We start from the raw sequence: 444321 nt of genomic DNA on the forward strand, positions 1-444321 counted from the left end.
ATGATGCCGTCCTTGTCGATGATGTAGGTCTCCGGCGCGCCGTAGACGCCCAGGTCCAGGCCCAGGGTGCCCTGCGCATCGGCGATGTTCAGCAGGTAGGGGTTGTGCAGCTCCTTGAGCCACTTCTGCGCGGCGGCGCCATCATCCTTGTAGTTGATGCCGTAGATCACCACGCCCTTGGCGGCGAGATCGGTGAGCACCGGGTGCTCGAAGCGGCAGGTCGGGCACCAGGTGCCCCAGACGTTGACCAGCGCCGGCTTGCCCTTGATATCGGCCTCGGTGTAAGTCTTGCCCGGCTCGGTGACGCTGGGCAGGGAGAACGCCGGGAACGGCTTGCCGATCAGCGCCGACGGCAGCTCGCTGGGGTCCAGCCACAGGCCACGGAAGAGGAATACCGCGACGACCAGGAAGATCGCCAGGGGCAACAGCAGGATCGCACGCTTCACACTCAGGCTCCCTGTCCGGCGAGGCCGAGGGCCTCGCGTACACGCGTTTTCACTTTCAGGCGATAGCGACGATCCAGCGCCGCCAGCACGCCGCCCAGGGCCATCAGCAGGCCGCCGAGCCAGATGAAGCGCACGAAGGGCTTGATGTGCACGCGCACGGCCCAGGCGCCGTTGTCCAGCGGCTCACCCAGGGCGACGTAGAGGTCGCGGGTCAGGCTGCCGTGGATGCCGGCTTCGGTCATCATCGAGTTCTGCACGCTGTACAGGCGCTTCTCCGGGTGCAGCGTGGCAACTTCGGAACCGTTGCGGGTCACCAGGATGGTGCCCTTGTCGGAGGTGAAGTTCGGCCCTTCGAAGTGATGGGTCCCCTCGAAGCGGAACTGGTAACCGGCCAGCTCCACCGACTCGCCCGGCGCCATGCGCAGGTCGCGCTGGGCGCTGAACTGGCTGGTGAGGACCACGCCGATGGCGCAGATGGCGATACCGAAGTGCGCTAGTTGCATGCCCCAGTAGCTGCGGTTCAGACCCGCGGCACCGGCGATCACGCCCTTGTGGCGGACCTTGTCAAAGAAGTCACGCACACCGGCCAGCACCACCCAGGCCGCCAGCATGAAGACGGTCAGCACTTCCCAGTGCAACTCGCCATACAGGAAGCTGCCCAGGCCGCCCAGCACCACGGTGCCGATCAGCACCGGGGTGAGCATGTTGCGCAGCCAGCGCGTCGGAGTGTCCTTCCAGCGCACCAGCACACCGACCGCCAGGGCCAGCATGAGGATGGCGATCAGCGGCACGAACAGCGCGTTGAAGTACGGCGGGCCGACCGACAGCTTGGCGCCGCTGATGGCATCGAGCACCAGCGGGTAGAGCGTGCCCAGCAGGATCATCGACGCGGTGACCACCAGGATCAGGTTGTTCAGCAACAGCAGGGTCTCGCGGGACCACAGGGCGAAGCCGACCTGGCTCTTGACCACCGGCGCGCGCAGGGCGAACAGCGTCAGTGAGCCACCGACCACCACCAGCAGGAAGGCGAGGATGAACACGCCGCGCTCAGGGTCCGAGGCGAAGGCGTGCACCGAGGTCAGTACGCCCGAGCGGACCAGGAAGGTACCCAGTAGGCTCAGCGAGAAGGCCGCGATGGCCAGCAGCACGGTCCAGCTCTTGAACACGCCGCGTTTCTCGGTCACCGCCAGCGAGTGGATCAGTGCGGTGCCCACCAGCCAGGGCATGAAGGACGCGTTTTCCACCGGGTCCCAGAACCACCAGCCGCCCCAACCCAGTTCGTAGTAGGCCCACCAGGAGCCGAGCACGATGCCCACGCCGAGGAAGGTCCAGGCCACCAGGGTCCACGGGCGCGACCAACGCGCCCAGGCCGCGTCGAGGCGGCCACCGAGCAGCGCGGCGATGGCAAAGGCGAAGGCCACCGAGAAGCCCACGTAGCCCATGTAGAGCATCGGCGGGTGGAAGATCAGGCCCGGGTCCTGCAACAGCGGGTTCAGGTCGTTGCCGTCAGCCGGCACCTGCGGCAGCAGGCGGCTGAAGGGGTTCGAGGTGATGATCAGGAACAGCAGGAAGCCGGTGCTGATCATGCCCATCACGGCCAGCACGCGGGCCAGCATCACTTCCGGCAACTGGCGGGAGAATACCGAGACGGCGAAAGTCCAGCCGCCAAGAATCAGCGCCCAGAGCAGCAGCGAGCCTTCGTGGGCGCCCCACACCGCGCTGAACTTGTAGAACCAGGGCAGCGCGCTGTTGGAGTTGCTGGCGACGTAGGCCACCGAGAAGTCATCGTGGAGGAAGGCCCAGGTCAGGCAGCCGAAGGAGAACAGCAGGAAGGCGAACTGCCCCCAGGCTGCCGGGCGCGCCAGGCTCATCCACTGGCGATCGCCGCGCCAGGCGCCGATCAGTGGGAAAAAGGACATCACCAGCGCCATGCACAGCGCGAGGATCAGCGAAAGGTGGCCGAGTTCGGGGACCATGTCAGTTGCTCCCCTGCTGTGGCGCGGCATTGCCGCTCTGGCTGGCCTCGTAGTGTTCCAGCTTGCCGCTGTCCTTGAGCGCCTTGGTGACTTCCGGCGGCATGTATTTCTCGTCGTGCTTGGCCAGCACTTCATCGGCGGTCAGCACGCCGGCTTCGTTGATCTTGCCCAGGGCGACGATGCCCTGCCCTTCGCGGAACAGGTCCGGGAGGATGCCGCGGTACTTCACCGTGACTTCCTTGGCGAAGTCGGTGACCACGAACTCCACGTCCAGCGAATCCGCCGAACGCTTGAGCGAGCCCTTCTCCACCATGCCGCCGGCGCGGATGCGCGTGTCGTGCGGCGCCTCGCCGTTGGCGATCTGGGTCGGGGTATAGAACAGGTTGATGTTTTCCTGCAGGGCCGACAGCGCCAGGCTGACGGCGACGCCAACGCCGGCGACGATGGCGAGAACGATGTACAGACGCTTCTTGCGGACCGGATTCACTTGCTGGCCTCCCGGCGCAGACGACGCGCCTCTTCTTGCAGGTAACGCCGCCGCGCCACGATCGGCGAGACGACGTTGATCGCCAGGACCACCGCGCAGATGGCGTAGGCGGACCACACATACGGACCATGGTGTCCCATGGCGAGGAAATCGGAGAAGGACTCGAAACTCATAGCGCGCGCTCCACCTCGGCCTTGACCCAGCTCGCGCGGGCTTCGCGCTTGAGCACTTCAAGGCGCATGCGCATCATCAGCACCACGGCGAAGAAGCAGTAGAAACCGGCGACCATCATCAGCAGCGGGATCCACATCTCCGGCGGCATTGGCGGCTTCTCGGTGAGGGTGAAGGTGGCCGGCTGGTGCAGGGTGTTCCACCAGTCCACCGAGTACTTGATGATCGGGATGTTCACTACGCCGACGATGGCCAGCACGGCGCAGGCCTTCGCGGCGCTGTCGCGGTTGGTGATGGCCTGGCCGAGAGCGATGATGCCGAAATACAGGAACAGCAGGATCAGCATCGAGGTCAGGCGCGCGTCCCAGACCCACCAGGCGCCCCAGGTCGGCTTGCCCCAGATGGCGCCGGTGACCAGCGCGACGAAGGTCATCCAGGCACCGATGGGCGCGGCGCACTGTACGGCGACGTCGGCGATCTTCATTTTCCAGATCAGCCCGACCGCGCCGGCCACCGCCAGCATCACGTAGCAGGACTGGGCGAGGAACGCGGCCGGCACGTGGATGTAGATGATCCGGAAGCTGTTGCCCTGCTGGTAGTCCGGCGGCGCGAAGGCCAGGCCCCAGACAGTGCCGGCAACCATCAGCAGGATCGCGGCGAGCGCGAACCAGGGCATCCAGCGTCCGCTGATCTCGTAGAACCACTTGGGCGAGCCAAGCTTGTGAAACCAAGTCCAGTTCATCATCAGGCTCTGTAATTCAAAGCTCTAGTCTGCCGCCGGTGCCGCTTCCCAGCCCGGCGATCGTTCGTTCACTCGCCGACGCTGATCTTCAGCCCGGCGGCGATGGCAAAGGGCGTCAGCGTCAATGCTAACGCCGTCAGGCTGGCCAGCCACAACAGGTGCCCGGCGGTGGGCAGTCCCTGCAGCGACGCCTGCAGCGCTCCGCTGCCCAGGATCAGCACCGGAATGTAGAGCGGCAGAATCAACAAGGCCAGCAGCAGGCCGCCTCGCTTCAAACCCACGGTAAGGGCCGCGCCAACCGCGCCCAGCAGGCTCAGGATCGGCGTGCCCAGCAGCAACGACAGCAACAGGTCGGGCAGGCAGCGCGCCGGCAGGCCCAGCATCAGGGCGAACAGCGGCGACAGCAGCACCAGCGCCAGCCCTGAAACCAGCCAGTGTGCCAGCACTTTAGCCAGGACCAGTAGTGGCAGGGGGTGCGGCGAAAGGACCCACTGTTCCAAGGAGCCATCTTCGAAATCGCTGCGGAACAGGCCGTCCAGCGACAGCAGCACTGCCAGCAAAGCCGCAACCCAGACCAGCCCCGGCGAGAGATTCTTGAGCATTTCCGATTCGGGGCCGACCGCCAGCGGGAACAATGCGATGACGATGGCAAAGAACACCAAAGGATTAGCCAGCTCCGCCGGACGGCGGAACAGCAGGCGCGCTTCGCGGGCGAGCAACAGGGTGAAAACGTTGCTCATCGCGCCGCGACCTCCCGTGCATGCTGGCCCAGGTCAAGGGCACGGTAGCCCTGCGGCATGCGCTCCAGCGTGTGGTGGGTGGTCAGCACGACCAGACCGCCACGCTCGCAATGGCCGGCCAGGTGTTCTTCGAGCTGAGCCACGCCCTGCTTGTCCAGGGCGGTGAAGGGTTCGTCGAGGATCCACAGCGGCGGCGCGTCCAGGTACAGGCGCGCCAGAGCCACGCGGCGCTGCTGGCCGGCGGACAGCGTATGACAGGGAACATCCTCGAAGCCGCGCAGGCCCACCGCATCCAGCGCCTGCCAGATGGCATCGCGGTTGGTCGGCTGGTGCAGGGCGCAAAGCCAGGCGAGGTTTTCCTCGGCGGTGAGCAGGCCCTTGATGCCGGCGGCGTGGCCGATCCACAGCAGCAGCCGGGCCAGTTCGTGACGCTGCTCGGTGAGCGGCTTGCCGTTGAGCAGCACGTCACCGGCAGTGGGCTGCATCAGGCCGCTGAGCAGGCGCAGCAGGCTGGTCTTGCCGCTGCCGTTGGGGCCGACGATCTGTAGCATCTCGCCCGCGCCCAGTCGCAAATCGAGACGCTCGAACAGCATGCGCCAGTCCCGCTCGCAGGCGAGCGCCACGGTTTCGAGGAGTGGATGGGTCAAGGGCATCGGCAACCGTCGGGCAGAAAACAGTCAGTGGTGCAAAAAAGCGGCCATACCGCCCGGGCCGCCAAGCACGGCCTCGGGCGGCGCATTATACACAGGCGTTCCTACGCTCGACGTCAGGTTTTTCGACAGGGTGTAACGTCAAATCAGCGCACCTTGCCTGTGTGCACCGCCCTCCTCGGCTGCCGCCGGACGGTCTAAAGTGCCCACGGTCGCCGCCGATACACTGGGCGTAACCCCGTCACGCCGCCTACAGGTCCCCGATGCCGAGTGAAATTGGCGCTTCCCGTCCGCTACCGCCTACACCGTCGCTGCGCAGCGCGCAGAGCTCGGCCGAGCTGACGCTCAAGCTCGCGCAGAGCCTGGGCGACCTGTTGCCGCCGGGAGAGAAGGCCCACGCGGAGGTGCTGGCCGTGCGCGACGGGCAAGTGAACTTCCAATTGCTGCTGCGCCTGACCATGGCCAGCGGCCAGCAAGCATTGGTCGTCGCGGAAAGCTCCCAGCCGCTGCCCAAGGGCAGCACCCTGCAACTCTCGACGCTGAACCAGACCAGCCTCGCCGCTACCTTGCTGACGCAACCGAGCCTCGGCCCGCTCGGCCTGGGCGGTGCCAGCCAATCGCCACTGGGCAGCCTCGACCTCGACGTGCTGCCGGTCGGAACGCTGATCCAGGGCAAGGTGGACGCCAGCCAGCTGATCGCCCAGGGCAAGGCCGAACAGGTGGTCTACAAGGTCCTGGTGACGCTGCTCAACACTCCGCTGGCCGGGCGCCAGCTGAGCCTCGAATCACCCAACCCGCTACCGCTCAACAGTCTGCTCAGCGCCCGTGTGCAGGACCAGCAGGCCTTGCAGTTCCTGCCGATGAACGCACGCCTGGACCAGCTCGACCTGAGCCTGCAACTCGGCGCCCAGCAAAGTCGCCAGGGCTCGCTGGACGGCCTGTTCAGGGCGCTGCAGGGCGCTGGAACCAATCCGAACACGAGCCCGGACCTGAGCCCCGAGCTGCGCCAGGCGGTGGACAAACTGCTCGGCGCACTCCCGGACGTGCGCCAGCTCAGCGACGCCAAGGGCGTGGCCCAAGCCTTCCAGCAGAGCGGCGTATTCCTTGAGGCGCAGTTGCTGCGCGGAGTGGAGGGCCTGCCCCAGGACCTCAAGGCCAATCTGCTGCGATTGATCGCCCAGCTCCTGCCAGCCGTCCAGGGCGGAACCGCAGCCGCGGTCCTGAGCAACCTGCCGGGCAATGCCCTGGCCGGAGCCAACAATCTGGCGCAGGCCATGCCCTCCTTCGTGCGCAATGCCCTGGGCGTGATCGGCCAGACCAGCGGCCGCACGCCGCCAGCGATCAGCTTTCCGCTGCCCAGCCGGCTGGCCCGTGAACTGGAGCAGGAGGGCGATCTCCAGGCGCTGCTCAAGCTTGCCGCCGCAGCGGTTTCGCGCCTGCAGACGCATCAGTTGGGCAGCCTGGCGCAAAGCGACGTACTGCCCGACGGCACGCTGGTGAATACCTGGCAGCTGGAAATCCCCCTGCGCCATCAGCAGCAGATGGTGCCGATCCAGGTGCGTATCCAGCAGGAAGAAAAGGACAGTCCGGCGAGCGAGCGCGAGCAGCAGACGCGCGAAATGCTCTGGCGCGTCGACCTGGCCTTCGACCTGGATGGCCTCGGACCGCTCCAGGTCCAGGCGACCCTGGCCCATGGCAGCATCGGCACGCAGTTGTGGGCCGAACGCGCCACCACTGCCAGCCTGATCGATGGCGAACTGGGCACCCTGCGCCAACGTCTGAACGACGCCGGCCTGACCGTGGGCGAGCTGAGTTGCCGCCAGGGCAAGCCGCCCCAGGGCGCACGCACGGCGGTGGAACAACGCTGGGTGGATGAAACCGCATGAAGAAAGCCAGAAAAGCGCCGCGCCAGGCCATCGCGCTCAACTACGACGGCCAGAGTGCGCCGACGCTCACCGCCAAGGGCGACGACGAATTGGCGGAAACCATCCTCGCCATCGCCAGACACCACGAAGTGCCGATCTACGAAAACGGCGATCTGGTGCGCCTGCTGGCGCGCCTGGAGCTGGGCGACGCTATTCCCGAGGCGCTCTACCGCACCATCGCCGAGATCATCGCCTTTGCCTGGTACCTCAAGGGCAAGAGCCCGCTGCACGACACACCGGAGTCACCGCCGGACACCACGCCCCTGCTGCTGGAAGGCCCTGCCTCCCGGCGCCGGTAGACCGCTCAGGAGCGAAAGTCGCAGCCCGTGCGCAGCGGCGGATGGTCGCCTGCCGGGGCGAAGTCGCGGATCTCGCGAACCGCCTGGTGAATCGGCTGCTCGTCCTCGCTGTGGTAGAGCACCATGCTGCTGGTCACTTCACGCAGGTGCGCCAGCGAAATCGGCTTGTCCAGCACGTCCAGCAAGGGCACGCGGTTGGACCAGGCCCACTGCATCAGGCCGCGTTTCTCTTCCGCGCTGTAGTGCCCGACCAGCAGGAACTGGCGGAAGGTGTTGCTCTGGCTCAGCGCCTTCAGGCTCAGTAGCTCGCCGGGGCCGGGGCGGAAGTCGTCATGAATGAACAGGCTGTAACGCTGGCGGGTGGCGAGCGCCTTGCGCACCTCGTCGAGGTTCAGGCACAGGCTCAGGTGGTAGAACTCCAGACGATTGAGCAGCACGCTGTAGTTCAGCAGCCGGCCGGGATGCGAACACAGCACCATGGCGCGTCGGGAAATGGTTGCCATATCGATGGCCTCGGAAAGAATTTTGACGAGGCCAATTTAGCGACGATTTGCCGCCATTCTTATCAGACGAGTCCTAATTGCTCGTAGTACGAATCCTACGATCAGAAATCCCGACAGGCGGTGAACAGCGCGGAGAATATCGTGCTGGCAAGGGCCGGCCCGGGCTCAGTCCCGCGCCTTGCCCTGATGCAGGCGGGCAACCAGCTCGGCTTCAGCCTGGGAAAGGCCGCAGCTCTGGGTCAGGTCCTCAGGGCTGGCGCCCATGCCGACCAGCCGCGCGGCCTGGCTGAAGGACAGGCTGGACGGGTCGCGCTGCTCCATGCGCACCAGGCGCTCAGGCAACGGCGCGACCTGCTTGTTCAGCTCGCGCAGCTCTTCGCCCATGCGGATGTTGATCTGCTGGTACGACTCGATGCGCTTGCCCTGTTCCTTCAGACGCTGCTCGAACACCGCCAACTGCTTCTCCAGTTGCGCCGCCCGTGCTTCCTGGGCGCGCTGCCGGCCGGACAGCCACACACAGGCCAGCGCGAGCCCCGCGCAGGCGATACCGAGCACCACCAGAGCGATCAGCACCTCAGATGCTCTCCAGCTCCGACCACTCTTCCTCGGTCATCATCTTGTCCAGCTCGACCAGGATCAGCAGCTCGCCGTTCTTGTTGCAGACGCCCTGGATGAACTTGGCCGATTCCTCGTTACCGACGTTCGGCGCGGTCTCGATCTCGGACTGGCGCAGGTAGACGACCTCGGCAACGCTATCGACCAGGATGCCGACGACTTGCTTGTCAGCTTCGATGATGACGATGCGGGTGTTGTCCGAGACCGGAGCCGGGTCCAGGCCGAAGCGCTGGCGGGTGTCGATCACAGTGACCACGTTGCCGCGCAGGTTGATGATGCCCAGCACGTAGCTCGGGGCCCCGGGGACCGGCGCGATCTCGGTGTAGCGCAGCACTTCCTGGACCTGCATCACGTTGATGCCGTAGGTCTCGTTGTCCAGGCGGAAGGTGACCCACTGCAGAATCGGATCTTCGGCACCTTGCGCTGACGTTTTCTTCATATCCCCTCGCCTCTTCTGGTTCCACGCCGCCTGCGGCGCGGAGGTTGTCTGTCAAATCAGGATTGCACCCGGCCTCAGGGCTGCAGGCGCTTGGCCGCGCCGCTGGCGATCAATTCGGCCAGGGCCGAGACATCGAGCAGCGCGCACATCTGGTCGATCACCGTGCCGGCCAGCCACGGGCGTTGCTGGCGCTGGCTGCGCCACTTCACCTCGGACGGGTCCAGGCGCACCGAGCGGCTGACCTGGTGCACGGCCAGCCCCCACTCGTAGCCCTGCACGGAAATCACGTATTGCAGCCCCTCGCGGTAATCGTCGCGGTAACGCTCGGGCATCACCCAGCGCGCGGTGTCGAGCACCTTCAGGTTGCCGTTCTGCCCCGGCAGGATGCCGAGGAACCAGTCGGGCTGGCCGAACAGCGGGGTCAGGTCGTGCCCCGCCAGTGGATAAATGGAGCCCAGGCACACCAGCGGCACCGCCAGGGTCAGCCCGGCGACGTCGAACAGCAGGCACTCGAAGGGCTCGGCGGCCCACACCGGGCGACCGTCATCGAGCAGCTTAAGCGGCGCGGCGGGCATCTCGGCGCTGCCGGGCTGATGCAGGTCGATGACCTGGGCCAGCTGTGCCGGCGGCTCATCGGCGACAAAGGCTTCCGCGACCGGCTCGGACAGGCGCACTTCGACCGCCGGAGCCTGGACCACCGGCTCACGGGCAGCCGCGTTCAAACGCGCATCGCGGACCTGTTCTTCCAGCACCGCTGCTTCAAATTCGTCGAGGCTGACGCTGGTTTCCGGCGCCTGTACGACGGCAGCCTGAGGCTCGGCGAGCAAGGGTGCGACCGGCTCGCTGACGACCAGTGCCACCGGGGCAACCGGAGCGAGAACGACAGGCGCAGCAACAGGCTGCGCCACCGGTTCCGCGACGAAGTCTTCGAAAGTGGCCTCCTGCAGCAGCGCGTCCAGGTAGGACTGCAGCGCGAGCTGGGGGCGTGTGGCGGTAGCGGAACGACTCATGATGGATAACCGCGCAAGGTGACTGTCCAGCCTATCGGCAGCAGACGCGCCGCTCTTGAGCGCATCCGTCGGATTCTTTTAATCGTGCCTGCCATCTTCAGGCTACCTGGCTCGCCGGCACATGGGCCAGCAGATGCTTGAGCAGCGCGCGGTAGGCGATCACGCCGCGGCTGTTGCCGTCGTTGCGCGAGGGCACTGTGCCCAGCCGGCTGGCATCACGCAGCTTGGTGTCCACCGGGATGAACGCCTGCCAGAGGGTGTCCGGATAGGTATCGCGCAACACCCGAAGCGTGCCCAGCGATGCCTGGGTACGACGGTCGAACAGGGTCGGCACGATGGTGAACGGCAGCGCCTGCTTGCGCGAGCGATTGACCATTTTCAGCGTGTTGACCATGCGTTCCAGGCCCTTGAGGGCGAGGAATTCAGTCTGCACCGGGATCACCAGATGCTGGCTGGCCGCCATGGCGTTGACCATCAGCACGCCCAGCAGTGGCGGGCTGTCGATGATGGCGTGGTCGAATTCGTTCCACAGCTGCGCCAGGCTCTTGGCGATCACCAGACCCAGGCCGTTCTGCCCGGGCGACTGGCGCTCCAGGGTGGCCAGCGCGGTGCTGGAGGGCAGCAGGCGGATGTTCTCGTGGCTGGTGGGAAGCAACAGCGATTGCGGCAGGCCCTCGGGCACGTTGCCCTGGTGCAGGAACAGGTCGAATACGCTGTGCTCCAGGGTGTCCGGGTCGTGGCCGAAGTAACTGGTCATCGAGCCGTGGGGGTCCAGGTCGACGATCAGCACGCGCTTGCCGGCGTCCGCCAGCAGGCCGGCCAATGCGATGGAGGATGTGGTCTTGCCCACGCCACCTTTCTGGTTGGCTACCGCCCAGACTTTCATAGTGCTGGCTCCCCGCATGCACAGGATCGGATCAGAGTCATCATGTGAAGGGTCTGATGATGCTTTTGGCACGAGCCGCGTTGCCGCGACAAATCACGCCAGGCTAGACGCGGGGCGCAGGAAATGGTCATTCCCTTTTCAAGTCCCGCAACGACGCATGGCGTGATTTGCCGCGCAACCCGAAGGGACGGGCCGCATTTTGCGCAGTGCTGCGTTACTCGTCGTTCATTTGGAATGACCAAACCACACTCCTCGCGCCTAACACTGCGCAAAATGCGGCTCCGTCGCGGCCGCGCCAAAAGCATCATCAGACCCTAGTCCCCTGCCGATGACGAAGAATTGACGGCGCCACTGCCGGGCGCCTCGCTGGCAATCACTGGTGCAGATTGCGTGCCAGCATGCCGCAACGCCGGGTCCGGCTGCGCCTTGCCGCTGCCCACCCCGCTGATGCTGCGGCGCACCTCCAGGTTGCGGGAGATCACCAGCACCACTCGGCGGTTGCGTGCGCGGCCATCCGCCGTGGCATTGTCCGCCACTGGCTGGAATTCGCCATAGCCCACCGCCGCCAGCCGACCGGCGTCGAGGCCGTCCTGGGCAAGCATGCGAACGATGCTGGCGGCGCGTGCCGCCGACAGTTCCCAGTTGGTCGGGTACTGCGAATTATGGATCGGCACATTGTCGGTGAAGCCCTCGACGTGCACCGGGTTGCGGTAGGGCGCCAGAATCCTGGCGACCTTCTCGATGATGGCGAAGGCGGCGTCGTTGGGTATCGCGTCGCCACTGGGGAACAGCAGGCTGGAATTGAGGGTTATCTCGATCCAGAACTCGTTGCCGCGCACCGACAGCTGGTCGGTGGAGATCAGGTCGCCGAAAGCCTGGCGCACGCTGTCGGTGATCTGCTGCAGGGTATCGGGGTTGCCCTGGGTCTGGCCGTCATCCTGCGGTTCGTTGAGCGACTGGTCCGGCTGCTGGGTGCGCGGGCGCTCCTCGCCGACGGGGATCGGGCGGATCGAGCGGTCCGGCTGGTTGAACACGCCGGTCAGGGTCTCCGAGAGGATCTTGTACTTGCCCTCGTTGATCGAGGAGATCGAGTACATCACCACGAAGAAGGCGAACAGCAGGGTGATGAAGTCCGCGTAGGACACCAGCCAGCGTTCGTGATTCTCGTGTTCCTCATGGCGCCGGCGGCGAGGCATACGCATCCCTCCCCCTTAGCCGACGAAGCCTTGCAGCTTCAGCTCGATGGAGCGCGGGTTCTCACCCTCGGCGATGGACAGCAGACCCTCCATGAGCATTTCGCGGTAGCAGGACTGACGCAGCACGATGCTTTTCAGCTTGTTGCCGATGGGCAGCAGCAGGAGGTTGGCCAGGCCGACGCCATAGATGGTGGCGACGAACGCGACGGCGATGCCATTGCCCAGCTGGCTGGGGTCGGCAAGATTGCCCATCACATGGATCAGGCCCATCACCGCGCCGATGATGCCGATGGTCGGCGAGTAACCGCCCATCGCCTCGAACACCTTGGCGGCGGCGAGGTCACGGCTTTCCTGGTTGAACAGGTCGACTTCGAGGATGCTGCGGATGGTCTCCGGCTCGGTGCCATCCACCAGCAATTGCAGGCCCTTGCGCGCGTAGGGGTCGCGCTCGGCGTCGGCGACGGCTTCCAGGCCCAGCAGGCCTTCCTTGCGCGCCGTCATGCTCCAGCCGACCACATGGTTGATGCCGCCGACCAGGTCCACCTTGGGCGGCAGGACCATCCAGCGCAGCATGGTCACGGCGCGCTTGAGCACCGCGACGGGAGTTTGCAGCAGGGCCGCGGCCAGCGTACCGCCGACCACGATGAGCGCCGCCGGGCCGTTGGCCAGGGCACCGACGTGCCCGCCCTCGAGGAAGTTGCCGCCGATGATGGCAACCAGCGCGAGGATCAGGCCGACCAGGCTGAGGACATCCATCAGCCGCAGGCCTCGGTCAGGTGGCGACCGATGTCATCCAGGCTGTACACCGCATCGGCCAGGCCCGCCTTGGCGATCGCCATGGGCATGCCATAGATCACGCAGCTGGCTTCATCCTGCGCCCACACCTGGGCACCGCCCTGCTTGAGCATGCGCGCGCCCTCGCGGCCATCGGCGCCCATGCCGGTGAGAACCACCGCCAGGACCTTGTCGCCATAGGCCTTGGACGCGGAACCGAAGGTCACATCCACGCAGGGCTTGTAGTTCAGGCGCTCGTCACCGGGAAGAATGCGGATCGCGCCACGGGCGTCGACCATCATCTGCTTGCCGCCGGGGGCCAGCAGGGCCACGCCGGGTCGGAGGATGTCGCCGTCCTCGGCCTCCTTGACGGTGATCTTGCACAGCTTGTCCAGGCGCTCGGCGAACGCCTTGGTGAAGGCCGCCGGCATGTGCTGGATCAGCACCAGCGGCGCGGGGAAGTTGGCAGGCAGTTGGGTCAGGACCCGCTGCAGCGCCACCGGCCCACCGGTCGAAGTGCCGATGGCTACCAGCCGGTAGGGCTTACGCTTTGGGGCGGCAGAGGTCGCCGGCACCGGAGCGGCCGGCGCATGGCTGCCGGCCGACGAAGCGGGCGCAGCCTGACGCGCAGCGCTGGCGGCCGGAGTCGAAGCCGGTGCCGACGGGCTCGAGGAATACGAAGAGTACGCAGCGAAGCGACGGTTGCTCTTGGCAATGGTGTGGACCTTCTCGCACAGCAGCTGGCGGACCTTGTCCGGGTTGCGCGAGATGTCCTCGAAATTCTTCGGCAGGTAATCGACGGCGCCAGCGTCGAGCGCGTCCAGGGTCACCCGCGCGCCTTCGTGGGTCAGCGAGGAGAACATCAGGACCGGCGTCGGGCAGCGCTGCATGATGGTCCGCACGGCAGTGATGCCGTCCATCAGCGGCATCTCGTAGTCCATGGTGATCACATCGGGCTTGAGTGCCAGCGCCTGATCGATTGCCTCGCGGCCATTGGTAGCCGTACCGACCACCTGGATCTGCGGATCAGCCGAAAGAATCTCCGAGACGCGGCGGCGGAAGAACCCCGAATCGTCCACCACCAGGACTTTGACAGCCATAGACACTCCTGAAAAAAACTTCTTCCATCACATGGGCCAGCGCAGCTTGTTTTATTGACTGCGCTCGCCCACGGCGGTCAGATACGACGGGCGTAGCGCTTGAGCATGCTCGGCACGTCGAGGATCAGCGCGATGCGCCCGTCCCCGGTAATCGTCGCCCCCGCCATGCCCGGCGTGCCCTGCAGCATCTTGCCCAGCGGCTTGATCACCACCTCTTCCTGGCCCACCAGTTGGTCGACCACGAAGCCGATGCGCTGGGTGCCCACGGAGAGGATCACCACGTGACCTTCGCCCGGCTCGTCATACTGCGCGCCCGGCACCAGCCAGCGCTTGAGGTAGAACAACGGCAGGGCCTTGTCGCGGACGATCACCACTTCCTGGCCGTCGACCACGTTGGTGTTCGACAGGTCGAGGTGGAAGATCTCGTTGACGTTGACCAGCGGGAAGGCGAAGGCCTGGTTGCCCAGCATCACCATCAGGGTCGGCATGATCGCCAGGGTCAGCGGGACCTTGATGACGATCTTCGAGCCCTGGCCCTTGGTCGAGTAGATGTTGATGATCCCGTTGAGCTGGGAAATCTTGGTCTTCACCACGTCCATGCCGACACCGCGGCCGGAGACGTCGGAAATCTCGGTCTTGGTCGAGAAGCCCGGGGCGAAGATCAGGTTGTAGCAATCGGATTCGGACAGGCGATCGGCCGCGTCCTTGTCCAGCAGGCCCTTCTCCACCGCCTTGGCGCGCAGCACGTCCGGGTCCATGCCTTTGCCGTCGTCGGAGATCGACAGCAGGATGTGGTCGCCTTCCTGCTCGGCGGACAGCACCACTTTGCCCGAACGCGACTTGCCGGCGGCCTCGCGCTCGTCAGGGCCTTCGATGCCATGGTCCACCGCGTTGCGCACCAGGTGCACCAGCGGGTCGGCGAGGGCCTCGACCAGGTTCTTGTCCAGGTCGGTCTCTTCGCCGATCAGCTCGAGGTTGATCTCTTTCTTCAGATTGCGCGCCAGATCGCGGACCTGGCGCGGGAAGCGGCCGAAGACCTTCTTGATCGGCTGCATGCGGGTCTTCATGACCGACGACTGCAGGTCGGCGGTGACCACATCGAGGTTGGAGACGGCTTTGGCCATCGCCTCGTCGCCGCTGTTCAGGCCCAGGCGCACCAGGCGGTTACGCACCAGCACCAGTTCGCCGACCATGTTCATGATCTCGTCCAGGCGCGCGGTGTCCACACGGACGGTGGTTTCCGCCTCGTTGGCCGGCTTGTCAGCGGCGGCAGCGGCAGGCTTGGCGGCAGCAGCGGGTTTGGCGGCAGCGGCCGGAGCTGGAGCCGGAGCGGCAGCGGGTTTGGGCGCAGGCGTTGCGGCAGCCGGCTTGGCAGCCGCGGCCGGTTCTTCTTTCGCACCGGTGAACTGGCCTTTGCCATGCAGTTCATCGAGCAGCTTCTCGAATTCGTCGTCGGTGATGTTGTCATCGCCGCTGGCGGCCGGAGCTTCCTCAGGCTTCGTCTGTGCGGCAGCCTCGACGGGAGCGCTGGCTTCTTCCTTCGCGCCAGTGAACTGGCCCTTGCCATGCAACTGGTCCAGCAGTGCTTCGAACTCGTCGTCGCTGATCTCGTCGCCGCCGGCCGGGGTCTCGACAGCGGGGGCCGGCGCCGGCTTGGCGGGCTCCTTGGCGCCAGCGCTGAACTGGCCCTTGCCGTGCAGTTGGTCGAGCAGCGCTTCGAACTCGTCATCGGTGATGTCGTCGCCACCCGCGCCTACCGGCGCGGCCGGCGCATCAGCGGTGGGCTCGAGGGCATCCATCAGTTGCTCGAACTCGGCATCGGTGATGTCGCCATAGGCGGCAGGAGCAGCAGGAGCTTCCTCTACAACCGGCTCAGCAGCCACCGAAGCGGCAACCGGCGCTTCGGCCGGAGCGGCGTTCGGATCAGCCAGTCGTGACAGCGCGGCGAGCAGCTCGGGAGTAGCCGGCGTCGGTTCCTCAGCGTCACGGACCTGCTGGAACATGACGTTGACGGTATCCAGCGCCTGCAGCATCACGTCCATCAGTTCGGCATCCACGCGGCGTTCGCCTTTGCGCAGCATGTCGAAGACGTTCTCGGCGATGTGGCAGCACTCGACCAGCGCGTTCAGCTGGAGGAAGCCCGCCCCACCCTTGACGGTGTGGAACCCACGGAAGATGGCATTGAGCAGGTCCATGTCTTCCGGACGGCTTTCCAGCTCGACCAGTTGTTCGGACAGTAGCTCGAGGATCTCGCCGGCCTCCACCAGGAAGTCCTGGAGGATTTCGTCATCGGCGTCGAAGCTCATTCGGGTGCTCCCTCTACAGCGTCAGCGGACGCTTAAAAACCAAGGCTGGACAACAGATCGTCGACATCGTCCTGACCGGACACGACGTCCTTTCTTGTATCGGCAGCAATCTGCGGACCTTCACCCTTGGACGATCTTTCTTTTTCCACCGCGTCGCGCATGCTCTCGTGGTCATGCTCGATGCCGGCGTAGCGATCGACCTGCCCTGCCATCCAGACCAGCTTCACCAGGTTCGATTCGACCTCGGTCACCAGCTTGGTGACGCGTTTGATCACTTGCCCGGTAAGGTCCTGGAAGTCCTGCGCCAGCAGGATGTCGTTCAGGTGCGCGGAGAGCTTGCGGCTGTCCTGGGCGCTGATGTAGAGGAACTGCTCGACACGCTTGGCGAGGTCGCGGAAGGCTTCGGGACCCAGCTCGCGGCGCATGAAGCGCGACCAGTCTTCCTGCAGTTCCTTGGCCTGGGTCTCGATGTGCATGACCACCGGGGTGCACTCTTCCACCAGGTCCATGGTGCGATTGGCCGCTTTCTCGGTCATCGTCACCACATAGGACAGGCGGTCAGTGGCGTCGGCGATCTGCGAGACTTCCTGGGCGCGGGGCGAGCTGGGGTCGATCTGGAAGTTGACGATGGCGTTGTGCAGCTCACGGGTGAGCTTGCCCACTTCCTGGTAAAGGCCGCGATCGCGCGCCTGGTTGAGCTCGGAGATCAGCTGCACGGCAGTCTGGACTTCGCCGCGTTCGAGGCAGTCGACCAATTCGCGCGCGTGTTTTTTCAGGGTCGACTCGAAGTCACCCGCGGATTCGTTGAAATCCATGACGCCCTCTTGGTCAGCCTCAGCTGCCGACCCGCTCGAAAATCTTCTCGATCTTTTCTTTCAGCACCTGAGCGGTGAAAGGCTTGACCACATAGCCGTTGACCCCGGCCTGGGCCGCTTCGATGATCTGGTCGCGCTTGGCTTCGGCGGTGACCATCAGCACCGGCAGGTGCTTCAGACGCTCGTCGGCGCGGACTGCACGGAGCAGGTCGATGCCGGTCATGCCGGGCATGTTCCAGTCGGTAACGAGGAAATCGAAGTTGCCGCTGTGCAGCATCGGCAGCGCAGTGGTGCCGTCGTCGGCCTCTGCGGTGTTGGTGAACCCCAGGTCCCGCAGGAGGTTCTTGATGATGCGCCTCATCGTGGAAAAGTCGTCCACGATGAGAATTTTCATGTTCTTGTCCAAACCTGCCTCCATCGATACCAAACGCGCCCTGGCGGGCGTGCCGTCAATTCATTGAGCGCCGTGCGCTCTTTGCTGTGGGCGCGTCAAAGGAACGTCACCCAAAAATTCGTAAGCCTATAACTTGCCTAAGGAAAATCCCTTCAGCACTGCCTCTCAGAAGCAGTCGACGCGAAACTACCCGATGCTCAGCGAGCGCGCCACTCCGCCAGACGCGAACGCAGGCGCGCGGCGCACTGGCTGTGCAACTGGCTGACGCGGGACTCGCTGACGCCCAGTACTTCGCCGATCTCCTTGAGGTTGAGTTCCTCGTCGTAGTACAGGGCCAGCACCAGTCGCTCACGCTCGGGCAGCTTGGTGATGGCGTCGGCCAGGGCCGCCTGGAAGCGCTCATCCTCCAGCCCGTGGGACGGCTCGTTGTCGTGGTGCGATGCGTCTTCGGCAAAGCCGCTACCCTGGTCGCCGTCCTGCAACATGTCATCGAAGCTATACAGACGGCTGCCCTGGGTGTCGCTGAGGATGCCGTAATAATCTTCGAGGCTCATATTGAGTTCGGCAGCAACCTCCTGATCTTTAGCGTCACGTCCGGTGCGCGCCTCGACGGCGCGGATGGCGTCACTGACCATGCGGGTGTTGCGGTGGACCGAACGCGGCGCCCAGTCGCCCTTGCGCACCTCATCGAGCATGGCGCCACGGATGCGGATGCCGGCGTAGGTTTCGAAGCTCGCGCCCTTGCCCTGATCGTATTTCTTCGCCGCCTCCAGCAGGCCGATCATGCCGGCCTGCATCAGGTCCTCCACCTGCACGCTGGCCGGCAGGCGGCCGAGCAGGTGGTAGGCGATGCGCTTCACCAGAGGGGCGTGTTTCTGGATCAGCAGTTCCTGGGAGTTGTGCGCCTGTGCCTTGCTGTACATACGCGCTCCGGAGGCCGCGGTCATACGGCCGAACCCGTGGGATGTTGCACCAGGCGCTCGACGAAGAACTCCAGGTGCCCTCGTGGGTTGGCCGGCAGCGGCCAGCTGTCGACCTTCTGCGCCACTGCACGGAAGGCCAGGGAAGCCTTGCTGCGCGGAAACGCCTCATACACCGAACGCTGCTTCTGCACGGCCTTGCGCACCGACTCGTCGTAGGGAATGGCGCCGACGTACTGCAGCGCCACGTCCAGGAAGCGGTCGGTGACCTTGGTCAGCTTGGCGAACAGATTGCGACCTTCCTGAGGGCTGTGGGCCATGTTCGCCAGCACGCGGAATCGGGTCATGCCGTAGTCGCGATTGAGCAGTTTAATCAAAGCGTAGGCATCGGTGATGGACGTGGGTTCATCACAAACGACCAGCAGCACTTCCTGGGCGGCACGGACGAAGCTCACCACCGAATCGCCGATGCCGGCAGCGGTATCCACCACCAGCACATCGATGTTGTCGCTGATATCACTGAAGGCCTGGATCAGGCCGGCGTGCTGCATCGGCGTGAGGTGCACCATGCTCTGGGTGCCCGAGGCCGCCGGGACGATGCGGATGCCGCCGGGCCCCTGGAGGATCACGTCGCGCAGGTCGCATTCGCCTTCGATCACGTCGGCCAGCGTCCGCTTGGGCGACAGGCCCAGCAGCACGTCAACGTTGGCCAGGCCCAGGTCGGCGTCCAGCAGCATGACGCGGCGGCCGAGATCGGCCAGCGCCAGCGACAGGTTCACTGACACGTTGGTCTTGCCTACGCCACCCTTGCCACCAGTGACCGCGATTACCTGAACGGGATGCATACCCATATCAATACCTTGTCTCGTCGTTCGACCGTCACGCTTCTGGCGTTTCGGCTAATCCGGTTGCAGTGCTCTACCGCCTCCGGCGCTCGCGGATCGTCTAACAGAGCATCCGCATCGCTTGGGCGGCCCAAGCGGCCACCCCACGCCCCACACGGGGCTCACAATCTTCAGCTGGCGCGACGCACCGGCTGTTGGTAAAGACCGGCGAACATGTCCGCCATGGCGTCTTCGCAGGGCTCTTCGGGCGACTGCAGGCTCACCGCACGACTCACCAACTGGTGCGCGCGTGCCACATGCAGGTCATCCGGGATCTTCGGCCCGTCAGCCAGATAGGCTACCGGGAGATGCTGGCTGATAGCCAGAGCCAGAGCTTCGCCGAGGCTTCCCGCTTCGTCCAGTTTGGTCAGGATGCACCCGGCCAGCCCACAGGAACGATAGTTCTGCCAGGCGGACTTGAGCACCTGACTCTGGCTGGTCGCGGCCAGCACGAGGTAATTCTTCACGTTCAGGCTCAGCGACGACAGCGCTTCGAGCTGCATGCGCAGCGCCGGATCGTTGGCCGGCAGGCCGGCGGTGTCGATCAGCACCAGGCGCTTGCGCGCCAGCGGCGCCATGGCCTGGATCAGCGACTGGCCCGGATCGACCAGGGTCACCGGCACATTGAGGATACGGCCGAGAGTCTTGATCTGCTCCTGGGCGCCGATGCGGAAGCTGTCCATGGACACCAGGGCAATGCTCTGCGCGCCATATTTCAGCACGTAGCGGGCAGCCAGCTTGGCCAGGGTGGTGGTCTTGCCCATGCCGGCCGGGCCGACCAGGGCGATCACGCCACCCTGCTCCAGCAGGTCGATTTCCGGGGTATTGATCGAGCGCGCCAGGTGCGCCAGCAGCATGCGCCAGGCCTGCTTCGGGTCGGCGATGGACGCCACGCGCTCCAGCAGGTTGCGCGACAGATCGGCCGGCAGCCCCATGCGTTGCAGGCGACGCCACAGGTTGGCTTGTTTCGGACGCTGGTTCTGCAACTGGTTCCAGGCAATCGAGCCCAGCTGCACTTCAATCAGTTCGCGCAGGCCGTTGAGCTCGAAGCGCATGGCTTCCAGCGCCTGCTGGCCGGCAGCGGCGGGCGCCGGGGCGACCGGAGCGTCCATGGCTTCGGCGAGGGTCTCGGCAGCGCTGCGACGCGGCGCCTGGGTGCCGTACATTTGACGGTCCTTGCGCACACCATCGCTTGCGCGGGCCGGGGCCGACAGGTCCGCCTTGGCCTGGGCGATCTTCGCCTGGGTCTTGCGCAGTTCGGCTTCCAGCGCCGGGTTCGGCTTGCTGGCAGCCACCGGGGCCTGGTAATCCAGCGCCGCGGTCAGCTCCACGCCGCCGGCGACACGGCGATTGCCGATGATCGAGGCATCCGGGCCCAGTTCGTCACGGACCAGTTTCATGGCCTGACGCATATCAGCGGCGAAGAAGCGTTTTACCTGCATGGTCTTGGACCTCAATTCTGCCCAACGGTGGCAACAATCGTGACTTGTTTGTTGTCCGGGATTTCCTGGTAGGCCAGCACGTTCATGGTGGGAACTGCCATCCGGGCGAATCGCGACATCATCGCGCGGATGGGACCTGCCACCAGCAGAATCGCCGGCTTGCCAAGCATCTCCTGACGCTGCGCCGCTTCAACCATCGAGCGCTGCAGCTTTTCGGCCATTCCGGGTTCCAGCAACATGCCGTCTTCGGAGCCCTGTCCGGCCTTCTGAAGACTGTTGAGCAATATCTGTTCCAACCTGGGTTCCAGAGTGATCACAGGCAGCTCCGGCTCTAGTCCCACAATGGTTTGCACGATTGCGCGGGACAGCGCGACGCGAACCGCCGCCACCATCGCGGCGGGATCTTGACTCTTCGCTGCCACGTTGGCGATGGCTTCGGCGATGGTACGAATGTCGCGTACCGGCACCTGTTCCTGCAGCAGTGCCTGAAGCACCTTGAGCAGGGTCGAGAGGGAAATCAGCCCCGGCACCAGCTCTTCGGCGAGCTTGGGCGAGGTCTTGGCCAGCAGCTGCATCAGTTGCTGGACTTCCTCGTGGCCGAGCAACTCGTGGGCATGCTTGTGCAGCACCTGGTTCAGGTGGGTGGCAACCACGGTACTGGCATCCACCACGGTGTAGCCCAGGGACTGCGCCTGGTCGCGCTGCGAAGCCTCGATCCACACCGCTTCCAGGCCGAAGGCCGGGTCCTTGCCAGCGATGCCATTGAGGGTGCCGAACACCTGGCCGGGGTTGATCGCCAGGTCGCGGTCCGGATAGATCTCGGCTTCCGCCACACTGACGCCCATGAGCGTCAAACGGTAGGCGTTGGGCAGCAGGTCGAGGTTGTCGCGGATATGCACTGACGGCATCAGGAAGCCCAGGTCCTGGGACAGCTTCTTGCGCACGCCCTTGATCCGCGCCAGCAGTTGGCCGCCCTGGTTGCGGTCCACCAGCGGAATAAGGCGGTAGCCCACCTCCAGACCGACCATGTCCACCGGGGTCACGTCGTCCCAGCCCAGCTCCTTGGTCTGCTCGGCACGCTGCGCCGGCAGCAGTTCCTGCTGGGTCTGGGCTTCCTGCTCGGCCTTCTGGCTGGCCTGGCGCTGGCGGTGCCAGATCAGGTAGGCGCCAGCGGCAGCCAAGCCGCCCAAGCCGACAAAGGACACGTGCGGCATACCCGGGACCAGGCCCATGGCGATCAGGATGGCGGCGGAGATCGCTAGCGCCTTGGGCGAGGCGAACATCTGGCGGTTGACCTGCTGGCCCATGTCCTCGGAGCTGGAGACGCGGGTCACCATGATCGCGGCGGCGGTGGACAGCAGCAGCGACGGCAGCTGCGCCACCAGACCGTCACCGATGGTCAGCAGGGCGTAGACCTTGCCGGCGTCGCCGAAGCTCATCGAGTGCTGGATCATGCCGATGGCCACGCCACCGATGAGGTTGATGAAGAGAATCAGCAGGCCGGCGACGGCGTCACCGCGGACGAACTTGCTGGCACCGTCCATGGAACCATAGAAGTCGGCTTCCTGGGCCACTTCGGCGCGACGCTTCTTGGCTTCCGCCTGCTCGATCAGGCCGGCGTTGAGGTCGGCATCGATGGCCATCTGCTTGCCGGGCATGGCGTCGAGGGTGAAACGCGCGCTCACCTCGGAGATACGCCCGGCACCCTTGGTGACCACCACGAAGTTGATGATCATGAGGATCGCGAAGACCACGATACCGACGACGTAGTTGCCGCCGATCACCACCTCACCGAAGGCCTGGATCACCTTGCCCGCGGCGGCGTGGCCGTCATGGCCGTGCAGCAGCACGACGCGGGTGGACGCGACGTTCAGCGCCAGGCGCAACAGGGTGGCGACCAGCAGGATGGTCGGGAATACGGCGAAATCCAGCGGGCGCAGGGCATACACGCTGACCAGCAGGACGACGATGGACAGCGCGATGTTGAAGGTGAACAGCACATCCAGCAGGAACGGCGGGATGGGCAGGGTCATCATCGCCAGCATCGCCAGCAGCAGCAGCGGCACGCCGAGGTTGCCCCGGCTGAGCCCTACCAGATTGCTGCGAACAGTGCCGATCAGTTGCGTACGATCCACCCGTGATTCCCCTGCGCGTTGGCGGCCGAGGTGGCCGCCGGATCAAACTTTTGACGCCCAACCGGGCATCCGCACAGGGTTTTGCAGGAAGCGTTCCAACTTTCTCGAAGGGCTGGAAATAGCTGATTCAGAGCGGCCGGATCACCAACTTCCTGAAGCGCCGCCACCGCCGCTGGAACCACCACCGCCGGAATAGCTGCTGCCCCCACCGGAGGACGATCCTCCCCCCGAAGACCCCGACCCTGACCTCGAACTGCCGCCAGTCATGAAGGCGACCAGGAAGGGGAAATACAGCATGGGAATCAGCACCAGAGAGTCGGGAAACACCCAGGGCCGCTGCAGGACGCCTACCGTATGGATGACGAATCCGGCGATCACCATGGCAAACGCCAGGCGGACGGCGAACTCTACGCGACTGCGCTTCCAGGCACCGAAGGCGAGGAAGAACGGCAGGCACAGAAACACCAATCCGATACCCGCGGCAAAGGGCAACGCCAGGCCAAAGAGCGGCACGTCGCTACCGAACTGCGCCGCGCCTAGCGCAATAGCAGTCAGGTAAAGGACGATACCGCCCACTATCATCGCCGCCTTGCCCGATGACGCCGCCAAGGCGCCGACGCCCCCACCCATCAGCAGGCAGAACGACAAGGCGAACAGCATCGCCGGAGCGCTCTGCAGGCCACAACCGAGCGCCAGCACCATGGCCACGCCCACAGCGCCCGGGATGACTATCTTCACGCCAAGCCAGCGGCGGCGCAGTGCAGCTCCCGCCAATGCGCCGACACCCAGGCCGATCAACAGCGCCCAGCCCTCAGTCGTCAGATGGAAGTCGCGACTTTCTTCCGGGAGAGTTTCGCCGTCGATCAGGCGCTCCAGCACTCCCACCGCCTTCTCGATACCGCCGGCGAAATCGCCATTGCGGAACGCCGGAACCATCTCTTCCCGGATGATGCGCCCGGCGACCACGTCGGGAATCGCCCCTTCCAGGCCGTAGCCGACCTCGATGCGCATGGTCCGATCATCCTTGGCCACCAGCACCAGCACACCGTCGTCCACGCCCCGGCGCCCCAGGCGCCATTGCTCGAAGACACGGGTGGCGTACTGCTCGATGCTGTCCTCGCCGGTGCTGGGCAGCATCAGAATGGCGATCTGTGACCCCTTGCGCTGCTGCAGCGCCATCAGCCGCTGTGTCATCGCAGCGATCCAGTCGTCATCGAGGGTGCCGGTGAGGTCGGTGACGGGGCTTTGCAGCTCAGGCACCTTGATGGCGAGGGGAAGCTCATCTCCAGCTTCCGCTTTGCCGGGCGCGGCAACGAGCTCGTCCTGCGCGGGACGGGCGACGTCGGTCGGCACCTGTGCCTGGGCGCCAGCCGTACCGAGCAGGATGGAGAGCAACAGAGCACAGCGAATCCAGATGTTCATACCTTCATTCCTTGAAAATCGCCGCAGGGAGCGCGAATCACACCCTCACCAACTGCCGGACGCGCCCCCGCCACCGCTGGAACCGCCGCCGGAACTGCCACTGGAGGAGCCGCCGGACGAACCGCCGCCCGAGCCGGAGCGACCTCCAGCGCCACCCCGCCCGGTGCCGAACACCCATATCCCCGGCAGCCCCATGAAGGGCAGCACCACCAGCCAGTTCAGCGGAGCCGATGGCGCGCCGATAGCCAAACCAAACAGCAGGTACAGGCCGATGAGGACCGCCAGGCGCTTGTAGAAGCCTTTGCGACTGCCCGGCGCGCTGACCGCCTTGCGGCTCTTGCCGGCCTTGATCCCGCCGCGCCATGCATCGCGCATCATCGAGATCAGCAGCCACCAGAGCCCCAATACGAACAGCGCCATGATGGGAGCGGCGAGTGCGTAGACCCACAGGACGCCGCCGAAACGCGGCGTCAGGAAGCCGAGCAGGATGCAGTAGGCGATCAGCCCGAGCACGGTGTAGAACGCCGCCCGCACCGTCCATAGCGCGCCGAAGGTGGCACCGCCGACCAGCAGACAGATCGGCGTCGTTGCCACGGTCGCCAGCCAGTCATTGCCGCCCGCCACCACTGTCACCAGCGCGACGACTGCCGCACAGATCACCAGCGCGCCACGCCAGCCGATACGGCGCGCCGCCAGCAGCGCGCCGCCCACGCCGCCAACAACGAAGGACGCCAGCAGCAGCCAGGCTTCCAGCGGAATGTGCAACGGCTCGGACGCTGGCTCAGGCAGCGTATCGCCGTCGACCAGCCCGATCAGCGCATCCACCGCCGCGTCGATACCACCCGCGTAATCGCCCTCGCGGAAAGCCGGCGCCATGCGCTCGCGGATGATGCGCCCGGCCAGCACGTCGGGGATCGCGCCTTCCAGGCCATAGCCGACCTCGATGCGCATCAGATGGTCGTCCTTCGCTACGACCACCAGCACGCCATCGTCGATGCCCTTGCGGCCGAGCTTCCACACGTTGAACAGTTTGTTGGCGAAGGCCTCGATGCCCATCTTGCCGACCGTGGGTAGCATCACCACGGCAATCTGTGCGCCGCGCCGGTCTTCCAGGGCCTTGAGCTTGTCGATCAGGTGCGCCTTGGCGGAGGAGTCGAGAGTGCCGGTGACATCGACCACGCGTTCGCCCAACGGCAGCAGGACTTCGCCTTCGGCACCCGCCGCCGCCCAGACGTGCTGGGAGCAGAACAGGTAGAGCAGAAACCAGAGCGTCGAGCGCCAGCCGGCGGAGAATCCATGAAGCATCGAAGTGTCCCTTCGCGATCCTTGCAGCCGGAGCATGCTGCCCGGCCATGAACCGTCCATGCTACTGCGCTCGGAAGGGCGAGATACAGCAGACGCGGTCCGGAATCACTCGTCGCGGCGTAAATCCGGCGGAATTGGCAGATCCGGCATCGGCCCCGGGCGCTTGCCCTTGCCGGCGCGGTACTGCTTGAGCTGATAGACGTAGGCCAGCACCTGGGCCACGGCGAGGTAAAGGCCCGCGGGAATCTCGTGGTCGAGTTCGGTGGAGTAGTACACCGCCCGCGCCAGCGCCGGCGACTCGAGCACCGTGACCTTGTGCTCCTGGGCGATCTCGCGGATCTTCAGCGCCATGAAGTCGTTGCCCTTGGCCAGCAACTTCGGCGCCCCGCCCTTCTCCGCGTCGTATTGCAGGGCCACGGCGAAGTGCGTCGGGTTGGTGATCACCACGTCGGCCTGGGGTACGGCCTGCATCATCCGCCGGTTGGCCATCTCGCGCTGCATCTGGCGGACCTTGGCCTTGACCTCCGGCTTGCCCTCGGAGTCCTTGTACTCGTCCTTCACTTCCTGCTTGGTCATCATCAGCTTCTTGCGGTTGTCCCAGAGCTGGAAGGGGACGTCCGCCGCGGCGATGAAGATGATGCTGCAGGCCAGCCAGAAGGCACTCCAGCCCACGACCTTGGCGCTGTGCACCATGGCCTGTTCGAGCGGCTCGCGCCCCATGCCCAGAAGGTCGTCCTGGTCGGACTTGAGCACCAGGATCGCCACGATCAGAACCAGTACGAACTTCGCCAGGGCCTTGAGCAACTCAGTCACCGAGCGCACCGAGAACATGCGCTTGATGCCTGCCAGCGGGTTGAGCCGGCTGAACTTGGGCGCCAGCGCCTCGGCGGAGAACAGCCAGCCACCGAGCGCAACCGGACCGACCAACGCCGCGACGAGCAGCACCGCGAGGATCGGCCAGACCGCATCGGCGCCGATCTTGCCACCGGCAATCAGCAGGTTGAGCATGCTCTCGCTGTTCATCACCGTCGCGCGGTCCAGCTCGAAGCTGCCGCGCATCAGGCGCATCAGCGCATCGGCCAGGCTCGCGCCGAACATCAGCAGGGCTCCGGCGCCGGCCAGCAGCACGGCGAGGGTATTCAGCTCCTTGGACCTGGGTAGCTGCCCTTTCTCGCGCGCGTCGCGGCGCCGTTTCTCTGTAGGTTCCTCTGTCTTGTCTTCGCTACTGTCGTTCTCGGCCATCAGCGGGCCCCCACGAGTTCGCGCAACAGTCGCAGGCCCTCACTGGCCAGGGACTGGTACTGGGTCAGAATGTCGGCACTGCCGATCCAGACGATGACGAAGCCCATCACCAGGGTCAGCGGGAAGCCGATGGAGAAGATGTTCAGCTGCGGCGCGGCGCGGGTCATGGCGCCAAACGCCAGGTTGACCACCAACAAGGCGGTGATCGCCGGCAAGGCGATCATCAGGCCGGCGCCCAGGACCCAGCCGAGCTTGCCGGCCACGGTGATGAAATGGTTGCTCGACAGCCCCTCGCCCACCGGCAAGGTGTTGAAGCTTTCCGCGAGCACCTCGAACACCACCAGGTGGCCGTTCATGGAGAGGAACAGCAGAGTCACCAGCATGGTGAAGAACTGCCCCAGCACCGGTACCGAGATGCCGTTGGTGGGATCGACCATGGAGGCGAAGCCCAGGCCCATCTGCATGGAGATGATCTGCCCGGAAATGACGAAGGCGTGGAACATCAGCTGCAGGACGAAGCCGAGCATGGCGCCGACGAGGATTTCCTGGGCGATGTAGACCATCGCCTTGAGGCTGAGCGCATCCACCTGCGGCATCGCCGGCAGGTTCGGCACCAGCGCCACGGCGATGGCAACCGACAGGTAGAGGCGGACACGTGTCGGCACCAGCTGGGTGCCGATGATCGGCATCACCATCAGCAACGCGGCAATGCGGAACAGCGGGAACAGGAAGGCCCCGATCCAGCCGCCGATCTGCGCGTTGCTGAGCTCGAGCATCAGCCGATCAGCGTCGGGATGCTGGTGATCAGCGACTGGGTGTATTCCATCAGCTGCCGCAGCAGCCAGGGGCCCAGTACGATGAGGGTAAGCAGCACCACCAGCAGGCGCGGCAGGAAGCTCAGGGTCTGTTCGTTGATCTGCGTGGCGGCCTGGAACATCGCCACGATCAGGCCCACCAGCAGACTGGGCAGCACCAGGATGCCGACGATCATCGCCGTCAGCCAGAGCGCTTCGCGAAACAGGTCTACGGCGACTTCGGGGGTCATGGTCGGTCCTCTTTCGCAGCAGCCTGCAGGAGCGAGCTTGCTCGCGAAGCTTTTGTGCCATTCCGGTTCGCGAGCAAGCTCGCTCCTACAAGAGCAGAGAGCATCGCTAGACCGTCCCGAAACTGCCGGCGAGCGTGCCGATGATCAAGGCCCAGCCGTCCACCAGGACGAACAGCATGATCTTGAACGGCAACGAGATGATCAGCGGCGAGAGCATCATCATGCCCATCGCCATCAGTACGCTGGACACCACCAGGTCGATGATCAGGAACGGAATGAAGATCATGAAACCGATCTGGAAAGCCGTCTTCAACTCCGAGGTGACGAACGCCGGCACCAGGATGGTCAGGGGCGTGGCGTCGGCGCTGGCGATGTCGGTGCGCTTGGACAGCCGCACGAACAGCTCCAGGTCCGATTGCCGGGTTTGCGCCAGCATGAAGGCCTTGAGCGGCACCTCGGCGCGGGTGATCGCTTCCTGCGCGGGGATCTGTTCGCTCAGGTAAGGCTGCAGCGCGGTGCTGTTGATCTTGTCGAACACCGGCGCCATCACGAACAGCGTCAGGAACATGGCCAGGCCGATCAGCACCTGGTTCGACGGCGTGCTCTGCAGGCCCAGCGCCTGGCGCAGGATGGAGAAGACGATGATGATCCGGGTGAAGCTGGTCATCAGCATGACGAACGCCGGAATGAAGCTCAGCGCAGTCATGATCAGCAGAATCTGCAGGCTGACCGAATACTCCTGCTGACCCTGCGGATTGGTGGTCACGGTGATCGCCGTCAGCTGCGTCGGATCGGCGGCGAAGGCCTGTGGCGCCATCAGCGCCAGCAGGCCCAGGAGCAGCGGCGCGACTGCCTTGAGCGCACCGATCAGAGCGGAGAGGTTCGGCGAACGGGTCACTGCGGGCGGCCCTTGTCCTTGTTCAGCAATTCCAGCAGGCGCTGGGCGAATTCCGGCTGCGCCGGCTCCGATTCGGCGGCATGCACCGGCTGGCGCATGACGTGCAGCGGGGTGATGCGACCAGGTGTCAGGCCCAGCAGCACCTGTTCCTCGCCCACCTGCACCAGCACCAGCCGATCACGCGGGCCGAGCGCCTGGCTGGAGATCAGGCGGATCGCCTGGTTGCCACGCGGCACAACCTGTTGCACGCGGCGCACCAGCCAGGCCAGCAGGAAGATCAGGCCAACCACCAGCACCAGGCCCAACAGCAGCTGCATCAGCTGCGCGCCGGCGCTGCCGGTAATGAGGCTCGGCGTGGAGCTGGCATGGACAATGGCCGGATTGGACGCCGGCGCCTTGGCGGCTTCTTCGGCCATGGCCAGGAGGGACAGCCCTGCCAGCGGCAGGACGGACAGCTTCGCGAGCAGGCGGGCCATGTCAGCGCAGCTTCTTGATGCGTTCGCTGGGGCTGATCACGTCGGTGAGGCGGATGCCGAACTTCTCGTTCACCACCACCACTTCGCCGTGGGCGATCAGGGTGCCGTTGACCAGCACGTCCAGCGGTTCGCCGGCCAGCCGATCGAGCTCGATCACCGAGCCCTGGTTGAGTTGCAGCAGGTTGCGAATGCTGATGTCGGTATGGCCGACCTCCATGGAGATGGTCACCGGAATGTCCAGGATCACGTCCAGGTTCGGGCCTTCGAGGCCAGCGATGGTCGGCGCCTTGGGCGCCATGCCGAACTCTTCCATCGGTGCGCGCGGTGCGGCGGGGACAGCCGGAGCCGCGGCGCCGGCCATCATCGCGTCGATGTCGTCCTGGTTGGCGTCACCCGATTCGGAGAGCGCCGCGGCCCACTCGTCGGCCAGTGCCTGTTCTTCGGGAGTCACGTTTTCTTCGTCTGACATGGTGGGTCCTCTTGGGATTCGCTCAGCGCGGGCGCACGAGCGGATCGAGAATCTGCAAGGCCAGGTTGCCCTTGTGCGAACCCAGCTTGACCTTGAAGGAAGGCACGCCGTTGGCGCGCATGATCATGTGCTCGGGCAGCTCCACCGGGATCACGTCGCCCGGCTGCATGTGCAGGATGTCCCGCAGCTTGAGCTGGCGACGCACGACGGTGGCACCTACCGGCACGTTGACATCGAGGATGTCCTCGCGCAGGGCGTTGATCCAGCGCTCGTCCTGGTCGTCCACGTCGGACTGGAAACCGGCGTCGAGCATCTCGCGGATGGGCTCGATCATCGCGTATGGCAGGGTGATGTGCAGGTCGCCGCCGCCGCCGTCCAGTTCGATGTGGAAGGTGGAGACCACCACCACTTCGCTGGGGCTGACGATGTTGGCCATCGCCGGGTTCACTTCGGAGTTCACGTACTCGAAGGTGATCGGCATTACCGCGTGCCAGGCCTCGGCGAGGTCGACGAAGGCCTGTTCGATGACCATGCGCACCACGCGCAGCTCGGTGGGGGTGAACTCGCGGCCCTCGATCTTGGCGTGACGACCGTCACCGCCGAAGAAGTTGTCCACCAGCTTGAACACCAGCTTGGCGTCGAGGATGAACAGCGCGGTGCCGCGCAGCGGCTTCATCTTCACCAGGTTGAGGCTGGTGGGCACGTACAGCGAATGCACGTATTCGCCGAATTTCATCACCTGCACGCCGCCCACGGCGACATCCGCCGAGCGGCGCAGCAGATTGAACATGCTGATGCGGGTATAACGGGCGAAACGCTCGTTGATCATCTCCAGGGTCGGCATGCGGCCCCGGACGATGCGGTCCTGACTGGTCAGGTCGTAGGACTTGATCGCCCCCGGCTCGACGTCGGACTCGGTTTCCACCAGGCCGTCGTCGACGCCGTGCAACAGCGCGTCGATCTCGTCCTGGGAAAGTAGATCCTGCATGGCCATGGCGGGTACCTACTGCAATACGAAATTGGTGAAAAGCACTTGCTCCACGGTCAACTGACCGGTCGCCTTCTTCGCCAGTTCCTGAAGACTGGAAGTCGCCTGCTGACGCAGCATTTCCTTGCCCACCGGCGTTACCAGCGTGTCGAAATTCTGACTGGAGAACAGCATCACCAGTTGATTGCGCACCAGCGGCATCTGCTCGCGCAGCGCGTCCATCTGCGCCTGGTCGCGGCCCATCAGCGCGACGGCGACCTGAAGATAGCGCTGGCGGCCGTTCTGATTGAAGTTGACCACGAAGGACGGCGCGAGAATCTCGTAGATCGCCTGCTTCTTGGTCGGCTCGGCGTGTTCCGCGGACTTGGCTTCGGCTTCCGCGGGCTTGGCGCTCTTGTGCAGGAAGAACCAGGTACCGCCCACCGACGCGCCCACCGCCAGGAGAAAGGCCAGCACGATGATGATGATGAGCTTCAGCTTGCCCTTGCCGGGCGCCTGGCCATCGGGGAGAGAAGGCGTCTGTTCTTTCTTGGCCATGCCAATAATCCGTCACATTTGCGGCGCAAAGCGCTAATACCAGGGGTAGCAGCAAGGGCTGTGCCAGTTTGGAAGAGTCCTGCTGGCGACGCCGCGGATATTACAGGCTAGACGGAGGATGTCACGGGGAGGTGTAAGAATTTTCCTTGGCGATGGCTGGGATTGGTGTTGAGGCGGTTCGCGAGCAAGCTCGCTCCTACGAAAAGCCGGCTTGGCGTCCGCCCCAGATTGTAGGAGCGAGCTTGCTCGCGAACTGGGGCAGAACGCGGCGCTCGGGCTTATACCCTCTCCCTGAAGGGAGAGGGCTGGGGAGAGGGTTCTTTCAAGCCCCTCAACTCCCGATCACGCATAGTAATCCACCAATCCCCTGCCCTGCGCCGCCGTCTGCGGGCGGATCTCGGACACACCACTGATCATCGGCTCGTCGTCACCGCTGCCGGACCCCGCCACGCTCCGCGAGCTGTCCCGGCCGTCGCCCTGCTGCTGTTGCTGCCAGCCACGGGCAGACTGGTCGGAGACGTTCACGTCCAGCTGCATGCCCTGCTGGTTGAACATCTCGCGCAGGCGGTGCTGCTGGCTGTCCAGCGCTTCGCGGACGTTGGCGTTGGCGCTGACGAAATTCACCTGGGTCTGGTCCCCGGTCATGTGGATACGCACTTCCAGGCGGCCAAGGTTGGCCGGGTCCATCTGGATCTCGGCGGACTTGAGGTTCTGCGAGGACATCCACATCACCCGGTCCACCACCTGATCGGTCCAGCCATTCTGCTGCACCGACACCGCCTGGCCAGGCACCAGCGGATTCACCGGCCGGCTGGTCATGGCCTGCGGCGTGTTCAGCGCCTGTGTCAGCGACTCCAGACGCGCAGCGAAGGCCTCGTTGCGCGGCATCTCCGGCTTGGCGTCAGTCTGCACGTCCGCCAGTTGCTGGGTCAGGTCGACGCCATCCTTCAGCGCGCCCTCCGCCAGCTTGCCTTCGGCGCCCTTGGCCGTCGAATCCGCAGTCAGCGCAGAGAGTGCGGCACTCAGATCATGCTTGCCGCCGGCATCCAGTGACTTGTCTCCCGCCTTGGCGCCAGGCTGGCCAGTGAGCTGGGGCTGCTGCACCGACTGCGCCTGGTCGTCAGCACCTACGGCGAGCGTCAGGTTCACCCCCGGAATCTCGTTGAGCTTCTGCAGATCGCCATCGCTGCTGGCATCGGTGAGCTGGCTGGTGCCGGTGCTGACCACCAGCGGCGGCGCCTCGGGCTCCGGAAGCTGGCCAGTCATGCCCAGCATCAGCAGCGGGTCGAGGGTCGCGTCGGGATCGCTCTCGGCCTCCGCCACCTTCTCGTCCGCCTTACCGGCAGCATCAGCCGGCAAGGCCTTGCCGTCCTCGGCAACCTTTGGCTGGTCGGCGGCAGCCGGCGCGGAGGAATCCTTGCTCGCGGTGTCCTTGTCGGCAGCGTCCCGAGGCTTGTCGGTCTTCGCCTTGGCCGGTTTGTCGGCCCGTTCGCTGGCCGCCGGACGCTGCTCCTTGGCATACACGTCGGCGAAGCTGGAACCCTTGTCGCTGTTGCTGTTCGACGAATTCTGGGCAGACCTGGAGAGCGCCGCCTTGGGCCGAGTGTCAGGCGTCGACGTCAATAAAATATCCGGGGCGACAGCCATCGGAGTTCTCCGTTGATGTGAATATCCAACACGGAGATAGCAAGGCGCGGGCCAACTCGAAAAAGGTCAGGGGCGACCAGGCAGCAGCAGGGTGCGAACGATGGTGAATTCGTGTTCGACCTTGCCAATCAAGCTCTGCGCGCCAGCCATGTCGTTGTGCCGCGCGGCCTCTTCCAGGCGCTTGCACAGGCTGCTCAGCACCGAGGCGCCCATGTTGCCGCAGCTGCCCTTGAAGCTGTGCGCAGCGTGTCGCAGGGCCGGCGCATCACTGGCGGCGAAGGCTTCGCTGATGCTGCGCAGGCGCTCCTCGGAGTCGCTGAGGAAGGTTTCCACCAGGAGCGGGTATTCGTCTTCCATGATCGACAGCAAATTGCTCAGCACGGCGCCATCGAGATGCGGCTCGGACATGGGGCACTCCCTGAAGGACGGCTCGCCACCCTGCAGGGAGACAAGAAGGCCCCGATTATGCCTGAGCCGGCCAGAAGAACTCCACGGACACCGCCTTGCCATCGGCCGACCACTGGCAGCGGTCAGACAACTGCCGAACCAGCGTCAAACCGCGCCCGCAGAGACTGCCGGCGGCCTGCTGGGAAGCCAGCACCGCGCCCACGTCGAAACCGTCGCCGCTGTCTTCCACCCGCACCAGCAGCCGCCCGCCATCACCGTGGGGCGCGAGGTCGAGGTGGAAGCGCACGAAGCCGTCGCGCAGGTTGACCAGGCGCTTGCTGCGCTCCTGGTAATAACGGGCGAAGCCGGCGGCGTCGCACTTGAGCGAGGAGTCCAGGCCCATCACGCCGTGCTCCAGTGCGTTGGAGTACAACTCGGCGAGCACGGTATAGAGCGCACCGCCGCGCGGGCGCAGGTCCTGCACTTCCATCAGCAGCTGCAACAGGAAGGGCAGCGGATTGAAGTTGCGCAAGGTCGGCGCGCGGAATTCGAAGCTGGCGGACCAGTCCAGCGGGCTGCTCAGGCCGTTGTCGGAGAACGCCAGCGGCGGGCGCTGCAGCGAATCCTCCGGGACCAGCGCGATCTCCAGCATGCTGACGTCGTCCTGGGCCTCGCCGCGAAACCGCGCCACCGCCGCCTGGATGCCGTCGAACAGGCGCGACGGCGCGTGGCCCTCGCTGAACACCTGCTGCAGGCGCTCTTCACCGAAGGCTTCGCCCGCGGCATTGCGCGCCTCCAGCACGCCATCGGAGAAGAGGAACACCCGGTCGCCCTCCTCCATCGCGTAGACCTCGAAATGGTCGCTGAAGGCCGAGGGATCGAGAATGCCCAGCGGCAGGTGCCGCGACACCAGCGGCTGCAGTTCGCCGCTCTCGTGGCGGTGCAGGTAGCCGTTGGGCAGGCCGCCGTTCCACACCTCCACCAGGCCGCGCTGAAAACTCAGATTGAGCACCGCGGCGCAGCAGAACACGCCTACCGGAAGAATGCGTTTGAGCTTGGCGTTCATCTCGCGAAGGATGTCCGCCATCGGGTAGCCCTTGGCGGTCATGCCATAGAACACCTCGGCCAGGGGCATGGCGCCGATGGCCGCCGGCAAGCCGTGGCCGGTGAAGTCACCGAGCAGCACGTGCATGCCGCCCGAAGGCTTGAACGCCGCCAGCAGCAGGTCGCCGTTGAACAGCGCGAAGGGCGATTGCAGGTAGCGGATGTTCGCCGCGTTGAGGCAGCCCGAGTGCGCCACCTTGTCGAACACCGCCTTGGCCACCCGCTGCTCGTTGAGCAGGTGCTCGTTGTGCCGTGAGATCAGGTCGCGCTGTTCCAGCACCATCCGCTGCAGGTGATGCAGCCGCCCCATGGCGCGGATCTTGGCTTCGAGGATGACGCGGTTGTAGGGCTTGGAGAGGAAGTCATCGCCGCCCGCCTCCAGGCTCTGCACCAGCGCCTCGGGCTCGCTCAGCGACGTGAGGAAGATGATCGGCACCAGTTCCTCGCCGGCCTGCCGGCGAATCCGCCGCGCCGCCTCGAAGCCGTCCATCACCGGCATCAGCGCATCCATCAGCACCAGCTGCGGGCGCTCCTGGGCGAACAGCGCGAGCGCCTCCAGGCCGTTGGCGGCGGTGAGTACGCGATGGCCCTGGCGGCTGACGATGGTCGAGAGCAACAGGCGATCGGCCGCGTTGTCGTCGGCGATCAGGACGGTGAGCAGTTCAGACATGGCCGTTGCCACGGTGCGGCGCGTCAGCTGATCTTGAACAACTGCTCGAAGTTGGAGATCGCCAGCACCTTGCGCACGTCCGGATTGCAGTGCGCCAGGCTGATCTGCGCGTTCTCGCCGCCGGCGTGGTCACGCAGCAGCAGGAGCATGCCCAGGGCCGAACTGTCGAGGTAGGTGGCGCCCTTCAGGTCCACCACGTAGCGCTTGGGCGTGGTCTCGACGCGCTCGTAGGCGTTGCGGAATTCCTGGTGTGCGCCGAAATCGAAGCGTCCCTGGACCACGATGGTGAGCTCCTGCCCGTCAGCGGAGGGAACGGAAGTGATGGCCATGGGATTCTCCTTATCGATCAATGGTCGCGCACGAGCTTGAAGATGTAGCAGTTAGCGGTGACAGCGGCAACCTCGGCGAGCGATGGGAAACCGCCTCGCCAGACCGGTCGAACGGACACCGCCCAGGTCGATTAATGGACCACCGGTCGACACAGCCACGGCGAATGCCTTTACCCTTTTACGCGTGCGACGTAGGGCGAAGGCTCGGAAGAGGCCTTGGAAGGGTCGCACCCGGCAAGAAGGGGGCAGCATGTACAAGTCCATTCTCATCGCGGCCTGCGTGTTGTGCGCGGCTCCGTACGCAGGTGCCCAGGTGATGCAGCGCGAGGTGGGCGATTTCGAGCTCAAGTTCGCCAACTCGCCGACACGCAGCATGGCCCAGGGGCTGGTGCAGCCGGGGCAGGCCAACAGCGCCCAGGGCGGCCTCGACATCACCCACGACAGCGGCTGGTACGTCGGCAGCTGGACCTCGAACCTGGAGCAGGAAAAGCCCCTGGAGATCGACAGCTACGCCGGCTTCAAGCACCCGTTGGCCGACGGCAAGCTGGGCTATGAAGTAGGCACCCTGCGCTACAGCCGTCCGGAACAGCCCGATTACGACAGTCAGGCGCTGTACGGCGGCCTCTCGGTATTCGGCAGCCGTCTCGGCGCAGCCTACAGCGCCCAGGCCGGGCGCAGCACAGCCACGCTGTTCACCGACCTGGGCGTGCAGCAGGACTTTGGCTTCGACGTGACCTTCAAATACTCCACCTACAGCCTTGCCTCCCCTGTAAGCCTGAGCAGCGGCGGCAACGTCAGCGAGTTCGGCGACTGGTCGCTGAACTTCAGTCGCCCCTGGAACGGCATCGACCTGAACTTCTCCTACAGCGGCAGCAGCCTCACCGGTGGCGACTGCAGCGCCTATTCCGGGCACAACGCCTATTGCGATTCGGCGTTCATGTTCAAGGCCTCGCGACCGTTCTTCTGATGTCAGGCTTTGTGCGCACGCCCCAGCCCGGCGCGACAGAATCCACCTGTAGGAGCGAGCTTGCTCGCGAACCTCTCGGCTGCGGAGCTGCGCATGTTCGCGAGCAAGCTCGCTGTTACACAAAGGCGCCGCATGCTTCTGTGCGATGCATGATGGGCAACGCCCGGCAGTCCTGAAATAGTCAATTTCATTCAAGATGGCCGTAGGCGCAGGGTCTACTCTGCCAGTCAACTCACCGTTTACGCAGGCCCCTCCAATGCTGCACCGAGTGAACTGCACCTCTGCCGCCCTGCCCGGCCTGCGCATCGTCGAGATACTCACGCAGCGCAGCTTTCCGCGCCATGCCCACGACGAGTACGGCATCGGCCTGATGCTCGAGGGCGGGCACCGCTCCTGGAGCGGCCGCGGCCAGGTGGAGGCCGGACCGCGCGACATCATCACCGTAAGCCCCAATGAACTGCACGACGGCATTCCCCTGCGCGGTGCACCACGGCGCTGGTGGATGCTCTATGTCGAACCGACACTGCTGGCAGAACTGGCTGGCGGGGAAATGGCCCGTCGCGAGTTCACCCTCCCCGCCATCGCCGACCCGAAACTCGCCCAGCGCATTGCCCGCTTGCTGCAACACCTGCCGGGCGCTTGCGCAGATGAAGCCGGCGAAGGCGTGCTCGACCTGTTCGGCGAGCTGCTCGACGAGCGCACCGACACCAGCGTGGCGGCCCCGTCCAGCCGCGGCGTGGCGCGCATGCTCGAACGGATTCACGACGATCCGCGCAACGCTCCCGCGCTGGCGGAGCTGGCCGGTATCGCCGGGCTGACACCCTACGCGGCGCTACGTCGCTTCCGCCGCGAACTGGGCACCACACCCCACGCCTACCTCCTGCAGTACCGTGTGCGACAGGCCCACAAGGCCATCGGCGAGGGCCGCACGCTGGCCGACGCCGCCCTGCTCGCCGGCTTCGCCGACCAGTCGCATATGACCCGCGCCTTCGCTCGCCAGTTCGGGCTGACGCCGGGGCAATGGCGCTCATCGCTCAGGCAACCGCCAGCTCCCTGAAAACCCAGGCCTCAGGGCCTCGCCTCTTCCACACAGGAAACCCACGGGAATGAACTCAGAATTCCTGCTGACGGCGTTCGTCGTCATCTTGCTGCCCGGCACCGGCGTGCTCTATACCCTGGCCGTTGGCCTCGGTCTTGGCGCCCGCGCGGCAACCCTTGCGGCACTGGGCTGCACGCTGGGCATGCTGCCGCAACTGCTGCTCGCCACGTTCGGCCTGTCAGTGATCCTGCAGGCCAGCGCGACCAGCTTCCAGATCATCCGGGTACTGGGCACCACCTATCTGCTGTTCATCGCCTGGCAGGTGTTTCGCGGCAGCGGCGCCCTGGCGCTGGATTCGGCCAGCAGCCCGCGCAGTACCCCGCAACTGGTGGGCACCGGGCTCTGGCTGAACCTGCTCAATCCCAAGCTCGGGTTGTTCTTCCTGGCCTTTCTGCCGCAGTTCGTCCCGGCCGGCAGCGAGGACGTCCGGCGGCTGTTCCTGATGTTGGGCCTGGCGTTCGCGCTGATGACCTTCGTCGTGTTCATCGGCTACGGTCTGCTGGCCGCCTGGGTGCGCGACCATGTGATCGCCCGCCCCGTCGTGATGAAAGGGATTCGCTGGGGCTTCTCGCTGGCCTTCGTGGTGCTCGCGCTGCGCCTGGCCGCCGAGACGCTGCCGTCTGCCTAGCCACCCAGCCCCGCGCCCATGTTGATCGCCAACCCAAGGATCGCGGTATTGAACAGGAAGCCGATCACCGAATGCGCCAGCACCACCTTGCGCATCGCCCGCGAGGCGATTTCCACGTCGGAGGTCTGCACCGCCACGCTGAGCGTGAAGGAGAAGTAGAAGAAGTCCCAGAAGTCCGGGCTCTGCTCGCCTTCGGGGAAACGCAGCACCGGGTCGCCTTCAGTTGCCGCGTAGAACATCCGCGCATAGTGCATGGCGAACATGGTGCCGATGAGGAACCAGGAGCCAAGCACGGTGCTGGCGGTGAAGGCGTAGCGGGCGAGCTTTTCGCTGTCGTCGGCATGCCCGGCGCTGGCCAGTTCGACCACGATGGCGCCGAGGCTGGCCAGCGCCGCGATGCTGATCAGCACCAGCACCGCCTCGGCGTTCTCGTCCTCGATGCCGGCGATGCGTCGCACCTCCGCCGGGTCGGCGCGCAGGGCCAGCCAGCCGATCAGCAGCACGTAGAGCCAGGCCAGGCAGTTCCAGCCCAGCAGCACCCGGGTCATGGGCGAGAATTTGTAGCAGGCAAGCGCCACCAGCACGCCGACCACGGCGGCGCTGATCAGCCGCGGATGGGCCTGCAGGAAGGCACGGTTCAAGCGCAGCATGCCGTGCGGTCCAATTCGGCAGCGGCCAGGTGGGCCACGCTCAAGTCGCTGTCGGCGAGCATGCCGTCGTCGAGGAACCAGGCGGCGGACAGCCCGGCGAACGCCAGCACCCACTCCAGCAGCCGGCGCCGATCGACGCGCGCGTGCTCGACGATCACGTCCAGCTGGCGCAGGAAGCGCGTGCGCTCGCGCGAGGTTGGCAGGTCCGGGTTGCACAGCAGGTTGGCGTAGTCGAACAGACGCTCGCCGTATAGGCGCTTGGGATCGATGGCGCGCCAGCCGCGCTCCGCGAAATCGAGAATGTTGTCGTGATGGACATCGCCATGTAGCACCGCGCGGTCGTGCTCGCTGGCCAGCAGCGCCTGGGCGGTATCCAGGCAACGCGGGAACAGCCCACCGTAGCGCTGGGCGGCGGGCTCCAGGTCACGGAACCACTCGCGCAGGCTGAGCAGCGGCGGCGGCGGTTGTTCCCGCGGCCAGTGCAGGCGACGTACGACATCGCAGACGATGCGGCTGGCCTCATCGTCCTCGCCGTTGAGCGCCATGTGCATCAGCGACCGTGAGCCCTCGGCGCGCTCCATCAAAATGGTGTCGTCATCGTAGGCATAGACCAGTGCCGCGCCTTCTCCGCACCACCAGTTCATCACCTGCCCGCCGCCCTGCTCATCGATATCCAGCGCGCGCTTGAGCATCGCCGCACGGCCCTGCCAGCGGACCGGCAGAAGATGGCTGCTGGGGGTGATGATGGGATCGCCTTCGGCGGTGAGCCGCCACAGGGAGAAGACGCGCTGGAAATCCACAGGCACTGGAGCGGGAAGCGGCATGGAAAGGTTCCGATCAGGATCTGACTGGAGCCTAGCACGGCCGGCTATCGCCTCAGTCCGCGGAGGGCTTCAGGCGCTGGGCAAATTCGTCCAGCTGCTTCTGCTCGTACTTGTCGGCGGCCAGGCGCGCCTCCTCGCGATAGCGCTCCACCAGCTTGCGCAGACCTTCCAGACGCGCGTACTTCTCCTGCCAGATGACCCGCGCCTTGCCCACGTTGTTCTCGTGGAAGGCCACCGAGCGGTTCTGCTGCTCGACGGCGCCTTCGAGCTGGGACAGGAAGCGCTGGTAGTTGATCAGCCACTGACCACTGACGCCCTGTTGGCCGTTGGTGATCCACTGCTGCTGGTAGTCGAAGCGGTAGCGTTCGAGCTCGGCGAGCTTGCGCTGTGCCTGCTGCAACTGGCCCTGCATCTGACCGAGCTGGCGCGCGGCTTCGCGCTCGGCCTTGAGCGCCATGTCCACCACCGGGGCAAGGCGTTCGGCGCGGCGGTTCACGACATAGTCCTCTGCCGTGCGGCACTCTCCCCAACCCTCGCCCTAAAGGGAGAGGGGGCAAAGCACTCGGCGCTCGGGATGAAGTCCATCACCCGGCCTTGCCGCTGACGACCGCGTCCAGCAGCAGGCGGCTGTCTTCGAGGTTCTGGCTTTCGTCCAGGGCCTGGCGCAGGTACTGGCGCATGATCGGGAAGCGCTGGATGGCCAGGTCGGTTTCCGGATCGCCGCCAGCCACGTAGGCGCCGACGCTAATCAGGTCGCGGCTCTGCTGGTAGCGTGACCACAGTTGCTTGAAACGCTGGGCATCGCGCAGGTGTTCAGGCGTGGTGACCTGGGGCATCACCCGGCTGATGGAGGCTTCGATGTCGATGGCCGGGTAATGGCCTTCCTCAGCCAGCCGGCGCGACAGCACGAAGTGGCCGTCGAGCACACCCCGCGCGGCGTCGGCGATCGGGTCCTGCTGGTCGTCGCCTTCGCTGAGCACGGTATAGAACGCAGTGATCGAGCCACCGCCCTTCTCGCCGTTGCCGGCGCGCTCAACGAGGCGCGGCAGCTTGGCGAACACCGACGGCGGATAACCCTTGGTCGCCGGCGGCTCGCCGATGGCCAGGGCGATCTCGCGCTGGGCCTGGGCGTAACGGGTCAGGGAATCCATCAGCAACAGGACGTTCTTGCCCTTGTCGCGGAAGTATTCGGCGATCCGCGTGCAGTACTGCGCGGCGCGCAGGCGCATCAGCGGTGCGTCATCCGCCGGCGAAGCAACGACCACGGAACGCTTCAGGCCTTCCTCGCCGAGAATGTGCTCGATGAATTCCTTCACCTCGCGGCCCCGTTCGCCGATCAGCCCGACCACGATGATGTCGGCCTTGGTGAACTTGGTCATCATGCCCAGCAACACGGACTTACCCACGCCGGTACCGGCGAACAGGCCCAGGCGCTGGCCGCGGCCGACGGTGAGCAACGAGTTGATCGAACGGATACCGACGTCCATCGGTTCATGGATCGGGTCGCGCGCCAGCGGGTTGATGATCGGGCCATCCATCGGCACCCAGTCCTCGGCGCGCATGCCACCCTTGCCGTCCAGCGCGCGGCCGACGCCATCGAGCACGCGGCCGAGCATGGACATGCCCATGGGCAGGCGGCCGGAATCCGGCAGCGGCACCACGCGGGCGCCGGGGGCGATGCCGACGAGGCTGCCCACCGGCATCAGGTAGATCTTGCTGCCGGCGAAGCCCATGACTTCGGCTTCCACCTGCACCGGGTGGTAGCCGCCGTCGTTGATCACCTGGCAGCGGCTGCCAACGGCGGCCTGCAGGCCCTCGGCCTCCAGTGTCAGACCGACCATGCGCAGCAGGCGGCCTTCCACCACTGGCTGGGTCGGCAGGCTGACAGCGTCGCTGTAGCCCTGTAGACGGCGAGCGAAGCTGACGCGATCAAGACGCATCGGAGCCGCCCTGGTCGGCTTCGAGGTTCACGTGCAGGTCGGGCTCCAGGGCATGGGTCGCCTGGTCGCGCTGCTGCTCGAAAAGCTGCTTCACAGCCTGGGCCAGGCGCGTCTCGACAGTGGCGTCGATGCGCGAATGTTCGGTTTCGATGCGGCAGCCGCCGGGCAGCAGGCCATCGTCCTCGATGATCTTCCAGCTTTCCTCGTGGCGGTCGCGCAGCGCTTTCACCAGTTCGAAGTCCTGCGGGTTGACCTGGATGCGGATGTTGCTGGCGCCCATGGGCAGCAGCTTGAGCGCTTCGCGCAGCACCAGGCGGATCTGGCTGGAGTCGGTGGCCAGCTCGCGCTGTACCACCTGGCGCACCACGTGGGTCACCAGGTTGAGCATGCCCTGTTCGAGCATCTGGTCCTGCTCGGCGATAGGGTCAAGCAGGTGCGACATCAGGGTTTCCAGGTTCTGCAGACGGGGCTGCAGCGCCGCGTCGGCTTCCTGGCGCGCCTTCAACTGGCCGGCGTGGAAGCCGTCCTTCTCGCCGGTGGAGAACCCCTCGTTGTAGGCCTCCTGACGGATCGCCTCGAGTTCGTCGAGCGTCAGCGGCTTGACCTCTTCCTCCGGCACCTCCTCGATCTGCGGCTGCTCCGCAACCTCCGGCTCGGGTTCCGGCTCGGGCTCGGGAGCCGGCCGTGCCGGGTCGAAGCTGGGCAGCGACCAGCGGTCGAAGCCCGCCACGTCGCGCGCGCGGATCAGCTCGCTGAGTTTGTCTTCATCCTTCGCCGGCGGTACCACGTCAGATCATCTCCTCGCCGCCCTTGCCACCCAGCACGATTTCGCCGGACTCGGCCATACGGCGGGCGATGGTGAGGATTTCCTTCTGTGCGCCTTCTACTTCGCTGACGCGCACCGGACCCTTGGCCTCGAGGTCGTCGCGCAGCAGTTCGGCGGCCCGCTTGGACATGTTGCGGAAGATCTTCTCGCGGATCGCCTCGTCCGAGCCCTTGAGGGCCAGCACCAGCACGTCCGAGGACACTTCGCGCAGCAGCGCCTGGATGCCGCGGTCGTCGACATCGGCGAGGTTGTCGAAGACGAACATCAGATCTTCGATCTGGCCCGACAGGTCCTCGTCGACTTCGCGGATGGCGTCCATCAGCGCGCCTTCGACCGAGCTGTCGAGGTAGTTCATGATGTCCGCCGCGCGCTTCACGCCGCCCATGGTGGTGCGAGTGGAGTTGGCGTTGCCGGCGAACTGTTTCTCCAGAATCAGGTTCAGTTCCTTGAGCGCGGACGGCTGCACGGTGTTCAGCGAGGACACGCGCAGGATGATGTCCAGGCGCACCTTGTGGTCGAAGTGGCTGAGCACTTCGCCGGCCTGGTCCGGGTCGAGGTAGGCCACCACGATGGCCTGGATCTGCGGGTGCTCGTAGCGGATCACGTCGGCCACGGCGCGCGGCTCCATCCACTTTAGGCTGTCCAGCCCGCTGGTGTTGCCGCCCAGCAGGATGCGGTCGATGAGGTTGTTCGCCTTGTCCTCGCCCAGGGCCTGGGTGAGCATCTTGCGGATGTAGCTGTCAGCGCCCACGCCCAGGCTGGTCTGGTCGCCGACGATCTCGACGAACTCGCCCATCACCTGCTCGACCTGCTCGCGGTGCACATTGCGCATCTGCGCCATGGCCACGCCGACCTTCTGCACTTCCTTCGGGCCCATGTGGCGCAGCACCTGCGCGGCATCGGTCTCACCCAGGGAGAGCAGGAGGATGGCGGCCTTGTCGACCTTGTTCAGTTTGGCGCTCATGCGGGCTTCACTCATCGGAATTGATCCAGTCCTTCACTACCTGGGCAACGCGCCCCGGGTCCTGGGCGACCAGACTCTTGATCGCATTCAATTGTGCATCGTACCCCTCGGACGGGCTGGGCAGCAGGATGCTGGCCGGGCCGCCGAGGCTCACGCGGTCTTCGGACAGCTCGCCCTCCAGACCGCCCAACTCGCCCAGGCCGCCTTCGCCTGCAGCGCCACCGCCCACCAGGGCCTTGCTCTTGTTGCCCGACAGGTTGTTCAGCACCGGGCGCAGTACCCCCAGCACCAGCACCAGGATGAAGACGATGCCCAGCACCTGCTTGACCACGTCCCAGAACCAGGGCTGCGAGTAGAACGGCGGCGATGCAATTTCATCACCCAGTTCCGGCGCGAAGGGCGCGTTGATTACGCTGACGCTGTCGCCACGGCTGGCGTCATAGCCTACCGCGTCCTGTACCAGGCGGGTGAAGCGACCCAGCTCGTCGGCAGTCCAGGGTTGGTGGCTGACTTCGCCGGTCTTCGGGTCGGCGACCACACGGTCATCCAGCACCACCGCGACGGAAAGCCGGCGCAGGCGACCCTGCTGCTGCTTGGTGTAACTCACCGAGCGGTCCAGCTCGTAGTTGCGGGTGTTCTGCTGACGCTTGTCGGTCGGGTACGGCGCCAGTTCCGGCTTGCCGGTCTTCGGATCGATGATCGTCTGACCGTTGGCGTCCTTCAGCGGTTGACCCGGCGCGACGAAATCCGCGCTGGCGTTCTGGCCGGTGGACTGCGGCGCGCTGGCCGGGCCCGGCGGCTGGTTCGACAGCGCACCCGGCACGCCCTGCGGGCCATTGCTGTTCTGGCGTTCCTCGTTGTTCACCTGCTCGCTGCGCAGGGCCGGCTGGTCCGGGTTGAACGACTCGGAGGTGGACTCCACCGCGCTGAAGTCAACGTCAGCGGACACCTCGGCCTTGTAGCGACCATTACCCAGCACCGGTGCGAGGATGCTGTGCACGCGCTGGGTGAAGTTGGTTTCCATGCGACGGGTGAAGTCGAACTGCTTGCCAGCCATGGTCAGCTCGGAGAGCTCCTGCTGGTCGGAGAGCAGGTTGCCTTTCTGGTCGACCACGGTGACCTGGGATTTATCCAGTTCCGGCACGCTGGTGGCGACCAGGTTGACGATGGCCAGCACCTGGCTCGGCTCCAGGGTGCGCCCCGGATACAGCTCGACCAGCACCGAGGCGCTGGGCTTGCGGTCATCACGGACGAACACCGAGCTCTTGGGGATCGCCAAGTGCACGCGGGCGCCCTTGACGTTGTTCAGGCTGGAGACGGTGCGCGCCAGTTCGCCTTCCAGGCCGCGACGGTAATTGGTCGCTTCCATGAACTGGCTGGTACCCAGCGCCTGTTCCTTGTCGAGAATCTCGAAGCCGACGTTGCTGTCGGTCGGAGCGAGACCGGCACCGGCGACTTTCATGCGCGCACGGCCCAGGTCATCGGCCTTCACCAGCAGCGCGCCAGAGTTGGGCTCGATCTTGTAGCCGATGTCGGCAGCGGACAGCGCCTCGACCACCTTGTTGGCGTCGACGCCGTTGAGGCTGCCGTACAGCGGCTTGTAGTCCGGCTGCTGGGACCACAGGACCATGCCGAAACCGATGGCGATGCTCGCAGCGAGACCGACCAGCAGGCCGACCTGGCGCAGCACCGGCATGTCCGCGAGGTTCTCGAGGAAAGTCAGGCCGAGCAGCGGCTTTTTCGGCGCGTCAGCACCGACCTTGGCCGGGACCTGACTGTCAACAACGGAGGCTTGGGACATTACCTACGATCCTCGCCGCTCAAACCGGCATCTGCATGATGTCCTGATACGCCTGCACGAGCTTGTTGCGTACCTGGGTCATCGCCTGGAAAGAAACACTGGCCTTCTGGGAGGCGATCATCACGTCGGTGAGGTCGACACCCCCCTGCCCCATCTCGAAAGCAGTCGCCATGTCGGAGGCGGCCTGCTGGGTACCGTTCACCTTGTCCACGGCCTGGCCGAGCATCTGCGAGAAGCTCGGCGCACCCGGTTCTACCGGAGCAGCCTGCGTCTTCGCCTTGGCCATGGCCTCCATTTGCATGGAGCGCATTTCCAGCAGCAGACGATTGAACTCGATACCCTGACTCATTACTTACCCCTCCGACTGGCCGCGGTTTTTTGACACTGCGCGGCGCTTTGCAGAGGTGATTGCAACTTGGGTGCCAGGTTTTCGGGGCGTAGGAAAAATACGGAAGACAGCTCTGGAATGCACCTTTCAGAGAAAAAATCGATAGCCCCATCCCCTGCCGAATCCGACGGCGGAAGAATGCTTTTTCTGTAGGAGCGAGCTTGCTCGCGAACGACCCCACCGCAAGACCGGTTCGCGAGCAAGCTCGCTCCTACAAAAGCATTTCCACTTTTGCACCCACACCAGCGAGAAAAGCTCGCATGAATCCAGGCCAAGAGGGTTGTCGGATCGTCGGTCAACTGGCGCCCTGCATCGCGCATCTTCGAGAGCTTGGCGTGCCGAATCCGAAGGCAGAGGAACGTTTTTACTGTAGGAGCGAGCTTGCTCGCGAACGGCCCCGCCGCAAGACCGGTTCGCGAGCAAGCTCGCTCCTACAACTGACCTGAGGACGCCGCCAAGAAAAGGCCCGCACGAATGCGGGCCAAGAGGGGGTTGTTCTGTCACCGATCAGCTGGCGTAGAGATAAGCCTCCACATCCATGCCGGCGTCGCGCATCTGCGCGAGCTTGTAGCGCAGGGTGCGCGGGCTGATGCCCAGGCGCTCGGCGGCTTCCTTGCGGCGGCCGCGCTCGCTGCGCAGGGTGTCGATGATCATCTGGAACTCGCGGCGTTTGAGGTCTTCGCCCAATTGCCCCGCTTCCGCCGAAGCCGGTGACGGAATCTCGACGCTCGCGGGAGCCGGAGCGCCAGGAGACGAGCTCGGCACGGCCGCCAGCGACGGGCGCGGCGCCAGGCCAATGGGGGAAGTCAGGCAAAGGTCAGCCGCCTGGACCCGACCACCCTGCTGTAGGATGAGCGAACGCTGGATGGCGTTGTCCAGTTCGCGCACGTTGCCCGGCCAGGGATGCGCCAGCAAAGCGGCGCGGGCGTCGTCGGCCAGGGTTACCGGCGCATGGTTCATCTTGCGCGCGTACTTGGCCAGCAGGCGTTCGGCCAGCGGCAGGATGTCGGCTGGGCGCTCGCGCAGCGGACGCCAGGCCAGCGGGAAGACCGACAGGCGATAGTAGAGGTCCTCGCGAAAACGCCCGGCGCCCACTTCTCCCAGCAGGTCGCGGTTGGTGGTGGCGAGTACGCGGATATCGAGGCTGATCGGCTTGCGCGCACCGACGCGCTCCACTTCCCGCTCCTGCAGCACGCGCAGCAGCTTGGCCTGCAGGGCCAGCGGCATTTCGGAGATTTCATCGAGCAGAATGGTGCCGCCGTCGGCCAGTTCGAACTTGCCCGGCTGCGCGGCGATGGCGCCGGTGAAGGCACCCTTTTCGTGGCCGAACAGGGTGGCCTCGAGCATGTTGTCCGGGATGGCCGCGCAGTTGATCGCGACGAAGGGTTTGCCAACACGGGGCGACTGCTGGTGAATGTACTGCGCCAGGACTTCCTTGCCGGTACCGGACTCGCCGGAGATCAGCACGGTGGAGTCGCTGCGCGCCACACGGGCGGCCAGCTCCAGCAGTTGCTGGCTGGCCGGCTCCAGGGCCACAGGGCCTTCGCCAACGCTGGCAGATACAGCCCCCAGCGCATGACGCGCCACCAGTTCCAGCAGCGCGCGCGGCTCGAAAGGCTTGACCAGATAATCGGCGGCGCCCTGACGCATCGCGTCCACGGCACGATCGACGGCACCATAGGCGGTCATCAGCAGCACCGGCAGTTGCGGGTAGCGCTTGCGAATCAGACCGAGCAGTTGGTGTCCGTCCATGCCCGGCATGTTGACGTCGCTGATCACCAGGCTGAAGGCGTCCTTCTCCAGCGCCGGCAGCGCGGCCTCGGCGCAATCGACGGCAACGAAGTCGTGCCCGCCGAGCGACAGGGTGTCGGAGAGGGCTTCACGAAGGGCGCGGTCGTCTTCGACCAGCAGGACTTTGGCGGCCATGGAAATCACTCCTCGTGGACGACGGGTTGAGCCAGGATCAGCGGCAGGATCAAGGTGGCGCAGGTGCCGACACCGGGGCGCGAACGCAGGCGCAGCTCGCCCTGATGCGCCTTGGCGACGGCTTTCACCACAGCGAGGCCGAGGCCGGTACCGGTGGTCTTGGTGGTGAAGAAGGGTTCGCCCAGTCGCGCCAGGGTCTCGGCACTCATGCCAGGACCGTTGTCGCTCACAGACAGGCGCAGGCTGTTGCCACGCTGGTACAGGTGCACTTTCAGGCGCACGTCGCGGCCGGCGGCCTGAATGGCGTTTTCCACCAGGTTGAGCACGGTGCCCACCAGGGTGTCGCGGTTGCACAGCAATTCTCCGACGCGGGCATCGCACTGCCAGCGCAGGTTGAGGCCAGCGACATGGGACTCGGCGGCGGCACGCACGCTGGCAAACAGCTGGTTGGGCGCGAGGCGATCCGGCAGCGGCAGCTCGCCACGGGCGAACACCAGCATGTCGCGCACCTGGCTTTCCAACTCGTGCAGGCGCTCCTTGATGCGTCCGGCGAAACGCTGCTGCTGCTCGACCGGCAGCTCGCCCTCGCTCAGGTGGCCGGCGTAAAGCATGGCCGCGGACAACGGGGTACGGATCTGATGAGCCAGGGAGGCGACCATGCGGCCCAGGGCGGACAGGCGTTCGTGGCGAGCGAGCTGGTCCTGCAGGCGACGGGTTTCCGTCAGGTCGTTGAGCAGCACCAGTTGTCCGGGTTCGCCATTCAACGGGCGGATGGCGATGGACACGCGGCGGCCATCGTGCAGGGAAACTTCGTGACCGTCGTCGGCGCGGGGAGCGAAGCTGCGCGAGATGACTTCGCGCCAGAGCATGCCTACCAGCGGCTTGCCCAGCAGGGCCACCGCCACCGGGTTGGCATCACGCACCACGCCCTGGCCGTCGATCATGATGACGCCGCCAGGGAGCACGTCGAGCAGGCTCTGCAGGCGGTTGGCCTGACGCTCCTTCTCCGCCAGCTCCTGCATGCGCTGCGCGCTGACCAGGGCCAATTCGCCCTTCAGCTCGGTAACGCGGGCTTCCAGCAGGCTGTAGGACTGGTTGAGCTGGCTGGACATCTGGCTGAACAGCGCGAAGGTCTGCTCCAGATGGGCACGGCTCTGCTGCTCCGCCGGCACCTGCAGGGGCTCTGCGGGCAACTGGGAAACGAGTTCAGTCTGGCGATTGGTGGCGGGCATCATGCGGGTTTTCCTCATCCGTCCGACGGCGTGAATCTGTCGGTCGGATGAGTCTTAGCAAACCCCGTGCCTAAAATTTACTCGTTATATTTCAATGACTTGAAAAAACGAGTCAGGCGAAGGCGTCAATCCTCCGCCATTTCCTCTTCGCGGCGGCTCATGCCGTACTTGCGCATTTTTTCCACCAGGGTGGTGCGGCGGATGCGCAGACGCTCGGCAGCGCGGGCGACCACGCCGCTGGCGTCGTCCAGCGCCTGTTGGATCAGGCCCTGTTCCAGGTTGGCCAGGTAATCCTTCAGGTCGATGCCCTCAGCCGGCAGCATGGCTGGCGAGTCGAGGCCCGGCAGACCGGCGGTGATCGCCGCGCGCTCTTCCAGCTCCTCGCGCAGGCTGGTCGCCAGTTGCTCGTCTTCGTCGTCGACGTGACGGAATTTCTTCGGCAGCTCGCCCACGCCGATCACGCCGTAGGGATGCATGATCGCCAGGCGCTCGACGAGGTTGGCCAGTTCGCGCACGTTGCCCGGCCAGTCGTGACGGCAGAGCGACATGATGGCGGCGGAGTTGAAGCGGATCGAGCCGCGCTTCTCATGCTCCATGCGTGAGATGAGTTCGTTCATCAGCAGCGGGATGTCCTCCACGCGCTCGCGCAACGGGGCCATCTCGATGGGGAAGACGTTGAGGCGGTAGTACAGGTCTTCGCGGAAGCTGCCGTCCTCGATCATCTTCTCGAGGTTCTTGTGGGTCGCGGCGATGATGCGCACGTCGACGTTCTGCGTCTTGTTGCTACCCACACGCTCGAAGGTGCGTTCCTGCAGCACACGCAGCAGCTTGACCTGCATTGGCAGCGGCATGTCGCCGATCTCGTCGAGGAACAGGGTGCCGCCGTTGGCCAGCTCGAAGCGCCCAGCCCGAGTGGTGATGGCGCCGGTGAAGGCGCCCTTCTCGTGGCCGAACAGTTCGCTTTCCAGCAGCTCCGCCGGGATCGCGCCGCAGTTGACCGGCACGAAGGGCGCGTCGCGGCGCTTGGAGTGATAGTGCAGGTTGCGGGCGACCACTTCCTTGCCGGTACCGGACTCGCCGAGGATCAGCACGCTGGCGTCGGTGTCGGCGACCTGCTGCATCATCTGCCGCACCTGCTGGATGGCACGGCTGGTGCCCACCAGGCTGCGGAACAGGTTGGGTTCGCGCTGGCGACCACGCTCGCGGGCCTGGTCGTACATCTCGCGGTAGACCTGAGCGCGGTGCAGGGAGTCGAGCAGCTTGTTGTAGCTGGGTGGCATCTCAAGGCTGGCCAGTACGCGGCGGCGCAACTCCTCGGGCCATTCGTTGGGTACCGGTTCGCCCATCAGCAGCACGGGCAGGTATTCGTCCCAGGCCGCAAGCTGCTTGAGCAACTCCAGCGCACCGCCCTTGCTCTCCACCGCGCCGACCAGCACGCAGAGCACGTCGCGGCTGCCGTTGGGCAGCGGGTCGACCACCTGGCGCCAGTCACGGCTGCTGCAGGACAGTTGGTCTTCACCCAGGAAGCTGATGATCACCGAGAGGTCCCGGCAACGGTCCTGGTTGTCATCGATCACGAGAATCTTGGTTTCGCGCCACATCTTAGCTTGTCATCCCGGGCTTGAAGGCCGTACTACGGCGGCTGACACGATCCGGCCACAGCACAAATTCCTCGTGCTAGCCAGCATTTGGCCACTAGTTAAGTCAAAATTGTGGCTCGAGTCAAATTTATGGCGTGTTTTTTTTGATGCAGCCCGACGAAGGGTGTTGATCCTCGTCATGGCAATCGAACTGGAGGGTAGTTCGAAGCGCAGAAGGCGGCCACCGGCACCTGACCGATCACCGCCGAACGAGAGCTGATCCGAACGGATCAGCCGAACATCTGGTAAACCTTGGCGCCTTGGCTGGAGCGATGCACGGCGGTCAGCTCCTCGCCAATGGCGCTGCGCTGGGCGGTGCAGACCTGGACCAGCTCAGCATACAGCGCGAGCAGTTGTTCCATGGTGTCGCGCAGTGCCTGCTCGTCACGCTCGGCATCCTGCATGGCCACCTCGACCTGCGCGCGGCATTCCTGATCCAGGTTGCCGATGGCTTCCCAGTCCTGGTTATGCATCGCCTCGCTCAGGGCGGCGCGGGTCTCGTTGAGTTGAAGCATGGCCTGGCTCATGACTGTTCCTTCCTTCAGGCGGCAATGGCGTCCCAGCCCGATTTTACTTCACGCAGCAGACCCGAGACCTCTTCGAGGATCGCGGCGTCGCCATTGCGGTTCGCCTCCAGCAGGCGCTCGGTCATGTAAGCGTAGAGGCGGTCGAGATTCAAGGCCAGCTCGCCGCCCGCTTCCTGATTCAGCGCCTCGCGCAAGCCGCCAACGATGCCGATGGCCTTACTGATCAGCTCGCCGCGCTCGGCCAACTGGCCGCGCTCGATGGCGCCACGGGCCTGGGCCAGACGCTCCAGACCGCCCTGCATGAGCAGTTGGATCAGGCCATGCGGCGAGGCTTCGGCGACTCGCGCTTCCAGGCCTACTTGCTGGTATTGCTTCATGGCATTCATGGCGTACATGGCAGGCTCCTGCTGCAAATTCTCTTACTGACCAAGGTATCGGCCAGTGAAGCGGGAGCTTGAAGGCTAGTTTGCGTTTTTTTCACCGGGGCCGCCGGTCAGCGGCTCCGGTGGATGGGGTCAGCTCTTGGCGAACGGCAGGCTGGCGAGCTGGCTGGTCAGGCTGGTGGTGGTCTGGGTGAGCTGACTGACCAGGGAGTCCATGGTGTTGTACTGCTTGTACAGACGTTCCTGCAGTGAGGTGATGCGGCGGTCCAGGGCAGCCTGCTGATCGTCGACGCTGTTCAGGGTCTTCTGCAGGATGCTGTTGCGCTGGTCGAGGATGCCGTTGGTATCGGTGTACGCCTTGAGCTTGGAGTCCAGGCGGGTGGCCAAGCCCTTGTCGCCGGTGAACAGGTTAGCGACGTCCTGGAAATTGTTGGCGACTGCCTTGTCCAACTTGTCGTTGTTGATTTCCAGGGTGCCGTCGGCCTTGGTGGTAATGCCCAGGTCGGCCAGGACGCGCATATTGCTGTCGCTATCGCCCTGGGTGGCGACCAGTTCGTTGCGCACGGTGCTGAGCAGCGAACGCGCAGTGGCGTCTCCCACCAGCGCACCGGTCACTGGCGTCTTGTCCTCGCCGACCTTGGTCACCTTGGTCTGGGTGTTCACGAAGCTGACCAGGGTGTTGTAGGCGTCGACGAAGGACTTGATGTTGTTCTTGACGGTCGTCCGGTCCAGGTCGACCGTCAGCGTCACGGGCTTGTCGGCTTCGGTCTTGGTCTTCAGGTCGATGGTCACGCCTTCGATGGCGGTGGACACGCTGTTGGAGTCGCTCTTGATCTCCAGACCGTCAACCGTCAGCAGGGCGCTCTGCGCATGGGTGATGAAACCGCCGTCGCCGTTGGCCTTCTGCGCGTCGGTCAGCTTGGACAGATCGGGCGCGCTGGCTGGGTCGAAGGCCAGCTTGCTCAGAGCCTGGGTACCACCCGCGCCGCTGTCGACGGCCTGAATCTTGATGTCCTTGCCTTCACCGGTCTTGTTGCTGGACACCACCAGGCGCGAACCCTGCGCATCGTTGACGATGGTCGCGGTGACGCCCTGGTCCTTGCCGGCCTTGTTGATCGCATCCCGAACGCCGGCCAGGCTGTTGTTGCTGCTGTCGATGGTGATGTCATCTAGATTGACGTCACCCACGGAGATTTTCAGAGTGCCGCTGTTGAAGGTCGACGTCGAATTTGCCGGAACAGCGCCCAGGGCGACCTTGCTGCTGGCGGCCAGTTGCTCGACCTGGATCTGGTAGGTGCCCGCGGCAGCCTTCTCGGTCGCGCTGCCCTTGAGCACATCGGTGTTGGACGAGGTGAAACTGCGCGCCTGGAACTGCGTCAGGGTGTTGAGTTTCCCCAGGGCGGTCTGGAAGGTGCTGATGGCGCTCTTGAGCCCACCGATCGCGGTGATCTGCGTGGTGGTCTTCTTCTCGAGGGCATCGATCTGGTTCTGCTTGGGAGTCTTCTCGGCATTCACCAGTGCGGTGACGATATTGTCGATATTGAGGCCCGAACCCAGTCCCGTGATACCAGCCATCTTCCACCTCCGTCAAAAATCTGTTCAGCGCTATCCAATTACCAGATTAGAGCAATTGCCGTACCAGCTCTGTGAACAGCCCGTCACGCCTGGGCTTCGAACATCAGGCTGCGTATATCGTCGAGTCGAGCGGCAAGTTTCAGCACTTCCTCGGAAGGAATTTGCCGCACCACCTTGCCGGAGTCGCCGTCGATGACCTTCACCACCACATCGCCGGTCGTGTCGTCGATGCTGAAGTTCAGGTTGCGACGCACGCTCTGCACATGCCTCTGGATGTCCGACACGGCCTCGTCCAGGCGTGCGCGCGAATCCTGCTGACCTGCCGGGCGCGCCTCACCATCCTGGGGCGCAGCGGTGCTGGTGGCGGGAACCGCGGCGTCGGTGCGATTCGTCCCCTTGAACGCCGGAAGTCCGGCTATGTTTCCAACGTCCATCGTTCACTCCTTCGAAAAGGCAAAAAGGAGGAAGGGTTGCCCCTTCCTCCTGCGGTCGGATCGAAGATCCGCCAACCGTTAGCGGAGCAGGCTGAGTACAGACTGCGGCAGCTGGTTGGCCTGAGCCAGGATCGCGGTGCCGGCCTGTTGCAGAACCTGGTTCTTCGACAGGGTGGCGGTTTCCGAGGCGAAGTCGGTGTCCTTGATGCGGCTACGGGCAGCGTCGACGTTCTCGGAGATGTTGGTCAGGTTGGAGATGGTGTTGTCGAAGCGGTTCTGCACCGCACCGAGGTCAGCACGCTGGGAGTCGATCGCGGCCAGGGCATTGTCAATCACGGCGATGGCGTTCTGGGCACCTTCCACGGTGGAGATGTCGATGTTGGCGACAGTGCTCTTCTGCGCGGCGGAGGAGTTACCGAACACTTCGGCGCTGCCGGCACCGCTGACCGAGTAGGCGGTCGGCGAGTTCAGCTGGACGTAGCCGGTGATCTTGGAGTTGGCCGCGGTCAGGGCATCGTGGGCAGTAGCTTCGAGCTTGCCATCCGAACCCATCACCTTGACGTTCACCGAGCCCGCGGTAGCGGTACCGGTGTTGGCGCCAAAGGTGACGTTCTCACCGGTGGCGGAGGTGATGGTCAGCACGTTCTTGTCGTCGATGCTGGCGGTGATGCCGAGCTTCGAGGCGTTGGAGTTCAGTTGGTCGGCCAGGTCCTGGGTAGAGGTTACGCCGGCCAGGTTGACGGTGTTGGTGCCGACCTTGACGGTGAAGTTCAGCGAGCCGCCAGTCACGCCGGAAACGTCGGCGGTGAACTCGGTACGGGCACGGGCGGACAGGTTCGGGATGGCGCCATCGAACTGCTCGGCGATGTCCTTGGCGCTGGCGCCAGCGGCGGTGGTGATGGTCTTGGCCTGACCGCCGCCCACCAGGTTGATGGCGCCGCCTGCAACGCCCGAGGCGCTGGAGGTGCCGGCTGCGGTGGCGGCGGTACCCGCACCTTCGCTACCGATCTGGTAGGAGCCGATGGCGCTGGCCGATGCGTTTTGCAGGCTCACGTCGATGGTTTCGTAGGCGTTGGAACCGACCTGGAAGCTGGAGGTACCGAAGGAGCCGTCGAGCAGCTTGCGGCCACCGAAGGTAGTGGTGTCGGCGATACGGGTCAGTTCAGCCTGCTGGGCGGACACTTCTTTCTGCAGAGCAGCACGGTCGGCGTCGCTGTTGGAGCCGTTGGCGGACTGCAGGGAGAGGTCACGGATACGCGACAGAATGTTGGTGGACTGCTGCAGGGCACCTTCAGCGGTCTGCGCCAGGGAGATACCGTCGTTGGCGTTACGGGTGGCAACGCCCAGGCCGCTGATCTGGTTGGACAGGCGGTTGGAGATCTGCAGGCCGGCAGCGTCGTCTTTGGCGCTGTTGATGCGGTTACCGGTGGACAGACGCTGCAGCGAGGTGCTCAGCGCGTTCGACGAACCGTTCAGGTTGCGCTGGGTGTTCAGGGAAGCAATGTTGGTATTGACGGTAAGGGCCATGATGGTCTCCTTCAGAGGTCCTTTTAGTTCCTGAGCTTGCGAGATCTCGGCCTGCTTGCTCAGGGACACCAAGAATTCGCATTCGTACTGTTTATCGGCGGTGCGGCGAAGAGCTTTAGCGCAAAACGGGAAGTTTTTTTTCCCCTTGTTTTTCAAGACATTGAATTCACTTCGCGGCGAATTCCAACGACCTGCCGGGGCAACATTCCAACCATTGCGTCAGGTCTTGCACCATCTGCGAGGGCCAGGACCCGCGCGGACAACGAGGAAATCGGCCACCGCGACCATTCCTTTAGGGCGATGGCAGAGCTGATTTTTCCGTGGACAGAAAAAAGGGGCCCTAAGACCCCTTTGCATCGATGACGACAGCGTCAGTCAGGCAACCAGACACCTGCCCAATCCATTACCTTCTCGCCTTCAAGCATCCAGTCGCGGCGCACCACTTCGCGCAGCGAATCGCCGGCTCGCGCGGTAGCATCCAGATCAGCCAGGTGCATGCGGATGGCCTCCACCCAATCGCGGTAGCGGTTCTTCACACGGGTGACGGGCAGGTCGCCCTGGTAGCAACGCACGTCGCTGCAGACCACCGGATAGCCCAGCACGCCGTATTCGAGCAGACGCAGGTTGCTCTTGCACTCGTTGAAGCGGTTCTGTTCCAGGGGCGCCAGCGCCAGGTCGAGATTCATCGACGCAAGGCGTTGCGGGTAGTCCTCGATGGTGCGTCCGGGGTGGAACTCGGCGATATAGGGCCGCAGCGCCTCCGGGCAGAGCCCGAAGAACACCCATTCGACCTCGTTCGCCAATTCGCGCACCACATCGGCGATCAGCTCCAGATCGCCACCATGCCCCATGCCGCCCGCCCAACCCACCCGGGGCTTGCGTCCGACGCGGCGCTGGCTGGAAAGGTCCTTCCACCACTCCACGGGCAGCAGGTTGGGCCGCACGCGAATATCACCGTGCAGGTCAGCGAAAGCCTCGGCCAGCGCCTGGGTGGAAACGACGAAGCGATCACACAGCGAGACCGCCTGGCGCAGAGAGCGCAGGATGTCGCGCGGCATCTCGCCCTGGTGCGCGCTCTTGAGCGGCAGGTTGGGCAGATAGTCGTCGACTTCGTAGACCCGGAAGGTCGAGGTCGCAGCGCGCAAATCGGCCATGATTTCCAGCTGCCGCGCGGTGATCTGCCGTTGGAAGATCACCGCGTCCGGCGCGAGGCGCGCTTCTTCCACCGTTTCCAGCAGGTTCGCGCTGATCACGCCGTCCAGCAAACCGTCACGGCGCATCGCCGCGAACGGCTGGCGCACACGGTAATGGCCACAACCGGCTTCGTCGGCAGCGTACAGCAGCAAGCTCGGCGCCACTCGCTGCACCAGCGGCTGCCAGGCCTTGGCCGTGCATTCTTCCAGGGTGAAGCCCTTGCCGCGCAACGAGAGGTTGCGGTTGTAGGCCGCGTCTTCGGCGAGCGCCGGCAGCCAGCGCCGGTACATGGCCTGCTGCTCTCCCTTGAAGCGCGCACGCTTGGTTTGCTGGGCGGCGGAATCGACATGCGTCTGGCTGACACCGCCCTCGTGCAGCAGGACCGCGTAGGGCGTCCACACTGAGAGGTAACCCGCCTGCCGGGCCCTCAGGCAGAGGTCGACGTCGTTGTAGGAGACCTTGAAGTCCTCCTCGTCCATACCACCGAGTTCTTCGTAGAGCGACTTGCGGATCATCAAGCAAGCCGCAGTTACCGCACTGTAGTTCTGGTCGGCGAAAAGACGGTGCATGTAACCCGGGGAATTGCCGGCGTCACCGATGAAGACGTGATCCGCCGGCCCGTTGAGGCCCAGCACGACACCGCCGTGCTGAAGACGCCCGTCGGGGAACAGCAGCTTGGCTCCGACGATGCCGACTTCCTCGCGCTGAGCGTGGTGGAGCATGGCGTCGAGCCAATCCTCCTGCAGCGCGGCGGTGTCGTTGTTGAGCAGCACCAGGTAATCACCGGTGGCCTGCTTCGCCGCGAAGTTGTTGATCGCCGAGTAGTTGAACGGATGGGTGTAGCGCAGCACCCTCACCTGCTCACTGCCCAACTGCTCGATGCCGGCGAGCCAGGCGCAGGCGTCGGCAGCCTGGCTGTCGTTATCGATGATGAGAATTTCGTAGTGCGGGTAGCGGGTCTTCTCCAGCACGCTTTCCACGCAGCGTTGCAGGATCGGCAACTGGTCGCGGGTCGGGATGAGGATCGACACCTTCGGCTGTTGCTCGTGCAGGTACTGCACCCGGTTGATCGGGGCGACCGCGCCCGCGTAGATCGCATGCCGCAGGCCCAGGCGATCAAGGTGCGCCGAGACCAGGCGCGCGGCGTTGTCGTCAGCGGCGGCCTCGGCCAGCCAGGCACCGAAGCCCTGACGGGTATGCAGCAGGATCTCGGCGATGTGCCCCACAGCGCTGAAGCCGGTGGACTCCACCAGGCGCAGGAGCAAATCATGCAGCGCAAGCTTGCCGAAGCCGCGGTCGAGGCCACCCAGCTTAAAGGCGGCCGAGCGTTGGAAGGCCAGGGCGCTGCCGGTGTAGGGGTAGCTGCGCAGCAGGTCCAGGTTGAAGTCGGGTTTGAGCAAGGGGAAAGCGTGCCCGCCGTCGAGGAGTTGGTCCTCGTCGTAGTAGCAGCAATGCATTTCCGGCGACAGATTGATGCGTTCGGCGAGCACCAGCAGCGCGTGGGCATCCAGGCGGTCACCCGCCACCAGGACCTGCACCCAGTCACCATCGAGCGCTTCCAGCGAAAGACCCAGCACATCCATGGGCTCGCCGCCGGCGGAGAGCCATAGCAAGCCGTCGCGGGCCTGCGCAGGGGCATCGGAAATGACCAGCGTCTGCTGCGCGAGGTACAGCTGCGCGTCGAGGCTGTCCAGGGTCTCCTGGACGCTGCGGGCATCACTGTGTTTATCGAGAATCACCACACTCACGCGAGGCCATGCTGACCAGCCGGCGACGCGCTCTTCCAGTGTGGCTCGCTGGACCGGCGACAGCTCACGGTGAGCCAGCCATTCGCGGTACTGGCGGGTGGCGCCATCCAGCGCCGGGGTGTGCGCCGGCTGGCGGAAGCTCTCCGCCGTGTTCGCCAGTGCATCGCGGGTCGCCTGCAGGTAGGCCATGCCGAAGCGCTCGTCCGGCTCCAGATGGCAACCTTCACCCCACTCGTTCCACGCGTTGACGAACACCAGGCGCTCGTCGCCCTGCTGCTCCTGCGCGGTCAGCTCCAGAGTGCGCTCCAGCCAGCGCTGATAGCGTTCAGGCGTCGAGCCGACGAACATCGTGGCGCCCCCCTTGCGCCGGCGTGCAGCGTTGTCCCAGCCGGGAACCAAACCACGGAAGCGCTTGTAGCCAGGCGCCGGACGCGCTAGCTGTGCCTGCGCCAGTTGCTCGTAATCACCCACGTGGATGCTCGCATCCTTCAGTTGCCGCAGCGGCTGCGACGACCGAATGCGATCCAGGCGCACCTGGTGAGGCAGGAATTCGCAGGTCGCATCGAAGCCGCTCTCGGCAGGAGCAATCACCTGGAAGCTTTCCACGCCAATCAGGTACACCTCACCCACGCCAGCTTCGCGCCAGTGCTGTCGCCAGGCCGCCAGGGTGCCAGGCAGATCGGGGATGATATCGCCGCGATAGACCAGCAGCACCGGTTTGCCACCGACGCGGATGTAGCGCGGGTCGCTCATGTACGGCACCAGGTCTGCGGCGAAACGCTGGTTCAGCTGTGGCGAATAGCTCTGGTGCATGAGAATTTCCTGCTCGCCACCGTCCCAGCGGCGCGTCCAGTTCTCATTGGCCCAGCACAGGCAGAACGGCATGTCGATCTGTGGGTTGGCAAGCAACTGGTCCACCGGCCGCTCCAGCAGACGATCGCCATCGAACCAGTAGTAGTAGAAGCAAAAACCATGCAGCCCGTGCTCCAGCGCCATGCGGGCCTGACGTTCAAGGGTCGCGACGTCGGCCAGGTCGTAATAGCCGAGCTCAGCCGTCGGCACGTGGGGTTGATAGTGGCCTTCGAACAGCGGCGCGCCCTGGCGGACATTGGTCCATTCGGTGAAGCCCTCGCCCCACCAGTTGTCGTTCTGCTCGATTCGGTGAAACTGCGGCAGATGGAAAGCGATCAGGCGCGGCTCAAAGACTTCATGCCCCTGTGCGGCCAAGGGAGTAACCGGCAGCGCTTCCAGTTCCGGCCGCCCGCCAGCACGTCGGTACATATCCACGCGCCAGCGCCCATTGCCATAGATTTCCTGCCAGAGTCGGCGGTTCAACCGCGATGCTTCGTCATGTCCCGCCTCGGAAAACTCAAGCGACAGCCACTGGCAGAGCTCCGCCACACGCGTCATTTCATCGGCGCCCGGCAGATGCCTGGCCACGGCCGCGTCGGCGGCAAGGCACTGCAATCCACGGTAGAACAGCACCGACAGGCTGATCGGCTGTGCCGTCCGCCATTCGTCATCGATAAGGGCAAGGCTGCCATCACTTTGCAGGATGAAATTGTCCGGCGTGGCATCAAGCCAACCCGATGGCAACTCACCGTCGCGGGCATGTGCGGTGAGCTCAGCCAGCCAATGGTTGAGCAAGGCGACCACGATGTCGCGCTGATCTCGGAGAATGGCGTTACGCAGCAGGACGCCCAGGTTGCGGCCAGCGACATAAGCCTGTTCGTGGAGCGACTGCGATACCAGTTCGCTGCGGGCATCGCCCACGCCCAGCGGCGACTTCTCCACCCTCACCTCCCCGCACTGCTCGACGAAGGAGGTAATGCAGTTCAGTCCCGGACGCCGGTTATCGGTGTACTTCTGCGCCAGCAGGTTGCGCCGCACGAACCGACAATCGCCCGCCCGGTGAGCGAGGATCAGGAAGGAGTTGGCCAAATCGCCCAGCAGCCCTTCCTTGGCCACGCCTTCCCAGGCCAGGGGCAGGTTGAACTGTGGAGCACCGACGCCGGAGTAGTCGCGGTTCTCGAGATAGGCGACCAGGTCCTCGGGCGCGAAGCCGTCGCGAGCCACCCCGGCGTCGCCGACAACCACTTCCGGTAACTTGTAGTCGGGGAAGGGATAGGCGAAATGCTGCTCGGTGAAGCCCGCTGCCGCCAGTTTCGCGGCGAGCCGGCGGCGGCCGTAAGTAGTCGTCTGGCGATGACCGTAGCGCCCTTCCACGCCGTAGTACGCCTTGGCGAAATGGTCTTCGGTGATGCCGGAAAAGTACTTGAGTCCCATCTGGTTCTCGATGGCGACCACCAGGACGCCACCGGGCTTGAGCGCGCGCTCAGCCATCTGCAGGCAGGCGACGAAGGCATCTTCGGCATCCAGGTAGACGGGCGAATATTCGAGCACGCCGATCAGCGTGACGACGTCATAGACCGGCTCGAAGGCAATGTCCTGGAAGTTGGAGTGAAACACCCGCACCTCGGCGAACTCCTGCACGCGGCGCGCAGCGATGCCGGCCCGGCGAGGGGATCCTTCCACGGCGTCCACCTGGCAGCCGCGCTCGGCCAGTGCGCGGGTGATCGCCCCGCAGCCGCAACCCAGCTCCAGCACACGGGTGCCCTGTCCCAGCCCGTCGAGCCAGTGCAACAGGTTCGAGCGGCGCGGCGAGAAGTGGTACTCACTGGGCCAGTCGTCGACCTGGGCGATCAACTCGGCAGAATGGACCGAGACATCCGTCGCCCCGGCAACGGTCCTGCCCACCTTCTGTTCGGCAGCATCGCCATCGGAGTAACCGAAGTCCTTCTGCGCGCCATTGCTCCAGACGCCGGAGGCGGCGTCCTGGCTGAACGCGGCCAGCGGCTGGCGGTGGAGGCCGGAATCAGCGGGCGGATTGCTCTGGTTCATCACTCATCTCGGAAAGTCTGGGCAGCGCGGCCGCTGCCGCGCTGCGGGAAAGTCGATACTGGAGTCAGCCGCGTGCCTTGCGACGCAGCACGAAGAGCGCCTGGGGCAACACATGACGATCATCGACGAAGTCGATGAGCTCGAAGTCTTCCAGCCAGTTCTGCTCGATGTAGCCGCGCGAGATCAACGACTCGCCGTAAGTGCCGTCGTACTGGCCGAAACCGGCATGCAGGAACGCGCCGGCATCGTAGTCACCATAGGCCTGCTCGGGGTCGACGAAGGAATCGGCGAGGTTGGCGTACCAGGGATGGCTGCGGTCGTTGCTGGCGCGGATGCGCCGGCAGAACTCGATGAAGTCGCGGCCCTGGGTGGTCATCAGCACCAGCGCGCCCGAGCGCGTGATGCGGGCGAATTCCTTGATCCAGGCGTCGGCGCAATCGGGTGCCAGGTGGGAGAACACGGAGTAGCCGAAGATCAGATCGACCAGATCTTCGCGCAGATCACAGGGCGGGAAGTTCTCGACCTTCAGGAAGTTGCCCATGCCGAATGCCTTGCGGCAATGCTCGGTCATGCCAGGATTCACTTCCAGACCGTAGAGATTGTCAGGCTGAATGTACTTGAGCATGAAGCGGGTGTAGCGGCCCCAACCGCTGCCAAAATCCACGGCGCGCGTACGCTCGTCGAACACCAGGCCATTGTCGCGGGCGTAATCGAGCATCAGTCGGATAAAGCGGTTGGCCTCGTTGAGGGCCGCCACGCCGGAGGAGCCGACATAGATGCGCTGCATCTCCGGATCGATGAATCCGGGCAGGAAGTGGCCGTCCAGTGCCTGGCCTTCGACGCTGCCGTGCAACGCTTCCAGCCACTGCTCATCGCTCAGCGCGGACGCTGCCTTGTGCAGCGCGCGAGCGCTGTCCTTCTGCCAGAGGCCGAGGCTGCGACTGAAAAGTTCGCTGCCCAGGGTTTCGAAAGCACTCGGCTTGGCCCGCGCCGCGACGAACGCCTCTAGTTCTTCCTGCTGCGACTGGTTCTGCTGCACCTGTTCAGCCAGCAGCCCGATGAGGTTGCCGGCGACCAGGGATTCGCCTTCCAGCGCCGCGGACTGCTGGAAGCGTCGCAATGCCGCCAGGTGGTCACCCATGCGGAAGAGCACCACGCCCAGATCGTTCGCCAGTTCGGCATCGACACCGGCCTTGGCCTCCAGCTCCGTCAGCAGCGAGAGGGTCTCGCCCAGTTCGCCGGCGGAAAAGTGATGATAGGCCCGGTCCCGGATGTCCTGAAAATCGCTCATGGGTGCTCCCCTGGACGCCACCCGCGGGCTGCGGCGCGGCGCTGATTGTCTGCACTGACCTGGCGACAGAATCATGACGCGCAAGGTCTCCGGAGACAGGTAAAGCAATCCGGATGCCCAAATCACTCAGGAAGGAAAGAAATCTCGATGAAAGGAGCGGCACCGGCGGCAGAGTGCCGCCGGTGTAAAGATCAGTTGAGGTAATTGAACAGGCTCAGCCCGCTGATCTTCACGTAGCTCTGCTGCGCGGCCTGCAGGATAGTGGACTGCATCGACAGCCGCGACAGCGCTTCGGCGTAGTCGAGGTCCTGCAGGTCGGAGATGACGCCGGTGTTTACCAGCTTCACGTCGTCGATGAAGGTCTCGGTGGAGTCGATCACGTTCAGGCGCGCGCCGATCTTGCCCTGGCCGGAGAGGACCTGGGTGTTCACCGAGTCGAGGTTAGAGATGGCCACGGCGGTCGCGTCACGGATAGCGTAGTTGCCTTCCTGGTCCGAGGTCGCGCTGGACAGCGCCTTGCGCAGGTCGGCCACGACGTTGAGCAGGCCCTTCTTCTCGGTAGAGGGATCGCGGTTGATGCTGAAGGTATCCCCTGCCGCGGGCTTGCCGTCGATCTGCACCTTCACCCCAGCGTACTCGATGAAGTCGTTGGTCTGGCTGTTGTCGTCGATGGCGCCGGATTTCAGCGGGGTATAGCTGCCCGGCAGCGCCGGATCGTTGAGGTCGTAGACCTCGTAGTTCTTGTCATCGATGAAGCGGATGCCGATGCCGTCGGTGGCGGCCGGCGGCACGCTGGACGGGAAGGTGCCGTCGTAGGCCTGTTTGTCGTTGACCAAGCCGAGGGAGATGCGCCCGGTGCCGGTGTTCGCGGCAGCAGCGCCGGTAGTCACGCGGTTGATGTTGTTGACGTCGTCGAACAGTGCCTTGCCGCTGTCGCTGATACCCAGCAAGGTGCTGCTGGCGATCTGCACCTGGCGCTGGCTTTCATCGCCCTGGTAGCTGTAGCTGCCGTCGGGGTTGCGCACGAAGGGCTGGGTGTCGCCCTGGCTGCCGGAGAACAGGTACTTGCCGCTGGCGTCCTTGCTGTTGAGCAGGTTGAGCAGTTCGTCTTCGCGCTGCGACAGCTCGGTGGCGAGGGCGTTCTTGTCACTGGGGTCCTGGGCGCCGTTGCCGGCTTCCACGGCAATCTCGCGGATGCGCTGGATGACGTTGCCCACCGACTGCAGGATCGATTCCTCGGACGTCAGGCTGTTCTTCGCCGCCGTGATGTTGCTCTTGTACTGGTCGTTGAGCGACTGCTCCTGGCTCAGTTGCAGCAGACGCACCGAGGCCACCGGGTCGTCCGCCGGGGTGAGGATGCGCTTGCCGGTGCTGATCTGCTCCTGGGTGCGGGTGACGCTGCCGTAGTTCTTCTGCAGCCCGCCGACGGAGTTGTTGTAGGCCTGGATGGTGGAGATGCGCATGGTCGATTCCTTCCTCAGCTATCAGCGGAACGCGCCGATCAGGGTGTCGAACAGCGAGCGGGCGACCTGGATGACCTGGGCCGAAGCGCTGTAGTACTGCTGGAACTGGATGAGGTTGGCGGCCTCTTCGTCCAGGTTCACCCCCGACAGCGAGTCGCGGTTGTCCTGTGCCTGCTTGAGTACGGTGGCGCTGGCGTCGGCGTTGTTGCGCACCTGCGCAGTCAGGGTGCCGATGCGTTCCACCAGACCGCCGTAGGCGTCGTTGTAGGTGGAACCGGCGCTGCCGGTGCCGCCTACGGTGGCCTTGCTCTGCAGGCCGGACAGCGCCAGGGCGTTGCTGTTGTCGGAGATACCCTTGGTGTTCATGCCGACGGTGAAACTGTCGCCGGCCTGGGGGGCACCGCTCAGGGTGAATTCGTAACGGTAGCTGTTGCCGGTGCCCGGGTCGGTGTAGTCCAGGCGCACGGTGTTGGTCTGCCCGGAGGTCAGGCCGGTGGTCGAGGGCGACACGTAACTCAGCGTCGCGCCCGCCGGCAAGGTGCCGGTGAGGCTGTTGGTCGTCGCATCAAAGCTCAGCTTCAGGCCATTGGCGCCGAACAGGTTCTGCAGGTCGGCGGTGTTGATCGGCGACGGGCCGCTGGTGAGCTTGGGCTGGCCGATGGCGCCAGTGCCACGGTTGTTGGTGGTGGCCTCGCTGCGCGCGGTGCCGGCGAAGGCGAGCTGGTCGGCCTTGGTCAGCACGGTGCTGATGTCGGCAGCGCCGCGACGGGTCGGTTGCAGGGTGAAGCCATCGCCGGCCGGCGGCAGCGTGGGCATGGTCACGGTGAAGCCCTGGTCCGCGCCGCTGCCATCGGCGAAGCTCAGGGTGTAGGGCCCGGTGCCGCTGACCGTGACGTTGACCTGCGCGTTATCCGAAAGCCGCCGTGCGGTGAAGTTGTTGCCGTCGTATTCCAGGCGGTAGTCACTGGCGCCCAGCTTGCTGGTGTCGGTGATCTGCAGCTGGGCGTCCACCGTGCCGGTGTTGGTCGACTGCGCCAGCACTCGCAGGCGCGCGATGCTCGGGTCGTTGATGTTGCCGAACAGGTTGGAGCCGGCGTTGCCGGAAAGGTCCAGGCCCTGGCCGAGCTGTTTGTTGACGGTGTCCGCGAAGGTCAGGGCGATCTGCCCCAGCTTGTTGTACGAGGCGTCCAGGGCGGTGTCACGGTAGGCGATCAAGCCGCCCATCTGCCCGCCGGAAACCTGCGAGGTGATGGTCTGGGTGGCGCTGCCGCTGACCAGCTGCACCTCGAAGCGGCTCGGGTCATTGGTGCCCGGCACGACCTGCAAGGAAGACGTGGTAGTGCCCACCACCAGCGGCTGGCCAGTGCCGATGAACAGGTTGATCGAGCTATCGTCCTGGGGCACGGCCTGCACGCCGATCAGCTCGGAGAGCTTGCGGATGGTCTCCTCGCGGGCGTCCATCAGGTCGTTGGGCTGCCCACCGGCGGCCTTGGCCTTGGCGATGGCGTCGTTGTAGCTGGCAACGCTGGAGGCCAGGGAATTGACCTGGCTGGCCAGCGAACCGAGCTGCTGATTGATCAGGCTGTTCTGCTTGTCCAGCTGGTCATACAGGGTATTGAACGATTTCGACAGGCCCTGCGCCTCGGCCAGCAATGCCTCGCGGCCTTCGCTGGCGGAAGGGTTGGCGGCGGCGGTCTGCAGTGCGGCGAAGAACTTCTGCAGCGCCGGGCTGATGCCGGTAGTGGTGTCGGAGAGCAGCGAATCGAGCTGTTCGATCTGGCCCTGGAAGGCGCTCAGTTCATTGGCCTGGCTGGTGGCAGTGCGCACCTGGGAGAACAGGAAGTCGCTGGCGAGCCGACGCACGTCCACGACCTGGCTGCCCGAACCGATGTAGCCGGCGCCGCTGTACTGCGGGATGCCGGTCTGCTGCACCGATTGCTGGCGGGAATAGCCGGGGGTATTGACGTTGGTGATGTTGTGGCCGGTCACCGTCAACGACGTCTGGCTGGTACGCAGGCCAGACAGGCCAATGGAAAGTAGATCGCTCATCGCTCTTGGTCCTTATCCCAGGGGCGGGGTGTCCGCCGCGGCGACCGCCTGGTAGACCTGCATCTGCCGGGCGATCTGCGACACCTTGCGGGCGTAGTTCGGATCGGTGGCATAGCCGGCCTGCTGCAGTTCCTTCATGAACTGCTCGGGACGCTGGGTCGAATCCAGGGCGTCCGAATAGCGGTCGTTGTTCTGCAGGAAGCTCACGTAATCGTTGAAGCTCTGCTCGAAGGAGTCGTAGGAGCGGAACGCCGCGACCTCCTTCACTTTCTTGCCGTTCTCGTATTCGGTAGTCAGCGCCTTGGCGGAGTCGCCTCCCCAGCGCGAACCGGTCTTGATGCCGAACAGGTTGTGGCTGCTGGAGCCGTCCTGGTCGCGAATGATGGATTTGCCCCAGCCGGTTTCCAGGGCGGCCTGGGCCACCAGGTAGCGGGCGTCGACGCCGATGCGCGCGGCGGCCCTCTGCGCCATGGGCAGCAGGGTGGCGACGAACTCGTCCGCCGAGGCGAAGGTCGACGTGCCCTTGCCCTGCGGCGATTGGACGGAGCGGCGGCCGCTGGCGTCATCGCTGGAGGCGGCGGCAATGGCGGCAGCGGCGGCGTCCACTTCCTGCACGGCGTTGGCGAAGGATTTCGACGTCTGCCAGTCGTTGCCAGCCAGCGGCTTGCCCTGCTCTTGCGACGTCGCCGCGCCCGGCACGATGCCGGCCATCACACGATCGGCGAGCTTGCCCGGCAGCGCCAGGCGACGGGCATTGAGCAGCTTGGAATCGTCACGGCCCTGCTCGGGTTGCGGCAAGGCCTTGCCGCTGGCATTCACCCCGGTGGTGGACGGCCAGCTGGAGGTCTCGCCGACCTTGGCGAAGGGGTTCGCGGCGCCGCTGTGCTGGCCGCCGTTCATCTTCGACAGCTGCCGGGTGAGCACGTCCGACAGGCCGATGCCGCGGCCCTTGGTGGACAGGCTGACGGACAGCTGCTGGTCGTACATTTCCTGGTACTGCTTGGTGGTCGAGGTGTTCATGAAGTTGCCTTCGGCGAGCACGTCGTTGGCCGAACGCATCGACTTGAGCATCTCGTTCATGAACAGCGATTCGAATTCCTGGGCCACCTTGCGGATGTTGCCCTCGCTGTCGCGGCCGGCGCCGTTCTTGAGCTGCGCCAGGCGATTGAGATCGGTGTAGGCCCCGGAGCTGGTCCCGGACGAGCCTGCGGAAAGCAGTTTGGCATCCACGTCGGCGTCCTCAGATCACGATCAGGTCGGCTTGCAGCGCGCCGGCCTGTTTCAAAGCTTCGAGGATCGCCATCAGGTCGCTGGGCGCGGCGCCCACCTGGTTAACGGCGCGTACGATTTCATCCAGCGTGGTGCCGGGGCCGAACTTGAACATCGGCTTGGCTTCCTGCTCGGCATTCACCCGCGAACGCGGGACCACGGCGGTCTGACCGTTGGAGAACGGGCCGGGCTGGCTGACGATGGGGTCTTCGGTGATGGTCACGGTCAGGCTGCCGTGGGTCACGGCGGCCGGCGACACGCGCACATTCTGGCCGATCACGATGGTGCCGGTGCGCGAGTTGATGATGACCTTGGCCACGGCCTCGCCAGACTGTACGTCGAGGTTTTCCAGCACGGACATGTAGTCCACGCGCTGGTTCGGATCCAGCGGCGCGCTGACGCGCACCGAGCCACCGTCCACGGCCTGGGCGACGCCCGGGCCGAGCAGTTCGTTGATGCGGTCGACGATGTGTTTGGCGGTGGTGAAGTCCGGGCGGTTGAGGTTCAGCGTCAGCGTGTTGCCCTGATCGAAGCCGCTCGGCACTGCGCGTTCGACGGTGGCGCCGCCGGGCACACGGCCCGCCGACGGAACGTTGACGGTGATCTTGGAGCCATCGCGGCCCTCGGCGTCGAAGCCACCGACCACCAGGTTGCCCTGGGCCACGGCGTAGGTCTGGCCGTCGATACCCTTGAGCTGGGTCATCAGCAGGCTGCCGCCGCGCAGGCTCTTGGCGTTGCCGATGGACGACACGGTGATATCGATGACCTGGCCCGGCTTGGCGAACGGCGGCAGGTCGGCATGGATGGATACCGCCGCGACGTTCTTCAGCTGCACGTTGCCGACGTTGGCCGGCACCTTGATGCCGAACTGCGCCAGCATGTTGTTGAAGGTCTGCAAGGTGAAAGGCGTCTGGGTCGTCTGGTCGCCGGTGCCATTGAGGCCGACGACCAGGCCGTAGCCGATCAGTTGGTTGTTGCGCACACCCTGGATGGTGGCGATGTCTTTCAACCGCTCAGCCTGCGCCGACGGCACCAGGAGCAGCGCACCGAGCAGCACCAGGCTGTAGGAGCGAGCTTGCTCGCGAACCCGGCGGATCAAAATCTTCGCGAGCAAGCTCGCTCCTAGAGTGATCATCACATTCACCCTGCTCAGAACGGGAACAGCGGGCTGAGGAAGAAGCGGTCGAACCAACCCGGCTGGCTCGCATCGGCGAACGCGCCGGTGCCCGAGTAGGTGATGCGCGCATCGGCCACCCGGTTGGAAGCGACGGTGTTGTCGGTGGCGATGTCGTCGGCGCGAATCAGGCCGGCGATGCGCACCAGCTCGTTGCCGGTGTTCAGGGTCATCCACTTCTCGCCGCGCACGGCGAGGATGCCGTTGGGCATGACGTCGGCCACGGTGACGGTGATCGAGCCGGTCAGGCTGTTGCTCTGCCCAGCCTGGCTGTCGCCCTTGGCATCGCGCGAGCCGCCGTATTCGGCGGAGAGGCTGAGGTCGCCGCCGCCGATGGGATTGTCGGTGGTCAGGCTACTGCCGAGCATGCCGGTCAGGCCCATCTTGGTCTTGCTGTCCTTGGAGATGTCGGAGCTGGCCTTCTTGCTCGCCTGGGTCTTCTCGTTAAGGGTAATGGTGATGATGTCACCCACGCGGAAGGCCTTGCGGTCGCCGTAAAGGTTGTTGTCGAAACCCGACTGGTAGATCGAACCGTTGTTCTGCGCGGCCGGCATCGGGGTACGCGGCAGCACCGGAGCGTAATAGGGATCGTCCGGCTTGGGCGGCGGGCTCACGCACCCTGCCAACGCGGCGATGGCCAGCAGCGGAAGGAGGTGGGAACGGTTCATCTACAGCTACCTCTCGGGGAGAGCGACTACGGGATCAGGACTTACAGGTTCTGGGTGACGAACGAGAGCATCTGGTCAGCGGTGGAGATCACCTTTGAGTTCATCTCGTAGGCGCGCTGGGTGGTGATCATGTTCACCAGTTCCTCGACCACGTTGACGTTGGAGTTTTCCAGGGTGTTCTGCTGCACCGTGCCCAAGCCGTTCAGGCCCGGCGTGCCGACCTGTGGCGCGCCGCTGGAACCGGTTTCCAGGAACAGGTTGTTGCCGATGGCCTGCAGGCCGGCCGGGTTGATGAAGTCGGCGGTCTGCAGGTTGCCGATGATCTGCGGCTGCGGGTTGGCGGTGGTGGTCACCGAGACGGTGCCGTCCTGGCCGACAGTGAAGGTCTGGGTCTCATTCGGCACGACGATGGCCGGTTCCAGCGCGTAGCCGTTGGCGGTGACGATCTGGCCGTCGGAGTTCAGGTGGAAGCTGCCGTCACGGGTGTAGCCGACGGTGCCGTCGGGCATGAGCACCTGGAAGAAGCCGCGACCGTTGACCGCCATGTCCAGCGGCTGGTCGGTGGTCTGCAGGCTGCCTTCGGTGAAGTTCTTCTGCGTGCCGACAATGCGTACACCGGTCCCCAGCTGCAGGCCCGAAGGGAGCTGGCTGTCCTGTGTGGAGTTGGCACCGGGCTGACGCTTGATCTGGTACAGCAGGTCCTGGAACTCGGCGCGATCACGCTTGAAGCCGGTGGTCGAGACGTTCGCCAGGTTGTTGGAAATGGTGGTCAGGTTCATGTCCTGGGCGGACAGACCGGTCTTGCTGACCCAAAGTGCCGGAAGCATGTCGTTCTCCTCGGGCGCCGGATTCGTGGCGCCTCGAACGGTTAATCAGGTTCTAATCAGCTGAACTGCAAAACACGCGCCATGGCCGCCGAGTCATCCTCGGCGGTGCGCATCATCTTCACGTGGAGCTCGAACTGGCGGGACAGCGAGAGGATCGAGGTCATCTCTTCCACCGCATTGACGTTGCTCGCTTCGAGGAAGCCCGATTCGATCTTCGCGTTGGCGTCGGCCTGCACCGCCGGCTGGCCGGGCTGTTGCTTGATGCGCACGAGGCCGTCGGCGCCCTTCTCCAGTTGCTTGGGGTCCGGGGTAACCAGCTTGATGCGGTCCACCTCGGCCACCACGCTGGGGTTGTCGCCCAGGCCGCGGATGCTGATGGTGCCGTCCTCGCCGATGTCGATCTTTTCCTGCGGCGGCACGGCAATCGGCCCGCCATTGCCGATCACCGGCAAACCATCGCCGGTGCGCAGCTGGCCGAGGGCGTCGATTTCCAGGCTGCCGGTGCGCACATAGGCTTCGCTGCCATCGGGGGCCTGCACGGCGATCCAGGAATCGCCCTTGGCGGCCACGTCCAGGTCGCGCCCGGTTTCCTGCAGGCTGCCGGCGGAAAAGTCGGTGGCCGGACGTTCGCTCATGGCGTAGACCCGCGACGGAAAACTGTCGCCGAACACCTGCATCGAACGCGCCTGCTCGAAGTCACGGCGGAAGCCGTTGGTGGAGATGTTCGCCAGGTTGTTGGCGTGGGCGCGCATGGCCAGGGTGTTCTGGCTGGCGCCGCTCATGGAGACATAAAGCATCTTGTCCATCGAATCCTCCAGACCCGCGTACGGGTTGTCTTGGAAGCAATAGAGCAAGTGCCGTGCCAGAGTCGAAAGAAACTCTCAACCTACTAATATATAAGGACTTATAAAAAGACAGAGCCCCAAAAGGGGCTATTGGAAGCCGTTGGCGGCGACGATCTGCCGCCACCGGCAAGAGGAGATTTGCCGCCCGCGCCGTGATACCGGCGCGGAGTCACCGCCCTCTTCCTTTTAAGGGAAGTCACGGACGGCGAGCAGGATCAGCGCAGGTTGATGATGGTCTGCGTGACCGCGTCTTCGGTCTGGATGGTCTTGGCGTTCGCCTGGTAGTTGCGTTGAGCGACGATCAGGTCCACCAGTTCGTTGGACAGATCGACGTTGGACGCTTCCAGCGAACCGGACTGCAAGGCGCCCAGGGTGCCCGAGCGCGGCGTGCCGACCACCGGCTCGCCGGATTCCGAGGACTGCACCCAGGAAGTCTTGCCGATCGGAGTCAGGCCCTGGACGTTGGCGAAGTTCGCCAGCACCACCTGGCCCTGCACCTTGGACTGGCCATTGGTGTAGCGGGCGAAGATGTTGCCCTCGTCATCGATCTCCAGGCCAGAGAGCTGGCCGGTGGTGTAGCCGTCCTGGTTGACGCTGTTGACCGCGAAGGCGGTGGCGTACTGGGTCGACTTGCGGATGTCCAGGGTGATGCCGCCGGCGTTCGGGGTGGCGCCGTTGGCGCTCCAGGTCGCCGGGGTCTTGCCGTCGGAAATCGCCGGAACCCAGTCGCCCATCACCAGGGTGCCGTCGGTGGGGTTGACCGTGAAGGCGTCGCCGGTGCCATTGTTCACCGGGGTCTGGGTCAGAAGCTGGCCCGCCGGGCTGAAGGTCAGGTTGACCTGGTAAGGGCTGGTGCCCATGCCGCTGACGGCCGCCAGCACGGAGGCTGGCGTGGCGCCAGTGGCCGCGGCGGCGGCGTTGGCGGCGGCAATCGCGGCTGGCGTGGCGCCAGAGCCAGCCACTGCAGCGGCCACGCTGGCCGGGGTCGCGCCGGTCGCTGCGGCAGCGGTGGTGGCCGAGGTGATGGCGGCGGTGTCGTCGGTCGGGTTGGCCGGGTTGCGGCCGTCCACCAGCACGTTCATGGTCCAGGTGTTCGCGCCGGTCTTGGTGAAGTATTGGGTCATGACATGGGAGTTACCCTGGCTGTCATAGATGTTCACCGAGGTCGACGAGTTGTAGCTGGTCGGGTCGCTGGAGTTGAACGGGGAAACCGTCGGCACGGTGTTGGTGGAGTTCAGGTTGAAGGTCTGGCTGACCTGGGTGGTCGCCTTGGGCGCCTGGTTCGAGGTCTCGATGCGCAGGTCGCCGACCACGCCGCTCTGCAGCTGGCCCTGGTCGTTCACCGGATAGCCCTGCAGGCGGTAGCCATTGTTGTCCACCACGTAACCGTTCTTGTCGGTGCCGAAGTAGCCGGCGCGGGTGTAGCTCACCGCGCCGTTGTTGCTGGTGACGAAGAAGCCGTTGCCGTTGATGGCCATGTCCAGGGCATTCTGGGTCGAATCGATGGTGCCCTGGTTGAACAGCTGCGAGACGTTGGACAGCAGCACGCCGCTGCCCACCGGGTTGCTGCCGCTGCCCAGCACGGAGGCCGCGTACACATCGGAGAACTCCGCGCGGGACTGTTTGAAGCCCACGGTGCTGGCGTTGGCGATGTTGTTGCCGGTGGTGTTGAGGTCACTGGAAGCGGCCTTGATACCACTGAGCCCGATATTGAAAGACATGCTTAGCTCCTGGTCGGTATCGCCGACTTACTGGCCAATGATCTGGACTTTGGACAGGCCGATGCTGCCCAGTCCGGCGAGGTTGAGGGTCAGCTCGCCGCCGTTCTGCCCGAGGGTCACGCTGTCGACGTTGGCCGGCAGGAAGGTGGTCAGGCCGTAGGTCTTGCCCTCGTAGTTGGTCTGCGCTTCGAACTTGTAGCGGCCGGGCGGCGCGAGATTGCCGCTGGAATCCTTGCCGTCCCACATGAAGCTGACGTTGCCGGCGGTCTGCTGGCCCATCTCGACGCGGTTCACCAGGGTGCCCTTGTCGTCGTAGATGTTGACCCAGCTGTTGGCCGTGGACACCGGCAGGGTGTAGGTGCCCTTGAAGGTCTCGGAGGTGTCCACCATCGATTTCTCGGTCGGCACGATCACCTTGCGGCCCACCAGCGAAGAAGCCTGCAGGGCCTGGGACGACTGGTAGTTGGAAAGCACGCTGTCCATGCTGGTGTTCAGCGACTGGATGCCTTCCACGGTGCTGAACTGGGCCAGCTGGGCGATGAACTCGCCGTTTTCCTGGGGCGACATCGGGTCCTGGTTGTTCATCTGCGCCACCAGCAGCTTGAGGAATTCGTCCTTGCCAAGATTGCTCTTGCCGGCCGTGGCGCTGCCGCTGTCCTTGTTGATCGCATACTGGTCCAGAACCGAACTGGAGCCATTGATGCCACTGTTGTCGATGCTCATCGTGCTCTTTCCTCAGCGCTTACTGACCCAGGGTCAGGACCTTCTGCATCATCTGCTTGGCGGTATTCATCATTTCCGCGTTGGTCTGGAACGAGCGGCTGGCGGAGATCATGTCGGCCATTTCCTCCACCACGTTGACGTTCGGGTAATAGACGTAGCCGTCCTTGTCGGCAGCCGGGTGGTTCGGCTCGTAGCGCGGTACCAGCGAGCTCTTGTCCTCTACCACGCCCAGCACCTGTACGCCGGAGCCGGCCTGGTCGGTCTCGCCGAACAGCGAGCCCTGGTCGCCGCCGCCCTGAGCCTGCTGGAACATGGTGGCGAACACCGGATGGCGGGCGCGGTAGGTCTGGTCCACGCTGGAGGAAACGGTCTCGGCGTTGGCGATGTTCGACGCGGTGGTGTTCAGACGGGTGGTCTGGGCACTCATGCCGGTACCGGCGATGTTGAAGACACTGGCGAGCGACATGGCGATTACTCCCCGCGCAGGGCGTTCATCAGCCCTTTGAACTTGCTGTTGAGGAAGGTGAACGAGGCCTGGAACTGCACGGAGTTTTCCGCGTAGTTGGACTGTTCGATCTGTTCATCGACGGTGTTCTGATCGATCGACGGTTGGGTCGGGTTGCGATACTTGAGCGATTCGTCACCGATGCCGAAACCGTCGGCCTCGATGTGATGGGCATTGGTCAGCGTGGTGCTGAAGGTGCCGTTCTTCATCTTGTCCGACTGGGCCGCCAGTACCGAGGCGAAATCCAGATCGCGGGCCTTGTAGTTGGGCGTGTCGGCGTTGGCCAGGTTATTGGCCAGGACTTCCGCGCGCTGGGAGCGGAAGCTCAGTGCTTGCTGGTGGATGCCGAGGGCTTTGTCGAAGCTGATGCTCATGGTCGCGAACCTGTTTGCCGGTGTGGGCTTGCCAACACTTCAGCAAGGCGCGTGCCAAAACCGCATACCCTTTAATTTCAAGGGCTTGAAGGAAACAGAAGAGCGGCAAGGGGCGGCAAACAGCGGCAAAGCGGCAAGCGCTTTCCTTGCCGCTTCGGGCAAGGCGGCAAGCTTGCCGCGCTTGCCTGGAGCTTATTTGCAGGAGCGAGCTTGCTCGCGAACCTGGCCACTCGACGGAGTTCGTTCGCGAGCAAGTTCGCTCCTGCAGAAAGAACATGCGAAGCGGATACACGGCAAATTGCAGACGGAGCCCGCTTTTACGGCAGAGGAACCATACGAGGAAGCAACGGGCTTTCTTCCGGTAACTCGGTGCCCATTCCTTCCCCCAACCCTGGCTGCGCGCCCCGCTCCAAAGGGAGAGGGTTAGAGCACGCCAGAGCGCAAGCGTATCTCGCAGGTGCCGACTCCGTCGGCAATCGAATGGTCGGCAATCGAATGAATGCGAATGCAGAAGCAGGAACCCCGCCCGAACAGGCGGGGCTGCGGCCGGTTACTTGGCCTTGTAGATGATCCCCGGGCTGCACTGAACCATCTGGTAATGGTCCGGCAGCGCGTTGAGCGCTTCGGAAGCACCGAGGAACAGGTAGCCGCCGGGCTTGAGCGTGGCATGGATGCGCAGGAGGATGTCGCGCTTCACCTCGGCCGAGAAATAGATCAGCACGTTGCGGCAGAACACCATGTCGAACTTGCCCAGGGTCGCGTAGCTGTCCAGCAGGTTCAGCGCGCGGAACTCCACGCGGCTCTTGATCGCCGGCTTCACCGTCCAGCGCCCCGGCGTCTTCTGATCGAAGTAGCGGGCCAGACGCTCCTGCGACAGGCCGCGGCCGATGGCCAGGCTGTCGTACTCGCCGGCCTTGCAGGCGGTGAGCATGGAGCCAGAGAGGTCGGTGGCGACGATCTGCACGCCTGCCTTCAACTGGCCGAGGTTGGTGCGTTCGAACTCGTCGATCGACATCGACAGCGAGTACGGCTCCTGTCCCGAGGAACAGGCCGCGGACCAGATGCGCAGGCGCTGGCCGGGTGCAGCCTTGATCATCTCCGGCAGCACGCGGTTCTTCAGGACTTCAAACGGATAGGTATCGCGAAACCAGAGGGTCTCGTTGGTGGTCATCGCGTCGACCACCTGTTCGCGCAGCTGACTGCGCATCTGAATCTTCTGTACCAGTTCGCCCAGGGACTTGATGCCCTGCTGCTCCATCAACTTGTTCAAGCGGCTGGAGACCAGGTACTGCTTGTTGGCGCCCAGGAGGATGCCGCAGGTCTTCTCCAGGAAATCCCGGAACAGCTCGAATTCAGAATTGGTGGATGTCACAGATAAACCTCTTTGCTCGTGGGCGGCTGCCGACGCGACTACGGCGACAACTGCCTGACCGGTGCTCAAAAAACCATAGACGATGCGGGCGGCACCGGCGCCACCCGCACTTCATCACAACGGATCAGGCCGTCGCGCCATCCACTGCCTTGATGCGGTCCGACACGCGGGCCGCCAGGTCATCGGGACGGAACTTGGCGAGGAAGTCGTCAGCGCCGACCTTCTTCACCATGGCCTGGTTGAACACCCCGGACAACGAAGTATGCAGGAGAATGTGCAGATCCTGCATGCGCGGGTCGTGCCGGATTTCCGCCGTGAGCGTGTAGCCGTCCATTTCCGGCATCTCGATATCCGAGATCACCATCAGCAGATCGCTGCCAGGATGCCCGCCGGCCTCCACCATCTGGTGCAGGTAATCCAGCGCCTGGCGGCCATCGTTGAGCGCCAGCACTTCCACGCCGACCGTCTCCAGGCAACGCACCAGTTGCTTGCGCGCCACCGAGGAATCGTCCACCACCAGCACGCGCTTGCTGACCGCTCGGGCCTGGGTGTCGGCATCCAGCACACCTTCGGAGATGTCCTCCGAGGTCGGCGCCACTTCGGCGAGGATCTTCTCCACGTCGATGATTTCCACCAACTGATTGTCCACCCGCGTCACCGCCGTCAGGTAGTGATCACGGCCGGTCCCCTTGGGTGGCGGATGGATCGACTCCCAGTTCATGTTGACGATGCGCTCCACCGAGTGCACGAGGAAACCCTGCACCTTGGTGTTGTACTCGGTGATGATCACGAAGCTGTTGGCGACATCCCGCAGGGCATGGCGCCCCGTCGCCAGCGCCAGATCAAGGATCGGAATGGTGCCCCCGCGGATATTCGCCACCCCGCGCACCACCTGGCTGGACTTGGGCATCACGGTCAGGCGGGGGCATTGCAGCACCTCCTTCACCTTGAACACGTTGATCCCGTACAGCTGGCTGCCGTTCAAGCGGAACAGCAGCAGTTCGAGACGATTCTGGCCAACCAGCTGCGTACGCTGGTTGACCGAATCCATGACTCCGGCCATTGAGCCTCCTGTGCACGCAACGCCGCCCCGACTCACGAAGACGGCATGACCATTGCTTGGATCGTTGCATGAAGCAAGCAACGACATTTTTCCGACAGCTGAGACCCGCGCGCGCCCTGATGGCTGCGCTGCTCGGCATGACGGGTGCGCTGACCCTCTCCCCGGCTGGGGCGGAAGGCTTCACCGCGCCTGAAATCCTTATCGGCTCCACCCAGGGCTTTCTTGAGTTCAAGGTGGAAGATTATCTGCAGACTTCCGGCATAGACGCGCGCTACGACATCGAAGTCGCACGCATCGACCCCCGCCTGCGCCTGGCGCAGTGCGACAAGGACCTGACGCAGGCGCTGGAAAGCCCGGCGCAGCCCGTTGGTCGGGTCACCGTGCGCGTGCGCTGCGACGGCAGCTCGCCCTGGACCGTCTTCGTGCCGGCCACGGTCAAGCTTTTCCGCCCAGTGGTCGTCACCACTCAGCCACTCAAGCGCGACCACGTCATCGAAGCCGCCGACATCAGCGTCGTCGAGCGCGACGTCGGCGCATTGACCCAGGGCTACCTGACCGACCCCGAACGCGCCCTGGGCCAGAAGCTCAAGCGCTCCACGGTGAACGATCAGGTGCTGGCCCCGATCTTTCTCGAGCAGGCCGCCGCCGTGCGCAAGGGCGAGCAGGTGGTGATCCGCGCCCGCACCAGCGCCATCAATGTGCTGATGCCCGGCGAGGCGCTGTCCGACGGCGTGCCCGGCGAGCAGATCCGCGTGCGCAACCTGCGCTCGCAGCGTATCGTCAAGGCTCGGGTGATCGAGCCAGGCACGGTCGAGGTCACCCTGTAACCCTGCGGTTCGAGGCCGTTTCTGGCATGATGGTCTCTGTGGTGCGCGAAATGTGTTCGGGCGCACGAAAATTCGGCCTAAAGTTTCTCTCAAGACGGCCGAAAAGCTTGGCAAGCGTCCAATACCTCCAGAGGTTTCCAACATGGTTATCGACTTCAACCGGCTGAACCCGGCCACTACGCCAGTCAGCACTGGCCGTAGCGGTGCCGCCCAGAGCGGTCGCAGCGAAGCCGCCGCCGAGTCCCCCGTCAACGCCCCGGCCAAGAGCGGCGAATCGGTGCAGCTCAGCGATACCGCGCAGCAGCTGCAGAAAGTGAGCGATCAACTGAAGGATCAGCCCGTGGTCGACAATGAAAAAGTGGCTCGCATCAAGGCGGCCATCGCTGACGGCAGCTATCAGGTCGACAGCCAGAAAGTCGCCAGCAAGCTGCTCGATTTCGAATCCCAGCGCTGAGCCGACTCGCGCTGGACCACCCTCGTAGAACGCCGAGCCCAAGATGTCTGACGCCCTGCTTTCCCTGATCCATGGCGACATCGAAGCAGCCACCGCGCTGCTGCAGCTGATCGAAGACGAGTTCCAGGCGCTGCAGGTGCGCGACCTGGCCCAGCTGCAGAAGCTGCTCGATCGCAAGCTGCCGCTGCTCCAGCAGCTCGAGCGCAATGGTCGCGAACGCAGCCTGGCGCTGCAGCAGGCCGGCGTGAGCATCGACCGCGAGGGTCTCGCCCAGCTCGCCCAGGCCAGCGGCAACAACGAATTGCTGGCGCGTGGCGACGAGCTCGCCGCCCTCCTCGACCAGTGCCAGGAAGCCAACCAGCGCAACGGCAAGGTCATCCGCGCCGGCCAGGCCAGCACCGGGCGCCTGCTCGATATCCTGCGCGGCCAGGACACTCCCAGTCTCTACGATCGCCATGGCGGCTCGACCCAGAGCAGTCGCCAGCGCCCGCTCAGCCAGGCCTGAGCCTCAGGCTGATCGCAGCGATCAGCACTGGTCTGACTGCCCGCCCTCGGGCAAAATGCCATCACACGCCCTGCCCCGTGCAAGACTCATAACAAACACAATGGAGACCCGCGGACCGTGTCCAATCTGTTCGTCGAGGAAAATGGCCCTCAACCACCGAAGGTGTTGAAAGCTCCGGTGGAGATCCACTCCAGCCTGAAAATGCTGATGGACAGTCACGATCCCCTGGTTGTCACCTTCGAAGGGCGCAGCCAGCGCTTCCAGAGCTTCGTCGTCGAGATCAACCGCGACCGCAATATCGTCGCCCTCGACGAACTCATTCCCAACGACGGCGAACGCTACCTGCAGAACGGCGAACAGTTCCGCATCGAAGCCTTCCACGAAGGCGTGCGCATCGCCTGGGAATGCACCCAGAACGCCTTCTTCTCCGAGATCGACGGCGCCCGCTGCTACTGGCTTCCCGTACCGGCCGAGATGCTTTACCACCAGCGCCGCAATGCCTTCCGCGCCCCTGTCGGCCAAGGCCAGCCGGTGGCCGTGGAGATCGGTGGCAGCAAGCTGAAATCGCCGCTCAAGGGCAACCTGATCGACATTTCCGCCACTGGCTGCAAGATTCGCCTGGAAGGCAACGCAGTCGATCGCCTGCAGCCCGGCCAGGTCTATGAGGAATTCACCGCGCGCCTGCCCTTCGGCGCCCTGACCATGGAAGTCGAACTGCGCCACGTGCATTTCGAGGAAAAGGTCGGCTACAGCTTTGCCGGCGTACGCTTTCATCAAATGAGCGGCCTGGCGCAGCGCAACATCGAGCGCTTCGTCTACCAGCTGCAACGCGAAGCCCGGCGCTTCGAGAAAGACGAGCTGTTCTAGTTCGTCCCGGGCGGCAAACGCTTGCCGCCCTTCCCCTGCGGCCTCACGCAGGCCGGCTTTCTTCCTCTGCTTCCGCTGCCGCATCAGGTGCGGGCGCACTGCTGTCGTTGCCCTTCATCTGCTCCTCCACGGCGGCTTCGGCTACCCGCGGGTCGAGCGCGGCGGACAGCGGCGAAGAGGCCAGGCTATCGGGCGTGGCAACGTGCTTGACCGGTGCTTCGTCGACCCGGTGCACGCCGCTGACTTTCTCCGGGTGCACGCGCCAGATCAGGATCAGCGAACAGGCGCAGACGAACGCGTAGAGCATGTTGGCGCCGAAAGCTTTCATCAGCGCGCCGGCCGCCAGCGGGCCGATACAGGCGCCGACACCGAAGGTCACCAGCAACATGGCAGTGAGGGAGACGCGGTGCTCGCCTTCGACGTGGTCGTTGGAAAACGCCACCGCCAGCGGGTACAGCGTGAACTGCACCAGGCAGACCACGAAGCCCAGCGGCAGCAACCAGGCCAGCGTCATCGGCGGCAGCGGCAACATCGGCAGCAGGGCCAGCGGCAATGCGACCACCAGCAAGAGAATCGCAGCATTACGGATCAGCGCCGCACGATCGTAGCGGTCCGACAGCCAGCCCAGAGGCCATTGCACCACCAGCCCAGCGAAGATGCAGCCACCCATGAACAGGCCGATCTCCTCCGTACTCAACCCCTGGCGCACCGCGTAGAGCGGCGCCAAACCGTAGAAGGAGCCGATCACCAACCCGGACACCAGTACCGTGGTCAGCGACTGCGGCACCCGCTTGATGAAGAAGCGCGGCTCCAGCGGCGCCGGGCGCAACGGCGCGGGGTGGACCTTGTGCGTGATCGCCACCGGGATCAGCGACATCGCGAAACATAGCGCGATCAGCATCGGCAGCTCCGGGCCCAGCCCCGGATGCACCACCAGCACCAATTGGCCGAGCACCAGCCCCAGGTACGAGGCGACCATGTAGCCGGCGAACACCAGCCCGCGCTGGCGCGCCTCGGCCTGTTCGTTGAGCCAGCTCTCAATGACCATGTACTGGCACATCATCCCCAGGCCGATGGCGACCCGCAGCACCAGCCAGAAGCCGATCCACGGCAACAGACCGATGCCCAGCACCGCCGCCGTGACCAGCCCGCCACAGGCGACGTAGGCGCGGATGTGACCGACGCGGGCGATCAGCCGATGGCCGATCTTGCCGCCGAGGACGAGGCCGAGGTAGTAGGCGGCCATCATGGCGCCGATCCACAGCCCATCGACCTTCTCCGCGCCCAGGCGCAACGCGAGGTAGGTACTGAGCAGACCGGAACCGGTCAGGAGCATGACGGCAGCGAAGTACAGAGCACGAAACGCGGTGACGATCCGAAGCATTGGACCTCCTGGTCCAGGACAACCCCGGCACAATGTCCGGGCAGCGGAAAGCGGGACTTGCGCTGACACATTAGAGGCTGCCAATCGGCGCGTCGAGGGGCCTGCCGGGCCCGGAATGGCGAGCGTCGCGCACGGTGATGCGGGGTAATTCGAAGGATGTCGGCGGGATGCACGAGGATGGCTTGAAGATCCCCTGGAAATGGCCGCCGATCACAGCTGCATCAGACTTTCGCCGCAGCTGTGTCGGCGGGCCCGCGCATCAGGCTTTCAACATCAGGCCTGGGCGGCGAGGACGCGGCGCTCCCACGGGCTGATCTCGTCGAAGAAGCTGGTCAGCTCCATGGACTTGGTCGCGCAGTAGCCGTCGATGAACTCGTTGCCGAACACCTCGCGGGCCAGTTCGCTGCGTTTGAGACGCTGCATCGCGTCGTACATCGTGCAGGGCAGCAGCAACTCATCCGGCACCTCGAACTCACCCTGGATCGGCGCGGTGGGTTCGAGGGTCTGCTCGATGCCGTGCAGGCCGGCGGCCAGGCTCGCGGCAATGGCCAGGTACGGGTTGGCGTCGGCGCCGGCCAGGCGGTTCTCCACCCGCCGGGCCACCGGTGCACTGGCCGGAATGCGCAGGCCGGCGGCGCGGTTGTCGTGGGACCAGCAGGCATTGTTCGGCGAGGCGTACGGGTGGCACAGGCGCTGGAAGGAGTTCACGTTCGGCGCGAACAGCAGGGTGAAGTCCGCCAGGCAAGCCTGCTGGCCGCCGATGAAATGCCGGAACGCCGGCGTGGCCTCGCCGCCTGCATCGGTGAAGATGTTGCGGCCGTCGCCATCGACGACGCTCTGGTGGATGTGCATCGAACTGCCCGGCGTATGCGCCAATGGCTTGGCCATGCACACCACGATCAGGCCGTGCTTGAGCGCCACTTCCTTGAGCAGATGCTTGAACAGGAAGGTCTGGTCGGCCAGCAGCACCGGATCGCCATGCAGGAAGTTGATCTCGAACTGGGTGGTGCCCATCTCGTGCATGAAGGTGTCGCGCTCCAGACCGACCGCTTCCATGCAGCGGTAGACGTCCTGGAAGAAGGGACGCAGGCCATTGTTGGAGGACACGCTGAAGGCCGAGTGGCCGATCTCGCGACGCCCATCGAGGCCGACCGGCGCCTGGAAGGCTTCGTTGGCGTCGGGGTTGGGCGCGAAGACGAAGAACTCCAGTTCGGTCGCTACCACCGGGCTCCAGCCGCGCTCGGCGTAGCGCGCGACCACCTGCTTGAGCAGGCCGCGGGTGGAAAGGCCGGAAGGCTTGCCGTCGAGTTCCACCGCATCGCAGATGGCGAAGGCGCGGGGTTCGTCGCTCCAGGGCAGACGGTGAATCTGGGTCGGCTCGGCGATCAGGGCGAGGTCGCCATCGTCGCTGCCGTAGTACTTGGCCGGCGGATAACCGCCCATGATGCATTGCAGCAGAACGCCGCGCGCCAGTTGCAGCCGGCGCCCGGTGAGGAAGCCCTCGCCGGTCATCACCTTGCCACGCGGCACCCCGTTGAGGTCGGGGGTGACGCACTCGATCTCTTCCACTCCAGCCAGGCGTTCGGCGAGTGGGTTCGCTAGATCGCTACTCATGACTTCTTATCCTTGTTCTTCTTGTCCTTGTCACAGGACGCCGCGCGAGGTGCGCGAGCCCGTACAAAATACGCACCACGCGTTCGATATTTCAAGCGGGCCGAAGATCGGATATACCTTGCCGGATCGCAGGCAGGACACGTGTAGGAGCGAGCTTGCTCGCGAACCCGCCCGGCTTCCGAGTCGGCGGATGGTCTGTTCGCGAGCAAGCTCGCTCCTACAAGGTGAGTACACGCCAATCAGAACAGATGGGTGAACAGCCAGTAGAGCGAAGCGGAGAGCACGATGGCCGCCGGCAGGGTCAGCACCCAGGCCATCAGCAGGTTGCGGATGGTGCGCATCTGCAGGCCAGAGCCGTTGGCCGCCATGGTGCCGGCCACCCCCGAGGACAACACGTGGGTCGTCGACACCGGCAACCCGTACATGTCCGCCGCGCCGATGGTCATCATCGCCACCAGTTCCGCCGAGGCGCCCTGGGCGTACGTCAGGTGGGTCTTGCCGATCTTCTCGCCGACGGTGACCACGATGCGCTTCCAGCCGACCATGGTGCCCAGGCCGAGGGCGATGGCCACGGCGACCTTCACCCAGAGCGGGATGAAGCGGGTCGACTCGTCGATCTTACCCTTGAACGCGGCCAGCTTGCTGGTGGTGTCCGCGTCGAAGTTGCCGACCTTGTCCTTGTCCATCAGGCGGATCGCCTCGCTGGTCAGGTACATGTCGTTACGCACGTTGCCCATGGCTTCGGCCGGCACGCGGGCCAGGCTGCCGTAGCCCTTCACTTCCGCGCCGATGGCGCCGGTCAGCGCCGCCAGGGACGGGATCAGCTCCGGCTTGGCTTCCTTGGTGCGCACGTATTCCGACAGCACCGCACGCGGATCAGCCGGCGCCGGCTGCGGCGCGGCGCGGACCAGCGCCTGCTGGGTAACTTCGGCAACGGCGACGAACTGCACGGTCTGGTCCGCCGGCATGGTGCGGTTCAGCGCGTAGGCCATCGGCAAGGTGCCGACCAGGATCAGCATGATCAGGCCCATGCCCTTCTGCCCGTCGTTGGAGCCGTGGGCGAACGACACTCCGGTGCAGGTGAGGATCAGCAGGCCACGAATCCACCACGGCGGCGGCGTCTTGCCCTTGGGCGCCTTGTACAGCGCGCGGTTCTTCACCAGCAGGCGCAGCGCCAGCAGCAGGAGCGCGGCGCAGACGAAGCCGATCAGCGGCGAGAGCAACAGCGAGTAGCCGACCTTGGTCGCCTGCGCCCAGTCGACGCCGCTGGTGCCGTCACGGCCGTGCATCAGCGCATTGGCAATACCGACGCCGATGATCGAGCCGATCAACGTGTGCGAGGACGATGCCGGCAGGCCCAGCCACCAGGTGCCGAGGTTCCACAGGATGGCGGCGATCAGCAGGGCGAAGACCATGGCGAAGCCGGCCGAGGAACCGACCTGCAGGATCAGCTCAACCGGCAGCAGGGCGATGATGCCGAAGGCCACTGCGCCGCTGGAGAGCAGCACGCCGAGGAAGTTGAAGCAGCCCGACCAGACCACCGCGAAGTGCGGCGGCAGCGAGTGGGTATAGATGACCGTGGCCACCGCGTTGGCGGTGTCGTGGAAGCCGTTGACGAACTCGAAGCCCAGGGCGATGAACAAGGCGACCCCGAGCAGCAGGAATGGCGTCCAGGTGGTGACCGCGGTGGTGACGTCGTCGACGTCGCGCACCAGGCTCCAGGCCGAGAACAGCAGGCCGACGGCGAGCACGGCGAAGAAGATAAAGGCGGTGATGCGGCCGGGCTTGTGTTCCAGATGGGGCCGTTCTTCGACGACGGGAAGATCGCCGGCGGCCAGGGTATCGGTGGTCATGCTGGGAGTCCGCGTGGAGGGGTGTCCCGGTCATGATCGGCGGGGAATGTTACAAGTTGTGTCTCAGCCCCGGCATCGAACGCTGTAGGAGCGAGCTTGCTCGCGAAGTGCCTGACGCCGCGGCAATCGGCCAGGTTCGCGAGCAAGCTCGCTCCTACGAAAAGCTCTGCCCACCTGGCCTCAGTAAACCTCCGGCACCACGATTTCCCGTGGCGTCGGCGTACGCGAATAATCCTCGTGGCGCTGCCGCGCAGGCAGGATCACCGCCGGGTGCTCGACGTCCTCGTAGGGGATCAGTTTCAGCAGATGGCTGATGCAATTGAGCCGCGCGCGCTTCTTGTCGTCGGCCTGCACCACCCACCAGGGCGCCTCGGCAATGTGGGTGCGATCCAGCATGATTTCCTTGGCCTTGGTGTAGGCCTCCCAGCGGCGGCGCGACTCCAGGTCCATGGGGCTGAGCTTCCACTGCTTGAGCGGGTCGTGGATGCGGCTGAGAAAGCGCAGGTGCTGCTCGTCGTCGGAGATGGAGAACCAGTACTTGATCAACTGGATGCCCGAGCGCGCCAGCATGCGTTCGAACTCCGGCACGCTGCGGAAGAACTCCTCGTACTGCTCGTCGTTGCAGAACCCCATCACCCGTTCGACCCCGGCGCGGTTGTACCAGCTGCGGTCGAACAGGACGATCTCCCCCGCCGCCGGCAGGTGCGAGACGTAGCGCTGGAAGTACCACTGGGTCTGCTCGCGGTCATTCGGCGCGGGCAGCGCGGCGACCCGGCACACGCGCGGATTCAGGCGTTGGGTAATGCGCTTGATCACGCCGCCCTTGCCTGCCGCATCGCGGCCTTCAAAGAGGATCACCACCTTGTGGCCGGTCTTCACCACCCAGCTCTGCAGCTTCACCAGCTCGCCCTGCAGGCGGAACAGCTCGCTGAAGTAACGACGGCGGGCGAGCTTTTCCTCGTCGACGTCGGCGTGCTCGTCGAACAGTTCGTCGAGGTTGCGCACATCTTCCAGCAGTTCCAGTTCCAGCTCTTCATCGCTGTGGTCGAGCAGTTCACGGTGGATGCGGCGGATCACGGATTCATTGGTCAGGGGCATGGCGGCGGCCTACGCGTCGGGGCTTTGCCGCCAGACTAGGGGCGCTCGGTGTCAGGCTGGTGACAGCGGTCGCCCTGTAGGAGCGAGCTTGCTCGCGAAGCGCACAACTCCGGGGAGGGGGCCGGAGAACACTGTTCGCGAGCAAGCTCGCTCCTACAAAAGCACTCCGGCTACCGATGTTCCTCTACTGCTCGCGCAACTCCATCACCTTCAACTCCGGATCAGCCTTGATCTGTTCGTCGGTAAACGGCAACTCAGGCCATTGCTGCCGGGCGAACAGCTCCGTCTGGTCCCGATGATGCGGCGAGCTCGGCTCGCTGGACTGCGAGAACGCCAGCAACCCACGCGCCTTCGGCCCGTCGGCGGTGAAGTCCACCAACTGGATATAGCTGCTGCCACTGAGCACACGGTAATGGTCGCCCTGCCACTCCGAGGTGATGGCGTTGTACACGCCCTCGTTGCCGGTGCCGCCAGGGATGCCCAGCGGGTTGGCGACATCGCCGGTCAGTTGCAGCTCGCCCCACTTCTCGTCTGCGCGGATGCGGCGGCCGTCGATCTCCTGCGCGGCCGCTACCAGCGCCTGCTGCGCCTGCTGGCGAACCTCCGGCTTGTCCAGGGCGATACCCGAAGGCGTGGCCAGCGGCAGCTTGGGATCGAAGGGCAGGCGCCAACCACCGTCGATTTTCAGGAAGCGCGCGACAAAAGCCTGGAAGTAGGCGAAGCCCGGATTGCTGTCGAGGTTGACGTGACGGTCCCACGAACCCAGCGCTGCGCAGGCCGCCTCGGTGCCCGCGGTGGCCGGCTTGCACAGTTGCAGCAGGTCGTCGAGAAGCATGTCGGCAACGTAGACGCGGTTGTCGGTGACCATCTTCTGCAGATCGTCCGGACCGATCTTGCCATCTCCCTTCAACCGCTCCAGGGCGAAGCGCGCACGGGCGCTGACCGGAACCGAATCGCGACTCACCAGTGGCGAGAAGCCGGTCAGCGGCTGCGCCGGGTTGCTCATCCAGGCACTGTCGTTGGAGTTCTGCACGAAGTCCTCGCGCGCAAGCGCCGGCATCTGCTCCGGCGGCGTCAGCCCGGCGTGACGGCTACCCGGCGCGCTCGACCAGTTGCACGCGCGGCGCCCGCCCTGCAGCACCGGCAAGCCCTGGAACTCGGTAATGGCGCAGTCGGCCAGTTGCTGCTGGCTCAGGTACGGCACCACCGACTGGTTGAGGTAGAGCACGTTGCCCTCGGCGTTGGTGGCCAGGGTGTTGACCCAGGGAATGCCCTGCACATGCTCGATGCTGTCACGCAACTCATCCAGGCTGCGCGCGTGATCGATGGCGTACCACTGCTGCAGCACGCGGTCGTTGCCCAGGTTGGCGTCGCGCACTGCGAAGGCTTCGCTGGCGTTCCAGGGGAATTTTCCCGGCACGCTGAGCAGCGGGCCGTACTCGGACTCGTACAGCGTATGGCTGCGCACGCCCACGCGGCCGTTGGGTTCCAGCACGCGAACGCGCAGGGTGATTTCCTTCAGCGGCCGCGACTGGCCATCCACGCGATAGCTGTGCGGGTCCTGCGGATCGAGGTCGAGGCGGTACAGGGTGAAGTGGCTGGAGGTATCCACCGTGTGGCTCCAGGCCACGTCCTTGCTGAAACCGATATTCACCAGCGGCATGCCGGGCAGCGACGCGCCCATCACGTCGAGCTGGCCGGGAATGGTCAGGTGCATCTGGTAGAAGCGCAACGCCCCGAACCAGGGAAAGTGCGGGTTGGCCAACAGCAGGCCGTTGCCGTCCGCCGAGCGCTCGCTACCCACGGCGACGGCGTTACTGCCGTGGTCGCGGTGGAAGTTTTCGCGACGCTGCATCGCCGCCAGCACCTCGCCGTCACTGACCACCGATGTGCTCACCTGCCCCGGCGGAGTGGCCGCCATCATGGCCTCGGCGAACTGTCCGGCGCCGGCTTGCACCAGCAAGCGACGGGTCAGGCGCAGCAGGTCGTCGGCCTCCAGCGGGCGCAGCCAGGCCTTGCCCGCGCACTGCGTGCCGGCGGCCTGGGTGTCCCACAGCCAGCGGTTGTAGCCGGCCGCGTAGCCATCGAGAAGGTCGCGGATCGGCTGCGGCTGCGCACTGCGCAGGCGGCGCAGCGATTCGTTGTCGTTGAGCCAGGTGTAGAAGAAGTCCGAAGGCAGGTTGCCGATGCCGGCGGAGGATTTGCCCTCCACGCCGAAGTAGCGCGAGCGTTCGCCCCGCGCGGTGAGGACTTCCTCGGCCAGCAGGCAGGCGTTGTCGCGGGCGTAGGCGTAGCCGATGCCATAGCCCAGGCCCAGTTCGTCCCTGGCCTGGATGTGCGGAATGCCGTAACGGGTCCAGCGGATCTGCGCCTCGAGTTCGGCGCCATAGGCCAGCGCGGGCAGTCCGGTAGCCAGCAGGCTGCCGGCCACGGCGGCCAGTCGGAAGGTCTTGCTCATTGATTCCCTCAATGCTCGGATGACGGCCGGATGCCCGGCCAGGGGCACTCGGCCGCGCCGCTTGCGCGGTGCCGGTGCAAGGGTTGGATGGCGGCTCACGCCGGCCAATGCAGTGCGCTGAAGGTCATCGCGCCGCGCCTTCCGAGGCACGCGTGCAGGCAGGTTGCTGAGGACATGGATTCTCCTTTTCTTGTTGGGCGCCTCACGAAAAATGGCGATGCGCCTCTTGAGGGCAACGGATGGGAAGCGCGCGAAATTAACCCGCAACCGATGGCAATCGGCCACACCAGGAGGCTCTATCTCGCGGCTTTCGCCCATTGCAGAGGCGTCGCGGGCGGTTCGACTTCAGGGCGCCGGGAGGGTTCCGGACTGACGTTTCCAACGACCGGGCGACTGCCCCGTCCAGCGCTGGAAGGCCCGGGAAAAACTCGCCGCCTCGGCGTACCCCAGGCACTGGGCTATGCCGTGCAGATCCATGCGCGATTCGCGCAGAAGCCGCTCGGCCAAGCGCTGTTTGATGCCGTCATTGAGCACCTGCAGGCTTTGCCCCTCCTCTGCGAGACGCCGTTGCAGCGTGCGCTCGGAAAGCCCCATGCGTGCGGCCACCGCCGCCGCGCCGAGCAGGCTGGCGGAATCGCCCAACAGCAATTGCTGGACCTGCCGCGCAGTCGGTGTGCTGGCCAGGGTCAATGCCAGTTCTCCACAGAGGCGTTCGCAGAGTTGCTCACCGCTGTCGCGGGCGCTGATCTGCGCTTGCGGCAGCGGCGCCTGCAGGTCTTCCAGGGCAAAGAGCATGGCGTTGCGCGGCGCATCGAACACCGGCTCGATGCCGAAAGTGTCGAGGAACGGCGAGATGTCCCCGGGTGCCGCGCTGCGCAACTCAATGGCCAGCGGCTGCAAGGATCGCTGGAGTAGCTCGCCGGAAAGTTGCCAGCATCCGGCAATGCCCCGCTCCACCACGAAGGCGCGGGCATCCTCGGGCAACACGCGGTCGTCGTACACCAGCCAAAGCCCGCGCGCCTCCGTCTCGCTGCTCACCGGGCAGAGCGTCAGCGCCAGGCTCTGGAAGCGGCCGAAGGTCTCGAAGGCTTCCTCCAAGGTGCGGCTGGCAAGCATGGTGAATCCCAGCAGCCCCAACGAGGTGAGGTGATAGCGCCGTCCCGTCGCCAACCCAAGACCGGGACGGCTGACCCGCTGCAGCAGATTGCGAATCACCGCCAGTTCCTGCCAGGCCTGGATGCGCCCGGCGCTCGCCTGCAGGTCGGCCAGGGCGATGGCGCTGCCCACCAGGCAATCGTCCGCAGCGATGCCTTCGTCACGGGCGCTGTCGAGCAGGTACTGCACTCCGGTGATTTCGCGGGTCTGGCGCCAGTCCATCAAGAATGCCTCGCTGACCGTTGCATGGCGGAGAAAGTCAATTTTTGGCGGGCTTGATCATGGAAGAAAGTGACGGCGCTGACCATGCTTCAGGTGCCAATAACACTCACAAGAGGCTTCCCCATGTTCGAGTTCTTCTACGCGCTGCCGAGCCAGAACCGCGCCGCCGAGTACAAGCACTTCCGCATCGTCCCGGCCACCGGCGCGATCGGTGCGGACGTCAGCGACGTCGACCTGACCACGCTGGACGAAGCCGGCTACGCCGAGCTGCGCCAGGCGTTGCTGGCGCACAAGGTGCTGTTCATCCGCGGGCAGAATCTCAGCGTGGAGAGCCTCGAAGCCGTCACCCTGCGCTTTGGCGAATTCGGCCGCGAACCCTATGTGGTCGGCATGGAGGACCACCCGCATGTGGTGCGGGTGGTGAAGGAAGCCAACGAGAAGACCCCGGTGGTGTTCGGCGGCGCCTGGCACAGCGACTGGTCGTTCCAGGAGCGCCCGCCGGCCTTCACCCTGCTCTACGGCCATGACATCCCGCCGTTCGGCGGCGACACCCTCTACGCCAACCTGGCGCTGGCGTACGAATGGCTGTCACCGAAACTGCGCGCGCAACTGGAAACCCTCGACGCCATCCACAGCCCCGAACGCGCCTACGGCGCCGAGGCCAAGCACAACGACCTGATGGAGAACATGGCGGTGCGCTATGGCAGCCACGACGGCGAAGTGCGCTCGCACCCGCTGGTAACCAAACACCCGGAGACCGGCAAGAAAGTCCTCTACATCAACCCGGCCTACACCAGCGGCATCAAGGGCATGCGCCCGGCCGAGTCGCAGCCGCTGCTGGACTACCTGTTCGGCATCGCCACCCAGCCGGCCTTCACCTGCCGCATGCGCTGGACCGCCGGCACCCTGGCGATCTGGGACAACCGCAGCACCTGGCACTACCCGGTGTCGGACTACCACGGCATGCGGCGGGAGATGTATCGCACCACCGTGGTGGGCGAAATCCCCAGCCGCTGACGTACGGCGCTTCGCTTTTCGTAGGAGCGGGCTTGCTCGCGAACGGTGCTTCCCGGCGACTCCGAAGCGAAGCGGTTCGCGAGCAAGCTCGCTCCTACAGTCTCGTGACTGCGTCGGGGCGGATTACCTGGGGCAGGTTATCCGCCCTACGGAAATCGTCGCCGCTACCACTCCGCCCCGAACCGCCCAGCCTGCTCGCGCAACATCCCCCGCAGCAGCTGTGCAGCAGGTGAGAGATAAGCCCCTTCCCGCACCGCCAGGCCGATCGTCCGCGTCAGCGTCGTCTCGGCCAACTGCACCTCGCGTAGCTGGTCCATGCCGTGCCCGCCGGCCAGCGCCTCGCGCGCGATGAAGCTGAGCAGGCGGGTGCGGGCGATCAGGTTGGGCAGCATGGGGATCGCATTGGTCTCGATCTGCACCTGCGGCATGGGCAACTGGTGAGCCTGGAAGGTGGCATCCATCCAGCGCCGCGACGACACCCCGGTGGCCGGCAGCACCCAGCGATAACGGCAGAGGTCGGCCATGGCTACGGGTGCGTCGAAGATCGGATGGTCACGACTGGCAACCACCACTACCTGGTCCTGCAGCAGCGGCTCGCTGCTCAGTTGCGGGTCGTCGACGATTCGCGAGCAGATCGCCATGTCCAACCGCCCGCTGCGCAACGCCTCGCGCAACACATCGTCCTGCCCCAGCACCAGACTCATGGTGACATCCGGCGCGCGGGCCAGCAGGTCTTCGGTCAAGCGCGGCAAAAGGTACTCGGCCATGGTCGCCGCGCAGCCGAGTCGGATATTGCCCACCACCCCACTAGCGAAATCGCGCACCTCGCGGCGGGTTTCCTCGATGTCCTGACGCAATTGCCTGGCACGTTGCAGCATCAATTCGCCGGCCGGTGTCAGTCGAATCCGTCGGCCATCGCGCTGGAACAACCGCGCACCCAGGGATTCCTCCAGGCGCTGGATACTCTTGGTCAGTGCTGGTTGGCTACGTCCCAGGCGCTCGGCGGCGCGGCCCAGGTGGCCGAGCTCGGCGATGGTTTCGAAATAGGCGAGATCGCGCAGGTCCATGGTGGCCAATCGATAAATTTCAGGAATGGATTCATGACTATTAGAAAATAGACTTGATCGATCCGGCTACCGATAATTTTCCCGTCTTCCCCCGCCCGGAGCCGTCCGTGTCCAGCCGCCCAGCCCTCTCCACCGCCCGCATCCCCGTCAGTCTGCAATGGCTGGCCCTGGCGCTCGGGGCTGGAGGCGCCGGGCAGTTGCTAAGCTGGCTCGGCATCCCCGCCGCGCTGTTCCTCGGCCCCATGCTGGTGGCCATCGCCTTTGGTGTCAGCGGCGCGGAAATCCGTCTGCCACGCAGCGCCTTCCGTCTCAGCCAGGGCTGCATCGGCCTGCTGGTTGCCCATGCGATGAGCTGGTCGGTGCTGCAGGCGATGGTCGCTTCCTGGCCGCTGATGCTCAGCGCCACGGTGCTCACCGTGTTGCTCTCCGCCGCCGTCAGCTACGCCATGGTGCGCTTCGGCGGTATCCCCGGCAGCACCGCTGCCTGGGGTACCGCACCGGGTGGCGCCGCGGCGATGGTGTCGATGGCCGAAGCCAACGGCGCCGATCCGCGCGTGGTCGCCACCATGCAGTACGTGCGGGTGGTCTGCGTGGTCATGGCCGGTGCCCTGGCCGGGCGGCTTCTGGGCATCGAAGGCGGCGGCTCGGTAGCGCACAGCACGCCGATCATCGATACCGCAACGTTGCCCGATCTGATCAACTGCCTGCTGCTGATCTTCGTCTGCACCACCGCTGGCGCAAAGCTACCGGCCGGGCCGCTGCTGGTGCCGCTGGTGGCCGGCGCCGTGCTGCAGCTCACCGGCGTGCTGCACATCACCCTGCCGCACTGGTTGCTGGCGACCGCCTACGGCGTGATCGGCTGCTACATCGGCCTGCGCTTCGACCGCGAAAGCCTGGCCTATGTCGGCCGCCACCTGCCGGCCATGATCGTCAGCGCAGTCGGGCTGATCGTCAGTTGTGCGCTGTTCGCCTGGGCGCTGGCGGCCATCACCGGGATGGACTTCCTCTCCCTTTACCTCGCCACCAGCCCCGGCGGCCTGGACGCCATGGCGATCATCGCGGTGGATACCCAATCCGACGTCGGCCTGGTGCTCGCGATGCAAACACTGCGGCTGTTCGTGGTGTTGTTCACCGGGGTGTGGGTGGCGCGCCAAGTCATACGCCTGAGCCACGTCTGACCTGTAGGAGCGAGCTTGCTCGCGAACCGCCCAACCTTGTAGCTGCCGGCTGACGCCATTCGCGAGCAAGCTCGCTCCTACAAAGTGCGCCCATCCGGGATCTTGTGCCGGCGAACCCACCCCCGCTAAGGTCGTCGCTCGTTATCGAGCGAGCCCGTCATGGATAGCCTTCGCCACCACCCCATCCGCTTCCACGTCACCCACTGGAGCGACGACCCGTTCAGCCGTGGCGCCTACAGCAGCCTGCTGCCCGGCGGCACACCGGAACATCGGCGCAGCCTCGGCGAAGTGCTGGACGGCAAGCTGGTGCTGGCCGGCGAGGCCTGCAATCCCGTCGCTCCGGCCATGACCCATGGCGCCTGGAACGACGGCCTGCGCGCCGCCCGAATCGCCATCGAAGCCGGCGCCCGCCGCGTGCTGGTGATCGGCGCGGGATTCGCCGGCCTGGCCGCGGCGCGGCACCTGCGGGAGGCCGGCATCGAGTGCGTGGTGCTGGAAGCCCGCGACCGCCTCGGTGGGCGCGTCCACAGCATTGCCCTGGGCCCGGTTTGGGTGGACGAAGGCGCCGCCTGGCTGCAACAGTTCAACGACAACCCCCTGGCCATCCATGCCCGGCAGCTTGGCCTGCCGTTGCGGGAAACCGATTTCGGCCAACCCCTGGCCGCGGCAGCGGATGGCACGCTGCCCGACATCGATGCTGCCTGGGAGGCCCTGCGCGCGGGGATCGACCGCAGCCTGCCGCTGGCCGATGGCGTGGCGCGCTATCTCGAATCACGTGATGAAGCTGTCCGCCGCGCCACTCGCTTCGCCCTGGACGCCAACCTGATCCTGGAGGCCTGCCTGCCGCTGGAATCGTTGTCGGTCGATGCACTCGACGAAGAAGGTGTCGGCGCCGGCGACCGCTTCCTGCCGCAGGGGTATTCACAGCTGGTCGCGCATCTTGCCGAAGGGCTGGATATCCGCCTCAACCGGCCGGCGACCGCCATCGACTGGTCTGGCGATCAGGTGCGTGTGGCGGATGAAAGCGCCGACTTCTGCATCTGCACCGTCCCCATCGGCGTACTGCGCGATATTCACTTCAATCCGCCTTTGCCACCCGCGCAGCAGAATGCGCTCGACCACCTGGGCATGGGGCAACTTGAGAAAGTCGTGCTGCAATTCGACGAGCGCTGGTGGCCGGTTTCGCCGTCGGGTTACCTGCGCTGGTACGACACGCCGGCCAGCTTCGGTGAGTGGCTGGACCTCACCGACGCCGTAGGTACACCGACCGTTGCCGGGCTGATAGCGGCGGATGCACTGGAGCGGGTATTTGCCGGGCGCAGCGACGAGGAGATTGCGCTCGTGGCCTGTGAAGCTTTGCAGGCGTGGGCAGACGCCCTACGGAGATTGTAGGAGCACGCTTGCTCGCGAACAGCATCCCTCGAAGTGACAGTGCTTGGCGGTTCGCGAGCAAGCTCGCTCCTACAGGTACGTGCCGGGCGTCGCCCGCCAGAAGCAGTTGAGATTCGCAAACCAGCACCGGCCGGCAAAGAGCGAGCCCACGGCAGCGGCTACAACCCCTCCAGCGTCAGGTCGACCAACCGCTCGACATACGCCACCTCCAGCTCCTCGCCGGAAAACAGGATGCGGTACACCAGCGGCGCCATCAGACGGTCGACGATGCGGTCAACCTGCGGCAACTTCTCGCCGCGCTGCCTGGCGCGCAGCAGGATGATCTCGAACTGGCCGCAAGCGATCGCCATGCAGCGCCCCGAGCAGCCGCCGCCTGCCGCCAGCAGGTCGAGGACTACCGCGCGGCCGGGCACCGAGGCGGTCTCCTCCATGTACTGCTCGCCCCAGGCCAGCAGGTCGCCGCGCAGGCTGCCGGTGTCCGCCGGCTCGGCGTCAGGGCGGATGCGTTGCAAGGCGACATCGCCCAGCAGTTCGTTGAGATCACCCCAGCGCCGATAGATGGTCGAGGGCGTGACGCCTGCTCGCGAGGCGATCAACGGCACCGTCAGTTCGGCGCGTTCGCGCTCCTCCAGCAACTCGGCCACGGCCTTGTGCACCGAAGCCTGCACCCGCGCACTGCGGCCACCCGGTCGAACACCCTGATTGATTGCCATAAGCACCTTAACGCAAAGAATTTGCTTTTATACCAAAACGGGTCCAGCATCTCGCAAAAGCAAAATCTTAGCCTTTGCGAGCTGAATCATGGCACAGACCCCATCGAAAAGCGCCCCCGGCTTCTCAGCCAAAGCCTCGGCCGCGCTGCTGACGGCCATCCTCATGGCTTTCCTCGCCGCCGCCGCCGCGCCCACGCCGCTGTATGCGCTGTACCGCGAGTCCTGGCACTTCTCCCCGCCCCTGCTGACGCTGGTGTTCAGCATCTACGCCGGCGGTCTGATGCTGGCGCTGCTGGTGTTCGGCTCACTGTCGGACCACCTCGGCCGGCGCCCGGTGATCCGCGCCGCGCTGATCCTCGAACTGCTGGCAATGGCGGTGTTCCTCTACGCCAACTCAGTCGAGTTGCTGATCATCGCGCGCCTGCTGCAAGGCTTCGCCACCGGCATCGCCACCAGTGTGCTGGGCGCAGCCATGCTGGATATCGACCGCGAGCGCGGCCCGCTGATCAACAGCGTGGCGCCCATGCTCGGCATGGCCATGGGTGCGCTGGGCAGCAGCACGCTGGTGCAGTTCGGTTCCGATCCGCTGCATGAGGTGTATGTGTGGCTGCTGGCGGTGTTCGCCATGGGCATCGTGCTGCTGCGCTGGTTGCCGGAAAGCATCAGCCGGCAACCCGGCGCACTGGCCTCGCTGAAGCCGCGCATCCGCATTCCCCCGCAGGCCCGCCGCGAGTTCTGGAGCGTAGCGCCACTGAATGCCAGCCTCTGGGCGCTCGGCGGTTTCTACCTGTCATTGGGTCCGACGCTGGCACGGCAAGTCACCGGTCTGCAGGTGCCGATGATTGGCGGAGGACTGGTGTCGCTGCTGTGCTTCTGCGGCGCGCTGGCGATCTTTGCTCTGCGCAGCCAGCCAGCGGCGGTGATCCTGCGTCGTGGCGGCCTGGCGCTGATAGTCGGCCTGCTCATCACCCTGCTCGGCGTGGACAGCGCCAACCTCTGGCTATTCTTCCTCGGCACCGCGGTGGCGGGGCTCGGCTTCGGCGGCGCCTTCCTCGGCGCCCTGCGTTCGGTGGTGCCGCTGGCCCACGCCCATGAACGTGGTGCGCTGATGGCAAGCTTCTATGTGCTGAGCTACCTGGCCTTCAGCGTGCCGGCGATTCTTGCCGGGCTGGCGATCCAGCGCTACGGCCTGATCGCCACCACCAACGGCTATGCGAGCCTGCAGATTCTCGCGGCCTCGCTGGTCCTGCTGCTGTCCTTGCGCACGCCCGCCGCACAGAAGGTGCAGGCCTGAGTCAGGCCGCCTCGCGGGCTCGCAGGAAGTCGTAGAGACCGCGCACCGCCGGCTGCTCCAGCGCCTGCGCGGAATGGCAGAGGCCAATGCGGCGTACGGGTAGGGGAAGATTCAGGCTCCCACTCCGAACTGCCGGAGCGCCGCTCAGCAGCGAGGCGGGCAGGATGGCTGCGCCCAGACCGGCGTTGACCAGCCGAAGGGCAAGATTCAGCGTGCTGGCCTGCGCTACCACGGGTGCGCTGCCATAGGCCGTCATCAGTCGCTGGTGGGACGGGTGCGACGGGCAGGTGATCCATGCGTCGACCTGTGCACGTCCGTCACCTGGCGGCAGCGCCAGCACGTAGGGGTCGTCCCAGACCGGGACGAAAAGCTCGTCTTCGCAACAGAACTCCTCCGCTGCCAGCCGAGCATCCCCCACACAACCTTCTTCCAGATGCAGCTGCAGGTTCGGGATCGCCTGCTGCACCAGGCCGACGAAACTCTCCACCTGCCCGGCGCTGATGTCCCCTTCCACGCCCAGGTGCAGTGGCTGTCGCTCCGACGACTGGCGGAACAGGTTGCGCAACCCGTCCGCCTCGGCGAGCAAGGCACGGGCACGCGGGTACAGGGTACGTGCCGCTTCGCTGACATCCACGCCGCGTGGCTGGCGCACGAACAGCTCGGTGCCCAGGCTCTCCTCCAACTGGCGCACGGTGGCGGACAGCGTGGGCTGGCTGACAAACAGGCGCTGCGCAGCGGCGGTGATGTTGCGCTCCTCGAAGACCGCGACGAAGGCGGCGAGCTGTCGAATATCCATAGGAAATCCCGATGCCAGACACAGGAATAAGCCATTTTTCAGGCGAATTATTGCTAAATATACTTCACTGCATCGTTTAGGCATCCAGATTTTCGATTGCAGGAGAACCACCATGAGCAAGCCCCTGATCATCGTCACCGGCGCCAGTTCCGGTATCGGCGAAGCCACCGCCCGCCTCTTCGCCCAGCAGGGCCATCCCCTGCTGTTGCTGGCCCGACGCATTGACCGCCTGGAAGCGCTGAAGCTGCCCAACGCGCTGTGCCGAGCAGTGGACGTGACCGACCGCGAGGCGCTGCTGGCTGCCGTGGCGGATGCCGAGAAGCGCTTCGGGCCAGCCGACGCGCTGGTGAACAATGCCGGCGTGATGCTGCTGGGCAATATGGTCGAGCAGGACCCGGCCGAGTGGGAGCGCATGCTCGACGTCAACGTGAAGGGCCTGCTCAACGGTGTGCACGCCGTGCTCAAGGGCATGGTCGAGCGCAACCAGGGCACCGTGATCAATGTCAGCTCGGTGGCTGGGCGCAAGACTTTCCCCAACCATGTCGCCTACGTTGGTACCAAGTTCGCGGTGCACGCGATCTCCGAGAACCTGCGAGAGGAAGTCGCGGCGCATAACGTACGCGTCGTCACCATTGCCCCCGGCGCGGTGGAGACCGAACTGCTCAGCCACACCACCGACGAGGCGATCAAGAGCGGCTACCAGGACTGGAAGCGCGAGATGGGCGGCAAGGTGCTCAGCGCCGAGGATGTGGCCAACGCCATCGGCTACGCCTACAACCAGCCACAGGGCGTGTGCATTCGCGAGATCGTGCTGGCGGCGACGCGGCAGCAGGCGTGATCGGCGCCAGGCCCGCCCAGCCCTCCCCTTGAGGGAGGGGCCCAGGCATTTGTAGGAGCGGACTCCGTCCGCGATCGGCTGCTCCCATCGCCAGGATCATCCGCAGAGCGGCGATTCCACTTCGCGGACGGAGTCCGCTCCTACGCACCAATCAACCGATCTGGCGCGCGGCCCAGCGGCGGTACTGCTTGGCCCGACGCAACGTGCGCCATTGCTCCATCACCAAGGTGCGCCACGGCGAGGCCTGCGGGTTGGGCGCGCGGCGGGCGCCGATGCGGTGCAGCTGCAGCTTGACCAGCGCCATGTAGGCCAGCGCCGCCAGCGGCTTGGAGCGCCAGCGGATCGCCGGTAGCTGTGGTTGGGTCTGGCTGCCGCGCTGCCAATGCAAAACCAGCTGCGGCTCCAGCGCCAGGGCGGTGCCGATACCGACCATCTCCAGCCCGCTATCCAGCACCTGCTCCGCCACCGGCAGACGACGGATGCCGCCAGTCACCATCAGCGGCATGCGCGCCGCTTTGCGCATCTCGCGGGCGAATTCGAGGAAGTAAGCCTCCCGCGCCAGGGTGCGGCCATCGCGGGCATCGCCCTGCATGGCCGGCGCCTCGTAGCTGCCGCCGGAGAGCTCGACCAGGTCGACCTGTTCGTCGTTCAACCACTCGATCACCTGGCACGCATCACTGGCGTCGAAGCCGCCGCGCTGGAAATCGGCGGAGTTGATCTTCACCCCCACGCAAAACGCCGGCGACACCTCGGCACGGACAGCGCGAACGACCTCCAGCAACAGGCGCGCGCGATTTTCCAGCGAGCCTCCCCAGCGGTCCTGGCGCTTGTTGGCCAGCGGCGAGAGGAACTGGCTGAGCAGGTAGCCGTGCGCTGCATGGATCTGCACGCCGGTGAAACCGGCCTGTTCAGAAAGCTTTGCAGCGCGGACGAAGCGCCGAATCACCTCGGCGATATCGTCCTCGGTCATCTCGCGGGCAACAGCAAACAGCTTGGAGAACTTGCCCATCTCCAGCGGCACAACCGAGGGCGCAATGGCCCCCTGGCCGAGGTTGGTCTGCACCTGGCGACCGGGATGGTTCAACTGCAACCAGAACTGCGCGCCGCGGGAACGACCGATGCGCGCCCATTCGCGGAAGCGCTCCAGATGGCGGTCGTTTTCCAGCACCACGCCGCCGGGGCCGGTCATGGCGCGGCCGTCGATCATCACGTTGCCGCTGAGGATCAGGCCGACGCCGCCATCCGCCCAGGCCTGGTAAAGGCGCAGCAGCGCGGCCGAGGGCGCCTGGTCGGCGTCGGCCATATTCTCTTCCATGGCGGCCTTGGCGATACGATTGGGGACTTCGCCGCCGTTGGGCAGGCGCAGGGGCTGGAAAGGCGACATGAGGCGACTCCGAGGTTGTGGTGCCAGCAAGGCTAAGTTTAAAGTTCACTTCAAGGTCAAGCCCCTTTCGGAGCCCAGCATGAAAATCGGTGAACTGGCCAACCTCAGCGGCCTCGCCCCCTCGCGCATCCGCTTCTACGAAGCCAGCGGGCTGATCGCCCCGGCGCGGCGCCTGGCCAACGGCTACCGCGCCTACCCGCCGGAGACCCTCGACCTGCTGGAGATCATCCGCAGCGCCCAGCAGACCGGCTTCAGCCTGGAGGAAATCCGCAACCTGCTGCCGCACTCCACCCCCATCGAGAACGGCCACGGCGAACTGGTCGCCGGCCTGCGCCGCAAGGTCGCGGAGATCGAGGCGATGGAGCAGCAGCTGCGGCAAAACCGCGAGCGCTTGCTGGCGGTGATCGACGGGATCGAAAACAAGCCCGAGGGCATGGGCTGTGCAGCGAATGCCGAGCGCATGCTGGCGGAGATGCGCGAACGCAAGGCGCGGCGCTGATGCAGAACCTGTAGGAGCGAGCTTGCTCGCGAACGGTATTCCCAGGCCACTCCGGCGCGAAGCGGTTCGCGAGCAAGCTCGCTCCTACGAAAAGCCGCTGGCAGCCGATCGCTTCTTTCGGCTCGCGTAGGAGCGGACTCCGTCCGCGATCGATTCCCGGCAACGCTGAGCTGGCCGGTTGGACATCGCGGACAGAGTCCGCTCCTACATCACCTCCAACCCTCTAGGCGCAAGGTCGCGCGCACCAGGCGCTGCTCCTCCTGCTCGATCTCCCGCAGGTTGTCCCTGACGCCGTGGATATGTTCACGGGCGGCACGCTGCGCCTGCTCCGGCTGGCGTTCGCAGAGGGCGCGGTACAGCCGCGCGTGCTGGCGGTCGATCTGGCGCTTCTGCGGCGGGCGGTTGTAGAGGTTGTTCACTGAGGCGAACACGGTGCTGAGCATCAGTTCATTGAGCGACTGCAGCGTGTGCACCAGCACCGGGTTGTGCGAGGCCTCGCTGATCGCCTGGTGGAAGGCGTGGTCGCGCCGGGCATGCTCGCGTGGGTCCAGCGGTTGCGGCTCGTCGAAAGCCGAGTGCATCTCCTCGAACCGCCGGCCGATCAGCAACAGGTCGACATCCGTGGCGCGCAAGGCGGCCAGCCGGGCAGACTCCCCTTCCAGTAGCGCGCGCACCTCCAGCAAGTCATAGAGCGTGCGCGGCTGCGAGCGGAACAGGTGCATCAGCGGCGAGACGTCGTCGGCGCCGGTCAGGTCTGCAACGAATGAACCCCGCCCCTGCTCGGTATCGACGATGCCGCGCCCGCGCAACGCACGCAGCCCCTCACGCAATGCCGAGCGCGAACAGCCGAGCTTCTCCACCAGGCGCCGTTCCGACGGTAGCGCCTGGCCGACCTTGAGCACGCCATCGACGATCAGGCGCTCGATCTTTTCCGCCACCTGGTCGGCGACGCGCTGCTTGCCCTGCGGGTAAGTCGTCATCACAGCTCTCCACAACTGGTAGGACCAGTGCCTCTTCGCCTGTCCTGTCGCCAAGAACCCTAGCTGCCAGGAAAGGGCCTTTCCAGCGTACCGGCACTTAATAACTGGTCGGACCAGTGTGAAATCCAATGGACGCCTGCGAAGCGGCGGCCGCATGTTCACGGCGCTGTGGCTCAAGAAGCCCGCCTGACGGGCTCATCCAATAACAAGATCAGAGCACCGTGGCCCATGAATATCCTCTTTGACGAGCGCGTCGACGGCGCGCTGCCCGCCGTCGACAAATCCGCCCTGCTGGCCGAACTGCGAGCGGCACTGCCCGACCTCGAACTCCTGCACACCACCGAAGACCTCAAGCCCTACGAATGCGACGGACTCTCTGCCTATCGCACCGTGCCGATGCTGGTGGCGCTGCCCGAACGCATCGAGCAGGTGCAGGCGCTGCTCAGGCTCTGCCATGCGCGCAAGGTGCCGGTGGTGGCGCGCGGCGCGGGCACCGGGCTCTCCGGAGGCGCGCTGCCGCTGGAGAAAGGCATCCTGCTGGTGATGGCGCGCTTCAACCGCATCCTTGAGGTAAACCCGCAGGGCCGCTTCGCCCGTGTGCAGCCCGGCGTGCGCAACCTGGCGATCTCCCAGGCCGCTGCCCCGCATGGCCTGTACTACGCGCCCGACCCGTCCTCGCAGATCGCCTGCTCCATTGGCGGCAACGTCGCCGAGAATGCCGGCGGCGTGCATTGCCTGAAGTACGGCCTGACCGTGCATAACCTGCTCAAGGTGGACATCCTCACCGTCGAAGGCGAGCAACTGACGCTGGGCAGCGATGCCCTCGACAGCCCCGGTTTCGACCTGCTGGCACTGTTCACCGGCTCCGAGGGCATGCTCGGCATCGTCACTGAAGTCACCGTCAAACTGCTGCCACGCCCGCAGGTGGCGCGGGTCCTGCTGGCCAGTTTCGATTCAGTGGAAAAGGCCGGCCGCGCGGTGGCCGACATCATCGCCGCCGGCATCATCCCCGGCGGGCTGGAGATGATGGACAACCTGTCGATCCGCGCCGCCGAGGACTTCATCCACGCCGGCTACCCGGTGGACGCCGCCGCCATCCTGCTGTGCGAACTGGACGGCGTGGAGGCGGACGTGCAGGACGACTGCGCGTGCGTCGATGGCGTGCTGCGCGCGGCCGGCGCCACCGACGTGCGGCTGGCCTGCGACGAAGCCGAGCGCGTGCGCTTCTGGGCTGGGCGCAAGAACGCCTTCCCGGCGGTCGGGCGCATCTCGCCGGACTACTACTGCATGGACGGCACCATCCCGCGTCGCGAGCTGCCGCGCGTGCTGCACGGCATCGCCGAGCTGTCGGAGGAATTCGGCCTGCGCGTGGCCAACGTGTTCCACGCCGGCGACGGCAACATGCACCCGCTGATCCTCTTCGATGCCAATGTGCCCGGCGAGCTGGAGCGCGCCGAGGCCATCGGCGGCAAGATCCTCGAACTCTGCGTGGCAGTGGGCGGCAGCATCACCGGTGAGCACGGCGTAGGGCGCGAGAAGATCAACCAGATGTGCGCGCAGTTCAACAGTGACGAGCTGACCCTGTTCCATGCAGTAAAGGCGGCGTTCGACCCGGACCGCCTGCTCAACCCCGGCAAGAACATCCCGACCCTGCACCGCTGCGCCGAGTTCGGCGCAATGCACGTGCATCACGGACAGTTGCCCTTCCCCGACCTGGAGCGCTTCTGATGGCCGACGCCAGCGCGGACCTGCTCGAACAGGTGAACCAGGCACTCAGCGCGCGAACGCCGTTGCGCATTCGTGGCGGCGACAGCAAAGCCTTCCTCGGCCGCCCGGTCACCGGCGTGGAACTGGATACCCGCGCCCACAGCGGCATCGTCAGCTACGACCCGACCGAACTGGTGCTGACCGCCCGCGCGGGCACGCCGCTGGCGGAGATCGAAGCGGCGCTGGACGAGGCCGGGCAATTGCTGCCCTGCGAGCCGCCGAGATTCAGCGGCGCCACGTTCGGCGGCATGGTTGCGGCCGGGCTTTCCGGCCCGCGCCGGCCCTGGTCCGGCTCGGTGCGCGACTACGTGCTGGGCACGCGGCTGATCACCGGCCACGGCAAGCTGCTGCGCTTCGGTGGAGAGGTGATGAAGAACGTCGCCGGCTACGACCTGTCCCGTTTGCTCGCCGGCAGTTTCGGTTGCCTTGGCGTCATCACCGAAGTGTCGATGAAGGTCCTGCCCAAGCCACGGATGTGCGCCAGCCTGCGCCTGGAAATGGACATCCACCAGGCGCTGGGCGAACTCGCCGAATGGGGCGCACAACCGATTCCGATCACCGCCGCCTGCCATGACGGCAGCGCGCTGCACCTGCGCCTGGAGGGTGGCGAAGGCTCGGTGTGTTCTGCACGGCTGCGCCTGGGTGGCGAGGAAATCGACAGCAGCTACTGGCAGAACCTGCGCGAACAGCGCCTGGGCTTCTTTGCCAGCCCCGGCACGCTCTGGCGGCTGTCGCTGCCTAACGCCACGCCGGCACTTTCGTTGCCGGGCGAACAGCTGATCGACTGGGGCGGCGCACAGCGCTGGCTGAAGTCCGACGCGGACGCCGAGCTGATCCGCCACAGCGTCGCCGAAGTTGGCGGCCATGCCATGCGCTGCACGCCGGGCGACGACAGCTTCCACCCACTGCCCGCCGCGCTGCTGCGTTATCACCAGAGCCTCAAGCAACAGCTCGACCCGCAAGGCATCTTCAACCCCGGCCGGATGTACAGGGAACTCTGATGCAAACCAACCTGAGCGAACAGGCCAAGCGCCTGCCACGCGCCGAGGAAGCCGAGCGCATCCTGCGCTCCTGCGTGCACTGCGGCTTCTGCACAGCCACCTGCCCGACCTACCAGTTGCTGGGCGACGAGCTGGACGGCCCGCGCGGGCGCATCTACCTGATCAAGCAAGTGCTCGAAGGTGCCGAGCCCAGCGCCAGCACCCGCGAGCACCTGGACCGCTGTCTGAGCTGCCGCAACTGCGAGACCACCTGCCCTTCCGGTGTGGACTACCACAACCTGCTGGACATCGGCCGCGCGGTGGTCGAACAGCAGGTGCCGCGCACGTTCAGCGAGCGCGTGATGCGTCGCAGCCTGCGCGTTGTGGTGCCGAATGCGGCGCTGTTCAGCGCACTGGCCAAGGCCGGGCGGACCTTCCATCCGCTCCTGCCGCAGAGCCTGCAAAGCAAGCTGCCGCGCTACCCACATCCGCCGGTTGAACGCCCGAAGCCGCGCCACACGCGGCGCATGCTGATGCTCGAAGGTTGCGTGCAGCCCGCGCTGTCGCCCAACACCAATGCCGCCGCCACGCGGGTGCTGGATCGCCTGGGCATCAGTGTGATCCCGGCGGCGGATGCTGGCTGCTGTGGCGCGGTGGACTATCACCTCAATGCCCAGGCCGATGGGCTGGACCGCGCCCGGCGCAACATCGACGCCTGGTGGCCATCCATCGAAGCCGGCGCCGAGGCCATCGTGCAGACGGCCAGCGGTTGCGGCGCCTTCGTTCGCGACTACGGCCATCTGCTGGAGCGCGACGTGCAGTACGCGGCGAAGGCCCGGCGGGTCAGCGAACTGTCCCGCGACCTGTCCGAAGTGCTGCGCGACGAGCCGCTGGAGGAACTGCACCTGCGGGGCGAGCGCCGCCTGGCCTTCCACTGCCCGTGCACGCTGCAGCACGCGCTGAAGCTGGGTGGCGCGGTGGAAGGCGTGCTCACGCGCCTGGGCTTCAGCCTCACTGCCGTGCCTGACAGCCACCTGTGCTGCGGCTCCGCCGGGACCTACTCGCTGACCCAGCCGGAGCTGTCGAAGCGGCTGCGCGACAACCGTCTGCAGGCGCTGGAAAGCGGCAGCCCGGAAGTCATCGTCACTGCCAACATCGGCTGCCAGACACACCTGGGCGGCGCCGGCCGCACGCCGGTAAGGCACTGGATCGAACTGGTGGAAGAAACCCTGGCCGACGCGCCGCAATCGCCCCCCCATGACGAGGTGGACACATGCTCAACAAAGCCGTTCTGAGCCAGCAGGAAGTCAGCCGCATCCTCACCGCCGCGCGGGAGGAAGCGCTGCGCAACCGCTGGGCGGTGTCCATCGCGGTGGTCGACGACGGCGGCCATCCACTGGCGCTGGAGCGCCTCGACGGCAGTGCCCCGGCCAGCGCCTATATCGCCACGGAAAAAGCCCGCAGCGCAGCACTGGGGCGGCGCGAAACAAAAGGCTACGAAGACATGGTCAACGGCGGCCGCACTGCCTTCGTCACCGCGCCACTGATTACCTCGCTCGAAGGCGGCATTCCGCTGATCGTCGATGGACAGGTGATCGGCGCAGTGGGCGTCTCCGGGGTGAAGGCCGGCGAGGATGCTCAGGTCGCCAGCGTGGGAGTGGCAGCGCTTTGAAAGCCCTCTTGCGCCCCTGGCGACAGGTGGCCACAGGCCGAGTCAGGGTCGTCGCCGGTCACAAGCGAGCCGGCGGCGGCACCCCGAAAAGCTTGCCCGAATCAGCTTGCAGAAGCCCCGCTACGCGCCGCGTTGCGGGGCTTTTTCAATACCTGCCGGCGCGTGCGCCGCCCAGGCATGCGCCACCTGAAAGAGTTATCCACCGCTGACGCTTTGCCTCCGACAACAACAAGGGACAATCCCCATGCAAACCTGGCAGCAGCTCTATACACCGCTTGGCAGCCTCGGGCTGTCGGCACTGGCGGCCCTCGTGCCGATCATCTTCTTCTTCCTCGCCCTGGCGGTGTTCCGCCTCAAGGGCCACGTCGCCGGGGCGATCACCCTGCTGTTGTCGCTGCTGATCGCCGTGTTCGTCTACCACATGCCGGTGGACAAGGCGCTGGCCTCGGCGGTCTACGGTTTCTTCTACGGGCTCTGGCCGATCGCCTGGATCATCGTGGCGGCAGTGTTCCTCTACAAGCTGACGGTGAAGAGCGGGCAGTTCGAGATCATCCGCAGTTCGGTACTGTCGATCACCACCGACCAGCGCCTGCAGGTGGTGCTGATCGGCTTCTCATTCGGCGCCTTCCTCGAAGGCGCGGCAGGCTTCGGTGCACCGGTGGCAATCACCGCGGCGCTGCTGGTCGGCCTGGGTTTCAATCCGCTGTACGCCGCCGGCCTGTGCCTGATCGCCAACACCGCGCCGGTGGCCTTCGGTGCATTAGGCATCCCGATCATCGTCGCCGGGCAGGTGTCAGGCGTGGATGCCTTCAAGATCGGCGCCATGGCCGGCCGGCAGTTGCCGATCCTGTCGGTGATCGTGCCCTTCTGGCTGGTGGCGATGATGGATGGCTGGCGCGGGGTGCGCGAAACCTGGCCAGCACTGCTGGTGGCCGGCGGTACTTTCGCGGTCAGCCAGTTCCTCACCTCCAACTTCATCGGCCCGGAGCTGCCGGACATCACTTCGGCGCTGCTGAGCATGGTCTGCCTGACGCTGTTCCTGCGTGTGTGGCAGCCGGTGAATCTGCGCGAGACGGAGTTCTCCAGCATCAACGCCGACGGCACCGCGACGCTCGGTGGACTGGGGGGCGGAAGCGGCAGCGCCCAGCGTGAATCCGAATACAACTTCGGACAGATCTTCAAGGCGTGGTCGCCGTTCCTGATCCTCACGGTGCTGGTGACGATCTGGACCATGAAACCATTCAAGGCGATGTTCCTGCCCGGCGGCGCGCTGGAGAGCTGGGTAGCGGTGATCAACGTGCCCTACCTCGACCAGTTGGTGCTCAAGGCAGCGCCCATTGTCGCCAACCCGACGCCGATGCCGGCGATCTACAAGTTCGACCTGGTGTCGGCCAGCGGCACGGCGATCTTCTTCGCGGCGCTGATCTCCATGGCCATCCTGCGCATCGGCGTGAAAAGCGGTGCGGCGACCTTCGGCGAGACGCTGAAGGAGTTGAAGTGGCCGGTACTGACCATCGGCATGGTGCTGGCCTTCGCCTTCGTCACCAACTACTCGGGGATGTCCACCACCCTGGCGCTGGTGTTGGCGGGAACCGGGGCGGCCTTCCCGTTCTTCTCGCCGTTCCTCGGCTGGCTGGGCGTGTTCCTGACGGGGTCGGACACTTCGTCCAACGCCCTGTTCGGCTCATTGCAGGCGACCACCGCGCACCAGCTCGGGGTCAGCGACACGCTGCTGGTGGCAGCCAACACCACCGGCGGGGTGACCGGCAAGATGATCTCGCCGCAATCCATCGCCGTGGCCTGCGCGGCTACCGGGATGGTCGGGCGGGAGTCGGACCTGTTCCGCTTCACGGTCAAGCACAGCCTGATCTTCGCGGCGTTCATCGGCCTGATCACGCTGGCGCAGGCCTATGTGTTCACGGGGATGCTGGTGCACTGACGATCCCGCTGGCGCTGAAGGTAAACCTGTAGGAGCGAGCTTGCTCGCGAACCGATTCCGCTGCGGGGCCTGGTTCGCGAGCAAGCTCGCTCCTACGAAGGCCAAGAGCCCCTCACCCCAGCGCCGATATCCAACCAAAGCGCTCCCCCTCAGAAATCCACCTTCCCCCGCCCCGCCTTGATCGCCCCGCGCTTGCTCTTGCCTTCCAGCCGGCGCGTCTTCGAGCCTAGCGTCGGCTTGGTCGGGCGGCGCTTCTTCTCCACCTTCGCCACGCTGCGGATCAACTCCGCCAGGCGGTTGAGCGCATCCTCGCGATTCTGCTCCTGGGTGCGGAACTGCTGCGCCTTGATCACCACCACGCCCTCGCTGGTGAGGCGCTGGTCGCTCAGGGCCAGCAAACGCTCCTTGTAGAACTCCGGCAGCGACGAGGCACGCACATCGAAACGAAGGTGCACGGCGCTGGACACCTTGTTGACGTTCTGCCCGCCGGCGCCCTGGGCGCGGATGGCGTTGAGCTCGATCTCGGCGTCAGGAATCTGCACGGTGTTGGAAATCTGCAGCATGGGGAGGATTCAGCGAGGAAATAATCGTCAGGATACCGCGCAGCGTCGCGCCTGTCCCGAAGCCATCTGGTTCGGCCCGCAGCAACCGTTCCTGACTTCTGCGTCAATTTTTGTATACGTCTTTGTGTACAAGTTTTACTTGCAATGTCATCAATTCACCATTAGAACCCAGCCTGTCACCGACCGCAGTTCACCCTGCGGGACGCCGGCCCCGAAGCCACAAAAAATAAGAACAACACAGAGGTGCAGCATGGTTTCTTCCGCGATGACGGCCCTTGGCGCCGCCCGCCCCCAACCGCGTTCCAGCCGCCGCCTGAGCAACGGCCGCCGGTTCGCTCTCGGTACCGCTCTGGTGCTGGCCCCGCTGGGGCTCGCACAGGCCGAGGAGGATCGCTTCTTCGAATGGACCAGCAACACGCTGGGCTTCCGCTACGGCAAGGGCTTCACCAACCCGAACAACCCGCACGACATCAGCAAGCGCATCTTCAGCTTCAGCCACGCGGACGGTTACCGCTACGGCAGCAACTTCTTCCACCTCGATGTGTTGCAGTCCGACAGCGATGATCCGCGCAAGGGCACCGACCACGGCAGCAGCGAGGTCTACGGCGTGTTCCGTAGCCAGCTGTACGCTTCGCGGGTGTTCGACCTGCCGCAGGGCAAGGGGCTGGTGAAGGACCACGCCTTCACCTTCGGCTTCGACGCCAGCCGCAACAACAACCTCGGTTCGGCGAAGAAGCGCGCGCTGGTGTTCGGCCCCACCATCAAGTTCAACGGCCCCGGCGTGCTGGACCTGTCGCTGTTCTACTACCGCGAGAAGAACCATTCGGGTATTCCCAACGTGAAACACCCGGACCACACCTTCGACCCGACCTACATGCTCAACCTGACCTGGCTGCGGCCGTTCCAGCTGGGCGACCACGGGGCGAAGTTCCAGGGTTTCCTGAACTACACCGGTGAAAAGGGCGAGGACTACAACGACAACGACACCGCGCCGGAGACGCTGATCCGTACCTCGCTGATGTTCGCCACCCTGCCGGGCACCAAGCGCCAGCCGAACCTGTGGCTGGGCGTGGGCTACGAGTACTGGCACAACAAGTTCGGCGTGGACGGCGGGCGCGGCACGCGCACCTCGACGCCGACGGTGAACCTGGAGTTCACCTTCTAACTGCCGATGTGGCGGCTGTTCGCGAGCAAGCTCGCTCCTACGAAAAGCTAGCCCAGCGCGGACCGGCTCTTGTAGGAGCGAGCTTGCTCGCGAACCCGCCTGACACCGTCCCCAATGTCGCAGGGCGGATAACGCCGGCGCGCTATCGCCCTACAAAAGCGTTCCGCACAGCGGCGCTGGCATGAAAAAGCCCGGCATCTGCCGGGCTTTTTCGTTCGGGTACCACAAGAAGAATCAGCTCTCCTTGCAGGCCACGCCGTCCGCGGGTTCACCGCCTTTCCAGTCCTTGTACAGGGTCGCGTCTTCGCCCTTGGTCCACCATACGTACTGCCCGGCCGCATAGCGCGCGCCGGAGGCGGAGATGACGTTGGCAAAGACCAGGCTGGAGGCGTCCGTCACCGGCACCACGGCCAGGCTGTTGTCGCCCTTGTTCAGGTACTGCACGCTGATCTTGCGGCCGTCCTCGCACTTGTACGAGACGCTGCGCGAATCCAGCTTGGCATCGCCGGGTAGAACCAGCGCGTCGACCTGGGGCGCTTTCTTCTCTTCGCCGCCGCAGGCGACAAGGATGACCGGCACAGCCGCCGCGAGCAGCCAAAGTGCTTTTTTCATGAGTATCCCTCTGACGAAAATGGCCTGGTCACTCTAGGAAAGGACAGGCCGCGCGGTCAATCACGCGCGGCCCGGCACAAAGTCTGGCAGGTCAGTCCGCCAGTGCCACGCCCGCCGAGCCACGCCGCGCCGGCTGGCGCTTGAGGCGATAGCAGCCGTACATCACCAGCAGCCACAACGGGATCGCGTAGACCGATACCTGGATACCCGGCGTGAGCAGCATGACGCCGAGGATGAACACCACGAAGCCCAGGCACAGCCAGTTGGCCGCCGGGTAAGCCACGGCGCGGAAGGCGGTGCGCTTGCCGTCGGCATCCATGCGTGCGCGAAACTTCAGGTGCGCCAGGCTGATCATCGCCCAGTTGATCACCAGTGCGGCGACCACCAGGGACATCAACAGCTCCAGCGCACGGGCGGGCACCAGGTAGTTCACCAGCACAGCGAGGAAGGTTACCGCCGCCGAAACCATCAGCGAGCGCACCGGCACGCCACGGCTGTCCACCTTGGCCAGGGCGCGCGGGGCATCGCCCTGCTCCGCCAGGCCCACCAGCATGCGGCCGTTGCAGTAGGTGCCGCTGTTGTAGACCGACAGCGCGGCGGTGAGCACGACGAAGTTGAGGACGTGGGCCGCGGTACTGCTGCCGATCATCGAGAAGATCTGCACGAAGGGGCTGCCGCTGTAGGAGTCGCCGCTGGAATTCAGGGTCTGCAGCAAGGCGTCCCACGGGGTCAGCGAAAGCAGCACGGTGAGCGCGCCGATGTAGAAGATCAGGATGCGGTAGATCACCTGGTTGATCGCCTTGGGGATCACCTTTTTCGGCTGGTCGGCCTCGGCAGCGGTGAAGCCGAGCATTTCCAGCCCGCCGAAGGAGAACATGATGATCGCCATGGCCATCACCAGCCCGCTGATGCCATTGGGGAAGAAGCCGCCATGGGCCCACAGGTTGCTCACGGCCGCCTGCTCGCCACCGGTGCCGCTGGCCAGCAGGTAGCAGCCCAGGGCGATCATGCCGACGATGGCGGCGACCTTGATGATCGCGAACCAGAACTCCGCCTCGCCGAAGGCCTTCACGTTGAACAGGTTGATCGCGTTGACCACCACGAAGAAGATCGCCGCCGTTGCCCAGGTCGGTACATCCGGCCACCAGTAGTGGATGTACTTGCCCACCGCGGTAAGCTCCGACATGCCCACGAGGATGTACAGCACCCAGCAGTTCCAGCCCGAAAGGAAGCCGGCGAAGCCGCCCCAGTACTTGTGCGCGAAGTGGCTGAAGGAACCGGCGACGGGTTCCTCGACGATCATCTCGCCGAGCTGGCGCATGATCAGGAAGGCGATGAAGCCTGCGATGGCGTAACCGAGAATCATCGACGGGCCGGCGGACTTGAGCACCCCGGCCGAGCCGAGGAACAGCCCGGTACCGATGGCGCCGCCGAGGGCGATCAGCTGGATATGGCGATTCTTCAGGCCGCGCTGGAGCTGGCCTGCGTGTTGAGTTTCACGCGTCATGCGTCACCTGTTGTTTTTATCTGTGACGGGAATCGGCCGCCCGGCTTGTGGCCGGGCGGTGCGGGCAAGGCAAGGCTAAAGAGCGGTGGAGCGGATGAATTTATTGGGCGTCCGGCTGCACCTCCGGAGCAGCCTGCAGGAAGGCTTCGAGGGATTCGCAACGAGCCGCGATGGCGAGCAGGCGCGGGCAACCGGACAGGTCGCAGTCAAAGCGTCGAGCGTTGTACAGCTGGGGAATCAGACAGGCCTCGAAATAGCCGGGGCGCTCACCGAGCGATAGCGGACCGCTCCAGCTGGAGATGCCCTCTTCCACCGCGTGCAGGCCGGTTTCGACCCAGTGGCGAATCCACGCATTCTTCGCCTCGTCCGCCACACCCAGCGGGCCGCTGAGGTATTGCAGCACGCGCAGGTTGTTCAGCGGATGGATGTCGCAGGCGATGTGCAGCGAAAGCGAACGCACCTGCGCACGTTGCAGCGGATCGCGCGGCAGCAGGCCGGGTTGCGGGTGGGTTTCCTCGAGGTATTCGAGGATCGCCAGGGACTGGGCAATGCGCGCGTCGCCATCCACCAGCAACGGCACCAGCTCCTGCGGATTGAGCGACTTGTACTCGGCGGCGTGCTGCTGCCCGCCATCCTTCACCAGGTGCACCGGCACCTGGCGGTAGGCCAGCCCCTTGAGGCCGAGGGCGATGCGCACGCGGTAGGCGGCGCTGGAGCGCCAGTAGGAATACAGGGTGAGCATGGCGGTTCTCCGGGGCGGCCGCACAGGTCAGGCGACCGCCCTCGATCAGGTTACTGCTCGGAGATCACGCCACGGCGAATCTGGTCTTCCTCGATGGATTCGAACAGGGCCTTGAAGTTGCCCTCGCCGAAGCCCTGGTTGCCCTTGCGCTGGATGATCTCGAAGAAGATCGGGCCAATCACCGTGTTGGTGAATATCTGCAGCAGGATGCCGTCGTCGCCCGGCGCGCCGTCGATCAGGATGTTCAGATCGCGCAGTTGCTCCAGCGGCTCGCCGTGGCCGGCGACGCGGGTGTCGACCTTGGCGTAGTAGGTGTCCGGGGTGCTCATGAAATCCACGCCGTTGGCGCGCAGCTGGCGCACGGTGGCGTAGATGTCTTCGGTGGTCAGGGCAATGTGCTGGATGCCCTCGCCGTGGTATTCGCGGATGAATTCCTCGATCTGCGACTTGTCGTCCGCCGACTCGTTGATCGGGATGCGTATCTTCCCGCAAGGCGCGGTCATCGCGCGGGACAGCAGGCCGGTGAGCTTGCCTTCGATATCGAAGTAGCGGATCTCGCGGAAGTTGGCGATGCGCTCGTAGAAGCCGGACCAGACGTCCATCTGGCCGCGCTTGACGTTGTGGGTCAGGTGGTCGATGCACAGCAGGCCGACGGCGTTGTCGGAGGCCGAGCGGCCTTCGATGAACTCGAAGTCGACGTCATAGATGCTCTTGTCGCCATAACGGTCGACGAGATACAGCAGCGAACCGCCGATGCCTTCGACGCAGGGAATGTTCAGTTCGCCGAAATTGGCGTGGCTGCCCACCAGCTTGGCGCCCTGGGATTCGACGTAGGCGGCGGCTTGCGCTGCATTCTTCACCCGGAAGGCCATGGCACAGGCGCTCGGGCCGTGCTTCCTGGCGAACTCGTGGACGTGGCCGGTGGGGCTGCCGTTGAGCACGATGTTGATGTCGTTCTGCTGGAACAGGAAGACTTCCTTGGAACGGTGCTTGGCGGTCTCGGTGAAGCCCATGCCGGTGAACAGCTGGCGCAGTTGCTCGATGCCCTTCGCGTCGGGGGCGGTGAATTCGACGAACTCGAAGCCGTCGGTGCCGATGGGGTTGTGTTGCTCGATCTTGGTCACGGCGTTCATCCGGCCTCCTCGTTGTCGTTATCGGCTGGGGCGGCGCACAGGCCGTCCAGGCGTTTGGAATGCCTTCATCACAACCGTCGCGGGGCTTTGGAACAAGCTGGCCGCCGAGGGTTTGCGGCGTGCCGGGGCTGATGGCCCGGAAAGAAATCCTTACGCCGCCCAAAGCCCCGTGCGGCATGCCGTCGCACCGTAAAGAATTCGTGACAAGGTGGTGCGCCAGCCTGCCAGTGCGAATGCGGCGCGCTCGTCAGTACGCAGTGCGGCGGCTACCATGCGCCCATCTCCCCTGCCCGAATCCGCCCATGGCCCGCGCCGCTCCTCCTGATTTCGACGCCACCCCGGCTTCCCTGCGCGCCCTCGCCCGCAGCTACCCGCGCGGCTTGCACATCGAGCCGCACTCCCATGACTGGGGGCAGGTGCTCTATGCGATGTCCGGAGTGATGTGGCTGGAGACGCCTTCCGAGGCCCTGCTGGTGCCGCCCAATCGCGCCGTCTGGCTGCCCCCGCAGGTACCCCATGGCATCCGTGTGGTCAGCGAGCTGCAGATGCGCAACATCTACCTGCGGCCGGGGACGGCAGATGCCCTGGGCGAACAGGTGCAGGCGTTCGAAGTGGGCGGGTTGCTGCGTGAACTGATCGTCACCCTGGTGCAGCACGAGAGCGAGCCCGACTCCGCGTATTACCAGGCGCTGTCGCAGCTGGCCGTGCTGGAGCTGCAACGCGCTCGCAGCCTGCTGTTGCGCGTCCCGCTGCCGGATGACTCCGACCGCCGCCTGCTGAACCTGTGCCTGGCGGTGATGGCCGAGCCAACCCAGGAAATTTCCTTCGAGCAGCACGCCGCCGACGCGGGCGCCAGCGTGCGCACCCTCGCCCGCCTGTTCCAGCGCAGCCTGGGCATGGGCTTCGCCCAATGGCGGCGGCAGGTGCAGCTGGCCACGGCGGTGGCGCAGCTCAATGAGGGCATCGCGGTGAGCCAGATCGCCCATGGCTTGGGGTATCAGCCGGGGAGCTTCAGCGAGATGTTCCGCCGCGAGCTGGGCGTGGCGCCGTCGGAGTATTGCGCGCGGTAGCCCCTGCATTTCGTAGGAGCGAGCTTGCTCGCGAACGGAACCGCACGGTGCCTTGCGTTCGCGAGCAAGCTCGCTCCTACAAAAGCCCATCACGCCGCCGCTCTGGCTCTTGAAGACTTGCAGAGAAATATCCGCGCACTCCGAGCGGCCCCGTTCAGGAGGCCTCGTTGAATTGGAGTTTCAGGCGATGAGCGACATGGATGTCAACGAGAGCGCTGTCGGGCCAAGGATGGCCCGTCAGCGCGTGCCCCTGAAACTTCAATTCAACGAGGGAATTTTTCGCCTAAGCGAAAAACCGGATGTCCGGGGCAAGACCTTTGCCTTCTTTGGGGCGTTTGCCAAAGAAGGTCGCCCGAGGGGGCGAAACACAGAGTTTGCGCGCACGCCGTCGCGACGCTGAAAACCTCAAGCCCACGCAGGACCGTAGGGCGGATAACCCTGGCGCGTTATGCGCCCTACGATGTGACTCCAGCGCAACGCAAGCACATCGCGGACGAAGTCCGCTCCTACGCGGGTGCACGTCCATCCAATACTCCCCACCGACATCTGTCCGATATTCCGAAGTCCCTGTCCGGCGACGCCCTCCAGCAGCCCCTAGACTGCCTCCAACCCACCCAGCCGCCGGAGCGATCCTCGGAGGACACCATGAGTTACCTGATCTCCCTGGCCATCGGCATTGCCGTCGGCCTGGCCTACCACTTCCTCGACTTCCGTTCGCCAGCACCGCCGCTGGTGGCGCTGATCGGCCTGTTGGGCATGCAGATCGGCGAGAACGCCCTGCCGCTGCTGACCCGCTGGCTCCACTGATCCCCCTCTCCCACTGATTGCCAAGGACCCGTGCCATGAAAGCCCTGCAATTCGACCGCACCGGCGACCTCGCCGCCCTGAGCTTCACCGAGATTGCCGACCCGGTTCCCGCCGCCGACGAGGTGCTGGTGGAAGTCCACGCCGCCGGCCTGAACCCCAGTGACGTGAAGAACGTACTCGGCCGCTTCCCCTACACCACCCTGCCCCGCGTACCGGGCCGCGACTTTGCCGGCACCGTGGTGAAAGGCCCGGCCGGGCTGCTGGGCAAATCCGTCTGGGGCACCGGCAAAGGCCTGGGTTTCACCCGCAACGGCAGCCACGCCCAGCTGATGAGCGTGCCGGTCGGCGGTGTGGCGCTGATGCCCGAGCGCATGAGCTTCGCCCAGGCCGCCAGCTGTGGTGTGCCCTTCACCACGGCCTGGGACGCCCTGGAGCGCAGCCAGGTCGGTGCCGGTACTCGCCTGCTGGTGATCGGCTCCGGCGCGGTCGGCGCGGCGGCCATCTCGCTGGCCAAGGCTCGTGGCGCGCAGGTGCTGGGCGCGGTGCGCCGCGCCGAGTCACAAGTGGAGCTGCAGGCGCAGGGCGTGCCGAGCATCCTGCTGGGCAGCGCCGAGACGCTGGCTGCCCAGGTAGAGGAACACTTCACCGGGGGCGCCGAGGTGATCTTCGACACCACCGGCTTCTGGCTGCCGGCAGCGGTTTCCGCCCTGGCCACTTTCGGCCGCATCGCCATCATCGCCGCGCCGGTGGACGGTCACGTGCAACTGCCGGCCCTGGCGCTGTATCGCCGTGGCGGTTCGGTGGTGGGAGTGAATTCGCTGCTGTACGACACGGTCGCCTGCGCCGCGATGCTGCGCCAGTTCGGCCAGTGGTTCGACGACGGCAGGCTGCCGCTGCCCAGCGGCCTGCGCGAAGTGCCGCTGAGCGAGGGCGTGCAGCGCTATCACGAAATCAACGAGGGCAGCAGCGAGAAGATCATTCTCGTGCCCTGAGACTGAACTTGAGGTCGCCGGAGAGCCCCTCTCCCCAGCCCTCTCCCTGAAGGGAGAGGGAGCCGCCCGAGCAGGCCGGTAATAGCGTCGCGATCCTGGGATCACTGGACCGACTCTCTGACGAGAGTCAAAGCCCACCCATCGTGCCAACCAGCCTCTCTCCCAGAAGGGAGAGGGAGCCGCCCGAGCAGGCCGGTAATAGCATCGCGATCCTGGGATCGCTGGACCGACTCTCTGACGAAAGTCAAAGCCCCCCATCGCGCCAATCAGCCTCTCTCCCTGAAGGGAGGGGGCAAGTCCCACGCCAAACCGTCAGGCCAAACCTGGGAAAAACCTACCCCGCCGCCTTCATCGAAGCCGCCCGGCGCGTTCCGGCCTGCGCCTGCTCCAGCGCCAGGCACTGGTCGAGGAAGATGCGCATGTAGCCGTAGCTCTTGCAGATCGCCTCGCGCAGCGCCAGGCAACGCGGCATGGCGAGCTGCGGGCCGCAGAGGGTGCAGATGATCTCCAGGGCTTCCCAGGGATGATCGTCGTCATAGCGGGCGTGCATTTTCAGCCAGCGCATGGCGTCCTTGCGGGTGCCGGCCGGCAGGGTACGCTCGTAGGTATCGGTGGAGCACACCAGCGCCGACCAGTCACCAGTCGCGCCTTCGATGGCGTAGTTGGTGGCCGCCATGGCCAGGGCCAGCTCTTCGGTGGCGCAGCTGTGCCAGCACCAATGGCCGAGGGCGTGGAGTTCGGCGGGGACCAACTGGGCCTTGAGTTCAGCCAGCGTCACGCCGTAGGCCTCCGCCCAGCGCACCCAGTAGTCGGCATGATTGAGCTCGACTCGGATGTTGCGCATCAGCCAGCGCCGCGCCATGTCTTCGCCGGGGCTGCGGCCGAAGCGGGTCTTGAGCAGGTTGTGGGACATGTACAGGGGGAACTGCTCCACCACCTGCCAGCCACCGATGAGGAAGGCGCGCATGGTCTGTCGGCTCAGCTGACCATCGCGCATGCGCGCATAGAGAGGATGCTCGACCACCGACAGACGGCTGGTTTCGCACTCCTGCACCAGGCGCTGGGCCCAGTGCGGATAGCTGGAAAGCTCCTTGAGCGGCCCACTGCGAACAAAGGTGTCGTTCATCCAAGGCTCCGTTGCTGGTCGATCCATGCAAGCACCGGTAATTCAGGCCTCAGGTTAGTCCTGTCCTGGCGTCACGTCACCGTCCGGAGGTTGTGTCCGATGCTACGGCTGCGACGTGCGTCTCACGCAGGAAGCTCCGATTGAAGGGTTGCGGCCGCGCCAGGCCGTAGCCCTGGGCGTAATCGATGCCTATTTCGCGCAGGACTTCGAGGATTTCCTGCGTCTCGACGAACTCCGCCACGGTGCGTTTGCCCATCACATGGCCGATCTGGTTGATCACCTGGACCATGGCGCGATCGATGGGGTCTTCGAGCATGTCCTTGATGAAACTGCCATCGATCTTCAGGTAGTCCACCGGCAGGTGCTTGAGATAGACGAAGGAGGACATCCCGGCGCAGAAGTCGTCCAGGGAGAAGCGGTAACCCAGAGCCTTGAGCTCCTGGATGAACCGCGTGGCGTTGACCAGGTTGGCAATGGCGCTGGTCTCGGTGATCTCGAAGCACACGCTCGACGGTTCGATGCGGTAGCGCGGCTGCACCTCGCGGAGGAAGTCGAGGAAGGTGTCGTCACCGATGGTAGCGCCGGAAAGGTTGATGGCGCAGGTGTGGATCGGTTCGTAACCGCCCTCGGCGATGCGCTCGGCCAGGGTCCGGAAGGCGTTCTCGACCACCCAGCGATCGATGTCCGGCATCAAGCCGTAGCGTTCGGCGGCGGGGATGAAGTTGATCGGCGCGACCAGCCGGCCGCACTCGTCGTTCAGGCGCAGCAGCAGTTCGACGTGCGCGCCCTCCGTCACTCGCTCGTCGACCGGGAATATCGCCTGGGCGAAGAGGCAGAAACGTTCCTCCTCCAGGGCCAGGCGGATGCGCTGCACCCAGGCCATCTCGCCGACGCGGTTGGACAGCTCGGTATCGTCCGGGCGGAACACCTGGGCACGGTTGCGGCCCTTTTCCTTGGCCATGTAGCAGGCCATGTCGGCACAGCGCAGGGCTTCCTCCACCGATACCAGCATGGCAGAGATATGCACCACGCCGATGCTCACGGTGATGTTGAAGCCACGGCCTTCCCACATGAAATGCAGCGCCTGCACGGTGAGGCGGATGCGCTCGGCGATCTGCACCGCCATGTCCGGCGGGCAATGTTCCAGGAGGATGCCGAACTCGTCGCCGCCCAGGCGCGCCAGTGTGTCGCCATCGCGCAGACACTGCTGCAGTACAGAGCAGACCTGGCGCAGCAGTTCGTCGCCGGCGGCGTGGCCGCAGGTGTCGTTGACCAACTTGAACTGGTCCAAGTCCAGGTACATCAGCGAATGCTGGTCGTGGGCATCGGCCGAGCTTTCCAGGGCCTGCTTGAGGCGGAATTCGAATTCGCGGCGGTTGGTCAGGCCGGTCAGCGCGTCGTGGGTCGCCTGCCAGGACAGGCTGGCCATGTACTGGCGCTCGCGGGTCATGTCGTGCAGCACCAGCACCACGCCGACCACCCGGCCATCGGCGTGGATGGGCGTAGCCACCAGGGTCACCGCCACGCTGGTGCCGTCCAGGCGCTGGATCAGCTTGCTGGTCTCGCTGCCGCCATCCACCTCGCCACGCAGAATCTGCCCCACCAGCGGCAGCCCCTCGGCCTGGGAGTTCTCGTCGAGTACCCGCAGTAGCGAACGCAGCGGCAGGCCGACGGCCATGGAGTTGTCCCAACCGATCAGACGTTCCGCCGCCGGGTTGAAATAGGCGATGCATTCGTATTCGTCGAGGGTGACCACACCGTCCCCGATGGCTGCCAGGGTGGTCTGCGCGCGCTCCTTCTCGGTGTCCAGCGCGCTTTCGAAGGCGCGCTGCTGATGCAGCAGGATGCGCGTGCGCCAGACGGCCAGGAGGATCAGCGCAAGGCCGGTGACGCCGTTGGTGATCAGCAGCACCCACATGATCATCCGCGAGCCCTGCCCGAGCGCGGCAGAGAAGGCCATGGCGGCCGGTGTGACACCATCGTTGATGGCCTGGATGCGGCTGTTCCAGTAGCTCAGGTCGCCAGGGCGGACGTCGTTGGCGCGGATCTTCGCGTTCATCTCATCGGACAGCAGTTCCAACTGGTCGAGATAGGCGTCGCCAATAACCCACATCTTCACGGCCTGGTCGAAGTAGCTGTACTCGTGGAAATAGCGGTACAGCCAGATCAGTGCACCGACATCGTCGGGATGGATGCCGCCCTGCAGGGCGCCGGCGCGGGCCAGTTCCAGATCGGGTTGGCTGAGGTCGAGGGCGACGCGGAAGGTACGGTCGCCCTGGGGAATGGCGATGGCGGTGCGGTAGCGCTCGTAATCCGCCGTGTCGCGGCTCTGGCCATAGAGTTGCAGGTAATGGATGGCGTCCTTCTGGCCCTTGGACCAGAGGCTCTCGCCGCCCACATAGGCGCGCACGCCGGAGAGAATAAAGAAGCTGCCGCTGCCGATCAGCGTCTGCAGCAGGACCACGACCATGAACGGCCAGACCAGCTTGAGCAGACGCGTCGTACGCCGGGTCGGCAACAGTCCCATTGCATCCATAACCAGTTTCGACTTCCTTCTTCTGATTCCTGCCAGGCCACAGGGGAGGAGCTTTCACTCCGCCTCGGGGACTTCTCTGCCAGGCCGCCCCTTCCTTAACTTCTAGCCGATCGCGGGAAATCCACAAACCATGAGCCATGACGCTTGGTCGGCTGATGGCCCGCCGCCCGGCGGAAAAGTGATGCGCCCCCCCTTAAAACACCTTCCGTCGCCTGCCGAAGTCCCCCTCGGAAAGAGCCAATTAGTGGCCTTGCGACAGCGAAGGCGATGTGCCATACCTCAGACGATCGTGCAATCTGCAAAGTGCATTCTGCAAGGTGAAAAGCCACGGTGGAAAATGCAATCCGCAAGCAAGGGACGGAGCGGCCATGCCACGGCGCGATCTGAACATTCGCTATGACCGTCTGGTGGGCCTGACCTACGAGTGCGTGCTCGACGAGGCGAACTGGCTGCCGCTGCTCACCGAGCTGATTTCCGCCAGCGGCCGCCAGCAGGGCGCCCTGTTGTTCTGGGACCAGACCGAGAGCGGCGCACTGGCCAGCGAGATCAACCTCTGTGATCCCGGCGCCATCGAGACCTACAACCGCGAGTTCTGCACCATCGACCCATCCAAGGGTTTCATGCTCCACCGCCCTGTCGGCCGCTGGTACCACGACCGCGAGGAATACGGCCCGCAGCGCATGGCCCGCGACCCGTACTACCAGGAATTCCAGCGCCCCAATGGCATGCACAACGTGTCCTGCCTGAAGCTCAACGAACAAGCCAACTCCGGCGTCTACCTGTCGGTGCTGACCAGCCTCGGTGCTCGCTACCCCGACGCCCGGGAACAGGCCCTGCTGACCCGCCTGAGCGAGCACCTGATCCGCGCCGCCCGGATGTTCGGACGCATCGACGAGATGCGCCAGCAACTGGCCCACCGCGATCTGCTGCTCGACCAGCACCCCACGCCGCTGTGGCTGCTGGAAGGCAACACCCGCGTGCTCTACGCCAACCAGGCCGCACAGCAGCGGCTCGGGCTGCGCGCCGGGTTGTTCCATGAAGTCTTCGGTCGCCTGCACTTGCGCCAGCACGACGCCAGACTCCAGACCCTGGTACGCCAGGCTGCGCCCCGCACCGGCAAGGGCAAGGCCGGGTGGCTGCCGCTGGGCGATGGCACAGGGCAGGAACTGCTGGTCACCCCGGTGCCCGCCGAGGCGAGCTTCAACCAGCCCTTCCAGCGCCCGCTGGTGCTGCTGGCGCTGCTTGACGCGCACCGCCAGAGCCGGCTGCTGGGCGAACTATTCGGCCTCACCCCGGCCGAGCAACGCCTGGGCGACCTGCTGGTGCGCGGGCTGACGCCGGAGCAATGCTCCGACCAGCTCGGCACCTCGATCAACACAGTGCGCAGCCAACTGCGCGGGCTGTTCCGCAAGACCCACACCAGTCGCCAGGCCGAACTGGTCAGCCTGCTGGTACGGCTCGGGCAGCGCTGAAATTTCATGGCCGTCATTCATTCAGATGATGGCCTGGGGCCAAGCGGCTCCTAAGGTGTTGGACGGATCACCGGCCAGGGCGGCCGGTGGCGCTTTCTTCTTCACTGAGCGGGCATCCCAGGTGGACGGCAATGGACAAGGGCACTCAGCAGAATCCGAACTCGCTAACCGAAGCCATCGAGCAACTCGAACAGCAACTGCGTCACCTCCGGGATGACGAGACCGACCTGCTGGCCCTCGCCGCGGGCAGCGCGCCGCCCGCGCAATCCCCGCGCGTGGTGCCCTTTGCCCGACGGCGTGAACGGCCGATGGGTGAAGGCGCCGGCAACGCCGTGCTGATGGACTACCTCTATGGCATCGACAGCACCCTGCGCTCGCTGCTGCCCGACGGCCCCACGGAGGAGCTGTTCCGCTACGCCAGCTCCGCCCCCGCCTCCCGCGCGCTGCGCTCGCGCCGCCAGTTGCTGGCGCGGGAGATCGACCGCTGCTGCGACCAGCTCAACGGCCAGGCGCGCATCCTCTGCGTGGGCTGCGGGCACCTGCGTGAAGTCGAACTGGCGCGTTCGCTGCGCCACGGCCGCTTCCTCGAATTCACCGCCGTGGATGCGCAGGCGCTGTCCCTGCAGACGGTGGAAGCCAGCTACGCCGCATTGGGCATCCAGACACAACAGTGCACCCTGGACGACCTGTTCTACGGGCGCCAGGACCTGCTGCATTTCGACCTGATCTATTCGCCGGGCCTGTATGAGGTGCTGGACGATCACGACGCCCGCGACCTGACCCGCAACCTGTTCGCCCGCCTGCTGCCGGGCGGGCGCCTGCTGATGGGCAACTTCCTGCCTGGCGTGCCGGACATCGCCTACCTCGAAGGCCTGCTGGACTGGCGCCCGCACTATCGCAGCGACGCCGCCCTGCTCGACCTGCTGCTGGGCATTCCCTACAACGACATCGGCAGTGCGCGGGTCTTCCACGACCTGGGCAATTGCGTGGCCTTCCTCGAAGTCACCCGCTACGGCTGATCAGCTCTGCTGCAGGTGGCCGTACAGGCGGGCGTAGAGCCCGCCTTCGGCGATCAGTTGCTGGTGATCGCCGTCTTCGGCAATGCGCCCGCCGTCGAACACCAGCACGCGGTCGGCCTGTTTCACCGCAGACAGGCGGTGGGCGATGATCAGCGTGGTGCGGCCTTCGAGGAAACGCTCGAGGGCCTGGTGCAAGGCATATTCGGTGGCGGCATCCAGTGCCGAGGTAGCCTCGTCGAGGATCACCACCCTGGGTTCGGCGAGCACCATGCGGGCAATCGCCAGGCGCTGCCGCTGGCCGCCGGAGAGGCGTACGCCGGAGCGCCCGACCACGCTGTCCAGCCCCTGCGGCAGGGCACGGATGGTGTCCGCCAGCTGCGCCACTTCCAGCGCGCGCCAGCAGGCTTCATCGCCACGCTCGCGGCCCATGGTCAGGTTGGCGCGCACCGTGTCGTTGAACAACGCCGGATGCTGCAGCACCACGGCGACATGCTCGCGCACGCAGTCCAGGCCAATCTCCTCCAGTGCCGCGCCGCCATAGCGGATGGTCCCCGATTGCGGCTGGTAGAGGCCCAGCAGCAACTGCACCAGGGTGCTCTTGCCGCCGCCGCTGGCGCCGACGATGGCGACCTTCTCGCCGGGGGCGATGTCCAGGTCGAGCCCATCAAGCACGAGTTCGTCGCGGTAGGCGAAACTCAGGTCGCGCACCTGGATGCCGACGCTGGTCTGGCCGGCGAAGGGATCGCGGCGGTGCTCGTACTGCGGCTCGTCAGCGCGGGCCAGCAGTTCGTTGATACGGGTCAGCGCGCCGCCGGCGGCGTAATAGGCGTACTGCAGGCTGAGCAGTTGCTCCACCGGGCCGATCATGAACCAGAGGTAGCTGAACACCGCCAGCATCTGGCCGATGGACAGGTCGGAAAACAGCACGGTAACCATCGCGGCGGCGCGGAACAGGTCAATGCCGAACTGGAACAGCAATCCGCTGGCACGCCCGGCGGCATCGCTTTTCCACTGCGAGGCGACGGCGTAGTCGCGCACTTCACGGGCGCGCACGCCGAGGCGGCCGAGGAAGAAGCCCTGGCGGTTGCCGGCGCGCACTTCCTGAATGGCTTCGAGGGTTTCGGTCAGCGCCTGGGTAAAGCGCGAAGTGCTGTCGTTCTCCAGCTTCTTCAGGTGCTTCACGCGCTTGCCCAACTGCACCGTGGCGAAGATCACCAGCGGGTTGAACAGCAGGATCAGCAGCGCCAGCTTCCAGTGCATCCAGATCAGGATGCCGGCGGTGCCGCAGAGGGTCAGCAGCGCCACCAGGAAGCGGCTCAGGGTGTCGCCGACGAACTTGTCGAGGGTGTCGAGATCGGTCACCAGGTGCGCGCTGACCGAGCCGCCGCCGAGGGTCTCGTATTCGCCCAGGGCGATGCGTTTCAGCCGCTCGATCAGGCGCAGGCGGATGCGGTACACCACGTCCTTGGACAGCCGGGCGAACAGCTTGGCCTGCAGCACGTTGAACACCAGCGCGCTGCTGCGCAGCACCAGGGTGACCAGCAGCATCAGGCCAATGTAGCCGGCGGGCTTGTGCCAGCCTTCGGGCAGCCAGTGGTTCATCACCTGCAGGGCGGCGTCACCCTTGCCCAGCAGCACTTCGTCCACCAGCAGCGGCAGCAACAGCGGGATCGGCACGCTGCAGGCGGTCGCCAGCACGGCAACCAGGTTGGCGAGGAGCAGGGCCTTGCGATGGCGGAAAGCGAGCCGGCGAATTTCCGCCCAGCTCAGGCGGTCAGCGGACAGCTCAGGCATGCCGCCCGCGCTCCAGCCAGCGCTCGAGCAACGGGGCCAGTTCGCCCAGTGGCTGGTAGCCGTTGGTCAGCAGGGCCAGTTGGCCATCGCGCTCGGCCAACAGCGTGGGGAACCCAGCGATGCCCAGATCGCGGGCCCAGGAGAAGTCGGCGAGGGTCGCCAGGTGGTTGTCCTGGCTGTCGAAGGCTTCGGCAAACTCGATACGCGGCAGGCCGACCTGTTCAGCCAGCTCGGTGAGCACGCCGGCCTGGGTAACGTCGCGACCCTCGGCGTAGAAGGCGCGCTGGATCTCACCTACCAGCGCCCAGGCGCAGTCTTCGTCCAGGCGACGCGCGGTGACCACCGCGCGGCAAGCCGGCTCGGTGTCGTAGACGAAGCCGTCGGGCAAGGCGTTCTCAAAGCGGAACGGCTGGCCGGTGGCGTCATGAACCGCATGCCAGTGTTCGAGGATGTAGCGCTTGGTGGTCGGCTCCAGCGCCGCGCCCTGCCCCGTGCGCAGCCCGCCCATTACCAGCGCCAGCGGCGTACCTGAGGCGCGCGCCTGCTCCACCAGCTTCCCGGCCACCGGGGCAAAACCCCAGCACCAGGAGCACATCGGGTCCATCACGTAGAGCAGGCGGCTGGTCATGGATCAGTTCTCCGCGCGGGGATCACGGCCAATGGGGTGCGGCTGGTTGCGCTGGCGCGCCAGTTCGATCTGCTTCTGCCGCTCACGCGCGCTGGCGCGGGTCTTCTCCGACAACGTGTCCCAGCAGTGCGGGCAACTGACGCCCGGTGCGTAATGTTCAGAGGCGCGATCCTCTGCCGAAATCGGGTTGCGGCAGGCATGGCACTGATCGTAATCGCCTTCGGTCAGGTCATGGCGCACGGTCACGCGGTTGTCGAACACGAAGCAGTCGCCGCGCCAGAGGGTCTCGGCCTCGGGCACTTCCTCCAGGTACTTGAGGATGCCGCCCTTGAGGTGGAAGACCTCTTCGAAACCTTCGCTGAGCATGTAGCTCGATGCCTTCTCGCAGCGGATGCCGCCGGTGCAGAACATGGCGACCTTCTTGTGTTTCGCCGGGTCGTAATGCTCGCGGATGTAGTCGGGGAACTCGCGGAACGACTTGGTCTGCGGGTCAATGGCGCCCTCGAAGGTACCAATGGCCACTTCGTAGTCGTTGCGGGTGTCGATCAGCAGCACCTCCGGATCGGAGATCAGCGCGTTCCAGTCCTTGGGCTCGACGTAGGTGCCGACCTTGACGTTCGGGTCCACACCCGGCACGCCGAGAGTGACGATTTCCTTCTTCAGCTTGACCTTGGTGCGGTAGAAGGGTTGCTCGTCGCAGTAGGACTCCTTGTGGTCGACATCGGCCAGGCGCGGGTCGTTGCGCAGCCAGGCGAGCAGGCCGTCGATGCCAGCGCGGGTGCCGGAGACGGTGCCGTTGATACCTTCCTCGGCGAGCAGCAGGGTGCCCTTCACGCCATTATCCAGCAGGGCCTGCAGCAGGGGTTCGCGCAGAGCGACGTAGTCGGGCAGGGAGACGAACTTGTACAACGCCGCGACGACGATTCTTTCGGTGGTCATGCATCACTCCAGTGGTCGCCCGCGTAAAGGGCGGACCGGGTTTCTTTGGAACAGACAGTTTGGAAACAAAAGCTGATCGACAGCTGAAAATGACAGCGCCGGCAGAAGCCGGCGCTGGGTGTCGCATTCTACCGGAGCGGGACGCAGCCCGCATCCGGCAGCCGATCAATGCGGAAGATCGTGCTTGCTGCCGCCGCGGCAAGTCGGCGAATCCGGCGCCGCGCCCTGCTGCGCCCACTCCTCGGGGGTGTAGGTGTGCATGGCCAGGGCGTGGAACTGGCTCATCAGATCGCCGAGCGTGGCGTAGACCTTCTGATGCCGTTTCACCGCGTTCAGCCCGGCGAACACCGGGCTGACGATCACGGCCTTGTAGTGTGTTTCCTGTCCGCGGCTGTGCATGTGGCTCTCGTCCAGTACGTCGAGGTGCTGGGGTTCGAGGGCGCTCAGGGCGGTCTGGATACGGTCACGCATGCTCATGTCGGGTCTCGCTGGCAATCAGGCAGTCAGTACGATTCAGGCAATGATACAGGGTCTGGATCAGGGCTTCTTGGCCGGAGCGGCCGGGGCCTTCACGCCCAGTTCCTTGTCCATGTCGGCCATCAGCTTGTTCACCGGCTCCACGGCGGTCTGCAGTTTGGCCTGGGTCAGCTGGGCGGATTCGGCGGTCAGGCGCGGCATCTTCTCCAGCACCTTGCGGCCCAGGGGGGATGCGTAGAAATCGTTCAGCTGCTTGAGCTCGGATTCGCTGAAGTTGCTGGTGTAGAGCTTGACCAGATCGGGCTTGAGCTTGTCCCAACCCACCGCGCGGTCCAGTTCGGCGTTGGCCTTGGCCTGGTAGCGGTCGAGCACGGCCTTCTTGCTGTCCGGCGCCTTGGCCTGGGCGAAGCGCTGGGCGAGCATCTGCTGGACTTGCGCGTAGACCGGCACGGTCAGCTTGTCGGCATGGACCTGCTTGAGGAATTTCTCCGCCTCGGCGTTGGCGTCAGCCAGTGCCACGGAACTGAAGCCAACCAGAAGTGCTGCGGTGCAGAGGGAACGAAGAACGGTCATGGGGCAGTCCTGTGAGTCTGAAGGGTGTCCGGGTGGGACCCGCCATTCTGCGCCTAAGTTCGGAATGCGCTCAAGAGACCGCCAAATGGCCGGGAAGTGATCGGCTTCTCTTGTAGGACAGTTCATGAAACGTCATGCTGCGGCGCGTTGCCACATGGATGTGACCGATGAACACCCTCACCCACCCGCCGACGCTCGCCGCCGCACCGCCCCTGTGCGATGCGCGCGGCCGCCTGAACAGCGCGGCCGTGGGCTGGTCGTCGCGGCCGCAGACGCTCTGCCAGCTCTCAGGCAACGTCGGCCGGCGCAAACGCTGGAACCACTGGTGCATCAACGCGCCGGGCTGGATGCTCTCGATTACCATCGCCGACCTCGACTACCTGGGCTACGGCGCCGTGTATTTCCTCGACCTGGAAACCGGTCAGTCGGTGCACCGCACCCAGTTCAGCCCCTTCGGCCTGGGCTGCCATCTGCCAGATACGCCGAACCAGAGCCATCGCTTCGAGCATGGCCAGCTGAGCCTGGGCTTCGACGAGCAGCCGGGCCAATTGCGCATCACCGCCTGCGCGCCGAACCTGGGCGGCCAGCCGCTGAATCTCTCCCTGGAAGTACAGCGCCCGGCGCACCTGGAATCGGTCAACCTGGTGGTGCCCATGAGCGGCAAGTGCTTCCACGCCTGCAGCCGGCAGATGGGCCTGCCGATCAGCGGCAGCCTGACCCTCGGCCACCGGACCTACCGCTGCAGCGAGGGCCAGAGCTTCGCCGCGCTGGATTTCGGCCGGGGCGTCTGGCCGTTCAATACCCAATGGACCCGCGCCGCCTTTGCCGCGCCCGGCGGCATCGCCGGCAATTTCGGCGCCGGCTGGACGGAAAACAGCCACCTGAGCGAGAACGCCCTGTGGTTCGGCGGCGAGCTGCAGCCACTGGCTGGCGTTGTGGATATCCGCCAGGTGCCGCACGACCCACTGTCGCCCTGGCAACTGCGCGGAGCCGACGAGCGCGTCGACCTCACCTTCACCCCGCGCAAGCTGCACCGCGCCTGCCCACGCCTGGGCCCGCTGTTCGCCGAGACCAGCCAGTGGTTCGGCCGCTTCGACGGGGCCCTGCGCGAAGCCGGCGGCGAACTGGTGCCGGTCAATGGCGCGCTCGGCTGGATCGGCGCCACCCACGCACGCTGGTAACCGTACTCGCCACTGAAACCGCTCTATCACGGCCATTGAGCCAGAGTGGAACCCGGAAGCCCCGTAGCGGCCTAAACTGGCCGAGACCCTATTCCGGAGAAGCACCATGAGCCGCACCGAAACCGACAGCCTGGGCCCCATCGAAGTCCCCGACGATGCTTACTGGGGCGCGCAGACCCAGCGCTCGCTGGAGAACTTCGCCATCGGCGGGCAGCGCATGCCGCTGGCCGTGGTGCATGCCCTGGCGCTGATCAAGAAGGCCGCCGCGCGGGTCAATGCGCAGTTGGGCGAGCTGCCCGAGAACATCACCAGCCTGATCGAGGAAGCCGCCGACGAAGTGCTGGCGGGCGAGCACGACGAGCAATTCCCACTCGTCGTCTGGCAGACCGGCAGCGGCACCCAGAGCAACATGAACGTCAACGAGGTGATCGCCGGGCGCGCCAACGAGATTGCCGGCAACGGCCGCGGCGGCAAGAAACCGGTGCACCCCAACGACCACGTGAACCGTGCGCAGAGTTCCAACGACAGCTTCCCCACCGCCATGCACATCGCCGCCGCGCAAGCGGTACAGAACGACCTGCTGCCGGCCATCGCCGAGCTCAGCGGAGGCCTCGCCCAGCAGGCCGCGCGCCACGCCAACCTGGTGAAGACCGGGCGTACCCACCTGATGGACGCAACCCCCGTCACCTTCGGCCAGGAGCTTTCCGCTTTCGTCGCGCAGCTGGACTACGCCGAGCGCGCCCTGCGCGCGGCACTGCCGGCGGTGTATGAGCTGGCCCAGGGCGGCACCGCCGTCGGCACCGGGCTGAACGCCCCAAAGGAATTCGCCGACGCCATCGCCGCCGAGCTGGCCGACCTCTCCGGCCTGCCCTTCGTCTCCGCGCCGAACAAGTTCGCCGCCCTCGCCGGCCATGAACCGCTGGTAACCCTGGCCGGGGCCATGAAGACCCTTGCCGTGGCGCTGATGAAAATCGCCAACGACCTGCGCCTGCTCGGCTCCGGCCCGCGCGCGGGTTTTGCCGAGGTAAAGCTGCCGGCCAACGAACCGGGCTCCTCGATCATGCCCGGCAAGGTCAACCCGACCCAATGCGAGGCGCTGTCGATGCTCGCCTGCCAGGTCTTCGGCAACGATGCCGCGATCACCTTCGCCGCCAGCCAGGGCCACCTGCAGCTCAACGTCTACAAGCCGGTGATCATCCACAACCTGCTGGAATCCGCTCGCCTGCTGGCCGACGGCTGCCGCAACTTCAACACCCACTGCATCGCCGGTATGGAGCCGGACGCGGCGAAGATGCGCGAGCACCTGGACCGCGGCCTGATGCTGGTGACCGCGCTGAACCCGCACATCGGCTACGACAAAGCCGCCGAGATCGCCAAGAAGGCCTACGCCGAAGGCAAGACCCTGCGCGAAGCCTCGCTGGAGCTGGGCTACCTGACCGACGCCGAGTTCGACCAGTGGGTGCGTCCGGAGACCATGCTGGAGGCCGGGCAGAATGGCTGAGCCGACGCGCTCCGGCGCCACCCCGTTGGAAGGCGACGGCAAGCGCGTGCTGCTGGTGCTGGGCTCGCCCAAACCCGGCGGTTTCTGCCATGCGGTGGCCGATGCCTACGCCCACGGCGCGCGCGCCAAGGGCCACGTGGTGCATATGCTCAAGCTCGGCGAGATGAACTTCGACCCGGTGCTGCGCGGCGGCTACGAACAGAGCCAGAACCTGGAGCCGGACGTGCTTGAAGCCCAGCGGCAGATCCACTGGGCGCAGCACATCGCCTTCGTCTACCCGATCTGGTGGGGCGGCCTGCCCGCACTGTTGCAGGGCTTCTTCGACCGCGTACTGCAGCCGGGCTTCGCCTTCCGCTACCGCTCGATGGAGTCCCGCGAGTTCGAGCCACTGCTGGGCGGGCGCAGCGCCGACCTGCTGGTGAGCCACGACCAGACCCACTGGCATTACCGCCTGCGCCAGGGCGCCCCGGCTCACCGGCAGATGACCCGCTGCATCCTTGCACCCTGCGGCATCGCCCTGCACCACCTGGAGGAATTCAGCCCGGTGCGCGGCTCCGGCGAGGAGCAACGGCAGGGCTGGCTGCGCCGGGCGGAACAGTTGGGCACGCAGGTCTGAGACGACGGCGGATGACGCGCGAGGCGTTGTCCGCCTCGCCGTCGACCTACAATCCTGCGCGTTCAGAAGGCTTTCCCAACACATTGGGAAACCGCCTACACCGCGCCAACCTGCGACTTCCCTAGCATGCGTTCGCCCCAATCCGGGGTTCCTCTTGCCTCTGGAGGCAGCATGCTTCGCAAACTATCCGCCGAAATGATCGGCACGTTCTGGCTGGTGTTCGGTGGTTGCGGCAGCGCCATCTTCGCGGCCCACGCCATTGGCGTGCTGGGTGTCGCCCTGGCCTTCGGCCTGACGGTCGTGACCATGGCCTACGCCATCGGCCCGATCTCCGGCTGCCACCTCAACCCCGCGGTCAGCCTTGGCCTGTGGGCTGGCGGTCGCTTCCGTACCGCTGAACTGATTCCCTACATCATTGCCCAGGTCATCGGCGGCGTGCTCGCCGGTGCCGTGCTGTTCTACATCGCGTCCGGCAAGCCGGGCTTCGATGCACTGGCCGGCTTCGCCGCCAACGGCTTCGGTGAAGGCTCGCCGGACCACTACAGCATGATCTCGGCGCTGGTCACCGAGGTGCTGCTGACCGCGTTCTTCCTCTTCGTGATCATGGGCGCCACCGATGCCAAGCTGGCCCCGGCAGGCTTCGCGCCGATCGCCATCGGCCTGACCCTGACGCTGATCCACCTGATCAGCATTCCGATCGACAACACCTCGGTGAACCCGGCGCGCAGCCTGGGCGTAGCGATCTTTGCCGACCCGCTGTTCATGAAGCAGCTGTGGCTGTTCTGGGTCGGCCCGCTGGTGGGCGGCGTGATCGGTGCTCTGGTTTACCGCGTGGTGCGTCCGGCTTCGGCCTGATCCTTTGCGGTGATAAGAACGGGCGCCTTCGGGCGCCCGTTTTCGTTGGTGTTGAACCTGCCAAGGCAGCCTGTAGGAGCGAGCTTGCTCGCGAACGGTTTTCCCAGCGGCACCGAAGCTGGGCGGGTTCGTGAGCAAGCTCGCTCCTACAGTCGACGGGGAGCGTCTCAGAAGTACTGGGTGAGGCTGAACTTGGCGTTGCGGCCCTGGCTGTAGACGCTGTCGCCGGCCAGCGCCGGGTGATAGTCACGGTTGAACAGGTTGTCCACGGTGAAGTTCAGCTCGGTGTTTTCCAGGCCCAGGCGACGCGGCTTCCAGCTGGCGAACACACGCTGGGTGTCGTAGCTGTCGTTGACCGTCTGGTCCCAGAAGATGTCGCCGACGCTGGTGCCCATGCCGCCGGAATACTTGTCGCTGGGCAGGCGGTCGGTCTGGCGCACGAACTCGCCCTGCCAGCCGATCTGCGCATCCCACGCCGGAATCTTGGTGCCCAGGGTCGCAACCCACTTGGCCGGCGGCACGTCGCGCGCCCACACGTTCGGGCCCCATGGGTTGCTGTAGGCGCCGTCGTGCTTGCCGGTCACCCACGAATAGGACAGCCCGCCGAACAGCCACGGGCTGTCGTAGAAGCTCTCGATCTCGAAGCCCTTGTAGGTCACGCCCGGCAGGTTGCGGTAGTTGGAGAGCGGCAGGTAGTCGCCGCAGCTGCTGGAGATGGTGCCGTTGTCGATGGCCTGCTGTTCGCAACCGACGCTGCGGGTGCGAAAGATCTCGTCCTTGATCTTGTTCTGGAACAGCGTGGTCCGCACCTGCAGGTTGTCGCCGTTGATGAACAGGTCCGGCAGGTTGACCAGTGAGCCGAAGCGCAGCGCATGAATGCGCTCGGGGTCGAGGTCGCGGCTGGTAGCGCTGACCGTGCTGCTGTTCTGCACCTCGTACATCTCGTCGATCACCGGCGCGCGCCAGGTGCGGCTGTAGTCGGCGAAGAAGCCCAGGCGCTCGGTGGCAGTCCAGAACAGCGACAGGCGCGGCGACCAGCCGCTGTAGGTCTGCGAGCTGTAATCGTGGCCTTGCGCTGCGTTGTTGTAGATCGGCGCGTCGTTGTCCTTGCCCTGATTGCGCACGTGGTCGAAGCGCAGCGACGGGGTGATGGTCACGCTGCCCAGGGTCAGCGCGTCCTGGATGTAGGCGCTGTTGGTGTTCTGCTTGCCGCTGGGCATGAAGGTCGGCTGGAAGTGCCCGTAGTTGTAGCGCGCGGTGTTGTACGTCGAACCGGGGATATACATGTCCGTGGTGCGGGTGTGGCGGTGGAACTGCGTGCCCACGGTGAACGCGTGCTGCACCGGGCCGGTGGCGAACAGGCTGGTGTTGCGCAGCTCGAGCACCTTGTCCTTGTAGTCGGTGTCCATCTTGCGGCCACCGGTGGAGACCTGGAAGAAGGCGTCCGGATTGCGCTCGTCGGTCTGGTCGATGTGCGACTCGGAATACTGCACCATCAGGTCGATCAGCGGGTTGTCGATGGGGTGGTATTCGTACTTGCCGGACCAGGTGGTGTCCGTGGTGTCGCGATGCGCCAGCAGACGCTTGAGCGCGGCCTCGTAGCCATAGCGGTCGATGCTCGACTGGGTCGGCGGCGTCGGGTAGGAGGCCGAGGAGAACGGCGTCCAGCGCGTGCTGTGGGAGCGGCTGTAGGCCAGGCTGATGTCGTTGTCGAGGTTGGGGTGCAGGTTCAGCTTGAACAGCCCCGCGTCCAGGTCCTGGGCGCTGTTGGGCAGGCGACTGGGGTTGATCGGGTAGTTGTTGTTCGGGTCGGGAATGTGCCCGGCGAGCTTGATGTCGCGGCCATCGCGGGCGGTGAGGTAGGCCAGCGCGTCGACCTTGCGGTCCTCGGTGCGGCCGTAGACGGCGCCGCTGTAGATCTTCTGCTGGTCGTTGGAGTGGTAGCCGTACTTGAGCATGGCGCCGACGTTCTGGTCATCGCGCAGCATGTCCGGAGCGTCCTTGGTCTCCATGTGCACGGTACCGCCGAAGCCGCCGTTGCCGTTGTAGACCGAGTGCGGCCCCTTCTCGACTTCTATGCGCTTGATCAGCTCCGGCTCGATGAACACGGTGCCCTGCTGGTAACGCTCGAAGCCGCTCTTGGGCGCGCCATCGAGGGTGAAGGGCACGTCCTCGGCATCGCCCAGGCCCCAGATGTTCACAGTCTGCCCGCCCGGCTTGGGCGAGCCGCCCATGGTCACGCCGGGCAGGGTCTGCAGCAGGGTGGGAATGTTGTCGGCCTGGATGCGCTCGATGTCCTTGCGGGTCAGGGTCGAACGGCCGACGTTGCTCGAGTCCACCGACAGGCCGCTGCCGACGATGGTCTGCGAATCCAGTTCGATGGCGTTGTCGCTGAACTTGTCGACCTTACCCGAACGCCGCACGACGAAACCGTCGCCGGCCTCCACCAGCTCCAGCGAAGAGCCCTTGAGCAGATGCTCCAGCGCTTCCCGCACGCTGTAACGGCCGCTCACCGCTGGCGCCTTGAGACCGTCCAGTTGGGCGGCGTCATAGAGCACCTGCACACCGGCCTGCTGCGACAGGCTGCCGATGGATTCGCTCAGAGATTGTGCCGGCAGGTCGACCTGCCAGTCGGCGGCGCGGCTGTACTCGGCCATCATCAGGCTGCCGAGCAGCACGGCACAGCCCAGCGGGCGCGCGAACGGGAAGTTGAAACGAGACTGCATGCAAGGCCCTCCCCAGGGTCGAAAAGCGCTGCGCGTTTCGCAGCGAATGACGGGGAAGACCCTCATTCGAGAAAAACCCACACCTGCAAATAAAAATATTTCTCAAGAAGGATTTGCGGCACGTGTGATCGGGTTGGGTAGGAGCGGACTCCGTCCGCGATGGGCTTGCCCCCACTCGGGCCGAACAATTGGCATCAGGCCCCACGCGCCTTCGCTCATGGCGGTACCGAAGCCCCCTGTAGGAGCGAGATCGCTCGCGAACCAGCCCGGCTCCGACGCAGCGGGCAAATCCGTTCGCGAGCAAGCTCGCTCCTACAAGGGCATAGGAATCAGCGGGGGAGGATGACGACGCTGCCGTCGGCCTTGCGCTGCACACGCACATCCAGCAGCACCGGCAAGGCGGCGAGGAAGTCGTCCGGGCGGGCCAGGCGCACGTTGCCGGAGATGGGTTTGCGCGCCAGCCGCTCGTCACCCAGGCGAATGGGTGCAGCGCGGTATTGCGACAACTCATCCACCAGCGCGCCCAGCGGCTGGTTGCGGAAGGCGAGCATGCCGTCGCGCCACGCGGCGATGGAGGCAACCGGTACGCGATCGACCTGCGCCTCCCCTGCCCCGCCGGGCAACCGGGCACGTTCGCCCGCCGTCAGCGTCTGCTCGCCCGGCGCAGCGAGCTGCGCCTGCAACGCTACCTTGCCGTGACGCACGGCGACGGTCAGCCCGTCGCCCTCGCGGCGTACATCGAAACCGGTGCCGAGCACCCGCACCCGACTATCGCCGACGGTCACGCGGAAAGGTCGATCGGTGTCGCGGGTCACTTCGAAATAAGCCTCGCCGCGCAACAGCTGCACATCGCGCAAGCCGTCCGAGTAATCCACCCGCAGTGCCGAATCCGCCGCCAGGAACACCCGCGTGCCGTCGTTCAGCGTTACCTCGCGCTGCTCGCCCGGCGCGGTGGATTGCACCTGCTGCGGATCAGCCAGGCGGCCGCCGCTGAAGTCGTTGGCCAGCAACAATGCCGCGCAGAACACACTGGCAGCGGCGAGCCCGCGCCAGGGCAGACCGGAGCGACGACGCGGCGCGGTGGCTGGGCGACGCACTAGGTCGAGATCGCTCCACAACTGCTCGATCTCGCGGTAGGCCGAATCATGGGCCGGATCTTCCGCCAGCCAGTCGGCGAACGCCCGGCGCTCACGGGCGTCACAGGCACCCGAGCGCTGGCGGCTGAACCACTTGGCGGCCAGTTCGTCGATCACCCGCTGGCGTTCCTCTTGCGGCGTCATGCTTCGCCCTCACCCTGAACGTGCCGCTTGCAATGCAATAGCGCACTGGCGACATGCTTCTCCACCATGCTCAGTGAAATCCCCATGCGCCGCGCCACCTCGGGCTGCGACAGGCCATCGAACTTGTGCAGGATGAAGGCCTCGCGGCGACGTGGCGGGAGGCTATCCAGCGCCTGGGAAAGCTGCCGAAGGTAACGTTGTCGCTCGAACTGCACCACGGGTTCGCCCCCTTCGGCGGCCGGTTGCTGGTCGGTGTCGCTGGCCATTTCCGCCTCGCTGGTGAAGCGCCGGGAGCGCTGCCAGTGATCGCGCAGCAGGTTGCGCGCGACCTGGAACAGGAAGGCGCGCGGCTGCTCGACTTCATGCCGCGAGGAAGACTTGAGCCATTGGGCAAAGGCGTCCTGGGCGAGGTCGGCGGCGTCCGCCGAGCTGCCCAGTTGCTTGCGCAGGAAGCGCAGGAGCTCGCCGTGGAAGGAGCGATAGGCCTGGGACACTGAACGGGAAAAGCGCTCATCCATCGACGCACGCCTCCCGGCGTCGCCGCCCTGCCCCACGCTTGCCCACTACCACGTCGCCCCCAGAACCGAGGCGTTGGGGCCTCGACAACTATCGAATTACACAAATGATAATACATATCATTTGCGAAATTGAAGTCGGATGAGCGAGACGGCCAGCAAAAGGCCGCCTTGCAGCGGCCTTGGGGGACTCAGACGTTGGCGATGCGCGTCCTTCGCGCCCGGTAGCTGCGCAACAGCGACGGCGCCAGTGCGGTGAGCGCCGAACCGGTGACCACCAGCAGTGCACCGACATAGGCGAGGCCGTTGAGGTCTTCGGGCAGCACGAATTCGGGCCAAAGGGACGCGGCCAGCGCCACCGACGCGAAGGTCACCAGCGGCGTAATCGCCAGGGTCGCGCTGACCCGTGAGGCTTCCCAGTGCGCCAGCGCCTCGGCGAAGGCGCCGTAGGCCACCAGGGTGTTCAGGCAGCAGGCCAGCAGCAGCCAGCCCTGCAGCGGCGAGAGGTCCAGCGCTTCAAGCGGATGCGCCCAGGGCGTGAGCAACGCGCCGCAGCCCAGGTAGATCACCATCATCACCTGTACCGAGGTCCACTGGGTCAGCAACTGCTTTTGCGCAAGACCATAGAAGGTCCAGATGAAGGCGGCGAATACCACGATCAGCACGCCGGTGGTGTACTCGCCGAGCGAGCCGAACAGCTCGGCCAGGCGCTGGTTGAAGAACAGCCCGAAACCTGCAATCAGCACCGCGAGCCCCAGAGCCTGGCCAATGCTGAAGCTTTCCTTGAAGACAAACAGGCTGCCCAGCAGCAGGAGGATCGGCGCGATCTGGATCACCAACTGGGTGGTGCCCGGCGTGAGCATGCGCAAGCCGATCAGGTAGCACACGTAGTTGCCGGTCAGGCCGAGGATGGCGATAAGCACCAGCCCCTTGCCGCGCTTGCCCAATGGCGAGAAGCGTGGCAACTGGCGGGTAAAGCCCAGGTAGATGAGCAGCAGGCCACCGGACACCACCAGGCGAAACCAGGTGACGGTGATCGGGTCCATGACCTTCAGGACTTCCTTGAGCTTGATCGGCAGGATGCCCCAGAGGACGGCGGTGACCAGGGCCAGGAACAGGCCGAATTGCCAGCGGCCGGATGAAACGTGCATGAGTGCCTCGACGCGTATGCGGTCCGCCATGCTAAGTCATGGCGGTATCGCCCCATAGGAACAGTTGCGTGGTGCAACTGTTCCGGTCGCCGGTCAGATCAGCGTGGAGAGACGCAGCAACCACCAGATCAGGATGATCAGTTGGACGAAGAAGGCGGCGAAGCGCACCCACACCGCCAGCGCCGAAGTGCTGAGCAGGTGCACCACCGACTGGACGATGCGCGCCACCAGCAGGGTCGGCGCCAGCGGGTCGGTGATCACCGTCTGCTGGGTGACCATTGCATAGAGCAGCACGGCGCAGAACAGCGGCACGTTCTCCACACAGTTGGCGTGGGCGCGCACCAGGCGTTGGCCGAAGGCGCCGGGGGTGTTGCTGCCGTCGGCGGCGAAGACGTTGACCTTCATACGGCCGGACATCACCAGCAGGCCGCGCTGGTTGACCAGCAGCAGGACCAGCAGCACGGTCCAGGCGACCAGGCCGAGCAGCGCGAAGGCAGAGGGACTCAGGGACATGCGGGACTCCTTTCTCTTGTTGGTTTGAGCGGAGTCTAAGGGAAGTAGAGTAATTGCTCTAGCCAGCAATCACCGGCGTAAAGGTGGGCCAGATCTGTAGGAGCGAGCTTGCTCGCGAACTCATACCCGGCAGCTCCGGAGTTGGGGGGCGGTCGCGAGCAAGCTCGCTCCTACAACGGCACCCGGATACCACTCGCACAAAGAAAACGGGCAGCCCGTTCCCGGACTGCCCGTTGTTTTCCAGCACCGCATTCACAGCTTGGCGATGGACACCTCGGTGGACTTCACGAAGGCGATCACTTCGCTGCCGATGGCCAGTTCCAGTTCCTTCACGGAACGGGTAGTGATCACCGAGGTGACGATGCCAGCGGCGGTCTGCACGTCGATTTCCGACAGCACATCACCTTCGACGATTTCCTTGATGGTGCCTTTGAACTGGTTGCGGACGTTGATGGCTTTGATGGTCATGGCGTAGCTCCTTGGGAGAATGGGGTCTTCGGATGAACGTTGGATCAGAGCGCCCAGCGCAGTTGCGTGGGCAGTGGGGATACGGGTTCCGGCTCGGGCGGTTGGGCTGGCAGCGACAGCACACGCTCGAGCACTTCGGCTTCCAGCGCGGCCAGGCGTGCCGAACCGCGGGCGCGCGGGCGGTGCAGCTCGACAGTGAGGTCCAGGCCGATCTCGCCGTCTTCGATGAGGATCACCCGGTCAGCGATGGCCACGGCTTCGGCGACGTCGTGGGTGACCAGCAGCACGGTGAAGCCATGCTGCTGCCAGAGGCCCTCGATCAGTTGCTGCATCTCGATGCGGGTCAGGGCGTCCAGTGCACCGAGCGGCTCATCGAGCAGCAGCAGGCGCGGTTGGTGGATCAGGGCGCGGGCCAGGGCCACACGCTGCTTCTGGCCACCGGACAGGCTGGCCGGCCACTCGTTGGCGCGGTCGGACAGGCCCACGGCTTCCAGGGCTTCCAGCGCCTTGGCACGCCAGTCGCCTTTCAGGCCGAGGCCGACGTTGTCGATCACCCGTTTCCAGGGCAGCAGGCGCGAATCCTGGAACATCAGCCGAGTCTCTTCGCGGGCGCTTTCCAGCGGCGCTGAGCCGGCCAGCAACTGGCCGTCGCTGGCCTCGTCGAGCCCGGCTAGCAGGCGCAGCAGGGTGCTCTTGCCGCAGCCGCTGCGGCCGACGATGGCGACGAACTGGCCGGCGGGAATCCGCAGGTCGATGCCCTTGAGGACTTCACGCTCACCGAAGCGCTTGCGCACGTTTTCCAGCGCCAGCGGGATGCCTTTCTTGAGTTGTTGCGGCAACTGATTCACTGCGTTCATGCCGCACCTCCTTTCACCTGATAAGCCGGGTGCCAGCGCAGCCAGACGCGTTCCAGGCCGCGGGCGGCGAGGTCAGCGAGCTTGCCGAGTACGGCGTAGAGCAGGATCGCCAGCACCACTACATCGGTCTGCAGGAATTCGCGGGCATTCATCGCCAGGTAGCCGATGCCGGAGTTGGCGGAAATGGTTTCGGCGACGATCAGGGTCAGCCACATGAAACCCAGGGCGAAGCGCACGCCGACCAGGATCGAGGGCAGCGCGCCGGGCAGGATCACCTGGCGGAACAGGGCGAAGCCGGACAGCCCGTAGCTGCGCGACATTTCCAGCAGGCCCGGATCGATGTTGCGGATGCCGTGGTAGGTGTTGAGGTAGATCGGGAACAGCGTGCCGAGGGCGACCAGGAAGATCTTTGCCGACTCATCGATGCCGAACCACAGGATCACCAGCGGGATCAGCGCCAGGTGCGGCACGTTGCGGATCATCTGTACCGAGCTGTCGAGGAAGCGCTCGCCCCACTTCGACAGGCCGGTGATCAGGCCCAGCACCAGGCCGATGCTGCCACCGATGAGGAAGCCTACGGCGGCGCGCCAGGTGCTGATCGCCAGGTGTTGCCACAGTTCGCCGCTGACCACCAGGTGGTAGCCGGCCTCGGCCACCGCGCTGGGCGCCGGCAGGATGCGGCTGGACAGCCAGCCGAATTCCACCGCCAGTTGCCAGATCACCACCAGGCCCACCGGCAAGGCCCAGGGCGCGAGGCGCTGGGCAAGGTTGTTGGAAACGCTCATTTCTTCTCTCCGGATTCTTCGTCGGGCAGATCACGCGGCGCGTTTTCCGCCCGACCGCCTTATCAGCTCGCCGATGCCGCCTTGGGCAGGATGTCGTTGGCGACCATCTCGCCGAACGGGCTGACATAGCCGTGCGCTTGCGGTGCCTGCGCCTGAGCCAGTTCCAGATGCGGGAAGAGCAGTTCAGCAACCCGATAAGACTCTTCCAGGTGCGGGTAGCCGGAGAAGATGAAGGTATCGATACCGAGGTCCGCGTACTCCTTCACGCGCGCCGCCACAGTCGGTCCATCGCCCACCAGTGCAGTGCCAGCGCCACCGCGAACCAGGCCGACGCCGGCCCAGAGGTTGGGGCTGACTTCCAGCTTGTCCTTGTTGCCGCCGTGCAGGGCCGCCATGCGTTGCTGGCCGACGGAATCGAAGCGCGCCAGGGACGCCTGGGCGCGGTCGATGGTGTCCTGGTCGAGGTGCGAGATCAGGCGGTCGGCGGCCTGCCAGGCTTCCTCGTTGGTCTCGCGGACGATCACATGCAGACGAATGCCGAAGCGCACGCTGCGGCCCTGCTTGGCGGCCTTCTCGCGCACCTGGGCAATCTTCTCGGCGACGGCGGCCGGCGGTTCGCCCCAGGTCAGGTACAGCTCGACCTGTTCGGCGGCGAGGTCTTGCGCTGCGTCGGAGGAGCCACCGAAGTACAGCGGCGGACGCGGCTGCTGGATCGGCGGGTAGAGCAGCTTGGCGCCCTTCACTTGCAGGTGCTTGCCGTCGTAGTCGACGGTTTCGCCTTCCAGCACGCGGCGCCAGATGCGGGTGAATTCGACCGACGCTTCGTAGCGCTCGGCGTGGCTCAGGTGCAGGCCGTCACCGGCCAGCTCGTCCGGGTCGCCGCCGGTCACCAGGTTGAACAGCGCGCGCCCACCGGAGAGCCGGTCGAGGGTTGCGGCCTGGCGGGCGGCCACGGTCGGGGAAATGATGCCCGGGCGCAGGGCGACCAGAAACTTCAGGCGCTGGGTCACCGGGATCAGTGAGGCGGCGACCAGCCAGGAGTCCTCGCAGGAGCGGCCGGTGGGGATCAGCACGCCACCGAAACCAAGGCGGTCGGCAGCCTGGGCAACCTGTTGCAGATAACCGTGGTCCACGGCGCGGGCGCCTTCGGCGGTGCCCAGGTAGTGGCCGTCGCCGTGGGTCGGCAGGAACCAGAAGATGTTGAGACTCATCGCAGTAACTCCAGATAAGCGCGCCGGCGTGGCGTAGCCGCGCGATGATGGGTTGGGTGTACGTGTTGCTGCTGTTCTTGGTAGGAGCGAGCTTGCTCGCGAACAGATTCCCCGGCAGTTCGGGAGCTGGGCCGGTTCGCGAGCAAGCTCGCTCCTACAAAAAGGCGGATCAGTTACTGGGCGGCGACCTTGGCCGGAGCCGTCCACACCACGTCCTTGATGCTCAGCTTCTTGGGGATGAGCTTCAGGTCGGTGAAGGTGTCGGCGATCTTCTGCTGCGCGGCGGTGACCTGCGGGGTGATCGGCTGGGCGCCGTAGCCCTGGCGTTTCACCGCGGTGAAGGTGATGTCCGCCGGCAGGCCGAGCAGCGGTGCAACCTGGTCGGTCACCTGCTGCGGGTTCTGCTGCGACCACTCGCCCACCGAGCGCACTTCGTCGATCAGGGTGGTGATCACCTGCGGGTGGTTGTTCGCGTAGGGCCGGGTCGCCAGGTAGAACTGGTGGTTATCCACAAGGCCGGTGCCGTCCACCAGGGTGCGGGCGGAGAGCTGCTTCTCGGCGGCGGCCTGGTACGGGTCCCAGATCACCCAGGCATCCACGCTGCCGCGTTCGAAGGCGGCGCGGGCGTCGGCCGGCGGCAGGTACACGGGCTGGATATCGCTGTACTTCAGGCCGGCTTTTTCCAGAGCGCGCACCAGCAGGTAGTGCACGTTGGAGCCTTTGTTCAGGGCGACCTTCTTGCCCTTGAGCTCGGCGACGGATTTGATCGGCGAATCCTTGGGCAGCAGGATTGCTTCGCTGGTCGGCGCTGGCGGTTCGTGGGCGACGTACACCAGATCGGCGCCAGCGGCCTGGGCGAACACCGGCGGGGTTTCGCCGGTCACGCCGAAGTCGATGCTGCCGACGTTCAGGCCTTCGAGCAGCTGCGGGCCGCCGGGGAATTCGGTCCATTGCACCTTGACGCCTTGCTCGGCCAGGCGCTTCTCCAGCGTGCCACGGGCCTTGAGCAGCACCAAGGTGCCGTACTTCTGATAACCGATACGCAGGGTGCCGGGCTGTTCGTCCGCCTGCGCGTTGTAGGACAGGGCCGCGATCAGCAGGGCCGCCAGTCCACTACGCAAAGTGAGAGTCCGCATGGGAGTGATCCTTCGTCGAGTGTGATTGCCGGACCTGCGGTCCCGTTGACGGGACGGTGAGGGCCTTTTCTTGTGGGTGACGCAGTCGCCGCCTGCCGGGTTGGGGCTTGGCGCTCTCCTGCGTGGAGTTGTCTGTCAGATGCTCCAGCGGGCGTTGATCAGCCGTTCGTTGAGCAGGTTGGGGTCGATGGGTTTCGGTCGGCGCGCGAGGGCGCCGTGGAACTGTTCCAGGGATTCCAGCAGTCGGTGTTCGAGGGTCGACTCCAGGCGCGCCGGGGTATTGCCCTCGGGGTATTGCACCTGGCTCTCCTCGGCGAACACGCCGTGCAGGGTTTCCTGGGCCTTCAACGCAGCGAGGACCGGCTTGAGCGCGTAGTCCACCGCCAGCATGTGGGCGTTGCTGCCGCCGGTGGCCAGGGGCAGCACCACCTTGTGCGCCAGCGCCCGCTCCGGCAGCAGGTCGAGGATGACCTTCAGCGCTCCGGCGATGGACGCCTTGTACACCGGTGTGGAAATCACCAGGCCGTCGGCGCGCAGGATCTGCTCGATCAGCTCGACCACCCGCGGGCTGTCGAAGCGTGCATGCAGCAGGTCTTCCGCGGGAAAGTCGTGCACGGAGTAGGAGCGCACCTCGGCGCCGTGGGCGTGCAGCCAGTTCCGTGCGACGTCCAGGAGGACGCCGGAGCGGGAACGCTGGCTGGGGCTGCCGGCAAGGGTGACTACATACATCTGCACGTTTCCTTATAACGATCAGGACGATACAAATGCCGTCCTGCTAACCAATGTGCATAGACCTTAACAGGCAACCTCATATTCCAATAAATGTTATTTTTTCATTTGGTTATTCGATTTTAATTTATATGTAGAAGCGAGCTTGCTCGCGAACGCTTTCCGGGCAGCTCCGGCATCAAGCGGTTCGCGAGCAAGCTCGCTCCTACAGAACAGTGATGAGTCAGATGACGTGGGACTGGTGCAGCTCGGTCAGCGCTTCGCCGCGCAGGAAGGCCAGTTCCACGGCGCGACGGTCGCGCGGGCGCGGCAGCGGCACGGGGAATTCGCGGCGCAGGCGGCTGGGCGTACCGCCCAGCAGCAGTACGCGATCGCTGAGGTAGAAGGCCTCGTCGAGGTCATGGGTGACCAGCAGGATGCTGATGTCGTACTCCAGCGCCAGTTGCTGGATCAGGTCCTGCAGGCGGATGCGGGTGAAGGCGTCCACCGCACTGAAGGGTTCGTCCAGCAGCAGCACCTGGGGCCGCCCGTAGAGGCCACGGGCGATGGCCGCGCGCTGGGCCATACCACCGGAGAGCTGCTTGGGCAGCAGGTCGCCCTTGCCCTCCAGCCCCACGTCGCGCAGCAGGTGCTCAATGCGGTGGTCGTCTGCCAGCCAGCCATCGGCAAAGCCAATGTTCTGCGCGACGGTGAGCCAGGGCAGCAGGCGCGGCTCCTGGAACACCACGCCGACGCCACCGCCGCCACGGCCGGTATCGCCGTCCGGGCCGAAGCCCAGCAGCGGATTGCGCTCCAGCGAGCCGGCGAACTCGTCGTCCAGCCCGGCGGCGATGCGCAGCAAGGTACTTTTTCCACAACCGCTGGGGCCCAGCAGGCTGACCACTTCGCCCGGCGCCAGGTTCAGGCTGACGTCGTCCAGTACGCGCACGCCGGAGAAGCTCTTGCGGATTTCACGCAGTTCCAGCAGGGCGCTCATTGACTCTCTCCATTGCCCAGGAAGGTATCGCGCCAGGCCAGCGCGCGCTGCTCCAGCGCCTTGAGCAGGCCGTCGCTGAGCTTGCCCAGCACCGCCAGTACCAGGATGGCGGCGATGACGATATCCGGCCGCGAGGTTTCCCGGCCGTCGCTGAGCAGATAGCCCAGGCCGCGAGTGGCGGCGATCAGTTCGGCGGCGACGAGGAACATCCAGCTCAGGCTCAATGCGCCGCGCAGGCCGGTGAACAGGCTCGGCAGTGCCGCCGGCAGGAGGATGCGCCGCACCAGGGCGAAGGGTGACAGGTGATACAAGCGGCCCAGCTCCACCCATTTGCGATCGACGTTGCGCACGCCAGCCACCAGGGAGAGATAGACGGGGAAGAATGCGCCGAGGGCGATCAGCACGATTTTCGGCGTCTCATCGATGCCCAGCCAGAGCAGCAGAAGCGGCACCCAGGCGAGGCTGGGAATCGCCCGCAGCGCCTGGAAGGTCGGTTCCAGATAGGCCTCGGCACGCTGGCTGAGTCCCACCCAGGTGCCGATCAGTACGGCGGCGGCCGCACCGATGAAGAATCCGGCGGCGACCCGCGCGAGGCTCGCCGCAACATGTTTCCAGAGCTCGCCCTGGGCCAATTGCCAGAGGGTCAGCGCAACACTGCTGGGTGCCGGCATCTGGTGCTCGGCGAGCCAGCCGACACGCACTGACAGCTCCAGAGCGCCGCACAGCAGCAGCGGCACCAGCCAGGCGCGCCAGCTCAGTCGCGGCCAGCGCAGTTTCAATGCGCGACGCTGGCGGGCCAGGCGCAGGCTCTGGGTCGGCAGGCTCTGGGGTGGCATGGATTACTGCTCCGCCTTGGCGACGGCGCCAGCCTTGCCGATCACTTCGCCGGCCAGTTGCGGAGCGATCAGTTGATCGACCACGGCGGTGACGTCAGTCCCCGGACGAACCAATTGTTCATCCACCAGGATCGGCGCGGCCGCCTTCAACGCAGCGACCTGTTCGGCGCCAGGCAGCGGCTTGCTGAAATCGGTTCGGGAGAGTTGCAGCTTGGCCACTTCCAGCGGCAGCTTGGCTTCCTCGGCCAGCAGTTTCGCGGTCTCTTCCGGATGCGCCACGGCCCACTGACGCGCCTCTTCATAGGCAGCGATGACCTGCTTGATCAGCTCCGGCTGCTGCTTCTCGAACTTCTCGGTGACGCTGAGCACGCCGTAGCTGTTGAAATCGACGTTGCGGTACAGCAGGTGCGAACCAGCCTGCAGCTCGCTGGCGGCCATGTGCGGGTCAAGGCCGGCCCAGGCATCCACCCTGCCCTGCTCCAGCGCGGCGCGGCCGTCCGGATGCTGCAGGTGGACGATTTCCACGTCGTTCTTGTCCAGACCGGCCTGCTGCAGGCTGCGCAACAGGAACAGGTACGGATCGGTGCCCTTGGTGGCGGCGATCTTCTTGCCCTTGAGGTCAGCGACAGACTTGAGCGGCGAATCCTTGGGCACCACCAGTGCAGTCCACTCCGGGCGGCTGGCGATATAGACGGTCTTCAGCGGGCTGCCATTGGCGCGGCTGAGCACGGCGGCCAATCCCGCCGTGGAGGCGAAGTCGGTACTGCCGGCGTTGAGGTATTCCAGCGAACGGTTGCTGCCCTGGCTGAACACCCAGCGCACTTCGGTGCCCTGTGGCTTGAGGGATTTCTCCAGCCAGCCGAAGTGCTTGAGCACCAGGCTGGTGGGCGCGTAGTAGGCGTAGTCCAGGCGCACCTCTTTCGGGGCGTCGGCGGCTTGGGCGGGGCTGTTGTAGGCGCCGATCGGCAGGCTCGCGAGAAGAGCGACGGCCAGGCTGCGGCGCCAGGTGGAATGACCCATGGTCGTTCTCCTTGGCGTGGGCTTGCGTCTTCTTCCCGTCTGGCGGGCAAGTCAGATCATTGAGGTGGAGCGAATAAAAAAGCGCGGCGTGGTCCGCGCATGAAGGATAAAAAATGGGCCGGCGGACCGGCCCGATTTACCGCTCGAGGTTGAAACTTCTGCCCCGAAGCGTGCGAGCTAGAGCCAGGCAAGGCGCCAGCGGCAGTGAGAGCGGAGTGTGCTACAGCACATGAGCATCTCGCTGTCGCTGGCAACGCAGCCTGGCCGACGCGCAGCCGCTTCGGGTCACTTGTTCGGTTGCGGGGTCAGGCGCAGGTAGGGCTTGATCGCACGGTAGCCCTTGGGGAAACGCTGCTTGATCTCTTCCTCGTCCTTGAGCGAGGGCACGATCACCACGTCGTCGCCATCCTGCCAGTTACCGGGGGTGGCGACCTTGTGGTTATCGGTGAGCTGCAGCGAGTCGATGACGCGCAGAATTTCGTTGAAGTTGCGCCCGGTGCTCGCCGGGTAGGTGATGGTCAGGCGCACCTTCTTGTTCGGATCGATGACGAAGAGCGAACGCACGGTGAGCGTGTCGTTGGCGTTCGGGTGGATCAGGTCATACAGCTCGGACACCTTGCGGTCGGCGTCGGCAATGATCGGGAAGTTGACCACGGTGTTCTGGGTCTCGTTGATGTCGTCGATCCACTTCACGTGGGAGTCCACCGGGTCGACGGACAGGGCGATCACCTTCACGCCTTTGGCGGCGAACTGGTCCTTGAGCTTGGCGGTCAGGCCCAGCTCGGTGGTGCACACCGGGGTGAAGTCGGCCGGGTGGGAGAACAGAACGCCCCAGCTGTTGCCCAGCCATTCATGGAAACGGATGCGGCCTTCGCTGGATTCCTGTTCGAAGTCGGGGGCGATGTCGCCAAGTCGCAAGCTCATGGGTCTCTCCTTGTTCGTGTTGGTAACCACTATGCACAAGGTCTTTCCGCATTAAAAAGAATATATTTTGATTTTCTTATAACCAAAATAATCAATCTTTCCTCGACCCTGCGCGGCGGCGACCGCCGCTGGACACTGAGCATAGACAAGGGAACGTGACGGCCGGGCGGCCGAGTGTTTCACCGCTGAGACGATTGCCTGCCGTTCGTCGCCATTCCTTCGCAGCCCAGGCACGGCGGGGGTTTGCGGCATACACTCGATTCAATTAATCCTTTTGTATGGGAGGTCAGCGTATGTTGGGGCAACGTGTCGGCGACAATCAGGCGGCCACCCATTACCGCAGCGATCGGATCAGTGCGGTCAATGGCCAGTACTTTTTCTCTACCCGCGAGGGGACGCTCGAAGGCCCCTACTTCACCCGCTTCGATGCCGAGCGCGAGGTGATGCTGTACATCACCCGCATGCAGCAGGCATCCAACCTGTTTGCCCGCGTCGGACGCTGAGCCCCACGGGGTGATACGCAGAAACCCCGGCCTGCTGGCCGGGGTTTTGTTTTTCTGTCTCCAGGACCTCGCGATTGCGGCGCGGTGAACTCACCTCCGCCATCGGTAGCAAGCTCGCTCCTGCAAAGAGCCGGGTGGCGGGCAACCGCAATGAAAAAGCCCCTGGCGTTTCCGCCAGGGGCTTTCCCAGGCACCGGCCGCTTGCGTGGAGCGACCAGCGCGACTCGGGTGAGGGTTGCGCCCTCGCCCGCCGTGCTCAGCGAACGGCTTCGAACAGGCCAGTCGCGCCCATGCCGCCGCCCACACACATGGTGACGATGCCGTAGCGCAGGTTGCGCCGCTGCAGTTCGCGCACCAGGTGGCCGACCTGGCGCGAGCCGGTCATGCCGAAGGGGTGGCCGATGGAGATGGAGCCGCCGTTGACGTTGTACTTCTCGTTGTCGATGCCCAGACGGTCACGGGCGTACAGGCACTGGGAAGCGAAGGCTTCGTTGAGCTCCCAGAGGTCGATATCGGCGACCTGCAGGCCCTTGGCCTTGAGCAGCTTGGGTACCGAGAACACCGGGCCGATGCCCATCTCGTCCGGCTCGCAGCCGGCGACGGTGAAGCCGCGGAAGAAGGCCTTGGGCTTGAGACCCAGCTCCAGAGCCTTGTCCAGGCTCATGATCAGGGTCATCGAGGCGCCGTCGGAGAGCTGCGAGGCGTTGCCGGCGGTGACCGAACCGTCTTCGGCGAACACCGGCTTGAGGGAGTTGAGGCCTTCAAGGGTGGTTTCCGGGCGGTTGCAGTCGTCGCGGTCGACCACGCCGTCGAGGACTTTCTTCTCGCCGGTGGCCTTGTCTTCCACCAGGTACTTCACGCTCATCGGCACGATTTCATCGTCGAACAGACCTTCGGCCTGGGCGCGCGCGGTGCGCTGCTGGCTCTGCAGGGAATACAGGTCCTGCTGCTCGCGGGTGACGTTGTAGCGGCGGGCGACGATCTCGGCGGTCTGGCCCATGGGGTAGTAGATGCCGGGGAACTCGTCCTTCAGACGCGGGTTCACGAAATTGTCGAGGTTCTGCTTGCCCATGGTCAGGGTGATGGACTCAACGCCGCCGGCCACCAGGATGTCGCTGCAGCCCGAAGCCACCTGGTTGGCAGCGATGGCGATGGCCTGCAGGCCCGAGGAGCAGTAGCGGTTCAGGGTCATACCGGCAACGTGGGTGCCCAGGCGCGACAGCACCGCTGCGTTACGGCCGATATTGTGGCCCTGGGCGCCTTCGTTGGAGCCGGCACCGACCACGCAGTCGTCCACCAGCAGCGGATCGAGGTTGTTGCGCGCCAGCAGCGCGTCGATGCAATGGGCGACCATGTCGTCCGGACGGGTCATGTTGAATTTGCCACGGAAGGACTTGGCCAGGCCGGTACGGACGCTGTCGACGATCACCACTTCGCGCATGGGAAACCTCGTTGCTTGTTGTTGGACTGAGGGAAGGTGTGGTCCGAGCATAAGCGGCGCTGAGGACGCACCGCGACGATCATTCACCAGCCGTATAGCCGTGCCCCCATCCTCGTTGTGCGCAGGGAAAACGAAACCGCCGCCCAGAGGCGGCGGTTTCGACTGGTTTCACACAGGGTCAGACAGTGTCGGTCTTGATCGCGTGGTCCCCCAGCAGGCCGTTGAGCACGGTCTGGGTATCCCCCGCCGAGAGCACGCCATTGCCGGCATGGCCTGCGTACTTGGCGGCGAGGTCGACGTTGGCCAGGTCGACGGTCTGGGTAACGGCGCCACCGCTGGTGGGGCTGGCGCCGATGGTGGTAGTACCGGCGTTGACCGAGAAGGTCAGGTAGTGCGCCAGCGACGAGGCCGTGGCGGCTTCCCCTTGTAGCAGGTCGGCGAAGTTCAGCACGTCGTGCTCGGCGATGTTGAAGTCCTTGATCACATCGTGGCCGGTATCGCCGGACTTCCAGATGAACTCATCCGCACCGGTGCCGCCGTACATGATGTCGTCGCCGGGCCCGCCGATCAGCTTGTCGTTGCCGCCCTGGCCAAACATCAGGTCATTGCCGGCGCCGCCTTCGAGGATGTCGTCGCCACCACGGGTGTCACCGGCGACGTTGAGCTGATCCGCGTGCTGGATGATGTAGTTGCTGATCGTGGCCGCCGTCGGCGCGGTGCCGTTGGTGGCGGTCAGATAATCCACCAGCGCCTGGAAGCCCTGGCCGTTGTGCGTGCCGGCAGCATGCCCGGCCCAGGCCAGTTGGTCGGTGTTGATGACATCACCGAACATGATGTCGTTGCCCGCGCCGCCGACCAGGTGGTCGTTGCCCACGGTCACCGGTGTGCTGGTGCTGAAGCCTTCCTGCAGCGCCGCCTGCAACTGCTCGGCGGTATTGATGATCTGCGGCTGGCCGACGGTATTGGTGATGGTCTGGTTGTCGACTGTCACCGACCCGGTCCCGGTGGTATCGGTGTTGTCGAAGAACTTCAGGTAGTTGCTGTTGATGCCGTTGCCGATTCCGATGGCATTGACGTCCACCGCGTTGGCTCCGCTGAGCGCGCCCACGCCATGCAGCATGTCATTCCCGGAGGTCAGCGCGACGTTGATGTCGTTGTAGTTGGTGGTGTCCCCGCTGCCGTTGTAGCCGTTCCACACGGTGGGGTTGCCGTCGGTGAGGAAGAACGCCAGGTTGACGTAGCCGTGGGCCGCATCGGCGTGGTTGGTGCTGACCTGGGTGTTGAACCAGGTCGAAGCCTTCTGCATGGCATCGTCGTAGTTGGTCGCTCCCCCCGCGCTGAGCGCGTTGATCGCCGCGATCAGCAGCGTCACGTTGGCCGCGGTGAGCCCGTTGTAGCTGACGCTCTTGGCATTGTCGGCGAAGGACACCAGGTTGACGTTGATGACCCCGTCATGCCCCTTGATGGTGTTCACCAGGTTGATTAGCGCGTTCTTCGCCAGGGTCATGCGATCCTGGCCCACGGTGCCCGACCCGTCGGCCATGCTGCCGGATGTATCGACGATCAGCGAGATGTTGTAGTTCTTGCCCGGCTGGGTATAGACCGACACGCCGCCTGGGTCGCCGATCAGCACGTCGCTGCCGGCGCCGCCGCTGATGGTACCGGCCTTGTCCGCATCCTGCGGGTTGGGCAGGGTGTGCTGGGTGCTGGAGCCATCAATGTCGCTGCTGTTGCTGCCGACAACCAGCAGCGGCTGAGGAGCGCTCAGGTCCACGCACAGGTTCAGCCCGGTGCTGTCGCCATCGCCGTCGGTAATGCCGACGTGGAAGTTGAGGTCGATATTCTCCGGCAGGACTGACTGTCCGGCGGAGACGGTGACCAGGCGGTAGTCGCCGCTGTTGCTGCTCAACACCACGGAGTTGAAGCCGCCTTCCTGGAGCTGGAAGGCCGAGCCCGTGGTGAAGTGGCCATCGGTGAGCAAGTTGAAGGACACCGAGCTGTTCTCGCCATAGCCTGCCGGCGGCGAGAAGGTCCCGGTCGCCAGCACTACCCCGCCGTCACCGAGCACCTTCCAGCTCAGCACATCGCTGGTGGAGAGTTTCTGCACGTCGAAGCTGACGTCGTAGATCTTCTCGCTGAAGGCGATGTTGAGGTTCTCACCGGGGGTGATGAGGTTGTTGCCGCCCACGCCCATGCCATTGTCGGAGGGGTTCACGTTGCCGTTGGGGCTGGTGAAGACCACCGAAAGACCATCCGAGGACAGGGTGACGGAAGGCCGTGGGCCACCGGCGGAAACCTGTGTCAGGTCGTATTCCACCTGGGTGATCGGCCGCGAGTTGAGTACCTCGAAACTGTAGGTACCGTCGGCATTGACCTTGAGGGCGAAGAAGGCCTCGTTGTTGCCGTCATAGGCGATCAGTTGCGACCCGCCACCGGCCAATTGGGTAACCACGTAGGTCAGGCCGTCCGGCGCGGTGTTGCCGCTGAGGTCGAAGGCGCCGCGGCCATCACCGCCGAAGCTCACGTCGAGCGTGCCATTGAGCACGAAGCCGGGGACCTCGGAAACGTCCTGGCACGGTGGTTCGCTGTGTACCACCGGCAGGTCGTCCTGCACGTTGATCACCAGCGAGCCCGAGCCCAGGCTGACCGGGTCGCCATCGCCGTCGGTGGCCTTGATCACGCCGCCGAGGTTGAGCGCCAGCTGCTCCGCATCACTGCCGTTGTGCAGCGGATGATCCAGCGGGCCGACGAGTTTGAACTCATAGTTGCCCGCTGCATCCACCGACAGGGTGAAGATGGTCTTGGCGCCGGCCATGGCGGTCAGCAGGTTGCCAACCACACTGTAGGCCAGTGCCACGCCACCAGAGGTCAGGTGCTGCGAGGTCAGCGAGGAGTAGTCGCCGGTCAGCGAGAAGGCGCCGGGGCCGTCCGCACCGAAGTTCACCAGGCTGGCAAGCGAACCCTTGGCTGTCGTGGTGTCGCTGGCGCCATCGGGGTTGCCACCGGGCAGCGCATCCTCCATGACCTGGCCAGTGACGTTGCCACCGGCCACGAGCGCGGGACCGTCGTCCTTGAACACCAGTTTGTCGCCCAGGTCGATGCTGGCGGACTTGTGGTCGCCGTCGCCGTCGGTGATGGTCGCCACCAGGGAGATCTTGTCGCCCAGCGGGCTGACCGGGTCATTGGGGTTGGTGGCGTCAGCGTGCTTGATTGCCAGTTGCTGGTCGAGCTTGAGCTCGCCGGTGGCGCTGTTGAGGGTCAGGCTGAAGGCGACCGCGCCGCCGGTATTGCCCACACGGCCCTCGACCACGGTATCGCTGACCTTGACCAGCACGATGTTCTGCCCGCTGGTGGTCTGCAGCCCGCTCAATGTGCCGTCGGTGGCCGCCAGCTTGTAGCTGACGCTGCCGCCGTCGGCGCCGCCGTTGGAGGTGAAGGCGCCGCTGAAGTTGCCGGTGGCGTCGGTGCTCAGCACCGTCTCGTCCACCGTCAGGGTTGGCGCCTTGCTGGCGTCGGCGCTGATGCTCGGGGCATCGTCGTGGAACACCAGTTTGCTGCCCAGGTCGATGGAGGCGCTCTGGCTGTCACCATCCTTGTCAGTGATGGTGCCGGTCAGGGTGATCTTGCCGCTGGCGATGCTCAGGGTTTCATCGTCGCTGCTGCTGTCGGGATGGATGAACGCCAGACGCTGGTCGAGGGTCAGTGCTCCACCATCGGGACGAACCACGAAGGCGATGGCACCGCTGCCTTCGACCTTGCCGACTACGCCGTTGCCATCGTTGAACAGCAGGATGCGCGCGCCGCTGGCAGTTTCGCGCAGGCCGCTGTCGGTACCGTCGACGGTGGTGACCTTGTAGGTGATCGAGCCCGCTCCGTCAGCACCGAAGTCGGTGGTGAACAGGTTGGCCACCAGGGGCGCTTCCACCCGTGCATCACTGGCGAAGTTGGACTCGTCAACTTCCAGGCGGATATCGGCGTCGGTGCACGGCTCGATGTGCGGGCCGTCGTCGAGGAAGGTCAGCTTGCTGCCCAGGTCCACACTGGCCGACTCGTGGTCGCCATCGCCATCGGTGATGGTCGCGGTGAGGGTGATCTTGTCGGTGCCGATGCCCAGCGGGTCATTGGCATCAGTGGTCACCGGGTGCACCAGCGCGCGTTGCTGGTCGAGAGTGATCGCGCCATTGTGCTGGGTCACGCTGAAGGCCACCAGGTTGGTGCCCTCCACTTTGCCCACCACGCCATCGGCGGTGTTGTAGAGGAAGATCCTACCGCCGGTCGCGGTGTCCTTCAGACCGCTGTCGGTGCCATCGGTGGTGGTGATCTTGTAGGTGATGCCGCCAGCGCCGTCATTGCCGAAGCGGCTGGTGAACAGCGCTGCCACATCGCCGGCCGAAGCCTGGGCGTCGACACCCAGCTTGGTTTCGTCGACGGTGAGCTGGATATCGGCGGTGGTGCACGGCTCGATGTGCGGGCCGTCATCGTAGAACACCATCTTGCTGCCGAGGTCGACATGGGCAGAAGCCTTGTCGCCGTCCCCATCGGTGATGGTGGCGGTGAGGGTGATCTTGCCGCTATCCAGGCGCAGCGGATCGTCGGAGTCGCTGGTGTCGGGATGCTTGAGCGTCAGGCGCTGGTCAAGAATGAGCGCGCCGCTGTCCTCGCTGACCACGAAGGCAACCGCACCACTGCCCTGCACACGGCCTTCCACGGTGCCATTCACGTTGTACAGCAGGATGGCGTCACCCTGGGTCGTCTTCAGCCCACTGTCGGTGCCATCCACCGTGCTGACCTTGTAGGTGATGCTACCCGCGCCATCCGCGCCGAAGTGCGACTCGAACAGCAGCGATACCAGGCTGGATTCGACACGGGCGTTGTTGTCCAGGTTGGACTCGTCCACCTCCAGGCTGATGTCGTAGATGCTGGACGGAGCAATGCTCGGGCCGTCGTCGAGGAAGGTCAGCTTGCTGCCCAGGTCGATCTGGGCGCTGGCGCTGTCGCCGTCCTTGTCGGTGATGGTGGCAGTCAGCGTGACCTGGCCGCTCAGGCTCAGGGAATCATCGGGGTTGCTGGTGTCCGAATGCACCAGGGCACGCAGTTGCTCCAGGGTGACCTTGCCGTCGCCATCGACGTAGATGCGGAAGGCAACGGTGTCGGTTCCCTGCAGGCGGCCTTCGATGCCGCTGGCGGTGTTGTAGAGGAAGACCTTCTCACCGCTCTGGGTATCCTTCAGCCCGGAGTCGGTGTTGTCGGCTCCGGCCAGCTTGTAGGTGATCGCCCCTGCGCCATCCGCACCGAAATGCGTGGTGAACAGGTCGGCCACCGAGACGCTGCTGGTGTCCGGCACGCCGAGGTGGGTTTCGTCCACGGTCAGCTTGATATCCGCGTCGTCGCACGGGGTGATGCTCGGGCCGTCATCGAGGAAGTTCAGCTTGCCGCTCAGGTCGATGTGGGCCTGGGCGCTGTCGCCGTCCTTGTCGGTGATGGTGGCCGTGAGGGTCACGCTGTCCGGGGCGAGACTGACGCCTTCATTGGCGTGGGTGGTATCCGGATGCACGACGGCGCGCACCTGGTCGAGGGTGATCTTGCCGTCCTGGCCCAGGGTCACACGGAACGCCACATCACCGTTCACCCCGCCCACCCGGCCTTCCACACCGGTCGCGGTATTGAACAGGAATATCTGGCTGCCGGTGGCGGTGTCCTTCAGGCCGCTGTCGGTGTTGTCCTGGGTCTCGACCTTGTAGGTGATCCCGCCCTCGCCATCGGCGCCGAAGTGCGCGGTGAACAGGTCGGCAACACTGACCGTGCTGGTGTCATCCATGTTGAGGTGGGTTTCATCCACCGTCAGCTTGATGTCCACGTCCTCGCACGGAGCGATGCTCGGGCCATCGTCAAGGAAGCTCAGCTTGCTGCCCAGATCGATGTGCGCCTGGGCGCTGTCGCCGTCCTTGTCGGTGATGGTCGCGGTCAGGGTGAGGGTGTTCGGGTCGAGGCTGACGCCCTCGTTATTGCTGCTCGGATCGGGGTGCACGAAGGCACGCACCTGGTCGAGGGTGATCTTGCCGTCCTGGCCCAGGGTCACGCGGAATGCCACGTCACCATTCACTCCGCCCACGCGGCCTTCTACACCGCTCGCGGTATTGAACAGGAAGATCTGGCTGCCGGTGGCGGTATCCTTCAGGCCGCTATCGGTGTTGTCCTGGGTCTCGATCTTGTAGGTGATCTGCCCCGGGCCGTCGGCGCCGAAGTGGGTGGTGAACAGGTCCGAGACACTGGCCGTGCTGGTGGCATCCAGGTTCAGGTGGCTTTCATCCACCGTCAGCTGGATGTCGTGCTCGCTGCTGGGCGCAATGCTCGGGCCATCGTCGAGGAAGCTCAGCTTGCCGCCCAGGTCGATCTGCGCGGTAGCGCTGTCGCCGTCCTTGTCAGTGATGGTGGCGCTGAGGGTGATCTTGCCCGCCAGGTTCAACGAGTCATTGGGATCACTGGGATCGGCATGCGCCAGAGCGCGCAGCTGCTCCAGGGTGACCTTGCCATCCTGGCCGATGGTCACGCGGAAGGCGGTTTCGCCGCTGATTTCCAGACGCCCTTCGACGCCATTGGCGGTGTTGAAGAGGAACACCCGCTGACCGCTGGAGGTGTCGGTCAGGCCGCTGTCGGTGTTGTTCGCGGCTTCGAGCTTGTAGCTGATCGAGCCCTCGCCGTCAGCGCCGAACTGGCCGTTGAACAGGTCGGCCACTGAGCCGGTGCTGGTCGCCGGCTGGCCGAGGGTGGTTTCGTCCACGCTCAGGTGCAGGTCGCCGCCTTCGATGGGCGCGATGCGCGGGCCGTCATCGAGGAAGGTGAGCTTGCTGCCCAGGTCCAGACCGGCGCTCTGGTGGTCGCCGTCGGCGTCGGTCACGGTGGCGGTCAGACTGATCTTGCCTTCGCCCAGGCTGAGCGGATCATTGGCATTGGTGTCGTCCGGGTGCACCAGCGCACGGACCTGGTCGAGGGTGATCTTGCCGTCCTGGCCGAGGGTCACGCGGAACGCGACCTCACCGTTCACGCCACCCACGCGGCCTTCCACACCGGTGGCGGTGTTGAACAGGAAGATCGAGTTGCCGGTGGCGGTGTCCTTCAGACCACTATCGGTGTTGTCCTGGGTTTCGATCTTGTATCTGATCGAACCTTCCCCGTCAGCGCCGAACTGCGCATTGAACAGATCGGCCACCGAGCCGGTGCTGGTGGCGTTCTGGCCGAGGTCGGACTCGTCCACAGTCAGGTGCAGGCCCTCGCTGCTGCCGACGGAAATGCTCGGACCGTCGTCGAGGAAAGTGAGCTTGCTGCCCAGGTCGAGACCGGCGCTCTGATGGTCGCCGTCAGCGTCGGTCACGGTGGCGGTCAGGCTGATCTTGCCTTCGGCCAGGCTCAGCGGATCGTTGGCATCGGTGTTGTCCGGGTGCACCAGCGCGCGGACCTGGTCGAGGGTGATCTTGCCGTCCTGGCCCAGGCTCACGCGGAACGCGACTTCGCCGTTCACGCCGCCCACGCGGCCTTCCACGCCATTGGCGGTGTTGAACAGGAAGATCGAGTTGCCGGTGGCGGTGTCCTTCAGGCCGCTGTCGGTGTTGTCCTGGGTCTGAATCCTGTAGCTGATCGAGCCGGCGCCGTCAGCGCCGAACTGAGCGTTGAACAGGTCGCCGGCAGACACGCTGCTGGTGGCGTCCTGGCTGAGGTTGGACTCGTCCACCGTCAGTTGCAGGCCTTCGGTGTTGCCCACGGCAATGCTCGGGCCGTCGTCGGTGAAGCTGACGCGGCCGCCCAGGTCGATGGAGCTGCTGGAAGAGACGCTGTCGCCATCGCGGTCGGTTACCGTGAGGTTGCCCTGCAGCTGCACCAGGCCGGAATCGAGCACGGCGTTCTGGCTCGCGTAGTTGCCCTCGCTGCCTGGCAGCGCGTGGTCGACCGCACTGAACTGGGTCAGGGTGACAACGCCGGTGCTGCCGTTCACCGACAGGCTGAAGATGGTGTTCTCGCCGGTGATGCCGGCGGCGCTGGCGGAAGTGGAAGCGACGATGGCGCCGCCCACGCTGTACAGGTAGATAGTCGCCCCGCCACTGGTCAGGCCCGAGTCAGCGCCGTTGCCGCCGACCAGGTTCAGGCTGTAGCTCAGCTGGGTGCTGCCAGCGCCGTCGCCACCATAGTTGGCGGTCACCTGGAAGGCCGAGCTGTAGTCGGCGGTGGACGTGTCGAAGGCCGCGCCCGCGGTGTTGGCGTCATGGGTCTGCAGCAGCACGTCCACACCGTTGTTGGCGGACAGGCTGGCCTGCGGCGCATCGTCGACGATGCCCACGGTCAGGGAGCCGTTGGCCGAAGTGCCATTGCCGTCAGTGATGGTGTAGGGAATATCGAAGTTCAGGCTGTCTTCGGAGCCCTTCAGCGGGTGGTCCACCGGCTGCAGCAGGGTGACTTCGAAGGCTCCAGTATTGATATCGGTGAGGGTCACGGTGAAGACCGGCGTGCCATTGGCGCTACCGGTAAGCACGTGGCCGTCGGGGCTGACGCTGTAGGTGATGGCAACACCGCCAGAGGTCAGGCTGGGCAGCCCCGCAGTTCCCCAGGAGAAACTGCCGACGCCATCGGGGCCGAAGTTGTAGCCCAGGCTGCCGGTGATGGTTGCTCCTTCTCCCGCGCCGTCGGGCAAGCCACCAGGCAGGCCAGCCTCGAACACATTGGCGGTGCCAGGGCCGCTGGGGCCGGCGGTCGGCTGGCCATCCGGCGGAACCACGGGCGGTTCAGCCTCGGGGCGTACATCCGGGGTGCCGTCGAACTCACGCAGGGGCAGCGGCCCGGAGCCGATAGGCCCGGTGGGGAAGCCGATGACGGGGTCGATATGCCCGCCGACCTCGGTCAGCAACACGAAGGAGTGCCCGCCACCGGGTTTGCCGTTGGCGGCGCCAGCGGCGCTCGGGCCAGCGGCGGTGGCTTCGGCGGCCTGGGTCGGGTCCACGCCCGCGGCAATGGCGGCCTGCAGGGCCTTGACGTCAGTGACGTCCTGCTTGGTCGGTGTGGCCGGCTGCTGGGCAACCGCCTGGTCACCCTGATCCGTCTGGTGCGCGGCGGAAAGCATCTGCGAGGTCAGAGGCAGTGAGCTGTCACGCCCCAGGGTGATCTCGCCTCCTCCTGCAACCTTCAGCGCTACCGCGCCATTGGCGCCGGTGACCAGCTGCTCACCGACAAAAACCTTGTCTCCCTGTTCCAAAGGACGACGCGATCCATCGGCGGCTACCGCAAACACTTCGCCGATTACCTTGCTGACGACACCCATCAAAGTAGCCATGAGTCCTTCCTCCGCTGCACATCCCGCGGCCGGTTCCACCGACGCACGATTGACCGAAACAGGCCATGGCACGCTTGTATCGGGATGCTGCGAAGAAAGTTGCGAAGGGGGCAAAAAGGACTGCTAGCGTTTTTGCATCAAAAAGCCAGCGACAATTTTCTGTCATGCTGGCCACGCGTTTTCTTGTCCTTCTGCGGTGGTCCCCGCCCTAACTGCTACAAACCGTACCTGGCTTCTTCTGCAAGCGCCTTATCCGGCCCATACCCAGGAAACACGAGGGCTTGCACGTTCAAACAATGTGCTGCTTTTCACAGGGCTCATAAGATTTTTTCCGAATAACCCTTGTGAAAAATTCTTCTGAGCTTTTCGAAAAGTTGTTCTTAGCTCTGATGTTACAGGCGTGAAACGCTTGATAAGAGAAAAAAGCCAATAAATTGGCGATCAAAGAGCATCGAAGTACAAGAACACCAGGAGCAAAGCCATGCGCAGTCGTAACGCGGCACTATGGAGCGGTGTATTTTTGGCGGTGTCAGGGGCCCATGGGCAGGCAATGACCCTGACTGAAGCTATACAAAGCACGCTGCAGTACCACCCGGAAATCAGTCAGAGCGTCAACAGCCGCCTGACTGCGGATGAAGAACTCAAGTTTGCAAGGGGAGGCTATCTGCCAACCGTCGACCTCGTGGCCGGTTACGGCCGGGAGAACACCGACAGCCCGTCCACGCGAGCGGCGGGTAACCACAACGACGAAACCCTGACCCGTGGTGATGCGGAAATCCGTCTGCGGCAGATGCTGTTCGACGGCTTCGGCACCCCCAACGAAGTCAAGCGCAACGAATCCAACGTCAACTCCAAGGCCTTCCGTATCCTCGGTACTTCGGAAACCGCCGCCCTGCGCACCGTCGAGGTCTACCTCGATGTGCTCAAGCGCCGCGAGATGGTGACGCTGGCCAAGAACAACCTGCAGGCCCACGAGCGCATCGGCGACCAGATCCGCCTGCGCAGTGAGCGCGGCGTCGGCAGCACTGCCGACAATGACCAGGCGATCGCCCGTCTGGCCCTGGCGCAGAACAACCTCTACACCGAGGAAGTGAACCTGGCCGATGCCGAGGCCAGCTTCTATAGCGCGACCGGGCGCATGCCGGACCAGTTGGAGGCGCCCTCCACGGTCAAGGCCGAAGTACCGCCGGACCTGCTCGTCGCCCGGCAGAACATGCTCAGCGACAATCCGCTGCTGAAATCGGCGCAGGCCGACGTCAACGCCGCCGAAGCCCAGTATGAGGCAGCCAAGGCGCCCTTCTACCCGCGCTTCGACGCCGAGCTGGCCAAGGCGGCCAACAACAACGTCGATGGCGACGAAGGCCACTACAACAGCTGGGAAGCCCAGGTAGTGATGCGCTACAACCTGTTCAACGGGATGCGCGACAAGGCCCACCTCAACGCCACCTCGCACCAGATCAACGAGGCTCAGGACATCCGCAACAACGCGCTGCGGCTGCTCAACGAGAACCTCTCGCTGGCCTGGGACGCGATGGAAAACGCCAAGAAGCAGACCCAGCCGGCCCGCGAATACGCCGACTACACCCGCAAGGTGCGTGAGGCGTACCAGCAGCAGTTCACCCTCGGCCAGCGCACCCTGCTCGACCTGCTGGACAGCGAGAACGAACTGTTCACCGCCAACCGTCGCTACACCGAAGTGCGCTACACCGAGGAATACTCGATGTACCGCGTGCTGGGCAGCATGGGTTACCTGCTGAAATCGCAGCATGTGGTGGCGCCGCACGAAGCCGTGGCGCTGTCGGATGTGAAGAACGAGGCACGCCTGCCTGACCTGAAATAAGAAAGTCGCTCGCCTCCGTCATTCAGCCCCGCGCCGCCCGGTGTCGGGGCGACGGCCGTGAAGCGATACGACAGGGCACGGAAAACCCGACGACCGGCGTGGCCCGGCGAGCACCTGCAAGTGTTCGCCGGATGCCGCCGGCGCGGGTCGGCCCGGCCCGGGAGGAAGTAGCGTGACCATGATCATCCAGGAGCGCGGCGCACCCGCGCCGGGCGATCCGCGCCTGAGCCATGACGACCCCCTGCTCGACGGACTGCTGATCCTCTGCCGACTGCACGGCTGCGCGGTGAGCCGCAACAGCCTCGCCGCCGGTTTGCCGTTGCCCAACCAGCGCCTGTCTGCCGCGCTGCTGCCGCGCGCCGCCGCCCGTGCCGGGCTCCAAGGGCGACTGCTACGCCGCGATCTGAAGAGCATCTCCAACCTCAACCTGCCGGTCCTGCTGCTGCTCAACGACGGCCGCAGCGCCGTGCTGCGCCAGTGGCGCGACGATGGCCAGGCGCTGATCCTGCCCTGCGAGACCGAAGGCGGCGAACAGGCCGTCAGCGCCGATGAACTGGCCGCCCAGTACAGCGGCCAGGCTCTCTTCGCGCGCCCGCGCCACGAACTGGAAGCCGCGCGCAAACCCCTGGTGCCGCGCGTTGAAGCCTGGTTCCGCGACACCCTGCGGCTGTCGCGCTGGCTCTACACCGATGCCCTGGTGGCCAGCCTGCTGATCAACCTGCTGGGCATGCTGGTGCCGCTGTTCGTCATGCAGACCTACGACCGCGTGGTGCCCAACCAGGCGCTGTCGACCCTCTGGGTGCTCGCCGCCGGCCTGCTGATCGGTACGTTGTTCGAGCTGCTGCTGCGGGTACTGCGCTCCAACCTGCTGGACATGGCCGGCAAGAAGACTGACGTGGTGCTCTCCGCCACCCTGTTCGAACGCATCACCGGCATGTCGCTCAAGGCCAAGCCGGAGACCGTCGGCGGCTTCGCCCAGAGCATCCACGACTTCCAGGGCCTGCGCGAATTCCTCACCGCGCTGACCCTGACCAGTCTGATCGACCTGCCCTTCTCGCTCCTGATGATCCTGGTCATCGGCCTGCTCGGCGGCTGGCTGGTGGCCGTGCCGCTGCTGGCTTTCCCCATCACCATCGTGTTCGCCCTGATCATCCAGAGCCGCCTGCGCGACACCGTGCAAAAGAGCCTGACCCTGGGCGCCGAGCGTCAGGCCCTGTTGATCGAGACCCTCGGCGGCCTGGAAACCCTCAAGGCCTGCGGCGCCGAAAGCGAGCGCCAGTATCGCTGGGAGTCCACCCATGGCGCCCTGGCGCGGCTGGACAACCATGCGCGCTTCCTCTCCGCCCTGGCCACCAACGGCACGCTGTTCCTCCAGCAGTTCGCCGGCCTGGCGATGATCTGCGCCGGGGTCTACAGCATCCTCGACGGCAACCTCAGCGTCGGCGCGCTGGTCGCCAGCTACATGCTCAACAGCCGCGTACTCGCCCCGCTGGGACAGATCGCCGGGTTGATTACCCGTTACCAGCAGGCGCGCCTGACCATGAAAAGCACCGACGCGCTGATGGAACTGCCGCAGGAGCGCCAGGCCCGGCAACGCCCGCTGGAGCGCACCCAGCTGCACGGCGCGCTGGAGGTTCGCCAGCTGAGCTTCAGCTACCCGGAGCAGACCACCCCAGCACTGAACCACGTCAGCCTGCGTATGGCTCCCGGCGAGAAGATCGGCATCATCGGCAAGAGCGGTTCGGGCAAGAGCACCTTCGGCCGCCTGCTGATGGGCTTCTATCACCCGGACGAAGGGCAGATCCTGCTCGACGGCCTCGACCTGCGCCAACTCGACGTCTCCGACCTGCGCCAGCAGATCGGCTACGTGGCCCATGACCTGCCGCTGCTGGCCGGTAGCCTGCGCGACAACCTGACCCTCGGCGCGCGCTACGTCAGCGATGCGCGGATGCTCGAAGTGGCCGAGCTGACCGGCGTCAGCGAACTGGCCCGGCAACACCCGGCCGGCTTCGACCGCCCGGTGGGCGAGCGCGGCCAGCTGCTCTCCGGCGGCCAGCGCCAGGCCGTGCTGATGGCCCGCGCACTGTTGCTCGATCCGCCGATCCTGCTGCTCGACGAACCCACCAGCGCGATGGACAACAGCAGCGAGGAAATCCTCCGCAAGCGCCTGCACGAGGCCTGCCGCGACAAGACCCTGCTGCTGGTCACCCACCGCACCTCGATGCTCAGCCTGGTCGACCGCCTGCTGGTGCTCGACAGCGGCCGCATCGTCGCCGACGGCCCGAAAGAAGCGGTCATCGAAGCATTGCGCAAGGGCCACGTCGGCCCGGCAGCGGGGTAATGGCCATGCATTTTTCTCAATCGATCCGCGGTTACCTGGGCGGCAACGGCGCCCGCGACACCGAATTCATGCCCGAGGTCCAGGGCACCCTGCTGGAAGACTCGCCAAACGCCACCCGTATCACCCTCTGGGCGGCGCTCGGCCTGCTGGTGGCGGCCATCACCTGGGCCTACTTCGCCGACATCGAAGAAGTGACCAAGGGCGAAGGCAAGGCCATCCCCTCCTCCAAGGTGCAGACCATCCAGAACCTGGAGGGCGGCATCGTTTCGGAAATCTTCGTCCGCGAGGGCCAGGTGGTGAACAAGGGGCAGCCGCTGCTGCGCCTGGACGACACCCGCTTCTCCTCCAACAAGGGCGAGACCGAGGCCGACCGCAACTCCCTGGAAGCCCGCGTCGAACGTTTGAGCGCGGAAGCCGAAGGGCGCGAGCCGGTGTTCACCGACGACCTGAAGAAAGCCGCGCCGCAGGTGGTGGAAGACCAGTTGGCGCTCTACCAGACCCGTATGCAGCGGCAGAACAGCGAACTGAGCATTCTTCAGGAACAACTGCGGCAGAAAGGCCAGGAGCTGCAGGAATTCCGCGCCAAGACCCAGCAGTACCGTTCGAGCCTCGGGCTGGTGCAGCAGGAGATCAACATGTCCGAGCCGCTGGTGAAGGCCGGTGCGGTGTCCCCGGTGGAACTGCTACGCCTGCGCCGCAGCGCGGTGGAAATCAGCGGCGACCTGAATGCCACCAACCTCGCCATCCCCCGCGCCGAAGCGGCGGTGAACGAGATCCAGCGCAAGGTCGAGGAATCGAAACTGGGCTTTCGCAGTGACGCGCTGAAGGAGCTCAACGACGTCCGTACCGACCTCAACAAGCTCACCGCCACCAGCCGCGCCATCGACGACAAGGTCAATCGCACACTGGTAGTCGCGCCCCTGCGCGGCATCGTCAAGCAGCTCAAGGTCAACACCATCGGCGGCGTGGTGCAGCCAGGCAACGACATGGTGGAAATCGTCCCGCTGGAGGACAACCTGCTGGTGGAAGCGCGGGTGCGCCCACAGGACATCGCCTTCCTCCACCCCGGCCAACCGGCCACGGTGAAGTTCACCGCCTACGACTACACCATCTACGGCGGGCTCAAGGCCAAGCTGGAAGTGATCAGCGCCGACACCATCACCGATGACAAGGGCAACAGCTTCTACATGATCCAGGTGCGCACCGACAAGAACCACCTGGGCACAGACGCCAAGCCCCTGCTGATCATCCCCGGCATGGTGGCGACGGTGGACATCATCACCGGCGAGAAGAGCGTGCTGGATTACATCTTGAAGCCGGTGCTCAAGGCGCGTTGGGAAGCCTTGCGGGAGCGCTGAGCCGAGCATTCGCGAGCAAGCTCGCTCCTACAGGTGCCGGGTGCGCCATGCAGGAGCGAGCTTGCTCGCGAACCCTCCATCACTCATCCCCCCGCCAATGCGCCCCCGGCCCCTCCTCCGCCAACTTGTCGCCCGGATTGCGCAGCGGGCAGGCCTCCATCGATAGGCAGCCACAGCCGATGCAGCCATCGAGCTGGTCGCGCAGCAGCAGCAACTTCTCGATCCGCTCGTTCAGGTCATCCCGCCAGCGTGCCGACAAGCGCGCCCAGTCCGCTGCCGACGGGTTGTGCCCTTTCGGCAGCGAGCCCAGCGCCTCGGCGATCTCGCCCAGGGGAATGCCGACCCGTTGCGCGACCTTGATCACCGCCACCCGGCGCAGCGTGTCCCGCGAATAGCGGCGCTGGTTGCCGGCATTGCGCGCGCTGCTGATCAGGCCCTTGGCCTCGTAGAAGTGCAGCGCGGAAACGGCAACGCCAGCGCGCCTGGCCAGCTCGCCGACACTCAACTCGCGGTGCATCGAACAGGAAGAAGATTCTTTCATGGACTATTGACCTCAACTTAAGTTGAGGTTTTACCCTCGCCAGGCATTCGGTTCAAGCCAGGGAGCCAAGGAACATGACGCAACCCGCCCCGATCACCGCCCATGCCTGCGTGGACAACCCTCACTTCGTGCTGCAGATCGAGATCGACGTAACGCCGCAGCAACGCCCGCACATTGCCGCGCGGCTGTGCGATTACCTGTCGCACCTGCAGGAGCTGTTCTACCTGCGCCCCGGCTACCTCGCCAGCGAGCTGCATGCCGAAGGCGAGCCGCCGCGCCTGGTAGGCCGCCTGCACTGGCGCCGCCAGGAAGACTGGGAAGCTGCCTGGGACTGCCGCCACACCGCCAGCGACCTGTTCGCCGACAGCCTGCTCAAGCTTGGCGCGCGGAGCATCCGCTTCGGCAGCGGCGAGACCGAGCGCACAACGTAACCCCCGGCTTTTTGTAGGAGCGAGCTTGCTCGCGAACAAACCCATCGGTGGCGTCCGTTCGCGAGCAAGAACTAGGCGTCCCCCCTCGCTCCTACAAGTTCTGCCTGTGCTTATTGACCGCCCGGCAGGCTCATGTGCAGCAGCGGGAACGGCCGCCCCTCGCCATCCAGCGGCGATCGCCCGGTCTGAGCGAAGCCATAGTGCAGATAAAAACCCACTGCCTGAGGATTCTGTTCGTTGACGTCGACACTCAAGATCCCGCGCAACTCGCGCACGAAATCCAGCAGCGCGCGGCCCAGGCCCCGTCCCCGGCTATCCGGATCGATGAAGAGCATCTCCACATGGGATTCGTTGAGGCCGATGAAGCCCTGCGGGCGGTCTTCGCTGTCCACCGCCACCCAGACCTCGACGGCGGGCAGATAGAGGTCGCGAACCTGAGGCAAAAGCGCCTCGATGTCGGCGGGTTGCAGGAAGTGGTGGGTCGCGCGCACGGCGCTCAGCCAGATATCGAGCAGGCGCGAGTTGTCCGCGGTGATGCGTTGGCGAATGAGCATGAATCCATCCTGATTCAGCAGATCACAAAGGGATAGCACGCCACACAAGGTGACGGCCGCAGGAGCGTCGGCAGCATGAATGCCCGCTTCGCGAATCAACGCCTGGGCGGAGCACGGCAGAGGCAGCCGGAAAGAGAGGGAGGTCGATCCTACCCAGCCCTTCCCGGCCGGTAAAGCCTCACTCAGCCAACCAACGCCAGCCGCCCGCCCCACACTCCAGCCGCGCCTCCAGTTGCAGCCGGCCGAGAAACGCCTCGTCATGGGACACCACCAGCAGCGCGCCGCGGTACTGCCGCAAGAGGTTTTCCAGCGCCTCGCGAGACGGCAGGTCGAGGTGGTTATCCGGCTCGTCCAGCAGCAGCAACTGGGCTGGATGCTCGGCGTAAAGCTCGCACGCCAGCGCCGCCTTCAGTCGCTCGCCGCCGCTGAGCAGCGCACAGGGCAACTCGACCCGGGCCGCCGGCAATCCCAGCTGCGCCAGCCGCGTCCGCAACAGCGACGGCTCCGCCGCTCGATTACGCTCCTGCAGCAGTTCCAGCACCGAGCGCTCGGGCGATAGCGCGGCGAGATGCTGATCCAGGTAGGCACTGCGCACCTTCACCTGGCAAGAACCGGCCGCTGCGGCGAGCACGCCTGCAACCACCTTGAGCAGCGTCGACTTGCCGCTGCCGTTGCGCCCGGTGATCGCCACGCGGCGCGGCCCGCTCAGTTGCAGGTCCAGCGGCGCAGCATTGCCATACGGCAGGCGCAGCGCCTCCAGCATCAACACCCCTCGTGACTCGGGCAACTCACAGTCTGCCGCGTGCAGTACCACCGCAACGTCTTCGCGCAACTGTTCGAAAGCCTCCTACACCTCCTGCGCCAGCCGCTCGCGGCGGTCATCGTGCTGCGTGGCCAGGCGCGCAATGCTGCCTTGGCTGCGTTCCTTCTGCCGATCGACAAGGATCTTCGCCTGGTTCGCCTCCCTGGCATCCTTGCGCCCCTTCGCCTGCCGATGCTCCTGGCGCTCGCGCTGCTCCTGCATGGCGTGCTGCTGGCGATCGCGCTCCAGCTTGCGCCGCTGCAACTCGCGCTGGGCAGTGTCCTGCTCCTGCTGGCGAGTCTCACGGTAGAAGGCATAGCCGCCGGAGTAGCTGCGCAAACCAGAGGACGACAGCTCGACGATCCGCTGCATACCGTCCAGCAGCTGACGGTCATGGCTGATCAGGATCAGACCGCCGCGCCAGCGCTGCAGTTGCTCACGCAAGGCCTCGCGCCCGGCGCGGTCCAGATGGTTGCTCGGCTCGTCGAGAATCAGCCAGTCCGCGTCGCTGAGCCAGGCGCCGAGCAACGCTACCCGCGTGCACTCACCACCACTGAGGCACGAGGCAGGCGCATCCGGCAGCAGATGGGCGAGCCCGGCGGCTGCCAGCTCGGCTTGCAGGCGGGCGCGGATATCCCAGTGGCCGTCGAGTTGCTCGAAGTCTGCCGGTTCGACTTCACCGGCTTCGACCCGGGCCAGCGCATCCAGCAGCGGTTGTACGCCGGCCAACTCCGCGACGCTGCGGAACGCTTGCGGCTCGATATGTTGCGGCAGGTAATGCACCGGCCCGGACGCCAGACGGCGACCAGCGCTGGCGGCCAGTTCGCCCGCCATGATCCGTGCCAGCACGGACTTGCCCGCGCCATTGCGCCCGACCAGCGCGGTGCGGCGGTCGTCGAAGGTTTCGTTGAGGTTGCTCAGCAGCAGCTCGCCGCTGGGCAATTGGAAAGAGACGCCTTGCAGCGCCAGGGTGAACGGGCTCGTCATGCGCAGTACCAGATTGATGCCGGAATTCCCCCGGAAACGGGCCAGGGAAGGAAACGGGCCGTGAAACCACGGCGGCATCAATTGCGCATCGGACGAACACCTCGCGAAGGGGAATGAGGGGCGCAGTATAACGAAACCAGCCCCACCGTGCTCTTGTAGGAGCGAGCTTGCTCGCGAACCCGCCCCACTCCGCAGTCGCCGGACAATCGGTTCGCGAGCAAGCTCGCTCCTACGAAAAGCGGGTCAGCGGCGCGGCCCGTGGTTGCGCTGGAAGGTCTCCTCGCCCATCGCGGCGATCTGCCCATCGATCAGCGCATCGAACGGGCGCAGCAGGTCGGCATGGGATTGCGGCGCATCCAGCACATCGAGCGCATGCACTATCGCTTCGATAGTGGACAGCGCGCCTTCGGCCGGCGCCTTGCGCAGCCGGTAGCGCGAGCTCAACCCACCCGGCAGCACCACGCGCGGCAATGTCCCGAGATTGGGGTTGAGGTGCAGCAGCTTGCGCGCCTTGCGCCAGGTGCCGTCGGGGACGACCAGCAGGCGTGGTTTATCCACAGGACGGGCGGCCAGTTCGGCCAGCGCCACGGCGGATTCGTCGGGGAACAGCAGCCAGGCGTCCCAGGCGGACAGATCGAGGTCAGTGAAATCCTCACCGACCATCAGCTCCGCATTGGCCAGCCCAAGCGCCGCCAGCCGTGCGGTGTTCAGCGCATGTCCGACCTCACTTGGATGCTGTAACAGCAGAACGCGGGTAAGGTTATCCACAAGGGGAATCAGCGCGCACAGGCAGTGGTTCAGCGGGCGCTCGCAGCGCGGGCAACGGGCGCGGCTCATGACTGGCTCGGCTGGGTGCGCAGCAGGTCGCGGAAGTTCTGGATCAGCGGCTCGCGGGAACGGCCGCGGCGCAGGATCAGCGAGAACGGTGCCTGGTAGCCGAAGGTCGCCGGCAGCAACGCACGCAGGCGGCCCTGCTCCACCCAGGGGTGGGCGTAGTGTTCGGGCAGGTAGCCGATATAGCCGCCGGAGAGAATCAGGATCAGCTGCGCCTCCATACTCTCCACGGTGCCGGCGCTGTGCTTGAAGCCGTGCCGCGCCAGCTCCGCCTGGCTCCAGTAGCCACGGCCGACCATGCGCTGCTGGGTGATCAGCTCGGCGGGAATGCGCCGTCCGTCGAACAGCGGGTGGCGGTCGCTGCAGTACAGCCAGTGCTGCTCTCTATAAAGAGGCTGGTAGACCAGGCCGTTCATCCGACTGAAGAAGGAGCCGATGGCCAGGTCCAGACGGTTGTCCAGCACCGCCAGTTGCAGCTCGTAGGGGCTCTGCACCTGCAGGTGCAGGTGTACCGCCGGATGCAGGCTGCTGAAGGAACCGATCACATCCGCCAGTGGCAGCGCTGGGTCGCTCACGGTGGAGTCCAGCACGCCGAGGTTCAGGGTGCCGCGCAACTCCCCTTTCAAGGTCGCTGCGTAGCGCTCGAAACCTTCCAGCTCGCCGAGGATGCGCAGGGTTTCCTGATGGAACAGCTCGCCCTTGCTGGTCAGCCCGAAGCCGCCGCGACCACGGTGGCAGAGCACGATGCCCAACTGGTTCTCCAACTGGCTCATGTAGGTGCTGATCGCCGAGGTCGACAGGTTCAACTCCTGCTGGGCGGCGGCGAAGCCCTGGCTACGCACCACGCAGGCGAAAATCCGCAGCAGTTTGACGTCGGGCAATGCGCTGGCGCTCATGAAGACTCCGCAAAACCGCGGCCGGGCCGCTCTAGTTCAGTACTTTCTGTACCTGAAAAAAGGATGATAGCAAGCCAGCTATCTATTCAGGAACCGCAGGCCACAAGCCCGGCGGGCCGTCTGCTGCGGCAAGGTAGCGCAGTCTAGCGACCGTTATTAGTTTAGAAAACTCTGAAGTGATTATTTGTAGCCAGCGATTTTTTCCACTACCCGGTGTGATGAGAATCCGGTCTCAGTATTCAACAAGCCTGTTTCCACGAAGACAGCGATCAGCCTGAGGCCCTCCCCATGGACAAGAAACTTCACCAGCCCCTGGGCGGTAACGAAATGCCGCGTTTCGGCGGCATCGCCACCATGATGCGCCTGCCGCATATCCAGTCCCCCGAAGAGCTCAACCAGCTCGATGCCGCCTTCGTCGGCGTGCCCCTGGACATCGGCACCTCCCTGCGCTCCGGCACTCGTTTCGGGCCGCGCGAAATCCGCGCCGAGTCGGTGATGATCCGTCCGTACAACATGGCCACCGGCGCTGCGCCGTTCGACTCGCTGAACATCGCCGACATCGGTGACGTGGCGATCAACACCTTCAACCTGATGGAAGCCGTACGCATCATCGAAGAGGCGTACGACAAGATCCTCGACCACGGCATCCTCCCGCTGACCCTGGGCGGCGACCACACCATCACCCTGCCGATCCTGCGTGCCATCCACAAGAAGCACGGCAAGGTCGGCCTGGTCCACATCGACGCCCACGCCGATGTGAACGACCACATGTTCGGCGAGAAGATCGCCCACGGCACCACCTTCCGCCGCGCGGTGGAAGAAGGCCTGCTGGACTGCGACCGCGTGGTGCAGATCGGCCTGCGTGCGCAGGGCTATACCGCTGAAGACTTCAACTGGAGCCGCAAGCAGGGCTTCCGCGTGGTGCAGGCCGAAGAGTGCTGGCACAAGTCGCTGGAACCGCTGATGGCCGAAGTTCGCGAGAAAGTCGGCGGCGGCCCGGTCTACCTGTCCTTCGACATCGACGGCATCGACCCGGCCTGGGCGCCCGGCACCGGCACCCCGGAAATCGGCGGCCTGACCACCATCCAGGCGATCGAGATCGTCCGTGGCTGCCAGGGCCTGGACATCATCGGCTGCGATCTGGTCGAGGTCTCCCCGCCCTACGACACCACCGGCAACACCTCGTTGCTCGGCGCCAACCTGCTGTACGAAATGCTCTGCATCCTCCCGGGCGTAGAGCGCCGCTGAGCGCACGAGCACAACAATGAATAACGACGCCTGCGTAGCACAGGTGCTGGAGGCTGCCCGCGATCTCGTGGCAGCCTTCGCGCGCACCGACACCGAAGCCTACTTCGCCGCGTTCAGCGAAGACGCCTCCTTCATTTTCCACACCTGGCCGGTGCCGCTGCTCTCGCGCGCGGCCTACCGCGAGGTGTGGGAAGGCTGGCTGCGTGACGATGGCTTCGAAGTCCTTGACTGCCTTTCGAGCAACACCTTTGTGAGCCTGCAGGGCGAAGACGTGGCCGTGTTCTGCCACGACGTCGCCACGCGGCTGCGCATCCAGGGAGAGGAAAGCCTGAACCACGAACGGGAGACCATCGTCTTCCGCCGTGATCCGAAACAGGGCCGCTGGCTGGCCACACACGAGCACCTGTCACCGTCGCCGACGCCATAAAGACAGGGCTCCCCGGGAGGAAGTCATGGATAACAAGAACAACGCACACGCAATCACAACGATCGAGACATTCGGGGTCGAACAGATCCCGGACAATGAACGCAACGCCACGCCCACCGACCTGTTCCGCATGATCTTCGGTGGCGCCAACACCTTCGCCACCGCCGTGCTCGGCAGCTTCCCGGTCCTGTTCGGGCTGTCGTTCCAGGCCGGCGTCTGGGCCATCGTCCTCGGCGTGCTGGTCGGCTCGATCATCCTCGCACCGATGGGCCTGTTCGGCCCGCTCAATGGCACCAACAACGCGGTCTCCTCGGGCGCCCACTTCGGCGTGCACGGGCGGATCGTCGGCTCGTTCCTGTCGCTGCTCACCGCCGTCGCCTTCTTCTCCCTCTCCGTGTGGAGCTCGGGCGATGCACTGATCGGTGGCGCCAAGCGCCTGTTCGACCTGCCGGAAACCGACCTGACCCTGGGCCTGGCCTATGGTCTGTTCGCCGTGCTGGTGCTGATCGTCTGCATCTACGGCTTCCGCTTCATGCTGATGGTCAACAAGATCGCCGTATGGGCCGCGAGCCTGCTGTTCCTGCTCGGCCTGTTCGCCTTCGCAGGCCCCTTCGATGCAGGCTACGCCGGTACCGTGCAGATGGGCAGCGAAGGTTTCTGGGCCGCCTTCATCGGCGCCGCCCTGCTGGCCATGAGCAACCCGGTATCATTCGGCGCCTTCCTCGGTGACTGGGCGCGCTACATTCCGCGCCAGACCTCGCAGAAGCGCATCATGCTGGCGGTGATCTGCGCCCAGCTGGCGACCCTGATTCCGTTCCTGTTCGGCCTGGCCACCGCGACCATCGTGGCCGTCAACGCCCCGGACTACATCGCGCAGAACAACTACGTCGGCGGCCTGCTGGCCGTTTCGCCGAGCTGGTTCTTCCTGCCGGTGTGCCTGATCGCGGTGATCGGCGGCATGTCCACCGGCACCACCTCGCTGTACGGCACCGGCCTGGACATGTCCAGCGTGTTCCCGCGTCTGCTCAACCGCGTGCAGGCCACCCTGCTGATCGGCCTGCTGTCCATCGCCTTCATCTTCATCGGTCGCTTCGCCGCGAACCTGGTGCAGAGCGTGTCCACCTTCGCCGTGCTGATCATCACCTGCACCAGTCCCTGGATGGTGATCATGATCCTCGGCCTGATCATCCGTCGTGGCTTCTACCACGCCGATGACCTGCAGGTGTTCACCCGTGGTCAGGAAGGCGGCGCCTACTGGTTCCACAACGGCTGGAACTGGCGCGGCATGGGCGCGTGGATTCCGAGCGCGGCCCTGGGCCTGTGCTTCGTCAACCTGCCGGGGCAGTTCGTAGGCCCCCTGGGCGACCTGGCCGGCGGCATCGACATCAGCCTGCCGGTCACCCTCGGCATGGCCGCCCTGCTCTACGTCGCCCTGCTGCGCACCTTCCCGGAACCCGCTGGCGTGTATGGCCCCAAGGGCCCGCGCTGGGTTGCCAGCCATGACCGCCCGGTGCGCAGCATCAGCGAGCCAGCAGCCTGATTCACCGTCCGTGACCTGACACGGACCGCACCACCCCAAAGCCTCCATCGGACCGGTTGCCGCCGGTCCGATGGCCTACCGCACGCCACAAGCGCGCGGCAACAATGACAATGCAAGTGTGAGGAGCCGACCATGGCGTTAGATCTGATCGTCGTACTGATATATGCCGCTGGCATGTTGTGGCTGGGTTATTACGGCATGCGCCGCGCCAAGACCCACGAAGACTACCTCGTGGCCGGTCGCAACCTCGGCCCGTCGTTCTACATGGGCACCATGGCCGCCACCGTCCTGGGTGGCGCCTCCACCGTGGGCACCGTGCGCCTGGGCTACGTCCATGGCATCTCCGGCTTCTGGCTGTGCGCCGCCCTGGGCGCCGGCATCATCGCGCTGAACCTGTTCCTGGCCAAACCGCTGCTCAAGCTGCGCATCTTCACCGTGACCCAGGTGCTGGAACGTCGCTACAACCCGATGGCCCGCCAGGCTTCCGCGGTGATCATGTTCGCCTACGCGCTGATGATCGGCGTGGTATCCACCCTGGCCATCGGCACCGTCATGCAAGTGCTGTTCGGCCTACCCTTCTGGGTGTCCGTGCTGCTGGGCGGCGGCGTCGTGGTGATCTACTCCACCATCGGTGGCATGTGGTCGCTGACCCTGACCGATATCGTGCAGTTCATCATCAAGACCGTTGGCCTGATGTTCATCCTGCTGCCGATCTGCCTGTACCGCGTGGGCGGCTGGGACGAACTGGTGGCGAAGCTTCCGGCTACCGCCTTCAGCTTCCACACCATCGGCTACGACACCATCATCACCTACTTCCTGATCTACTTCTTCGGCATCCTGATCGGCCAGGACATCTGGCAGCGCGTGTTCACCGCCCGCGACGAGAAGGTCACCAAGTACGCCGGCACCGCCGCGGGCGTCTACTGCGTGATCTACGGCCTGGTCGGCGCGCTGATCGGCATGTGCGCCAAGGTGCTGCTGCCTGACCTGGACAACGTCAACAACGCCTTCGCCGCCATCGTCAGCGCCGCCCTGCCGGACGGCATTCGTGGCCTGGTGATCGCCGCTGCCCTGGCCGCGATGATGTCCACCGCCAGCGCCGGCCTGCTCGCCGCTTCCACCACCATCACCGAGGACCTGCTGCCGATCGTCACCGGCCAGCGCTCCACCCGCCTGAGCCTGAACCGCATCTGCACCCTGGTTACCGGTGTCGTGGTCCTGGGCATCGCCCTGGTGGTGAACGACGTGCTCAGCGCGCTGACCCTGGCGTACAACCTGCTGGTCGGCGGCATGCTGATCCCGCTGATCGGCGCCATCTACTGGAAGCGCGCCACCACCGCCGGCGCCATCACCAGCATGGCCCTGGGCTTCATCACCGCCCTGGTGTTCATGCTCAAGGATGGCTTCGACGCCAACACCCCGATCTACTACAGCCTGTCCATCGGACTGATCAGCTTCATCGTCGTCAGCCTGCTGTCGCCTCGTCCGGCAGCGGTCGCCGACGCGGCCTGATCCAACGCTTGCGCAAGGCAAGAGGGCGCGGCGAGATGATCTCCGCGCCCTCTTTGCTTGATGGCCACGACCTCACACCAGACACGACCTCACTCACGAACTCTAAGGAACTGCCATGACCACCTGCGGCGAATTCCTCGTCAAGCAACTCCAAGCCTGGGGCGTCGACACCGTCTTCGGCATCCCCGGCGTGCACACCGTCGAGCTGTACCGCGGCCTGCCCCACAGCAGCATCCGCCACATCACCCCGCGCCATGAACAGGGCGCCGGCTTCATGTCCGACGGCTACGCACGCGTCACCGGCAAGCCGGGCGTGTGCTTCATCATCACCGGCCCGGGCATGACCAACATCCTCACCGCCATGGGCCAGGCCTACGCCGACTCCATCCCCATGCTGGTGATCAGCAGCGTCAACGAGCGCTCGCGTCTCGCCCACGGCAACGGCTACCTGCACGAGCTGCCGAACCAGCGCGCCATGGTCGCCGGCGTCAGCGCCTTCAGCCACACCCTGATGAGCGTCGAGGAACTGCCCGCCGTGCTGGCCCGCGCCTTCGCCGTGTTCGACAGCGAGCGCCCGCGCCCGGTGCACATCGAACTGCCGCTGGACATCATCACCGCCCCGGCCGACCACATGCAGGTGCGCCCGCGCGTGCAACTGGCGCGCCCTGCCCCGGCCCGCTCGCCGCTGCATGAAGCCGCCGCCAAACTGGCCAAGGCCAAGAACCCGCTGCTGCTGCTCGGCGGCGGCTGCGTCGAGGCCCAGGCCGAAGCCCGCGCCCTGGCCATCGCCCTGGACGCGCCGACTGCGCAGACCATCAACGCCAAGGGCCTGCTGCAGCCCGAACACCCGCTGCTGATCGGCAGCAACCAGTCGCTGGTGCCGGTGCGCGAACTGGCCGAGCAGGCCGACGTGGTGCTGGCCATCGGCACAGAGCTGGGCGAGACCGACTACGACGTGGTGTTCGATGGCAACTTCAAGATCGGCGGCGAGCTGATCCGCATCGACATCGACCCGCAGCAACTGATGCGCAACTACGCGCCGAGCATCGCCATCCACAGCGACGCACGCACCGCCATGCGCGCCCTGCTCGAATTGCTGCCGGCCCGCGAAGCCGACGCCAACAGCCCTGGCGCACAACGTGCAGCCAAGGTGCGCGCGCAACTGGCCGAGGACTTCAGCGGCTGGGCGCACTACCGCGAGCTGTTCGGCAAAATCCTCGAAGTGCTGCCCGATGCGCGCTTCGTCGGCGACTCGACGCAGACCGTCTACAGCGGCAACCACCTGGTGGAACTGGACGGCGGTCGCCGCTGGTTCAACGCCTCCACCGGCTACGGCACCCTCGGCTACGGCCTGCCGGCGGCCATCGGCGCCAAGCTCGGCGAGCCGGGCCGACCGGTGATCAGCCTGATGGGCGATGGTGGCCTGCAATTCACCATGACCGAACTGGCCAGCGCCGTGGAAGCCAAGGTGGGCATCATCGTCCTGCTGTGGAACAACCACGGCTACGGCGAGATCAAGCGCTACATGGAACGCCGCGACATCACCCCGCTGGGCGTGGACATCTACACCCCGGACCTCCTCGCCATCGCCAAGGGCTTCGGCTGCGCCGCCGAGCGCGCCCGCGACCATGCGCACCTGCAGGAGCTGCTGCGCAACGCGCCGAGCGATCGTCCGCTGATCGTGGAAGTGATGGAAGCGGCGCCCTTCGCGCCTTAATCCGGACCGAGGCGGGTTATCCACAGCCCGATCCGCCACCTCTCCTGTAGGAGCGAGCTTGCTCGCGAACCACCCAGCTCGGAACTGTTCGCGAGCAAGCTCGCTCCTACGAGAGCCCCAAACGCTCCGAGCTTGGCCCTGCTATCAATCAATGGCACGGTGTATCGGCGTACAACCGCGAACGGTTGTACGCCCTACGTTCAGCACAACAAGGCGCACCGCCATGAAAATCGTCACCCGCGACCGCTGGTTCGAGGTCCGCCACTGCTACGACGGCGTCAGCCTGATCCACGAGCCCTACGTCCGCCCCTTCTACCGCTGCAACATGTGGCATATCCAGGGCCGCGACCGCGACGTGCTGGTGGACAGCGGTTCCGGCCTGGTCAGCCTGCGCGAGCAACTGCCCTGGCTCACCGACCGCCCGCTGCTGGCCGTGGCCAGCCACACTCACTTCGACCACATCGCCGGCCACCACGAGTTCGACGAGCGCCTGGTACACCCGGCCGAAGCCGACATCCTCGCCAGCCCCGATGGCGAACGCACCCTGGCCACGGCCTTCGTCGACGACGAGATGTTCGACGCGCACCCGGATTGCCCGCTGTGCTATGCCGAATACCGCGTCAAGGCCGCACCGGCGACCCGCACCATCGATGAAGGCGACGTGCTCGACCTCGGCGACCGCACCCTGCAGGTACTGCACACTCCCGGCCACTCGCCGGGCGGCATCAGCCTGTGGGAAGAAAAGACGCAGACACTGTTCTCCGGCGACATCATCTACGACGGCCCGCTCATCGAGGACGCCTACCACTCCAACCTCGACGACTACGCCGCCAGCCTGGCGCGCCTGCGCGAACTGCCGGTGCGCACCGTGCACGGCGGGCACTTCGACAGCTTCTCCGGGGAACGGTTGAAGGGAATGATCGACGACTGGTTCAAGACCCACGAATGACGGACAAGAAAAAACCCGCCGACTGGCGGGTTTTCCTTTTGCGGTAGCGGGCGCGATCAGTAGCGCCGGCGCTGCTCCATCAGGCGACGTTGCTCGTCGCTGCGGATCGGGATGGGTTGCAGACGTGGAGGCTCGATCAGGCCGAGCGTGACACCGAGTTTCCACGCAATGCTTTGCAGCCAGACTTTCATGGATACCTCCTCGTGCGAATTCAGGTCGGGCGGCCCGTTACCACCATGGGCCGCCCTAGGAAGAATAGCCCGGCGTCCCACTCTCCGCCCGTGCCACTCACTCCTTGAAACAAAGACTATCGCCTTACCTCGTCGCAGCGCCTGACCTGAATCAAGAGCGCGACAATTCCCGCATCAGCGGCGAAGCATCCGGCGAATCCACTGCTCACTGCTCACCAGGGTGATACCCGCCAGCACCAGCACGGCGCCGGCGACGAAGTTCAGGGTCAGCGGCTCGCCGAGGATCAGCACGCCGAAGGCGATGCCGAACATCGGCGTCATGAAGGAAAACACCGCCAGGTTCGACGCCAGGTAGCGGCGCAGCAACCAGAACCAGGTGAAATAACTGAAGAACGACACCACCAACCCCTGGAACAGCACACTGCCCACGCCGATGGCGGTGAAGCTCACGTCCTGGGTCTTGCCCAGCGCCAGCGCGGCGAAGGGCAGGAGCAGCGCGGCGATCAGCAACTGGTAGAACAACGTCAGGATCGGTTTCGCCTCGGACAACCGCGTGGTGCGCACCGCCACCGTGGTCATGCCCCAGGAGAAGCCCGCCAGCACGCCGAAGGCATCGCCCAGCAACATGCGGCTATCCATGTTCGCCAGGTCGAACCCGCCACCGAAGCACATTGCGATCCCCGCGAAGCACACACCGATGCCCAACCATTGCAGCGGCCGAAGCCGTTCGCTGGGCAGCAGGAAGTGCAGCGCCAGCGCCGAGAAGATCGGCGCCGTATAGATGAACACCGCCATGTGCGAGGCCGACGTGTAGACCAGCCCCTGGGCGATGAAGAAGAACTCCGCGGCGAACAGCACGCCGGCCAGCAGCCCGCCCTTGACGGTGCCATGGCGAAGGAAGCCTTCCCAGCCGCCGCGCCAGCACATCAGCAACCCCACCACCACGGCAGCCACCAGGTTGCGCCCGAAGGCCTGCATGATCGGCGCAATGTCGTGCGCGGCCAGTTTCACCATCACCGCCTGGATACCCCAGATGATGCACAGGCCGGTCATGACCTGGATGGCAAAGGCATCGGCGCCCTTGCGCTCGACGATGGTGGCTTGGGTATTCATGACAAGGCTCGGCAGTAATGGGCTCAGCAATCAAAGAAAAGCGGGAAGCCCAAAGAACAATCGGCGGACTTCCTCAAAGAAAGTCCGCCGATCATGCCAGTTCGCAGCAGCTACCCGCCAACGGAAATCCGCTGTTCAGAGCACCGCCAGCGACATTATTTCCCGGATTTCACCTGGGTCCAGGTGCGGGTACGGATGCGCTCCAGCTTCGGCGGCAGCATTTCCACCGAGAACAGCTTGGCCTGCACGTCCGCCGGCGGGTAGACGTTGGGGTTGTCGTGCAGCTCCTTGGAGATCAGCCCGTCCGCCGCCTGGTTCGGGTTGGCGTAGGCGACGTAGTCGGAGATCGGCGCGACCACTTCCGGGCGCAGCAGGTAGTTGAGGAAGGCGTGGGCCTGCTCGACGTTCTTGGAGTCCTTCGGAATCGCCAGCACGTCAAACCAGGCCGCGGCGCCTTCCTTGGGAATGCGGTACTCGATATGGATGCCGTTGCCCGCTTCCTTGGCGCGGTTGGCCGCCTGCATCGCGCCGCCGGACCAGGCCAGGGCCACGCAGACATCGCCGTTGGCCAGGTCGGTGACGAACTTCGAGGAACTGAAGTAGGTGATGTTCGGACGCAGCTTGGCCAGCAGAGCCTCGGCCTTCTTGTAGTCGTCCGGATTGTGACTGTTGGGCGACAGGCCCAGGTAGTGCAGGACCTGCGGAATCACCTCGGTGGGCGAATCGAGGAAGGCCACGCCACAGGACTTCAGCTTGGCCAGGTTCTCCGGCTTGAACACCAGGTCCCAGGAGTCCACCGGCGCGTTGTCGCCAAGCACGGCCTTGACCTTGTCGACGTTGTAGGCGATGCCGTTGGTGCCCCACATGTAGGGCATCACGTACTGGTTGCCCGGGTCCTTGCTCTCCAGCACTTTCAGCAGTGCAGGGTTGAGATTCTTCCAGTTCGGCAGCTTGCTCTTGTCCAGCGGCTGGAACACGCCGGCCTTGAGGTAGTTGGGGAGGAAACTGTCGCTGGGCACGACCACGTCATAGCCCGAATGACCGGACAGCAGCTTGGCTTCCAGCACTTCGTTGCTGTCGTAGACGTCGTACTGCGGCTTGATGCCGGTTTCGCTCTGGAAGCCCTTGAGGGTGTCCGGACCGATGTAGTCGAACCAGTTGTAGATGCGCACTTCCGGCGCAGCGCTGGCGGCGCTGGCCGTGACGAGGGTGGCGGCGGCGAGCAGGCCGCGCAGCGCGGTATTCTTGTTCATGTCCTTCCCCAGTTGGATGCGCTCGCACTCTGACCACTACAAACAGCGGGTCGCGAGCCAATAAATGCAGTGGGGCGGATCAATGTCCGCCCCACCTTGCCGATCAGCGTGCAGCGCTTTCGTAGCCCTGCAGCACGTTCACCGCGTTGACGCCAATGGCCTCGACCGCGTACCCCCCTTCCATGATGAACAGGGTCGGGATACCCAGGGCAGCGATGCGCTCGCCCATCTTCAGGTAGTCCGGGCTGTCCAGCTTGAACTCGGAAATCGGGTCGTCCTTATACGTATCCACGCCCAGCGATACAACCACCGCGTCCGGCGCATAGTCAGCGATCTTCCGGCAAGCGTCGTCCAGCGCGGCGAACCAGCCGTCCCAGCCAGTGCCGTGCGGCAGCGGGTAGTTGTGGTTGTAGCCTTCGCCGGCGCCTTCGCCATGCTCGTTGGCGTGACCGAGGAAGTACGGGTACTCCACCAGCGGGTCGCCGTGGATCGAGGCGAACAGCACGTCGTTGCGGCGATAGAAGATGTCCTGGGTGCCGTTGCCGTGGTGGTAGTCCACGTCGAGGATGGCCACGCGCTTGGCACCCTGGTCGAGGAAGGCCTGGCTGACGATGGCGGCGTTGTTCAGGAAGCAGTAGCCGCCCATGAAATCGCTGCCGGCGTGGTGGCCCGGCGGACGGCACAGCGCGAAGGCAGTGCTGGCGCCCTGGCGCATGTGGTCCTGGGCAGTCAGTGCGACCTGGGCCGAGCTGTACACGGCCTGCCAGGTGCCGGCGGTGATCGGCGCCTCGGTGTCGAAGCTGTAGTGGCCCACTTCGCCCATCAGCGCAGTCGGGATCGGGCCGTCACGCAGCAGGCGGCGGCCCGGGAAGGTGGTGGAGACCAGGTCGCCGGTGTGGCCTTCGGCCGCCCAGCGCGCCCAGGCGCCCTTGAGGAATTCGACGTAACGGGCGTTGTGCGCGCGCAGGATCGGCTCCATGCCGAAGTCCTTGGGCTCGATGATCTCGCCCAGGTTTTGCGACTTCACGCGGGCCAGCACGGTGTCCGCGCGGCTGGGCATCTCGAAGCAGGGCTGGAGTTTGCCGTCGACCAGTTCGGACTGGCCGAAATGCAGGCGGTGATCGTCGCTGTACACGGTAAGCATGGGAGTACCCTCTGAAGGATTCTTGTTGTCCGGTGGCGGAATTCTGCCCAGCGCCTGCGCTTCGCAAAACAGCGGGAGCGGCCAAAAGGGGATCGATGTGGCCAGAATTTATGACCCTTAACCATCTGCATCCGCGGATTGGGCGAATTCGCCCAGGCGCAGCCGCGCTATGCTCCAGGGAATTGCCACGGCGCTGCTGGGTCAATACCCGATAAGCGTTTTGACCACAGGATGGGGGATCATGCGGGAAACCTTCTTGCGCGCCTGCTATGGCGTGCTGCTGATGCTGAGCTTGTTGTTCACCGGAGCGGAACTGGCGCTGGCGGGAGAGCCCACCGACGTACAGGCCGGCGCCGGGATCGAGCTGCCCGACCTGCCTGACGATGCCAGCCTTGACCAGTTGAGCGACCGTCTCGAATTGATCCGCCAGCGGGTATCGGCCGACAGCGACGATGGCCTGCTGTCCAATCTGCGCCAGGCCGCACTGGGCGTACAGGCCCGCGCCGAACAGAGCGCTGCGGACATCACCACGCAACTGGCGCGCACCGAAGACCAGCTGAAGGTCCTCGGCCCGATGACGCCCAACGAGGCGGCGAGCCTCACCAACCAGCGCAACGACCTGCTCGCCGACCAGAAGCAGCAGCAGAAGCAGCAGGACCGCGCCAACCAGCTGGACAAGAATGCCCAGGACCTCGCCGCGCAGATCGTCAATCTGCGCCGCAGCCAGTTCAACTCGCAGATCGCCACGCGCTACCCGCCGCCATTGAGCCCGCGCTTCTGGTCCAGCCTGATCCGCCCGACCGACGACGACCTGTCCCGCCTGCAGGCGATTCGCGGGCAGATCGGCGATGCCTTCGCACTGACCTGGCAACCGGAACACCGTTGGCCCTTCATCGCCTGCCTGATGGCTGGCGCGCTCCTTTGGATTCCCGGCCGGCGCCTGCTGGAACAGATGCTGACCAAGGCGATGATCCGCTGGATTCCGGTGGGCCGACTGCGTCGCAGCGCCCTCGCCGTGGCGGTCAGCCTCGCCACCATTCTCACCCTGGGCGGCGGCGCCGCGCTGATCCGCGAAGGGCTGGACTGGCACGATCAACTCAATAACAGCATGACCAGCCTGGGCGATCAGTTACTGACCCTGGTGATCTTCTGCACCTTCACCGCCGGCCTGGGCCGCGCCCTGCTCGCAGTGCAGCGACCGTCCTGGCGCCTGCCTGACCTCCCCGACCCGGTGGCCGACGCCCTCTCCCCCTTCCCGTGGCTGATGGCCTGGCTGTTGCTGGTACTCGGCACCCAGGAGCGCCTGAACAGCGTCAGCGGCGCCAGCCTGGCGTTGACCGTCGCGGTGAACGCCATCACCGCCATCGCTACCGCCGTGCTGTTCTCCATCGCGCTCTACCGTTACCGGCGCGCGCGGCGTGAGAGCGAGGGCCACGAGACGTCGGCGTTGGCCGGGATCATTGTGCTGGCGATGATGATCACCGTCTTGCTCATCGTCCTGGCACTGGTCAGCGGCTACCTGTCGCTGGCGTATTTCCTTGCCGGCAAGCTGCTCTGGGCGAGCGTTGTCTGCGCTACCGGCTACCTGCTTACGACCCTGTTCGTCGACCTGTGCGAAGCGCTGCTCTCCCCCCGGCAGAAGCTCGGCGCGCGGCTGGCTGAGAACCTGGGCGTCGACCCGCGCCACCAGGCGCAGTTCGCCACCCTGCTGACCGGCGCCGGGCGCACCCTGCTGGTGCTGTCCACGGTGCTGATCGCCTTTTCCACCACCGGCACCAGCCCCGGCGAGTTGCTCCAGGGCCTGGTACGGCTGGTGGAAAGCGGGCAATCCCTGGGCCGGCTGAACATCGTCCCGCAGGACATCCTGCTGGCGCTGGGCACCCTCGCCGCCGGGCTGTTCGGCCTGCGCCTGCTCAAACGCTGGCTGGCCGAGGAACTGCTGCCGGAAACCAGCATGGACGTAGGCATGCGTGCCTCGCTGGTGACCCTGGTGGGTTACATCGGCATGGTCATCCTGGTGCTGCTGGTGCTATCGGCACTGCGTATCAACCTCACCAGCCTGACCTGGGTGGTCAGCGCCCTGTCGGTGGGTATCGGCTTCGGCCTGCAGGCCATCGTGCAGAACTTCATCTCCGGCCTGATCCTGCTCACCGAGCGCCCGGTGAAGGTGGGCGACTGGGTCAGCCTCACCGGCGGCGTGGAGGGCGACATCCGCCGCATCAACGTGCGCGCCACGGAAATCCAGATGTCCGACCAGTCCACGGTAATCGTGCCCAACTCCCAGTTCATCTCGCAGAACGTGCGCAACGTGACCATGGGCAGCGCACTGGGCGTGGTCGGCATCAACCTCACCCTGCCGCTGGATACCGACGTGCAGAAGGTCCGCGAACTGATGCTCAAGGCCTATACCGAGCACCAGAACATCGTCGAGACGCCGGCCCCTTCGGTGACCTTCAAGGATCTGAGCGCCACTGGCCTGACGCTGGCCGCCTCGGGCAACGTGAGCAGCCCGCGTGCGGTGTATGGCACCAAGAGCGACCTGCTGTTCACCATCTTCAGTGGCCTGCGCGAGGCCGGCATCAGCCTGACCGTGGCGCAGAACCTGATTCTGCAGCGGCCACAGGTGGTTCGTGAGCAGAGCGCCGGCGAGACGGCAGCACCGCAAGTCGGCGACGACACCGGAGCGAACCCGCCGCCGTAGAATGAAGTGGTTACGCCGGCGAGGCGGTCGCTTCGCCGGCCTTCGCGCAACAGTCCCGCACGGGAGTCGCCGTTGCGCCCGCAGCGTCCCGTGCCCGCCGTTGGCCGGCGCCCGTCGCGGCACCCGGCATTGCCGCTTGCCGCCTTCCTTCCTCGGTTGCCGCCGGGCCTCCCTGCGGCCTCGTACGGGAGTTCGCGCGATGGACGAAGCCAGACTCAACGAATTCATGGGCAAGCTGGTCACCGACATGGGTGGCGCGGCGATGCTCGCCAACATCATCCTGGGTGAAGAACTGGGCCTCTACAAAGCCATGGCCGATGGCCAATGGCTGAGCCCGGCGCAACTGGCCGAGCGCAGCGGCTGCAATGCCCGCCTGCTGCGCGAGTGGCTGAGCGCCCACGCCGCCTCCGGCTACATGGAGCATCAGGACGGCAACTTCCGCCTGCCCGAAGAACAGGCCATGGCGCTGGCCATCGAGGACTCGCCGGTCTACGTCGCCGGCGGCGCCTCCGTGGTCGCCGCGCTGTACCACGACAAGGACAAGCTGGTCGCCGCCATGCGCGGTGACGGCGGCCTGGCCTGGGGCGATCACCACCCCTGCATGTTCTCCGGCACCGAGAAGTTCTTCCGCCCTGGCTACCGCGCGCACCTGGTGGCCGAATGGCTGCCGGCCCTGGACGATGTGGTCGACAAGCTCCAGCGTGGCGCACGGGTCGCCGACGTCGGCTGCGGCCACGGCGCCTCCACCATCGTCATGGCGCAATCCTTCCCGGCGTCCAACTTCGTCGGCTTCGACTACCACCAGCCGTCCATCGAAGTGGCCAACCAGCGCGCGGATCAGGCCGAGGTGGCCAGTCGCGCCAACTTCCAGCGCGCCAGCGCCAAGGACTACCCCGGCAACGACTACGACCTGATCTGCTTCTTCGATTGCCTGCATGACATGGGCGACCCGGTGGGCGCCGCGCAGCACGCACGCCAGGCACTCAAGGCGGACGGCACCGTACTGCTGGTGGAGCCCTTCGCCAATGATCATCTGGACGACAACCAGAACCCGGTCGGCCGGCTGTTCTACGCCGCCTCCACCTTCATCTGCACACCCAACTCGCTGTCCCAGGAAGTCGGCCTGGGGCTTGGTGCCCAGGCGGGCGAGTCGCGTCTGCGCAAGGTATTCGAGGAAGCCGGTTTCAGCCGCTTCCGCCGCGCCGCCGAAACGCCGTTCAACCTGATCCTCGAAGCACGCCCCTGATTGACCAGAGACCCGCCGCAGCCCCGGATTCCGGGCGCTGCGGCGTGGAAACAATTCGTCATCTGGCCGTCATCAATCCGTTACGTGGCGCCCTGAAACTCGCAGGCTTTCAACCCAGGGAAGCCCCCAAGATGTTCAATAAAAAGACTGCCAACAAAGCTGCATCTCTCGCCCTGCTCGTTGCCGCCCTCGCCGGCTGCGCCGCGCAGGCTCCGGTAGCCAGCAAGGAAGCCACCCCCAACAACGACGACTGGTACCTGGTGCGTACTGACGAGACCCTCTACCTGTTCGATGACGCCGCTGTCTACCGTGACTACATCGTCACCGGCAAGACCACCTACACCAAGGAAGTGGGCGAGAAGGACAAGTTCGGCCAGAACGTCGTACTGGTCGTACGCGCCGAGGACAAGGACAAGGACGCGAAGAAGATCGCCTCCTACCAGTTCTACAAGCAGAGCCTGCCGCCGGCCGCCGGCTTCTACGGCGAAATCCGCCAGGAAGGCGTGATCTATGTGGCCCAGCGCTACGGCGACATGGTCGACATGAACGGCCTGGGCGAACCGATCTTCCGCCACACCGAAATCGCCAGCGGTCCCAACGGCGAACGCGTGGTCTACCTGATGCAGAAGGAAGAGAAGAAACCGGTCGGCCTGATCGCCCGCTTCCAGAAGATCTACGGCATCACCCCCGCCAAGGGCTGATGACGAAAAAGCGCGCACTCCGGGGAGGGAGTGCGCGCTTTTGCCTTGACCGGCGCCGCAACGGCGCGGGTATACGCTAGCTGGAGGGCTCCAGCTGCACCGCAGGAATCGTCTTCGGCGCCTCGATACCCCAGTCACCGAACAGGTACCAGTCATCACCGAGCATCTCGGCTGGATGCATGGTGCGATCCGCGCCATTGCCGCAGGCCAGGTTGGTGGCCGGGCAATAGCGGTCGCAGCCCCAGCAGATACGCTCGGGGTGCGGCGGGTTGAGCGGGAATTTCTTGGCCATGATCAGGCCCTCGGAGGTTTCCTTGTGGGATTCCTCAAGGCTATGGCAAAAGAATATGCCGGCATTGTCCTGAGACAAGATTTTAGTAGTGGCGCAGAATTCCACTCATCATTTGCCCCAAGACATCAGGGCAGACAACCGAAAATGGACTTTCCAATGAGCAAACTAGCCTGCCATTGCGGCCACATCATTCGTGATCAATCCGATCAGTTACCGTTCAAGGCAACAGTCATCAGAGACCGAGATGAGGGTCGGCTACTTGAAAAGATTGGAGAAGCGGCAGTCAATCTAGTTGCCGCGGCAAGGGAAGGGAATATCGATCAATTAATTGCGGACCGATTCGGACCCAACTGGCGCCCCAGCTTTCGTGTTGCCGTGGAAGAGATTGTCACTCAGCCATACATAGGCGAAATATCCATGGCTTACGAATGCGAAGCATGCGGCCGCCTCTGGCTGAATCGAAAGGGCAGCAATGCTTTCCTCTCCTACTCGCCCGATAGCAACAGATATGAAGGTGTGCTATCGCCCGCTGACATGCAGGAAACTCATGAAGAAAAGTAACCTGAATCGATTGTTCGAGAATCGTGAGGCGTTGCGATGGTCGCTGCTCCAGGCACCGCAGACGACACATCACATTGTCGAACTCGTGAGCAGCGATGAGGGCTTGGCAAGCGCGAACTTTTTCCTGATCGACAAAGCCAAGAAACTTGAACCAGTACAAGCATTGATCGCGCTGCTCAGTATCGAGTTGCATTTCTACGAAGAATGGGAGTTGGACGAAACCACCGAGAAAAACGTCGACCTGATCATCGATCACTGGCTACTGAAAAGCTGCGACCACTTGAAATTCCAGGAAATCTCATCGGCTATCGCGCTAGCCGAGATCAGAGATACAGCCAACGCGATAATTCGGCATTTAGCTCTACGCGACAGATCGAGACCAGCCCGGGGTGGTATCTACATCGATACAGCCCAAACAGAAGACTTCCCCCTTCATCTCCTTACCAGCAGCACGCCTTCGACGCTGGGTAATTTCTCTCGCTGGAATGAAAGAGAGATTTTCTACGAAACATCCACTCACTTCGTGTTGTTCAGCTGGAGCACCAGCGCCTGATTCTGGCGGTACCCTACGACTATCTTACGCACGGAAGTGACTGGGCGGCTGTCCGCTCCAGCGCTGGAAGGCGTGGCGCAGGCTGGCCGTCTCGCTGAAACCGAGTTCTTCGGCGATGCGGTAGATCGGCATGTCGCCGTCCTGCAGCAGTTCCTTGGCACGGGCGAAGCGCAGTTCGTCGAGCAATTGCTGGTAGCTGGTCTGCTGTTGCTGCAGGTGGCGGCGCAGGCTGCGCGAGGAGCAATTGAGGCGGCGCGCCAGTTCTTCCAGGCCCGGCGGCTCCTGCAGGCGCTCGCCGAGGATCGCGCGGACCTTGTCCAGCCAGGCGCGGCGGGCGGCCAGGTCGATGTTCTGGCGGCGGCACTGTTCGAGCATTTCCCGGTGGGTCACGGCGTCGGCCAGCGGCAGGCGCATGTCCAGCCAGCTCGCGGGGAAGCCGATGGCGCTGCGCGAGCAGTTGAAGCTCAACTGGCAGCCGAAGAGCGTGGCGTAAGCGGCACGGCGATCCACCGGCCCCTCATAATCGAACTCCGCGCGCACCAGCGGCAGCGGCTGGCCGAGCAGGTCGGCGCAGGCCACCTTCAGCGAGCCCAGGCACAGCTCGGTGTTGAATGGGCGCAGCTCTTCCTCTTCGCCGTAACCGGTGGCAACCAGCCAGGCCATGTCGCCGTCCACTTCCAGCGCGAGGTGGAAGTAGGTGCCCAGCAATACCGGGTAGCTCAGGCCAATGCGCAGCGCCTCGCCCAGGGTCGGCGCGGAGATCAGCGCATAGCCCAGCAGGCCATAGGCGGTGATCCGCGTGCGCACGCCAAGGCGCAAGCCGAGGGCCGGCTCGCCCGCGAGGTTCTGCACATTGCCGAAGACCTGCTGCTCCTGCCAGGGGCTGACCAGCCGACGCAGGTCGAGCAGGTCGTCACCGGTGATGCCACTGCCCTCGAGGATGGACTCGCGGCTGTGCCCCTCGGACTCCATCAGTGCGACGGTCAGCGAGGTCATGTGCAGGGAGTTGAGCCAGGTGGAGCGGGAGAAGGTCAGAGGATTCATTCGATGCCCATCGTAGACGCTACGGCGCGCCGCCCGATGTTACCGCGGCAGGCGCAGGTCAGGGTGAGGCAAGTTGCGTGCCGGCCACCCGGCGTGGCCGTATCGATCCCCACGGGCCGGGGCTTTCGACGCCAGGCGAGATATTTCCCCTCCGGCTGACGGGTTACCTTTGCGGACATCGGGACGGTGCACGCGCACCGTCCCGGTGCTCAATAGTGGGAACGATCAACCGCGGGAGAGGAAGCGCATGCCCTCTTCCAGGCCGCTCAGGGTCAGCGGGAACATCTGTTCCTTTACCAGCTCGCGCACGAGGCCCGTGGAGGCGGTGTAGTTCCAGGTGTCCTTCGGGTACGGGTTGATCCAGATGAGCTTCTTGTACTTCTCCATGAAGCGCTGCATCCAGACGTACCCGGCCTCTTCGTTCCAGTGCTCGACGCTGCCGCCGGCCTGGGTGATCTCGTAGGGCGCCATGGCGGCATCGCCGACGAACACCACCTTGTAGTCCGGCCCGTACTTGTGCAGCAGGTCGAAGGTGGCAGTGCGTTCGCTGGAACGACGCAGGTTGTTCTTCCACACCGATTCGTAGATGAAGTTGTGGAAGTAGAAGTACTCCAGGTGCTTGAACTCGGTCTTGCAGGCCGAGAACAGCTCCTCGCAGACCTTCACGTGAGCGTCCATGGAGCCGCCGATATCCAGCAGCAGCAAGAGCTTCACGGTGTTGCGGCGCTCGGGGCGCATCTGGATGTTGAGCAGGCCGGCATCCTTGGCGGTGTGGTCGATGGTGCCGTCGATGTCCAGCTCTTCCGCCGCGCCTTCACGGGCGAACTTGCGCAGGCGGCGCAGGGCGATCTTGATGTTGCGCGTGCCCAGCTCGACCTGGTCGTCGAGGTTCTTGTACTCGCGCTGGTCCCAGACCTTGGCAGCCTTGCCCTGGCGCTTGCCGGCGTCGCCGACGCGGATGCCCTCGGGGTTGAAGCCGCCGGAGCCGAACGGGCTGGTGCCACCGGTGCCGATCCACTTGTTGCCGCCGGCGTGGCGTTCCTTCTGCTCTTCCAGGCGCTTCTTGAACTCCTCGATGAGCTTGTCCAGGCCGCCCAGGGACTGGATCTGCGCACGCTCCTCGTCGGTCAGCAGGCGCTCGAACTCCTTGCGCAGCCACTCTTCGGGGATCAGTGCCTTGAGGTGATCGTCGAGCTTTTCCAGGCCCTTGAAATAGGCGCCGAAGGCCCGGTCGAACTTATCGAAATGGCGCTCGTCCTTCACCATGATGGTGCGGGCGAGGTAGTAGAACTCGTCCATGTCGGCGAACACGACGCGGTGCTTGAGCGCATCGATCAGGTCGAGCAGCTCGCGCACCGACACCGGCACCTTGGCCGCGCGCATTTCGTTGAACAGGTTGAGCAGCATGGCTGCATCCTCTCGTGGAGCATGTGCCCTGTAGGAGCGAACTTGCTCGCGAACGAGCCCCGCTACGGTGTTCTGTTCGCGAGCAAGCTCGCTCCTACGAGAGCAAATCCGGTAATCAGCGACTGGCGCGGCGGCTCATGAAGGCGAGGCGTTCAAGCAGTTGTACATCCTGCTCGTTCTTCACCAGGGCGCCAGCCAGCGGCGGGATGGCCTTGGTGGGATCGCGCTCGCGCAACACTGCTTCGCCGATGTTGTCGGCCATCAGCAGCTTCAGCCAGTCCACCAGCTCGGAGGTGGAGGGCTTCTTCTTCAGGCCCGGCACCTTGCGAACGTCGAAGAAGATGTCCAGCGCCTCGCTGACCAGCGTGCCGCTGATCTTCGGGTAGTGCACGTCGACGATCTTCTGCAGGGTCTCGCGGTCGGGGAAGGCGATGTAGTGGAAGAAGCAGCGGCGCAGGAAGGCGTCCGGCAGTTCCTTCTCGTTGTTGGAGGTGATGATGATGATCGGGCGCTGCTTGGCCTTGATGGTCTCGTTGGTCTCGTAAACGAAGAACTCCATCTTGTCGAGTTCCTGCAACAGGTCGTTGGGGAACTCGATGTCGGCCTTGTCGATCTCGTCGATCAGCAGGATCACGCGCTCCTCGGCCTCAAAGGCCTCCCAGAGCTTGCCCTTCTTGATGTAGTTGCGCACGTCGTGGACCTTGTCCACGCCCAGCTGCGAGTCGCGCAGGCGGCTGACCGCGTCGTACTCGTAGAGCCCCTGGTGGGCCTTGGTGGTGGACTTGATGTGCCAGGTGATCAGCTTGGCGCCGAAGGACTCCGCCAACTGCTCGGCGAGCATGGTCTTGCCGGTGCCCGGCTCACCTTTCACCAGCAGCGGGCGCTGCAGGGTGATGGCGGCGTTGACCGCCAGCTTGAGGTCGTCGGTGGCGACGTAGGACTGGGTGCCTTCGAACTTCATCGGTGAATCCTCGAACGATAGCGGGCCGGGCGTTCTGCCGGGCCGGGCGAATGGTCGGACAAGCTGCGACTATACCGCGCACCCAAGGCGAGTGTGAACGCAGACGCGGCATTCAGTCATTGAATGGCGGGTCAGGCGGTGACTGATCGCAATTGGCCTGCCGATGACAAGTTTACTTTACATCCGAAAAAGACCGATGTTAAGTTTGCTTTACATCACAAGGAGACCGCGATGAATCCCGCCCTGCGCCGCTACACCCTTTCCTGCGCCGCCCTCATGTTCATCTACTCAGCCCTGGTCGCGCTGATCAGCTGGGGCCTGGACCTGCAGCGGCTGCCTTATGCCCTGCGCGTCCTGGCCGCCGCCTCTCCGGCGCTGCCGCTGCTGGCTATGCTCTACGTGTTCGACCGCTACTTGCGCAGCGAGCCGGACGAATTCCTGCGTTTCCTGCTGTCCCGCGCCGCCATGCTGGCCGGCGGCGTGGTGGTCGGGCTGTTCAGCGCCTGGGGCTTCCTGGAGCAGTACGCCGAGTGGCCGCGCTTCCCGGTGATCCTCGCCTTCCCGTTGTTCTGGGCGGCCTATGGCGTCGCCGTGGTGCTACTGCGCCGGCGCTTCGTGTGAGGACTTGACGTGCACAATCGCCTCAAGGAACTGCGCGCCGGGCGCGGCTGGAGCCAGCAGGACCTGGCCCTGCAACTGGGGGTTTCGCGGCAGAGCGTCATCGCCATCGAGAGTGGCAAGTTCGATCCCAGCCTGCCGCTGGCCTTTCGTATAGCGCGGGCCTTCGGCCTGCCCATCGAGGCCATCTTCAGCGACGCGCCGGCAGACTGAGGCCGGCGCCCCGACTGGACGCGAACGCCCGCCGGGCATAGGCTGCTGGGTCTGCACAGCTCCGAACCTAAGGAACGCATCATGAGCCGCATTTTCGCCGACAACGCGCAGTCCATCGGCAACACGCCGCTGGTCCAGATCAACCGCATCGCCCCGCGCGGCGTCACCATCCTGGCCAAGATCGAAGGGCGCAACCCGGGCTACTCGGTGAAGTGCCGGATCGGCGCCAACATGATCTGGGATGCCGAATCCAGCGGCCGCCTGAAGTCGGGCATGACCCTGGTCGAGCCGACCTCAGGCAACACCGGTATCGGCCTGGCCTTCGTCGCTGCGGCCCGTGGCTACAAGCTGATCCTCACCATGCCCTCCTCCATGAGCCTGGAGCGCCGCAAGGTGCTCAAGGCCCTCGGCGCAGAGATCGTCCTGACCGAGCCGGCCAAGGGCATGAAGGGTGCCATCGCCAAGGCCGAGGAAATCCTCGCCAGCGACCCCGCCAAGTACTTCATGCCGGCGCAGTTCGACAACCCGGCCAACCCGGCGATCCACGAGAAGACCACCGGCCCGGAAATCTGGAACGACACCGACGGCGCAGTGGACGTGCTGGTCGCAGGCGTCGGCACTGGCGGCACCATCACTGGCGTGTCGCGCTTCATCAAGAACACCAAGGGCAAGCCGATCCTGTCGGTGGCCGTGGAGCCGGTCAGCTCGCCGGTGATCAGCCAGACCCTGGCCGGCGAAGAGGTCAAGCCCAGCCCGCACAAGATCCAGGGCATCGGCGCCGGCTTCGTGCCGAAGAACCTCGACCTGTCCCTGGTCGACCGCGTTGCCACCATCGCCGACGAGGATGCCAAGAACATGGCCCTGCGCCTGATGCAGGAAGAAGGCATCCTCTGCGGCATCTCCAGCGGTGCCGCCATGGCCGCCGCGGTGAAACTCGCCGAAGAGCCCAACATGCAGGGCAAGACCATCGTGGTGGTACTGCCGGATTCGGGCGAGCGCTATCTCTCCACCATGCTCTTCGACGGCCTGTTCGAGGACCAGGAACTGGTCCAGTAAGCTCTACTTCGCCCCTCTTCGGGGCGGATTCCCGCCCGCCGCTCCGATCGGCAGCGGCTCGGGTCATGTGCGCTGTCTGCGGACCCGCAGGCAGCCATGGCCCCTCGCCATGTTCCGGCAAAATGGTTAATTCTTGCCCAGCCCCGCGACACAGCGTCGCCCATCTCTAGGGGATGGCCGGGTTTTCCGCACCGTTGTCAGGAACACAAGAATGAAAATTTCCGCCCCGTTGCTCTCCACCCTCGCACTCTCGCTCACCATGGCCGCCGGCGCCGCCCAGGCCGACAGCGTGAAGATCTACAACTGGTCCGACTACATCGCCCCGGACACCGTGCCGACCTTCACCAAGGAAACCGGCATCCAGGCGACCTACGACGTCTACGACAGCAACGAAACCCTCGATGGCAAGCTGATGACCGGCAAATCCGGTTACGACATCGTGGTGCCGTCGAACCACTTCATGGCCAAGCAGATCCAGGCCGGCGCGCTGAAGAAGCTGGACAAGAGCCAGCTGCCGAACTGGAAGAACCTCAACCCGGTGCTGATGAAGGCGCTGGAAGTGAACGACCCGGGCAACGAGCACGGCTTCCCCTACCTGTGGGGCACCACCGGCATCGGCTACAACCCGGCGAAGATCAAGGAAGTCCTCGGCGACAACGCGCCGATCGATTCCTGGGACATCTTCTTCAAGCCCGAATACATGGAGAAACTGGCCAAGTGCGGCGTCGCCGTGCTGGACAACGGCCCGGAGCTGCTGCCGATCACCCTGAACTACCTGGGCCTGCCGCATCACAGCCAGAAGCTGGATGACTACAAGAAGGCCGAGGAAGCGCTGCTCAAGGTGCGTCCGTACATCCGCTACTTCCACTCCTCCAAGTACGTCAGCGACCTGGCCAACGGCGAGATCTGCGTAGCCGTCGGCTTCTCCGGCGACATCCTGCAGGCCGCCACCCGCGCCAAGGAAGCCAAGAACGGCGTGGAAATCCAGTACTCCACCCCGAAGGAAGGCTCGCCGCTGTGGTTCGACATGGTCGCCATGCCTAACGACGCGCCGGATGAGAAGGCCGCCTACGCCTTCATGAACTACCTGCTGCGCCCGGAAGTGATGGCCAACGTCAGCAACTACGTGCACTACGCCAACGCCAACCTGGCAGCCGACCCGCTGGTGGACAAGGCGATCAAGGCGGACCCGGCGATCTACCCGCCGCAGGACAAGATGGCCAAGCTGTTCGCCCTCGAATCCATGCCGATGAAGATCGACCGCGTACGTACCCGCACCTGGAACACCATCAAGACCGGCAAGTAAGCGTCGCCCTTACCTGACGACGCGCGGCCCCGGCCGCGCGTTGTCGTTTCTGACGATAGGACCGGCCGAATCTCGCGGACAGAGCTTGCCCCCCATGGGAGATGCAGGAGGAAAACCCCCTGTAGGAGCGAGCTTGCTCGCGAACGGGCCCCGCGACGGAATCGGTTCGCGAGCAAGCTCGCTCCTACGAAAAACGCCAGCACGCGCGCGTTGTCGTTTCTGTCGCAGGAATCGCACATTGCCGCGCGACTCGCACAGGGCTCGCCAGTCGCGTTTCCGGCCGCTATAGTCAGCCTACGCAGCACCGTTGCTGCCCCACTGAACAGGTTCGCCTTCCATGTCCCGATACCCATTGCCCGATCCGGCAATCAACGTTGCAGCCTCCCCGGCATGCGGCGCGGGTGCGGGCGCGGCCTGCCCTCCCCCTCCTGTCGTCGCTGTCGCGTCGCCTCCGCCTCCCGGTGCGGCATACCCGCCACCCGGCGTGAGCTTCTGACGCCAACCGCGTTTTCCATCGCCTGGTTTTCCGCGCCTCACTGACGCGGCTCCCGGTATGTGTCCGGCCCTCGAAGGCCGGTCGTGATCTGCCTGACGACAGGTGCATTGCATGATTTCGCTCAATCGTTCTTCCCTGGCCGCCCTGGCCAGTACTTCCCTGTTCGTGCTGCTGTGGAGCAGCGCTGCCATTATCAGCAAGTGGGGCCTGGCCCATGCCTCACCGATGGTATTTCTCATCGCCCGCTTCGGCACCGCGCTGGTGGCGCTGCTGATCCTCTCGCCACTGATCGGCCTGCGCTGGCCGCGCGAACGCAGGCAGGTGCGCCATGCCGTGCTCACCGGCCTGGTGATGCTGGGCATCTATCCGATCTTCTACCTGATGGCGCTGGACCTGCACGTCACCCCGGGCGTGATCGCCACCGTGCTGGGCGTGCAGCCGATGCTGACCAGCTTCCTGCTGGAACGCCGGCATTCGCCAGCGCGTCTGGGCGGCCTGGCGCTCGGGCTGATCGGGCTGGTCATGGTGGTTTACCAGAGCATCGGGCTCTCGGGCCTGACCTTCGCCGGACTGGCCTGTTGCCTGCTGGCGCTGCTGTCGATCACGGGTGGGTCGATCCTGCAGAAGAACATCCGCGAGAACCCGCTGGGCACCCTGCCCCTGCAATACATCGCCGGGCTGTTGCTGTGCCTCGCCGTAGCGCCCTTCCAGCCGCTGCACGTGGAATGGAATGCCGCGTTCATCCTCAGTGCGCTGTGGATGGGACTGATGGTCTCGGTGCTGGCTACTGTGCTGCTGTACCGGATGATCGCAGCGGGCAACCTGGTCAACGTCACCAGCCTGTTCTATCTGGTACCGGCGGTTACGGCGCTGATGGATTACCTGGTATTCGGTAATCGCCTGTCTGCTCTCGGCCTGCTGGGCATGGGGCTGATCGTGGTGGGGTTGATGCTGGTGTTTCGCCAGGCGGCTCCGGCACGAGGCGCTGGAAACGCCCAAGAGGTGGGGAACGGGTAGTCCACCGTGGGGCCCGCTCCCTCTCCCTAACCCTCTCCCTGAAGGGAGAGGGGACTTTCTACGCCGCCTGAAAGGTCCGAGCGGTCCCGCCAGCATCGGAAGAACTCAGGCGTTGTAGCGCGCAGAGGACTGCTCCCTCTCCCTTCAGGGAGAGGGGGCTATTCTGCGCCGCTTGGAAGGTCCGAGCGCTCCCGCCAGCACCGGAAGAACTCAGGCGTTATAGCTCGCAGAGGACTGCTCCCTCTCCCTTCAGGGAGAGGGCGGGGGAGAGGGAAACCCGTCGGCACAAACTATCAGGGAATCTCCGTAGCCCTCACCCCGCCGCCTCCACCTTCGCCACCGGCGCCGGCCGCAGCACCAGCCAAAGCGCCAGGGCGATCAGCACGCCGCCCTGCAGGTGTGCCCAGGACAACGACTCGTCCAGCAGCAGCACGCCCCAGAACACGCCGAAGGGCGGAATCAGGAAGGTCACCGTCATGGTCTTCAGCGGGCCGATGCTGGCCAGCAGGCGGAAGTACAGGACGTAGGCGAAGGACGTGCAGAGGAAGCCCAGCCCGGCCAGCGCCAGCAGGATCTTCGGCTCGGCCAGCGGCGCCAGCGGCATGTCCAGGCTGGTGCCGAGGAAGAACGGCAGCAGACACAGGGTTGCGCCGGTCTGGCTGCCTAGGGCCGAGACGGCAAAGTCGAGCCCGCCCTGGTCGTTGATCCAGCGCTTGGTGAAATAGCCGGCAAAGCCGTAGCAGGTCGTCGCCACCAGGCAGGCAGCGGCACCCCAGAGCACCTGGGCATCGAAGGGCACGGGGCCGGCACGGGTCAGCACCGCAACGCCTGCCAGCCCCAGCAGCACGCCCAGAGCCTTGCCGCCAGTGAGCGCTTCACCGAAGAACAGCGAACCGATCAGCACGCCCATCAGCGGCGTGGTGGCGTTGAAGATGGCCGAATATCCTGCCGGCAGGAACTGCGCCGCCAGGCTGTACATCAGGACCGGGATGCCGGAAGCGATTACGCCGATCAGCAGGATGCGCGCGAGCTTGCCGCGAAAGTCCCAGCGCGTGCGCAGGACCAGCATGATCACTACCAGCCCCAGTGCAGACAGCACGACACGGAAGAAGGCCGTCGGCATTACGCCGATAGCGGGCACCAGTTGGCGCATGAACAGGAAGCTGGCGCCCCAGATGGCGGCCAGCCCGAACATATTCAGCAGAGCAGCGGGATTCATCGCGGAAGGCTCCAGGGCAGGTAAGCCACCAGCCTACGCTGGTGGCGAACACCATCCATCCATAGCTGACTTTCAAAGTCCACCGTCAGATGCGGCGCAGGCGGGCCATGCTCAGCACATCAGCATAAACACCGTCGCGCAGGGCGAACTCACGCAGCGTTCCTTCCACCTCGAACCCGAACTTGCGGTACAGCGCGATGGCCGGCGCATTGTCGGTGTAGACGGTCAGCTCGACGCGACGCAGGCCCATCCAGTTATCGGCCACCTCCAGCAGCTCCGCCAACAGCCGCGAGCCAACTCCACGCCCCTGCCAGGCCACGGCTACACCCATGCCGATGCTGCCGCATTGGCTACGGCGCACGCGCGGGTACTGCTCAAGGCTGGCGCTGCCGACCACCTGATCCTGGTGCATTGCCATCAGCGTGACGCGGCGCTCGTCGTCCAGCACCAGTCGCTTGCGCCACAGCTCCGGCGCCTGGTACGGCATCTGCAGCACCTGGCGGGCGACTGCCGGATCGTTGTAGAGGGCGGCGAGGCCATTGATGTGATGCTCGGTGCAGCGCTCGATGCGGAAGTCTTCCATTGCGTGCCGGCTCCTTGCCGAAGGGGCTTTTTCCAGGGCTCTTTATCCAAGAGCGTGGCCGGCCAGCATACGCGCTAATTTCACGGGAAAGCGCCATGATCCTCCGGCGAATTCACCCTTTCCCTCACCGTTCACCATGGCTAAGCTCGCTGCACAAGAACACTGCAGAGGCGCTCCCATGGCTCAGCACTGGCCAGCGACCGAGATCGCGACCCTGATCCTCGAAGGCTTCGACGACTACCGTGCGAGGTTCCACCAGATCACCGCCGGGGCGCCGGCGCGCTTCGAGCAGGCGCTCTGGCAGGAAGCCCAGCGCGCCTCCGCCGAACGCATCGACTTGTATGAGGAAATGGTCGCCGAGACCGTGGGCCGCCTGACCCGCACCATGGTCGACATCGATCTGGTGGACGTGGAGCGTTGGCCCATCGCCAAGAGCGCCTACATCACGCTGATCGATCCGCGCGCCGACGATGAGCTGGCGGAAACCTGGTTCAACTCGATCTTCTGCGGCCTGTTCAGCCACGACAACATCAGCGACGGCACGATGTTCGTGCACACCACCCGCCCTTCGCTGCGCGCCCATTCGCGCGACCCGCACACGCGCATCTACCGCCCCGGCGGCAAGTTGCGCCAGGCGCTGGAAAGCATCTTCGAAGACTATCGTTTCGCCGTGGACTACGACGACCGCGAGCGCGACCTGGAGCGCATGGACAGCCTGCTCCACGCGAACCTGCCGGACTGGGTGTGCAAGGACCCGACCCTGACCATCGAACTGATCGGCTCGGTGTTCTACCGCAACAAGGGCGCCTACCTGGTGGGCCGCCTGTTCACCCCGGAGGAACAGTGGCCACTGGTGTTCCCGCTGGTACACCACGAGGGGCGCGGCATCCAGTTCGACACGGTGATCACCGATGAGGCGGAAGTCTCGATCATCTTCTCCTTCACCCGCTCCTACTTCATGGTCGATGCGCCGGTGCCAGCAGAGATGGTGGCCTTCCTCAAGCGCCTGCTGCCGGGCAAGCACATCGCCGAGCTGTATACTTCCATCGGCTTCTACAAGCAGGGCAAGAGCGAGTTCTATCGCGCGCTGATCAACCACCTGGCGACCACCGACGACCGCTTCGTCATGGCCCCCGGCGTGCGCGGCATGGTGATGAGCGTGTTCACCCTGCCGGGCTTCAACACCGTGTTCAAGATCATCAAGGACAACTTCAACCCGGCCAAGACCGTGGACCACGCCACGGTGATCCAGAAGTACCAGTTGGTGAAGAACCACGATCGAGTGGGTCGCCTGGCCGATACCCAGCAGTTCGCCGACTTCCGCTTCCCGGTGAGCAAGTTCGACCCCGAGTGTCTTGCCGAACTGCTGGACGTAGCACCGTCAACCGTAGTGCTGGAAGGCGACGTGGTGCTGATCCGTCACTGCTGGACCGAGCGCCGCATGACCCCGCTGAACCTTTACCTGGAACACGCCACCGAAGCCCAGGTGCACGAGGCGTTGTACGACTACGGCCTGGCGATCAAGCAACTGGCGGCGGCGAACATCTTTCCCGGCGACATGCTGTTGAAAAACTTCGGCGTTACCCGCCACGGCCGCGTGGTGTTCTACGACTACGACGAGATCAGCTACCTGACCGAGGTGAACTTCCGCCACATCCCGCCGGCGCGCTACGAGGAAGACGAGATGTCCTCCGAGCCCTGGTATTCGGTGGGGCCGATGGACGTGTTCCCCGAGGAATTCCCGCGCTTCCTGTTCGTCGACCTGAAGCTGCGGCGGCAATTCGCCAAACTGCACGGCAACCTGTTCGATGCGGACTACTGGAAGGGGCTGCAGGAGCAGATCCGAGCGGGGAAGGTCATCGATGTATTCCCTTACCGCCGCCACGAATCGCCGGAGGAAGCCTTGGGGCGTCAGGCCAACCTGTAGGAGCGAGCTTGCTCGCGAACAACGGCATCCCACCTGACATCGACACGTCGGGCTGATACCGGCTCGCGAGCAAGCTCGCTCCTACGAAGAGCGTCGAGGTTCAGTTCCAGTGGCGCCGCGAAGCGCGACGGTTGTCTCCCAGGCCGACCAGGGCGGCCACCGAAGCCATCAACACCTCGGCGATCCACGCCAGCAGCAGGCCGCCGGCCAGCGCCCAGCCGATGGCCTCAGGCTCCAGCACCACCTGGTAGCGGTAGTTCGCGTAGGTCTCCTGCAGCAACTCGTGGTTCGGCGCCGTCACCATGTGCAGGGCGCGCTGGTACCAATTGCCCTGCAGCACCTGCCATTCGTTCTCGAACAGTTGAGCACGGCGCATCAGCCGCTCGATGTTGTCAGCGTCACGCTGGAATACCGGGTCGGCGCTGCCACGGTAATGCGCCACCAGGGCATTGAGATCACCCTTGAAGAACTGCCCGGAGGTGTCCTTGAAACCCTGCAGCGCCTGCGCCGCCTCGATGCGATGGGCATCGACACGTTGCGCGTAATCCTTGATGAACCCCGGCACCTGGACCGCGACCATCAGCCCCAGTGCGAATAGCACCATGCGTACGTAGCTGCGCAGCATTCTCTCCCCCTTTCGTTCTTATGGTGTGCAAGGCGCCGGCAGATTCTCCCGGTTGTCGCGCCTGCGTTCCGGGATTGCTTCACGTCCCACTCAGATGCGGCCCTGGGTGACGATCTCGCCACGCCACCAGAGCATCCATTCGCCGCCCTGCATCAGGGTCCAGTTCTCATTGTCGGTCAAGGGTTCGGTAGCAATCACCGTCACCACGTCGTTGGGTGTGGTTTCCGACTGGAAGTCCACAGTGACATCGGCATCCTTCAGGCGCGCAGGCCCGAATGGCGCACGGCGGGTGATCCACGCCAGCTTGGTCGAGCAGAAGGTGAACAGCCAGTCGCCATCGCTGAGCAGGCAGTTGAACACACCCTTCTCGCGGTACGAGGTACAGGCGGTGACCAGGGTGGGCAGCAGCACCTCCACCGGCACGGGCTCAGGGAAGGCACGGCGCACGCGGTTGAGCAGGTCGCAGAAGGCCGCCTCGCTGTCGGTGTCGCCCACCGCGCGGTAGAGGCCGGGCTCGGGATGGAAGTCGGCGAGCTGGCCATTGTGGGCAAAGGTCCAGTAGCGCCCGCCCATCTCGCGCACGAAGGGGTGCGTGTTGGCCAGGCAGACCTTGCCGACGTTGGCCTGGCGGATGTGGCCAATCACCGCCTCGCTCTTGATCGGGTAGCGCTGCACCAGTCGCGCGACTTCCGATTCGACGCTGGCGGACGGGTCCTGGAACAGCCGAACGCCACGTCCTTCATAAAAGGCGATGCCCCAGCCATCGCGGTGCGGGCCGGTTCCGCCGCCGCGCTGCATCAGTCCGGTGAAGCTGAAGACGATGTCCGTCGGGACGTTGGCGCTCATGCCGAGCAACTCGCACATGAATCAGTTCTCCTCCATCAGTGCCTCGCGCAGCTGATGCAGCTCGCGTTCCAGGCGATTCTGCATCCTTTTCCGCCCCAACGGCAGGAACCGCGTGAGCGCGCGCAGCAGCAGTGCCGGCAGGTCGCTCAATTCACGCGGGATAAGGTGCAGATGAAAATGTGGGACGTGCTGGTTGGCCGCGGGACCATCGTTGACCAGCAGGTTGATACCGACCCGGCCATAGCCGGCGCGGCGCAATACGCGCTCCATGCGCTCGGCGAGCGGGATCAGGTCCTGCTGGGCGCTTTCCGAAAGCTGGTGCAGGAAGGTCGCGTGCTCGCGAGCCACCAACAGCAGGTGCGCGGGGCGCAGCGGGTAGATGTCCAGCAGCACGATGAAATGGTCGTCTTCGTAGAGGGTACGGGCCGGCACGCGACCGGCCGCAATGGCGCAGAACACGCAGTCCATGGGAACTCCTCGAAAGGCCGTTCAGTTCATGCTGGACGCGTGCGGGGCAGGACGCAAGGCCGGACTACAGGCGCGGTTCGATCCGCGCGCGGTTGTCGTGCCGCTCGCTCGGGTGGGAGTCCACGCCCTCGACCAGTTCAGGCTGCATCAGCTGGCGCAGGGTCGGCTCGTCTTCGTCGATCTTTTCCTGGCGGCGCTTCTTCAGCGAACGCTCCAGCGGCCAGCGGATCAGCACGAACAGCAGGTACAGGCCGAACGCGGCGAGCAGCACCAGGGCCAGGTCGGAGACGGCGCGCCAGGCGTTGTTGCCGACCTTGAACACCACGTCCAGCGCGGTGATGGCGATGGCCGGGGCATACATGTTGTTCGCCGGGTCCACCGGGGTGGGGGTGAACAGCAGGACGATGACGATCACCCGCAGGGGTTCGCGCAGCCAGCGCCACATCCAGCCGGTCATCAGGAACCAGACCAGGGTCAGGCCAAGGCCGGCGGCAATGTAGGCGCCCCAGGCAAGCGTGTAATCGTGTTCGTTCATGCGCGTGCGTACGTGCGGTGTCGACAGAGGGGTGCGTATGATAGCTGCTTTTCCCCATGGGTGCGCAGCCGAGCGTCATCCACGCCGCCCCGAGGAGCCGCCATGACAGACCGTCAGCCCCCCATCGCCCGCCGCGAAGCCGCCGCCGATCCGTATGCCTGGCTGGAAAATCGCGACGCAGAGGACGTCCTCGACTACCTGAAAGCAGAAAATGCCTACCTGGAAGATCGACTTCTGCCTCAGACGCAATTGCGCGAAACCCTGTTCCAGGAGATCAAGGGCCGCATCCGCGAAACCGACCTGTCGCTGCCCACGCCCTGGGGACCCTGGCTCTACTACCAGCGCACCACCGCCGGCGACGAGTACCCGCGGCACTATCGCAGCCCTCGCCCCGCCGATGGTTCGCTGACCGTCGAGGAGAGCGCCGAAGAGCTGCTGCTGGACCCGAACGAGCTGGCTGGTGACAGCTTCCTGTCGGTCGGTGCATTCAGCATCAGCCCGGATCATTCGAAGCTGGCCTACAGCCTGGATACCAGCGGCGACGAGATCTACACCCTGTACGTGAAGGAACTGTCTGACGGCAGCATCACCACCCTGCCCTTCGACGACTGCGACGGCAGCCTGACCTGGGCCAACGACAACCGCACCCTGTTCTTCGGCGAACTGGACGATACCCACCGCCCGCACAAGCTGTATCGCCACCGCCTGGGCGAAAGCGGCGCGCAGCTGATTTTCGAAGAGCCTGACGGACGCTTCTTCCTCAACTGCTACCGCGCCAGTTCCGAGCGCCAATTGATCCTGCTGCTCAACAGCAAGACCACCAGCGAAGCCTGGGTGCTGGACGCCAATACGCCGGAAGGCGAATTCGTCTGCCTGGCGTCGCGCGAGGAGGGCCACGAGTACTATCCCGACCACGGCCGCCATGGCGGCGACTGGGCCTGGCTGATCCGCAGCAACCAGACCGGCATCAACTTCGCGCTGTACCAGGCCAGTGAAGTGCAACCCACCCGCGCCCACTGGCAGGAACTGGTGGCACACCGCGACGACGTGATGCTCGAAGGCCTCACCCTCAACGCCAGCGCCCTGACCCTGAGTCTGCGCGAAGGCGGCCTGCCCATCGTCGAGGTCCACCCGCACGGCCAGCGGGCACACCGCGTCGACCTGCCGGACGCTGCCTACAACCTCTACGTGCAGGACAGCCTGGAGTTCGACAGCCCGGTCATCCGCCTGCGCTACGAGGCGCTCAACCGCCCGGCACAGATCCGCCAGCTGGACCTCGCCAGCGGCGAACAGAAGGTTCTCAAGCAAACTCCGGTGGAAGGCCCGTTCGACGCAGACGCCTACGACAGCCGCCGCCTCTGGGCCGAAGCCGCCGATGGCGTGCAGGTGCCGATCAGCCTGGTCGGCCGCCGCGATGTGCTGGAAGACATCGCCCGCGGCAAGCCCGCCCCGCTCTATCTCTACGGCTATGGCGCCTATGGCGAAAGCCTCGACCCCTGGTTCTCCCACGCCCGCCTGAGTCTGCTGGAGCGCGGCTTCGTCTTCGCCATTGCCCATGTTCGCGGCGGCGGCGAGCTGGGCGAAGCCTGGTACCGCGCCGGCAAGCTGGAACACAAGCAGAATACCTTCAGCGACTTCATCGCCTGCGCCGAGCACCTGCTCAACCACGGCTACAGCACCCCGGCGCAACTGGCCATCAGTGGCGGCAGCGCCGGCGGCCTGCTGATCGGCGCGGTGCTCAACCAGCGTCCGCAGCTGTTCGCCGCCGCCATCGCCGAAGTGCCCTTCGTCGACGTGCTCAACAGCATGCTCAACCCTGACCTGCCGCTGACCGTCACCGAATACGACGAGTGGGGCAACCCGCAGGAGCCCGAGGTCTACGCGCGGATCAAGGCGTACGCACCCTACGAGAACGTCAGCGCCCAGGACTATCCCGCCCTGCTGGTGGTGGCCGGCTACAACGACAGCCGCGTGCAGTACTGGGAAGCCGCCAAGTGGGTCGCCAAGCTGCGCGTCAGCAAGACCGACGACCGCCTGCTGCTGCTCAAGACCGACCTGGGAGCCGGCCACGGCGGCATGAGTGGCCGCTATCAGGGCCTGAAGGATGTGGCGCTGGAATACGCCTTCCTGTTCAAGGTGCTGGGCATCGAAGGCAACGCCTGATGCTCTATACCTGTCCCTGCTGCGGCTATTTCAGTTTCGGCGACCCTCCGGGGTCGTCAGGGTCGGCTGGCGTTTCGACATGAGTCGCGCTGCCGCGCCAAATCACGCCAGGCTAGGCGAGGGACGACGACAATGGCATTCCCTTGTCTAGTCCCGCAACGACGCATGGCGTGATTTGGCGCGCAGCCCGAAGGGACGGGCCGCATTTTGCGCAGCGCCGCGTTACTCGTCGTTCATTTGGAATACCAAATCTCTCTCCTCGCGCCTTGCCCTGCGCAAAATGCGGCTCCGTCGCGGCCATGTCGAAACGCCAGCCGACCCTGTCATCTGCGAGATCTGCTTCTGGGAAGACGATCACCTGCAGCTCTGCTTTCCCGACGCGCGCGGCGGCGCAAACGCCGTCAGCCTGATCGAAGCGCAGGTCAACTTCGTGCAATGGGGTGCCTGCGAACGGCGCTTACGCGCGAAAGTGCGACCGGCAACCATTGACGACGAGAAGGACGAGCGCTGGTTCCCGCTGTGGGAGAAACGCGTGGAACTGCCGGACAACGAGGCGCCGCTGACCGGCGAGGAAGCTTGCTACTGGCTGCGCACGCCGGCCTGAACGCCCGTCAGCGTCGGCTGCTGACGGCCAGGCCGAGGCCCATGGCAACGATCAGCCCACCCGAGGCAGTCTGCTGCCAGCGCCGCCAGGTCGGGTTGCTGCCCACGCGGTTGCCGACGCGCCCGGCAACCACCGAAACCACCGCGTTCACCAGGCAGCCGCCGAGGTTGAACAGCAAGCCGAGGCAGAGAATCTGCAGCACGAAGTTCGGGCTGCCAGCAGGCACGAACTGCGGCAGGAAGGCGAGGAAGAACAGCGCCACCTTGGGGTTGAACACGTTGACCAGCATGCCCTGCAAGAACACCCGGCCCAACCGCGCGGGCTCAAGCCTGGTGTGCTGCTGCTCGCGCCAGGCGCCACGGATCAACTGCACACCGAGCCAGATCAGGTAAAGCGCGCCCAGCCACTTGAGCACGCCGAAGGCCACACTGGACATCATCAACAACGCCGACAGCCCGAAGGCCGCCGCCAGCATGTGCACCACGCAACCAGCGCCGATCCCGAGCGTCGACATCAGACCAGCCGCCGTACCCTGGGCGGCCGAACGCGAGGCGACGTAGAGCATGTCCGGGCCGGGCGTGAGGTTGAGCGCGAGGGTGGCGATGAAGAACAGGCTGAGGCTTTCGAGACTGGGCATGGCGCGGCTCCGGGGCGGAAGACGCGCAGCATGCCATGGGCGACCTGAGCGGCGGAAGGATCAGCCGGCGCGGAAGATCAGGTGCTCTTCCCAGTCGTCTTCGGGCACCGAGCCTTCGGCGAGCATGCGCCCCGACTGGGAGATTCGCTCATGGTGCACCGCGTCCGGATCACCGCAGACCAGGTGGTGCCACAGCGGCAGGTCCTTGCCTTCGGATACCAGGCGATAGCCGCAGGTCGGCGGAAGCCACTGGAACTCGTCGGCCTGGGCCGGAGTGAGCTGAATGCAGTCGGGCACGCTGGCACGGCGATTGGCGTAGTCGGTGCAGCGGCAGGTCTTCAGGTCCAGCAGCTTGCAGGCGATACGCGTGTAGTAGACGGTGCCGTCGTCTTCGTCCTCCAGCTTCTGCAGGCAGCACAGGCCGCAGCCGTCGCACAGCGACTCCCACTCTTCCTGATCGAGCTGGTCGAGGGTTTTGCGTTTCCAGAAGGGTTCGACTTTGGCGGCCATTTTTTGTACAGGGGCAATTTCACGGGGCGCAAAGTCTAAGCCCCACGAGCAGCAAGGCCAAGTGCAGGCGACCATTGACCGCGCAATGCTTGCCAGAGCGGGCCGCGCTGGTTAGTTTGATCGCCCCACGGGCCCGGTCCGCCTGCCTTCTACCAGTGCCGCGAGACCCGCCAGCCGCCCGCCCCCACCGCGATGCCCGGCCGACCACGGCACCATCGGCAGATTCCAAGCCCTTCAAGGAGCCATCATGAGCGCCAACCCTCGCGTTTCCGAGCACCCCATCGACCCGCAGTTCATCAATCGCTGGTCGCCCCGCGCCTTCAACGGCGAAGCCATTCCCCAGGAGACCCTGCTGAGCTTCATCGAGGCCGCGCGCTGGGCGCCGTCCTCCTTCAACTCGCAGCCCTGGCGTTTCCTCTTCGCCCTGCGCGACACGCCGAACTGGCAGCGTTACCTGAACCTGCTGGGCGAGTTCAACCGCGGCTGGGCGCAGCATGCGTCGGCGCTGGTCGTCGTGCTGTCCAAGACCACCTTCGCCCCGCCCGGCTCCAGCGAGGAGAAACCGGCCCTGTGGCATAGCTTCGACACCGGCTCCGCCTGGGGCTTCCTCGCCCTGCAGGCGAGCCTGGCCGGCTGGCACACCCACGGCATGGCCGGCTTCGATCGCGAACTGGCGCGCACCGAGCTGAAGGTTCCGGCGGACCATGAGATCCACGCCGTGATCGCCATTGGCAAACTGGGCGACAAGTCGATCCTCTCCGAAAGCCTGCAGGCTCGCGAAGTGCCCAATGCGCGCCGCCCACTGGCGGAGATCGTGGCCGAGGGCGATTTCTCGCTCTGATGCTACCTGTAGGAACGAGGGGGACGCCTAGTCCTTGCTCGCGAACCCGCAAGGCACGCTGCCCATCGGTTCGCGAGCAAGCTCGCTCCTGCGAAAAGCCAAAAGAAAAGGCCCCGAATGGGGCCTTTTTCATGGGTGCGACGGCGATTAGTAACCGCGGGAGAAATCCACCTCGCCACGCATGGCCTGTCCCGCCCAGAAGCGGGTCAGGTTATCGCGGAACAGGTCGATCAACAGGCTCGGCAGCGTCGGTGCAGCCGTATGCCCGGTCAGCAACAGGCGCGGTGTGTGCCAGAACGGGTGCGACGTCGGCAGTGGCTCCTGGCGACAGACATCGATCACCGCACCGGCCAACTGGTTGCCTTCCAGCGCCGCGACCAGGTCTTCGTCCACGACCGATGTGCCGCGCCCGGCATTGAGGAACAGCGCGGTGGGCTTCATCCGATGGAACAGCGCGAGGTTATAGATATCGGCGGTTTCCGGCGTATCGGGCAGCAGGTTGATCACGTAGTCGGCGGTCTCGGCCAGGCGCGGCAGGTCATCCAGCCCACCCATGCGACCGAAGGGCACCAGAGCGCGCGGGTTCTTCGCCACGCCGACCAGTTCCACGCCGAAGGGCGCCAGCATGTGCGCCACAGCCTGGCCGATCTCGCCGGTGCCGACAATGAGGATCTGCCGGCCACTCAGGCTGCCCGGCACACGGTCGTCCCACTGCACGCCGACCTGGCTGGCCAGGCGGCCGAGGAACTGCCGTTCATGGGCGAGCATGTAGGTGAGCAGGTATTCGGTCATGACCTGGCCGAAGATGCCGACGGCGCGGGTCAGGGCATAGTCCTTGGGCAGGTCGTCGGCCAGTAGCGGGGTGATGCCCGCCCAGCTCGACTGAATCCACACCGGATGCACGCCCCGGCGCAGCAGTTGCGCCGCCAAAGTCGGCTCGCCGAGCCACACCGGGCATTCTGCAGCCGCTTCCAGCAGGTTCTCCGGGTTATTGCCGGAGATCACCGTCAATCGGGGTTCGGCCGCCATCAGCAGGGCGGCGTAGAGGGCGTGTTCGCGATCGAGTACGAGCAGGCGCATGGTCAGGCCTTTCGCTTCGAACGGTGGAGCATTTCCGGCTGGCGCATCTGGACTCGCTTCAAGGGAGCTTCCCTGGGGTAAACCGTGGTCAGTTCTAGGGAAGTCAGGCGGCTATAGACACAGCCAGAGACCAAGCGTTCCGCTCCGTTGAACCCTATTTCTCCGCGCATAATGCGCTCAAGCCGCGAACTTGCACAGTGCCAGCACTGGGCAAATACGCGGCCTGAGCGGAGTGACGAGCCAGTCGCGATCAGACCGGGTCGTTTCTGCGCAGCAACTCCTCGGGCAGGTGTTCGATGTACTCGTCTTCGGCCGGCGGCATCTGCAGGTGGAAACCTTGTTTCTCGATGTTTTCCAGCACGACATTGATATCTTCGCGAGCCAACTGACGCTCGGGGCTCAGGACCAGGTCGAAGGTGTGCCTGGGCGCGCCGAAGGCCGCGAGCAGCGCCTCGGGTACACGGCTGAGGGCTTCGCGCTTGTCGACGTACAGGTACATCTCGTTCTTGCGCGGACTTTTGTAGATGGAGCAGATGCGTTTCATGTCGGTGCTTTCCGCGTAATTGAGTGGGCCGCGTTATGCAGTGGGCCGCGTTATTCGGGAGCCTGGGCAGCCAGGCTGTCCAGCAGGGCCTGCCCCATCAGCTCGCGGCGCCAGCCTTGCAGCGAATCGGGCAGTTGGTAGGGGCCGTTGGGCCAGCCAGTCTTGAGCAGGGCCTCGAGAATCTTCTTGCGCAGCATCAGCTCGGGCGCCATCTCCAGGCGCTCGGCTTCCTTCTGGCCGACTTCGCGCAGCTTCTTCAGGACCGGGGTGATTTCGCGCGGCAATGGCTCGGGCAGGGTTTGCGGCCAGACCGCCTCGGGCAGCTTCGCCGCATGGGCCATCAGTGCGATCAGGGTGTCGCCGTCCTGCCGCACGGTGCGCGGGTGCATGTCGTCAATGCGCGCCAGCGCGACCTTGTCGCTGGGCTGAAAGCGCGCCAGCGGCCACAGGGTGTGCTCGCGCAGTACATGGTTGCGCGGCTTGTTGCGCAACCGCGCCTGCTCCTCGCGCCACACGCACAGCTCGCGCAGCACCGCCAGTTGCTGGCGACCCAGCTTCCACGCGAGCTTGACGTCGAGGTAGGCCTGCTGCGGGTCACTCACGCGGCTCTGGTTGAGGGTCAGGTCGGTGCCGTCGGCCAGCAGCCACTGCAGCTTCTCATCGCTCAGGCGCGGCGCAAGCTTCACGTAGACCTCGGCCAAGTGCTGCACGTCTTCGGCGGCGTAGCGCACCTGCATGTCGGTCAGCGGCCGCTGCAGCCAGTCGGAGCGGGTCTCGTCCTTGGGCAGGTCGAGACCGAGGATTTCCAGCACCAGCTTGGAGTAGCCCATGGAATGAGGCATGCCCAGGTAGGCGGCGGCAAGCTGGGTATCGAACAGCGGCTGCGGCAGGCTGCCGGTCAGGCGCTGGAAGACTTCCAGGTCCTCGCCGCAGGCATGGAAAACCTTGACCACCAGCGGCGACTCCAACAGTGCGGCAAAAGGCGACCAGTCGCGGATCAGCAGCGGGTCGATCAGCCACACGCCGCTGCCGTCGCCCACCTGCACCAGCCCGGCTTCCGGGTAGAAGGTATCGACACGCATGAACTCGGTATCGAGCGCGAGGTATGGCAGTTCTTTCCAGTCCTGGCACTTGCGCTCCAGGGTGGCATCGTCGCGAATCCACTGAATGTCGAGGACGGTCACGAACATCTCCTTCGTTTCGGTGCGCGCATTATATAGAGATGCATGATGTGCGAGCATTCCACTCGGCCATCGGTCTGTGACGACTGCATGGCAACTTCTACGCTTTGCCCCGCCCACAACAACAAGAAGGCAGCTTGCGCATGAAAAAGCTTCTCGGACTGGTTGTCCTGCTGGTGGCCGCCCTGGCGGTCTACCTGGCGCTCACGCCCAGCCCCATCGACCCGCTGGCCTGGACGCCGCCCAAGGCGCCGGCGATGACCGGCGTGATGGAACCCAATGACACACTGATGAAGGCCGAACTCCTCGCCCAGGGCCAGATCGTCGGCCCCGAAGACACCGCCGTAGACAGCCAGGGCCGGGTTTTCGCCGGGCTGGATGACGGGCGCATCGTGCGCATCGGCGCCGACGGCAAGGCCGAAACCTTTGTCGAGACCGGCGGCCGCCCGCTCGGCCTGGCCTTCGACAAGAGCGGCAACCTGATCGTCGCCGACGCCTGGAAGGGACTGCTGGAGATCGATCCGCAGGGCAAGATCCGCGTGCTGACCGATTCAGCGGACGGCGTTCCCTTCGCCTTCACCGACGACCTGGACATCGCCAGCGATGGCCGCATCTATTTCAGCGACGCCTCAAGCCGCTTCCACCAGCCTGACTACATACTCGACCTTCTCGAAGCCCGCCCCCACGGCCGCCTGCTGCGCTACGACCCGGCTACCGGCAAGACCGAAACGCTGCTCAAGGACCTGTACTTCGCCAATGGTGTGGCACTGTCACAGAACGAGGACTTCGTGCTGGTCAACGAGACCTATCGCTACCGCATCACCCGCTACTGGCTCAAGGGCGAGAAGGCCGGGCAGCATGAGGTGTTCATCGACAACCTGCCGGGCCTACCGGACAACCTCGCCAGTGATCGCAGCGGCACCTTCTGGGTCGCGCTGCCCTCGCCGCGAAAGGCCGACGCTGACATGATCCAGCAGATGCCCTGGCTGAAACGCCAGCTCACCAAGCTGCCGCGCGCCGTGCTTCCCAAGCCGGTGCCCTACGGCCTGGTGATCCAGGTGAACGAGAAAGGCGAGATCGTGCGCAGCCTGCATGACACCAGCGGCCAGCACCTGCGCATGGTGACCTCGGCCAAGCCGGTGAACGGCGTGCTCTACCTGGGCAGCCTGGAGAACGACCGCATCGGCCGGCTGCCCATCCATTGACGCTTCAGGCCGGCGCCTGCTCTTTCAGGGCCGGCGCCGGCACCGGCGCGGCGGAAGGCTCCAGCAACTCCAGCATGCGCTCGCGCACCTCGCTCATCAGCGCGTCGATGCCGTGCTCGGTGAACTGGGTGGAATCGATCGGCGCACCGACATGCACTTCCACCGGCATGCCCAGATTCAGCTTCAGGCCGCCGGCCGGCAGCAGTTGCTGGATACCACGAATCGCCACCGGGACGATGATCGCGTCGGTCTGCTGGGCCAGGCGGAAGCAGCCCTTCTTGAACGGCTGCAGCTTGCCGTCCTTGGAGCGCGTGCCCTCGGGCGCGGCCCAGAGCACGATGCCGCTTTCCATCATTTCCCGCGCCTTGGCCAGGTCGGCCATGGCCTGGTGACGGTTGTGCCGGTCAATGGAGGGGAACTCCGCCGCGCGCATGGCCGCGCCCCAAACCGGCACCGCGAACAGCTCCTTCTTCGCCAGCATGCGGATCGACCCGGGCATGCTCACGAAGATCGCTGGAATATCGTAGAAGCTCGAGTGGGTGCAGAGGATCATGTAGCGGCGGCCGTCGCCGAAGTCCGGCACCTCGCCATGGCGGCTCATTCGCGCTCCGGTCAGACGCAGCAGACTGCCCGACCAATCGCGGGTAAAACCGTCGACCTTGCTGCGGCGCAGCCGGCCGATGGCGCCCAGCGCCAGGACCCGGACGCTGTAGCCCAGAGTGATCAGAACGGTCGCCAGCCCCACCAGGGCCACGCGCAGCGGGCCGGCCTTGCGCGGCGCCGATTGCTGGTTGTGCATGTTCGCCAACTCCCACCAACTTTTCATCGTACAAGCCTTATGATGCGTTTCGGCCCCGTCACGACACAGGAATGCGCCCATGACCCAAGCCCGCCTGCTAACTCCCGAGCAACTGGCCGCCCGCCTCGATGACCCGAATCTCGTCCTGCTCGACTGCCGCTTCGCCCTCGAAGACCCGGCCTACGGCGCACGCAGCTACCGGGAGAACCATATCCCCGGCGCGCATTTCGCCGATCTCAACCGGGATCTTTCCTCGCCGGTGATTCCTGGCACCACCGGCCGTCATCCGCTGCCCGATCCGCAGCACCTGCAGGAACACCTGCGCGCCTGGGGCCTGAACGCCGACAGCGAAGTGGTGCTGTACGACGACGGCCCCGGCGCCTTTGCCGCGCGCGCCTGGTGGTTGCTGCTATGGCTGGGCAAGAGCGAGGGCGTTTACCTGCTCGACGGCGGCCTGACCGCCTGGCGCAACGCCGGCCTGCGCCTGACCACCGCCGAAACACCGCTGCGCCTTGGCGACTTCAGGGGCGAGCCGGACAACAGCCTGCTGATCAGCGCCAGCGAACTGGCCGCTAAACTCGGCGAGGCCGAACTGCCGCTGATCGACGCCCGCGGCCTGCCGCGCTTCCGTGGCGAGGTCGAGCCCATCGACCCGGTCGCCGGGCACATCCCCGGCGCCCAGTGCGCCGCCTTCACCGACAACCTCGGCAATGACGGCCGCTTCCTGCGCCCGGAACACCTGCACCAACGCTTCGCCGGCCTGCTGCGCGGACGCCCGGCCGAGGACCTGGTGGCCTACTGCGGTTCCGGCGTCACCGCCTGCCACAACCTGTTCGCCCTGAGCCTGGCGGGCTATCCGCTGGGGCGCCTGTACGCGGGCTCATGGAGCGAGTGGATCACCGATGCCCGGCGCCCGGTGGCCAAGGGCGACTGATCACCCCGCTCCGGCGGAAAAAACGGAAGGCGCTTCACACCGGCGCCCTCCGTTCCTATGGATAGGTGTCAGGGCATCGGTCAGACTCGTGCCCATTCTTCAAAGGAGTGAACACATGCCTTCGCGCATCCGCCAAACCCTTCTGGCCAGCCTGCTGCTGGGCCTGTGCAGCGCAATCCCCGCCCACGCCGCAGAGCTCGAAGCCACCCCCTGCGCCATCCAGGACCAGTGGTCCGATCTTTATGGCGAGGACCTGGTGAAAGCCGCCAAGGCCGGCCACGCCTCCGCCCAGTACACGCTCGGCCTGGAATACGACTCGGGCAGCGACGAGTACGACCAGGACTACGAGAAGGCCGCCTATTGGTACGAAAAGGCCGCGCAGCAGGGCCATGCCTGCGCCCAGTACAACCTCGGCAATGCCTACGACAATGGCGATGGAGTCGAGCAGGACTCGGCCAAGGCGGTGTACTGGTACCAGAAGGCCGTCGACCAGGGTGACAAGGACGCCCAGTTCAACCTGGCGATCATGTACGAGAACGGCACCGGCGTGACCCGCAGCTACAAGAAGGCCTTCGCCCTCTACCTGCTGTCGGCCGAACAGGGTGATGTGGACGCCGAGTTCCAGGTCGCCGAGAGCTACGCCAAGGGTCGTGGCGTGGCAAAGAACCCGGCGCAGGCCCGCGCCTGGTACCAGAAGGCGGCAGACCAGGGCCATGAAGAGGCCGAGGAAAAGCTCTCTGCGATGCCGGAGTTAGCGCCGAGCATCTAATCGCCAGAAGGAATATGAAGGAAAGCCGCGCCGACGAAACAATTTAAAAACAGTCCTTTACATCATCTTCATCGCACTACACTTCAAATCGAGCGGCTAAGTCCGCTTCCGGCGGGGCCGAGGATAATCATCAGAAGCTGCCAAGACGCCCAGCCCCGCCGGTCATTGATGACGAGGATGTCATGGGAATCGCCGCGAACGATCTCTGCCAGTATGTGATCCGCCCTACCCTGCACTACCTGGGGCGTCACAGTGTCGCGGCCGAATCGCTGCTGCTGGGGGCAGCGGCCTGTCAGTCGGCGCTGGGGAGCGCCCTCGATGACAGCCATGGCCACGGGCTGTATCGCATTGGTGAGCAGCGACACCAGACGCTCTGGGACGGATTCCTGGCGCTGGACCCCGAGCTGGCCAGCCGCGTCCGAGGGCTGGCCAGCCAGCATGCCTTCCTCGACGCGCCGCACCTGGAACTCACGGTCAACCTGCGCTACAGCACCGCCATCGCCTGGATGCTGGTGGAAGCGGAACGCCTGCCCCTGCCGCTGACAGATGACCCCATGGAACTGGCCCGCATCTGGCGCCAAGTGTTCCACCCTCACGGACGCCTCCATGACTTCGTCGACGCCTGGCACAGCTACGTCGGAAATTTCAGCCGCGTCGCCTGAACATCACACACCCAAATAGTGACCAACCGGTCAGAAAATATTTACATACAGCGACGAACGGACATCATTCAGATGGAACGCTCGTTTGAGCCCTGAAGCCCAAGGTAGAGCGCCTGCCAACCACTACCCAAGACCCGGGAATCTTGGTAGCTTGCGCGCCGATAAACACAGGAGTTGCTCTTACAATGAAAACAACATGGCTCAAGACCACCCTCGCACTGACCATCAGCGCTGCCTCTGCCCAGGTGCTTGCCAACGGCATCGCCATCAACGAGCAGAGCGCCAGCGGCGCCGGTACCGCCTACGCGGGCCGCGCTTCCTCGGCATTGGACGCCAGCACCATCTACGGCAACCCTGCCGGCATGTCCAAGCTCAAGCGTACTGAAGTCAGCGGCGGTCTGGCCGTTGTCTCTGCCAAGGACGATATCAGCGACGCGAACAGCACTGCCACCGGCTCCAACAAGGGCGATTCCGTTCCGCTGGCCGCCGTTCCGTTCGGCTACTTCGTCACCCCGCTGGATGACAAGGTCAGCGTCGGCCTGGGCATCTACGTGCCGTACGGCATCATCAACGACTACGAAAGCAGCTTCCAGGGCCGTTCCCATGGCTCCTACAGCAAGGTCCAGGTGATCACCGTCCAGCCGACCATCAGCTACAAGTTCAACGACGTGGTGGCAGTCGGCTTCGGTCCGACCATCAACCGCATCGACGGCAAGCTGGAAAACGACCTGGCCACCAAGGGCCTGTTCGGCGCGCCGAATGACACCGAGATCAGCATCAAGGGTGATGACACTGCCGCCGGTTTCAACGTCGGTATCCTGGTCACCCCGACCGAGAGCACTTCGATCGGCGCCACCTACCACTCCAAGGTGAAGTACGAACTCAAGGGCCACACCACCGTGTCCAACTCGCCGGCCGGCCTGTTCGACTCGCGCATGGACGCCAGCCTGGACATCACCCTGCCCGAATCCCTGGACCTGTCGATCACCCAGAAACTGGATGACCGCTGGACCGTCTACGGTGGCACCACCTGGACGCGCTGGAGCCGTCTGAAGTCCATCGAAGTGCAGAACACCGGCGCTCCGATTGCAGCCTTCGACACCATCGGCGAAGACCTGAGCTGGCACGATACCTGGTCCGCGGCCATCGGCACCTCCTATCAGTGGAACGACCAGTGGGTGCTGCGTACCGGCTTCGCCTACGATCCGTCGCCGACCACCAACGAGCACCGTACCGTGCGCATCCCGGTGGGCGATCGCAAGATCTTCACCCTGGGCGCCGGCTACTCGCCCAACGCCGACATGACCATCGACGTGGCATACGCCTACCTGTGGGAATCCACCGCCGGTGTGAACCAGCCCGACGGCCAGGAACTGGCAGGCCTGCAACTGCAGCCGGCCTACAGCGCCAAGTACGACAACAGCGCCCACGGCCTGACCGCGCAGATGACCTATCGCTTCTGATAGCTTCCGCGTCATGAAAAAGCCGGGCTCATGCCCGGCTTTTTCATTTGTGCCTTACCGCATCTTGTAGGAGCGAGCTTGCTCGCGAACAGCGCTCCCGGCGACTTCGGAGTCAATTCAGTTCGCGAGCGAGCTCGCTCCTACAACTATCGACTCAGGCCGCTTCGTCAGGCGCGGCATGCTCGCGGCAGATCAGCTCGCCTTCGCGCGCGTCCAAGCGTTCTCCCGTCAGCCCGCAGAGGGCGCCATCATCCAGCTTCTGATGGAAGCGACAGGTGCGGCACAGGCCAAAGCCCGGCACATTCTCCTGGCGCTGCACGGTCGCCAGCAACTCCCGCAGCAGTTCGACCAGCAACTCGCTGCGCTCCCCCAGCGCCTCCTCGGCGCTGCGCAGGAAGGCCGGCGGCACCAGGGCATCGATCAGCCCCCTGCCCTCCCGTGTCAGTTCCAGATGCACGCTGCGGCGATCCTGGGCGTCCGGACGCTTCTCGATCAGCCCCTTTGCCTCCAGTGCCTTGAGCGACTGCGACACCGTTCCCTTGGTCAGCCCGAGGAAATCCGTCACCCCCAGCGGTGTATTCGAATAGCGGTTGCAGCGCGCCAGGTAGTTCAGCGCACTCAGCTGGATTGGCTGCAGATCGGCCATCAGCGGCTGCTCGCGAGCCCAGGCGCGCATCAGACTGGCGATGCGTTCGAGGTAGTCGTACAGGGTCGTATCGGTCATGGGCTAATCCTCCCGATAGATAGTATCGATCAAAAACCAGTTTGACAGAAGACCTGTTCCGCTCGCAGACTGAAATAGTATCGAATCGATACATAACTAATCAGGAGAACGATCATGAGCAAAGCCGTTTACTACCATGCCGGTTGCCCCGTCTGCGTCGAAGCCGAGCGTGCACTGTTGCCGCTGCTGAATCGAGAGGTTGAAGTGGTGCACCTGGGCGAGCAGTCGCCGCGCGTCGCCGAAGCCGAGGCGGCCGGAGTGCAATCGGTGCCGGCGCTGGTGGTCGATGGGCAGGTGCTGCACCTGAACTTCGGCGCCGCACTGGCCGACCTCAAATAGGGCCGGCGACATGGGCGACTACCAGCCGCTGCAGTGCGATCTCCATGATTACCTGGAGATCGCCTGCCTCTACCGTTACTGGCTGCGTATTGAGTTGCGTGACGGCCTGGCGTTCGACGCCCAGGCCTTCACCACGCACTCGCGGCGAAACATTGACGGATCGCTGGAGGAATTTCTGGAAGTGCGAGTGGACGACGCCAGCCGGGAACTCCGGCTGGACCGTCTGCGCGCCATCACACCGTTGTCGGCGCAGGCGCTGTTCGCAAGAGTGGTGCTGGATGCGGCAGGCTGAACCGCCGCAACGACCTCACCACATGAGGTCGTCGGGCACCACATAATCCTTGTACGGATCGTTCTCGTCCGGCTCGCCGCTGGGCTCGCTGAGGACGATGATGCGACGCTCGTCGCGCTCCTGGATACGCAGCGCGGCATCACGCGGGACAATCTCGTAGCGACCGTCATAGCTGACGATGGCCAGGCTGCCACGGCTGAGCTTGTCGCGGATCAGGTCGTTGACCGCGATGCGCTTGACCTTCTTGTTGTCGACGAAGTTGTAGTAGTCGTCCGACTCTAGCTTCGGCAGGCGCGTGCCCTCGATCAATTGCTTGATCTGCGCGGCCTTGGCCTTCTTCTCGGACTTCTCCTGCTGCTGGCGATTCAGTTCGGCGTCGCGAGCCTGCTTCTCGGCCTGGGCCTGCAGGGCTGCCTGACGCTGACTGTCGTCCTTGGCTACCTGGTTCTTGTGCTCCAGGCGTTGCTGCTTCTGTTTCTGCTTGCCGGCCTGCTTGGCCTGCTTCTCGTTGACCAGCCCGGCTTTCAGCAACTGATCACGCAATGACATGCTCATGAATCAAGGCTCTCCAACAGCCCAATTGATGCCAGACAAATCCCAGACCAACGCATAGGTGCAGCGGGACTGTCCTCAGGGGGTATAATCCTCGGGCCTGTGCCAGCGCAGCGCAAGTGCCTGGCTCGAATTCACTCATCTGGAGCGGACTCGTAACCTCGATGCTGAAGCTCATCGTTCTCGCGATACTGGCCATCTTCCTCGTCGCCATCCTCTACGTGCACCTGCGCGGCAAGGTTCGACTGCCCTTCCTGCGCCAGGTGGTGAACCACTCCGCCTGGTTCGCCCCGTACAATTCGCTGATGTACCTGAACTCCAGCGTGCCGTCCAAGCCCTACCTGGACCGCGAGCGCTTCCCCGAACTCGACAAGCTGCGCGACAACTGGCAGATGATCCGCGAGGAAGCCGAGCAGCTGTTCGACGAGGGCTACATCCGCGATGCCCTGAACAACAACGAAGCCGGCTTCGGCTCCTTCTTCAAGAAGGGCTGGACCCGCTTCTACCTGACCTGGTACGACGGCCCCCTGCCCTCGGCACAGCAGCTGTGCCCCAAGACCGTGGAGCTGGTGAGCAGCATCCCCAACGTCAAGGGCGCGATGTTCACTCGCCTGCCACCGCGCAGCCACCTGAACAAGCACCGCGACCCCTACGGCGGCTCGCTGCGCTACCACCTGGGCCTCGCCACGCCGAACTCCGACGAGTGCCGCATCTTCGTCGACGGCCAGCCTTACGCCTGGCGCGACGGCCAGGACGTGATGTTCGACGAGACCTTCGTTCACTGGGTGAAGAACGAGACGGACGAATCGCGCCTGATCCTCTTCTGTGACATCGAACGTCCGCTCAAGTCGCCGCTGCTGACCCGCGTAAACCGCCGCGTCAGCGCCTTCCTCGGTCGCGCCACGGCGCCGCAGAACGTTGAGGGTGAGCGCGTGGGCGGGATCAACCAGGCCTACTCGGTATTGATTCGCCTCGGTGACGCCGTGGGCAGCAAGGTCAAGGTGTTCAAGCGCGCCTATCCCAAGGCCTACCGCATCGGCCGGCCGGTGCTGGCGGTGGTGCTGCTGGTGCTGATCCTGCGCTGGCTGTTCGGCTGATCGATATTTCTGTAGGAGCGAGCTTGCTCGCGAACAGATTTCCCGGCAGCTACGGCATCAAGGGGTTCGCGAGCAAGCTCGCTCCTGCGAAGAGCAAAAAAAGCCCCGCATTGCGGGGCTTTTTCATGGTCGACGTTTCAGCAAGACAAGAACTTATCCACAGCTGAGCGGGTTCTTCTCGTCACGCTTGGCAGCGCCCCACAGCTCGTCCATCTCTTCCAGATTGCTGTCTTCCAGCGTGCGGCCCTGGTCACGCAAGGCAGTCTCGATGTAACGGAAGCGTCGTTCGAACTTGGCATTCGCGGCGCGCAGGGCGGTCTCCGGGTCGACCTTGAGCTTGCGCGCCAGGTTGACCACCACGAACAGCAGGTCGCCAACTTCCTCTGCCTGGGCTTCGGTGTCGCCGCCGGCCATGGCCTCCAGTACCTCGTCCAGTTCCTCGCGGACCTTGTCCACCACCGGCAACGCGTCGGCCCAGTCAAAGCCGACCTGGGAGGCGCGCTTCTGCAGCTTGGCCGCGCGGCTCAGCGCCGGCAGAGCGTTGGGCACATCGTCCAGCAGGGAGAGCTGCACGGGTTCGGCGGCCTTGGCAGCGCGTTCCTCGGCTTTCAGTTCTTCCCAACGCTGTTTCACCGCCGCTTCCGCCAGCTTCGCCGGGTCGGACTCGCCGTAGAGATCGCCGTCGGGGAACACATGGGGATGGCGGCGGATCAGCTTGCTGGTGATGCCATCAACCACCGCGTCAAACTCGAAGCGCCCCTCCTCCCGCGCCAGCTGCGCGTAGTAGACGACCTGGAAAAGCAGGTCGCCCAGCTCCTCGCGCAGGTGGTCGAAATCACCGCGCTCGATGGCATCGGCGACTTCGTAGGCTTCCTCGAGGGTGTACGGGACGATAGTCGCGTAGCTCTGCTTCAGGTCCCAGGGGCAACCGTGCTGCGGGTCGCGCAGCCGGGCCATGAGGTACAGCAGGTCTTCGAGCTTATGCATCCTTGGCACCCGCGCGGTCGCGCCGCGCCTCGATGATGTTCGGCAACTGCGAGATGCGCGCCAGCAAGCGTCCCAGCGAATCCAGACCGGGGATCTCGATGGTCAGACGCATGATCGCGGTGTTGTCTTCCTTGTCCGAACGGGTATTCACCGCCAGCACGTTGATGCGCTCGTTGAGCAGCATCTGCGAGACGTCGCGCAACAGGCCGGAACGGTCGTAGGCGCGGATGACGATATCCACCGGATAGGTGCTGACCGGCACCGGCCCCCAGCTGACCTGGATGATCCGCTCCGGCTCGCGGCCGGCCAGTTGCAGCGCGGTGGCGCAGTCCTGGCGGTGGATGGTCACGCCGCGGCCGAGGGTGATGTAACCAACGATCGGGTCGCCCGGCAGCGGCTGGCAGCAGCCGGCCATCTGCGTGAGCAGGTTGCCGACGCCCTGGATCTGGATGTCGCCGCGCTTGCCGTGGCCGATCTTGCTCGGCTTGCGCGGGATGAGCTCGAGCTGCTCGGTGCCGCGTTCGGGCTCCACCAGCTGCTGCGCGTAGTTGACCACATGGGCCAGTCGCAGGTCGCCGGCACCCAGGGCGGCGAACAGGTCCTCGCCGGTCTTGTAGTTGGCCTTCTCGGCGAGCTTCTCGAAGTCCACCGGCGGCAGCGCCAGGCGGCCCAGATCACGTTCGAGCATGGCCTTACCGGCGGCAACGTTCTGGTCGCGTGCCTGCAGCTTGAACCAGTGGACGATCTTCGCCCGCGCTCGCGAGGTAGTGACGTAGCCCAGGTTCTGGTTCAGCCAGTCACGGCTCGGGCCGCTCTGCTTGCCGGTGATGATTTCCACCTGCTCGCCAGTCTGCAGGCTGTAGTTCAGCGGCACGATGCGGCCGTTGATCTTGGCGCCACGGCAGTTGTGGCCGACCTCGGTGTGTACCCGGTAGGCGAAGTCCAGCGGCGTGGAACCCTTGGGCAGGTCGATGGCGTGGCCGTCGGGGGTGAAGACGTAGACCCGGTCGGGTTCGATATCCACCCGCAGTTGCTCGGCCAGGCCGCCGATGTCGCCCAGTTCCTCGTGCCACTCGAGCACCTGGCGCAGCCAGGAAATCTTTTCTTCGTAGTGGTTGGAGCTGGCCTTGACGTCGGTGCCCTTGTAGCGCCAGTGGGCGCAGACGCCCAGCTCGGCTTCCTCGTGCATGGCGTGGGTGCGGATCTGCACTTCCAGCACCTTGCCCTCGGGACCGATCACCGCGGTGTGCAGCGAGCGGTAGCCGTTTTCCTTGGGGTTGGCGATGTAGTCGTCGAATTCCTTGGGGATGTGTCGCCACAGGGTATGGACGATGCCCAGCGCGGTGTAGCAGTCGCGCATTTCCGGCACCAGCACGCGCACGGCGCGCACGTCGTAGATCTGGCTGAAGTCCAGACCCTTGCGCTGCATCTTCCGCCAGATGGAATAGATGTGCTTGGCGCGGCCGGACAGGTCTGCCTTGATACCGGTGGCAGCCAGAGCGTCCTTGAGTTGCTGCATCACGGTGGCGATGTACTGCTCGCGGTCCAGCCGGCGCTCATGCAGCAGCTTGGCGATCTGCTTGTACTGGTCGGGCTCGAGGTAGCGGAAGGAAAGGTCTTCCAGCTCCCACTTGATGTGGCCGATGCCCAGGCGGTGGGCCAGCGGCGCGTAGATGTCGAACACCTCGCGGGCGACACGCATGCGCTTTTCTTCGTCGCCGTTCTTCACCGCGCGGATTGCGCAGGTGCGCTCGGCCAGCTTGATCAGCGCGACGCGGACGTCGTCGACCATGGCCACCAGCATCTTGCGCAGGTTCTCGATCTGCGCCTGGGTGCCGAGCACCAGGGATTGTCGCGGGCTGAGGCTGGTGCTGATCGCCGCCATGCGCAGCACGCCTTCGATCAGCTTCGCGACCACAGGGCCGAAGCGCTGCGCCACGTCCTCGAGTTTGACCTTGCCCTCGCGCACGCCACGGTAGACTACCGCGGCGACCAGCGATTCCTGGTCGAGCTTGAGGTCCGCCAGGATTTCGGCGATCTCGAGCCCCGTCTGGAAGCTGGAGGTGCCATCCGCCCAGGAATTGTCAGCCGTGCTGACAGCCCTGTCTTCCACCTCGCGAGCGAACTCGCAGGCTTCCAGCAGGACCTTGCGATCCAGGCCCGGGACCAAGGTCTGGACATGGTCCAGCCAGGCCTCGAGATTGATGCTGCCGTCGGTGTTGACCGGCTGGTGCGCTCTCACCTGTACCATCGTGTCTACCCTTCCCCACGGTGCGCCACAACACACCGCTCACTGCGCCGGCCTTTCTTGCTTGAGCCGGTCGGATTGCGCAGGCCGTCCTAGCCTGCCTCGAACAAAGCCATGGCCTCGACATGAGCCGTCTGCGGGAACATGTCGAGAATGCCGGCGCGCTTCAGACGATAGCCCTGTCGGGCCAGCTCGCCAGCGTCGCGCGCCAGGGTCGCCGGATTGCAGGACACATAGAGTACCCGCTCCGCGCCCAGTGAACGCATCTGCCGCGCCGGCTCGAAGGCTCCGTCACGCGGAGGGTCGAGCAGCACGGCGGTGAAATCCTCCGCCGCCCAGGGGGCGTCGGCAAGCGGTTTTGTCAGGTCAGCCTGATGGAACCGCGTATTGGCCAGGCCGTTGGTCCGGGCATTGGCGGCGGCGCGCTCGACCATGGTCTGCACACCTTCCACGCCCACCACCTCACGCACCTGGCGCGCCAACGGCAGGGCGAAGTTGCCCAGGCCGCAGAACAGGTCCAGCACGCGCTCGTCGCTGCCTGGCTTCAGCCAGTCCAGCGCCTGGGCGACCATCGCCTCGTTCACCGGCTCGTTCACCTGAACGAAGTCGCCGGGGCGGTAGGCCAGGGTCAGATTCCAGGCTTCGAGCCGGAAGCCGAGCTCCCGGTTCCCGCTGTTTTCTGCGCCATCGGAACAAAGCGTCGGTTCGCCGTCACCCTGCAACCACAGCTGCACATCCCGTGCCGAACAGAATTCCAGCAGTCGCGCGCGGTCGCTATCGGACAAAGGTTCGATATGCCGCAGCAGCAGCGCGCTGGAAGTGCCGTGGAACAGCTCGACGTGCCCCAGGGACTGCGGCTTGGCAAAGCCGCGCAGTAGCTCTGGCAGCTCGCGGGCGAGGACTTGCAGCTCAGGCACCAGCACCAGGCAGTCGTCGAAAGCGACGATGGCCTGGCTGGCGGCGGCGCGGAAGCCGACGTCCAGGCGCTTGGCCTTCACGTCCCAGCGCACGGCGAGGCGCGCGCGCCGGCGGTAGCCGAATTCCGGCCCGACCAGCGGTGCTGCCCACTCCTGCGAGACCAGGCCGGAGAAGCGCTCCAACTGCTCTGCCAAGGTACGCTGCTTGAGTGCCAGTTGATCGGCGTGGGACAGGTGCTGCAGGCTGCAGCCGCCACAGGTGCCGGCCACAGGGCACGGCGCGGCGCGGCGGTTGGCAGCAGCGGTGAAGATTCTTTCGCTACGGGCGTCGACGATCTGCGCGCGAGCAGAAAGCACGCGGGCTTCCACCGACTCGCCCGGCAGGGCGTTGTCGACGAACCAGGTGCGCCCGTCGACATGGGCAATACCGCGGCCGTCGTGGGCCAGGCGCTCGATGTTCAGGCGCTGCTTCTTGCCCACCGGTACCGCGGGGCTGCGCGCTCCGCCGCTGGGCTGGAAGCGCAGGCCGGATCTCTGCTTGGCCATGTCAGTTGGCGTCGAACACGCCCGAGGACAGGTAACGGTCGCCACGGTCGCAGATGATTGCCACCAGGGTCGCGTTTTCCAGCTCGCGGGACAGTCGCAGCATGGCCGCTACCGCACCACCGGAGGATACGCCGCAGAAGATGCCCTCTTCGCGGGCCAGGCGGCGCATCACGTCCTCGGCTTCGGTTTGCTGCATGTCGACGACGCGGTCCACGCGGGTGGCGTCGAAGATCTTCGGCAGGTATTCCTGCGGCCAGCGGCGGATGCCGGGGATGGCCGAGCCTTCCATCGGCTGCAGGCCGACGATCTGCACGTTGGGGTTCTGCTCCTTGAGGTAGCGCGATACGCCCATGATTGTGCCGGTGGTGCCCATGGAACTGACGAAATGGGTGATCTCGCCGCCGGTCTGCTGCCAGATTTCCGGGCCGGTGGAATGGTAGTGGGCGATCGGGTTGTCGCCGTTGGCGAACTGGTCGAGCACCTTGCCCTGGCCTTCGCGGGCCATCTGGTCGGCGAGGTCGCGGGCGCCTTCCATGCCCTGCTCCTTGGTCACCAGGATCAGCTCGGCGCCGTAGGCAGTCATGGCGGCTTTGCGCTCGGCGGTGGAGTTGTCGGGCATGATCAGGATCATGCGGTAGCCCTTGATCGCCGCCGCCATCGCCAGGGCGATGCCGGTGTTGCCGGAAGTGGCCTCGATCAGCGTGTCACCAGGCTTGATGTCGCCGCGCAGTTCGGCACGGGTGATCATCGACAGCGCCGGGCGATCCTTCACCGAACCCGCGGGGTTGTTGCCCTCGAGTTTCACCAGCAGGGTGTTGGAGGTTTCCCCGGCCAGGCGCTGCAGGCGCACCAGCGGGGTATTGCCGACGCAATCGGCGATAGTCGGGTACTGCACGATCATGGAGGCACTCGGTTCCGAATCGCAGAGGGGGAAGACCCCCTATGATACCGGCAAACGACGCCTCGCCATACGAAACTTCCTAACAAGCCGTGTTCGGCGTCCGCGGCCCGGCTCAGGCCGCTGCCGCATCCGGCAGGCGCAGGTGCACGCGCAGCCCGGCCTCGGCGCAATCGGCCCAGAGTTCGCCGCCCTGCATGCGCAGCGAGCTGCGGGCGATGCTCAGGCCCAGGCCGAAGCCTTCGCCGGTGCGCGCATCGGAGAGCCGGGTGAACGGCAGGAAGATGCGCTCCAGGTCACTTTCCGCCACACCCGGGCCATCGTCCTCCAGGCAGAGGTGCCAGCCAGCGGACTCGCGCCGACCGCTCAGGCGGATGCGACCGTTTTCCGGGGAATGGCGGATGGCATTGCGCAGCAGGTTTTCCAGCGCCTGGGCAAGACCGTTGAGATGGCCGCGCACACGGCAACCCGCCGGGACCTGATAAAGGAAGCGTTCGGCACTCCAGCCCGCCTCGAAGCGCGCATCGTCCACCAGCAGGTCCCACAGCGAACGCAGGTCGATCTCTTCCAGTTCCAGGCGCGGGCGCTCGGTGTCCAGCCAGGCCAGTTCAAGGGTGTCGGCGACTAGGCGCTGCATCACTTCCACCTCGCGCTCCACGCGCTGGCGCAGTGCGGCTTCGCTGATCGGGCTGTCCCCCGCCACCCGCAGGCGGCTGAGCGGTGTGCGCAGTTCGTGGGACAGGTCGCGCAGCAACTGGCGCTGCAGGCCGACATGGCCGCGCAGGCGCTCGGCCATGTGGTCCAGCGCGCGGCCCAACTCGCCCAGTTCGTCGCGGCGGGCAATCAATTCCGGGCCGGCGACCGAGCCGAGATTATCTGCCTGCAGGGCGTTGGCGTGTTCGCGCAGGCGCTTCAGCGGGCGCACCAGGCGGCGGTAGATCAGCCCGCAGAGCAGCAGCGCGAGTATTCCCGGGACCAGCGCATGGCTGATGGACTGGCGCAGGAAAGTCAGACCGCCGGGCAGGAAGCGCTGCGGCAGTTGCACGACCAAGCGGCCGGCATTCGGCTCGTCGGGGAAGGGAATGCCGATGAACGGGAGATTCACCGAACGCGAGCTTACCGGCCAATCCAGCCCGCGCTGGAACGTCAGGTGCGCCACATCCTCTATCGGCAATGGCCGCGTGCCCAGCGACTGCAGGCGCGCATCGACCACGACCATCCACACCGGCTCGCGCTGCTTCATCTGCGCCAGCCAGGCGTCGACGCCCGCCGGGCCGCCGGCACGCCAGGCCTGCTGGGCCTCGTCGGCGTACCCCGCGAGCACCTGCCGCGCGGCTTCGGAGAGGAAGTAGCTGTCGCGCTCCATCTGCTTGCCCCAGCTCCAGGACAGCCAGATCACCGACAGGCACAGCATCACCAGGGCGACGGCGAGTTTCCAGAACAGCGAGTGGCGACCGGGCATGTCAGTCCTCGGCCTCAGCGAACACGTAGCCCTTGCCCCAGACGGTGTGCAGCTGGTGGCGAACATAGCCGATGGCCTGCAGCTTGCGGCGCAGGTGGCTGACATGCATGTCCAGGCTGCGGTCGTGGGCGGTGAAGGCGCGGTGCAGCACGTGCTGGTAAAGGAAGGGTTTGCTCAGGGTCTCGCCCTGGCTGCCAAGGAAGGTTTCCAGCAGACGGTACTCGGTGCCGGTGAGGCCCGCCCATTGGCCGTCGAGGCCAACGTCGTCCTTCTGCGGGTCCATCTGCAAGCCGGTGGGCGCGCTGGCCAGCGCCTGGCTGCCGCGCTCCAGCGCCACACGGCGCAGCACCGCATCCACACGCACGCTCAGCTCGGCGAGACTGAAAGGCTTGGGCAGATAGTCGTCAGCGCCCTGTGAAAAGCCAGCGATGCGATCCTGCTCAGCGCCCAGGGCGGACATCAGGATAACCGGCACCGCACGCTCGCGGCGCAAGGTGCGGAGGATATCCAGGCCGCCGGTGCCGGGCAGCATGATGTCCATCAGCACCAGGTCGTAGTCGCCGCCGCGCGCCTGGGCCAGGCCCTCGTCGCCGTCCTGGCACCAGGTGACCTCGAAGCCGCGTTCGCTCAAGTGGGAAGACAGGTGGGCGCCCAGGGTCGGGTCGTCCTCGATGGTCAGCAGCCGCAGACCGGAGGAAGCAATGGCATTCATATCAAATAAGAGTGATTAGCAATTGCGTGAAGTATTCACGATTCCACGCGATCTCGGCAAGGCAAAGGGCTTCCGATGAGGGTCTGAACCGCTACACTGCCGGGGATAAACGCATCGGAGGAAGCGCGTGTTCAAGGATCTCGGCATCAAGGGACGGGTACTGCTGCTCACCCTGCTGCCCACCAGCCTGCTGGCGCTGGTGCTGGGCGGCTATTTCACCTGGGTGCAGCTGTCGGACATGCACGCCCAGTTGATCGAGCGCGGGCAACTGATCGCCGAACAACTCGCGCCGCTGTCCGCCCCGGCCATGGCCAACCACAACAACGAGCTGCTCGAGCGCATCGCCAACGAAGCGCTGGACCAACCCGACGTACGCGCCGTGACCTTCCTTGACCCGGACCGGGAAAAACTCGTCCACGCCGGCCCCAGCATCCTCACCCCCATGCCTTCGGGCGACGGTTCGCACCTGAGCATGGCGAGCAACCTGGATACCACCCACTTCCTCCTGCCGGTGCTGGGCAAGCACCGCAGCCTGTCCGGCGACCCGGACGATGACGCCGAGAAGCTGCTGGGCTGGGTCGAGCTGGAATTGTCGCACCACGGCACCCTGCTGCGCGGCTATCGCAGCCTGTTCACCAGCCTGTTGCTGATCGGCGCGGGGCTGGCCGTCACCGCCCTCCTCGCGCTGCGCATGAGCCGCGCGATCAATGCGCCCCTTGGGCAGATCGCCCAGGGCGTCGCCCAGCTCAAGGAAGGCCGCCTGGAAACTCGCCTGCCCGCCCTCGGCAGCCACGAACTGGATGAACTGGCCGGCGGTATCAACCGCATGGCCGAGGCGCTGCAAAGCGCCCAGGAAGAGATGCAGCACAACATCGACCAGGCCACCGACGACGTGCGGCAGAACCTGGAGACCATCGAGATCCAGAACATCGAGCTCGACCTCGCGCGCAAGGAGGCCCTGGAGGCGAGCCGGATCAAGTCCGAGTTCCTCGCCAACATGAGCCACGAGATCCGCACTCCGCTCAACGGCATCCTCGGCTTCACCAACCTGCTGCAGAAGAGCGAGATGACCAGCCGCCAGCAGGACTACCTGGGCACCATCCACAAGTCCGCCGAGAGCCTGCTGGGAATCATCAACGAGATTCTCGACTTCTCGAAGATCGAGGCCGGTAAACTGGTGCTGGAGAACATCCCGTTCAACCTGCGCGAACTGATCCAGGACACCCTGACCATCCTCGCCCCCGCCGCCCACGAAAAGCATCTGGAGCTGGTCAGCCTGATCTACCGCGACACCCCGCTGCAGCTGGTGGGCGACCCGCAGCGGCTGAAGCAGGTACTGACCAACCTGGTGAGCAACGCCATCAAGTTCACCCACGACGGCAGCATCGCCGTGCGCGCCATGCTCGAAGACGAGAGCGACGACCGCGCACAGCTGCGCATCAGCGTGCAGGACACCGGCGTGGGCCTGACCGACGCCGACCTGCGTGCGCTGTTCCAGGCGTTCAGCCAGGCCGACAACTCCCTCTCGCGCCAAGCCGGCGGCACCGGTCTCGGGCTGGTGATCTCCAAGCGCCTGATCGAACAGATGGGCGGCGAGATCGGCGTGGAAAGCAGCGCCGGAGACGGCTCGGAATTCTGGATCAGCCTCAACCTGCCCAAGGCCCGCGACGATGGCGACGACCTACCGCACGCCCTGGCCGGCGGCCTGCGTGTGGCGCTTTACGAACCCCACGAACTGACCCGCACTGCCCTGCACCACCAACTGGAAGACTGCGGCCTGGAAGTCACCGAATTCCCCGACCTCGCCGCCCTGGAGAAGGCCCTGTTGGCCGGGCCGTCCGACAAGGCGCCGATCACCCTGGCGCTGCTCGGCGTGACTGCCGCCGAACACCCGCCCGAGGCGCTGCGCCAGTCCATCCGCGAACTGGAGCAGCACGGCTGCAAGAGCCTGGTGCTCTGCCCGACCATCGAACAGGCGCACTACAACGACGTGCTGCCCGACGCCCAGGTGCAGAGCAAACCCGCCTGCACCCGCAAGCTGCAGCAGGCGATGAACGAACTGCTGCACCTGCGCCCGTTGCGCAAGGACAAGAACGTCAACGGCAAGCTCGAACGCACGCCACGCCTGCTCTGCGTCGACGACAACCCGGCCAACCTGCTGCTGGTGAAGACCCTGCTGACCGACATGGGCGCCGAGGTGATCGCCGTGGACAGCGGCCTGGCCGCCGTCGAAGCGGTGCAGCGCGAGCGTTTCGACCTGGTCTTCATGGACGTGCAGATGCCGATCATGGACGGCCGCCAGGCCACCGAGGCGATCCGCCAGTGGGAAGGCGACCGCGAGGTCAGCCCGGTGCCGATCATCGCCCTCACCGCCCATGCCCTGGCCAACGAGAAGCGCGCCCTGCTGCAGGGCGGCATGGACGACTACCTGACCAAACCCATCGACGAGCGCCAACTGGTCCAGGTAATCCTCAAGTGGACCGGCCTCGCACTGGGTGAGCCGCGCGACGAGCGTCCGCGCCAAGCAGAATCCTCCATCGACGGCCTCAGCGTGCTCGACCCGGAGGAAGGCCTGCGCCTGGCCGCCGGCAAGCCGGAGCTGGCCGCAGACATGCTCGGCATGCTGCTCGCCTCGCTCTCCGCGGACCGCCAAGTCATTCGCCAGGCCCGCGAGCGCAACGACCGCAACACCATGCTCGAACGTATCCACCGCCTGCACGGCGCCACCCGTTACTGTGGCGTGCCGATGCTGCGCGCCGCCTGCCAGCGCGCCGAAACGCTGCTCAAGCAGGGCGACCCGGACGCGGCCACCGCCCTGGACGAACTGGACAAGGCCATGGCCGAGCTGGCCCTGGCGACCGAGGGCCACCTGGAAGCCGAAGCCGGCCAGCCTCATTGAAGACGGACGACCCTGCGATGCGCATCATCCTGTTCAGCAATCAGACCTACGACCGTGACAGCTTCCTGGCCGCCAACCATGGACTCGGCTTCGAGCTGCATTTCCAGCAGGCGCAGCTGCGCGAGGACACCGTCGCCCTGGCCATGGGCTTCGAGGTGGTCTGCCCCTTCGTCAACGACGACCTGTCGCGTCCGGTGCTGGAGCACCTGGCAGCCGGCGGGACGAAACTGATTGCCCTGCGCTCGGCCGGCTACAACCATGTCGACCTGGCCGCCGCCCACGCGCTGGGGCTGGCCGTGGTGCGCGTACCGGCCTATTCGCCCCACGCCGTGGCCGAACATGGCGTGGGATTGGTCCTGGCGCTATGCCGGCACCTTCACCGTGCCTACAACCGCACCCGCGAAGGCGACTTCTCCCTGCATGGCCTGACTGGCTTCGACCTGCACGGACGTACCGTCGGGGTGATCGGCAGCGGCCAGATCGGCGAGGTCTTCGCCCGCATCATGAGCGGCTTCGGCTGCCACATCCTGGCCTACGACCCTTACCCCAACCGCGCCATCGAGGCTTTGGGCGGGCGTTTCGTCGAGCTGGACGAACTGCTCGCGCAGTCCGACATCATCAGCCTGCACTGCCCGCTCAACGAGGCCACGAAACACCTGATCAACGCCCAGAGCCTTGCGCGCATGAAGCGCGGCGCCATGCTGATCAACACCGGCCGCGGCGCGCTGGTGGATACCCCGGCGCTGATCGAGGCGCTGAAAAGCGGCCAATTGGGCTACCTGGGCCTGGACGTCTATGAAGAAGAAGCCGAGATATTCTTCGCCGACCGCTCCGACCAGCCGCTGCAGGACGACGTCCTGGCACGCCTGCTGACCTTCCCCAACGTGATCATCACCGCGCACCAGGCCTTCCTCACCCGCGAGGCGCTGGCCGGGATCGCCCAGACCACCCTGGCCAACATTGCCGCCTGGCGGGCCGGCAATCCGGTCAACCTGGTGAAAAACTGAGCAGAAGGCACTCGCATCCGCACGCCACGCGCCCTAGAATGCCGCGCTTTCCCGGAGGACCCATGGCTCAGCACGATTTCCGCTACACCCTGCTCAACCCGCAATTCACCCTCAACGAGTGCCGCGCACTGACTCCGGGCCGTTACCAGGTCACCGGCATCGGTGGCTCGATCAAGGCTGGCGACACCCTGCTGGTCAGCCTCAAGGGCAGCAAGAGCCTGAGCATGACCCTGGAAGTGGAAAAAGTCCGCCACCTGATCAACCCGCCGGGGCAGTGGATGGCCGTGGCCAAGGGCCCGGTTTTCCGGGAACTGGGCATCCATGAATGGAAGGTCAACTGCGACGGCTGCGAAGCTACACTGGACTTCGAATTCGCCGTCGATGCCACTCTCGGCAAGGCTGCCCAGCAGCCCGCCGCCGAGCTGCGCATCGCCGAACTCGGATGGACGAAGGTCGGCAACCGCCACCTCTGCCCGGACTGCCAGAGCAAGGAGACCGCATGAAAGCCCTGATCGCCAGCGCCTGCACCGCGCTGGCCGTGGCCGGCTGCGCAAGCAAGCCGGTTCCCGAAGCGGAGCAGGCCTACCGCGTGGAGTGGATCGGTGAACGCCCGCTGATCGACTACACCCACATCAGCCTGACCCTGGACGGCAACGGCCGCGCCTACGGCAGCGCCGGCTGCAACCACTGGTTCGCCAGCTACAAGCTCGAGGGCGAGCAGCTGACCTTCGGCCAGCCCGGCGCCACCCGCAAGCTGTGCGCCGACCTGGTGATGGAGCAGGAACAGCAGTTCCTCAAGATGCTCGGCGAAGTGCAACGCTGGGATATCACCGACGAAGGCGAGCTGCGCCTGTGGCCGGTCTCCGGCCGCGCCATGCGCATGTGGCCCGAAGGCTGAGGCTCTTGGGAGCTAGAAGAGACTGAGCTGTTCGTGGGCGCCGCGCAGATCGACCAGGCGCACGCCCACGCCAATCAGCCGCACCGCCTTGTTGCCGCGCTGGAAGGCCTGTCCCAGCAGCAACCGGTAGCTTTCCAGGTCTCGCGCCGCGCCTGCCTGCTCCAGGGTGGTCTGGGTGAAGTCGTGGAACTTCAGCTTGATGAACGGCTTGCCCGGCCGGTAGCTCGTGTCCAGGCGCGTCATGCGCCGCTCCAGTTCGCCCAGCAGTGACGGCAATTCCTCCTGGCACGCTGCCAGGTCCGGCAGGTCCTGATCGAAGGTGTTCTCCACGCTGATCGACTGACGACGGCTGTCCACCTGCACCGGCCGGTCATCGACGCCCCGCGACAAGCCCCAGAGCCGCTCGCCGAAACTGCCGAACTCCTTGGCCAGCTGGATCCGCGACCAATCGCGCAGGTCCGCGCAGGTGCGAATCCCCAGGCGCGCCAGCTTCTCGGCGGTAACCTTGCCCACGCCATGCAGCTTCTTCACCGGCAGTTCGGCGACAAAGCCGTCCACCTCATCGGGCGTGACCACGAACAGGCCATTGGGCTTGCGCCAGTCGCTGGCGATCTTGGCGATGAACTTGTTCGGCGCCACCCCGGCAGACACCGTGATGTGCAGGGTCTCCCAGACACGCTGGCGAATTTCCTGGGCGATACGCGTAGCGCTGCCGCCGCAGCGCTCGCTGTCACTGACATCGAGATAGGCCTCGTCCAGGGATAGCGGCTCGATCTGGTCGGTGTAGTCGCGGAAGATCGCGTGGATGTCCCGCGAGGTCTCGCGATAGACGTCCATGCGCGGACGCACGATGGTGAGGTCCGGGCAGAGTTTCACGGCAGTGCGCATGGCCATGGCCGAATGCAAGCCGTAGGCACGGGCTTCGTAGTTGCAGGTCGCGACCACGCCACGCTTGTCCGGCGAGCCCCCCACAGCCAGCGGTTTGCCCGCAAGGCTCGGGTCGTCGCGCATCTCGATGGCGGCGTAGAAGCAGTCGCAATCGATGTGGATGATCTTTCTCTGCCGAGTCACGAAGAAGGCGCCTGCATCACCATCGGAAGCCGCCTGGGCAGGCGGCGGAAATCCCGCCCATGGTAATGCAAAAAGCTGCAGCTTCGGTTATCCACAGCCAGGAAAATCCCCCGCGCCGCCACCTGCCCCGCCGCCCTTTCACTCAGCTAAATATCTGAAAGAAAATCACTTTTTCTCTTTTTTCATTGACACCAAAGCCCACCGGCGTAGAATGGCTGCCGCGGGATGGAGCAGTCTGGTAGCTCGTCGGGCTCATAACCCGAAGGTCGTAGGTTCAAATCCTGCTCCCGCAACCAGATACCGTGAAAAGGCCACTCTTCGGAGTGGCCTTTTTCGTTTGCGCGCGATTTAAATTATTGATCGAAGCAGAAATATCGATTGACAGAGGCTTTCATTTCCGTAGAATGGCCGGCGCGGGATGGAGCAGTCTGGTAGCTCGTCGGGCTCATAACCCGAAGGTCGTAGGTTCAAATCCTGCTCCCGCAACCAGACACAGAAAAAGGGTCACTCTTCGGAGTGGCCCTTTTTCGTTTGCGCGCATTTAAATCTTTGATCGAAAACGAAAATATCGTTTGACACCACGCCTCATATCCGTAGAATTGCCGCCGCGGGATGGAGCAGTCTGGTAGCTCGTCGGGCTCATAACCCGAAGGTCGTAGGTTCAAATCCTGCTCCCGCAACCAGACACCAAGAAGAAAGCCACTCTTAGGAGTGGCTTTTTTCGTTGTGCCGGAAAAATTGATCGCCCACGGGTGGCGTCTCACGGATCGGGAAAATACTCTTCCGGGGACTTGGGAATTCGCGTCAGTGCCCCTACTCTGTCGCGCTAAATCGATTGAGGTGCCCGATGAGCGCCAACCCCGCCACACCTGATACACCCGCTGCACCTGCCGCCGAAGACGTCGCGCCACGAGCGGCCTGGCTCGACTGGATCAACAGCAATCGCCAGGCACTCGGCCTGGGCGTAACCCTGGTGCTGTTCAGCCTGGCGCTGATCGCCTGCTATCACCTGCTGCGCGACATCGACGCCTATTCCCTGCACGACGCCCTGCTCGACGTGCCCAGCACCGCACTGTTCGGCGCCTTTGCCGCCACCGTGGTCGGCTTCATATTCCTGCTCGGCTACGAATGGTCGGCCAGCCGCTTCGCCGGCGTGAAGCTGCCCGTGCCGGCACTGCTGACCGGGGGCTTCTCGGCGTTCGCCATCGGCAATGCCGTGGGCCTGTCGATGCTCTCGGGCGGTTCGGTGCGCTATCGCCTGTATGCCCGCCAGGGCCTGGGCGCCGGCGACGTCGCGCTGATGACGCTGTTCGCCAGCCTCTCGCTGGGCTGCGCCCTGCCAGTGCTGGCCGCGCTCGCCGCGCTGAGCGATCTCTCCGACGCCTCCCTGGCCCTGCACCTGCCACAGTGGCTGGTCGCCGTGCTGGCGCTGGGCATCATCGGCTTCTGCCTGCTGCTGGTCGTGGCCATCGAACGCCGCCGCCTGCCGGAGCAGCCTTCGCCCGACAGCCACCTGGTCCGTTTCGGCCGCCGCACACTGCGCCTGCCGGGCCTGCGCCTGTCGCTGCTGCAACTGGTGATCACCGCACTGGACGTCGCCGCCGCCGCCACCGTGCTCTATCTGCTGCTGCCGGAGGCGCCGCCCTTCGGCGCCTTCCTGCTGGTGTACCTGATCGCCCTGGCCGCTGGCGTGCTCAGCCACGTACCGGGTGGCGTCGGCGTGTTCGAAGCGGTGTTGCTCGCGGCATTCGCCAACCAACTGGGCGCCGCCCCGCTGGCCGCCGCGCTGCTGCTGTACCGCCTGATCTATGTGGTGCTGCCACTGATTGCCGCCTGCCTGCTGCTGCTGTTCCTCGAGGCACGGCGCATCCTGGTGGCCAAGCAGGCGGTACGCATCACCTCAGGCTTCGCCGCGCAGATCCTTTCGCTGCTGGTATTCATCTCCGGCATCGTGCTGCTGTTCTCCGGCGCCACGCCCTCCATCGATACCCGCCTGGACGAAGTCGGCTTCCTCGTGCCGCACCGCCTGATCGATGCCTCGCATCTGGCCGCCAGTCTGATCGGCGTGCTCTGCCTGCTGCTCGCCTACGGGCTGCGTCGCCGCCTGTCTGCCGCCTGGGCACTGACGATCGGCCTGCTGATCGCCGGCGCGGCGCTGTCGCTGCTCAAGGGCTTCGACTGGGAGGAAGCGCTGATCCTCAGCTTCACCGCCGGCCTGCTGGTGATCTTCCGCAGCGCCTTCTACCGCCGCAGCCGCCTGATGGACCTGCCGTTCTCGCCGATCTACCTGGGCGCGGCGGCCTGCGTTATCGCCGCGTCGATCTGGCTGTTGCTGTTCGCCTACCAGGACGTGCCCTACAGTCACGAACTCTGGTGGCAGTTCGCCCTGGACGCCGATGCCCCCCGCGGCCTGCGTGCCGCCCTTGGCAGTTGCCTGCTGCTGGCCGCGCTGGCGCTGTACTGGCTGCTGCGCACCGCGCCGCCGGCGATCCACGCGCCCACTCGCGAGGAGCTGGATACTGCCGCCGGCATCCTGGCCAATTCCGCGCAACCCGACGGCGGCCTGGCCCTGTCCGGCGACAAGGCGCTGCTCTTCCATGAGGGCAACGACGCCTTCCTGATGTACGCCCGCCGTGGCCGCAGCCTGGTGGCGCTGTTCGATCCGGTTGGCCCGGCCCAGGCCCGCGCCGAACTGATCTGGCAATTCCGCGACCTGTGCGACCTGCACCACGCGCGCCCGGTGTTCTACCAGGTGCGCGCGGAGAACCTGCCGCTGTACATGGACATTGGTCTGACCGCGCTCAAGCTCGGCGAGGAGGCGCGCGTCGATCTGCGCCGCTTCGACCTGGAGAGCAAGGGCAAGGAGATGAAAGACCTGCGCTACACCTGGAACCGCGGCCAGCGCGACGGCCTGAGCCTGGAGTTCCATGACGCCGGCCACGCGCCGATGGATGAGCTGCGCGCGATCTCCGATGCCTGGCTGGGCGGCAAGAACGTCCGCGAGAAGGGCTTCTCCCTCGGCCGCTTCACCCCCGAATACCTGCATTATTTCCGCGTCGTCGTGGTCCGCTTCCAGGGCCGCGCCGTGGCCTTTGCCAACCTGCTGGAAACCTCCGGCAAGGAACTGGCGAGCATCGACCTGATGCGCGTGGCCCCCGACGCACCCAAGCTGACCATGGAGTTCCTCATGCTCGGCCTGATCCTGCATTACAAGGAGAGCGGGCACACCCGCTTCAGCCTCGGCATGGTGCCCCTGGCCGGCTTGCAGCCGCGCCGTGGCGCCCCGCTGACCCAACGTCTCGGCGCGCTGGTTTTTCGCCGGGGTGAGCAGTTCTACAATTTCCAGGGGCTGCGGCGCTTCAAGGACAAGTTCCAGCCCGACTGGGAACCCCGTTACCTGGCCGTGCCCGCCGGACTGGATCCGCTGGTGGCCCTGGCCGATACGGCCGCCCTCATCGCAGGCGGCCTGAGTGGATTGGTAAAACGCTGATATGTTGAAACGACGCTGGCGACACCTGCTCGCCCTCCTCCTGCTGATCATCATCGCCGTGGGTCTGCTGCTGTGGAGCCGCCCGGCTTCCCAGGCTTCCCTCGAACACCGCCAGCTCACCGACGGCAGCGCCGTCGCCCTGGCCATCCCCGGCAAGCAACCGAACGCCCGTGTACTGCTGGCCGTGCAGGCCGACCAGAAACTCGACGACGGCCAGTTGCTGGCCCTGGCTCACGACAGCGGGGCCCGCGTGGTGCAGTTCGTCTTCCCGGACAAGGACTGCGCCACCCAGCAGGCCCGTATCAAGGCTGCCAGCGAGCTGCTCGACGGCCAGCCGACCCTGGTCGCCGGCATTGGTCCTGGCAGCGCCTGGGCGTTCCGCTGGCTCGCCGGGCAGACCGACGACAAGGCCAAGGCCCTGTCGGTCGGGTTCTCCCTGGAGAAGCCCGACTGCGCCGCCACCCCGCTGCCGACGACTGCCGCCCACGGCCACTGGCTGGCCGCCTGGAATGACAACCCGGACGACGCCAGCGCGCGCTTTGCCCGCGGCCTGAAGAACGCCGAGACGGTGATCAGCGATTACGACACCCCGCTGCCCAAGGTCCTCGCCGATCAACTGCGCCAGCAGCTGCAAGGCGGCGGCGACAACGTGCCGGTGGTGGAAGTCCCGGCCGCCAAGCCCTCGGAAACCGTCACCCTGTTCTATTCGGGCGACGGCGGCTGGCGCGACCTCGACCGCGACGTCGCCGCGCAGATGGCTGAGCTGGGCTACCCGGTGGTGGGCGTGGATGCCCTGCGCTACTTCTGGGAGCACAAGACGCCGGAACAGAGCGCCGCCGATCTCGCCGTACTGATGCAGCACTACCGCGAGAAATGGGGCGCCAAGCACTTCGTGCTGGCCGGCTATTCCTTTGGCGCCGACGTGCTGCCGGCGATCTACAACCGCCTGCCGGCGGACGCCAAGAAGGACGTCAGCTCGGTAATCCTGCTGGCCTTCGCCCGCAGCGGCAGCTTCGAGATCGAGGTGCAGGGCTGGCTCGGCAAGGCCGGCCAGGAAGCCTCCACAGGCCCGGAAATGGCCCGTCTGCCCGGGCCCAAGGTGCTCTGCGTGTACGGCATCGAGGAGAAGGACGAGAGCGGCTGCACACAGCCCCAGGCCGTGGGTGAAAACCTGCAGCTGCCCGGCGGGCACCACTTCGACGAGGACTACCCGGCGCTGGCCAAGCGACTGGTGAACGCCATCCGCTCCCGCCAGTCAGCCGACGACGAAGGCTGACCGACGTCAAAAGGGCCGCACATTGCGGCCCTTTCACTTTGCCTTCACGGTTTTTCAGGCAGGGTTAAGGCTCTATGCTGAGACTGACAACCCCGTCGCCAGAACGGAGCGTCACGACTCCGAGCCAAACAAGGAACCGTCATGAGCCTGTCCAAGACCCCGTCCCGCTATGGCAGCCTGTCCATAGCCATGCACTGGATAATGCTGGTGCTGATCGCCGCCACGTACTTCTGCATGGAGTACCGCACCAACTTCCCCAAAGGCAGCGACACCCGCGCGCTGTTCTCCCAATGGCACTTCATGCTCGGCCTGAGCGTCTTCGTACTGGTCTGGCTGCGCATCATCGGCCGCTTCATCTACCCCACCCCGCCGATCGTCCCGGCACCACCGGTCTGGCAGATGGCGCTGGCCAAGCTTGCGCACCTGGCGCTCTACGGCCTGATGATCGGCCTGCCGCTGGCCGGCTGGATCATCCTCAGCGCCGCCGACAAGCCGGTGCCGTTCTGGGGCATGGAGCTGCCGCACCTGGTGGACAAGAACCCGGACCTGGCCAAGCAAGTGAAGTACTGGCACGAGACCATTGCCGTGCTCGGCTACTGGCTGATCGGCATCCACGCCCTGGCGGCGCTGTTCCACCACTACATCAGCCGCGACAACACCCTGGTGCGGATGCTGCCGGGCAAGGGTGAGGCGAAGCCGGAGTGACGGCCCGCGCAAGGCCCATGCTGCCAGCTCCCCGTAGGAGCGGACTCCGTCCGCGATCGGCTGGCCGCGCTTCCGGATTGGCCTGAGCGGCCGCAAAACGATCGCGGACAAAGTCCGCTCCTACACGGAATCCCCCTGCCGGTATGGCAGTGCGGTGCGGGCCTCTTCGGCGTAGGCCAGGATGCCCGCCCGCTCCCCCACCAGGAACTCCGCCACCGCGTCACGCAGCCCCGGATGCCCCAGGCGGTGCCAGGAGCGAGTGATCACCGGCTCGAAGCCACGGATAAGCTTGTGCTCGCCCTGCGCCCCGGCGTCGAAGCGTTTCAGGCCGTGGCTAATGGCAAAATCCAGGCCCTGGTAGAAACAGGTCTCGAAGTGCAGGCGGTCGAATTCCGCCAGGCAACCCCAGTAGCGGCCATACAGCGTGTCGCCGCCCAGCAGGCTGAAGGCCATGGCCACGGGCCGGCCATTCTGGTGAGCGAAAACCACGCGTATCGCCTCGGGCATACGCTCACCGATCAGGCTGAAGAATTCGCGACTCAGGTAAGGCGCCTGCCCGCGCACCTCATAGGTACTGCTGTAGCAGGCGTAGACGAAGTCCCAATGCGCCTCGGAGAGCTCGCGCCCTTCCATCCAGATGAAATCCAGCCCGAGCCCGGCGACCTGCTCGCGCTCCTTGCGCAACTGCTTGCGCTTACGCGAGCTGAGGGCGTCTAGGAAGTCCTGGAAGTCGCGATAGCCGCGGTTGCTCCAGTGGTACTGGCAGCCCAGGCGCTCCAGCCAACCATCGGCGTCACGCAGCAGCGCATCGGCGGCAGGATCGGTGAAGTTCACGTGCACACCGGAGCAATGCCCTTCGTCCACCTCCCCTGCCAGGGCGCCGACCAGGCTCAGCGCCGCTTCCGGCGTTCCCAGCAACCGCGCGCCGCCCACCGGCGTGAAGGGAATGCCCACCAGCAACTTGGGGTAGTAGGGAATACCAGCGCGCAGGCAGGCATCCGCCCAGCTCCAGTCGAATACGTACTCGCCGTAGGAATGGCTTTTCAGATAGGCCGGTGCGGCGGCGAGCAGGCGGCCATCATCGCCCAGCAGCACACGATGGGACGGCTTCCAGCCAGTACGCCCACCGACGCTGCTGCTCTCTTCCAGGGCGCAGAGAAAGGCGTGACGCAGGAACGGCTGATCGTCCGGCAACAGGGCGTCCCACTGGCGGGCGTCGACTTCGGCAAGGCGGGAAAGGGTCTGAATTGGCATGGCCGACAGTCTGGCGCGCCGCGCGGGTGTTGGGAAGATTCGCGCGGGAAATCTCCGGCGAAGCTGACATTCACGTTCGTCGGTATCCGGCGGAAAGGCCTGGTGGGGTGGTCTATGTTGGGGGCTGAGAAGGCTTGCCGGCGCATGACGCCAGCACCGTTCCGCTCGCCATCCGCCCGTTCCGGGCCCTTGGCGAACCGCCAGGAGGACGCCCCATGAGCCTGATGCAATGCGAGTACCGCAAGTACACCATCACTGCCGATGTCGTCGAACACCCCGGCATCCCCACTCCCTGGGCCGCCGGATGCCACATCACCGCACCGGACGGACAGACCACCAAGCGCAAGACACTGCCGGTTGAATTCGCCTTCATGTCGGACCTGCAGAAAGCCCAGCACGCTTCCATCGCCCACGGTAAATGGCTGGTGGACCAGAGCCTGGACCACGACCGCCACCTGTTCTGATCAGCCGTTCACGTAGCCCGGCTCTTCACTGACCGGTATCTGCGACAGGCGCACCTGAAGCGCCAGGAATTCATGCGCCGATGCCAGCCAGGTCTGCCCGCGAGCCCATTGCGCGCAGGCCTGGCGATCCAGCTTCAGTGCCTGCAGACAGGCGCTGCGCAGATCGGCGTCCATCACCCCGGTCACGCCCTGTTCCAGTACATCCAGCGGTCCCGCCACCGGGAACGCCGCCACTGGCGTGCCGCATGCCAGCGCCTCATACATCACCAGGCCAAGGGTGTCGGTCAGCGACGGGAACACCAGCACGCTGGCGCTACGGTAGGTATTGGCCAGTTCATCGCCATGGCGATAGCCGAGGAATTGCACCTGTGGATAAGACGCCTCCAACTCGGCGCGCTGCGGGCCGTCGCCCACCACGCGCTTGTGTCCCGGCAGGTCCAGGGCGAGAAAGGCCTCGAGGTTCTTCTCCCGCGCCAGGCGACCGACATAGAGGAATACGGGATCATCACTCGGCACGCCCTCCCCCGGCTGGAAGCACTGGATATCCACGCCCTTGCGCCACAGCACAAGGTGGTCGAAAGCGTGATCGGCGAAAGCGCCCCGCATGCGCTCGCTGCTCACCAGCACGGCTTGGCTCGGTGCGTGGAAACGCCGCAGGAAGGCATAGCCCCAGCCCAGCGGGAGCCAGGGCCAGCGGGTGTTCACATATTCGGGAAAGCGCGTGTGGATTGCGCTGGTGAACTTCAGCCCCCGGCGCATCAGCCAGCGCCGCGCGGCCCAGCCCAGCGGACCTTCGGTGGCGAGGTGGACGCAGTCGGGAGCGAAGTGGGTGATCTTCTCACCCAGCGTCCATAAGTCCCACGCCAGCGGGATCTCCGGATAGCTCGGGCACGGGCGGTGACGAAAATCCTGCGGGGTCATCAGGCCGACCACGTGACCCAGTGTTTCCAGTTCGGCCACCAGCGCCTTCAGGCTGGTGACCACGCCGTTGACCTGCGGCAGCCAGGCATCGGTGACGATCAGCAATCTCATGCCGCCGACTCGACCACCACTGGCTCTTCGGCGCGGGCCTGCTCCTCGGCCAGTCGGTAGAGCTGGATGCTGCCGTCCCAATGCTCGATCAGCGCCGAGCAGGATTCCACCCAGTCGCCGCAGTTGAGGTATTCCACCTCGCCGATCTGGCGGATTTCCGCATGGTGAATGTGCCCACAGACCACGCCGTTGAGGCCGCGCTTGTGCACCTCGTGGGCGATGGCTTCCTCGAAGTCGCTGATGAAGTTCACCGCTGTCTTCACCTTGTGCTTGAGGTACGCCGACAGCGACCAGTACCCGTAGCCATAGCGGCTGCGCCAGTGGTTGAGCCAGCGGTTCAGGGTCAGGGTGAATTCGTAGGCAGAGTCACCGAGGAAAGCCAGCCAGCGGTGGTAGCGGGTGATGACGTCGAACTGGTCGCCGTGGATCACCAGCAACTGTCGGCCGTCTGCGGTGGTGTGGACGATTTCGTCGACCAGACGGATGTTGCCCAGCAGCAGCGAGGAATAGCGGCGCAGGAACTCATCGTGGTTGCCGGTGACGTAGATCACCTCGGTGCCGCGCTTGCTCATCGTCAGCAGGCGGCGGATCACGTTGGTGTGCGCCTGCGGCCAGTAGATGCCGCCACGCAGCTTCCAGCCGTCAATGATGTCCCCCACCAGGTAGATGCGGTCGGCGTGGTAGCGCTTGAGGAAGCCGGCCAGGTGCTCGGCCTGGCAGTCGCGGGTACCGAGGTGGACGTCGGATATCCACAGGGTCCGTACCCGTTGTTTCTTCGTCGGCGTCATGCGTTGTGCGCTGCTCATCGTCGGCGACCTCCAGTGGGGTTTCTCCGAGTGTCGGCGCTCGCGGTGAAGTCCACATGACCGACTGGCGACAGTCCCGTTACAGCCCGCGGCGCGCTAGACTGGCAACCTGCCCGCCAGCTTGAAAGCCACCTTGCATGAGCCGGATTCTTTCCCTGCGCCATTACAGCCACGACCACCTCGCCCATAGCCACAGCCATGCGCAGCTGGTGCTGGGGCTGTCCGGCAGCCTGGATTTCGAAGTCGGTGGCCGCGGCAGCCTGGTGACCCGGCAGACGTTCGCCGTGGTCCCGCGCGAAGAACACCACGCCTGCGCCAGCCCCGACGGCAGCCGCTGCCTGGTCGTGGATCTGGAGGATGAAGAAGACCTGCTCGGCGGCCTGGGCCTGCATTCAGACGCCGGCCGCCGCCTGCTGGAAACCCCCGGCCAACGCCTGCTCAGCAATGACCAGGCGCAGTTGGTGCACTGGCTTGCCGGCAGCCCGCTGCACGACCCGGTGCTGGCCCGCCAGGGCGCGATCCTGCTGCTGGCCAGCCTCGCCGCCGGCCAACAGCGCATCGAGGAACCGGTGCAGCTGCCACTGGCCAGCCTCGACAGTTACATCGACCGCCACGCCGCGCACCCATTGCAGGTGGCCGACCTGGCTCGGCTCGCCGGGCTGTCCGCCGCACGCTTCCATGCCCGCTTCCTCGCCGAAACCGGGCAGACACCCATGGACTATGTACGCCAGCGCCGCCTGCAACTGGGCCGCGATCTGCTGCGCGGTTCGCATCAATCGGTCGGCGAAATCGCCGCACAGGTCGGTTACGCCTCACAGAGCGCCTTCACCGCCGCCCTCGTCCGCCAGTTCGGCACCACGCCACGGCAACTGCGCCAGCAGGCACGCGACAATTCCCGCTAGCCGCGCGACAGACAGCCGCGCGCCCAGGGCCTAGACTGCCGGCCATCGAACCGAGCAACCCCAACGGGAGCAGCAATGTCGGCAGACACCATCGAATGGAAGGATTTCGAACGCGTCGAACTGCGCGTGGGCACCATCGTCCAGGCCGAACCCAACGTGAAGGCGCGCAAGCCTGCCTACATCCTCCAGGTCGACCTCGGCCCGCTGGGCATCAAGACCTCCAGCGCGCAGATCACCGCCCACTATGAAGCCAACGAACTGATCGGCCGCCAGGTGCTGTGCGTGTGCAACTTCGAGCCCAAGTCCATCGCCGGCGTGCGCTCGGAAGTGCTGATCACTGGCGCCTACGACAGCGACGAGAAAGTGGTGCTGGCAGGCTTCGACAAACCGCTGCCCAATGGCGCGCGGCTGGCCTGACGTTCGTTTCACCGCGCGCCGGCTGATCCGGCGCGCCTTTCCACTTCCAGTCAAGGCCCCGCCAGCGCAGTCGGCGGGGGGTCCGGCATGAATCGCATTACCCAGCTCACTCCCCGCGGCGCTCTGATCGGCCTGCACATCGGCGCCCTGATGTTCGGGCTGTCAGGCATCTTCGGCAAACTCATCCTCGCCGGCCCGTTGATCATCGTCTTCGGCCGCGCACTGTTCGGCTCGCTGTCGCTGGCGGCGGTTTTCGCCGGACACCTGCGCCAACAGAAGCGACCCACGCTGAAGCAGGCCGCCATGCTGCTGGGCGGCGGCGTGCTGCTGTGTACGCATTGGCTGACCTTCTTCCTCGCGGTGAAGGTGGGCAACGTCGCCGTCGCCACCCTCGGCTTCGCCAGCTTCCCGGCCTTTACCGTGCTGCTGGAGGGACTGCTGTTCCGCGAACGCATCCGCAAAGGCGAGTACCTGGTGGTGGCGCTGGTGTGCATCGGCCTGGTGATGGTCACGCCGACCCTGGACCTGCGCGACGGAGCCACCGCCGGCCTGCTCTGGGGCACCCTCTCCGGACTGCTGTTCGCGCTGCTGTCGCTGGCCAACCGGGTGAGCGTGCGCGGCATCGACCCGATCCAGGCAGCGCTGTGCCAGAACCTGACGATCATCGCCTGCCTGCTGCCACTGGTGCTGTTCGACCTGCCCTCGGTCCGCGGCATGGACTGGCTCTGGCTGGTCGCGCTGGGCGTGCTCTGTACCGGTGTCGCCCACAGCCTGTTCGTCGCCAGCCTGCGGCTGATCAAGGCCCGTACGGCGGCGGTGATCTTCGCCCTGGAGCCTGTCTACGGCATCGCCTTCGCCTCCATGCTGTTCGGCGAAGAGCCGAGTGCACGGATGCTGGCAGGTGGCGCGCTGATTATCTTCGCGACCTTCCTCAGCGCACGCGGCTCGCATTAGCGACCTGTAGGAGCGAGCTTGCTCGCGAACAAGCCTTGCTCCGCTGCCAAGCGGTTCGCGAGCAAGCTCACTCCTACAAGAGCCTCAAGCAGTGCGTGAGACAAAAAGAAGGCCGCCCCGCAGCGTGCGTATCTCGAACCTTGCCCCGGGGAGGGAATGCCAAGGATTCATCGCACGACAGCCTGCGAGGCGGCCTGTTCGGTTTGGCGCCTGTGGATAAGACGCCGGGCAATCAGTTGATGCTGTAACCGCGCCCGCTCAGGCAGGCGCCCAGCGCGCGGCGGTAGGTGTCGGACTGACCGGGCGGCGGCGCCTGGGTGGCGACGGCCGGGTCGAAGCCGCTCTGGCCGACAGCCCAGGTGTGGCACTCATAGCGGTCGCGGCTTTGCTGCTCCGGCGACTGGCCGTTGGCGGGATAGGCGATCACCTCGTAGCTGGTGGTCGGCGCGGCCTGTACGGCTGGCGGTGTCTCCACCGCGACGTACTGGCGGCGGTCGGCGTTCCACAGGTAGTAAGTTCCGGCGGCGACGAAATAGAGCATGCTGCCGATCCAGACTTCCCGCGCGTAATCCGGCAGGCCATAGCCATGTCCGGGGCCCCAGCCATGGTACGGGCCAGGTCCCGGCCCGCCCGGGCCACCATGGGGTCCGGCCACCGCTGCAGCCGCCAGGCTCAGGGCCAGCAGCGTGGCGATGGATTGGTGCGCGATGCGCGGGGACAGCTTCATTTCACCTCCGGTCACGGGCGATCCACCGCCCGCCGTTCATGGTGAGCATTGTCTCGCGCCGCCCCTGCGCCGAGTGTCAGCACTGGGTAAAGACTGGGTAAAAAGCCCGATACACGCGGTGTCAGTCCTGTTGCAGGAGCCACCGGCAATAGCGCTGCACGCCCTCTTCCACGCCCATCATCGGCGCGCGGTAGCCCGCCTCGCGCAGGAAGGCGATGTCGGCGCAGGTGTAGCACTGGTACTTGCCGCGCAGTTCATCGGGGAACTCGGTGTACTCCAGCAATCCGGCGCGGATCGCCGCATCCAGGGTCATCGGTTGCAGGTCCTGCTGTTCGCGCAGGGTATTGATGACCGCCAGGGCCACGTCGTTGAACGGTTGGGCACGGCCGCTGCCGAGGTTGAAGATGCCACTGCGTTCGGGGTTGTCGAGGAAGTGCAGGTTGACCTTCGCCACGTCCTCCACCGAAACGAAATCGCGCAGGTGGCCGCCGGCCGGGTAGTCGCCGTACTCGCCGAACAGCTTCACCTTGCCGGTCTCACGGAATTGGTTGAAGCAGTGGAAGGCCACCGACGCCATGCGCCCCTTGTGCTGCTCGCGCGGGCCGTAGACGTTGAAGTAGCGGAAGCCGGCCACCTGGGTGCGCGCGGTAGGCAGCACCTTGCGCACGCGCTGGTCGAAGAGGAACTTCGAATAGCCGTAGACGTTCAGCGGCTTCTCGCAGGAACGCATCTCGCGAAACTCGTGGCCACCGCCGTACACCGCCGCCGACGAGGCGTAGAGGAATGGCACGCCCAGCGACAGGCTGGCGTCCAGCAGCTCGCAGCTGTAGCGGTAGTTGTTGTCCATCATGTAGCGCCCGTCGCGCTCCATGGTGCTGGAGCAGGCGCCCTGGTGCAGCAGTGCGCGCACCACGCCGAAGTCACCGCGGGCGTAGCGCTCGATGAAGTCGCGCTTGTCGAGGTAGTCGCTGATGTCGCAATCGGCGAGGTTGGCGAACTTGTCACCTTCAGTCAGATCGTCGACCGCGATGATGTCGGTCTCGCCGCGCTGGTTCAGCGCCTTGACGAGGTTGCTGCCGATGAAGCCGGCGGCGCCTGTGACGATGATGCTCATGAGGGCACCTCCTGTGGAGAATGGGTGCTCTCAGACTAAAAGTGGAACCGGCGTACCCCGTTGACATGAAGCAAGGAAGTTAGCCAGCTATCGAATGGTTCCGCCGGCCGGTACAGCGCCGATTCAGGAACGGTCGTTATGGCCCAGGTCGCGCTGCGGATCGATGCGGTCGCGTACTCGCTGCTTGAGCACCTTGGCCTCGGGGAAACCGCCGTCGGCCTTGCGCTCCCAGAGCTGCTCGCCATCGCAGGTAATGTGGAAGACCCCGCCGGTACCCGGCACCAGGCTGACCTTGCCCAGGTCATCGCCGAAGGTGCTCAGCAGTTCCTGGGCCAGCCAGGCGGCGCGCAGCAGCCACTGGCACTGGGTGCAATAGGTGATGACGATTTCGGCTTTGGCTTCGGACATGAATCAGACTCTGCAGTAGGACGCGAACCTATAATACCGCTCTGAAATACCCTACCGGACTCTTCTCTTCATGCGCCGACTGCTGTTCGCCCTTCTCCTGTTCCTTCCCCTCGGCGCCCTGGCGGCGAACCCTCCGCCGAAGATCGGCCTGGTTCTCTCCGGCGGAGCGGCGCGCGGCCTGGCACATATCGGCGTACTGAAGGCGCTGGACGAACAGGGCATCCACGTCGACGCCATCGCCGGCACCAGCATGGGCGCGGTGATTGGCGGCCTGTACGCGGCCGGCTACACGCCCAAGGAACTGGAGCAACTGGCCCTTGGGCTGGACTGGAAAGAAGCGCTGTCCGACTCGCCGCCGCGGGTCGACGTACCCTTCCGCCGCAAGCAGGACGACCGCGACTTTCTGGTAAAGCAGAAGCTCAGCTTCCGCGACGACGGCACCCTCGGCCTGCCGCTGGGCGCGATCCAGGGGCAGAACCTGTCGATGCTGCTGGAAAGCCTGCTGGTGCACACCAGCGACACCCGTAACTTCGACCAGTTGGCGATCCCGTTCCGCGCCGTGGCTACCGACATATCCACAGGCGAGAAAGTGGTGTTCAGCAAGGGCCACCTGCCCCAGGCGATCCGCGCCAGCATGTCGATCCCGGCGGTATTCGCGCCGGTGGACGTCAACGGCAAGCTGCTGGTGGACGGCGGCATGGTCGATAACATCCCGGTGGACGTGGCGCGGCAGATGGGCGTCGACGTGGTCATCGTGGTCGACATCGGCAACCCGCTGCTGGACCGCAAGCAGCTGACCACGGTGGTGGACATGCTCAACCAGTCCGTCACCCTGATGACCCGCAAGAACTCCGAGGCACAGCTGGCCACCCTGAAGTCCAGCGACATCCTCGTGCAGCCGCCGCTCAGCGGCTACAGCTCCACCGACTTCGGCCGCGTGCCGCAGCTGATCGACGCCGGCTACCGCGCCACCAGCATCCTCGCCCCCCGCCTGGCCGCCCTGCGCAAGCCGGCCGACGCCGAGGCCGTTGCGCTCAATGAAGCGCGCGAGCCCGGCGAGCGCCAGCCGGTAATCAACAGCATCGAGGTGGAGAACAATTCCAAGGTCAGCGACGACGTCATCCGCCACTACATCCGCCAGCCGCTGGGCGAGCACCTGGACCTGGAGCGCCTGCAGCGCGACATGAGCACCCTCTATGGCCTGGATTACTTCGACCAGGTGCAGTACCGCGTCGTGCACCGCAAGGAGGGCAACGCGCTGGTGATCCACGCCTACGGCAAGCGCGGCGGCACCGACTACCTGCGCCTGGGCCTGAGCCTCTCCGACGACCTGCGCGGCGACAGTACCTTCAACGTCGGCGGCAGCTATCGCATGAACGGCATCAATCGCCTCGGCGCGGAATGGCTGTCACGCGTGCAGATCGGCGACCAGCAGGAGCTCTACAGCGAGTTCTACCAGCCGCTGGACGTGGGCTCGCGCTACTTCGTCGCACCCTATGTATTCAACCAGGCGCAGAACGTCGAGGCCACCGACAACGACGACCCGATCGCCGAATACCGCCTGGAGCGCTACGGCTACGGGCTGAATCTCGGCCGGCAGATCGCCAACAACGGCGAGATTCGCCTCGGCGTCGCCCAGGCCTTCGGCAAGGCCGACGTGCGGGTCGGGGAACAGGACCTGCCGGACTTCCACTTCACCGAAGGCTATGCGCAGCTGCAGTACTCCTTCGACACCATGGACAACGTCGACTTCCCCCGCGAAGGCGAGAACATCCAGACCTCGTTCCGCGAACACACGCCATCCCTGGGCGACGACGACCGCTACCGGCAATGGGATTTTCGCCTGGACAAGGCGCTGAGCAGCGGCCCGAATACCTGGGTGCTGGGCGGCGGCTACGGACGCACCATCGACGATGCCGAGGTGGTGGTATCGAGCTTCCTGCTCGGCGGCGCGCGGCAGCTCTCCGGCTATCGCCAGGACGCACTGGCCGGGCAGAACTACAGCCTCGGCCGGGTCATCTACTACCGGCGCATGACCGAGCGCTCCTTCCTGCCGCTGAACTTCCCCTTCTACCTGGGCGGCAGCCTGGAGCGCGGACGGGTGTGGAACAACGACAACAGCTACGACACCGGCTACGTCAACGCCGGCAGCATCCTGATGGGCTTCGAGACGCCGCTGGGGCCGCTGTCCTTCAGCTACGGCCTGAACGATGCGAGCGAGCACGCGGTGTATATCAACCTGGGCCGCAATTTCTAAGGCCTCACGCAGAAGGTGCAGGAAACCTGTAGGAGCGAGCTTGCTCGCGAACGATCCCTCCGACAGCTCCGGCACTAGGCGGTTCGCGAGCAAGCTCGCTCCTACAATAGCCCTCGCAGCCCCATCCTCGGGAGGTGAGCAATATCGGCCTCTCGCCCATGAAAAAGCCCGGCATGTGCCGGGCTCTTTCATTCAGACAGCAGATCAGGCAATCAGCGCCAACAGCTCGCGCGCTTCGGCCTTGGCCTTGGAGTCACCGCTGGCGATCACCTGCTTGAGGATGCCGTAGGCTTCTTCCAGATTGCCCTGGTCGATGCAGCGACGGGCACGGTCGAGGCTGGCAAGCAGCTCGTCGTGCTCATGGCCGACATCATCCGGCAGGTCGAAGATCAGGTCCTCGTCCGCGCCCTGGACCTTGCTGCCATGGCCGAACATCTCGCCATGCTCACCCAGGTCCAGTTCGGTGATTTCCGGCAACTCATGCAGGTTGCTGCGGAAGTCCGACGGCACTTCCTGAGCAGCCTTGGGAGCCGGCTTGCCCTGCTTGGGCGAATCGAAGGGGTTGTCAAGCTTGTCCCAGTCCAGATCCAGCGACAGGTCACTGAGGTTCATGGCGAAGTCCGGCTGGTCCTGCGCAGCCCTGGGCTGCTCCAGGGGGGAGACAACCGGCTCGCCCAGCTCCAGGTCGTCCCAGTCGGTGAGCGTCTCGCCGGTAGGCGGCTGCAAGCTGTCTTCCGGGCGGATCAGCATCGCCGGATAGCGCGACTTGAGCTGATCGATCTGTTTCTGATCGCCGCCAACGGCCACCAGGGCGTGCTCTTCGTCGTGGAAACCGGCCACGTCGCCCAGTTCGGCGAGCACCAGCAGCAACTTCATGCGCAGCTCACGGCGATTCGGCTCGGCATTGACGGCCTTGCGCAGCATGTCTCGGGCCTGGGTGAAGCGGCCGTAGGCAATGTAGATATCCGCGCCTTCCAGGCTGTCCGAGCTTGCGGCTGGCAGACGGGCGACGCCGGGCTCCGGGGTGGCGACCACCACTGGATGCGGCACCGGGACCGGAGCCACCACCGCAGCAGCCAAGGGTTTGACTGCCGGAAGCGGTTTGACCGGCTCGGGGGCAGCCGCTCTCAGCGGCGGCATCTCGACCGGCTTTTCCTCGCGCTTGCGACGGGCGAACAGCAGGCCGACCAGTAAAGCGCCAAGGGCCCCTGCGCCCAGCCAGGGCCAGTAGTTGAAACCGGAGCCTTGCGCATCCTGCGCCGGGGTTGCCGGCTGGGCAACGCGCGGGGCTGGAGTGTCCTGCTGCGCCGGTACCGCGGGAGCAGCGGGCACGGCATTTGACGCAGTATTGGCGGTCGCGGCATCGGTGGCCGGAGCGCTGGCTGCCGCAGCATTGCCCGAGGCCTCGGCGCCCTGGCGGCGATCCAGCTCCGCCTGCAGCGACTGCACCTGCTGATCGCGGCTCTGTAGCGCCTGCTGGAGCGTCTGCAGCTGCTTCTGCAGGTCGTCCATGCGCTGGTTCATCTGGTCGCGCTGGGCATTGGCCACCAGCAGGTCGGCTTCGACCTTGGCGATATTGCTGTCACCGGCAGGCGCCACCGGTGCGGCGGCATTGCCTTGCGGTTGTGCACCGGCTGCGGCCGAGACAGGGGCCTGCGGTGCACCAGTGGGCTGTTCAGCGACCGAGGCAGGCGCGGTGGCTGCCGGCTGCGCTACCGATGCGACGTTGCCGGCGCCGACGTACTGCTGGCCCTGCGGCAGGGTCAGCGTCTGGCCGACCTTCAGCCGATGCGGGTCGCCATTGACGAAGGCCTGCGGGTTCAGCGCGACGATGCTGTCCATCAATTGCGCGCGCGAGGCACCGGCGCCACTCAGGTGCGACGTGATCTTCCACAGGGTGTCGTTGCGCACCGTGGTGTAGCGACCATCACCCGCCGGCAGGGGCGGTTGCGCCGGTGCGCGGCGCACGGGCTCGGAACGGTAGCTGTCCGGCTGGTAGCCGGAAGACCGCGCCGGCGCCCTGTCGCTCGCGCCGACATTGGCGGCCACGCTGCGGTTGGCGCTGTTGTACTCCGGCGGATCGATCAGCAGGGTGTACTCGCGCAGCATGCGGCCGTTGGGGCGCTCCACGGCGATCAGGAAATTCAGGTAGGGCTCGTGGACCGGCTGCGTGGACACCACCTTGATGTAGCCACGCCCGTTGCGGATCACCGGGGTGAAACGCAGGTTCTGCAGGAACACGAAACGGTCGACACCGGCGTTCTCGTAGTCGGTGGGACTCGCAAGCTTGGCGATCAGCTCGTCGGACGTCATGTCGCCAGTCTCGAGCAGGGCAATCTCGGCATCCAGCGGCTGGTTCAGCCCTGAATGCAACGTGATATCCCCAAGACCGAGGGCATTCGCGTGAGCGGAGACAAAAACCGAAAGTGCGGCAAGCGTCAGCGGAATTTTATTTATTCGAGCCATAACCCCATCCCATTGTCCGGGTCTGCACGCCATTCCCTGACCACTCGAAAGCGGCAGGCTGAACCTGTCCACACGCTTGAACCATGCCGGACTGCAGACCGTCACGCACCACTCCTCTGTACCTTGCAGGGTACAGGCCGTCTGATATCACGGATTAGGTGGTGCACTGGGTTTGGTCAAGATAATTCGTCGAAAAACCGGCGAATGGTTAAGGGGTGGCTAGCGAATGGCCAGCGGCCCCGCGAAGGACCGCCAGAAAAATGGCTACTTTACCCGAATAACGTGATGAATTGCTCAGTTTCGCTCGAGATTGCCGAGAATCCGACTGAGCGTTTTCTGGCACAGCGCGATTTCTTCCTCGGTGATCCCCGCCAGCACTTCGTTGCGAACGGCGGCGGCGATATTCTCGATGTCGGTGATCAGGACGTCTGCCTTGGGGGTCAGGGCGATGCGCTTGGCGCGGCGATCCTCGGCGACAGCCTGGCGGCGAACCAGGCCCTGCGCTTCGAGGCCGTCGAGCAGGCGGGCCAGGGTCGGCCCTTCGACACCGACAGATTGGGCCAGCTCGCGCTGAGTCGGAGCGGCGGAGTGGCGCGCCAGGTGCAGCAGCACCAGCCAGCGCGCCTGGGACAGACCAAGATGGCTGAGACGGCGGTCGAGTTCGGCCCGCCATGCACGCGAAGCCTGGGCCAGTTGGGTACCGAAGTAGTGCTTATCGTTATCTGACATTGTTCCGCAAATTTCGGGAGTGAATCGGCTAAGTTGATTTGACTAATTATTAGCCAGCTAATCAAGACCGTACAATGACAGATTGTCGCAGGGTGTAAATCGCTACTTCACCATTTCGCGTACTGGTCCTCGACGAATCCCCACAGGTTCTCGATGCGCACCTCGGCCTGCCCCGCCGGTCGCAGCACGCCGCTGAAGCGTCCGAATATCTGCTTGAAGTTGCTCGCCAGCACGCCAAGGTTCAGCCGCTCCTGGTGCAGGCCGTGGGCTTCGAAATGCAGCTCGACCTGGCCGTCGTGGGAACGAATGGTCCAGGGTTGCAGCGGGTGATCGCGGTCGAACTCGAAGCGCACCGTGTCAACCTTCACCAGTTGGCCGTCGAGCCAGTAGCAGTTCTCGGTGAAGCTGGTCTCGTTGACCCCGCACGACAGGTTCAGCCCGATGCGCCGCCCTTCCGTCTCGCCGGACAGGCACGCCCAGTTCCAGAAGGTCTCGCGGCGCATGTAGCCGGCGGACCAATCGTGGTGCGCGTAGGCATCCAGCGCACGCAGGTCGTAATTGCCCAGCGCGCTGCGCACCTCACCGTGGCAGTGCACGCCGGCCACCTTGCGCGCGTAGACCCAGCCGTTCACCGCGGTCGGCGTACAAATACTCATGGGCTCGAACGTCGGCTGCTCTTCGCTGAAGCGCGCGTCGATACGCGTGCCGTCGTCCAGCTCGACCAGTAGACGCTTCTCGAAGGGCGAGGTGCTGTTCTCCAGGCGCAGCAGGTTGCGCCCCTGGCGCAATTCACAGACTCCGTCGTTGGGCGTCTGCGAGAAGTTCGAGCCCATGCCCAGCGGGCACTTGAACTGGCGCTCGATCATCCGCCCGCTTTCGGGGTGATAGAGGTAGACGAAACCGATGGTGAGCAGGCTGACATCTGCCAGTGCACAGCCGCCGATCAACGTCGGGCTGATCAGGCCGAAGTATTGGAACTGATGGAAGCTGCGCCACTTGCTCAACGCGCCGAGGCGGCGGCCCATGGGTGAGCGGAAGTCGAAGTCGCGGTAATTGATAGTCGCCGGGGTGCCGGGAAAGATGCCGTAGTGCGGTTGGCCGTTGGGCTGGATCAGCTGCTGCATGGGCGCGGGCTCGGTGGCAAGGTCCGGCGCATGCTAGCACCGGGCCTGCGCGTGCCGCAGTCACGCACGGCGCCAGCTCGGGGGACCGAATGGGCCATCAGGCGACGACCTGGTTGCGCCCGAATGCCTTGGCCTCGTAAAGCGCACGGTCAGCGTGTTCGTAGATGCTGCGCAACGGGTGGCCGGTCTCCGGCCATAGGCAGGAGACGCCGATGGACAGCGTCACCTCATCCGCCGTCAGCGACCCCTCGTGGGCGATGCCCAGGGCTTGCACCGACTCGCGCAGCACTTCAGCGCGCTCCTTGGCTTCGCGCTCACTGGCGCCGTAGAGCAACACGGCAAACTCCTCGCCGCCCAGGCGCACGGCCATGTCCAGCGGGCGCCGCGCGCTGGCCGTCAGCACCTCGCCGATTCGCTGCAGCACGCCGTCGCCGGCCTGGTGGCCATAGCGGTCGTTGTAGGCCTTGAAGTGGTCGACATCGCAGAGCAGCAACGCCAGCCCCACGCTTTCGCGCTGGGCCTGGCGCCACAGGCGCTCCAACTGGCGATTGAAGCTGCGGCGATTGTGCAGGCCGGTCAAGGCGTCGTGCTCGGCCATGACCTTCAGCAGGCGGCTGATCAGGAAATGCTGGCGGGACTTGTAGTCGAGCAGGTAGCAGCCCACGGCGCCGACCAGGTTGCCGAACAACAGGAACACCACGTTGCTGATCAGCTTGGGCAGCGGTAACCCGGCGTACAGCTCAAAACCCACATAGGCCAGCAGGATCACGGAGGCGCAGCCCACCGCCTCGGTAAAGCGCAGGCCGATCAGGAAATACGCCGCCATGCTGACCAGCAGCAGCCCCTCGTAGGGATAGCTCTGGTCCACGGTATGGGCGATACCCGCCACGGCCGCCGCACCGATGCCGACGCTGAGGATGCAGGCCAGGCTCAGCGGCACCAGCAAGTGAATATGCCGACGCTGCAGGATCAGCCCGCCGCAAACGCTCAGCAGCACCAGCACGCCGATACGCACGGCAAGCATCTGCCAGTGCTCGGGACCACGGATGAGGAGGAAATCGATGGCCGCCAGCGCCAGCCAGATCAGCACGCCGATGGTCAGCGCGGTGCGCTTGAGATCGAAGCTGTCTTCCAGCAGGTAATGGCGGTACTGGGTCTCGAGGTCGGGTTCGAAACGCAGGCGGCGAAAGCCCCGGGAGAGCTGTTCGGCATAGGCATTGGAGCGGACGTCGTCCAGCCAGCTTTGTTGTTGTGGCACGCTCACCTCTTCTCGTGGAGGTCTAAGTGCCACCATAGCCGTTCGGGACGTGCGTCACAAGTTTGTCAGTTTGCCCCGTCACGAAAATGACGGAGCAATGGCCTGACGAAAAAAGATCTTGCCGCAGGAGCGGACTCCGTCCGCGATCGACTGGCCCAGCTCCCTGGTCGACAGGAGCGAACGGTGAACCGATCGCGGACAAAGTCCGCTCCTACACGGGTGTTGCGGTCAGACTTCCAGTTCGGCCTGCAGGGCGGCGCGCACGCAGTGCAGCACGCCCAGCGGCACGCGGCCTTCGAACAGCTCGGCGATGGCGCTCACCAGCGGCAGCTCGCCGTCTTCGTCGAGGAAGGCATCCTGGACTTCGCCAAGCAGCTCCTCGGGCAGGTCCAGCGCTTGCTCCAGAGTCAGTTGCTGCTTGCCGATGGCTTCGGCCAGCAGGCTGTAGACGTTCTTCTCGCTGCAATCGAGCTGGCGGGCGATCTGCGCGGGGGTCATGCCGGCGCGGGCCAGCGTCACCAGTTCGTGGCGCAGGTCAGTGACCGGTGCAGGCGCTTCGGGTGCCGCCGCGGACTCGGTGAGCACATCGAGGAAGGCCTGGCCGTAGCGCTCCAGCTTGCGCGCGCCGACGCCGCTGACCTGGGCCATGGCGGACAGCGTGGTGGGCTGGCTGCGGAGCATTTCCAGCAGAGTGGCGTCGGGGAAGATGACGTAGGGCGGCACCGAATGTTCTTCGGCCAGCTTGCGCCGCAGGGTACGCAGGGCTTCCCACATCTCGCGTTCTTCCTGGCGCACCAGTTGGCTGGCCGGGCTGGCGCCGCCGGAGGAGGAGGACTTGCTGCGCTGCGGCTTGGGATCGCGGCGCAGGGCCAGCGTCTCTTCGCCACGCAGCAGCGGGCGGCAGGCCTCGGTCAGGCGCAGGCCGTTGAAGCCATCGACGTCCACGTCGGCAAAGCCTCGGGCGACCAGTTGGCGGAACAGCGTGCGCCATTCGTCTTCACCACGGGATTTGCCGATGCCGAACACCGCCAGGTGCTGGTGCCCGACGCTGCGCACCTTTTCGGTGTCCTTGCCCAGCAGCACGTCCACCAGATGGCCGACGCCGTAGCGCTGGCCGCTGCGGTAGATGGCCGAGAGGGCCTGGCGCGCGGGCTCGGTGGCGTCCCAGGTTTCCACGCCGTCGACACAGATGTCGCAATGGCCGCAGGGGTTGGGCATCACCTCGTCGAAGTAGGCCAGCAATGCCTGGCGGCGGCAGCGGGTTTCCTCGCACAGCGCCAGCATGGCTTCGAGCTTGTGCCGCTCGACGCGCTTATGGCGCTCGTCGCCCTCGGAGTTCTGCATCATCTGCCGCAGCAGCAACACGTCCTGCAGGCCGTAGGCCATCCAGGCGTCGGCGGGCAGGCTGTCACGGCCGGCGCGGCCGGTTTCCTGGTAGTACGCCTCCAGGCTCTTGGGCAGGTCCAGGTGCGCGACGAAGCGCACGTTGGGTTTGTCGATGCCCATGCCGAAGGCGATGGTGGCGACCATGATCAGCCCTTCCTCGTTGAGGAAGCGCTTCTGGTGATAGGCGCGCAGGTCATTGGACAACCCGGCGTGGTAAGGCAGCGCCGGGAAGCCCTGGTTGGAGAGGAACTCGGCGACCTCCTCGACCTTCTTGCGCGACATGCAGTAGACGATGCCCGCGTCGCCGCGCCGTTCGGCGAGGAAGCCCAGCAGCTGCTTGCGCGGCTGCTCCTTGGGCACGATGCGGTAGAAGATGTTCGGCCGGTCGAAGCTGGAAAGGAACTGCTCGGCATCCTGCAGGTGCAGGCGCTGGATCATCTCCTCGCGGGTGCGCATGTCCGCCGTGGCGGTCAGGGCGATGCGCGGCACATGCGGGAACAGCTCGGCAAGCTGGCCCAGTTGCAGGTATTCGGGACGGAAGTCGTGGCCCCATTGCGACACGCAGTGCGCTTCGTCGATGGCGAACAGGCCGATCTCCAGGCGCTGCAGGAAGGCCAGCATGCGCGGCTGCACCAGGCGTTCCGGGGCCAGGTAGAGCAGTTTGATCTCACCGCGCTGCAGGCGGTCGGCGATGTCGCGCTGGGCCTCGGGGCTCAGCGAGGAGTTCAGCGCCGCCACCGGCACGCCCAGTTCGTCCAGCGTGGCGACCTGGTCTTCCATCAACGCGATCAGCGGCGAGACCACCACCGTCAGGCCTTCGCGCAGCAGCGCCGGGACCTGGAAGCACAGCGACTTGCCACCGCCGGTGGGCATCAGCACCAGGGCATCGCCGCCGCTGGCCACGCGCTCGATGATCCGCGCCTGATTGCCGCGGAAGGCGTCGTAACCGAAAACGTCTTTGAGGATGCGCAGGGCCTGATCGAGCATGGGGGACTCCGAATGAAGCCGCGCATTATACGCAAGCGATCCCACTGCGGCCGGCACCTTGTCCGGGAAACTGCGGAAAAATCCGCCACATGCGTCCGAGGTCTGCGTCGGAGCCCTGCGTCGGCGCGGGCTGCACGGGCATTTGGCTTTTGCCGCGGGCCCGCGGAAAGACTACAATTCGGGACCGATCACCTCCGAGGTAGTACCCGATGTCCTTCGCCGACCAATTGTCCCGCCTGCAAGCCTTTCTCGATGCCGATGACCTGCACGAGGAAGCCTTGGACTACGTGGCGGCACACGGCTACCTGACCGCCCTGGCGATCTGCCCGGAGGAAGTGCCGGAGCGCGAGTGGATCGACGCCCTGTTCGCCGAGCCGCCGCACTACCGCAGCGAGGAAGAGCGCAACGAGATCGAGTCCACCCTGGTCCAGCTCAAGGCGCACATCATCCGCCAGATGGCCGGTGACGAGGAACTGGAACTGCCCTGCGAGCCTTACCTGGGCGACGAGCCGGACGACTCCGACATTCGCGGCTGGTGCATCGGCTTTATGGAAGGCGTGTTCCTGCGTGAGGCCATCTGGTTCGAACAGGCCGAGGAAGAAGTCAGCGAGCTGCTGCTGCCGATCATGGTCGGTTCCGGCCTGTTCGACGAACAGCCCGAGTTCGACGAGATCGCCAGCGACCGCGGGCTGGTGGACGACATGGTCGCGCAGATCCCCGAGCTGCTGACCAACCTGTTCCTGCTGTGCCAGGCGCCGGAAGAGAAACCGGCGCTCCTGAAGCCGCGCACTCACTAAGCGTTCGATGCCTTCGCGGGAAATCCGCCAGAGCCGCCACGCCTGGGTTCGCTACTGCCTGCTCGGCGTGGGCTGGCTCAGCGTGGCACTGGGCGTGATCGGCATCTTCCTGCCGGTCCTGCCTACCACGCCCTTCCTCCTGCTCGCCGCCGCCTGCTTCATGCGCAGCTCCCAGCGCTTCTACGACTGGCTGGTGAACCACCCGAAGCTCGGCCCGTGGATTCGCGACTATCTCGACGGCGAAGGCATTCCGCTCAAGGGCAAGGTCTACGCCATCGGACTGATGTGGTGCAGCATCCTGGTTTCCGGCTTCATCGTGCAGCGGCCCTGGGCCTGGGCGTTCATGCTGACCAGTGCGACGCTGGTGAGCATCTACCTGATCCGTACCAAGACCCGGCGGCTGGACTGAGTCCTCTGCAGGCTCGAAGACCCTCTCCCTAGCCCTCTCCCCAGCCCTCTCCCTGAAGGGAGAGGGAGCCGTTTGGTGGGCATGGGTACAATCGCGCCGAGCTTCTCAAAGCGTAGAAGACTGCCCCCTCTCTCTGAAGGGAGCGGGAGCCATTTGGTGTGCATGGGTGCAATCGCGCCGAGCTTACAAGGCGCAGAAGACTGTCCCCTCTCCCTTCAGGGAGAGGGTTAGGGAGAGGGCAAACGCCCAAGCGCCGAAACGCCGAAACGCTCAGACTGGCACTACCGCCCCGACCAGCCCATCATCATCCGGCCGCCTGACCACCGGCCCCACTGCATCTACGGTGAAGCCAAAGGTATTCACCCCACCCTCGCTGCGCACGAACACCGAGCCGCCATGCATGCTCGCCACCGCCTTGACGATGGACAGCCCCAGCCCATGGTTGCTCTGGCTGTTGGCGCGGGCCATGTCGGCGCGGTAGAAGCGCTCGAACAGGCGCGCGCGCTGCTCGGCGGTGATCGGCTCGCCGGGATTGCTGACCTCCACCAGCGCGGCGCCGCGCTCGCCACTCAGGCGCACCTCGATACGGCCGCCCGGCGCGGTGTGCTGGGCGGCGTTGTACAGCAGGTTGGTCACCGCACGCTGGAACAGTGCCCGCTCGACACAAGCCCGCGCGTCACCGCGCAGGTTCACCTGCACACCCTGCTCATCGAAGATCACCTCGAGGAAGTCCAGGGTGGTCGCCACCTCGGTCGCCAGCGAAGTTTCCACCCGCTCGGCGGCCAACCCGCCCTGGTCGACGCGGGCGAGGAACAGCATGTCGTTGACGATGGCGCGCAGGCGCTCCAGCTCTTCCAGGTTGGATTGCAGCACCTCTTCGTAATCCTGCGCGCTGCGCTCGCGGGACAGCGCCACCTGGCTCTGGCCGATCAGGTTGGCCAGCGGCGTACGCAACTCATGAGCGACATCGGCGTTGAACGACTCCAGGCGCAGGTAGGCCTGCTCCAGTCGGTCCAGCGCTTCGTTGAAGGCGCCAGCCAGCGCCGACAACTCCGCCGGCAACCCTTCCAGGCGCAGGCGCTGGGAGAGCTGCTTCGGACTGATCTGCCGCGCTTCGGCGGAAAGCTCATGCACCGGTCGCAGGCCGACCCGCGCGATCCAGTGCCCGCATAGCGTCGCCAGGGCAATGCCCAGCGCGGACAGCACGAAGAGGGTGATCAAAGTGGCGTGGCGGGCATGCTGGAAGGCCACGCTGTCGATCGCCGCAAGCAGCACCAGCGCCGGGCGACCGCCACTGGCCGGCAGCACACCGACACGGGCGCTGAGCGGCGATTCATGCTCGGGCAGTTCCAGTTCGGCGTAACCGTTGCCGCTGCCGAGCATCCGCAGCACCGCATCGTTGGGCTGGCCGTAGCGGAAGCGAGAATCGTCGCTGTCGATCCAGAAGCGGATCAGCTGGTACTCCTGGCTCAGGGTGTTGAGCTTGAGCTGCATGTGCGGCCAGCGTTCGGCGAGGTCCGGCTTGTCGAGCATGCGCGCGACCATGTTGAAGCGGGTGTCGAGCTCCGATCGCTGCAACCGCTCGATCTGCCCATCCAGCACGCAATACAGGGCCGAGCCGATGAGCAGGAAGATACCCAGCGCGGCGGCAGCGAACATGCCAGCCAGGCGGGTCGACAGCGACAGGCCTCTCACGCTTCGCGCTCCTGGGCCGCGCGACTCTCCAGGACGTAGCCCATGCCGCGGATGGTATGCAGCAACTTGGTGTCGAAAGGCCCGTCCAGCTTGGCGCGAAGACGCTTGATGGCGACCTCGACGACGTTGGTGTCGGTGTCGAAATTGATGTCCCAGACCAGCTCGGCGATGGCTGTCTTGGAGAGGATTTCCCCACTGCGCTGGGCCAGCACACAGAGCAGCGAATACTCCTTGGCGGTCAGCTCCAGGCGCGTGCCGCCACGCTGGACGCGGCGGCTGACCAGATCGATGGCAAGGTCGGCGATGCGCATCTGCGTCGCGCTCTCCAGGTGGGCGCCACGACGGGTCAGAGCCTGCAGGCGCGCCACCAGTTCGAGGAAGGAGAACGGCTTGATCAGATAGTCATCGGCGCCTTCACGCAAGCCGCGCACGCGATCTTCCACACGCTCGCGGGCGGTGAGCATGATCACCGGCGTCTGCCGTTGTTCGCGCAAGGCGCGCAGCACACCGTAGCCATCGATGCCGGGCAGCATCACGTCGAGGACGATGACGTCGTATTCGCCGTTGAGCGCCAGGTGCCGGCCGTCGATGCCGTTGCTCGCGACATCCACGGTGAAACCCTGCTCGCTCAGCCCGCGCTGCAGGTAGTCGGCGGTCTTGCTCTCGTCTTCGACAATCAGTACGCGCATGCCCGTTCCTCGTTCGCCACGCCCATCATCCATGCTACCCAGCCCCGCCTCACGCCGCACCTTCGATCAGCGCCGGCGCGGCCTGGCGGTGGAACAGCCGGTCCAGCGCCAGGTACACCACCGGGGTGCTGAACAGGGTCAGCGCCTGGCTGACGATCAACCCGCCGACCACCGCCACGCCCAGCGGCTGACGCAGCTCCGAGCCGGTGCCGAAGCCGATCATCAGCGGAATGGCGCCCAGCAGCGCGGCCAGCGTAGTCATCATGATCGGCCGGAAGCGCGCCAGGCACGCCTCGCGAATCGCGTCATAGGGCGACAGCCCGCGCTGGCGTTGCGCGGCCAGGGCGAAGTCGACCATCAGGATGCCGTTCTTCTTGACGATGCCGATCAACAGCACCAGACCGATCAGCGCCATCACCGAGAACTCCAGCCCCCAGCCCCAGAGCAGGAACACCGCACCGATGCCCGCCGAGGGCAAGGTGGACAGGATGGTCAGCGGGTGCACGAAACTTTCGTAGAGCACGCCAAGGATCACGTATACCGCGAACAGCGCGGCGAGGATCAACAGCGGCTGGCTCGCCAGCGAACTCTGGAAGGCCGCCGCAGCGCCCTGGAATTCGCCGCTGATGCTGGACGGCATGCCGATCTCCTCCTGCGCGCGCTGCACCAGGCCCACCGCATCGCCCAGGGCCACGCCCGGCGACAGGTTGAAGGACAGGGTCACCGCCGGGAACATGCCGTTGTGGTTGATCTGCAACGGCCCGGACTTATCCGGCACGACCCGCGCCAATGCCGCCAGCGGGACCATCTCGCCGGTCAGTGGCGAGCGCAGGTGGAACCACGCCAGGCTCTCGGCGCGGCCGCGCTGCCGCGCATCCAGCTCGAGGATGATCTTGTACTGGTTGACCTCGGTCTGGAATTCACCGACCTGGCGCTGGCCGAAGGCGTCATACAGCGTCTGGCTGACGTCCTCGGCGGACAGCCCGAAGCGCGCCGCCGCCACCCGGTCGATCTGCAACGAGGTCACGCTGGCGCCCATCTGCAGGTCGTTGGAGACGTCCTGCAGGCCGCCCTCCTCCTTCAGCCGCTGGGTCAGGCGGTCCGCCCACAGCGCCAGCGCCGCGCTGTCATTGCTGCGCAGGGCGTACTGGTACTGGGTGCGTACCGGGCCGGTGGCGAGGTTGATGTCCTGGGCCGAGCGCAGGTAGAGGACGATGCCCGGCACCTCGGCCAGCTTGGGTCGGATGCGGTTGATGAACTCGTCCACCGACACATCGCGGTCGCCGCGGTCCTTGAGCACGATCCAGAAGCGCCCGTTGGACAGGCTCTGGCTACCGCCGGTGATGCCGATGGCGTGGTTGTAGCTCTGCACCGCCGGATCGGCGGCGATGATGTCGGCCAGTTGCTTGTGCTTCTGGGCCATGTCGGCATAGGAGATGTCCTCGGCGGCCTGGGTGGTGCCGAAGACGAAGGCGGTGTCCTGGGACGGGAAGAAGCCCTTGGGAATGCCGACGTAGCCGCCCACTGCGATGGCCACGCAGACCACGAAGCCGGCGAGCACGGTGCGCTGGTGATGCAACGACCAGTCCAGCCCCTTGGCGTAGCGCGCCAGGAGCCAGCCAGCGATACCGCCATCCTCGCTCCCATGCTTTGGCGCGCCCATGAAGCGCGAAGCGAGCATCGGTGCCACGGTCAGCGAGGCCAGCACGGAAATCAGGATGGCGGCCGTGACACTGACTGCGAACTCGCGGAACAGCCGGCCGACGATGCCACCCATGAACAGCAGCGGGATGAACGCGGCGATCAGCGAGAAGCTGATGGAGACCACCGTGAAGCTGATCTCCGAGGCTCCGGCCAGCGCCGCCTCGACCCGATCCTTGCCCTGCTCCAGATGTCGGTGGATGTTCTCCACCACCACGATGGCGTCATCGACGATGAAGCCCACGGCGATGATCAGTGCCACCAGCGTCAGGTTGTTCAGCGTGAAGCCCAGCAGGTACATGGCCGCGAAGCTGGCGCTGAGCGACACCGCCAGCACCGTGGCGACGATCAGGGTCGCCGACAGCTGGCGCAGGAACAGGCCCATCACCAGCACCACCAGGCCCATGGTCAGCAGCAGGGTCAGTTCCACTTCGTGCAGCGAGGCGCGGATGGTCCGGGTGCGGTCGTTGAGCACTTCCACCTCGACGCCCGCCGGCAGCATCTCGCGCAGGCGCGGCAACTCGGCCTGAATGGCATCGGAGGTCTCGACAATGTTCGCGCCGGGCTGGCGCAGGATCACCAGCGCAACGCCCGGCCGGCCATCCGGCCAGGCCTGTACGTAATCGTCTTCCGGCGCCTTCACCACCTTCGCCAGGTCGCGCAGGAACACCGGCGCGCCGGCACGGTAAGCCACCACCAGATCGCCGTATTCTTCAGGGCTGAACAACTGGTCGTTGGCGGCCAGGGTGGACACGCGGCCATCGCCGAACAGCGCACCCTTGGCCAGGTTGATGCTGGCCGATTGCAGCGACTGGCGCAGGTCGGCCAGCGTCAGACGGTAGGCGGCGAGCTTCTCCGGCTGCGCCTGGATGCGGATCGCCGGGCGCTGCTGGCCGACCACGAAGATCTGTCCCACTCCGCTGATCTGGCTGAGCTGACGCGCCAGCAGCGTTTCAGACAGGTCACTGAGTTCAATCAGCGGCATCAGCTCGGAGTTGACCCGCACGATCATGATCGGACTGTCCGCCGGGTTGATCTTGCGCCAGGTGGGCAGGTTCGGCATGTCTGCCGGCAGTCGTCCGGCGGCAGCGTTGATCGCAGCGGTGACTTCCTGGGCGGCGACGTCGATGTTCTTTTCCAGGTCGAACTGCAGCGTCAGGGTGGTCGAACCCAGCGCACTGGTGGAGAGCATCTGGGTGATGCCGGGAATGGCGCTGAACTGCACCTCCAGCGGAGTCGCCACCGAAGATGCCATGGTCTCCGGGCTGCCACCGGGCAGTAGCGCCTGCACCTGGATGGTGGGGAAATCCACCTGCGGCAGCGGCGCCACGCCGAGGCGGAAGAATGCCAGCAGGCCAAGCAGCAACGAGGCGATGGTCAGCAGGCAAGTGGCGATAGGGTGGCGCACGCACCAGCCGGACATGCCGGCGCGCACGCTCATGGTTCGCTCCGGCGGGCCAGGGCCTGCACGTCGCCCTGCACGTCCACGCGGGCGCCGGGGGTCAGGCGCGAGTGGCCGTCGAGCACCACTTCATCGTCCGCCGCCAGACCTTCGACGATGGTGCGACCGTCCACTTCCTGGACGATACGCACCGGCACCTTCTGCGCCTTGCCGTCCTCGATGCGGAACACGAAGGCGCCGTCCAGGCCACGGCGCACCGCGTGGCTGTCCAGCACCAGGCCGTTGCGCAGCACGCCGGATTGCAGGTCGATGGCGACGAACTGCCCCGGCCAGAGCTGGCCGTCCTTGTTGTCGAACACAGCGCGCACGCGGATGGTGCCGGTGCTGCTGGCGACCTGGTTGTCGATGCTGCGCAGGTGGCCCTCGCCGAGCACTTGGCCGCCGTCGCGGCTGCGCGCAACCACCGGAGAATCACCCTTCATCAGCGGTTGCAGCTGCGGCAGGTTTTCCTGCGGCAGGGCAAAGACCACCGAGATCGGCGACATCTGGGTCACGCTGAACAGGCCGTTGCTGTCGTTGGTGCGCAGCAGGTTGCCAACGTCCACGTTGCGGATACCGACGCGGCCGGCTACGGGTGAGGTGATACGGGTATAGGACAGGCGCACCCGCTCGGCGTCGATGGTGGCGTCGTTGCCGCGCAAGGTCGCGCGCAGGCGGGCGGCTTCTGCCTCGCTCTGCTCCACCGTCTGCCGGGATATCGAGCCGCGCTGGATCAGCGTCTGGTAGCGCGCCAGGTCCTGCTCGACGATGCGCAACTGCGCCTGGTTGCTCTGCTTGGTGGCTTCGGCCTGCTCCAGCGCGGCCTTGATGGCACGGTCATCGATGGTCGCCAGCAGTTGCCCCTTCTCCACCATCTGCCCCTCCTCGACCAGCAGGGCGGTGAGCTGGCCTTCCACCTGCGGGCGCACCAGCACGCTGGCCAGCGAGGTGACGGTGCCGACGCCATCGATGTTCTGCGTCAGGTCTTCGCGGGCAACGCGCGCCAGGGTCACCGGCACTCCGGCTGCCTGGGCTGCGGCCTGCGGCGCCTCGTGGCGGCCGGCAAAACCCCAGATGCCCGCTCCCAGCGCCGTCACCCCCAGCAACCCTGCTGCCAGCCAAACCCGCCGTTGCCCCTGCATCCCGCTCTCCTGCGTCTGGTTCGGCCACAGCGGCCGCATCCTGGGGTTATAAGCCCGCCGTCGGGACCGGATGCTGACCCTTAAATGACAATCCTGTCAGTTTCACCGGCAAGGCCCGTATGACGCGGCCTTGCGCCCAGTGGCGATACGCCAGCGCAAGTTTACGAAGAGCGCCTAGACTCCACACATCCCACATGGAGCGCTGGCGATGCAGCCACCCCGAGGAGCCCTTAGGCTGTTCGCCAGCCCGCTGCGTCTGCGGGCCGGTGCGCTGCTGCTCGCGCTCCTCGCACTGACCGCCGGCGCCGCCTGGAACTTCGACACCATCCTGAAGAATGCCGAACAGCGCTACGGCAACCTCGGCACCGCCAAGACCCGCATCGAGTCCTGGGGCCGGCTCATCCAGGACAGCGAGAACCTCGACGAAAACGCCAAGCTCAAGGCGGTCAACGCCTTCTTCAACGGCGCCCTGGTGTTCACCGACGACCGCACCGTCTGGCACCAGGAGGACTACTGGGCGACACCGGTGGAATCCCTCTACAAGGGCGCCGGCGACTGCGAGGACTACTCCATCGCCAAGTTCGTCACCCTGCGCCGCCTCGGGGTCGCCAGCGACAAGCTGCGCATCACCTACGTCAAGGCGCTGCAACAGAACCAGGCGCACATGGTGCTCACCTACTACGCCTCCCCCACTGCCGAGCCGCTGGTGCTGGACAACCTGATCCCGCAGATCAAACCCGCTTCCCAGCGCAAGGACCTCCTGCCCGTCTACGCCTTCAACGCCGAGGGGCTGTGGCTACCCGGCCCCGGCGGCGGCAAGCGCACCGGCGACAGCAAGAAGCTGTCGCGCTGGCAGGACCTGTTGACCAAGATGCGCGCCGAGGGCCTGGACCTCGACGAGACGCGATAGGAGAACCCCGGCATGTCATTGCTCAAGCAACTGTTCCTGGCGATCTGCCTGTTCCTCGTGGTGGCCTTCGCCGGCAGCTTCGCCGCCAGCCTGGAAAGCTCCCGCGAGCAGATGATCAGCCAGTTGCGCTCCCACGCCCAGGACGCCGCCACCGCGCTGGGGCTGTCGCTCACCCCACATGTGGACGACCCGGCGATGATCGAGCTGATGGTCAGCTCCATCTTCGATTCCGGCTACTTCGCCACCATCCGCGTAGTCAGCATTCCCGAAGGCAAGGTCATCGTCGAACGCGACAGCGATACGCAGAACCAGCAAGTACCGGCCTGGTTCGCCAAACTGGTCAACCTCAAGGCCCAGGGCGGCGACGCGCTGATCATGCGCGGCTGGGAACAGGCCGCGCGGGTCGAGGTGGTCAGCCATCCGCAGTTCGCCCTGGCCAAGCTGTGGGACGGCGCGCTGGGCAGCCTCGCCTGGCTGCTGGCCTGCGGGCTGGTCAGCGCCATCCTCGGCGGCTGGCTGTTGCGCACCCAGCTCAAGCCGCTGGATCAGATGGTGCAGCAGGCCCACGCCATCACCCGCCGCGAATTCCTCACCCTGCCCAAGGAGCCGCGCACGCCCGAACTCAAGCGCGTGGTGCAGGCGATGAACCAGATGGTCGACAAGCTCAAGGCGCTGTTCGCCGAGGAAGCCACCCGCAGCGAGAAGCTGCGCGAAGAGGCCTACCAGGACAGCCTCTCGGGCCTGGCCAACCGCCGGCTGTTCGACGCACGACTGGACGCGCAACTCTCGCCCAGCGAACAGAACGCCGCCGGTTATCTGCTGCTGCTGCGCCTGAACGACCTCGCCGGACTCAACCAGCGCCTGGGCGGGCAGCGCACCGACGCGCTGATCCGCGACGTCGCTGAGCTACTGGAGCGTGAGCGGGAGACCCACGGCACTCCGGACTGGCTGGCCGCGCGCAGCCGCGGCGGCGAATTCACCCTGCTCGCTCCAGGCGTCGACAGCGCCAGCGCCGAACTGCTGGCCGACCAGCTCAGCGCCGCCCTGGAAAACCTGCGCGGCACTGGCGCCAGCGACTGCAAGCCGGTCGCCCACCTTGGCCTCGCGGCCTTCCGTCCTGGCGAATCCGCCGCCAGCGTGCTGTCCCGCGCGGACCAGGCCCTGGCGCAATCGCAATCCTCACCCGATCGCCCCTGGCAACGCCTGGACAGCTCCGGCGGCCAGCCCGCGCAGGACTCTCGCGCCTGGCGTGAATGGCTCGATGACGCCCTGCAGAAGGGCAAGCTGCAGCTGTGGTTCCAGCCCGTGCGAGCCTGCGCCGAAGGTGGCGAGGTGCTGCACCAGAAGGTCCTCGCGCGGCTGCTCGATCCAAAGGGCGAGGCCATCGCGGCCGGGCAGTTCCTGCCCTGGATCGAACGCTTCGGCTGGTCCGCGCGCTTCGACCTGGCGATGCTCGAACACGCCCTTGCCCACCTCGCCCAGCAACCGGCACCGCTGGCCCTGTCGCTCTCGGCGGAAACCGTGCGCAGCGCCGAGCCGCTGCGCCAGCTCTTCGAAATCCTGCGCGCCCACCCGCAGGAAGCGCAGCTGATGACCCTGGAAGTGGACGAGCGCTACCTGCCGCCACCGGCTGAGCTGGAGAAGCTCGCCCAATCGGTGCAGGAAGTCGGCGCCAAGCTTGGCTTGCAGCACTTCGGCGGGCGCTTCAGCCTGATCGGCAACCTGACCCGCCTGGGCCTGGCGTACCTGAAGATCGACGGCAGCTACATTCGCGCCATCGACCAGGACAACGACAAGCGCCTGTTCATCGAAGCCATGTACCGCGCCTCCAACAGTATCGACCTGCCGCTGATTGCAGAGATGGTGGAAACCGAGGGTGAGCTGCAGGTATTGCGGGAGATGGGGATTGCCGGGGCGATGGGACGGCTGGTCGGGCCGCCGAAACCGTCACAGCGAAATGGGGGGTAGGACGCCGGCCTTGCCGACAGATTTCAGGCAAGGCCCGCGACTTCAGACCCGCTCCGGCGTATCGGTTTGCGTAGGAGCGGACTTCGTCCGCGATGCTTGGGGTTAGGCGTTTCTGCGCCGCTTCGGCGTGTGCTGAAGGTTTGTGTTTCGCCCCCTCGGGCGACCTACTTTGCCAAACGACGCAAAGTAGGCAAAGGTCTCTGCCCCATCATCCGGCCCCGGCTTCGCCGGGGTTCCCTCGCTCCATCGGAGTGTCAGGGGCACGCCGCGAAGGGCCATCCATGGCCCATCGCGGCTCTCGCGGCATCCATGCCGCTCAACCCCTGAAACTCCGATTCCACTCGGCCTCCTGGAGGGGCGCTCCGGTGAGCGCGGAGGTTTCTCTGGAAGTCGTTGAATCCAGAGCCACAGTGATGCGGTGCGCACGCTTTCAAGGGAAAGGCAGGGGCGCCTTCCCCTTACCGCGAAATCCCTCGCGGAGAAATCCGCGCTGACAGGGATTCACCCGGGGTAGCCGCCAACCTGTAGCAACGAGCCACGCCCGCGATCCGCCGGCAAGGCCGGCGCCAGGCCTGGTTCGCGAGCATGGCTCGCTCCTACAAAAACGGACCGACGTTTCAGTCCTTCTTGCTCTTCTTCGAACTCCCGTAAGCCGCCTCCAGTGCATCGTTGATGGTCTTGAGCACCTTCACCCGCGCATAGCGCTTGTCGTTGGCCTCGATCAGGGTCCAGGGCGCGATCTCGGTGCTGGTGCGATCGACCATGTCCCCCACCGCGTCCACGTACTGATCCCACTTGTCGCGGTTGCGCCAGTCTTCCTCGGTGATCTTGAAGCGCTTGAAGGGAATCGACTCGCGCTCCTTGAAGCGCTCCAGCTGGGTCTCCTGGTCGATGGACAACCAGAACTTCACCAGCACGATGCCGTAGTTCGTCAGTTGCTCTTCGAAGTCATTGATCTCCGCATAAGCGCGCAGCCAGTCGGCGTCACTGGCGAAGCCCTCGACCCGCTCCACCAGCACACGCCCATACCAGGAACGGTCGAAGATGGTGAACTGCCGGCGCGCCGGGATGTGCCGCCAGAAGCGCCACAGGTAGGGCTGCGCACGCTCCTCCTCGGTAGGCGCGGCGATCGGCACGATGCGGTATTGGCGCGGGTCCAGCGCGTCGGTGACGCGGCGGATCGCGCCGCCCTTGCCGGCGGCGTCGTTGCCTTCGAACACGGCAATCAGCGAGTGGCTACGGAAACGCTTGTCGCGCATCAGCGTCGCCAGCCGCGCCTGCTCCTTGGCCAGTTGTTCCTTGTACTGGTCCTTGTCCAGCTTCAGGCCAAGGTCCAGCGCATCCAGCAGGCCCTTGTTATCCAGGCTGGAGACCAGCGGCGCGGCGTGGGGCTGCGGAGTCGGGCGGTCCTTGCGCTTGAGCGCGGCCTGCAGGCTTTCGAGGATGGTGCGGCCAACCGTCAGGCTGCGGTAGCGCTCGTCGGAGCCTTCAACGATGTACCAGGGCGCATAGTCCCGGCTGGTGCGGCGCAGCACGCGCTCGCCGTAGCGCACGAACTTGTCGTAGACCTCGCTCTGCTTCCAGTCGATCTCGCTCAACTGCCAGCTGCGCGTCGGGTCATTTTCCAGTGCCTTGAGGCGCTCCTTGAGCTGCTTCTTGGAGAGGTGGAACCAGAATTTGAAGATCAGCGCCCCCTCGTCGGAGTACATCCGCTCGAAGCGCTCGGCATCGTTGATCAGGCCATCGAGCTGGCTGTCCTTGATCTCGCCGGTGACCCGCGCGTAGAGCATCTGGCTGTACCAGTTGCCGAAGAAGATGCCGGTCGTACCCTTGGGCGGCAGGCGGCGCCAGAAGCGCCACTGCGGCGGCCGCGAGAGTTCCTCGTCGGTGGGCAGCAGGAAGCTTTCCACCCGGATCAGCCGCGGGTCCATCCACTCATTGAGCAGCTTGACCGTCTCGCCCTTGCCGGCGCCCTCGATGCCGTTGATCAGGATGATCACCGGGAAGCGCGCCTGCTGCTTGAGCTCGTACTGCGCCTCGAGCAGGGCCTCGCGCAGTACCGCGACTTCCTTCTCGTAGGTTTCCTTGTCGATGGAATGACCGATCTCGGCGGATTCGAACATGCAGCTCTCCTTGATTCGAAGTGAATAAAAGGTAGCGGATGTGACGCAGGCTGTCTGCGCGGCGGATCGGCTAAACTGCCGCCTTCGTATCCCTGCCCTGCCTTCACATGCCAGACATCAGCAGCGCCCAGATCGACTGGGACGAAAACGGCCAGCCCACGTCCCGCCTCTATGACGACGTGTATTTTTCCCCCGTCTCCGGCATCGAGGAGACGCGGCACGTGTTCATCAACGGCAACCGCCTGACCGAACGCTTCGCCGCGCTGCCCGCTGGCGGGCGCCTGTGCATCGGCGAGACCGGCTTTGGTACCGGGCTGAACTTCCTCTGCGCCTGGCAACTGTTCGAGGCGCAGGCCCCGCTCGACGCACGGCTGCACTTCGTCAGCACCGAGAAGTACCCAGTGGCGCTGGACGACCTGCGCCGCGCCCTCGCCCTCTGGCCGGAACTGGCGCACCTGTCGGCACCGCTGCTGGAGCAGTACGTGGCGATCAACCCCGGCTTCCAGCGTTTCGTCTTCGCCGGGGGCCGCGTGGTCCTGACCCTGCTGGTGGGCGACGTACTGGAAACCCTGCCCGAGCTGGACGCGCGCATCGATGCCTGGTTCCTCGACGGCTTTTCCCCGGCGAAGAACCCGCAGATGTGGAACGACGCGCTCTATGCCCAACTCGCGCGCCTGTCCGCACCGGGCACGACGTTGGCCACCTTCACCAGCGCCGGCTTCGTCCGCCGTGGGCTGGGCGCCGCCGGCTTCAAGATTCGTCGCACCCTGGGTTTCGGCAAGAAATGGGAGATGTCCCAGGGCGAATTCATCGGGACCGAACAGCCCGCCAGCAAACCGTGGTATGCGCGCCCTGCCCGTCACACCGCGCGAGAGGCGCTGGTGATCGGCGGAGGCATGGCCGGTTGTGCCAGCGCCGCCAGTCTCGCCGCGCGCGGCTGGCAGGTGACACTGATCGAACGCCACGCGGGGCTTGCCGAAGAGGCCTCGGGCAATCCCCAGGGCGTGCTCTATCTCAAGCTGTCCGCCCACGGCACCGCGCTGTCGCGGTTGATCGTCAGCGGTTTCGGCCATACGCGCCGGCTGATCCAGCGTTTGCAGAAGGGCGAGGAATGGTCCGATTGCGGCGTGCTGCAACTGGGTTTCGATGACGCCGAAAGCCAACGCCAGGCCAAACTGGCCGAAGCCTTCCCGGCCACGTTGCTGCGCCTGCTGGACAAGGCCGAAGCCGAATCCATCGCGGGCGTCGGCCTGCCCGCCGGCGGACTGTTCTACCCCGAGGGCGGTTGGGTACACCCACCGGCGCTGTGCCGGCACCTCGCCCGGCATCCGAACATCCGTGTACTGACTGGCGAGGAAGTCCGCCTGCAGCGCGAAGCCGATGGCTGGAGTGCCTGGAACAGTGATGAAAAGCTCGCCAGCGCGCCCATCGCCATCCTCGCCACCGCGGCTGAAGTGCGCCGATTTGCAGGAGCCCAGACGCTGCCGATGAAGCGCATCCGCGGGCAGATCACGCGCATCCCCGTGACCGCCGACAGCGCGGCGCTGAATACCGTGGTCTGCGCCGAAGGCTATGTCGCCCCGCCGCGTCACGGCGAGCACACCCTGGGCGCCAGTTTCGAATTCAAACGAGACGACACTGAGCCATCATTGGAAGAACACCTGGGCAACCTCAACCTGCTCGCGGAGATATCCACAGACCTGACCGAGCGCCTGCACATCGCCCAACTCGACCCGGCAACCCTCCAGGGCCGCGCTGCCTTCCGCTGCACTACCCCGGACTACCTGCCACTGGTGGGCCCGCTGGCGGATCGCGATTCCTTTGCTCAGGCTTACGCGGTACTCGGCAAGGATGCGCGCCAGGTGCCGGAAACGCCCTGCCCCTGGCTCGACGGCCTGTACCTCAACAGCGCCCACGGCTCACGCGGGCTGGTCACCGCACCGCTGGCCGGCGAACTGCTGGCAGCCTGGATCGACGACGAACCGCTGCCCGTGCCGCGCGCCGTGGCCGAGGCCTGCCACCCGAACCGTTTCTTCCTGCGCGACGTCGTGCGCGGCCAGAAGAACTCCTGATTACCTCACGGTCCATCGACAGGACCGCGACCAGCCTCCAGAGCGGACCACCGACATGGATGCACTGCTGCTTGAATCCTCCGCCATCGGCCTGATCCTCGGGCTGCTGCTGGGCCTGACCGGCGCCGGCGGATCGCTGGTGGCCCTGCCGCTGCTGCTCAGCCTGCACCTGCCACTGCACGATGCCATCGGCGTCAGCCTCGGCGCCGTCGCCCTCTCCGCCGCCATTGGCGCAGTACCGCGCGCCCGGCAGGGCCAGGTGGCCTGGAAGCCGCTGTTCTGGCTGGTGATCACCGGCTGGCCGGGCAATGCCATCGGCCAGTGGCTGGGCAAGTTCGTGCCCGACGCCTGGCTGATCATCGGTTTCTGCCTGCTGGTGCTGTGGTCGGCGTGGCGCATGTGGCAAGGCTCCAGCCAGGCACGTGTGTCCGACCTGCCGACGCGCAATGGGCCGCTGCTGGGGGTCGGGCTCGCGGTGGGAATGCTGTCCGGCCTGATGGGTGTGGGCGGCGGCTTCCTGATCGTGCCGGGGCTGCTGTGGTTCACGCCGCTGTCGATGCTGGCGGCAACCGCGACCTCGATGGCGGTGATCGCGCTGGTGTCAGGTGGCGGCTTCCTGCTCTACCTCACCCACGCACAGCCGCCGCTGCCGTTGCTGGCCTGCCTGGCGGCGGGTGGCGCGCTCGGCGTGCTGTTCGGCAATCGCCTGGCCGTGCGCCTGGGCGGCGCGACATTACAGCGCCTGTTCGCGCTGATGCTGGTGGCAGTCAGCCTGTCGCTGGCTGCGCAGAAGCTCATGAGTTGAGCCTCAGAACTCCTCTTCTTCCTCGGTGCCGCTACCCGGCGTCTCGAACAGCTCGGCGGCGCGCAACAGCCCGGCGAGAATGGCGTGCTGTTCCCACTCCGGCAGCCCGGCAAAGCGCTCCAGGGCGTGCTCGGGCAGCAACGCCGGGCCATGCTTGAGCGCCGTGCGGCCGTCTGCGTCCAGGCTCAGCCACTGCTTGCGCCGATCATCTTCGTCGCGCCGCCGGCTGAGCAAGCCCTTGCTTTCCAGGCGGGTCAGCGCACTGGAGATGGACGACTGCGATAGCGCCACCTGCCGCGCCAACTGACCGGCGGTCATTTCCCCCTCCAATTCCACCACCTGCAGGATCAACAACTGCAGCGGCGTCAGTTCGCCATCGCGGCCCAAGCTCTTGGAGTGCACTTCCGCTGCCTGCTGCAGGCGCCTCAGGGCCTGCAGCATGGAGAGTGCGTGGGCGTTGCTCATCGAAGCCTTGCTGTCGGTCATCTCAGTCCACCTGCTGCTCCGTCATTTTTCCTCAATGAAATCAAATAGAACTCTCGCCGGATCGATGGGTCATCCCCTAAGGCGTCCGTGAGGCGCCACCCACTTCATCCCCAACGGAGATCCGGTAAGGACATGTGCGGAATAGCAGGAGAGTTACGTTTCGATAAACAGGCTGCGGACCTTGCCGCAGTCGAACGCATCACCCATCACCTGGCCCCACGAGGCCCCGATGCCTGGGGCTTCCACAGCGAAGGGCCGGTGGCCCTGGGGCACCGGCGACTGAAGATCATGGACCTGGCCGAAGCCTCCGGTCAGCCGATGATCGACACTGCGCTGGGCCTGTCGCTGGTGTTCAACGGGGCAATCTACAACTACCCCGAACTGCGCGGCGAGCTGGAAGCCCTTGGGTACCGCTTCTTTTCCGGAGGCGATACCGAAGTACTCCTCAAGGGATACCACGCCTGGGGTGAACAACTATTGCCACGCCTCAATGGCATGTTCGCCTTTGCCATCTGGGAACGCGACAAACGGCGCCTGTTCATTGCCCGCGACCGCCTCGGCATCAAGCCGCTGTACCTGTCGCAGACTGGCAAGCGCCTGCGCTTCGCCTCCAGCCTGCCGGCCCTGCTCAAGGGCGGTGACATCGACCCGGCGCTGGACCCGGTGGCGCTCAATCACTACCTGAACTTCCACGCCGTGGTGCCCGCGCCGCGCACCCTGCTGGCAGAGGTGCAGAAGCTGCCACCGGCCACCTGGATGACCATCGACGCCGAAGGCCACACCGAGCGCCAGCGCTGGTGGACCCTGGACTACGGCCCGCTGCCGGACGAGCGCGAGCTGACCCTGGACGATTGGGAAGACCGCCTGCTGACCAGCCTGCGCGATGCCGTAAGCGTGCGCCAGCGCGCCGCCCGCGAAGTCGGCGTGCTGCTTTCCGGCGGCGTCGACTCCAGTCTGCTGGTCGGTCTGCTGCACGAGGCCGGCGTCGAGGACCTGCTGACCTTCTCCATCGGCTTCGAGGACGCTGGCGGCGAGCGCGGCGATGAATTCCAGTACTCGGACCTGATTGCCAAGCGCTACGGCACCCGCCACCACCAGTTGCGCATCGACGAGAACGAAGTCATCTCGCAACTGCCGGCGGCCTTCCGCGCCATGAGCGAACCGATGGTCAGCCATGACTGCATCGCCTTCTACCTGCTTTCGCGGGAAGTATCGAAACACTGCAAGGTGGTGCAGAGCGGCCAGGGTGCCGACGAGCTCTTCGCGGGCTACCACTGGTACCCGAAAGTGGCCGGCGCGAAGGACCCATTGCAGGCCTATCGCGCCGCCTTCTTCGACCGCACTCACGGCGAGTACCTGGACACCGTGCGCGAAGCCCTGCGGGTAGAAGACGTGGCCAGCGAGTTCGTCCGCGAGCACTTCGCCCAGCCCGGCGCCCAGGACCCGGTGGACAAGGCGCTGCGCCTGGACAGCACCATCATGCTGGTGGACGACCCGGTCAAGCGCGTGGACAACATGACCATGGCCTGGGGCCTGGAGGCCCGCGTGCCGTTCCTCGACTACCGCGTGGCGGAGCTGTCGGCACGCATTCCGTCGCGCTTCAAGCTTGGCGACGGCGGCAAGCAGGTGCTCAAGGCGGCCGCGCGCAAGGTCATCCCCAGCGAAGTGATCGACCGGCCCAAGGGTTATTTCCCGGTGCCGGGCCTCAAGCACTTGCAAGGCAATACCCGCGCCTGGGTCAGCGAACTGCTGCTGGACCCGAGCCAGGACCGGGGGCTGTTCGAGACGGCAATGTTCGACCGCCTGCTCAGCGACCCGGCGACCGACCTCACCCCGCTGCGTGGTTCCAAGTTGTGGCAGTTGGCGGCCCTCAACCTCTGGCTGACGGAACAAGGCCTCTAGAGCCCGGCGGCGTCGGGTACGACGCCGCCTTTCCCTTCAGCCCAGGACAGATGCCTTATCAGGGAGCGCAAGATGAAACCCCATTCCAACCTGCCCCATCCACACAACCAGCGGCTGCTGCGCGGCCAGACCCCGACCTACGAACGGCTGCAGGCGCGCTTTGCCGGTGATCACACAGAGAGCCACGGCCCCCTGATCCTGCAATGCGGCTGGGGGCGCCTGCTGATCGGCCACACCTTCTCCAGCCCCGACAAGCTCGCTGCCGAGTTGCTCAACGAACAGCCCGGCGAACGCGACATCGCCCTCTACGTCGCCGCGCCGCAGCAGGTGTTGGCCCATGCCCCGCAGCAGCTCTTTCTCGATCCGTCCGACGCACTGCGCCTGTGGTTCACCGACTACCGTCCGGCACGCCGGCCCTTCCGTGGCTTCCGCATCCGCCGCGTACACAGCGATGACGACTGGGCGGCGATCAATCGCCTGTACCTCTCGCGTGGCATGCTGCCGGTCGATCCGTCCAACGTCACCCCGCGCCACCAGGGCGGCCCGGCCTACTGGCTCGCCGAAGACGCCGAGACCGGCACGGTGATCGGCACCGTCATGGGCATCAATCACGCCAAGGCCTTCCGCGACCCGGAAGGCGGCTCCAGCCTCTGGTGCCTGGCGGTGGACCCGCAGTCCAGCCGCCCCGGCGTCGGCGAGGCGCTGGTGCGCCACCTGATCGAGCACTTCATGAGTCGCGGCCTGGCGTATCTGGACCTGTCGGTGCTGCACGGCAACCAGCAGGCCAAGTCGCTGTATCGCAAGCTGCGCTTCCGCGAGCTGCCGACCTTTGCGGTGAAGTGCAAGAACGGCATCAACCAGTCGCTGTTCCTCGGTCCCGGCCCGGAGGAAGGCCTCAACCCGTACGCCAAGATCATCGTCGACGAATCCCATCGGCGTGGCATCGAGGTGCAGGTACAGGACGCCGACGCCGGCCTCTTCACCCTCACCCAGGGCGGCCGGCGCATCCGCTGCCGGGAGTCGCTGTGCGACCTCACCAGCGCGGTGAGCATGAGCCTGTGCCAGGACAAGACCCTCACCCACCGCGCCCTCGACCGGGCCGGCCTGCGTCAACCGCAGCAGCGCCTGGCGGGCAGCGCGGAGGACAACGCCGCGTTCCTCGAAGAACACCGCGCGCTGGTGGTCAAGCCAGTGGACGGCGAACAGGGCCAAGGCGTCGCCGTGGACCTGCGCACACCGGAGGAGGTGGAGAACGCGATCGTCCACGCGCAGCAGTTCGACACCCGCGTCATTCTCGAGAGCTACCATCCCGGCCAGGACCTGCGCATCGTGGTGATCGGCTACGAAGTGGTGGCCGCCGCCATTCGCCGGCCTGCCGAGGTGATCGGCGATGGCCGGCACAGCATCCGCAAGCTGATCGAGGCGCAGAGCCGTCGACGCCAGGCCGCTACCGACGGCGAGAGCCGCATTCCGCTGGATGGCGAGACCGAACGCACGCTCAGTGCAGCCGGCTTCGGTTACGACGACGTGCTGCCCAGTGGCCAGCGCCTGGCCGTACGCCGCACCGCGAACCTGCACACCGGCGGCACCCTGGAAGACGTCACCGAGCGCCTGCACCCGGCGCTGGCCGACGCTGCCATCCGCGCAGCGCGGGCGCTGGAGATTCCGGTCACCGGCCTCGACTTGCTGGTCACCGAGGCCGACCAGGCGGACTACGTGATCATCGAAGCCAACGAGCGGCCGGGCCTGGCCAATCACGAGCCGCAGCCTGTCGCCGAGCGCTTCGTCGACCTGCTCTTCCCGCTCAGCCGCGAATTGCTGCACCGCGATAATCGTGACCAGCCACACCCCAACGTGGAGGCTCCGGCATGACCCAACTGCCACAACCCGACCTGAATTATCTGCAACGCGTGTTGCTGGAAATGCTCGCCATCCCCAGCCCCACCGGTTTCACCGATACCATCGTGCGCTACGTTGCGGAGCGGCTGGAAGAAATCGGCGTGCCGTTCGAGATGACCCGCCGCGGGACCATCCGCGCGACCCTCCTGGGCCGGCGCAAGAGCCCGGACCGCGCGGTCTCGGCGCACCTGGACACCATTGGCGCGATCGTCCGCGAGATCAAGCCCAATGGCCGTCTGGCACTGGCACCGGTGGGCTGCTGGTCGAGCCGTTTCGCCGAGGGCAGCCGAGTCACGGTGTTCTGCGAGAACGGCGTGTTCCGCGGCAGCGTGCTGCCATTGATGGCATCCGGGCACGCCTTCAACACTGCGGTGGATACCCTGCCGATCAGTTGGGACCACGTCGAGTTGCGCCTGGACACCTACACCGCCAGCCGCGCCGACAGCGAATCCATCGGCGTGGCCATCGGCGATTTCGTCGCCTTCGACCCTCTGCCGGAGTTCACCGAGAGCGGCCACATCAGCGCCCGCCATCTGGATGACAAGGCCGGCGTCGCTGCGCTGCTGGCTTCGCTCAAGGCTATCGTCGAAGCCGGCCAGGTGCCGCCCATCGACTGCCATCCGCTGTTTACCATCACCGAGGAGATCGGCTCGGGCGCGGCCGGCGCACTGCCCTGGGACGTGAGCGAATTCGTTGGTATCGACATCGCCCCCGTGGCCGAGGGACAGAACTCCAGCGAGCATGCGGTGAGCGTGGCGTTGCAGGACTCCGGCGGGCCTTACGATTTCCATCTTTCGCGCCACCTGCTGCGCCTGGGCGAACGCCACGAGGTTGCCGTGCGGCGGGACCTGTTCCGCTACTACCACAGCGATGCGCAGTCAGCGATCACCGCCGGCCATGACATCCGCACCGCCCTGCTGGCCTTCGGTTGCGACGCCACCCACGGCTATGAACGCACCCATATCGACAGCCTGGCCGCACTGGCCAAACTGCTGACCGCCTACATGCTCAGCCCGCCAGTGTTCGACAGCGATGCTGAGCCCAGCGAAGGTGCGCTGGAGCGCTTCAGCAAGCAGTTGGAGCATCCCGTGCACATGGAAAGCACCACCCATGTGCCGCCAGTGGACGACCTGATCGACAGTGGCGACGGAGCTGACAAGGGCAAAGACGCCGACAAGCGCAAGAAGTGAAGCTGCACTCAGCGCAGCGCGGGACTACAATCCCGCGCTGCGATTTCGAGTACGATTCACGAGTAGCCAGCCATGCTGATTCCCTTCGAGCTCATCGAAGCCGACACCCTCAACAACCTGCTGGAAGACTTCGTCACCCGCGAAGGCACCGACAACGGCGATGACACGCCGCTGGACGTGCGCGTGGAGCGCGCGCGCCATGCGCTCAAGCGCGGCGAAGCGGTGATCGTCTTCGATCCGGAAAGCCAGCAGTGCCAACTGATGCTGAAAAGCGAAGTGCCCAAAGAGTGGCTGGAGGACTGAGTGACGGCTTTTCGTAGGAGCGAGCTTGCTCGCGAACCCTGCGCCAGTCGATTGCTCCCGCATCGCCTGGTAATCCGGTTCGCGAGCTAGCTCGCTCCTACAGATTGCGGCGCAACGCCGATGCCAAGCGGATCAGTAGAGCAGAAGGCATAACGCCACAGGCGTTATCCGCCGAACTCGACCCACCGGCGAAACATCAAGGCGCGAGCCTGGGCCCCAGCAGCACCACGCTGGCGCCAATCACGCAGAGTGCCACGCCGACCCAGTCGCTCCACAGCGGGCGACTCTTCTCGACGAAGGCCAGCCAGAACAGCGACGCAGCGACGTAGATACCGCCGTACGCGGCATAGGCGCGCCCGGCATAGTTCGCCTCGACGCGGGTGAGCAGCAGGGCGAAGACCGTCAGGCTGAGCAGGCCGGGAATGATCCACAGGGCGCTCTTGTCCAGCCGCAGCCAGAGGTAAAAGGCGTAGCAGCCGGCGATCTCGCAGAACGCGGCGAGGACGAACCAGAGGTAATTGATCATGGGGTTCTTTCCGTAACGGGCAGTGCGCTGGTCAGCCGCGCAGGCCGCCCTCGCGTTCCCAGGCGCAGCGCACTTTCAGTTCGCCTTCGCGCGGGCTGTGGAAGCCGTTCTCGGATTCCCAGCGGAAGGTATGGCTGCCGTTGACTTCAGTTTCCAGGTGCACCACCGCGCTGGCCCAGTACAGACGGCGCAGCAGGGCTTCGAACTGTTCGACCCAGAGTTTCCACTCGTACTCGATGGTCTGGTAGCTGGCGCCGAAATGGATCACCTGCGACTGGTACAGGCCCGCGCCTTCGGTCTCGCAGCGGCTGAACATCTCGCGGCCAAGGAACGGCCAGGCCTCGCCCATGGGCAGACTGTCGAGCACCTTGCGGTTGGCGGCGCGGCGCAGGCGGCGCTCCATCGAGTCGCCGGGCCAGTCGCGGATGCAACCATAGACGATGGATTCAGAATGCAAGCGGGTTCTTCCTTCAATGACACCGGAGCCTTCTAACACAGGCCTGACGATGCGCAAAGCACGAATCCCAAGCGTTGGGCGGTAGCCCGAAAAAGCAAAAGCCCCGCGAAATAAGCGGGGCTTTCACCGGGGTCCAACGTACATCAGCCAGGCAGGCCGGTGACTAAAACTAACCCTTTGCACCGGCCTGGGCAAGCCCTGTCTTTCAGTGCACTGAAAGGGGGCAAATTCCTTGTTCAGAACCTGCTTTACGATCTTGCGAGCCAGAAGAGCGGAACAAGGCGAGGGCAGCTGAGAAAGCGGAGTGGACACGCAGTCCATGAACATTTCTCAGCGGCACTCAACGCCGTTATGCCGACGCGCAGCAGATCGCAATCAGGTTCTCAGGTCAGGCTGCGGCGCTTGGCCTGCATCTTCTCCGCCATCTTCGCCATCTCGTCGTAGATCGCCTGCGGGTTCTGCTGCTTGATCTGCCAGGCCATGCGGCCCTGCTCGTGGGGCAGAATCATGAAGACGTCGCGGGCCACTTCCTGGTGGATGTAGTCGGCAATGTCGGCGGCGCTGATCGGCGAGCTTTCCAGCAGTTTCCCGACCTGGGTCTTCATTTCCGGGCTCGGGCCGCGGAAGGAGTCCAGCAGGTTGGTCTGGAAGAACGACGGGCAGACCACGTGGACCTTCACGTCCACCAGGCTGAGGTCGGCCAGCAGGCTTTCCGACAGCGCTACCACGCCGGCCTTGGCCACGTTGTAGTTGCTCATCGCCGGGCCCTGCATCAGAGCGGCCATGGAGGCGATGTTGATGATGCGCCCTTTGCTCTTTTCCAGTAGCGGCAGGAAGGCCTTGCAGCCCTTGACCACGCCCATCAGGTTGATCGAGATCTGCCAGTCCCAGTCTTCCAGCGACAGTTCGCTGAAGAAACCGCCGGAAGCGACGCCGGCGTTGTTGACGATGATGTCGATGCCGCCGAATTTCTCTTCGCAGGACTGCGCCAGTTGGGTCAGCTGACTGTAGTCGCGCACGTCGCAGCGCTGGGTGAAGCCGTCACCGCCGGCCTCGCGCACCAGCTTCAGAGTTTCCTGCAGGCCTGCTTCGTTGACATCGGCCAGCGCCAGCTTCCAGCCCTCGCGGGCCCAGCGCAGGGCGATTTCGCGTCCGAGGCCGGAACCGGCGCCGGTGATCATGATGCGATTTTGCATAGGGGAGGTCTGCCTTTTCTTGTCTTGTTCGGGACGGAGGATCGACAACGCTTTGTCGACGACTGTGGCCCGAAGTGTAACCAAGGCTTTCCGCTTCCAGCGGCGAAATCAGGGCGCTGAATGCCCCTGGCAAACCGCCGGCGCACTAGCGCTTCGCGGGCTGCGCACTCAGGCCTGGAGAAGCACGCAGAGCTTGCCCAGCACCAGGGCGATACCGGCGGAGACGAGCAGATGAGCAGCACAGTTGATGCGTTCGCGTTTGAACTGGGCGAAGCCGCTGATGCGGTAGCGCAGCATGAAGATGCCCAGCGCAACGGGAAGGGCCGGGCCGAGGAAGGCGAACTGCCAATAGCGGTCAGGGTTGACCACCGGGTCCAGGGTCATGGCTTCGGCCAGCGGCGGCAGGCCCAGCCCGCACTGGACGAGCAACCACACCACGCCCAGCACAACCAGTACAACGCCCAGCATCCCCAAGACTCCCTGATGGCAAAGGCCCAGTATGGTATTACAGGCATCTGCGGCGGGGTGTGCGACGAATCACCCTGTGGCGTATCGGCGCTGTGACGAAGAGGGGCATCGCCGGAGCGAGCGTCGAACACTTACCGACAGAGACCCCTGCTCGGCGGAGCAGCGCCTGTAGGAGCGAGCTTGCTCGCGAACCCACCCAACGCCGGAGCCGTCGAGGAATCTGCTCGCGAGCAAGCTCGCTCCTACAAGATCCAGAGCCGCTCTGCGGGCCCTGGCTGGGCAGCGGAAACGCCGAAGGCACGAACTCGCAGAAGAAGACAGTCGCTCCTACGCAGGCCGAATGCCTGGAGCTTGCGCAGGAGCGAGCTCATCCGCGATGGCCCTGGCGCAACTTGCGTCAGATCCGCCCGAGCAACAACAACACCAGCAGCACGACCAGCACCACACCGATGATGCCGGAGGGGCCGTAACCCCAGTTGCGCGAGTGGGGGAAGACCGGCAGGCCGCCGATCAGCATCAAGATCAGGATGATCAACAGGATGGTCCCGAGTCCCATATCGTCTCTCCTCTTTCAGTCGACGAGGGGCGATGGCTCGCGGTAGTGCGATGGGCCAGCGCTTGTAAATTCCGACCGGGCCCGCGCATGGAAGATTCAAAGAATCTGCACGCGCCTGAAATCAGCTGAGGTCGCGGGGCAGCGAGCCCTTGCGCAAACGCAGGAACATCAGCGCGGCGGTGCGTGCGTCGCCGATGGCGGTGTGGCGGCCTTCAATGGGGATTTCCAGGTTGCGCGCCAGGGTGTCGAAGCGCAGGTCCAGGTGCAGGTCGGGGAAGCGCCGGCTCATCTTTCGATGGTAGATCTCCGAGACTTCCACGCGGGGGTTGTCCAGCCGCGCTCCCAACTGCTCGCGCAAATGCCGGCGCAGCACGGCAACGTCGAACGACAGGTAGTAGCCCAACAGCGGACGATCCGCGATGAATGCCTGCACCTGGCGCAGCGCCTCCGCCAACGGCAGTTGGCCTTCCAGATCAGCACGGCGCAGCTTGTGGATGCGGATGGATTCGCCGTCCAGCGACGGCGGCGGTTCCACCAGCAGCTCCAGGCGCTCGCCGAGGATCAGCTTGCCGCGCCGGATCACCACCGCGCCGATGCTGAGGATATCGGCCTTGCGCGGGTCGAGGCTGGTGGTTTCCAGGTCCAGCGAGACCAACTCTTCCGCTTCCGCCGGATCGTGTCGCCACCAGTAGAGGCGGCGACGCCAGGCAGACCAGTGCTGATCGGGAGCAACGACGCAGGCGTTCATCGGGTCTCCAGGTGGAATTGGCGGGTCAGGCTCTGCTTGAACTTCTTCACCGTGTGCAGCCCGAAGCGCAGCAGATCGCGCTCGTGGCGGCTCAGGCGCGACACGTCGAGACCCTGCACGCGGCCGTCGCGCTGGCCGTCCAACTGCTGGCGCAGTCGCAGTTGGAGGAACAGCTCGAAGGATTCGACCAGGTTGTCGACCAGCGACTCATCCAGCACGCCGAGCGCCTTCAGGGCTGCGAGGCGGCCGAGGGTGCCACGCTCCTCCAGCCCTTCACGCACGGCCAGCACGCGGGCGCCGTGGACGATAGGGAAGAGGCCACCGCGCTTCACATCCAGGTGCGCGTCATGGGTCTTCAGTTGGCCGAGGAAGGTCAGCGGCGTGTCGAATTGCAGTGCCGGCAGGGCGAGATCGCTCATCCAGCGACTGCTGTCGCCTGCCAGCCCTGCGAGACATTCGCGCAGGCCGTCGAACAGGTGCCGGCTGCCCGCCACCGGCCAGGCATCAGCGAGTATCGACAGGCGCATCAGTTGCTCCGGCCGGCCCTGCAAGGGCAACTCGCGCAACTCGCGCTGCCACTCCGACAACGGCTTGCACCATTCCGGCCGGCTGGCCATTACGCCACCAGGGCATGGCGGGTAGCCGAACTCCAGCAGCGCGGCGGAGAAGCGTTGCATCAGCAAAAGGCCCTGCTCCACCGGCAGGCCGTCGTCGAGGATCAGGGCGTTGTCCTGATCGGTTTTCAGCAATTGTTCCGCGCGGCCTTCGCTGCCCATTACCAGCAGGCAGCAGCGGCCGCGCAATACCGGCGGCACCTGCAGTTCGAACAGGCGCTCGAGCAACTGCTCATTGAGTGCGCTGACCAGTTGCATGATGAAGCGCAGGCGAATGCCATTGCCCGCCAGGGTCGCGATCAGGGTGTGCAGCGTCTCTGCCGCCGCGCGCAGTTCCGCCTCGCTTTCGGCGCGGGCGATACGCAGCGCCAGCACATGGGAATGAGTGGAGAACAGACTGAGCACCTGGGTCAGGTGCAGCAGGCCGACTACCCTACCCTCCTCGCACACCGCCACGCGCTCGATGCGCTGTCGGGTCATGAGGATCATCGCGTCGAAGAGAAAGTCGCCCAACTCGACGTGGCTCAGCGGGCGGTGCGCCAGCGGGCCAATGGGTTGCGCCGCGCTGAAGCCATCGCGGAAGTGCGCGGTCATCAGGTCGGTGCGCGTGACGATACCCAGGGCGCCGTCCTCGCGTACCAGCAAGGCGTCCGCGCCACGGCTGAGTTGCAGGCGGGCAGCGTCGCCCAGCGGCAGCGTGGGTTCCACCTCGATCGCTGGCAACAAATGTTCGGCGGCGATGCGGGTGAGGATGAATTCGGCCAGGTTCTGGCCGTCGCGGCGTTCCAATTGGCGCTTGCTGGCGAGGTCCGCACGGAAAAAGCGGGCGAACTGCGGGTTGTCGGCGCAGAGCTGGTGGAACACCGCCGCTGGCAGTTCGTAGACGATGCTCTCTTCCACCGCCTGGTAGCGGTGCTTGCTACTGCCGGAGAACAGCCCGCGCACATCGAACAGGTCTTCGGCGCCGTAGTGGGCGAACAGCTTGCCGTCCTCGCCACGCTCTTCGATCACGCCCTTCATCAGCACGAACAGGCAGGGCACCGGCGCGCCGGCTTCGAGCAGCACTTCGTCGACCGTGTAATAGCCCACACTCAGCGCGTCGCGCAGCTGTTCGCGCTCCAGCGGGCGAAGCTGGTCGAAGGGTGGCGAGGCGAAGTTGAAATCGTCGGACATCCGTTATCCATCCCTTTCGAAAAAAGCAGGGCCGGAGGTGTTTCCACCCCCGGCCCCGGCAGGTTAGCTCAGGCTATCAGTGGGCAGCAGCGCCACTGGCCCCCAGGCCGGTCTGCGAACGGATGAACTGCGGGAAGAAGCGTGCGCGCTCTTCGTCGGCAGCGGTGGACTTGTCGGTGATGGAGAAGAACCAGATACCGATGAAGGCCACGGCCATGGAGAACAGCGCCGGGTATTCGAACGGATAGATGGGCTTCTCGTGGCCGAGGATCTGCACCCAGATGGTCGGGCCGAGGATCATCAGCACGACGGCGGTGATCAGGCCCATCCAGCCACCGATCTTCGCGCCACGGGTGGTCAGCTTCTTCCAGTACATGGAGAGCAGCAGCACCGGGAAGTTGCAGCTGGCGGCAATGGAGAAGGCCAGGCCGACCATGAAGGCGATGTTCTGCTTCTCGAACAGGATGCCGAGCACGATCGCGACCACGCCGAGGCATACGGTGGTGATCTTCGAGACGCGCAGCTCATCCTTCTCGTTGGCCTTGCCGCCCTTCAGCACGCTGGCGTACAGGTCGTGGGAAACGGCCGAAGCGCCGGCCAGGGTCAGGCCCGCAACCACCGCGAGGATGGTGGCGAAGGCCACGGCAGAGATGAAGCCCAGGAACAGGCTGCCGCCTACGGCATCGGCCAGGTGCACGGCCGCCATGTTGTTGCCGCCCAGCAGCGCGCCGGTGGCGTCCTTGAAGTCAGGATTGGTGCTGACCAGCAGGATCGCGCCGAAGCCGATGATGAAGGTCAGGATGTAGAAGTAGCCGATGAAGCCGGTAGCGAAGAACACCGACTTGCGGGCTTCCTTGGCGTCACTGACGGTGAAGAAGCGCATCAGGATGTGCGGCAGGCCAGCGGTACCGAACATCAGCGCGAAGCCCAGGGAGAACGCGGAGATCGGGTCCTTCACCAGGCCGCCGGGGCTCATGATCGACTCGCCCTTCGGGTGAACCTTGATGGCTTCGGAGAACAGGGTGCTGATGTCGAAGTTGACGTGCTTGAGCACCATGATCGCCATGAAGGTGGCGCCCGAGAGCAGCAGCACAGCCTTGATGATCTGCACCCAGGTGGTGGCGAGCATGCCGCCGAACAGCACGTAGAGCACCATCAGGATACCGACCAGCACAACCGCGACGTGGTAGTTCAGGCCGAACAGCAGCTCGATCAGCTTGCCGGCGCCGACCATCTGCGCGATCAGGTAGAAGGCCACGACCACCAGCGAACCGCAGGCGGACAAGGTACGGATGTCCTTCTGCTTCAGGCGGTAGGACGCCACGTCAGCGAAGGTGTACTTGCCCAGGTTGCGCAGGCGCTCGGCGATCAGGAAGAGGATGATCGGCCAGCCGACAAGGAAGCCGATGGAGTAGATCAGGCCGTCGTAGCCCGACGTGAAAACCAGCGCGGAAATACCCAGGAAGGACGCGGCGGACATGTAGTCGCCGGCGATCGCCAGGCCGTTCTGGAACCCGGTGATGCTGCCACCGGCGGTGTAGAAGTCAGCGGCGGATTTGCTGCGCTTGGAGGCCCAGTAAGTGATGCACAGGGTCAGGCCGACGAAGGCGACGAACATGACGATGGCGGAGACGTTCAGCGGCTGGCGCTGCACTTCTCCGGTAAGGGCGTCAGCCCAGAGTGCGGGAGCGAACGCGGCCAACGCGAGCGCCGCAGAAATTCGGCCTTTCATTGCTGGGCCTCCTTGAGGATTTCCTGGTTGAGGCGGTCGAATTCACCGTTCGCCCGGCGCACGTAGATGCCGGTGAGCACGAAGGCCGAGAGGATCAGCCCGACGCCCATGGGGATGCCCCAGGTGACGGACGAATCGGCACTGATCTTCGTACCCAGCAGCTGCGGCTGGAAGGCGATGAGCAGGATGAAGACCACGTACAGGCCCAACATGACCGAAGAGAGCAGCCAGGCGAATCGCTCGCGCTTGGCCACCAATTCCTTGAAGCGCGGATTGGTATCAATCCGCTGGTAGATGCTGTCGTTCATTTTGTTCTTGTCCTCACAGCGGGGATGACGCGGATGTCGTCGATCCCTAATTTATTTGAGCGCTGCAAGGGCTCCAGACGACTTTAGTCGTAGCGTTGCGCCACGATGTGCGAACAAGCCCGGAATAGACGCTTCGGCATAAAAAAATCCCCCGCGAACGATAAGGTTCGCGGGGGATTTTTCTGTCTCTGGCTAGGGTGCGATGCTGGCGATCACAGCCATTCCTTCACACGGTCCGGGTGCGCTTCGACCCACTTCTTGGCGGCCACGTCCGGCTTCTCGCCATTCTGCACCGCGAGCATCACTTCGCCGATTTCCTGGCCGTCCTTCCACTGGAACTTCTTCAGGAAGGCCCAGACTTCCGGCGCTTTCTTCTCCAGCGCCGGGTTGGCGACGCTGTCGACGTGCTCCTCGTCGCCGTAGACCTTTTTCGGGTCTTCAAGGAACTTCAGCTTCCACTTGGCGAACATCCAGTGCGGAATCCAGCCGGTGACGGCGATGGCCTTCTTGTCATTCTCCGCACGAGTCAGCTCGGCGATCATGCCGCTGCCGGAACTGGCCACCAGCTTGTAGTCCAGGCCGTAGTCCTTGATCGCCTGGTCGGTCTTGAGCATCACCCCGGCACCGGCATCGATACCGACGATGCGACCGCCGAAATCATCCTTCTGCGCCTTGAGGTCCTCGATGCTGTTGGCTTTGACGTATTCGGGCACGATCAGGCCGATCTTCGCGCCCGGGTAGTTCACGCCCAGGTTGGTGACCTTGTCCTTCATTTTCTCGTAGTAGGCACCGTGGGTGACCGGCAGCCAGGCCGAGAGCATGGCGTCGAGCTTGCCGCGCGCCACGCCCTGCCACATGATCCCGGCGGCAACCGGCATCAGCTTGACCTGGTAGCCGAGCTTCTCGCGCATGATCTCGGCGGCGACGTGGGTGGTCGCCACGCTGTCCGACCAGCCATCCACGTAACCAATGGTGATTTCCGGCTTGGCCGCCGCACCGGCCAGCCCGGCCGCGGCCGATAACACCAGCCCTGCGCCCAGGCCCAACAGGCGTCGCATCATTGTCATGGTTTTCTCCCCGTGATTTTTCGTTGCAGCGTCCGGGCGGACCCGGCGCCATTCGCGGTCTTGGCCGCCCTTTCATGATCGGCGCACGCTGCTGGCGAACTGCTCTGAGAGCGACGCCAAACGGTCCGATCCACGACAGAATCCACCCATCCACGACCACGCGATTCCATCCGCGACCAAGGTGGCCGGCCTATCGCCTCCATACAGAGGCTCGATTACCCAGCGATGTTCCTCCGCAGTAGTCTTTCAACAACGGAGAATCATTCTCACCTTGAGGACCGCCGCCATGCTCAAGACCGTCACCTTCACCCTGATGCACTTCGCCATCGCCTTCAGCGTCGCCTACGCGCTGACCGGCAGCATCACCGTGGGCGGGCTGGTGGCCATCGTCGAACCGCTGTGCAACGCGGTGGGCTTCCACTTCCACGAGAAGTTCTGGAAGCGCATCGAGGGCAACACGGCGCAGCCGACGCACAATTGGATTCATCGCCACGCCTGAGTCCCCGCGCGGGCACTGACGGCGGCGAGCAGCGTTGCTAAGATGCGCGCCTCGCCACGGTTCGCGTGTCCCCATGCCACAGTCCTCGCGCTTTCCGCTCCTCCCCTACTGCCTCGCTCTGCTGCTCGCCTTCATCGCCCTTGCCGGGCTCTGGTACGGCCTGGGCAAACCGGTAACCCTGCCTGACGCGGCCACGCCTACGCATAAGCTGCAGTGCGCGTCCTACAGTCCGTTCGCCAAGGATCAGTCGCCGTTCGACCAGCCCTTCGTCCTGCGCCCAGAGCAGATGGACGCCGACCTGGCGCTGCTGGCGACGCGTTTCGAGTGCGTGCGCACCTATTCCATGACCGGCCTGGAAGGCATCCCGGCGCTGGCGCGCAAGCACGGCCTGAAGCTGATGCTCGGCGCCTGGGTGAACGCCAATCCGGTGGATACCGAGCGTGAGGTCGAGGCATTGATCAAGGCCGCCAACCAATACCCGGACGTGGTCCAGGCGGTGATCGTCGGCAACGAGACGCTGCTGCGCAAGGAAGTCACCGGGCGCTACCTGGCCGGACTTATCCACAAGGTGAAGGCCCAGGTGCGCCAGCCGGTGACCTACGCCGACGTTTGGGAGTTCTGGCATCAGCACCCGGAAATCGCCCCGGCGGTGGACTTTGTCACCATCCACCTGCTGCCCTACTGGGAAGACAATCCACGCGGCATCGACGATGCCCTCGCCCATGTGGCGAAGATTCGCGAGGACTTCGGCCACGAGTTCGCGCCCAAGGACATCCTCATCGGCGAGACTGGGTGGCCCAGCGAGGGACGTCAGCGCGAGACGGCCCTGCCCAGCCGCGTCAACGAGGCGCGCTTCATCCGCGGCTTCGTGCACATGGCCGAGGAGAAAGGCTGGCGCTACAACCTGATCGAGGCCTTCGACCAACCCTGGAAACGCCAGAGCGAAGGCGCGGTGGGTGGCTACTGGGGCTTGTTCAGCGCGGACCGCGAAGAAAAAGGCGTGCTCGCCGGGCCGGTCAGCAACCTGCCCGGCTGGCCGCTGTGGCTCGGGCTTTCCGGCGTGATCCTGCTTGTCGGGCTGCTTGTCGGCGGCCGCCCCACGTCTGTCCGCAGTGCCTTCCTGCTGCCCCTGGCCGGCGCGATGGGCGCAGGCTGCATCGGCCTGTGGCTGGAGCTGTCGGTGATCACCAGCCGCTTCTGGGGCGAGTGGCTCTGGGCGGCAGCGCTTACCGCTCTCAACCTGCTGGTACTGCTGCACATCAGCCTGGCGCTGTCGGCCCGCGAGGACTGGCGCGCCAGGGCTTTCGACTGGATGGAGCAGCGCGCAGGCCTGTGGCTGGCCGCCGCCGGTTTCGCCGGCGCGGTGCTGATGCTCGGGATGGTCTTCGATGCGCGCTATCGCAGCTTTCCCAGCGCGGCCTTGCTGTTCCCCGCGCTGGCCTACCTGTGCCGGCCAGTGTCGGCACCACGCAGGGAGGCACTGTTGCTCTCGCTGATCATCGCCGTCGGGATTCCGGCACAGCTGGCGCAGGAAGGGTTGAGCAATCTTCAGGCATTGGGTTGGGCGGCGGTGAGCCTGCTCCTGCTCGGCGCGCTGTTACGCGGACTGCGCCAGACAGAGCGAAAGACCTGATTCAGCGGGCCGAGGCGCGCACCAGACGCAGCCCGGCCAGTACCACCGCGAACACCGCGAGCCCGGCGTTGTACAGCACCAGCGCCGGCAGCGTAACGAGCATTGCCAGCACAGCCAGCCACCAACCCGCCTGACGCGGCACGAAGAAGGCCAGCAGCGCCAGCCCCAGCGCCAGCTTGCCGAACACACCGAAATGGATCGCCCAGCCCAGCTGTGAGCGCACGCCGCACTGCCAGCGCGCGGCCTCGTCGGCGCAGACTCCAACCCAGCGGCCGTCTTCCATCAACCCGAAACGCACGCCATAGCTGGCGGCCAGCCAGAGCGCCAGGGCGAGCAGCAGAAGGATCACGGGCAAAAAACGACGGGACATGGCGCCACTACTCCGGGCAGGCGGAAAACCGGAGCCCAGCATAACCAGCGCAAGGGCTGATGCAAGGGGAGCCGCTTGCAGCCTAGACTTTGCCCATCAACGGAGCCCTCGATGAAGCGATCGTCCCTGTTCCTGCTGGCCTGCCTGGCCACCAGCTTCTGGTGGCTGTGGCCGACCGACCGTCCCCAGGCCCCGCAGCAGCACAGCCAGTCCTTGTCCGATGGTGGCATGCGCGTCGAGCGGTACTCCATCTATCCCTTGCAGGACTTCAGCATCGAAGCGCGCGTACTGGGCCGCGAGGACTACCGCCTGGGCCGCGAGGCCGAGCTGTCGCCCACCGATCTCGCCCTTGGCTGGGGCCCGATGGACGACCCCAAGGTGCTGGCCGATATCCGCATCACCCAGGGCAACCGCTGGTTCTACTGGCACGCGGACAAGCTGCCGATTCCCCGCCGCGAGCTGGAAACCCACGCCGCCAACATGCACATGATCCCGGCCAACGATGAGGTGGCGCGCGCTTTGGCCCAGGTCAGCGCCGGGGAACACGTGCGCCTTTCCGGCAAGCTGGTGCGCGTGGAAGGCGACGACGGCTGGCGCTGGGTCAGTTCACTGACCCGCGAGGACACCGGCGCCGGCGCTTGCGAACTGGTCTGGGTGGAGCGCCTGGAACGCTACTGAAGCAACCGGTTGCCAGCGGCGCGGGGCTTTGGGCATGCTCGGCGCAATTCGCTCCACGAGGAATTTCCCCCATGCCCCGTGTCACCTTGCGTCCCGCCACACCCGAAGACATCCCGCTGATCCTCGATCTCATCCGCGAACTGGCCGACTACGAGAAGCTGGTCCACGAAGTGAGGGCCGACGCCCAGCGCATGCACGATCACCTGTTCGGCCCGCGCCCCTATGCCGAGGTGCTGATCGGCGAAGTGGACGGCGAACCCCAGGGCTTCGCACTGTTCTTCCACAACTACTCCACCTGGTTGAGCCAGCCCGGCATCTACCTCGAAGACCTCTACGTACGCCCCGCCGCCCGTGGCGCCGGCCTGGGCAAGGCGTTGCTCACCGAGCTGGCACGGCTGGCGGTGGAGCGCGACTGTGGCCGCCTGGAATGGTCGGTGCTGGACTGGAACGAACCCGCCATCGGCTTCTACCGCAGCCTGGGCGCGCGCCCGCAGGACGAATGGACCGTCTATCGTCTAACCGGCGATGCCTTGCGTGACCTCGCGCGCAAGGACTGAGACGCGCATTGCACTTGTAGGAAATGTGCTGGTCTTAATGCCCGGTCACCCTAGAGTTGGCCTCCTCTTGAAAGGACTCCGAACCATGACATTTCTTTACCGCGTGGCCGCCCTGATCGGTTGCCTCGCAATGGGACTGGCCGGGCCGGCATCGGCCCGCGACGTGGATCAAGCCAGCTACGGCTATCCGTTGGTCAACCCGTTCGAGGCGACCATTGCCACCACTCCGCCGGAGCTGCGCCCGCAACTGCCGACGGACGATGACATCCGCCAGTCGGACTACGCGCTCAAACTACGCCCGGAGCGCGAGTACGAGCTGCCGAGCAACTTCTGGCCAGTGAAGAAGCTGCACTACCGCCTGGCCTGGCAGGACCATGCTGCGCCACTGGTGTTCATCATCGCCGGTACCGGCGCGCATTACGCCAGCAGCACCCCGGAATACCTCAAGCGCCTCTTCTACGGCGCCGGCTACCACGTGGTGCAACTGTCCTCTCCCACCAGCTGGGACTTCATGGTTGGCGCTTCCCACGTCGCCACTCCTGGCTACACGCCCGACGATGCCGACGACCTGTACAGAGTCATGCAGGCGGTGCGCGCGCAGCATCCGGACCTGCCTGTCAGCGACTACTACCTGACCGGCTACAGCCTGGGCGCGCTGCACGCAGCCTTCGTCAGCAAGCTCGACGAAACCCGCCGCAGCTTCAACTTCAAGCGTGTGTTGCTGCTCAACCCGCCGGTGAACCTCTACACCTCGGTGAGCAACCTCGACAAGCTGGTGCAGACCCAGGTCAAGGGCATCAACGACACCAACACCTTCTACCAGGTGATCCTGGCCAAGCTGACCCGTTACTTCAACCAGAAGGGCTATGTCGACCTCAACGACGCCTTCCTCTTCGACCTGCAGCAGTCCAAGCAACACCTTTCCAATGAAGAGATGGCCATGCTGATCGGCGCGGTATTCCGCTTCTCCTCCGCCGACATCGCCTTCACCTCCGACCTGATCAACCGCCGCGGCCTGATCACCCCGCCCAAGTACCCGATCACAGAAGGCACCAGCCTGACGCCGTTCTTCAAGCGCGCCATGCAATGCGACTTCGAGTGCTACATGACCGACCAGTTGATGCCGCTCTGGCGCGCCAAGTACGACGGCGGCAGCCTCCCGCAGCTGATCGACCAGGTCAGCCTGTATGGCGTCCAGGACTACCTGAAGCAGAGCCCGAAGATCGCCGTCATGCACAACGCCGACGACGTCATCCTCGGCCCGGGAGATATCGGCTTCCTGCGCCGCACCTTTGGCGATCGCCTGACGCTCTACCCCCGCGGCGGCCACTGCGGCAACCTCAATTACCGCGTGAACGCCCAGGACATGCTGGGCTTCTTCAAGGGACAGGGTGCCCCGGCCGACGGCCTGGCCACCGCGCAGACAGGGAACTGACTCCATGCCATTCCGCCATTCCTGGACTCTCACCCTGCTGCTGGCCTGCGGCTTCGCCCAGGCCCAAACGCCACAACCGGTGCAGACGCCGACCACCACCAAATTCGACATGGCCCCGGACGAGGACGGCTTCAAGCACCCGCTGGATGCGCTGAAGTTCAACCCCGGCCTGGACCAGCGGGAATTCGAGCGCGCCACCTTCGACGCCCTCAACGTCTACGACCCCTGGGAGTCGTGGAACCGCAGGGTCTATCACTTCAACTACCGCTTCGACGAATGGGTCTTCCTGCCCGTGGTGCACGGCTACGAGTACGTCACCCCGCACTTCGTGCGTACTGGCGTGAGCAACTTCTTCAGCAACCTGGGCGAAGTGCCGACGCTGCTCAACAGCGTTGCCCAGCTCAAGCCCCAGCGCGCGGCGAACAGCACCGCGCGGCTGCTGTTCAACACCATCTTCGGCATCGGCGGCCTGTGGGACCCGGCCACCGCCATGGGCCTGCCCAAGCTCAGCGAGGACTTCGGCCAGACCCTGGGCTACTGGGGCGTCCCCGATGGCCCCTACCTGATGCTGCCGATCCTCGGCCCGTCCAACCTGCGCGACACCGGCGGGCTGGTCACCGACTTCGTCGCCGCCCGCGAAGTGAACTACCTGAACTACTCCGAGCTCAGCCGCGAGTACTGGGAACTGCCGGTGCTGGAGATCATCGACAAGCGCTACAGCAACGGCTTCCGCTACGGGCAGATGAACACGCCCTTCGAATACGAGAAGCTGCGCTACTTCTACACCGAAGCCCGGCGTCTGCAGATCCAGGAGTGAATCGGAACCGCCGCCTTCGGGCGGCGGTTTTCTTTCCCGATAACAATCTAATTTATCGATATTTAGACCGAAAAACTCGCAACCATTCATCCATCAATTGGGACTAGGATGATCTCCATTCTCAGATCAAGGAGGTCCCCATGACCCGCTTACGTACCGTGATCGACCAGCACATTGGCCACCCGGCCTCCGACGGCGCCGGCGTGCGCCTGACCCGAGTCATCGGTGGGCCAGGCATCGAGCGCTTCGATCCATTCCTGATGCTCGACCAGTTCGACACGCAGAACCCCGACGACTACATCGCCGGCTTCCCCGCGCACCCACACCGTGGTTTCGAGACCGTCACCTACATGCTCGAAGGGCGCATGCGCCACGAGGATCACCTGGGTAATACCGGCCTGCTCAAGCCCGGCGGCGTGCAGTGGATGACGGCCGCCCACGGCATCATCCACAGCGAGATGCCCGAGCAGGTGGAAGGCGCCATGCGCGGCTTCCAGCTGTGGTTGAACCTGCCAGCCAAGGACAAGCTGTCCCCGGCCGGCTACCGCGACATCGAACCCGAAGACGTGCCTCGCGTGACCACCGCGCAAGGCGTGGGTGTCACCGTGATCGCCGGGCGCTTCGACGACGGCCAGACCGCCATCGATGGCGCCGTGCAGCGCCCCGGCACCGAGCCGCACTACTACGACCTGGTGCTGCCGGCGGGCGCCTCCGTGGCTCCGCGGATTCCGGCGGGCCATCGAGTGATGCTGTACGTCTACGAGGGTGCGCTGCAGGTGCCGGGCGAGCGCGCGGATGAGACCGTCGCCACCAACCGACTTGTGCGTCTGGGTCAGGGCGACGAAATCCAGCTGTCCAGCGACAAAGGCGCTCGCGTCCTGCTGCTGGCCGGCAAGCCGCTGGGCGAACCCATCGTGCAGTACGGCCCGTTCGTGATGAACAGCCGCGAGGAAATCGAGCAGGCCCTGCGCGATTACCGCGATGGGGTTTTCGCGGTCTGACGACCCCGCCGGCTCCTGCTTTTCATGTGGGAGCGAGCTTGCTCGCGAACAGGCACCGTGCCACGCGGTTCGCGAGCAAGCTCGCTCCTACGAAAAGCAGCGCAGATTACAGCGACCAATCTTCCATCCCCAGAAAGCGCGCGATCTCCGCGCGCTTTTCCATGGCGTCGCGATAGCCCAATTCGATCAGCGCATTGCAGTAACCCGGTTCGAACAGCAGGTAACTGAGCACGCCCGCACCACTCGCCTTGGTCGCGCCCGGCCCGCGCAGGAACAGGCGCAGCGCCTTGGGCAGCTCATGGCGATATTGCGCGGCAATCTCGTCCAGCGGTCGACTCGGCGAAATCAGCAGTACATCCACCGGCGCCAGGCCCAACGTCTTGCGGCGCGCCTCTTCCGGCACCAGCGAGCTGAGGAAGTTGATGCGGTGCAGCAGCTCGATATCACCCTCCAGACTGTCGATGAAGGTGCTGTTGAGCAGATGGATGCCCACCTGCGCCAGGCTCGGCGGCTGGCCCGTGCGATAGTTGGCCACCTGCTCGTTGGCGCTACCGACCGTGGGGTTACCGCTGACGCCAATCACCAGCACGCGAGTGGCGCCCAGGTGCAGCGCCGGGCTGATCGGCGCCTGCTGGCGCACCGCACCGTCGCCGAAGAACTCGCGAAGTATCTTCACCGGGCGGAACAGCAACGGAATCGCCGAGCTGGCCAACAGATGCTCGATCTCCAGCCGTGTCGGCACACCAATGCGCCGGTGGCGCAACCAGGGATCGATGGTGGCGCGGCCCTGGTAGAAAGTCACCGCCTGCCCGGATTCGTAGCCGAAGGCGGTTACCGCCACCGCGCGCAGGTTGCGGCGGCGCACGGCAGCGGCGATGCCGGATAGGTCCAGTTCACGTTCCAGGAGATAGCGCAGCGGCGTGCTGTCCAGCAGCGCCACCGGCTCGCGCTTGCCCAGCCCGAGCAGGCTGTGACCGAGGAACTTGAAGGCTTGGCTGAACACACCCGGCCAGTCGGAACGGTAGACCTGCCCAGTGCGAAAGCCCTTCCAGACCTGGGTCAGGCGCTCCACCGCGCCGGTGAAGGACAACGCACCGCACGCCAGCCCGACCGCGTTGATCGCTCCAGCGGAAGTGCCGACGATGACCGGGAAAGGATTCTCGGCCCCCTCGGGCAGCAGCTCCGCGATGGCGGCCAGCACGCCGACCTGATAGGCCGCCCTCGCCCCGCCGCCGGAGAGGATCAGGCCGGTAACGGCCGGAGTTTGCTGGGGAGTGGCGGAGTCGGTCACGGCAGAAGTCCTTGTCTCGTCGTACCAGCGTAGTCCGCCGAAGCGCTACTTCTTCTTGTCGTAGAGCTTCGGTTCGCCCTCGGGGCGGCTCTTGAAGCGGCGGTGCGCCCAGAGGTACTGCTCGGGCTGGCGGCGAATCTCGCTTTCCACCCACTGGTTGATGCGGATGCAGTCGGCCTCTTCGCTCTCGCCGGGAAAATCGTCCAGCGGTGGGTGAATGGTCAGGCGGTAGCCGGAACCGTCGGCCAGGCGCGACTGGGTAAAGGGCAGCACCAGCGCCCGGCCCAGACGGGCGAACTTGGTGGTGGCGGTGACGGTAGCCGTCTGGATGCCAAACAGCGGCACGAACAGGCTCTGCTTGGCGCCGTAGTCCTGGTCCGGCGCGTACCAGATGGCGCGGCCGGCGCGCAGCACCTTGAGCATGGCGCGCACGTCCTCGCGCTCGATGGCGGTGGCGTCGGCGTTGTGCCGTTCGCGGCCGGTACGCTGGACGTAATCGAACACCGGGTTGTCGTGCTCGCGGTACATGCCGTCGATGGTCTGCACCTGGCCCAGCAGCGCCGCGCCGATCTCCAGGGTGGTGAAGTGCATGGCCATGAGGATCACGCCCTTGCCTTCGGCCTCGGCCTTCTTCAGGTGCTCGATGCCTTCGATGTGGGCGAGCTTCGCCAGGCGGGCCTTGGGCCACCACCAGCTCATGGCCATCTCGAAGAAAGCGATGCCGGTGGAAGCGAAGTTTTCCTTGAGCAGGCGCTTGCGCTCGGCAGCGGAGAGTTCCGGGAAGCACAGTTCCAGGTTGCGCTGGGCGATGGCGCGGCGGCTTCCCACTACGCGGTACATCAGCGCGCCGAGCGCACGCCCCAGGCCCAGCAGCGCCGGGTACGGCAGTTGCACCACCAGCCAGAGCACGCCGAGGCCGAGCCAGAGCGGCCAGTGGCGGGGATGGAGGAACTCACGGCGAAAGGTGGGGCGGTCCATGGAACTTTCCGGCTGGGTCAAAGCCCGACATTCTACCTTGCCGGCGCATGCCGTGCCCGCCTTCGCGCCCTGGCGTTCAGCCACGCTTGCGGCTACCGGGGCGCTCCGTTATAAGTCCACACCATTTAGTGATGCAGCCTGACCATGAGCCAAGCCGACCTTCTCGACCACGATCCCGTATTCCAGCTCAAGGGCAGCATGCTGGCCGTCACCGTTCTGGAACTGGCCCACAATGACCTGCCGCGCCTGGACCGCCAGCTCGCCGACAAGGTCGCCCAGGCGCCCAACTTCTTCCGCGATACCCCGCTGGTACTGGCGCTGGACAAACTGCCCGACGGCGAAGGCCAGCTCGACCTGCAAGGCGTGCTGGACATCTGTCGCCGCCACGGCCTGCGCACCCTGGCCATTCGCGCCAGCCGCGAGGAAGACATTCGCCTGGCCACCATGTTCGACATCCCCGTGCTGCCGCCGTCCGGCTCCTCCCGCGAACGCGCGGTCGAGCCCAAGGACGCCGTCCCACAGGTGACCGGCGCCACGCCAGTACGCCGTCCGCGTGGCGAGAAACTCTCCGAGAAGGTGGTCGAGCAGGCCGCCGGCGCTGGTGTGCAGGCCGAAAAATCGACCGAGCAGCCCGCCGAGGCCAAACCGGAAAAACCGACCGAAGCTGCCGAGGCAACCGCCGAATCTCCGGAAGCGGACAAGCAAGCCACCCCGGAAGCGGCTCCGCAAGCCGCTGCGGAAAAGCCTGTCGAGCCGCCGGCACCGGTCGTCCGTCCGACCAAGCTGGTCACCACTCCGGTACGCGGCGGCGTGCAGATCTATGCCGCCGGCGGCGACCTGATCGTGCTCGCCCCCGTCAGTCCCGGTGCGGAACTTCTCGCCGACGGAAATATCCATGTGTACGGTCCGATGCGCGGTCGCGCCCTGGCCGGAGTCAAGGGCGATACCAGTGCCCGCATTTTCTGCCAGCAGCTGGCCGCGGAACTCGTGTCCATCGCCGGTAATTACAAGGTCGCCGAAGACCTTCGACGCAGTCCGCAATGGGGGCAGGCAGTGCACGTCAGCCTGTCGGGTGACGTGTTGAACATCACCCGCCTTTAACGGATACTGCCGCGACTTTCAGGGACCAGAATTCTTCGTTTTTTCTTTGGGGTGAATCACCTTGGCCAAGATCCTCGTAGTCACTTCCGGTAAGGGTGGCGTCGGTAAAACCACCACCAGCGCAGCCATCGGCACCGGCCTGGCCCTGCGCGGCCACAAGACCGTCATCGTCGACTTCGACGTAGGCCTGCGTAACCTCGACCTGATCATGGGCTGCGAACGCCGCGTGGTTTACGACTTCGTCAACGTCATCAACGGCGAAGCGACCCTGACCCAGGCCCTGATCAAGGACAAGCGCCTCGAGAACCTGTTCGTGCTGGCCGCCAGCCAGACCCGCGACAAGGACGCCCTCACCCAGGAAGGCGTCGGCAAGGTCATCGAAGAACTCAAGCAGTCCTTCGACTACGTGATCTGCGACTCCCCGGCCGGCATCGAGAAAGGTGCCCACCTGGCCATGTACTACGCCGACGAGGCGATCGTCGTGACCAACCCGGAAGTTTCCTCGGTCCGCGACTCCGACCGCATGCTCGGCCTGCTGGCCAGCAAGTCCGCCCGCGCCGAGAAAGGCGAGGACGCGATCAAGGAACACCTGCTGCTGACCCGCTACAACCCCGAGCGCGTCACCAAGGGCGAAATGCTCGGCGTCGAGGACGTCGAGGAAATCCTGGCCATCCGTCTGCTCGGCGTGATCCCGGAATCCCAGGCCGTGCTGAAAGCATCCAACCAGGGCGTACCGGTCATCCTCGATGAAGAGAGCGATGCCGGCAAGGCGTACAGCGACGCCGTCGAGCGACTGCTGGGCAAGGACATGCCCCATCGGTTCCTCGATGTGCAGAAGAAAGGATTCCTGCAACGACTGTTCGGAGGACGTGAATGAGCCTTTTAGATTTCTTCCGCAGCCGGAAGGCGCAAAACAGCGCATCCATCGCGAAAGAAAGACTCCAGATCATCGTCGCCCACGAGCGCGGCAACCGTTCGCAACCGGACTACCTCCCGCAGCTGCAGAAAGACCTGCTGGAAGTGATCCGCAAATACGTGCCCATCGACCAGGAACAAGTCCAGGTCGAGCTGGCCAACCAGGGCAGCTGTTCGATCCTGGAACTCAACATCACCCTGCCGGAGCGTTGATCCGGCTTTGGTGAACCTGCGGCGGCTTCGGCCGCCGCAGTCGTTTTCGTCATTCTTATTCGCGCAAGAGCTTCCATGCCGCTTTCCCAGATCGAATTCGTCCATGAGGACGCCGCCCTGCTGGTGGTGAACAAGCCCACCCTGCTGCTCTCCGTGCCCGGTCGCGCGGATGACAACAAGGACTGCCTGATCACCCGCCTGCAGGAGAACGGCTATCCGGAAGCGCGCATCGTCCACCGCCTGGATTGGGAGACCTCCGGGCTGATCGTGCTGGCCCGTGATGCCGACAGCCACCGCGAGCTGTCCCGCCAGTTCCACGACCGCGAAACCGAGAAGGCCTACACCGCCCTGTGCTGGGGTGAGCCGGAACTGGACAGCGGCCGCATCGAGGCGCCGCTGCGCTACGACCCGCCGACCAAACCTCGCCACGTGGTGGACTTCGAGCAGGGCCGCCATGCGCTGACCTTCTGGCGCGTGATGGAGCGCCACGGCAACTGGAGCCGTGTCGAACTCACGCCGATCACCGGCCGTTCGCACCAACTGCGCGTACACATGCTGAGCATCGGCCATCCGTTGCTGGGCGACCGCCTGTACGCCGAAGGCGAAGCCCTGGAACTGCGCGACCGCCTCTGCCTGCACGCCAGCATGCTGGCCCTGACCCACCCGCAGACCGGCGAGCGCCTGCGCTTCGAGTCGCCCGCGCCGTTCTGACGGTTTCGGCGGTTGTAGGAGCGAGCTTGCTCGCGAACCGCCCAGCTCCAATCACCCGGCTGAATCCATTCGCGAGCAAGCTCGCTCCTACACCGCTCCTCCCAGGCCGCAGATTTGCACATTTACGTTAAACTTCCGGCCATTCGCTGTTCGGAGTTACCCATGCGTACAGAACTCAACCAGGGCCTGATCGATTTCCTCGCGGCCTCCCCCACCCCCTTCCACGCCACCCAGGCCCTCGCCCTCCGCCTCGAAGAGGCCGGCTACCAGCGCCTGGACGAGCGCGATGCCTGGCGCACCGAAGCCGGTGGCCGCTATTACGTCACCCGCAACGACTCCTCGCTGATCGCCTTCAGGCTCGGCACAGTGCCGCTGCTGGAAAATGGCCTGCGCCTGGTCGGCGCGCACACCGACAGCCCCTGCCTGCGCGTCAAGCCGAACCCCGAACTGGTGCGTAATGGCTATTGGCAACTGGGCGTGGAAGTCTATGGCGGCGCGCTGTTCGCCCCCTGGTTCGACCGCGACCTGTCCCTGGCCGGCCGCGTCACCTTCCGCCTGGCCGGCAAGGTCGAGAGCAAGCTGATCGACTTCAGGGCGCCCATCGCGGTGATCCCCAACCTGGCGATCCACCTCAACCGCGAAGCGAACATGGGCTGGTCGATCAACGCGCAGACGGAACTGCCGCCGATCCTCGCCCAGGTCGCCGCTGGCGAGACCCGCGACTTCCGCGACCTGCTCGGCGAGCAGCTGCAGCTGGAGCATGGCATCACCGCCGACGCCATCCTCGACTACGAGCTGAGCTTCTACGATACCCAGCGCGCGGCCGTGATCGGCCTTGACCAGGCCTTCATCGCCGGTGCCCGTCTGGACAACCTGCTGTCCTGCTACGCCGGCCTGCAGGCGCTGCTGGGCAGCAGTGACGAGCAGAGCGGCGTGCTGGTCTGCACCGATCATGAAGAAGTCGGCTCCTGCTCCGCCTGCGGCGCCGACGGTCCGTTCCTGGAGCAGGTGCTGCGCAGACTGCTGCCCGAGGGCGACGCCTTCACCCGTACGGTACAGCGCTCGCTGCTGGTTTCCGCCGACAACGCCCACGGCGTGCACCCGAACTACGCCGACAAGCACGACGGCAACCACGGCCCGAAGCTCAACGGCGGCCCGGTGATCAAGATCAACAGCAACCAGCGCTACGCCACCAACAGCGAAACCGCCGGCTTCTTCCGCCACCTGTGCCTGGAAAACGAAGTGCCGGTGCAGAGCTTCGTGACCCGCAGCGACATGGGTTGCGGCTCCACCATCGGCCCGATCACTGCCAGCCAGATCGGCGTGCGCACCGTGGACATCGGCCTGCCAACGTTCGCCATGCACTCCATCCGCGAACTGGCCGGCAGCCAGGACCTGCACTACCTGGCCAAGGTCCTCAGCGCCTTCTACGACAGCGCAGACCTGCCCTGACCCCCAACGCCCGGCACCCGCCGGGCGTTTTTCATTCAGGCCGCAACTACCAAGGCACAACTTCCTAGTAGGAGCGAGCTTGCTCGCGAACCACCCAGTCCCAGTGCCATTGGCTGACTCCGTTCGCGAGCACGCTCGCTCCTACAGATCCGACCTCAATCCGGCACTTCCACACTCACGTGGATAGCATCGTGCCGCCAGAACTCCAGGTCGCAATCGATGATGCGCCCATGCTGGTCGCCATTGATGCGGGTGATGCGCAGCGCCGGGCTGCCTTCGGCGACGCGCAGCACACTGGCGGCCTCGCCGTGCAAGGCGGTGGGCACCATGTCGAAGCGCACACGGCCGTAGCGAATGTCGTAGCGGCTGGCATACAGCTCGGTCAGCGAGCAGGTCAGGTCGCTGTCGAGGATACCGGGGAAGTAGGCCGGGTTGAGGTAGTGCTCGACGTACAACACCAGCCGCCCGTCCACCCGCCGCACCCGGCGGATCTGGTAGACGCTGGAGAGCGCCGGCAGCTCCAGCAGCTCGCAGATCGCTGCGCTGGCAGGCACCTGCCGCGCGGACAGGACTTCGGTCGCCGGCACCCGCCCCTGCCCTTCCACCATGGCATGGTAGTGGCTGCGCACCAGCGGGTTGTACAGCAGGCGCGGCGGCGAGACGAACCAGCCGCGGCGCTCCTCGCGGTAGATCAGGCCCTGTGCCTCCAGTTGCCCCAACGCCTCGCGCAAAGTGATCCGCGTGGTGTCGAACAGCTCGCTCAGCTTGCGTTCGGCCGGCAGCTTGCCGCCGGCGCTGAGCAGGCCGCTGTCGATCTGCTCGATGAGTGCGCGGCAGATCGCCGTGACCGTGGGTAGCGCCGTATCGCGCATTCGATTCCCTCTTTTGGACTAGTCCAGCCCCAGAACAGGGCATTTCTTTCCCCCAACGGGGTGCCGTCATCCTAGGAAAGCCCGATGACCGTCCCGTGACAGAGTCTTTGCAAGCAGCGCCCATGCCAGTTAACGACACCAGCGTAGACCAGGCGGATCAAGGCGTTGGCCATGGTCTACGCTTTTCTCCGACGACCCACAGGGCGCTCAAGGCCGGGCCGGCGCACCTGGGGCTTACATCAAACTGTCATCCGCCCCGCTTAGATTGGCCTGCGTCTTGCTGATCTAGACCACGCTTGAAAACACTGAACTTCATCCGAAGGAGCACCGAATGAAACGCTTGCTTGCTTCACTGCTGGGATCAGCCATTGCCATTGGCAGCGGCCTCGCCATGGCAGCCAACGCCGATCTGCAATCGCTGGAAGCCGCCGCCCGCAAGGAAGGCCAGGTCAACAGCGTGGGCATGCCCGACAGCTGGGCGAACTGGAAGGACACCTGGAAGGACCTGGAGAGCAAGTACGGCCTCAAGCACATGGACACCGACATGAGCTCGGCCCAGGAGCTGGCCAAGTTCAAGGCCGAGAAGGAAAACGCCAGCGCCGACATCGGCGACGTCGGCGCAGCCTTCGGCCCCATCGCCATGCAGATGGACGTCAGCCAGCCCTACAAGCCCAGTACCTGGGACCAGGTCCCGGATTGGGCCAAGGACAAGGACGGCCATTGGGCGCTCGCCTACACCGGCACCATCGCCTTCATCGTCAACAAGCAGCTGGTGAAGGACGTCCCGCACAGTTGGGCCGACCTGCTCAAGGGCAAGTACAAGGTCACCATCGGTGACGTCAGCGCTGCCGCCCAGGCGGTCAACGGCGTGCTCGCCGCGAGCATCGCCAACGGCGGCGACGAGAAGAACATCAAGCCGGGCCTGGAGTTCTTCGCCCAACTCGCCAAGCAGGGTCGCCTGTCGCTGACCAACCCGGTGATCAACACCCTGGAGAAGGGTGAAGTGGAAGTCGGCATCGTCTGGGACTTCAACGGCCTGAGCTACCGCGACCAGATCGACCCGTCGCGCTTCGAGGTGCTGATCCCCTCCGACGGCTCGGTGATCTCCGGCTACACCACCATCATCAACAAGTACGCGAAGAACCCGAACGCCGCCAAGCTGGCTCGCGAGTACATCTTCAGCGACGCCGGCCAGATCAACCTGGCCAAGGGCAACGCGCGGCCGATCCGCGCCGAGCACCTGACCCTGCCGGCCGAGGTGAAGGCCAAGCTGCTGCCCAACGAGCAGTACGCCAAGGCCCAGCCGATCAAAGACCCCAAGGCCTGGGAAGAGACCTCCAAGCGTCTGCCGCGCCAGTGGCAGGAAAGCGTGATCATCAACATGCAATAACGCCCAGCCGCCCCGGTTAGCACCGGGGCGGCTGCGTTTCGACGAAGGCTCCCGCCCATGCGCCACGACGTCATCCTGGTCGTCCTCGACGGCCTCAACTACAGCGTCGCCCACGACTGCATGGGCCACCTGCAAGCGCTGTGCAACGCCGGCCGCGGCCAGCTCTACCGGCTCGAATGCGAGCTGCCCTCACTGTCGCGCCCGCTCTACGAATGCATCCTCACGGGTGTGCGCCCCATCGACAGCGGCATCCTGCATAACGATGTGTCGCGCCTGTCCAACCAGCGCAGCCTGTTCCACTATGCCCGTGACGCCGGCCTGACCACCGCCGCGGCGGCCTACAACTGGGTCAGCGAGCTGTACAACCGCACGCCCTTCGACCCGGCGCGCGATCGTCATACCGACGACGAATCCCTGCCGATCCAGCACGGCCACTTCTACTGGACCGACCACTACCCCGACTCGCACCTGTTCACCGACGCCGAGTCGCTGCGCCGCCGGCATGCGCCGAACTGCCTGCTGGTGCACCCGATGAACATCGACGACGCCGGCCACAAGCACGGCCTGGGCACGCCGCAGTACCGCAACAGCGCGCGGCACGTCGACATCATCCTTTCCGAATACCTGCACCAGTGGCTGGCCGCCGGCTACCAGGTGATGGTCACCGCCGACCACGGCATGAACGACGACCGCAGCCACGGCGGCATCCTCCCCGAGGAGCGCGAAGTGCCGCTGTTCGTCTTCGGCGAGGTGTTCAGCCTCGATGACCAGGCGCGCCCGCGCCAGGTCGAACTCTGCGGCACTCTGTGCGAGATCCTCGGCGCGCCGCACGACAAACCGGTCTGCCGGGAGTTGCTCAAGGCATGAGATCGAACATCGGAAAACTCGTCGCCCTGCTCTGCCTGCTGCCCTTCGCGCTGTTCTTCTTCGCCTTCCAGCTCGCACCGCTGCTGTGGGTGATGATCAACAGCGTGCGCACCGGCGACGGCTGGGGCCTGGGCAACTTCAGCGAAATCTTCGGCTCACCGTTCTACCTGCAGGCGATCCGCTACAGCCTGGAAATCTCGCTGTGGTCGAGCCTGATCGGCCTGTTCATCGCCATCCTCGGCAGCTACTCGCTGCGCCAGGTGGACAGCAAGCTGCGTGACTTCGTGATGGCCTTCGCCAACATGACCAGCAACTTCGCCGGGGTGCCGCTGGCCTTCGCCTTCATCATCATCCTGGGCTTCAACGGCGCCATCACGCTGTTGCTGAAGCAGGCGGGGATCATCGAGGACTTCAACCTGTACTCGAAGACCGGCCTGATCATCCTCTACACCTACTTCCAGATTCCGCTGGGCGTGATGCTGCTCTACCCGGCCTTCGACGCCCTGCGCGAGGACTGGCGCGAATCCGCGGCACTGCTGGGCGCCAGCCACTGGGCATTCTGGCGGCACATCGGCATCCCGGTGCTGACGCCGGCGCTGCTGGGGACCTTCGTCATCCTGCTGGCCAACGCCCTGGGCGCCTACGCCACGGTCTACTCGCTGACCACCGGCAACTTCAACGTGGTGCCGATCCGCATCGCCGGGCTGGTCTCGGGCGACGTGTTCCTCGACCCGAACATGGCCAGCGCGCTGGCGATGGTGCTGGTCGGCCTGATGAGCATCATTACCCTGGCCCACCAGTGGCTGCTACGCCGGAGCTACCATGTCCAGAAACGCTAACGCGCTGTACCACCGCGTGGTGGTCCATGCGCTGTTCCTGATCCTGCTGGTGCCGCTGGCCGCCACCCTGCTCTACTCGCTGGCCACCTCGTGGAGCGCCAGCGTGCTGCCCGACGGCCTGACCCTGAAGTGGTTCATGACCCTGTGGAGCGACCCGCGCTTCCTCGTTGCCTTCGGCCAGTCGCTGCTGGTGTGCTTCGGCTCACTGATCCTCAGCGTTGCGCTGGTGCTGCCGCTGATGTTCGTCATCCACTACTACTTCCCGCGCCTGGATGCGCTGATGAACGTGCTGATCCTGCTGCCCTTCGCGGTGCCGCCGGTGGTGTCGTCGGTCGGCCTGCTGCAACTCTACGCCTCGGGCCCGGTGCCCATCGTCGGTACGCCGTGGATCCTGATCGGTTGCTACTTCACCATCGCCCTGCCCTTCATGTACCGGGCGATCAGCAACAACCTGCAGGCGATCAACCTGCACGACCTGATGGACGCCGCCCACCTGCTCGGCGCCAGCACCTGGCAGGCCGCCCTGCTGGTGGTGCTGCCGAACCTGCGCAAGGGCCTGATGGTGGCGTTGTTCCTGTCCTTCAGCTTCCTCATCGGCGAGTTCGTCTTCGCCAACCTGCTGGTGGGCACCCGCTACGAAACGCTGCAGGTGTTCCTCAACAACATGCGCAACAGCAGCGGCCACTACACCAGCGCGGTGGTGGTCTCGTATTTCCTCTTCGTCCTGCTGCTCACCTGGGCGGCGAATCGTTTAAGCAAGGACAAGGCATGAGCTTCCTCAGCGTCGAGACACTGAACAAGAGCTACGGCACCACCACGGTGTTCCAGGACATCGATTTCGCCGCCGAAAGCGGTGAGTTCGTCACCCTGCTCGGCCCCAGCGGCTGCGGCAAGTCCACCCTGCTGCGCTGCATCGCCGGCCTCACCGCCGTGGACAGCGGACGCATCCTGCTGGACGGCGAGGACATCGTGCCCAAGAGCCCGCAGAAGCGCGGCATCGCCATGGTGTTCCAGAGCTACGCACTGTTCCCCAACATGACCGTCGAACAGAACGTCGCCTTCGGCTTGCGCATGCAGAAAGTGCCAGCGGCAGAATCGGCCCAGCGCGTGCGCGAGGCGCTGGAGATGGTCGAGCTCGGCCCGCTGGCGGCGCGCTATCCGCACCAGTTGTCCGGCGGCCAGTGCCAGCGCGTCGCCCTGGCCCGCTCGCTGGTCACCCGCCCGCGCCTGCTGCTGCTCGACGAGCCGCTGTCAGCGCTGGACGCGCGCATCCGCAAGCATCTGCGCGAGCAGATCCGGCGCATCCAGCAGGAACTGAAGCTGACCACGGTGTTCGTCACCCACGACCAGGAAGAAGCGCTGACGCTGTCCGACCGCATCGTGCTGATGAACGCCGGGCGCATCGTCCAGAGCGGTGACGCCGAAACCCTCTACACCGCCCCGGAAAATGCCTTCGCCGCCGGCTTCATCGGCAACTACAACCTGCTCGACGCGGCCCAGGCGACCAGGCTGCTGGACCGCCCCTTCCGCCAGCAGGTGGCGATCCGCCCCGAATCCCTGCGTCTGAGCGTCGAGCCAGGCGAAGGCATCCCGGTTCGGGTACTCTCCCACAGCCTGCTGGGCAACGTGATCCGCTATCGGGTCGACGCCAGTGGCGTCGAGCTGACCGTGGACGTCCTCAACCGCAGCGCCGAGCGCCTGTACCCGGCCGGCACCGAGCTCAGCCTGCAAATCGACATTGAAAGTATTCGGGAGGTGGCCTGATGGCCCTGGTGATATTCGACCTCGACGACACCCTGATCGACGGCGACTGCGCGAGCCTGTGGAGCAAGCGCATGGCCGATCTCGGCTGGGTCGACGCGGAGTCGTTCCTCAAGCGCGACGCCGAACTGATGGCGCTGTACGCGCAGGGCAAGCTGCCCATGGAGGACTACATGGCCTTCGCCCTGGAGCCGATGGCCGGGCGCAGCGTGGAAGAAATCGAGCGTGACGTGGAAGCCTTCGTCGAGGACGTGATCGAACCGCTGATCCACAGCGACGCCTGCGCCGCCCTCGCCCGCCACCGCGAGGCCGGCGACCGTCCGCTGGTGATCTCCGCCTCTGGCGTGCACCTGGTCAAACCCATCGCCGAACGCATCGGCATCGGCGAAGTGCTGGCCATCGACCTGGAAGTGGTGAACGGGCACTACACCGGCCGCACCGTCGGCACCCTGACCTACCGCGAAGGCAAGGTGCTGCGCCTGCTCGACCTGCTCGAAGGCGACGACAGCCAACTGGCCGACGCGCACTTCTACTCCGACTCGCGCAATGACCTGCCGCTGCTCAAGCTGGTGGGCAAGCCGCACGTGGTGAATGCCGACCCGGTGCTGCTGGAACATGCGCAGAAGATGGGCTGGGACGTGCTCAACTGGAAGTGACGCTTGCCCCCGAAAAAAGGGCCGCTGATGCGGCCCTCTTCATTGGCGGCTCCTGTAGTAGCGAGCTTGCTCGCGAACCCTTAGCTCAGGCTCTCGTCGATCACGACCACCACCTTGCCCTGCACCTGATTGCTCGCCAGGGCATCGAACGCGCTCTGCGCCTCGCGGACCGGAAAGGTGCGTTCCAGTTGTGGGCTCAGCTTGCCGGTTTCGAACAACGGCCAGACCTTCATCCCCAGTTCGGCGATCAGCTGCGCCTTGAAGTCGGCATCCCGCGAACGCAGGGTCGAGCCGATCAGCTGGATACGCTTGCCCAGCAGCAGGGCCAGGTCCAGTTCGGCCTTGCGACCACCCATCAGGCCGATGACCACCCATCGCCCGTCACGGCCGAGGATTTCCAGATCCAGCTTGGCGTAGTTCGCGCCCACCGGATCGAGGATCACATCGAAGGGTGCGAAATCCCGAAGCGATTCGAGACTCTCGCCGCGCAACGCACCACCCTCGGCCCCCAGGCTTTCGCAGTAGGCCAGTCGATCGGCCGAACCGACGCTGACCCAGCAAGGGCTGCCGAAGGCCTTGCACAGCTGGATACCGGCCGAGCCGACGCCGCTGGCACCCGCGTGCAGCAACACCTTCTCGCCCGGCTGCAGCGCGCCGAGCATGAACAGGTTCAACCAGGCAGTGGCGTAAACCTCGGGCAGCGCAGCGGCTTCGGCCAGACTCAGGCCCGCGGGCACCGGCAGTGCATGGCGCTCGTCCACCACCACTTCCTCGGCCATGCCGCCACCAGCCAGCAGCGCGCAGACGCGGTCACCCACCTGCCAGGTACTGCCGGCGCCGACCTCGGTCACCACGCCGGAACATTCCAGCCCGATGATGTCGCTCGCCCCCGGCGGCGGCGGGTAAAGACCGGCCACCTGCAGCAGGTCGGCACGGTTGAGTCCCGCGGCGGCGACCTGGATCCGGATCTGCCCCTGTGCACAAGTCGGGTTGGGGCGTTCGGCCCACTCCACTCGCCCTTCGATGCCTTGCAATGCGTTCACGCTGCCTCCATAGTGACCTTGCAGGGCCCGATCCGTAAGGTCGGGCCCTTTCTTCGCGCCGAATTAATCTGCGATTGAACCCGGCGCCGCCAATTAAGGCCTAATATGCGTCATAACTCCGCGATCAGTCGAATCAGCATGAAGCGATTTTTGCCCCGTACCGCCCTGTTGTTCATCCTCGGCGCAACCGCCTTTTCCTCGTTCGCGGCAACCACCAGCCCGAACGTCTGGGACGGCCTGCAGCCCGACCGGGATCAAGTGATCGCCAGCCTCAACATCGTTGAGCTGCTCAAGCGCCATCACTACAACAAGCCGCCGCTGAACGACGAGCGCTCGGCGAAGATCTATGACAGCTACCTGAAGACTCTCGATCCGGCGCGGATGTATTTCACCCAGGCCGATATCGACCAGTTCGCGCCCTGGCGCACCCAGTTCGACGACTTCCTGAAGAGCGGTGAACTGGAGCCCGGCTTCACCATCTACAAGCGTCATCTCGACCGCCTGAAGGAGCGCCTGGACTTTGCCCTGGCCACCTTGAACAAGGGTGTCGACAAGATGGACTTCACCAAGGACGAGTCGCTGGAAATCGACCGCGAGAAATCGCCCTGGGCGAAGGACAGCGCGGCGCTCGACGACCTGTGGCGCAAGAAGGTGAAGGACGAGGTCCTGCGCCTGAAGATCGCCGGCAAGGACAACAAGGCCATCCAGGAACAGCTGACCAAGCGCTACAAGAACCAGCTGATGCGCCTGGAGCAGACCCGCAGCGAAGACATCTTCCAGGCCTACATCAACGCCTTCGCCCAGACCTACGATCCGCACACCCAGTACCTGTCGCCGGACAGCGCGGAAAACTTCGACATCAACATGAGCCTCTCGCTGGAGGGCATCGGCGCCGTACTGCAGAGCGACAACGACTACGTGAAGGTCGTGCGCCTGGTACCGGCCGGCCCCGCCGAGAAGAGCAAGCAGATCGCCACCTCCGACAAGATCATCGGCGTCGCCCAGGGCAAGGGCGAGATGGTCGATGTGGTCGGCTGGCGTCTGGATGAAGTGGTCAAGCTGATCCGTGGCCCGAAAGGCTCGCAGGTCCGCCTGGAAGTGATTCCGTCGACCAACGCGCCGAACGACCAGACCAGCAAGATCGTCACCATCACCCGCGAGGCGGTGAAGCTGGAAGACCAGGCGGCGAAGAAGTCGGAAATCACCATCGACCACGAAGGCAAGAACTACAAGCTGGGCATCATCGACGTGCCGGCGTTCTACCTCGACTTCAAGGCCTATCGCGCTGGCGACCCGGACTACAAGTCCACCACCCGCGACGTAAAGAAGCTGATCGCCGAACTGCAGAAGGACAAGGTCGACGGTATCGTCATCGACCTGCGCAACAACGGCGGCGGCTCCCTGCAGGAAGCCACCGAGCTGACCGGCCTGTTCATCGACCAGGGCCCGACCGTACTGGTGCGCAACAGCGATGGCCGCGTCGACGTGCTCAATGATGACGAAGGCAAGGCCTTCTACACCGGCCCGATGACCGTCCTGGTCAATCGCCTGTCCGCCTCGGCTTCGGAGATCTTCGCCGGCGCCATGCAGGACTACCACCGTGCACTCATCGTTGGTGGCCAGACCTTCGGCAAGGGCACCGTGCAGACCATCCAGCCGCTCAACCATGGCGAGCTGAAGCTGACCCTGGCCAAGTTCTACCGCGTCTCCGGCCAGAGCACCCAGCACCAGGGCGTGATTCCGGACATCGGCTACCCGTCCATCGTCGACGATAAGGAAATCGGCGAGAGCGCCCTGCCCGACTCGATGCCGTGGGACACCATCAAGCCCGTGCTGAAGGCCCAGGCCGACCCGTTCAAGCCGTTCCTCGACCAGCTGCGTACCCGCCACGACGCGCGCACCGAGTACAACGCGGACTTCGTCTATGCCCGCGAGCGTCTCGCCCTGGCCCAGGAGCTGATGAAGGAGAAGACCGTCAGCCTCAACGAAGCCAAGCGTCGCGCCCAGCAGACCAGCATCGAGAACCGCCAGTTGGCCATGGAGAATGCCCTGCGCAAATCCAAGGGCCAGGAGCCGCTCAAGGAGCTGAAGAAGGAAGACGAGAACGCCCTGCCGGAAGAGGACAAGACTAAGCCGCAGGACGACGCCTACCTCACCGAGTCCGGGCACATCCTGATCGATTACCTGAATCTGGACTCCCAGGTCGCCAAACACTGATCGGATGTAATCAAACAGTCATGACGCTGTCGTGAAATGCACAGGGCCGGGAAACCGGCCCTTTTGCTTTTTACAGCCACCGAGAACCGTCATGACCGTCACCGAGCAGTTGAGCGCGCTGGACCAGATCCTCGCTCACGGCGACCTGCACTGCCTGTTCCAGCCCATCCTGTCGCTTTCGGAAAGGCGCCTGGTGGGCTACGAAGCCCTTACGCGCGGCCCGTCCAACGGCCCCCTGCACTCGCCCCTGCCGCTGTTCAGCATCGCCCGCAGCAGCGGCCGCCTGAGCCAGCTGGAACTGCTCTGCCGACGCAAGGCCTGCGCACGCTTTCGCGACCTGAAGCTCGAGGGCAAGCTGTTCCTCAACGTGTCCCCCGAATCCCTGCTGGAACCGACCCACCAGCCCGGCCGCACGCTGCAGTTGCTGCAGACCTTCGGCATATCGCCCAGTGACGTGGTGATCGAACTGACCGAGCAGACGCCCATCGAGGATTTCACCCTCCTCGACACCGCGCTGCACCACTACCGCGCCATGGGCTTTTCCATCGCCCTGGACGACCTGGGCGCCGGCTATTCCAGCCTGCGCCTGTGGTCCGAACTGCGCCCCGACTACGTGAAGATCGACCGCCACTTCATCGAAGGCATCCACCTGGATGCGGTGAAGCGCGAATTCGTCGGCTCGATCCTGAAGATGGCCCACGCCTCCCGTGCCCAGGTGATTGCCGAGGGCATCGAGATTGCGGAAGAACTGGCGGTGCTTTCAGAGATGGGCGTCGACCTGGTACAGGGCTACCTGCTTGGCCGCCCGAACGAAACACCACCGCGCGACGCCCGCGCCCTGCTACCGGAAGTCGACAGCGCTGGCGCGCTGCTTGCCGAAGATCAGTCCGACCTCGAACCGCTGCTGCTGGACCAGCCGGCGGTACGCGACAGCACACCCATTGGCGACGTGCTGGAGGCCTTCCGCGCGCAGGCCAACCTCAACTCGCTGGCAGTGCTCGACAGCCATGACCAACCCGTCGGCATCGTCCACCGCCACGCACTGTCCGACGCGCTGCTCAAGCCATTCGCACCGGAGTTGTATGCACGCAAACCGATCAGCCGGCTGATGAGCGATGACTTCCTCGCGGTAGAACGCAGCCAGTCGCTGCAACAGGTCAGCCGCCTGCTCACCAGCCGCGCGCGGCAACGCATCGAGGAAGACTTCATCATCACCCTGAACGGCCGCTACCTGGGCCTGGGCCGGGTGATCGATGTGCTCAAGCTGATCACCGAACTGAAGATCCGCCAGGCGCGCCATGCCAACCCACTGACCCTGCTGCCGGGCAACGTACCCATCCAGCAGTGCCTGTCGCGCCTGCTGCAGCAAGGTCGCGAAGCCGTGGTGTGCTACGTCGACATCGACAGCTTCAAACCCTTCAACGATCTCTACGGCTATGCCCGTGGCGATGAAGTTCTGCTGTGCCTGGCGCAGTGCCTGGGCGAGCGCGTGGACCCGACGCGGGACTTCGTCGGCCATATCGGCGGCGACGATTTCATGCTGGTGCTGGGGACGCAGGACTGGCGCGAGCGGCTCAACCACTTGCTGGAGGATTTCCAGGGCCAGTGCCGGCGCTTCTACAGCCGCGAGCATCTGGACGCGGGCTGTTTCGTCGCGCACAACCGCCAGGGGCGACGCGAGGAATATCCGCTGCTATCCCTGTCGATCGGCGTGGTGCACGTGAAGAGTGGCGCCGGGCAGCGCCTGGATGCCAGTCAACTGGCCGGGCTCGCTTCGGAGGCCAAGCGCCACGCGAAGAACATGCCCGGCTACAGCCTGCACATCCTCACGGCGGAATGATTCAGAGGCCCAACTGGCGCGCGCGCGTCTCGTAGCGCTCGGCCTGGGCTTCATCGGGCTCAAGACCAGGGCCACCGCTGCGGTACAACTCACCGAGCTTGCGCGCCGCCAGCGGATGGCCGGCCTCGGCAGCCTGCGCCCAGTATCGTGCAGCCTCCTGCGCGTCACCGGCCTGCCGGGTATCGCCCTTGAGCGATTGCACGCCCACCTGATACGCGGCCTTGTGATCGCCTGCCGCAGCGGCGAGACGCAACAGACGCAGACCTTCCTCGCGAGCGCCGAAACCCTGTCCGCGAAACAGCAGCAGGTGGCCGTAGAAACTCTGCGCCCCTACGTCGCCGAGAGCTGCCATGCGTGCGAACTGGCCTTGCATCCAGGCCCAGGCGCGCGGTTGGCGAACCATCCACGGCCAGCCCATCAGGCGTCGCGCCACGGCGTAGCTCAGCCGCGCACGCAGGCGCCAGAACAGCTCGCGGGGTGTCGCCACGTCAGAGCTCCTCGGGGTACTCGAACTCGAAGACGCGCACCACTTCTGCGGCGTGCCAACCGGCGGCGGCGGGGCCATCCGGCGCACCGGAGAAGCGGCCGAGGCGCTCGACGTGCTCGAAGAATCCGGTGCGCGGCAGGCGGCTGGCGCCCTGGCTGATCACCAGCGAGCTGCGTATCGGGCGCCCCGCACGGGCGTCCAGCGCGGCCAGGTGCTCCAGCGCGGCTGTCAGCACGGTCATGGCCGGAGTCGGTAGTTGCAGGCGCTCGATCAGCGCTCGGTAGGTCAGCAGATGGCGCTGGCGGCGGGCGTCTTCCAGCTCGCCGAGCAGGCCTTCCCAATGCTTGCGACTGATCTGCACGCTCAAGAAGCAGACTCCCCAGTGCCCAGGGCACGACGCAGGCCATGCTGGATGGCGTCGCTGGCTTCGCGTTCGCCGTTCTCGATCAGTTCCAGGTAGGACGGGCTGATGCCCACCGAACGCGCCAGCGCTTCGATGGAGAAGCCCCGGGCTTCGCGCAGTGCCTTCCAGTCCGGCTTCTCATCGAGTGCCGGAGCGGCAGCCGGCTTGACGACCTGGGCGGCCCCCCGGCCGGCGGCTGCCAGCAGGGCCTGGTACTCGGCCCAGGGAACCACGGCGTACTCCGCTTCGCCGTCACGCATGATGACTTGAACGTTCATGACAACACTCCTTGCAGGCGGCCATCTTAACAGCCTGATGCGCGCCTGTGCCGGCTATACTGCGCAGCGCTTCTCGCCACCAGACATGGGGTCCGACTTGCAGCGCTTCCTTCCATTGTGCCTATGCCTGGCGAGCGCCCTGTGCGGCGCCGAGGAACTGCGCTGGGGCTATTCGCCAAGCAACGGCATGCCCTACGCAGAAAGTATCGACCATGAATTGGCGCCTGGCTTCATCCGCGATCTGGGCGAAACCGTCGGACAGCGTCTGGGACTGGAGGTTCGCTTCGTGGAAACCCCGGACAAGCGCGCCGAACCGGCTCTCGCCCAAGGCGCAATCCACCTGCTGTGCATCAACAATCCGCAGTGGATGAAGGCGCCGGAGAAGCTGCGCTGGTCGCCCAGTCTGTTCGAGGAAGAAGATTCCCTGGCCCAGCGTGCGGATGCGCCGCCGGTGGAAAATCTCGCGCAGTTGCGCGGCATACGCGTTGGCACCAGCCTGGGCTACGTCTACCCCGCGCCACTGATGCAGGCTTTCGCCGAAGGCCGGGTGAAACGCGCCGATGTGCGCGACCTGGATACCCGTCTGCACATGCTTGAGGCCGGCCGTCTGGACGCGTTGATAGACATGCGCCGACCGCTGGAGTTTCTCCTCGCGGAACACCGCCAACTGCCGGTCGCGATCAGCCGTAACACTGTGCAGCGCTACTCGATCTATTGCTCGTACGGCCCCGCGCTACCGCTCCCCGCCGAGCGCCTGGATGCCGTGCTGCAGGCGATGGTGAGCGACGGCTCCATACAGCGCCTGCTCGGCGAACAGACTGCACGGATGCATCAGAGACGCTGAATCGCTTCCGGCGGCGGCAGCTGCTTCAGGGCCTCGCGGGTTTCCACACCCTGCGCGTCGCGCCAGACCTTGAACGCATCGATCTCCGACTGCCAGCGACGAACCACCCACGCCAGCACCGCCAGGTCATCGAGGAAACCGACGCCCAGCAACCAGTCGGGCACCAGATCCACCGGCGAGAGGAAATACAGCAGCGCCGCCACGACGGAAACCAGCGCCTGGGAACTGATACCCCGGTAGTCGCCGCGCACCCAGGCCACCAGCAGTTCCTGCAGTAGCTTCAGATCGGTCTTTGCCAACTTGACCCGGCCACTCTTGCGCGCCACGGCGAACAGCAGCGCAGGCACCCGCCCACCCGCGATAAAGCGGCTGGCGAGATTGAGAAAACGGTCAAATCCCGGAGGCTTTTTCATCGACTCACCTCGATAGGAAGATTCGTACAGGGCGGGTTCAGGTTATCCACCTTTCCTGTGGATAACTCTGTTGAAAGCCACCCTTGATATCGCCCAAACGCCCGAGCCATGAGGGCTGCAGACAGATCGGCGATTTTTTGTTCACCCCTGTAAATGCGTTAAAAATCATGCAGTTGCGGCTAAGCGATGGGCTGATCAATGTCAAGGGGAGGACATTGTTTCAACTGCGTCAAATATGTGCATAAGGGTAACACCGGGTCCAAGGTTACTCCCTTTCAGACCCGACGGTCAGCGTACCGTTCCAGAGCGCTTCCCGCACAAACGAAAACGCCCCGTGGGTTACGGGGCGTTTTCACTGGTACGAAGGTACTCAGTTACTTCTTCGGCTGCTCTGCCGGAGCCTCAGCCGCGTCAGGCTGGTTCGGGTCCTTGATGGCCAGCAGTTCCAGGTCGAACACCAGCACGGAGTTGGCCGGGATGGTCGGGCTCGGGCTCTGGGCGCCGTAGGCCAGTTCGCTCGGGATGAAGAGCTTGATCTTCTCGCCAACGTGCATCAGTTGCAGGGCTTCGACCCAACCCGGGATCACGCCGCCAACCGGCAGATCGATCGGGCTGCCACGCTGGATGGAGCTGTCGAAGACCGTACCATCGACCAGCTTGCCTTCGTAGTGAACGGTGACGACGTCGGTGGCCTTGGGCTGTGCACCGTCGGCTTTCTTCACGACTTCATACTGCAGGCCGGACTTGGTGGTGACCACGCCCTCACGCTTGCCGTTTTCCTCGAGGAACTTCTTGCCGGCTTCCAGAGCCTCGGAGTTCTTCTTGGCGACCTGCTCTTCAGCGCGCTTCTGCAGGGCGGTGAAGGCTTCGGTCAGCTCTTCATCGGTCAGCTTCTGCTTCTGCTTGCCAACGGCGTCTTCGATGCCCAGGGCGACGGCTTTGGAATCCAGGTCATTCATGCCTTCCTGGGCGAGGCTCTTGCCCATGTTCAGGCCGATGCCGTAGGAGGCTTTCTGCGCAGGAGTCTTGAGTTCCACTTCGGCGGCCTGTTTGTCGCAGCCCGCGAGAACCAGGCCGACCAGCGCGATCGCTGCCGCCAACCGATGTTGTTTCATGCTGAATCCTTGTCTATGCGCCGTCATGGCTGAAGTAATGAAGCCGCGAGCTTATCAGGCGCTCGTGGCCAGTGGCTATGGGCAATAGGAACCACTGCCGAGGGAGAAGTTCCCACAGCAAACTTATAAGAAAATTAACAGGATAAGTCAGACGGCCAGCACGGAATCACTGTGACTCGGCGGGGCAATTTTCGACGGGAAGCTTTTGCAGGAACGAGGTTCGCAGATAAAAAAGGCAGGCAAAGAAAAAGCCCTCAGGTATTGCTACCTGAGGGCTTTTCGAATTGTGGCGCAGCGGACGGGACTCGAACCCGCGACCCCCGGCGTGACAGGCCGGTATTCTAACCGACTGAACTACCGCTGCGTCGGACCTCGAGTGGTGGGTGATGACGGGATCGAACCGCCGACCCTCTGCTTGTAAGGCAGATGCTCTCCCGGCTGAGCTAATCACCCTTCGTCTCGAAGTGGGGCGCATTCTACGGAGGACATTTGAACCTGGCAAGCCCCCGAATGAAAAAAATTTTCAGATGTTCCAAAGGCTTAGATGAAGAGGGTGAATGACGAAACGGGGTTGGCCTGAACCGCGCCGAACGGAATAATGCGTCCTTTGTGTCCAGGAGTTAGACCCTCATGTGGTTCCGCAATCTGCTCGTATATCGCCTCACCCAGGATCTGCAGATCGACGCCGATGCCCTGGAGAAGGCCCTGGCCAGCAAGCCGGCGCGCTCCTGCGCCAGCCAGGAACTGACTACCTACGGTTTCTCCGCGCCTTTCGGCAAGGGCCCGGACGCTCCGCTGGTGCATGCCAGCGAAGGCTTCTTCCTGGTCAGCGCCCGCAAGGAAGAGCGCATTCTCCCCGGCAGCGTCGTGCGTGACGCGCTCAAGGAAAAGGTCGACGAGATTGAAGCCGCGCAGATGCGCAAGGTCTATAAGAAGGAACGCGACCAGCTCAAGGACGAAATCGTCCAGACCCTGCTGCCGCGCGCTTTCATTCGCCGCTCGGTGACCTTCGCTGCCATCGCACCGAGCCTCGGCCTGATCCTGGTCGACACCTCCAGCGCGAAGAAGGCTGAAGACCTGCTCTCCACCCTGCGCGAGGCCCTGGGCTCGCTGCCGGTTCGCCCGCTGACCGTGAAGACCGCGCCGACCGCCACCCTGACCGACTGGGTGAAGACCCAGGAAGCCGCCGGCGACTTCTTCGTCCTCGACGAGTGCGAGCTGCGTGACACCCACGAAGACGGCGGCGTGGTGCGCTGCAAGCGCCAGGACTTGACCAGCGAGGAAATCCAGCTGCACCTGACCTCCGGCAAGCTGGTCACCCAGCTGTCGCTGGCCTGGTCGGACAAGCTGTCCTTCGTCCTCGACGACAAGGTGGCGATCAAGCGCCTGCGCTTCGAAGACATGTTGCAGGAAAAGGCGGAGCAGGACGGCGGCGAAGATGCCCTCGGCCAACTCGACGCCAGCTTCACCCTGATGATGCTGACCTTCGCCGAGTTCATCCCGGCGCTGATCGAGGCTCTCGGTGGCGAGGCGATGCCCGAAGGCATCTGACGCCCCTTCAGGCGCCGCGCCCGCGCGGCGCCTGACACCATAAAAGGCCCACTCACAAGAAGGAGGGCCCATGCGTGCTCTCATCCTGCTCAGCCGCTTCATGGGCAACACCTTCGCCCTCTGGGTGCTGCTCTTCGCCATCCTGGCGTTCCTCGTTCCCTCCCTCTTCACGCCGCTCGCTGTCGCCATCGTGCCCATGCTCGGCGTGGTCATGTTCGGCATGGGCCTTACGCTCAAGGTCGAGGACTTTGCCGAAGTCGCCCGACATCCCTGGCGCGTCACCCTCGGCGTGATCGCCCACTTCGTCATCATGCCCGGCATGGCCTGGCTGCTTTGCCAGTTGATGCACCTGCCAGCGGAGATTGCCGTGGGCGTCATCCTGGTCGGCTGCTGCCCCAGCGGCACCGCCTCCAACGTGATGACCTGGCTGTCGCGCGGTGACCTGGCGCTGTCGGTGGCCATCGCTGGCGTAACCACCCTCCTTGCTCCGCTGCTCACCCCGGCGCTGATCTGGCTGCTGGCTTCCGCGTGGCTGCCGGTATCCTTCGGTGCGCTGTTCTGGTCGATCCTGCAGGTGGTGGTAGTGCCGATCGTCCTCGGCATCGTTGCCCAGCGCCTGCTCGGCGCGCGGGTGCGCCACGTGGTGGACGTGCTGCCACTGATCTCGGTGGTGTCCATCGTCATCATCGTCGCCGCGGTGGTTGCCGCCAGCCAGGCAAAGATCGCCGAATCCGGCCTGCTGATCATGGCCGTCGTGATCCTGCACAACGGCTTCGGTTTCCTGCTTGGCTACTTCACCGCCAAGGTCTTCGGTCTGCCGCTGGCGCAGCGCAAGTCACTGGCGCTGGAGGTGGGCATGCAGAACTCCGGCCTCGGCGCCGCCCTCGCCAGCGCGCACTTCTCGCCACTGGCGGCAGTGCCCAGCGCACTGTTCAGCGTGTGGCACAACATCTCCGGCGCAACGCTTTCCACCTGGTTCCGCCGCATGACCGAAGAGCCATCCGCCCAGAAACAGGCCCCTCAATAGGGCAGGAATCCGGCGCCGGGTTGCCCGGCGCACCGGTTTTGTGCAAAATACTGCACATTGTGAGGACGACCTCACCACCTTCCGGTGCTCCAGCGGGGACGGCCCTCCAATCCATCCACCGTCTGGAGAGCTCCATGTCCTGGATCATTCTGTTCGTCGCCGGCCTGTTCGAAGTGGGTTGGGCTGTCGGCCTGAAATACACCGAAGGCTTTACCCGGCCGATACCAACCGTCCTCACCGTGCTGGCGATCATCACCAGCATGGGCCTGCTTGGCCTGGCCATGAGGAACCTGCCGCTGGGCACTGCCTATGCCATCTGGACCGGTGTCGGCGCCGTCGGCACCGTCATCGTCGGGATCGTGCTGTTCGGCGAGTCCATGGCGCCGGTACGCCTGCTCAGTGTTGCGCTGATTCTGTGCGGACTGGTCGGACTGAAAATGAGCCACTGACGCTGTATCGGTTTTCGATACCGGCGGGCTGTCGCTTTCCCGAAAATTTGTCGGTATGCTGCGGGCCACTGTGTTTGCTTGGGTCACTGTGGCTCGTGACCTGGAGGGGCCATTCCCCACCACCCGGCTTCGACTGCACCTTGCAACTCAGGACGAGCGCGGACCTTTTCCGCAAAACAATCTTCAATAGTTCAAGGTGTAATTCCATGTCCAATCGTCAGACCGGCACCGTCAAGTGGTTCAACGACGCTAAAGGCTTCGGTTTCATCACCCCGGAAAGCGGCAACGACGTGTTCGTTCACTTCCGCTCCATCCAGGGCAATGGCTTCAAGTCGCTGCAGGAAGGCCAGAAGGTCTCCTTCATCGTTGTTGAAGGCCAGAAAGGCCTGCAGGCTGACGAAGTTCAGGTTATCTGATCCTCGTCCTGCACCATGAAAAAGCCCCGGCAATGCCGGGGCTTTTTCTTTTCCGTCACCCGGCCCTCAGCGAGCCACGCCACGCAGTTCGGCTACCTGCTCCTGCAGCAGCAGGCGCTTGGCCTCTTCCGGCGCAACGGGCTGGCCGGCCACCAGGCAGACCCGCGACCACAGCCGACGCAGGAAACCCTTTTGCGGATCACGGCTGAAGAAGCTCCCCCATAGCCCCTGCAGCGCCATCGGGATAACCGGTACCGGGGTCTCTTCGATGATCCGCTCCACACCGCCGCGGAACTCATTCATCTCGCCGTCCAGGGTCAGCATGCCCTCGGGGAAGATGCACACCAGTTCCCCTTCACGCAGGTACTCGGCGACTCTGGCGAACGCCTTCTCATAAGTCTCGGCATCCTCGTTGCGCCCGGCGATGGGCACGGCGCCCGCAGTACGGAAGATGAAGTTGAGCACCGGGATGCGGAAGATCTTGTAGTACATGACAAAGCGCACCGGACGGCGCACGGACCCGGCAATCAGCAGCGCGTCGACGAAGGACACGTGATTGCACACCAGCACCGCCGGGCCCTCGTCGGGAATGGCTTCGAGGTTGCGGTGATCGACCCGGTACATCGAGTGGGTCAGCAGCCAGACCAGGAAGCGCATGGTGAACTCGGGCACGATCTTGAAGATGTACACGTTCACCGCGACATTCATCAGCGAGAGCACGAGGAACAGTTCGGGGATGCTCAGCTTCGCCACCGACAGCAGCAGGATCGAGACGATCGCCGCCACCACCATGAACAGCGCGTTGAGGATGTTGTTCGCCGCAATCACCCGCGCACGCTTGTCCTCCTCGGTGCGCGCCTGGATCAGCGCATACAGCGGCACGATGTAGAAGCCGCCGAAGATGCCGATGCCAAGGATATCCGCCAGCACCGCCCAGGACTGCGAATGCTCCAGCACGGCCAGCCAGTTGTAAGGCTGCTCGCCCTGCGGGAAGCCGCCCGAGTGCCACCACAGCAGAATGCCGAACAGGCTCAGGCCGATGGATCCGAAGGGCACCAGACCGATTTCCACCTTCTTGCCGGAGAGCTTTTCGCAAAGCATCGAGCCCAACGCGATACCCACCGAGAACACGGTGAGAATCAGCGTCACCACGCTCTCGTCGCCATGCAGCAGTTCCTTGGCGTAGGTCGGGATCTGCGTCAGGTAGACCGCGCCGAGGAACCAGAACCAGGAGTTGCCCACCAGCGAGCGCGACACCGCCGGGCGCTGGCGCAGACCGAGCAGGAGGATGCTCCAGGACTGACGAAAGATATTCCAGTCAACCTTCAGCTCCGGCAGCGCGGCGGCCGCGCGGGGAATGTTGCGGCTGGCAAGGAAGCCACAGATGGCCACCATCACCACGGCAATGCCGACGCCAGCAGCGTAGTCCTGCCGAGACATCAGTACGCCCGCACCGATGGTGCCGCACAGAATGGCCAGGAAAGTGCCCATTTCCACCAGGGCATTGCCACCGACCAGTTCGTCCTCACGCAGGTGCTGCGGCAGGATCGAGTACTTCACCGGGCCGAACAGCGCCGAGTGGGTGCCCATGGCAAACAGCGCGAGGAACAGCAGCGGCAGGCTGCCGAACACGAAGCCCGCTGCGCCCACCGCCATGATCACGATCTCGGCCAGCTTCAGCGCGCGCATCAGCGCGTCCTTGTTGAACTTCTCGCCGAACTGGCCGCCCAGGGCGGAGAACAGGAAGAACGGCAGGATGAAGAGCAGCGCACAGAGGTTGACCAGCAGGTTGCGGTCACCACCGATGGTGAGGTGGTAGAGGATCGCCAGGATCAGCGACTGCTTGAAGATATTGTCGTTGAAGGCACCCAGCAACTGGGTGATGAAGAAGGGCAGGAATCGCTTGGTGCCCAGCAGGGCGAATTGCGAGTGTTGAGACATCGTCCTTGTATACCTGCGTAGCGGCCTTGAGCCGGAATGACAGCACGGATATGACGGCAACAGCGTGAAGAAAAGCCACATTTTCCGCACAAATCCATTCCGGTGATGAAATCCCGGACAGAAAAAAGCCCGTCACGCAGGACGGGCTTTTTCGCTGGAGCGGGAGGCGGTCAGAAGCCGACGCTGCCCTGCACGTAGAAGGTGCGGGGCTCACCCAGGTAGATACCGGCGTTGTTGTCGCTGGAGCGGGTGTAGTTCATCTGATCGAAGATGTTCTTCACCCCGGCGGCGACCTTCAGATTCGACGCCTGCGGCCCGAAGTCGTAGCCCACACGGGCGTTCCACAGCACATAGCCGGGGATGTCGCCGTACTGGCCATCGGCGCTCGGCTCGGTAATGTAGTTGCCGGTGAAGCTGCCGTTGGAGTTGGTGGTCGGGCCAGGCGCGCGCTGCCCCGACTGGGCGAAGCCGTCGAAGTTGTAGGTCCAGCGGTCGTGCTCGTAGCGCAGGCCGATGGTGGCCACCTGGCGCGAGTAAAGCGGCAGGTCGCGGCCCTTGAACGACGGGATCTCGCCTTCGTAGGTGGCGCGGGTGTAGGTGAAGGTGCCGTAGGCGGTCAGGCCGGCGAGAACCGGATCGAGCGCGGCCATGTCGTAGTGCGCCGAGGTCTCGATGCCCTGGTGCTTGGTAGCGCCCAGGTTGGTCCAGCCCACGTCGTTGCTGATGTATTGCAACTCGTCGTCGAAGTCGATGTAGAACAGCGTGACTTCGCCACCCCAGGTGCCGTTGTCGTAGCGGGTGCCTACTTCGTAGGTCTTCGCCTTTTCCGGCTGCAGGCCGCTGGCGGTGTCGTTGCCGCGGCCACCCTGGCCAAGCTGGAAGTACTGCAGGCTGCCGAAGGAAGTCTCGTAGTTGGCGAACAGCTTCCACTCGTCCGACAGGTGATACATCACCGCCAGTGCCGGTAGCGGCTCGTTGTAGTCCTTGCTGCGGTTCTTTTCCTGGACCGGCTTGCCCTTGTTGTCGATTACCGGGCGCTCGTGCCAGTCGGTGGAGATGCGCTCAAAGCGGATGCCCGGGGTAACGGTCCAGTTGCCCACGTCGATCTTGTCGTCGAGGTAGATGGAGTTCGCCTCGGTGCCGCCGGTGCGGTCCTGATAGATGTGGCCGTCAGCGCCCGGCTGCACGGTGGGAATGTTGTTCACCAGGCCGACCTGGCTGGCGCGTTCGTGCATCGCTTCCTTCAGGTAGCGATAGCCGATGCTGGCTTCCTGGGTGGTCGGGCCGACCATGAATATCTTCGACACGCGCGGCTCGATGCCGAAGGTGTGGTAGTCGCGCGGGTAGGACGCCAGGGTCTTGAGGTCGCGGTTGGCGATGGTGCTGCCGCGGAAGCTGTCGCTGTAGTAGGTCAGCACTTCCACTTGCGTGAGGTCGTCGATCTGCCGCTTGTACTTGAGCGAGACGTCCTTGCGGCGGCCGGTGAAGTTGTCGTAGTCGCGTACCGACTGGTACGGGTCCTTGTCGAACTGCGCCTGGGTCAGGCCGCCGGGCATGTCGGCGCTGCCGTCGTAGTAGTGGAAGTTGGCGGAGAACTCGTCGACATCGGTGGGCGCCCAGTGGGTCTTGAACATCACGTCGTCGATGTCGGTGGAATCGTTGCTGTCGCGGTAGCCCGCGCCCTTCACGCCCGAATACAACAGCGCAGCACCCATGCCGTTGTCGGCGGTACCACCCAGGAAGGCGTTGTAGAGCTTCTTCCAGCCGCCGTGGGAAGCAGTTTCCACGGTGCTGCCAACATCGCCGGAGAATTCCTTGGGAATCGCGCGGGTGACGAAGTTGATCACCCCGCCAACGTTCTGCGGGCCATAGCGCACGGAGCCGGCGCCACGCACGACGTCGACGCTGTCGAGGTTGCCGACCGACAGCGGGAACATCGACAGCTGCGGCTGGCCGTAGGGTGCCACGGCGGCCGGGACGCCGTCGATGAGCACGGTCGAGCGCGGCGACAAGCGCGAGGTCAAACCGCGCACGCCGACGTTGAGGGAAACATCGCTGCCACCGGTGCCGTTGTTGTCCTGCACCTGCACGCCGGGAATGCCGCGCAGCACGTCGCGCACGTTCTGCGCGCCCTCTTCGATCATCTGTTCGCGCCGCACCACGGTGCGGGCGCCGGGGTGGTTCTGCACCACCTGCTGGTCGGCCTCGCCGAGCCAGTCACCGACGACGGTGACAGTCTCCAGCTCCTTGGTCTCTTCCTCGGCCTGCGCTGGCAGCAGCGGCGTGGCCAGGGCTACGGCGATCGCCAGGCGCGACCATGAACGAACGTGCGACATGCATCCCCCTCCCCGGGTACTTCGTGAAGGGGCGGGAAATTAGAACTGATTGTAAATTTTGTAAATGCAAATGTATCGCAAATGAAAAAATATTCCGGTTGACTCAGATTCTCTTTTCGGCATCTCGAACAACTGTTCATCAGGCACGGCAATAGGCCACCAGCCCCTGTGCGATGGGAGTTCCGAGAATCGATGAAGACAATCAGGCCGAACGGAACGACCGAGCACAGGCCTGACGGTACTCACCGGGACCGACGCCATAAGCCTGCTTGAACTGACGGCTGAGGTGGCTCTGATCGGCGAAGCCCAGCTGCATGGCGACGTTCACCGGCATGCAGCCCTGCTTGAGCAGTGCCCTCGCCTGCTCCAGCCGACGCTGCTTGAGCCAGGCATGCGGCGGCAGGCCGGTGGCCTTGCGGAACACCCGGGCGAAGTGGAAGGGCGACAGCCCAACAGCGGCAGCCAGTTCTTCCAGTGACGGTGGCTCCATCAACCGTGAACCCAGCAGCTCGCGGGCCCGAGCCACAGCCACGGGCTCGTTCCCCGCTGGCGGCGCCTCGGGAATCCGCGCATGACGCTGGAACAGCATCAGCAAGGCCTCGCGCCAGCAAGTCTGGCGTTGCAGCACGGTGGCATCGGAATCCAGCAGGTGGTGCGCGGCGAACAGCGCCTGCACCAGTTCCGGGTCGAACACCACGCTGGCATCGAAGGACGGTGTGCCGCCTCCGCCCAGCTCCAGCTCCTCCAGCACGCCCGAGACCTGCGCCAGCTCTGGGTAGAAGCCGCGATAGCGCCAGCCGGCCTCATCGGCCTTGGAGCCGGTATGGACCTCGTCGGGGTTGATCAGCACCACGCTGCCGGCCGGGGCGAAGTGCTCGGCGCCACGGTGGTGGAAACGTTGTGCGCCCTGCTCGATCATGACGAAGGCGAAGCCTTCATGGACGTGGGGCGAGAACACCTGCTCGATATAACGCGCGTGCAGCAACTCGACGCCGCCCAACTCCTGGGCGCGCCAGAAGCGGGTGCGTTCGCCGCTCGCGTCGTGTTCTGCCATGGGTCATCCCGTCAATCGATTCTCTGAGCACCGCGCCCTTCGGGAGCTACTACGGTGCCAGGGCTTTCCCCTCACCCCACCCCAGCCTCTCCCTGAGGGAGGAGGGACAGTCCGTGCCGGCTGACACGATGGCTTCAGCCTGCGCCGATCAGTCCTCGCTCCCCTGGGGAGAGGGTGAGGGGTTCTGAAGCCGCGACCAGAGTAGCACTCAGCCGACGAAACCGGCTTCCAGCGTGGCCTTCACCTGGGGCCATTCCTGGTCGGTGATGCTGTACAGGATGGTGTCGTCCAGCCGGCCGCCAGCCAGGCGACGGTGGTTGCGCAGCACACCTTCGCGCACTGCGCCGAGCTTCTCTATGGCGCGCTGGGAGCGCTCGTTGCTGGCGGCAGTCTTGAACTGCACGCGGACCATCTTCCAGCTGTCGAAGGCATGGCGCAGCATCAGGTACTTCATCGTGGCGTTGAGGCCGCTGCCGTGCTGGGCCTGGTCCAGCCAGGTGGCGCCGATCTCGCAGGCCGGCAGCGCCGGAAGGAAGTCCATGAAGCGCGTGGTGCCGACGATCTGGTTGCCCAGGCGCACTACCAGCGGCAGGGAGCGGCCCTCGCGCTGGTCCGCCAGGCCCTGGCGGTACCAGTCCGGGCGCCCCGGCGCACTCATGAACTGCAGGACGTCACGGTTCTGCTCCGCCAGCGTCACCAGGTCCGGCACGTCGGCCTCCACCATCGGCTCCAGGCGCAGGGCCCCGCGCTGCAAGGTGATGGGTAACGGTCTGAACATGGCGCCCTCCTCGAAACTCGACGCGAAATCATCGCTCACATCAGAGCGTAGCGGCCCGATGAAGTGCCGCGTGCCGGCAGGCGCACGACAGACGGACCGCGAAAAGGCCGGCAAGCTACCAGCCTGGCGCCGCGTCCTCAAGTGTGAGGCGCGACACAGCGCCACTGAGACATTGGTAGCAGGCGTCTGACAGTTCCGGACTTTGGTGCGAAACTGCTGCCAGTGCTCCTGCGGGGGAGCCAGTTCACTTCCGGAGTCAGCATGTCGTTGTCCAGTGGGTTGATCGCAACGGTCGCCCTGCTCTACATGGCGGTCCTGTTCGCCATCGCGTTCTATGGCGACCGCCGTCGCGCCCCTCTTTCGCCGCGTGTCCGCGCCTGGGTCTACAGCCTCTCGCTGGCCGTGTACTGCACCAGCTGGACCTTCTTCGGCGCCGTCGGCCAGGCCGCCGACCAACTCTGGTCATTCCTGCCGATCTACGTCGGCCCCGTGCTGCTGATGCTCTTCGCGCCCTGGGTGCTGCAGAAGATGATCATGATCAGCAAGCAGGAGAACATCACCTCCATCGCCGACTTCATCGCCGCGCGCTACGGCAAGTCGCAGGCGCTGGCTGTGGTGGTGGCACTGATCTGCGTGGTGTGCGTGCTGCCCTACATCGCCCTGCAGCTCAAGGGCATCGTCCTCGGGGTGAACCTGCTGATCGGCGCCGGGCCCGACTCCACCGGCATCCGCGCCCAGGACACGGCGCTGATCGTGTCGCTGATCCTTGCGCTGTTCACCATCGTCTTCGGCACCCGCAACCTGGACGTCACCGAACACCACCGCGGCATGGTGCTGGCGATCGCCTTCGAATCGCTGGTCAAGCTCACCGCCTTCCTCGCCGTCGGCATCTTCGTCACCTACGGCCTCTACGACGGCTTCGGCGACCTGGTGGACAAGGCCCGCGTCGCCCCGCAGCTCAACGAGTACTGGAAGGAGACGGTGCACTGGCCGGCCATGCTACTGCAGACCGGTGTGGCGATGACTGCCATCATGTGCCTGCCGCGCCAGTTCCACGTACTGGTGGTGGAGAACATCGAGCCGCGCGACCTGAACCTGGCGCGCTGGGTGTTCCCGATCTACCTGGTGCTGGCTGCGTTGTTCGTGGTGCCGATTGCCCTCGCCGGGCAGATGCACCTGCCGGCTGGCGTGATGCCCGACTCCTTCGTGATCAGCCTGCCGCTGGCCGAGGCCCACCCGGCGCTGGCCCTGCTTGCCTTCATCGGCGGCGCTTCGGCGGCCACCGGCATGGTCATCGTCGCCAGCGTGGCGCTGTCCACCATGGTCTCCAACGACATGCTGCTGCCCTGGCTGCTGCGCCGCAAAGGCGAAGCCGAGCAGCCCTTCGAGGTGTTCCGCCACTGGCTGCTGACCGTGCGCCGGGTGAGCATCGCGCTGATTCTCCTGCTGGCCTATGTCAGCTACCGCCTGCTGGGCTCCACCGCGAGCCTCGCCACCATCGGCCAGATCGCCTTCGCCGCCATCGCTCAACTGGGCCCGGCGATGATCGGCGCGCTGTACTGGAAGCAGGCCAACCGCCGCGGCGTGTTTGCCGGCCTGGCCGCTGGCTCCTTCCTCTGGGCCTACACCCTGGTGTTGCCGGTCGTTGCCAAGGGCCTGGGTTGGCCGCTGGAAACCTTCCCCGGCCTGGCCTGGCTCGCCGGCCGGCCGTTCGGCCTGTCCATCGAACCGCTGACCCTCGGCGTGCTGCTCTCGCTGATCGGCAATTTCGCGCTGTTCGGGCTGGTCTCGGTGTTCTCCCGTACCCGTGTTTCCGAGCACTGGCAGGCCAGCCGCTTCATCGGCCAGGAAATCTCCCAGAAGCTCAGCTCGCGCTCGATGCTCGCTGTGCAGCTGGAAGACCTGCTGATGCTCGCCGCGCGTTTCGTCGGCGAGGAACGCGCGCGGCAGAGTTTCATCCGTTTCGCCTACCGCCAGGGCAAGGGCTTCACCCCAAGCCAGAACGCCAACGACGAATGGATCGCCCACACCGAACGCCTGCTCGCCGGCGTGCTCGGCGCCTCCTCCGCGCGCGCCGTGGTGAAGGCCGCCATCGAAGGCCGCGAGATGCAGGTGGAGGACGTGGTGAAGATCGCCGACGAAGCCTCCGAGGTGCTGCAGTTCAACCGCGCGCTGCTGCAGGGCGCCATCGAGAACATCACCCAGGGCATCAGCGTGGTCGACCAGTCGCTGCGCCTGGTGGCCTGGAACCACCGCTACATCGAACTGTTCGAGTACCCGGACGGGCTGATCTACGTCGGCCGCCCGATCGCCGACATCATCCGCTACAACGCCGAGCGTAACCTCTGCGGGCCGGGCGACCCGGACCTGCACGTCGCCAAGCGCCTGTACTGGATGCGCCAGGGCACGCCGCATACCTCCGAGCGACTGTTCCCCAATGGCAGGGTGATCGAACTGATCGGCAACCCGATGCCGGGCGGCGGCTTCGTCATGAGCTTCACCGACATCACCAACTACCGCGATGCCGAACAGGGCCTCAAGGACGCCAACGAGAGCCTGGAGCAACGCGTGCAGGAGCGCACCTTCGAGCTGTCGCAACTCAACCAGGCGCTGACCGAAGCCAAGGGCACCGCGGAAGCCGCCAACCAGTCGAAGTCGCGCTTCCTCGCCGCCGTCAGCCATGACCTGATGCAGCCACTGAACGCCGCGCGGCTGTTCTCCGCCGCCCTCGCCCACCAGGAAAAACTGCCCGAAGAGGCCACCGAGCTGGTACGCCACCTGGACTCCTCGTTGCGCTCGGCGGAAGACCTGATCACCGACCTGCTGGACATCTCGCGTCTGGAAGGCGGCCGCGTCAGTGCCGACATCGCGGCCTTCCCGCTGAGCAACCTGTACGACACCCTCGGCGTGGAGTTCCGCGTGCTGGCCCAGGAGCACGGCATCGACTTCCACGTGCGCGGCAGCAAGCTGCGCGTGGAAAGTGATATCAAGCTGCTGCGCCGCGTGCTGCAGAACTTCCTCACCAACGCCTTCCGCTACGCCAAGGGCCACGTATTGCTCGGCGTGCGTCGCGAGGCCGGGCACTTGCGCCTGGAAGTCTGGGACCACGGCCCGGGCATCCCGCCAGACAAGCTGCAGGTGATCTTCGAGGAATTCAAACGCCTGGACAGCCACCAGACCCGTGCCGAAAAGGGCCTGGGCCTCGGCCTGGCCATTGCCGACAGGTTGTGCAAGGTACTCGACCACCGCCTGGAAGTGCGCTCGTGGCCGGGCAAAGGCAGCGTGTTCAGCGTCAGCGTACCGCTGGCGCGCCAGCCGGCCCCGGCGCCGCTCAACGGGCACAAAGTGGAAACCCCGGAACAACTCAACGGCGCGCAGGTGCTCTGCGTCGATAACGAGGACAGCATCCTCACCGGCATGAACAGCCTGCTCACTCGCTGGGGTTGCCGCGTGCTCACCGCACGCAGCCGCGAGGAATGCCAGGCCCTGCTCGACGGCGACGCTCGCCCGCAACTGGCGCTGATCGACTACCACCTGGATGACGGCGAACTGGGGACGGACCTCATGGCCTGGCTGCGCACCCGCCTGGGTGAGCCGGTGCCGGGCGTGGTGATCAGCGCGGACGCTCGCCCCGAACTGGTGGCGCAGATCCACGCGGCCGGGCTGGACTTCCTGCCCAAGCCGGTGAAGCCGGCGGCGTTACGCGCGTTGTTGAGTCGGCATTTGAGCCTGAAGTAGATCGTCCAGCCGTGCCTGGCAGCGGCGGCGGTTCGCGAGCAAGCTCGCTCCTACAGCCACACCGAGCCTCTGAGTGGCTCTTGTAGGATCGAGGGGGACGCCCAGTTCTTGCTCGCGAACCCACCCAAAACCAGCAGCCAGCGATACTTCACGCCACCCTCCCGCGCCACTGCAACAACACCACCCCGGCAATGATCAGCCCAATGGCCAGATAGCCCTCGGGCGATAATCTTCGCACCGAAAACCCCGCCCAACCGAACTGATCACACAACGCCGACATGAGCATCTGGCCCGCCACCACGCATGCGAGGAACGTTGCCGCGCCCAGCTGCGGCGCCAGCATCACCGCCACCGTCAGATAGGCCGCCCCGAACAGCCCGCCGAGCCAGCCCCACCAAGGCGTGGTGGCAATGCCGGCAGCCGCTGGAAGCGGCACCCTGAACGCCAGCAGCGCAATGATCACCGCCGCCAGGCTCACCCCCAGCGACGTCAGGCTGGCACTCAACGGGTGTCCCAACTGGCGCCCCAGCAGCGAGTTGCTCCCAGCCTGCAAGGCAACCAGAGCGCCCACACCAATGGCGGGCAAGAGCAGAAGCAGTTTCGACATCGAAAATTCTCCATGGCTTGTCGATGAGGCTCAGCTTCTGCTATCCATCCAACGCATGGAAATGAATGAATGGTACAACCTGAATGCACTCAATTCATGACTTGCGCCGCATCGACCTCAACCTGCTGGTGATCCTCGACGCCCTGCTGGAAGAGCGCCACGTCTCCCGCGCAGCCGAGCGGTTGGCCATGACCCAGCCGGCGGTAAGCCATGCGCTGAATCGCCTGCGCGACTTGCTGGATGACCCGCTGCTGCTGCGCGCCGGCAACCAGATGCAGCTGACCCGCCGCGCCTTCGAGCTGGCCGGCCCGCTGCGGGACATCCTCGGTGGCGTGCGTCGGCTGGTGCTGGGCGACGACTTCGAACCGGCCAGCGCCGAGCTGGAGCTGCGCTTGGGTATGTCCGACTACGGCGCCTGGGTGGTGTTGCCGGCTTTGCTGCCGATCCTGCGCCGCGAAGCGCCGGGTATTCACCTGGACGTACGCCAGGCTTCGCGGGTGGGCATGGCGGAACAGGTGGCGAACGGCGAGCTCGATGGCGCTCTGGGCGTCTTCCCGATGCTGCCCGAAGGGCTGCGCGTACAGCGGCTGTTCGAGGAGCGCTTCGTCTGCCTGTGTTCGCGCGAAACCCTGGGCGCAAGAAAGCGCCTGGAATTGGACGACTACCTCGCCGCCCCACACCTGCGGGTTGCCCTGCAGCAGAGCCCAGCGGAAGAGATCGACAGCCATCTGGAAAAGCTCGGTCGCCGCCGCAAGGTCGCCGCCACCGTGCCGCACTTCAGCGTGGCGCCCAGCCTGTTGGCGGGCACTGATATGGTCCTGACGATTGCCGCGCGAATGCTCCCGGCTGATCTCGCCAGCCATGGCCTGGCCAGCTTCGAACCGCCCTTGAAGCTGGCGCCATTCGATTTCGTGCAGATCTGGTCAGACACCAGCGAGGACGACCCGGCGCGGCGCTGGTTGCGCGGCAAGCTGGCCGTGGTGACCAGCAGGACCTGAGGCGTTACTCCGGCGTTTCCAGCCGCCGGAGGATTTCCCCGACGCGCTCGCCGAGCATATCGTTGGCCGAGCGTTTCAGGCCGCGTGCCAACTCCACCAGCACCACCTGCTCGGCCACCGGCCGCAGGCGCTGAAAGACTTCGGCAAGTCGCTCCAGATCGGCAGCTCCGGGCAGCAGGTCGGCGCCGGGCTTGTCCACCAGATGAGTTACCACCAGGCGCACGATGCCGGCGGCGAGGTGCTCGGTATCACTGCGCAGCACCGCTAGATGATCCAGCAGCGACGCCAATGGAATACCCGCGCGGTACAGCTCGACACCGGCATTGAACAGGCGCGGGCTTGGAATGCTGATGCGCTCGCCATCGAAGGCCAACAGGCCCTGCGCCAGTGCCTGGTCGATCACTGCGTCGTTGAGCTCCTCGCCAAACAACGCCTGCAGGTCGCTGAACTCGATGCTGCCGGGCGACTCCAGGTTCCAGGGGCCGACGATAGCCTCGTCGAGGCCGAGCACGTGGTCCAGATCCTGGCCGCGCTCCCAGCTCTCCAGCAGTTCCTTGATATTGGCGATGTTGTAGCCACGCTCCAGCAAACGGTTGATCAACCGCAGGCGGCGCAGATGGCTGGCGAAATACACCCCGGCACGGCCCCGGCGCTCGGGCGGCGGCAGCAGGCCTCGGTCCTGGTAGGCACGCAGGTTGCGCACCGTGGTCCCGCCCTCGCGGGCCAGCTCATCCACGGAATACTCGCGCTCCTCTTCCAGTTCGGAAGGCGCGTCGTCCGGGCGCTGCAGCAGGCGCTGCAAGAGGTTCAGAGGTGTGCTCATGGCCGGATGATAGCCAGCGACATGCCCCCGGAACAATCGGAAGGATTAATCCTTCGGTGATCCCTTTCTCATCCCCGAGGCCCAACCAAAGACGGGAACTGCACCCGCCGTTTATCCCGTTTCCGCCCACAAGCCGCGCCGTCAGCGGTTCTCCGTTCCGGTAACACTCCAGGCCCGGCGCGCACGCATGGCGCAACGTTCAACGATGGGTCAGCATCGATCATGACATCGACCGATGTAACGATAACAACAACCAGCCTGGAGAAAGTCATGTCCCAAGGCGCCTGGGTGCCCACCCCCGAAGACCTGCGGCACTTCCGCGAGATTCAGCAACTGGCCTACCGCTGCTGCGAAACCATTGCCGGCGAACTGCGCCCGGGCATCAGCGAGCGCGAGACCGCCGCCCTGATGAAGACCTGGCTGCTTGATCACGGCGTGCGCGACTGGTTCCACCAGCCCTTCGCCTGGTTCGGCGCCCGCACTTCGTTCAAGGGTTTCGACGGCCTGCGCCACCTGGGCGGTTTCAACCTGGCCTTCTATCCCGGCAAGCAGCGCCTGGAAGAAGGCATGCCCTTCATCCTCGACTGCGCGCCAACCCTGGGCGCCTACACCGCCGACGTCGGCTACTCCGGAGCATTGGGCCACAACCTGCTGGTGGAACGGCTGATGGACGACCTGCTGGCACACCGCAACCTGATCGTCGAGCAGGTGCGCCAACGCCTGCCGCTGGCGGAAGTCAGCCAGTCGGTGGACCGTCTCTGCCATCGCCAGGGCACCCTGCCCCGACACAAGGCCTACCCCTTCGAAGTGCTGGCGCACCGCGTGGAAAAACTCGGCGCGCGTAATACCGGGCCCTCAGTGGCGCGCTTCGGCGTCCGCAATATTGCCACGCTGATGAAGAACGCCCTGGTCACCGGCCGCCGCGAAGGCTGGTCGCCGCTGTGGTCGAGCAACGACCGTTCGCAACACGCGCCAACGCCGGGCCTCTGGGCCGTCGAGCCGCACCTGGGCCTGCGCGGCGTGGGCGCCAAGTTCGAGGAACTGCTGGTGGTCACCGAGGACGATGCCTATTGGCTCGACGACGACCTGCCCCACGTGCGCCGCTGGACCGCGCGCGGCCTGATCAGCGCACCGGCGCGGCGGGAGGTGGCATGAACGCCATGCTGGAGAAAGCCCTGCCGGCACCGGAACGGCTGGATGTGCAGTCCGGCAACGTGCGCCTGGCGGTCTGGCGCTGGGGTGAGGCGCACCTGCCGATGGTGCTGTTCGTCCACGGCTACCCGGACAACCATGAAACCTGGCTGCCGTTGATCCGCCACCTGTCAGGCCGCTATCAACTGGTCGCCTATGACGTCCGCGGCGCTGGCGAATCGGATAAGCCGCGCAAGACCCGCGACTACCGCCTGGAACTGCTCAGCCAGGACCTCAAGGCAGTGCTCGACGCCGTCAGCCCGCAACGCGCGGTGCATTTGGTGGCCCACGACTGGGGTTCGATCCAGACCTGGGAGAGCGTCACCGATCCGCAGCTGCGCGCGCGCGTCGCTTCCTACACCAGCGTCTCCGGCCCCTGCCTGGACCACGTCGGCTTCTGGATGCGTGACCGTCTGCGTCGCAAGACGCCACGAGCGCTGCTGCAGATGGCCAGCCAGCTGCTGCACTCCTGGTACATCTACTACTTCCACCTGCCGCTGCTGCCATCGCTGTCCTGGCGCTTCGGCGCGGCGAAAGCGTGGCCGCAATACCTGCGCAAGGTCGAAGGCATCCGCAACCCGGTGCGCAACCCGCACCAGGCCAGCGACGGCGAACACGGCGTGAAGCTTTACCGGGCCAACTTCATCACCTCGATCTTCAAGCCGCGCAAACGGCATACCGAGGTGCCGGTGCAACTCATCGTGCCGACCCGCGACCGCTACGTAGGCCAGCAGCTGTTCCAGCAACTCTCGCTGTGGGCCCCACGCCTGTGGCGCCGCGACGTCACCGCCGGGCACTGGCAACTGCTCGCCGAGCCGGCTCAACTGGGCAACTGGATCGACGAGTTCGTGAGCCACATCGAGGGCGGCGAAGCGACGCCAGAACTGCAGCGCGCCGCACTGAAACCCGGCGCCGGCCCCTTCGCCGGCAAGCTCGTGGTGGTAACCGGCGCGGGCGGCGGTATCGGCCGTTCGACTCTGCTGAGCTTCGCCGAGCGCGGCGCCAGCGTGCTGGCCGCAGACATCGACCCGGCCGCCGCCGAGCGCAGCGCCGAGCTGGCCCGTGCGGTCGGCGCCAGCGCCCACAGCTATTGTGTGGACGTAGGCGACAGCGCCGCCATGGAGCGCTTCGCCCAGTGGGTGAAAAGCAGCCTTGGCGTGCCCGACGTGGTGGTGAGCAACGCCGGAATCGGCATGGCCGGGCCGATGCTCAAGACCACCCCGCAGGAATGGGAGCGCCTGCTGCGCATCAATCTGTGGAGCGTGATCGACGGCTGCCGGCTGTTCGGCCAGCAGATGGTCGAGGCCGGCAAGCCGGGCCACTTGGTCAACGTCGCCTCCGGCGTGGCCTTCGCGCCCTCGCGCAACTACCCTGCCTACGCCACCAGCAAGGCCGCAGTGCTGATGCTCAGCGAATGCCTGCGCGCCGAACTGGCCGGCCACGGCATTGGCGTCAGCGCGGCATGCCCGGGCTTCGTCGATACCGGCATCGTCCAGGCCACGCGCTTTGCCGGCATGAATGACGAACAACAAGCCAGACATCGCGCCAAGGTGCAGCGCTTCTATCGTCGGCGCCGGCTCAGCCCGGATACCGTCGGTGAGCGCATTACCCGCGCCGTAGAGCGCGACCAGCCGGTGGTGAAGGTCGGCAGCGAAGTGCACCTGGGCGCCCTGCAATGGCGCTTCATGCCCTGGCTGTCGCGCCTGTTCGCCCGCCTCAATCTCACTGCCTGAGAACTGCCATGAACGATCATCATCACAAGCTCGTGCAACGCAAGGTGCAGTTCGACTACAGCGACTCGCCACTGCACTGGATTCCCGGCGAGCCCGAGGCGTCCCACGCGATCAACGTCATCCATATGATGCTGCCGGCGGGCGAACTGTGGTTCTGCCGGCTGTACAACAAGGCCCTGCCCTTTGTGAAAGAAGGCCGGCTGCGCGAGGACGTACAGGGCTTCATCCGCCAGGAAGCGATGCACGCCCGCGCCCACTCGGGGGCTTTGGAGCGCTACCTGAGCCACCACGGCATCGACTCCACGCGCTACCTGAAGGTCATGGACTACCTGTTCGAGCAGCTGCTCAGCGACACGCCGCTGGGCATCGAACTGTTCAACCGCACACCCTGGCTCAAGCGCTGGTGGATCGGCCAGCGCTGCGCCATCGTCGCCGCGGTGGAGCACTTCACCTGCATTCTGGGCAAATGGATTCTCGAAGCCGATGCGCTGGACCGCGCCAAGGCCGACCCGGTGCTGCTCGACCTGTTCCGCTGGCACGGCGCCGAGGAAGTGGAGCACCGCAACGTCGCCCACGACCTGCACGTGCACCTGGGCGGCACCTTCATCAGCCGGCAGTTGTGGATGTTCGTGGTCTGGCCGCTGATCATCTACCTGTTCGCCTTCGGTACGCGCACGCTGTCGCGCCAGGACCCGACTATCGCCCGGCCACGCTCCTTCGCGGCGATCTGGCGCGATGGTTCGAAGGCCGGCGTGCTGCCGAAGATCAGCTCCCTGGCCACCAGCTTCCTGCGCTACTTCAAGCCCTGGTACCACCCCGACCACGAGGCCAACACCCAGGAAGCGCTGGACTACCTGGCCCGCTCACCGGCCGCCAGCCGGGCCGCGCGCGCCTCGTAAGGCCTGTCGGCGCGCCCGCGCAGTGGATGCAGGGCGCGGGGCAATCGCATACTGCGACATCCGTTATTCGATTCAGGGATGCCGCCGTATGCCGATGGGAACCTATCCGCTTCACCCCGCCCTTTCCTCCCGCGTGGAGCGCCTGCCGGAGCAGGTGGACGTGGTCATCGCCGGCAGCGGCATCATGGGTTGCGCCACCGCCTGGCAGCTTGCGGGCCTTGGCCTGAGCGTGCTGGTGCTGGACAAGGCCGGCCTCGCCAGCCAGCAATCCACCCGCGCCTGGGGCTTCGTCCGCCAGCAGGCGCGCGACCCGGCGGAAGTGCCGCTGATGATGGCGGCGATCCCGCTCTGGGAGCAGTTGGAAAAGGAGCTGCAACTGCCGCTGGAATGGCGCCAGGGCGGCTGCCTGTACCTGGCTGAAACCCCGGAGCAGCAGCACAAGTACGAGGACTGGCTGAAGGTCGCCGCCAACTTCGGCCTCGGCACCCGGCTGCTGGGCCGCGCGGAAGTCGCACAATTGATGCCGGCGCTGAGCGATCCCGCGCTCGGCGCCCTCTACACTGCCAACGACGGCCAGGCGGAACCGTGCCGCGTTGCTCCAGGTTATGCACTGCGCGCCATCGAGCGAGGTGCCTTGTTTGTCGAAGGCTGCGGCGTCACCGGCATTGACCGCGCGGCCAGTGCCGTCTGCGGCGTGCAGACCGAACGTGGCTATGTGAAGACCCGGCAGTTGCTGGTCTGCGCCGGAGCCAGCAGTTGGCGCCTGGTGCAGAGCCTGGGGCTGGAGCTGCCGCAACAGGCCGTGCGCTGCACCGTCTCGCGCACCAGCCCCGGTCCGGACGTCGGCGCGCAGAGCTTCATCGGCCACGGCATCGGTTTCCGCCAACGCGCCGACGGCAGCATCAACCTCGCCGACGAAACCCAGGCCGACATTGACCTCAATCTCGATTACCTGCGCGGCGCCAGGCACTACCTACCGCATCTGCCGGAGCACCGCGCGGGCTTCTCCTTCAAGCTGAACGGCGCACTCTTCCACGATCTGCGCCAGCGCCTGCCGGGTTCGGAAAGGGGCGTGAACGGCGCGGTACTGGGCGAGCGTGATCCGCAGGTGAAGGTGAACACTTCGCGTGTCTTCACTGCACAGCAGAATCTGGCGAAGGCCTTCCCGGCACTACGCGATGTGAAAGTCGTGGAAAGCTGGGCCGGTTTGATCGACGTGCTACCGGACGGCATTCCAGTGCTCGATGCACCAGCGCAAGTGCCCGGCCTGCTGATCGCCACGGGCTTCTGCGGCCACGGCTTCGCCATGGGGCCCATCGTCGGGCAACTGATGAGCCAGTGGATTCACAAGGGAGAGCCAGGAATGGACCTGCATGCCTTCCGGCTGCGGCGCTTCGCCGATGGGACCGCGGGCAAGCCTTACTCGCTATTCTGATTTTTTGTAGGAGCGAGCTTGCTCGCGAACAGAGCCCCCCGGCTGCATGGATGCATCCGGGGGATACGATTCGCGAGCAAGCTCGCTCCTACAGGAACAGCTACTCGCCCTCTTCCACCATCGGCGAATCATCGCTCAACGCCCGCTCCAGCCAATCCGTCGGCAGGTTCTTGCTGGCCCGCGCACCCAGCAGCTTCACCTGCTCGGCGCGGCTGATCAGGTTGCCGCGCCCTTCACAGAGCTTGTTGCGCGCCGCCGCGTAAGTCTTGTCCAACTGCTGCAGGCGGGTGCCCATCTCGTCCAGGTCCTGCACGAAGAGCACGAACTTGTCGTACAGCGCCCCGGCGCGCTCGGCGATCTCCCGGGCATTCTGGTTCTGCCGCTCCTGGCGCCACAGGCTGTCGATCACCCGCAGCGTCGCCAGCAGGGTGGTCGGACTGACAATCACGATGTTGCGCTCGAAGGCCTCCTGGAACAGGTTCGGCTCGGCCTGCAGCGCCGTCGAAAAAGCCGCCTCGATCGGCATGAACAGCAGCACGAAGTCGAGGCTGTGCAGGCCTTCGAGGCGCCGATAATCCTTTCCGGAAAGCCCCTTCACATGGTTGCGCAACGACAGCACGTGAGCCTTGAGCGCCTGCTGGCGGATCACCTCGTCCTCAGCGGCGATGAATTGCTGGTAAGCCGTCAGGCTGACCTTGGCGTCCACCACCACCTGCTTGTCGCCGGGCAGGCGGATCAGCACGTCGGGCTGGAAGCGCTCGCCGTCCGGCGCGCGCAGGCTGACCTGGGTTTCATACTCGCGCCCCTTCTCCAGGCCGGCATGTTCCAGCACGCGCTCGAGCACCAGTTCCCCCCAGTTGCCCTGGGTTTTCTGGCCCTTGAGCGCGCGAGTCAGGTTGGTGGCTTCCTCGCCCAGGCGCAGGTTCAGCTGCTGCAGGCGCTCCAGTTCCTTGGTCAGCGAGAAGCGCTCGCGGGCCTCGGCCTGGTAGCTCTCCTCCACGCGTTTCTCGAACGACTGGATGCGCTCCTTCAGCGGGTCGAGCAACTGCCCGAGGCGCTGCTGACTGGACTCGGCGAAGCGCTGTTCGCGCTCGTCGAAGATCTTCCCGGCCAGCTCGGCGAACTGGGCACGCAGGTCGTCCTTCGCGGCCTGCAGATCGCCCAGGCGCTGCTGATGATTCTCCTGCTGCTCGCGAAGCTCGGCCGAGAGCGCCGCATGCTCGGCGGAGAGGCGACGCAGTTCCACTTCCTTGTCGGCGCGCTCGGCCTGCCAGTCCTGCTCGGCATTGCCCAGGCGCGCGCGCTCGTCCTTGCCCAGCTCGACTTCGCGGCGCAGCGCCGCCGCTTCGGCAGACAGTTCGCCATGCCGACTGCTCAAACGCTGGAAGGCTTCGCGGTCCGCCTCGGCCTGCGCGGAGAGCCCGTCCTGCGCCAGCTGCGCCGTCGCCAGACGCTCACGCAGCAGGCTTGCCTCCTGTTCCACCTCCACCTTGCGCGCCTGCAGGCGCCAGGCGAGCGCAGCCATGGGCAGCAATCCGGCGAGCGCGCCGAGCAACAAGGCGGACAGATCGAGGGGCATGCAAGACTCCGAGGTGTGGCAATGGATCGCGCCAGTCTAACAGTCGGCCACCCGAACCGGCTTCGTCCCCTGTAAAGGCCCTGGAACAAGGCTCCTGAGCAAGCGCTCGGGACAATCCACAGAAGCTGTGGATAACTCAGTGGAGAACTTGCTGAAAACAGGCCATACCCCCAGTGAACTGGGGCCGTGTGACAGATTGGTGATTTTTTCACCAATCGAAATTTCCTTTATTTTTCAATAGGTTAAAAAACGCAAGGAAATTCGAGAGCTGGCTAAATGCAATGTTTCGAGGACTTGACAGAGTGCGTCGGCATTGTGCACAAGTGCGCGCCACGCAGCAGCCGGCCGCCCCCTTTCAGGGCAGCGGATTAGCAGTATTCCCAGGCAGACGGTGCATTCAACCGGGTGACGTGCGCGCCAGAAGCTCCGTCTTCCGACGCCGATACCCGGCGAATTTCATGCGATCTGAACCTCCCGGCGCAGCGCTCGCTGCGGCCGGAGGACGCGGGGTGGTTCGGGAAGCTGAATCGCCAACTGCTCGGCGGCACAGACCCGCGCGTAGATGCGCTCAGCTGCACTGCGGCTGTTGCAGTCATAGAAGAACTGATTGAGGTACACGCGCCAGCGACGATCGTCACTGGGATGGATGGTTATCCGTATATCCATGGACTGGCACTCCCTGCTTGGCCATCCCGCAACATACACCGCTCACCGTGACACGACAGTGGCAAAACGATGAGCGGTCAGGCTGGATGCGGCAGTCTGCCATCCACCAGAAAGTGCTCGCGCCGATGGATACGCGGGCTGTCGGGCACCTGGGCGTGCTTGAAGGCAACGTACTCCGATGTGGTCTCGCACAACCAGGGCGTGAGGTTGCGCGGACGCTTCTCGGTGAACGCCGAAGGAGCGAACAGGGCCACATTGACGCCGCCCCGCGGGCACCGCGCCGAGCGATACTCGAACGCCTCCACCCCTGCGTCGCGCATCGCACTGCCCAGGCCCTGGGTGACGCTGTAATCCTGCGGATCGAGCAGCGCCTCGTGCTCGCGGAACGGCGGCAGATGCAGGCGCACGCCCTTCTGCACCTGGAAACGGGCCTCGAACGATGCGTGCTCGGACAGGATTCGCCCGCTGGGCGGCGGTGTCGCCATCCCCTCCCAGAGCACGAAACGGTAGAAGGCCGACTCCGCCATCGCCGTTTCCAGCACGAGCGCGCCGTAGAACAGGCTCGGCTCATGACGCCGACCGAAGCGCGAGCCCCAGCGCAGCGGCGGATAGCGAAACGGCGTCTTCAACAGGTAGTGCAGCGGCTCGGCGGGCGGCGGCATGCGCGGCTTGCTGGTTTCCAGCAACTCCTCCAGTAGCGCCTGCTCCTCCAGGGTGTCCACCAGTTGCAGCGTCGCTACCTGGCCCTGGCTCTCCACCATTCGTACCAGTCGCCCGCGAATGGGGGCGACGACCGAACTTTCATATTCAGCCCAAAGACGGGCGCCGGCTTCGAAGGACATTCAGACCTTGCCCCGGATGGCGTCCAGGTACTCGACCACGGCGACCAGCCCCTGCACCTGCTCCATCAGTTGCAGCGGCACACCACCCAGATGACGGTTCTCGGTACGCAGGAAATGGCGCATGTCCTCATGGTTGCCCCCGAACAGGGCGAACAGCGCGCGGTAGATGCGCACCAGCAGCAACGCCAACTCGCCGGTCTTGCTGTCCACCCGCAGGCCGTTCTGCTTCCAGCGGCTCACCGCGCTACGGTCCACTCCGACAATAGCGGCCAGTTCCTGCTGGGTCATCGCCAAGTGCTCGCGAGCGGTCAGTACTGCCTTCGCCAGGACGGCATCGGCGGCCGGTTTTTCCTTCAGCAGAGCGCTCATGGCGAAACTCCATCCAGTGCATTTGTTCCAAACATACCATCAAATGCTGCAACTGCACAAAGCAGATCCGCCGGATTTCCCGCCTGACAGCCGTGTATCAATGCGCTGACAAAGCCGAGATTCTCTTTACCGAACATTTACTTAGGCTTGGCGTTCATTGACTCCGCCGTGCGGTCTCATGAAATACCCGGATTGTCCGGGAGATCAATGCAGGATCACGCACCGGCGAAGTCGGCTGCGTCAGGAGAAATACCATGAAGAAGTCTGTCGCCCTACTCTGTGCCGCCCTGATGCTCGGCAGCCCGCTGGCGAGTTTCGCCCAGCCGGGGGGCGGCCCGGACAATGGCCAGAACCGACCGGATAATCGACCGCCGCAACAGCAACAGCAGCGGCCGCACCAGCCCCAACAGCAACGGCCAACCCCGTCACCGCAGTATCAACAGCCTCACGATCACTACAATCAGGGACGCAATGGCCACGCCGATCCGCGTTACTACAAGAACCCGAACTACCGCCCCCAGGCTGGCATGCCCGTGCCCCATCGCGAGTGGCGCCACGGTGTGGTTGTAGCACCGGCGTATCGCGGCGACCGCTACTGGGTCACCGACTGGAATGCCCGCCACCTGTACGCACCGCCGCGCGATCATCGCTGGCTGTATGTCAACGGCGACTACGTCCTGATAGCCATCGCCAGCGGCGTGATCGTCAACATCCTCGCCGGTTACTGATTCATCTCAGGCGCTGGCGTCGCCCACCGCGCGCAACTGGGCGACAACGGTCTGGATCGCTGGATTGATATGCCGGATGTCCTTTGTTCCGGGAATTCAGGCGGCGGGAAATATTGAAAGCGCCTTCGCAGGGCCAGACAAAGGCCCTAGGATAGGCGCCTTTATTTTCCAGCCCGCCGCCATGGACAAGAAACGCGCCTACCAACTGATCCTTGCCCGCCTCGCCGAAGACCTCGACGTCGCCGTGCGCGCCGCCCGGACGGCCCACGAGACCGCAACCCACGAGGAAAACATCGCCGAGAACAAGTACGACACCCTCGGGCTGGAAGCCGCCTACCTCGCCGCCGGCCAATCGCGCCGCGTGGAAGAAATCCGCCAGGCGCTGTCGCTGTTCGAGAACCTGCAACTGCGCGATTTCGACGAAGAACAGGGCATCCAGACCAGCGCCCTGGTGCAGCTGATCAACGAACAAGGCCAGCAGCGCTGGGTGTTCCTCGGCCCGGATGGCGCTGGCCTCAAGGTGCAGTACGAAGGCTGCGAGATACTCGTCATTACCACCCGCGCCCCTCTGGGCAGCGCCCTCCTCCATCGACACCCCGGCGACGAAGTCGAGGTGGGCGCTGGCAGCGCCCGCCAGCGCTACGAAATCCTCGATGTCTGTTGACGGGTCAGCCGCCCAACTGATCAACGACGCTCGAGCGCATCGATGAAAAATCTGAGCGGAACAGACAATACCCGGCGCGCCCACTGACACAGACTAAGCTTCAAGGCCACACCCAATCCCTCCCGGCCTCAAGGAGAAGCATCATGCTGTTCAACTGGTCCGAATACGTTCCCGCCGTGAAAAAAGCCTTCGGCGCGCTCGGCAAGAAACACCCGAAGATGATCGCCGCCTATCAGGCCCTGGAGGCCGCCGCTGCTGACGGCGACGCCCTGGATGCCAAAACCCGCGAGCTGATCGCCATAGCCGTAGCCATCACCACCCGCTGCGACGGCTGCATCGGCGTCCACGCCGAAGCCGCGCGCAAGGCCGGCGCCACCGAGGCCGAGATCGCCCAGACCCTGGCCACCGCCATCTCGCTCAATGCGGGTGCCGCCTACATCTACTCCCTGCGCGCCCTCGAAGCCTACGAGTCCGCCGCCGCACCGAAATGAGCCCTCGCCCGCGACGCTTCGGCGCCGCGGGCCTGCCCCTTTCCTTCCAGTGCTTCGATGGGGTATCAGTGGGTCTTAGCCCACCAAAGTCAGCCCCCATGTCACAGCCCGCCCTCGGTTTCTGGAAACTCACCTTCGCCATCGCCACTGGCCTATGGCTCGGCTGCCTCGCCATCGCCGCTACCGCCTGGCTGATCTGGCCCGAACTGCCTACCACCGTCGCCACCCGCCTCGCCCCGCCACACGCGACAAATCCCGCAGCCCCGCCTCCACCGCTGAGCAACGAGGAAATGTTCCAGCAATACCTGCAACGCCAGCAGACCGCGCAGGAACAGCAGAATCGTCAGATAGAGAAATCCGAGCAGGAAAGGCGCTTCAACAGCGCGCCGTGCCAGTTCTGGCGGGAGCAGTACCAGGCGAATCCCACGGAGGGGAATCGGCAGAAGATGGATGGATATTGCGGATGATGGAGCGCTGGTCGGGAATTGCAGGACGCAGAAAAGACAAAACCCCTGAAACGCTAAGCATTTCAGGGGTTTCGGCCATATGTAATGGCGGAGAGATAGGGATTTGAACCATAGGGCATCCACCTCTGCACCCCCGCAGGCCCCGTAATGCCTGGGCCTTCGCTTTCGCCGTAGGCGCAAAAGGAGCCACAAGGAGCCGGAATCTGTCCTAAATCTGTCCTAAGACTCCGCCCTTCTCAGCGCAGAAAAATGGCCACCCAACGATACTGCAACAGTAGTGTAATTTCCCCTCCGCAGGCCGCTCAGCGCCAGCATCTCCCCCTTCGACTGTCTAAAACGAAATCACCAGATAGGGCTCCCAGAGGCCGCGAATGCCGGCGGGAGCCCAGTTAGTTTTAGACAGCTTTTCGCCCCCTTCTCGCGCTACCTACCCCTTCGTCGCCCAATCTTGAAACTGTACAAGCATACAGTATTCTTCCCCTCCCCTGACTCGGGAGGCGGACCATGCTGTACACCAACCACGAAAACGACCGCCGGCTACTGATACATCGCTGGGAGGCTGCGCTGCGCGACCGCGTCGCCTTCCTCTACCGCACCGACGACCACTACCACTATCTGTTGGCTCAGGCAGACGAGGCTTACCAGCTCGGGCTGATCTGCCTGTCCGAGCGCCAGGAGATGGTCACTCGCGCGCTCGGCGCCTACTCCTGGAATGTCGAGCACAACATCACCAGGGAAACCCACTGGTGCCAGGGCTGTTATTACCATGTCTTGGTCGATGGCGAGGTGGTCGGCAAGATCGGAACGGAAGGTCACTACCACGACCTGGAGGGAAAGCTGCTCGGCAACATCCTCGGGCAGCCTCCGAAGCTTAGCCTGTGGGTTGGTCGCTTCGACCGTGAGTACGCGGGCGACGTCGAGGGTCTGCGGATCATGTGCGATGGCCAGGAGCTGTTCGAACTGAGGGAAGTAATTCCGGCGGGCGCCGGCGACAAGCGCTGGCCGTACTCGGGAGGCTGAAGGATGTGCGGACGGTACGTGACGCCAGAAGAAGCGGCCATGGAGCGCTACTGGCATATCGGGCGGGGGAACTCCGGGCGCTGGATTGATCGCGCGTACAACGTCGCGCCGACCAGTCAGGTGCCCATGGTGCTCCTGAACGAGGCGGGAGAACAGGAAGTCGTGGCAGCCCGCTGGGGGCTTATCCCTTTCTGGTGGAAGAAGGACAAGCTGCCCGCACTGACTTTCAACGCACGCAGCGAGGAAGCGGCGACAAAGCCGATGTGGCGGGATGCTATCCGACACAAGCGGTGCCTGATGCCGGCGGCAGGCTGGTATGAGTGGAACGAGAAGGAGCCGGTGAAGAACAGCGCCGGCCGCGCCGTGAACCAGCCCTACTACCACCACGCCATCGACGGTGACGTGCTGGCGATCGCCGGGATCTGGTCAACCTGGTCACCACCGGAAGGTGAGCCGATCACCTCCTGCGCACTGCTGACCAAGGAGGCCGAAGGGCTGGTGGCCGCCGTGCACCACCGGATGCCGGTAATCCTGGCGCCCGAGCAGTGGAAGACCTGGCTGTCGCCTGAAACGTCCCTGGAGCTGGCCTACGACACCATCGCCCTGGCGCGGCAGGACTTCGAGGCCTACCGCATATCAACGGACGTCGGGAGTGTCAGGAACCAGGGCGCGCAGCTGATCGAGCCGATCTAGCTTATTCGTATTTGGCGATGCCGCGCCCGATCGGCCGCCACTCTTCTTGCGGAGCACTCGCCGTCAGGAGGGTGAACATCTCGACTTCCTGACCTTCCTTCGGCTCAGCAGGCGAAAGCGCCGCATGGCGGCCGGCCTGAAGCCTTTCGAACATCTCGGAGTTGGCAGCGACGTGGAAGTCCCAAACGCCATACTGGCCCGACTTGGTGACCAGGCGTTCCAGCTGCAGCCGGGTCCCGCCATTCACTTTGCTTTTCAGCATGCCGACCTCCTGTTGATCGAGGCCGGCATCATACCCTAACGGCAGGCCTGGGCCGCCGCGACCAGTTGCACCTCATAGCCCTTCCGCTGCTCCAACTCGGCCAGCAAGGCGCGCACTTTGGTCTGTAGGCTGTCGCTCTTCTGGAGCGAAGCCGTGGCCCAGGAAGGCACATTCACCGCCGGCGCTCTACACGGAACCGCCACCGGCACCTCCACGCGCACCGTACGTGGCTCATGCTCGACCTGGCCAGCGCACCCCGCCAGCGAAACCACCAACACCAGAAGCCACTTCATAGCCCCAACTCCTTGTCGATCACGGCCTCTGCCGCTGCGCACTGGTCGCCCTCGGCGCGCTCCTGCTGCAGCCGTTGGGCGGCGGCGTAGTGCTGGCCGGCCTGCCGCTGGGCGTCGGCGACAGCCTGGGCCGCCTTCGCCTGCCGCTGCTCAGCCTGGTTAGCCAACTCGCCCAGCTTGGCGTTCTGCTCCTCCACCAGCGCAAGCACGTTGTCGCGCGCCGCGGTGCAGGCCGCCAGCTTGTCGCCCTGGTCCTTGAGCTGCGGGGCGTATCGCTCTGAGCTGAGCCATGCTCCGCCGGAAGCGCCCAAGCCGATCAGCAGGGCGGCGGCGAGGGCCAGCGCTACCGCTTTCCACCCGCCGGTCATCGCACAGCCTCCAGCGCCGCCGCGTAGTTCGCCGCCCACTTCTTCCGCAGCTCGGCGCGCTGGGCCGGCGTGCCACGATCATATGCCCCAGGCCGCCAGGTTCTCAGGTACAGGTCCCAGGCCGCCGACTCCTTGCCCGGCTCCGGCAGGCGGGCTGGATCGGTATAGAGCAGCAGGCGCGCCAGGCCGGCTGCCAGCACGTCGTCGTGCTCGATTGCGTTCCACACGTCAGGCGCAGCCGGGACAACACCGCGCACGGCACACAGGCCGGTTGCCAGGTCGCGGACGTCCTGGACGCGGTAACGCAGCAGTCCATTGACCATTCCGCCGCCCTGCTCTGCCTGCCAGAACGACTTCGCCGGGCCGTTGCCCATCTGGCGACGGTAGGTGAATCGCGACTCCTGCAGCCCGATTGCCAGCAGCATGACGACCGCCTGCGGGCTCTCCATTTTTGCAGGCAGCAGCAACAGCGCCGGCTCGATGATCGAGCGGCGCACGGAACGAAGGTCCATGGTTTTCTCCGGACATGAAAAAGCCCGCGGATCAGCGGGCTGAGATGGGTTTCGCTTTGCTAATCTTGAGCCCGCCAACTGGAGGGCTCGCGATGAAGGAACAACGCAAACTGACGGGGCTACGTGCCCACATAGAGGAACTATTGAGCGAGGGCTGGCAGATCACCACCCGGGAACCGCTTGCTCTCCGGAGGGGGAAGGAACGCCTTCACTATCGACTCGGCATGCTGGTCAGCGCGTAGAACGCGCAGCATTGGGCGCGCTACCGCCGGCAACCTTGAAGACGGCAGCTATCGGCCAAAAGCGGACTTAACATTGAGCAAGGCTGTCGACTGGCCAGTAGCCTTCAGTGGCCATACGACTTGAACCCTCTGGTGTATAGCCGATCAGCGACAGAGCAAGGAATTACGGAATACTCGAGCGGCTGTTTGCTCGACGCATGTATTCCAGCTCTTCCAAGGCAATCAATAGCTCGGAAACGGATTGAGGTGCATATAAGTCGATACCTGTCCTGCTAGCCACCAAATCGATAACAGCATCGCGGGTTAGGCCCATCTTTCGAGCCACTAAGAGAGCACACGAGCGAGCACGAGAAGCGCGGTATGAGAATTGCTCAGATTCATCTAAGAGCTTTCGCTTATGTGAATTGAAAGACATTTAATTACCTCAACCCCATATCCGTCTGGCGATTATAAATACAACTCACTCGAGCAACATACTCCCAAATAAATCCATAATATACTGCCTTGCATTTTCTTCCGAGGTCATGCAGTCGACGCAGTAGAGGTCGTTGCTGAGCAACTCCACCCATGAGTCACCACTACGCTCGAATTGGATTAATTCATTCCGGAGTCTCAGGCAAACATCCGGCTCACTGAGAAATCGCTCTAACTCCAATCTCCTCAGTTCTTCTGGCAAGCACATTTCCATAGAGAACACACAAAATAACAAAACCCTCAGAGCCGAATACTTGACACTCAAGGTTTTCTCCATTGACGTTTTGTAGTTGCCGGTTATTAATCATGTTGCCGCGTTTCGCGGCGAAGAACTTGCGGAGGGTGGCCGTGCAGTCGTATGAATGCTCTTCGCATGCGCTCCGGATCGGTAAACCCTACAGACTGAGCAATTTTTTCAATTGGTTCGCTACCTTCTTGCACTCGCAGGCAAGCGGCCTCAACTCGCAATCGCTCAATTGCTTTAGCTGGTGTTTCGCCTGTTTCGCGACGGAATGCGCGACTAAACTGACGCAAGCTTAATCCGGCAGCCTCGGCAAGCCGTTCGATAGGCAGATCTTCGGCCAAATGTTCTCTCGCGAACTTCAACGAAATACGAATTCGATCTGACTCTGGCTCCATTTGTGACATTGCCGAAAGCTGGGATTGAACTCCTGGGCGTCTATAGGGAACCACTAGGAGACGAGAAACATCCCGCGCCACTTCAACACCCATGTCTTTCTCAATTATCGCTAGCGCCAAATCAATCCCGGAAGCAATGCCGGCGGATGTCCAAACGTGGCCATCCGAGGTGTATATATTATCCTTCTCAACCTTTATCAAAGGAAATCTCGATTGTAACTGCTCAACATGGTACCAATGCGTCGTAGCGCTCCGGCCTTCTAGCAGTCCGATCTCCGCAAGCAAAAATGCACCTGTACACACGCTGGCAATGCGAACCGCATTGTTACTTAGCTCCTTAGCAGCTGCAACATTGTCGGCCGATAGCATAGGCTCTATTTCACCACCAACAAATATCACAACATCGAACTCTTCTAGATTGTAGAGTTTTGTTGATATCGCGAAACCAGCGCTGCCTATGACTATCCCACCAGAACTGGAAACCACATGAAGCTCATAAGGTTTATGGCCAACCGCTGTTGCAACAAGGTTAAACGCTGAAAATGGTCCGGCCAAATCAAGAGCCTCATATCCAGAGCACACAAAAAAGCCAACACGATACATAACAAGCTCCTGAACTCTGCTTATCTCCTCAGAATAGCCGGAGCGATCCGGAAGAGCTAGAACCTCGCACAAACTTTTCGAGAAACAAAGACGTGGCCGAAAAGGAGGGAAATACGTCGTTTACGCCACCTAGCGCGACGCGTAACGTTAATCGCAATGGAGTGCCGACTGCATGCTAAAGCTGCTAGTGAGGCTGGCTTGCCCCTTGTAAGACTTACTAGGGGAGCCAAAACCAGTGCGTCTTACAGCTTCGGCGATTAATGCGCCTTTCAATAGGCACGGCAGTGGCGTAATAGCCGATATGCATTAGCGGTACTGGCTAAGCAAGATGCCTTCAATCCTTCTAAATTAATTGAATAGCATTTAGAGAATAATCATGACGACGCATATCAAGCCTGTAGAAACCAATGAGTACGACGCAGTAATTGAGGCAGCGCAAGCCTACATTGACGGATATCGCGCTGGTGATATCGCGGGAATTGAACGCGCCTTCCACCAAGACGCGATTATGTGGGGCTATAGCGGCGACGAACTGCTACAAGGCCCCGCAATTCCGGTATTTGCAAGTTTCTTCAAATCACTTGGATCTTCGCCAGATACTCGAAGCCGTCTGGATATTCTGGCTATAGCACCTACTGCTGCGGTTGTACGTGTGGATATGGAGAATGACGTCATGGGAGCTAGCTTCAACGACTACCTCTCGCTCCTGAAGATCGATGGCCAGTGGAAAATCATCTCCAAGATATTCCAGCGGTACGCCTAAGACATATCAGACATACATCGAAAAGTGAGGCAGATCTCTTAGAGAGCTGCCTCTTTTACTTTTTGGAGTAAATGCGAACGATCGTTAGTAACTACATTCCGTCAGCCAGACTAGTTCGTGAAGAAATGTCCGCTATGGGTCGGTAGCTGCCTCAAGTCACAGGCAGAAGTGGGCCCCTAGAAGTTATCAGGTGTGCAAGTGCTCTCGCCTAACACGATGCAGAGCAAACGCAATCATGAAAGGACTCCCAGTTCGCCCCGCCAGAGCAAGAACATTCAATCAGATCAATGCCTTTCTGACCGCCAAAGCTGCATCAAATATGGATCGCTCCTCATAAGCTGCGAATCCCAGCAGGAAACCAGGCGAGCTCGGTGCCTTGTAGAACCGCGCAAGCGGTAATACATCAACGTTGACCTCTTCGATTCGCCGGCACGCCTCAGCTTCGTCTCCGACCAGTAACGAACAGGGGGTGTCTAGTCCGGCACGAATCTCCGGTACCTCGATCAATCCCTGCCAGTGCTGTGACGCTGCGCAATTGAGCGCTTCAGCACGCAACGAGTAGAGCTTGCGCATGCGCCTGACGTGCCGATCGAAGTGTCCTTGATTGAAAAATGCCGCCAGCACAGCCTGACTAAGGCTATTTGGATGTCGCGAGGTCAGCGCTACCGCTCGGGTAAAGACGTCCACCAGATGTTGCGGTAGCACCAAATAGGCCAGCCGAACAGACGGAAATAGCAGTTTGCTGAATGTACCCGCGAGGATCACCAGATCATCAGCGCCGGCCATAGCGCGCAAGGCAGGAATGGGCTTGGCAATGAATCGGTACTCGCTGTCATAGTCATCTTCGATGATATAGGCCCCAGATGCGCGCGCCCAATGTAGCAGTGCAAGCCTTCTAGGGGGAGATAGTTCGTGGCCGCAGGGCATGTGCCGCGAGGGCGTCACATAAGCCAGTGCTGCCTCGGGAGCGGCCTGGATACCATCCTGGACACGCAGACCCTGTTGATCCACAGGTACGTCCACCACCTCACAGCCTGCGAGCGCCATAAGCTGGCGAACTCCCGGATAGCCTGGATCCTCCATCCAAACGCGAGCCCTAGGAGGTGCCAAGAGGCGTAGGCATAGATCGATTCCCTGTTGCACGCTACTGAGTACCACGATGTTGTCCGCCGAAACCTGGACGCCTCGAGCGGAGCCCACATGCTCGGCAATGGCGAGGCGCAAGCTTGGCAACCCGGCGGGTTCATAATCGAGGAGTGTCTCAACTTTGGAACTTCGCATCTGCTGGATATGCAGCTTGCGCCAGAGATCAATCGGGAATGATTGAACGTCGCAGCGCATAGGGAAAAAAGGGCGCAGACCAGGAGCGACCCTGCGCTTGGCAAAAGCGGATGTGATGGACTTCAATCGTTCTCCCCAGTCCGTGACCGGGGGCATTCGTCGCGCCGGGATTTTTACTCCAGCACTCTGCTGTGAGGAAGTAATTCGCAGTTTTGCGTCCGGAAGCTCCATGCAAACCCGGGTGCCGCTGCCAGGTCGGCTAACCACATATCCCTCAGACAAAAGCTGCTGATACGCTGCCTGCACCGTTCCGCGTGCCACGCACAGGTGTGAGGCCAGTGTCCGGCTTCCCGGCAGTTTGCTGCCTGCAGGCAAACGTCCGACAAGCATCGCGTCGCGCAGCTCCAAATACAGCCACTCTTGAAGATTGACGCCTTCAGGAGGTCTTTCCGTCGGTAGCGCCATTAGTCCAGACAGGAGCAGATTCGGTGGCATGAGCACCTCTAAAGTGGATCAATACATTAGTCTTGTAGCGGATCATTACCATAGCCCGCTTCTCGACCAAAATTGACTCCAAGCTCTTGTTTCCGCCCCATGCAGGTAGCGCCCTTTGGGCTGGTCACCCCATACACAAACCGGCTTTCTGGAATTCGTCGGGGTTATTGATGCAATCGACCACGCATGTGGCTCTCTCGTCACCGTCGCACAGCAAGGAAAAGAAATTCATGAGTCGCCTCAACTGGTTTCAATCTTCCCCTGGTGCTGCCAAAGCCCTCGGAGTACTTCATCATTTCGTAACTACTGCGACAGATCTGCCAATGTCACTGATCCATCTGGTGTTCCTTAGGGTGTCTCAAATCAATGGCTGCGCTCACTGTATCGATCTGCACTCACGTGATCTGATCAAAGAAGGTATGTCAGTAGATAAGCTGCTGTTGGTACCGGTGTGGCATGAAGCACAATATCTGTTCTCGGATCAGGAGCGCGCGGCACTAGCCTGGGCAGAAGAAGTCACGCGAGTTAGCGAGACACACGTATCAGATGAAGCCTACGCGGCCGCATCGGCAGTGTTTGCGGAGAAGGATCTGGTAGACCTGACAGCTGCCATTGCAGCGATGAACGCTTTCAACCGCATGGGCATCAGCTTCCGATTGCGGCCTGCGGCAAAAGCTTAATGGCATAGACCTTGAGCACGCTAGGAGCGATACCTCAGGCGAGGTGATTGCCCCATTGTCTGAGGTCAGCATTGGGTCGGTAGCGGCCGTTAAGCGGCCGCTTGCATGCTCAAAAGTGAGGCGTCGATCCAGGCCACCCCCGCCTTGATTAGCTGCCGAGCATCACGCTCTGACATCCCATGCTCTCGTCCGATACGGTTCGCCGGCCACTTCGCTCCAAAGTAGAACCACACGAAATTCCCCATCTGCGCGTCCCGGCTGGTCAGCTTCGCCAGGGCTCGGTCTACCAGGCCGGCCGCCTCGTCGGTGATGCGGTACTCTTTCACCTTACCCATGGGGTTCGCCAAGCTCATCACAGCGGCCATCGGGGAGACGTAACCAGGCACCCCCATTCCATCCATGCGCCACCAACCCCATTGCTCCAGCAGGTACTCGGTGTCACCAAGCGGTTTATCGATGTAGCTTCGAGTACGACTCATGCTGCTCCCCTTTTCAGCTCGCGCACCTTGGCGCGGAAGTAGGCCTTCAGGGCCTTGATCTGTTCAACGCTGAGCTTCAGCGGTTCGTGCTTTCCTTCCAGGCGCGCCACTCGATCGGCGCCGATGCGCTGGATGAGGCGGATGCGGTACTCCAGGATGTTCCCGGACAGCTGTGTGTTGCAGGGCGAGCACTGCTTGTGGACGTTGTCCTCGTCGAATCGCAGCTCAGGGCAGGCACCCACTGAGCGGTAGTGGCCAGCGTCGTACTTGCCCTGGTGGTGCCGGTCGCAGGAGATGCAGGGCTTATCTGCGTCGCGCAGGCGGATGTACTCGTTGAAGGCCTGCTGGGCCTCCTTCATGTGATCCGCCCTACTCTTCAGCTTCTCCTTGCGCTCCCTGATCTCGCGCCGCTCTCGGCGCTGGAAGTCCACCCGGTCCTTCTCGCGCTGCGCGGCCACCAGCTTCAAACCACACAGCGGGCTGCACACTGCCTGCAACTGGCGGTCAGGGCTGAAGGTCTCCCGGCACTGCTTGCACTTCTTCGCCTTGGGCTTCTTCTGAAGGGACTGTCGCACTTTTCAGTCCCCTCGATAGTGAGAGCCGCCAGGGCCCTTCTTGTTGTTCCACTCGCTGTCCTTGTTGCCAGCGATGATCGAGCAGCGTATGCGCTCGGACAGGTCGTTCTCGGCCTTGTTAGCGCGCTGGCCGAGCGCCCATGCCAAGTCGTGGATGCTCACCCCCTCTATCCCCCGCGCCACCCAGCCCACACCGGCGCAGTCGCCGCAAGGCAGCTGATAGAACACCCCTTCTACCGTGCCGGTTCCGCGACACGGCCGGCAGCGCTCAACCTGAATCAGATCGCGCTTGAACTCAGGCCCGTGTTTCTTCGGCATGCGCCCTCCGCTTGATCTCTTCGTCCAGCATGCTGAGCTCAGCGCGAATACCACGCTCCTGCGCTTCCAGGTCGCGGAGCCTTGACCAGTCGGTCTTCCCAACCCGGCGGGCGCGTAGCTTGGTGCCGCCACGGCGGTACTTGGTCGCAACCCCAGCCGCGTACAGCTGGCCTTCTCTGTTGAGCTTTACTCGCTCAACCCTCGCCTGCTTGGCAGCGTGAAGCTGCTCGAAGGTCATGGAGAGGATCTGCTCAGGTGTCAGCATGGGCCACCTCGATCGCTTCCATGTCGGCCTTGATGACCGCCAGAACTTCATCGCGTGTCTTGGCGTAGAAAGACGGGAGCTTGCTACCTGGCCGGGTGACAGCGAACCGCATCGCCGTGCGCTCCACCTCGGCCACCGTGTAACCGCTGTCGGTCTGCCAGCACTTTGGGATCACCTTCCCGCTGTCGTCGCGCTTCTTACGCCATTTCGGATGATCAACCATTGGCCACCTCCCGGCGGGCGCTGGACCAGTCGAACTTGACCACGATGCCGCCGGCTTCCCGCAGACGATCCACCGTCCGCTCGCCCAGGGCGGTGACAAGATCAGGCGCGCTGAGGTTGGAAATCACCAGCGTCGGCTTGAGGTCTTCGTACCGGGCGTTGATCACCTCGAACATCACCATCCGCTCGAAGTCGGTGCCATAGCTCGCCCCCACCTCATCGAGGATCAGCAGATCTGGCGCCCGGAAGATATCCAGCGCCTCACGCTCCGACTGGCTGGCCTCTTTCGAGTAGCTGGCCTTCACCTGCTGGCAAACGCGGGACACGGTGGTGTACAGGACGTTGCGCCGATGTTGCTCGACCACTACCCCCGCCACCGCTGCAGCAAGGTGCGTCTTGCCGTTGCCCACGTGCCCCAGCAGCATCAGGCAGCGACCCGCTTCCAGGTGGCTGGTGAATCCATCCGCATAGCTGCGGCACGCATTGAGCGCGGTCTGCTGGCCTGGCGTAGATGCCGAGTAGTTCTCGAAGGTCTTGGTCTTGAACCGAAGCGGGACCAGTGCCTGGCCCAGTAGGCGCTCCAGGCGAGCCGCCACGGCCTGCCGCTGCTGCTCGGCGCGCTCCTCGGTCTCCTCCTGTGCCTGGCGGCGACGGGAGCACTCCGGGCAGCCGGTGAGCTGGCCATCACGGAGGCGACTGGCGATGAACGAGCCGTGCCATTCGCAAGACGACGACTCGGTGCCGACGATGCCGGCGGACTGAGTCAGTCGAGCCAAGCTCTCGACCAGCGAGTTAGAGCGAGAAGGTTCCATCGGAATTGGCCTCCAGTCCCGATACGAGGTCTTGGCCCGTCAGGCCGTTGTGCTTGCTGGTGGTGGGGCGTGATTGGCGCTGGCCGTGCTTCTGCTCGGCTGCGGCTCTGACTCCGGCGTTCTTGATCGCCAGGACCAGCTTCCGGCACCAGGCCGCCTGGGTATCGGCGACGTTCTGGGTGATCCAGTACGAGACGAACTCGGCAACCGCAGCGGGAGTCACCAGGCCTTGCGCCACCCCCATTGTCTTGAGCTGCGGCGCCAGACTCACCTCGTCAGGCTGCCAGTCCTCGAACATCTCGAACCGCTGCCGGGCGTCCACGCTGTTGGTGTTGTTTTCTTCTTCTCTTCTCTTCTCTTCTCTAGTCCCCTTTTTGTCCGCTTTTGATGCGGACACGCTGCGGACGCCGCGCTTACGGTCTGCGTCTAGTGCTCGGCGCTTGGAAGACGCGCCGTTGTGGGCTTCGAAGCGCGGCAGCTTGAGAGAATCGTCCTCTGCGAGGAGCCAACCAACGTCGACCATTGCCCCAGAGAAGCCAGTCCATGCCGCGAGCTCGTCGAGTGCTTCCAGCGAATAACCGGACAGCGCTCCGTCCTCGGAGTGGGAATCGAAGAGACTCCAAACGGACAACAGTCCTCCGACAATCCGGAACCTGTCCGCTTTCAAAGCGGACGCCATGCGGATAACTTTCGGACTCGTCAGAAGGTCCGTCCGCATCTTGATCCAGTCACCGGCCATGGGACGCCACCTCGGGCTGCGATATATCTGCGCGCGCCACGATATGCGCCGACTCAGTTCGTGGCGCGGGGTTGCTGGTGTCAGAAGTGATGTGCATACTGCCTCCTGCGATCTGAACCCCGGCCCTGTGTCCCCACACCCTGCCGGGGTTTGTTTTTATCGGGCCTTGGCTTTTGCCTTGGCGGTCGCGATGACGACGTCGATCTTCCTCTTCGCCTCCTCCCCTTCCCGCTCGATCCGCTTCGCCTCCTGGCGAGTCACCACGCCGTCGTCCAGCGCCTCAATGGCGGCCTTCGTGACGTCCGCCGCTTCGCTCGCCATAGCCAGCGTTGCGTTTGCCAGGCAGTCCGCCGGCTCAACCGAGCGCTGGACCAGATCGAAACCGAAGAACTCAGCCCACGCCTTCAGCGGACGGATGTCCTTGGTGAAGTCCATGATTCGATGGAGCTCCTCCACGTTCATCTTGTGGCTGTCGTAGTCGGGGTTCGCCTTCTGGGAGAGCAGCGTGCGCGAGGAGAACGAAGCGCCCTCGGCGATCTTGGTTGCGCCGCGCTCGTCAACCACGTCGTAGATGGCGCGCATGAGTTCTTGCATGTAACACCTCAAAATTTGTTACGTGGCTTGGCCACGCGGACGCTGGCAATCTGTAGTTACAGGTCAGGCGGCGGACCGCTTCGGAGATGAGCTCGAGCGAAGCTCTGCGACGTCGACCCTCACTCCGCGTGCGGCAGCAAGGCCTGCAACACGGACTGCATAGTCGGTCTCTCCGGTGTACTCGGTACGGGGAAGGCAGCCAGAAGCCACCCATTTGTAAACGGCGCGAGGACTAATCCCGCACGCCGCTGCAACGGTCGGAACGCCGCCGGCGTCGTCGATTGCTTGCTTCAGCTGGCTCATGAGCCCTCCGCGAAATATGAACCATAAGTACATGTTAGATCGGAACTGAAAGTACACGCAAGCACATGGGATAGTGAACCTATGGTTCAGTCATCGAATATTCGGCAGGCCTTCGTCGCCCGCCTCAAGCAAGCCTCGGCCTCAGCAGGCATTCCTGACTGGGGGCTGGGCGCACGCCTCGCAGATATCGCCAAGGTCACGCCGAAAGCGGCGAGCAAGTGGCTGAACATGGAGAGCATGCCCGGGCGCTCCAATATGCAAGCGATGGCCAGCGCATTCGGCGTTCGTGTCGAATGGCTTGAGTATGGGCAAGGCGAGATGCGGGACGGCGCAGAGACTCCGGCGCCTGCAGCGCAGGCTGCCAAGTCGTCCACGGCAGACATCGTGCTCAAGATGCTGGAGAAGCACGGCAAAGGGCTGACCGCTGATGCTCGCCGGAACATCGTCGAAGCAGTGGAGGCCGAGGCGTCTGCCACGCAAGGCAGCAACGTCATCGTCGCCGACTTCTCCCGGCCAGGCCCGGCGGGCGACGAGATCAGCATCGCGCACTACGACATCCGCGGCGCCATGGGTAACGGCCAGGTGCCGGCCGACTATCCCGAGATGCTGCGCGATGTGAAGGTCAGCCAGGAACAGCTGCGCAAGCTCGGCGTCACCTTCGACGACCCGAACCACTTGAAGATGGTGTACGGCTGGGGCCACTCGATGGCGCCAACCATCAAGCACGCCGATCCAATGATCGTGAACATCAACATTCGCGAGTTCGACGGCGACGGGATATTCATCTTCACCTGGCAGGGACACCTCTACATCAAGCGCCTGCAGGTACAGGATGCCGAGCACTTCGAGATGATCTCGGACAACAAGCAGCACAAGGATAGGGTCATCCGGATGGATGAGACCTACATCCATGCGCGCGTACTGCTGGTCTGGAACGCGCACCTGGTGTAACCAAAAGCGGCATGCCTCAGGACGAGGCAAGGGAGCCCTTGATGAGTCTGCCCGAAATCCTCGGCGACCTCTGTTCCGCGCTCTTCGACTGGCCTGGATCAGGCCAGAAATCGAATAGAGTGTTCAGCCCCGGGTTCGTAGGCTGCTGCATCATCGTTGCGGCGCTTGAACTGGCGTTGCTGCATGTGATCTTCGGCGGTGGCATGCATGGATGAGACCTATATCCATGCACGCGTGCTGCTAGTTTGGAACGTCCAACTGGTATAGCTAAACAACCCCGGCAGGAGGCCCGCCGCGATGGCTATTCGGTTCAGGAAGAGCATCAAGATTGCCCCAGGCGTCCGCCTGAACGTCAGCAAGAGCGGTGTCAGCACCTCAATTGGCGGGAAGGGCCTGACTACCAACCTCAGCAAGAAGGGTACGCGGGTCACTGCAAGCATACCGGGCACCGGACTGTCCGCATCCAAGAGCTACGCCAAAGCCCCCCAGGCGGCCACGCCTAAGAGCGGATCGCTGAGTGCCATATCTTGGTTCATCATCCTGCTTACGGTGATGGTGGTTGTTGCTCTGGTCGTAGCGCGCTGAATCTGCTGCCCGAATGAAAAAGCCCCGCAAATGCGGGGCTAGGGCGTTCTATCAATCTCTTTGTGAGTTCCGACTCTTCGCATCACCGCCTTCGTGCCGTCCAGCACGAAGCTTGCCTTGTGCGAGTGGTTCGCCGTGATGTGGATCGTGTAAATATCGGGGCGTCTGTACCCCGATAATTTCTCTAACCTCAATCTAGCCGGCTGAGGATCTCGTTTGAGATCCTTCAGGGCAGTGATAAGGGCTTCCCGAATATCTGCAGGAAGCCGCTTCACGCACCCTTTGAAGCAAGGGCTGCCGACGTCGACCTCAGTTATCCTGCGATTCACAATGCGCGAATAAAGTCTTCAATTTCTTCATCGCTGCGCAGTACGTGCGGCTCATGCGATCCCTCGCTGTCAGCATTATGCTCGAGCAAAGCCCAACGCGTTTGCTCAATCACCTGATTGAGAGATATCACAGCGTCAATTGCCTGCTCGTAAGCATCGACAACACCGTCATCCAGCGTAAGAACGGTGTCGGCTTTGGCGCAAGCGCTACGGCGCGCGAGCTCCGCATGCATTTTCCGCAGAGAGTCCTGGGACTCTTCTAAGGTGGGAACAACCACATCCTCTGGAATAGGTCCAGTTGGAGGGTTGTTATTGAAGCGAGACAACAGGCTTCCAAATGCCTCGCTAAGCGCGTCCATTTGGCGTCGGAGAAGGACAAGAGCCTCAACGGTTCCGTCTATCTGACGCAGAAGCTCCAAAGAACGCGCTGTCTCGCAGTTGAGATACTCACTCATGCGCTCCATGCGCTGTGAGCGGCTGATCGCATGCATAGACTTGCTCCTTGGTTTGCCACAGCCAACGGCTGCGGAGGGCGATTATCCCAATGGTGTTGACACTGTCAACGTCTGAGACTCGCTTACAGACAATATGGTCCCACTAAGCGACAAATGGAAGGGCGCAGATTCTATGCCAAGCCTTGAGATTGCGGCGGCGGCGCGCCCTGGTAGGAGCCTAGTAAGGCTGCAATCAATTGCAAACGTTTGCACGTGGGTGAAACACCTTCCCAGACATTATCGGAGGAATGTGTTTCAAACTTGAGCCAATACTCGTTTTCAGAAAGGCGCTGGCTGATCGTGCAGATACTGCACCTTGAAGTCGGCCGGTAGCTCCTCCCCTTCTCCCTGGGCGCCCTCTCCCTCCTCCTCGCTTGGCTGCCACTCCAGGACAGCGGTTCCGTCCTCGAGTTTGGTCACCGTCAGGCCGTCCGTCTCCGCCAACTCCTCCATGACCTGGCTCCACGCCTCGTCCGTGTCGCTGTCCAGGCGCCAGATCACCGCGCGCCGATCGGCCTGAGCCTTAGGGCTTCCCACCATCGCCGAGATTCGCAGGCGCAGGCGATCCAGCGTGTGGATGCCGCTTCCCTTGGATGCCGAGACCGCTTGCTTCGTCATTGCCATAGCTCCTTGCTTTTACTGTATGCACATACAGTACTGTTACGCCGTTCCGCCTTCAAGAACCGTTGGTTCGTAAAAAATAAAACAGATTCCCATCAATGGCTTAGGAGCCAGTTCAGAGAATATGTACTTTTGGTTCTTGCTCAATATGAACTGATGGTACATATTTGCATCACGCCAGCACATCGGCGCCAGGCCACCGAGCCGACCGCTCTTTAACAACGCACCCAATGACGAATACAGCACCTGCCGCTACCGGCGACCGGCGCAACCATCCAGAGGCCAACTGAGGGGCTGAAGGGTGGAGCGCGGCGAAACGCCAAACCGTGTGAATGACCCGGCAAGCAGGTGTGAAGGTCGGCGCCGCCATAGTGGCGCCGGCAGAAAGCATCACTGAAGCGCCTTCACCCGAGGGCGCTTTGGGATGACTACCAGGAGATGACCATGCAAGGAGCGAGCGCCCAGGCCTGGACACAGCCCTTCCCCCACGTCAGCCGGCTAGGCACTCCAGGTGCCCAGCGCTGGGCGACGGTCAGCAGCTACGCCGAGACACTGCACGTGCTCAGCCGCTGGCAGCCGGGCAGCGGCCTTACCCCTGACACCGATAACTTCGAAAGCCTCGATGCCGCCCAGCGCGCTGGCGAGGAATGGACCAACGGTGCCCGCGCCGTTCCCGCGGGTGGATAGCAGGAGGATGCAGCCATGTAACCGACAGCCCTGGTAGTTCGGCAACAAGCCGGGCGAGCCGCGAAACACTCACATACGGCGGTGTTTGTGAGGCGAGGTGGCTCAAAAACTGAGCCGCCTCGCATGCCAGCGTTAGGAGAGAGTCTGTTTCGCTGCGGCGGCCCGCCGTAAAAGTTCTTCCAGCACCGACTTTGAGGAGTTAATAGGCTGCGCGAGTACCTGCTCAAGCTCGAAAATAACCTGCCGAATTTCAAGCCATGCACGTATGTTGTCGAGACCGCTTACCGTCTCAATATTGATCAAAGATACCAACTCACGCGCGTTCCTTACCGAGATGATCAAAGAGTCGTTTGAAAACCTCACGAACTGCCCCTCTTCAGACACTGCCGTGTCCACGAGGTACAAAACATACTTCGCAATTGCAGCGTGACGAGCCGCACTGTCAGCCAACTCCTGATTGTCACGCGCCTGACGCTTCCGGCTCTCGCCATCCGCAATGTAGAAGGCGTAGCAGATGGCAAGAATCGATCCAATCGCCTGGATCCAAGCTGCCCAAACTTGGTTCCATTCCTTTCCCACACAGACCATAAAGGCAAGTGCCAAGACCAAGAGCATTAGGCCAACGCCCAAAATTTTCCATCCTAGTTTGTCGTTCATCACGCCTCCCTGATTAGCTGCCACATCGTACTCCCACCCCTATTTCCTTTCGAGAGCACTCCTCCGCGGCGCCCACCGGCGCATAGCCGCGCGCTGGAGTGCTGCCCAAAGGAAGCCACCACCCAGACGAGGTGATAGCCATGCAACAGCTGAATATCCGCCCGCAGCTGGCCCAGCTGCTGACCCTGTCCGCCGCCGCGCGCGCCGCCTTCGAAGAGCGTCGCACCATCGTGGTGGAGAAGCCGGCCTACCAGATCCGCCCGAGCGGTCGCGGCTTCTTCCACATCATCGACACCGCCACCGAGAAGGCCGCCGGCTTCCGCCGCTCCTACGGTGAGGCCAAGGCCTACGCCGAGCGCCTGACCATCCGCAAGCGCGATGACATAGGAGCGGAAGGCTGATGGAACACGCAACCACCCTCAACCTGCCAACGGTGGCGGCGCGGAACAATGCGCGCGCCGACCTGGCTGAAGCCGTGGCGGCCTTCCTGGGTGCTGGCGGCAAGATCGACGAGATAGAAGGCTTCCACCCGAAGCCCCGCCCGTCCCGTACTGAGCCGGAATCGGTCACGCCACCGCCGATCAAGAGCCGAGCTGCTGATGAGCTTGTCCTGATCAGCAGCCGCGGCAACGTCGTCAAGAAGAACAGGGCTTATGCGGAGCGCGCCTACCGCCGACGGGAGGAGTTGGCCAATCGGCTGCGGCCTCGCGCCAGCATGGGATGCATCGCCTGCGCGGCCTTGTTCGGTGTCAGTCACAGCATGATCCGGAGCGTAGCCAAGCAGTTCGGCATTCCGCTCGGGAGGCCTAGCTGATGGCGAAGTCCCAGCAGGAACGCAGCAAGGCCTCCGCCGAGAAGCGCCAGCGCATGGACGAGACGGAGCTGCGCCACCGAGTACGCCGCGGTACCCGCGCCATGTTGGAGAACCTGATGCGCTGGCATGGCATCGAGGAGCAGGCCGAGGCGATACAGCTGCTGATCATGCACGCCCATGACCTAGGCCCGGAAGGCTCCGCTCACCTCCTCGCTATCCCGCGCCACGATTTCACTCCATCGGAATTCGTGGCGCGCCAGTTAGACCGGCTCGGCCGACAAGAAGCGGAGCGGCTCGATCGGGTTGAAGACTAGAGAGGCTCGTCGATTAGCCATCCCTTGGCTACTGCGAACAGCTTGGCCTTCTCAATGGCGGCTTTCTCAGCCTCATCCTCGGTTTCGAACTCTCCCTTCAACGGAGGCAAAGCGCTTTGCCCACGAACGGTCAACTCTTTGATATCCCAGCCACCGCCCTCTTGGCGAATAAGCTGGTACTGAATAGCCCCGCGAGAACCGCTCTTCCATTGCATAACCAATTCCTTTTGAAGGTTTGAAGCCACCGATATTGGCGGCTCTCTGACTCTATCACTTTCGCCATCCGCTGCACTCGCGGCAGGGCGGGCTACTTCCTGAAGAGCTTCGCCAGGAAGAGCCAGAATCGGGATGGCTTTGAGGACTCGCGCCAACGCTTGGTAGCTAACTCAAGCGCTTCCTGGTGGGCTTTCAACTGCGGGAGAAATTCGGGCGAGTTCTCGTCGTTGCTATCAACGAACTCTTCCAGGGCTTGGATCTTTGCGTTGACCTCGGCATACAACCGGTCCGACTCGGCCATTTCCTTGGCGTTCATGCTGGCTCCTTGTTAGCGCGATTCGGCGTGGAACGGAGATAGAGCAGCGTAGCCGTCAGAACAACGAGGACGTAGGCGAAGATTTGCCCCCAGAGCACTGCTCTTTGGCGCAACACAACCTTGGCGCTGAACTCCTCGTTCAGCCGCTTGGCTTCTTCCATCGCAGCTCCGCCATTTTTTAAGCCGGCATCCAACTTCGCCACGAAGGCGACCCTCTCCTCCTGTGAGCTGAACATCGACTTGGGAATTTGCTTACTGAGCACGCTGCCGACGCCCCCGATCAGCGTTATGCAGAAGGCCAGCAAGCTGAGCAGCAGAAACACCTTAACAAATCGCATCACCACCATCCCTAAGCAGCGCAAAAGTTCGCCGAGTCTACGACAGCGGCGCGGCGGCGCTCTACCTGGAGAAACCATGATTCAGTCCCCGGTCATCCGCTACCACGGCGGGAAGTTCAGGCTTGCGCCTTGGGTGATCAGCCACTTCCCGCCGCATACCTGCTACGTCGAATCCTTCGGCGGAGCTGCAGGCGTGCTGATGCAGAAGGAGCGCGCCTACGCCGAGGTCTACAACGACCTGGACGGCGACATCGTCAACCTCTTCCGCGTCCTCCAGCTCGAGGAAACGCGGGAGCAACTTACACGGCTCCTGGTGCTCACACCTTATGCCCGCGGCGAATTCGAACGGGCATGGGAGCTGACCACCGACCCGGTTGAACAGGCGCGCCGGACGATCATCCGCGCGCAGATGGGCTTCGGCTCCGCCGGTGCCACCAAGGGCCGGACCGGGTTCCGCATCGACACCAAACGCCAGTACGGCACCGCCCAGGCGCTATGGCAGGAGTACCCGGAACAGGTGGCGGAGATCGGGCAGCGCCTGCAGAGCGTCCTGATCGAAAACCGGCCGGCGGTAGAGGTCATGAAGGCGCACGATGGCCCGGAGACCCTGCACTACGTCGACCCTCCCTACGTCTTCGCCACCAGGCATGCCAGCGCCAGCAGCCGGCAGTACTACCGGCACGAAATGGACGATGGCCAGCACCGCGACCTTCTGGACGAGCTACTCGAGCTGGAAGGAATGGTCGTGCTCTCCGGCTACTCCAGCGAGATCTACCAGCGCCGCCTGGCCGGCTGGTCCATGAACACAACTAACGCTCGCATCAGCGCAGCTCGCGGAACAGCCGTTCGGGAAGAGTGCCTCTGGCTGAACCCAGCCTGCATGCGCGCGCTGAGCCAGATGGGCCTCGACTTCGGTGAGTACGACATCTGCAACGACTCCAGGGATCCCGCCGCATGATCGGAGGGATTGACCAACTCGCCGGGCTCGGCGACTGGACATTTTGCTGCCGCCGGTACGACCTGATCAATCTAATCGACAGAGCAGGCAGTGACCTGTGCTGCTTGTCGGGACATGGTCGGTGCGAATAGTCGAGTGGCCACACCTATGGCTCCTTTAGTGAGGCCAAAATCTCTTCATGCGCTTTTCCATCTTTAAGCGCGCTCCACAGTTTCATCAGTTCTGTGTTGTTCTTCAGAATCCAATCACGGATATCTTTGTCGTACTTACTGGGCATTTTGCCAATCAGACGTTCTCCCGTATCGACAGCAAAACTAGCGGCGTGCCGCTCCTTTCCATAATCGATATGCACATGGGCACGTGCATGATGATCGGGGTGCATTCTGATCTCGAGCCGCTTTAGCTTGAGAACGAGCAGCTCCAAAAAACGGTCGCCACGACTTGGTCGCGTAATCAAGTCCACAGTAGCTAAAGATCTCTGCAGGTCCGCTGCTTCTTTCTCCACCGCCCCTCCTTGATCCGGTCCCATACCGGGTCATCCGAACCTACCGGAAATAGCGGCGAAGAGCCACTACTCGAAGCACTTCCATTCCAGGTACCCTTGCGCATCCCCAAAAGCCATGGACAGCGCATGACCTCCCCCTTTGAGATCGCATTCGAAATCGGCCAGATTTATGACCGCCAAACTGAGATTCACAAGCCGTTTGGTGGCAGTTGGCAAAGTGGTATCGCTCCCTCCTCAAAGGCGCCCGTCGTATTCGCTTTCACCGGCGACAGCGGCGAGCAGTACGGCTACAGCGATCACAATGATGATTACGGGGTATTCCATTACACCGGTGAAGGCCAGGTCGGCGACATGCAACTCACCGGCGGGAACAAGGCGATCCTCGAACACTCCCGTCGGGGCTTCTCTCTCCACCTCTTCAAAGCATTAGGAAAGAAATCAGGCAAGAGTCTGGGCCAGCGCTACATGGGCGAGTTCTCCTATGCAGGGCATTACTGGAACAACGGCAACGATCGCAAAGGAACGCTCCGCAAGATAGTGCGATTCCTTCTGGTACCAGTCGGCCGCGTTGTAGAGGTCGCTGTAGGTGAAAACGCAGAGGAAGCCTTGCCTACGAAGCTGGATCAGGCGCGCGAGCTAGCGCTGCAGGCCATGAAGTCTGGTGCTGATGCTAGCCCTGGTGCCGCGATCCGCAGCATCTACTCACGCAGTGCGCAGGTGAAGAACTACGTTTTGCTGCGAGCTCGGGGGATATGCGAGTCATGCGACAAGCCCGCCCCGTTCCTCCGTCATGACGGCTCTCCCTATCTAGAGCCGCACCATATCAATCGGCTATCCGATGGCGGGCTAGATCACCCACTGTATGTTGGGGCCGTCTGCCCGGCATGCCATCGTGAGATTCACTATGGCCTGGGCGGGGCGGACAAAAACGAGTTGCTTCGCCAACGCGTCGAGAGCATCGAGAAAGACATCTCGGTATCGCTCGCCTGATTCGACCACGGGAACAGCAAGGCTATTCCCGTGGTGCGGTGGATTGGGGGCGGCTGATGCAGCAGATTCGCAGTCCTTCGACTTCGAAGCAGCCGGCCTTGTGACCGAAGACATCGACTGCTTCTGCGGGGATTGATACTTAGCGGCTTGGCTTAGGTAGAGTTCTGACGGCAGCTTCCAAGTCCTCCACGGCACTGCTGCCGTCAAGAATTGAATTCAAAATACGTTCGAGATCATTGTCAAAATCGGGATTATTTATAGATGAACGGCACGGAGCAATAACAAAATTGTATCTTGTCAAATACCGCTTCCGATAAACAGTTTTCCCGCGCACTGAAACGGGTGACCCATCAATCAAAGTGGCCCCATCTTCAGCCTCAGCAACTGAAATATTTCTCCCTTCAAAAACTGCAAACTCCTCCGAAACGTAACCTTTATTCCTCATCTGCCAATCGTGATCCACTTCATTCGCACCACTTGGCGGTGACGGATCACACTCAACATATATAAACTTCCTGTAGTCGGCTGACGAGTACACTGCAGCAATTTTTCTAATGCGTAGCTCTTCTATATTCATTAGGACCTGGGGAGTGGTATCAGGACCGAATGAGCTTATATGGAGATTCCCATGTCGCCACCACCAAAACGGAGTCCCATCTTGAAAAACCAAAGGCTCTTTGAGTAGGTGACAAAGCCGAAGAGATGCGTCCACCGGATCATCAATGTACTGTATGGACCTGAGACCTGGGAAGGTTTCACCAAACCGCATCCCAAAGTAATGGTCATCGGCCATATTCATTCTAGGCCTAGAATCGGACTCTTGTTCAAAGGGGTTTTTCCCTCGCTTTGGCTTTGGTCTTAAAGGCACTCCGTAAATCTCGTGTTTCAACTCGGTAAAACGAGCTTCGTAATCATCGTCACGGGAGAAATCCGTATACAAACGCCCATCAAGACAATCTGGAACTTTCAAGTCCCCCGTCGCACTTCGGATCAAAGGAATATATTTATTTGAGTCCTGCTTTCTAAATAGCTCAGCTGTCAGAATGGCGCCTTCGTAGCCAGCGCCTCCTTTTGCCCCATTAGATTTTTGTATGTATGGATCAGTGCAGACCACTAAAACTCGATCAGCCGAGTTCATAGCGTCATGCATAAATCTAGGAAGATTCGAACCCAACTCTAGATCCCATTGATCAAGGACAACTTCGATCCCGGCTCGTTTCACCAGATCGCAAGCAAGCCGGTAGACCCAGTCCTTATGCTCCTGACTGTCGTGTGAGTAAGAAATAAAAACTTTCGGCGAGTCCACCCGCTCCTCCTTGATCCGGCCCCATGCCGGGCCACCGAACCTACCCCACTCCATGCCATTGCGCCACTATGGAACAGCTCGGCGATTGCTCAATGCCTCTGCGCATGCAACACGAATACGGTCGGCGGTTTCAGGATCATCGGGGTCTTGTACGACAACCAACAGCTGCTTGCTTTCAATGACCTCCGCCTCAGCTGTCGCGCCATAGAGCTTGGCCATAACCCTCACGTGGAAAATCTCAACGCCAGATAGGTCGTCTGGGCTCTTCACCAGCAGCACATCGTGAAATTGCCGCACATCAGTGCTCGAAAGCTCCGCCTCAGTGATCACCTTCTTCATCGATCTCTCCTTGATCTGGCGAAACGCCAGTCCCTTAACGCTACCCAACAACCAACCATAGCCGCCAGTCCGACCGACGGAGTGCGGCGAGGAATTCCCATGCACCGCATTTACCTCGCCGGCCCCATGACCGGCCTGCCGGAGTTCAACTACCCGGCCTTCCACGCCGAGGCCGCGCGCCTGCGCCAGCTTGGCTACCTCGTCGAGAACCCAGCCGAGAACAACGCGCCAGCCGACACCACCTGGTCAGGCTACCTGCGCTTGGCCCTGGCCCAGCTGATCACCTGCGACTCGATCGCCATGCTCCCGGGCTGGCACAACTCCGAAGGCGCCCGCCTCGAGTACCACGTCGCCAGTGAACTGGGCATGCAGGTGTTCACCGCCAGCCAGATCACCGAACCAGCAAGGAGCGCAGCATGAAGGAGCGTCCCATCCTGTTCAGCGGATCGATGGTCCGCGCCATCCTGGAAGGCCGGAAGTCCGTTACACGGCGAGTCGTAAAGCCTCAATACAGCTCCGGTAACTGGTCGGTTCGACCCGCCCAAGCGCCGCTGGGCGCTGGCCACAGTCACGATTGGTGGCTGCCCGACGCCACTCAGCCCTACTCAGCCCTACCCGTCTGCCCCTTCGGGCAGTCTGGGGACAGGCTGTGGGTGCGCGAAGCCTGGGCGGCAGATGCCCAGATCGACTCAATCGCACCGCGCGAGCTGAGCCAGGGCGAGCCCATCCGTTACCTCGCGGAGGGCGGCGTCCGGCAGACCGGGTGCGCCATGATCTCGCAGGGCAAAGGCCGGCCCTCCATCCACATGCCCCGCTGGGCCTCCCGCATCCTGCTGGAGATCACCGCAGCGCGCGTCGAGCGCCTGCAGGACATCACCGAGGAGCAAGCCGAAGCTGAAGGCGTACAGCGCCCCGAGAACATCACCGATGTCGATGTCTGGGACGGTGCCGAGCGAGAACTGTTCAACGCCATGAACCAGCCGCGCGCGCGCTTCCGCCGACTCTGGGGAGACATCAATGGTCCGCATAGCTGGGACGCCAACCCCTGGGTCTGGGTGGTCGAGTTCAAGCGGGTGACGCCATGACCCGCCCCACCTTCTGCCGCGGCACCGGCCAACCCGCCGAGAAATGCGACTGCCTGCGCTGCAGGCCTGCCCTCCAGGAGCGAGAACCATGCAAGCCATCCAACTGACCGTCGAGCACCGCCACGGCGTCAATGGGAAGCCATATCTGTTGATCGATGGGCTCCCGCGACTCGGCGCCGAACTGGACCCAGATCAAGCTATCCAGCTCGGCCGCCAACTGATCCAAGCCGGCATAGTCGCCCAGCAGGGCGAGCACGGCACCCGCCACTATCCCGCAGAGGACTGAGCCATGACCGAACAACAAGCCTGCACCCTCTGCGGTGCGGGTGGGCACACTGCTGCCCAGTGCAACTGGAACGACCGGCGACTCACCTTCACTCTCGAGTCGCTGACCGAAGCCCTTGGAAACGTGATGTGCCTGCACGAGTTGGGTGTCGAGCTGATCGCCGCGAACGTTTTCCGGCAGCACCCCGAGCAGGCAGAGGGCGCACAGGGGGAGCGGAATTCGCTGCGCAGCGCGCTGGAGCAGGCTTACATGGCGCTGATGGGCTACCTGCCCGCGCACCGCAATTCGGTCACCGATGCAGCCATTGAGGCAGCCTGCGCCGCCCTTTCGCAACACGAGCCTGCTCGGCAATGGTCGGACTTCGACGACTGGCTGGTCTGGGAGCTGGAAAGTGATTCCAACCAGCAGTTTGAGTATCCAGCCTGCGCTATCCAGTTGGCCCGTCGAGCCTTCAAATGCGCCCAACTCCAGCCAGCGTCGGAACTGGAGCAAAGCGCCAACTTCCTCGCCGAAGAGCGCGATATAGCACGGATGATCGCTGTAGGAATGGCTCACATTTTGAAAGCGATATCCAAGAACAGAAACGCGGCCATCCCCCCTGAAGTCCATCAGTCGATATCGGAAGTGCTAGACATCTACGGCGTGCACTTCCCAGCGCTCCCAAATACGTCGCCTTGCCTGGAGCGCGCCACTCCGAAGAACCGCGCCGCCCAGGCTGTGCAGCTGCCTAACGGGTACACCGGGTGGGTGACTCAATATCCGGGGAAAGCAGCCAAGCTCTGGGGCTCGCGCGAAATAGCAGAACTGAACTGGTGGCCGGAGGACGGCCAGCGACTGTTCAGAGTCGTTGAGGTTGAGCGTATCGCCGAGCCGGCGCAGGGAGGTGAGTGATGGCAGGGAACATGGAACGCACCCGCAAGTGGTACGGCGTCCCAGCGAAGCGCGGAATGCGCGTGCTCTACACCGGCTGCAGGACAAAGGAGTACGGCACCATCCGCAGCGCGCGCGACTGCCGCCTGAACATCCAACTGGACGGCATGAAGCACACGATGCCTTTCCACCCCACATGGGAACTGCAGTACGCGCCGCCGGAGGTGAACCATGGGAGCTGCTGAGAAGATCACCTACCAGGTTCAGCCTGGCAAATGGGTGCGACAGGAACTGCTGAAGCCCATTTGGGGAATAAGCACCGATGCCGCGAAGAAATACCGCCTGGCCGGCGTATGGCTGGAAGGCAAGCACTGGCGGAAGGACCCGGCCAACCGGGTGGTCTACTGCTGCAAGGCAATCGACGAGTGGATGGAGGGCAAGTTGTGACAGCAGCAAAGGCCAAGCTCCCCGCTGGCGTGGACAAGGTGCCGGAGGGCGTAGAGCTCAACGGCAGTAGCGTTCGCATCCATTTCATGTACCGGGGCGAGCGCTGCCGGGAGAAGATCCCGGGCGCCAAGGTCACAAAGGCGCTCATCCGTTACGCAGGCAACAAGCGGCTGTTGATCGTCACCGAGATCGCCGAGGGCCGGTTCGACTACGCCGCCCACTTCCCGGAATCGAAGCGGGCGCTGGCCCTGGCCGGCGTCAGCGGCGCTAACGCCGCGCGAACGGTGAAACAGGGTATCGATCGGTGGCTGGACGTCCAGCGCGCGAAGAAGGCAAGCAGCACTGTCGTCAACTACGTCAGCAAGGCTGGTCACGTTGAGCGCTGGGCAGGCTCGCGGAAGATCGTAGACATCAGCAAGAGCGACCTGGAGCTGTTCCAGGCGGGGCTGTTGAAGAAGGGACTGGCGCCCAAGACGGTGAACGACATCTTCACCGTGGTCCGGGGCGTGTGGGCGGATGCATTCGGAGACGGGATCATCAAGAGCAATGCGCTCGAGCGGATCACCAACATCGAAGCAGACGACGAACAGGAAACGGCCGACCCGTTCACCCGGGAGGAGATCGAGAAGCTGACCGCCGGTGACCCGGCGCGCATGGCCAACGTGCGTATGGTGTTGTTCAACTGCTGGGCCGGGCTCAGTCTGAGCGAGATCATTGCCCTGGGCGTCGACGACGTGGACCGAGAGGCTGGTGGAGTTTGGGTGCGGCGCGCCCGGGTGATAACCGAGTTCAAGGTGCCGAAGGAGCGCGCCCGCCTCCGCTTCGTCGAACTGATCGACCCAGCCCTAACGCTGCTGGACGACATCCTCAAGGATGCCGAGGCCGCTGCGCCAATGCAGATCACCGTCACTCAGCGCGACAACGTGACGGAAAAGCAGGAGGAAGTGCGCCTACTGTTCCGGAATTGCATCAGCGGGCTGCCCTGGACGGCGAAGACCGTCAGCAAGTGGTTTACCCAGCATCTCAAGCGATCCGGCGTGCGGCACCGCGGGGCGAACCAATGCCGGCATACCTTCGCCAGCCAGGCGCTGTCGAGCTACGTTCCGGTGGAATGGGTGGCGCGCCAGCTCGGGCACACTGACACGACGATGGTGCGCAAGCACTATGGCCGATGGATTCCGGCAGACACCAAGAGCATGGCGTCGCTCGTGTCGCAGATGATGGGATTCAGAGGGCAGGCCTAGGAGGGTGCAGCGGGGTCTGTAAGTGCTGGAATCTGTCCTAAATCTGTCCTAAATGGCAGACCCGGAAAAGACGAAGCCCCTGAAACTCTAGGAATTTCAGGGGCTTCAGCCATTGCAATAATGGCGGAGAGATAGGGATTTGAACCCTAGGAACTGTTGCCAGTTCAACGGATTTCGAATCCGTCCCGTTCGGCCACTCCGGCATCTCTCCGTGCGGCGCGCATGATACCAGCTTGAAGCCTGAAGGCGAAGCCCTGTTTCAGGATTTTTTTGCGTGGTATCAGGCGCTTGCGTGCACTCGTCGGATCAGAGTGGCACGCCGAGGCGGTGAGCCACTTCTTCGTAGGCTTCGATGACGTCGCCCAGGCCCTGACGGAAGCGGTCCTTGTCCATCTTCTTGCGAGTCTCTTTGTCCCACAGACGGCAGCCGTCCGGGCTGAATTCGTCACCCAGGACGATCTTGCCGTGGAACAGGCCGAACTCGAGCTTGAAGTCCACCAGCAGCAGGCCGGCGTCGTCGAAGAGTTTGTTCAGCACTTCGTTGACCTTGAAGGAGTAGGCCTTCATTTCGGCCAACTGCTCCAGGGTCGCCCAGCCGAAGGCCTGGACGTGGGATTCGTTGATGAACGGGTCGCCCAGGGCGTCGTTCTTCAGGAACAGTTCGAAGGTCGGCGGGGTGAGCTGCAGGCCCTCTTCCACGCCCAGGCGGCGCACCAGGCTGCCGGCGGCGTAGTTACGCACGACGCACTCGACCGGGATCATGGCGAGCTTCTTGACCAGTACTTCGTTGTCCGACAGCAGGGCGTCGAACTGGGTCGGGATGCCGGCGGCTTCGAGCTTCTGCATGATGAAGGCATTGAACTTGTTGTTCACCATGCCTTTGCGATCGAGCTGTTCGATGCGCTTGCCGTCGAACGCCGAGGTGTCGTTGCGGAACAGCAGGACGAGGCGGTCGGCGTCATCGGTGGTGTAAACCGACTTGGCCTTGCCGCGATAGAGTTCTTCGCGTTTTTCCATGATGGGCTCCGCTTGCTTAGGGGGTGGGCTCAGGCGATGGTGCGCCAGTCGAGTCCAGAATGCTGATCGGCTACCTGCAGCCAGTCCGGGTCGCACCCTAGGGTGTCGACGAAGCTTTGCCGGGCCAACTGCGGCGAGTTGTTCTTTTCGCTGAGATGCGCCAGCACCAGGTGCTGCAGGCTTTCCCAGCCCAGCTGGGCCACCAGTTCGGCGGCCTGCCGGTTGTTCAAATGTCCCCACTGGCCGCCTACACGGACCTTGAGTGGGTAGGGATACGGACCGCGGGCCAGCATGTCGGTATCGTGATTCGCCTCGATGATCAAGGCATCGAGGCCACGATAGCATTCCAGCACCTGCGCCGTGGCGGCTCCCAGATCGGTGAGCTGGCCAAAGCGCTTCCGGCCATCGGAAAACACGTACTGCAGGGGCTCCCGCGCATCGTGGGAGACGCTCACCGCAGTGACTTCCAGGTCTTTCAGTACCAGGCGGTCGCCGCACTTGAGCAGCGCCGCTGGTGTCACCGGTTTGCGCATTCCCTGCAGGGTGCCGGCGCTGAGGTACACGGGTATTCGATGGTGCCGGGCCAACAGTTCGACGCCGTTGATGTGATCGGAGTGCTCGTGCGTGACCAGCACCGCATCCAGCTGCCCGGGCTCTACGCCCAGGCGCGCCAGACGGCGGATGGTTTCACGCAGCGGAAAACCGCAATCGATCAGTATCCGGGTGTCAGAACTGCTCACCAAGGCCGAATTGCCCCGGCTTCCGCTCCCCAGGACCGCGAAGTGCATTCCGCATACTCTCCTGGAGTTTTTCCAATACACCCTGCGCCACGTCAGCCGGCGCGGAGGTGTTGATGTCTTTGTCGACGGTGATCTGGACGGTGTTGCTCACGCTGGTCAGGCGAACCTGGTAGCGCTGGGCCTTGGCGTCCTCTTCTTCCTTGGTCTTCTCGCCACCACCGAACATGCGGCTGAAGAAGCCAGGCTTGTCTTCATCCTTCTTCTTCGCGCCTTCGGCGATGTTGACGTAGTACACGCCCAGGCTGCGGTTGAGGTCGTCGACACGGATGTCGGCGCGATCCAGGGCACGGCCCACGCTGACCCAGGCACGGTCGAAGTCGGAATCCACGGTCAGTACCGGGTTGCCGCTGCCGTCCTTGTTCAACTGGACGGAGCCGGGGGTGTCGTAGTCCGAGTGCGCAGCGAGCAGCGAGACCGAACCGCCCTTCTCGGCGCTGGTGGCCATGCTGGCGATCATCTCGTCGAGCAGTGCGGCGTCCAGGCTCGGCACAGCCGGTTTGGTCGGCCAGTCGCCGTTGGCGGTACTACCGGCCGGGCGGGTTTCGCTCAGTACATAGACTTCGCTGGTGTTGGTCTGCACGCCCGGCTCGATACGCACACGAACGCGCGCCTCGCTGTCCGGCTCGACGCCCGACACGCGGCTACTCAGGCGACGCGCCAGGGGTGCGGAGAGCTGCGACAGCGGCTGCCAGTTGGTGCTGAATTCGCCAGTCTGCGGACGCTCGTTGGCGATGGAGAAGCCATTGTCCTGGAAGAACTGGTGCGCGACCGGCCAGACTTCGGCCGGCGGACGCTGGGCTACCAGCCAGCGCGAGTCGCCGCTCTTCTGCAGGCTGAAGTCGCTGACTTCGCCGGCGCCGGACAGCGGCTGCGGGCGCGGCACTTCGAACTCGCCTTCCTTCTCGGTGCTGGTGGCAACGTTCATCGGAATCGGCAGCAGCGGGTCGAGCGGCTTGCTCTGCAGACCTTCGGGCACCTTCATCGGTGCGGTTTCACGGGCGTTCAGGTAATCGTCGCCGCGGTCACGGAAGTAGCCTTCCGGGCCCCACAGCCAGCCGCAGCCGGATGTGTTGCCGATAACCAGGGCGAGCGCAGTCAGTCCTGCCAGTCGCTTCATGCGAGGGAGCTCCTTAAGCCAGGACGCCGGTCTGGCGCATGGCCTGACGCAGCGGTTCGTGGCAGCGCGGGCTGAGCCAGGTCAGGGGCAGGCGGATGCCCTCTGGAATCAGCCCCATTTCGTGCAGGGCAAACTTGACCGGGATGGGGTTGGATTCGATGAACAGCGATTTGTGCAGCGGCATCAGGCGGTCGTTGATGGCGCGGGCAGCGGCGGCATCGCCACGCATGGCGGCGGCGCACAGGTCACTCATGGCGCGCGGGGCGACGTTGGCGGTCACCGAGATGTTGCCCTTGCCGCCCATCAGCATCAGCTCGACGGCGGTGGCGTCGTCACCGGAGTAGACGAGGAAGTCCTTGCCGACGCGGTCGAGCACTTCCTTGCCACGCTGCAGGTCGCCAGTGGCTTCCTTGATGCCGACGATGTTCGGCACCTTGGACAGGCGCTCGACAGTCTCGGGCAGCATGTCGCAGGCAGTACGGCCCGGCACGTTGTAGAGGATCTGCGGGATGGCCACGGCTTCGGCGATGTGGCGGAAGTGCTGGTACAGGCCTTCCTGGGTCGGCTTGTTGTAGTACGGAGTCACCAGCAGGCAGGCATCGGCACCGCCGGACTTGGCAGCCTCGGTCAGCTCGACGGCTTCGCGGGTGGAGTTGGCGCCGGTGCCGGCGATGACCGGGATGCGGCCTTTGACCTGGTCGACCACGCGACGGATCACTTCCAGGTGTTCATTCACGTCCAGAGTGGCCGATTCACCAGTGGTGCCGACCGCTACGATGGCGTTGGTGCCTTCCTGCAGGTGGAAGTCCACCAGCTTCGCGAGGCTGTCCCAATCCAGTCGACCCTGAGCATCGAAGGGGGTGACCAGCGCCACCATACTGCCCGCAATCATGCAACCGCTCCTGCCGGAAAAATAAAGCCGTAATGGTACTGTCGCCACCGGCCACGCACAAGGTGACGCAGCGACCCACGAGCGACCAGACATTCCCCTCACCGGCGCTTTTCGCTACCCTTTCTCCTTTGTCGATGCGGCCCGCTTGGCCGCCACTCCAGGAAAGCTGCATGTCCGCCTCTCACCCTCGTGAACAATTCCTTCTGATCAGCGCTCTGGGCCCGAACCCGATGGAGTTGACCAGCGTGCTGTGCCGCACCTGCGTCGACAACCGTTGCTCGGTGGTCAGCAGCCGCCTGACCCGCCATGGCGAATTCAGCGCGCTGATCCTGCAGGTCTCCGGCAGCTGGGATGCCCTGGCCCGCCTGGAAGGCGGCCTGTCGCCCCTGGCCAAGCGCCACGGCTTCACCCTCAGCGTCACGCGCAGCAACGTCCACGTTACCCGCGCCCAGGCCCTGCCCTATGTGGCCTATGTCAGCGCCGTCTATCGTCCGGACATCCTCAACGAGCTGTGCCAGTTCTTCATCGATCACAACATCGAGCTGGAGAACCTCACCTGCGACACCTACCAGGCACCGCACACCAACACCAGCATGCTCAATGCCACCCTCACCGTGACGCTGCCGGCCGGCACCCAGATCAGCTGGCTGCGCGACCAGTTCCTGGACTTCGCCGACGCCCTGAACCTGGACGCGCTGATCGAACCCTGGCGTCCGCAGCATCCGTAAGGATGCTCTCAAGGAGAAAATCCCAATGGCAGTCGAACTGAACAAAGCCGTCGCCGATTTCCACGCCCCGGCCACCAGCGGCGTCGAATTCCGCCTGTCCGAACTCAAGGGCAAGCAGGTCGTCCTGTACTTCTACCCCAAGGACAGCACCCCCGGCTGCACCACTGAAGGCCAGGGCTTCCGCGACAAGATCGAGGAGTTCGCCAAGGCCAACACCCTGGTGTTCGGCGTCTCCCGCGACGGCATCAAGTCCCACGAGAACTTCAAGGCCAAGCAGTGCTTCCCCTTTGAACTGATCAGCGACAAGGACGAAGCCGTCTGCCAGCTGTTCGACGTGATCAAGCTGAAGAAGCTTTACGGCAAGGAATACATGGGGGTCGACCGCAGCACCTTCCTGATCGACGCCAAGGGCGTGCTGCGCAAGGAATGGCGCGGCGTGAAAGTGCCCGGGCATGTGGACGCCGTGCTCGCGGCCGCCCAAGAGCTGAACCCGTAAGCCGCGGAGCCAGCCCATGAAAAAGGCCGCTGATCAGCGGCCTTTTTCTTTTACATCATCGGACTGACTTGCGGCTCCACTGGCGGCTGCCGCGGCCAGGCATCCAGCACGGCCTTCACCAGGGTCGCCAGCGGAATCGCGAAGAACACGCCCCAGAAGCCCCACAGCCCGCCGAACAGCAGCACCGCACAGATGATCGCCACCGGGTGCAGGTTCACCGCTTCGGAGAACAGCAGCGGCACCAGCACGTTGCCATCCAGCGCCTGGATGATCGCGTGCGCAGCCATCAGGTAGATGAACTGGTCACTCCAGCCCCACTGGAACAGCGCGATCATTGCCACCGGCACAGTGACCACCACGGCCCCGATATAGGGCACGACCACCGACAGGCCGACCAACAGCGCAAGCAGCGCCGCATAGTTCAGTCCCAGCACGGCGAAGGCAATGTAGGTCGCCACGCCGGTAATGAATATCTCGATGACCTTGCCACGGATGTAGTTGGCGATCTGCTGGTTCATCTCGTTCCACACCTGCTTCATCAGCCCGCGCTCGCGGGGCAGGTAGCGACGGAACCAGTGGTAGAAGCGACGGCGGTCCTTGAGGAAGAAGAACACCAGGATCGGCACCAGCACCAGGTAGATCATGATGTTGACCACCACCGGCAGGCCGGACAGCGAGAAGGTCAGCGCCCACTGGCCAAGCTGCCCCAGCTCGTTGCGGGCCGCCTCAACGGTGCGCAGCACCTGCTCCTCGGTGACCATGTCCGGGTAGCGCTCGGGCAGCATCAGCAAGGTGGCCTGCCACTCGCCGAGCATACCGGGCAGCTCGTTGAACAAGGTGAACAGTTGCTTCCACAGCAGCGGCACCAGTACCAGCAGGAACACTGCGAGTAGCCCGAGGAACAGCGAATACACCAGCCACACCGCAAACAGGTGAGGTACGCGCAGGCGCTCCAGTACACCAACCATACCCTGGATCAGGAAGGCGATGACCATCGCCGCCAGTACCGGCGCGAGCATCCCGCCAAAGGCCAGGATGACGGTGAATCCCAGCCCGAGAATGACCGCCAGCACTATCGCCTCCTCATCGGAGAAATAGCGCTGCATCCAGTCCTGCAAAACCTTGAGCATCAACGAAACCTGCGAAACAAAAGGGGCAACGTCACAGTTACCCAGGATCAGGAGCTACTTCTTGCGTAGCCAGTAGCGATAAACGCCAGCTTCGACCTCCTCATGCAGCAGCGAGTGCCCTGCAAGGTCGGCAAAAACACGGAAGTCACGCTGGGAGCCAGCGTCGGTGGCAATCACCTTGAGCACCGCACCGCTGGGCAGGCGGTTCAGCTCAAGCTTTGCCTTGAGCAGCGGCAGCGGACAATTGAGACCGCTGGCGTCCAGCTCCGCGTCACAGGCGGGGACGGACGGCGTGGAATCGGACATCGAAACGAACTCCGGTCAGGGCGCCCAAGAATACCGAAAGCGTTGGAAAAGTAACCAGGCCCGACTGCGACACTGATCATTAATCCAGCCGTCAGCGTCGGGGGTTAAAACGGCAGCGCAGCGGAAATACCCATTTCGAATTGCCCCGCACTTCTGTCCTGCAAACTAGGCATAGGCGTTAGCGTGCAGCTAAAGTAGAGCCTTTCTCGGAACGAGCCTCGTGTACATGAAAGTACTCCGCCCTGCCCTGCTGTCGCTCGCTGTCGCCCTCGCCACGCCGGCCCTGGCGGACGACTTGCCGTCCCTGGGCGATGCCAGCTCTTCCATCGTCTCCCCGGAGCAGGAATTCCAGCTCGGCCGCGCCTGGCTGAGCATGCTGCGCAACCAGGTCGACACGCTCAACGATCCGCAACTCAAGGACTATGTCGAGTCCAGCGTCTACCGCTTGGCCGAGTCCAGCGAACTGCAGGACCACCGCCTGGCCTTCATCCTGATCCGCGACAAGCAGATCAACGCCTTCGCCGCCCCCGGCGGCGTGGTTGGCGTGAACGGCGGCCTGTTCATCTATGCCCAGACCGAGGGCGAGTACATCGCCGTACTGGCGCACGAACTTGGCCACCTGAGCCAACGCCACTTCGCCCGCGGCATCGAAGCGCAGCAACGCATGCAGGTACCGGTGATGGCCGCCATGCTGGCCGGCATCATCGCCGCCGCAGCCGGCGCCGGGGACGCCGGTATCGCCGCGATCGCCGGCACCCAGGCCGCGGCGATCCAGAACCAGCTGCGCTTCTCCCGGCAGAATGAGCAGGAGGCCGACCGTGTCGGCGTCGCCACCATGGTCCGCGCCGGCTATGACCCGCGCTCGATGCCCAACATGTTCGAGCGACTGGCCCGCCAGTACCGCTACGAGGGCAAGCCGCCGGAATTCCTGCTGACTCACCCGGTGACCGAATCGCGTATTGCCGACACCCGCAACCGCGCCGAGCAATATCCCAAAGGCGGCAAGGAAGATTCGCTGCGCTATGAACTCATGCGCGCCCGCGTCCAGCAGATGTTCGAGGACACCCCGGGCATGGCCAGCAAACAGTTTCGCGCGCAGCTCGATGAAGACCCGAAGAACGACGCCGCGCGCTACGGCCTTGCGCTGTCGCAGACCAAGATCGGCCAGCTCAACGACGCCCGCAGCAATCTCCAGCAGCTACTGGCCAAGGCGCCCAACGACATCAGCTACAACCTGGCCATGTCCGATCTCGACATCACCGCCAACAAGCTGCCCGACGCCCAGGCCCGTGTGCAGAAGATGCTCGGCCAGTACCCGGACAGCTATCCGCTGATCCAGGCCAACGCCGACCTGATGATGAAGACCAACCGCGCGGCGGACGCCGAGAAGACGCTGTTCAAGCTCTCCCAACGCCGCCCTCTGGACCCGGACGTGTGGAACCGCCTGGCCGACGCCTGCACCCTGAGCGGCAACGCCATCGGCGTGTATCAGGCCCGCGCGGAGTACTACGCACTCACCGGTGACTACAAGCAGGCCATCGAGCAGTTGGACTTTGCCAAGCGTCGCGCCGGCGGCAACTTCACCCTGGCCGCTCGACTGGATGCACGCCAGCAGGAGTTCCGCGACCAGGAACGCATCCTCAAGGAAATGATGGGGCGCTAAAGCCCTTTCCTGTAGGAGCGAGCTTGCTCGCGATCACATCACGGGAATTGGTGGCATCAAGCGGTTCGCGAGCAAGCTCGCTCCTACAAAAGACGCAAAGAAAAAGCCCGGCATCTGCCGGGCTTTTTTCATGGTGCCGAGTGAGTCAGGCATTGCCCGCCAACATCAGCTTCGCCGCCTGGGTGAAATCGAGCATGCGCTTGAGCGGCTTGATCGCCTTGGGAATCAGTGCCGGGTCGACGAAGATTTCACCCGAACCTTCCTTCAGGCACGCCAGGGTGCGCTCCAAGGTGTTCATCGCCATCCATGGGCAGTGCGCACAGCTGCGGCACGCCGCGCCGTTACCGGCGGTGGGTGCCTCGATGAACTCCTTGTCCGGGCACAGCTGCTGCATCTTGTAGAAGATGCCGCGGTCGGTGGCGACGATGAAGCGCTTGTTCGGCATCGTCTGCGCAGCCTTGATCAGTTGGCTGGTGGAACCCACGGCATCGGCCAGGTCCACCACCGCTTCCGGCGACTCCGGGTGTACCAGGATCGCAGCGTCCGGGTAGACCGCCTTGAGGTCTTCCAACTGCTTGGCCTTGAACTCCTCGTGAACGATGCAGGCACCGTCCCAGAGCAGCATGTCGGCACCGGTTTCGCGCTGGATATAGCGGCCCAGGTGTTGGTCCGGCGCCCAGAGGATCGGCTCGCCGTTATCCATCAGGTGCTCGACGATTTCCACCGCGCAACTGGAGGTCACCACCCAGTCGGCGCGCGCCTTTACCGCCGCCGAAGTATTGGCATAGACCACTACCGTGCGCTCGGGATGCTTGTCGCAGAAGGCGGAGAACTCTTCCACCGGGCAACCCAGGTCGAGCGAGCAGGTCGCTTCCAGGGTCGGCATCAGCACGCGCTTTTCCGGGTTGAGGATCTTCGCGGTCTCGCCCATGAAGCGAACACCGGCGACCACTACGGTCTGCGCCGAATGCTGGTTGCCGAAGCGGGCCATTTCCAGCGAGTCGGAAACGCAGCCACCGGTCTCCTCAGCGAGCGCCTGGATGACCGGGTCGCAGTAGTAGTGCGCCACGAGCACAGCGTTCTGCGCCTTCAGCTCAGCAGCGATGGCCGCACGGTAATCGGCCTCTTCCTGCGCGCTCAGCACCCGCGGCTGCTTCGCCGCCAGATGGGCCTGGACCAGCAGGCGTTCGGAAATCTGGGACATCGTGTGGAAACCTCAACAGGCACGGTCTGATTATGCCGGCGATTTTATCACCACCGTCCTTCGTGCGATGCGGCCTCGATGGCCGTACAGCGGACTTTTTCCGGCACATGGCAAAAGCCCCGTGACCTTTCGATCACGGGGCTTTCACAGGATTTGATGGTGGGTCGTGTAGGATTCGAACCTACGACCAATTGGTTAAAAGCCAACTGCTCTACCGACTGAGCTAACGACCCGACGTGGTGCGTATAATACTGATTTCTAACGTAAAAACAACACCCCGAGAAAACTTTTTTCAGAAATATCGCGTCGGGTCGGAAATTCCGGCCGCGACAAAGCCCTCAGAACGCAGGCGACAGCTGTCGCATTTCCCGCACGCACGCCCGTCATCATCAGCCTGGTAGCAGGAAACAGTCAGGCTGTAATCCACACCCTGGGCGACTCCCGCTTCGATGATTTGCGCCTTGGAAAGGAACTGCAGCGGCGCCTGGATACGGAAGCCATCGCCCTCCACACCGGCCTTGGTCGCCAGGTTCGCCATGCGCTCGAAAGCCTCGACGAACTCCGGACGGCAATCCGGGTAGCCGGAATAATCCACGGCATTTACGCCGATGAATATATCCCGCGCGCCCAGCACCTCCGCCCACCCCAGGGCCAACGATAGGAACACGGTGTTGCGTGCCGGCACGTAGGTTACCGGAATGCCTTCGCTGGGAGCCTCGGGCACATCGATGCTGCTGTCGGTCAGCGCCGAGCCGCCAATGCCGTTCAGATCGAGACCGATCACCTTGTGCTCGATCACGCCCTGCTGACGCGCGACACGCTCGGCTGCCTGCAGTTCGGCGCGGTGACGCTGGCCGTAGTCGAAGCTCATGGTGTAGCAGTCGTAGCCTTCTGCCCTGGCCATGGCAACCACGGTCGCGGAGTCCAAACCGCCAGAGAGCAGGATCACCGCCTTCTTGTCATTCATGACTTTCTTATCGGACATAAACAGGGTCTCCTCCGCGCTCAATGGCCCGGCTCGTCGTTCCAGAGAATCTTGTGCAGCTGCAGTTGCAGGCGCACGGGCAGGTTGTCGCTGACGATCCAGTCGGCCAGTGCACGTGCATCCACCTGGCGGTGGCTGGGCGAGAACAGCACCTCGCCAGCGCGTTGCTCCAGGCGGTACTCGATCAGCTTGGATACAGCCCAGTCGTAGTCCTCGCGGGAGCAGATGACAAACTTCACCTGATCGTTGGAGGTCAGCTCGCCAATATTCTCGTAGCGATTGCGCGCCGCTTCTCCGGAGCCAGGAGTCTTCAAGTCGAGGATACGGCTGACGCGGCGGTCGGTGGCTGAGATATCCAGCGCTCCGCTGGTTTCCAGCGACACTTCGTAGCCGGCATCGCAGAGGCGCTCGAGCAGCGGGATGCAATTGGGCTGGGCCAACGGCTCGCCGCCAGTCACGCAGACGTAGCGTGGGCGATAGGCGGCAATCTGCTCGAAGATGGCATCGAGGGTCTGGATCTCGCCGCCACTGAAGGCATAGGCGGTATCGCAGTAATTGCAGCGCAGGGGACAGCCAGTCAGGCGTACGAACACGGTCGGCAAGCCGGCGGTGCGCGTTTCCCCCTGCAACGAGTAGAAAATCTCGGTAATACGCAGGGTCTGTTGCATATCAGCCACGGGCGTGACGGCTACACAGGCCATCCGCCTCCGTTGCGTTGGAGTCGTGGGCGCGCTCATGGGGCGCCCGGAAGGCCCGGAACACAGCAGACATCAGCCGAGCTGAAACCACTGGCGCTTTCCGGGGGCAGGAATTCTAACGAAAAAACCCGCGACGGGCGCGGGTTTTCGGACAGTGCGGAGCCTTACTTGAGATTCTTCAGGTCACGCTGGGACAGCTGGGCAGCGGAAGTGCCCGGATACTGGGCCACGACCTGCTGCAGGATGCCACGGGCCTTGTCGGTATTGCCCAGGCGGCGCTCGACATCGGCGAGCTTGTACAGCGAATCCGGCACCTTGGCACTGCTCGGGTAGGCCTGGCTGACACGGGCGAAAGCCTGGCCGGCGCCCTGCAGGTCGCCCTTGGCGAGGTTCACCTCACCCAGCCAGTACTGCGCGTTGCCAGCGTACTGGCTGCTCGGGTACTTGCGCAGGAAGGCGCCGAAGGCCTGGCTGGCCTTGTCGAAGTCCTTGGCCTTAATCAGGTCGAAGGCGGCGTCGTAGTAGAGCTTCTCTTTTGCCGGGTCACCTGGCTCGCTGCTGGCGGCGGGCTGTTGTTGCTGGGCGGCGGCGACGCCTGCGCCAGCGGCAGCTCCGGCACTGGCGCCGGCAGCGGGGGAATTGGGTTGAACAGCAGCACCGGCCGCTCCTGCACCTGCACCTGCACCGCTGGAAAGGCGGCTATCGATGTCCTGGAAGCGTTCCTGGTTTTCCTGCTTCATCTGTTGAATCTGGTTCTGCTGTTCTTCGAGCATGCCGCGCAGACGGGACATTTCATCCTGCATCTGCTGCAGCTGCATGAACAGCTGAGCCTGACCGGAGACGGGAGTTGTCATCCCGCCTCCGGCGTAGGCGCCATCAGCGCCTGCGGTGCCATAACCCGAGGGCGGTGTGCTGGCATAGCCACCATTACCGTCCTGTACCGGAACCGCGGCTGCCGCCATAAGGGGCAGTCCGCATGCGATCAAGGTCAGAAAACGCAGGCGCATCGGCATCAGGTCTTACTTCTTCAGCTCAACGCGACGGTTCTGGGCCCAGGACTGCTCGTCATGGCCAGTGGCAACCGGACGCTCTTTGCCGTAGGAAACCAGTTCCAGCTGAGCCGGGGAAACGCCCTGCAGTACCAGGTAGCGCTGAACGGCCTTGGCACGACGCTCGCCCAGAGCCATGTTGTACTCGCGGGTGCCGCGCTCGTCAGTGTGACCTTCCAGGACTACGCGCTGGCCGGAACCTTTCAGGTCCTTGGCGTGTACGTCCAGGGCACGCATGGCTTCCGGCTTCAGGTCGGAGCTGTCGTACTCGAAGTAGAAGGTGGTGATAGCGCGCAGAGCGGCTTCGTCGCTCAGGGAGCCGTCAACGGCACCGCTGTTGGCGCCGTAGCCAGCGTTCGGGTCAACGCCGCCATTGGCGCCTTCACCAGTTGCATCGCCTTTCTTGGACGAGCAACCAACGGCTACGGCCATGGCGAGGGCGATAACGGCAAATTTGCCGAATTTCAGCATTTCCATCATGTAACTCCTAATGAACCCCAGTGTATAAATTTGAAACAGTTGGCAACCGTCAGTTCAGGTAAGGGGACCAGGAAGGCTCGCGCACGTCGCCTTGAGCGGTGGGTAGCGGTAACCGAACACGTCCGTTGATGCTCACGAGCATCAACACGCCCCGGTCCTGCTGGCGGGTGGCGTATATTAGCATCGTGCCATTTGGCGCAACAGTGGGCGAATCGTCCAGATTGGTGTTGGAAAGTACCCGGAGATTACCGCGCTGAAGGTCTTGCGCCGCGATCTGGAAGTTGGTGAACCCGTCCTGGCGGTGAACCATGACCAGGGTCTTCTCATCCGCCGACAGTTTCGGGTTGGCGTTGTAGTTGCCGATGAAGGTCACGCGGTCGGTAGCGCCCGAGTTCACGTTCATCTTGTAGATCTGCGGTTTGCCGCCACGATCCGAGGTGAAGTACAGGGTCGAGCCGTCCGCGCCCCAGAAGGGTTCGGTGTCGATCGCCGAGTTGTTGGTCAGGCGACGCAGCTGGCGGCTGCCCAGGTCCATCACATAGATCTCCGGGTTGCCGTCGCGCGACAGTACGAAGGCCAGGCGGTTGCCGTCCGGCGAGAAGGCCGGAGCGCCGTTGAGGCCTTCGAAGTTGGAGATCTGCTCGCGGCGACCGGTGTCGACGTACTGCATGAAGATGCGCGGACGCTTCTGCTCGAAGGACACGTAGGCGATACGACGGCCATCGGGCGAGAAGCGCGGCGAGAGGATCGGCTCGCGCGATTGCAGCAGGGTCACCGGGCGGGCGCCGTCATAGTCGGAGCGCTGCAGGGTGTAGCGGGTGTTGTCCACCGAGAAACGCTCAGCAGTCACGTAGAGCAGCTTGGTGGAGAACGCACCTTTGATGCCGGTGAGCTTCTCGAACGACTGGTCGGCAATGTAGTGCGACATGTCGCGCAACTGGTCGGTGGTGCCGCCCACGCTACCGGTCAGGACTTGCTCCTGGCTCGCTACGTTGAGCAGGGCGTACTGGATCTGCAGGCGGCCACCGCTGGGCACGATGCTGCCAACCAGCACGTACTGCGCGCCGAGGGCCTGCCAGTCGCGATAGATCACTTCGCTGGCCTGGGCCGGCTGGCTGATCATGTTCTGGCGCGGAATCGGTTCGAAGTAACCGGAGTTGCGCAGGTCGTTGCCGATGATGTTCGACATGTCTTCGGGCAGGACATTGCCGCCCTGCCAGCCAAACGGAACCACGGCGATCGGGACGGCCGAGTCGCGACCACTGGAGATCACCAGCGGGTCGGCGGCCTGCGCTGCGCCGGCCACCAGGGCCAGGGCGAAGAGCGCGAAGCGAATCAGGGTACTCACAGATCTAAATCCTCCGGTTTGAAGACCATTCGGCGCTGACGATACAGGCTATCGAAAGTGGCGCGATCCAGTTTTTGCAGTTCGGGAATACGGCCCACGTTTTTGACCGCGGCCACTGCCGAATCGTCGAACGGCTTGTCACCGCTGGAGCGGGTCACGCTCACATTGGTGATGGCGCCGCTCGGCAGCATCTGAATCAGCACTTCTACGCTCATTCCGTTACGAGCTGAAGGAGGACGGCTCCACTGCTGGCTCACCAGGCTGACGATCAGATCGTCGAAGTTGCCCGCCACCTCGTTACCTTGCTCATCGGCCAGGGCCTGTTGCCGTTGCGTGTCATCCGACAGCAGTTCGGCCAGGGCCTGGGCCTTCTTGTCTTCCGTTGCCTTGCGGGCTGCGGCGGCGGCTGCAGCGGCAGCCTTCTTCTTCGCAGCCTCGACCGCAGCAGCCTTCTTCTTGGCTTCGTCCGCGGCGGCTTTTTTCTTTGCGTCCTCAGCGGCCTTCTTCTTGGCCTCCTCGGCAGCTTTCTTCTTCGCCTCGTCAGCGGCCTCTTTCTTGGCCTCTTCCTCGGCTTTCTTCTTGGCGATATCCGCCTGCTGTTTCTGTTCGGCAGCCTTGGCCTCGGCCGCTTTCTTGGCGGCTGCAGCGGCATCAGCCGCCTTCTTGGCGTCGTCTGCCTTCTTGGCTTCAGCCGCTTTCTCGGCTGCATCTGCAGCCTTTTGAGCCGCATCCGCCTTCTTTTGTTCCTCGGCTTTCGCAGCAGCCAATGCCTGCTGCTCAGCCTTTTTCTGCTCGAGCTGCTCCTGCTCGTATTGCTTGGCCGAAGTCTTCTTCGACTCGCCGGCTATCTTCTGGTTGGTCTGCTGGGTCGCCTGGCTCTTGGATTTGAGCTGGTACAGGGTGGCCTGGACGATCGGCCGCGAAGGCGGCAGTTCAGGCGTACTGGCCCAACTGACGAACAGCATGGCGAAGATCAGGACGTGCAGGGCCACGGCCAGGACCGTGGGCCAGAAGTAGCCTTCCGATTGAGAGCGCTCGAGCTGGTGCATCAACTACCTGGTGCCTCGGTAATCAGACCGACGTTGCCGACCCCGGCTTTCTGCAGGCCGCCCATGACGGCCATGACCGAGCCATAGTCGACTGCCTTGTCCCCACGGACGAAGACCTGGACTTTCTTACCCTGGCGGCTGTTCTCGGCCATGATGCCGGTGGCAGCGTTGACCAGTTGATCGAGGTCCACGGCAGTCTGGCTGCCCTTGCCCTGATCCGGGTCCACTTCCGAGCCCATGTTCCAGTAGTAGGTCTTGTCGGCCTTGATGGAGATGGTGAGCACGCGGGAATCGTTATCCTGCGGCAGCGCTTCGCTGGAAACCTTGGGCAGGTCGACCTTGACGCCCTGGTTGAGCATGGGCGCGGTCACCATGAAAATGACCAGCAATACCAACATCACGTCGATGTAAGGCACCACGTTCATTTCCGCGACCGGCTTGCGCTTGTGACGAACTCTTGCCATGACGGCTTACCTCTTGGTCGTCTTCAATCGTCGCTGGTGTGCACTTTGCGGTGCAGGATGGCCTGGAATTCGTCGGCGAAGGTGTAGTAGCGGCCGATGAGCATTTCCGAGCGAGCGGCGAAACGGTTGTAGGCGATGACCGCGGGAATGGCCGCGAACAGGCCGATGGCGGTGGCGATCAGCGCTTCGGCGATACCCGGCGCCACGGTGGCGAGGGTGGCCTGCTGCACGGTGGCCAGGCCACGGAAGGAGTTCATGATGCCCCATACGGTACCGAACAGACCGATGTACGGGCTGGTGGAGCCGACGGTGGCGAGGAACGGCAGGCTGGTTTCCAGCTTCTCTTCCTCGCGGGAAATGGCGACGCGCATGGCGCGGGAAACGCCTTCCATCACCGCATCCGGATCAACGCCGGCCTGCTGGCGCAGACGGGAGAATTCCTTGAAGCCGGCACGGAAGATCTGCTCGACCCCCGAATCCGGATCGGGGTTGCTGCCCGCCTGACGATAGAGCTTGGACAGGTCGATGCCCGACCAGAAGCGCTCTTCGAAAGTTTCCAGGGCCTTCTTCGCCGAGCGCATCATGTTGCTGCGCTGGAAAATCATGATCCAGGAAGTGACCGATGCGGCCACCAGGGTCAGCATCACCAGCTGTACCACGACGCTGGCGTTACTGATCAAGCTCCACATGGAAGTATGGTCGACGACGTTCGGTTCCACGTTAATCTCCTGCTGAAAGGGTGTCCGGACTGCCGGCAAATGCCGCACGCAACACATCTGGGATAGCGCGGGGTTTCAGGTTGTCCGCCCGCACGCACGCCACCAGGAATCGCCCCTCGCAGAGCAAGGTCGAATCCGACGCCCGTCGAACCTGTTGACGAAACTTCAGGCTCGCACGGTTCAACTCCTCCACCTCGGCGCTGACAAGCAGCTCATCGTCCAGGCGGGCCGGCGCGTGATAGCGCGCCTCGGCCGAGTGAACGACGAAAAGCAGGTTCTCCCCCGCCAGCTGTGACTGGGCAAAGCCCAGATCACGCAGCCGCTCGGTACGAGCCCGCTCCATGAACTTGAGGTAGTTGACGTAGTAGACGATGCCGCCGGCATCGGTGTCCTCGTAATAGACCCGATACCGCTGCTGGAACGGCTGACCCCCGTGTTGCGCGCGCATACTCTAGAACCAAGTAGAGACTTTGCCAATCGGCAATCGTCTACAAATGCAATTAATTACCATCTTCAGGGACGAACAGATCCGGCGTCGCCCCCTCCCCCATCCGCTTCGGCACATTCAGGCCGAAATGCAGGTACGCGTGCCGAGTCACGACACGGCCGCGCGGTGTGCGCATGATATAGCCTTGCTGGATCAGATAGGGCTCCAGCACGTCTTCAATCGTGTGTCTTTCTTCGCTGATGGCCGCTGCCAGGTTATCGACCCCCACCGGCCCACCGTCGAACTTGTCGATCATGGTCAGCAACAGGCGGCGATCCTGGTGATCGAACCCTCTTTCGTCAACGTCCAGCAGGTTCAGCGCCTTGTCGGCGATGTCGCGGCTGATGTGCCCGGTGCCGCGCACCTCGGCGAAATCCCGCACCCGGCGCAGCAGTCGGTTGGCGATCCGCGGCGTGCCACGGGCACGTCGTGCGATCTCGAAGGCGCCCGCCGGCTCGATCTCCAGGCCAAGAATCCCCGCCGAGCGGGCGACGATGCTGGAGAGGTCGTCCACACCGTAGAACTCAAGACGCTGGACGATACCGAAGCGGTCACGCAGCGGATTGGTCAGCATGCCGGCGCGGGTCGTCGCACCGACCAGGGTAAAGGGCGGCAGGTCGAGCTTGATCGAGCGCGCTGCCGGACCTTCGCCGATCATGATGTCCAGCTGGAAGTCTTCCATGGCCGGGTACAGCACTTCCTCGACGATGGGCGACAGGCGATGGATCTCGTCCACGAACAGCACGTCGTTAGGCTCGAGGTTGGTCAGGATCGCCGCCAGGTCACCGGGGCGCTCCAGCACCGGGCCGGAGGTACTCTTGATCGAAACCCCCATCTCCTGGGCAATGATGTTCGCCAGGGTGGTCTTGCCCAGGCCGGGCGGGCCGAAGATCAACGTGTGATCCAGCGCTTCCTGACGCCCGCGGGCCGCCTGGATGAACAGCTCCATCTGCTCGCGCACCACCGGCTGACCGACGTAGTCCGCCAGCTTGAGCGGGCGGATGGCGCGGTCGAACTGCTCTTCGCGGTCGCGACTGGAAGCTGAGGAAATCAGGCGATCGGCTTCGATCATCAGTGTCTACCTAGACCATGCCCTTGAGGGAACGGCGGATGAGTTCTTCGCTGGACAAACCTTCCTCCTGCACGGCGGCCACGGCGCGGCTCGCCTCCTGGGGTTTGAAGCCCAGGGCGATCAGCGCGCTGACCGCATCGGACTCGGCGCTTGAGACTGCGGCAACCCGCATGGGTTCCACCACCAGCGGCGCGATGGAAGGAATATTCTCCCACGCCTTGAAGCGATCCTTCAGCTCCACCAGCAGGCGCTCGGCGGTCTTCTTGCCGACACCGGGAATCTTCACCAGGGTGGAAGTATCCTGCGCCTGTACGCAACGTACCAGCTCATCCACTTCCAGGCCCGACATCAGCGCCAGCGCCAGCTTCGGCCCCACGCCATTGAGGCGGATCAGCTCGCGGAACAGCTCGCGCTCACGCTTCTCGGCAAAACCGTAGAGCAGGTGGGCATCCTCGCGCACCACCAGATGGGTGTGCAGGGTCACCGGCTCGCCCAGGCTCGGCAGGCGGTACAGGGTGGTCATCGGCACTTCCAGCTCATAGCCCACGCCGTTCACGTCGACGATCAGGTGCGGCGGCTGCTTTTCCGCCAGGGTGCCACGCAGGCGTCCAATCACGGGTGTTTGTCCTTGCTCAATGTTTTTCCGGATATCACAGGCGCAGGCGTCCGCCGCGACGGCGGGCGCCCATCAGACCATGCGGCACCAGGCTTTGCCGGGTATGCGCATGGCACAGGGCGATAGCCAGGGCGTCGGAGGCGTCGATCTGTGGCTTCTGCACCAGCTTGAGCAGATGCATGACCATCATCTGCACCTGCTGCTTGTCCGCGCCGCCGGTGCCGGCAATCGCCTGCTTGACCTGGCTGGCGGTGTACTCGGCGATCTGCAATCCCTCTTCCGCCGCCGCGACTATGGCCGCACCGCGCGCCTGCCCCAGCTTCAGCGCCGAATCGGCGTTGCGCGCCATGAACACCTGCTCGATGCCCATCATGGTCGGCTGGTAGGTCTGGATGACCTCACGCACACCACGGAAGACGATCTGCAGGCGCTCGAACAGCTCGCCATTGCCGGTACGGATACAGCCCGAAGCCACGTACTCGCAGCCACGGCCAGTGTCGCGCACCACGCCGAAGCCGGTAATCCGAGAACCTGGGTCGATGCCGAGAATCAGGGTCATGTCCGTTCGATCACACCTAGTCTGCAACGCGCATTTCAGATAACAAAAGCCGGAAGCGGGAGGCGCCGCTGACGACCACTCCCGCTTCCGGCTTCAGCACATCGCCGGTGGTGGGATCAGCCCAGCTGGGCCATCACCTCGTCCGGGATGTCCGCATTCGAATAGACGTTCTGCACGTCGTCCAGGTCTTCGAGCATGTCGATCAGCTTGAGGACCTTCTGCGCGGTGTCCAGGTCCAGGGTCGCCACGGTCGACGGGATCATGGTGATCTCCGCATCCTCGCCCTTGAAGCCCGCTTCGGTCAGTGCTTCGTTGACCGAGATGAAGTCGGCGAAGGTGGTGAACACGTCGATGGAGCCATCGTCGTTGACCACCACGTCGTCGGCGCCGGCTTCCAGCGCGGCATCCATCAGGGCCTCTTCATTCACGCCCGGCGCATAGCTGATCTGCCCCTTGCGCTCGAACATGTAGGCCACCGAACCATCGGTACCCAGGTTGCCGCCGCACTTGCTGAAGGCATGGCGCACTTCGGCCGCGGTGCGGTTGCGGTTGTCGGTCATGGCCTCGACGATGATCGCCACGCCGCTGGGCGCGTAACCTTCGTAGGTCAGCTCAGCCATGTTGTCCGCTTCGCTGGAGCCCACGCCGCGCTGGATGGCGCGGTCGATGGTGTCGCGGGTCATGTTGGCAGTCAGCGCCTTGTCCACGGCCAGGCGCAGGCGCGGGTTGTCCGCCGGCACCCCGCCGCCCTGCTTGGCAGCGACGGTCAGCTCACGAATGAGCTTGGTGAAGATCTTGCCCTTCTTGGCGTCCTGACGTTCCTTGCGGTGCTTGATGTTGGCCCATTTGGAATGACCAGCCATAACTCACTCCGTATCGCTTGTTTGCTTCGCAGGTGGCGCCCGCAGTGCGGGCGCCGCCAGCTATTCGAATCGACTTACTCGGCGGCCTTCTGCTGCTCGCGCAGGCGGATGTTCAGCTCGCGCAGAGCCTTGGCATCCACGGTGCCCGGAGCCTGGGTCATGACGTCGCCAGCGCTCTGGGTTTTCGGGAAGGCAATGACTTCGCGGATCGAGGCCGCGCCGGTCATCAGCATCACCAGACGGTCCAGGCCGAAGGCCAGGCCACCGTGCGGCGGCGCGCCGTACTTCAGAGCGTCCAGCAGGAAGCCGAACTTCTCTTCCTGCTCCGCATCGTCGATGCCCAGCACGCGGAACACCGCCTGCTGCATGGCCTTGTCGTGGATACGGATGGAACCGCCGCCCAGCTCGGTGCCGTTGAGCACCATGTCGTAGGCACGGGACAGCTTGCCGGCCGGGTTGGCCTCCAGCTCTTCCGGGGTGCACTTGGGCGCGGTGAACGGGTGGTGCAGCGAGGTCAGGCTGCCGTCGTCGTTCTCTTCGAACATCGGGAAGTCCACGACCCACATCGGCGCCCACTCCTTGGTGAGCAGGTTGAGGTCATGGCCGACCTTGATGCGCAGCGCGCCCAGGGCGTCGCAGACGATCTTGGCCTTGTCCGCGCCGAAGAACACGATGTCGCCATCGACCGCACCGACGCGATCGAGGATCTCGTTCAGGTTCGGCTCGGCGATGTTCTTCACGATCGGCGACTGCAGGCCTTCCACGCCCTTGGCGCGCTCGTTGACCTTGATGTAGGCCAGGCCCTTGGCGCCGTAGATGCCGACGAACTTGGTGTAGTCGTCGATCTGCTTGCGCGGCATGCTCGCACCGCCGGGAACGCGCAGGGCGGCAACACGGCCCTTCGGATCGTTGGCCGGGCCGGAGAAGACCTTGAACTCGACGTCCTTCAGTTGATCGGCCACGTCGACCAGTTCCAGCGGGATACGCAGGTCAGGCTTGTCCGAACCGTAGCGGCGCATGGCCTCTTCGAACGGCATGTGCGGGAACTCGTCGAACTCGACGTTCAGCACTTCCTTGAACAGCTGGCGAACCATCTTCTCGGTGATCTCGATGATGTCGCTTTCTTCCAGGAAGCTGGTCTCGATGTCGATCTGGGTGAATTCCGGCTGGCGGTCGGCACGCAGGTCTTCGTCGCGGAAGCACTTGGCGATCTGGTAGTAACGGTCGAAGCCGGCCACCATCAGCAGCTGCTTGAACAGCTGGGGCGACTGCGGCAGGGCGAAGAAGTGGCCCGGATAGGTGCGGCTCGGCACCAGGTAGTCACGCGCGCCTTCCGGCGTCGGACGACCGAGGATCGGGGTTTCCACGTCGAGGAAGCCGTTCTCGTCCAGGTAGCGGCGGATGCTACTGGTGATGCGAGCGCGCAGCTTCAGCTTGGCGGCCATCTCCGGACGACGCAGGTCGATGAAGCGGTAGCGCAGGCGGGTTTCCTCGCCCACGTCGGAGTATTCGTCCAGCGGGAACGGCGGGGTTTCCGCCTGGTTCAACACTTCCAGTTCGTGACCCAGCACTTCGATGGCGCCCGAAGCCATGTTCGAGTTGCGCGCGCCTTCGGGGCGCAAACGCACCTTGCCGGTGATCTTCACCACGTACTCGCTGCGCACGCGGTCGGCCTTGGCGAAGGTCTCGACGCGATCCGGGTCGAACACCACCTGGGCCAGACCTTCACGATCACGCACGTCGAGGAAGATCACCCCGCCGTGGTCGCGGCGACGGTGTACCCAACCGCAAAGAGTGACTACCTGGCCGTCCAGGCTCTCGTTCAACTGGCCGCAATAGTGGCTGCGCATCATGGTGTGTTTCGCTTCTCGAAAGTCTTGAATTCTAGGGAACCGCTCATTCGCTGGCGGAGCAGGCGCCGGCACCGCAACCGGTGGCCGGACAGGCCGCTGGGGCATCGCCGGAGGCCAGGTTCTTCTTCGCTCCGGTCTTGAAGTCGGTCTCGTACCAACCGCTGCCGCCCAGGCGGAAGCCCGGAGCCGACAACATCTTCTTCAATTCGGGAGCCTTGCAGGCCGGACAATCGACCAACGGCGCATCGCTGATCTTCTGCAGCGATTCCAGCTGATGCGCGCAGGACTGGCACTGGTACTCGTAAATCGGCATGGAACACCTTGGCTGTGTAACGCCACGGGTCCGCGTCCCGCGGCAAAGAGGCCGATTATAGCCTGAAAAATCCGCAGGTTGCAGCCGGGCTCCGGTGGCGGAAAAGCCTGCCGGGCGCACAGCCTTTTAATAGAAATGCTCAATCGATTGCCTTGATATAGACCAAGAGCTTCGCACCTTCCCCAGTGATAGCCTCGAATCCAGCGTTTTAAATCATTCATGCCCGATGAGGAGATCGCCATGGACATCGATATCGGAATCGCCAAAGAAGATCGCGCCGCCATCGCCGACGGCCTGTCCCGCCTGCTGGCCGACACCTACACGCTGTACCTGAAGACCCACAACTTCCACTGGAACGTCACCGGGCCGATGTTCAACACCCTGCACCTGATGTTCGAAGGGCAGTACAACGAACTGGCGCTGGCCGTGGACAGCATTGCCGAGCGCATCCGCGCCCTGGGCTTCCCGGCGCCCGGCACCTACGCCGCCTACGCCCGCCTGTCCTCGATCAAGGAAGAAGAAGGCGTACCGGACGCCCAGGAAATGATCCGCCTGCTGGTGCAGGGCCAGGAAGCAGTGGTGCGTACCGCCCGCAGCATCTTCCCACTGGCCGACAAGGTGGCGGACGAGCCCACCGCCGACCTGCTGACCCAGCGCATGCAGGTCCACGAAAAGACTGCCTGGATGCTGCGCAGCCTGCTCGCCGAATAACCCCTTCCCTTTATAAGCAGCCGGCCAGAAAGCCGGCTGCCTCCCCCTACGAATGGCCTAAGCGGTTGATTTGAGAAGGCAACTGGATTGCGGTTAAATACCCGCCGTGCGTTTCTCGCATAGGCCGCCCGGCACGCTTTCATTTTTCCTTTCTGGCGTCGCACCTGGGGCTGGCTGCTTCTTTATTTCGTTACCCGCTCAAGGTGAATCCGTAGCCATGTTGAAGATCGTCCATCTCGTGACGGGCGTCGCCGCACTCGTGCTGTCCCTTATCCCGAGTCTGCGTAGTGATGCCCTGCCCTACCTGCAACAGAGCGATGCCATCTACCTGGCCCTGCTCGGTCTGACCAGCCTACTGCTCGCCCCGAGCAGCCAACTGAAACACCCCTCCGCCCTGCAGAGCCTCGCCACCGCCCTGGTCGTGCTGGCCGTGGTCCTGCAGATCCTGATCCTGCTCGCCCCCCTGCCCTTCATCGGCGAACAACCGGCCATCGTGCTGCCGCTGCTCAGCCTGGCCGGCGCCGTTGTCCTGCAATGGATCGCCAGCCTCAACAAACCTAGCACCAGCGTTGCCATCGAAACCTTCGCCGGCGTCGACCGCGAAACTGGCACCGTGAAGTGGTTCAACACCTCCAAGGGCTTCGGCTTCATTTCCCGCGACTCGGGCGAAGACATCTTCGTCCACTTCCGCGCCATCCGCGGCGAGGGCCACCGCATCCTGATCGAAGGGCAGCGCGTGGAGTTCTCCGTCGTCCAGCGTGACAAGGGGTTGCAGGCAGAGGATGTGATTGCTGCGCTGCCTAATCGGCGCTGAATGCTGTGCCCATGAAAAAGCCCGCCGATTGGCGGGCTTTTTCATTTGGAGAGACTGCCCCTCAATAAGAGAAAGGGGACAGATGTATTTTCCGCACTCTAACTCTGACTCAGCGACTAGCTTTAGAGTAGAAAAATAAATCTGTCCCCTTTCCTCTCACTGCACCTGGGTGACCCGGAAGAGAATCCGTTTTGCCAGGTCAGCAGGGCGCTGTTGTTGCTGGCCTCCGATGCACAATCGTTGTATCAGGCTGATCATGAACAGAAGCGAGGGCGGTGATGGTGTGAAATAAAAAACCTGGCAGAAAACGGGGACAGATTTATTTTCGACACTCCAATCCTGACTCCGCGTCCAGCTTTAGAGTAGAAAAATAAATCTGTCCCCTTTTCGCTCCACTCCGTCCCCTTTTGTTACTTTTCTTTTTTCTCAACCCCTTCCAGACTTAAAGTAATTTACTGCAAAAACAGCTCCTAGAAACAAGGCCATTATCCCTCCCCCTCTCAAAGCACTCTCGGCAGCAGACTCCATCACATTCCACAGGTCGAAATCCTGCCCCCTTAAATGCATGAAAAATACTATTGAAACTGTCGACGCTAGAAAAAGTGCCCCACTACATACAAGCACCCACTTAACAAGCATAAAGGCCAACTGAAGAATCTTTGCACTATTCATTTTTTATTCAGAAAAGTACCAGAAAAGGGGACGACCAGAAAATGGCGACCAGAAAACCACCCCGCCAACAAGCGGCGAAAATGGCTTGGACGCTCGGACGGGACACTGTCCCGTTTCGCCTAGTTTTGCATCCCACTATAAGGATCTTCCACACTATCTCTCAACTCTTCTACTGCCTCATGAATTTCCATATACACGTCAGGAGATGTCTGACTGGGGTCAATTTCACTTAGAAATCTAAGAACCCGCCCAAGCCCCAGCCTCGAAACTATAGAAACTATCGTTTCTGCTGACTCGATACATCGGCCATCCCACATTGAAATTAAGGCATCTGCTACTGAAGACCTCACATCATCACTCAGAACGCAATAAGAACTCCATTGCCTATCACTCAACTCTGAAAAAGCCTCAAGTGCGCTCTCTTTGGATAAACTTTCAGACTTTAAACATTTCAGCACATCTAAAAACTCAACCTTTATGTCCTCCACGGGCATGGACTCCGGAAGAGCCTTATAATAACTAGAAGATTTCATCTCTCAAAAATCCACAGGGATATGTGTCAAATTCAAATTCGACCAAAAAGGGGACCGACCAAAAAGGGGACAGACTTATTTTCCGTACTCTAAACCTAACTCCGCGCCTAGTTTTAGAGTAGAAAAATAAGTCTGTCCCCTTTTCGCCCCATTCGCCTACCTTCTTGAAACTTGGACGAAACGGATATATTACCCCCCTCTCACCCGTCCGTAGCCTGAACTATCGGACCGAAAGGGGACAGATTTATTTTACCTACTCTAATTTAGATGGTCTCCCTTGACCACGCCGCTCGATCCGGACGCCGGAAATTCTCTCTACCTCATCAACAAAGCGAGAATTACCAGTCAACTGGCCCCTCTGCAGCGCATCGCGGATGAGTTGATTTTCTTCATCACTACCTAGCTGACCAAGAAAAGCACGATAGCGGTCATGGCGCTCATCTTCAGACTCGGCAAGCGCGTCATAGCATGGATCGCTATCGATCCACATGCAGGAGTCCCCAACGTGCTGGGTATAGCTGGACCATGGATACTCAGCAGCACGCCGAACCAACCTGGCGCGCACAGGGTTCAGCTCTATATAGCGACTGCATGCCAACAAATACGCGTCCGACTGGACCAGGCTGGACTTGAAGCGACTTTCCCATAACGTTCCGCTACGGTGCTCTAAGCGATTTCTGTAACGCGTCATCCGTGCTGAGAGCGTTTTCATCAACTGACTCAAACCGGTAACTGACTCATCCGGTGCAAGAAGCAGATGCACATGGTTGGTCATCAGGCAGTACGCATAAACCTTAACGCCAAACGCATCCTTCAACTCACGTAGGTCAGCGAGATAGCGCTCGTAGTCCTCGCTCTCAACGAACACCACCTGTCGGTTATGGCCCCGTTGAACGACATGGTGTGGGTAGTTAGGCAATATGACACGACCAACCCTAGGCATCGCTCTCTCCATGTGTATTTGGTTTTGGAGAAAGGCTGCCACCTCTAGAGGTACGAAGTCTCCTTCACATCAGCCGAGATTAGAGTAGGAAAAATAAATCTGTCCCCTTTTCGAATTTTCACCGTTGATGGTGGCTTCTTCGAGCCAGACGATGTCGTGGGTCAGGGCCGCGACCTGTTCGGCGCTGAGGCCGACGCCCAGTTGCAGCTGGAGGCTGTCCTTGTAGGCGATGGCGTTGTCCATCAGGTACTTGAACAGGGCTTCGTCGCTGGCCATGCCGTCGATGTAGCGCTGGCCGGTACGGGCGACCACGGCCTGCTGGATCAGGCGCTGTTCGTAGAGGCCGTCGCCGAGGTGTATCCAGGGCGGGGCCGCGCTATATTCAAATTCTTAAAGAACCGGGCACTTGCGAATTAGAGTAGAAAAATAAATCTGTCCCCTTTTCCTTTTCGCTTTCTTGATGACACAACTATTCAGAGAATAGATATTTCTCTCGAACCTGCCTCATGCAGTCAATCATATTCTCCAACCGCTGCCCCTCAAGACCAATCGCTGCCAAATCGTCTGCGCAACAATTATCATACGCACTAGCCAATACCTCCAGCATGTCTTCTGCATAAGGACTTTCTCTAGAAAGTTCCAATCCATAGCACATTCCCTCCTTAAATATTGCTGTCTGCAATACCGCAAAAAACCCTACATCATCAGTCGTGCAAAGAGAGCCCGCTTCATCTTGAACATATGCAAAGGCTTGCTCTGGCCTAAGGTTAATCTGAGATATCGCCTTTTCATAAAGCCGAGAAACTACCGAGCATATCTCCTCCACGGTCAAGTCGAATGACATCTTCATTTCTCCATGGTAAAGATATTTAATTGAATATTAGGGTATCTCTCGCGAAACTGACTAACAATATCACTACAACTTGGGCAGACCATTTTTTCTGAAATCAAATTTATGCGGCCTGATGCCTGCGAATCCGGCCCTAGACGCTGAGCCACAGTTTCCAGGACCAAAAAGGGGACAGATTTATTTTCCGCACTCTAATCCTGACTCCGCGCCCAGCTTTAGAGTAAAAAAATAAATCTGTCCCCTTTCCGCCACTTGCCCAATGACAGTAGACTAGTAAACCCGCCCCTTTATCAATAAAAACTTCAACCTCAGGTTCAGAGACTAAAAACTATCTAGACCTCGCAACAAAATATCCAATTTAAATTCTTTAATCTGTCTTTCATCTAACTCTCTAAACTCCTCATCCAAGCCAGATCCGATAAATAGACCAGCCTCTTTACTGTATGCCGCATATATGGATCCAGAGCTCTCCTCAGGAATAAATATATCTAACTCAGGACTGGACATCTCCGTTCCACACCAAGATACAATTGCACCACCATCTACAAACCATCTAAGAGATTTTTCAATACATGAAATCCAATCAATTTTATCCGGCCACACATTCAGCTTAACTTCAACAGACAGATTGCTCATATTTTCCCCACTCCACTCCCTGGGATTTATATCAACTCCACCATTCCAGATGGCATTGAAACCTGAAAGGTTATCTGCAATTGAACTTGTGTACCCTCGCTGCCAGTAGCCATAAAAGATAAGCCCGCTGACCTCCTCTTGATAAACCTTCCCGCTAGGCTGATCTATGTTACACCAATAAATTCCGAGGCTATTCTTTGTATTCATAATCCAAAATTCTTCATCTGTTGAGGAGACGGCGTAATAGCAGTCACGATATCTCCGGCCGCTATTTTTCCGCGAGCCTCTTTTGCCACAAAAATCACAACATCATTTCCATTAATACTCCGATAGAATCCTTTCACCCGTTGACCACCTTGCACCATGACGTGATCAAATGTTTTCATCGGATTTGTTAGGATCACTTCACCTATTTCTTGGAATGCTTCGCGAGCAGCTTTAGACCCAGAGTTTGCAGTAATTATTCCTGCATCTATTAAGTGTCTCGCAGAATGATCGACGCGACCAACATTGGACAGCGCAACCTTCGCAGCTTCATCAGAAAAGCCTACAACGCCTTTAGCCGCCTTTTCCGCAGCATCTGCCGCAAACTTCTTCTCCAGCGCCTCCAAAGCGTCCTTGGAGATTTTCCCGGTAACCTTCTCAACTGCTGCAGCTTTCCCTCCGGGCGTCGGGGAAAGCAAGTCGACCAGTAGTGCCGCTCCATTTTCCCAATCCGAGGGCTCGAACAGAGTATCTCTCAAGGTTGCTGGCGAAAACTCAGCGCCAAGGAAGGCCGCGATCTTGGGATCAAGGTCAGCAACCGTTCTTGCTTCCCCACTAGCAATACGATTGAGCTCGTACAATACAGCTTCGGGCTCTACACCCTCATATTTACCTTGCGCATGTAAGGCATCTAACCCTTGCTCCAGGCGCTGGTAGGCCTCTCTATGCACTTGCTGGTTGTAAGCGGTAGCATTCTTCGCAATTTCCGCGCCTTTGCCTACGTCGCCATTCACCGCTGCCGCAGCCAGTACGCCAACGATTTGCGACTCCATCAGCTCGAACTTCGGATCGCCCTTAGCCCAGCCATGTAGCACGTTGGCCAGGGCCTCATTGACCCCGGCGGCCATGGCGCCGGTCTTGAAATCGCTGCCGGTTGCTTCGGCGAGCAGGCCTCCCATCAAGGCATGGGCAACGATTTTCTGCAGGCTGCCGTCCCGATAAACAGTGCCGCCATACTGCCCCGCCGCCCAATCCCCCACACCATTGAACCCGACTGCCATACCCAGGTTGCCGGCCTGAGTACTAAAGGCATCCATCAGGTTATCGGCGAAGCTGCCGCCGAACGCTGCTTGCTGCATGACTGCCTGGGACAACGCTTGAGCACTGTTATAGGCCGCAAAGGCACCAATGCCTTTCTCGCCAGCCCAAGTACTAAGGTCGAATCCCTTGGTGACTTGGTTGGCGGTGTCTGTGGAGACCTTGAAGTAACTATCCAGCTTCGGCGAGATGACGTATTCACCAACACCCGCCATCGCATAGCTCTTGAGAGCATCGGATGTGGTGGCGTATTCAAGGCCTTGCCCGATATCGCCACCATTGTTGATGGTTCCAACCGCGAGGTTGCTGGCCATGGCGCCATACAGCGGCCCAAGGAAGTAAGAGGCGACGATGGCAATGATGAGCTGCGGCGCGGCACCCAGCCCCGAGTTGCTGTACTTGTACGAGTCGTGAATCTCCTTCACCGCCCGCCAATCCACATCCCCGCGCGCCTCGGCTTCCTTCAGCCAAGCCAGCCCCGGATCGGCCTGCACCATCGCATCGATGGCCTGGCTGACCGACTTCTGGTCGATGTGCTTGTAGTCGATCTTCAGCCCATCCACCGCCTTAATGGCGATGTTGCCCTGGGCGATCATCTGGGTCTGGCGCAGCGTCTCGTCGGTCTTGCCTTCGCCCTTGGAGCTGGTCCAGGCGAGGTCGCTGTCGCTCTTGGCGTGGCTTTCCTGGTGCAGGTCCTTGACCGCTTCGAAGGTGACTTCGCCGCCGCTGAGGATGGCGATGTCGTTGCCCGCGTCGAGCTTGGCGCCCTGGTATTTCTGGTCGCCGCCGCTGAGCAGGGTGATGTCGGAGCCGGCGCTGATTTCGCTGCCCACGGCGCGGACGTCGGTGACTTCGTCGCGCTGGGTCTTCTTCTTGCCCCAGCCGCCCTTCTCTTCCATGTCGTACAGCGAGTAGTCGCTGTCGTTGGCGGCGAGCAGTTCGATCTTGTCGCCGGCGACCAGGTAGGCCTCGTTGCCGGCGCCGATCTTGCTGCTGACGAGGGTGAGGTTTTCACCCGCGCTGATCAGGACGTCGCCACCAGCGGTGACTTCGGTGGCCTGCTGGCTGACGTGGTCTTCCTGGGTGGTGACTTTCTTGCCGCCGCCCTTGTACTGGGCGTCGCTGTGCTCTTCGTTGGCGGCGGAGGCGAGGACGACGTCGCGCCCGGCGCTCATGGCGATGTCGCGCGCGGCGTCGATGCGGCTGGCGACGGCGCTGAGGTCGCGGCCGGCGTTCAGCTCCAGGTTGCCACCCACCTGCACGTCGCTGCCGTGCTGGGTGACGCTGGTGACGTTGCCGGTGACGCGGCGGCTCTGGAAGTCGAAGCTGTCGACCTCCTGCGCGGCTTCCAGGCGCAGGTCGCGCCCGGCGGTGAGGCTGGCATTGCCGCCAGCCTGGAGGACGCTGCCGGCACTGATCAGGTCGCGCCCGGCGGTGATCTCCAGGTCGCCGCGGGCTTCGATTCGGGCGGCGTTGTTGGCGATTTCCTTGTGGATGCGGTGGGCGTCGTTGCTGGCGTCGACCGAGGTGATGCTGCGCTCGTTGATGACGTCGCCGGTCAGCGCGGTGAGGCTGACGTCGCGACCGCTGATGATGCCGCCAGCCGCGTTGCGGATGCTGTCGATGGCGAGCAGGTCGAGGCGGTTGCCGGCTTCGATCAGGCCGCTGTTGTTGAGGTTGGTGGCGCTGGCGGCGAGGTCGCCGCTGGCGCGCAGGGTGCCCTGGTTGGTCAGGTTGCCGCCGCTGATCAGGGACAGGTCGTTGCCCATGATGAGCGCACCGTTGGCCGCCAGGCGCCCCTCGGCCTGGGCGAGGTAGAGCACCGGCACCAGGACTTTTTCACCGTTGATGGTGGCTTCTTCGAGCCAGACGATGTCGTGGGTCAGGGCCGCGACCTGTTCGGCGCTGAGGCCGACGCCCAGTTGCAGCTGGAGGCTGTCCTTGTAGGCGATGGCGTTGTCCATCAGGTACTTGAACAGGGCTTCGTCGCTGGCCATGCCGTCGATGTAGCGCTGGCCGGTGCGGGCAACCACCGCCTGCTGGATCAGGCGCTGCTCGTAGAGGCCGTCGCCGAGGTGTCTCCAGGACGGGGCCTCGCTATATTCGAATTCTTAAAGAACCGGGCACTTGCGAATTAGAGTAGAAAAATAAATCTGTCCCCTTTACGGTACTTTTCGGTCCCGTGCCGAAGCGGGTGGAATGGTTCGAGGCTTGGGATGGATTGCTGAGCGGTTTTTATCTGAGCGGATAATTCTGTCGGTTAGTTGGCGCAGGGGGAAATCAGCTGTCCACGGATCGGAGAATTCGGCTGGCTGGATCATAAGAATTTCCATTTCCCAGGCGGTTTCCGGTAAGAAAGACGGCCGAAAAACCGACGAATGGCTAGTGATGGAGGGAAATTCCCAGCACTTCACCCAAGAAAACCACCCCGCCAATTGACGGGGAAATCAGTTTGGACGCTTGGACGGGACAACACCCGTTTTTGTATTCAATTAAATTTTCTCCAATGCTCCGACCAATTTACTATCACCGCACCCAGCCACTACCAAAAAAAATCCATCTTCCGCGCCATCAAAGCCGCTCCCGTATATGAATAAATTAACCACATCATCAACAGGCTCATCTTCATGATACGTGGTTACAATATCCCCCCCCTCAAACTCGCTAACTTCGCATGCCCTATCTAAAGAGTCGTGTAATTTTTCTGAATTCTCCCCAACACATACAATAAATTTTGCTCCAGCCTGCCAGAGAGACTCATAGATTTTAACAATCTTAATAAAATCGTCAGAAGGAATTTCTCTTGCGCTTAGGAGTACAGCATAAGGACAGCCTTCCATAGAGGAAACATCGCCAATCTCACACTCTCGCACTAGAATAATATTATGACTTATCGAAACTCTTCTCATGACGAAATATCTCCTCTTTTTATCTTTTCTATATTATTTTTAAAAGTTCTAATCTCTGTCTCCAAATGTTCAATGCGCCGCTGCTGTTGTCGCTCAATTACATCAGATGGCAGATTCTCCATCCCCGGACGTATTGTTGGGCTATTTTTGAAGTCCTGAATTTTCTGCTCGTGCTTATCAATTTGTTTCTGTAGTGATCGAATAGCCTTTTCTTGCTGTTGGGTTAATACAACTTCCCCATTGTTCGACTCGTTGTACATATTCCCAGGCGCCGGCAACTCACTCACCGGGAACCCAGTATTCCCTCCCTCCATCTGAGGAATCTGGTCTCCGCCAGTGTGAGTGGGCAACTCCACCTTTCCATCTGCCCCATAGCCCGAGGTAGCTGGCGTCGAGGTGTCCTTGTCCGCCACCGGGAAGATGAACCTGCCGAAATCACCCTTGTGGATCGGGAAGCCTTCAGTTCCCAGCAGGTCCGTCAGGTTCTCGATATTGCGCTTCTGAGCCTCCGGCAAGGAAGCCAAAACGTCGGCGACCTTCTGCTGATACTCCGGATTAGTGGAGACCAGAACTCCGCCTGCTGCCAAGGCGATCAGCGCCACCGCCCCGATTTCGAGAGCAGCCATGTTCTGGCTACCCGGCGGGGTTCGGCTGCTCTGAATCTGCTGAATGCGACGGCGAAAGGGGTCAGATTTATTTTCCGTACTCCAACCCTGATTCCACGCATAGTTTTAGAGTAGAAAAATATATCCGCCCCCTTTTCGCCCTTTTCGCTACGATGAAAGCTCCCTAATCATTCTCATTACCCTCTCTCGCTTTAGAACCAAAAAAGCCATTACCAAGAAAAACGAAATGACTGGCAAGCATCTCTTAAACACAAAATCCTGAACATCATCACTCACATCCAACAACGCCATCGCAAGCGCAACAGAAGAGAACATGAGAAACGAAAATATTGCAAAAACAACAATAAATAGCATTACAAATAAAATAGCCCTACTCAATTTAACACCCTCAGATCACTACTTACTCCGCAACCTTTCCACCAAAATCATACCCTTTAGTGCCGACTCCAAATAGATATATAGCCCCTGCAGTTCCATATGGAGTCCCCGCATTCAGAACCGGTATGAAATAGTTATTGTCAGCCTTATTAACCAACACCCCAAACATAGAATTAGGTCGATTCAACCCATCCGCCAAGCCCATTTTCAGCGGAACCTTAACAAATCCAGTCCCTACTGAGGTAGCTAGATCGGCACCACTATATACGAGCGGACCATAACCCCCAGGAATCAAATTAAATGTTTCTTTCACCGGATTGTAAGAGCCTAAATTCTCACCGGCGAAATGGGTATAAAAACCCGTCCCTCCTTCAGTTATATTCCCCGCACCAAATATAGCCATTGCGCCACCGCCGACAGCGCATCCGAGCCCGAGACCAGCAGAGCATAATGTTGCGCCCCCCATAACACTTATGGCCCCGCCTGCTGCCTGCGCTGTATATTTACCAATCGGCCCTACATCTGTACTCCATGCATCTTTAGTTTTTGCCCAGCCCGAATAATTAAACAAACCCTTATCCTGCTGCGCCTCTACCCAAGCCAGTTCATTACCTAGACCAGCCATCGTCTCATCGGAAACATATTTCGCATTGTATTCCGTACTGTTCCGCTCATAGACCGCCCAGCACTTAACCAAATAACAGGCCGCTCTTTCCAGATTTTCTTCTTTGAAATCACCTTTCTCCGCTTCTTGTTTTATGGCTTGTTCTTCCTCAGGGTGCAACTGCCGGTTGTATGCCATGCCACTCTTGGCAATGTCCCCGCCCATCTGCACATCGCCATTCAGGCCAGCCGCCGCGACGATACCGACTAGCTGTGCAGCCGCTTGCTGCATGCGCTTGGCTTGTTCACTATTACCCTCCAGGAACCCGCTGGTGAGCACATTAGCCAGCGCCTCACTGGCACCGGCTGCCATGGCGCCAGTCTTGAAGTCACCGCCCATAGCTTCAGCCAGTAATCCACCAGCCAGAGCATGTGCCGCAGTATTCTGCGCACTACCGCTGGGGAAACCCATGTTGCCCACGGCGTTGAATGCACTGGCCTGCAGGATGCCATACAGCGCACCCTGCATCGCATCACCGAACTTGCCCTGGCCCAATGCTTCGTTGGCCACGCCGGTGAGCGCTCCCTGGGACACTTGCATGCCCGCGAACTTGCCCCAGGCCGCAGGGTCGGTGAGGTCCGGTACTGCACCCACCGCATTCGCAGCCCCACTGGTCGAGGTGGTGGTGTTGTTCACCGGGTCGGTTCTGCCACCAAACCATTCAGGGCCATACGCCGCCATAACACCAGCCACACCCGCGGCGATCATGGCCTGCTTGATGCTATCGCTGCTGAAAGTGTCACTCAGCGCTGCGCCGATATTGCCCTTGTTGTTGATGGTGCTTACGGCACCAGTGGAAGCCAACGAGGCGGCGCCCATGGACAGGGCCACGTTGGCCCAGCCAGCGGCAGTGCCAGCAACAGCCGCCGATGTGGCCGTAGCAGCTGTCCCCGCCGTTGCGGCTGCAAGCGATCCTCCGGCTGCCCCTGCGGCAGTGCCCGATGCAGCGGCTCCAATGGCAGCACTGGCGGCGCCGGCCGTGAGCACCGTGACTACGATGATCACCGCCAGCATTGCACCCTGCCCCATCCCGGAGTGGCTGTAGGAATAGCTGTCATGCATTTCCTTTACAGCACGCCAATCTACATCCCCACGCGCTTCGGCTTCCTTTAGCCACGCCAAACTTGGGTCGGCCTGCACCATGGCATCAATAGCCTGGCTAACCGACTGTTTATCGATGTGCTTGTAATCGATATTCAGCCCATCCACCGCCTTAATGGCGATGTCACCGTGCGCGATCATCTGCGTCTGGCGAACGGTTTCGTCCGTGTTGCCTTTGCCCTTCGAGCTGTTCCAGCTGAAGCTGTTGTCGGTCTTCTCGTGGGCTTCCTGGTGCAGGTCCTTCGCGGCTTCGAAGGTGACTGCGCCTCCACTGATGATGGCGATGTCGTTGCCGCTTTCCAGCTTGGCAGCCTGGTATTTCTGGTCGCCGCCGCTGAGCAGGGTTATGTCGGTACCTGCACTGATTTCGCTGCTGACGGCTTTGACGTCAGTAACTTCGTCGTGACGGGTCTGCTTCTTGCCGAAGCTGCCTTTGTCCTTTTTGTCGTACAGTGAATAGTCACTGTCGTTGGCGGCGAGGACTTCGATCTTGTCACCCGCCACTAGATAGGCTTCGTTTCCAGCCCCGATCTTGCTGCTGACCAGGGTGACGTTCTCGCCCGCGCTGATCAGCACATCGCCACCGGCATTCAGTTCCGTAGAACGCTGGTCGACGTGGTCTTCCTGGCGGGTGACCTTCTTGGTCTTGTCGTAGCTGTGTTGCTCGTCCGCGGCCGAGGCGAGGGTGACGTCGCGGCCGGCGCTGAGCGCTGCATCACGCGCCGCGTCAATGCGGGTCGCAACGGCGTTGAGATCGCGCCCGGCGCCGATATCGAGATCGCGCCCGCTGCTGATATCGCCGATGAGCTGGGTGGTGGTCTGGCTGTAGTTGCGGCCACGGGTACGGCCGTTCTCCAACTCGGCACTGGTGAGGTTGACATCACGACCGGCCTGCAGCGAAAGGTCGCTGCCGCTGGTGATGCTGCCGCCGACATTATTGATGTCGCGTCCAGCGCTGATTTCCAGGTTGCTCGCGGCTTCAATGCGCGCCGTGCTGTCGGCGAAGCTCTGGGTCCAGGTGCGATTACCGCGGCTGCCTTCATGGACGGCAACGCTGCGCTCGTTGAGGACATCGCCAGTGAGAGCGCTCAGGCTGACATCGCGTCCGGTGATGATGCCGCCCTGGGTGTTCCTGATGCTGTCCAGGGCGAGCAGATCGAGGCGCCCGCTGGCTTCGATCAGGCCGCTGTTATGGATATTGGCGGCGGAGGCGGCGAGGTCGCCGCTGGCGCGCAGGGTTCCCTGGTTGGTGAGGTCGCCGCCCGAGATCAGCGAAACGTCGCCACCCATGATCAGGGCGCCATTGGCTGCCAGGCGATTGTTGGCCTGAGCCAGGTAGACCACCGGAACCAGAACCTTCTCGCCGTTAACGATGGCATCTTCCAGCCAGACAATATCGTGCGTCAGCGCGGCAACCTGTTCAGGGGTCAGCGCCACCCCGAGGCTCAGATTGAGGCTGTCCTTGTAGGCAATGGCGTTGTCCATCAGGTACTTGAACAGGGCTTCGTCGCTGGTCAGCCCATCGATATAGCGCTGGCCGGTGCGGGCAACGACGGCTTCCTGGATCAAGCGCTGCTCGTAAAGACCATCGCCAAGCCGCTTCTGCGCCTTGTCCGCGTCGTAGCCGAGCTGGCCCAGCAGGTAGTCAGAGCTGAGGAAGCTCTTCAGGCTGGTGAGGGCCGGGTTGGTTTCGATCAGGTACTTGTGGCTGTTGTTCGGCGTGGCGCTGCTGGGCAAGCCTTGCACCCGCGGCACGCTCAGCCCGGCGCTCGATTGAGCATTTGTCGCCGAGGCGGAATTGCCCGTGGCAACGCTGCCGGCGCCGCTCGTGTTTGCACCCAGCGCCTGTAGCCGTTGATCCGCTCCAAGCCCTTGGCCATTGAAGACCAGCTCACCGGCACCCTGGACACCGCCCACAGTGCCACCGCTGCTGCCCTGACCGCTGAGCCGGAACAGCCCGCTCTGCCCCTGGGGCAGATTGAAGCCAGGCAGCGTGATCGGGTTGACCTGCTGCTGTGCCAGGTCCGGCGGGAGTTGTTGATTGATGGCGATCACGCTGGTGGATTTGCCGCCCACCTGGGTGTTGCCAACTCGGGAGTTGCCGCCTGTTTGCGCAGTGCCGCCTCGGATGACGCTGTTTGTCAGGTTCTGCGCTGCATTGATGACGACATTGCCACCCGCCTGTACCACGGCGTTGGTGAAGGATGAGGGAGACGAATAGACGATCTTTTCATCAAAGAAAGTGGCGTTCTTTACCAGGTCCGGCGCTTCGGTCCGGACATTGGAGTCGTAATGGGGGGCGGGGAATGAGTTGAAGGCCTGATCGATCTTTACCGATCCGAAAGACTGAAACCACTCTCCGTCCTTGGCTCCCATCCGAATCCGGCCCACCCGGAGCAAGGATTCCTCAAAATCCTTGTTCCAGAAATGCACGTTAGGGACCAACACGTCAGTGCCGGAGCCGACAGTACCAATGAAGCCTGAGTCGTAGTCAGGGTCGTTGGCGGCATTGTAGGCCATGGCCTGCGCCCAGAAAGACTCGGCCTTATCAGGACGCTTGGTGTTGTAAGGGATGTCGAAGGACTTCAGAACGGTGTAGTCGCCGTACGAAACCCCTTGGTTGTTGAAGGTTCCGACATCGATACGGATATCAGCGCTGGCACTGATCACCGAGCCATTGCTGAGTGTTCCACCGGCCACCCGCAAGTTGCCGCCGGACATGATGCTCGCAGTGTCCAGGTCCTGCGGTGGTTCGCTCTTGTATTTGAGCATCCAGATCAGATGGCTCTTTTCCTGGAAATCCCGGGGGTCAGTATTGGTGCAGTCATAACAGCGGCTGCCAATGGCGCCAGCAACCAGGGTCGAGCTGCCAGCTTGATCAACGCTGGCGTTACGAATCAGGTTCGCGAATATCGTGAGGTCGCCGCCGCTCTCGATCGTGCTGTTGTGGTTTTCAACGGATGACGCCCATCCGCCGGAATCATCGGTGGCCAGGTGGAGACTTCCAACGCTGTAGATATCGGAAGCGTTGTTGATCAGGCTTCCCACCCGCAACGCCATATCCTGGCCGCTGAAGATCAGCCCATTCTGGTTTAGTAGGTTGCCTGCTCCCAGCCGTAATGCAGCGGCACTACCGAGCGTCCCGTAGTTGTTGAGCGTAGCGGCGCTGACGTTGAGATTGCTGTTGGAGGTCAGGCTGCTGCGGTTTTGCAGGGTTCCGGAAGCGCTTACGGTTGTAGTCGCACCACCGGCGACACTTCCGCCCTGGCCTATACCGATGTAGCCAGCACCCAGGGTGAGATTGCCCAGGCTGCTCAATCGACCATTGGCCGTATAACTACCACCCAGTTGGATGTCGAGGCTGCCATCGCTGGCGATCAGGCCGTCGTTGGCCCAGTTGCCGCCACGGCCCACGAGGCTCTGCGCGGCCAGCAACTGGCCGTATGTCCCCTGGTCGAGCTGACCGATGTCCAGGTTCAGGTTGCGCGCCTGGATGATGGCGTTGTTGGTCCAGTTGTCGGCCTGGTAGGTCAGGCTGCCGTTGGAGGTGAAGTTGCCGCCGGCCTGACCAGCCTGGGCGAGATCGACGCCGAAAGTACCGGTGCCGACGTGCAGCACATTGCCCCCGCCGTTCTGCAGCGCGCCGGTCTGCAGGATCAGGTCCTGGGTAGCGCTTTCGATACGGCCGAGGTTGTTGTTGAGCAGGCCGCCGCTGGTGATCTTCATCTGTGTCGGGTTGGCCGCGAGCGGCAGGCTGCCGGGCGTCTGGCCGAGCGCACGGATGGAGCCCACCACGTTGTTGATGCTGGCCGCGCCGAGGGTCAGGTTGCCGCTGCTTTCGATCAGGCCGAACTGGTTGATCAGTGCGCCAGTGAGGCTCGCGTCGAGGTTGCCGGCGCCGATCTTGCCACCCTGGCCGAGGGCGGCGCCGTCGTTGAGCAACTGGTTACCGCGCAGGTAGAGCAGGCCGCCGGCATATAGGCCGCCGCCCTGGTTGTTCAGGTCGGTGGTGTTGATGCGGTTGTCGCCGCTGACCGCCGAGAGGTGGCCGGCGCGGTTGTCGATACCGCCGCTGGCGGTGAGGTCGAGCCCCTTCGCCTGGGTGGTGCCGGCGTTGTTGCTGAAGGTGCCGGTGACCAGCTTGAGGTCGCCGTTGGTGGCGTTGAGGACACCGCCGCTGCTGTTATCGAGGCTGGCGCTGCCCAGGTCGAGCTGGCCGTTCTGGCTGATGACATAGCCGCCCTGGTTGCCGATCGCATCAGTGGCTTTGAGGGTGGTGTCGCCCTGGCCTTGCAGGGTGCCGGCGGTGTTGTCGATACGGCTGGCGCTGACGTTGAGCTGGCCGGTCTTGGCGAAAATGAGGCCGTCCTGGCCGTTGAGCAGTTCGCCGGTGAGGGTCAGGGTCAGGTCGGTCTGCGCGGCCACGGTGCCGCTGGCGCTGTTGTCGAAGGTGCCGGCGAGGAGCTTGAGCAGGCCCTGGCTGGCGAGTTGGCCGCCGTGATTCTGCAGGCTGCCAATGTTCAGGTTGAGCGGGCCGCCGCTGGCGATTTTCGAGCCGGCGCCATTGTTGAGCAGTGCGCCGAGCAGGCCCAGGCGCAGGGCGCCCTGGCTGACCAGGCTGCCGCCGCTGTTGTCGAGGCTGCTGGCGTCATAGTCGATGCTGGCGGCGCTGATCTGCCCGCCACGGTTATCCACAGCCTTGGCGTTACCGGTCAGGCTGCCCTGGGTGCTGAGCAGGCCGGCACCGCTGTTGTCCAGGTCGCCGCTGAGGGTCAGGCCGAGGTCGCCCTGGGTGGAGACGATGCCGCCGGCGTTATTCAGACTGCCGGCGCCGAGAGTGAGTTTGCCTTTGCTGACCAGCGCTCCCTCGTTGTGGTTGTCGAGGGCGCCGCTGAGCGTCAGGGTCAGCGCGCCGTCGCGGCTCGACAGCGTGCCGCCGCTGCTGTTGTCCAGGCTGGCGGCGTTGACCACCAGGCCCTGCCAACCGGAGAGCAGGCCCTGGTTGGCGTTGCGCAGGGTGCTGGCGTTCAGGTTGAGTTGGCCGGCGCTGATGATCCGCCCGCTGTCGCCGTTGTCGAGAGTGCCGCTGGCGGTCAGGGTGAAGCCCTGGCTGGCGGAGATTTCCCCGCCGCGGTTGTCGAGGCTGCCCAGGCCGTTGATTGCCAGGAGGCCACCTGCGCTGAGCAGGCCGCCACGGTTGTCGAAGTCGCCGCGCTGGGCTCCGTTGCCCAGGTCGAGCGTGACCTTGCCTTCGCCGATCAGTGCCGCCTGCTGCTGGATGAGCTGGGCAACGATCAGGTGCAGATCGCCCTTGGCGGAGATTTCCCCGCCGCCGGTGGATGCCAGCTTGCCGCCGCGTAGGGTCAGCGCGCCCTGACTAGTGATCAGGCCACCGGGTTTGCCGGTAGCGCTGGCGCCGTTGAGGACGTCGCCAGCGCCAAGGTCGAGACCTTGCGCCCCGCTGATCACGCCGTCGCGGTTGTCGAGGTTGGCAGTGCTGCCGTCCAGGCGACCCTGGGCAAGCAGGCGGCCCTCGCGGTTGTCGGTAGTGCCGGTGGCCAGCAGCAGGTTGCCACCGGCGGAAAGCAGGCCGCTCTGGTTGTTCAGGCTGGCGCTGCCGACATCCAGTTTGCCGCCGGCGACCAGCGCGCCGTCGCCGTGGTTGTCCAGCGCCCCTTGGCTGCGCACGAGCAGGTCGGCACGGCTGGCGAGGGTGCCGCCCTGGCTGTTGTCGAGGCTGGCGGCGTTGACGGTGAGGCCGTTGTTGCCGGACAGCACGCCGGCGCTGCTGTTGTTCAGCGCGGCGGTGGTGAGGGTCAGGCGATCAGAGGAGAGGATCTTGCCGCCCTGGTTGAGCAGCGTACCAGTGGTGAGTGCGAAGGCGCGGTCGCTGGAGATTTCCCCGCCCCGGTTGTCGAGGCTGGCCACGTTGCGCAGGACCAGTTGCCCCGGGCTGCCGAGCAGGCCGCCGGCGTTGTTCAGGGCGCCGCCTTGCAGGTCGAGGTCAACACCGCTCTGGCCGATCAGCTGGCCGCCGCCGTGCTGATCGAGGCCACTGATACGACCGTCGATGACGCCGCGCGCGGACAGGCTGCCGCCCTGGCTGTTGTCCAGTTGGGCGGTGGCGAGATGGATCGCGGCATCGGTGACGATGCGGCCTTTCTGGCTGTTATCCAGCTTGGCGCCTTGCAGGCTGATGTCGCCCGCCGCGCTGATGACGCCGCCGGCGTTGTTCAGGTCGGCGCCGCCCAGATCGATGGCGGCGTCGCTGAGCAGCTTGCCGCCCTGGTTGTTCAGGGCCCCGGCTAGGCGCGAGAACAGTTGGCCGGCACTGGAGACAGTGCCGGCGCGGTTGTCGAGGCTGCCGGCGTTGAGGGTCAGGCTGCCCTGGCTGAGCAGCGCGCCATTGCCGCTGTTGTCGAGCGCGCCAGACAATTGCAGCCAGAGGTTCTTCTGGCTGCTGAGCAGGCCGCCCTGGCTGTTGTCCAGACTCTGCCCGCTGACGGTCAGGCTGTCGCGGCCGGCAAGAGTGCCGGCGCGGTTGGCGAGGCGCTGCACCTGCAGGTTGAGGCCGGCGTCGCCGATGACCTTGCCGGCCGCATTGTCGAGGCTCGCCGCCTGCACATCGACCTTGGCGCGGCTGGAGATTTCACCGCCCTGGTTGAGCAGGTCGCCGCCCTGGAGCGTCACGCCGTTGTTGGCGGCGATCAGGCCGCCACCACCGTTGTCGAGCTGGCCGGCTTCGAGATTCAGCGCACCCTGGGCCAGCAGTTCGCCGCCCTGCTGGCTGAAGCTGTCGGCCTTGGCGAGCAGGTCACCCTTGGCGCTGACGCTGCCTTTAGTGTTGTTCACCTGGCTGGCGCTCAGACGCAGCGCCGCGCCGCTGTCGAGGGCGCCGCCCTGGCTGTTGTCCAACTGGCCGACGTCGAGCTTCAGCTCGCCCAGGCTGCTGATCACGCCCAGTGCGCTGTTGTTCAGACTGGCGCCGGAGAGGGTGACGGCGCTGTCGCCGACCACTAGCCCGCCACGGTTGTCGAGGTTGCCGGCTTGTACGCCGAGCGCGCCCTTGGCCGAGAGCAGGCCGTCTGCCTGGTTGTCGAGCTTCTGCTGAACACGGGCCTGCAAGGTGCCGTTGCTGACCAGGGTGCCCTTGCCGCTGTTGTCCAGGCTGTCGAGGGTGAAGTCCAGCGACTGGTCGGCTGAGAACAGGCCGAGGCGGTTGTCCAGCGCGCCGCCGCTGACCTGCAGGCGATTGGCGACGGCCTGGCCGTTGCGGTTGTCCAGGCGCGCAGCATTGAGGCTCAGCTGATCGCCAGCCAGCAGGCGGCCCTGGCGGTTATCCAGGGTGGCTGCGGTGACGCGGGTATCAGCGCCCTTGAGTGCGCCGCCCTGGTTGTCCAGCGTGCCGCTGGTGTTGATTTGCAGATTACGGCTGGCGACCACGCTGCCGCTGTTGTGCAGGGTCTGCGCGGTGATCGCCACGTCGCCCTGGGCGTTGCGGCTGTCATCCGGATTGACGCCGGCTTCGACGATGCCGCTGTTGCTGACTTGCGCGGCACTGAGCGTTACGCGTTGGCCGGCGGCCAGGCTCTGGCTGTTGCTCAGTTGGCCGTTGGCGTTCAGTTCGGCGACGCCGGCCGCATAGGTCGGGCCATTGAGGGCGATGTCGCTGGCCTTGGCGCGCAGGCTGCCGGCGGCGCTGGTTTGCGCCAGGGTCAACTGGCCGTTGGCGTCGATCTGGATATCGCCGGCGCTGGCGGCCATGTTGCCCGCCAGCTTCACGCCCACACCCTGCTCGGTGCCCACCAGGCGGATGGCGCCAGCGTACATGCCACCCAGCGCAGAACTGTCGATGGCCAACTGCGGCTTGGCGCTGCCATCGTCGGCCTTGGCGGTGGCGGTCAGGGTCTCGGCGTCCACCTGGTTGCGCCCGGTCACCACCGCGAGCTGCTTGGCGTAGAGGTCGGCGTTGAGCTTGGCGCTGCGGGTGATCAGCTCGAACTGGTCGAGGTTGCTGGCGTTCAGGCCGGCGCCTTCGATGGCGATCTCGCCGCCGTCGACGTCATAGCCGCGCAGGCGCTCACCGTCCATCAGCGGCTTGCCGGTGGTCAGCGTGGCGCGCGGGGTATTGATGAAGCCGCAGCCATTGCAGGTGATGCCATGTGGATTACTGACAATCACATGGGCGGACTGGCCGGCGACTTCGGTGTAGCCGCGCAGCTGCGAAGCGTTGGCACCGGTGACTTCGTTGAGGATCTTCTGCGCCGCGCCACCCTTGAGGTTCGGGTTGCCGACGATGATCCCGCCCAACTGGGTGGACTGGGTCTTGCCGGTGGCGTTGTTGAGGATCAGGCCGTTCTGCCCGACGTTGTAGTCGGTGAACTTGTTGTGGGAGAGCCCCGCGCCGTTGGGTGTGGCGATGTTCACCACGGGTACGCCGTTGCCCGCCGCGCCCAGGTGCGTGTTGCCACCCGCTGCCGCATCCACAGCCAGTTCGGCGGCAGCCGCGACGATGGGGTTGAGGATCAGGATGCCGGCGAGAACACTGGCAATGGCCTGGTACAACGGGTGGCGTACATCCATGTGGGAATCTCCCAAGTGCCGGCAAATGCCAGCTACTAGCTAAAGAGCAAAGCGGTTCAGAAGAAGAGGTCGACGCGGAAGTAAACCGGGTGCTCACGTCGCTCGATGATGTCGGGGCGCTCCAGCGAGCGCGCCAGGGTCACGGAAGCAGCGGCGTACAGCCCGCGCGCGCTGAACTCCACGCCGTGGCCGCTCATGCGCCCACTGACACCGGTGTTGTACTGGTCGTGGCGAATGGCGCCGAAGTCATAGGCGTACGCCACGCCATATTCCTGCACCCAGGGCAGCAGCGGCTCCCAGGTCACGGCGCGACGCCAGCGCAGTTGGTTGCGCCAGTAGTAGCCGGAGTCGCCGGAGAGAGTCTGGTCCTTGAAGCCACGGATTGAGCTCAGGCCACCCAGGCTGATGCGCTGGGGGCTGTAGAGGGCGTCTTCGCTACGCTGGCCGGTGGCGAGGCTTTCGAAGCTGAAGGCCTCGTCCCACAGCTTGAACGGCTGCAGGTAGCTCAGGGTCAGGCTGTATTTGTTGTAGCGTGCAGTCGGGCTGCCGTGGGGAGCGTCGTGGTCATCGCTCTGCGCGCCAAAGGCGCCGATGCCGCGTTGCCAGCCGATGTCGGCGTTGACGAAAGCGCTGCCGATGCGTCGACCATGGTTGAAGCCCAGGTTGAATTCGCTGAGGTGGGTGCTGGAGACGTCGAGAAGAGTGTCGTCGATGTAGTTGCGCGTGCGCTGATGGCTGAGGCCGAAGTTCACGCCGGTCTTGCTCACATCATCACGAAACAGCACACGCTGGGCGCCCAGCTGGTGGGTTTCGTTGTCGCCGTCGTACTTGAAGGCGAAGCCGGCATCCTCATTGAGGGTGCGGTAATAGTTGCGGCTGTAGCTGTAGTTGAAGGTCCACCAGCCGTAGGGAACGCTGTACCACAGGCTCTGGTTGTCGGAGTGCTTCCAGTGGTCGCTGACCACGTCCTCGCCGTAGCGCAGGCCGAACTGGTCGGCCAGGCCCAGCGGGCTGTCCCAGTCCAGGCCGACGCCGGCCTGCTGTTCGCCGGAGCTGGCGTCGCCGTTGTTGTCGCGGCTGGCGGAGACGCGCCAGGGCTTGCTGCGCTCGCCCTTGAGTTGTACGCGGCTGCCGCCGACTTCCTGGCCCGGCACCAGCTCCATCTGGGCCTGGCGCGAAGGCAGGCGATTGAGCTGGTCGACCAGTTGCTCGACCTCGCGCAGGTTCAGGACGTCGCCAGTAGCGCCGGGAAAGGTCATCGCCAGCTCGCGATCACTGGCCAACTCCGACTGATCGAAACCTTCAAAGCGACCTTCGACCACGATGATCTTCAGCTCGCCGCTGGACAGATCCTGCTGTGGCAGATAGGCACGGGTGGTGACGAATCCGCGATTCAGATAGTGATCGGTGATGCCCTTGAGCAGCTCGTTGAGCTGATTCACTCCCAGGCATTTATCGCGATAGGGCGCCAGCAGCCTTTCGCGGGCACGCGCATCGAGATGCTCGGCGCCTTCTAGGACGATGCTGCGGATAGTGAAGCAACGGGTGTCCGGCGCCGTAGCCGGGCGCTCCTCGCTGGGCGTCTTGCCGGGGAGCTGCTGGAGTTCCTCCAGGCGCTTCTGCTGCTCGCGCAGGAGTTGTTCCTGGCGCTGACGCTGGAGGTCGTTGTCACCCGGCGTAGGCAGTGGTGCGGCAAAGCTTGCCGAGGCAAAGCAGAATGCCAGGACGGGCATCCAGCCACGGTAGAGAGCATGCATCCTTACGATCCCTGTCATCTGGCCTGGCGGCCAGTCCATCCCAAAAGACGGATTGGATCATAAGTGATACATGATGCCTCTAGGCCATTATCCCGACGAGTTGTAGGCTATTTCCCATTTTTAGGAAATGTCTTAAACAAACAACACCTGCTTGCGCGACTGATCCTTACCCCGTTGGCACCAGCGCCGGCAGCAACTGCCGCGAGATCCCCTCGTATATGAGGACATATCCGATGGCCTTGAGCGGCTGAAACGCTCACTGATCAGTAATGGGGGGGAGGCGCCTCATCCTCCGCGATACCAACCTGCCCCTGCAGATCCTCCAGACGCTTGAGCAACGCCTGCATCTGCAGACGCAGGCGCTCGATCACACGCTCCTGCTCGTAGACCACATCGCTGAGGGTCTGCAGCGCGTCATCCTGGAAGGCCAGCCGGCTCTCCAGGTCGGTCACCCGGTTTTCCAGATCCATCACTCACTCCTGGCTGAAGCGAAAACCATCGCCCAGCACCATGCGCAGCTTCTCGCGCACCCGCGCCAGTTCTTCTTCTTTATAAGGAACGGCGGGATGTTTGCCCCAGACCGGCCCCGGCCAGGCGATATCATCCTTCTTGCGCACGATCACATGCACGTGCAACTGACTGACGACGTTGCCGAGGTTGGCCACGTTCATCTTGTCCGCATCGAAAGTGTCCTTGAGTACTTCGGCCAACTGGGTGGCCTCACGCCAAAGTTGCTGTTGATCGGCGGAGTCCAGTTGGAAGATCTCACTGACATCTTCGCGGCGCGGAACGAGGATGAACCACGGATATTGCGAGTCGTTCATCAAAAGCAGGCTGCTCAGCGGGAAATCACCCACCGCAACTGTGTCCTGCTGGAGGCGGGAATCGAGGGCGAACATAAGACCTCTCCTGTTCGACGGACCTTGTTTGAGCCTAGCCCCACGAGGGAGCCGAAGGGCGCGAAGAATACTAGAGAGCCTCCCCGACGAACATGCCCGACCGACGCCTCCTGCTGGAGCACGCCGATCAGCGGTCCGCACCAGGATCGCGCATGGCGCGGATTGGCATATCCCGACCACAGGCGCGTGCAGGAATCTGCACGGCAATCACGGCCATCAGCGGCGAAAAAACGATTAAGCAGCTACAACTGCGGGATGTCGGAAAACGACATCCGTGCGCGCCCATGTTGCAAATCCTCTACGGAAGCCGTGAAATGCGTCAACGCGTCGCAAGACGAGCACTGTGAAGGCAACCCTGGGCATTTGTGCACGGTTGTTGCTAGAGGCAAGGACAGCGCACCGACGGCCACCCCATTTGGAGAAGTGGACGCGGAGGCGAGAGAACATAAGAAGTGGTCAATGGAATAGAGAACCACAGGGGCTGAAGCATCAATGAAGCAATCAGGGGGCAATCTCTTTTTGCAACATCGAAACTGCTTGGATGCGACACAGTTCATGCAGGTTTGCGACAACCCCGTAAAGTTTTTGCGTGTTTATTTGGGTAACTATCGCCAACTGAACACGCGTGCTATAAGTTAGCGCCGACAAAAAGAATGAGCCGTCACCGCGGCACTGTGATGGCAGATAATTTCAAAACCAAAGGAGCAATCACAATGAAAGTGATGAAGTGGAGCGCCATCGCCCTGGCGGTTTCTGCAGGCAGCACACAACTGGCAATGGCCGAACCCTTCGTAGGTAATCAGGCTGACGCTAAAGGCTTTGTCGAAGACAGCAGCCTGAACTTCCTGGTTCGCAACTACTACTTCAATCGCGACAACAAGAACGGCAGCCGTGACCAGCGCGACTGGACTCAAGGTTTCTGGGGCAACTACAGCTCTGGCTTCACCCAAGGCACCGTCGGTTTCGGCGTTGACGCCTTTGGCTACCTGGGCCTGAAACTCGACGGCGGCAGCGGCTACGGCGGCACCGGCAACTTGCCGGTTCACGACGACGGCGAAAAGGCTGACGACTTCGGCAAAGCTGGTGCAGCGCTGAAAGTTCGCATTTCCAAAACCGAACTGAAGCTTGGCGACATGCAGCCTACCGCTCCGGTATTCGCTGTAGGCGGTACCCGTCTGCTGCCGCAAACCGCCAGCGGTATCGCTCTGATGAGCAGCGAGATCGAAGGTCTCGACCTCGAAGCCGGCCACTACTACTCCGGTACCGGCCAAGACACCACCAACCGCGACGGTAAGCTGACCGCCACCTACGCCTGGTACGGTGACAATGACCTAGATGCTCGCACCGTTGACTTCGTTGGTGGCAAGTACGCCTTCTCCGACAACTTTACCGCCTCCCTGTATGGCTCGAAGTTCAAGGACGTGTGGAACCAGTACTACACCAACCTGAACTACACCCTGCCGATTGCTGATGATCAGTCGCTGGGCTTCGATTTCAACTACTACCGCACCACCGATTCCGGCTCGGCGAAAGCAGGCGATATCGATAACAACACCTTCTCTCTGGCCGCTGCGTATACCCTGAGCGCCCACACTTTCACCCTGGCCTTCCAGAAAGTGAACGGCGACACTCCGTTCGACTATCTCGGCGTAGGTGACAACAACGCTGGTGGCGACTCGATCTTCCTCGCCAACTCCGTTCAGTACTCCGACTTCAACGGCCCGGGCGAAAAATCCTGGCAGGCTCGTTACGACCTGAACATGGCTGAGTACGGCGTACCGGGCCTGACCTTCATGACCCGTTACATCACTGGTAAGGATATCGATGGCAGCCACATCGATCCGACCAGCGTATATGCCGCTTACGGCTACGGCGACGACGGCAAGCACCACGAAACCGACTTCGAAGCCAAGTACGTCGTACAAGCTGGCCCTGCGAAGGACCTGTCCTTCCGCATTCGCCAAGCCTGGCACCGCGCCAACACCGACCAGGCCGAAGGCGACAACAACGAGTTCCGCCTGATCGTCGACTACCCGCTGTCCGTTCTGTAATCCGGAACGAACTGCAGGTAACTAAAAAGCCCGGCTTCTGCCGGGCTTTTTTTATTGCAACTTACCTACAACTTCGAACGTATCTGTTACATCGGCAATACATAAGTTCCCGTTACGTGGGCAACCAACTCCTGCGGATTACTGACCGAGTAGACAGAAACTTCGCAAACCACCTGTCGCCGCCCCAGCTTCAATATCTTGGCTTCCGCCAACAGGTCTTCCGGCTTGGGTTTGCTGAGAAAGTTGATATTGAGATTGGAAGTAACGGCCATCTCGACGTTATCCAGCTGCGCCAGGATCACTGCATACATCGCCGCATCCGCCAGCGACATGATGGTGGGGCCGGACACCGTTCCGCCCGGGCGAACCATCTTGCCGTGGAAAGGAACCCGCACGAAGGCGCTGCGCCCTTCCAGTGCATCGATTCGCAAATCCATGTCGTCCGCCATGGGTAACCCCGCGCGGATGAACGCCTGTACCTGGGCTGCATTCAAACGACTCACGCCACTCCTCCGTCTCCGCCCGCCGCGCCCTGTACGCAGCCAGACCTGCACCGTACAATGCCCAGCCTATATTCCCCTTCGCAACCGACAAAACGGCCAAAGATGCGTACCAGTCAGTACCTGCTGTCCACCCTGAAAGAAACCCCTTCCGATGCGGTCGTCATCAGCCATCAGCTGATGCTGCGCGCCGGCATGATCCGCAAGCTGGCGTCCGGTCTCTACACCTGGCTGCCAATGGGTCTGCGGGTACTGCGCAAGGTGGAGACCATCGTTCGCGAAGAGATGAACGCCGCCGGTGCCCTGGAAGTGCTGATGCCCGCCATCCAGCCCGCCGAACTGTGGCAGGAGTCCGGCCGCTGGCAGCAGTATGGCCCCGAGTTGCTGCGCCTGAAGGATCGCCATGACCGCGACTTCTGCGTCGGCCCGACCCACGAGGAAGTAATCACCGACCTCGCGCGCAACGAGCTGAACAGCTACAAGCAGCTGCCGATCAACATGTACCAGATCCAGACCAAGTTCCGTGACGAGATCCGTCCGCGCTTCGGCCTGATGCGTGGCCGCGAGTTCATCATGAAGGACGCCTACTCCTTCCACGCCAGCCAGGACTCGCTGCAGGCGACCTACGACGTCATGTACGGCGCGTACAGCAAGATCTTCACCCGCCTGGGCCTGGACTTCCGCGCCGTGCAGGCGGACAACGGTTCCATCGGCGGCAGCGGCTCCCATGAATTCCACGTGCTGGCCGGCTCCGGTGAGGACGACATCGTCTTCGGCGAATCCACCGATTACGCCGCCAACATCGAGAAGGCCGAGGCCCTGCCCCGCGAGACCGCTCGCGGCGCCGCCACTGAAGAGCTGCGCCTGGTCGACACGCCCGAGACCAAGACCATTGCCGCCCTGGTGGAAAAGTTCGGCCTGCCGATCGAGAAGACCATCAAGACCCTGGTGGTGCATGCTGCCGAAGAAGGCAAGCTGATCGCCCTGATCGTCCGCGGCGACCACGAACTCAACGAGATCAAGGCCGGCAACCACCCCCTGGTCGCCAGCCCCCTGCAGATGGCCAGCGAAGCGGACATCAAGGCTGCGATCGGTGCCGCGCCCGGCTCCCTCGGCCCGCTGAACCTGCCGCTGCCCTGCATCATCGACCGCTCCGTCGCCCTGATGAGCGACTTCGCCGCCGGCGCCAACGTCGACGACAAGCACTACTTCGGCGTGAACTGGGAACGCGATCTGCCGGTACCGGAAGTCGCCGACCTGCGTAACGTCGTCGAAGGCGACCCGAGCCCGGACGGCAAGGGCACCCTGATCATCCGTCGCGGTATCGAAGTCGGCCACATCTTCCAGCTCGGCACCAAGTACAGCGAAGCCATGAAGCTCTCCGTACTGGGCGAGAACGGCAAGCCGGTCACCCTGATCATGGGCTGCTACGGCATCGGCGTATCCCGCGTGGTCGCCGCCGCCATCGAGCAGAACTACGACGACCGCGGCATCCTCTGGCCGGCCGCCCTGGCGCCCTTCCAGATCGCCATCGTGCCGATGAAGTACGAGAACGAAGCCGTGCGCGCCGCCACTGACAAGCTCTACGCGGACCTCACCGCCGCCGGCTTCGAAGTGCTGCTGGACGACCGTGACAAGAAGACCAGCCCCGGCGTGAAGTTCGCCGACATGGAGCTGATCGGCATCCCGCACCGCATCGTGGTCAGCGAGCGCGGCCTGGACGAAGGCACCCTGGAGTACAAGGGTCGCCGTGACGCCGAGTCGCAGCCTGTCGCCCTGTCCGACCTGCAAGCTTTCATCACGGCCAAGATCGGCAACTGAGCAGAGCGATGTCCACCCGAAGTACCTCAAGCCTCGTGGCTGCCGCCCTGTGCGGCAGCCTTCTGCTGAGCGGCTGCGCCAACCAGCTGCCGCAACGCAGCGAGCATGAAGAGCGTGTCGAGCGCAAACTGCTCGACCACAGCCTGCAGATCGACGTGGGCACCCCGGGCACCCTGGAACTGCCGCAGCGTCGCATTCGCGTGCAGGAGCAGAAGACCTTCGAAGTCACCGAGTTCGAGGTCACCCGCCGCTATGACCGCTACACGCCCTACCAGGGCTGGCGCAAGGTGTACGAGATGCCGCTGGGCGTCGTGGCCTTTGTCGGCGGTATCGGCGCCAACGTGGTGAACGTCTTCGCACTCGGCAATTTGCCGGAAAGCGTCACCCGCGGCTGGATCCGCTACGGCATCGACGGCATGAATCCGTTCATGAACGTCGAGTCCAACGGCCGCGCCGAGCAGAACCTGGCGTCGATCGACGAGCAACAGCGCGACAAGCGCACCGAGTACTCCAGCCTGCCCTGGTCGGAGCGCCCGGTGACCGTCACCGCTGGCAAGAACTCCCAGGAGCTGCTCACCGACCGCCACGGCGTGCTGCGCCTGAACCTGCTGGAAGGCCCCTTCAGCGACGACGAAGTCAGCCGCATCGGCCGCCTGCAGTTCAGCGTCCAGGACCCTTCGGACGACACCCGCGCCGACGCCAGCCTGCTGGTGAGCCGCTCCCTGCGCGGCAAGCTGCAGGAAGCCCACGCGCTGATCTATGACGACCTGGAAGGCGACGACGTGCACCATTGGGTACACCGGGTAAAACGTCTGTCTGACCTGGGCCTGGAAGAGGAAGCCAGCGAACTGGAACAGAGCCTGATCGAGCTGACGCGCAACGATCCGGAGCTGCAGAAGGAGTTCCTCCACAGCCTGATGACCGACGCCGGTCGCCTGGCGGCGGACCCCGGCGTCAGCAACTGACGCCTAGCGGCGAACGATGAAGCCGGTGATGCCCTGGGGTGTCATCGGCTGCAACTCCACCGCCGCCACCTTGGCCTTTACCGGGCCGCGCGCCAGCCACTTCTCCAGTTCGCGCACCGCCCCCTCCTCTCCCTCGATCAACAGCTCCACACGCCCGTCTTCGAGGTTGCGCACCCAGCCGTCGACCTCCAGGCGCTCGGCCTGTTCCTGGGTGCTCTGGCGATAATAGACGCCCTGCACCTTGCCGCTGATGTAGCCGTGCAGACAGATTCTGGCCATCTCTACTGTTTCTCCTCGCGCAATGCGCTCAGGCGCGCCTGCAGGCCGGCGGCGGTCTGTTCGCCGAGCAACTGCTCACGCATCTTGCCCTCAGGGTCGACGATGTAGGTTACAGGCAGCGCTTCGCTGCGCGGCAGGCTGTAGCGCGGCGCGGGATCGTCGGCCAGCACGGTGTACTGCACGCCCAGGGCCTGGGAAGCTTTCGCCAGGTCCGCGTCACGCAGCCCGTCGAAGTTCACCCCCAGCACCCGGAAGCCGTTTGCCGTACCCTGTTCAGCCAGATTATTCAGCTCAGGAATTTCCTTGCGGCAAGGCGCGCACCATTCGGCCCAGTAATTAATAACTAGCCACTGGCCATCTACACTCGCAGCGGGTACTTTCTGTCCATGCTGATCGGTGCCATAGTCCGCCGAGCAGCCGGCCAGGATCAGGCCGGCCATCAAGCCCATCACAATACGGAGCCGCACTCCCATGCCTTCAATCCTCGTGTATGCGGGGTGGTCATGATGCTCGATGCCCTGCGCCTGGAGGTGCCGGACATCCTCGAAGAAGATGCCGAGGCAATGAGCAACCTGGCGGTCAGGCTCCAGGAATCGCGGCAGCAGCCCCTGCAGGAAGGTTTGCAGAAGACCCTGGGCACGCTGTTCCGCCTCAACCGATGCGCGCTGACCTTACTGGAAAGGCAACGCGCCCTGCAAAGCCTCAGCGAAGAATACCGGTATTACGAACGGCTGATCCGCCAGGAAAAGACGCCGCCGGCACTCTTCGTGCACTTCTGCAGCGAACTGGCAGCCGGCTTCAAGCGCCTGTTGCTGCAGATCCTGCACGGCCGCAAACCGTCGCGGCCGCACATGGCCTGGTGCCTGTACATGGCCCAGCATTTCCTTGCCCAGGCTCTGCTGCGTCATTATCAGCAATACCAGCAGCCGCCGGGCAGCCTGTGGCGCGACAGTCACCTGCTGTACTGGATCGGCGAGTACCAGGAGTGCCTGGACGAGCCGGTGGCAGCCGCTTTCGATCCGGTTCCGGCCGGTACCTTGCGCGGGCTGTATCAGCAGATACTGCTGCTAGCCCTGAGCAACCCATTCCACCTGACCGAAGGGGAAGCGCCACAACTGTTCAGCGCGCTGGCGCCACTGGCCGCGCTAGGGCGGTTGTTACCCTGGGACGATGAGGAACAGGAAGGCTTCGTCGTCGACTTAGGGTCGGACCAACCCTGCCTCGCCGCTGAGCACGCCGCCGATGCCCCAACCGAACAGTTGCGCCGCCTGGAGTTGGGCGCGCTGCTGATCGCCCTGCATGACCCTGCTCCGCTGCGCCGCCTGGATCAGGGGGCGCTGCTGGAGCGCGTCCGCCACCATTGGCTCGGGCACCAGGCGCGCCGCCACGAACGCGCAGAACAGAGCGGCACCTGCCGCGTGGTGGTCGGGCTTCCCGCCATCCAGCAGCATTTGCTGGACAGCTCCACCAGCCCCAGCCGGGACGCAGCCTTGATGGATGCCAGCGCCGGCGGCGCGCGCATCCTCTGCCCCGGTCAACTGGCTGGGCAACTGCCCGTTGGCCAATTGCTGCTGATCCCCGGCAATGGCGGCACCCCTACCCTCGCGGTGGTGCGCTGGCGTCACCTCAACAGCGACGGGCTGCACCTCGGGCTGCGCTATCTGAAAGGGCTTCCCCGCCCGGTCTGGCTCCGCCGCGCGCCTGACGCGCAGCGTCACCCTGGCGTCCTGCAGAGCACACCGGAACCGGGAAACGGCTGGTACCACGGGCTCTGGGTGTCCCAGGGGCAGTTCGTCGAAGGCGAGAATCTCTGGCTGCAGCTGGCCAGCTTCGACAACCAGACCATCCTGCCGCTGCCCATTGCCAACCTGAGCACGCCACTGGTAGCCCGACACCCGCTTCGCCTGGCCTGATTGTCGAATTTGGGAGAGATGTCACAGGCAAGATCGGCAGTAGGCCCGATATGCCAGACGCATGCCTCCCTATAATTCGAACGTTCGTTCCGACACCCGGGACGACTCTCGCTCGCCGGTACAATGGCGGCCTTCAGAACGCGGCTGGCGCCACGCACGCCACCCCTTCAGCGACAGGACAGCCAGATGCAGCCTACAGACCAGCTTGTCAGCAAGGTTCCCAGCCATGTTGTCGCCAGCGCACGGCCGGCCAATGCGGCCAATGGAGGACGGCTGGCCGACTTCAATGTCGCGGTCTGGCTGCACCTGCCCGGCGTAGCGGACCTGCCGGTGACGCTGCTGCTCAACTACCGCGATGGCGAACGCAGCCGGGAAGTGGTGATCGACCATGGAACGGTCAACAAGCAGAGCCGCATCCTGCTCTCGGGCATTGCGCGCCTGTTGTTTTCCCAACGGATCGAGGATGCGCAGATCAAGCTGCGCGCGGCCATTCCCCTGTCGCGGGTGATTGCCGAAGAAGTCTTCATGCAGGCGGTGGAACAGCAGGCAGGCGCTGCGCGCCCGGTGGCCACCAGCCTCTGATTGATCAGCCCAGCTGACGCACCAGGGTGTCGTCCGACGGCTCGGCCGCCACAGGCTCGGCGGTTTCCTGCGGGACGGACGGCAAGAGCGATTCAGGCCAGCTGCTGAACTGCAGACCAGTGATTCTATTCAACCGCTCCAAGGCGCTCGTCAGATCGCGCTGATGCAGGTGCACTACGTTGTTCTGGTCTTTTTTCATGGATTCGATGGCCTTGGAGGAACTTCTAAAGGACTCCTGTGTCCTGCAACCTCCAAAGCCAGAACTGTGCCAATTCTGAAATAGCCAGAATTGGCGCATTTCTGAAGTGATACAAAACCGCGACAGAATCAGATTCGCCGCAAACTGACGTTTTGCGTCACTCGGAATGTGACGGCTTCAACCATTTCGCCAGGCTGTCACCGAAAAGCTCCTGACGATCCGCCTGATAGCGCGCCAGCGCTTCCCGCAATTCGGGGTACCAGGGCTCATCCAGCTCCGTCGGCAAAGCCTCCAGGCACGGCAGCGGCCAGGGACTGCGATTGAGCAGGTGATGCAGGCTGTAGCTGCCCAGATCACGGCACAGCACCCAGGCGGCAGTGGTCGAGCCGGCGCGGCAGACCAGTTGCTCGCCCTCGAGGAAATCCAGCACCTCCTCCCACTCATCTTCCGGCAGCAGCCAGCCGGCCCGGTGCAGATGCGCCAGACGCGTCGGCAGGCCGTGCCGCTGACGGTCGAAGAACACCCGCAGCACACCAAGGATCACCAGCAGCCGCGGCATCGCCCGGCGTCGCCACAGGCGGGTCGATGACAGGTTGCAGACCAGTTCTGCGCCGAACAGCACGATCAGCCACGACAACCAGATCCACAGCAGAAACAGCGGCACCGTAGCGAAGGCGCCGTAGATCAGCTTGTAGCCAGGGAAGAAGCTCACATAGAAGCCGAACAGCGACTTGGCCGCCTCGAACAGGATCGCGGTGAACACCCCGCCAGCCAGCGCGTGCAGCACCGGCACCCGCGCATTGGGCACCGCCGCATAGATCAGGGTGAAGGCTGCCACGCTGGCCAGCAGCGGCATGAACTTCAGCAGCATCGCTGCCCCCGGCAGTGCATGGGGGCCGGAGAGTAGCGACAGCGAAGTGACGTACGTGGAGACGGCAAACCCCGTCCCCAGCAACAGCGGCCCAAGGCTGAGGATCGCCCAGTACAGCAGGAAGCGAGTCACGCCCCGGCGCGGCTGGCGTACGCGCCAGATGGCATTGAAGGCCTTCTCGATGGTCACCAGCATGGTGAAGGCGGTGACCGCCAGGAAAGCCACGCCCAGCCAGGTCAAATGGCGCGCCTGCACGGTGAAGTTGCGCAGGTAGGCCTCGACCGCCTCGCCGGTGGAAGGCACGAAGTTGCGGAAGATGAACAGCTGGATGCGCTCGCCCATGCCTTCGAAGGCGGGCACGGCCGAGAGCATGGCAAAAGTCACGGTCATCATCGGGACGACCGCGAACAGCGTGGTGTAGGTCAGGGCCGCGGCGCTGTTAGGCGCCTTGTCGGCCAGGAAGCGCTGGACCAGATAGCGGCCGAATTCGACCAGGCCCTGCAAGCGTTCGTGCATGAAGTGTCCTTTGGCTGCACTGAAAAAACCGTCCTCGTAGATCGCGGTGAACGACAGCGGTTCAGTCCAGTCCGAGGAGGCGGTTAGAATAGCCGCCACTTCATCGGCCTTGCGAGTCCCGGCATATGAGCCAGATTTCAATTTTCCACAATCCGCGCTGCTCCAAATCCCGTGGAGCCCTCGAACTGCTCGAAGAGCGCGGCATCCAGCCGAATGTCATTCGCTACCTGGAAACCCCGCCCAGCGCCATCGAACTCAAGGCCCTGCTCGGCAAGCTGGGTATCGGTGCACGCCAGTTGCTGCGCACCGGCGAAGACGAATACAAGAACCTGGACCTCGCCAACCCGGCACTGAGCGATGACCAACTGATCGACGCGATGGCGCAGCATCCCAAGCTGATCGAACGGCCGATCGTCATCGTCGGCAACAAGGCGGTGATCGGCCGTCCGCCGGAGAAAGTCCTGGAGATCCTGCCTTGAGCGCTCCCTATATCCTGGTCCTGTACTACAGCCGTCACGGCGCCACCGCCGAAATGGCGCGGCAGATCGCCCGTGGCGTCGAGCAGGGCGGACTGGAAGCGCGCGTGCGGACGGTGCCGGCGATTTCCACCGAATGCGAAGCCGTCGCCCCGGACATCCCGGCCGAAGGCGCGCTCTACGCCACCCTGGATGACCTGAAGGACTGCTCCGGCCTCGTCCTCGGCAGCCCGACCCGTTTCGGCAACATGGCCGCGCCGCTCAAGTACTTCCTCGACGGCACCAGCAGCCTGTGGCTGACCGGAGGTCTGGTAGGCAAGCCGGCGGCAGTCTTCACCTCTACGGCCAGCCTGCACGGCGGCCAGGAGACCACCCAGCTGTCGATGATGCTGCCGCTGCTGCACCACGGCATGCTCATCTCCGGCATCCCCTACAGCGAGCCCGCCCTGCTGGAAACCCGCGGTGGTGGCACGCCCTATGGCGCCAGCCACTTCGCCACTGCCGACGGCAAGCGCAGCCTGGACGAACACGAAATCACCCTGTGCCGCGCGCTCGGCAAGCGCCTGGCCGAAGTCGCCCGCAAACTGGAGAGTTGAATGGCCCGCAAGAATAAACCGCTGCCGTCCCTGGAGTGGCTCAAACCCCGGCTGGCCGCCAGCCGCGCGGTCGCCCTCGGCAGCTTCATCGGGCTGATCCTGCTCATCGTCATCTGGGACCTGCTGTTCGCCGACGCCCACGGCGGTGCGCGCTGGGTACCGTGGGCGTTCCTCGGCTTCAAGCTGCTGCCGCTGCTGGTGGTGGCGCCGGGCATCCTGATCGGCAGCGCCCGCGGGCATGCCTGGGCGTGCTACGTGATCAACCTGTACTTCATCCTCGGCGTGCTCAACGCCTTCGATCCCAACCATGCCATCTTCGGCTGGGCGGAGATCATCCTCAGCGTGTCGCTGTTCTGCTCGGCGCTGATGTACACACGCTGGCGCTTCCAGTACGACCGCAAGCTGGCCGGCGAAGGCGAGCCCGCACCGCAGGAAGCGACTAGCGCCTGATCGTAACGGGGAAGCCGGGGCTTACCAGCCCATGGTTTCCTTGAGGAAGGGGATGGTCAGCTTGCGCTGGGCCTGCAGCGAGGCCTTGTCCAGTTCGTCCAGCAGGTCGAAGAGGAACTGCATGCTGCGCGCGCCGCGGGTGAGGATGAAGCGTCCCACTTCGTCGGTGAGGTGCAGGCCGCGACGCGAGGCGCGCAGCTGAAGGGCGCGCAGCTTCTCGTCGTCGGTCAGCGGGTGCAGCTGGAAGATCAGCGAGAGGGTCAGGCGGGATTTGAGGTCCGGCAGCTTTACCCCCAGCTCGCGCGGCGACACAGAGGCCGACAGCAGCAGCTTGCGGCCGGAGTCGCGCAGGCGGTTGAACAGGTGGAACAGCGCCTCTTCCCATTCGCGCTTGCCGGCCAGGGCGTCGAGATCGTCCAGGCATACCAGCTCGCGCTGCTCGAGGTTGTCGAAGATTTCCGGGCCGTAGGCCACCAGGTCAGCCATTGGCAGGTAGACAGAGGGCTCACCCAGTTGCTCGGAACGAATGCAGGCCGCCTGCAGCAGGTGGCTGCGGCCCACGCCCTCGGCGCCCCAGAGATAGATCAGGCTTTCCGTCCACCCCGCCTCGGGCTCGCACAGACGCTCGACATAGCCGAGCGCCGCGGCGTTGGCGCCGGGGTAGTAGTTGGCGAACGTTGCATCATCGCGCAGACGTACGCTGAGTGGGAGCTGCATAGGAGTCATGCCGGGCCGGGCGTTTCTTCAATCGCTTGGGGTGGGCCTTGGTGACTGAAAGTTTATCCAAATCAGAAGGATAACGCAGCTACCACGTGCGACTCAGAGCCACCGGCGCCGGGAAGCGGGGCTTTGCCCGCCCCCGGAGCGCTCGTCACCAGTGGAAGCGCAGGGTGTTCTGGGCTGGCACGGCCGCGTTCGGCACCGGCTGGCCATTGGCGTCGACTGCCGGTTGAGCCGGCTCGGCCGGGGCTTCCTGCAGGCGGGCCAAAGCCAGCTGCGCACGCAGTTGCTCGGAGCTGGCGGTTACGCGGTAGACCAGATTCTTGCCCTGGACTTCCACCAGCTTGGCGCCCATCGGCTCCAGCAGGCGCGAAACTTCGGCGTAGCGCGCCAGATCGGCACCCTCGATCTGCAGGACCTGGGCCGAAGCCGAGCCAGCCGATCCGACGAAACGCTGCGACAGGCGCTGGGATACGCCCAGCATCACCGCATCGGCCAGCGCATCCGGGGTATCGCCCTGGGCCTGGCCCTGCTCCCGGCTGTCGCCCATCCACACGCGCCAGGTGGCGGTCCACTTGCCGTCGGCCTCCTTCGCGTCCACCGCCAGCAGGGCATCGGCGCCGTAGCGCTCGGAGGCGGTTTTCAGCACGTCGGGCTGAGCGGCGTTGAGATTTTCGGGGGTACCGACCTGCTGCTCGCTGAGGTCGGCCATCGGCAGACGCAGCGGCAGGCCGCGGCGCTGGGCCGCGCGGTTCAGCGGGGCGGAAGCTTCCTGGCTGTCGCCCACCAGGCTGCTGCCGTTGGCGCTTTCGTTCAGCCACCAGGCCAGCACACTCGGCCGGCTGGCGCCCCAGACCGGCAGGCCGGCCTGGCGCAAGGCGTTGTCGGTAGCAGTCGGGTCGAAGTCCACCACCAGCGCCATGGGCGGGCCGTTCTCGAAGCCGTACTGGCTGATCAGTTGCTGCGGGTCCTTGAAGTAGCCGGCCAGTGCCGGACTCTGTGCGGCGCTGGCGTTGCCGGTCAGGCGCAGTACCAGGGTCTGCAGGGCGCGGGTCAGGCCGGCATTGCGCTCGTCCGGCTGCTGGGAGGCGACCGGTTCGTGCACCTGGTAGAGGTTGCCCAGCGTTTCAGCGAAGGACGGCAGGCTGAACAGCGTCAGGCAGAGGATCAACAGGCGGGCGGTCAGGCGCATGGCGGGCTCTCGCGGCGAAAACGAAGATGCCAGCGCTCAACGAGCTGGCAAGGAAGGCCTATACCTTAAACAGCCGTCCGGCCAGCGGCAACAGCGCGAGATGGCCGCTGCCGGGCAAGCCTGATAAAATCCCGCGCCTCCCGCGCAGGCCGGGAAGCGCGAACGGCGCGCCCGGCGGCAAGACGAATCATCCCTTCTATAGGCCTGGATTTATGAGCAACAAGCAACCCTCGTTGAGCTACAAGGACGCCGGTGTGGACATCGACGCCGGCGAAGCCCTGGTCGAACGCATCAAAGGCGTGGCCAAGCGCACCGCGCGTCCGGAAGTCATGGGCGGCCTGGGTGGCTTTGGCGCTCTGTGCGAAATCCCGGCCGGCTACAAGCAACCCGTACTGGTCTCCGGCACCGACGGCGTCGGCACCAAGCTGCGCCTGGCGCTGAACCTGAACAAGCACGACAGCATCGGCCAGGACCTGGTCGCCATGTGCGTGAACGACCTGGTCGTGTGCGGCGCCGAGCCACTGTTCTTCCTCGACTACTACGCCACCGGCAAGCTGAACGTCGACGTTGCCGCCACCGTGGTCACCGGCATCGGCGCCGGCTGCGAACTGGCTGGCTGCTCCCTGGTCGGTGGCGAGACCGCCGAGATGCCGGGCATGTACGAAGGCGAAGACTACGACCTGGCCGGCTTCTGCGTCGGCGTCGTGGAGAAATCGGAAATCATCGACGGCTCGAAAGTGGTCGCCGGCGACGCCCTGATCGCCCTGCCCTCCTCCGGCCCGCACTCCAACGGCTACTCGCTGATCCGCAAGATCATCGAAGTCTCCGGCGCCGACATCGAATCCACCCAGCTGAACGGCAAGCCCCTGGCCGACCTGCTGATGGCCCCGACCCGCATCTACGTGAAGCCGCTGCTGCAGCTGATCAAAGAAACCGGCGCGGTCAAGGCCATGGCCCACATCACCGGCGGCGGCCTGCTGGACAACATCCCGCGCGTGCTGCCGGACAACGCCCAGGCCGTGGTTGACGTGGCCAGCTGGCAACGCCCGGCAGTCTTCGACTGGCTGCAGGAGAAAGGCAACGTCGATGAGACCGAGATGCACCGCGTACTGAACTGCGGCGTGGGCATGGTCATCTGCGTCGCCCAGGATCAGGTCGAGGCTTCCCTGAAAGCCCTGCGTGACGCCGGCGAGCAGCCGTGGGTCATCGGCCGCATCGATGCGTGCGCCGCGGACGCCGAGCGCGTGGTCCTGAACAACCTGAAAGGCCACTGATGTCCAAATCTTGCAATGTCGTGGTGCTGATTTCCGGCTCCGGCAGCAACCTGCAAGCCCTGATCGACAGTCTCGCCGGTGCTGACACGCCGGCAGTGATCCGCGCGGTGATTTCCAACCGCGCGGACGCTTACGGCCTGGAGCGTGCACGCCGGGCCGGCATCGAGACTCGCTTCCTCGACCACAAGTCCTACGCGGACCGCGAAAGCTTCGACGCCGCGCTGATCCAGGCCATTGACGGCTTCGACGCCGATCTGGTGCTGCTCGCAGGTTTCATGCGCATCCTCAGCGCGGACTTCGTGCGCCACTACCAGGGCCGCCTGCTGAACATCCACCCGTCTCTGCTGCCCAAGTACAAGGGCCTGCACACCCACCAGCGCGCGCTGGAGGCCGGGGATGCCGAGCACGGCTGCAGCGTGCACTTCGTCACCGAGGAACTTGACGGCGGTCCGCTGGTCGTACAGGCGGCAATCCCGGTAGAGTCTGACGACACGCCGGAAACGCTGGCGCAGCGCGTTCACGTGCAGGAACATGTGATCTATCCGCTGGCCATGCGCTGGTTCGCCGAAGGCCGAGTCAGGCTGGGTGAACAAGGCGCCATGCTGGATGGGGAGCTTCTGCCCGCATCCGGCCATTCGTACCGAACCTAGGAGATTCGCGATGCGTAGAGCTCTGTTATTCCTGATGGCCGTTCTGACCTTGCCGGCCCAGGCTTATGAGCTGGAACCATTCGACGCCAGCTACACCGCCGACTGGAAACAGATGCCCATCAGCGGTACCGCCTCCCGCAGCCTCAAGCAAGGCGATGGTGGCCGCTGGGAGCTGAATTTCAAGGCTTCCATGCTGCTTGCCAGCCTGACCGAAAACAGCACGTTCAAGGTCGAGAACGACACTTACCTGCCGCTGACCTACCGCTGGGCCCGCGAAGGCCTGGGCAAGAACAAGCAGACCGAGCTCGATTTCGACTGGGCCGAGAAGCAGGTACTGGGCAGCGACCGTGGCGACCAGGTGCGCCAGCCGCTGAACAAGGGCCAGCTGGACAAGTCCACCTACCAGCTCGCGCTGCAGCATGACGTGGCCGTTGGCAAAAAGGCCATGAGCTACCAGGTAATCGAGGGTACCGACACCGATACCTACGACTTCCGCGTGCTCGGCGAGGAGAAGGTTCGCACCCAGGCGGGCCTGATCACCGCGATCAAGGTGGAGCGCGTGCGCGACCCCACCAAGAGCAACCGCAAGACCATCCTCTGGTTCGCCAAGGATTGGGACTTCCTCCTCGTGCGCCTGTACCAGCAGGAGTCCGACGGCAAGGAATACCAGATCATGCTCAAGGAAGGCACCGTGAACGGCAAGGTTGTTCAGGGCGAGAAAGGCTGATCCTTCAGCGAACTGAAAAGCCGGGCATATGCCCGGCTTTTTCTTGTCTGCTTGTGCTGTTGCCATGACCCTGTAGGAGCGAGCTTGCTCGCGAACAGAGTTCCAGGCGGCTCCGGCATCAAGCGGTTCGCGAGCAAGCTCGCTCCTACAAGACTCGTCCTGCGCATAGCGCAGAGATGAAAAAGCCGGGCATTGCCCGGCTTTTCCTTGCCTGGAGAACAAGGGCGGCGTATCAGCCTTCGTTCGACGGCTTGCGCTTGAAGCGCCGGGCAATCCAGCCGATGGCCAGGGCCGGGACGATCCACAGCTTTTTCAGCAGGACCAACAGGGTGGCAAACAAGCCGACCTTGGCGGCAACCTTGCCGGCGATCAGCGCGCCCAGGCCATAGGCGGCAACCTTGTCGACGCTGGGGTTGAAGTCGACATAACGGCTGCCCGGGTTGAACTCGGTCATCGCCAGCACCTTGCCGACATTCTTCTCGATCTCCGGCAACTGCTCCATACCCGCGACGAAGTTCAGCACCAGCACGCCTTTGCGGCCCAACGCGCGGATGTTGTAGTTCAGGGTGTGCTCCTTGGCGTCACCGAACTGCAGCTCCTTGGCCCAGTACAGCTTCTTCTCCGCGGCGTCATAGCGTGGCGGCGCGGCCCAGCCGATCAACTGGATCGCCTCGAAGCCCTGCTGCTCGCGCTGCGGGTTGGCTTCCTTGAGGTCGTCCTGCATCTCCTTGAGCATCTCGGCATAGTCGATCTTCTCCGCATCCTCGTCGGAGACGTAGCCACTCTCCTCGTATTGCACGGTCACTGCCCAGGACTCGGTATCAAAGGGCGAAACGCCAGCTGGCATCAGCATGCCCAGCGGCGGATCGGAAGGCGGGTTGCCCCAGGCTTCCAGTACGCGCTCGGCGTCCTTGCCGTCGAGGAAGACGAAATTGTCCGGTAGGTCGAAAGTGGCGAGGTTGTCGCCGACCACCACCTTGCCCTTCTGGAAGTGCAGGCTGGCGACGAAGGTCTCGGGTGACATCTCCTCGTCAGACTCGGCGGCGGGAGCAGCGACAGCCGCAGGGGCTTCGCTCTGGTTGGAAGTGGCGGGGGCAGCGAACGCCGGGGCGGCAACGGCCTGGGCGAGCAAGGCAACGAGGAAGAGGGCTTTGCCATCCATAGGGGTGTATCTCCTGAATCGAATCCATGACATCAGCGGCCACCCATGGTGGCGCCGGGCGCGGATTGTCTCACTGACCCGGCCGATCTGTAACAGAAAATTTCTGCAGCCTTCGAGCGTATGCACAAAAAAGCCGGACATCTGTCCGGCTTCGATCTGCACGCAAGCGAGTTTTATGCAGGAGCGAGCTTGTTCGCGAACAAATCAGCCGGAAGCGCCTGTGCCAAGTGGTTCGCGAGCAAGCTCGCTCCTACGAAGAGCTCGTCCGCACACTCACGGCTGGCTGGCGATGGCCTTTTCGATGGCTGCCTGCAGCTCGGGGTCGTCCGGCTTGGTCAGGCTGGAAAACTCCGCCACCACCTTGCCCTGCCGGTCCACCACGTATTTGAAGAAGTTCCAACGCGGCACCTGGTCGGCCTGTTGGGCGAGGTTCTTGAACAGCGGGATCGCCTCATCGCCGCTGACAGGCTGCACCGAGGTCATGTTGAAGGTCACCCCGTAGTTGCCGTAGCAGATCTTCGCGGTCTCGGCGGCGTCGGCGTCTTCCTGCTTGAAGTCATCGGAGGGCACACCGAGCACTTCCAGGCCCTGGCCCTTGTACTTCTGGTAGACGGCTTCGAGCCCCTTGAATTGCGGGGTGAAGCCACAGTGGCTGGCGGTATTCACAATCACCAGCGGCTTGCCGGCGTACAGCTCGCACAGGTCGAGCACATCCTTGGAGCGCAGCTTGGGCAGTTCGCCCTGGCTCTTGAGCAACGCAGGGCAATCGGCGGCCTGGGCCGCCAGCGGCAAGAGAAGGGACAACGCGAGCAGGGGAAGACGCATGGCAGTGATCCTCGAGTTATCCCGCCACGCTACCCCGCGCGCCGGAGCTCAGCAACTGCCCATACCCAGTTGCATCAACGCCAGCCCGCCGCGCTGCCAGCCCCACCAGGCGAACCCGGCCAGTGCCAGGCCAAGGCCCAGCACCAGCGCGAGCAACAGTGGGCGCGTCACGCCGCCCCCAGCGCCGGGCGCTCGACCGGGCGCTCGCGCACCGGCCAGTTGAGCAGGCCAGCGAGCAGGCTGAGGAGGATGGAAATCTGCCAGACCAGATCGTAGTTGCCGGTGTGGTCATACACGTAGCCACCCAGCCAGCCGCCGAGGAAGGCGCCGATCTGGTGGAAGAGAAAGGTGATGCCACCGAGCATCGACAGGTTGCGCACGCCGAACAACGTGGCGACCGTGCCGTTGGTGAGCGGCACGGTGGACAGCCACAGCAGGCCCATGACGATGCCGAAGGCGTAGGCCGTCCAGACGCTCAGCGGCGCCCAGATGAAAGCGACGATCACCACCGCGCGCAGCAGGTATAGGCCGGTGAGCAGCCTGGGCTTGCTCATCCGCCCGCCGAGCCAGCCGGCGAAATAGGTGCCGAACACGTTGAACAAGCCCACCAGCGCCAGCACCGTGGTGCCGACGGTTGCCGGCAGGTGGCGGTCCACCAGGTAGGCCGGCAGGTGCACGCCGATGAACACCACCTGGAAACCGCAGACGAAGAAGCCCAGCGACAGCAGCCAGAACCCGGAATGCCCGGCCGCCTCGCGCAGCGCCTCGCCGAGGGTCTGCTCATGGCCCTGCATCGGCAGCGGCTTGTCCTTCATCAGCGCGGCCAGCGGCACGATCAGCGCCACCATCAGGCCGAGGGCGAGCAGCGCGGCAGACCAGCCAAGCCAACTGATCAGCCCAAGCGTGCCAGGCAGCATGGCGAACTGGCCGAACGAGCCCGCCGCCGCCGAGATGCCCATCGCCATGCTGCGCTGCTCCAGCGGCACCGCGCGACCCACCGCGCCGAGAATGACGGAGAAGGAGGTACCCGACAGACCGATGCCGATCAGCAGGCCGGCGCTCATGGACAGGCTGAAGGCCGAATCGGAATAGCCCATCAGTACCAGGCCGACTGCATAAAGAATGCCGCCCACCACCACCGTGCGCATCGCGCCAAAGCGGTCGGCGATGGCACCGGTGAACGGCTGGGCTATGCCCCAGATCAGGTTCTGCAGGGCGATGGCAAAGGCGAAGGTCTCGCGCCCCCAGCCGAATTCGGCGCTCATCGGCGCCAGGAACAGGCCGAAGCCGTGGCGGGTGCCCAGGGACAGGGCGAGGATCAGGGCGCCGGAAAGCAGTATCCAGAACCCCGTACGCGACAGCTTCGACATCACTTGCTCCTACACGGGTATATACCCGCTTCTAATCGTTCGTATCCGTTGCACGCAGGCCCGCGCTAGCTCTCCAGCGCAGCCAGTTCATCCAGCAAGGCTTCCAGCTGACGACGTTTGGCATCCCCCAGATGGGACGCCACGTCCTGCTGGGCAGCGTCCCAGGCCTCGCCACCACGAACGATGCGCTCCAACCCTGTTGGAGTCAGCGCCACGATGCGGTTGCGCAGGTCCTCGCCCTCTTCCAGCTTCACCAAGCCGTCGGCTTCCAGCGGCTTGAGGTTGCGCCCGAGCGTACTGCGGTCCAGGCCCATGGCCTCGGCCAGGTCCGAGATGCTCGGCTGCTCCAGCCGCGACAGATGTCGCAGCAAAGAAAACTGCGCAGTCGTCAGCCCGACGCCCTTCAGGGCATCGTCGTAAACGCGGGTCACGGCGCGGGCCGAGCGACGCAATTTGGTACAGAGGCATTGGGTAGTCAGCATGGGATACGTGTATATACCCGCAACTGACGAAACACAATGGCCGGTGTGACCAATTGTCCCATCTGCCAACACCAGGCGTTGGCGCAGCCAAGGGCACCACCGAGCTCCGGCCGTATAACTGCGGCCAGCCAGCCCCGCGCTTTCGACGGGGCGCATCACGGTCCGAGGTCCCCGATGCCCGTCTACAAAGCTCCGCTGCGCGATACCCGTTTCCTGCTCAACGAAGTCTTCGATTTCCCCAGCCACTACCAGAACCTGGTCAACGGCGGCGAAGCCACGCCGGACATGGTAGACGCTATCCTCGGCGAGTGCGCCAAGCTCTGCGAGGAAGTGATCGCCCCGCTCTACCACAGCGGCGACGAGGAAGGCTGCCACCTGGAGAACGGCGAAGTGCGCACGCCCAAGGGCTTCAAGGAAGCCTACGACGCCTACGTCGCCGGCGGCTGGCAGGGCCTGTCGCACCCGGTCGAATACGGTGGCCAGGGCCTGCCGATGAGCCTGGGTGCGCTCAAGCAGGAGATGATGGGCACCGCCAACTGGCCGTTCTCGATGTACCCGGGGCTATCGCTGGGCGCGATGAACACCGTGATGCAGCACGGCACCGAAGAACAGAAGCAGACCTACCTCACTCCGCTCACCGAAGGCCGCTGGGGCGGCACCATGTGCCTGACCGAGCCGCAGTGCGGCACCGACCTGGGCCAGGTGAAGACCCGCGCGGAAACCAACGCCGACGGCAGTTACGCGATCACCGGCACCAAGATCTTCATCTCCTCCGGCGAGCACGACCTCACCGAGAACATCGTGCACATCGTCCTCGCGCGCCTGCCTGATGCGCCCAAGGGCACGCGCGGCATCTCGCTGTTCATCGTGCCGAAATTCCTTCCGGGTGAAGGCGGCGCGCTCGGCCCGCGCAACGGCGTGAGCTGCGGCGCGCTGGAAAAGAAGATGGGCATCAAGGCTTCCGCCACCTGCGTGATGAACTTCGACGGCGCCACCGGCTACCTGATCGGCGAACCGAACAAGGGCCTGGAGTGCATGTTCACCTTCATGAACAGCGCGCGCATCGGCACCGCCATCCAGGGCGTCGCCACCGCCGAACTGGCCTACCAGGGCGCGCTGGCCTATGCCCGTGAGCGCCGTTCGATGCGCGCCCTCTCCGGCACCAAGGAGCCGGGCGAAATCGCCGACACCCTGATGCACCATGGCGACGTGCGCCGCATGCTGCTGACCCAGAAGGCGGTGGCCGAGGGCGGCCGCGCGCTGATCTACTTGGCCACTCAGTACGCCGACAAGATGATCCAGGGCCTGCTGACCCACTCCAATGCCGAGTACGACCGCTGGGACGACAAGCTCGGCTTCCTTACGCCGATCCTCAAGGGCTGCCTGACCGAACTGGGCCTGGAGAGCGCCAATCTCGGCATGCAGGTGTTCGGCGGCCACGGCTACATCAAGGAGCACGGCATGGAGCAGATCGTCCGCGACGCGCGGATCGCCACGCTCTACGAAGGCACCACGGGCATCCAGGCGCTGGACCTGCTCGGCCGCAAGGTGCTGCTGATGACCCAGGGCAAGGCCGTGCGCGACTTCACCCGGCAAGTGGCGAAGTTCGCGCTGGAGCTGCTCAAGCAGGAACCCGCCATGCGCGGTCGCGCGCTCACGCTGCTCAAGCTCTGCGCACAGTGGAATATCCTCACGCTGCGCATCGCCCTCACCGCCCGTAAACAGCGCGACCTGGTGAGCACTGCCAGCCACGACTACCTGATGTTCTCCGGCTATGCCGCGCTGGCCTATTCCTGGGCACTGCAGGAAGCCGCCGCACGCAAGCGCTTGCGCCAGGGCGGCAGCGAATCGAGCGACTTCTACAAGGCCAAGATCGCCACCAGTGACTTCTACTTCGCCCGCCTGCTGCCGCGCGCCAAGGGGCACGCGGCAGCGATGGCCAAGCCGGTGCGCTCGATCATGGGGTTGAAGACGGAGCATTTCGCGTTTGATTGATCGCCCTGCGCAGCCCTCCGCCCCTTCCGACTGAACGAGGTGGTAAGCGCTTTTTGTAGGAGCGAGCTTGCTCGCGAACCGCACGGCACTGGTGCGGCCGGGAACCCCGTTCGCGAGCAAGCTCGCTCCTACAGGTTCAGCCGAAACTCGCAGCTCTCAGAGCGCCAGCGCCACCAGCACCGCGCACTCGATCATCTCCAGCATCGCCCCGGCGGTATCCCCGGTGGTGCCGCCCAGGCGGGCGATGAAGCGGCTGCGCAGCCAGACGAACACCACCAGCGCAACCGCCAGAGCCAGCATGCCAGTCAGGCCTGCGAGCACCATCAGTGCCGCATTGGCCGCCAGCATCCACGGCATCGCGCCGCGCGGCATGTGGTCGGCCAGCGCCTGGCCGAGGCCGCCCTTGCGCGCATAGTCAGTGGTGAAGAACAGCAGCGGCAACGCGCAGCGCCCCAGCCAGGGCGCCAGCAACAAGCCCCAGTGCTGGTGATTGCCGAGGATGGCGGTGATCGCGGCGAACTTCAGCAGTAGCAACAGCACCAGCGCAACGACTGCCGCCGGGCCGCAGCGTGGGTCCTTCATGATCGCCAGGGTGCGTTCGCGATCGCCCAATCCGCCGATCCATGCGTCTGCCGTGTCAGCCAGTCCGTCGAGGTGCAACGCGCCGGTGAAGACCACCCACACCAGCAGGATCAGCGCCGCCTGCAGCAGCAGGTGCACGCCACTGAGCAACTCGCCCATGGCGAACAGCACGGCACCTATCAGCAACCCCACCAGGGGGTAATACAACGTGGCGCGGCCGAACTGCCCTGGCGTCGGCATGTGCCTCAGAGGCACGGGCAGGCGGGTGAGGAACTGCAATGCCACCAGCGGCAGGCACCAGTCACTGAGCTGGCCGCGCGCGCCTTCGGCGGCCTGGTCGGCGGGCTCGGCTGCCTCTTGCTCACGTTCCGGGTGTGGGTTGTTCATCAAAGGCTCGACTCACGGTTGCGCCTTGTGGATGCGCCAGCCGTCACCTTCACGGGTCACGTCCAGCGCCATGCATTCGCCGTGGCTCACCACCACTTCCAGCAGGCGCTTCGCCGGCAGGCCGCTGGCCAGCGCGCCGAGCAGGCGCATCACGCCACCATGGGTGATGAGCAGCACGGAGGATCCGGCATGGGTCTGGTAGAGGCGCTCCAAAGCGGCGAAGACGCGGGATTCGAAGTTTCCCATGGCCTCTCCACCGGGCGGAGGGAAAGCGTAGGGGTCGCTCCAGAAGCGCTCCAGCGCCGCAGCATCGCTTTCCATCAGCGTAGCTGGCGAAATGCCTTCCCACTCGCCGAAGTCCAGCTCCTGCAAGCCCGGCTCGAAGAGCAGTGGCAGACCGTGGCGCGCCGACAGTTCCTCGGCAAACGCAGCGCAGCGCCGCAAAGGCGAACTGACCAGCGCTGACCAGCGGCATTCATCACCCAGTGCGCCACGCATCTGCGCCCAACCGGTTTCGGTCAGGGCATCGTCCAGGCGCCCGCGAAAGCCGCCGCCACGCTCGGTCTCGCCGTGGCGCAACAGTTCAATACGCAGCGTCATGCCGGACGGTCCGACACCGCCGCCTCGGCGAAGGTCGCCATCTCGCTGTGCAGCCGGCAAGCCTGGCGCAGCAGCGGCACCGCCAGCGCCGCGCCGCTGCCTTCGCCCAGCCGCAGGCCGAGGTCGAGCAGCGGCTGCGCGTTCAGCGCTGCCAGCACACGGTTATGCCCCGGCTCGGCACCGGCATGGGCGAACAGCAGCCAGTCCCTGCAACCGGGATTGAGGTGCGTGGCGCACAGCGCGGCAGTGGTGCAGATGAAACCGTCCACCAGCACCGGGATACCCTTCTGCGCACAGGCGAGATAGGCCCCCACCAGCGCGGCGATCTCGAAGCCACCCAGACGGCACAAGGCCTCGAAGGGCTCGTCGCAGTGGGCGCGGTGCAGTGCCAGCGCGCGGTCGATCACCTCGACCTTGTGCGCGACGCCCTGCGAGTCCAGTCCGGTACCGGGGCCGACCAGTGCCTGCGCCGGCTCGTCCAGCAGGGCGCAGGCAAGGGCCGCCGCCGAGCTGGTATTGCCGATACCCATTTCGCCGCCGATGAACAACTCCGCACCGGCCTGCTGCGCGCGGCGCACGGATTCGCGGCCGGCCTCCAGCGCGATCAGGCACTGCGCGGCGGTCATCGCCGGTTCCCTGGTGAAGTTCGCGGTGCCGGCGCCGACCATCACGTGCAGCACTCCCGGAAGCGGCTCCAGCGGCGTAGCGGTGCCCAGGTCGATCACTTCCAGGCGCGCATCGAGATCGCGGGCCAGCACGCTGATCGCCGCGCCACCGCGCACGAAATTGCGCAGCATCTCCACCGTCACTGCCTGGGGATAGGCCGACACGCCTTCTGCGACCACGCCGTGGTCACCGGCGAACAGGGCGATCCAGATATGCTCCAGCGTCGGCCGCTCGCGGCCCTGCAGGCCGGCCAGGCGGATGGTTTCCTCTTCCAGCCGGCCCAGCGCGCCGCGCGGCTTGGTCAGTTGGTCCTGGCGCGCAGCGGCCTTGTCCTGCGCCACACGGTCAATCGGCTGGGTACCTTGCAGCCACCATTGCAGACTCATAATGCTTCCCCCTTCAACACCATGGGCAGGCCGGCGACGGTGAACACCACGCGCTCGCTGACCTCGGCCAGGGACTGGTGCAGCCAGCCGGCCTCATCGACATATCGGCGGCTGAGCTCGCCCATCGGCACCACCCCCAGCCCGGTTTCGTTGCTGACCAGGATGACTCGCCCGGGCAGTTGCGGCAGCGTTTCCAGCAACGCATCGATCTCGCCGCGCAGGTGCCAGCCGTCTTCATGGATCAGCAGGTTGGTGACCCACAGGGTCAGGCAGTCCACCAGTACGCAGTGCTGCGGCTTGGCCAGGCGCTCCAGGGCGTCGGCCAGGGCCAGCGGCTCTTCCACCAGGCCCCAGTGTTCGGGGCGGCGCTCACGGTGCTGGAGGATGCGCGAGGACATCTCGCCATCGCCGGCCTGGGCCGTGGCGACGTAGGTGACCGGCAGGCCGCTGTCCTGCGCAAGGCGTTCGGCCAGGCGGCTCTTGCCCGAACGGGCGCCGCCGAGGATCAGTTCAAGCATGGTGTCTCCCTGAAAATCGGGACCTGTAGGAGCGAGCTTGCTCGCGAACATCTTTGCCGGCCACATTGGTGTCGTGCGGTTCGCGAGCAAGCTCGCTCCTACAAAAAAGCCAGGTGCGGCAGGATGGACGAGTCATGCACCCTGCAGCCCGCACAGTGCTCTCAATTTTTCGGTATCCAGATGCGCCTCGATCTGATCGGCCAGGCGCTCGATATCACGTTCGCGCAGAGCGTGGTAATCGATGCTCTGCACCTCACGCAGACCGGCCCAGCGCAGCAGCGCCGAGCTGGACGCGGCGGACTCGAACAGCCCGTGCAAGTAGGTGCCCATCACCTGACCGTCGTCACTCACTGCGCCGTCAGTGCGCCCATCGCTCAGGCGTACGGCCGGGTTAGCCAGCGCTACGCCTTCGGTGACGCCGGCATGAATTTCGTAGCCACTCACCGGAGCCTCTTCCAGCGCCAACTGGCCGCTGACATTGCGCAACTGCTTCTCCGGCTCCAGCACCGTGCAAAAATCCAGCAGGCCGAGACCGGCGCTCTCCCCCGCCGCACCTTCCAGGCCGTGCGGGTCGGCCAGGCTGCGGCCGAGCATCTGCAAGCCGCCGCAGATGCCGAGTAGCTTGCCGCCATAGCGCAGGTGACGGCGGATCGCTTCCTCCCAGCCCTGGGCGCGGAGGAAGGCCAGGTCCGGTCGCACGCTCTTGGAGCCAGGCAGGATGATCAGGTCCGCCGGCGGGATAGGTTGGCCGGGGCCGACGAAGGTCAGTTCCACCTGCGGGTGCAGGCGCAACGGATCGAAGTCGGTGTGGTTGCTGATACGTGGTAGCACCGGCACCACCACGCGCAGGCGCTCGCCGATCTTGGCGGCCTGGCGGGTGTCGATGGCGTCCTCGGCTTCCAGGTGGAAGTCCATCAGGTATGGCAGCACGCCGAGCACCGGCACGCTGGTGCGTTCTTCCAGCCAGTCGAGGCCGTTCTGCAGCAGCGCAATGTCACCGCGGAATCGATTGATCACGAAGCCCTTCACCCGCGCCCGCTCACTTTCGGAGAGCAGCTCCAGGGTACCGACAAGGTGGGCGAATACGCCGCCGCGATCGATGTCGGCAATCAGGATCACCGGGCAATCCACTGCCTCGGCGAAGCCCATGTTGGCGATGTCGTTGGCGCGCAGATTGATCTCCGCCGGCGACCCCGCGCCTTCCACCATCACCACCGGGTACTGCGCGCAAAGACGCTGGTGGGATTCGAGCACCGCCTGCATCGCAACGCGTTTGTAGTCGTGGTAGGCCACGGCATTCATGCTGGTCACCGCACGGCCGTGGATGATTACCTGGGCGCCGGTGTCGCTGTTGGGCTTGAGCAGCACCGGGTTCATGTCGGTGTGCGGCGCCAGGTGGCAGGCTTGCGCCTGTACCGCCTGGGCGCGGCCGATCTCGCCGCCGTCGGCGGTGACCGCACTGTTGAGCGCCATGTTCTGCGGCTTGAACGGCGCCACCGCCACGCCCTGTCGGCGCAGCCAGCGACACAGCGCGGTCACCAGCGTACTTTTGCCGGCATCCGAGGTGGTGCCCTGCACCATCAACGTGCTCAACGCAGGCTCTCCATCTGGTTGAAGGTGCGCAGGCCATGCTCCAGGCGTTCCCAGCCCTTTTCATCCGGCGGCAGGCCGAAACGCAGGCTGTTGGGCGTCTCGAACAGGCGCACGAGGATTCCCTGCCGCGCCAGGTGATCGCGCAGCGCGTGGGCGCGCATGGAAACCACCCACTGGAACAATGCTGTGCCGCCCTGCGGGGCGAAACCGTGTTCGCCCAGCAGCCCGGCCAGATGCCGGCTGGCCTCGTGAAGATCGCGTCGCCGCTGAATCTGCTCCTGGAACTCGCCCAGGACCGCCTGCGCGACGCAGCGCGTCGGGCCGCTCACCGCCCAGGGGCCGAGCAGTTTCGCCAGGCTTTCCAGCAGGCGCGGTTCGGCGAAGGCGAAGCCCAGGCGCGCGCCGGCCAGGCCGAAGAACTTGCCGAAGGAGCGCAGCACGATCAGCCCCGGCCGGCTGGCGCAACTGGGCGCCAGGCTGTGCTCGGGCGTGCAATCCATGAAGGCTTCATCCACCACCAACCAACCGCCGCGTTCCTGCAGGCGCGCATGCCATTCCAGCAAAACGCCGGCCTCGATGCGCCGGCCGGTGGGGTTGTTCGGGTTGACCACCACCAGCACGTCGAAGCGCTCCAGGTGATGGGGCACCTCCTGGTCACTGACCTCGCGCAGGATGTGCCCGGCAGCGCGCCAGGATTCCGCATGCTCGGCATAGCAAGGCGAGATCACGCCGACCTTGCCCGGCCTGCGCAAGCGCGGCAGCAACTGGATCGCCGCCTGGCTGCCGGGCAGCGCCAGCAGCTTCTCGGCGCCGTAGTAGCGGCGTGCGGCAGCTTCCAGGCCGTCGCCGTCCTCCGGCAAGCGCATCCAGGCCGTCGCCGGCACGCTGGGCAGAGCCCAGGACCAGGGCGAAATACCGGTGGACAGGTCCAGCCACTCGGCGAGCGGAATACCGTACTGCTGCGCCGCTTTGCGCAACCGGCCGCCATGTTCGAGCATCAGAGCACTCCCAGAATCAGGATGATCACCAACCATAACAACACCCCCTGGCGCACCAGGGCCAGCGCGCGCCAGATGTCCACGGCGGTGGGCGCTGGGCCTTCGCCCAGCTGCGGGCGTTCGTGCAGTTCGCCGTGGTAGCGGGCGCAGCCACCGAGCGATACACACAGCGCACCCGCGCCGGCGGCCATCACGGGGCCGGCGTTGGGGCTGTCCCACTGCGGCGCCTGCGTGCGCCAGCAACGCAAGGCAAGCCGGGTATGGCCGAGCAGCGCGTAGGTGAAGGCCACCAGCCGCGCCGGAATGTAGTTGAGCACGTCGTCGATCTTCGCCGCCGCCCAGCCGAAGCGCTCGAAGCGCGCGTTGCGGTAGCCCCACATGGCGTCGAGGGTGTTGCTCAGGCGATAGAGCACCACGCCCGGCGCGCCGGCCACGGCGAACCAGAACAGCGCGGCGTACACCGCATCGCTGCCGTTCTCCAGCACCGATTCGGTGGCGGCGCGGGCCACGGCGGTCTCGTCCAGCTCGGCGGTTTCGCGGCTAACCATGTAGCCCACGCGCAGCCGGGCTTCGTTGAGGTCACCGGTGCGCAAGGCCAGCGCCACCGGTTCGGCGTGTTCGCCCAGGCTGCGCAGGCCCAGCGCGGCGTACAACGCGAGCGCCTGCACCATCCAGCCGACATAGGGCAGCAGGCTGAGCAGCAGCGCGACCAGGGTCAGCGGGATGACTGCGATGATCCAGGCGGTGACGCCATGGCTGCGCCAGGCGAGGCCGGGGGTGTCATTCCTGGGACTCATGGCGCTCGCAGATACACCCTCTCCCCAGCCCTCTCCCTGAAGGGAGAGGGAGCAAATTGGAGTTGCCGACCTGCTCGTCGTTTCGCCTGAAACTGAACAGTCCCCTCTCCCTTCAGGGAGAGGGTTAGGGAGAGGGCGCTCCGGAACTCGGGAACGATTGAAGCGCCGCTCCAACCGATCCGCCAACCGCCCGAATGCCACCAACGGATGCCAGCGTTTCGGCTCGCCCAGCAGGGCATCCAGCGCCACGCCAAGGACGCCCAGCAGGGCCAGGCTCATGGCTGCTCTCCCCAGTGGTTCTCGTACAGCAGCTCGCTGAGCGCGCGCGGTTGACGCCAGCCTTCGAGCGCCAGCATCGGCGCGGGATAGAACTCGCTGACCGGGCCAAGGCAGATCACCGCCACGGCCTCGGCTCCTGCCGGCAAGCCCAGCAGCTCGCCCAGCGCGGCAGGATCGAACAGGGATACCCAGCCCATGCCGAGGCCTTCGGCGCGGGAGGCGAGCCAGAGGTTCTGGATCGCGCAGGACAGCGAGGCGAGGTCCATGTTCGGCAAGGTACGACGGCCGAACACATGCGCCTCGCGGCCATCCATCAAGGCGGCCACCAGCACTTCGGCGCAGTCGAGCACGCCCTCGACCTTCAGCCGCATGAACTCGTCGGAACGCTCGCCCAGCGCCTCGGCGGTACGCACGCGTTCCTCCTCCACCAGAGCATGGATCGACTGGCGCAGCTCCCGCGCGGTCACGCGGACGAAGCGCCACGGCTGCATCAACCCGACGCTGGGTGCCTGGTGCGCCGCTTCCAGCAGGCGCGCGAGCAACTCAGGCGACACCTCTCCACCGCTGAAGTGGCGCATGTCGCGGCGCTCGGCAATGGCGCGGTAGAGCGCGGCGCGCTCTTCTGGGCTGTAGGCATGCTCGGTCATGGTCTGAAGAGTGCGGCCGCGGCGTCCGGATCGGACGGCAGGTAGAAGTGGATATAGGACGCGGTGAGCCGGCCACGGCGGAACACCGCTTCGGCCACCGGCTTGTCGTTGGGGCAGACGCCACGGGCCAGCGGCTCCGCGCTGCTGTCCAGCAACGAATGATGGAAGGTGTGCCCGCGCAGAATGCCTTCTGGCAGCGTCACGGCCTGCAGCGCCAGCGCGGCGAGGCGCTTCTGCATGCGCGCTTCACCCGGCAGCAGGCCGAGCAGTTCTGCGCGCTCGCCGGCTGCGTCGGTCAGCGCATCGAGCAGATAGAGCATGCCGCCGCACTCGGCGAGGATCGGCTTGCCCATCTCGTGGTGCGCGTGGATTGCCAGGGCCATGGCGCGGTTCTCCGCCAGCGCCTGCAGGTGCAGTTCCGGGTAGCCGCCGGGCAGGTAGAGGCTGTCCACTTCCGGCAGCGCTCCGTCACGCAACGGCGAGAAGAACACCAGCTCGGCGCCCAGCTCGCGCAGCAGGTCGAGGTTGGCCTGATAAAGAAAGGCGAAGGCATTGTCCCGCGCCACGCCGATGCGCACGCCGTCGAGGCGGGAAGACTCGCTGCGCGGTTCCGGCGCAGCAAAGCTCACCGGCAGCGGCAGCTCGGTACTGGCGCTGGCCGCCAGTGCATCGGCGGCGGCGTCCAGGCGGGCATCGAGGTCAGCCAGCTCGCCAGCCTGCACCAGGCCGAGGTGTCGGCTGGGCAGCTCCACTTCGGTATCGCGCGGCAACGCGCCATACCAGCGAATCCACTCCGGCAGGCTGTCACGCACCAGGTCACGGTGGCGCTGGCTGCCGATGCGGTTGGCGAGCACGCCGGAGAACGGCAAGTCGCTCTGATAAGTAGCCATGCCGACGGCCATGGCGCCGAAGGTCTGGGCCATGGACTGGCCATTGATCACCGCCATCACCGGCACGTTGAATCGCCGTGCGAGATCAGCGGCCGAGGGCGAGCCGTCGAACAGGCCCATCACGCCCTCGATGAGGATCAGGTCAGCCTCGCCGGCCGCTTCCCAGAGCAGGCGGCGGCTTTCGCCCTCGCCGACCATCCACAGGTCCAGCTGGTAGACCGGTGCGTCACTGGCACGGGCGAGGATCATCGGGTCGAGGAAATCCGGGCCGCACTTGAACACCCGAACCTTGCGCCCGAGGCGCGTGTGCAGGCGCGCCAGGGCGGCGGTCACGGTGGTCTTGCCTTGGCCAGAAGCGGGCGCGGCGATCAGCAGAGCGGGGCATTGGCGCGCATCACGCATCAGTCGCACTCCCCGGCACGGGCAGAGAGCCCCTTACCCCAGCCCTCTCCCAGAGGAAGAGGGAGCAGTTGGGTGTGTCCTGTGGGATGGCTTTTCGTCGATCAACAACCGCGCTGCGGTCAGCCGAGGCAGCAGAGCCTGCCGGCGAGCGCCAACGTTTCTTCAAACACCGAACGGTCCCCTCTCCCCCCGGGAGAGGATTAGGGTGAGGGAAGCCCCAGACCATCAGAACTCCACCCCTTTCTGCGCCTTGATCCCTGCCTTGAAGGCATGTTTCACCAGGCCCATTTCGGTCACGGTATCGGCGGCCTCGACCATCTCCGGCTGCACGCCGCGCCCAGTGGCGACCACATGCTGCATCGGCGGACGCGCGGCGATGTCGGCCAGCACGGCGTCCAGTTCCAGGTAGCCGTGCTTGAGGGCAATGTTCACTTCGTCCAGCACCACCAGGCCGACCTGCGGGTCGTTCAGCAGTTGCCGCGCCACGTTCCAGGCGGCCTGTGCCTTGGCGATGTCGCGCTGGCGGTCCTGGGTTTCCCAGGTGAAGCCTTCGCCCATCACATGGAAGCTGACTTCCTCGGGGAAACGACGGAAGAATGCCTCTTCGCCGGTGGTCGCAGCCCCCTTGATGAACTGCACGACGCCCACCTTCATACCGTGACCGAGCGCGCGAGCGACCATGCCGAATGCCGAGCTGCTCTTGCCCTTGCCGTTGCCGCTGTTGACCAGGAATACGCCGCGTTCGCCCTGGGCCTGGGCGATCTTCTCGTCGATCACCGCCTTCTTGCGCTGCATGCGCGAGCGATGGCGCTCGTCCTTTTCTACGGATTCAGTCATGGCAGGTTGCTCCTGAAAGGATTTGCACGGGCGTGAGGTTGCCGGCCAGGTGGCAGCCAACCAGGGATGGAATGGGCAGGGATTCGCCGCTGGCGCGCGCGGGCGCCATGCGGCAGAGGCCGGCCAGCACGAAGGCTGTCGACCTGGGGAATAGGGGTTTCACCTGAAGGATTCTCCGCCGCTCTCACCCGCGCGGCACTAACCAGTCGGGGCAGACGGAGGACGGCAACGCGCGGCGCATGGCGCCGACGTCGGCAGCGCCTCCCGCGATGCCATGCGATGCAGCAGGCCGGTCTCCGGGCTTGCGAGTGGAAACGTCTGGGTTTCCGAAGGAACCGCGCCTTCCCATGCCGGCGGCACAGTGGCTGTTTGCGGTTCGAAGCTCGCTTACCGTTGCGGGGGCAGCGCCGGAATGGTCGATTGCGCATCGACTTCACCGGCTTCCCTGTTTCACTCGCGGCTCGCGCCGAGAGCACCTGAAGCAGGCGCGCAGCTTAGTGGCTGGCGAGCTGGGGCGTCAATTGAACAGGATGTCGCCGAGGCCCGCCGTATCCGCCGCAAAGGCTCTACAAAGCGTCACACAAGTCAAGTGGTCGCGACGCGTAACTTCGCTAGAATGCGAGTCATGATGACGACTGCCCAGCCCGGCCAGCTTCAGCTCGACACCACCGCCAGCCCACCGCTGATGCACGTCAGCGGCGACTGGACGCTCGCGCATTTCTCTACGCTGGAAGCCCAGGTGGCCGCCCAGCGCAGCGCCGAATCGCCCGCCCAGCTGGATTTCGCCGGCCTCGGCGCGCTGGATACCGCCGGTGCCGCCCTGCTCGCCGAGATCATCGGCGGCGCCCGCATGAGCCAGCTGGAGCAGATCGCCCGCAATCTGCCCGCCGAACGCCAGGCGCTGCTGCGCACCGTGGGCAGCGCGATCACCCAGTGCCGCCTCGACGAAAAGGCGCCCCCTCCGGGCAACGCGCTGGTCGATGTACTGGAGCGCATCGGCATCGCCTCGGTCACCTTCAAGGACCACCTGATCGGCCTGCTCGGCTTCATCGGTCTGACCCTGCAGACGCTGGTGCGCAACCTGCTGCGCCCACGCCGCTGGCGCATGACCTCGCTGGCCGCGCACATGGAGGAGACCGGGCTGGACGCCGTGCCCATCGTCGCCCTGCTGACCTTCATGGTCGGCGCGGTGGTGGCCTTCCTCGGCGCCACCGTGCTGCAGAAGTTCGGCGCGCAGATCTACACGGTCGACCTGGTGGGCTTCTCCTTCCTGCGCGAATTCGGCGTGCTGCTCACCGCGATCCTGCTCGCCGGTCGCACCGCCAGCGCCTTCACCGCACAGATCGGCTCGATGAAGGCCAACCAGGAGATCGACGCCATCCAGGCCCTGGGCCTCGACCCGGTGGAGCTGCTGGTGCTGCCACGGGTGCTGGCGCTGCTGCTGACCCTGCCGATGCTGACCTTCCTGGCGATGATCTCCGGCATCTTTGGCGGCGGCGTGGTCTGCGCCCTGAGCCTGGACATCTCACCACGCATGTTCCTCTACATGCTGCAGAACGATATCGCCGTGCAGCACTTCCTGGTGGGCATCGTCAAAGCCCCGGTGTTCGCCTTCATCATCGCTGTGATCGGCTGCCTGGAAGGCTTCCGAGTCAGCGGCAGCGCGCAGTCGGTGGGCGAACACACGACCTCCAGCGTGGTCCAGTCGATCTTCGTGGTGATCCTGCTGGATGCGATGTTCGCGCTGTTCTTCATGGAGATGGGCTGGTGAGCGAACCGATCATCGTCGTCCGCGACCTGGCCAACCGCTTCGGCACCCACGCGGTGCACGAGCACCTGGACCTCGACGTGATGAAGGGCGAAATCCTCGGCGTGGTCGGCGGCTCGGGCACCGGCAAATCGGTGCTGCTGCGCAGCATCATCGGCCTGCGCCAGCCCAGCGAAGGCAGCGTGCATGTCTTCGGGCAGAACCTGCCGGCACTGCCGCCGCTGGAGCGCTCGAAACTGGAAAGACGCTTCGGCGTACTGTTCCAGAATGGCGCGCTGTTCTCCTCGCTGACGGTGAGCGAGAACATCTGCCTGCCGCTGATTGAACACGCCAGGCTGTCGCGCAGCGATGCCGAGTTCATCGCCAAGGTTAAAATCTCCCTCGCCGGCCTGCCGCCGGACGCGGGGGCCAAATATCCCTCGGAACTGTCTGGCGGCATGGTCAAGCGCGCCGCCCTGGCCCGCGCCCTGGCGCTGGACCCGGACATCCTGTTCCTCGACGAACCCACCGCCGGCCTCGACCCCATCGGCGCGGCCGCTTTCGACCAACTCATCCTGACCCTGCGCGACGCCTTCGGCCTCACCGTGTTCCTGGTCACACACGACCTGGACACCCTCTACACCATCTGCGACCGCGTCGCCGTGCTCTCGCAGAAGCGCGTGCTGGTGGTCGGCCCGCTGGACCAGGTCGCCCAGACCGACGACGCCTGGGTTCAGGACTATTTCCACGGCCCGCGTGGCCGTGCCGCGCTGCAGGCCACCGAACACCTGCGGGAGGAAAACTAAAATGGAAACCCGTGCCCATCACGTGCTGATCGGCCTGTTTACCCTCGTCGTGTCGATCGGCGCGCTGCTCTTCGCCCTGTGGCTGGCGCAGTCGAGCAACGACCAGAAGTACAAGGTCTACGACGTGATCTTCAACGAGGCAGTGACCGGCCTGTCCGAAGGCGGCACCGTGCAGTACAGCGGTATCCGCGTGGGTGACGTGGTATCCCTGCGCCTGGACCCGAACGACCCGCGCAAGGTCCGCGCGCGCATCCGCGTCTTCGACAGCACGCCGATCCGCGAAGACACGCGCGCCAAGCTGGCCCTCACCGGCGTCACCGGCCAGGCCATCATCCAGCTCTCCAGCGCCGCCCAGGACAGCCCGCCGCTGGCCAGCAAGGACGGTGAAGTGCCGGTGATCAAGACCATTCCTTCACCCTTCGCCAAGCTGCTGGCCAACGGCGAGGACATTGCCACCAACATCAACAATCTGATCAACAACGTGAACCGCATGTTCTCCCAGGAGAACGTCGACCGCATCAGCCGCACCCTGGACCACATCGACCAGGCCACCGGCGTGGTCGCCGAGCAACGCGGGGACATTCGCCGTACCGTGCAGGAACTGGCCGCCGCCAGCGAGCAGGCACGTATCACCCTGGCCAACGCCAGCCAGTTGCTGGAACGCGCCAACCAGACCCTGGGCGGCAAGGGCCAGATCATCATGGACGACGCACAGAAGACCCTCGCCTCTCTGCGCAGCAGCAGCGAGCGTGTGGATCAACTGCTGAACAGCAACTACGACTCGGTGAACGGCGGCCTCAACGGCCTGGGTGAGATCGGCCCGGCAATCCGCGAACTGCGCTCCACCCTGGAAGACCTGCGCGGCGTCACCCGCCGCCTGCAGGAAAACCCCACCGGCTACCTGCTCGGCCGCGAGCGCAACAAGGAGTTCCAGCCATGACCGCCCTTCCCCGCCTGCTCGGCGCCGCCGCCCTGGTCAGCCTGCTGGGCGCCTGCTCGATCCTCCCGCAAGCGGAGAGCCCGGACTTCTATCTGCTGCCGGCCACCCAGCAACCTGCGCGCAGCAGCGCGA

General features: G+C 64.4%; 424 protein-coding genes, 7 tRNA genes, 8 pseudogenes and 1 riboswitch (2 of these 440 only partly in view). Of the genes and pseudogenes, 166 read left to right on the top strand and 273 right to left on the bottom strand.

Features of this window, described 5'->3' with window-relative positions; genetic code table 11:
• From dsbE to ccmA, 7 genes are all read right to left on the bottom strand, one after another.
• Nucleotides 1-446, bottom strand: partial view of a thiol:disulfide interchange protein DsbE gene (gene dsbE, locus ACNFH5_RS08000; protein ID WP_416745097.1) — the 5' portion only. 97 nt of this gene lie to the left of the window's left edge; only the first 446 of its 543 coding nucleotides appear in the window; the start codon lies at nt 444-446; its stop codon lies off the left edge, out of view.
• Between the two features lie 2 nt (nt 447-448).
• Nucleotides 449-2422, bottom strand: a complete 1974-nt coding sequence (locus ACNFH5_RS08005; RefSeq protein ID WP_416745098.1) for a heme lyase CcmF/NrfE family subunit — start codon at nt 2420-2422, stop codon at nt 449-451.
• Between the two features lies 1 nt (nt 2423).
• Complete coding sequence (ccmE, locus tag ACNFH5_RS08010) at nt 2424-2909, bottom strand: cytochrome c maturation protein CcmE (RefSeq protein WP_045212029.1); 486 nt, start codon at nt 2907-2909, stop codon at nt 2424-2426.
• Nucleotides 2906-3082, bottom strand: coding sequence for a heme exporter protein CcmD (gene ccmD, locus ACNFH5_RS08015; RefSeq protein ID WP_024765945.1), 177 nt, complete (start codon nt 3080-3082; stop codon nt 2906-2908). Before ccmD ends, ccmE begins: the two co-directional genes overlap by 4 nt.
• On the bottom strand, nt 3079-3825 hold the full coding sequence (locus ACNFH5_RS08020; RefSeq protein WP_416745099.1) for a heme ABC transporter permease: 747 nt from the start codon (nt 3823-3825) through the stop codon (nt 3079-3081). The genes ccmD and ACNFH5_RS08020 overlap by 4 nt, the downstream gene beginning before the upstream one ends.
• 65 nt (nt 3826-3890) lie before the next feature.
• Nucleotides 3891-4562, bottom strand: a complete 672-nt coding sequence (ccmB, locus tag ACNFH5_RS08025) for a heme exporter protein CcmB (RefSeq protein WP_017520311.1) — start codon at nt 4560-4562, stop codon at nt 3891-3893.
• The gene (gene ccmA, locus ACNFH5_RS08030; protein WP_416745100.1) at nt 4559-5215 is read right to left on the bottom strand and encodes a cytochrome c biogenesis heme-transporting ATPase CcmA; all 657 of its coding nucleotides are present in this window, start codon (nt 5213-5215) and stop codon (nt 4559-4561) included. The genes ccmB and ccmA overlap by 4 nt, the downstream gene beginning before the upstream one ends.
• Nucleotides 5216-5475: 260 nt before the next feature.
• Between ccmA and ACNFH5_RS08035 the strand changes: the two genes are divergently transcribed.
• Together ACNFH5_RS08035 and ACNFH5_RS08040 are read left to right on the top strand one after the other, a co-directional pair.
• A complete protein-coding gene (locus ACNFH5_RS08035) occupies nt 5476-7098 on the top strand; it encodes a flagellar hook-length control protein FliK (RefSeq protein WP_416745101.1) in 1623 nt (540 codons plus the stop codon).
• The gene (locus ACNFH5_RS08040) at nt 7095-7436 is read left to right on the top strand and encodes an EscU/YscU/HrcU family type III secretion system export apparatus switch protein (protein WP_416745102.1); all 342 of its coding nucleotides are present in this window, start codon (nt 7095-7097) and stop codon (nt 7434-7436) included. The genes ACNFH5_RS08035 and ACNFH5_RS08040 overlap by 4 nt, the downstream gene beginning before the upstream one ends.
• A 5-nt stretch (nt 7437-7441) precedes the next feature.
• Here the strand turns inward: ACNFH5_RS08040 and ACNFH5_RS08045 are convergent, their stop codons facing one another.
• The 29 genes from ACNFH5_RS08045 to ACNFH5_RS08185 form a co-directional block, all read right to left on the bottom strand.
• Nucleotides 7442-7939 carry a hypothetical protein gene (locus ACNFH5_RS08045; protein ID WP_416745103.1) on the bottom strand — a complete coding sequence of 166 codons (498 nt, stop codon included), beginning with the start codon at nt 7937-7939 and terminating at the stop codon, nt 7442-7444.
• Nucleotides 7940-8104: 165 nt separating this feature from the next.
• The gene (locus ACNFH5_RS08050) at nt 8105-8512 is read right to left on the bottom strand and encodes a DUF2802 domain-containing protein (protein ID WP_416745104.1); all 408 of its coding nucleotides are present in this window, start codon (nt 8510-8512) and stop codon (nt 8105-8107) included.
• 1 nt (nt 8513) lies between these two features.
• On the bottom strand, nt 8514-8993 hold the full coding sequence (locus ACNFH5_RS08055; protein ID WP_015476565.1) for a chemotaxis protein CheW: 480 nt from the start codon (nt 8991-8993) through the stop codon (nt 8514-8516).
• 74 nt (nt 8994-9067) lie between these two features.
• Nucleotides 9068-10003, bottom strand: a complete 936-nt coding sequence (locus ACNFH5_RS08060; RefSeq protein ID WP_416745105.1) for a chemotaxis protein CheW — start codon at nt 10001-10003, stop codon at nt 9068-9070.
• Between the two features lie 97 nt (nt 10004-10100).
• Entirely contained in the window at nt 10101-10889 is a 789-nt protein-coding gene (locus ACNFH5_RS08065) for a ParA family protein (protein WP_416745106.1), read from the bottom strand.
• A 314-nt stretch (nt 10890-11203) separates the two neighbouring features.
• Nucleotides 11204-12085: a flagellar motor protein MotD gene (gene motD, locus ACNFH5_RS08070; protein WP_416745107.1), complete on the bottom strand. Its 882-nt coding sequence runs from the start codon at nt 12083-12085 to the stop codon at nt 11204-11206.
• Between the two features lie 15 nt (nt 12086-12100).
• Entirely contained in the window at nt 12101-12841 is a 741-nt protein-coding gene (locus ACNFH5_RS08075) for a flagellar motor protein (RefSeq protein WP_416745108.1), read from the bottom strand.
• Nucleotides 12841-13959, bottom strand: a complete 1119-nt coding sequence (locus ACNFH5_RS08080; RefSeq protein ID WP_416745109.1) for a protein-glutamate methylesterase/protein-glutamine glutaminase — start codon at nt 13957-13959, stop codon at nt 12841-12843. The genes ACNFH5_RS08075 and ACNFH5_RS08080 overlap by 1 nt, the downstream gene beginning before the upstream one ends.
• A 77-nt stretch (nt 13960-14036) precedes the next feature.
• Nucleotides 14037-16265, bottom strand: coding sequence for a chemotaxis protein CheA (locus ACNFH5_RS08085; RefSeq protein ID WP_416745110.1), 2229 nt, complete (start codon nt 16263-16265; stop codon nt 14037-14039).
• 32 nt (nt 16266-16297) lie between these two features.
• The gene (locus ACNFH5_RS08090) at nt 16298-17080 is read right to left on the bottom strand and encodes a protein phosphatase CheZ (RefSeq protein WP_416745111.1); all 783 of its coding nucleotides are present in this window, start codon (nt 17078-17080) and stop codon (nt 16298-16300) included.
• 19 nt (nt 17081-17099) lie between these two features.
• Complete coding sequence (locus tag ACNFH5_RS08095; protein ID WP_085988857.1) at nt 17100-17474, bottom strand: chemotaxis response regulator CheY; 375 nt, start codon at nt 17472-17474, stop codon at nt 17100-17102.
• Between the two features lie 197 nt (nt 17475-17671).
• Nucleotides 17672-18421: an RNA polymerase sigma factor FliA gene (gene fliA, locus ACNFH5_RS08100; protein ID WP_416745112.1), complete on the bottom strand. Its 750-nt coding sequence runs from the start codon at nt 18419-18421 to the stop codon at nt 17672-17674.
• A complete protein-coding gene (gene fleN, locus ACNFH5_RS08105) occupies nt 18418-19245 on the bottom strand; it encodes a flagellar synthesis regulator FleN (RefSeq protein WP_017520297.1) in 828 nt (275 codons plus the stop codon). The genes fliA and fleN overlap by 4 nt, the downstream gene beginning before the upstream one ends.
• 164 nt (nt 19246-19409) lie before the next feature.
• Nucleotides 19410-20720, bottom strand: a complete 1311-nt coding sequence (flhF, locus tag ACNFH5_RS08110; protein ID WP_416745113.1) for a flagellar biosynthesis protein FlhF — start codon at nt 20718-20720, stop codon at nt 19410-19412.
• An 11-nt stretch (nt 20721-20731) separates the two neighbouring features.
• Nucleotides 20732-22855, bottom strand: a complete 2124-nt coding sequence (gene flhA, locus ACNFH5_RS08115; protein WP_416745114.1) for a flagellar biosynthesis protein FlhA — start codon at nt 22853-22855, stop codon at nt 20732-20734.
• Between the two features lie 141 nt (nt 22856-22996).
• A complete protein-coding gene (locus tag ACNFH5_RS08120; RefSeq protein ID WP_416745115.1) occupies nt 22997-24277 on the bottom strand; it encodes a TPM domain-containing protein in 1281 nt (426 codons plus the stop codon).
• Nucleotides 24278-24322: 45 nt separating this feature from the next.
• Nucleotides 24323-25582: a TPM domain-containing protein gene (locus ACNFH5_RS08125; RefSeq protein WP_416745116.1), complete on the bottom strand. Its 1260-nt coding sequence runs from the start codon at nt 25580-25582 to the stop codon at nt 24323-24325.
• Nucleotides 25583-25687: 105 nt separating this feature from the next.
• Nucleotides 25688-26824, bottom strand: coding sequence for a flagellar biosynthesis protein FlhB (gene flhB, locus ACNFH5_RS08130; RefSeq protein WP_416745117.1), 1137 nt, complete (start codon nt 26822-26824; stop codon nt 25688-25690).
• Nucleotides 26824-27600 (bottom strand): flagellar biosynthetic protein FliR, encoded by a 777-nt coding sequence (fliR, locus tag ACNFH5_RS08135; protein ID WP_416745118.1) that lies wholly within the window; start codon nt 27598-27600, stop codon nt 26824-26826. The genes flhB and fliR overlap by 1 nt, the downstream gene beginning before the upstream one ends.
• A complete protein-coding gene (fliQ, locus tag ACNFH5_RS08140; RefSeq protein ID WP_416745119.1) occupies nt 27600-27869 on the bottom strand; it encodes a flagellar biosynthesis protein FliQ in 270 nt (89 codons plus the stop codon). Before fliQ ends, fliR begins: the two co-directional genes overlap by 1 nt.
• A 106-nt stretch (nt 27870-27975) precedes the next feature.
• On the bottom strand, nt 27976-28686 hold the full coding sequence (gene fliP, locus ACNFH5_RS08145) for a flagellar type III secretion system pore protein FliP (protein WP_416745634.1): 711 nt from the start codon (nt 28684-28686) through the stop codon (nt 27976-27978).
• Nucleotides 28687-28763: 77 nt separating this feature from the next.
• Nucleotides 28764-29243: a flagellar biosynthetic protein FliO gene (gene fliO, locus ACNFH5_RS08150; protein ID WP_416745120.1), complete on the bottom strand. Its 480-nt coding sequence runs from the start codon at nt 29241-29243 to the stop codon at nt 28764-28766.
• Between the two features lies 1 nt (nt 29244).
• Nucleotides 29245-29712 (bottom strand): flagellar motor switch protein FliN, encoded by a 468-nt coding sequence (fliN, locus tag ACNFH5_RS08155; RefSeq protein ID WP_024764960.1) that lies wholly within the window; start codon nt 29710-29712, stop codon nt 29245-29247.
• A 22-nt stretch (nt 29713-29734) separates the two neighbouring features.
• Nucleotides 29735-30706 carry a flagellar motor switch protein FliM gene (gene fliM, locus ACNFH5_RS08160; protein WP_416745121.1) on the bottom strand — a complete coding sequence of 324 codons (972 nt, stop codon included), beginning with the start codon at nt 30704-30706 and terminating at the stop codon, nt 29735-29737.
• A 9-nt stretch (nt 30707-30715) separates the two neighbouring features.
• On the bottom strand, nt 30716-31237 hold the full coding sequence (gene fliL / locus ACNFH5_RS08165; protein WP_416745122.1) for a flagellar basal body-associated protein FliL: 522 nt from the start codon (nt 31235-31237) through the stop codon (nt 30716-30718).
• A 342-nt stretch (nt 31238-31579) separates the two neighbouring features.
• On the bottom strand, nt 31580-32884 hold the full coding sequence (locus ACNFH5_RS08170; RefSeq protein ID WP_416745123.1) for a flagellar hook-length control protein FliK: 1305 nt from the start codon (nt 32882-32884) through the stop codon (nt 31580-31582).
• A 66-nt stretch (nt 32885-32950) separates the two neighbouring features.
• Nucleotides 32951-33292 carry an Hpt domain-containing protein gene (locus ACNFH5_RS08175; RefSeq protein WP_416745124.1) on the bottom strand — a complete coding sequence of 114 codons (342 nt, stop codon included), beginning with the start codon at nt 33290-33292 and terminating at the stop codon, nt 32951-32953.
• A gap of 55 nt (nt 33293-33347) precedes the next feature.
• Nucleotides 33348-35045, bottom strand: a complete 1698-nt coding sequence (locus ACNFH5_RS08180; RefSeq protein WP_416745125.1) for an ATP-binding SpoIIE family protein phosphatase — start codon at nt 35043-35045, stop codon at nt 33348-33350.
• A 23-nt stretch (nt 35046-35068) separates the two neighbouring features.
• Entirely contained in the window at nt 35069-35374 is a 306-nt protein-coding gene (locus ACNFH5_RS08185; RefSeq protein ID WP_416745126.1) for an STAS domain-containing protein, read from the bottom strand.
• 250 nt (nt 35375-35624) lie between these two features.
• Here ACNFH5_RS08185 and ACNFH5_RS08190 point away from each other — a divergent pair, with 250 nt between their 5' ends.
• From ACNFH5_RS08190 to ACNFH5_RS08200, 3 genes are all read left to right on the top strand, one after another.
• Nucleotides 35625-36341 (top strand): TorF family putative porin, encoded by a 717-nt coding sequence (locus tag ACNFH5_RS08190; RefSeq protein WP_416745127.1) that lies wholly within the window; start codon nt 35625-35627, stop codon nt 36339-36341.
• Between the two features lie 256 nt (nt 36342-36597).
• Nucleotides 36598-37398 (top strand): AraC family transcriptional regulator, encoded by an 801-nt coding sequence (locus ACNFH5_RS08195; protein ID WP_416745128.1) that lies wholly within the window; start codon nt 36598-36600, stop codon nt 37396-37398.
• Nucleotides 37399-37447: 49 nt separating this feature from the next.
• On the top strand, nt 37448-38068 hold the full coding sequence (locus tag ACNFH5_RS08200; RefSeq protein WP_416745129.1) for a LysE family translocator: 621 nt from the start codon (nt 37448-37450) through the stop codon (nt 38066-38068).
• On the opposite strand, the gene ACNFH5_RS08205 is transcribed toward ACNFH5_RS08200, so the two are convergent.
• The 31 genes from ACNFH5_RS08205 to ACNFH5_RS08355 all read right to left on the bottom strand — a co-directional run bounded on the left by ACNFH5_RS08205 (nt 38065) and on the right by ACNFH5_RS08355 (nt 75892).
• The gene (locus ACNFH5_RS08205; RefSeq protein ID WP_416745130.1) at nt 38065-38718 is read right to left on the bottom strand and encodes a DUF1345 domain-containing protein; all 654 of its coding nucleotides are present in this window, start codon (nt 38716-38718) and stop codon (nt 38065-38067) included. The two genes, ACNFH5_RS08200 and ACNFH5_RS08205, sit on opposite strands and share 4 nt — an antisense overlap.
• Nucleotides 38706-39542: an aminoglycoside phosphotransferase family protein gene (locus ACNFH5_RS08210; RefSeq protein WP_416745131.1), complete on the bottom strand. Its 837-nt coding sequence runs from the start codon at nt 39540-39542 to the stop codon at nt 38706-38708. Before ACNFH5_RS08210 ends, ACNFH5_RS08205 begins: the two co-directional genes overlap by 13 nt.
• 52 nt (nt 39543-39594) lie before the next feature.
• Nucleotides 39595-40038: a flagellar export protein FliJ gene (gene fliJ / locus ACNFH5_RS08215; RefSeq protein WP_416745132.1), complete on the bottom strand. Its 444-nt coding sequence runs from the start codon at nt 40036-40038 to the stop codon at nt 39595-39597.
• Between the two features lie 88 nt (nt 40039-40126).
• On the bottom strand, nt 40127-41482 hold the full coding sequence (gene fliI / locus ACNFH5_RS08220) for a flagellar protein export ATPase FliI (protein WP_416745133.1): 1356 nt from the start codon (nt 41480-41482) through the stop codon (nt 40127-40129).
• Nucleotides 41472-42269, bottom strand: coding sequence for a flagellar assembly protein FliH (fliH, locus tag ACNFH5_RS08225; RefSeq protein WP_416745134.1), 798 nt, complete (start codon nt 42267-42269; stop codon nt 41472-41474). The genes fliI and fliH overlap by 11 nt, the downstream gene beginning before the upstream one ends.
• A gap of 1 nt (nt 42270) precedes the next feature.
• Nucleotides 42271-43287 carry a flagellar motor switch protein FliG gene (fliG, locus tag ACNFH5_RS08230; protein ID WP_017520274.1) on the bottom strand — a complete coding sequence of 339 codons (1017 nt, stop codon included), beginning with the start codon at nt 43285-43287 and terminating at the stop codon, nt 42271-42273.
• A complete protein-coding gene (gene fliF / locus ACNFH5_RS08235; RefSeq protein ID WP_416745135.1) occupies nt 43280-45073 on the bottom strand; it encodes a flagellar basal-body MS-ring/collar protein FliF in 1794 nt (597 codons plus the stop codon). Before fliF ends, fliG begins: the two co-directional genes overlap by 8 nt.
• A gap of 19 nt (nt 45074-45092) precedes the next feature.
• A complete protein-coding gene (gene fliE / locus ACNFH5_RS08240) occupies nt 45093-45422 on the bottom strand; it encodes a flagellar hook-basal body complex protein FliE (protein ID WP_416745136.1) in 330 nt (109 codons plus the stop codon).
• Between the two features lie 546 nt (nt 45423-45968).
• Nucleotides 45969-47387, bottom strand: a complete 1419-nt coding sequence (fleR, locus tag ACNFH5_RS08245) for a sigma-54-dependent response regulator transcription factor FleR (RefSeq protein ID WP_416745137.1) — start codon at nt 47385-47387, stop codon at nt 45969-45971.
• A gap of 5 nt (nt 47388-47392) precedes the next feature.
• Complete coding sequence (locus ACNFH5_RS08250; protein ID WP_416745138.1) at nt 47393-48622, bottom strand: sensor histidine kinase; 1230 nt, start codon at nt 48620-48622, stop codon at nt 47393-47395.
• A gap of 122 nt (nt 48623-48744) precedes the next feature.
• Entirely contained in the window at nt 48745-50220 is a 1476-nt protein-coding gene (locus ACNFH5_RS08255) for a sigma-54 dependent transcriptional regulator (protein ID WP_416745139.1), read from the bottom strand.
• Between the two features lie 269 nt (nt 50221-50489).
• Nucleotides 50490-50786, bottom strand: coding sequence for a flagellar protein FliT (fliT, locus tag ACNFH5_RS08260; protein WP_416745140.1), 297 nt, complete (start codon nt 50784-50786; stop codon nt 50490-50492).
• A 14-nt stretch (nt 50787-50800) separates the two neighbouring features.
• Nucleotides 50801-51181, bottom strand: a complete 381-nt coding sequence (gene fliS, locus ACNFH5_RS08265) for a flagellar export chaperone FliS (RefSeq protein WP_416745141.1) — start codon at nt 51179-51181, stop codon at nt 50801-50803.
• Nucleotides 51182-51301: 120 nt separating this feature from the next.
• Nucleotides 51302-52744 (bottom strand): flagellar filament capping protein FliD, encoded by a 1443-nt coding sequence (gene fliD, locus ACNFH5_RS08270; RefSeq protein WP_416745142.1) that lies wholly within the window; start codon nt 52742-52744, stop codon nt 51302-51304.
• Between the two features lie 83 nt (nt 52745-52827).
• Nucleotides 52828-53178 carry a flagellar protein FlaG gene (locus tag ACNFH5_RS08275; protein ID WP_416745143.1) on the bottom strand — a complete coding sequence of 117 codons (351 nt, stop codon included), beginning with the start codon at nt 53176-53178 and terminating at the stop codon, nt 52828-52830.
• A 78-nt stretch (nt 53179-53256) separates the two neighbouring features.
• The gene (locus ACNFH5_RS08280) at nt 53257-54705 is read right to left on the bottom strand and encodes a flagellin (RefSeq protein ID WP_416745144.1); all 1449 of its coding nucleotides are present in this window, start codon (nt 54703-54705) and stop codon (nt 53257-53259) included.
• Nucleotides 54706-55076: 371 nt separating this feature from the next.
• Nucleotides 55077-60548, bottom strand: a complete 5472-nt coding sequence (locus tag ACNFH5_RS08285) for a glycoside hydrolase family 99-like domain-containing protein (RefSeq protein ID WP_416745145.1) — start codon at nt 60546-60548, stop codon at nt 55077-55079.
• Between the two features lie 64 nt (nt 60549-60612).
• On the bottom strand, nt 60613-61839 hold the full coding sequence (locus ACNFH5_RS08290) for a class I SAM-dependent methyltransferase (protein WP_416745146.1): 1227 nt from the start codon (nt 61837-61839) through the stop codon (nt 60613-60615).
• Between the two features lie 191 nt (nt 61840-62030).
• Nucleotides 62031-63302 carry a flagellar hook-associated protein FlgL gene (gene flgL / locus ACNFH5_RS08295; RefSeq protein WP_416745147.1) on the bottom strand — a complete coding sequence of 424 codons (1272 nt, stop codon included), beginning with the start codon at nt 63300-63302 and terminating at the stop codon, nt 62031-62033.
• A gap of 21 nt (nt 63303-63323) precedes the next feature.
• On the bottom strand, nt 63324-65351 hold the full coding sequence (gene flgK, locus ACNFH5_RS08300) for a flagellar hook-associated protein FlgK (RefSeq protein WP_416745148.1): 2028 nt from the start codon (nt 65349-65351) through the stop codon (nt 63324-63326).
• Between the two features lie 12 nt (nt 65352-65363).
• The gene (gene flgJ / locus ACNFH5_RS08305; RefSeq protein ID WP_416745149.1) at nt 65364-66581 is read right to left on the bottom strand and encodes a flagellar assembly peptidoglycan hydrolase FlgJ; all 1218 of its coding nucleotides are present in this window, start codon (nt 66579-66581) and stop codon (nt 65364-65366) included.
• A 10-nt stretch (nt 66582-66591) separates the two neighbouring features.
• Nucleotides 66592-67680, bottom strand: coding sequence for a flagellar basal body P-ring protein FlgI (locus ACNFH5_RS08310; protein WP_416745636.1), 1089 nt, complete (start codon nt 67678-67680; stop codon nt 66592-66594).
• 89 nt (nt 67681-67769) lie between these two features.
• On the bottom strand, nt 67770-68462 hold the full coding sequence (gene flgH, locus ACNFH5_RS08315; RefSeq protein ID WP_017520257.1) for a flagellar basal body L-ring protein FlgH: 693 nt from the start codon (nt 68460-68462) through the stop codon (nt 67770-67772).
• A gap of 41 nt (nt 68463-68503) precedes the next feature.
• A complete protein-coding gene (flgG, locus tag ACNFH5_RS08320; protein WP_413349723.1) occupies nt 68504-69289 on the bottom strand; it encodes a flagellar basal-body rod protein FlgG in 786 nt (261 codons plus the stop codon).
• Nucleotides 69290-69345: 56 nt separating this feature from the next.
• Nucleotides 69346-70095: a flagellar basal-body rod protein FlgF gene (gene flgF / locus ACNFH5_RS08325; protein WP_416745150.1), complete on the bottom strand. Its 750-nt coding sequence runs from the start codon at nt 70093-70095 to the stop codon at nt 69346-69348.
• A gap of 254 nt (nt 70096-70349) precedes the next feature.
• Nucleotides 70350-71855: a flagellar hook protein FlgE gene (locus ACNFH5_RS08330; protein ID WP_416745151.1), complete on the bottom strand. Its 1506-nt coding sequence runs from the start codon at nt 71853-71855 to the stop codon at nt 70350-70352.
• 27 nt (nt 71856-71882) lie between these two features.
• Entirely contained in the window at nt 71883-72578 is a 696-nt protein-coding gene (gene flgD, locus ACNFH5_RS08335) for a flagellar hook assembly protein FlgD (RefSeq protein ID WP_416745152.1), read from the bottom strand.
• A 19-nt stretch (nt 72579-72597) separates the two neighbouring features.
• A complete protein-coding gene (flgC, locus tag ACNFH5_RS08340) occupies nt 72598-73044 on the bottom strand; it encodes a flagellar basal body rod protein FlgC (protein ID WP_017520252.1) in 447 nt (148 codons plus the stop codon).
• Between the two features lie 5 nt (nt 73045-73049).
• Nucleotides 73050-73457, bottom strand: a complete 408-nt coding sequence (gene flgB / locus ACNFH5_RS08345; protein ID WP_416745153.1) for a flagellar basal body rod protein FlgB — start codon at nt 73455-73457, stop codon at nt 73050-73052.
• A 550-nt stretch (nt 73458-74007) separates the two neighbouring features.
• Nucleotides 74008-74829: a protein-glutamate O-methyltransferase CheR gene (cheR, locus tag ACNFH5_RS08350; RefSeq protein ID WP_416745154.1), complete on the bottom strand. Its 822-nt coding sequence runs from the start codon at nt 74827-74829 to the stop codon at nt 74008-74010.
• Between the two features lie 124 nt (nt 74830-74953).
• The gene (locus ACNFH5_RS08355; RefSeq protein ID WP_416745155.1) at nt 74954-75892 is read right to left on the bottom strand and encodes a chemotaxis protein CheV; all 939 of its coding nucleotides are present in this window, start codon (nt 75890-75892) and stop codon (nt 74954-74956) included.
• Between the two features lie 137 nt (nt 75893-76029).
• Here ACNFH5_RS08355 and flgA point away from each other — a divergent pair, with 137 nt between their 5' ends.
• From flgA to ACNFH5_RS08375, 4 genes are all read left to right on the top strand, one after another.
• Nucleotides 76030-76719 (top strand): flagellar basal body P-ring formation chaperone FlgA, encoded by a 690-nt coding sequence (flgA, locus tag ACNFH5_RS08360; RefSeq protein WP_416745638.1) that lies wholly within the window; start codon nt 76030-76032, stop codon nt 76717-76719.
• A 142-nt stretch (nt 76720-76861) separates the two neighbouring features.
• The gene (gene flgM / locus ACNFH5_RS08365; RefSeq protein ID WP_416745156.1) at nt 76862-77173 is read left to right on the top strand and encodes a flagellar biosynthesis anti-sigma factor FlgM; all 312 of its coding nucleotides are present in this window, start codon (nt 76862-76864) and stop codon (nt 77171-77173) included.
• Between the two features lie 43 nt (nt 77174-77216).
• A complete protein-coding gene (locus ACNFH5_RS08370; protein ID WP_416745157.1) occupies nt 77217-77678 on the top strand; it encodes a flagella synthesis protein FlgN in 462 nt (153 codons plus the stop codon).
• 117 nt (nt 77679-77795) lie between these two features.
• Nucleotides 77796-78545: a flagellar brake protein gene (locus ACNFH5_RS08375; RefSeq protein ID WP_416745158.1), complete on the top strand. Its 750-nt coding sequence runs from the start codon at nt 77796-77798 to the stop codon at nt 78543-78545.
• Nucleotides 78546-78588: 43 nt separating this feature from the next.
• On the opposite strand, the gene ACNFH5_RS08380 is transcribed toward ACNFH5_RS08375, so the two are convergent.
• From ACNFH5_RS08380 to ACNFH5_RS08405, 6 genes are all read right to left on the bottom strand, one after another.
• A complete protein-coding gene (locus ACNFH5_RS08380; RefSeq protein ID WP_416745159.1) occupies nt 78589-79929 on the bottom strand; it encodes an MFS transporter in 1341 nt (446 codons plus the stop codon).
• Between the two features lie 273 nt (nt 79930-80202).
• Nucleotides 80203-81441, bottom strand: coding sequence for a glutamine synthetase family protein (locus ACNFH5_RS08385; protein ID WP_416745640.1), 1239 nt, complete (start codon nt 81439-81441; stop codon nt 80203-80205).
• Nucleotides 81442-81782: 341 nt separating this feature from the next.
• Complete coding sequence (locus ACNFH5_RS08390; RefSeq protein WP_416745160.1) at nt 81783-83396, bottom strand: inorganic phosphate transporter; 1614 nt, start codon at nt 83394-83396, stop codon at nt 81783-81785.
• A 180-nt stretch (nt 83397-83576) separates the two neighbouring features.
• On the bottom strand, nt 83577-84494 hold the full coding sequence (gene ppk2, locus ACNFH5_RS08395; RefSeq protein WP_416745161.1) for a polyphosphate kinase 2: 918 nt from the start codon (nt 84492-84494) through the stop codon (nt 83577-83579).
• Nucleotides 84495-84678: 184 nt separating this feature from the next.
• Nucleotides 84679-86952, bottom strand: coding sequence for an acylase (locus ACNFH5_RS08400; RefSeq protein WP_416745162.1), 2274 nt, complete (start codon nt 86950-86952; stop codon nt 84679-84681).
• Nucleotides 86953-87297: 345 nt separating this feature from the next.
• Nucleotides 87298-88329 (bottom strand): AraC family transcriptional regulator, encoded by a 1032-nt coding sequence (locus ACNFH5_RS08405; RefSeq protein WP_416745163.1) that lies wholly within the window; start codon nt 88327-88329, stop codon nt 87298-87300.
• A 123-nt stretch (nt 88330-88452) separates the two neighbouring features.
• Between ACNFH5_RS08405 and ACNFH5_RS08410 the strand changes: the two genes are divergently transcribed.
• A complete protein-coding gene (locus tag ACNFH5_RS08410) occupies nt 88453-89346 on the top strand; it encodes a TauD/TfdA dioxygenase family protein (RefSeq protein ID WP_416745164.1) in 894 nt (297 codons plus the stop codon).
• A 164-nt stretch (nt 89347-89510) separates the two neighbouring features.
• Here ACNFH5_RS08410 and ACNFH5_RS08415 read toward each other — a convergent pair whose 3' ends face one another.
• A complete protein-coding gene (locus tag ACNFH5_RS08415) occupies nt 89511-90413 on the bottom strand; it encodes a LysR family transcriptional regulator (protein WP_416745165.1) in 903 nt (300 codons plus the stop codon).
• A 107-nt stretch (nt 90414-90520) separates the two neighbouring features.
• Between ACNFH5_RS08415 and ACNFH5_RS08420 the strand changes: the two genes are divergently transcribed.
• Together ACNFH5_RS08420 and ACNFH5_RS08425 are read left to right on the top strand one after the other, a co-directional pair.
• Entirely contained in the window at nt 90521-91591 is a 1071-nt protein-coding gene (locus ACNFH5_RS08420) for an AbrB family transcriptional regulator (protein WP_416745166.1), read from the top strand.
• A 159-nt stretch (nt 91592-91750) separates the two neighbouring features.
• A complete protein-coding gene (locus tag ACNFH5_RS08425) occupies nt 91751-92983 on the top strand; it encodes an FAD-dependent oxidoreductase (protein WP_416745167.1) in 1233 nt (410 codons plus the stop codon).
• A gap of 158 nt (nt 92984-93141) precedes the next feature.
• Here ACNFH5_RS08425 and ACNFH5_RS08430 read toward each other — a convergent pair whose 3' ends face one another.
• Nucleotides 93142-93696: a TetR/AcrR family transcriptional regulator C-terminal ligand-binding domain-containing protein gene (locus ACNFH5_RS08430; protein WP_416745168.1), complete on the bottom strand. Its 555-nt coding sequence runs from the start codon at nt 93694-93696 to the stop codon at nt 93142-93144.
• Nucleotides 93697-93784: 88 nt separating this feature from the next.
• Here ACNFH5_RS08430 and ACNFH5_RS08435 point away from each other — a divergent pair, with 88 nt between their 5' ends.
• A complete protein-coding gene (locus ACNFH5_RS08435) occupies nt 93785-94990 on the top strand; it encodes an MFS transporter (RefSeq protein WP_416745169.1) in 1206 nt (401 codons plus the stop codon).
• A 1-nt stretch (nt 94991) separates the two neighbouring features.
• On the opposite strand, the gene ACNFH5_RS08440 is transcribed toward ACNFH5_RS08435, so the two are convergent.
• Entirely contained in the window at nt 94992-95786 is a 795-nt protein-coding gene (locus ACNFH5_RS08440) for a LysR family transcriptional regulator (protein ID WP_416745170.1), read from the bottom strand.
• Nucleotides 95787-95898: 112 nt separating this feature from the next.
• On the opposite strand from ACNFH5_RS08440, the gene ACNFH5_RS08445 reads away from it, so the two are divergent.
• A complete protein-coding gene (locus tag ACNFH5_RS08445) occupies nt 95899-96624 on the top strand; it encodes an SDR family oxidoreductase (protein ID WP_416745171.1) in 726 nt (241 codons plus the stop codon).
• 151 nt (nt 96625-96775) lie between these two features.
• On the opposite strand, the gene ACNFH5_RS08450 is transcribed toward ACNFH5_RS08445, so the two are convergent.
• Nucleotides 96776-98008, bottom strand: coding sequence for an NADH:flavin oxidoreductase/NADH oxidase family protein (locus tag ACNFH5_RS08450; protein WP_416745172.1), 1233 nt, complete (start codon nt 98006-98008; stop codon nt 96776-96778).
• A 79-nt stretch (nt 98009-98087) separates the two neighbouring features.
• Here ACNFH5_RS08450 and ACNFH5_RS08455 point away from each other — a divergent pair, with 79 nt between their 5' ends.
• On the top strand, nt 98088-98507 hold the full coding sequence (locus tag ACNFH5_RS08455) for a MerR family transcriptional regulator (RefSeq protein ID WP_416745173.1): 420 nt from the start codon (nt 98088-98090) through the stop codon (nt 98505-98507).
• 209 nt (nt 98508-98716) lie between these two features.
• Here the strand turns inward: ACNFH5_RS08455 and glcC are convergent, their stop codons facing one another.
• A complete protein-coding gene (glcC, locus tag ACNFH5_RS08460; protein WP_416745174.1) occupies nt 98717-99487 on the bottom strand; it encodes a transcriptional regulator GlcC in 771 nt (256 codons plus the stop codon).
• A 228-nt stretch (nt 99488-99715) separates the two neighbouring features.
• On the opposite strand from glcC, the gene glcD reads away from it, so the two are divergent.
• The 5 genes from glcD (at nt 99716) to ACNFH5_RS08485 (ending at nt 105845) form a co-directional block, all read left to right on the top strand.
• Nucleotides 99716-101215 (top strand): glycolate oxidase subunit GlcD, encoded by a 1500-nt coding sequence (gene glcD / locus ACNFH5_RS08465; protein WP_416745175.1) that lies wholly within the window; start codon nt 99716-99718, stop codon nt 101213-101215.
• Nucleotides 101215-102255 (top strand): glycolate oxidase subunit GlcE, encoded by a 1041-nt coding sequence (gene glcE / locus ACNFH5_RS08470; protein ID WP_416745176.1) that lies wholly within the window; start codon nt 101215-101217, stop codon nt 102253-102255. Before glcD ends, glcE begins: the two co-directional genes overlap by 1 nt.
• On the top strand, nt 102255-103529 hold the full coding sequence (gene glcF, locus ACNFH5_RS08475) for a glycolate oxidase subunit GlcF (protein WP_416745177.1): 1275 nt from the start codon (nt 102255-102257) through the stop codon (nt 103527-103529). The genes glcE and glcF overlap by 1 nt, the downstream gene beginning before the upstream one ends.
• The gene (locus ACNFH5_RS08480; protein WP_416745178.1) at nt 103508-103906 is read left to right on the top strand and encodes a heme-binding protein; all 399 of its coding nucleotides are present in this window, start codon (nt 103508-103510) and stop codon (nt 103904-103906) included. The genes glcF and ACNFH5_RS08480 overlap by 22 nt, the downstream gene beginning before the upstream one ends.
• A gap of 244 nt (nt 103907-104150) precedes the next feature.
• The gene (locus tag ACNFH5_RS08485) at nt 104151-105845 is read left to right on the top strand and encodes a lactate permease LctP family transporter (RefSeq protein ID WP_416745179.1); all 1695 of its coding nucleotides are present in this window, start codon (nt 104151-104153) and stop codon (nt 105843-105845) included.
• A 149-nt stretch (nt 105846-105994) separates the two neighbouring features.
• On the opposite strand, the gene arfB is transcribed toward ACNFH5_RS08485, so the two are convergent.
• Nucleotides 105995-106408 carry an alternative ribosome rescue aminoacyl-tRNA hydrolase ArfB gene (gene arfB, locus ACNFH5_RS08490; protein WP_416745180.1) on the bottom strand — a complete coding sequence of 138 codons (414 nt, stop codon included), beginning with the start codon at nt 106406-106408 and terminating at the stop codon, nt 105995-105997.
• 250 nt (nt 106409-106658) lie between these two features.
• On the opposite strand from arfB, the gene ACNFH5_RS08495 reads away from it, so the two are divergent.
• Nucleotides 106659-107573 carry a nucleoside-binding protein gene (locus ACNFH5_RS08495; RefSeq protein WP_416745181.1) on the top strand — a complete coding sequence of 305 codons (915 nt, stop codon included), beginning with the start codon at nt 106659-106661 and terminating at the stop codon, nt 107571-107573.
• Between the two features lie 234 nt (nt 107574-107807).
• Here ACNFH5_RS08495 and ACNFH5_RS08500 read toward each other — a convergent pair whose 3' ends face one another.
• The 4 genes from ACNFH5_RS08500 to hppD all read right to left on the bottom strand — a co-directional run bounded on the left by ACNFH5_RS08500 (nt 107808) and on the right by hppD (nt 111567).
• Complete coding sequence (locus ACNFH5_RS08500; RefSeq protein WP_416745182.1) at nt 107808-108185, bottom strand: MliC family protein; 378 nt, start codon at nt 108183-108185, stop codon at nt 107808-107810.
• Between the two features lie 91 nt (nt 108186-108276).
• On the bottom strand, nt 108277-109692 hold the full coding sequence (locus ACNFH5_RS08505) for an amino acid permease (RefSeq protein WP_416745183.1): 1416 nt from the start codon (nt 109690-109692) through the stop codon (nt 108277-108279).
• A gap of 100 nt (nt 109693-109792) precedes the next feature.
• Nucleotides 109793-110434: a maleylacetoacetate isomerase gene (gene maiA, locus ACNFH5_RS08510; RefSeq protein WP_416745184.1), complete on the bottom strand. Its 642-nt coding sequence runs from the start codon at nt 110432-110434 to the stop codon at nt 109793-109795.
• A 50-nt stretch (nt 110435-110484) separates the two neighbouring features.
• Nucleotides 110485-111567, bottom strand: coding sequence for a 4-hydroxyphenylpyruvate dioxygenase (hppD, locus tag ACNFH5_RS08515; RefSeq protein ID WP_416745185.1), 1083 nt, complete (start codon nt 111565-111567; stop codon nt 110485-110487).
• A 302-nt stretch (nt 111568-111869) separates the two neighbouring features.
• On the opposite strand from hppD, the gene ACNFH5_RS08520 reads away from it, so the two are divergent.
• The 4 genes from ACNFH5_RS08520 to ACNFH5_RS08535 all read left to right on the top strand — a co-directional run bounded on the left by ACNFH5_RS08520 (nt 111870) and on the right by ACNFH5_RS08535 (nt 114436).
• Entirely contained in the window at nt 111870-112637 is a 768-nt protein-coding gene (locus ACNFH5_RS08520) for an AraC family transcriptional regulator (protein WP_416745186.1), read from the top strand.
• Between the two features lie 187 nt (nt 112638-112824).
• The gene (locus ACNFH5_RS08525) at nt 112825-113037 is read left to right on the top strand and encodes a hypothetical protein (RefSeq protein WP_416745187.1); all 213 of its coding nucleotides are present in this window, start codon (nt 112825-112827) and stop codon (nt 113035-113037) included.
• Between the two features lie 245 nt (nt 113038-113282).
• Nucleotides 113283-113444, top strand: a complete 162-nt coding sequence (locus tag ACNFH5_RS08530; RefSeq protein WP_017517667.1) for a DUF1427 family protein — start codon at nt 113283-113285, stop codon at nt 113442-113444.
• A gap of 35 nt (nt 113445-113479) precedes the next feature.
• Nucleotides 113480-114436 (top strand): quinone oxidoreductase family protein, encoded by a 957-nt coding sequence (locus ACNFH5_RS08535; protein ID WP_416745188.1) that lies wholly within the window; start codon nt 113480-113482, stop codon nt 114434-114436.
• A gap of 334 nt (nt 114437-114770) precedes the next feature.
• Here ACNFH5_RS08535 and ACNFH5_RS08540 read toward each other — a convergent pair whose 3' ends face one another.
• On the bottom strand, nt 114771-115562 hold the full coding sequence (locus ACNFH5_RS08540) for a TenA family transcriptional regulator (RefSeq protein WP_416745189.1): 792 nt from the start codon (nt 115560-115562) through the stop codon (nt 114771-114773).
• A 76-nt stretch (nt 115563-115638) separates the two neighbouring features.
• Nucleotides 115639-118089, bottom strand: coding sequence for an EAL domain-containing protein (locus ACNFH5_RS08545; RefSeq protein ID WP_416745642.1), 2451 nt, complete (start codon nt 118087-118089; stop codon nt 115639-115641).
• Nucleotides 118090-118466: 377 nt separating this feature from the next.
• Between ACNFH5_RS08545 and ACNFH5_RS08550 the strand changes: the two genes are divergently transcribed.
• Both ACNFH5_RS08550 and ACNFH5_RS08555 read left to right on the top strand, forming a co-directional pair.
• Nucleotides 118467-119570 (top strand): helix-turn-helix transcriptional regulator, encoded by a 1104-nt coding sequence (locus ACNFH5_RS08550; RefSeq protein ID WP_416745190.1) that lies wholly within the window; start codon nt 118467-118469, stop codon nt 119568-119570.
• A 131-nt stretch (nt 119571-119701) separates the two neighbouring features.
• Nucleotides 119702-120589 carry a class I SAM-dependent methyltransferase gene (locus ACNFH5_RS08555; protein WP_416745191.1) on the top strand — a complete coding sequence of 296 codons (888 nt, stop codon included), beginning with the start codon at nt 119702-119704 and terminating at the stop codon, nt 120587-120589.
• Here the strand turns inward: ACNFH5_RS08555 and ACNFH5_RS08560 are convergent, their stop codons facing one another.
• From ACNFH5_RS08560 to ACNFH5_RS08580, 5 genes and pseudogenes are all read right to left on the bottom strand, one after another.
• Nucleotides 120590-122383, bottom strand: coding sequence for an ABC transporter ATP-binding protein (locus ACNFH5_RS08560; protein ID WP_416745192.1), 1794 nt, complete (start codon nt 122381-122383; stop codon nt 120590-120592).
• Nucleotides 122376-123011 (bottom strand): DsbA family protein, encoded by a 636-nt coding sequence (locus ACNFH5_RS08565; RefSeq protein ID WP_416745193.1) that lies wholly within the window; start codon nt 123009-123011, stop codon nt 122376-122378. The genes ACNFH5_RS08560 and ACNFH5_RS08565 overlap by 8 nt, the downstream gene beginning before the upstream one ends.
• A 3-nt stretch (nt 123012-123014) precedes the next feature.
• Nucleotides 123015-123950: a rhodanese-related sulfurtransferase gene (locus ACNFH5_RS08570; RefSeq protein ID WP_416745194.1), complete on the bottom strand. Its 936-nt coding sequence runs from the start codon at nt 123948-123950 to the stop codon at nt 123015-123017.
• A 165-nt stretch (nt 123951-124115) separates the two neighbouring features.
• Entirely contained in the window at nt 124116-124427 is a 312-nt protein-coding gene (locus tag ACNFH5_RS08575) for a BolA family protein (RefSeq protein WP_416745195.1), read from the bottom strand.
• A 60-nt stretch (nt 124428-124487) separates the two neighbouring features.
• Nucleotides 124488-125046: pseudogene (locus ACNFH5_RS08580) on the bottom strand (DUF2059 domain-containing protein).
• A gap of 121 nt (nt 125047-125167) precedes the next feature.
• Between ACNFH5_RS08580 and ACNFH5_RS08585 the strand changes: the two are divergent.
• The 4 genes from ACNFH5_RS08585 to aqpZ all read left to right on the top strand — a co-directional run bounded on the left by ACNFH5_RS08585 (nt 125168) and on the right by aqpZ (nt 129153).
• On the top strand, nt 125168-126181 hold the full coding sequence (locus ACNFH5_RS08585; RefSeq protein WP_416745196.1) for a DUF2804 domain-containing protein: 1014 nt from the start codon (nt 125168-125170) through the stop codon (nt 126179-126181).
• 106 nt (nt 126182-126287) lie between these two features.
• Complete coding sequence (locus ACNFH5_RS08590) at nt 126288-127682, top strand: class II fumarate hydratase (protein WP_416745197.1); 1395 nt, start codon at nt 126288-126290, stop codon at nt 127680-127682.
• Nucleotides 127675-128298, top strand: a complete 624-nt coding sequence (locus tag ACNFH5_RS08595; RefSeq protein ID WP_416745198.1) for an NAD(P)H-dependent oxidoreductase — start codon at nt 127675-127677, stop codon at nt 128296-128298. The genes ACNFH5_RS08590 and ACNFH5_RS08595 overlap by 8 nt, the downstream gene beginning before the upstream one ends.
• Before the next feature lie 171 nt (nt 128299-128469).
• On the top strand, nt 128470-129153 hold the full coding sequence (gene aqpZ, locus ACNFH5_RS08600) for an aquaporin Z (protein WP_416745199.1): 684 nt from the start codon (nt 128470-128472) through the stop codon (nt 129151-129153).
• Nucleotides 129154-129320: 167 nt separating this feature from the next.
• On the opposite strand, the gene ACNFH5_RS08605 is transcribed toward aqpZ, so the two are convergent.
• The 15 genes from ACNFH5_RS08605 to ACNFH5_RS08675 form a co-directional block, all read right to left on the bottom strand.
• Complete coding sequence (locus ACNFH5_RS08605; RefSeq protein WP_416745200.1) at nt 129321-131879, bottom strand: TonB-dependent hemoglobin/transferrin/lactoferrin family receptor; 2559 nt, start codon at nt 131877-131879, stop codon at nt 129321-129323.
• Nucleotides 131880-132208: 329 nt separating this feature from the next.
• Nucleotides 132209-133159, bottom strand: a complete 951-nt coding sequence (locus ACNFH5_RS08610) for a FecR family protein (RefSeq protein WP_416745201.1) — start codon at nt 133157-133159, stop codon at nt 132209-132211.
• The gene (locus tag ACNFH5_RS08615; RefSeq protein WP_416745202.1) at nt 133156-133677 is read right to left on the bottom strand and encodes an RNA polymerase sigma factor; all 522 of its coding nucleotides are present in this window, start codon (nt 133675-133677) and stop codon (nt 133156-133158) included. The genes ACNFH5_RS08610 and ACNFH5_RS08615 overlap by 4 nt, the downstream gene beginning before the upstream one ends.
• A 188-nt stretch (nt 133678-133865) precedes the next feature.
• Nucleotides 133866-134825 (bottom strand): DMT family transporter, encoded by a 960-nt coding sequence (locus ACNFH5_RS08620; RefSeq protein ID WP_416745203.1) that lies wholly within the window; start codon nt 134823-134825, stop codon nt 133866-133868.
• 93 nt (nt 134826-134918) lie between these two features.
• Nucleotides 134919-135338, bottom strand: a complete 420-nt coding sequence (locus tag ACNFH5_RS08625; protein WP_416745204.1) for an MAPEG family protein — start codon at nt 135336-135338, stop codon at nt 134919-134921.
• A gap of 252 nt (nt 135339-135590) precedes the next feature.
• The gene (locus ACNFH5_RS08630) at nt 135591-135806 is read right to left on the bottom strand and encodes a TOBE domain-containing protein (RefSeq protein WP_017517652.1); all 216 of its coding nucleotides are present in this window, start codon (nt 135804-135806) and stop codon (nt 135591-135593) included.
• A 44-nt stretch (nt 135807-135850) separates the two neighbouring features.
• Nucleotides 135851-136663 carry an aliphatic sulfonates ABC transporter ATP-binding protein gene (gene ssuB, locus ACNFH5_RS08635; RefSeq protein ID WP_416745205.1) on the bottom strand — a complete coding sequence of 271 codons (813 nt, stop codon included), beginning with the start codon at nt 136661-136663 and terminating at the stop codon, nt 135851-135853.
• Entirely contained in the window at nt 136660-137448 is a 789-nt protein-coding gene (ssuC, locus tag ACNFH5_RS08640; RefSeq protein WP_416745206.1) for an aliphatic sulfonate ABC transporter permease SsuC, read from the bottom strand. The genes ssuB and ssuC overlap by 4 nt, the downstream gene beginning before the upstream one ends.
• Before the next feature lie 62 nt (nt 137449-137510).
• Nucleotides 137511-138659 carry an FMNH2-dependent alkanesulfonate monooxygenase gene (ssuD, locus tag ACNFH5_RS08645; protein WP_416745207.1) on the bottom strand — a complete coding sequence of 383 codons (1149 nt, stop codon included), beginning with the start codon at nt 138657-138659 and terminating at the stop codon, nt 137511-137513.
• A gap of 173 nt (nt 138660-138832) precedes the next feature.
• Nucleotides 138833-139795 carry a sulfonate ABC transporter substrate-binding protein gene (locus tag ACNFH5_RS08650; RefSeq protein ID WP_416745208.1) on the bottom strand — a complete coding sequence of 321 codons (963 nt, stop codon included), beginning with the start codon at nt 139793-139795 and terminating at the stop codon, nt 138833-138835.
• Between the two features lie 135 nt (nt 139796-139930).
• Nucleotides 139931-140524, bottom strand: a complete 594-nt coding sequence (gene ssuE / locus ACNFH5_RS08655; RefSeq protein ID WP_416745209.1) for an NADPH-dependent FMN reductase — start codon at nt 140522-140524, stop codon at nt 139931-139933.
• A gap of 223 nt (nt 140525-140747) precedes the next feature.
• Nucleotides 140748-141500 (bottom strand): ABC transporter ATP-binding protein, encoded by a 753-nt coding sequence (locus tag ACNFH5_RS08660; RefSeq protein WP_416745210.1) that lies wholly within the window; start codon nt 141498-141500, stop codon nt 140748-140750.
• Nucleotides 141497-142321 (bottom strand): ABC transporter permease, encoded by an 825-nt coding sequence (locus tag ACNFH5_RS08665; RefSeq protein ID WP_416745644.1) that lies wholly within the window; start codon nt 142319-142321, stop codon nt 141497-141499. Before ACNFH5_RS08665 ends, ACNFH5_RS08660 begins: the two co-directional genes overlap by 4 nt.
• A gap of 18 nt (nt 142322-142339) precedes the next feature.
• Nucleotides 142340-143356, bottom strand: coding sequence for an aliphatic sulfonate ABC transporter substrate-binding protein (locus ACNFH5_RS08670; RefSeq protein ID WP_416745211.1), 1017 nt, complete (start codon nt 143354-143356; stop codon nt 142340-142342).
• 285 nt (nt 143357-143641) lie between these two features.
• Nucleotides 143642-144280: a peroxiredoxin gene (locus ACNFH5_RS08675; RefSeq protein WP_184589427.1), complete on the bottom strand. Its 639-nt coding sequence runs from the start codon at nt 144278-144280 to the stop codon at nt 143642-143644.
• 293 nt (nt 144281-144573) lie between these two features.
• Between ACNFH5_RS08675 and ACNFH5_RS08680 the strand changes: the two genes are divergently transcribed.
• Nucleotides 144574-144783 carry a DUF6316 family protein gene (locus ACNFH5_RS08680; RefSeq protein WP_416745212.1) on the top strand — a complete coding sequence of 70 codons (210 nt, stop codon included), beginning with the start codon at nt 144574-144576 and terminating at the stop codon, nt 144781-144783.
• Nucleotides 144784-145039: 256 nt separating this feature from the next.
• Here ACNFH5_RS08680 and ACNFH5_RS08685 read toward each other — a convergent pair whose 3' ends face one another.
• Both ACNFH5_RS08685 and ACNFH5_RS08690 read right to left on the bottom strand, forming a co-directional pair.
• Nucleotides 145040-146224, bottom strand: a complete 1185-nt coding sequence (locus tag ACNFH5_RS08685; protein WP_416745213.1) for a thiolase family protein — start codon at nt 146222-146224, stop codon at nt 145040-145042.
• Between the two features lie 178 nt (nt 146225-146402).
• Nucleotides 146403-155543 (bottom strand): retention module-containing protein, encoded by a 9141-nt coding sequence (locus tag ACNFH5_RS08690; RefSeq protein WP_416745214.1) that lies wholly within the window; start codon nt 155541-155543, stop codon nt 146403-146405.
• Nucleotides 155544-156093: 550 nt separating this feature from the next.
• Between ACNFH5_RS08690 and ACNFH5_RS08695 the strand changes: the two genes are divergently transcribed.
• The 3 genes from ACNFH5_RS08695 to ACNFH5_RS08705 all read left to right on the top strand — a co-directional run bounded on the left by ACNFH5_RS08695 (nt 156094) and on the right by ACNFH5_RS08705 (nt 161082).
• Entirely contained in the window at nt 156094-157383 is a 1290-nt protein-coding gene (locus ACNFH5_RS08695; RefSeq protein ID WP_416745215.1) for a TolC family outer membrane protein, read from the top strand.
• A 178-nt stretch (nt 157384-157561) separates the two neighbouring features.
• Nucleotides 157562-159724 carry a type I secretion system permease/ATPase gene (locus ACNFH5_RS08700; RefSeq protein WP_416745646.1) on the top strand — a complete coding sequence of 721 codons (2163 nt, stop codon included), beginning with the start codon at nt 157562-157564 and terminating at the stop codon, nt 159722-159724.
• A gap of 5 nt (nt 159725-159729) precedes the next feature.
• Nucleotides 159730-161082 carry an HlyD family type I secretion periplasmic adaptor subunit gene (locus ACNFH5_RS08705; protein WP_416745216.1) on the top strand — a complete coding sequence of 451 codons (1353 nt, stop codon included), beginning with the start codon at nt 159730-159732 and terminating at the stop codon, nt 161080-161082.
• A 79-nt stretch (nt 161083-161161) separates the two neighbouring features.
• Here ACNFH5_RS08705 and soxR read toward each other — a convergent pair whose 3' ends face one another.
• Nucleotides 161162-161623, bottom strand: coding sequence for a redox-sensitive transcriptional activator SoxR (soxR, locus tag ACNFH5_RS08710; RefSeq protein WP_416745217.1), 462 nt, complete (start codon nt 161621-161623; stop codon nt 161162-161164).
• A gap of 74 nt (nt 161624-161697) precedes the next feature.
• On the opposite strand from soxR, the gene ACNFH5_RS08715 reads away from it, so the two are divergent.
• Nucleotides 161698-162054 (top strand): antibiotic biosynthesis monooxygenase, encoded by a 357-nt coding sequence (locus ACNFH5_RS08715; RefSeq protein WP_416745218.1) that lies wholly within the window; start codon nt 161698-161700, stop codon nt 162052-162054.
• A 110-nt stretch (nt 162055-162164) separates the two neighbouring features.
• On the opposite strand, the gene ACNFH5_RS08720 is transcribed toward ACNFH5_RS08715, so the two are convergent.
• The 4 genes and pseudogenes from ACNFH5_RS08720 to ACNFH5_RS08735 all read right to left on the bottom strand — a co-directional run bounded on the left by ACNFH5_RS08720 (nt 162165) and on the right by ACNFH5_RS08735 (nt 166127).
• A complete protein-coding gene (locus ACNFH5_RS08720) occupies nt 162165-162608 on the bottom strand; it encodes an acetyltransferase (RefSeq protein ID WP_416745219.1) in 444 nt (147 codons plus the stop codon).
• 178 nt (nt 162609-162786) lie between these two features.
• Nucleotides 162787-164397 (bottom strand): annotated as a pseudogene (locus tag ACNFH5_RS08725) (ATP-binding cassette domain-containing protein).
• A 243-nt stretch (nt 164398-164640) separates the two neighbouring features.
• Complete coding sequence (locus tag ACNFH5_RS08730) at nt 164641-165234, bottom strand: tRNA-uridine aminocarboxypropyltransferase (RefSeq protein WP_416745220.1); 594 nt, start codon at nt 165232-165234, stop codon at nt 164641-164643.
• Nucleotides 165231-166127, bottom strand: a complete 897-nt coding sequence (locus ACNFH5_RS08735) for a LysR family transcriptional regulator (protein WP_024765259.1) — start codon at nt 166125-166127, stop codon at nt 165231-165233. Before ACNFH5_RS08735 ends, ACNFH5_RS08730 begins: the two co-directional genes overlap by 4 nt.
• A gap of 288 nt (nt 166128-166415) precedes the next feature.
• Here ACNFH5_RS08735 and speB point away from each other — a divergent pair, with 288 nt between their 5' ends.
• The 6 genes from speB to ACNFH5_RS08765 all read left to right on the top strand — a co-directional run bounded on the left by speB (nt 166416) and on the right by ACNFH5_RS08765 (nt 173520).
• Nucleotides 166416-167375: an agmatinase gene (gene speB / locus ACNFH5_RS08740; protein ID WP_045212323.1), complete on the top strand. Its 960-nt coding sequence runs from the start codon at nt 166416-166418 to the stop codon at nt 167373-167375.
• 16 nt (nt 167376-167391) lie between these two features.
• A complete protein-coding gene (locus ACNFH5_RS08745) occupies nt 167392-167802 on the top strand; it encodes a YybH family protein (protein WP_045212325.1) in 411 nt (136 codons plus the stop codon).
• Between the two features lie 25 nt (nt 167803-167827).
• Nucleotides 167828-169342: a purine-cytosine permease family protein gene (locus ACNFH5_RS08750; protein ID WP_416745221.1), complete on the top strand. Its 1515-nt coding sequence runs from the start codon at nt 167828-167830 to the stop codon at nt 169340-169342.
• 132 nt (nt 169343-169474) lie between these two features.
• Nucleotides 169475-170854: a sodium:solute symporter gene (locus ACNFH5_RS08755; protein WP_416745222.1), complete on the top strand. Its 1380-nt coding sequence runs from the start codon at nt 169475-169477 to the stop codon at nt 170852-170854.
• 115 nt (nt 170855-170969) lie between these two features.
• On the top strand, nt 170970-172571 hold the full coding sequence (locus tag ACNFH5_RS08760; RefSeq protein ID WP_416745223.1) for a 5-guanidino-2-oxopentanoate decarboxylase: 1602 nt from the start codon (nt 170970-170972) through the stop codon (nt 172569-172571).
• A gap of 223 nt (nt 172572-172794) precedes the next feature.
• The gene (locus ACNFH5_RS08765) at nt 172795-173520 is read left to right on the top strand and encodes an MBL fold metallo-hydrolase (RefSeq protein WP_416745224.1); all 726 of its coding nucleotides are present in this window, start codon (nt 172795-172797) and stop codon (nt 173518-173520) included.
• A 56-nt stretch (nt 173521-173576) separates the two neighbouring features.
• Here ACNFH5_RS08765 and ACNFH5_RS08770 read toward each other — a convergent pair whose 3' ends face one another.
• From ACNFH5_RS08770 to ACNFH5_RS08785, 4 genes are all read right to left on the bottom strand, one after another.
• A complete protein-coding gene (locus tag ACNFH5_RS08770; protein ID WP_260403232.1) occupies nt 173577-173711 on the bottom strand; it encodes a PA1414 family protein in 135 nt (44 codons plus the stop codon).
• A gap of 174 nt (nt 173712-173885) precedes the next feature.
• Nucleotides 173886-174824, bottom strand: coding sequence for a DMT family transporter (locus ACNFH5_RS08775; protein WP_416745225.1), 939 nt, complete (start codon nt 174822-174824; stop codon nt 173886-173888).
• Nucleotides 174825-174979: 155 nt separating this feature from the next.
• Complete coding sequence (locus ACNFH5_RS08780) at nt 174980-176077, bottom strand: extracellular solute-binding protein (protein ID WP_416745226.1); 1098 nt, start codon at nt 176075-176077, stop codon at nt 174980-174982.
• Between the two features lie 103 nt (nt 176078-176180).
• Nucleotides 176181-177221, bottom strand: a complete 1041-nt coding sequence (locus tag ACNFH5_RS08785; RefSeq protein WP_416745227.1) for a histone deacetylase family protein — start codon at nt 177219-177221, stop codon at nt 176181-176183.
• Between the two features lie 241 nt (nt 177222-177462).
• Here ACNFH5_RS08785 and ACNFH5_RS08790 point away from each other — a divergent pair, with 241 nt between their 5' ends.
• From ACNFH5_RS08790 to ACNFH5_RS08800, 3 genes are all read left to right on the top strand, one after another.
• Nucleotides 177463-179922, top strand: a complete 2460-nt coding sequence (locus ACNFH5_RS08790; protein WP_416745228.1) for a DUF3772 domain-containing protein — start codon at nt 177463-177465, stop codon at nt 179920-179922.
• Nucleotides 179923-180121: 199 nt separating this feature from the next.
• On the top strand, nt 180122-181168 hold the full coding sequence (locus ACNFH5_RS08795) for a class I SAM-dependent methyltransferase (protein WP_416745229.1): 1047 nt from the start codon (nt 180122-180124) through the stop codon (nt 181166-181168).
• A gap of 131 nt (nt 181169-181299) precedes the next feature.
• Nucleotides 181300-181869: a hypothetical protein gene (locus ACNFH5_RS08800; RefSeq protein ID WP_416745230.1), complete on the top strand. Its 570-nt coding sequence runs from the start codon at nt 181300-181302 to the stop codon at nt 181867-181869.
• A gap of 76 nt (nt 181870-181945) precedes the next feature.
• Here ACNFH5_RS08800 and ACNFH5_RS08805 read toward each other — a convergent pair whose 3' ends face one another.
• Nucleotides 181946-182161 carry a DUF3079 domain-containing protein gene (locus ACNFH5_RS08805; protein ID WP_138520417.1) on the bottom strand — a complete coding sequence of 72 codons (216 nt, stop codon included), beginning with the start codon at nt 182159-182161 and terminating at the stop codon, nt 181946-181948.
• A 24-nt stretch (nt 182162-182185) separates the two neighbouring features.
• Here ACNFH5_RS08805 and ACNFH5_RS08810 point away from each other — a divergent pair, with 24 nt between their 5' ends.
• Together ACNFH5_RS08810 and ACNFH5_RS08815 are read left to right on the top strand one after the other, a co-directional pair.
• Complete coding sequence (locus ACNFH5_RS08810; protein ID WP_416745231.1) at nt 182186-182722, top strand: hypothetical protein; 537 nt, start codon at nt 182186-182188, stop codon at nt 182720-182722.
• Nucleotides 182709-183275, top strand: coding sequence for a hypothetical protein (locus ACNFH5_RS08815; RefSeq protein WP_416745232.1), 567 nt, complete (start codon nt 182709-182711; stop codon nt 183273-183275). Before ACNFH5_RS08810 ends, ACNFH5_RS08815 begins: the two co-directional genes overlap by 14 nt.
• Nucleotides 183276-183299: 24 nt before the next feature.
• Here the strand turns inward: ACNFH5_RS08815 and ACNFH5_RS08820 are convergent, their stop codons facing one another.
• From ACNFH5_RS08820 to ACNFH5_RS08830, 3 genes are all read right to left on the bottom strand, one after another.
• Complete coding sequence (locus ACNFH5_RS08820; protein WP_416745234.1) at nt 183300-184319, bottom strand: AraC family transcriptional regulator ligand-binding domain-containing protein; 1020 nt, start codon at nt 184317-184319, stop codon at nt 183300-183302.
• Nucleotides 184320-184544: 225 nt separating this feature from the next.
• On the bottom strand, nt 184545-185726 hold the full coding sequence (locus ACNFH5_RS08825; RefSeq protein WP_015476361.1) for a vWA domain-containing protein: 1182 nt from the start codon (nt 185724-185726) through the stop codon (nt 184545-184547).
• A gap of 115 nt (nt 185727-185841) precedes the next feature.
• Complete coding sequence (locus tag ACNFH5_RS08830; RefSeq protein WP_015476360.1) at nt 185842-186687, bottom strand: AAA family ATPase; 846 nt, start codon at nt 186685-186687, stop codon at nt 185842-185844.
• Between the two features lie 231 nt (nt 186688-186918).
• Here ACNFH5_RS08830 and ACNFH5_RS08835 point away from each other — a divergent pair, with 231 nt between their 5' ends.
• The 5 genes from ACNFH5_RS08835 to ACNFH5_RS08855 all read left to right on the top strand — a co-directional run bounded on the left by ACNFH5_RS08835 (nt 186919) and on the right by ACNFH5_RS08855 (nt 191393).
• Entirely contained in the window at nt 186919-187308 is a 390-nt protein-coding gene (locus ACNFH5_RS08835) for a hypothetical protein (protein WP_416745235.1), read from the top strand.
• Between the two features lie 9 nt (nt 187309-187317).
• Nucleotides 187318-187518 (top strand): helix-turn-helix transcriptional regulator, encoded by a 201-nt coding sequence (locus ACNFH5_RS08840; protein WP_416745236.1) that lies wholly within the window; start codon nt 187318-187320, stop codon nt 187516-187518.
• 81 nt (nt 187519-187599) lie between these two features.
• Nucleotides 187600-188574 (top strand): cysteine synthase A, encoded by a 975-nt coding sequence (cysK, locus tag ACNFH5_RS08845; RefSeq protein ID WP_416745237.1) that lies wholly within the window; start codon nt 187600-187602, stop codon nt 188572-188574.
• A gap of 259 nt (nt 188575-188833) precedes the next feature.
• The gene (locus ACNFH5_RS08850; protein ID WP_416745648.1) at nt 188834-189880 is read left to right on the top strand and encodes a polyamine ABC transporter substrate-binding protein; all 1047 of its coding nucleotides are present in this window, start codon (nt 188834-188836) and stop codon (nt 189878-189880) included.
• 607 nt (nt 189881-190487) lie between these two features.
• Complete coding sequence (locus ACNFH5_RS08855) at nt 190488-191393, top strand: DMT family transporter (protein ID WP_416745238.1); 906 nt, start codon at nt 190488-190490, stop codon at nt 191391-191393.
• Nucleotides 191394-191706: 313 nt separating this feature from the next.
• Here ACNFH5_RS08855 and ACNFH5_RS08860 read toward each other — a convergent pair whose 3' ends face one another.
• Together ACNFH5_RS08860 and ACNFH5_RS08865 are read right to left on the bottom strand one after the other, a co-directional pair.
• Entirely contained in the window at nt 191707-192612 is a 906-nt protein-coding gene (locus tag ACNFH5_RS08860; protein ID WP_416745239.1) for a DMT family transporter, read from the bottom strand.
• An 85-nt stretch (nt 192613-192697) separates the two neighbouring features.
• Nucleotides 192698-193195, bottom strand: a complete 498-nt coding sequence (locus ACNFH5_RS08865) for a GNAT family N-acetyltransferase (protein ID WP_416745240.1) — start codon at nt 193193-193195, stop codon at nt 192698-192700.
• A 178-nt stretch (nt 193196-193373) separates the two neighbouring features.
• Here ACNFH5_RS08865 and aceK point away from each other — a divergent pair, with 178 nt between their 5' ends.
• Nucleotides 193374-195122: a bifunctional isocitrate dehydrogenase kinase/phosphatase gene (gene aceK, locus ACNFH5_RS08870; RefSeq protein ID WP_416745241.1), complete on the top strand. Its 1749-nt coding sequence runs from the start codon at nt 193374-193376 to the stop codon at nt 195120-195122.
• Between the two features lie 100 nt (nt 195123-195222).
• On the opposite strand, the gene ACNFH5_RS08875 is transcribed toward aceK, so the two are convergent.
• The 4 genes from ACNFH5_RS08875 to ACNFH5_RS08890 form a co-directional block, all read right to left on the bottom strand.
• Entirely contained in the window at nt 195223-195747 is a 525-nt protein-coding gene (locus tag ACNFH5_RS08875; protein ID WP_416745242.1) for a DUF2937 family protein, read from the bottom strand.
• A 90-nt stretch (nt 195748-195837) separates the two neighbouring features.
• Nucleotides 195838-196611, bottom strand: coding sequence for a class II glutamine amidotransferase (locus ACNFH5_RS08880; RefSeq protein ID WP_416745243.1), 774 nt, complete (start codon nt 196609-196611; stop codon nt 195838-195840).
• 3 nt (nt 196612-196614) lie between these two features.
• On the bottom strand, nt 196615-197061 hold the full coding sequence (locus ACNFH5_RS08885; protein ID WP_416745244.1) for an HIT family protein: 447 nt from the start codon (nt 197059-197061) through the stop codon (nt 196615-196617).
• Between the two features lie 64 nt (nt 197062-197125).
• Nucleotides 197126-197596: an MFS transporter gene (locus ACNFH5_RS08890; RefSeq protein WP_416745245.1), complete on the bottom strand. Its 471-nt coding sequence runs from the start codon at nt 197594-197596 to the stop codon at nt 197126-197128.
• Nucleotides 197597-197698: 102 nt separating this feature from the next.
• Between ACNFH5_RS08890 and ACNFH5_RS08895 the strand changes: the two genes are divergently transcribed.
• Entirely contained in the window at nt 197699-199759 is a 2061-nt protein-coding gene (locus tag ACNFH5_RS08895) for a S9 family peptidase (protein ID WP_416745246.1), read from the top strand.
• A gap of 175 nt (nt 199760-199934) precedes the next feature.
• Nucleotides 199935-200363, top strand: coding sequence for a CPCC family cysteine-rich protein (locus tag ACNFH5_RS08900; RefSeq protein ID WP_416745247.1), 429 nt, complete (start codon nt 199935-199937; stop codon nt 200361-200363).
• 7 nt (nt 200364-200370) lie between these two features.
• Here ACNFH5_RS08900 and ACNFH5_RS08905 read toward each other — a convergent pair whose 3' ends face one another.
• Together ACNFH5_RS08905 and ACNFH5_RS08910 are read right to left on the bottom strand one after the other, a co-directional pair.
• Nucleotides 200371-201000: a LysE family translocator gene (locus ACNFH5_RS08905; protein WP_416745248.1), complete on the bottom strand. Its 630-nt coding sequence runs from the start codon at nt 200998-201000 to the stop codon at nt 200371-200373.
• 60 nt (nt 201001-201060) lie between these two features.
• Nucleotides 201061-201510: a YcgN family cysteine cluster protein gene (locus ACNFH5_RS08910; protein WP_081520308.1), complete on the bottom strand. Its 450-nt coding sequence runs from the start codon at nt 201508-201510 to the stop codon at nt 201061-201063.
• A 247-nt stretch (nt 201511-201757) separates the two neighbouring features.
• On the opposite strand from ACNFH5_RS08910, the gene ACNFH5_RS08915 reads away from it, so the two are divergent.
• On the top strand, nt 201758-202351 hold the full coding sequence (locus tag ACNFH5_RS08915; protein WP_054907202.1) for a nitroreductase family protein: 594 nt from the start codon (nt 201758-201760) through the stop codon (nt 202349-202351).
• A gap of 147 nt (nt 202352-202498) precedes the next feature.
• Here the strand turns inward: ACNFH5_RS08915 and ACNFH5_RS08920 are convergent, their stop codons facing one another.
• The 3 genes from ACNFH5_RS08920 to rnd form a co-directional block, all read right to left on the bottom strand.
• Nucleotides 202499-203431 (bottom strand): D-2-hydroxyacid dehydrogenase, encoded by a 933-nt coding sequence (locus ACNFH5_RS08920; RefSeq protein WP_416745249.1) that lies wholly within the window; start codon nt 203429-203431, stop codon nt 202499-202501.
• A 250-nt stretch (nt 203432-203681) separates the two neighbouring features.
• Complete coding sequence (locus tag ACNFH5_RS08925) at nt 203682-203975, bottom strand: YcgL domain-containing protein (RefSeq protein WP_416745250.1); 294 nt, start codon at nt 203973-203975, stop codon at nt 203682-203684.
• Nucleotides 203976-204025: 50 nt separating this feature from the next.
• Nucleotides 204026-205165: a ribonuclease D gene (gene rnd / locus ACNFH5_RS08930; RefSeq protein WP_416745251.1), complete on the bottom strand. Its 1140-nt coding sequence runs from the start codon at nt 205163-205165 to the stop codon at nt 204026-204028.
• Between the two features lie 134 nt (nt 205166-205299).
• Between rnd and ACNFH5_RS08935 the strand changes: the two genes are divergently transcribed.
• Complete coding sequence (locus ACNFH5_RS08935) at nt 205300-206361, top strand: SMP-30/gluconolactonase/LRE family protein (RefSeq protein ID WP_416745252.1); 1062 nt, start codon at nt 205300-205302, stop codon at nt 206359-206361.
• A gap of 4 nt (nt 206362-206365) precedes the next feature.
• Here the strand turns inward: ACNFH5_RS08935 and ACNFH5_RS08940 are convergent, their stop codons facing one another.
• Nucleotides 206366-207160, bottom strand: coding sequence for a lysophospholipid acyltransferase family protein (locus ACNFH5_RS08940; protein ID WP_416745253.1), 795 nt, complete (start codon nt 207158-207160; stop codon nt 206366-206368).
• Nucleotides 207161-207239: 79 nt separating this feature from the next.
• Here ACNFH5_RS08940 and ACNFH5_RS08945 point away from each other — a divergent pair, with 79 nt between their 5' ends.
• The 4 genes from ACNFH5_RS08945 (at nt 207240) to ACNFH5_RS08960 (ending at nt 210988) form a co-directional block, all read left to right on the top strand.
• The gene (locus tag ACNFH5_RS08945; RefSeq protein ID WP_416745254.1) at nt 207240-208094 is read left to right on the top strand and encodes a sulfurtransferase; all 855 of its coding nucleotides are present in this window, start codon (nt 207240-207242) and stop codon (nt 208092-208094) included.
• A gap of 115 nt (nt 208095-208209) precedes the next feature.
• A complete protein-coding gene (locus ACNFH5_RS08950; protein WP_416745255.1) occupies nt 208210-208863 on the top strand; it encodes a tetratricopeptide repeat protein in 654 nt (217 codons plus the stop codon).
• Between the two features lie 182 nt (nt 208864-209045).
• On the top strand, nt 209046-209525 hold the full coding sequence (locus ACNFH5_RS08955; protein WP_416745256.1) for a hypothetical protein: 480 nt from the start codon (nt 209046-209048) through the stop codon (nt 209523-209525).
• 185 nt (nt 209526-209710) lie between these two features.
• On the top strand, nt 209711-210988 hold the full coding sequence (locus ACNFH5_RS08960; RefSeq protein ID WP_416745257.1) for an outer membrane protein transport protein: 1278 nt from the start codon (nt 209711-209713) through the stop codon (nt 210986-210988).
• 154 nt (nt 210989-211142) lie between these two features.
• Here the strand turns inward: ACNFH5_RS08960 and ACNFH5_RS08965 are convergent, their stop codons facing one another.
• A complete protein-coding gene (locus ACNFH5_RS08965; protein ID WP_416745258.1) occupies nt 211143-211712 on the bottom strand; it encodes a MarR family winged helix-turn-helix transcriptional regulator in 570 nt (189 codons plus the stop codon).
• 114 nt (nt 211713-211826) lie between these two features.
• Here ACNFH5_RS08965 and ACNFH5_RS08970 point away from each other — a divergent pair, with 114 nt between their 5' ends.
• Together ACNFH5_RS08970 and ACNFH5_RS08975 are read left to right on the top strand one after the other, a co-directional pair.
• The gene (locus ACNFH5_RS08970; protein WP_416745259.1) at nt 211827-212051 is read left to right on the top strand and encodes a glutaredoxin family protein; all 225 of its coding nucleotides are present in this window, start codon (nt 211827-211829) and stop codon (nt 212049-212051) included.
• Between the two features lie 10 nt (nt 212052-212061).
• Nucleotides 212062-212343: a Rho-binding antiterminator gene (locus ACNFH5_RS08975; RefSeq protein ID WP_416745260.1), complete on the top strand. Its 282-nt coding sequence runs from the start codon at nt 212062-212064 to the stop codon at nt 212341-212343.
• Nucleotides 212344-212358: 15 nt separating this feature from the next.
• On the opposite strand, the gene ACNFH5_RS08980 is transcribed toward ACNFH5_RS08975, so the two are convergent.
• Nucleotides 212359-212898 carry a DUF2058 domain-containing protein gene (locus tag ACNFH5_RS08980; protein ID WP_054908697.1) on the bottom strand — a complete coding sequence of 180 codons (540 nt, stop codon included), beginning with the start codon at nt 212896-212898 and terminating at the stop codon, nt 212359-212361.
• A gap of 161 nt (nt 212899-213059) precedes the next feature.
• Between ACNFH5_RS08980 and ACNFH5_RS08985 the strand changes: the two genes are divergently transcribed.
• Nucleotides 213060-213992: an aspartyl/asparaginyl beta-hydroxylase domain-containing protein gene (locus ACNFH5_RS08985; protein WP_416745261.1), complete on the top strand. Its 933-nt coding sequence runs from the start codon at nt 213060-213062 to the stop codon at nt 213990-213992.
• Nucleotides 213993-214145: 153 nt separating this feature from the next.
• Here ACNFH5_RS08985 and mazG read toward each other — a convergent pair whose 3' ends face one another.
• The 6 genes from mazG to ACNFH5_RS09015 form a co-directional block, all read right to left on the bottom strand.
• Nucleotides 214146-214979: a nucleoside triphosphate pyrophosphohydrolase gene (gene mazG / locus ACNFH5_RS08990; RefSeq protein WP_416745262.1), complete on the bottom strand. Its 834-nt coding sequence runs from the start codon at nt 214977-214979 to the stop codon at nt 214146-214148.
• Complete coding sequence (gene relA / locus ACNFH5_RS08995) at nt 214972-217230, bottom strand: GTP diphosphokinase (protein WP_416745263.1); 2259 nt, start codon at nt 217228-217230, stop codon at nt 214972-214974. Before relA ends, mazG begins: the two co-directional genes overlap by 8 nt.
• An 89-nt stretch (nt 217231-217319) precedes the next feature.
• A complete protein-coding gene (gene rlmD, locus ACNFH5_RS09000) occupies nt 217320-218690 on the bottom strand; it encodes a 23S rRNA (uracil(1939)-C(5))-methyltransferase RlmD (protein ID WP_416745264.1) in 1371 nt (456 codons plus the stop codon).
• Between the two features lies 1 nt (nt 218691).
• Complete coding sequence (gene cysM, locus ACNFH5_RS09005; RefSeq protein ID WP_416745265.1) at nt 218692-219591, bottom strand: cysteine synthase CysM; 900 nt, start codon at nt 219589-219591, stop codon at nt 218692-218694.
• A gap of 112 nt (nt 219592-219703) precedes the next feature.
• On the bottom strand, nt 219704-221050 hold the full coding sequence (locus ACNFH5_RS09010) for a histidine kinase sensor domain-containing protein (protein ID WP_416745266.1): 1347 nt from the start codon (nt 221048-221050) through the stop codon (nt 219704-219706).
• A gap of 1 nt (nt 221051) precedes the next feature.
• Nucleotides 221052-221762 carry a response regulator transcription factor gene (locus ACNFH5_RS09015; RefSeq protein WP_416745267.1) on the bottom strand — a complete coding sequence of 237 codons (711 nt, stop codon included), beginning with the start codon at nt 221760-221762 and terminating at the stop codon, nt 221052-221054.
• A gap of 127 nt (nt 221763-221889) precedes the next feature.
• Between ACNFH5_RS09015 and ACNFH5_RS09020 the strand changes: the two genes are divergently transcribed.
• From ACNFH5_RS09020 to ACNFH5_RS09035, 4 genes are all read left to right on the top strand, one after another.
• Nucleotides 221890-224661, top strand: a complete 2772-nt coding sequence (locus tag ACNFH5_RS09020; protein ID WP_416745268.1) for a response regulator — start codon at nt 221890-221892, stop codon at nt 224659-224661.
• Nucleotides 224662-224678: 17 nt separating this feature from the next.
• Complete coding sequence (locus ACNFH5_RS09025; RefSeq protein WP_416745269.1) at nt 224679-225668, top strand: 2-hydroxyacid dehydrogenase; 990 nt, start codon at nt 224679-224681, stop codon at nt 225666-225668.
• A 62-nt stretch (nt 225669-225730) separates the two neighbouring features.
• Nucleotides 225731-226171 (top strand): hypothetical protein, encoded by a 441-nt coding sequence (locus ACNFH5_RS09030; RefSeq protein ID WP_416745270.1) that lies wholly within the window; start codon nt 225731-225733, stop codon nt 226169-226171.
• Nucleotides 226168-226566, top strand: coding sequence for an META domain-containing protein (locus ACNFH5_RS09035; RefSeq protein ID WP_416745271.1), 399 nt, complete (start codon nt 226168-226170; stop codon nt 226564-226566). The genes ACNFH5_RS09030 and ACNFH5_RS09035 overlap by 4 nt, the downstream gene beginning before the upstream one ends.
• 12 nt (nt 226567-226578) lie before the next feature.
• Here the strand turns inward: ACNFH5_RS09035 and dinB are convergent, their stop codons facing one another.
• The gene (gene dinB / locus ACNFH5_RS09040) at nt 226579-227577 is read right to left on the bottom strand and encodes a DNA polymerase IV (protein WP_416745651.1); all 999 of its coding nucleotides are present in this window, start codon (nt 227575-227577) and stop codon (nt 226579-226581) included.
• A 279-nt stretch (nt 227578-227856) separates the two neighbouring features.
• Here dinB and ACNFH5_RS09045 point away from each other — a divergent pair.
• The 6 genes from ACNFH5_RS09045 to ACNFH5_RS09070 all read left to right on the top strand — a co-directional run bounded on the left by ACNFH5_RS09045 (nt 227857) and on the right by ACNFH5_RS09070 (nt 233108).
• Nucleotides 227857-227933 (top strand) — tRNA-Met (locus tag ACNFH5_RS09045).
• A gap of 116 nt (nt 227934-228049) precedes the next feature.
• Nucleotides 228050-228126: transfer RNA gene (locus ACNFH5_RS09050), tRNA-Met, on the top strand.
• A gap of 117 nt (nt 228127-228243) precedes the next feature.
• Nucleotides 228244-228320 (top strand) — tRNA-Met (locus tag ACNFH5_RS09055).
• Nucleotides 228321-228484: 164 nt separating this feature from the next.
• Nucleotides 228485-231127, top strand: a complete 2643-nt coding sequence (mprF, locus tag ACNFH5_RS09060; RefSeq protein WP_416745272.1) for a bifunctional lysylphosphatidylglycerol flippase/synthetase MprF — start codon at nt 228485-228487, stop codon at nt 231125-231127.
• 1 nt (nt 231128) lies between these two features.
• Entirely contained in the window at nt 231129-232403 is a 1275-nt protein-coding gene (locus ACNFH5_RS09065) for a virulence factor family protein (protein WP_416745273.1), read from the top strand.
• 141 nt (nt 232404-232544) lie between these two features.
• Nucleotides 232545-233108, top strand: a complete 564-nt coding sequence (locus ACNFH5_RS09070; protein ID WP_416745274.1) for a cytochrome b — start codon at nt 232545-232547, stop codon at nt 233106-233108.
• A 120-nt stretch (nt 233109-233228) separates the two neighbouring features.
• Here ACNFH5_RS09070 and ACNFH5_RS09075 read toward each other — a convergent pair whose 3' ends face one another.
• Nucleotides 233229-234362, bottom strand: coding sequence for a GNAT family N-acetyltransferase (locus ACNFH5_RS09075; protein WP_416745275.1), 1134 nt, complete (start codon nt 234360-234362; stop codon nt 233229-233231).
• 215 nt (nt 234363-234577) lie between these two features.
• On the opposite strand from ACNFH5_RS09075, the gene ACNFH5_RS09080 reads away from it, so the two are divergent.
• Nucleotides 234578-234826: a hypothetical protein gene (locus ACNFH5_RS09080; protein WP_416745276.1), complete on the top strand. Its 249-nt coding sequence runs from the start codon at nt 234578-234580 to the stop codon at nt 234824-234826.
• Here the strand turns inward: ACNFH5_RS09080 and ACNFH5_RS09085 are convergent, their stop codons facing one another.
• Together ACNFH5_RS09085 and ACNFH5_RS09090 are read right to left on the bottom strand one after the other, a co-directional pair.
• The gene (locus tag ACNFH5_RS09085) at nt 234827-235858 is read right to left on the bottom strand and encodes a glycosyltransferase family 4 protein (RefSeq protein ID WP_416745277.1); all 1032 of its coding nucleotides are present in this window, start codon (nt 235856-235858) and stop codon (nt 234827-234829) included. It abuts the gene before it with no gap.
• Nucleotides 235855-236664, bottom strand: a complete 810-nt coding sequence (locus ACNFH5_RS09090; protein WP_138520370.1) for a UDP-2,3-diacylglucosamine diphosphatase — start codon at nt 236662-236664, stop codon at nt 235855-235857. Before ACNFH5_RS09090 ends, ACNFH5_RS09085 begins: the two co-directional genes overlap by 4 nt.
• Nucleotides 236665-236801: 137 nt before the next feature.
• Here ACNFH5_RS09090 and ACNFH5_RS09095 point away from each other — a divergent pair, with 137 nt between their 5' ends.
• The 3 genes from ACNFH5_RS09095 to ACNFH5_RS09105 all read left to right on the top strand — a co-directional run bounded on the left by ACNFH5_RS09095 (nt 236802) and on the right by ACNFH5_RS09105 (nt 238937).
• Entirely contained in the window at nt 236802-237566 is a 765-nt protein-coding gene (locus ACNFH5_RS09095; RefSeq protein ID WP_416745278.1) for an AraC family transcriptional regulator, read from the top strand.
• A 75-nt stretch (nt 237567-237641) separates the two neighbouring features.
• Nucleotides 237642-237983 (top strand): tRNA-binding protein, encoded by a 342-nt coding sequence (locus tag ACNFH5_RS09100; RefSeq protein ID WP_416745279.1) that lies wholly within the window; start codon nt 237642-237644, stop codon nt 237981-237983.
• Nucleotides 237984-238070: 87 nt separating this feature from the next.
• Entirely contained in the window at nt 238071-238937 is an 867-nt protein-coding gene (locus ACNFH5_RS09105; protein WP_416745280.1) for a DMT family transporter, read from the top strand.
• A 232-nt stretch (nt 238938-239169) separates the two neighbouring features.
• Here ACNFH5_RS09105 and ACNFH5_RS09110 read toward each other — a convergent pair whose 3' ends face one another.
• From ACNFH5_RS09110 to ACNFH5_RS09120, 3 genes are all read right to left on the bottom strand, one after another.
• Nucleotides 239170-239664, bottom strand: a complete 495-nt coding sequence (locus ACNFH5_RS09110) for a hypothetical protein (RefSeq protein ID WP_416745281.1) — start codon at nt 239662-239664, stop codon at nt 239170-239172.
• A gap of 121 nt (nt 239665-239785) precedes the next feature.
• Nucleotides 239786-240778 carry an ADP-glyceromanno-heptose 6-epimerase gene (gene rfaD, locus ACNFH5_RS09115; protein WP_416745282.1) on the bottom strand — a complete coding sequence of 331 codons (993 nt, stop codon included), beginning with the start codon at nt 240776-240778 and terminating at the stop codon, nt 239786-239788.
• Between the two features lie 123 nt (nt 240779-240901).
• Nucleotides 240902-241186 carry a SelT/SelW/SelH family protein gene (locus ACNFH5_RS09120; RefSeq protein WP_416745283.1) on the bottom strand — a complete coding sequence of 95 codons (285 nt, stop codon included), beginning with the start codon at nt 241184-241186 and terminating at the stop codon, nt 240902-240904.
• A 70-nt stretch (nt 241187-241256) separates the two neighbouring features.
• Between ACNFH5_RS09120 and ACNFH5_RS09125 the strand changes: the two genes are divergently transcribed.
• Entirely contained in the window at nt 241257-243443 is a 2187-nt protein-coding gene (locus tag ACNFH5_RS09125; protein WP_416745284.1) for a patatin-like phospholipase family protein, read from the top strand.
• Between the two features lie 204 nt (nt 243444-243647).
• Here the strand turns inward: ACNFH5_RS09125 and ACNFH5_RS09130 are convergent, their stop codons facing one another.
• From ACNFH5_RS09130 to recQ, 5 genes are all read right to left on the bottom strand, one after another.
• Nucleotides 243648-245816 carry a FimV/HubP family polar landmark protein gene (locus ACNFH5_RS09130; RefSeq protein WP_416745285.1) on the bottom strand — a complete coding sequence of 723 codons (2169 nt, stop codon included), beginning with the start codon at nt 245814-245816 and terminating at the stop codon, nt 243648-243650.
• A 387-nt stretch (nt 245817-246203) separates the two neighbouring features.
• A complete protein-coding gene (gene slyA / locus ACNFH5_RS09135; protein WP_169940203.1) occupies nt 246204-246638 on the bottom strand; it encodes a transcriptional regulator SlyA in 435 nt (144 codons plus the stop codon).
• A gap of 107 nt (nt 246639-246745) precedes the next feature.
• A complete protein-coding gene (locus ACNFH5_RS09140; RefSeq protein WP_416745286.1) occupies nt 246746-247762 on the bottom strand; it encodes a DUF2804 domain-containing protein in 1017 nt (338 codons plus the stop codon).
• 97 nt (nt 247763-247859) lie between these two features.
• On the bottom strand, nt 247860-249056 hold the full coding sequence (locus ACNFH5_RS09145; protein WP_416745287.1) for a diguanylate cyclase domain-containing protein: 1197 nt from the start codon (nt 249054-249056) through the stop codon (nt 247860-247862).
• A 192-nt stretch (nt 249057-249248) separates the two neighbouring features.
• A complete protein-coding gene (recQ, locus tag ACNFH5_RS09150) occupies nt 249249-251393 on the bottom strand; it encodes a DNA helicase RecQ (RefSeq protein WP_416745288.1) in 2145 nt (714 codons plus the stop codon).
• A gap of 209 nt (nt 251394-251602) precedes the next feature.
• On the opposite strand from recQ, the gene ACNFH5_RS09155 reads away from it, so the two are divergent.
• Both ACNFH5_RS09155 and ACNFH5_RS09160 read left to right on the top strand, forming a co-directional pair.
• Nucleotides 251603-252190 (top strand): UPF0149 family protein, encoded by a 588-nt coding sequence (locus tag ACNFH5_RS09155; protein ID WP_416745289.1) that lies wholly within the window; start codon nt 251603-251605, stop codon nt 252188-252190.
• A gap of 7 nt (nt 252191-252197) precedes the next feature.
• Nucleotides 252198-252599 (top strand): YbaN family protein, encoded by a 402-nt coding sequence (locus ACNFH5_RS09160; protein WP_416745290.1) that lies wholly within the window; start codon nt 252198-252200, stop codon nt 252597-252599.
• Between the two features lie 270 nt (nt 252600-252869).
• Here the strand turns inward: ACNFH5_RS09160 and ACNFH5_RS09165 are convergent, their stop codons facing one another.
• From ACNFH5_RS09165 to ACNFH5_RS09180, 4 genes are read right to left on the bottom strand one after another with little or no spacing between them, the layout of a single operon-like run.
• Entirely contained in the window at nt 252870-254285 is a 1416-nt protein-coding gene (locus ACNFH5_RS09165) for a heavy metal sensor histidine kinase (protein WP_416745653.1), read from the bottom strand.
• A 5-nt stretch (nt 254286-254290) separates the two neighbouring features.
• On the bottom strand, nt 254291-254983 hold the full coding sequence (locus ACNFH5_RS09170) for a heavy metal response regulator transcription factor (protein ID WP_253444129.1): 693 nt from the start codon (nt 254981-254983) through the stop codon (nt 254291-254293).
• A 49-nt stretch (nt 254984-255032) separates the two neighbouring features.
• Nucleotides 255033-258125 carry a multidrug efflux RND transporter permease subunit gene (locus tag ACNFH5_RS09175; protein WP_416745291.1) on the bottom strand — a complete coding sequence of 1031 codons (3093 nt, stop codon included), beginning with the start codon at nt 258123-258125 and terminating at the stop codon, nt 255033-255035.
• Nucleotides 258122-259267, bottom strand: a complete 1146-nt coding sequence (locus tag ACNFH5_RS09180) for an efflux RND transporter periplasmic adaptor subunit (RefSeq protein WP_416745292.1) — start codon at nt 259265-259267, stop codon at nt 258122-258124. Before ACNFH5_RS09180 ends, ACNFH5_RS09175 begins: the two co-directional genes overlap by 4 nt.
• Before the next feature lie 208 nt (nt 259268-259475).
• Here ACNFH5_RS09180 and lapG point away from each other — a divergent pair, with 208 nt between their 5' ends.
• Both lapG and lapD read left to right on the top strand, forming a co-directional pair.
• Nucleotides 259476-260177, top strand: coding sequence for a cysteine protease LapG (gene lapG / locus ACNFH5_RS09185; RefSeq protein ID WP_416745293.1), 702 nt, complete (start codon nt 259476-259478; stop codon nt 260175-260177).
• A 12-nt stretch (nt 260178-260189) separates the two neighbouring features.
• Entirely contained in the window at nt 260190-262145 is a 1956-nt protein-coding gene (gene lapD / locus ACNFH5_RS09190) for a cyclic di-GMP receptor LapD (protein WP_416745294.1), read from the top strand.
• 617 nt (nt 262146-262762) lie between these two features.
• On the opposite strand, the gene pap is transcribed toward lapD, so the two are convergent.
• Nucleotides 262763-264268: a polyphosphate:AMP phosphotransferase gene (gene pap, locus ACNFH5_RS09195; protein ID WP_416745295.1), complete on the bottom strand. Its 1506-nt coding sequence runs from the start codon at nt 264266-264268 to the stop codon at nt 262763-262765.
• A gap of 107 nt (nt 264269-264375) precedes the next feature.
• Here pap and mnmC point away from each other — a divergent pair, with 107 nt between their 5' ends.
• Together mnmC and ACNFH5_RS09205 are read left to right on the top strand one after the other, a co-directional pair.
• Nucleotides 264376-266340, top strand: coding sequence for a bifunctional tRNA (5-methylaminomethyl-2-thiouridine)(34)-methyltransferase MnmD/FAD-dependent 5-carboxymethylaminomethyl-2-thiouridine(34) oxidoreductase MnmC (mnmC, locus tag ACNFH5_RS09200; protein ID WP_416745296.1), 1965 nt, complete (start codon nt 264376-264378; stop codon nt 266338-266340).
• A 55-nt stretch (nt 266341-266395) separates the two neighbouring features.
• Nucleotides 266396-267145, top strand: a complete 750-nt coding sequence (locus tag ACNFH5_RS09205) for a sulfite exporter TauE/SafE family protein (protein ID WP_416745297.1) — start codon at nt 266396-266398, stop codon at nt 267143-267145.
• 3 nt (nt 267146-267148) lie between these two features.
• Here the strand turns inward: ACNFH5_RS09205 and ACNFH5_RS09210 are convergent, their stop codons facing one another.
• A complete protein-coding gene (locus tag ACNFH5_RS09210) occupies nt 267149-267631 on the bottom strand; it encodes a MarR family winged helix-turn-helix transcriptional regulator (protein WP_416745299.1) in 483 nt (160 codons plus the stop codon).
• Between the two features lie 132 nt (nt 267632-267763).
• Between ACNFH5_RS09210 and ACNFH5_RS09215 the strand changes: the two genes are divergently transcribed.
• The 4 genes from ACNFH5_RS09215 to ACNFH5_RS09230 all read left to right on the top strand — a co-directional run bounded on the left by ACNFH5_RS09215 (nt 267764) and on the right by ACNFH5_RS09230 (nt 272925).
• Nucleotides 267764-269533, top strand: coding sequence for an N-acetylglutaminylglutamine amidotransferase (locus tag ACNFH5_RS09215; protein ID WP_416745301.1), 1770 nt, complete (start codon nt 267764-267766; stop codon nt 269531-269533).
• A gap of 72 nt (nt 269534-269605) precedes the next feature.
• On the top strand, nt 269606-271405 hold the full coding sequence (gene ngg, locus ACNFH5_RS09220) for an N-acetylglutaminylglutamine synthetase (RefSeq protein WP_416745303.1): 1800 nt from the start codon (nt 269606-269608) through the stop codon (nt 271403-271405).
• Nucleotides 271402-272622 (top strand): osmoprotectant NAGGN system M42 family peptidase, encoded by a 1221-nt coding sequence (locus tag ACNFH5_RS09225; RefSeq protein ID WP_416745305.1) that lies wholly within the window; start codon nt 271402-271404, stop codon nt 272620-272622. The genes ngg and ACNFH5_RS09225 overlap by 4 nt, the downstream gene beginning before the upstream one ends.
• Before the next feature lie 72 nt (nt 272623-272694).
• Nucleotides 272695-272925 (top strand): YheU family protein, encoded by a 231-nt coding sequence (locus ACNFH5_RS09230; protein ID WP_081520251.1) that lies wholly within the window; start codon nt 272695-272697, stop codon nt 272923-272925.
• Nucleotides 272926-273121: 196 nt separating this feature from the next.
• On the opposite strand, the gene ACNFH5_RS09235 is transcribed toward ACNFH5_RS09230, so the two are convergent.
• The 10 genes from ACNFH5_RS09235 to ACNFH5_RS09280 all read right to left on the bottom strand — a co-directional run bounded on the left by ACNFH5_RS09235 (nt 273122) and on the right by ACNFH5_RS09280 (nt 281770).
• On the bottom strand, nt 273122-273451 hold the full coding sequence (locus ACNFH5_RS09235) for a YnfA family protein (protein WP_138215220.1): 330 nt from the start codon (nt 273449-273451) through the stop codon (nt 273122-273124).
• A 31-nt stretch (nt 273452-273482) separates the two neighbouring features.
• Complete coding sequence (locus tag ACNFH5_RS09240) at nt 273483-273908, bottom strand: hypothetical protein (RefSeq protein WP_017522014.1); 426 nt, start codon at nt 273906-273908, stop codon at nt 273483-273485.
• 383 nt (nt 273909-274291) lie between these two features.
• Nucleotides 274292-275104, bottom strand: a complete 813-nt coding sequence (locus ACNFH5_RS09245) for an SDR family oxidoreductase (protein ID WP_416745308.1) — start codon at nt 275102-275104, stop codon at nt 274292-274294.
• A 168-nt stretch (nt 275105-275272) separates the two neighbouring features.
• Complete coding sequence (locus tag ACNFH5_RS09250) at nt 275273-275572, bottom strand: hypothetical protein (RefSeq protein ID WP_416745310.1); 300 nt, start codon at nt 275570-275572, stop codon at nt 275273-275275.
• 397 nt (nt 275573-275969) lie between these two features.
• Complete coding sequence (locus ACNFH5_RS09255; RefSeq protein ID WP_416745312.1) at nt 275970-276128, bottom strand: DUF3309 family protein; 159 nt, start codon at nt 276126-276128, stop codon at nt 275970-275972.
• Between the two features lie 121 nt (nt 276129-276249).
• A complete protein-coding gene (locus ACNFH5_RS09260) occupies nt 276250-276876 on the bottom strand; it encodes a 3'-5' exonuclease (RefSeq protein ID WP_416745314.1) in 627 nt (208 codons plus the stop codon).
• Entirely contained in the window at nt 276873-278663 is a 1791-nt protein-coding gene (locus ACNFH5_RS09265; protein WP_416745316.1) for a DUF294 nucleotidyltransferase-like domain-containing protein, read from the bottom strand. The genes ACNFH5_RS09260 and ACNFH5_RS09265 overlap by 4 nt, the downstream gene beginning before the upstream one ends.
• A 76-nt stretch (nt 278664-278739) precedes the next feature.
• Entirely contained in the window at nt 278740-280395 is a 1656-nt protein-coding gene (locus ACNFH5_RS09270; RefSeq protein WP_081520245.1) for a cation acetate symporter, read from the bottom strand.
• Nucleotides 280392-280703, bottom strand: a complete 312-nt coding sequence (locus ACNFH5_RS09275; RefSeq protein ID WP_205336883.1) for a DUF485 domain-containing protein — start codon at nt 280701-280703, stop codon at nt 280392-280394. Before ACNFH5_RS09275 ends, ACNFH5_RS09270 begins: the two co-directional genes overlap by 4 nt.
• A 212-nt stretch (nt 280704-280915) precedes the next feature.
• On the bottom strand, nt 280916-281770 hold the full coding sequence (locus ACNFH5_RS09280) for a glycine betaine ABC transporter substrate-binding protein (RefSeq protein ID WP_416745319.1): 855 nt from the start codon (nt 281768-281770) through the stop codon (nt 280916-280918).
• Between the two features lie 286 nt (nt 281771-282056).
• Here ACNFH5_RS09280 and ACNFH5_RS09285 point away from each other — a divergent pair, with 286 nt between their 5' ends.
• On the top strand, nt 282057-282269 hold the full coding sequence (locus tag ACNFH5_RS09285) for a DUF2061 domain-containing protein (protein ID WP_416745321.1): 213 nt from the start codon (nt 282057-282059) through the stop codon (nt 282267-282269).
• Nucleotides 282270-282342: 73 nt separating this feature from the next.
• On the top strand, nt 282343-283902 hold the full coding sequence (locus tag ACNFH5_RS09290; RefSeq protein WP_416745323.1) for a beta (1-6) glucans synthase: 1560 nt from the start codon (nt 282343-282345) through the stop codon (nt 283900-283902).
• A gap of 1 nt (nt 283903) precedes the next feature.
• Here ACNFH5_RS09290 and ACNFH5_RS09295 read toward each other — a convergent pair whose 3' ends face one another.
• Nucleotides 283904-284272 carry a hypothetical protein gene (locus ACNFH5_RS09295; protein WP_416745325.1) on the bottom strand — a complete coding sequence of 123 codons (369 nt, stop codon included), beginning with the start codon at nt 284270-284272 and terminating at the stop codon, nt 283904-283906.
• A gap of 111 nt (nt 284273-284383) precedes the next feature.
• On the opposite strand from ACNFH5_RS09295, the gene ACNFH5_RS09300 reads away from it, so the two are divergent.
• The 5 genes from ACNFH5_RS09300 to ACNFH5_RS09320 all read left to right on the top strand — a co-directional run bounded on the left by ACNFH5_RS09300 (nt 284384) and on the right by ACNFH5_RS09320 (nt 288760).
• On the top strand, nt 284384-284950 hold the full coding sequence (locus ACNFH5_RS09300) for a hypothetical protein (protein ID WP_416745327.1): 567 nt from the start codon (nt 284384-284386) through the stop codon (nt 284948-284950).
• Nucleotides 284951-285021: 71 nt separating this feature from the next.
• Entirely contained in the window at nt 285022-285507 is a 486-nt protein-coding gene (locus ACNFH5_RS09305; protein WP_416745329.1) for a GNAT family N-acetyltransferase, read from the top strand.
• Between the two features lie 85 nt (nt 285508-285592).
• Entirely contained in the window at nt 285593-286942 is a 1350-nt protein-coding gene (locus ACNFH5_RS09310; protein ID WP_416745331.1) for a serine/threonine protein kinase, read from the top strand.
• A 4-nt stretch (nt 286943-286946) separates the two neighbouring features.
• Entirely contained in the window at nt 286947-287759 is an 813-nt protein-coding gene (locus tag ACNFH5_RS09315) for a VacJ family lipoprotein (RefSeq protein WP_416745333.1), read from the top strand.
• Nucleotides 287760-287899: 140 nt separating this feature from the next.
• The gene (locus ACNFH5_RS09320) at nt 287900-288760 is read left to right on the top strand and encodes a pirin family protein (RefSeq protein WP_416745335.1); all 861 of its coding nucleotides are present in this window, start codon (nt 287900-287902) and stop codon (nt 288758-288760) included.
• A gap of 106 nt (nt 288761-288866) precedes the next feature.
• On the opposite strand, the gene ACNFH5_RS09325 is transcribed toward ACNFH5_RS09320, so the two are convergent.
• On the bottom strand, nt 288867-290051 hold the full coding sequence (locus ACNFH5_RS09325; RefSeq protein WP_416745336.1) for a patatin-like phospholipase family protein: 1185 nt from the start codon (nt 290049-290051) through the stop codon (nt 288867-288869).
• Nucleotides 290052-290096: 45 nt separating this feature from the next.
• Entirely contained in the window at nt 290097-291029 is a 933-nt protein-coding gene (locus tag ACNFH5_RS09330) for a lipid A biosynthesis lauroyl acyltransferase (RefSeq protein ID WP_416745338.1), read from the bottom strand.
• 144 nt (nt 291030-291173) lie between these two features.
• Between ACNFH5_RS09330 and minC the strand changes: the two genes are divergently transcribed.
• The 5 genes from minC (at nt 291174) to ACNFH5_RS09355 (ending at nt 295421) form a co-directional block, all read left to right on the top strand.
• Entirely contained in the window at nt 291174-292130 is a 957-nt protein-coding gene (gene minC / locus ACNFH5_RS09335) for a septum site-determining protein MinC (RefSeq protein ID WP_416745340.1), read from the top strand.
• 61 nt (nt 292131-292191) lie between these two features.
• A complete protein-coding gene (gene minD / locus ACNFH5_RS09340) occupies nt 292192-293007 on the top strand; it encodes a septum site-determining protein MinD (RefSeq protein ID WP_416745342.1) in 816 nt (271 codons plus the stop codon).
• Nucleotides 293004-293258 (top strand): cell division topological specificity factor MinE, encoded by a 255-nt coding sequence (minE, locus tag ACNFH5_RS09345; protein ID WP_045210300.1) that lies wholly within the window; start codon nt 293004-293006, stop codon nt 293256-293258. Before minD ends, minE begins: the two co-directional genes overlap by 4 nt.
• Before the next feature lie 75 nt (nt 293259-293333).
• The gene (locus tag ACNFH5_RS09350; RefSeq protein ID WP_017522036.1) at nt 293334-293969 is read left to right on the top strand and encodes an RluA family pseudouridine synthase; all 636 of its coding nucleotides are present in this window, start codon (nt 293334-293336) and stop codon (nt 293967-293969) included.
• Nucleotides 293970-294131: 162 nt separating this feature from the next.
• On the top strand, nt 294132-295421 hold the full coding sequence (locus tag ACNFH5_RS09355; protein ID WP_416745345.1) for a M18 family aminopeptidase: 1290 nt from the start codon (nt 294132-294134) through the stop codon (nt 295419-295421).
• Nucleotides 295422-295576: 155 nt separating this feature from the next.
• Here the strand turns inward: ACNFH5_RS09355 and ACNFH5_RS09360 are convergent, their stop codons facing one another.
• Entirely contained in the window at nt 295577-296293 is a 717-nt protein-coding gene (locus tag ACNFH5_RS09360) for a UTRA domain-containing protein (RefSeq protein ID WP_054911168.1), read from the bottom strand.
• 331 nt (nt 296294-296624) lie between these two features.
• Between ACNFH5_RS09360 and ACNFH5_RS09365 the strand changes: the two genes are divergently transcribed.
• The 6 genes from ACNFH5_RS09365 to ACNFH5_RS09390 are packed head-to-tail and all read left to right on the top strand — an operon-like array spanning nt 296625 to nt 301806.
• Complete coding sequence (locus tag ACNFH5_RS09365) at nt 296625-297683, top strand: ABC transporter substrate-binding protein (RefSeq protein WP_416745347.1); 1059 nt, start codon at nt 296625-296627, stop codon at nt 297681-297683.
• Nucleotides 297684-297740: 57 nt separating this feature from the next.
• Nucleotides 297741-298550 (top strand): alkaline phosphatase family protein, encoded by an 810-nt coding sequence (locus tag ACNFH5_RS09370; RefSeq protein WP_416745349.1) that lies wholly within the window; start codon nt 297741-297743, stop codon nt 298548-298550.
• Entirely contained in the window at nt 298547-299389 is an 843-nt protein-coding gene (locus ACNFH5_RS09375; RefSeq protein WP_416745351.1) for an ABC transporter permease, read from the top strand. Before ACNFH5_RS09370 ends, ACNFH5_RS09375 begins: the two co-directional genes overlap by 4 nt.
• On the top strand, nt 299373-300161 hold the full coding sequence (locus ACNFH5_RS09380) for an ABC transporter permease (RefSeq protein ID WP_416745353.1): 789 nt from the start codon (nt 299373-299375) through the stop codon (nt 300159-300161). Before ACNFH5_RS09375 ends, ACNFH5_RS09380 begins: the two co-directional genes overlap by 17 nt.
• Entirely contained in the window at nt 300158-301153 is a 996-nt protein-coding gene (locus tag ACNFH5_RS09385) for an ABC transporter ATP-binding protein (protein WP_416745355.1), read from the top strand. The genes ACNFH5_RS09380 and ACNFH5_RS09385 overlap by 4 nt, the downstream gene beginning before the upstream one ends.
• Nucleotides 301153-301806: an HAD family hydrolase gene (locus ACNFH5_RS09390; protein ID WP_416745358.1), complete on the top strand. Its 654-nt coding sequence runs from the start codon at nt 301153-301155 to the stop codon at nt 301804-301806. Before ACNFH5_RS09385 ends, ACNFH5_RS09390 begins: the two co-directional genes overlap by 1 nt.
• 80 nt (nt 301807-301886) lie before the next feature.
• On the opposite strand, the gene ACNFH5_RS09395 is transcribed toward ACNFH5_RS09390, so the two are convergent.
• Nucleotides 301887-302849, bottom strand: a complete 963-nt coding sequence (locus ACNFH5_RS09395; RefSeq protein ID WP_416745360.1) for an NAD(P)H-quinone oxidoreductase — start codon at nt 302847-302849, stop codon at nt 301887-301889.
• A gap of 138 nt (nt 302850-302987) precedes the next feature.
• Here ACNFH5_RS09395 and ACNFH5_RS09400 point away from each other — a divergent pair, with 138 nt between their 5' ends.
• Both ACNFH5_RS09400 and ACNFH5_RS09405 read left to right on the top strand, forming a co-directional pair.
• Nucleotides 302988-305066, top strand: coding sequence for a carboxy terminal-processing peptidase (locus ACNFH5_RS09400; protein WP_416745362.1), 2079 nt, complete (start codon nt 302988-302990; stop codon nt 305064-305066).
• A gap of 91 nt (nt 305067-305157) precedes the next feature.
• Nucleotides 305158-306906 (top strand): bifunctional diguanylate cyclase/phosphodiesterase, encoded by a 1749-nt coding sequence (locus tag ACNFH5_RS09405; protein WP_416745364.1) that lies wholly within the window; start codon nt 305158-305160, stop codon nt 306904-306906.
• 1 nt (nt 306907) lies between these two features.
• Here ACNFH5_RS09405 and ACNFH5_RS09410 read toward each other — a convergent pair whose 3' ends face one another.
• The 3 genes from ACNFH5_RS09410 to ACNFH5_RS09420 form a co-directional block, all read right to left on the bottom strand.
• A complete protein-coding gene (locus tag ACNFH5_RS09410; RefSeq protein WP_416745654.1) occupies nt 306908-307324 on the bottom strand; it encodes a sel1 repeat family protein in 417 nt (138 codons plus the stop codon).
• A 70-nt stretch (nt 307325-307394) separates the two neighbouring features.
• Nucleotides 307395-307760, bottom strand: coding sequence for a hypothetical protein (locus ACNFH5_RS09415; protein WP_024763424.1), 366 nt, complete (start codon nt 307758-307760; stop codon nt 307395-307397).
• Entirely contained in the window at nt 307757-308074 is a 318-nt protein-coding gene (locus ACNFH5_RS09420; RefSeq protein ID WP_416745366.1) for a helix-turn-helix domain-containing protein, read from the bottom strand. The genes ACNFH5_RS09415 and ACNFH5_RS09420 overlap by 4 nt, the downstream gene beginning before the upstream one ends.
• 85 nt (nt 308075-308159) lie before the next feature.
• Here ACNFH5_RS09420 and ACNFH5_RS09425 point away from each other — a divergent pair, with 85 nt between their 5' ends.
• On the top strand, nt 308160-308918 hold the full coding sequence (locus tag ACNFH5_RS09425; RefSeq protein WP_416745656.1) for a substrate-binding periplasmic protein: 759 nt from the start codon (nt 308160-308162) through the stop codon (nt 308916-308918).
• Here ACNFH5_RS09425 and ACNFH5_RS09430 read toward each other — a convergent pair.
• From ACNFH5_RS09430 to ACNFH5_RS09445, 4 genes are all read right to left on the bottom strand, one after another.
• Nucleotides 308906-309331 (bottom strand): YkvA family protein, encoded by a 426-nt coding sequence (locus ACNFH5_RS09430; protein WP_416745368.1) that lies wholly within the window; start codon nt 309329-309331, stop codon nt 308906-308908. The two genes, ACNFH5_RS09425 and ACNFH5_RS09430, sit on opposite strands and share 13 nt — an antisense overlap.
• Nucleotides 309332-309705: 374 nt before the next feature.
• Entirely contained in the window at nt 309706-310446 is a 741-nt protein-coding gene (locus ACNFH5_RS09435) for an FKBP-type peptidyl-prolyl cis-trans isomerase (protein WP_416745370.1), read from the bottom strand.
• A gap of 287 nt (nt 310447-310733) precedes the next feature.
• A tRNA-Asp gene (locus tag ACNFH5_RS09440) sits at nt 310734-310810 on the bottom strand.
• Nucleotides 310811-310823: 13 nt separating this feature from the next.
• A tRNA-Val gene (locus ACNFH5_RS09445) sits at nt 310824-310899 on the bottom strand.
• A 177-nt stretch (nt 310900-311076) separates the two neighbouring features.
• On the opposite strand from ACNFH5_RS09445, the gene rdgC reads away from it, so the two are divergent.
• The 4 genes from rdgC to ACNFH5_RS09465 all read left to right on the top strand — a co-directional run bounded on the left by rdgC (nt 311077) and on the right by ACNFH5_RS09465 (nt 313889).
• On the top strand, nt 311077-311997 hold the full coding sequence (gene rdgC / locus ACNFH5_RS09450; protein ID WP_017522054.1) for a recombination-associated protein RdgC: 921 nt from the start codon (nt 311077-311079) through the stop codon (nt 311995-311997).
• Nucleotides 311998-312067: 70 nt separating this feature from the next.
• Nucleotides 312068-313024: a bile acid:sodium symporter family protein gene (locus ACNFH5_RS09455; protein WP_416745373.1), complete on the top strand. Its 957-nt coding sequence runs from the start codon at nt 312068-312070 to the stop codon at nt 313022-313024.
• Between the two features lie 134 nt (nt 313025-313158).
• Nucleotides 313159-313473 (top strand): quaternary ammonium compound efflux SMR transporter SugE, encoded by a 315-nt coding sequence (gene sugE, locus ACNFH5_RS09460; RefSeq protein ID WP_416745375.1) that lies wholly within the window; start codon nt 313159-313161, stop codon nt 313471-313473.
• A 206-nt stretch (nt 313474-313679) separates the two neighbouring features.
• The gene (locus ACNFH5_RS09465) at nt 313680-313889 is read left to right on the top strand and encodes a cold-shock protein (protein ID WP_015478234.1); all 210 of its coding nucleotides are present in this window, start codon (nt 313680-313682) and stop codon (nt 313887-313889) included.
• Between the two features lie 66 nt (nt 313890-313955).
• Here the strand turns inward: ACNFH5_RS09465 and ACNFH5_RS09470 are convergent, their stop codons facing one another.
• The 4 genes and pseudogenes from ACNFH5_RS09470 to ACNFH5_RS09485 all read right to left on the bottom strand — a co-directional run bounded on the left by ACNFH5_RS09470 (nt 313956) and on the right by ACNFH5_RS09485 (nt 320030).
• A complete protein-coding gene (locus tag ACNFH5_RS09470) occupies nt 313956-315830 on the bottom strand; it encodes an MFS transporter (RefSeq protein WP_416745377.1) in 1875 nt (624 codons plus the stop codon).
• A 170-nt stretch (nt 315831-316000) separates the two neighbouring features.
• Entirely contained in the window at nt 316001-318166 is a 2166-nt protein-coding gene (locus tag ACNFH5_RS09475) for a TonB-dependent receptor family protein (protein WP_416745379.1), read from the bottom strand.
• A gap of 202 nt (nt 318167-318368) precedes the next feature.
• Nucleotides 318369-319220, bottom strand: a complete 852-nt coding sequence (locus ACNFH5_RS09480) for an AraC family ligand binding domain-containing protein (RefSeq protein ID WP_416745381.1) — start codon at nt 319218-319220, stop codon at nt 318369-318371.
• A gap of 208 nt (nt 319221-319428) precedes the next feature.
• Nucleotides 319429-320030: pseudogene (locus ACNFH5_RS09485) on the bottom strand (GNAT family N-acetyltransferase).
• Between the two features lie 229 nt (nt 320031-320259).
• Here ACNFH5_RS09485 and ACNFH5_RS09490 point away from each other — a divergent pair.
• On the top strand, nt 320260-323736 hold the full coding sequence (locus ACNFH5_RS09490) for a NahK/ErcS family hybrid sensor histidine kinase/response regulator (protein WP_416745383.1): 3477 nt from the start codon (nt 320260-320262) through the stop codon (nt 323734-323736).
• 148 nt (nt 323737-323884) lie between these two features.
• On the opposite strand, the gene ACNFH5_RS09495 is transcribed toward ACNFH5_RS09490, so the two are convergent.
• Entirely contained in the window at nt 323885-324343 is a 459-nt protein-coding gene (locus ACNFH5_RS09495; protein WP_416745385.1) for a DMT family transporter, read from the bottom strand.
• 83 nt (nt 324344-324426) lie between these two features.
• Between ACNFH5_RS09495 and ACNFH5_RS09500 the strand changes: the two genes are divergently transcribed.
• Nucleotides 324427-325341, top strand: a complete 915-nt coding sequence (locus ACNFH5_RS09500) for a LysR family transcriptional regulator (RefSeq protein WP_416745386.1) — start codon at nt 324427-324429, stop codon at nt 325339-325341.
• Between the two features lie 4 nt (nt 325342-325345).
• On the opposite strand, the gene ACNFH5_RS09505 is transcribed toward ACNFH5_RS09500, so the two are convergent.
• Nucleotides 325346-326164, bottom strand: coding sequence for a MerR family transcriptional regulator (locus tag ACNFH5_RS09505; protein ID WP_416745388.1), 819 nt, complete (start codon nt 326162-326164; stop codon nt 325346-325348).
• Between the two features lie 270 nt (nt 326165-326434).
• Between ACNFH5_RS09505 and ACNFH5_RS09510 the strand changes: the two genes are divergently transcribed.
• The 4 genes from ACNFH5_RS09510 (at nt 326435) to ACNFH5_RS09525 (ending at nt 331422) form a co-directional block, all read left to right on the top strand.
• Nucleotides 326435-327319: a M24 family metallopeptidase gene (locus tag ACNFH5_RS09510; RefSeq protein ID WP_416745390.1), complete on the top strand. Its 885-nt coding sequence runs from the start codon at nt 326435-326437 to the stop codon at nt 327317-327319.
• A complete protein-coding gene (locus ACNFH5_RS09515) occupies nt 327316-329088 on the top strand; it encodes an SDR family oxidoreductase (RefSeq protein ID WP_416745391.1) in 1773 nt (590 codons plus the stop codon). The genes ACNFH5_RS09510 and ACNFH5_RS09515 overlap by 4 nt, the downstream gene beginning before the upstream one ends.
• 8 nt (nt 329089-329096) lie before the next feature.
• Nucleotides 329097-329987, top strand: coding sequence for a metal-dependent hydrolase (locus ACNFH5_RS09520; protein ID WP_416745393.1), 891 nt, complete (start codon nt 329097-329099; stop codon nt 329985-329987).
• A gap of 88 nt (nt 329988-330075) precedes the next feature.
• A complete protein-coding gene (locus tag ACNFH5_RS09525; RefSeq protein WP_416745395.1) occupies nt 330076-331422 on the top strand; it encodes an NAD(P)/FAD-dependent oxidoreductase in 1347 nt (448 codons plus the stop codon).
• Nucleotides 331423-331522: 100 nt separating this feature from the next.
• Here the strand turns inward: ACNFH5_RS09525 and rmuC are convergent, their stop codons facing one another.
• The 4 genes from rmuC to ACNFH5_RS09545 all read right to left on the bottom strand — a co-directional run bounded on the left by rmuC (nt 331523) and on the right by ACNFH5_RS09545 (nt 334878).
• Nucleotides 331523-332887 carry a DNA recombination protein RmuC gene (rmuC, locus tag ACNFH5_RS09530; protein ID WP_416745658.1) on the bottom strand — a complete coding sequence of 455 codons (1365 nt, stop codon included), beginning with the start codon at nt 332885-332887 and terminating at the stop codon, nt 331523-331525.
• A 570-nt stretch (nt 332888-333457) separates the two neighbouring features.
• Entirely contained in the window at nt 333458-333667 is a 210-nt protein-coding gene (locus ACNFH5_RS09535; protein ID WP_416745397.1) for a hypothetical protein, read from the bottom strand.
• A 77-nt stretch (nt 333668-333744) separates the two neighbouring features.
• Complete coding sequence (locus tag ACNFH5_RS09540) at nt 333745-334509, bottom strand: RES family NAD+ phosphorylase (protein WP_416745399.1); 765 nt, start codon at nt 334507-334509, stop codon at nt 333745-333747.
• Nucleotides 334510-334878 (bottom strand): MbcA/ParS/Xre antitoxin family protein, encoded by a 369-nt coding sequence (locus ACNFH5_RS09545; protein ID WP_416745401.1) that lies wholly within the window; start codon nt 334876-334878, stop codon nt 334510-334512.
• 254 nt (nt 334879-335132) lie between these two features.
• Between ACNFH5_RS09545 and ACNFH5_RS09550 the strand changes: the two genes are divergently transcribed.
• From ACNFH5_RS09550 to ACNFH5_RS09575, 6 genes are all read left to right on the top strand, one after another.
• The gene (locus ACNFH5_RS09550) at nt 335133-335606 is read left to right on the top strand and encodes an RcnB family protein (protein ID WP_416745403.1); all 474 of its coding nucleotides are present in this window, start codon (nt 335133-335135) and stop codon (nt 335604-335606) included.
• Between the two features lie 181 nt (nt 335607-335787).
• Nucleotides 335788-336270: a GreA/GreB family elongation factor gene (locus tag ACNFH5_RS09555; RefSeq protein WP_416745405.1), complete on the top strand. Its 483-nt coding sequence runs from the start codon at nt 335788-335790 to the stop codon at nt 336268-336270.
• A gap of 143 nt (nt 336271-336413) precedes the next feature.
• The gene (locus tag ACNFH5_RS09560) at nt 336414-336761 is read left to right on the top strand and encodes a carboxymuconolactone decarboxylase family protein (RefSeq protein ID WP_017522075.1); all 348 of its coding nucleotides are present in this window, start codon (nt 336414-336416) and stop codon (nt 336759-336761) included.
• A gap of 98 nt (nt 336762-336859) precedes the next feature.
• A complete protein-coding gene (locus ACNFH5_RS09565; protein ID WP_416745408.1) occupies nt 336860-337228 on the top strand; it encodes a hypothetical protein in 369 nt (122 codons plus the stop codon).
• A 504-nt stretch (nt 337229-337732) separates the two neighbouring features.
• On the top strand, nt 337733-338248 hold the full coding sequence (locus ACNFH5_RS09570; protein WP_416745410.1) for a hypothetical protein: 516 nt from the start codon (nt 337733-337735) through the stop codon (nt 338246-338248).
• A 3-nt stretch (nt 338249-338251) separates the two neighbouring features.
• Nucleotides 338252-338941: an SOS response-associated peptidase gene (locus ACNFH5_RS09575; RefSeq protein ID WP_416745412.1), complete on the top strand. Its 690-nt coding sequence runs from the start codon at nt 338252-338254 to the stop codon at nt 338939-338941.
• A 1-nt stretch (nt 338942) separates the two neighbouring features.
• On the opposite strand, the gene ACNFH5_RS09580 is transcribed toward ACNFH5_RS09575, so the two are convergent.
• The 5 genes from ACNFH5_RS09580 to ACNFH5_RS09600 all read right to left on the bottom strand — a co-directional run bounded on the left by ACNFH5_RS09580 (nt 338943) and on the right by ACNFH5_RS09600 (nt 342334).
• Nucleotides 338943-339203, bottom strand: a complete 261-nt coding sequence (locus ACNFH5_RS09580) for a hypothetical protein (protein ID WP_416745414.1) — start codon at nt 339201-339203, stop codon at nt 338943-338945.
• Nucleotides 339204-339238: 35 nt separating this feature from the next.
• Entirely contained in the window at nt 339239-339496 is a 258-nt protein-coding gene (locus ACNFH5_RS09585) for a hypothetical protein (protein WP_416745416.1), read from the bottom strand.
• A complete protein-coding gene (locus ACNFH5_RS09590; protein ID WP_416745418.1) occupies nt 339493-339864 on the bottom strand; it encodes a hypothetical protein in 372 nt (123 codons plus the stop codon). The genes ACNFH5_RS09585 and ACNFH5_RS09590 overlap by 4 nt, the downstream gene beginning before the upstream one ends.
• Complete coding sequence (locus tag ACNFH5_RS09595) at nt 339861-340376, bottom strand: hypothetical protein (protein ID WP_416745420.1); 516 nt, start codon at nt 340374-340376, stop codon at nt 339861-339863. Before ACNFH5_RS09595 ends, ACNFH5_RS09590 begins: the two co-directional genes overlap by 4 nt.
• Before the next feature lie 1016 nt (nt 340377-341392).
• Nucleotides 341393-342334, bottom strand: a complete 942-nt coding sequence (locus ACNFH5_RS09600; protein ID WP_416745422.1) for a GlxA family transcriptional regulator — start codon at nt 342332-342334, stop codon at nt 341393-341395.
• Between the two features lie 376 nt (nt 342335-342710).
• On the opposite strand from ACNFH5_RS09600, the gene ACNFH5_RS09605 reads away from it, so the two are divergent.
• Entirely contained in the window at nt 342711-343097 is a 387-nt protein-coding gene (locus tag ACNFH5_RS09605) for a nuclear transport factor 2 family protein (RefSeq protein ID WP_416745424.1), read from the top strand.
• Between the two features lie 279 nt (nt 343098-343376).
• Here ACNFH5_RS09605 and ACNFH5_RS09610 read toward each other — a convergent pair whose 3' ends face one another.
• The gene (locus tag ACNFH5_RS09610) at nt 343377-344873 is read right to left on the bottom strand and encodes a PLP-dependent aminotransferase family protein (RefSeq protein ID WP_416745426.1); all 1497 of its coding nucleotides are present in this window, start codon (nt 344871-344873) and stop codon (nt 343377-343379) included.
• A 230-nt stretch (nt 344874-345103) separates the two neighbouring features.
• Between ACNFH5_RS09610 and ACNFH5_RS09615 the strand changes: the two genes are divergently transcribed.
• Nucleotides 345104-345553: a carboxymuconolactone decarboxylase family protein gene (locus ACNFH5_RS09615; RefSeq protein WP_279834380.1), complete on the top strand. Its 450-nt coding sequence runs from the start codon at nt 345104-345106 to the stop codon at nt 345551-345553.
• A gap of 89 nt (nt 345554-345642) precedes the next feature.
• On the opposite strand, the gene ACNFH5_RS09620 is transcribed toward ACNFH5_RS09615, so the two are convergent.
• The 8 genes from ACNFH5_RS09620 to ACNFH5_RS09655 form a co-directional block, all read right to left on the bottom strand.
• Nucleotides 345643-346032 (bottom strand): antiterminator Q family protein, encoded by a 390-nt coding sequence (locus ACNFH5_RS09620; protein ID WP_416745428.1) that lies wholly within the window; start codon nt 346030-346032, stop codon nt 345643-345645.
• The gene (locus ACNFH5_RS09625; protein ID WP_416745430.1) at nt 346029-346607 is read right to left on the bottom strand and encodes a recombination protein NinG; all 579 of its coding nucleotides are present in this window, start codon (nt 346605-346607) and stop codon (nt 346029-346031) included. Before ACNFH5_RS09625 ends, ACNFH5_RS09620 begins: the two co-directional genes overlap by 4 nt.
• A 3-nt stretch (nt 346608-346610) precedes the next feature.
• Entirely contained in the window at nt 346611-346925 is a 315-nt protein-coding gene (locus ACNFH5_RS09630; protein ID WP_416745432.1) for a hypothetical protein, read from the bottom strand.
• Nucleotides 346903-347190, bottom strand: a complete 288-nt coding sequence (locus ACNFH5_RS09635; RefSeq protein ID WP_416745434.1) for a hypothetical protein — start codon at nt 347188-347190, stop codon at nt 346903-346905. Before ACNFH5_RS09635 ends, ACNFH5_RS09630 begins: the two co-directional genes overlap by 23 nt.
• On the bottom strand, nt 347177-347413 hold the full coding sequence (locus tag ACNFH5_RS09640) for a hypothetical protein (protein ID WP_416745436.1): 237 nt from the start codon (nt 347411-347413) through the stop codon (nt 347177-347179). The genes ACNFH5_RS09635 and ACNFH5_RS09640 overlap by 14 nt, the downstream gene beginning before the upstream one ends.
• Nucleotides 347406-348188 carry an ATP-binding protein gene (locus ACNFH5_RS09645; RefSeq protein WP_416745438.1) on the bottom strand — a complete coding sequence of 261 codons (783 nt, stop codon included), beginning with the start codon at nt 348186-348188 and terminating at the stop codon, nt 347406-347408. Before ACNFH5_RS09645 ends, ACNFH5_RS09640 begins: the two co-directional genes overlap by 8 nt.
• 16 nt (nt 348189-348204) lie before the next feature.
• Nucleotides 348205-348963 (bottom strand): DnaT-like ssDNA-binding domain-containing protein, encoded by a 759-nt coding sequence (locus tag ACNFH5_RS09650; protein WP_416745440.1) that lies wholly within the window; start codon nt 348961-348963, stop codon nt 348205-348207.
• A gap of 156 nt (nt 348964-349119) precedes the next feature.
• Entirely contained in the window at nt 349120-349557 is a 438-nt protein-coding gene (locus ACNFH5_RS09655) for a phage regulatory CII family protein (RefSeq protein WP_416745442.1), read from the bottom strand.
• Between the two features lie 384 nt (nt 349558-349941).
• Here ACNFH5_RS09655 and ACNFH5_RS09660 point away from each other — a divergent pair, with 384 nt between their 5' ends.
• The 3 genes from ACNFH5_RS09660 (at nt 349942) to ACNFH5_RS09670 (ending at nt 351396) form a co-directional block, all read left to right on the top strand.
• Nucleotides 349942-350811, top strand: coding sequence for a S24 family peptidase (locus ACNFH5_RS09660; RefSeq protein ID WP_416745445.1), 870 nt, complete (start codon nt 349942-349944; stop codon nt 350809-350811).
• A 41-nt stretch (nt 350812-350852) separates the two neighbouring features.
• Nucleotides 350853-351026 carry a hypothetical protein gene (locus tag ACNFH5_RS09665; protein ID WP_416745447.1) on the top strand — a complete coding sequence of 58 codons (174 nt, stop codon included), beginning with the start codon at nt 350853-350855 and terminating at the stop codon, nt 351024-351026.
• Between the two features lie 82 nt (nt 351027-351108).
• Entirely contained in the window at nt 351109-351396 is a 288-nt protein-coding gene (locus ACNFH5_RS09670; protein ID WP_416745449.1) for a DUF4236 domain-containing protein, read from the top strand.
• 325 nt (nt 351397-351721) lie between these two features.
• Here the strand turns inward: ACNFH5_RS09670 and ACNFH5_RS09675 are convergent, their stop codons facing one another.
• Nucleotides 351722-352216: a hypothetical protein gene (locus ACNFH5_RS09675; RefSeq protein ID WP_416745450.1), complete on the bottom strand. Its 495-nt coding sequence runs from the start codon at nt 352214-352216 to the stop codon at nt 351722-351724.
• 282 nt (nt 352217-352498) lie between these two features.
• Nucleotides 352499-352837: a DUF1654 domain-containing protein gene (locus ACNFH5_RS09680; RefSeq protein ID WP_416745452.1), complete on the bottom strand. Its 339-nt coding sequence runs from the start codon at nt 352835-352837 to the stop codon at nt 352499-352501.
• 447 nt (nt 352838-353284) lie between these two features.
• Here ACNFH5_RS09680 and ACNFH5_RS09685 point away from each other — a divergent pair, with 447 nt between their 5' ends.
• On the top strand, nt 353285-353527 hold the full coding sequence (locus ACNFH5_RS09685) for a hypothetical protein (protein WP_416745454.1): 243 nt from the start codon (nt 353285-353287) through the stop codon (nt 353525-353527).
• A gap of 132 nt (nt 353528-353659) precedes the next feature.
• Here the strand turns inward: ACNFH5_RS09685 and ACNFH5_RS09690 are convergent, their stop codons facing one another.
• Nucleotides 353660-354184, bottom strand: a complete 525-nt coding sequence (locus tag ACNFH5_RS09690) for a hypothetical protein (RefSeq protein WP_416745456.1) — start codon at nt 354182-354184, stop codon at nt 353660-353662.
• Nucleotides 354185-354324: 140 nt separating this feature from the next.
• Between ACNFH5_RS09690 and ACNFH5_RS09695 the strand changes: the two genes are divergently transcribed.
• From ACNFH5_RS09695 to ACNFH5_RS09705, 3 genes are read left to right on the top strand one after another with little or no spacing between them, the layout of a single operon-like run.
• Nucleotides 354325-354585 carry a hypothetical protein gene (locus tag ACNFH5_RS09695; protein WP_416745458.1) on the top strand — a complete coding sequence of 87 codons (261 nt, stop codon included), beginning with the start codon at nt 354325-354327 and terminating at the stop codon, nt 354583-354585.
• The gene (locus ACNFH5_RS09700) at nt 354585-354998 is read left to right on the top strand and encodes a hypothetical protein (RefSeq protein WP_416745460.1); all 414 of its coding nucleotides are present in this window, start codon (nt 354585-354587) and stop codon (nt 354996-354998) included. Before ACNFH5_RS09695 ends, ACNFH5_RS09700 begins: the two co-directional genes overlap by 1 nt.
• On the top strand, nt 354998-355312 hold the full coding sequence (locus ACNFH5_RS09705; protein ID WP_416745462.1) for a hypothetical protein: 315 nt from the start codon (nt 354998-355000) through the stop codon (nt 355310-355312). Before ACNFH5_RS09700 ends, ACNFH5_RS09705 begins: the two co-directional genes overlap by 1 nt.
• Here ACNFH5_RS09705 and ACNFH5_RS09710 read toward each other — a convergent pair.
• The 3 genes from ACNFH5_RS09710 to ACNFH5_RS09720 all read right to left on the bottom strand — a co-directional run bounded on the left by ACNFH5_RS09710 (nt 355309) and on the right by ACNFH5_RS09720 (nt 356182).
• Entirely contained in the window at nt 355309-355527 is a 219-nt protein-coding gene (locus ACNFH5_RS09710; RefSeq protein WP_416745464.1) for a hypothetical protein, read from the bottom strand. The genes ACNFH5_RS09705 and ACNFH5_RS09710 overlap by 4 nt on opposite strands.
• A 92-nt stretch (nt 355528-355619) precedes the next feature.
• The gene (locus ACNFH5_RS09715; protein ID WP_416745465.1) at nt 355620-355844 is read right to left on the bottom strand and encodes a hypothetical protein; all 225 of its coding nucleotides are present in this window, start codon (nt 355842-355844) and stop codon (nt 355620-355622) included.
• Entirely contained in the window at nt 355841-356182 is a 342-nt protein-coding gene (locus ACNFH5_RS09720; protein WP_416745467.1) for a hypothetical protein, read from the bottom strand. The genes ACNFH5_RS09715 and ACNFH5_RS09720 overlap by 4 nt, the downstream gene beginning before the upstream one ends.
• Before the next feature lie 76 nt (nt 356183-356258).
• On the opposite strand from ACNFH5_RS09720, the gene ACNFH5_RS09725 reads away from it, so the two are divergent.
• Nucleotides 356259-357140, top strand: a complete 882-nt coding sequence (locus ACNFH5_RS09725) for a DNA adenine methylase (protein ID WP_416745469.1) — start codon at nt 356259-356261, stop codon at nt 357138-357140.
• 145 nt (nt 357141-357285) lie between these two features.
• Here the strand turns inward: ACNFH5_RS09725 and ACNFH5_RS09730 are convergent, their stop codons facing one another.
• Nucleotides 357286-357669 carry a DUF4160 domain-containing protein gene (locus ACNFH5_RS09730; protein ID WP_416745471.1) on the bottom strand — a complete coding sequence of 128 codons (384 nt, stop codon included), beginning with the start codon at nt 357667-357669 and terminating at the stop codon, nt 357286-357288.
• Nucleotides 357670-357771: 102 nt separating this feature from the next.
• Between ACNFH5_RS09730 and ACNFH5_RS09735 the strand changes: the two genes are divergently transcribed.
• On the top strand, nt 357772-358635 hold the full coding sequence (locus ACNFH5_RS09735) for an HNH endonuclease (RefSeq protein ID WP_416745473.1): 864 nt from the start codon (nt 357772-357774) through the stop codon (nt 358633-358635).
• A 139-nt stretch (nt 358636-358774) separates the two neighbouring features.
• Here the strand turns inward: ACNFH5_RS09735 and ACNFH5_RS09740 are convergent, their stop codons facing one another.
• Together ACNFH5_RS09740 and ACNFH5_RS09745 are read right to left on the bottom strand one after the other, a co-directional pair.
• Nucleotides 358775-359941, bottom strand: a complete 1167-nt coding sequence (locus tag ACNFH5_RS09740; protein ID WP_416745475.1) for a toll/interleukin-1 receptor domain-containing protein — start codon at nt 359939-359941, stop codon at nt 358775-358777.
• A gap of 66 nt (nt 359942-360007) precedes the next feature.
• Nucleotides 360008-360280: a hypothetical protein gene (locus tag ACNFH5_RS09745; protein ID WP_416745477.1), complete on the bottom strand. Its 273-nt coding sequence runs from the start codon at nt 360278-360280 to the stop codon at nt 360008-360010.
• A gap of 99 nt (nt 360281-360379) precedes the next feature.
• On the opposite strand from ACNFH5_RS09745, the gene ACNFH5_RS09750 reads away from it, so the two are divergent.
• From ACNFH5_RS09750 to ACNFH5_RS09780, 7 genes are all read left to right on the top strand, one after another.
• On the top strand, nt 360380-360700 hold the full coding sequence (locus ACNFH5_RS09750) for a DUF4406 domain-containing protein (RefSeq protein WP_416745479.1): 321 nt from the start codon (nt 360380-360382) through the stop codon (nt 360698-360700).
• A complete protein-coding gene (locus tag ACNFH5_RS09755; protein ID WP_416745481.1) occupies nt 360697-361365 on the top strand; it encodes a hypothetical protein in 669 nt (222 codons plus the stop codon). Before ACNFH5_RS09750 ends, ACNFH5_RS09755 begins: the two co-directional genes overlap by 4 nt.
• A gap of 88 nt (nt 361366-361453) precedes the next feature.
• The gene (locus ACNFH5_RS09760; protein ID WP_416745483.1) at nt 361454-361651 is read left to right on the top strand and encodes a hypothetical protein; all 198 of its coding nucleotides are present in this window, start codon (nt 361454-361456) and stop codon (nt 361649-361651) included.
• A 3-nt stretch (nt 361652-361654) separates the two neighbouring features.
• Nucleotides 361655-362542 carry a hypothetical protein gene (locus tag ACNFH5_RS09765; protein WP_416745485.1) on the top strand — a complete coding sequence of 296 codons (888 nt, stop codon included), beginning with the start codon at nt 361655-361657 and terminating at the stop codon, nt 362540-362542.
• An 11-nt stretch (nt 362543-362553) separates the two neighbouring features.
• Nucleotides 362554-362766 (top strand): hypothetical protein, encoded by a 213-nt coding sequence (locus ACNFH5_RS09770; RefSeq protein WP_416745487.1) that lies wholly within the window; start codon nt 362554-362556, stop codon nt 362764-362766.
• Nucleotides 362753-362968: an excisionase family protein gene (gene xisR, locus ACNFH5_RS09775; protein WP_325435882.1), complete on the top strand. Its 216-nt coding sequence runs from the start codon at nt 362753-362755 to the stop codon at nt 362966-362968. Before ACNFH5_RS09770 ends, xisR begins: the two co-directional genes overlap by 14 nt.
• Nucleotides 362965-364212: an Arm DNA-binding domain-containing protein gene (locus ACNFH5_RS09780; protein WP_416745489.1), complete on the top strand. Its 1248-nt coding sequence runs from the start codon at nt 362965-362967 to the stop codon at nt 364210-364212. Before xisR ends, ACNFH5_RS09780 begins: the two co-directional genes overlap by 4 nt.
• Nucleotides 364213-364333: 121 nt before the next feature.
• On the opposite strand, the gene ACNFH5_RS09785 is transcribed toward ACNFH5_RS09780, so the two are convergent.
• The 5 genes from ACNFH5_RS09785 to dapA form a co-directional block, all read right to left on the bottom strand.
• Nucleotides 364334-364423: transfer RNA gene (locus tag ACNFH5_RS09785), tRNA-Ser, on the bottom strand.
• A gap of 95 nt (nt 364424-364518) precedes the next feature.
• Nucleotides 364519-365229 carry a phosphoribosylaminoimidazolesuccinocarboxamide synthase gene (gene purC, locus ACNFH5_RS09790; protein WP_045210340.1) on the bottom strand — a complete coding sequence of 237 codons (711 nt, stop codon included), beginning with the start codon at nt 365227-365229 and terminating at the stop codon, nt 364519-364521.
• 29 nt (nt 365230-365258) lie between these two features.
• A complete protein-coding gene (locus ACNFH5_RS09795; RefSeq protein ID WP_416745492.1) occupies nt 365259-366017 on the bottom strand; it encodes an MBL fold metallo-hydrolase in 759 nt (252 codons plus the stop codon).
• Nucleotides 365956-367146, bottom strand: coding sequence for an outer membrane protein assembly factor BamC (gene bamC / locus ACNFH5_RS09800; protein WP_416745494.1), 1191 nt, complete (start codon nt 367144-367146; stop codon nt 365956-365958). Before bamC ends, ACNFH5_RS09795 begins: the two co-directional genes overlap by 62 nt.
• A gap of 13 nt (nt 367147-367159) precedes the next feature.
• Nucleotides 367160-368038 carry a 4-hydroxy-tetrahydrodipicolinate synthase gene (dapA, locus tag ACNFH5_RS09805; protein ID WP_138526566.1) on the bottom strand — a complete coding sequence of 293 codons (879 nt, stop codon included), beginning with the start codon at nt 368036-368038 and terminating at the stop codon, nt 367160-367162.
• Nucleotides 368039-368208: 170 nt separating this feature from the next.
• Here dapA and ACNFH5_RS09810 point away from each other — a divergent pair, with 170 nt between their 5' ends.
• Nucleotides 368209-368766 carry a glycine cleavage system protein R gene (locus tag ACNFH5_RS09810; RefSeq protein WP_416745496.1) on the top strand — a complete coding sequence of 186 codons (558 nt, stop codon included), beginning with the start codon at nt 368209-368211 and terminating at the stop codon, nt 368764-368766.
• Between the two features lie 25 nt (nt 368767-368791).
• Nucleotides 368792-369262: a peroxiredoxin gene (locus tag ACNFH5_RS09815; RefSeq protein WP_416745498.1), complete on the top strand. Its 471-nt coding sequence runs from the start codon at nt 368792-368794 to the stop codon at nt 369260-369262.
• 50 nt (nt 369263-369312) lie between these two features.
• Here ACNFH5_RS09815 and ACNFH5_RS09820 read toward each other — a convergent pair whose 3' ends face one another.
• Both ACNFH5_RS09820 and ACNFH5_RS09825 read right to left on the bottom strand, forming a co-directional pair.
• On the bottom strand, nt 369313-370392 hold the full coding sequence (locus ACNFH5_RS09820; protein ID WP_416745500.1) for an AI-2E family transporter: 1080 nt from the start codon (nt 370390-370392) through the stop codon (nt 369313-369315).
• Nucleotides 370393-370446: 54 nt separating this feature from the next.
• Nucleotides 370447-370698: a sulfurtransferase TusA family protein gene (locus ACNFH5_RS09825; RefSeq protein WP_017522093.1), complete on the bottom strand. Its 252-nt coding sequence runs from the start codon at nt 370696-370698 to the stop codon at nt 370447-370449.
• A gap of 226 nt (nt 370699-370924) precedes the next feature.
• Here ACNFH5_RS09825 and ACNFH5_RS09830 point away from each other — a divergent pair, with 226 nt between their 5' ends.
• Nucleotides 370925-372361, top strand: coding sequence for a M48 family metalloprotease (locus ACNFH5_RS09830; RefSeq protein WP_169937337.1), 1437 nt, complete (start codon nt 370925-370927; stop codon nt 372359-372361).
• Nucleotides 372362-372506: 145 nt separating this feature from the next.
• Here the strand turns inward: ACNFH5_RS09830 and nadA are convergent, their stop codons facing one another.
• From nadA to ACNFH5_RS09915, 17 genes are all read right to left on the bottom strand, one after another.
• Complete coding sequence (gene nadA, locus ACNFH5_RS09835) at nt 372507-373565, bottom strand: quinolinate synthase NadA (protein WP_416745503.1); 1059 nt, start codon at nt 373563-373565, stop codon at nt 372507-372509.
• A 157-nt stretch (nt 373566-373722) separates the two neighbouring features.
• Nucleotides 373723-373798: transfer RNA gene (locus ACNFH5_RS09840), tRNA-Lys, on the bottom strand.
• Nucleotides 373799-373857: 59 nt separating this feature from the next.
• The gene (gene queC, locus ACNFH5_RS09845) at nt 373858-374532 is read right to left on the bottom strand and encodes a 7-cyano-7-deazaguanine synthase QueC (RefSeq protein ID WP_416745660.1); all 675 of its coding nucleotides are present in this window, start codon (nt 374530-374532) and stop codon (nt 373858-373860) included.
• A gap of 38 nt (nt 374533-374570) precedes the next feature.
• Nucleotides 374571-375218 (bottom strand): 7-carboxy-7-deazaguanine synthase QueE, encoded by a 648-nt coding sequence (gene queE, locus ACNFH5_RS09850; RefSeq protein WP_416745505.1) that lies wholly within the window; start codon nt 375216-375218, stop codon nt 374571-374573.
• A 194-nt stretch (nt 375219-375412) separates the two neighbouring features.
• Nucleotides 375413-376261, bottom strand: coding sequence for a tol-pal system protein YbgF (ybgF, locus tag ACNFH5_RS09855; protein ID WP_416745507.1), 849 nt, complete (start codon nt 376259-376261; stop codon nt 375413-375415).
• A gap of 6 nt (nt 376262-376267) precedes the next feature.
• A complete protein-coding gene (gene pal, locus ACNFH5_RS09860; RefSeq protein ID WP_017522099.1) occupies nt 376268-376774 on the bottom strand; it encodes a peptidoglycan-associated lipoprotein Pal in 507 nt (168 codons plus the stop codon).
• 52 nt (nt 376775-376826) lie between these two features.
• Nucleotides 376827-378125: a Tol-Pal system beta propeller repeat protein TolB gene (tolB, locus tag ACNFH5_RS09865; RefSeq protein ID WP_416745509.1), complete on the bottom strand. Its 1299-nt coding sequence runs from the start codon at nt 378123-378125 to the stop codon at nt 376827-376829.
• The gene (tolA, locus tag ACNFH5_RS09870) at nt 378122-379177 is read right to left on the bottom strand and encodes a cell envelope integrity protein TolA (RefSeq protein WP_416745511.1); all 1056 of its coding nucleotides are present in this window, start codon (nt 379175-379177) and stop codon (nt 378122-378124) included. The genes tolB and tolA overlap by 4 nt, the downstream gene beginning before the upstream one ends.
• The gene (gene tolR, locus ACNFH5_RS09875; protein WP_024763368.1) at nt 379174-379638 is read right to left on the bottom strand and encodes a protein TolR; all 465 of its coding nucleotides are present in this window, start codon (nt 379636-379638) and stop codon (nt 379174-379176) included. The genes tolA and tolR overlap by 4 nt, the downstream gene beginning before the upstream one ends.
• Nucleotides 379639-379661: 23 nt before the next feature.
• Nucleotides 379662-380357 (bottom strand): protein TolQ, encoded by a 696-nt coding sequence (gene tolQ / locus ACNFH5_RS09880; RefSeq protein WP_045210353.1) that lies wholly within the window; start codon nt 380355-380357, stop codon nt 379662-379664.
• 1 nt (nt 380358) lies between these two features.
• Nucleotides 380359-380805, bottom strand: coding sequence for a tol-pal system-associated acyl-CoA thioesterase (gene ybgC / locus ACNFH5_RS09885; protein ID WP_192430549.1), 447 nt, complete (start codon nt 380803-380805; stop codon nt 380359-380361).
• A gap of 52 nt (nt 380806-380857) precedes the next feature.
• Entirely contained in the window at nt 380858-381916 is a 1059-nt protein-coding gene (gene ruvB / locus ACNFH5_RS09890) for a Holliday junction branch migration DNA helicase RuvB (protein WP_416745515.1), read from the bottom strand.
• Between the two features lie 10 nt (nt 381917-381926).
• The gene (gene ruvA / locus ACNFH5_RS09895) at nt 381927-382532 is read right to left on the bottom strand and encodes a Holliday junction branch migration protein RuvA (RefSeq protein WP_024763366.1); all 606 of its coding nucleotides are present in this window, start codon (nt 382530-382532) and stop codon (nt 381927-381929) included.
• A 34-nt stretch (nt 382533-382566) separates the two neighbouring features.
• A complete protein-coding gene (ruvC, locus tag ACNFH5_RS09900; RefSeq protein WP_024763365.1) occupies nt 382567-383091 on the bottom strand; it encodes a crossover junction endodeoxyribonuclease RuvC in 525 nt (174 codons plus the stop codon).
• Nucleotides 383092-383207: 116 nt separating this feature from the next.
• A complete protein-coding gene (locus ACNFH5_RS09905) occupies nt 383208-383954 on the bottom strand; it encodes a YebC/PmpR family DNA-binding transcriptional regulator (protein ID WP_024763364.1) in 747 nt (248 codons plus the stop codon).
• Between the two features lie 74 nt (nt 383955-384028).
• A complete protein-coding gene (aspS, locus tag ACNFH5_RS09910; RefSeq protein ID WP_024763363.1) occupies nt 384029-385807 on the bottom strand; it encodes an aspartate--tRNA ligase in 1779 nt (592 codons plus the stop codon).
• 43 nt (nt 385808-385850) lie between these two features.
• Nucleotides 385851-386120 carry an FmdB family zinc ribbon protein gene (locus ACNFH5_RS09915; protein ID WP_017522110.1) on the bottom strand — a complete coding sequence of 90 codons (270 nt, stop codon included), beginning with the start codon at nt 386118-386120 and terminating at the stop codon, nt 385851-385853.
• Nucleotides 386121-386360: 240 nt separating this feature from the next.
• Between ACNFH5_RS09915 and ACNFH5_RS09920 the strand changes: the two genes are divergently transcribed.
• From ACNFH5_RS09920 to ACNFH5_RS09930, 3 genes and pseudogenes are all read left to right on the top strand, one after another.
• Entirely contained in the window at nt 386361-386831 is a 471-nt protein-coding gene (locus ACNFH5_RS09920; RefSeq protein WP_024763362.1) for a Dps family protein, read from the top strand.
• 217 nt (nt 386832-387048) lie between these two features.
• Nucleotides 387049-387360, top strand: a pseudogene (locus ACNFH5_RS09925) (cold shock domain-containing protein membrane protein); the annotation flags it as partial.
• 45 nt (nt 387361-387405) lie between these two features.
• Nucleotides 387406-387645: a cold-shock protein gene (locus tag ACNFH5_RS09930; RefSeq protein WP_192430913.1), complete on the top strand. Its 240-nt coding sequence runs from the start codon at nt 387406-387408 to the stop codon at nt 387643-387645.
• Between the two features lie 791 nt (nt 387646-388436).
• Here ACNFH5_RS09930 and ACNFH5_RS09935 read toward each other — a convergent pair.
• The 13 genes and pseudogenes from ACNFH5_RS09935 to ACNFH5_RS09995 form a co-directional block, all read right to left on the bottom strand.
• Nucleotides 388437-388850 (bottom strand): hypothetical protein, encoded by a 414-nt coding sequence (locus ACNFH5_RS09935; RefSeq protein WP_416745519.1) that lies wholly within the window; start codon nt 388848-388850, stop codon nt 388437-388439.
• Between the two features lie 253 nt (nt 388851-389103).
• Complete coding sequence (locus tag ACNFH5_RS09940; protein WP_226045455.1) at nt 389104-389793, bottom strand: transposase; 690 nt, start codon at nt 389791-389793, stop codon at nt 389104-389106.
• A gap of 87 nt (nt 389794-389880) precedes the next feature.
• A pseudogene (locus tag ACNFH5_RS09945) lies at nt 389881-390147 on the bottom strand (hypothetical protein); the annotation flags it as partial.
• A gap of 115 nt (nt 390148-390262) precedes the next feature.
• On the bottom strand, nt 390263-390637 hold the full coding sequence (locus tag ACNFH5_RS09950) for a hypothetical protein (protein WP_226045459.1): 375 nt from the start codon (nt 390635-390637) through the stop codon (nt 390263-390265).
• A 2-nt stretch (nt 390638-390639) separates the two neighbouring features.
• Nucleotides 390640-390807: a deaminase domain-containing protein gene (locus ACNFH5_RS09955; RefSeq protein ID WP_416745522.1), complete on the bottom strand. Its 168-nt coding sequence runs from the start codon at nt 390805-390807 to the stop codon at nt 390640-390642.
• A gap of 157 nt (nt 390808-390964) precedes the next feature.
• Nucleotides 390965-391486 (bottom strand): hypothetical protein, encoded by a 522-nt coding sequence (locus ACNFH5_RS09960; RefSeq protein ID WP_226045461.1) that lies wholly within the window; start codon nt 391484-391486, stop codon nt 390965-390967.
• An 866-nt stretch (nt 391487-392352) separates the two neighbouring features.
• Nucleotides 392353-394668 (bottom strand): annotated as a pseudogene (locus ACNFH5_RS09965) (hemagglutinin repeat-containing protein); the annotation flags it as partial.
• A gap of 405 nt (nt 394669-395073) precedes the next feature.
• Nucleotides 395074-395490, bottom strand: coding sequence for a hypothetical protein (locus ACNFH5_RS09970; RefSeq protein ID WP_416745524.1), 417 nt, complete (start codon nt 395488-395490; stop codon nt 395074-395076).
• Nucleotides 395487-396116: a hypothetical protein gene (locus ACNFH5_RS09975; protein ID WP_416745526.1), complete on the bottom strand. Its 630-nt coding sequence runs from the start codon at nt 396114-396116 to the stop codon at nt 395487-395489. Before ACNFH5_RS09975 ends, ACNFH5_RS09970 begins: the two co-directional genes overlap by 4 nt.
• Nucleotides 396117-396516: 400 nt before the next feature.
• Complete coding sequence (locus tag ACNFH5_RS09980; RefSeq protein ID WP_416745528.1) at nt 396517-406842, bottom strand: filamentous hemagglutinin N-terminal domain-containing protein; 10326 nt, start codon at nt 406840-406842, stop codon at nt 396517-396519.
• Nucleotides 406843-406898: 56 nt separating this feature from the next.
• Nucleotides 406899-408599: a ShlB/FhaC/HecB family hemolysin secretion/activation protein gene (locus ACNFH5_RS09985; RefSeq protein WP_416745530.1), complete on the bottom strand. Its 1701-nt coding sequence runs from the start codon at nt 408597-408599 to the stop codon at nt 406899-406901.
• A 263-nt stretch (nt 408600-408862) separates the two neighbouring features.
• A complete protein-coding gene (locus ACNFH5_RS09990) occupies nt 408863-409069 on the bottom strand; it encodes a SlyX family protein (RefSeq protein WP_416745532.1) in 207 nt (68 codons plus the stop codon).
• 3 nt (nt 409070-409072) lie between these two features.
• Nucleotides 409073-409498, bottom strand: coding sequence for an HIT family protein (locus ACNFH5_RS09995; protein ID WP_416745534.1), 426 nt, complete (start codon nt 409496-409498; stop codon nt 409073-409075).
• 713 nt (nt 409499-410211) lie between these two features.
• On the opposite strand from ACNFH5_RS09995, the gene ACNFH5_RS10000 reads away from it, so the two are divergent.
• The gene (locus ACNFH5_RS10000; protein ID WP_416745536.1) at nt 410212-411549 is read left to right on the top strand and encodes an OprD family porin; all 1338 of its coding nucleotides are present in this window, start codon (nt 410212-410214) and stop codon (nt 411547-411549) included.
• A gap of 86 nt (nt 411550-411635) precedes the next feature.
• Here the strand turns inward: ACNFH5_RS10000 and ACNFH5_RS10005 are convergent, their stop codons facing one another.
• On the bottom strand, nt 411636-412043 hold the full coding sequence (locus tag ACNFH5_RS10005; protein ID WP_416745663.1) for a PaaI family thioesterase: 408 nt from the start codon (nt 412041-412043) through the stop codon (nt 411636-411638).
• A gap of 111 nt (nt 412044-412154) precedes the next feature.
• On the opposite strand from ACNFH5_RS10005, the gene ACNFH5_RS10010 reads away from it, so the two are divergent.
• Both ACNFH5_RS10010 and ACNFH5_RS10015 read left to right on the top strand, forming a co-directional pair.
• Nucleotides 412155-413870: a proline--tRNA ligase gene (locus ACNFH5_RS10010; RefSeq protein WP_416745538.1), complete on the top strand. Its 1716-nt coding sequence runs from the start codon at nt 412155-412157 to the stop codon at nt 413868-413870.
• A gap of 8 nt (nt 413871-413878) precedes the next feature.
• Entirely contained in the window at nt 413879-414835 is a 957-nt protein-coding gene (locus ACNFH5_RS10015) for a hypothetical protein (RefSeq protein WP_416745540.1), read from the top strand.
• A 3-nt stretch (nt 414836-414838) separates the two neighbouring features.
• Here the strand turns inward: ACNFH5_RS10015 and ACNFH5_RS10020 are convergent, their stop codons facing one another.
• Together ACNFH5_RS10020 and ACNFH5_RS10025 are read right to left on the bottom strand one after the other, a co-directional pair.
• Nucleotides 414839-415114: an acylphosphatase gene (locus ACNFH5_RS10020; protein WP_416745542.1), complete on the bottom strand. Its 276-nt coding sequence runs from the start codon at nt 415112-415114 to the stop codon at nt 414839-414841.
• Between the two features lie 2 nt (nt 415115-415116).
• On the bottom strand, nt 415117-415587 hold the full coding sequence (locus ACNFH5_RS10025) for a TlpA disulfide reductase family protein (RefSeq protein ID WP_416745544.1): 471 nt from the start codon (nt 415585-415587) through the stop codon (nt 415117-415119).
• A gap of 30 nt (nt 415588-415617) precedes the next feature.
• Here ACNFH5_RS10025 and ACNFH5_RS10030 point away from each other — a divergent pair, with 30 nt between their 5' ends.
• Nucleotides 415618-417027, top strand: coding sequence for a PilZ domain-containing protein (locus ACNFH5_RS10030; RefSeq protein WP_416745546.1), 1410 nt, complete (start codon nt 415618-415620; stop codon nt 417025-417027).
• A 186-nt stretch (nt 417028-417213) separates the two neighbouring features.
• Nucleotides 417214-417609, top strand: a complete 396-nt coding sequence (locus ACNFH5_RS10035; RefSeq protein WP_416745548.1) for a hypothetical protein — start codon at nt 417214-417216, stop codon at nt 417607-417609.
• Between the two features lie 4 nt (nt 417610-417613).
• Here ACNFH5_RS10035 and ACNFH5_RS10040 read toward each other — a convergent pair whose 3' ends face one another.
• Complete coding sequence (locus tag ACNFH5_RS10040) at nt 417614-417808, bottom strand: hypothetical protein (RefSeq protein ID WP_416745550.1); 195 nt, start codon at nt 417806-417808, stop codon at nt 417614-417616.
• Between the two features lie 157 nt (nt 417809-417965).
• Nucleotides 417966-419195, bottom strand: a complete 1230-nt coding sequence (locus tag ACNFH5_RS10045; protein WP_416745552.1) for a YihY family inner membrane protein — start codon at nt 419193-419195, stop codon at nt 417966-417968.
• A gap of 125 nt (nt 419196-419320) precedes the next feature.
• On the opposite strand from ACNFH5_RS10045, the gene arsC reads away from it, so the two are divergent.
• Genes arsC through ACNFH5_RS10060 form a run of 3 tightly spaced genes read left to right on the top strand, consistent with a single transcriptional unit; the run spans nt 419321 to nt 420717 of the window.
• Nucleotides 419321-419674: an arsenate reductase (glutaredoxin) gene (arsC, locus tag ACNFH5_RS10050; protein ID WP_416745554.1), complete on the top strand. Its 354-nt coding sequence runs from the start codon at nt 419321-419323 to the stop codon at nt 419672-419674.
• Nucleotides 419671-420267, top strand: a complete 597-nt coding sequence (gene wrbA, locus ACNFH5_RS10055; RefSeq protein WP_416745556.1) for an NAD(P)H:quinone oxidoreductase — start codon at nt 419671-419673, stop codon at nt 420265-420267. The genes arsC and wrbA overlap by 4 nt, the downstream gene beginning before the upstream one ends.
• Complete coding sequence (locus tag ACNFH5_RS10060; protein ID WP_416745558.1) at nt 420268-420717, top strand: DUF2069 domain-containing protein; 450 nt, start codon at nt 420268-420270, stop codon at nt 420715-420717.
• A gap of 21 nt (nt 420718-420738) precedes the next feature.
• Here ACNFH5_RS10060 and hda read toward each other — a convergent pair whose 3' ends face one another.
• Both hda and ACNFH5_RS10070 read right to left on the bottom strand, forming a co-directional pair.
• Complete coding sequence (hda, locus tag ACNFH5_RS10065; RefSeq protein ID WP_024764559.1) at nt 420739-421443, bottom strand: DnaA regulatory inactivator Hda; 705 nt, start codon at nt 421441-421443, stop codon at nt 420739-420741.
• 145 nt (nt 421444-421588) lie between these two features.
• A complete protein-coding gene (locus ACNFH5_RS10070; protein WP_416745560.1) occupies nt 421589-422629 on the bottom strand; it encodes a DUF2066 domain-containing protein in 1041 nt (346 codons plus the stop codon).
• 212 nt (nt 422630-422841) lie between these two features.
• Between ACNFH5_RS10070 and purM the strand changes: the two genes are divergently transcribed.
• The 3 genes from purM to ACNFH5_RS10085 are packed head-to-tail and all read left to right on the top strand — an operon-like array spanning nt 422842 to nt 425280.
• On the top strand, nt 422842-423903 hold the full coding sequence (gene purM / locus ACNFH5_RS10075; protein WP_416745562.1) for a phosphoribosylformylglycinamidine cyclo-ligase: 1062 nt from the start codon (nt 422842-422844) through the stop codon (nt 423901-423903).
• Nucleotides 423903-424553 (top strand): phosphoribosylglycinamide formyltransferase, encoded by a 651-nt coding sequence (gene purN, locus ACNFH5_RS10080; RefSeq protein ID WP_416745564.1) that lies wholly within the window; start codon nt 423903-423905, stop codon nt 424551-424553. Before purM ends, purN begins: the two co-directional genes overlap by 1 nt.
• A gap of 10 nt (nt 424554-424563) precedes the next feature.
• A complete protein-coding gene (locus ACNFH5_RS10085; protein ID WP_416745566.1) occupies nt 424564-425280 on the top strand; it encodes a DUF3108 domain-containing protein in 717 nt (238 codons plus the stop codon).
• 232 nt (nt 425281-425512) lie between these two features.
• Here the strand turns inward: ACNFH5_RS10085 and ACNFH5_RS10090 are convergent, their stop codons facing one another.
• From ACNFH5_RS10090 to ACNFH5_RS10110, 5 genes are all read right to left on the bottom strand, one after another.
• Nucleotides 425513-426442 (bottom strand): DUF2167 domain-containing protein, encoded by a 930-nt coding sequence (locus ACNFH5_RS10090; RefSeq protein ID WP_416745568.1) that lies wholly within the window; start codon nt 426440-426442, stop codon nt 425513-425515.
• A gap of 273 nt (nt 426443-426715) precedes the next feature.
• Nucleotides 426716-427267 (bottom strand): glutathione peroxidase, encoded by a 552-nt coding sequence (locus ACNFH5_RS10095; RefSeq protein ID WP_416745570.1) that lies wholly within the window; start codon nt 427265-427267, stop codon nt 426716-426718.
• A gap of 48 nt (nt 427268-427315) precedes the next feature.
• Nucleotides 427316-427438, bottom strand: coding sequence for a hypothetical protein (locus ACNFH5_RS10100; RefSeq protein WP_416745669.1), 123 nt, complete (start codon nt 427436-427438; stop codon nt 427316-427318).
• Nucleotides 427435-428628: an MFS transporter gene (locus ACNFH5_RS10105; protein WP_416745665.1), complete on the bottom strand. Its 1194-nt coding sequence runs from the start codon at nt 428626-428628 to the stop codon at nt 427435-427437. The genes ACNFH5_RS10100 and ACNFH5_RS10105 overlap by 4 nt, the downstream gene beginning before the upstream one ends.
• Before the next feature lie 74 nt (nt 428629-428702).
• Nucleotides 428703-429119 (bottom strand): MarR family winged helix-turn-helix transcriptional regulator, encoded by a 417-nt coding sequence (locus ACNFH5_RS10110; protein ID WP_416745572.1) that lies wholly within the window; start codon nt 429117-429119, stop codon nt 428703-428705.
• A 174-nt stretch (nt 429120-429293) separates the two neighbouring features.
• Between ACNFH5_RS10110 and ACNFH5_RS10115 the strand changes: the two genes are divergently transcribed.
• A complete protein-coding gene (locus tag ACNFH5_RS10115; RefSeq protein ID WP_416745573.1) occupies nt 429294-431114 on the top strand; it encodes an acyl-CoA dehydrogenase C-terminal domain-containing protein in 1821 nt (606 codons plus the stop codon).
• A 156-nt stretch (nt 431115-431270) separates the two neighbouring features.
• Here the strand turns inward: ACNFH5_RS10115 and ACNFH5_RS10120 are convergent, their stop codons facing one another.
• The 11 genes and pseudogenes from ACNFH5_RS10120 to cobO form a co-directional block, all read right to left on the bottom strand.
• Nucleotides 431271-432083 (bottom strand): adenosylcobinamide-GDP ribazoletransferase, encoded by an 813-nt coding sequence (locus tag ACNFH5_RS10120; protein WP_416745575.1) that lies wholly within the window; start codon nt 432081-432083, stop codon nt 431271-431273.
• Nucleotides 432084-432095: 12 nt separating this feature from the next.
• Nucleotides 432096-432683: an alpha-ribazole phosphatase family protein gene (cobC, locus tag ACNFH5_RS10125; protein ID WP_416745577.1), complete on the bottom strand. Its 588-nt coding sequence runs from the start codon at nt 432681-432683 to the stop codon at nt 432096-432098.
• Nucleotides 432680-433735 (bottom strand): nicotinate-nucleotide--dimethylbenzimidazole phosphoribosyltransferase, encoded by a 1056-nt coding sequence (cobT, locus tag ACNFH5_RS10130; RefSeq protein WP_416745579.1) that lies wholly within the window; start codon nt 433733-433735, stop codon nt 432680-432682. Before cobT ends, cobC begins: the two co-directional genes overlap by 4 nt.
• Nucleotides 433732-434253, bottom strand: coding sequence for a bifunctional adenosylcobinamide kinase/adenosylcobinamide-phosphate guanylyltransferase (gene cobU / locus ACNFH5_RS10135; protein WP_416745581.1), 522 nt, complete (start codon nt 434251-434253; stop codon nt 433732-433734). The genes cobT and cobU overlap by 4 nt, the downstream gene beginning before the upstream one ends.
• 132 nt (nt 434254-434385) lie before the next feature.
• Nucleotides 434386-435834, bottom strand: coding sequence for a cobyric acid synthase (locus ACNFH5_RS10140; RefSeq protein WP_416745667.1), 1449 nt, complete (start codon nt 435832-435834; stop codon nt 434386-434388).
• A gap of 8 nt (nt 435835-435842) precedes the next feature.
• Complete coding sequence (cobD, locus tag ACNFH5_RS10145; protein WP_416745583.1) at nt 435843-436844, bottom strand: threonine-phosphate decarboxylase CobD; 1002 nt, start codon at nt 436842-436844, stop codon at nt 435843-435845.
• Nucleotides 436844-437683 (bottom strand): annotated as a pseudogene (gene cbiB / locus ACNFH5_RS10150) (adenosylcobinamide-phosphate synthase CbiB); the annotation flags it as partial. The gene cobD and the pseudogene cbiB, both read right to left, overlap by 1 nt.
• 105 nt (nt 437684-437788) lie before the next feature.
• Nucleotides 437789-437920: pseudogene (locus ACNFH5_RS10155) on the bottom strand (cobalamin biosynthesis protein); the annotation flags it as partial.
• The gene (bluB, locus tag ACNFH5_RS10160; protein WP_416745585.1) at nt 437917-438567 is read right to left on the bottom strand and encodes a 5,6-dimethylbenzimidazole synthase; all 651 of its coding nucleotides are present in this window, start codon (nt 438565-438567) and stop codon (nt 437917-437919) included. The gene bluB and the pseudogene ACNFH5_RS10155, both read right to left, overlap by 4 nt.
• Nucleotides 438564-439859 (bottom strand): cobyrinate a,c-diamide synthase, encoded by a 1296-nt coding sequence (locus tag ACNFH5_RS10165; protein ID WP_416745587.1) that lies wholly within the window; start codon nt 439857-439859, stop codon nt 438564-438566. Before ACNFH5_RS10165 ends, bluB begins: the two co-directional genes overlap by 4 nt.
• 225 nt (nt 439860-440084) lie before the next feature.
• Nucleotides 440085-440696, bottom strand: coding sequence for a cob(I)yrinic acid a,c-diamide adenosyltransferase (cobO, locus tag ACNFH5_RS10170; RefSeq protein ID WP_416745589.1), 612 nt, complete (start codon nt 440694-440696; stop codon nt 440085-440087).
• Between the two features lie 269 nt (nt 440697-440965).
• Nucleotides 440966-441191, bottom strand: a riboswitch (cobalamin riboswitch).
• Nucleotides 441192-441321: 130 nt separating this feature from the next.
• Between cobO and ACNFH5_RS10175 the strand changes: the two genes are divergently transcribed.
• The 4 genes in view from ACNFH5_RS10175 to ACNFH5_RS10190 are tightly spaced (at most 1 nt apart) and all read left to right on the top strand, a layout consistent with a single transcriptional unit that may run on beyond the window.
• Nucleotides 441322-442467 carry an MlaE family lipid ABC transporter permease subunit gene (locus ACNFH5_RS10175; RefSeq protein ID WP_416745591.1) on the top strand — a complete coding sequence of 382 codons (1146 nt, stop codon included), beginning with the start codon at nt 441322-441324 and terminating at the stop codon, nt 442465-442467.
• Nucleotides 442464-443249 (top strand): ABC transporter ATP-binding protein, encoded by a 786-nt coding sequence (locus ACNFH5_RS10180; protein WP_416745593.1) that lies wholly within the window; start codon nt 442464-442466, stop codon nt 443247-443249. Before ACNFH5_RS10175 ends, ACNFH5_RS10180 begins: the two co-directional genes overlap by 4 nt.
• A gap of 1 nt (nt 443250) precedes the next feature.
• Nucleotides 443251-444189: an MlaD family protein gene (locus tag ACNFH5_RS10185; protein WP_416745595.1), complete on the top strand. Its 939-nt coding sequence runs from the start codon at nt 443251-443253 to the stop codon at nt 444187-444189.
• Nucleotides 444186-444321, top strand: the 5' portion of a protein-coding gene (locus ACNFH5_RS10190; RefSeq protein WP_416745597.1) for an ABC-type transport auxiliary lipoprotein family protein. The gene runs 494 nt beyond the window's last position; the window shows 136 of its 630 coding nt (coding positions 1-136); it begins with the start codon at nt 444186-444188; the stop codon falls past the right edge of the window. The genes ACNFH5_RS10185 and ACNFH5_RS10190 overlap by 4 nt, the downstream gene beginning before the upstream one ends.

The organism is Pseudomonas sp. NY15435 (assembly GCF_048068295.1).
Lineage (GTDB): Bacteria > Pseudomonadota > Gammaproteobacteria > Pseudomonadales > Pseudomonadaceae > Pseudomonas.

What these genes read in the sequence shown, in the direction of transcription:
- ACNFH5_RS09375 (WP_416745351.1), top strand. Translation starts at nt 298,547, where the DNA reads ATGAGATCGAACATCGGAAAACTCGTCGCCCTGCTCTGCCTGCTGCCC.
- ACNFH5_RS08520 (WP_416745186.1), top strand. Translation starts at nt 111,870, where the DNA reads ATGGCCCGCGCCGCTCCTCCTGATTTCGACGCCACCCCGGCTTCCCTG.
- ACNFH5_RS09825 (WP_017522093.1), bottom strand. Translation starts at nt 370,698, where the DNA reads ATGTCCGATTCCACGCCGTCCGTCCCCGCCTGTGACGCGGAGCTGGAC.
- cysM (WP_416745265.1), bottom strand. Translation starts at nt 219,591, where the DNA reads ATGATCGTGCAGTACCCGACTATCGCCGATTGCGTCGGCAATACCCCG.
- ACNFH5_RS09405 (WP_416745364.1), top strand. Translation starts at nt 305,158, where the DNA reads ATGACCGTCACCGAGCAGTTGAGCGCGCTGGACCAGATCCTCGCTCAC.
- ACNFH5_RS10020 (WP_416745542.1), bottom strand. Translation starts at nt 415,114, where the DNA reads ATGGCCAGAATCTGTCTGCACGGCTACATCAGCGGCAAGGTGCAGGGC.
- queE (WP_416745505.1), bottom strand. Translation starts at nt 375,218, where the DNA reads ATGCAACAGACCCTGCGTATTACCGAGATTTTCTACTCGTTGCAGGGG.
- tolR (WP_024763368.1), bottom strand. Translation starts at nt 379,638, where the DNA reads ATGGCAAGAGTTCGTCACAAGCGCAAGCCGGTCGCGGAAATGAACGTG.
- cobU (WP_416745581.1), bottom strand. Translation starts at nt 434,253, where the DNA reads ATGCTTGAACTGATCCTCGGCGGCGCCCGTTCGGGCAAGAGCCGCCTG.
- ACNFH5_RS09490 (WP_416745383.1), top strand. Translation starts at nt 320,260, where the DNA reads ATGTCGTTGTCCAGTGGGTTGATCGCAACGGTCGCCCTGCTCTACATG.
- ACNFH5_RS10000 (WP_416745536.1), top strand. Translation starts at nt 410,212, where the DNA reads ATGAAAGTGATGAAGTGGAGCGCCATCGCCCTGGCGGTTTCTGCAGGC.
- ACNFH5_RS08800 (WP_416745230.1), top strand. Translation starts at nt 181,300, where the DNA reads ATGTTCAATAAAAAGACTGCCAACAAAGCTGCATCTCTCGCCCTGCTC.
- ACNFH5_RS10095 (WP_416745570.1), bottom strand. Translation starts at nt 427,267, where the DNA reads ATGCGTCTTCCCCTGCTCGCGTTGTCCCTTCTCTTGCCGCTGGCGGCC.
- ACNFH5_RS09385 (WP_416745355.1), top strand. Translation starts at nt 300,158, where the DNA reads ATGAGCTTCCTCAGCGTCGAGACACTGAACAAGAGCTACGGCACCACC.
- ACNFH5_RS09025 (WP_416745269.1), top strand. Translation starts at nt 224,679, where the DNA reads ATGCGCATCATCCTGTTCAGCAATCAGACCTACGACCGTGACAGCTTC.
- ACNFH5_RS10070 (WP_416745560.1), bottom strand. Translation starts at nt 422,629, where the DNA reads ATGCGCCTGACCGCCCGCCTGTTGATCCTCTGCCTGACGCTGTTCAGC.
- flgK (WP_416745148.1), bottom strand. Translation starts at nt 65,351, where the DNA reads ATGAGCGATCTACTTTCCATTGGCCTGTCTGGCCTGCGTACCAGCCAG.
- mazG (WP_416745262.1), bottom strand. Translation starts at nt 214,979, where the DNA reads ATGCATAAGCTCGAAGACCTGCTGTACCTCATGGCCCGGCTGCGCGAC.
- fliA (WP_416745112.1), bottom strand. Translation starts at nt 18,421, where the DNA reads ATGACCGCGGCCTCCGGAGCGCGTATGTACAGCAAGGCACAGGCGCAC.
- ACNFH5_RS08095 (WP_085988857.1), bottom strand. Translation starts at nt 17,474, where the DNA reads ATGAAAATTCTCATCGTGGACGACTTTTCCACGATGAGGCGCATCATC.
- ACNFH5_RS09915 (WP_017522110.1), bottom strand. Translation starts at nt 386,120, where the DNA reads ATGCCGATTTACGAGTACCAGTGCCAGTCCTGCGCGCATCAGCTGGAA.
- ACNFH5_RS08670 (WP_416745211.1), bottom strand. Translation starts at nt 143,356, where the DNA reads ATGGGTCATTCCACCTGGCGCCGCAGCCTGGCCGTCGCTCTTCTCGCG.
- ACNFH5_RS08065 (WP_416745106.1), bottom strand. Translation starts at nt 10,889, where the DNA reads ATGAAAGTCTGGGCGGTAGCCAACCAGAAAGGTGGCGTGGGCAAGACC.
- ACNFH5_RS09315 (WP_416745333.1), top strand. Translation starts at nt 286,947, where the DNA reads ATGCCATTCCGCCATTCCTGGACTCTCACCCTGCTGCTGGCCTGCGGC.
- ACNFH5_RS08715 (WP_416745218.1), top strand. Translation starts at nt 161,698, where the DNA reads ATGACGCAACCCGCCCCGATCACCGCCCATGCCTGCGTGGACAACCCT.
- fliS (WP_416745141.1), bottom strand. Translation starts at nt 51,181, where the DNA reads ATGTACGCCATGAATGCCATGAAGCAATACCAGCAAGTAGGCCTGGAA.
- lapG (WP_416745293.1), top strand. Translation starts at nt 259,476, where the DNA reads ATGCAGCCACCCCGAGGAGCCCTTAGGCTGTTCGCCAGCCCGCTGCGT.
- ACNFH5_RS09030 (WP_416745270.1), top strand. Translation starts at nt 225,731, where the DNA reads ATGGCTCAGCACGATTTCCGCTACACCCTGCTCAACCCGCAATTCACC.
- ACNFH5_RS09250 (WP_416745310.1), bottom strand. Translation starts at nt 275,572, where the DNA reads ATGCTGGGCGTTGTACTGGTTGTGCTGGGCGTGGTGTGGTTGCTCGTC.
- ACNFH5_RS08125 (WP_416745116.1), bottom strand. Translation starts at nt 25,582, where the DNA reads ATGCTTCATGGATTCTCCGCCGGCTGGCGCTCGACGCTCTGGTTTCTG.
- ACNFH5_RS08540 (WP_416745189.1), bottom strand. Translation starts at nt 115,562, where the DNA reads ATGAACGACACCTTTGTTCGCAGTGGGCCGCTCAAGGAGCTTTCCAGC.
- ACNFH5_RS09310 (WP_416745331.1), top strand. Translation starts at nt 285,593, where the DNA reads ATGACATTTCTTTACCGCGTGGCCGCCCTGATCGGTTGCCTCGCAATG.
- ACNFH5_RS10045 (WP_416745552.1), bottom strand. Translation starts at nt 419,195, where the DNA reads ATGCACGAACGCTTGCAGGGCCTGGTCGAATTCGGCCGCTATCTGGTC.
- minE (WP_045210300.1), top strand. Translation starts at nt 293,004, where the DNA reads ATGAGCCTTTTAGATTTCTTCCGCAGCCGGAAGGCGCAAAACAGCGCA.
- ACNFH5_RS08750 (WP_416745221.1), top strand. Translation starts at nt 167,828, where the DNA reads ATGGATAACAAGAACAACGCACACGCAATCACAACGATCGAGACATTC.
- arfB (WP_416745180.1), bottom strand. Translation starts at nt 106,408, where the DNA reads ATGCTGCAGATTTCCAACACCGTGCAGATTCCTGACGCCGAGATCGAG.
- ACNFH5_RS09430 (WP_416745368.1), bottom strand. Translation starts at nt 309,331, where the DNA reads ATGAAAAAGCCTCCGGGATTTGACCGTTTTCTCAATCTCGCCAGCCGC.
- ACNFH5_RS09305 (WP_416745329.1), top strand. Translation starts at nt 285,022, where the DNA reads ATGCCCCGTGTCACCTTGCGTCCCGCCACACCCGAAGACATCCCGCTG.
- ACNFH5_RS09425 (WP_416745656.1), top strand. Translation starts at nt 308,160, where the DNA reads ATGGGGTCCGACTTGCAGCGCTTCCTTCCATTGTGCCTATGCCTGGCG.
- flgC (WP_017520252.1), bottom strand. Translation starts at nt 73,044, where the DNA reads ATGTCGCTCGCCAGTGTCTTCAACATCGCCGGTACCGGCATGAGTGCC.
- relA (WP_416745263.1), bottom strand. Translation starts at nt 217,230, where the DNA reads ATGGTACAGGTGAGAGCGCACCAGCCGGTCAACACCGACGGCAGCATC.
- ACNFH5_RS09255 (WP_416745312.1), bottom strand. Translation starts at nt 276,128, where the DNA reads ATGGGACTCGGGACCATCCTGTTGATCATCCTGATCTTGATGCTGATC.
- fliT (WP_416745140.1), bottom strand. Translation starts at nt 50,786, where the DNA reads ATGAGCCAGGCCATGCTTCAACTCAACGAGACCCGCGCCGCCCTGAGC.
- ACNFH5_RS09470 (WP_416745377.1), bottom strand. Translation starts at nt 315,830, where the DNA reads ATGTCTCAACACTCGCAATTCGCCCTGCTGGGCACCAAGCGATTCCTG.
- ACNFH5_RS09725 (WP_416745469.1), top strand. Translation starts at nt 356,259, where the DNA reads ATGATTCAGTCCCCGGTCATCCGCTACCACGGCGGGAAGTTCAGGCTT.
- ACNFH5_RS09475 (WP_416745379.1), bottom strand. Translation starts at nt 318,166, where the DNA reads ATGTCGCACGTTCGTTCATGGTCGCGCCTGGCGATCGCCGTAGCCCTG.
- ACNFH5_RS08390 (WP_416745160.1), bottom strand. Translation starts at nt 83,396, where the DNA reads ATGACCACCGATACCCTGGCCGCCGGCGATCTTCCCGTCGTCGAAGAA.
- ACNFH5_RS08500 (WP_416745182.1), bottom strand. Translation starts at nt 108,185, where the DNA reads ATGAAAAAAGCACTTTGGCTGCTCGCGGCGGCTGTGCCGGTCATCCTT.
- ACNFH5_RS08885 (WP_416745244.1), bottom strand. Translation starts at nt 197,061, where the DNA reads ATGGACTGCGTGTTCTGCGCCATTGCGGCCGGTCGCGTGCCGGCCCGT.
- ACNFH5_RS09180 (WP_416745292.1), bottom strand. Translation starts at nt 259,267, where the DNA reads ATGCAGGGGCAACGGCGGGTTTGGCTGGCAGCAGGGTTGCTGGGGGTG.
- ACNFH5_RS08705 (WP_416745216.1), top strand. Translation starts at nt 159,730, where the DNA reads ATGCATTTTTCTCAATCGATCCGCGGTTACCTGGGCGGCAACGGCGCC.
- ACNFH5_RS09590 (WP_416745418.1), bottom strand. Translation starts at nt 339,864, where the DNA reads ATGACCGGCGGGTGGAAAGCGGTAGCGCTGGCCCTCGCCGCCGCCCTG.
- ACNFH5_RS08330 (WP_416745151.1), bottom strand. Translation starts at nt 71,855, where the DNA reads ATGTCTTTCAATATCGGGCTCAGTGGTATCAAGGCCGCTTCCAGTGAC.
- ACNFH5_RS09620 (WP_416745428.1), bottom strand. Translation starts at nt 346,032, where the DNA reads ATGAGTCGTACTCGAAGCTACATCGATAAACCGCTTGGTGACACCGAG.
- ACNFH5_RS08535 (WP_416745188.1), top strand. Translation starts at nt 113,480, where the DNA reads ATGAAAGCCCTGCAATTCGACCGCACCGGCGACCTCGCCGCCCTGAGC.
- ACNFH5_RS08280 (WP_416745144.1), bottom strand. Translation starts at nt 54,705, where the DNA reads ATGGCCCTTACCGTCAATACCAACATTGCTTCCCTGAACACCCAGCGC.
- ACNFH5_RS09260 (WP_416745314.1), bottom strand. Translation starts at nt 276,876, where the DNA reads ATGAACGCCTGCGTCGTTGCTCCCGATCAGCACTGGTCTGCCTGGCGT.
- ACNFH5_RS08480 (WP_416745178.1), top strand. Translation starts at nt 103,508, where the DNA reads ATGCTCAACAAAGCCGTTCTGAGCCAGCAGGAAGTCAGCCGCATCCTC.
- ACNFH5_RS09280 (WP_416745319.1), bottom strand. Translation starts at nt 281,770, where the DNA reads ATGACAATGATGCGACGCCTGTTGGGCCTGGGCGCAGGGCTGGTGTTA.
- ACNFH5_RS09175 (WP_416745291.1), bottom strand. Translation starts at nt 258,125, where the DNA reads ATGAGCGTGCGCGCCGGCATGTCCGGCTGGTGCGTGCGCCACCCTATC.
- ccmA (WP_416745100.1), bottom strand. Translation starts at nt 5,215, where the DNA reads ATGCCCTTGACCCATCCACTCCTCGAAACCGTGGCGCTCGCCTGCGAG.
- ACNFH5_RS09085 (WP_416745277.1), bottom strand. Translation starts at nt 235,858, where the DNA reads ATGAGATTGCTGATCGTCACCGATGCCTGGCTGCCGCAGGTCAACGGC.
- ACNFH5_RS08485 (WP_416745179.1), top strand. Translation starts at nt 104,151, where the DNA reads ATGCAAACCTGGCAGCAGCTCTATACACCGCTTGGCAGCCTCGGGCTG.
- ACNFH5_RS09435 (WP_416745370.1), bottom strand. Translation starts at nt 310,446, where the DNA reads ATGAAACAACATCGGTTGGCGGCAGCGATCGCGCTGGTCGGCCTGGTT.
- sugE (WP_416745375.1), top strand. Translation starts at nt 313,159, where the DNA reads ATGTCCTGGATCATTCTGTTCGTCGCCGGCCTGTTCGAAGTGGGTTGG.
- ACNFH5_RS09360 (WP_054911168.1), bottom strand. Translation starts at nt 296,293, where the DNA reads ATGCGCGATACGGCGCTACCCACGGTCACGGCGATCTGCCGCGCACTC.
- ACNFH5_RS10085 (WP_416745566.1), top strand. Translation starts at nt 424,564, where the DNA reads ATGCGTAGAGCTCTGTTATTCCTGATGGCCGTTCTGACCTTGCCGGCC.
- ACNFH5_RS08610 (WP_416745201.1), bottom strand. Translation starts at nt 133,159, where the DNA reads ATGACGCCGCAAGAGGAACGCCAGCGGGTGATCGACGAACTGGCCGCC.
- ACNFH5_RS08720 (WP_416745219.1), bottom strand. Translation starts at nt 162,608, where the DNA reads ATGCTCATTCGCCAACGCATCACCGCGGACAACTCGCGCCTGCTCGAT.
- ACNFH5_RS08755 (WP_416745222.1), top strand. Translation starts at nt 169,475, where the DNA reads ATGGCGTTAGATCTGATCGTCGTACTGATATATGCCGCTGGCATGTTG.
- ACNFH5_RS08555 (WP_416745191.1), top strand. Translation starts at nt 119,702, where the DNA reads ATGGACAAGGGCACTCAGCAGAATCCGAACTCGCTAACCGAAGCCATC.
- ACNFH5_RS09140 (WP_416745286.1), bottom strand. Translation starts at nt 247,762, where the DNA reads ATGCAGCAGCTGATCCAGCCCAACGGCCAACCGCACTACGGCATCTTT.
- ACNFH5_RS09380 (WP_416745353.1), top strand. Translation starts at nt 299,373, where the DNA reads ATGTCCAGAAACGCTAACGCGCTGTACCACCGCGTGGTGGTCCATGCG.
- ACNFH5_RS09655 (WP_416745442.1), bottom strand. Translation starts at nt 349,557, where the DNA reads ATGCAAGAACTCATGCGCGCCATCTACGACGTGGTTGACGAGCGCGGC.
- ACNFH5_RS09540 (WP_416745399.1), bottom strand. Translation starts at nt 334,509, where the DNA reads ATGTCCTTCGAAGCCGGCGCCCGTCTTTGGGCTGAATATGAAAGTTCG.
- fleR (WP_416745137.1), bottom strand. Translation starts at nt 47,387, where the DNA reads ATGGCCGCCAAAGTCCTGCTGGTCGAAGACGACCGCGCCCTTCGTGAA.
- ACNFH5_RS08790 (WP_416745228.1), top strand. Translation starts at nt 177,463, where the DNA reads ATGCGGGAAACCTTCTTGCGCGCCTGCTATGGCGTGCTGCTGATGCTG.
- flgL (WP_416745147.1), bottom strand. Translation starts at nt 63,302, where the DNA reads ATGCGCATCTCCACCATCCAGGCCTACAACAACTCCGTCGGCGGGCTG.
- ACNFH5_RS09295 (WP_416745325.1), bottom strand. Translation starts at nt 284,272, where the DNA reads ATGTCCCGTCGTTTTTTGCCCGTGATCCTTCTGCTGCTCGCCCTGGCG.
- ACNFH5_RS09715 (WP_416745465.1), bottom strand. Translation starts at nt 355,844, where the DNA reads ATGAACGCCAAGGAAATGGCCGAGTCGGACCGGTTGTATGCCGAGGTC.
- ACNFH5_RS08855 (WP_416745238.1), top strand. Translation starts at nt 190,488, where the DNA reads ATGATTTCGCTCAATCGTTCTTCCCTGGCCGCCCTGGCCAGTACTTCC.
- ACNFH5_RS09950 (WP_226045459.1), bottom strand. Translation starts at nt 390,637, where the DNA reads ATGTCATTCGACTTGACCGTGGAGGAGATATGCTCGGTAGTTTCTCGG.
- ACNFH5_RS08775 (WP_416745225.1), bottom strand. Translation starts at nt 174,824, where the DNA reads ATGAATACCCAAGCCACCATCGTCGAGCGCAAGGGCGCCGATGCCTTT.
- ACNFH5_RS09465 (WP_015478234.1), top strand. Translation starts at nt 313,680, where the DNA reads ATGTCCAATCGTCAGACCGGCACCGTCAAGTGGTTCAACGACGCTAAA.
- ACNFH5_RS08120 (WP_416745115.1), bottom strand. Translation starts at nt 24,277, where the DNA reads ATGAACATCTGGATTCGCTGTGCTCTGTTGCTCTCCATCCTGCTCGGT.
- purN (WP_416745564.1), top strand. Translation starts at nt 423,903, where the DNA reads ATGTCCAAATCTTGCAATGTCGTGGTGCTGATTTCCGGCTCCGGCAGC.
- aqpZ (WP_416745199.1), top strand. Translation starts at nt 128,470, where the DNA reads ATGCTTCGCAAACTATCCGCCGAAATGATCGGCACGTTCTGGCTGGTG.
- ACNFH5_RS09750 (WP_416745479.1), top strand. Translation starts at nt 360,380, where the DNA reads ATGCACCGCATTTACCTCGCCGGCCCCATGACCGGCCTGCCGGAGTTC.
- ACNFH5_RS08205 (WP_416745130.1), bottom strand. Translation starts at nt 38,718, where the DNA reads ATGCTGCGCTTGAACCGTGCCTTCCTGCAGGCCCATCCGCGGCTGATC.
- ACNFH5_RS09795 (WP_416745492.1), bottom strand. Translation starts at nt 366,017, where the DNA reads ATGCACTTCGCGGTCCTGGGGAGCGGAAGCCGGGGCAATTCGGCCTTG.
- ACNFH5_RS08910 (WP_081520308.1), bottom strand. Translation starts at nt 201,510, where the DNA reads ATGGCCGCCAAAGTCGAACCCTTCTGGAAACGCAAAACCCTCGACCAG.
- ACNFH5_RS09815 (WP_416745498.1), top strand. Translation starts at nt 368,792, where the DNA reads ATGGCAGTCGAACTGAACAAAGCCGTCGCCGATTTCCACGCCCCGGCC.
- ACNFH5_RS09110 (WP_416745281.1), bottom strand. Translation starts at nt 239,664, where the DNA reads ATGAAGCTGTCCCCGCGCATCGCGCACCAATCCATCGCCACGCTGCTG.
- ACNFH5_RS08185 (WP_416745126.1), bottom strand. Translation starts at nt 35,374, where the DNA reads ATGGCCATCACTTCCGTTCCCTCCGCTGACGGGCAGGAGCTCACCATC.
- flgF (WP_416745150.1), bottom strand. Translation starts at nt 70,095, where the DNA reads ATGGACAAGATGCTTTATGTCTCCATGAGCGGCGCCAGCCAGAACACC.
- ACNFH5_RS09615 (WP_279834380.1), top strand. Translation starts at nt 345,104, where the DNA reads ATGAGTCGCCTCAACTGGTTTCAATCTTCCCCTGGTGCTGCCAAAGCC.
- ACNFH5_RS08980 (WP_054908697.1), bottom strand. Translation starts at nt 212,898, where the DNA reads ATGAGCATGTCATTGCGTGATCAGTTGCTGAAAGCCGGGCTGGTCAAC.
- flhB (WP_416745117.1), bottom strand. Translation starts at nt 26,824, where the DNA reads ATGGCCGAGAACGACAGTAGCGAAGACAAGACAGAGGAACCTACAGAG.
- ACNFH5_RS09575 (WP_416745412.1), top strand. Translation starts at nt 338,252, where the DNA reads ATGTGCGGACGGTACGTGACGCCAGAAGAAGCGGCCATGGAGCGCTAC.
- ACNFH5_RS09675 (WP_416745450.1), bottom strand. Translation starts at nt 352,216, where the DNA reads ATGCATGCGATCAGCCGCTCACAGCGCATGGAGCGCATGAGTGAGTAT.
- ACNFH5_RS09205 (WP_416745297.1), top strand. Translation starts at nt 266,396, where the DNA reads ATGGATGCACTGCTGCTTGAATCCTCCGCCATCGGCCTGATCCTCGGG.
- fliP (WP_416745634.1), bottom strand. Translation starts at nt 28,686, where the DNA reads ATGGCGCCACAGGCCTTCGCCGCCGATCCGACGCAGCTGACGGCGATC.
- ssuC (WP_416745206.1), bottom strand. Translation starts at nt 137,448, where the DNA reads ATGAGCGTTTCCAACAACCTTGCCCAGCGCCTCGCGCCCTGGGCCTTG.
- ACNFH5_RS09500 (WP_416745386.1), top strand. Translation starts at nt 324,427, where the DNA reads ATGCACTCAATTCATGACTTGCGCCGCATCGACCTCAACCTGCTGGTG.
- ACNFH5_RS09680 (WP_416745452.1), bottom strand. Translation starts at nt 352,837, where the DNA reads ATGACGAAGCAAGCGGTCTCGGCATCCAAGGGAAGCGGCATCCACACG.
- ACNFH5_RS09075 (WP_416745275.1), bottom strand. Translation starts at nt 234,362, where the DNA reads ATGCCAATTCAGACCCTTTCCCGCCTTGCCGAAGTCGACGCCCGCCAG.
- ACNFH5_RS08385 (WP_416745640.1), bottom strand. Translation starts at nt 81,441, where the DNA reads ATGACCGGCGAGGGCTTCCTCACCGGGCGCCGGCTGCAACTGGCGCGC.
- ACNFH5_RS08680 (WP_416745212.1), top strand. Translation starts at nt 144,574, where the DNA reads ATGTTGGGGCAACGTGTCGGCGACAATCAGGCGGCCACCCATTACCGC.
- ACNFH5_RS08835 (WP_416745235.1), top strand. Translation starts at nt 186,919, where the DNA reads ATGAATCCCGCCCTGCGCCGCTACACCCTTTCCTGCGCCGCCCTCATG.
- flgG (WP_413349723.1), bottom strand. Translation starts at nt 69,289, where the DNA reads ATGCTTCCGGCACTTTGGGTCAGCAAGACCGGTCTGTCCGCCCAGGAC.
- ACNFH5_RS09230 (WP_081520251.1), top strand. Translation starts at nt 272,695, where the DNA reads ATGCTGATTCCCTTCGAGCTCATCGAAGCCGACACCCTCAACAACCTG.
- bamC (WP_416745494.1), bottom strand. Translation starts at nt 367,146, where the DNA reads ATGAAGCGACTGGCAGGACTGACTGCGCTCGCCCTGGTTATCGGCAAC.
- ACNFH5_RS09970 (WP_416745524.1), bottom strand. Translation starts at nt 395,490, where the DNA reads ATGAGAAGAGTTTCGATAAGTCATAATATTATTCTAGTGCGAGAGTGT.
- ACNFH5_RS08210 (WP_416745131.1), bottom strand. Translation starts at nt 39,542, where the DNA reads ATGCCGCTTCCCGCTCCAGTGCCTGTGGATTTCCAGCGCGTCTTCTCC.
- ACNFH5_RS09105 (WP_416745280.1), top strand. Translation starts at nt 238,071, where the DNA reads ATGAATCGCATTACCCAGCTCACTCCCCGCGGCGCTCTGATCGGCCTG.
- ACNFH5_RS09015 (WP_416745267.1), bottom strand. Translation starts at nt 221,762, where the DNA reads ATGAATGCCATTGCTTCCTCCGGTCTGCGGCTGCTGACCATCGAGGAC.
- fliF (WP_416745135.1), bottom strand. Translation starts at nt 45,073, where the DNA reads ATGTCCCAAGCCTCCGTTGTTGACAGTCAGGTCCCGGCCAAGGTCGGT.
- ACNFH5_RS09760 (WP_416745483.1), top strand. Translation starts at nt 361,454, where the DNA reads ATGCAAGCCATCCAACTGACCGTCGAGCACCGCCACGGCGTCAATGGG.
- ACNFH5_RS08985 (WP_416745261.1), top strand. Translation starts at nt 213,060, where the DNA reads ATGCTGAAGCTCATCGTTCTCGCGATACTGGCCATCTTCCTCGTCGCC.
- aspS (WP_024763363.1), bottom strand. Translation starts at nt 385,807, where the DNA reads ATGATGCGCAGCCACTATTGCGGCCAGTTGAACGAGAGCCTGGACGGC.
- ACNFH5_RS09290 (WP_416745323.1), top strand. Translation starts at nt 282,343, where the DNA reads ATGCCACAGTCCTCGCGCTTTCCGCTCCTCCCCTACTGCCTCGCTCTG.
- ACNFH5_RS08770 (WP_260403232.1), bottom strand. Translation starts at nt 173,711, where the DNA reads ATGAAAGTCTGGCTGCAAAGCATTGCGTGGAAACTCGGTGTCACGCTC.
- cobD (WP_416745583.1), bottom strand. Translation starts at nt 436,844, where the DNA reads ATGCTCGAACATGGCGGCCGGTTGCGCAAAGCGGCGCAGCAGTACGGT.
- ACNFH5_RS08890 (WP_416745245.1), bottom strand. Translation starts at nt 197,596, where the DNA reads ATGAACGAACACGATTACACGCTTGCCTGGGGCGCCTACATTGCCGCC.
- ACNFH5_RS08190 (WP_416745127.1), top strand. Translation starts at nt 35,625, where the DNA reads ATGTACAAGTCCATTCTCATCGCGGCCTGCGTGTTGTGCGCGGCTCCG.
- ACNFH5_RS08825 (WP_015476361.1), bottom strand. Translation starts at nt 185,726, where the DNA reads ATGCTGCTCAACCTGTTCAACGAAATGCGCGCGGCCAAGGTGCCGGTG.
- ACNFH5_RS09155 (WP_416745289.1), top strand. Translation starts at nt 251,603, where the DNA reads ATGTCCTTCGCCGACCAATTGTCCCGCCTGCAAGCCTTTCTCGATGCC.
- ACNFH5_RS09975 (WP_416745526.1), bottom strand. Translation starts at nt 396,116, where the DNA reads ATGGCTGCTCTCGAAATCGGGGCGGTGGCGCTGATCGCCTTGGCAGCA.
- ACNFH5_RS08860 (WP_416745239.1), bottom strand. Translation starts at nt 192,612, where the DNA reads ATGAATCCCGCTGCTCTGCTGAATATGTTCGGGCTGGCCGCCATCTGG.
- fliQ (WP_416745119.1), bottom strand. Translation starts at nt 27,869, where the DNA reads ATGACCCCCGAAGTCGCCGTAGACCTGTTTCGCGAAGCGCTCTGGCTG.
- ACNFH5_RS09660 (WP_416745445.1), top strand. Translation starts at nt 349,942, where the DNA reads ATGGTTCAGTCATCGAATATTCGGCAGGCCTTCGTCGCCCGCCTCAAG.
- ACNFH5_RS10175 (WP_416745591.1), top strand. Translation starts at nt 441,322, where the DNA reads ATGATGACGACTGCCCAGCCCGGCCAGCTTCAGCTCGACACCACCGCC.
- ACNFH5_RS08830 (WP_015476360.1), bottom strand. Translation starts at nt 186,687, where the DNA reads ATGAAGTTCGAAGGCACCCAGTCCTACGTCGCCACCGACGACCTCAAG.
- ACNFH5_RS08805 (WP_138520417.1), bottom strand. Translation starts at nt 182,161, where the DNA reads ATGGCCAAGAAATTCCCGCTCAACCCGCCGCACCCCGAGCGTATCTGC.
- ACNFH5_RS09960 (WP_226045461.1), bottom strand. Translation starts at nt 391,486, where the DNA reads ATGAATACAAAGAATAGCCTCGGAATTTATTGGTGTAACATAGATCAG.
- ACNFH5_RS08570 (WP_416745194.1), bottom strand. Translation starts at nt 123,950, where the DNA reads ATGACCACCGAAAGAATCGTCGTCGCGGCGTTGTACAAGTTCGTCTCC.
- ACNFH5_RS10035 (WP_416745548.1), top strand. Translation starts at nt 417,214, where the DNA reads ATGCAGCCTACAGACCAGCTTGTCAGCAAGGTTCCCAGCCATGTTGTC.
- ACNFH5_RS09100 (WP_416745279.1), top strand. Translation starts at nt 237,642, where the DNA reads ATGTCGGCAGACACCATCGAATGGAAGGATTTCGAACGCGTCGAACTG.
- ACNFH5_RS08405 (WP_416745163.1), bottom strand. Translation starts at nt 88,329, where the DNA reads ATGGACTGGCGCCAGACCCGCGAAATCACCGGAGTGCAGTACCTGCTC.
- ACNFH5_RS09555 (WP_416745405.1), top strand. Translation starts at nt 335,788, where the DNA reads ATGGACAAGAAACGCGCCTACCAACTGATCCTTGCCCGCCTCGCCGAA.
- fliR (WP_416745118.1), bottom strand. Translation starts at nt 27,600, where the DNA reads ATGCTCGAGCTCAGCAACGCGCAGATCGGCGGCTGGATCGGGGCCTTC.
- ACNFH5_RS08450 (WP_416745172.1), bottom strand. Translation starts at nt 98,008, where the DNA reads ATGTCGCCTTTCCAGCCCCTGCGCCTGCCCAACGGCGGCGAAGTCCCC.
- ACNFH5_RS08820 (WP_416745234.1), bottom strand. Translation starts at nt 184,319, where the DNA reads ATGAATCCTCTGACCTTCTCCCGCTCCACCTGGCTCAACTCCCTGCAC.
- ACNFH5_RS08005 (WP_416745098.1), bottom strand. Translation starts at nt 2,422, where the DNA reads ATGGTCCCCGAACTCGGCCACCTTTCGCTGATCCTCGCGCTGTGCATG.
- ACNFH5_RS08730 (WP_416745220.1), bottom strand. Translation starts at nt 165,234, where the DNA reads ATGAGCCGCGCCCGTTGCCCGCGCTGCGAGCGCCCGCTGAACCACTGC.
- ACNFH5_RS08960 (WP_416745257.1), top strand. Translation starts at nt 209,711, where the DNA reads ATGAAAACAACATGGCTCAAGACCACCCTCGCACTGACCATCAGCGCT.
- ACNFH5_RS09685 (WP_416745454.1), top strand. Translation starts at nt 353,285, where the DNA reads ATGCAAGGAGCGAGCGCCCAGGCCTGGACACAGCCCTTCCCCCACGTC.
- ACNFH5_RS08940 (WP_416745253.1), bottom strand. Translation starts at nt 207,160, where the DNA reads ATGCACAACCAGCAATCGGCGCCGCGCAAGGCCGGCCCGCTGCGCGTG.
- ACNFH5_RS09720 (WP_416745467.1), bottom strand. Translation starts at nt 356,182, where the DNA reads ATGCGATTTGTTAAGGTGTTTCTGCTGCTCAGCTTGCTGGCCTTCTGC.
- xisR (WP_325435882.1), top strand. Translation starts at nt 362,753, where the DNA reads ATGGGAGCTGCTGAGAAGATCACCTACCAGGTTCAGCCTGGCAAATGG.
- dinB (WP_416745651.1), bottom strand. Translation starts at nt 227,577, where the DNA reads ATGCGCGACGACCCGAGCCTTGCGGGCAAACCGCTGGCTGTGGGGGGC.
- ACNFH5_RS08275 (WP_416745143.1), bottom strand. Translation starts at nt 53,178, where the DNA reads ATGGACGTTGGAAACATAGCCGGACTTCCGGCGTTCAAGGGGACGAAT.
- ACNFH5_RS08700 (WP_416745646.1), top strand. Translation starts at nt 157,562, where the DNA reads ATGATCATCCAGGAGCGCGGCGCACCCGCGCCGGGCGATCCGCGCCTG.
- flhF (WP_416745113.1), bottom strand. Translation starts at nt 20,720, where the DNA reads ATGCAGGTAAAACGCTTCTTCGCCGCTGATATGCGTCAGGCCATGAAA.
- ACNFH5_RS09080 (WP_416745276.1), top strand. Translation starts at nt 234,578, where the DNA reads ATGAGCCTGATGCAATGCGAGTACCGCAAGTACACCATCACTGCCGAT.
- ACNFH5_RS08695 (WP_416745215.1), top strand. Translation starts at nt 156,094, where the DNA reads ATGACCCTGACTGAAGCTATACAAAGCACGCTGCAGTACCACCCGGAA.
- ACNFH5_RS09355 (WP_416745345.1), top strand. Translation starts at nt 294,132, where the DNA reads ATGCGTACAGAACTCAACCAGGGCCTGATCGATTTCCTCGCGGCCTCC.
- ACNFH5_RS08685 (WP_416745213.1), bottom strand. Translation starts at nt 146,224, where the DNA reads ATGCGCGAAGTGGTGATCGTCGACAGCGTCCGTACCGGCCTGGCCAAG.
- cobO (WP_416745589.1), bottom strand. Translation starts at nt 440,696, where the DNA reads ATGACTGAATCCGTAGAAAAGGACGAGCGCCATCGCTCGCGCATGCAG.
- ACNFH5_RS08925 (WP_416745250.1), bottom strand. Translation starts at nt 203,975, where the DNA reads ATGAAACGCATCTGCTCCATCTACAAAAGTCCGCGCAAGAACGAGATG.
- flgB (WP_416745153.1), bottom strand. Translation starts at nt 73,457, where the DNA reads ATGAGCATCAGCTTCGACAAAGCCCTCGGCATCCACCAGCAAGCACTG.
- minC (WP_416745340.1), top strand. Translation starts at nt 291,174, where the DNA reads ATGAGCCAAGCCGACCTTCTCGACCACGATCCCGTATTCCAGCTCAAG.
- ACNFH5_RS08040 (WP_416745102.1), top strand. Translation starts at nt 7,095, where the DNA reads ATGAAGAAAGCCAGAAAAGCGCCGCGCCAGGCCATCGCGCTCAACTAC.
- ssuD (WP_416745207.1), bottom strand. Translation starts at nt 138,659, where the DNA reads ATGAGTCTCAACATCTTCTGGTTCCTGCCGACCCACGGCGACGGCCAC.
- ACNFH5_RS09940 (WP_226045455.1), bottom strand. Translation starts at nt 389,793, where the DNA reads ATGCCTAGGGTTGGTCGTGTCATATTGCCTAACTACCCACACCATGTC.
- ACNFH5_RS08415 (WP_416745165.1), bottom strand. Translation starts at nt 90,413, where the DNA reads ATGGACCTGCGCGATCTCGCCTATTTCGAAACCATCGCCGAGCTCGGC.
- ACNFH5_RS09370 (WP_416745349.1), top strand. Translation starts at nt 297,741, where the DNA reads ATGCGCCACGACGTCATCCTGGTCGTCCTCGACGGCCTCAACTACAGC.
- ACNFH5_RS09090 (WP_138520370.1), bottom strand. Translation starts at nt 236,664, where the DNA reads ATGAGCAGCGCACAACGCATGACGCCGACGAAGAAACAACGGGTACGG.
- ACNFH5_RS10010 (WP_416745538.1), top strand. Translation starts at nt 412,155, where the DNA reads ATGCGTACCAGTCAGTACCTGCTGTCCACCCTGAAAGAAACCCCTTCC.
- ACNFH5_RS08920 (WP_416745249.1), bottom strand. Translation starts at nt 203,431, where the DNA reads ATGCGCCTGCTCGTACTCGATCGCGAACACGCCCTCTACGCCGCCCTG.
- ACNFH5_RS08735 (WP_024765259.1), bottom strand. Translation starts at nt 166,127, where the DNA reads ATGAGCGCCAGCGCATTGCCCGACGTCAAACTGCTGCGGATTTTCGCC.
- ACNFH5_RS08760 (WP_416745223.1), top strand. Translation starts at nt 170,970, where the DNA reads ATGACCACCTGCGGCGAATTCCTCGTCAAGCAACTCCAAGCCTGGGGC.
- ACNFH5_RS08590 (WP_416745197.1), top strand. Translation starts at nt 126,288, where the DNA reads ATGAGCCGCACCGAAACCGACAGCCTGGGCCCCATCGAAGTCCCCGAC.
- ACNFH5_RS09585 (WP_416745416.1), bottom strand. Translation starts at nt 339,496, where the DNA reads ATGAAGTGGCTTCTGGTGTTGGTGGTTTCGCTGGCGGGGTGCGCTGGC.
- ACNFH5_RS08950 (WP_416745255.1), top strand. Translation starts at nt 208,210, where the DNA reads ATGCCTTCGCGCATCCGCCAAACCCTTCTGGCCAGCCTGCTGCTGGGC.
- ACNFH5_RS08615 (WP_416745202.1), bottom strand. Translation starts at nt 133,677, where the DNA reads ATGGATGAGCGCTTTTCCCGTTCAGTGTCCCAGGCCTATCGCTCCTTC.
- ruvB (WP_416745515.1), bottom strand. Translation starts at nt 381,916, where the DNA reads ATGATCGAAGCCGATCGCCTGATTTCCTCAGCTTCCAGTCGCGACCGC.
- arsC (WP_416745554.1), top strand. Translation starts at nt 419,321, where the DNA reads ATGAGCCAGATTTCAATTTTCCACAATCCGCGCTGCTCCAAATCCCGT.
- rlmD (WP_416745264.1), bottom strand. Translation starts at nt 218,690, where the DNA reads ATGGCCAAGCAGAGATCCGGCCTGCGCTTCCAGCCCAGCGGCGGAGCG.
- ACNFH5_RS08355 (WP_416745155.1), bottom strand. Translation starts at nt 75,892, where the DNA reads ATGGCCGGAGTCATGGATTCGGTCAACCAGCGTACGCAGCTGGTTGGC.
- ACNFH5_RS08455 (WP_416745173.1), top strand. Translation starts at nt 98,088, where the DNA reads ATGAAAATCGGTGAACTGGCCAACCTCAGCGGCCTCGCCCCCTCGCGC.
- ACNFH5_RS08495 (WP_416745181.1), top strand. Translation starts at nt 106,659, where the DNA reads ATGGTTTCTTCCGCGATGACGGCCCTTGGCGCCGCCCGCCCCCAACCG.
- ACNFH5_RS08530 (WP_017517667.1), top strand. Translation starts at nt 113,283, where the DNA reads ATGAGTTACCTGATCTCCCTGGCCATCGGCATTGCCGTCGGCCTGGCC.
- ACNFH5_RS08250 (WP_416745138.1), bottom strand. Translation starts at nt 48,622, where the DNA reads ATGATGCCCGCCACCAATCGCCAGACTGAACTCGTTTCCCAGTTGCCC.
- ACNFH5_RS10110 (WP_416745572.1), bottom strand. Translation starts at nt 429,119, where the DNA reads ATGCTGACTACCCAATGCCTCTGTACCAAATTGCGTCGCTCGGCCCGC.
- ACNFH5_RS09035 (WP_416745271.1), top strand. Translation starts at nt 226,168, where the DNA reads ATGAAAGCCCTGATCGCCAGCGCCTGCACCGCGCTGGCCGTGGCCGGC.
- ACNFH5_RS10030 (WP_416745546.1), top strand. Translation starts at nt 415,618, where the DNA reads ATGATGCTCGATGCCCTGCGCCTGGAGGTGCCGGACATCCTCGAAGAA.
- ACNFH5_RS08905 (WP_416745248.1), bottom strand. Translation starts at nt 201,000, where the DNA reads ATGCCCAGTCTCGAAAGCCTCAGCCTGTTCTTCATCGCCACCCTCGCG.
- ACNFH5_RS09980 (WP_416745528.1), bottom strand. Translation starts at nt 406,842, where the DNA reads ATGGATGTACGCCACCCGTTGTACCAGGCCATTGCCAGTGTTCTCGCC.
- ACNFH5_RS09410 (WP_416745654.1), bottom strand. Translation starts at nt 307,324, where the DNA reads ATGGGCTGGCCGTGGATGGTTCGCCAACCGCGCGCCTGGGCCTGGATG.
- ACNFH5_RS09365 (WP_416745347.1), top strand. Translation starts at nt 296,625, where the DNA reads ATGAAACGCTTGCTTGCTTCACTGCTGGGATCAGCCATTGCCATTGGC.
- ACNFH5_RS09935 (WP_416745519.1), bottom strand. Translation starts at nt 388,850, where the DNA reads ATGAAATCTTCTAGTTATTATAAGGCTCTTCCGGAGTCCATGCCCGTG.
- ACNFH5_RS09515 (WP_416745391.1), top strand. Translation starts at nt 327,316, where the DNA reads ATGAACGCCATGCTGGAGAAAGCCCTGCCGGCACCGGAACGGCTGGAT.
- ACNFH5_RS09420 (WP_416745366.1), bottom strand. Translation starts at nt 308,074, where the DNA reads ATGAACGTTCAAGTCATCATGCGTGACGGCGAAGCGGAGTACGCCGTG.
- ACNFH5_RS08290 (WP_416745146.1), bottom strand. Translation starts at nt 61,839, where the DNA reads ATGAGCGATTTTCAGGACATCCGGGACCGGGCCTATCATCACTTTTCC.
- ACNFH5_RS10165 (WP_416745587.1), bottom strand. Translation starts at nt 439,859, where the DNA reads ATGCGTGATGCGCGCCAATGCCCCGCTCTGCTGATCGCCGCGCCCGCT.
- ACNFH5_RS08410 (WP_416745164.1), top strand. Translation starts at nt 88,453, where the DNA reads ATGTTCGAGTTCTTCTACGCGCTGCCGAGCCAGAACCGCGCCGCCGAG.
- fliD (WP_416745142.1), bottom strand. Translation starts at nt 52,744, where the DNA reads ATGGCTGGTATCACGGGACTGGGTTCGGGCCTCAATATCGACAATATC.
- soxR (WP_416745217.1), bottom strand. Translation starts at nt 161,623, where the DNA reads ATGAAAGAATCTTCTTCCTGTTCGATGCACCGCGAGTTGAGTGTCGGC.
- ACNFH5_RS08690 (WP_416745214.1), bottom strand. Translation starts at nt 155,543, where the DNA reads ATGGCTACTTTGATGGGTGTCGTCAGCAAGGTAATCGGCGAAGTGTTT.
- ybgF (WP_416745507.1), bottom strand. Translation starts at nt 376,261, where the DNA reads ATGCCGATGCGCCTGCGTTTTCTGACCTTGATCGCATGCGGACTGCCC.
- ACNFH5_RS09920 (WP_024763362.1), top strand. Translation starts at nt 386,361, where the DNA reads ATGGACATCGATATCGGAATCGCCAAAGAAGATCGCGCCGCCATCGCC.
- ACNFH5_RS09535 (WP_416745397.1), bottom strand. Translation starts at nt 333,667, where the DNA reads ATGGATATACGGATAACCATCCATCCCAGTGACGATCGTCGCTGGCGC.
- ACNFH5_RS08080 (WP_416745109.1), bottom strand. Translation starts at nt 13,959, where the DNA reads ATGGCTGTCAAAGTCCTGGTGGTGGACGATTCGGGGTTCTTCCGCCGC.
- ACNFH5_RS09705 (WP_416745462.1), top strand. Translation starts at nt 354,998, where the DNA reads ATGGCGAAGTCCCAGCAGGAACGCAGCAAGGCCTCCGCCGAGAAGCGC.
- hppD (WP_416745185.1), bottom strand. Translation starts at nt 111,567, where the DNA reads ATGAACGCCGTGACCAAGATCGAGCAACACAACCCCATCGGCACCGAC.
- ACNFH5_RS09550 (WP_416745403.1), top strand. Translation starts at nt 335,133, where the DNA reads ATGAAGAAGTCTGTCGCCCTACTCTGTGCCGCCCTGATGCTCGGCAGC.
- ACNFH5_RS09570 (WP_416745410.1), top strand. Translation starts at nt 337,733, where the DNA reads ATGCTGTACACCAACCACGAAAACGACCGCCGGCTACTGATACATCGC.
- ACNFH5_RS08565 (WP_416745193.1), bottom strand. Translation starts at nt 123,011, where the DNA reads ATGACCAGCCGCCTGCTCTACGTGATGGACCCGATGTGCTCCTGGTGC.
- ACNFH5_RS08435 (WP_416745169.1), top strand. Translation starts at nt 93,785, where the DNA reads ATGGCACAGACCCCATCGAAAAGCGCCCCCGGCTTCTCAGCCAAAGCC.
- ACNFH5_RS09985 (WP_416745530.1), bottom strand. Translation starts at nt 408,599, where the DNA reads ATGCATGCTCTCTACCGTGGCTGGATGCCCGTCCTGGCATTCTGCTTT.
- ACNFH5_RS08970 (WP_416745259.1), top strand. Translation starts at nt 211,827, where the DNA reads ATGAGCAAAGCCGTTTACTACCATGCCGGTTGCCCCGTCTGCGTCGAA.
- glcC (WP_416745174.1), bottom strand. Translation starts at nt 99,487, where the DNA reads ATGACGACTTACCCGCAGGGCAAGCAGCGCGTCGCCGACCAGGTGGCG.
- glcF (WP_416745177.1), top strand. Translation starts at nt 102,255, where the DNA reads ATGCAAACCAACCTGAGCGAACAGGCCAAGCGCCTGCCACGCGCCGAG.
- ACNFH5_RS09495 (WP_416745385.1), bottom strand. Translation starts at nt 324,343, where the DNA reads ATGTCGAAACTGCTTCTGCTCTTGCCCGCCATTGGTGTGGGCGCTCTG.
- ACNFH5_RS08430 (WP_416745168.1), bottom strand. Translation starts at nt 93,696, where the DNA reads ATGGCAATCAATCAGGGTGTTCGACCGGGTGGCCGCAGTGCGCGGGTG.
- ACNFH5_RS09810 (WP_416745496.1), top strand. Translation starts at nt 368,209, where the DNA reads ATGTCCGCCTCTCACCCTCGTGAACAATTCCTTCTGATCAGCGCTCTG.
- ACNFH5_RS09400 (WP_416745362.1), top strand. Translation starts at nt 302,988, where the DNA reads ATGAAGCGATTTTTGCCCCGTACCGCCCTGTTGTTCATCCTCGGCGCA.
- ACNFH5_RS08660 (WP_416745210.1), bottom strand. Translation starts at nt 141,500, where the DNA reads ATGAGCGCCCTGCTGGAACTGCGTGAAATCCGCAAGAGCTTCTCCGGC.
- ACNFH5_RS09505 (WP_416745388.1), bottom strand. Translation starts at nt 326,164, where the DNA reads ATGAGCACACCTCTGAACCTCTTGCAGCGCCTGCTGCAGCGCCCGGAC.
- purC (WP_045210340.1), bottom strand. Translation starts at nt 365,229, where the DNA reads ATGGAAAAACGCGAAGAACTCTATCGCGGCAAGGCCAAGTCGGTTTAC.
- ACNFH5_RS09520 (WP_416745393.1), top strand. Translation starts at nt 329,097, where the DNA reads ATGAACGATCATCATCACAAGCTCGTGCAACGCAAGGTGCAGTTCGAC.
- hda (WP_024764559.1), bottom strand. Translation starts at nt 421,443, where the DNA reads ATGACTCCTATGCAGCTCCCACTCAGCGTACGTCTGCGCGATGATGCA.
- ACNFH5_RS08170 (WP_416745123.1), bottom strand. Translation starts at nt 32,884, where the DNA reads ATGGCTGTCGCCCCGGATATTTTATTGACGTCGACGCCTGACACTCGG.
- ACNFH5_RS09820 (WP_416745500.1), bottom strand. Translation starts at nt 370,392, where the DNA reads ATGCTCAAGGTTTTGCAGGACTGGATGCAGCGCTATTTCTCCGATGAG.
- ybgC (WP_192430549.1), bottom strand. Translation starts at nt 380,805, where the DNA reads ATGCGCGCGCAACACGGGGGTCAGCCGTTCCAGCAGCGGTATCGGGTC.
- cobC (WP_416745577.1), bottom strand. Translation starts at nt 432,683, where the DNA reads ATGACGCTGCGTATTGAACTGTTGCGCCACGGCGAGACCGAGCGTGGC.
- ccmB (WP_017520311.1), bottom strand. Translation starts at nt 4,562, where the DNA reads ATGAGCAACGTTTTCACCCTGTTGCTCGCCCGCGAAGCGCGCCTGCTG.
- motD (WP_416745107.1), bottom strand. Translation starts at nt 12,085, where the DNA reads ATGCCTCGCCGCCGGCGCCATGAGGAACACGAGAATCACGAACGCTGG.
- cysK (WP_416745237.1), top strand. Translation starts at nt 187,600, where the DNA reads ATGAGCCGCATTTTCGCCGACAACGCGCAGTCCATCGGCAACACGCCG.
- fliG (WP_017520274.1), bottom strand. Translation starts at nt 43,287, where the DNA reads ATGAGTGAAGCCCGCATGAGCGCCAAACTGAACAAGGTCGACAAGGCC.
- ACNFH5_RS09225 (WP_416745305.1), top strand. Translation starts at nt 271,402, where the DNA reads ATGACCCAACTGCCACAACCCGACCTGAATTATCTGCAACGCGTGTTG.
- ACNFH5_RS08195 (WP_416745128.1), top strand. Translation starts at nt 36,598, where the DNA reads ATGCTGCACCGAGTGAACTGCACCTCTGCCGCCCTGCCCGGCCTGCGC.
- ACNFH5_RS09765 (WP_416745485.1), top strand. Translation starts at nt 361,655, where the DNA reads ATGACCGAACAACAAGCCTGCACCCTCTGCGGTGCGGGTGGGCACACT.
- ACNFH5_RS09285 (WP_416745321.1), top strand. Translation starts at nt 282,057, where the DNA reads ATGCTCAAGACCGTCACCTTCACCCTGATGCACTTCGCCATCGCCTTC.
- ACNFH5_RS09700 (WP_416745460.1), top strand. Translation starts at nt 354,585, where the DNA reads ATGGAACACGCAACCACCCTCAACCTGCCAACGGTGGCGGCGCGGAAC.
- ACNFH5_RS09905 (WP_024763364.1), bottom strand. Translation starts at nt 383,954, where the DNA reads ATGGCTGGTCATTCCAAATGGGCCAACATCAAGCACCGCAAGGAACGT.
- ACNFH5_RS09320 (WP_416745335.1), top strand. Translation starts at nt 287,900, where the DNA reads ATGACCCGCTTACGTACCGTGATCGACCAGCACATTGGCCACCCGGCC.
- glcD (WP_416745175.1), top strand. Translation starts at nt 99,716, where the DNA reads ATGAATATCCTCTTTGACGAGCGCGTCGACGGCGCGCTGCCCGCCGTC.
- ACNFH5_RS08935 (WP_416745252.1), top strand. Translation starts at nt 205,300, where the DNA reads ATGAAAAAGCTTCTCGGACTGGTTGTCCTGCTGGTGGCCGCCCTGGCG.
- aceK (WP_416745241.1), top strand. Translation starts at nt 193,374, where the DNA reads ATGGCTCAGCACTGGCCAGCGACCGAGATCGCGACCCTGATCCTCGAA.
- ACNFH5_RS09640 (WP_416745436.1), bottom strand. Translation starts at nt 347,413, where the DNA reads ATGGTTGATCATCCGAAATGGCGTAAGAAGCGCGACGACAGCGGGAAG.
- ACNFH5_RS10025 (WP_416745544.1), bottom strand. Translation starts at nt 415,587, where the DNA reads ATGGGAGTGCGGCTCCGTATTGTGATGGGCTTGATGGCCGGCCTGATC.
- rdgC (WP_017522054.1), top strand. Translation starts at nt 311,077, where the DNA reads ATGTGGTTCCGCAATCTGCTCGTATATCGCCTCACCCAGGATCTGCAG.
- ACNFH5_RS08620 (WP_416745203.1), bottom strand. Translation starts at nt 134,825, where the DNA reads ATGCACGTTTCATCCGGCCGCTGGCAATTCGGCCTGTTCCTGGCCCTG.
- ACNFH5_RS09120 (WP_416745283.1), bottom strand. Translation starts at nt 241,186, where the DNA reads ATGTCCGAAGCCAAAGCCGAAATCGTCATCACCTATTGCACCCAGTGC.
- ACNFH5_RS08180 (WP_416745125.1), bottom strand. Translation starts at nt 35,045, where the DNA reads ATGTCTGAACTGCTCACCGTCCTGATCGCCGACGACAACGCGGCCGAT.
- flgM (WP_416745156.1), top strand. Translation starts at nt 76,862, where the DNA reads ATGGTTATCGACTTCAACCGGCTGAACCCGGCCACTACGCCAGTCAGC.
- ACNFH5_RS09560 (WP_017522075.1), top strand. Translation starts at nt 336,414, where the DNA reads ATGCTGTTCAACTGGTCCGAATACGTTCCCGCCGTGAAAAAAGCCTTC.
- mprF (WP_416745272.1), top strand. Translation starts at nt 228,485, where the DNA reads ATGAGCGCCAACCCCGCCACACCTGATACACCCGCTGCACCTGCCGCC.
- ACNFH5_RS09210 (WP_416745299.1), bottom strand. Translation starts at nt 267,631, where the DNA reads ATGACCGACAGCAAGGCTTCGATGAGCAACGCCCACGCACTCTCCATG.
- ACNFH5_RS09170 (WP_253444129.1), bottom strand. Translation starts at nt 254,983, where the DNA reads ATGCGCGTACTGATTGTCGAAGACGAGAGCAAGACCGCCGACTACCTG.
- ACNFH5_RS09735 (WP_416745473.1), top strand. Translation starts at nt 357,772, where the DNA reads ATGACCTCCCCCTTTGAGATCGCATTCGAAATCGGCCAGATTTATGAC.
- ACNFH5_RS08795 (WP_416745229.1), top strand. Translation starts at nt 180,122, where the DNA reads ATGGACGAAGCCAGACTCAACGAATTCATGGGCAAGCTGGTCACCGAC.
- ACNFH5_RS08380 (WP_416745159.1), bottom strand. Translation starts at nt 79,929, where the DNA reads ATGCTTCGGATCGTCACCGCGTTTCGTGCTCTGTACTTCGCTGCCGTC.
- maiA (WP_416745184.1), bottom strand. Translation starts at nt 110,434, where the DNA reads ATGCTCACCCTGTATTCCTACTGGCGCTCCAGCGCCGCCTACCGCGTG.
- ACNFH5_RS09480 (WP_416745381.1), bottom strand. Translation starts at nt 319,220, where the DNA reads ATGGCAGAACACGACGCGAGCGGCGAACGCACCCGCTTCTGGCGCGCC.
- ACNFH5_RS09245 (WP_416745308.1), bottom strand. Translation starts at nt 275,104, where the DNA reads ATGCAAAATCGCATCATGATCACCGGCGCCGGTTCCGGCCTCGGACGC.
- ACNFH5_RS09455 (WP_416745373.1), top strand. Translation starts at nt 312,068, where the DNA reads ATGCGTGCTCTCATCCTGCTCAGCCGCTTCATGGGCAACACCTTCGCC.
- ACNFH5_RS10120 (WP_416745575.1), bottom strand. Translation starts at nt 432,083, where the DNA reads ATGAACAACCCACACCCGGAACGTGAGCAAGAGGCAGCCGAGCCCGCC.
- ACNFH5_RS08090 (WP_416745111.1), bottom strand. Translation starts at nt 17,080, where the DNA reads ATGGATTTCAACGAATCCGCGGGTGACTTCGAGTCGACCCTGAAAAAA.
- ACNFH5_RS08875 (WP_416745242.1), bottom strand. Translation starts at nt 195,747, where the DNA reads ATGCTGCGCAGCTACGTACGCATGGTGCTATTCGCACTGGGGCTGATG.
- ACNFH5_RS08815 (WP_416745232.1), top strand. Translation starts at nt 182,709, where the DNA reads ATGAAGAAAAGTAACCTGAATCGATTGTTCGAGAATCGTGAGGCGTTG.
- ACNFH5_RS09160 (WP_416745290.1), top strand. Translation starts at nt 252,198, where the DNA reads ATGCCTTCGCGGGAAATCCGCCAGAGCCGCCACGCCTGGGTTCGCTAC.
- ACNFH5_RS08075 (WP_416745108.1), bottom strand. Translation starts at nt 12,841, where the DNA reads ATGGATGTCCTCAGCCTGGTCGGCCTGATCCTCGCGCTGGTTGCCATC.
- ACNFH5_RS09650 (WP_416745440.1), bottom strand. Translation starts at nt 348,963, where the DNA reads ATGGCCGGTGACTGGATCAAGATGCGGACGGACCTTCTGACGAGTCCG.
- ACNFH5_RS10040 (WP_416745550.1), bottom strand. Translation starts at nt 417,808, where the DNA reads ATGAAAAAAGACCAGAACAACGTAGTGCACCTGCATCAGCGCGATCTG.
- ACNFH5_RS08505 (WP_416745183.1), bottom strand. Translation starts at nt 109,692, where the DNA reads ATGACGCGTGAAACTCAACACGCAGGCCAGCTCCAGCGCGGCCTGAAG.
- ACNFH5_RS08045 (WP_416745103.1), bottom strand. Translation starts at nt 7,939, where the DNA reads ATGGCAACCATTTCCCGACGCGCCATGGTGCTGTGTTCGCATCCCGGC.
- ACNFH5_RS09390 (WP_416745358.1), top strand. Translation starts at nt 301,153, where the DNA reads ATGGCCCTGGTGATATTCGACCTCGACGACACCCTGATCGACGGCGAC.
- ACNFH5_RS10060 (WP_416745558.1), top strand. Translation starts at nt 420,268, where the DNA reads ATGGCCCGCAAGAATAAACCGCTGCCGTCCCTGGAGTGGCTCAAACCC.
- bluB (WP_416745585.1), bottom strand. Translation starts at nt 438,567, where the DNA reads ATGACCGAGCATGCCTACAGCCCAGAAGAGCGCGCCGCGCTCTACCGC.
- recQ (WP_416745288.1), bottom strand. Translation starts at nt 251,393, where the DNA reads ATGCTCGATCAGGCCCTGCGCATCCTCAAAGACGTTTTCGGTTACGAC.
- ACNFH5_RS09330 (WP_416745338.1), bottom strand. Translation starts at nt 291,029, where the DNA reads ATGGACCGCCCCACCTTTCGCCGTGAGTTCCTCCATCCCCGCCACTGG.
- ACNFH5_RS09070 (WP_416745274.1), top strand. Translation starts at nt 232,545, where the DNA reads ATGAGCCTGTCCAAGACCCCGTCCCGCTATGGCAGCCTGTCCATAGCC.
- ACNFH5_RS08425 (WP_416745167.1), top strand. Translation starts at nt 91,751, where the DNA reads ATGGATAGCCTTCGCCACCACCCCATCCGCTTCCACGTCACCCACTGG.
- ACNFH5_RS10015 (WP_416745540.1), top strand. Translation starts at nt 413,879, where the DNA reads ATGTCCACCCGAAGTACCTCAAGCCTCGTGGCTGCCGCCCTGTGCGGC.
- ACNFH5_RS08780 (WP_416745226.1), bottom strand. Translation starts at nt 176,077, where the DNA reads ATGAACAAGAATACCGCGCTGCGCGGCCTGCTCGCCGCCGCCACCCTC.
- queC (WP_416745660.1), bottom strand. Translation starts at nt 374,532, where the DNA reads ATGAATGACAAGAAGGCGGTGATCCTGCTCTCTGGCGGTTTGGACTCC.
- ACNFH5_RS10090 (WP_416745568.1), bottom strand. Translation starts at nt 426,442, where the DNA reads ATGGATGGCAAAGCCCTCTTCCTCGTTGCCTTGCTCGCCCAGGCCGTT.
- ACNFH5_RS09665 (WP_416745447.1), top strand. Translation starts at nt 350,853, where the DNA reads ATGAGTCTGCCCGAAATCCTCGGCGACCTCTGTTCCGCGCTCTTCGAC.
- purM (WP_416745562.1), top strand. Translation starts at nt 422,842, where the DNA reads ATGAGCAACAAGCAACCCTCGTTGAGCTACAAGGACGCCGGTGTGGAC.
- fliL (WP_416745122.1), bottom strand. Translation starts at nt 31,237, where the DNA reads ATGGCCAAGAAAGAACAGACGCCTTCTCTCCCCGATGGCCAGGCGCCC.
- ACNFH5_RS09770 (WP_416745487.1), top strand. Translation starts at nt 362,554, where the DNA reads ATGGAACGCACCCGCAAGTGGTACGGCGTCCCAGCGAAGCGCGGAATG.
- ACNFH5_RS08945 (WP_416745254.1), top strand. Translation starts at nt 207,240, where the DNA reads ATGACCCAAGCCCGCCTGCTAACTCCCGAGCAACTGGCCGCCCGCCTC.
- ACNFH5_RS08200 (WP_416745129.1), top strand. Translation starts at nt 37,448, where the DNA reads ATGAACTCAGAATTCCTGCTGACGGCGTTCGTCGTCATCTTGCTGCCC.
- ACNFH5_RS08865 (WP_416745240.1), bottom strand. Translation starts at nt 193,195, where the DNA reads ATGGAAGACTTCCGCATCGAGCGCTGCACCGAGCATCACATCAATGGC.
- fliM (WP_416745121.1), bottom strand. Translation starts at nt 30,706, where the DNA reads ATGGCCATGCAGGATCTACTTTCCCAGGACGAGATCGACGCGCTGTTG.
- ACNFH5_RS09545 (WP_416745401.1), bottom strand. Translation starts at nt 334,878, where the DNA reads ATGAGCGCTCTGCTGAAGGAAAAACCGGCCGCCGATGCCGTCCTGGCG.
- ACNFH5_RS09610 (WP_416745426.1), bottom strand. Translation starts at nt 344,873, where the DNA reads ATGCCACCGAATCTGCTCCTGTCTGGACTAATGGCGCTACCGACGGAA.
- ACNFH5_RS09125 (WP_416745284.1), top strand. Translation starts at nt 241,257, where the DNA reads ATGCGCCGACTGCTGTTCGCCCTTCTCCTGTTCCTTCCCCTCGGCGCC.
- ACNFH5_RS09595 (WP_416745420.1), bottom strand. Translation starts at nt 340,376, where the DNA reads ATGGACCTTCGTTCCGTGCGCCGCTCGATCATCGAGCCGGCGCTGTTG.
- dapA (WP_138526566.1), bottom strand. Translation starts at nt 368,038, where the DNA reads ATGATTGCGGGCAGTATGGTGGCGCTGGTCACCCCCTTCGATGCTCAG.
- ACNFH5_RS09095 (WP_416745278.1), top strand. Translation starts at nt 236,802, where the DNA reads ATGAGCCGGATTCTTTCCCTGCGCCATTACAGCCACGACCACCTCGCC.
- ACNFH5_RS08895 (WP_416745246.1), top strand. Translation starts at nt 197,699, where the DNA reads ATGACAGACCGTCAGCCCCCCATCGCCCGCCGCGAAGCCGCCGCCGAT.
- ccmD (WP_024765945.1), bottom strand. Translation starts at nt 3,082, where the DNA reads ATGAGTTTCGAGTCCTTCTCCGATTTCCTCGCCATGGGACACCATGGT.
- rfaD (WP_416745282.1), bottom strand. Translation starts at nt 240,778, where the DNA reads ATGAGCATCATCGTCACAGGCGCCGCCGGCTTCATCGGCAGCAACCTC.
- ACNFH5_RS08255 (WP_416745139.1), bottom strand. Translation starts at nt 50,220, where the DNA reads ATGTGGCGCGAAACCAAGATTCTCGTGATCGATGACAACCAGGACCGT.
- ACNFH5_RS09065 (WP_416745273.1), top strand. Translation starts at nt 231,129, where the DNA reads ATGTTGAAACGACGCTGGCGACACCTGCTCGCCCTCCTCCTGCTGATC.
- rnd (WP_416745251.1), bottom strand. Translation starts at nt 205,165, where the DNA reads ATGTTCGTGACCGTCCTCGACATTCAGTGGATTCGCGACGATGCCACC.
- ACNFH5_RS09350 (WP_017522036.1), top strand. Translation starts at nt 293,334, where the DNA reads ATGCCGCTTTCCCAGATCGAATTCGTCCATGAGGACGCCGCCCTGCTG.
- ACNFH5_RS08575 (WP_416745195.1), bottom strand. Translation starts at nt 124,427, where the DNA reads ATGAGCATGCGTGACCGTATCCAGACCGCCCTGAGCGCCCTCGAACCC.
- ruvC (WP_024763365.1), bottom strand. Translation starts at nt 383,091, where the DNA reads ATGACCCTGATTCTCGGCATCGACCCAGGTTCTCGGATTACCGGCTTC.
- ACNFH5_RS08625 (WP_416745204.1), bottom strand. Translation starts at nt 135,338, where the DNA reads ATGTCCCTGAGTCCCTCTGCCTTCGCGCTGCTCGGCCTGGTCGCCTGG.
- fliE (WP_416745136.1), bottom strand. Translation starts at nt 45,422, where the DNA reads ATGAGTCAGGGTATCGAGTTCAATCGTCTGCTGCTGGAAATGCGCTCC.
- lapD (WP_416745294.1), top strand. Translation starts at nt 260,190, where the DNA reads ATGTCATTGCTCAAGCAACTGTTCCTGGCGATCTGCCTGTTCCTCGTG.
- fliN (WP_024764960.1), bottom strand. Translation starts at nt 29,712, where the DNA reads ATGTCAGACGAAGAAAACGTGACTCCCGAAGAACAGGCACTGGCCGAC.
- ACNFH5_RS09605 (WP_416745424.1), top strand. Translation starts at nt 342,711, where the DNA reads ATGACGACGCATATCAAGCCTGTAGAAACCAATGAGTACGACGCAGTA.
- ACNFH5_RS08955 (WP_416745256.1), top strand. Translation starts at nt 209,046, where the DNA reads ATGGGAATCGCCGCGAACGATCTCTGCCAGTATGTGATCCGCCCTACC.
- ppk2 (WP_416745161.1), bottom strand. Translation starts at nt 84,494, where the DNA reads ATGCCCCTGACCAATGAATCCGTGATCCGCCGCATCCACCGTGAACTG.
- ACNFH5_RS09275 (WP_205336883.1), bottom strand. Translation starts at nt 280,703, where the DNA reads ATGAACGACAGCATCTACCAGCGGATTGATACCAATCCGCGCTTCAAG.
- ACNFH5_RS09630 (WP_416745432.1), bottom strand. Translation starts at nt 346,925, where the DNA reads ATGCCGAAGAAACACGGGCCTGAGTTCAAGCGCGATCTGATTCAGGTT.
- ACNFH5_RS08550 (WP_416745190.1), top strand. Translation starts at nt 118,467, where the DNA reads ATGCCACGGCGCGATCTGAACATTCGCTATGACCGTCTGGTGGGCCTG.
- ACNFH5_RS08975 (WP_416745260.1), top strand. Translation starts at nt 212,062, where the DNA reads ATGGGCGACTACCAGCCGCTGCAGTGCGATCTCCATGATTACCTGGAG.
- ACNFH5_RS08085 (WP_416745110.1), bottom strand. Translation starts at nt 16,265, where the DNA reads ATGAGCTTCGACGCCGATGACGAAATCCTCCAGGACTTCCTGGTGGAG.
- ACNFH5_RS08745 (WP_045212325.1), top strand. Translation starts at nt 167,392, where the DNA reads ATGAATAACGACGCCTGCGTAGCACAGGTGCTGGAGGCTGCCCGCGAT.
- glcE (WP_416745176.1), top strand. Translation starts at nt 101,215, where the DNA reads ATGGCCGACGCCAGCGCGGACCTGCTCGAACAGGTGAACCAGGCACTC.
- ACNFH5_RS09510 (WP_416745390.1), top strand. Translation starts at nt 326,435, where the DNA reads ATGTCCCAAGGCGCCTGGGTGCCCACCCCCGAAGACCTGCGGCACTTC.
- cobT (WP_416745579.1), bottom strand. Translation starts at nt 433,735, where the DNA reads ATGAGTCTGCAATGGTGGCTGCAAGGTACCCAGCCGATTGACCGTGTG.
- ACNFH5_RS08440 (WP_416745170.1), bottom strand. Translation starts at nt 95,786, where the DNA reads ATGGATATTCGACAGCTCGCCGCCTTCGTCGCGGTCTTCGAGGAGCGC.
- ACNFH5_RS08605 (WP_416745200.1), bottom strand. Translation starts at nt 131,879, where the DNA reads ATGCAGTCTCGTTTCAACTTCCCGTTCGCGCGCCCGCTGGGCTGTGCC.
- ACNFH5_RS08060 (WP_416745105.1), bottom strand. Translation starts at nt 10,003, where the DNA reads ATGAGTCGTTCCGCTACCGCCACACGCCCCCAGCTCGCGCTGCAGTCC.
- ACNFH5_RS09730 (WP_416745471.1), bottom strand. Translation starts at nt 357,669, where the DNA reads ATGGGACCGGATCAAGGAGGGGCGGTGGAGAAAGAAGCAGCGGACCTG.
- ACNFH5_RS09300 (WP_416745327.1), top strand. Translation starts at nt 284,384, where the DNA reads ATGAAGCGATCGTCCCTGTTCCTGCTGGCCTGCCTGGCCACCAGCTTC.
- ACNFH5_RS09635 (WP_416745434.1), bottom strand. Translation starts at nt 347,190, where the DNA reads ATGCTGACACCTGAGCAGATCCTCTCCATGACCTTCGAGCAGCTTCAC.
- ACNFH5_RS09235 (WP_138215220.1), bottom strand. Translation starts at nt 273,451, where the DNA reads ATGATCAATTACCTCTGGTTCGTCCTCGCCGCGTTCTGCGAGATCGCC.
- ACNFH5_RS08765 (WP_416745224.1), top strand. Translation starts at nt 172,795, where the DNA reads ATGAAAATCGTCACCCGCGACCGCTGGTTCGAGGTCCGCCACTGCTAC.
- ACNFH5_RS08850 (WP_416745648.1), top strand. Translation starts at nt 188,834, where the DNA reads ATGGCCGCCGGCGCCGCCCAGGCCGACAGCGTGAAGATCTACAACTGG.
- ACNFH5_RS10115 (WP_416745573.1), top strand. Translation starts at nt 429,294, where the DNA reads ATGCCCGTCTACAAAGCTCCGCTGCGCGATACCCGTTTCCTGCTCAAC.
- ACNFH5_RS09265 (WP_416745316.1), bottom strand. Translation starts at nt 278,663, where the DNA reads ATGTCCGACGATTTCAACTTCGCCTCGCCACCCTTCGACCAGCTTCGC.
- pal (WP_017522099.1), bottom strand. Translation starts at nt 376,774, where the DNA reads ATGGAAATGCTGAAATTCGGCAAATTTGCCGTTATCGCCCTCGCCATG.
- slyA (WP_169940203.1), bottom strand. Translation starts at nt 246,638, where the DNA reads ATGTCAGATAACGATAAGCACTACTTCGGTACCCAACTGGCCCAGGCT.
- ACNFH5_RS08175 (WP_416745124.1), bottom strand. Translation starts at nt 33,292, where the DNA reads ATGTCCGAGCCGCATCTCGATGGCGCCGTGCTGAGCAATTTGCTGTCG.
- speB (WP_045212323.1), top strand. Translation starts at nt 166,416, where the DNA reads ATGGACAAGAAACTTCACCAGCCCCTGGGCGGTAACGAAATGCCGCGT.
- ACNFH5_RS08880 (WP_416745243.1), bottom strand. Translation starts at nt 196,611, where the DNA reads ATGTGCGAGTTGCTCGGCATGAGCGCCAACGTCCCGACGGACATCGTC.
- fleN (WP_017520297.1), bottom strand. Translation starts at nt 19,245, where the DNA reads ATGGGTATGCATCCCGTTCAGGTAATCGCGGTCACTGGTGGCAAGGGT.
- ACNFH5_RS09745 (WP_416745477.1), bottom strand. Translation starts at nt 360,280, where the DNA reads ATGAAGAAGGTGATCACTGAGGCGGAGCTTTCGAGCACTGATGTGCGG.
- ssuB (WP_416745205.1), bottom strand. Translation starts at nt 136,663, where the DNA reads ATGAACGCAGTGAATCAGTTGCCGCAACAACTCAAGAAAGGCATCCCG.
- ACNFH5_RS10185 (WP_416745595.1), top strand. Translation starts at nt 443,251, where the DNA reads ATGGAAACCCGTGCCCATCACGTGCTGATCGGCCTGTTTACCCTCGTC.
- pap (WP_416745295.1), bottom strand. Translation starts at nt 264,268, where the DNA reads ATGTTCGAATCCGCCGAGATCGGTCATTCCATCGACAAGGAAACCTAC.
- ACNFH5_RS09525 (WP_416745395.1), top strand. Translation starts at nt 330,076, where the DNA reads ATGCCGATGGGAACCTATCCGCTTCACCCCGCCCTTTCCTCCCGCGTG.
- ACNFH5_RS09830 (WP_169937337.1), top strand. Translation starts at nt 370,925, where the DNA reads ATGAAAGTACTCCGCCCTGCCCTGCTGTCGCTCGCTGTCGCCCTCGCC.
- ACNFH5_RS09270 (WP_081520245.1), bottom strand. Translation starts at nt 280,395, where the DNA reads ATGAAAGGCCGAATTTCTGCGGCGCTCGCGTTGGCCGCGTTCGCTCCC.
- ACNFH5_RS09990 (WP_416745532.1), bottom strand. Translation starts at nt 409,069, where the DNA reads ATGGATCTGGAAAACCGGGTGACCGACCTGGAGAGCCGGCTGGCCTTC.
- mnmC (WP_416745296.1), top strand. Translation starts at nt 264,376, where the DNA reads ATGCCAGACATCAGCAGCGCCCAGATCGACTGGGACGAAAACGGCCAG.
- ACNFH5_RS09600 (WP_416745422.1), bottom strand. Translation starts at nt 342,334, where the DNA reads ATGTATCGTGTTGGCTTTTTTGTGTGCTCTGGATATGAGGCTCTTGAT.
- ACNFH5_RS08560 (WP_416745192.1), bottom strand. Translation starts at nt 122,383, where the DNA reads ATGCCTGAGCTGTCCGCTGACCGCCTGAGCTGGGCGGAAATTCGCCGG.
- ACNFH5_RS08595 (WP_416745198.1), top strand. Translation starts at nt 127,675, where the DNA reads ATGGCTGAGCCGACGCGCTCCGGCGCCACCCCGTTGGAAGGCGACGGC.
- ACNFH5_RS09580 (WP_416745414.1), bottom strand. Translation starts at nt 339,203, where the DNA reads ATGCTGAAAAGCAAAGTGAATGGCGGGACCCGGCTGCAGCTGGAACGC.
- nadA (WP_416745503.1), bottom strand. Translation starts at nt 373,565, where the DNA reads ATGTCCCAGATTTCCGAACGCCTGCTGGTCCAGGCCCATCTGGCGGCG.
- ACNFH5_RS08035 (WP_416745101.1), top strand. Translation starts at nt 5,476, where the DNA reads ATGCCGAGTGAAATTGGCGCTTCCCGTCCGCTACCGCCTACACCGTCG.
- ACNFH5_RS09215 (WP_416745301.1), top strand. Translation starts at nt 267,764, where the DNA reads ATGTGCGGAATAGCAGGAGAGTTACGTTTCGATAAACAGGCTGCGGAC.
- flgD (WP_416745152.1), bottom strand. Translation starts at nt 72,578, where the DNA reads ATGAGCATCGACAACAGTGGCATCAATGGCTCCAGTTCGGTTCTGGAC.
- ACNFH5_RS09010 (WP_416745266.1), bottom strand. Translation starts at nt 221,050, where the DNA reads ATGCCCGGTCGCCACTCGCTGTTCTGGAAACTCGCCGTCGCCCTGGTG.
- ACNFH5_RS08785 (WP_416745227.1), bottom strand. Translation starts at nt 177,221, where the DNA reads ATGCTTACCGTGTACAGCGACGATCACCGCCTGCATTTCGGCCAGTCC.
- ACNFH5_RS10140 (WP_416745667.1), bottom strand. Translation starts at nt 435,834, where the DNA reads ATGGTGCAGGGCACCACCTCGGATGCCGGCAAAAGTACGCTGGTGACC.
- ACNFH5_RS08400 (WP_416745162.1), bottom strand. Translation starts at nt 86,952, where the DNA reads ATGAGCAAGACCTTCCGACTGGCCGCCGTGGCCGGCAGCCTGCTGGCT.
- ACNFH5_RS08650 (WP_416745208.1), bottom strand. Translation starts at nt 139,795, where the DNA reads ATGCGGACTCTCACTTTGCGTAGTGGACTGGCGGCCCTGCTGATCGCG.
- ACNFH5_RS09670 (WP_416745449.1), top strand. Translation starts at nt 351,109, where the DNA reads ATGGCTATTCGGTTCAGGAAGAGCATCAAGATTGCCCCAGGCGTCCGC.
- ACNFH5_RS09690 (WP_416745456.1), bottom strand. Translation starts at nt 354,184, where the DNA reads ATGAACGACAAACTAGGATGGAAAATTTTGGGCGTTGGCCTAATGCTC.
- flgA (WP_416745638.1), top strand. Translation starts at nt 76,030, where the DNA reads ATGACGGGTGCGCTGACCCTCTCCCCGGCTGGGGCGGAAGGCTTCACC.
- ACNFH5_RS09995 (WP_416745534.1), bottom strand. Translation starts at nt 409,498, where the DNA reads ATGTTCGCCCTCGATTCCCGCCTCCAGCAGGACACAGTTGCGGTGGGT.
- ACNFH5_RS08525 (WP_416745187.1), top strand. Translation starts at nt 112,825, where the DNA reads ATGAGCGACATGGATGTCAACGAGAGCGCTGTCGGGCCAAGGATGGCC.
- flgH (WP_017520257.1), bottom strand. Translation starts at nt 68,462, where the DNA reads ATGAACCGTTCCCACCTCCTTCCGCTGCTGGCCATCGCCGCGTTGGCA.
- ACNFH5_RS08915 (WP_054907202.1), top strand. Translation starts at nt 201,758, where the DNA reads ATGAGCGCCAACCCTCGCGTTTCCGAGCACCCCATCGACCCGCAGTTC.
- ACNFH5_RS08020 (WP_416745099.1), bottom strand. Translation starts at nt 3,825, where the DNA reads ATGATGAACTGGACTTGGTTTCACAAGCTTGGCTCGCCCAAGTGGTTC.
- ACNFH5_RS08285 (WP_416745145.1), bottom strand. Translation starts at nt 60,548, where the DNA reads ATGAACCAGAGCAATCCGCCCGCTGATTCCGGCCTCCACCGCCAGCCG.
- ACNFH5_RS09145 (WP_416745287.1), bottom strand. Translation starts at nt 249,056, where the DNA reads ATGGTGGCACTTAGACCTCCACGAGAAGAGGTGAGCGTGCCACAACAA.
- ssuE (WP_416745209.1), bottom strand. Translation starts at nt 140,524, where the DNA reads ATGTATGTAGTCACCCTTGCCGGCAGCCCCAGCCAGCGTTCCCGCTCC.
- fliI (WP_416745133.1), bottom strand. Translation starts at nt 41,482, where the DNA reads ATGCGTCTTGATCGCGTCAGCTTCGCTCGCCGTCTACAGGGCTACAGC.
- fliO (WP_416745120.1), bottom strand. Translation starts at nt 29,243, where the DNA reads ATGGCCCGCCTGCTCGCGAAGCTGTCCGTCCTGCCGCTGGCAGGGCTG.
- ACNFH5_RS08965 (WP_416745258.1), bottom strand. Translation starts at nt 211,712, where the DNA reads ATGACCGATACGACCCTGTACGACTACCTCGAACGCATCGCCAGTCTG.
- ACNFH5_RS09695 (WP_416745458.1), top strand. Translation starts at nt 354,325, where the DNA reads ATGCAACAGCTGAATATCCGCCCGCAGCTGGCCCAGCTGCTGACCCTG.
- ACNFH5_RS08055 (WP_015476565.1), bottom strand. Translation starts at nt 8,993, where the DNA reads ATGAAGAAAACGTCAGCGCAAGGTGCCGAAGATCCGATTCTGCAGTGG.
- ACNFH5_RS08370 (WP_416745157.1), top strand. Translation starts at nt 77,217, where the DNA reads ATGTCTGACGCCCTGCTTTCCCTGATCCATGGCGACATCGAAGCAGCC.
- ACNFH5_RS08675 (WP_184589427.1), bottom strand. Translation starts at nt 144,280, where the DNA reads ATGAGCTTGCGACTTGGCGACATCGCCCCCGACTTCGAACAGGAATCC.
- ACNFH5_RS08630 (WP_017517652.1), bottom strand. Translation starts at nt 135,806, where the DNA reads ATGACCATCAAAGCCATCAACGTCCGCAACCAGTTCAAAGGCACCATC.
- ACNFH5_RS08545 (WP_416745642.1), bottom strand. Translation starts at nt 118,089, where the DNA reads ATGGGACTGTTGCCGACCCGGCGTACGACGCGTCTGCTCAAGCTGGTC.
- ACNFH5_RS09755 (WP_416745481.1), top strand. Translation starts at nt 360,697, where the DNA reads ATGAAGGAGCGTCCCATCCTGTTCAGCGGATCGATGGTCCGCGCCATC.
- ngg (WP_416745303.1), top strand. Translation starts at nt 269,606, where the DNA reads ATGAAACCCCATTCCAACCTGCCCCATCCACACAACCAGCGGCTGCTG.
- ACNFH5_RS08585 (WP_416745196.1), top strand. Translation starts at nt 125,168, where the DNA reads ATGAACACCCTCACCCACCCGCCGACGCTCGCCGCCGCACCGCCCCTG.
- ACNFH5_RS09565 (WP_416745408.1), top strand. Translation starts at nt 336,860, where the DNA reads ATGTCACAGCCCGCCCTCGGTTTCTGGAAACTCACCTTCGCCATCGCC.
- ACNFH5_RS09710 (WP_416745464.1), bottom strand. Translation starts at nt 355,527, where the DNA reads ATGCAATGGAAGAGCGGTTCTCGCGGGGCTATTCAGTACCAGCTTATT.
- ACNFH5_RS08445 (WP_416745171.1), top strand. Translation starts at nt 95,899, where the DNA reads ATGAGCAAGCCCCTGATCATCGTCACCGGCGCCAGTTCCGGTATCGGC.